The sequence below is a fragment of the Alcaligenes sp. SORT26 genome (assembly GCF_017377875.1).
Lineage (GTDB): Bacteria > Pseudomonadota > Gammaproteobacteria > Burkholderiales > Burkholderiaceae_B > Alcaligenes > Alcaligenes parafaecalis.
In genome coordinates, this window is record NZ_CP070975.1 from 1,719,037 (window position 1) to 2,180,409 (window position 461,373).

Consider the following 461,373-nt stretch of genomic DNA (forward strand, 5'->3'; position numbering starts at 1 on the left):
TGGTGATTTTAACCACAAGCCACTGCAAGCGCAGCACGGCACAAACAGTGGAGACAGATCGGGAAATACGGGGGGTGACAGGCCAAGCATCGGCCTGCCCTGTCTTAGGTATCTTTTTTACCGGCCTGCTCGTCCAGTTGGCGCAAGCGGTCCATTTTTTCAGCAATCTTGATTTCCAGGCCACGCGGCACAGGCTGATACCAATGCGGATCGGGAATCCCGTCTGGCAAATAGGTCTCACCAGCGGCGTAGGCATTGGGCTCATCATGGGCATAGCGATACGCATGACCGTGGCCCAGCTCTTTCATCAGCTTGGTTGGGGCGTTACGCAAATGCACGGGTACTTCGCGGCTTTTATCCTGTTTCACAAAGGCTCGGGCCTGGTTGTACGCCATATAGCCAGCATTACTCTTGGCAGCTATCGCCAGATAAATCACGGCCTGCCCTAAGGCCAGCTCGCCCTCCGGGCTACCCAGGCGCTCGAAGGTCAAGGCGGCGTCGTTAGCAATTTGCATGGCACGCGGGTCGGCGAGACCAATATCTTCCCAAGCCATACGAATGATACGGCGCGACAAATAGCGGGCATCCGCTCCGCCATCCAGCATGCGAGTCAGCCAATACAAGGCGGCGTCCGGGTTGGAGCCACGCACCGATTTATGCAGGGCAGAAATCTGGTCGTAGAAATTATCGCCCCCCTTGTCAAAACGCCTGGAATTCAAAGTCAGCGCATTTTGTAGAAAATCGGTGGTGACGAGTGCCGTTCCCGAAGTCTTGGCAGCGGTATTGGTTTGCTCCAACAGATTCAGAAAGCGACGTGCGTCTCCATCGGCATAGCCCACCAGGGTTTCAACGGCTTGATCCTCAAACTCCAAGCCTTCCAGGGCGTTTTGCTCTTGTACGCGGCGCAGCAACAGCTTTAGCTCGTCGTCCGTCAGGGACTTGAGCACATAGACCTGCGCCCGGGACAGCAAGGCGGAATTCACCTCGAAAGACGGGTTTTCCGTTGTGGCACCAATAAAAGTCACCAGCCCGCTTTCTGCGTACGGCAAGAGCGCATCCTGCTGGGACTTGTTGAACCGATGAATCTCATCCACAAACAGGATGGTGTGCTTGCCCATGGCCAGGTTCTGCTGAGCCTGCTCCATGGCCGCACGAATATCTTTCACGCCCGAAAACACAGCAGACAAGGCGATGAACTCGCACTCGAAGGCGCTGGCTGTCAGCCGTGCCAAGGTGGTTTTACCCACGCCGGGTGGCCCCCAGAAAATCATGGAGTGCGGTTTACCAGACTGGAAAGCCAAACGTAGTGGCTTGCCCTCGCCCAGCAAATGAGACTGCCCCACCACCTGATCCAGGGTCTTGGGGCGCAAGGCTTCGGCTAAAGGTGCGGAGGGTTCTTGAGCGAACAAATCACGCATGGCGATCGCCCTTCCTAAAATGGCAAGACCTGGCCAAACGAGCCAGGTCTGTATTGAAAACTTGATTTGCTGGAGTCAGCAAGAGGCTGACCCCGGCTATCTCTGCGCAAGAACTGATTGCGCCTCAAGGCATGGAGACAACATCAACCCCGGCAGGTGCCTTGAAGGTAAAAGTGCCCAAGGTAATACGGGGATTAGGGTCCAGATTGGTGAAGTCGATATAGGTCGTTTGCCCAAACGAATCCTGCAATTCCAGACGACGCGGCTCACGGCCCTTGAAGCCGATATCCACGTAAGAGAAACCTGCATCGCTTTGCAAAGGCGTTGCCCGTATCCACTCCAACCCGTCTCGTGCATCTTGCTCAACCAGACGGAAGGACTCTTCCAGATTGCCCGTACCAAACAGGATCGCCGCAGGCGAAGCGCCGATGGATTGATCCACACCGCGCTCGGTGACTTGAGCCAGATCCGGGTCGTATTGATAAAGAACCTTGCCGTCCGACACGATCAACTGCTCATAAGGCCGTTGCACATGCCATTTGAACTGGCCGGGGCGCTGAAACACGAATTGCCCGGATTGCGGTGCCCCTTTGGACTGACCATTGCTGTCAACCGTACGCTGGGAGAACTCTCCCTTGGCAGCGCTCACATCCTGCACAAACGAGCGCAATTGTTCGCTGGCCGACGCGGCCATGGTCAAGGCAGGTGTAGCGGCCAGCAACATGCTGGCCAGTAGTGTCTTAATCTTCATCTTTGGCACCTCCTGCGGGGACCAGAATTTCGCGGTTACCGTTAGGCTGCATAGCCGATACCAGACCGGCCTGCTCCATTTGTTCCAGCAGTCGGGCTGCCCGGTTGTAACCGATACGCAAATGACGCTGCACCGAGGAAATCGAGGCGCGACGATTCTTGATAATGACCTGAACAGCCTGGTCGTACAGCGGGTCTGCTTCAGCATCTGCCATGCCGGTAACCGGGTTGACGCCATCAGCCGATTCGCCTTCGATAGCACCTTCCAGCAGGCCTTCAATGTAATCAGGCTCGCCGTGTTCTTTCAGGTGCTCGACCACGCGATGAACTTCCTCATCGCTGACAAAAGCGCCATGCACACGTTTGGGCAAGCCTGTACCGGGAGGCAGATAAAGCATATCGCCCATGCCCAGCAAGGTTTCCGCCCCCATCTGATCCAGAATGGTGCGCGAGTCGATCTTGGAGGACACCTGGAAAGCGATACGGGTCGGAATGTTCGCCTTGATCAGACCCGTAATTACGTCCACGCTAGGACGCTGCGTAGCCAGAATCAGGTGAATACCAGCCGCACGGGCCTTCTGGGCCAAACGGGCAATCAACTCTTCGATCTTCTTGCCCTGCACCATCATCAGGTCGGCCAGCTCGTCAATAATGACAACGATCATGGGCAGAACGGACAGTGGCTCGGGAGCATCCGGCGTCAAGGAGAAAGGATTGGGGATAGGCTCATCACGCTTTTGCGCTTCGCGTATCTTGGCGTTGTAACCGGCCAGATTGCGCACACCCAGCTTGCTCATCAAGCGGTAGCGTTTTTCCATTTCGGCCACACACCAGTTCAAGGCGTTGGACGCCAGACGCATGTCCGTGACCACCGGTGCCAGCAAATGAGGGATGCCTTCATAGACACTCATTTCCAGCATCTTGGGGTCGATCAGGATCAGGCGCACATCGGCCGGGTCTGCCTTGTAGAGCAGCGACAGAATCATGGCGTTGATCCCCACCGACTTACCGGAACCAGTGGTACCAGCGACCAGCAGGTGAGGCATTTTGGCCAAATCCGCCACCACAGGCTTACCCGCAATGTCCTTGCCCAAAGCCATGGTCAGTAAGGAGGCGCTGCTGTGATAAGTCTGGGAGCCAACGATCTCCTCCAGGCGCACCATTTGGCGGCGGGGATTAGGCAGTTCCAGACCCATCAGGTTCTTACCGGGAATCGTCTCGACCACACGAATGCTGACCAGACTCAAGGCACGGGCCAGGTCTTTAGCCAGATTCACGATCTGGCTACCTTTGACACCCGTAGCTGGCTCGATCTCGTAACGCGTAATCACAGGACCGGCCTGAGCCGCCACCACCGTTACAGCAACACCGAAGTCGGACAATTTCTTTTCAATCAGGCGCGAGGTGAATTCAATCGTTTCCTGCGACACGGTCTCTACATTGTCTGTAGCCGGGTCCAGCAAGGATAAAGGAGGCAAATCGCCCGCCTCTCCTGCCTGACGCGGTGCCTTGAATAGCGTCTGTTGCTTTTCTTTCTCGACACGCTCGGACTTGGGCACAGCCACAAAAGCCGGTTCGATACGCACCGGCTGCTCGTGAACCAGTTGTTCCTGTTTGGCCACCACGCTTTCTGTACGCTCGGCACGTTTGACCTCGCCCACACGGCGATCCTGACGGGCCGACCACAACGTCATCACGCGGCGAATCGCCCCCTCGATGAAACCACCCAGGCGTTCAGCCAGCGTCAGCCAGGAGAAACCGAAGAACAAACTGGCTCCACCGGCGAGCAGTCCCATCAGCACCAACGTGGCGCCACCAAAACCTATGGAAGTTACTAATAGTTGCGATAATAATTGGCCTAACTGCCCGCCAGCTCCCGCTGGGAGCTGCCATTGCTGGCCCAGATCTTTAAAAAACAGCGATTCCAGGCCCATGCTGCCCAGAAACAAAAAGAAAAAGCCTATGCCAATTTCCCAACGCACCCGAGGCAGAACGTCCTCGTTTTTGGTGCTGGGCAGCAACAAGGCCGTCAGACGATAAAAACCCACGGCGACGCGCTGTACCAGCAGCACCACCCAGAGCCAGGCCGTCAGACCAAATAGAAACAAGAGAAAATCGGCGATGTGGGCACCAAAAATGCCCCCGCCGTTTTGGATCAGCCCCGAATGCACGGAATGCGACCAGCCGGGATCGCCCGGGTCCCAGGTCGCCAGTACCAGACCAAGCCAGGCCGCCAGGGCAGCGAAGATAATCCACCGTGCTTCGCGCAGCAGTCCTGTCAGGCGCTGCTGCAGGGCAGAAGGCCCATTGCGCACATTTTTGGATGACCGGGACGAACGAGGGGATGTTGCAGGTATTCTTGCCATGGACTCATTATAATTGGAGATCGTCTTTTTCGGATTTTCTGTGATGTCGACTACTAAGCACGCAAAAGTACTCATTCTGGGCTCAGGCCCGGCCGGCTATACCGCAGCGATCTACGCAGCCCGCGCCAACCTCAACCCCGTCTTGGTCACTGGCATGGAGCAAGGTGGCCAACTGATGACCACCACGGATGTAGATAACTGGCCAGCCGATGCCCAAGGTGTCCAGGGACCTGATCTTATGGCACGTTTCCAGGCTCATGCGGAACGATTCGAAACAGAATTAATCTTTGACATGGTGTCTTCGGTTGATCTGTCCACCCGCCCCCTGACCCTGAATGGGGATAGTGGCACAGTCTACACCTGCGATTCGCTGATTATTGCGACAGGCGCCTCGGCTCAGTACCTGGGTCTGCCAACAGAGCAGGAATTCATGGGCCGTGGTGTGTCCGGCTGCGCGACGTGTGACGGTTTCTTCTACAAGAACCAGGACGTGGCCGTGGTCGGTGGTGGCAATACCGCCGTGGAAGAAGCCCTGTACCTGTCCAATATTTGCAAGACTGTGACGCTGATTCACCGTCGCGACACCTTCCGCTCCGAGCCCATCCTGACTGACAAGCTGATGGATCGCGTCCAGAACGGCAATATCCGCCTGAAACTGCACAGCGAATTGCAAGAAGTGCTGGGTGACGCCTCTGGCGTGACCGGTGTGCGCATCGTCAACAACCAGACCCAGGCCACGGAAGATTTAGCCGTGACCGGCGCGTTTATCGCCATCGGCCACAAGCCCAACACCGGAATCTTTGAAGGCAAGCTGGATATGCACGACGGCTACATCACAACTCGTAGCGGTCTGAAAGGCATGGCCACCATGACTTCCGTTCCTGGCGTGTTCGCAGCAGGCGACGTGCAAGACAATATCTACCGTCAGGCCATCACCAGCGCAGCCAGCGGTTGCATGGCTGCGCTGGACGCACAGCGCTGGTTGGATGAAAACAAGTAAGCCCAAAGCAGTAGGCCGTAGCCTGGCAGACCTGAAGAAGTTGCAAGGTCAGGTCCGCCAGGATCTCAATCCGCCCGCTGCCCCCGCCCGTCCCCAAGCTCGCAAGCGTCCCCGCCCGCCAGACCCCGGTGGCAAGCCAGCCAAACAGGCTCCTGCCAGCAACGCCGCAGCGACCGAAGACCCTGTTTCTTTATTGGACCCCAGCGATAGAGCCTGGCTACGCCAGTCCATGCGCGATGTCGCTCCTTTAAAAAAACGTGGCCAAACCACGGTGATGAGCCGCCCGGCAGCCAGCCCGGAACAGTTGGAACAACGCCGTCGCCACGCCGTGGGTGCGCCCATCAATGCGCCTGCCCTGCCGCAAGCCTCGGATCAGTATGTCAGCGTGCAAGGCGAAACCAACGATCTCCGACACCTGCGCCCCGGCTGTGGCACTGATGTGTTGCGTGACCTGGAGCGCAACCGTTGGCCGATTGAGTCCAGCCTGGACTTGCACGGTTCCGATCTGGAACAGGCCCGCGAACGCCTGGATAATTTTCTACGCTCCTGTCTGGAGCATGGTGTGCGCTGTGTACGCATTGTCCATGGCACGGGCTACGGCTCGCGCAATGGCGAACCGGTCTTGCGTCATGCCGTGCGTCGCTGGTTGACCCAGTTGCCCAGCGTTCTGGCTTATATGGAATGCGCACCCAATGAGGGTGGGCAAGGTGCCGTCAAGCTGGTGCTGCAAGCCATGTCTGAACCCAGTGTTTGATTTTTTTCATTAGGTACAGACGTAAAAAAGGCCAGCTTTCGCTGGCCTTTTTTTTGTTGTTGTTATGTTGTACTGCCTATTGCTTTTATAATAGTGACCGTTTTATTTCGGTCTTTATTGCCCAGCTTTGCGGGGCTATGTCTCCTCACCTGCATGAAACGTATTGTGCCCCATTTATAAAGCTGTCACACTTAGGGAATGCACTGATACCCGCATGGTAAGAAAACGTCAGATGCAGCAGACACAGCCCATTACGCGGCTGACTCGCCCAAAGCCTTCACGGCACGCTTCAAAAACACCTGCATTTCTTTCTCTGCCTGTTTATCGCCCTGCTCCTGGGCAATCTCCAAACCCTGCTCCAGAATTTCCTTGGCCTGTTTGAATTGCTCCAGGTTCACCAGCACCCGGCCCAACAGCTTCCAGGCAGCGGTGTAACGCGGATTCATTTCCACGGCTTTAGACAAATGCTCGCGAGCCGCTTCCAGATCGCCTTCACCCATACATGCATTACCCAGACCAAAGCGCAGCAAGGCATTATCCTTGCCTGCAGCCAGTAGTTTTTCCAATCCTTCGCGCATAATCCGTACCCTTGAAAACGAAGCGAGGCTTGATCATGCTGCTCTCACACAAAACCACGCAGCGACAAGCCTGAACAGCTTGATGACTATTGAACGGTATAGCCATAAACCATTGAGCTTGGTTTTGTACCACGGAATATCAAAGGGCGGCCTCAGCAGGCCAGGCTCTGTAGGCCCATTCCCCTGCTGTTGCCATCCGTGCCGGGGTTTCAGGCCAGATCGCCCTGCAATACACCTTTGCTGACCACTTCCCGGCCATCCAGGCTGACCGTGCAATTGCGCATTGGATAGTCAAAGTGGCAATCGGAGAAACGGCCTGCCGCAGGATTCGCACCGGTCGAAAAGAGGAAGTTGCCTGCAAAGGCGCGCAGTTCTGTGCCATTGGTATCGCGCTTGTCATACATGGCCAAGGAATCCCAACGAGCTGCCGGTGCCATGCCCCAGCCTACGTGGCTGACCGCATAAGCATCTTTATCATTCCAGCTTGCATAGTAAGAGCGGATCAAATCAGCATCCACGCCCTTGCCCTCAATGGCTACAACGTAATCATTTTCGATACGCAGCGTGACAGCCGATTCCAGATAGCGCTTGAAGGTCAGATTCACATCCCCACTATCCAGCACCAAGGTGCCATTTACACTGCCATTGCTGGGATAGCAAATGCACAAGCCAGCAGGCCAATAACCAAAGCTGCCCGGTTTATCCGCAATACCCGCGCTACCACGGCCAATCACACCCGCCAAGCTGACCGTCAAATCTGTACCGGCCTCGGAATGAATGTGCATGACGCTGGCATCCGTAATCAGCTTGCCGCCAATATCGCATTTGCCTTGCAGGTAGGGACTGGGTTTGACCCGCTCCAGAATCTCGGGATGTTCGTCGCTGATCATCATGATGCGGGCACCTTTGGCCAGCAGTGCCGCACGTTCAGGCGAATGCAGCAGCCCCTCTACCGTGCAGTCCACAATAAACTGGCTCCCTGCCAAAGCCTGAACAATCGGGTCCATGCCTTCCAGAGCCAGAGAAGTCCCGGTAGAGCGCAAAGCGATATTGCTTTTCAAACGTGGGGAGACCAGTTTGACATGGCATACCCGTGCACCCATTTGCGTCAGGGCCAACTCGGCCAGCTCGGCCAGTACCGAGCGCGATTGCGTCTCGGACAGCACCACCGCCATTTCGCCGGGCTGCACCTTGCACAGTCCAAACACCTCTACAAAGTCAGCAATCCACTTGCCTTCAATATGTTCACGCAACATCTCACTACTCCTTGAAAACTCAAAAAGGCGCTGCGCGGCTATTCCAGCCAGGCAGCGCCCGTATCTATCGTCTTAGTCGTGCAGATCCTTACCCTTGGTCTCGGGTGAGGCAATGGTGGCCCACAAAGCCAGGACACACAGACCAATCAAGTACCAGTCAAAGACCTGCTTTTGATTGATGGAGTGCAGCCAAGCTTGCAGATAGGGAGCCGTCCCACCCGTCAAAGCCCCGGCGACCGAATACGGCAAGCCCATGGCGACCGCACGAATACGGGTCGGAAACTGCTCGGGGAAAAAGGCGGGCATGATGGCGGTGGGTGCCGAGATCAAGAGCATGCCGCCTGCCATGAACACCACCAGACGCCAGATCTCGCCTTGGCCGCCTGTCAGCACCATCGTCAGCGGAATAATGCTGATGATTGAGCCGATGGAAAAAAAGTACCAGTTCGCCTTGCGTCCAAAACGATCTGAAAACGCTCCCCAGAAAATCAGGCACAAGATCAGGAACAGATTGGCTCCCACCCCCACCCACATCACCTTGGCGGCAGGCATGCCCAGAGAAGTAATGGCAAAGGTAGGGGCCATAATTGCCCACACGTAATACAACACCGTGCCGCCTGCTGATAAGGCAAAAACCCGCAAGCAAGCACTACGGTATTTCCAGACCTCGGCCCAGAACACGCGCGCACCAGGACGTGCCGTTTTGCCCGACGCTTTCGCTGCAGCCTGACGGGCTTTGAACATGGGGGTTTCATCCAGCTTTCTGCGCAGATACAGCGCATATACCCCCAAGGCACCACCCAGGACAAAAGGAACTCGCCAGGCCCAGGCCCGGACTACATCCTCGCCCAGCATGCTGGTCAGGCAGGCACTGAGCAGAACGGCGGCCAGCACCCCTATCGTGACAAAGACAAAAACGGATGAGGACCACAGCCCACGCTTGTGAGCGGGCGCCATTTCGGTGACATAGGTAAAGGAAGAAACCACCTCCCCGCCGTGACCAATCCCTTGCAGCAAACGCCCCATCAACAAGAACAGAGCGGCAATCGGGCCAACCATGTCATAAGTAGGTGCAATACCAATCACCAGACTGCCCAGGGCTGTCACCAGCATGGACAAGGTCATGGTGAAACGTCGCCCTTTGCGGTCCGCCAGCCAGCCAAAAAAGATGCCTCCCAGCGGGCGCATGAAAAAGCCCACGGCAAACACCGCCAGCGTGCCCAGCAAGGCTGCCAGCGGGTCCTCACTATGAAAAAACTGCTTGGCAAAATAGGCGGCAAAAATCGAATACGCCGTCCAGTCGTACCACTCCAGGGCGTTACCCGCCCCAACCCCCAAAATAACGCGTCGACGCTGCGCAGCAGTCATGGGCTGCTCGCGCAAAGATGATGTATGTGCGTCCAAGAGATGTCCCCTTCACTGTGGTTTTATTTATTACGTTTTGTTTTTTGTTTTTGATCCGGCGGCCTAGGCCACCAACTGCGTGAAACGAGAACGATGAAAGATCAATGGCGAGATTTCGCGTTCGATCTGCACATCGTGAATAAGCAACTGCACGGCATCATGGTCCCCGGCTGGATGCACCTGAAACACGCTGCAATCGAACCAGACAGATGCCCCTTGTAGATGGACGGCGCCCTCCTCGGTCAACTCGACCTCGATATCGCTAAAGCGGCTGTCCTTGTCAGGCCCAGCCAACTGGCGGCAAATGGCCGCATGCTCAGCACTCAAAATAGATACCCCCAGACGCGAGGCGCGTGACAGCAACGCCCAGGTCGAGGAACTTTTCTGCACAAAAAAGGCGGCCAAGGGTGGATCCAGCGACACCCCTACGGAAAAACTGGACGCAACAATGACTTGCGGCTTGCCATCGAGCACCGCCGCAATAGCAGCCACCCCTGATGGAAAGTGTCCGAAGGCTTCGCGTACCGCCCTGGCTCCCAACCCAATACTGTTTTCTTTCATGACGATGCCTCTGCTCGGACGTTAAAAATTCAAAACCCAACAATGAGGCGAGCCTGATTTCACCCTGCTCGCTTGGCCTCAATTTTGTTTCGATCGTCATTTATTTGCAATAAGAAAATTAGTAATCAACACCATTTTCTGATTATTTTAGGTGTTAACCCTGTGAAAATTCGTCGTTTTAAAAGCTATAGGCCTATACAATTCATCTAAAAATTATTGCGCATTAAGTTCTGTCATTATTTATTTGCAATAAAATATCGAATCAACAAATGCCCGAGCCATGACAACAAGACCTATCCCCAACGAGAAGGACAGCATGTATCTACATATCGTTTTGATGGCACCCCACGCCCCTGTCAGCCCGGAGCTGGCACCCAAGCTGGATCACGCCTTTATCCGCATACGCCAGGAGTGTCCAGGCATAGAGCGCTTTGAGTGGGTGCCGAATTTGTCGCGCAGCTCTGCGCGCTACAGCCATGCCCTGCTGTCTGTATTCCGCACTCAGGAAGCTCTGGATGCTTACAGAGAGAGCGATGCTCATCAGGCCATGCTGGATGCCATCGCCCCACATATTCAGGACATCGTGGTGTTGGACAGCGTGCTGGAGGAAAACCTGCCCTGAAAGGCCATGCCGCAGTCCTGTCGTACAAGACGTAACAAGCCTCGAATGCGGCCACGCTAGCGCCGCCGGGGCACGCACGGTAAAATGGCCCGCTACAAACCTACTATCAAAAATGGGTAGCGATCAGCCCCTCCACCGGAAAACAGAATGAAAGCAAGCGTCGCGATTGATGAGTTCATCGCCAGCCGAGACCATGGCGAGCACGAGCAACTTGCCCCGCACCACTACATTCTGACGCTCTACGGCCTGTTCGCCCGTCCCACGGGTGTCATCATCCCCGTCGCCAGCGTAGTGCAACTACTGGCTGATCTGGGCGCAGAGCCATCCAGTGTCCGATCCGCCATTTCCCGATTGAAGAAAAAAGGCGTGCTGGTCAGCCAGCAAGCAGCATCAGGCAAAGGCTATGCCTTGGCTGATGAGCTGGAACCGCATATGCAAGCCGGGGACGAGCGGATTTTTTCTTCGCCCTCCATGAACATTCGCGACCCCTGGCTGCTGGTATCTTTCTCCGTTCCTGAAAGCGAGCGCCAGAACCGTCACAAGATTCGTACCGGCTTGGCCCGCATGGGTTTTGGTACGGTGAATGCGGGCCTGTATATAGGCCCGGCGCGCTTGCAGGCAGAAGCTGTCGAATATATACGCGAGCACCAGCTTTGGCCCTACATCGAGCTCTTCACCTGCGAACCCAGTGGCCTGAGCGATATTCAGGAAAAGATTTCCCGCTGGTGGAATTGGGACAAGCTGGCCAATGAGTACCAGTCCTTCCTGAACTCGTATCAGCACGAGGTTGAAGTCTGGCAAACCGCTTTGCGCCAGGGCACGGGCGACCCTCTGGAAGCCTTCCGACTCTATATGCCCATGGTGACACGCTGGCGCCGACTGCCCTTTCTGGATCCTGGCCTGGCACCTGAACTATTGCCAGACAACTGGGTTGGCAATACAGCCCGCAAATTGTTTGGTGATTTGCATAGACTGCTTAGCCCTTTGTGCGCGCAACACGTGCAGCAGGCCATTCCAAACTGGAAGGCCCGCGGCACGGAATAAGCCCGCTCCTTTCGTTACGCCCCTGCAAAGCGAGCGATGTCGCCCATCAATTTCTGGGCGACACGCTCAAACTGCTCCTGCGTCACCCCCTGCATCATGGGCGCATCCTGCCAGGCCTGGAAGTTGCCAAACTGGAACGGCAAATCAAAACAATGCCCGCTGAACACCGCATCAAGCGGGCTTTGTTCCGTAAAGTCATTCCAAACCACAGAGCGCCCCGCTGCCCTCAGGCTGGCCGCATACTGCGTAGGAAAACGCTGAAACTGCAACCATGACGAGGCTGCCACAACTTGCTGATACGGCGTCAGACCCGACTCTGCTCCCTGATACACCCCATTTCGCAGCAGACTGGCAGGCAAATCTTCCACAGGCCATACACCCAAAGCCTGATCCACCTGCTCTTGCGTCGCCTGCCGGTGAAAAGGCACATCAAAAAAGAACACCGAGGACTCTTGAGCAGTACAGCGCAGATACACCGCCTGTGCATGGCAGGCTTGCGCCGCCCAGCCAGGATTCAATAAATCCGGCGGCATCCCGGCACTGGCCACAGGCAAGAATGCCGAAGGCGCATGAGCCAAACGTGGCGGCTCTTTGTCCAGGGCCATCATGCCGTGCTGCATCAAGGTATCGACATCCGCCGTCAGCCATTGATCACCCAGGCTATGTCGCACGCGTTCCGTGGTTTTTCTTTGCTGCTCGGGCGACCACGGCGTGCGTGTTCCCATGCTGAGTAAAGCCACACGATCAACCCAGCCTCGTGTGGACTCCAGCACGCTGAGCAAATGCGCATACCAACCACCTGCCGATTGCCCCATCAAGGTAATCTTGTCCGGGTCGCCTCCAAAAGCATGAATACGATCCTTCACCCATTGCAGCGCCAGGAGCAGGTCTGCTGCAGGCAAAGGCAAGTCGTCCGCTTGTGCATCACCCAAGTGCCCCAAGGCACCCAGACGGTAATTCACATTGACCACCACCATGCCCTGCGCTGCCAGGCGAGTGCCGTCATACCAATCCAAAGAAGCGCCCCCACTCACCCAAGCACCGCCGTGGATAAAGAACAGCACGGGCAGACCTTGCGCTTGGGCGGGTGCCCACACATTCAAAAAATAAGCGTCTTCAGATTGCGGATTGGCACTGCCTGCGCCCATGACCGCAGCAAGGCGGCTGGGGCGCTGCGGAAATAAAGGCACCTGATCCAGTGATGCCGCTGCCACCCGCCCCGTCGCCGTCTGCGCCACTTCAAAACGACGCGTGCCTTGGGCGTAACGCAGGCCATACCAAGCCTGCACCTCTACGCCATCGGCACGACAACGACGCGAGGGAGCATTGATCAGCAATGTCGCCGTCATGGCTTAGAGCTTGTTGGAAATATAAGGTGTGCCAGTCATGCCATTACCGTGCAGCTCATACCCCATAGGCGCGGTAATCGAGGCATGGCGAGTACCTGTATTAATGTCCCGCCACATACGGCCCAGCAGACTGTTTTCCGCGAAGGAGGCCGTGCCATGCAACCAGCACAGATTGTTCACCGCATCCACCAGTTCGTGTCCAGCATGACCGATCCCGGCGCGATGGCGGGCGCGCAACTCCAAGGGCATGGGCACTGTGCCAGAGGCAGCAGCATCAACCTGTGCAGCAGCACGCTCCAGCAGTAAACGGGCACCATCAATCTGGATACTGGCTGTGCCCAGGTTCTGCACAAACGCCCCCGAGTCCGACTGCTTCTTGTAATGGGTATAAGTAATGCCGCGCTTGCCACTAACCCCACTGGTGAAATCCACGGCGGCTTGAGCGGCCCCCAACGATGGTGCTTGGATGCAGGTCGACATGGTCAGGTGTGGCGTCAAACGACGACCAAACGTGGCCGAGGGATCTTGCTCCTGCACATCACCCATCAGTTGCTGAAACGTGATCAGGCGCTCTTTGGGTACCCACAGGTTTTCAGCCACCATGGTGTTGGAACCCGAACCGCGCATGCCGATGGTGTACCAGGTGTCCTGAATTTCAAACTCATCACGACGCATCAGCACAAAGCCTACGGTAGGCTCGACCAGCTCGCTTTCCTTGATGAACAGAATCCCCAGCGCCCAGTCCGAGTGGTTGCTGTTCGAGGCAAAAGGCCACTTGCCCGTAATGCGCCAGCCATCGCCGTCCGGCGTTGCCGTGCCTTGCGGCTGGGCAAAAATGGATGCGGCACGGATAGGGCCATCTGCAAACACCTCATCCAGCATGACATCGCTAAAGCGGTTGGCCAGCATGACCGAACCATTCGAGATCACCACACACCAGGCGGCCGCCGGATCGTAATAGCCCACGGCGCTGGCGCACTGCAAGAGCATGTCCGCCCCACCCTCGTAACCGCCGTAGCGCTTCAAGGCCGAAATGCGCCAGGCCCCGGTGGATTCCAAAGCCTGAACGGCCTCATCCGACAACATGCGATTACGGTCCGCCTGAGGGGCCAGCTCGCGTAGCAGCGGGCCGATTTCATGGATGCGCCCCAGAATCTCCTCGGTCTCCTGACGAGATGGTGCCTGGGTAACGGTGACCCGCTCGCGCTCGGCGACCAATGTAGCTCCTGTGATAGTCATAACTGCTCCTTAGAATTATTTGATATGGCAAATTTATAGCTATCGTCAATTAATCGCAATATTAATAATTATGGAAACCGTAAAAACCACTTGTTTTATTGGATTTATTCGGGTTTTCACCTATAAAAAATCATACATCCCTCTTATTTTTAATTGCATAAAACTAACGATCAACAATAATTTGAGCGTAAAATCATAAGGAAAAGACAGGAGCAGAACAGCCCACCAAAGCATGAGACGAAAAAAAACCGCCGACCCTAAGGTCGGCGGTTTCTCATGTAGAGAACCGGCTTTAACAGCCTGTTTTCATTACATGTTTTCGATCATGACATCGCCAAAGCCGGAGCAGGACACTTGAGTAGCGCCTTCCATCAGACGGGCAAAGTCATACGTCACTTTACGCGAGGTGATGGATTTTTCCATGCTGGAGATGATCAGATCAGCAGCTTCGGTCCAGCCCATGTGACGCAGCATCATTTCGGCGGACAGAATCAGCGAACCTGGGTTCACGTAGTCTTTGCCAGCGTACTTGGGAGCTGTACCGTGGGTAGCTTCGAACATGGCCACGGAGTCGGACAGGTTGGCGCCGGGGGCGATACCAATACCACCCACTTGAGCAGCCAGAGCGTCGGAGATGTAGTCGCCGTTCAGGTTCAGTGTGGCGATAACGTCGTACTCGGCAGGACGCAGCAGGATCTGTTGCAAGAAGGCGTCAGCAATCGAATCCTTGACGATGATCTCGCGACCAGTCTTGGGATTCTTGAATTTGCACCATGGGCCGCCGTCAATCAATTCAGCGCCGAATTCTTTTTGAGCCAGTTCGTAAGCCCAATCACGGAAGCCACCTTCGGTGAACTTCATGATGTTGCCCTTGTGCACGATGGTCACGGAAGAGCGATCGTTGTCGATGGCGTACTGGATGGCCTTGCGCACCAGGCGCTCGGTACCTTCGCGGGACACAGGCTTGACACCGATACCGGAGGTATTGGGAAAGCGGATCTTGTTCACGCCCAGGGTGTTTTGCAGGAAGTCGATCAGCTTCTTGGCGCTTTCGGACTCAGCAGCAAATTCGATACCAGCGTAAATGTCTTCGGAGTTCTCGCGGAAAATGACCATTTCGGTCTTTTCTGGCTCACGCACAGGCGAAGGAACACCTTTGAAGTAGCGCACTGGGCGCAGGCAGACGTACAGGTCCAGTTGCTGACGCAGGGCCACGTTCAGGGAACGGATGCCACCGCCAACGGGAGTGGTCAGAGGGCCTTTGATGGATACGACGTAGTCTTTAACGGCATCCAGAGTTTCTTCTGGCAGCCACACGTCGGAACCGTACACCTTGGTGGATTTTTCACCGGCGAACACTTCCATCCATTCGATCTTGCGCTTGCCAGCGTAAGCTTTGGCAACAGCAGCGTCGACCACTTTGATCATGACTGGCGAAATATCCACGCCCGTACCATCACCCTCGATGTAAGGAATAATGGGTTGATCGGGAACATTCAGGGAAAAATCCGCGTTAACTGTAATTTTCTGCCCCGACGCGGGGATCTTGATATGCTGATAGGACATGGATGCTCCAGTTGTGCTCCAATATTAGGGATAGCTAAACACGGAACGCTTTTGCGTTTCCGAAGTCTTATATAAGAGTTTAACTTAATTCGCGCGTATTCAGGCACCTGTAAACTCAAAGCTTGCCAAAAATCCTTGCATTCTTGACAACTTATCCATTCTACACGGCCCTGATTATGGCTTGCATCAGCCTCCCGCCCCCACAGACCAGCGTAAAATGCGTGCCGTAGATTCGCATTTTCTGACTATTTTTTCTCGACTCCACCATGTTCAACCCCTCTCGCGAGCAGGTTCGCCAATTTTTCATTGAAGCTTGGGACAAGCACCAAAGTGGTCACCTGCTGACCGCCCTGGAAACCATGGCGGTGGATCTGGTGCAACAGCACCCCGAATACCACGAAGACCTGCGCAACACCGACGCCGTCAACCAGGACTACTCGGTTGAGCAAGGGCGCAGCAATCCCTTTTTGCATTTGTCCATGCATCTGGCCATCAATGAACAGTTATCCATTGACCAACCACCGGGGATCAAGGGCGCCTATCAGCGCCTGTTGGCCAGACACGAACCGCACGCCGCCACGCACATCATCATGGAAGCGCTGGGCGAGGTGATCTGGGAGGCGCAACGTCTGGGTACACCGCTGAACAACGAGCGTTATATCGAATTGATTTTGCGCCACAGCACGCGCGACTAAGGCCGCGCACGGCCTTATTTTCTGTTGCTCAAGGGCCCGGGCTGGCGCGACAGCCAGACAGAAATACTGTCAATATCAGCCTGACTCATGGTGTTGGCCATCGCCCCCATCACCGCATTTTTACGGATATTGGCCGTGGCGGGCGCTCCCGCCTGACCACGCTGATACGCCATCAAGGCCTGCCGCAGATAATCTGCATGCTGGCCTGCCAGAATGGGGTATTCAGGATTGAGCGGTGTTTTGGCATCCTCGCCATGACAGGATGCGCAATTCAGATTCTTCCAGGCTTCTGCGCCGGTTTTGGCCAGATCTTCTGCGGCCATTGCCTGCGTTGCCACGCTGGCCACCAGCCCCATTGCCATCAGCAATACTGCTTTTTTCATAGCTGCCTCCCCGTCCTTAAGGTTTGTTGCCCGCGTAATACGCGGCAATATCCGCCATGTCCTGTTCAGACAGGCTCAGCGCAATGGCTTGCATGGTGGGGAAGGTTCGGGCGCCGCTGGCATATTCCTTAAGCGCCGCTTCAATATAAGCGGCCCCTTGCCCGGCAATCATGGGGACGTGATAGACCTCGGGAAAGCTTGCCTTGTAACCGGGCAAGCCATGACAGCCTATACACATGGAGACCTTGTCGCGCGCCGCCTCGGGATTGGCCTTGATTGGCTCGGAATCCTGCGCCTGGGCTGCTGACAGCAGACAGGAGCTTGAGGCTAGAAGAAAGAAAGAGACATACCGCTTCATTTGCAACTTCATCATCGCTATTCGCTTTGTCGTGGAGTTGAAAACGGTCCGGGTCAGGCTCTGCGTCTATTGCAGCAAAGGGGGAATCAACGCGATACCTGGCTCTGTGATGCTGACCGACGAGTACTGAGTCGATTGTATGATAATTGCCAAGGATGACTGATACTAGTATTTATACCCGAGTTTCTATTCTTGACAGATCAACATTTTAAGTACAAGTTTGAGCCGACTTATGACTACTGCGACCCGTTTTGAAGGCACCGATCAATACGTTGCCACTGATGATTTGAAGCTGGCTGTCAACGCCGCCCTGACACTACAACGCCCTTTGTTGATCAAAGGTGAGCCCGGTACCGGTAAAACCTTGCTGGCGATAGAAGTGGCCCGCGCACTGGGCCGCCCCCTGCTGCAATGGCACATCAAGTCCACCACTAAAGCGCACCAGGGCCTGTATGAATATGACGCTGTCTCGCGTCTGCGCGATTCCCAGTTGGGCGATGAAAAAGTCCGCGATATTGGCAACTACATTGTTCAAGGCACCCTGTGGCAAGCCTTCGAGTCCGACGAACCCACCGTGGTGCTGATCGACGAAATCGACAAGGCCGATATCGAATTCCCCAATGACCTGCTGCAAGAGCTGGATCGCATGGAGTTTCATGTGTACGAGACTCGTCAAACCGTTACCGCGCGTCATCGCCCCTTGATCATCATTACGTCCAATAACGAAAAAGATCTGCCCGACGCCTTCTTGCGCCGCTGTTTCTTTCACTACATCCGCTTCCCCGAGCGCGAGACCATGGAACAGATTGTGGCCGTGCACTACCCCAATCTGCGCAGCGATATTCTGTCCAGCGCCCTGGACACCTTCTTTGCCCTGCGTGATGTCCCTGGCCTGAAAAAGAAACCGTCCACCTCGGAATTTCTGGACTGGCTGCGTCTGCTGCTGGCCAACGACATTCCTGCCGATGCCCTGCACGAGCTGGATGAAGGTCTGCCCCCCATGGCCGGTGCCTTGCTGAAGAACGAACAGGACTTGTCCTTGATGCAACGTCTGGCCGCCATGAGCCAACGCAGCCAGCGCCGGAGCTGATATGCAAACAAGCGCTTTTTCCCAGCCAATCGCTCCCCTGACGCTGGAAGGATGGGGAGTGCGTCTGGAGCCTTTGCAACTGGCGCATGTGGAACTGCTGGAAGCGGCTGCGGCCGATGGCGAGCTTTGGAATGTGCGTGTGACGAGCGTACCCGCCCCGGGCCAGGCTCAGGACTATGTACAAAAGGCGCTGGACGGTCTGGATCAAGGCCATATGCTGCCCTTTCTGGTGCGTGACCTGACAACTGACCGAACGGTCGGCACCACGCGCTATCACGACATTATTGCGCCAGTGGCCCGCCTGGAAATCGGCTACACCTGGTACGCTCGCAGCGCCCAGCGCAGTCACGTCAATACCGCGGCCAAGCTGCTCTTGTTGCAACATGCGTTCGAGACCCTGGGAGCCGGAGTCGTAGGCTGGCGCACTGACCATCTGAACTTCAAATCCCAACAAGCGATCACCCGCCTGGGAGCACGTTTTGATGGCCGCATTCGCCACCACGCTATCCGCCGCGACGGCTCGATACGCGACACCATGTTCTACAGCTTGATGGCAGGCGAGTGGCCCGATACCCGCGCCCACTTGCTGGACAAACTAAGGCAGCACAGCCATGTTGCTTGATTTCTTCTACCACCTGCGCGAACGCGGCTTGCCGGTTTCCATTCAGGAACACCTGACGCTGCTGGACGCCCTGTGCAAAGGCATCATGCCGCCCACGCTGGACGACTTCTATCATCTGTCCAGACTGGTACTGATCAAGGACGAAACGCTTTACGACCGCTTTGATCTGGCCTTTGGCGAGTTCTATCAGCCACAACTTGAAGCCCTGGCCAAGGATAAGACCTTGCCTGAGGACTGGCTGCGCAAAACTCTGACGCGTAACCTGACCCCGGAACAAAAAGCCGCGCTGGAAAAGCATGGTCTGGACAAGCTGCTGGAGATGTTCAAAGAGCGTTTGAAAGAACAGCAGGGACGTCATGCTGGCGGCAGCAAATGGATTGGCACGGGCGGCTCTTCACCTTTTGGACACGGTGGCTATCACCCCGAAGGTATCCGTATCGGCGGCCCTTCTGCTGGAAATCGCACCGCCATCAAAGTCTGGGAAAAGCGCGAGTTCGTGGACTACGACGACCAGCAAGAACTGGGCACACGCAACTTCAAGATGGCTTTGCGACGCCTGCGCCGCTTTGCCCGCCAAGGCGCCCCCACCGAGCTGGATCTGGACAGCACCATACGCGAGACAGCTCGCAACGCGGGCATGCTGGATCTGCAAATGCAGGCCGAGCGACAAAACCGCGTGAATGTGCTGATGCTGCTGGATATAGGCGGCAGCATGGATGACCATATCGCTCAGGTGGAAGCCCTGTTCTCGGCCGCACGTTCCGAATTCAAACACCTGGAGGCCTACTACTTCCATAACTGCGTGTATGAATCCGTATGGCGGAACAATTCACGCCGCCAAAGCGAAAGACTGGAAACCTGGGATTTGCTGCGCAAGTACAACGAGGACTGGCGCATCATTATCGTGGGTGACGCCACCATGAGCCCTTACGAGATCATGGCTCCAGGTGGCTCTGTTGAGCACTACAACAAGGAAACCGGCGCAGCCTGGCTGCAAAGGCTGAACGACCACTGGCCCCGTATTGCCTGGCTCAACCCCGAGCCACAGGCTTACTGGCCCTACCGCCAATCCATCGCCATCATTCAGAACCTGATGTCCGACCATATGTACCCCGTTACCAGCGCAGGGCTGGAAGAGGCGATGCGGTACTTGTCGCGGTAGAACAACGCCAAGCCAACGTCAGCACACCTCAGCCATAAAAAAACCCGCATGCTCATCAGACCATGCGGGTTTTGATTGATTGCCTGATGGCGATCAGCGTCCTTTCTGCCTCTGCAACATACCGGCACGTTGCTGCTCCAGATCCTTGATCTGACGCTGCAACTCTCGCAACTGCTCGCGGGCTTCGCGTTCCTGCTCTGCCAGTGCATAGGCTTCGCGGCGGGACTCTTCACGCTGGGCGATAGCCAGGGCCTCTTGCTGACGTTGCAAAGCCAGATCATTTTGCAAAACGGTCAACTGATCGGCGCTTTCATTCAATTGCTTTTCGGCTTTCGCCACTTCCGCCTGCAGCTTGATGCGCTCCAGATCAGCAGCGGCATAGTCCACGGTGTCCTGACGGTACTGGGTGTACATGCGCTCAGCCAGGGACTCATCGGTGGTCTTGAAGACGCGCCAGAATTCGCGCTGCTGGAACAAGGCGACGTAGTAAGTCATGCTATCGGCCGCGAACAGCAAGCTGGCACCAAAGCGGCCGTTATAGGCGGTACGCAGTTCCTGGACGGCACGGGCCTGAATCAACTGCTGCAACTGGGCCACAGTCGTGTTCTGGTAAGCCGGGGCGGCTGCGGGCGCAGGGGCAGCAGCCGGAGCGGCAACAGGGGCCACTTCTTCGACATCTTGCTCCTGGGTTTGCGCCACGACGGGTCGCTCTGGTTCCTGGTTCAAGGACACCGAGCTGCACGCTGACAATAAAAGAAGTCCTCCCAAGGACAGCAACACCGCCGTCTTCTGACTAAGGTTCACCATACCCATCCCTTGATAATCAATTTTTTGTGATTAGCTTGATACACAGAATCAGCCCGTATTCTAAACGCGGCTTGTCGCATCTTGTGCCTTTATGTTGAATTTGCGCATCTTTTCCCACAAGACTTTACGAGATATCCCTAATACAGCCGCCGTATCCTGCCGTCGCCAGTTCTGGGTATCCAGTACGGTAATGATGCGGGCACGTTCCTCTTGCTCCTGTGCATTCAGGCTGATCACCGGCTCGGGCCGCTCCAGGATAGGCGCCCCTTCAGGCAAGGCCATGACAGGAGCCATGACAGGGGCGTTGAAACGCTCCAGCACTTGTCGCAACTGCACCGATTCCCAGGCACCAAATTGCTTGCTCATGACGGCGACGCGTTCAACCAGATTGGCCAGTTCACGCACATTACCGTTAAAGCGCATGCTGCCTACGGCATCCAGCACCCATTGCGGAATATCTTCAACGTCGCACTCCAGCGCCTGTTCCAGCAAGGCGCAGAAAATAGCGATCTTTTCCTGGGAGCCGCGCTGCTCCAGATTGGGAATCAGCAGCTCCACCACGGCCAAACGGTAATACAGGTCTGCCCGGAACAGGCCTTGCTGCACCAGACCCAAGAGGTTCTTATTGGTGGCCGCCACCATACGAAAATCAACCGGAATTTGCTGTGTGGACCCCAGGCGCGTCACTGCACGTTGCTCCAGCACGCGCAACAGTTTCACCTGTTGATGCAAAGGCAAATCCCCGATTTCATCCAGAAATAACGTACCTTGATCCGCCTGCTCAAAATAGCCTTTATGGGCACCAATCGCGCCGGTAAAAGCACCTTTGGCGTGACCAAAGAAATGCGCCTCGAACAGGCCTTCAGGAACCGCTCCGCAGTTCACGGGAACAAAAGGGCCCTGGGCACGGGCAGAGCGCTCATGCAGCAATTGGGCGATACGCTCTTTGCCCACCCCGGTTTCACCATGAATCAGGACGCTGGCACCGCTGTCAGCGTACATATCGGCCTCTGCTATCAAAGCACGCATCACAGGTGATACAGCCACTAAGGGTTGCGGTCCGCCCTGCCCTTCACGCTCGACCTGAGCCGTCAATCCGGCCAGCTTGGCAACCAGCGTACGCAGCTCGGCCTGACTGAAGGACAAGGGCAAGGTATAGGAATAGGCTGAAGGGTAAAAACGCGGGTCATAGCCTCTGTCTTCCGAGGCCACCCAAATCACCGGAATAGCATGTTCCACCAGCCACTGATGCTGCTCAAAGCGCCCTTGCGCCATCACGCTGACGGACACCAGTGCGACAGCATGGCGCGTGGGATGACGCTCCGCATCCAGGACCAATGCAGGCTCTACACGCATGACCGCTACCGAACTGGGTTCCAAGGCGCGCTCGGCGCGCACCACCAGATCGGAGCTACCCTCCCAGACGTATAAAACAGGTTCATTACCCATAAAGCTGACGCTCATTGCTGTGTTCGCCTCCCGCCCTATTGCACCAGATAGGCAGTGCCGCACTGCACATCATGAAGTTTCACATCGGCCTCGACCAGGCTCAGACCCAGCAGCTTCAACAGTTCTTCCAGCAGGCCGCTCAAGCCTTGCAAGACCGGGTCCAGCAAAGCGATGACCAGACTGAGCACAGCACCAACCAGATTGGAGTCTTTGAAAACCAAGGTCTCTACCGCGCCCGTGCGGCAATCGCGCATGGCTTTCTGCCCACCAATGCCAGCAAGCCCACACGCCACATCACTCAAAGGAGCTCCCAGTAGCGTGGTCAACAAATTATCAACAAAACCCAAGGTGCCGCCCAAGACACCGATCAAGCCGTTCTGGCTCATAGTGCGGGCCAATTGATCCATCCGTTCCTTGGACCAGTTCATCTCGTTCACAACGGCAGAGACAGAGCGACCTGGGCCATCACCCACCAGACTTTCTGCCATCTGACGCTTGCCCGATGCACCACTCCAGGGCGTGTTCAGCAGGTCGCCCAGAATGCCGGACAGAACCGCATCGGAGAGCAGGCTGACACTACGGGTCAAGTCCAATTGGGTCGCGTTGACAGTCTTTTCCGACGGCTGGCCCGGAGGGGCCGTCAAAGTGACATGGACCGGGTTTTTAGTATCAATCAAAGGCAAAGTGACTTTGGCCGTCAATGGCAAAATACCCAGCACATTAATCACCCGATGGCGCTGAATCTGACCAAAGGAGGTGTCCTTGCAGCTATTGCTGGTCGAGAAGAAATCCGAATGCGGAAATTTGCCTAAGCACACATTCACCAACGAAGAACTGACGGCAATCGTGGCCTGATTATCGGCAATCGGCGGACGGCACACATTGACCAGCTCACCCGTTGCCTGGGACAGCTCAATAATGATGGGCAGGCTGACTTCCGTACCCAGCACTTTAAGAATGGGGCCTGCCAAGGGAATCTTGGAGGTGTCCAGATTCAAATACACGCGCACACCGGCCGAGTTCGCTTTCGTTCCAATCCCGCCCATAGCGATACTGGGCGGTTCCACCACACGTACCCGCAGGTCCAGGGCGTTATTGAACATACCCGTCAAACCGGAAGGCAGCGCAGTCAGATTCAGATCAATCAGATTCTTGCCATTGGCCACCACCAAACCGGTGTTAACCAGTTGCAGCACATCCAGATTCACGTTCAGGGCGGACAAGGGATCCACACCATTGATGAGGGCCAAAATACCGCCCTCCCCCAACAGTTTCACGGGCAAATCCAGCGGTCCCACGCCCAGCAGCAGCTTGATGTATTCCTGCAAGGCCCCTACGTCCAGGCCCAGCGTTTTTTGTTGATTCAATAAATCCAGACTGGCGCTTAACAAATCGGCCAGGGTCAGTTGCTCCAGACGCGTCAACTCCTCTGGCGTCCCCACCCCGGCAATCACCGTGGCCGGAAGCCCCAATGCTTTCAGCAAACCGGCAGGCGTGATCTTGGCATTCACCAAACCGGCTGAGTCCAGCACCGTCAATTGGTCCGGGCGCAGGCCTACGCCGCGCAGCAGGTTATAGACCAGGCCATTGCGTTTCAAGGACAGCAAGCGACTGCCCACAGAGAAGGTCGCCACAGGCTCGCTACTCTTGGCGGTAGCAACCGCCTCAATCACCGAGGACGTAAAAAAGGGAAATAAAGAAGGCGGCTGATAGCTCAAATGCACACGCACTGCGTCCGCAGGCAGAACCTGCGCAAAGCGCTGGCTGGCATCCGCCTGAGCACTATTCCACTTGCCGCATAGTACCTTGGCTCCATCCCCCGTCAGGCCTGCAGCCGGGGAATTGGGCTGGCTGCGCAAACTGAACCGGGCCATATTCTGCCCTTGCTGACAACCCAGCGCATCCCCTGAACCCAAGGATTGGGCACCGGCCAGGGCAGCCAGATCAGCCGCGTTCTGCAGATCCCGCTTCACATAGAAGTTATGCCCCAAGTGCGCCGCACCCAGCAGCACCAGCCCCACCAGCAAAGCCGCTGCCGCAGGCACAATAATGGAACCTTGCTGTTTGTGCATCGGCTGATTCTGGGTTCGAGTTCTTCCCCATTTCATGTCGCTCTCCTAACCCGCTCTACCCCAGTGGGCTTTAATCACTACCGTTTGTTTTGATGCGTTCTTTCATGTACTCGGGGATGGGGTGCTTGAAACTTTCCAAGTAGCGATCCCAGGCCAGATTGGCTGCCGCACCGTGTACGGGCAACACCTTGCCTTCTCGATCCGGGTCGGCCTGCATGCTGAGCAAGCTGCGGGTATCCGACCCCACCTCAAGGCGGGGGGGAATATGGCGGCGCTCGTTTTGCACGTGCACAGGCAGGCCTTCAACTTCGGGCCAGGGGTGCACTTCTTCATCGCTCAAGCGGTATTTCTCGTAAGGCTGGCGTTCGGCAGGCGTTGTGGCAGCAGCCGCAGCAGGGGCAGCCGGTGTATGCACACCTTGATTGCTGGCTGCCGCCGGGCTAGTGCTGACCGGATAGGTGCTGGTCCCAGAGACCATCGCTCCGGTCAGGGGAGGCTGTGTCTGCGCCCAGGCACCGCTGGCCATCAATAGAGTGCAGCAGGCCAAAATGCGGGATCGGTTCATTGCGATATCCTTGAAAAAACAGCAATCAATTCATTGACGAGGGCACAGGGCCCAGGCTCTCCAGCAAGGGCCGGTTCAGCCCTGCTTGTGTAGCGGAAACCACGGCACGACCACGATCAGAGTTCACCACCGGGTTCCGAGAGTGAACAGAGCGGCTGGCTCCCACCTGAGTCACCGTATTCACGGTCGCAGGACTTAAGGCCACTACCTGGGCTCTGGCCTGCTCATCCTGAGCAGCGGCCGCCAACCGCAGATCCTGCTGTTTTTGCTGTTGCTGACGTGCATGCAGTTGCTCCAGCTCGTGGCCGATTTGCTCGGCCATCTGCGCTACCGCCTGCTGGGTAGCCGAGTCCATTCCGGCTTGCTGCATCACAAAGCTGGCTCGTTGCGGCTCCTGACTGACCAATAAATACAGAGCCATATTGCTCAAAATCTTGGGGTTATCCGGGGCCAGTTCAGCAGCCTTGCCCAGAGCCAGCCGCGCCTCCTGAGGGCGACCGGAACGCAAATAGGCATAGGCCAGATCACTTTGCACAATGGCATTGGTCGGGTCTTGCTGTGCCGCTTGCTTCAAGTAATGAGCCGCCTGCTCAAAGTGCTGTTGAGAACCCGCGATCAAGCCCAAACCCTGATACGCCCGACCAGCAACCGGCGTATTGACCAAGGATTGAAAGGTGTGGGCCGCCTGCTCCAATTGGCCGGTCTGACGCTGGGCCTCGGCCCGCAGCACCATGACTTCAGGGTCTGCACCGTATTCTTTTTCCATGGCCTCTGCGTAAGCCAGCGAGGCAAAATACCGCCCCTGCTTTTGAGTTTCTTCCAGCATGCGCACAGCCATCTGCCTGTCGCTGGGCTTGCGTTTTTCCCAGTGCTCAATCTCTTTGCTTTGCAAGAAGGCTTCTTGTTCCTGTTGCTGACGCACCAGCTCGTAAGCCGAGTCAGTGGTGGAGCAGGCCACCAGCAAAGCACTGCTCAAACCCAATGCAGCCCAGCGCATCACGGGACGAATCCATGTCGACGTTTTCATCAAAGTCATCCTCCGGCTACTTGGCTCATGCCACGGAACAAGGCCAGAAAACCTGACCCTGCAGTAATAATTAATAGGGCGGGCAATAGGGTCAGCACCATCACACCGGTCATTTTTACGGTCAATTTGCCGACTTTGGCTTTCAGTTCCAGGCGACGCTGTTCGCGCAAGCGCACACCAAAGCGATGCAGCGGCTCTTGCATCGCCCCACCATGCTGGTCCACCTGCACAATCAGACGGCAAATTACGGCCAGGTCCTCGTTGGTAAAGCCACTGGCCAGCCGCTCCAGGGACTGCTCCCGAGTTCGGCCCCGCGCATACTGCTCGACGGCAATGGTCAGTTCCGAGCCCATAACCGGAATCACGTCATGGAATTCACGCTCAATGGTGTGCAGGGTCTGATCCATAGACAGGCCTACCCCTTGCAGCAAACGCAGCAAATCCACAAACAGGGGCAGTTCCGCCGCAATGCGCAGACGGCGCTGCGAAACCCGACGTGCCAGCCACCATTTGGGCAGCATCCAGCCAAGGGCAAAGCCAATGAACACGGAGACAAAGGGCACATGCTCATTCAGCCTGCGAGTCATGGGCAACAAGCTGAACAGGACAATCAGGAGGATGCTCAATCCCACCCGGCTCAGTACAAAATACTGACGTGCCACATCAATGTGCTTGAAGCCTGCATTCATGATCAGCAGGCGATCTTCTTCACTCAACAGGCTGGAGCCAAAGCGCCCTTTCAGCCAGCGCTCTCCCAGGCTACCGGCCTGCATCTTGATCTGTTCCACCGTCTGACGAGACTGGCTGGGAGCCTGCGAACTATGGGGCGCCCCTTTCAGGCGCTCGTCCACAACCTGGCTCAAACGCATGGCTTGCTGACGCTGCTGCCAATGGTGGTTAAACCACAGTGCGAACAGAATCAGCCCCGCCAGTGCGCAAGCCACAGCTCCCCAGATCAGAACGGTTTGTGCTTCCAAGGCCATCATGTCTTGCTCCTAGACATTGCGTGCCATCCAATACAGCCAATAACAACCCACACACTGCAAGACCGCTGCGAACAGCAGCATGCGAAACCCCACCGGGTCATTCCACATGGTCAAGAACAGCTCGTTATTGAAAATCAGAATGTAGACGCCGATCAGAATCGGCAATAAAGCCAGAATCCAGGCGGACAAGCGCACCTCGGCCGACAAGGCCACCAGCTCGCTGCGGGCGTTTTCCCGGTCGCGCATGAAGCCCGCCATACGTTCCATCGTCTGGTCACTGCGTCCACCAAAACGCATTGCCACGCTAATCACTGCTGCTACCAGAAACAGCTCGTGCAAACCGTGCTGGCGCGATACGGCTCGCAGAGCCACATCCAGATCCTGGCCCGAGCGATGCAAGGAATTGGCGTCTTGCAGCACCTGCCCCAAAGGCTGAGGGGTGTTGTCAGCGGCATTCAAAAAAGCCGCACCCATACTGTTACCAATGGTGATAAGACGCACCATCAGATCCAGAAAATCAGGAATCTGCGAGACGATTTTGCGATGACGCTTATCGCTGCGGAACCACAAAAAGGTATAGGCACCGAGCACCGTGGCAATCAACATGGCCACACCTGCCACAGGGCCGACCAAGGCCAGCAAGACCGCAGGTGGCACTAGCGTGCCCAGCAGAAGAATCAGATAGAAACGGCGCGAAGGCTGAATCCCTGTGCGCAACATGAACTCCCGCCACCCCTTGGGCGCACTTAACCAGGCGTCCTGAGTTTCAGGCTGTATCCGTACGCTGCTCTGTACCGCCGGACGCAAGGCCAGTTGCTGCTCCAGCACCTGGGCCGAACGCTGGGCCTGCTGACGCTGGGCGCCTTTAGCCCAGAGCAGCAAAGCACCCAGTGTCAGAATGACAGCCGCCAAAGCGATATACAAAGCCATCATTTAGCGTCTCCAATCCCAGAAACCGCCGCCCTCCTTGGACGTGTTTTCCTGGGCCTGAACCTGCTCGTTCGCCAGTTGATCGCGGTACTGCATCAGCTTGCGGGTATGCGGATGTATGCCCAGGCTGACCCAGCGATCCTGCTCGTTGCCATCATCCAGCACATAGGACTCGTGGCGATACAGCTCTTGCATGGCAATAACGCCATCGCCCATACCGGTAATCTCGGTAATGGACAGCACCCGACGCTTGCCGTTGGGCAAACGACCAATTTGAATAATGAAATCCAGCGCGCTGGCAATCTGCCGACGCAAGCTGTCTTCACTTCCCTGAAACCCGGCGAAACCCGCCAGCATTTCCACGCGATACACACATTCACGCGGCGAGTTGGCGTGAATCGTTGCCATAGAACCTTCGTGGCCCGTATTCATGGCTTGCAGCATGTCGATGACCTCGGCCCCTCGAACCTCTCCCACTACCACCCGGTCCGGACGCATACGCAAGCTGTTGCGCAAGAGTTCGCGAATTGAAATCTCGCCACTGCCGTCATAACCAGCCTGACGCGCTTCCAGTCGCACCACGTGTGGGTGATTCAAGGCCAATTCGGCGGTGTCTTCTACCGTGACGACCCGTTCAGTTTTAGGGATATAAAAGGCCAAGGCATTGAGCAAGGAGGTCTTGCCCGAGCTGGTTCCGCCTGAGATCAGGATATTGCAGCGTGACGCTACGGCAGCTTGCAGCAAACGGTCCACCGGCTCATCAAACGCGCCCAGACGCATCAAGTCTTCCGGTTTCAGCGGGTCTTTACGGAACTTCCGAATGGACACCATCGGGCCATCTACCGCCAAGGGATGAATGACCACGTTCAGGCGGCCACCATCGGGCAGGCGGGCATCAACCATAGGCACGGACTCGTCAAGCCTGCGTCCCAGCGGGGCCAGAATGCGGCGTACGATACGCAGCACGTGCTGGTCATCAGTAAACCCACTGGGCTCTTGGCCTAATACGCCCCCCCGCGACACAAACAACTTGTCGTAACCGTTGATCAGAATATCTTCCACGGCCGGATCTTCCAGCAGGTCCTCCAACGGCCCCAAACCCGCCAACTCGCGGGTCAAGGCCTGCACGATTTCCCGAACTTCCTGTTCGTTAACCGGCACTCGTTTCAAACGAACGAAGCTGGCCAGTTCGATACCGACAAAATCCTGAATGGCCTGCCGAGTCCAGCGGCCAAACTCGGCCCCCAGCTCTTCGATACGAGCCAGCAAATGTTCATGAGCCTGTTCCCGGACCTGAATCAGGTCGGGACGCCCACCGAGCAATGAAGTATTGTTCATGCCTTACTTTTCCATGCTTGGGCCTGATCAGCCCCCGAACCTGAATTTCAACCGTCCCAAAACCGTACTGACCTTGTTTTGCGACAGCCCCTGCCTGCGCCCCGTCAAACCCGTTGCCAGACTTTGCAGGGCACGGGTATACGGGTCCTTCTCATCGACTTGCACCAAAATCTTGCCCAAGCTGGCACTACGCATATGGCCTAATCGCCGGTCTGGCAAGACCGCGGCCAGCTCCAGGCCAAAACGCTCAGCAATGGCCTGCCCGGAAAAACCGTAAGCAGGATCAAACTGATTGACCACCAAACGCACATTGGCAAGCGCATCAAACTGGGCTCGCAAGGCCAGAAATTCGGCCAGAGAGACCAGAGCTCCCATGCTTTGATCAGTCACCACCAGCACCTCATCCACCAGCGATTCCAGTTCCACCAGGAAACGGGGATTCGGAAAACCACCCGCATCAATCACCAGGCAACCCATGCGTTCACGCAGATAACTGCACAGGCCCAAGGAGTCTTCCAGACTGATTTGATTGAGCGTGTTCACATCGGCGGGCAAGGACAACAGGTTGAGCCCGCTGCTGTGCTGCGCCAGCGCTGAATGCAACATGGTGTCGTCCATCCGATGCCGCTGCGACGCCGCCTGAATAAAATCAAAGTCCGACCCCAGGCCCATGTACAAGGCGCAGTCCCCGGTCGGGGCCCCCAGATCCAGCAAGCCCACTCGCTCGGGCAAAGGCACCAGCTCCACAGGCAAAGGCTTGACCGTGGACAAACCCCGTACCTCTTTACCCATGCGATTCATCTCTTGCTGCAACAGCCAGGACAGGCTGCTGGCCACCGTGCTGCACCCCACCCCGATACGCGCCCCCATCAACAAGACACTGCGAAAAGGCTTGTCCAGCAAAGGGCTGTGTTGGGTTTGGCCCAGCTTCTCGATCAGGATCTGCAACTGATGGTGCACGTCCTCATTCGTATCCAGATTCAGAAACTCGTTGGCACCGGCCCGCAAGGCATTCACCGTCCCTTGCGGCACCGAGGCGCGCCCTACCGCCACACGCTGCACACTGGCATCCAGCCGGGCCAGACTGCGCACCAGGGTCACCACCTTCCCGTTTTCTTCACCATGTTGCCCATGGGCAAAGTCAAAAAACACCAAAGGTTCAGCCTGCTTGGCCAGCTCCCGGCGCAAACTCTCGGTCGTGGGCTCAATGGCCCGCACCGTCAGCAGCCCGGCGGCTGCCGTGTTGATCATCACAGCCAGCTCGGGGTGCTCTGTACACAAGAGATATTCCCGGTATCGTTGCACGTCACCACTCCACGCGCTTAGCGCGAAAACCCTGGCATCTGCTCGTAACCGTGACGACCCAGCAAGAAATAGCCCCAGGCATTGGGCGCGTCATCCAGCTTTTCCTGACGACCACCGGGCAAGGCTATCGTGGCGCCTTTCTGAATAGGTTTGATCAGACGGGGCGTCACCACAATGACCAACTCCAGCTCTTTTTGGCTGTACTGCACGTTGCGAAAGAAGCTGCCCAAAATGGGCAAGTCGCCCAGGAAAGGGATCTTCTTGACGGCGGCCGCGGTTTGACGCGACACCAGCCCGCTGATGATGTAGCTCTCTCCATCACCCAGCTCGATGGTCGTGTCGGCACGACGGGTACGCAAAGAAGGCATCACGCCACCACCGGGCATTTCCACCACCCGCGAATAGTCCAGATCACTGGCTTCAGGGGCCACTTTCAACGCGATACGCTCGGGCGACAAAACTGTAGGTGTGACGGTCAAGCCAATACCAAAGGGTTTGTATTCCACGGTCGTCGTACCCAAGCCACCGGAACTGGGGATAGGAATCTCACCACCAGACAGGAAGCTGGCGCTATGGCCGGACATGGCCACCAGGGTCGGCTCCGCCAGCACACGGGCCAGGCCGTTTTGCTCCAGCAGATTCAAGGCCGCACTGAAATTGCGCGAGTTATACGCCAGACTCAAACCGCCACTCAAGGCCGTAGGCAAAAGGTTCACGCCGCCCGACCAGGGTTTGCCACCAATGGCATTGGCGCTCAAACCAATGTCCTTCATCACTTCGCGGGACACTTCCACCACTTTGACTTCCACCTGCACCATGCCACTGGCACTGACCTCGGACAGGTCCAGCACAGCGGCATCCGGGCCTGCACCGGAGCGGGCGGCCGCCATGGCATTTTGATGATCCAGCAAGGAAGGGCTGCTACCTGTAATCAACGCCTGCTGCCCGGCACTGGACACCTGGGCCGACATAGGGCTACCCGATTGCGCCAGTTGCTGTTGCACCTGGCTGGTCACTTCAATCGTCCAGCGATCCGGATTCGTACGACCGGGCATCCAGACACGCAAATCCGCCACTCCGGCGCGCTTGCCAATCAGGAGCACTTCGCCCCGCTGCCCGGCAGAAGAGCTCAGAATCTGCACATCCGCCACGCTTTCATCACTGATCGCCACACGCTGAGGAACTTGCGGCAAACGCAAGATATCCTGATCGTTGGCTACCAGCCGAATCACCTTTTGGCTGGCGCTAGTCTGGGCCGTTTGTGCCATGACGGGCATCGGTGCCAAACCTGACAAGCAGAGCGCATACCAGCACCCCAAACCCAGACCTGCTTTTTTGATTTTCTGTCTCATGTGTTTAATCCATGCTGCCTTGCGTCGCTTCCCGTCAACCGCCACTAGCAGGCTGACCCGTCCCCTCAACAAGCTCTTCATTGCTTAATACTGAATGACTTCCAAGCGGCCCCCGCGAATCACCTCAGTGCGGCGCGGTGGCGCAGCATGCGGTTCTCCACTGGACAAGGCGCGTGCTTGCACTTGTTCTTTCTCGGTCTGGCTGATCGAAAACTCGCGCAGACCCAAACCGGCCATGGCGCGGTTATCCGGCAGTTTCAAGGCATCACGCTGATCCGCATCCAGACTGGCGCGTGCGGGGATCAGACCGGCAAACTCGGGGAATAAAGAGGGATCGGGCAGGCTCTCGTCCTTAGGGGCTCGCAAGACCAATTGCAAGCTGCCGCTGCGGCTGGCCAGCAAGAGTTCATTCACCGATTCCAGCGGGACCGCCAACATGGCATGACGAGCCTGCGTATCTGCACGATTGGCGGCATTGGCCTCTGCCGGATCTGGCCCGGACAACGAAGCGCCGCCGTAAGCCAGCACGCGCACACGCGGCATCAACAGACGGGCCTGGGTGTCTTTGACTTCGTTACCGCTATTGAAGGTAATGAAGATATCGACCAGATCACCCGGCTCTACCCGATGGCTAGCGCCAGAGATCACATCAATGGGGATGCTGACGGCACGCTCACCCTCTTCCAGATAACTGGCCAGACTTTTGGCGATAAAACTGCTCAATACAGGCTGGCCCTGCTCCAGGTCAAAACGCAGGGTTTTGCCTGTCAACGCCTCCAGGGTGTTGAACGACTGGGCCGGAGCAGCAGGCCATTGGGCCAACTGCAAGGCTTCTGCTTGCAAGGTTTCCCCTGCTTTCACATCACGCTTGACGACCACCACCGCCTGCAAAGCGGCTGCCGGTTCCGGATTCTGTGTACTGGCCACAGGCTGAACCACTTCCGGTTTTGGTTTCATGCCCAGGTACAGGGCAAAGGCAACCAGTACGGCTGCTATCAGCAATAAAAGGACTGCCGCCCCCTTCATAATGCCGCTCATTGAGCTTGTCTCCGTAGTACGAGTAATGTCTTGGCGCTCAGTGAGCGCAGTTGATCCGCTTCGTCTTCTTCAGAACGCAGCAAATCCAGGGTTTGAGAAAGTATTCCGGGTTCCATGTCCAGCTTCAGGGACAACTGGGCACAGTCATACTGAGGCTCTGACACGCAGGCCTGGGACTGGACATCCGCACTGAGATCCCCAAACCAGTGCAGGAACGAATCACTCTTGGCTTTGCCCTTGCCGTAGTTTTCCGCCAGCTCCTGATTGATAAAGGGCTCTATCTGGTCGACTGATTTGACGTTCATGGTCACCTGACGGGACAGGTCTCCGACCAGATGGCTCATTTTTTGTTGGGCCAGAAACAGCGAACTGAAGGTGATGATGCCGCTGAAAACCAGCAGCAAAATCCCGATCATCAAGGCGAACTCGATGGCGGCAACCCCTTCTTGGCGCTGGGAGGATGAAGTGAATCCAGGCTTGCGCGTCATGGCGTCTCTCCCTTGCTCCCTAATTCCCCAGCAATCATCAGATTTATCTGCGCATTGCCCTTTAACTGTTCAGGGACGACCAGAGAAAACAAGGTATCGGGGGCAAAACGGGGAATCAGCGGAGCCTGCACGTAGTCGTACACAATGCCGACACGCACCTCGTCGCTGATCAAATCCGCACTGACGCGAACATGCTCGCTACCCACCCAATTGCTTAACCACTGAACTTGATCGGCGGCCACTTCCCTGGCCCGATCAGCACGCGCCTGCAAACGGTTCTGACCCGCACCCGGACCACCTGAAGCAAAACCCGGCTCAATCAGGGCGGCACGCGCACCGGACTCGGCGGCGAAATTCAAGGACTGCTGAGCGGTCATGATCAGACCGAAAGTCAGCAAGCCGTAAATGAAGAGAAACAGCAATGGGAACACCAATGCAAATTCCAGCGCGTAGGCTCCGTATTGATACTTTTTATCTACGCCACGCCGCGTCGGTAATTGGCCCTCTCGTGGGGGCTTTATTGATTTTGCATCCATACCCACCCCATTGTTGCAAGGGCTAACCAAGCCCCTAAAGGCACACTGCGTGCTTTGACCCGGGTTCCCGGCAAAGCAAATCCGTACTTACGTTCCAAAGAAGGCAACAGCACCAGTACCAAGGCATGCAAACCCGCCAGTACCGTGGCAAACAAGACCACCATGCCTGCTTCTTTCCATCCCAAGGCCAGGCCCAGCACGGCCATCAACTTCACATCTGCTGCGCCCATCAAACGTAATAGCCAGATTGGATAAAACACGATCAAGGCGGCGGCAAAACCAATCAGGGAGTCCATCCAGCTCGCCACCCATCCCCAGGGCAAGCCATAGAACACGCTGACAGCTATCTTGTGCAGCAAGACCGTCAAACAATAAAAAACGAGTAATGAATTAGGTATTTTCCGAAATCTCAGATCGCGATAAATAATCTGAATGGAAAAGAAAAACAGAATGAAGATAAAAGAAAGGCTTATTAAATAAAACATAAGCATCAGCCATTCAAGCCGAAAGAAACAGCCAGACTTGAAGTGGCTGATGATCAAACAAATTAAATAAAATCAATCACCAGCAGGAGCACCATCTGCCGTACCTTTCTTCACAGCTGTAGAAACAGCAGCAAACATCGCCTTTAGATCTGTGCCCACTGCGGTCAGCGTAGCAATAATCGCCACAGCAATCAGCCCTGCGATCAGGCCGTACTCAATAGCCGTTGCACCGTCTTCATCGTTCCAGAATTGCTGAAGTTGAGTCTTCATGACTGTCCCCATTTAAAAAGAAAAAATCACCCTCAAAGGCGAGGGTTAGAGGCCCCTCGGGGCACAACACTTTGCCAACTTTGGCAACTTCCACTGCTAACTGTTATCAATTTTTGTATTTTTTAGATGAAATCATCTTAAACCCAGGTATGTACATGTTTTTACTAGGGTTTACGTGTAACAGACATCAAATACACAAACGAATTCTAGCCCAAAGATACGAAAAACGCATGATTGTGTATTTACAACAGCTAAATTCCTATGGAAAAAGGCCAAAAAACAGCTAATTTGAAACCTTTACTTACCTAAGTTGTGACGAAGTTTGTTAATGTTACTGTTTTTATCATTTCAAATTGCAACACAATGCCGATCACCTTCTCTATGAAAGAGACCAGACAGGCCGGTTTAATCCATTGAAAGAAAGTAACTTTTTTTCCATCTTCTGTTACGAGCAAGGGAAAACCCCAGCAGACTTGAGTACCCATCAATACAGCCATAAAGGACGGTTTGCCAACGGCCTAAATCAGGGCTAATTTTTTTAAGTTTCAAAATGTAATAGTTAAGGCTTTTTAAAGCTGCAACCAAAAACAAGGCTCTTTCAAACAGCAAAAAGTGACAGGGAAGATAAACTACGGCACAGTAGAAAAAAGCGCCCGATATTTAGCTAATAATGATTAATGAATATGAATCTCAAGCCCTACTTGCCACTGGCTCCTCTTAGAAAAAAAAATCTCAGTCTGATTGCAAGTCTGGGATTATTTATGGGCCTGACAACCGTAAGCCTGACGAGTTGGGCGGACGCACCCTTGCGGGGTAATCCCGTCGACTCTTTGCCGCCCATTAATGCACCAAGCCCCGCTACTCGCACTCCATCCTTGAATATTCCGCCTGCGGCGGCCCAGACTCAATTGCAGCAGCAACTTCAGCAACAATTGGTGGTGCGCAGTTTTGATGTCAGCGGTAGCCGCAGCATTCCTTTTGAGCAAATCACAGGCATTCTGGAACCCTTGGCCGGTAAAACCGTCACCATTGCCCAGCTCATCACTGAAGTGAATAAAATCACCGCCTTGTATCAGCAACAGGGCTACCCCTTGTCCTTTGCCATCTTGCAGCAGCAGGACTTCTCCAAAGGACATATCAAGGTCACGGTAGTTGAAGGGCATGTCGGCAGTGTCCGCATTGAAGGGGATCCGGGCCGCAGCCAGGCTCGTATTGAGCGCATTGCTCAAGCGATGGTGGACGAAAAACCATTAAGCCAACGCACGCTGGAACGCACCATGAACCTGCTGCGTACGGTGCCTGGCTTAAAGATCGACCCCAAGCTGGACATGCCTGTGCGCACCGATGGTGCTTCTGAACTAGTCATTAATGCACAGCACAAATCGTTCAGCGCCAATGCCAGCGTGGCAGAGATGGGCTCCAGCAAGCAGGCCCTGGTGCAACTCAGCGCCAACAGCCTGACACCTTTGGGTGAAGAGCTGAAGCTGACTGCCGCCATCCCCACCAGCTCCGAGGACGTCAAGTACGTCAGCGGGAATCTGACCATTCCTCTGAACGCAGATGGTCTGGCTTTGGAGATTGATGGTTACCACTATCGATCCACCCCGCGTGACGAAGTACTGGAGAGCCAGGGCTGGAATCGCAAGGTGATCAACGAGCGCCTTGGGGCGGCAATCAGCTACCCCTTTATCCTGAATAATCAGCGCAGCCTGAAAGGCACGGCAGGCTTTTATGCCAGTCGCTCTCTGGATGACTACACGCACAAAACACTAGACAATGTCTGGATTGAAAACACCACTGACGTCCGCGCCCTGAAAGCTGAAATGCGCTATACCGATGCCTCGCCACGCCAATCCCGGGAGGTCAATCTGGGGGTATACAAAGGCCTGGATGCAATGGGTGCCCGCAAAACCCTGAACACCTATTTGCAGCGCGACGCCGAATCTGATCTGGACCTGAACTTCACCCGCTGGACAGCCTCCGTCAAGCAGAACCTGGTTTTGCCTGGCCAATTCGGTATGAGCCTCTCGGCCAGTGGTCAGTACAGCTCCAATGTGCTGCCCAACTCCGAGCAAGTTTCCTTTGGAGCCTGGCGACACGGCTATGGCTATCCGCAAGGCGAGATGGCGGGGGATAAGGGTGTGGGCGCCACTCTGGAAATAAACCGGCGCTTTACCAACTCCTCTACCTGGCTCAACAGCATTCAGCCCTACATTGCCTATGACTGGGCTCGGGCCTGGTACAACCTGGAGCGCTTGAACAGCTATAACAACCGCCGCCTGCGCTCGGCTGCCATTGGTGTGCGGCTGTCCAATAACAAACACTATTTATTTGATATCAACATTGCCAAGCCACTGGGCGATCTGCCGGTCAACTCGGATGAGCGCAAACTTCGTCTGAACACCAACTTCCTGTTCTTCTACGACGGATTCTAAGTTCTACTCCTGCGCGAGCTCCGTTGCTCCTGTTTGCCTCCTCTGCCCCCTCGGCCATCGCAAGATGGCCTTTTTTATGCTCCATCCAGGCCTATTCGGACCCCAGGTGTTACGAAAAACGTTACGTAACGGGAACGGAACACCTGGCACAAAATTCCCGAAACACGCTTGAACCTGCTCAGAATCCACTCAAAACCATCACACCACAAAAAACAAAACCCGAGCCAAACCATTGATTAACAATAATAAAAAATAAAATAAATAACAAAAACAAACTTGGCACAGAAATTGCTTCATTTCTATCAACAGCCCATCAAGGGCGTGCTTACACTTCAAATCGGAGTCAGACATGAAAGCAAGGAATTCAGCAAGAAAAGCCTCGGTACAACGCACATTGCAACGTACTGTTGTGGCCACATTGGTCATCAGCGCCGCCGTCCTGGCAGGTTGCTCCTCGCGCGGTGGAGTACGCGACGGCATGGAAGTCGCCGTACGTCCGCCCGTTGTTGATCCCAATCTGCCTAACCCCGGCGACGGTGGCAATAACGGCGGAAATAATGGGGGTAATAACGGTGGGAACAATGGCGGGAACAACGGTGGCGGTAACGGCATCACCGAAAATGCCCTGGGTAATCTGGGCAAGGCTGTCGACAATGTAGTCCCACTTAACCTGGGCAAAACCGGTACTCAACTGGGTCAAACTCTGGACGGTGCGCTCAAACCCGTCACCAATATCGTTACGGACACAACTCGCACCGTTGGCGGGCTTACTGGTTTAGGCCAACCAATCAATGGTCTGACAAATCAAGTCGGTGGCGTCGTGACCAATCTGGGAGATCAGTTGGACAAGACTGGCCTGCCGTTGAATCTGGGTAAAGGAGCAGGCGGCCTGCTCTCCCATCTGGGCCAGGCCGTCGGTTCGGCGGGTGGCTTGCTGGTCAACGATCCCAAGAACACCAACCCACTTGGCAATACCCTGTACCACGCCACGAAAGGCGTAGAAGTGCTGACGGGCTCCTTGCTGGGTGAAGGCAGCCTGCTGCATCCGCTGACGGCGCAACTGGGCCTGGGCGGAATCTTGCTGGCTGACGGCGGTGAGCCTGTTCTGAAGCCTGCGCTGGGCAATGTCGGACAAACCGTAGACAACATTCTGCCTCTGGGCCTGAACCCGATTCTGGGTGATGTCGGTGGTGCTCTGGACAATACCGTGGCACCTGTCGTTGCCACCGTCACCAATGTGACGCAGCAAGTGGGCGATGGTTTGGGTGTTGGCCAGCCCATCAACGCCTTGCTGGGCGGTGTAGGCAGCGCCCTGGGTAATGTGGGCACTCAACTGGATAGCGCGGCCCCTCTGGGTCTGGGCGGTGTGATCGGAAACTTGGGTCAGGCCGTTGCCTCGGTTGGTGGTCTGGTTCACCAAACCGATAGCAATACAAACCCGCTGGGCAACACACTGAATCACGCAACACAAGCCGTCGCTTCGCTGACAGGCGGCTTGGGCGGGATTACGGGTGGTGAAGGTGGCGGCTTGCTCGCTCCAGTCACTGGATTGTTGGGCGGCCTGGGTGGTGGTGACGGCGCAACGGGCGGTCTGCTGGCTCCAGTCACCAATCTGGTCGGTGGTTTGACCGGCGGCTTGGGTGGCGGCAATGCGGCCAACGGTGGCTTGCTGGCTCCCGTCACTAGCCTGGTTGGTGGTTTGACCGGTGGCCTGGGCGGTGGCGACGCAGCTAACGGTGGCTTGCTGGCTCCTGTCACTAACCTGGTGGGTGGTTTCACCGGCGGACTGGGTGGTGGTGATGCAGCTAACGGCGGCTTGCTGGCTCCCGTCACTAACTTGGTTGGCGGTTTGACCGGTGGCCTGGGTGGTGGTGATGCAGCTAACGGCGGCTTGTTGGCTCCCGTCACTAACTTGGTTGGCGGTTTGACCGGTGGCCTGGGTGGTGGTGATGCAGCTAACGGCGGCTTGTTGGCTCCTGTTACCAACCTGGTGGGCGGTTTGACCGGCGGCCTGGGTGGTGGTGATGCAGCTAACGGCGGCTTGCTGGCTCCTGTTACCGGCATTCTGGGCGGGGTCACAGGCAGTGTTTCGATTGGCGGTGGCGCAGCCGCTGAGGGCCAGGCAAGTGGTGGCTTGTTGACGCCGGTTACCGGCTTGGTTGGTGGCCTGGTCGGCGGTCTGCTGGGAGGTGGCCGGAAATGATGAATAAAGTCATGAACCCGGTCAGTTTGCCAGTGAGCTTTCATCCTGGCGCGCAAAGCGCCGGGAGCCGCTCCAACTGGTCCTCCCATAACGATGAGCACAGTGTGCTGTCAGAAAAAATGCTGATGGATCTGGGCAAAATGCTGGGCCGTCAGTTCACCATCTACGCGGAGGCCCTGAAAGCCAGTCTGGCCGAACAAGCCAGCATGCCCTTGAATGACTTCAAGGCACTGGAATACATCATGGAGTTCGATGCTCTGCCTACCGGACAGCTCGCCCACCTGATGGACTTGAGTGCCAGTGGTGTCAGCGCCCTGATCAACCGCCTGGAACACCGGGGCTACATCACACGCGGTCGTCACCCCTTGGACAAACGGGTGATTGCCCTGCACCCCGTACAGGACAAATGCCGCGAGGTTCTCGCCCTTAAAGAACGAGCGATCAATCAGGCCATCAACACAGCAGCGAACCAAAACCCGGCACAACTCATTGCCATGTATGACTTTCTGGTCGATAGCATGAGTACCTTCAGGCAAAACACCAAAGACTGGCTGGATGCCAAGGCCCTGGTGCCACGAGCCTCCTGATCACGCCGCTCTACCCCATCCGAACCGCTGCTTGTCAGCGGTTCTTTTTTTGTTACGTAACACGTTCCGCCCGAGCCCCAAAACCCGTAACAAATAGCCCTCTTTTTTTCTTGTACTTTCTGCCATCCCCAAGCGGAATGCGGCTTGCAAAGAACCCTATAAATTGGCACGCGAATTGCTTAACTAGATTCAGGAAGCAAGCAAGTACCCCGATCATTTATTGGAGCAAGCAATGCATAAAAATACAGACAGCAAGAAACCAGGCCTGCGCCTGACTCTCCTGGCCACCTTGATGGCCAGCACCTTAACCTTGACCGCCTGCGGTAGCTTACTCGGTGGTGGTGGCGGCAGTAGCGGTGGCGGCGGATCGGAAACCCCCACGAACCCTGGCCCAGGCACTGGCGGCCCAGGTGGTGGTGATAACGGCGGCGGTGACAACGGCGGTGGCGATAACGGCGGCGGCGATAACGGCGGCGGCGACAACGGCGGCGGTGATAACGGCGGTGGCGATAACGGCGGTGGCGATAACGGCGGTGGCGATAACGGCGGTGGCGATAACGGCGGCGGCGACAACGGCGGCGGCGATAACGGCGGCAATCCCCCCACTCGCACTCCAGGTCCACTGGAAACCACCCTTAACAACGTAGGCGAAGCCGTCGACAACGTACTGCCTGTCGGCTTGCAAGACACCGGCGGCAAGCTGGGCAAGGCACTGGATACCGTAGTCGCTCCTGTTCTGGACACAGCCACAGGCCTGACTCAACAAATTGGTGGCGCTACTGGCTTGGGCCAACCCGTAAACAGCCTGCTCGGTCAGACTGGTGGCGTAGTTGCCAATCTGGGCGAACAACTGGGCAATAGCGGCCTACCTCTGAATCTGGGTCAAGGTGTGGGCGGTCTTTTGAGTGGTTTGGGCAATGCAGTGGGTAGTGCAGGCGGCTTGCTGCATGCTGACGCTAACAACCCCAAACCATTGACAGCCGTGCTGGGCCACGCAACTGGCGGCGTTGCCGCTCTGACCGACTCCCTGCTGGGCGAAGGCAGCTTGTTGTACCCCATCACCGGCCAACTGGGTCTGGGTGGTTTGCTGAACGGCACGGACGCCCCCGCTATTCTTGAGCCCTCCTTGGCCAACGTGGGGCAAACCGTCGATAACATCTTGCCGATTGGCTTGAACCCAATCCTGGGCAATGTCGGCGAAACCCTGGATACCGTAGTCGCTCCTGTAGGTGCCACGGTCACTCATGTCACTCAACAAGTGGGTGACGGCCTGGGCGTCGGTCAGCCAATCAATGCCTTGCTGGGCGGAGTAGGCAGCGCCCTGGCCAATGTGGGTACTCAAGTGGATGGCGCAGCCCCTCTGGGTCTGGGCGGTGTAGTCGGACATTTGGGTCAGGCCGTTGCCTCGGTCGGTGGCCTGGTTCATCAAACCGATAGCAATACGAACCCGCTGGGCAACACCCTGAACCACGCTACACAAGCCGTCGCTTCCTTGACTGGCGGACTGACGGGTAATGGAGAAGGCGGCTTGCTCTCCCCTGTCACCGGTTTGCTCGGCGGCCTGACAGGCGGCTTGGGTGGTGGTGATGCTGCCAACGGTGGCTTGCTGGCTCCTGTCACAGGCCTGCTCGGTGGTTTGACAGGTGGCTTGGGCGGTGGCGAAGGTGCCAACGGTGGTTTGCTGGCCCCTGTCACCAATCTGGTCGGTGGTTTGACTGGCGGACTGGGTGGTGGCGATGCGGCTAACGGCGGCTTGCTGGCTCCCGTAACAGGTCTGCTCGGTGGTTTGACGGGTGGTTTGGGTGGTGGTGACGCAGCTAACGGCGGCTTGCTGGCTCCGGTCACAAACCTGGTCGGCGGCCTGACCGGCGGACTGGGTGGTGGCGATGCAGCTAACGGCGGTTTGCTGGCTCCGGTCACTGGCCTGGTCGGTGGTTTGGTTGGCGGCCTGGGTGGCGGAGCAACGGTCTCGGTAGACGTGAGCGCCTCTGGCGGCGCAGCCGCAGGCGGTGGCGCCGTCGCAGGCACCAACGGCGGCTTGCTGGCTCCAGTTACCGGCATCCTCGGTGGCTTGCTGGGCAGTCCTCGATAAGCGACAGGATGGGGCGTACCCCGCCCCATCCCTCAATCCCAGGACCTCTCGCATCTCACCCCGACCTGTCTGAGCAATCCTGATCTTTAGATGGAGTAAGTCATGACGACAAAGACACGTTTTACATCCAGCAGGATCGTTTTGCTCAGCCTGACAGCCAGTCTATTTTCAGCGACGGCCCAGTCGGATTCACTAAGTACCACTTACTTCACCCCCCCTCCAGGGGCGACACTGCAAAACCTTGATAGAACTATAAATCATGTCTTTCCCCAGCGACCTTCGCACCTCCAACTCGATCAGCCTGAGCTAATAGATACACTAGAGCAGCTCAAGAACTACGAAGCCCGCATCAGGGATGCCATTGATATTAGCTATGTCACTTCATCAACGGGGAAAGAGGTTTCCCTGTACGCAGGCGATTCTATCGATGTACTAGGACGACTTATCGAACAGCCTGATCTGCCACTAGACCTGAACGAAGTCTCTGGAACTCTGGTCAGAGGCATAGGTAATACAGTACGTAGCGTTGGAGGCGTGCTCTATGATGACCCGAACAACCGCTCCCCATTGACATCCGCCCTGGATTACGCAACGGGTGGGCTTGCAGATGCGACCGATATCCTCTTCCAGAACAACGGCCAGTTGCAACTATTGCAAGGTTCTCCAGGCAGCAGCCTGCTAACCGGCAATGAGTCATCTACCAGCTTACTCGCTCCTGTAACGACTCTGGTTAATGGACTGAATGGCAACATGTCCACTGACTCAGCAGCGAACAATGGCTTACTGGCACCGGTCAATCAGTTAATAGCCGGGCTTACTGGTGCCGTACCCACAGCAGGCTCTGGCAACACTGGCGTACTGCAACCGGTAACTGGCCTGGTCAACGGTTTACTAGGCGGTCCACCGCGCTAAGGACATTTGCGTATGCCCAATAAACAGCCCCTGACAACTGAATGGACCGAGCCAGAAGCAAGGGACGAAGTTTTGTCAGGGCATATGCAAAACGATATTGTGCGCATGATGCTGCGCCAGTTTGATGTGTACCTGGAAGCGAACAAGCACCAGTTGGCGCAGGCAGCGGGTCTGAGTCTGAATGAGTACAAGGCACTGGAATTTGTGCTGGAGCTCAAACCTCTGTCCCCCGGCAAGCTGGCCCAATTATTGAACCTTAGCCCCAGTGGTACCCAAGCCTTGGTGACGCGTCTGGAAAATGCGGGCTACTTGCTGCGCAAGCCGCATCCGCGCGATGGGCGCATGACCAGCCTGTATCCCCATCACGAACGCTGCAGACGCTTGATTGCCTCTATGGACCAGCCCGCGCATCAGATCATGAATGCCACGGCACACTACAGCACCAGTCAGTTAACGGCTTTGCATGACTTTCTGCTCAAGAGTCTGAACCATCTGCGTAACGAGGCCTTGGACGGATTGAAACGCAAAGCCAATTAAAAGCGGCGTCGTTTTCTTGCTGTTTTGCCCACCAGTGCCCCTGGTGGGTTTTTTTTTGTTAAGCCCCGCTAATTGCAGGGAGCGCTGCCTACCCAGCTAAACGGCCCCATGCTACAAAAGACACTGGTCGGCTTGGCTGGCTTTTTCATCGCTAAAACCGTAAGGATGTATTCATGAAACTCTCGGTACTGATTGCCGCCCTGCGCTTGCGCCATCTGGCAGGGGCCGCGCTGCTGTCCAGCTCACTGGCAGCCTATGCTCTGCCCGCTGGTCTGGCCCAAGGCCCCTCTGTCGAAGGCGTCACTCAATACACGCTGGACAATGGCCTGCGCCTTGTTCTGGCCCCCGACGATTCCAAGCCCACCACCACCGTCAACATGACGTATCTGGTCGGTTCCCGACATGAAAATTACGGGCAAACCGGCATGGCTCACCTGCTGGAACACATGCTGTTTCGCGGCACGCCCACCTTGCGCAATGCACTGGGAGAATTTTCCAAGCGCGGTCTGGAAGCCAACGGCACCACTTCTAGTGACCGTACCAATTACTTTGCCAGCTTTGCAGCAGATCCCGAAACCCTGAAGTGGTATCTGGACTGGCAGGCCGACGTGATGGTCAACGCCCTGATCGACAAGCAGGATCTGGTGGCAGAAATGCCGGTGGTGCGTAATGAAATGGAAAGCGGTGAAAACAGCCCTTTCCGTGTTCTGATGCAAAAGCTGACGGCCGCAGCCTACCAGTGGCATAGCTATGGCAAAACCACCATTGGTGCCCGCTCGGACGTAGAGAATGTGGATATCGAGCAGCTTCGCAAGTTCTACCACGACTACTACCAACCTGATAACGCGGTGCTCTTTGTGACCGGGCAGTTCGATACCGAGCAGACTCTGGAAAACATTGCCAAGGCTTTTGGTTCTATTCCCAAACCGACCCGTACCCTGCGTCCTGAATACACGGTTGAACCAGTACAAGATGGCACACGTACCGTTACCTTGCGTCGTCACGGCGGCACGCCGCTGATCATGTCGCTGTACCACCTGCCCAGCGCCGCCAGCCCAGAGTATATGGACCTGAGCCTGGGGATCAGCGCCCTGGGTGATACCCCCAGCGGGCAGTTGTACAAAAATCTGGTCAACAAGAATTTGGCCACCAGCGTGTTCAGTTTCGACTCGGAAAGCCACGATCCCGGCTACGCCCTGTTTGGTGCCGAGCTGAAACAAGACATGGATCAGCAAAAAGCCTTGAAGGCCATGAATGACACGCTGGAAGGCTTGGCCAAGTCCCCGCTGAAAGATGCCGATCTGGAACGTATCCGCAGCCAGTGGATGACGGGCTGGACCCAGACTTATGCCAATCCGGCCGGGCTGGCCAGCGCTCTTTCTGAAGCCGCTGCCAGTGGCGATTGGCGCTTGTTCTTCCTGCAGCGTGATCGGGTAGAAGCCGCCAAATTGCCACAAGTCCAAAAAGCGCTGGAAACCTGGCTGGTAGCCAGCAACCGCAGCAACGGCTTGTACATCCCCACAGAAAAACCTGTGCGTGCACCTGAAGCCAACGTCGTCGATGTTGCCAAACTGGTGCAAGACTACACCGGCAAGGACAGCGGCAAAACGGTAGAGGCCTTTGACCCCAGCCCCGCCAACATCATGGCCCGCACCGATCTGCAGCCTTTATCTTTGGGCAAGGATCTGGGCGAAGTGAAGATGGCACTACTACCTAAAGGTACTCGCGCTGACCGTGTAGAAGCACGCTTGTCCTTCAAATTTGGTTCGCCCGATCAGCTCAAGAACCAGACGGCTGCCGCCGCTGCCGTTGCCAGCCTGCTGACAACAGGCACCAAGACACTGAATCGCGAACAGATTTCCGATCAGTTCACCGCTATGCAAACTCAGTTCAGCACCAGCGGTTCCAATGGTCGCTTGTACCTGACGCTGTCCTCCAACCGTGAGAACCTGCCCAAAGCCATTGCTCTGGCGCTGGACGTGCTGCGCAACGCAAACTTCCCCGAGGACGAGCTGAAGAAATATCAGCAAGCCGTGGTCACCGATCTGAAATCGGCCAGTACTGAGCCTGCTGCCTTGGCAAGCCAGACGATCGAACGCTATACCAACCCATGGCCCAAAGACGATATCCGCTACACGCCCAGCTTTGAAGAGGGCATAGAACGGGTGCAAGCCGTTACGATCAAGCAGGTGCGGGACTTCCATCAAAAATTCTACGGTACGGGCGATGTCGCCTTTAGCGCCGTAGGTGACTTTGACAAGGAAGAGGTTCGCAAGGCTTTGGCTGATGGTTTGAAAGGCTGGCGCAAAGCCCCGACCTACCAGCGTCCGGATGATCCTTTGCAAACCGTTGCTCCCAAGGTGTTTGACATCAACACCCCGGACAAGGCAAACGCCTTCTATCTGGCCGATCTGGGCCTGAAGCTGCAAGACAGCGATGCCGACTTCCCGGCTGTCTATCTGGCCAACTACTTGCTGGGGCTGTCTGAAACCTCGCGCCTGTGGAACCGCGTACGTGTGGAAGATGGCTTGTCCTATAACGTACGTAGCCAAGTGGATGCGTCCAGCTATGAGCCGAATGGTTCGTGGACGGTGTATGCCATCCACGCTCCCAGCAATAGCGAAAAGCTGAGCAAAACCATTGATGAAGTACTGACTCAAACCCTAAAAGACGGCTTTAGCGAGCAAGAGGTCAAGGAAGGCGTGAATGCCTTGCTGAACTACCGCCGCTTGTCGCGTAGCCAGGACACGGTGGTCAGCAGCGCGTGGCTGAACTATCTGGATCTGGGCCGCAGCTTTGAATGGTCGGAGAAAATGGACCAGGATCTGCAAAAGCTCAATGCGGAACAGGTCAATACAGTTTTACGTAAATACCTGAAACCCAAGGACATGGTCGTGGCGATTGCCGCTGACCACGAGCGTCAGAAGCAAGGTGCAGCGGCTCCTGAAGCCGAGGCAAGCGAACAAGCCCCCACTCCTGCATCGACGGCCCCTGCAGCACTGGAAGCTCAACCCTGATCGGTAAAGCACAAGGCTTGCTCAGGCAGGCATAAAAAAGCCCGGTACTTTCGTACCGGGCTTTTTATTTCGCTTTCCCTTGCAGGATTCAGGAGAAGAAACCCTTCACCTTGTCCGTCCAGGATTCGCTTTTGGGCGAGTGCTTGACGCCACCATCGCTCAAGGCCTGTTCAAACTGACGCAGCAATTTCTTTTGCTCGTCGTTCAGACGCACAGGGGTCTCGATTTGAATGTGGCAGTACAAGTCACCGGGGTAGCTGGAGCGCAGGCCCTTGATACCCTTGCCGCGCAAGCGGAACGTCTTGCCCACTTGAGTGCCCTCAGGAATGGTGATTTCGCCACGCCCTGTCAGGGTAGGTACTTCCACCGTTCCACCCAGCGCTGCCGTGGTGAATGGGATAGTCAGTTCGCAGTGCAGATCCTCGCCGTCACGCTGGAAAATACCGTGCGGCTTGATGCGGATTTCCACATACAAGTCACCGGCAGGACCACCGTTGACGCCAGGCTCGCCATTACCGCTGGAGCGGATGCGCATGCCATCATCAATACCGGCTGGAATCTTGACCTGCAAGGTCTTGGTCTTTTTGACCTTGCCCTCACCGTGACACACCACGCAGGGGTCCGCAATTTCCTTGCCGCTACCGTGACAGGTCGGGCAGGTTTGCTGCATGCTGAAAATGCCCTGCTGCATACGGACAGCGCCACTGCCTTGGCAGGTACGGCAAGTCTGTGCAGAGGTACCGGGTTTGGCACCCGAACCCGAGCAGGTTTCGCAATTTTCCCAGCTTGGTACGCGAATTTCAGTATCAAAACCGGCCGCTGCCTGCTCCAGGCTGATGTCCAGCGAGTAGCGCAAATCTGCACCGCGGTATACCTGAGGGCCACCGCCGCGACGTCCGCCGCCACCACCGAAGATTTCGCCAAAAATATCGCCAAAGGCGTCTGCAAATCCGGCCCCGCCCATGCCGCCACCCATACCGCCCATGCCAGCGTTGGGATCGACTCCGGCATGACCATAGCGGTCATAGGCTTCGCGTTTCTGTTCGTCGGACAGGATCTCGTACGCTTCCTTGGCTTCCTTGAACTTTTCCTCGGCGTCCTTGCTATCCGGATTACGGTCAGGGTGGAACTTCATGGCCAGCTTGCGATACGCCTTGCGGAGTTCATCCTGCGTCGCATTTTTGGCCACACCGAGAATTTCGTATAAATCGCGTTTTGCCATGTTTGATTAACGACGTCTAAACGCCGCTGATTGAATAATAATGCCCGATCTCCAGCGTATGCCGCCAAAGATCGGGCCAGGGAACCTTACTCAGGCTCGCAATTACTGATCGCGTTTGACTTCTTTAAAGTCAGCGTCGACCACGTTCTCGTCGGCGGGCTGCTGGGCCGTACCTTCAGCACCTTCTTGTGCTGCGGCTTGAGCCTGCATGTCGGCGTACATCTTCTCGCCCAGTTTCTGCGAGGCTACACCCAGTGCTTCCACCTTGGCGTCGATGGCTTCCTTATCGCCTTCTTTCAGAGTTTCCTCCAGGTCAGCGATTGCCTTTTCGATGGCTTCTTTCTCTTCCGCTTCCAGCTTGTCGCCATAGTCCGTCATGGACTTGCGAGTGGAGTGGATCAAGGCTTCAGCCTGGTTGCGAGCAACCGCCAGTTCAGCGATACGGTGGTCTTCAGCCGCGTTCACTTCGGCATCTTTCACCATGCGCTCGATCTCCTCGTCGGACAAACCGGAGTTTGCCTTGATGGTGATCTTGTTCTCTTTGCCTGTGCCCTTGTCTTTGGCGGACACGTGCAAGATACCGTTGGCGTCGATGTCGAAGGTCACTTCAATCTGTGGCAGGCCACGTGCTGCTGGTGGAATACCTTCCAGATTGAACTCGCCCAAAGCCTTGTTACCGGCAGCGATTTCGCGCTCGCCCTGGAACACTTTGATGGTCACAGCAGGCTGGTTATCGTCAGCCGTGGAGAACACTTGCGAATGACGCGTAGGAATCGTGGTGTTCTTCTGGATCATCTTGGTCATGACGCCACCCAGGGTTTCGATACCCAGGGACAGAGGAGTCACGTCCAGCAGCAAGACGTCAGTACGGTCGCCCGACAAGACGGAACCTTGAATGGCTGCACCAGCGGCCACGGCTTCGTCAGGGTTGATGTCTTTACGTGGTTCACGGCCAAAGAACTCTTTAACGCGCTCTTGCACCTTGGGCATACGGCTCATGCCGCCGACCAGGATAACGTCGTCGATTTCCGAAACCTTCACACCAGCGTCCTTGATAGCAACGCGGCAAGGCTCGATCGTGCGTTCGATCAGGTCTTCAACCAGCGCTTCCAGCTTGGAGCGGGTGATCTTCAGGTTCAAGTGCTTGGGACCGGAAGCGTCTGCCGTGATGTAAGGCAGGTTGATTTCGGTCTGCTGCGTCGAGGACAGTTCGATCTTGGCTTTTTCAGCGGATTCTTTCAGACGCTGCAAGGCCAGCACATCTTTGGACAGATCCACGCCGCTTTCTTTCTTGAACTCGGCAATGATGTAGTCGATGATGCGCTTGTCAAAGTCTTCGCCACCCAGGAAGGTGTCGCCGTTGGTCGAGAGCACTTCAAACTGTTTCTCGCCATCGATATCAGCGATTTCGATGATGGAAACGTCGAACGTACCGCCACCCAAGTCATACACAGCAATCTTGCGATCACCCTTTTCAGCCTTGTCCAGACCGAAAGCCAAAGCCGCAGCGGTTGGCTCGTTGATGATGCGCTTGACTTCCAGACCGGCAATGCGGCCTGCATCCTTGGTTGCCTGACGCTGGCTGTCGTTAAAGTAAGCAGGCACGGTAATCACGGCCTCGGTTACTTCTTCGCCCAGGTAGTCTTCGGCAGTTTTCTTCATTTTGCGCAAGATATCGGCAGACACTTGCTGAGGAGCCATCTTCTTGCCTTGAGCTTCCACCCATGCGTCGCCGTTGTCGGCGGCAACAATGGTGTAAGGCACGTGGTCGATGTCTGTTTGTACGGCTTTTTCCGTGAACTTACGGCCAATCAAACGCTTGACAGCGAAGATGGTGTTCGTAGGGTTGGTAACAGCCTGGCGCTTGGCGGGTGCGCCAACCAGGATTTCACCGTCCTGCATGTAAGCCACGATGGAAGGGGTCGTGCGACCGCCTTCGGCATTTTCGATAATACGAACCTGGTCACCGTCCAACACCGATACACAGCTATTGGTGGTTCCAAGGTCAATACCAATGATTTTGCCCATGATTTTTTACCTGACTAAAAGATTGATTGCGAAAGCAAATTGTTTGATGAAATGCATATGGGGAATACTCCGAGCATTTCAAGAGCGACCATCATTTTTTTTAACGGTGCCAGCAACAATCCGGGGAATTACACGTAAAAGCCTGTCAATTCCGGGCGGCCTGCCAGCACAGTCTGACGGGCTCGTTTATTTAGGCGCCGACACCATGACCAAAGCGGGACGCAAAACGCGATCCGAAATGGTGTAGCCCTTTTGCAGCAATTGGGCTACCGCGCCTTCTTCAAATTCAGAAGGCACAGCCGAAATGGCTTGGTGCAGGTGCGGATCGAACTTGTCGCCCGCTTGCGGTGCCACTTCTTTCAGGTTGTTGCGCTCGAAAGCCTTGTTCAACTGGCGCAAGGTGGTTTCCACCCCTTCCTTCCAGGTTTCCGTGCTCTGCTCGGTCTGGGCCAGTGCGGCTTCCAGACTGTCACGCACGGGGATCAGGCTTTCAGCAAAGGACTCGGTGCCAAACTTGCGGGCTTTAGAGACATCATCATCCGCACGACGGCGGATGTTTTCCACTTCGGCTTTGGCGCGCAGCAACTGGTCGTAGTACTGCGACACTTTTTCCTGGGCCTGGGCCAATTCAGTAGCCAGATCAGCCGAGTTTTCTTCGGGCTGCTGGCCCAGAATCTCTGGCTGGTCTTGCCCGACAGTACCCTGTTGTGCCTGTTCAGGCGTGTTTTCCGTCACTTCCCCGTCCAGAGGCTTATTGGGATCGGCATGTGTAGCCATTCGATGTATCTCCACTACAGAATTCGTTGATCGCATGAAAATGGGGGCATCTGCCCCCAGTTCAAGACCTGCCTTTGTATTTTTGCTGGCCTGGCCCTTCAAAAACCGGCTGCGGCTATCGGGTAGGCACCAGACGGCTGGGTAACCAGCCGCCCAAATGTTGCACAGCCAGCCGCCCCAGGCCCTCAATCCATTGCGGATCGTCATTCAGGCAAGGGATGTAATGGAACTCGCGACCGCCCTCTTCCAGAAAAGCGTCACGGCACTCCACCTGAATTTCTTCCAGCGTTTCCAGACAATCGGCCAGAAAGCCAGGGCAGACAGCATCCACACGTCCCACCCCCTGCTTGCCCCATTCGCGCAAAGTGGGTTCGGTGTAGGGTTCCAGCCAGCGCTGCGCACCAAAACGACTTTGAAAGGCCATATGCACTTCGACGGCAGGCTCATCCAGCGCCGCACGCAAGGCATCCGCCGTTTCACGGCAATCGCGGTAATAGGGGTCACCCAGTTCCACGCAGCGGCGTGGCAAACCGTGAAAGCTCAATAACAAACGCTCTGGTTTGCCATGTTCATCCCAATAGCGACGAATCTGCGCCGCCAAGGGGCCGATGTAATCCGGGTGGGTGTGATAGCGCTTGATGAAACGCAGCTCGGGCTGATTGCGCTGCTTGCCCAGATGGGCCGCCACGCAATCGACCGCGGTGGCCGTGGTGCTGGCCGCATACTGAGGGTACAGCGGCAAGGTCAAAATGCGCTCACAACCAGCCGCTTTCAACTTGTCCAGGCCACTGGCAATAGACGGGTTGCCGTAACGCATGCCCAGCTCTACTTTCACGTCGTGACCTTGTCCCTGCAACAGCTCCTGCAAGCCATCTGCCTGCGCCTGGCTGTACACCAGCAAGGGCGCGCCATTTTGCAACCAGATGTCCTTGTAGCGCGGTGCCAGCTTGCTGGGACGACGCGGCAAGATGAACAGACGCAAAATAATCTGCCAGACAGGCTGAGGGATCTCGATCACTCGGGGGTCAGACAGGAATTCGCCCAGATAGCGCCGAATCGACGCTGCATCAGGCTGATCCGGCGTACCCAGATTGACCAGCAAAATGCCGACAGGCCCGGCCTCGCGTACCGGAGCCTGCTCATTGAACATATCGGCGTCCTGCGCTTCGGGCAAATAAGGAGAAGCAAACAACTTGGGCATGATGATTAGTGCGTTAGACAGCCAGATTGCCTTCAGCCCAAGAACAGACTGAAGGCCCATCGTTTAACTGGCAGAGTGATGGCTCAAGGCATTGGACAATAGCCGCGCTGTAATGTCCACGATAGGAATCACACGATCATACGCCATACGCGATGGCCCAATCACGCCCAGCGTACCCACAACCTTGCCGTCCACACCGTAAGGCGCGGTGATCACAGACACATCATCCACCGGCAAAAGCTGGGAATCCCCACCAATGTAAATTTGTACGCCATCGGCCTGACTGGAGACATCCAGCAAGTGCAGCAGATCGGTTTTTTTCTCGAATAGAGAGAACAAGCGCCGCAGGCGATCCATATCCGCCACCATTTCCGTGACATTCAGCAATTTGCTCTCGCCCGCGATGACAACCGCCTCTTCACTATCAGGCTGGTGGCTACCCACATCCACCGCTTGTTGCATCAAACGTGAAATATCCACCTGCAAAGAACTGAGCTCTTGCGACAAGGCCAGCTTGACGGACTCAAAAGACATGCCCGAGAAGTGCTGATTGAAAAAGTTGCTGGCCTCGACCAGTTCCTGTTCCAGATAATCCCGGGGCACGAACAGAATGCGGTTCTGCACATCGCCATCCGGGGTGACGATAATCAGCAACACTCGCTTGTCGGACAGGCGAATAAACTCAATCTGCCTGAAGGTCTGCGCCTTTTTTGGCGCCAGCACCACACCGGCAAACTGCGACAGATTCGACAGCAGCGAAGCGGCGGAACTGACGGCGCGGTTAGGCTCATCAAAAGGCAAATACTGGCTTAGATTGCGGGCATCGGGCCGCTCGAAACGCTCTGCCGCCAGGAGGCGATCCACAAACAGGCGGTAGCCTTTAGGCGTGGGAATGCGCCCCGCCGAGGTGTGGGGGCTATGAATCAGGCCCAGGCCTTCCAGCTCCGCCATCACATTACGTATCGTGGCCGGAGAAAAATCAAAAATGGTTGATAAGGTGCGGGACCCTACCGGCTGACCGTCGGCAATGTAGCGTTCGATCAGTACCTTCAACAAGGCATTTGCTCTGTCATCCATGTCGCGTACGTCACTTAAAAACACCAGCTCTGCATGATAAAGGGGAGAATCTTACAGCCAAGCCTAGAGTGGCAACTCTATAATCCACTGATCGCCATTATTTCATTAAACATAAGGTTTTCGCCCCATGCATTTCAAAACGGTTGCCATTGTTGGCAGATATCAGGACTCCGGCTTGGATGCGCCCATCCGATCGCTGGCTGCAACCCTGGTCAACACTGGTTGCTCGGTGCTGCTGGAGGCCGCAACCGCCCAGAATGCCGGTATTACTGAATTCCCCATTGGTGATTATGCCCAGATTGGCAAGCGCGCCGATCTGGCTATCGTAATGGGCGGGGATGGCACCATGATAGGCGCTGCCCGCGAATTAGCCCACAGCAAGGTGCCATTGATCGGGATTAACCACGGTCGCCTCGGTTTTATTACCGATGTCCCCTTGAATGACGCCAATGATGCTTTGCTAAGCGTCCTGAAAGGTGAATACGATGTTGAAGAGCGTTCCATGCTGGAAGGCCGCGTGGTGCGGGACGGGGAAGTGCTGTATTCGGGCGTAGCCCTGAACGATGTGGTCATCAACCGCGCCGGTCGCGGCGGCATGATCGAGCTGCGTGTAGAGCTTGATGGCGTGTTCATGTACCGCCAGCGCTCCGACGGCCTGATCATCTCCACTCCTACCGGCTCCACGGCGTATGCGCTGGCCGCCAGCGGCCCTTTGCTGCACCCGTCCCTGAAAGCTTTTTTGCTGGTGCCGGTGGCTCCACAAACCTTGTCACACCGCCCTATTGTGCTGCCCGACACAGGCACCCTGAATTTGACCATTACGGCCCTGGGCCGGGTGGAATCCGGTGGCAGCGTGCACTTTGACATGCAAACCTGGTCGGACTGTCAGCAGGGCGACCGCATTGATGTGCGGCGCGCCCAAAACACCATTCGCTTTATCCATCCCAAGGGCTACAGCTTTTTTTCCACCTTGCGCCAGAAGCTGGGCTGGAATCACATCCCTTTGCCTAACGACGAAAACGAATAAACCCCTATGCTGCGTACCCTGCACGTTCGAGACTTTGTCATCGTGGATCAAGCCACGATTGATTTCGACACCGGCTTCACGGTTTTTTCCGGGGAGACCGGCGCTGGCAAATCCATTTTGATTGATGCGCTCTCCCTGGTATTAGGAGCACGCGGCGACGCCAAAGCCATACGCGAAGGCTGTGCACGTACCGAGGTCAGCGCGCATTTCGACTGCGAGCAAGACATTCAGAGCTGGCTTAGCGAGCGTGATTTCGATGTTTCGGAAGAACTGATTCTGCGCCGCCTGATCGACCAGCAAGGCCGCAACCGCAGCTACATCAATGGCAGCGCCGCGACCTTGACCCAACTGCGCGAACTGGGTGAGTTGCTTGTGGATATTCACGGCCAGCACGCCCATCAAAGCCTGATGAATCCCCAAAGTCAGTACGATCTGCTGGACAGCCAAGGCGGCCATTTGCCGCTGGCCCGTCAAGTAGCCCAGTCCTGGCAGCAATTGAGTCAGGCACGCAAAGCCGTCGAACAGGCCAGTCAAAGTGCTGAGCAGGGAAAGCGCGAACAGGAACGTCTGGAATGGCAGATCAATGAGCTCTCCAGTCTGAGTTTGCGTGCGGGTGAATGGGATCAGTTGCAGCAGGAGCACACTCGCCTGTCCCACGCCCAAGCCCTGATTGATGGCAGTGCAGTAGCCCTGACGGCGCTGGATGGCGAGGAAACCTCGGTACAGCAATTGCTGGGTAAAGCCAGCCACGAAATGAGCGCCCTGCTGCGCCATGATCCCGGCCTGCAAGCCATTGTGGATGCCTTGGAGTCCGCACAGATTGCGGTCACTGAAGCGGCGTCGGATCTGAACAGTTATTTAAGCGATATGGAGCTGGACCCGGAACGTCTGGCCGAGGCTGAAGAACGGGTATCAGCCATTTTCAGCGCGGCTCGAAAGTTGAAAGTGGAGCCAGAAGAGCTGCCCAGCCTGCTGGAAGGCTGGCAGGAGCAACTGGCTCAACTACAGCAGTCTTTCGACCTGGAAGCCTTGCAAGCCAAAGCCCAGCAAGCCGAAAAGCAGTATCAGGATTTAAGCGGCAAGCTCAGCACAGCACGACGCAAAACCAGTGTGCAGCTTGGCAAGCAAGTCAGCCAGGCGATGCAGTCTATGGCAATGCAAGGCGGGCGCTTTGAAGTGGCTCTAACGGCCTGCGCCCCCCAGGTCCACGGACTTGAGCAAGTCGAGTTTCTGGTGGCGGGTCATGAAGGGGTAACGCCGCGTCCGCTGGCCAAAGTTGCATCAGGTGGTGAGCTGGCCCGAATTTCCCTGGCGCTGTCCGTCATCGCCAGCCAGGCAGCTCGTGTGCCTACCCTGATTTTTGACGAAGTGGATACGGGTGTCGGTGGCGCCGTGGCCGAAGTGGTGGGACGTTTGCTGCAAGAGCTAGGCGCACGCCATCAAGTCTTGTGTGTGACCCACCTGCCCCAGGTGGCTGCCTGCGGCAATCATCATTTGAAAGTCGAGAAAACGACCGAGCAAGGCCAGACGTTTTCCTCGATCCATCCGTTGACGCAAGACGAACGCGTGGACGAAATCGCCCGTATGTTGGGTGGTCTGGAAATTACGCAAACGACCCGCGAGCATGCGCGGGAAATGCTGGCACGCCAGCGCTAGACCTTTGCGAAGGACAAGCTAAACCACCAGCGCCTTTGGCGGCCGGTGGTTTTTTGTATCCAGTCCTGACAGCCCTGCAACGCGGATCTGATTGTTCTTTGAATTTTCAGGATGCCAATGTGGCTAAATCCTGCCCCCAACTATCAGATCCCGCACTAATAGGTCTATCAAGCCAGATTTAGCTGCGCAGAGTCGGCTTGGCCTGTTTGCCCGCTTCCGAGCATTTAGGGCAAATGCCGTACAACAGCATGGTGTGGCTCTCCAGCACAAAACCGTGGTCTTTGGCGACCTGGTGCTGGCGGGCTTCGATATTGCTGTCGGTAAACTCTTCGACTGCGCCGCAGTTGGTGCAAATCAGGTGATCGTGGTGATCGCCATCATTCAGTTCAAACACGGCTTTACCGCCGTCGAACTGGCTGCGCACCAAAATACCGGCTTGCTCGAACTGGGTCAGCACACGGTAGACCGTGGCCAAACCAATATCGACTTCCTCGGCGATCAGAAGGCGGTAAACGTCTTCAGCGCTAAGGTGGCGTTGACCGTCCTGATCGGAGCGGCGAAAAATATCCAGAATCTTCAGGCGCGGAAAAGTCGCCTTAAGCCCCATGTTCTTCAGTTCATTTTGATCGTTCATGGCTAAATTATCGCATCTTGATGGGGATGGATCTCAAGTCCGTTCTGATTAAAAACCAGCTCGTCTTGAGGCGGTTCAATGCGCAATTCATGCGCTTTTTCCTAAACCCTTATATGATAACGATTTTATTCCTACTGGGGCATTTCGTGCAGAAGAAGGCCAATTCATTCACTCCTGTCATCCGCGCCATACTCGCAGCCAGTCTGGCTGCCGCCGCTCTGAGCGCCTGCGGATCCTCTAAATGGGGCTTCCCGTACCGCGCCGACATTCAGCAGGGGAACTGGATCACTGCCGAGCAAGTGGCCCGCCTGCAATCGGGGATGACACGCGAACAAGTTCGTTATCTATTGGGTTCACCCACCTTGCAAGACATTTTCCACGCTGACCGTTGGGACTACCCCTACCTGAACCAGCCTGGCTACGGCAAGAGCGAGCAGCGCACCTTCACCGTCTGGTTTGAAGGCGACACCCTGGTTCGCTGGCAAGGCGACGAACAACCAGATCGCCAACCGTTTGAGCGCAGCGACACCGGCAAAAAACAAACCCCACCGCCTGCTGACGCCGACAATGCCGCCCCAACGCCTAGCGTTAGCGGCACCCAGCCTACGCTTTAAGCTTCACCGTTAAGGACACTGGATACATGCGCATTGCCATTGCTGGCGCAGACGGCCGTATGGGCCGGATGCTGATTGAATCTGTTTTGAACAGTACGGACCTGACCCTGACCGTTGCCCTGGACCATAGCGGTTCCAAAGCCATCGGCCAGGACGCAGGTGCTTTCCTGGGCAAAGAGAGCGGCGTCACGATCACTGATGATCTGGATGCCCTGGCCCACGCTGACTGCCTGATCGACTTCACCCGTCCGGAAGGCACTTTGGCCCATCTGGACGCGTGCCAGAAATACGGCACCCGTCTGGTCATTGGCACCACTGGCTTTTCCGAAGCAGAAAAACAGCAGATTATGGCGGCTGGCCGCGAAATCGCCATTATGTTCGCGCCGAACATGAGCGTAGGCGTGAATGCCACGCTGAAGCTGATCGAAATGGCCGCGGCCTTGCTGAACCACGGCTACGACGCCGAGGTTTTTGAAGCCCATCACCGCAACAAAGTGGATGCGCCATCGGGCACCGCCCTGGCAATGGGTGAAGCTATCGCCAAAACCTGGGGTGAGTCCCTGAACGATGTGGCCGACTGGGCTCGTCACGGCCATACCGGTGCCCGTCAAGACGGTCGCATTGGTTTTTCCGTGGTGCGCGGTGGCGACATTGTGGGCGACCATACCGTGTTTTTCTGCGGCGAAGGCGAACGCATCGAGATCTCGCATCGTTCCAGCAGCCGTGCGGGCTACACCAATGGCAGCCTGCGTGCCGCACGTTTCCTGAGCGACAAGAGCACAGGCCTGTACTCCATGCAAGATGTGCTGGGTTTGTAAAAACCTGTCTGCACCTTTGTCTGAAAAGCCGACTTTCGAGTCGGCTTTTTTTATCTGTACTCCAACTGAATCAGCTCTAAAAAATCTCTTCTACCTGGCTGCACAGAGGCTTGCCCTCCTCAAACGCCCCTCTGTCACATCTCCTCCCCCCTGTTTTCCCTGCTTGACGCAGAAAAAAATATCACTAATATGTCAGTTGGATATTTAAAGAATGAACCTTTTCCTGCAGGAGACAACTGACATGATGAGCGAACGCCAACGCAAGTTCCGAGAGGACTACAAATCCAATATCAGCCCCGCCTACAACGGTATTGTTCACGTTGTGGTGACCTACATCGTGGGCCTGGCCGCGATTTACTACAGCATCACCCAACTAGGGCCCATAGGATGGGAATGGCTGATTGTGATCCCCGTTTTTCTAGCGGGTAATTTTGTTGAATGGGCCATGCACCGCTATGTGATGCACCGACGCATCAACATCATTGGCTTGCGGGAAATCTACGAACGCCACACCCGCCAGCATCATCAGTACTTCACCGATAACGAAGCCACCATTGATTCCAGCAAGGAGTTTCGGATTGTGTTTTTCCCCTGGCGCGTCCTGGCGACCCTGGGAGTTGGTGGGGGGATTTTGGGCTGGGTGGCCGCAACGGTCATCAACCCTAATGCGGGCTATTTTGTCTTCATGACCATGGTGGCGCAGTACCTGGTGTACGAGGCCTTTCACTATTGCTGTCATGTGCATGAGAACAGCTTTGTGCGCAATATGCCCTTCATCAACACCATTCGCCGTCACCATACGGCCCATCACAATCAGGGCATCATGATGAAGTACAACATGAACCTGACCTTCCCCATTGCAGACTGGGCGATGGGCACCACGGATCTGCGCCGTGGTCTGCTGGGCCACCTGTTCAATGGCTATAGCGAAAAGCACGTCAAGGAAGAACTGAAACCGATTATTCGCCGCTTCCGTTTTGAAGATACTGGCGATACAACCGACGGCCCCGCCTTGAAGCAAGACGAAGCCCATGCTCTGGAGCGCGGGCTGGCCTGAAGAAGCCCCGTATCTTACTTACAAGCTGGAGATCAAGGTCGTGCGGGCAAGTTCTTCGATGTAATCCATCAAGAGGTCCAGGCTCTGACCGGCCTGGTCCATATCGCCCCCGGCAATGGACATCGCCAAATTGGCATGCAGTCTGCCCATTTCCGTCAAATCCGGGTTTTGCTGATAGTGGCAGAACCAGAAACGACGTGACAGGCCATGTGTCAGACGCATCGCCGCTTCCGCAAATTCATTGCGCGCGGCTTCGATTTCCAGCTCATTCAACCGCCGATCTGCCCGGATAAAACTGACTTCATCGTTCTGGGCGGCTGCTTCCAGGAAAGCATCATGCAAGCTCTTGAATTGCTCGCGTTGATCGCGTGTCGCCCGTTTGGCCGCACTGCGGCAGATCAGACGTTCGATTTCCCGACGCGTCTCAATCAGACGCAACTGTTTGGGCATATCCAGTTCTGGAATCAACAGCCCACGCTGCGGCAAGACCAGCATCAGATGCTCACGCGCCAAACGCTGGATAGCTTCTCGAATCGGGGTGCGGCCAATCTCGAACATCTGGCTCAAGGTCAATTCCGACACGATGCTGCCCGGTGGCAACTTCAGGGTAATGATGGCCTCTTCCAAACGCTCGTAAGCAATGTCCGTGAGCTTGGGCTTGGGCTCTGCCAAGGCCTTGATTTCCAGGCCCTCATCAAGAGTTTGCCCCTTTCCCGCTACCTTCCGCTTGCTTGTGACCATGCTAACCCTGCCTTTAAAACGCAGCGTTTGCTGCTGACACCGAACACCTGACGCCTGCCCAAGCCCCCATGCTACGAGGCCCGACCTAAGCAACAGCCTCATATCTTAGTTGTATTTATCTACTCCAGGAAGCCACATGAGCATTGCCCACGACTCACCACAAGGCGCCATCATCGCCATCCACGGCATACAAGGCACCCATCGCAGTTGGCTGCCTCTGGCCCAAATCAGCCCCCCTGCACTGTCCTGGCATACCCCGGATTTACGAGGTCGAGGCCAGGCGCTACGTGGCACCTGCCAAGAGGACTACGGTCTGGATGGCTTCGTACAGGACCTGCGTGTCTGCATCGAGAGCCTGCCCAAGGACCTGCCCTATGTTCTGGCCGGCTGGAGTCTGGGCGTGTCTGTTGTGCTGCAAACCTGCCTGACGCTGCTGGATGAACAAGCTCCGCTCCCACAGGCTCTGCTGTTGTTATCAGGCACAGCCAGCCTGAACAGTACCCACTGGTTCCAAGCACAAGATACCCCCACCCTGCTGCAGGAAATTGCAGAACGAGAACAGCGCCTGGGCTTGAAGGAAGCCGCTGGCCACCAGGATGTGGCCTGGACCTGGTTGGCGAATCGTCACCATGACTTGCATGCACAAGTACCCCGTATCGCTATTCCCTCTTTGATCATTCACGGCGAGCAGGATCTGGACTGCCCCATTGCACATGCCCACCAGTTGGCACAGGCCCTGCCGCAAGCCACCTTGCACAGCCTGCCTGACGCCGGTCACAGCATTCTGGGCTCGCACACAGAGCTGATCGCCTCCCTGATTGCCCCCTTCTGCTCCCTTCACACCGCAAGGACTCCCGTATGAACACGCACGTTTTCTTTTGCCCCCCTCCCCGCACCTTGATGGGGCGTGGCTGCCGTCATGATCTGCCTGCGCTGATTGCCCACTTGGGCTGGCGTCGTGGCTTATTGATTACCGACCGCTTTTTCACCATTCAAACCACCTGGGTTCAGGACCACATCGCAGCCTGTAGAGAGCTGGGTATTGAGGTCGTGGTTTTTGATGGTGGCGAGCCAGACCCTTCCACCACCTTATGCGATCAGGCCACGCTGCAAATACGCGCCCATTTGGCCGATCACCCTATTGATTACGTATTGGCTTTGGGCGGTGGCAGCAATATTGATCTGGCCAAAGCACTGTGTCTGACCGTCCCCACCGGGGAGTCCATACGCGCCTACAGCGGCACCTGGCCAGCCCACACCAAACCCTTGCCCTTGATCGCCTTGCCCACCACCTCGGGCACAGGATCTGAGGCTACACCGGGAGCCATTTTGGTCGATCCCGACAACGCCACCAAAATCGCCGTCATGGGCAATGCGCTACGCCCCGCCATTGCCGTTATCGACCCGGAACTGAGCGATAGCTGTCCGCCCCGCGTCACTGCCGATGCAGGTATTGATGCCCTGACCCATGCCATTGAATCCTTTGTGACTCAGGATGCCAGCCTGTTTGACCGCGCCGGAAGCCCGGACCCTGGCTATAGCGGCCGCTCCTCCCTGACCATGATGTTTGCCCGCGAATCCATACGCCTGTGTGGTGCCTTCATGCTGCGCGCCTATCGCGACGGTAGCGACACTGAAGCCCGTGATGGCATGGCCAGCGCCAGCTACTACGCGGCACTTTCCTACGGCACAGCAGGCCTGAACGCTGTCCACGGCATTGCCTACGCACTAGCCGGTTTGACGCACCAATCCCATGGCACGACCAATGCCGTCCTGCTGCCCTATGTGCTGGATGAGCTACGTGAAACCCGCGCCCCGGAACTGCTGGAAGTGGCCCAACTGCTAGGCATGCCACCCGCCAATCCCCATGACACCTTGATGGCCCTGCCTGCCTATGTGCGCTCCTTGGTCGAAAAACTGGATATTCCTTCCGACCTGAGCCAATGCGGCGTACAGGCCCATCAACTGGAGCGTTTGCAAACAGACGCCCTGCAAGTCACTCGCCTTGCCAAAGCCTTTCCGGTGGCTGACTGCACCAGCGCCTACCAACGCATTATTCAAAGCGCTTTTGAAGGCAGTCTGGCCGGAGCCGTCACCAACAGTTAATTAGCCAACTAAGTACATACCATTATTTAACCCTAAAATAAATACCACTAGTATCCATGTAATATATCAGTAAAAGAAAAAAGGCCTGCCTTGGCCTGACGGCAGGTCACCTACACCTAAAAAACCCGCCACAAGAGCGGACCGACAGGAGACACCTATGACAGCCCAGCTATCCCCCAATGTGGCAAATCGCCTTGAGCGATTACCCATGACACGCTATCAACGCATGCTGTTCGGTATTATCGCGACCGCCTGGTTCTTTGATTCTATGGACCTGGGCATCATGACCTTTGTATTAGGCTCCATCAAAGCAGAAATGGGCTTGAGCACCGCGCAAGCGGGCATGCTGGCCAGCTCCAGTTTTCTAGGCATGTTTCTGGGCGCGGCCATTGCAGGGATGCTGGCAGATAAATATGGCCGCAAACCCGTCTTCCAATGGAGCATGATTTTCTGGGGTGTGGGAAGTCTGGCCTGTGGACTGTCTCAAAACATTGAGCAGCTAATGGCGTTTCGAGTCTTGCTGGGCTTTGGCATGGGGATGGAGTTTCCCATCGGCCTGGCAATGGTTTCCGAAATTGTCCCTGCCAAAAGCCGTGGTCGCTATATTGCGATCCTGGAAGGTTTCTGGCCCCTGGGCTTTATCAGTGCCGGTATTCTGACGTTTTTAAGTCTGGACTATATAGGCTGGCGCGGCATTTTCATTGCGCTGTCCATCCCTGCCCTGTTCGTCTTTGTTATCCGCCGCTGGGTGCCCGAATCGCCTCGTTGGCTGGAAGAAGCAGGCCATAACGACCGTGCCGAGCAAGTCACCAGCGCCTTTGAACACAAGGTTATTCAAGCCAACGGAGGCCAAGCCCTGCCCGCTCCCCTGCCCGCCACACCGAGCGAAAAACTGAACCGGGGCGCCTTGTTCTCCCAGCTCTGGCAAGGTCAGTACGCACGCCGCACACTGATGCTCTGGATGCTGTGGTTCTTCTCTTTGCTGGGCTATTACGGTCTGACGACCTGGCTGGGTGCCCTGTTGCAACAAGCCGGTTATGAAGTCACCAAGTCCGTCACCTACACCATCTACATTTCCTTGGCGGGTATTCCCGGTTTCATCTTCTCGGCCTGGCTACTGGAAAAATGGGGTCGCAAAGCCACCATGGTCTTGATGCTGTTCGGCAGCGCAGGCTGTGCCTTTATCTATGGCCACGTCGCCACCAGCCAGGCCCCCGTTGCTCAGTTGATTGGTGCCGGTTTGTGCATGCAGTTCTTCATGTTTGGCATGTGGTCCGTCTTGTATGCCTACACCCCGGAGCTGTATCCCACACGTACTCGCAGCACTGGAGCCGGGTTTGCCTCCTCAATAGGTCGGCTGGGTTCCTTGTTCGGGCCTTTGCTGGTGGGCTTTATCTTGCCGTGGACCGGCCATGCTGGCGTCTTCACGCTAGGTGCTATTTCCTTCTCTATTGCCGCCCTGGTGGTGATTGCCTTGGGTGTAGAAACCAAGGGGCGATCGCTGGAGGAAGTATCGGCTTAAGACACTGATTCAATTGATAATTAGTTAACTTAAAGCTCAATAAAAAAACCCGTACCAGCCTATTTAGCTGCTACGGGTTTTACTTATAAATGGCTATGCCTAGTTGCCATTGCTGTCCTGACTCAGGTCAACCTGAATACGCCCATCCAAAACCGCATGAGCCCGCTCTCGATCCACATCACCTTCCCAGGTCCCCACCACCACGGTTCCTACGCAGTTACCAATCAAGTTGGTCAAGGCACGAGCCATCCCCATGAACCAGTCAACCGACAAAACCAGAACCAAGCCAATAGCTGGAATAGCGGGAACCGCACTCAACGTTGCTGCCAGAATCACAATGGCAGAACCCGGCACGCCGTGTGCCCCTTTGGAGGTCAGCATGGAGATGGCCAAAATGGTCATCAAATCGATAAAGGACAAGGGTGTATTGGTGGCCTGTGCAATAAACACAGCGGCCAAAGTCAGGTAAATCGAAAAGCCATCCAAGTTAAAGGAATAACCCGTCGGCACCACCAGGCCCACCGTGGACTGTTTGATACCCATGCGCTCCAGCTTGCGCATCACTTGGGGCAAGACCGCATCGGACGACGCCGTCCCCAACACCACCAGCAGTTCCTCTCGCAAATACCTCAACAGTTTGACGATGCTAAAACCAGTCATGCGCAAGATCAGACCCAACACGCCCAGCACAAAAATGGCGCAGGTCACATAAAACAGCACAACCAGCAAGCCCAACTTGCCCAGGGTGCCAAGTCCGTACTCGCCTACCGTAAAGGCCACCGCCCCCAGCACGCCCAAGGGTGCCAAACGGACAATAAAACCAATAATCTTGAAAAACACATGAGACAGTGTCTCCACCGCCGATGCCACCGGACGACCACGCTCACCCATCAGAGCCACGGCCAAACCGAACAAAATCGCAATCAGCAACACTTGCAGAATATCGCCCGAAGCGAAAGCATCCACAAAAGTGGTCGGAATAATCTTCATCAAGAAGCCGACAGTATCCGTACTTTGCGCAACCCGCGAGGTATACGCGGCCATGGCGCTGGCATCCAGCGTGCTGGGATCCACATTCATCCCATGACCAGGAGTAAAGAAATAGCCCAGCAAAATCCCCAAAGCCAAGGCAAAAGTAGTGACCACCTCGAAGTAAATCAGGGCCTTCACCCCGACACGCCCCACTTTCTTCAAATCACTGCTGCCACAAATTCCGTGTACCACGACACAAAACACCAAGGGCGCCACGATCATCTTGATCAGCTTGATAAAACCATCACCAAAGGGTTTGAGCGAGGCGGCAAAGTCCGGCCAGATCACCCCCACCAAGACTCCAAGTATCAAGGCAACAATGACCTGCCCAAACAAGGTTCTGTATAAAAAACGCATCTTTGTCTCCAGTGATTGTGTAAGAACTGCCGTTTTTCTACGGCCAATCCGTCAAACTAAAATTTCATCTGACATGTCAGCATATATTCAATATGAAATACCGAATATAATTAAAATCGAATATGAAGAAGCAGTCGTAAAAACCCCTACAAGTACAAATCGGAGACGCTAAATGAGTATTCCCTCCTCCTCTGACGACTCGTTGCTGGCCACCCAGGCGTTCCAGGCATTTCGTCATTTACTAGCTACAGGGCGAGTACGTGCGGGGCAGATGGTGTCGATGGCCGAGCTGATGAAACTAAGCGACTTCCCGCTGGCTCCAGTGCGTGAAGCCGTCAAGCGCGCAGCGGCTGCCGGGCTGGTGTCTATCCTGCCCAAGCGGGGTGTTCTGGTTCTGGAGGCAACCACGGAAGCGCTACGGGAATGCTTCCAGTTGCGCTGTGTTTTCGATCAGGAGGGGGCCAGAATACTGGCGAGCTGTGCCAAGCAGCCCGCACTGGAGAGCTTGCGGGACAAACACGAGAAGATTCTGGAGCAGGCACAAAGCGGCCTTGTCACCACCGCCTTGCAGATTCAGGCCATGGAAGTGGACTGGGCCTTGCACCGCTATCTGGCTCAAGCGCTGCAGAACCGCTCGGCCATGACCATTTACGAAGAAAACTGTGATCGCATCAATGTGCTGCAGCACTCGCGCCGCCCATTACCCGAGCGCATTGTGCCCGCCATGAAGGAGCACTTGCAGATCCTGGATACGCTTCAGGCAGGACATCCCGAAGCAGCCATGGAAGCGGTGCGCCACCATCTGGCACAAACACTGCGATGGTGGGGCGCGGTTGACGCTTAATTCACAATAACGGGCTCTTGTTCCAGCTCCACTCCGAAGCGCTCCCGAACAGAGCCCCGAATCGCCTGGGCCAGGCGTTCAATATCATGCGCGGTCCCGCCGCCATGGTTCACCAGCACTAAGGCCTGACGATCATGTACACCCACCGCACCATTACGCTGGCCTTTCCAGCCACACTGGTCAATCAACCAGCCCGCCGCTAATTTGCATTGGCCTTGCCCCAAGTCGTAAGACACCAAGTTCGGCCATTGCTGTTTAAGCGTATCGCGCTGCTCTACAGGCACAACCGGGTTCTTGAAGAAGCTACCTGCATTCCCCAGGACACGAGGGTCTGGCAATTTTTGACGACGAATTTCGCAAACCGCATCAAAAATGATTTGAGGGTCTGGCTCGCCCGCCAAATGTGCTTGTTTATTCAGATCGGGATATTCCAGCACTGGCGTCCACTGACGCGGCAAGGCAAAACGCACTGCCAGAATCAACCAGCTACCTGCCGGATCGTGCTTGAAGCGGCTGTCTCTATATGCAAAGCCGCACTCCGCAGCAGACAGCTCGATCTCCTTACCGTCTTTAAAGCTCCAGGCCAGCACGCTATGCACGCGCTGCTCCAGCTCCAGGCCGTAAGCACCAATATTTTGTACAGGCGCAGCCCCGACCGTACCGGGAATCAAGGCCAGATTTTCCAAACCGGGCCAGCCCTGATTCAAGCAATGCTGTACAAAATCATGCCAGCACTCCCCAGCCTGCGCTTCCACGATATAGGCAGCCTCATTTTCAGCCAGTAAACGAATACCTTTGCTTTCAACTTTCAGTACCAGGGCATCGACTTGCTCGGCCAGCACCACATTACTGCCACCACCCAGCACGAAAATGCGCTCCCCCTGATCAGTCAGCGCTTGCAGCCCAGGCAACTGGGTAACATTGTCATACACCAGCAGGTCACGCGCGCAACTGCGTAGACCCAAGGTATTAAAAGAGCTCAAATCCACATTACGCTGCCTGTCCACGGCCCTGTCCCACGATCAAAGAAAGCAATAAGCATAGCTCGGACAGACAATTTTCCGGGGAAAATTACAGAATCTATTGACAAGCTTACTTCCAGCAGTCTATAGTTACGTTCTTGCTTAGGGCAGCGTCAGTTTCGCAGCAAAAAAGCAGTTTGAAGGTAGTCTGGTTTGTTAAGCGGTACAGGTAAAAAGCTGGTAGGAAACTTCAGCAAAACACCAAAAACACTTGACAAACAAATACAGCCACTCTAAACTAGCTTTCTTTACTTAATCAGCACCAAAGATTAAGTGAATTGCTAAAAAACGGATTAAAAACTGCTTTTAGCAAACCGTCTGCACAGCAGATATGCGGGAGTAGCTCAGTTGGTAGAGCGCAACCTTGCCAAGGTTGAGGTCGCGAGTTCGAGACTCGTCTCCCGCTCCAGATTCCTAAGGGAAGCCTAGGCTTCCCTTTTTAATCGACCACGGCGCAATGGCAGAGTGGTTATGCAGCGGATTGCAAATCCGTCTAGGTCGGTTCGATTCCGGCTTGCGCCTCCAGTAATTCTGGTCACAAGTCGGTAGTGTAGTAAAAAATGCGGGAGTAGCTCAGTTGGTAGAGCGCAACCTTGCCAAGGTTGAGGTCGCGAGTTCGAGACTCGTCTCCCGCTCCAAATTCAAAAAGCCCAAACTTCGGTTTGGGCTTTTTCTTGTCTGCTGCATTCAGCCTTGTTTCAACCAGGACGCAGGTTCACGAACAGGCTCCGGTTTGGACGCTGCCAAAGGCCGCCCCAATATCTGTGCCGCCCCACGTTCCCCGATCATGATAGCCGTCGCATTGGTATTGCCACTCGTCACCATAGGGCAGACCGACAAATCCACCACGCGCAGATTGGGTACACCATGCACGCGCAAATCCAGATCCGTCACCGAGCTGACGCTATCCTGCCCCAATCGGCACGTACCCGTCGGGTGATAAACCGTCTTGATGTTTTGCCGTACAAATGCTTCCAACGCCTTGGTATCCCGCCAATCCATGTCTTCAGGCGCGGTCACCTTCTTGATCAAGGCTTTGAGCGATGGTTGCTCCATTAACCTGAGCCCAATCTGCACGGCCCGAATCTGCCCGTCCAGATCAGCTTGTGTCCCTAAATAGTTGGGATCAATCAGGGGCTGATCTTGCGGATCCTTGCTGCGCAAGCGCAGTTGCCCTCTTGCTTCGGGTCGAACATGCCCTGTCTTGACGGTCAAACCGTGCTCCTGCGCCGGTGGTTTTTCTCCTGGCGTATTGTCAAAGTTATCCAGCACGGGCAGGAACATCAGTTGAATATCCGGCCGCCCTACGCCCAGGCTGTCGATGAAAGCCCCGCCTTCCAGGACATTCGTGGTCAGCAAACCGCTACGGAACGCCGCCCATTGAAACATGTGGCGGATGGCGCGCAGGCCTTTGTCCTCGCCAAGCAGGCTATTGCTGGCGTGCGTGGTCGCATTCAAGGACAGATGCAGATGATCGTGCAGATTCTTGCCAACGGGCAAATCCAGCAAGGTGTCGATGCCCAATTCACTTAAATGCTCTTTGGGGCCTACGCCAGACTGCATCAGGATCTTGGGACTGCCAAAGGAACCTGCACTCAGAATGACCTCATTGCGCACCCAGGCCGCTTGCACATTTCCCTGCTTTTCGCTGAATTCCACCCCAACCGCGCGGCCTTCGCTAAACAGTACTTTGTGTGTCAGGGCGCCTGTAATCACAGTCAACTTGTCATTGCCCCGCACGCGCTCCAAATACGCTTTGGAAGTGCTGCAACGCTCTCCGGAACGGGTAGTTGTCTGGTAGTAACCTATCCCTTGCTGGGATGCTCCATTGAAATCATTCACATACGCAAGCCCCATCTCCTGGCCTGCGCGCACAAAAGCTTGTGTCATGGGATGACGGAAACGGTTCTCGCTGACACCCAGATAACCGCCTGCCCGATGATACTCACCGCTTAAACTTTCGTTGTCCTCGGCGAACTTGAAGTACGGCAGCACGTCCCGTGCGCCCCACCCTGGCATAGCCCATTCATCAAAATCCTCTTGCTGGCCACGGATGTAAATCATGCCGTTCACCGAGCTGCCCCCGCCCAACACCTTGCCTTGTGCAATGATCATCTCGCGGCCATTGCAGCGAGGCTGAGGAACCGTCATATAAGGCCAGGACTTTTGCTGAAACACCTTTACAACCGTTGCCGGGATACGGTGAAAAATGCTGCTATCCGGCCCTCCCGCCTCAAGCAACAACACAGTGCCCGCGTTCTGTTCTATCAGGCGCGTTGCCACCACGCAGCCCGCCGAACCGCCCCCTACCACGATATAGTCGTACTCTTGTCTGGACATGTTGAAGCCTCAATGAAAATATTTCCTGAGAATTCTAGAGGCCCATAAAACCAGTCGATTGACTCTCCAAGACACCAGATTGACTCTGACTGCCAAACTAAGTGAAAACGATAGGAGCAAGCCACCCGCTGATCGGTAGAATATTTCAGGAGAAATGCACTCTCCCGAGACGATCAACCATGACTACTCAAAACCAGTATGCTTTCGAGCACTGGAACGACTTGGTCCAGGCCGTATGCAGCCGATTGGTGACGCGCCGCCCCAACAAGGAAAAACCCTTTTTCGGGAATTTCCAGGTACATGACTTCGGCGGTCTGGACATCGCTGACATTCGCACCAACGCCGATCTTGTCCGCTGCGAGCACGGCAGCCTGACTCGCGGCGATGATCGTTTTTATTTTCTGGTCATGCAACGTCAAGGCACCATGGCCATCCGCACTGATCGCGAGCAGTTCATCCTGCGCCCCGGCGACATGGCCTTGCTGGATTCCGCCCAGCCGTACGAGATGCGATCACTGGACATCATTAACCAGCTATCGGTCCATCTGGACCGCCAGGCCTTTGATCAACACGTCCCTTTTTATGCGAACCGTTTCGGCAAGCTGCAGCACAAGGACTTTCATGGACAACTGCTGCAATCTTTGCTGCGCCAGTTAAATGTCATGACACCGCAGGCCTACGCTCCACTTGCCCCGCAGCATGGTACGTCACTGCAAAATACCCTGATTACGCTTCTGGCCCCCTTGCTAAAGAACGGCCCGCCCTTGGAAAAGCATGATTTGCGCGGCCTGGCTGAGCGCATGATCGAACAGACCCTGCATGAACCCCTCAGCCCCCAGGAACTCGCCAAGCGCTTGAAGATTTCTGTTCGGCAACTGCATCGCCAATTCGAGCAAGGCCAGGAAACTGTGCAGCGCTACACATTGCGACGACGCCTGGAGCGCTGCGCCGAAGAACTGAGCGCTCCCGACAAATGGGATGTACCGGCAGCACATATTGCCTGCCAGTGGGGCTTTAGCGACTCTGCTTATTTTTCACGCGCCTTTAAAAAACACTTCGGATTGCCACCGGCAGCCTATCGCAGCCGCAGCAAAGAAGGCTAAGCCCTCGCACACTGCCTGGGCTCGCCTGCTGCCAGCCGTCAGGCCTATCGGTTAATATCGCATTTCGCACGCAGCGAATACGGCTCTAATGAGCTGAACAGTCGATCTTGAGCAGCCATAAAAGTGCCTGAATCCGTAACACGGCGATAAGCACGCCCCTCCAAAAAACATATCAACAAATACACTCCAGAAAGTGATGGCCTTGATTAATCCTTTACGGACCACGCTGCTTGAGCTGGCAACGAGAAAAGCCGTCGCGGCAAGCCTGATACGGTCTGTATCTGATACGTACCGGCGCGGGCCCTGCAAGACAGGCATCATTGCTTTTCTGCTCGTCCTGCTTAGCGGCTGCGCAGGCGTCAAAATCGCTACCGTCAGCACCGAGGATTACATTGCCCAGCGCCGTGGCGATATCCTCACCACCAACAAGCTCAGCGCTTCCGCACGCGATACCCTGACCAGCCTGGCGATCGCCCCCGAGCAATGCGCGAAAGACATTCCTCATTGCACATCCAGGCTGACCGAGCTCTGGAACCTGGACACCGAGCAACGCATGGCGGCACTGGCCGAGGTCTGGACGCAAGAGGCCTTGCGCTTGCAAGGACGGCGCAATGCACGGCCTGACTTTTCGGTCGAATTGTTCGATGCGTATCTGCAAAGCGCTCGCTATGCCTACGCCTATCTGTTTTTCACCGATCGCAGGCCCGGGGATCGTGCCTTTGAAGATCGTCAGACCCAAGTGCGGGACTACTACAACTACGCGGTACAGCAAGCGACCATGCTGCTGTTTGCCAAGTATCACGACACCAGCTACGCCTTTCAGAAAACCATTAAGATCGGCCAGTGGAGTATTCGGGGGGACTTATCCCAGGTTCGCAATGCCACTGCCCCACAACCCCATGAGCTGATTCCAGCCTCGCAACTGACATTCCGTGGGGTGCGCAGCATTTATCGCCGTGACGGCTTCGGAGCCGAGATAGTGGTGGTGAACGACTCCCAGGACATCAGCCCCGCCACGTTCCAGAGCACGTATAGCGAGCCGCCTTTCCAGGCAGTGACGGGGATTATTACCTTCCCAGGCGAAACGCTGTCCCAGGTTCTGCAAACCCGCGACGCAACAATTATTGGCTACGACCCTTACCAGCAAACCAGCGTTCAATTAAAAGACGTGCAAGTACCACTGGCGGCCAACTACACCTCTGCCTACGGACTATGGCTAGCGCGCTCTGACTTCTCGACGCAGGCTTTACGCACCGTACTGGGGCGGGATGGTGGCATTGAAGCGCCACATGTCTTTCTGCTGCAACCCTATGACCCGAACCGTCGCGTCATCATCATGTTGCATGGTTTGGCCAGCAGTCCTGAAGCCTGGATTAATGTCGCCAATGAAGTGCTGGGTGATGAAGAACTACGGGATCGCTATCAGATCTGGCAGGTCTACTATCCGACCAACCTGCCCCTGCCCTACAACAATGCCGAGATTCGGAAAGCACTGACGGAAACCTTCCGGCACTTCGATCCCAGCAGAAAGGCGATTGCCTCGAACAATATTGTGGTGATCGGTCATAGCATGGGCGGGGTGCTGGGACGTCTACTGGTGTCCTCGTCCGACAATCTGCTGGAAGACGCAGCCCGAGACCGCTATCAAATGGATGATGTCAGCATCGCCAAAATGAATCAGGAATTTGGCAATGTGGTGCACTTCTCTCCCCTGCCCGGCATAACGACGGCAATCTTTATTGCGGCCCCTCACAAGGGCACACCGTTTGCGGGAAATCGTATCTCACGCTTGGCAGCAGCGCTGATTACCTTGCCGGTTACGGTGGTGACTCAGCTCAATAAACTTAGCCAGGTGGCCGTGGGCAATACGCCTGCCAAAGAGGAAATGCTGATTCTGCCCAATGGGGTAGAAAGCCTGCGCGACAGCGATCCCTTCATGCAGATCACCTCCAAAATGGCGATCTCTACGCAAGTGCGTTATCACAGCATTATTGCCAACGACACGCCCAAAAAAGACTTGCTGTATTCGGATGACGGGCTGGTGCCCTATCAAAGCTCCCACCTGCCCGGGGCAACGTCGGAACTGGTGATCCCCTTCTCCCATAGCGTGCAGGAGACACCCGAGGCAATTCTGGAAATCAGGCGGATTTTGCGGGAGCAATTACAGTAGCAGTAGCTGTAACTGTGGATGTTGCTAATGCAGGTGCAGGTGCAGGTGCAGGTGCAGGTGCAGGTGCAGGTGCAGGTGCAGGTGCAGGTGCCCAGCATTCTCCTATGAACATATATAACTCATAGGAAATAATGCCCCTCTGTTGCAGTCCCCCTACAGCCCAGGCTTCACGGCCTTGTCATACTCCCAGCCCCCACCCACGGCCTTGTACAGATCCACCATATTCTGGAGCTGGCTTTCCCTTACCGCGATGACCTGGACCTCTGCCTGATACAGATTCCGCTGCGCATCCAACTGCTCCAGATATGAGGCGTAGCCAGCCTCATAGCGATTGCGGGCGTGCTCCAAAGAACGCTTCAACACATCACGCCTTGCGGTCACATGGCTTAACTCCTCAGCAAAACGCTGTTGACCCGCCAAGGCATTTTCCACCTCGGAGAAAGCCTTCAGAGCCACCCCTCGATACGCAAACGCAGCTTCGTCACGCTGAGCTGTTGCTGAATCAAACTGCGCCTGCAAACGCCCACGATCAAAGATAGGGGCCAAAATGCTCCCACCCAGACTCCAGATTTTGGTGGGGTCGTAGCTTAAGGCACTGACGTACAAAGCCCCGGCTCGTGCCGACAAGGACACTTGTGGCAAAAAAGCAGCCCGGCTTGCGGCCATGGAGGCATCTTTGGAAGCCAGATCCAGCTCTGCACGAGCAATATCAGGACGACGGCGTAGCAGCTCGGACGGCAAGCCTGGACCCGGTGCAGGTAGCAACAAAGCTGCCAAGGTAGAGCCGGTGTTTTGCTCATAAGCCGCAGGCAATTCCCCGGACAGCAAACGCAAGGCATTGTGGTGTCGGCTGATTGCCAGCTTTAACTGCGGAATATGCTGCTCTACGGCTTCAAGCTCGGATTCAGCCTGAGTCAGCTCCAATTGAGAGATGTAGCCCGCCTCAAATTTTTCCTGAGCCAGCCGCAAGGCTTCAGCCCGCGATGAGGAAGTCGCTTGGGCCTGTTGCAACTGTGCATCCAAACTGAGCAAGCCTATATAAGTACGGGCGGTTTCCGCTGCAACACTCAAGGCAATGGCATCGTAATCTGCCTGGGTAGCAGACAGTTTTAGCTCCGCCGCTTTGGCCTGGGAACTTAAGCGCCCCCAGAGATCCAGCTCCCAGTTCAACTGCAGCGCTGGCTGTACCGCACGGCTAATCGCCATACCGCTAGGCCCCAAGGCCCGTTCCGCATGCGCGCCGGTATCAAAAGATAGCGAAGGACCTAAAGACGAATCGGCCAATTGAAGCTCAGCCCGTGCCCGCTCGATACGAGTAGCGGCACTCAATATATCGGTATTCCGCGCCAGGGCCGCTTCCACGGCGGCACTTAGAGCCGGGTCACCATAGGCTTTCCACCAGGCAGAATCCACCACCGTTGCCTCGGAAGATGCAGCTATCCAGGCTGACGGGGCCTCTACCTGCGATTGCTCGGGAGCAAGGCGGTAAGCAGGCATACAGCCAGATAGCAGCGCCGCCCCGCCCAACAAAGCAATCCCATACCTTCTTGCTGACGAGATCATGGATTGCGCTCCCCAGCCTTATCAGATTCGTCCGACGTATCTACCCTGGCAATAACGGACAAGCCGGGTCGCAGTCGCTCCATTCCTGGCTGGTCTGCATCGATGGCAATGCGAATTGGCAAACGCTGAACCACTTTAGTGAAGTTGCCGCTGGCATTATCAGCCCTCAGCACCGAGAACTCAGACCCCGTCGCCGGAGCAATCCGCTCGACATGGCCGTGAAACTCCGCGCCATCCAGGCCATCCACCGTGAAGCGCGCAAGCTGACCCACATGGATGCTAGCCGTCTGCGTTTCCTTGAAATTCGCTACCACCCAACGGGCATCCGGCACCAGAAACAACAACTGCGAGCCTGCCGTCACATACTGGCCCTGGCGCACAGAAGCCTCACTGACTTGACCGTCAGCCGGTGCGGTCACCACCGTGTTATCCATATCGATACGCGCCAAACCCAGGGCCGCTTCAGCCGACTTCACCTTGGCCTGCAAGGTCGCCCGCGATACGTCGGTGGATTTGATCGTTTCTTCTGCAATCGCAATATTGGCTTTGGCTTGCAGCATATTGCCGCGCCCCAGCTCTGCCGTCGCAACAGCCTGATCGCGCTCACGCACAGAAATCGAGCCTTTATTCGCCAATTCCTTGGCACGATTGCGATCCGCCTCAGCACGCCGAGCCTCGGCCTGAGCCGACACCAGCGCTGCCTTGCGTGCATCCAGACTGGCCCGGTTCTGTGCCTGGGCCTGATCCAGATTTGCCAGCTCCGCTAGTGCCGCATCTAGCTGCGCCTGTGCCTGGTTCAGCTTTTCTTTATAGATACGATCATCAATCTGCACCAAAGGCTGGCCCGCCTGAACTCGCTCAAAGTCCTGCACCAGCACTTGGGATACATAACCACTAACCTGCGGTGCCAGCACGGTCATTTGACCGCGTACGTAGGCATTGTCGGTCGTGACTCGGGTGGTTTTAAATGGCCCCAGGTTCCAGGCCCACAAAATAAGCAGCAAGCCACCCAGCAACACGAAGGCCATCACAATGACGCTGCGTCTGCTCGGCTTGATAACTTTAGGAGGCAGTGAAGGCGCGTTGGCCGGACCCAGTTTGCCATCGTTGTCTGAGTCTGTCGGTGCGGCAAGCTCACTACTGCGATCCTGATTTTCAGATGAAGTGTCTTGACTCATAAATACGGACTACGTTTAAGAATTTGAAGAAGTGCCAGATGCCGCTTTCGCGCGTCTGGACTCAAGAACAGGGCCAGCCGCCAGGAGCACGGGCCATAACAAAAAGCCTGTCGCTAAAAGACCGATCAGCAGGAAAACATCGTTATAGGCCCGAACATGCGCTTCCCGACGAGCGGTTTGAGCCAACTGGGCCGTGCCGGTTGCCGCTTTCAAAACCGGGTCCGTCATGACAGGGCCCACCGCTTGTTGCTGCTGCTTCAGGCGATTGGCTACCAAGGGATCAGCCACATTCAGGTGGCTGACAATGGCCGCATAATGATGCTGCTGACGTTGCTGCTCAAAGGTGCTCAAGGTGGCGGTACCCAGCAGGCCCCCCAAGGTCTGGGTGACATTAAGCAGCACAATAAAAGTCACCATATGATCGGGGCCGTACTTGAAAGCTTGCTTGAACCCAATCATCACCAAAGGCCCCATGAACATGCCTGCACCAATGGACAGCACAAACTGGCTGTAGAAAAAGTCATGCGGGCGGTCCATGCTGGTGCGCCCAAAGTCCATGAAGCTGGAAATGCCAATCAGGAAAATGGCTGCAAACACCTGCAGCAGAATCGTCTTGGGGCCAAAGGTCAGCGCACTTAGCGCAATGCCGCACACAATCCCCAAAAAGACGACCCAGAACAAAGGCTGCATCTGCTCCGAGCCCATGCCCAGGGTGCGCAGCATATTGACCATGCCGTAATTCTGCTCGGTCGTGATGAAGCGCAAAATCATGGCGCCTACGGCAAAATAAATGGTCGAGCCTTGAGCCAGCCACCGCACTTTAAGCAGTGGATTAACACGGTGATATTCCAGAAAGGAGCAGATCGTAAACAGGAATAAAGAAGCGATCGCCATCCAGGCCAGATTGCTATCGTTGAACCACCAGCGGATGTAGCCCTGCGTTAAAAATACGATCAGCAAACCGGCGGCAGGCGCAAACAGGGCAAAGGCCAGAAAGTCCAGTTTTTCAAACGCCTTGATCTGATAACCGGGAGGCAATTTCAACAGCACGACTGCTGCAAATGCACACAAGGCCATACCCGCTTCAAAGCTATAAAGACCATGCCAATTCCCCAGTTCAATCAGGGAAGGAGACAGCACCCAGGCCAGAGGCGTCGCCATCTGCGTAATACTCACTCCTAGCACCAAGGCCTTGCCCAACAAGCGTCTGGGGAAAGCCTGCAGCATGTACAACACGCCTAGCGTGCTTGCCGCCGCCCCCGAAAAACCGCTGGCACCGCGCAGAAAAATCAGCGACTCGGCACTATTGATAGACAGGTGCAGCAAGGCCAAGAAGGCATACAGACCCAAGCCAATTTCAGCAAACAGGCGCATGCCATATTGCTGCCGGAACTTGAACACCAGCAAATTGGCGGTGATATTGACCATCGCATAAGCCGCAGGCAACCAGGCCGCCTCGGAAGGCGTCAGCCCAAGCTCCCCTTGCAGCGTAGGCAGGTTCACCGACACCAGAGCATTCCCCAGCCCGCCCGTCAAACCAACCAGTATCGCGACCAGGCCGTAAGCGACCCGTATGTGCGACTCATGATGAGGAGCCGATGGTGAACCCGGCATGAAAGGCTTTTCGTGGTCCTCCCAATGCGGGTGTGGCTTCAAATAAGGACTCATTCAGGCTCCCAGTCCGGAGCCTGGCTATCCACCTGCAAGAGCACGCCTTCACACAGGAACTTCAGGGAACGCTTGACGAACAACAGCCTTTCCTTGTCCGTGCGCCCACGCAAACTGGCTGCCAGCATTCCAATCAGAAGAGGAATATCCGTGGGCTGCAAAGCGGGGTTGCACTGCCCGGCGGCCTGCCCTTTTTCCAGCGGCTCCCGGGCCAGCTCAACCAGACGCGCCCGAACTCCCACAATGGCGGGATGTCCAGGATCAATGGCTTTCCAGTAATCGGACATGGGGGCCGACTCCAGCGCGAAGCCAGCCAGCACCTGCATCAGAATCTTGAAGTCCTGAGCATTGCCTTTACGCTTGCTCTGAAAGCGCTCCTCAATCCGGTCTGCTGCGCGTACCAGCAAGGCTTCCATCAAGGCAGCCCGGTCGGGAAAGTTGCGATACAAGGTTGCCCGTCCGACACCAGCCTGCGATACAACCTGGTCCAGGGGAGCCGTGACGCCATGCTTGCTAAATACCGTGTTAGCCGCTGCCAGCAACAGTTCCCGGCGTTCCAATGCATCAGAACGATTAGGTAAATTCCGGTTTTTCATTCCGAAATTATACGGACAGTTTTGTCCGCTTAAAAAGGGGCAGGATTAAAATAGTGGTAAGAAACGATATTCCATGTATGAAATAAAAGCTGAAGACTACTTGAAATAAACAAGAGCAGCCTTGGCCTGAATGACCAAAACTGCTCTTTTGAAGCCGCTATCTAATTCGTAGCAACGGGCTTGTCACACAAGAGTCGAACAAAGCTCTGCACCGTTTTTCAAACCAGCTTCTTGTCTCCCGTCAGGCTGGTCTTTTGCTGCTTAAGCCAGCTATCGTGCAACCACTTCTCGGTTTTACGATGACCGGGAAATGTGATCCAGGTAATGTCGCGCTCAAACACCATGGGCTGCTCATCGGGCCCAATAATCACCCAGAACCACAAACGATCTTCCAGGTTGCGGGCCTTTACCTTCATCCCGGTCAAGGTCACCGTCTCTGTACTACCATTCCGCTCTATACGAATCGGCTCGTCATGGGTATCAACCCAATGAATTTCCATTTTCGGCAGTAAGTCAGGAGCATGCTCCTGCAAGAAAGCGCGCGCGATTTCCTCGCTGCGCTCTGCACTCGGTAAAGGACGATCCACCAAGTCCAGGGAGATATTGGCAAAGCCTTTCAGACGTCCGGACTCAGACACAACCGAGCTGAAATGCTCCCCTTCCAGCCCGGCATTACGACCATCCTCACGCTCATAGCGGGTCAGGACAACGGGCTCTCCGTCTACATTGACGGCACGTTGGGCTACCTGAGCATGAGTCGCAGGAACAAAGGCTGCGGCGGGATTATTGATTGTGGTTCTCATAACATTCTCCGTAGTAGAGGGACTGGTCTGCGCCTGTGCAGGAAGAGCCCAGGCCGCCTGCAGCGTTACTGCGGCAAGCACAGCAGGAAGAGAAAAATGAACTCGCATTGTTACGGACTCCTATTCAGAAACCAGGGCATAGACTGCGCAGCCCACCAGCAAAGCGGCGAGCAACAAATAAGTACTAGCTAGAGTCATATCCGTCGTCTGCTGCGCCAGCCACGGCCCCAGACTTGCGCCAATAAACAAAACAAAGGTGTAGAGCGAGACGGCCAGGCCTCGCACTGAGCTATCGCTGACTCCTGCGACTCGGGCGATCAGGCTAGGGACGCTGATACCCAGCCCGGCCACAAAGAGGAAACTGGCACCCAGCAAGGCCATCAAATGGGTTTCACCTGCCCATGCACTCCCTCCTAGTCCCGCAGCAGCACACACCAATCCCACACCGAGCGTTCGCTGCGCCCCCACACGGGGCATCACGACGGCAACCAGCAAAGGTGTCAAAAACGCAGGCGCTACCAAAGCGCGAGTCATCAAAGGGGAAACTCCCAACTGGGCGAATTGCCTTCCGAGTTTGCTATCCAAGCTCATGTAGAAAGCGACAAAACACATCAGCAGGAAAAATGCGGGTACGTAAACACGGCGCAGTCTTGCATCGGCCAGCAAACTCCCTATGGACCTGTAAGCACTCAAAAACCCAGTCAGTCCCTGACCCATGCGCTCATCGGCAGGCCTCTTCCACAGGCACCACGCGGTCAAGGCAAACACAGCGCAGAGCGGCCAAAATGCAGCTCCCAGCCCCCAAGGCCCGGCAATCAATCCGCCATAAATCTGCCCCAGCAAACCAGCAGAAAGAAAAGCCGTACTCATCCAGGCCACACTCCACACCCGTTGACGTGGGCTACCTCGCTCAGCCAGATACGCAATCGCTACAGGAGGAAAGGAAGAAGCAGCCAGTCCCTGCAGTACACGACCAACGATCAAAACAGCAGGAGAGTTGGCAAGGCTTAGCACCGCCGTGGCACATATCAAGGCCAGCAAGCCACCGACCAAGACACTGCGACGGCCCAAACGATCTGACAGAGGACCAAAAACAAGAAATCCGGCAGCGTAGGCAAATCCAAAACTGCTGACCATGCCCGTGGCATCAACCCCATAGGATTGCTTCAAGACTCCCAGAATCGGCAAGGGCAGGTACAGCAGGGAAACAACCGACAAAGCGCAGAGAACCATCAGGGCGCGCAAGCGCACACTGACAGCCTGCAGATCATTTGCGGGTACTTTCATCATAAATGTTCCTAGCTGTTATACAGCAAGCTACATATATATTAAAAAAAAACGGCAGACAATCAGCCGCCGTTTGCTTTGGGCAAGATGCCCTCTTGATTGAGCTTGAGCATCAAACGCATCAGCAAATCTCGTTCTTTTGCGTCGAAATGACTCATTAACTCAGCAACCCAAACGTAATGAGCAGGCAAGGCTTTTCCCAGGACGTCGGCGCCATGCTCTGTCAGACGAACTAACCAGGCACGACGATCTTGAGGATGCTGTTCCCGATCACAGAGGCCAGCCACTTCCATACGATCAATAATGCGAGTCATCGTCTGTGACGTAACCGAGACACCGTCAGCCAGCGTGCCAATGCTCAAGCCGTCCGGGTTACGTTTCAGCAAAATCAGCACAAAGAACTGCGTCTGCGACAAGCCGGAAGTGCGATCAAGATTGACTTCAAAAGCCGACAACATTTCACTGGTTGCCGAAGCCCAGACAAGCCAAGTCTGCAAACCGTCCACGTCCGGGTTGCTGTACTCGGCGCCCAGCGTCACCAGAGTGTCGTAGCTAGGAAGATCCTTGAGTTCAAACATCGCACTGCCATGTAATCATTATGGCTGAAATGTAGCTGACTACCTATTTGTAGGTCAAGAGCTTAAAAAAAACAATAATCTGGCTCAATACTGTTGATCGCAATCACCGCCTTGCTCCATCAACATGTTTGAATAAATAATCTTTCTTACCTCACGAAATCCATAAGAGCCCCCATGACACCCCAAACAGCAATCCGGATGGCCTCGTATAACAGCCAGATGAACCGTCGTGTTTATGATGCAGCAGCACGTTTATCTTTTGACGAACTGCATCAAAACCGAGGAGCATTTTTTGGTTCGCTGTTCCAAACCCTGACGCATATTGCAGTGGGTGACACAACCTGGTTGCTTCGTTTCGCCGAGCACCCCGATGCCTTGGTATTGCGGGAAAAAATGGCTGCCTTTACCGCACCCAACGCCTTGGATCAAAAGCTTTTCAACACCTTGCCAGAGCTGGAGCAGTATCGCGGTACTTTGGATAGAATTATTGAAGAATGGGCCGGGTCACTGACACAGGCACAACTGAACCAAACGCTAAGCTTTACCAATATGGCAGGCAAGAATATGCAGAAAGACTTTGCACTTCTGGTAGCGCACTTTTTCAACCACCAGACTCACCACCGCGGCCAGGCCAGCACCCTGCTGTCTCAGTCCGGTGTCGATATTGGGGTGACGGATTTGTTGGCTTTGGTGTCTTGAAAATTAATCGCCAATAAAAATGTAGCCCCTGGGCCTCAAAAAATCGAAAAACCAAAGTTTTGAGGCCCAGGGGCTACAAATTCAGAAGGGATTGGTGAGTACGTCAGCTAGACCCTCCCACCCCTTGCATCAGCTCCCCTTAATACTGTGCCCGCAAAGACAGCATCACGTTCTGAGGCGCACCGTACCAGCCCTGGTTATAGAAGCCGATCTGCGAGTAGTACTTTTTATCGAACAGGTTATTCACATTCAGCGTGGCCGAGACGCGTTTGTTGAAGTCATAGCGTGCCATCAGATTCACAAGGGCGTAGCTGCCCTGCTCTACCTTATGAACCTGCCGATTTGGACCCGTGGCGTTCTGGTACATGCGGTTCTGCCAATCAATCCCGCCCCCTACGGTCAGCCCCTGCCAGTCTCCCGACAAGCGGTACGTGGTGTAGAGCTTGAACAAGGTGCGCGGCTTGCTAGTGTTGATCGGTTTGCCTTGGGCATCCTTGGCGGTGAAGGTCGTCAAGCTGCTGGCCAGATGCCAGCCCGGCAGCACCTCTCCCCCAACTTCCAGCTCTATCCCTTCCACTTTCGCCCCGGGAACCGGGCGGTAGGCGGGGGTGTTGGGCGGAGCACCGATCACGTTATTGCCCGTGGACTCGGCCAGATTATCCTGGCGGGTCTGAAACAGGGACAGGGCTCCGTTCACACGTCCATCCAGCCAGGCCGCCTTTATACCCAGCTCGTAGCTCTTGCCGGTAATCGGATCCAGAATCTGGCCTTGTTCATTACGAGCGTTTTGTGGCTTGAAGATTTCTGTGTAGCTGGCGTAGGCCGTATAGGTATCGTTGAAGTCGTAAATCAGCCCGGCGTAGGGAACAAACTGATCCTTGTGGCGATACTGACGCTTGGCCCCAAAGTAGGTCTGATCGGTTTCCCAGTTACTGATGCGTCCACCCACCATCAAACGCAGATTGTCCATCAAGGCAAAGCGGCCTACCGCATACGCACCAGACTGCTTGCTGACCAAATCGTCTGCCTGACTGGGGTCGCTAGACCAGTTCGGCTCGGGTACACGGCCCGGCTCGTAGAAACTCCCTGCATTCGGCACAGGAGCCAGGGCCCGATATTGCGGGAAATCGACACGATCTTCGGAACGCATCCAGCCCAAGGAAAACTCATGTTCACGACCAAACAATTCAAACGGGCCTGACAAGGATGCGTTAAAGGCTTTACGACGCACATCCCCCTTGTAATACGAGAAAGAGTTCGATGTACCCAGGCCAGTTTCACGGTCGGGATAGCCGCCCCGGAAGATTTGTTTCATGGACGCGTCCGTTACCGACTGGTTATAGGTGACGCGCAGCTTCAAATCGTTGGTGAACTGATGGCTTAAATCGATAAAGCCCGTAGTGGTGTCGTTTTCAACACGCGCCCATTTGGCATTATTGGAAACCGAGCGATCAAAATCCGTACGGCTGCCATCGCTATAGAACAAGGGAAAGCCACTGCCAAAGCCGTTATTGGAACTGGATTGGTAAGCGACCCCGCCTGTCAGTTCCATGCCTGGCATCAGGTCTGCGGTGATGACGCCGTACAAGGTACGCGTCTTGGTATCTTGCAGATCGGTATAGCTGTCGGCCTTGCCATAAGCACCGACCAAGCGCCCGCGGACACGACCATCCTTGGTGATAGGGGTAGAAATATCAGCATAGCCGCGAGCAAAGTTCCAGCTACCTACATTCACTCCGGCAGAGGCGGCAAAGTCACGCAAAGGACGTTTACGCACATAATTAACGGCTGCTGACGGACTACCGGCACCGGTCATCAAACCCGTAGCACCACGCACTACTTCAACCCGATCAAAAACGGCCAGATCCAGATTGCTTTCCCCAAAGGCCCAAGGTGACAACACGGGCTGAGTCCAGCCATCAAACTGGTAGTTATCAACACCAAAACCTCGAGCCGAAAAGGAATAGCGATTGGTATCGCTACGCGTAACCGACATACCGGGCGCGCTTTGCAAGGCGTCTGCCGTTGTTTGCATACCCCGGTCATCCATCATCTGACGGGTGACCACGCTAACGGATTGTGGAGTTTCCTTGATGGACAGGGAGAGCCCCGTCGCTGTGCTCATGGCCTTGGTGGTGTACGAAGGATCGGTTTCCGTCACACCGGGATCACGATTGCTCTTGATGGTGATGACAGACAGTTCTGCAGGAACATCCGCCGCTTTATCCTGCGCCCAGACCGGGCTGCCAGCGGCTGCCAACAACATGGCCGAGCGAGTTAAGGGAGTCAGCAGGCGCAGCCTTGCACGAGCAGAACAGGTAGAAACAGCAAGCATGGAAGTGGATCTCAGGACAGGTTTTAGATGCGAACAATTATCATCTACCGTATTTACCGAAGCGTATCCCTAAACGCAGAAACCCTATTCCAAATATCAGTCCTGTCGCTTTCTTCCTATGCTGGGCGTCGATCAGCGCCTTGTTGCAGCCAAAACCAGCTAATTGCACTAAGCACTACGCAGATCAGCATGGCAGCAGACATGCGCAAGGGCTGCCCATAAACCCACGGCACCAGCCAGCCACTGACAACAGAAAACGTGCTCATCTGGCAAAAACTCAATAAGGACGCCGCCAACCCGGCCCGGCTTGGCACTTGAGCCAGGATGCGCATCGTCACCACCGGCATCAGCATGGCCAGACCGGCGGTGAAGAAAGCAGGCAGCAGCACTGCCCAAGGCAAGGCGGGGTGCGCAGCACTGGCCAGATACCAGGTATAAGCAGTGCAACTGCTCAGCATCAGGCCATAGGCTCGACGAATAATCTTGATACCCCCCCAATGCCGCACAAGATGGGCAGACGCCAAGGCTCCCAGCATGGCCCCAATCACCAAGGGCACAAACAGCACGGCAAAGGCGGTTTCGGGAAGATTCAAGGTACGGGAAATGAAATCCGGAGCGGCACCAATCAAAAAAGCCTGAGCTCCGACCAGCAGACTTAAAGCCAGGCTCATGCCCATGAAGGAAACATCACCCAGCAATTGCGCAATATCGCTACGTAATTGACGCCAGGCCAAGGGCTGACGCTTGCTGCTGGGCAAGGTTTCAGGCAAGCAACGCATGCACAAATAGCAAGCCGCCGCTGCCAGAACGGCCAGCATCCAGAACACGGAGCGCCAGCCCACATGCGCAATCAACTGGCCGCCCACAATCGGGGCCAGAGCGGGCGACACATTAAAGACCACAACGATATAAGACAAGGTACGTTGCGCCTGTTCGCCTTGATAGCAATCCCGCACCATGGCCTGACCGATCACCAAACCCGCTCCGGCCGACAAGCCTTGCAGTACCCGAGCCGCCAGGAGCCAATCCATGCTGGGTGCCAAAGCCGCCATCACCGAGCCGGTGATATACACCAGCAAGGACGCCAGAATCACAGGCTTGCGGCCCCAGGCATCAGACAGGGTGCCATGCAGCAGCAACATGGCCGCATAGGCAGACATATACACACCCAGGGTCTGCTGCACGCTTTCTGGCGGCACCTGAAACTCGCGCTCCAGAGCGCTGAAAGCAGGTAAATAGGCGTCAATCGTGGCAGGTGCAACGCAGGCCAGCAGGCCCAGAATCAGCACCATCAAGGGATACGGGGGAAGCGAAGAAGGCAACACAGCTCGGTCTGAAACAAGAAAAAACGCCCCATAAAGGGGAGGTCTCTTTCAGGATGGACGAGGCAAGCCGGACTGGGTAATGGCAAATGCCTAAAGAGCTTTGAACAATGACAGAGCTGGCCGCCCCGCCGCTTCAATTCAGTTCGCTGGGCGAAATCCCGTAGCGTTCACGAAAGGCCGTCGCAAAGTTGGTGGCGTGGCGATAGCCCACAAAGTGAGCCGCCTGCTGCACGCTCCAGCCTTGCGCCAGATAATCACGCGCCAGTTCCAGACGACGCTCCCGCAGCCAGCCAAAAACCGAGCATTGATACATGGCCTGGAACTTCACCCGCAAGGTGCTGGGACTCATGCAGGCCAGCTTGGCCAGATCCGCCAAGGTATGGTCTTCCCCCGGTGCGTTATACAAACGCTCCCGCACCCGTTCCAGCAATTGTCGATCACGGGCCATCGCCGGTGATTCTTTGACCGGCTTTTGCGTCAGTCCATCCAGAGCATGCGCCAGCACTTGCAGGCTGACGCCTTCCAGCAGCAAATCGTGCGTGGCTCCCTGCCAGGGGCTGTCGATCAAATGCTCCAGGGTATTGAGCAAATGCGGCGGCACCGTCCATTGCTGCATGCGCAGCCCGGAAGGCCCCATCAGTTTGGACAAGGTCTCGGCCAGCCGCGAGTCCCCCACACCTTCAGGAGAACTCAAAGAGATATTGATGCTGCGCAGTCGCTGCCCCGCCGGGTGAATGCCCGTCATGCTCACAGCGTCGCTGTGCGCGATGCTGATGCCGCTTTGCGCCACCAGACTTAGTGAGGCCTGGCTGGCAAGCTGTGTCTGCGCTCGGCCTTGCAGCATCACAATGGCGGAGAAATGCGGGGCGCTGATAGAACTGGACTCGTAATGATGGTGCGTCACGATATCCGAGAGCACCAGCTTGATACCGGGCCGGACCTCATGCTCCTGCACGCGCCCTTGCGCAATGCAAAGTTCTTCCCTGCCCCGATCCGGACCTGCGTAATGCGGCAAACGATAGCGAAAACCCGCCTGACTACCGAGTCGGTCAAAGTCCGATACCGTGAATCTGATCATAGGAATGTAGAAAAGAAACTGCGTCTGCCGAAGCTATCAAGACTCAAGGCATTCAAGCGGATGAAGACAGCAAGGCCAAAACAAGCCAAGTGAGAATAACATACGTTCTCAATTATAAGGCGACTTTCAAGCTGCCCCTGTTTACCCCAACAGTTCTCGAATACCCGGCAATAAGCACCCTCATCATATAGATACGATTTGTTGTCCGGGTATTTGTTTGCCCAGTCGCAAGCAGCCCTATAATCAAGAATGATTCCTGTTTAGCCTTCTGTGATCTGACCTTGATGAAAACTTCCCTGCCCCGCTTTCTGCTCAGTGCTGCCACGCTCTGCCTGGCTTTCACACTTCCCGCTCAAGCTCAACAAAGCCAACGCCCCTGGAACGAAACAGCGGGCCCGACCATCGTGGACCAGCAACAAAGCCTTTACCGCTTTGAAACCTTGATCATGGCCTCGGAAGACGGCAAGCGTCATTACAAAGTACAGATAGGTACGCCGAACCGGCCTGCGCCCGCACGCGGCCATCCGGTGATTTACATGGTGGATGGCAATGCCGCCATGGCCAGTATTAACGTGGACGACCTGAAAGCCATCAGTACCCTGTCTGCCCCGGTATTGGTGGCGATTGGCTACGACACGGAAGCCCGTCACGATGTGATTGCCCGCTCCTTCGACTACACGCCTCCCGTTACGGAAAACGGCGTCAGCAAGCCTGTAGAAGTACGGGGTCGTCTAGGAGGTGGTGCAGATATTTTTCTGGACTATATAGAAACGCACATCAAGCCCGCCGTGGAAGAACGTGAGCCTATTGATCGCTCCCGCCAAACGCTGTGGGGTCACTCGTACGGCGGTCTGTTCACCTTGCATACTCTCCTCACCCACCCGGACCTGTACCAGCGCTACGTCGCGGGCGATCCTTCCTTGTGGTGGCACGACGGCATTCTGGTCAAGACAGCTCAGGCTTTTGATACGACACGGGCAAAAGACAAGCAAATCGCCATCATGGTGGGTGGACAACGTCGCAATACGTCCATGAGCAATGCAGCGGCTCAATGGTCCACGCAGGATTTGGCCAAGCATTTGCAGGATGCGGGGCTGAATGTCAGCTACGAAAACTTTAGCGAACTAAACCATGGCCAGATGCTGGCCGCGTCCTTGAAACCGGCGTTACGCATCGCTGCCCAGCCGTGATGCCCGTAAGGCATCACCACTGAACAGAATCAGCGCTCTTTTCTCAAGGGCGCTGTCCCACCCCCACAAAGCCGCCATCGGGCAACTTCAACACATTGAAAGGTGCGGGTTCAATCACCGCCCCCTTGGCGTAAATGCCATCAATAACGGCGCCCATATTGTCCAGAGACAAACCGGGCGTAAAAGCAGTCGCTTTCTCCCACTCACCCTCAGCCGTCTGCACAAACACAGAGCCAATATTCATGGGGTTATTAACCGACAGAACAATCGCTTCCTCTCCTGCTTCGCCTGGCAACAAATCCGCAAAAACCAGCAAGCAACCAGCGTGCTCAGCGGGTGTCCGGGTCTCGCAAGCCTTGGCCAAATAGGCGATATCCCAGTCTGGATAGGTTTCGATAAAAGACTGACGCAAAGGATGATCTGCCGGAGAACTGGGTAAAGAGCTCATCAACATCTGCCGCGCCTTGTCCTCACCGATGTTCCAGACCTCCAGCTCCTGGCCAGGGTCAACAGCCTCCTCCGTTTCCTGAGACTTGTCGACCAACATGTCCCGCTCCACCAGATGGCGCACCGCCTCCTGCCCTGGCTTGCCCCAGTACATTCTCATCTCTGTGTCCGGAAAATCATCCGGCGCGAGAGTACCGGCTTCCAGCCGTGCCACCTGGGAGTCTACGGACACCGCCTCGGGAGACCAGATCCGGGTCAACCAGACGACCGCCAGAACAATCAACACCAAGGCCATGCCAATATTGGAACGGCGTACTCTTGCCATCCAGTTCCTGGCGTGGCAGGCCGCCCAGAAGTAGCTCAAACCATAGCCAGCCGCCACCAAAGCAGCTGTCATTGCCAAGACACGAATCGGGGTCCAGCCATATTGATCAACCCGTGCCCAGATTGCCCACACAGCGACGGCCGCCAACACAGGCATCACAAAACCCAGCAAGCGGGCCGAAGCACGCAGCAATGGCGTTGGACTGGCATTCACATCGTCATCCGCCACCACCGAAGACACCAGAGTCGACGCGCCCAATACAGCCGCCACACACAATGCCGACAGTGGCAAACCTTCACCGGTACGCCAGGGCAAAGCCACAATGAACACCACCATCACCACCAGCAAGAAGGGGGTCAGCAAACGCAGCAACTTCAGCAACAATATTGGTGACAAATAGCCACCCTCCGAGTCCGAGGCAACCGCCAGACCTGCCCCCACCAAAGCACCAGACACCACCGCCGCAACGGTAGGCTCCAGCAGCACATCCTCCAAAAGCGTAATACCGACAAAACTGAGCAGAAGATGGCAAGCCATCAACACGCCCCAGGCCAGGCCGCAGAAGAACAGCGCCACCGCCCAGGAGCACACCATGGACCAGCTCACATCAAATAGACGTTGATAGTTATTCCAGTCCTGACGCCGCTCCACGACAAGCGCTAAAAACGGCAAGGTAATGGTCGACAACAAGCCTATGGCCACCCACATCTGCGGTGCGCGCCAAAAGAGCTCAACCTCCGCATACCCACCTTGCCCTTCCAGAATCAGCACAGCGCTAACGACGCCCAGTCCCAGAGACGCCAGCAAGGCTTTGAGCGCAGACACATGCATCAGCAAGGAAAAGGACGCCACCCCAAAAATTCCCACTGCCAACAGCAAGGACACCCAAATATGCTCGCGGGACGCAGGCGTCATCATCAAATTGCTGAAGGCCGCCCATTCAAGCAGGCCCAGCAAGGCCCCGGCCAGACACAAGGTCAGCGTCCGCCGGTTTTGTAAGGAAGAAAATGAGATCGCAATCATGGTGAGAAAAAGGCAGTCGATTCAACAAGGACAGCATAGGGAGGAACACCATTGCTGACGGCGTCAGGACATAGGGTGATAACCCATGTGATGCCCTGCGGAACCCGGCTAGTTTAGTACGGTGGAGCGCCTCCCTCAGTACTGGGTAGGACTGCTCTTGTAAGCAGAAGTTAGGCTCACAGAAAGGCCATACTCAGACTTAAAAGTCGGCGATCAAACTCTGATTTGGTGTAGTCACAGAAAAAGCTAGTGCCATCACCGCGCTTAACAGCCGACTTTGCGCATGAGAGCTAACCGCTAGCAGGTCTAGATCTGGGTTATAAGGGTTATGATATTATTAATAATTCAAAATAACCCTTAAGGAGTATATCCATGAGCGTCCTGGTAAGTAGTCCCAGTGTCTCGACCTTGGTGGGTACGCCCAAAGAGGTTAAGGCAAGTTTAGGACGGTCTAAGGCCGAACAAGTTTTGGTGCTGGCGTTTGATCACATCAAACCTGCCGCTTTCAAGGCCTTGGCAGAGAACTTCACCAATGTGGCCTCGTCCATGTTCGAGGTTTTACAGGAGCGTCAGGACAAGGAGTCGCTGGAGCGTCTGGCTGAAGTTCTTGTGCCACGTACACCACCCTCTCCTCGCTTGCTAAAAGAAGCCGCTATGCTGGTTCAAGCCCGCACGGCTGTGCTGGAAAGTGGGGATTGGCTTAGTGCTGCTGATGTCGCGCAATTGGCGGGCTTAAGTACCCGCAACCCTAGCGCCCAGCCTAATAAATGGAAGAAGCAGGGGCAGATTTTTGCCATTAATCATGGTGGTGCGGATTACTTTCCCGGCTATGGTCTGGACCCGGCTACCAGCTTCCGTCCAGCCAAGCCTTTGGCTCAGGTTCTGGAGATTCTGGCCGGGCATAAAGATAGCTGGGGCATGGCCTACTGGTTCATGTCCAACAATAGCTTTCTGGGTGGAAAACGCCCTCAAGACTTGTTGATCTCAGCCCCGGAGAAAGTCATTGCCGCGGCTCAAGACGAAGTCCAAGCCGTGGCTCATGGCTAATCCAGCCTCGTCAATAGTGATGGGCGGTAAGCCTGCTCCGGAGCAAGGGACGTTCGGCATTCCCGTACCAGGTAGTGAGCTACGGCTGACGTTGATGGAGTGGCCCAAAGGGCAGTTGCTGCATCGTGTCCATCAAGATAAATACTCGGCTGCCCAGTTCAATCCCGGTACGCAAGGCAATGCGCGCTTCAGTCCGATTCAGGACAACAAAGGCAAAGCCATCCCCACCTTGTACGGTGGCACCAGCCGTGACTGCGCCATGATGGAAACCATCTTTCATGACGTCCCGCATGCCGCAGGCTTTAAAAGCTATGACAAGAAGAAGCTGCTAGCCCAGGTGCACTCCATGGTGCAAATCAATGTCCCCTTGATTTTGGTCGATCTGGCCAGCGTCTCCTTGCGGAAGTTGGGTGTGACACGCAAACAGCTAATCGATACAGAAAAAGATCAGTACCCCGCCACGCGCTTATGGGCGGCTGCTATTTATCAACAATGCCCCCAAGCCCAAGGCTTATGTTGGGTGTCTCGGCAAGATGATTCCGCGCGGGCTGTGATGCTGTTTGGAGACCGTATTACCAAAAGCGGATTAAAGCCCCAAGGCCCATCACACAAGTTGAGCGAAGATCCAGCTACCTATGATGCCGTGCTGGATCTAGCTGAACGGATTGGGGTCTTGATTGTTGCAGACAATATGTAAGCCCGGCTCCAACAGTCGATGGGCTGGCCGCTAACTCGCCTTAGCAAATTGACTGCGATGCCAGTCTAAAGATTGCGCACTCGCTTGATCAAAGTCATTTTTCGTTTGGCGCAACGGCTTCCCCTGTAAAGCCTCGTATTCAGTACCCTGCAACTCTACGGATATCTGTACCGTCATACTCTGGGAATCAATCACGATCAAACCAAGATCAAATAGCGTATGGATATCGGCACGTAATAAAAGGCCGTTAGACACCACGTTCGTGTGCTCCCCTTCATAGGGATAAATATGGGCCGCTTCTAATACGGCGGATAAGGTACACCCCGTAATAGCACAGCCCCCCTCATACGCACTCATCAATGCTCGACGAAAAGCGGGCTGCCCCCGTCGACGAACGATCTCAGTTACTACTTTTTTTCTGGCATCACTACTATCTGTAGGATCGAAATAGGAAGTCTTTGTCACCTCTGACTCGGCTTCCCTCAAGGCTTCGTCAACCAAACTACTTACCTTACGGACTGACACACCAAGCCGACTGCCTGAAGCTGGGTCCCGATAAATTTCCCAGACCCCATGTTTTTCAGGCTCATACAGCTCAAATCGCCCTCCCCCTAGCATAAACAGGCAATCACAAGCGTAACCCTCGTCTGTTCTACGAGGGTTCTTGTTCCGTTCATAGCCTGTCCGCGCTTTAGAGTTAACGGACATCATGTACAAATCTGATAGATTCTTTGTGTTGTAGTCGCTATCGTGCTCAATAATCCAGCTTCCCACTTCTTTCCGGCTAGCGCTTCCACCTAGCTCTACTACGGCTTGCAAAGCTTTTTGCCAGTATGGACTTTCTTTAGCGCCAACCACTGATTGAGCCTTAGTAGGAGGCTCTCCTGTTATCAGGGTGATCAGTCTGGAACGCACTCCAGACCCTACATTTCCCAAAGGGAGCAGTCCTGCAACCCACGGTAAGCCTAATTCTCGGCGCACAGCCGAAATATTGGTCATACGGTACTCATAGGCTTTCGCAGTACGGCCAAACCTCCGCGCCAACTCTTTATAAATCTCCGTCTTAACGTAGCGAATACCGTCACGATCGTTATCTAGCATTTTTTGATAGCTGTGTACCGAAGCTGCTAGCTCTTCATCACTCCAAACTGTAGACACTCCTCCTACCCCCCTTTTTTTTACACTCACGCATCATGTGTTCGCTGCTGCAGATACAGCATCAAGCAAAGTCTCAGACTTCAATAATGCAAAATGTAACATTCGAGGCATATAAGCTAAAGACCTAAAATTGGGCGAAAAAAAACCTGAGCCGGCACAGCACCAGACTCAGGCAAAAGGTTTCCGCTGTTTAGCGGTCTATCAGAACGCGGCGCTGTAAATAGCGAAGGCGTCGTCTTCGGTCACGTCGCGGGGGTTGTTGCCCAGCAGACGGGTTTGTTTCATCGCTTCCTGGGCCATACGGCGCAGGTCGCTTTCTTTGATGCCGACTTCGCGCAGTTGACGCTCGATGCCGGTATCAATGGCGATCTGTTCCATGAAATTGATGAAGGCTTCGGTCTTGGAGGCCTCATCACCCTGGATGCCGGGGATCAGCACTTCAGCCAGTTCGGCGTACAGCGGTGCTGCGGCCGGAGCGTTAAAGCGCAGAACGTGTGGCAGAACCAGCGAGTTCGACAAACCATGTGGCACGTGGAAAATACCGCCGATCGGGTAAGCCAGGGCGTGTACGGCCCCCACTGGGGCGTTCGCAAATGCCTGACCAGCCAAGGTCGCACCCAGCAGGATGTCCTGACGTGCTGCAGCATCCTTGCCGTTACGACAAACATGCACCAGCTTGCCGCCAATCAGACGCAAGGCTTGTTTGGCCAGATTGTCCGAAAGCGGGTTTTTCAGGACACGGCTGGTGTAGGCCTCGATGGCGTGCACCATGGCGTCGATACCGGTCGCCGCCGTAATACGGGGAGGCAGGCCCAATGTCAGTTCCGAGTCCAGAATGGCCAGATCTGCGTACAGCTCGGGAGCCACCACGCCAGATTTGGTGGTTTCGCCGGTGGTCACGATGGAAATAGGCGTCACTTCCGAGCCTGTTCCCGCCGTGGTCGGGATCTGCACCAAGGGCAGGCGCGAGCCGCGCACATTATCAATGCCGTACATCTCTTGCAGGGGCTGGTCGGACGCCAGCAGGACGGCCAGCAGTTTGGCCACGTCCATGGATGAACCGCCACCCAGGCCGACGACGATTTCCGTCTTGGCCTGGCGAGCGCGCTCGGTTGCCTGCAAAACAATGTGCTCTGGAGGATCGGCAATAACATCGTCAATCACTTGCACGCTCCAGCCGTTGGCTTTCAGATCAGCCAGGGCAGGATCCAGCAAGCCGCTTTCGTGCAGGAATCGGTCGGTCACCAGACAAACGCGCTCTTGCGAGAAACGCTTGCGCAGGATCTGACCGAGCCGGGCAGCGGCTCCGCTTTCAACATAAATAGCGGGGGTGGTTCTGAACTCGAATGCCGACATGGGCTTTCTCCTTATGGTATGGCGGGCTGCGGTACTTCGATACGGCCGCGGTCCATCCGGTAGGTGTAATCGATCACATTGCCCGCGTGCTGCAAGTCAGCACCGGACAACAAAGCACTAAAGCCCTCTTTGCTCAGCTCGCCCACCACTTCTGCAATACGCTTGGACAGCGCAGGAGCGACACCTTCAAAAGGCTCGTCCAGCAAAAGCAGCTTGTCAGCAGTCATCAGGGCACGGCCAATCGCGACCAGCTTTTGTTGACCACCCGACAATTGCAGGGCGCGGCGTGGGCCGAAGACTTTCAATTCAGGGATGATGCGCCAGACACGGTCCAGACGCTCTTCAATATCCTGGGATTTCAGGGCCCAGGCGGGCAGGCGGATATTCTCTTCCACGCTCAGCTCGGGGATCAGTTTGCGATCCTCGGGGGCAAAACCCATGCCCAGGCTGGTGCGACGGTAGGCGGGCATCTTGGCCAGTTCCTGACCATCAAACATGACCGAGCCATTGTCCACCGCCAGCAAGCCCATCACCGTGCGCATCAGCGTGGTTTTACCCGCACCGTTACGACCGGCCAGGCCCACGATCTGGCCCTGGCGCACCTGCAGGTTTACCTGGCGCAGAATGCTGGTTGGGCCAATACGTACATCCAGATTTTTGACATCAAGCAGCATTATCGGCCTCCTGTTTATTGCGTCCCACCGGCTCGCCGATGATGTATTCACGAACCTGTTCATGGGCCAGCACTTCATCAGGAGTGCCGTTGGCCAGAATAGTGCCGTCGTAGAAAGCCAGCACGCGGTCACTGTAGCGGCGCACGATTTCCATATCGTGTTCCACAAACAGAACCGTCACGCCCGCATCGCGGACCACTTTCATGACACGGTCCATCACTTCAAATTTCTCGTCACTGGCCACGCCACTGGTGGGCTCGTCCAGCAAGAGGACTTTAGGCTGGGCTACCATGGCCAGCGCGATGTCCAGCAGCTTGCGAATCCCTTCGGGCAAAGTGCCTGCCTGGGACTGGGCGAAGGCGCTCAGGCCGAAACGCTCCAAGATCGCACTGGCTTCGGACAAGGGTTGCTTGGCCACGCCCAAGGCGATTTCCACGTTTTCCAATGCGTTCAGAGAAGTGAACAACTGAGGAATCTGGAAAGAGCGGGCAATCCCCAAACGGGTTACTTCCCGTGGTGGCAAACCCGTGATTTCACGACCGGCAAAAAAGATATTGCCGGAGTCCGGCTTCATATAGCCGGTCAACATGTTCACGAAGGTGGTTTTACCTGCGCCATTGGTACCGATCAGGCCCGTAATGGTTTGCGCATGGATATCAACGGTCATATCGCGTGCAGCGTGGACAGCGCCAAACTGCTTGCACAAACCTTTAGCGGAAATCAAGGGTGACTGACTCATGAGCGGGCCCCTGTCGGTGAAGAAGAATCGGTGGTGTTAGCCGCCTTGTTGCGGCGGTTCAAGATGCTGATCAGGCCACCTGGCAAGAACACAATCAGGGCCAACATGCTGACACCCATCACGATCTGCCAAGTGTTAGGCGCATATTGGTAAGCCAGTGTGCGAATCAGTTCCAGGCTCAAGGCACCCAGGAAAGGCGCGTAAGCATTACGAGTACCGCCCAGCACAGCAATAAAGATGAACTCGCCCGAGGTGGTCCAGAACGCCAGTTCAGGGTCCACGTGACCGATGCTCAGCGAGGACAGGGCACCGCCCAGACCGGCCAAAGCGGCAGCCAGCACGTAGCTCAGGTGAATATTGCGATAGGCCGAAGCACCCAGGTACTCAACACGGATTTCATTGTCTTTGATTGCTGGTCCCAGACGACCGGCACGGCTGCGCAGAAAGCCTTGCATGGCCCACAGCACAAAACCCACCAGCACGACGGTCAGGACAAACACGCCAGGACGCGACAGGGTTTCTGCAAAAGCACCCCACATGAAGGAAGGCGCATGCACGTTAAAGCCGTCACTGCCACCCAGGCTAGGGTTACGCACCAGCAGGCCGTACATGATCATGGACAAAGCCAGGCTCAGCATGGCAAAGAAAATGTCACGGTAGCGAGCCAGCAAAAAGCCCAGCACCCAGGCCAGCAAGGCAGCGCAAGCAGCGGCGAAGGGCAGCAGGACCAGAGCTTCGCGCCAGTCCAGGTAGTTCATGGCCATACCGACACCATAGGCGCCGATGCAGTAGTACAGACCTTGACCGAAAGAGGCCAGGCCCGAGCGCAGCAAGAGCACCACGCCCAGGGCAACCAGGCCCTTGGCCAGCGCCACAGTAATCAGGAACTGCCAGGACGGCAAGCCAAAGCCCACGATCAGGGCGGCCACCGTAATGACCAGGGCAATCATGCCCTGCTTAAGCGTAATGTTGGTCTTGTTCATATCTTTCGGGCCTCGGCGGCAGCAAACAATCCTTTAGGACGGACGGCCAACACCAGTGCCATTACCGCGTAGATGGAGAAAAGTTCGATTTCGGGCCAGTAATGCACAGCAAAGGAGCGCACCAGGCCAACAATCACGGCCCCAAGAGCGGCACCGGGCAAGGAACCCAGACCACCGATCACGACCACGGCGAAGGCCATCACAATGACCTCAACACCCATGCCGGGAGCGACAGAAATAGTAGGAGCCGTCAGCGCACCACCCAGGGCGGCCAGCGTGGCACCTGCAATAAAGGTCAGCAGGAAGTAGCGTTGCACGTTAATGCCCATGGCCTGGCTGACTTCGCGGTCATGAATCACGGCCAGCAAGATGCGGCCTTGACGCGAATACTTCAGGAACAGGGTCAGGAACAGGCCAGCCAGAATGGCAGCCACAACAATCACAAAGCTGTAGGTGGGGTAGAACAGGTCACCGAATTCGACGTTACCCAACAAACCATAAGGCTCGGCGATCACGTAAGGATCAACGCCCCAGACCAGCTTGACGGTATCTTCCAGAATCAGGAAGACCGCATAGGTAATCAGCAAAGAGACAACAGGTTCTTCCTGGTAGAAGAAGCGCAGCAAGCCGTATTCAATGACAAGACCCAGGACCAGACCGGCAATAACCGCGGCCAGGATCAGCATCAGATAGCTGCCGTAAGGGCTTTGATCGGTAGAGAGCCACTGCGTCACCATGGTGACGGCGGTATAGGCGCCAATGGTATAGAGGCTGCCGTGGGCCATGTTCAGGATCTTCATCACACCATAGATCAGCGTGAGTCCGACCGCGACCAGAAACAGCCAGGCGGCGTACATGATGCCATCTATTAGGGCAGCAGAAAGAAGAGACATAGTCGGTTTCTGTGGAAATGGAATAAAAAATGCCACCACGCCTTCGGTTCGCTTCCCCTTATGGGAGAAGCTTGTACCTTGGAGTGGCCTAGCGGTAAAAACCGGACATGCAAAACAAGATCTTGCATGCCCGGATTTTCAGGGCAGCGTCCTTTTCAGGACGCCTGCTCGGATCAGTACTTCAGACCGCCCTTGATCCAGTCGATGGACTTCACGCCTTCGGGTGGAGTCACTTCTTCAGGTTTGAAGTGACGCAGGTCGGTAAAGCTGATCACGCCCTTATCGTTTTTCACCACGCCCAAGGTCGTGCCTTGAACAGCCTGGTGGCCTTGCCCCAGGGACATGGTGACGTCGCCCGATGGGCTCTCGAAAGTCAGGTGTTCAAAGGCACTGACCACTTGTTCGGTGGAAGGAGCTTTGCCTTCGTTGGCAGCCTGGGCTTTTTCGTAAGCTGCTTTCAGACCCAGCAGGGTTTGCGTCATCTTGTAGGATGGGTAGCTAGGATCCGCATTGAATTGCTCGCGGTAGCTGGCACGCAACCAACGGTTCAATTCATTGTCAGGAGCGAAAGCAGCGTGTGGGCCACGAGCACCGATGATGGTGCCGGTAGGGATCTGATTGTTGGCACGGTGAGTCGCCGTTTCACCAGCGGTCAGCACAGTCAGAGTGTTGCGGAACAGACCACGTGGCAGAGCCTGCACCACGAAGCCTTCCAGATCGCCACCCCAGAAGCTGGAGTGAATCACTTCAGGACGAGCCGCCATCAGGGACGAGATTTCAGCATTGTACTGACCGGCGCCCAGTTTAGGCATTTGCGAAGTCTTGGCTTCTACACCGGGTTTGAGGGCTTGCAGTGTGCCTTCAAAATCGTGCCAGGCGTCTTGGCCCCAGGCGTAATTCTGGTTGATACCGGCGTAGCTCTTGAGCTCAGGATTGCGCTCCAGCACAAAGCGGGCAGCCGCCACGTTGTCCATGGTGGCGTGGGCCACAGGACGGAACACGTATTTGTAGCTGGCATCTTCAAACAGGCGTGGTGTGCCGCAATCGAAAATCAGCGTCAGTTTTTTCAGCTCTTCAGCAACGGGGGCCACGGCCAGACAATCACCCGAGGAGATGTAGCCAACCACGATGTCCACGTTCTGTTGCTGAACCAGGTTGCGGTATTCGCTAACCTGTTTGGCCGTGCCGCCGTTCTCGTCGATAAAGACCAGTTCAATCGGTGCACCACCCAGACCCTTGGTGTTGTAAGGGGCGGGTACTTTACCGTCGTTCAGTTGAGCAGCAGTCAGTTCAGCGGCGTTCTTGGCAGGCACGCCAAAAGGACCGGAGGCAGCGCCGGACAAGAAAGTAACCACACCAATCTTGATGGGTTTGACATCATCAGCGTTGGCCGTCGTGCTGGCCATGATGCCAGCGGTGGCCAGTGTCAGGGCCAAAGTCAATTTTCGTGGGGTTGCAGACAGGATAGACATAGCGTCTCCGTATTTAGCTTATTGTGGGTTTCTGCTGATGGGGCGCTCTCTATATATAAGAGCGGCCCCCTTCGCTGCGCTAGGCGCGGGTATGTATCAACTTACAGCTGCTGACACATGTATTTGATTTCCAGGTACTCATCGATACCGTAGCGAGAGCCTTCGCGACCCAGACCGGATTGCTTGACGCCCCCAAACGGAGCCACTTCGTTGGAAATCAAACCGGTATTGACGCCGACCATGCCGTATTCCAGCGATTCGCCCATGCGCCAGGCACGTGCGTTGTCGCGGGTGAACAGATAGGCAGCAAGACCATATTCGGTGTCATTGGCCATCGCGATCGCTTCGGCTTCGTCTTTGAAGCGGAACAAAGGCGCCACAGGGCCAAACAATTCTTCGCGAGCCACGCGCATGGCAGGCGTTGCATCACCCAGCACGGTGGGCGAGAAGTACGTACCGCCCAAAGGATGAGGAGCGCCACCTTGCAGAACGCTGGCGCCGTGCTCGACGGCATCATCAATCAATTCACGCAGACGGTTGACGGCTTTTTGCTCGATCAGCGGACCTTGCTCCACGCCCTCTTCCATACCGTTGCCCACTTTCAGAGCAGCAACGCGCTCGCTCAAGGCCTTGGCAAAGCGATCGTAAATACCGTCTTGCACCAGGAAGCGGTTGGCACACACGCAAGTCTGGCCGCTGTTGCGGTACTTGGAAGCCATGGCGCCTTCAATGGCAGCGTCCAGGTCAGCATCATCAAACACGATGAACGGAGCATTGCCACCCAGTTCCAAAGACAGACGCTTGATGGTGGGAGCACATTGCGCCATCAACAAACGGCCCACTTCTGTAGAACCGGTGAAGGACAGCTTGCGCACGATAGGGCTGGCGGTCAGGACCGCACCCACCACGCGGGACTGGCCGGTGACCAACTGGAACACGCCAGCAGGAATACCCACGCGCTCGGCCAGTACGGCCAGCGCCACGGCGGTCAGGGGAGTCAGGTCGGCAGGGCGAACAATAATGCTGCAACCAGCAGCCAGGGCTGGTGCCACCTTGCGGGTAATCATGGCCGCAGGGAAGTTCCAGGGAGTGATGGCCGCGCACACGCCTACAGGCTGCTTGACCACCACAATGCGCTTGTCCGACTGAGGGTGACCCATCACGTCGCCATACACACGCTTGGCTTCTTCGCTGAACCACTCCACAAAGGAGGCGGCGTACAGCACTTCACCACGAGCCTCGGCCCAGGGCTTGCCCTGTTCCATAGTCATGATGGTGGCCAGGTCATCCGCATTGGCAACCATGGCATCGAACCAGGCGCGCAACAGCTTGGCGCGTTCGTGCCCGCTGCGTGCTTTCCATTCGCGCTGGGCCACTTCAGCATCGCTGATGACCGATTCGATTTCTGCTGTGGCCAGGCTGGCGACATTGGCCAGGCACTCGCCCGTAGCAGGATTAAGAACGGCGAAGGTGTTGCCATCGCCTGCCGAGACCCAACCCTGAGCGGTCCAGGACTGATCTTTAGCCAGGCTGGGATCCTTCAGTTTGCTAATCAATGATGCCGCGATATTGTTCATTATGCTGAACCTGTTTCTCTTATAGTGAACTTGATAGAATTATAGGAGCCGAAAAATCGTGACGTCAACGAATCGGCTTACGGGTTTACCCGTAGAACATCAGTCACCGTATTTTTTATTCCGGGGGGTTTAAGGGCACAATGTAGCGCTGGCATCAATGCGGCAAATCTGGCCTAATTCAGGACCTGCACGCTTGGTCTGCGGTCTGATTGTCCGTGGGATGCCGCTTGCTGTGCTGACAGACCCTTACCCCTGTTTCCCGAGTTCAGCCCGCCCAGGCGGGCTTAGTGGACTTCCTGTGTGTTGTTATGGAGTTAGTCGTAGTGGAAGAGAAGAAACTGGTTCCGGCTGTAGTACGTGCAGTCACCGTGCTGGACGAATTGGCGGCCTCGCCGGAGCCCCTGTCATTTACGGACCTGGTCAAACGCCTGGGTATGCCCAAAAGCTCTTTGTATGGTCTGTGCACCACCTTGCTGGATCTGCACCTGATTCGTAAGTTGGAAAATGGCAGTTTCACCCTGGGCACACACGTGATGGGCTGGGCCAATGCCTTCCTGTCCCAACTGGACCTGACGCAAGAGTTTTTTGCGGCGTGGGACGATATGCGCGTCTTGCCTGAAGAGACCATTACCCTGTCCATTCTGGATGGTGAGGATGTGGTCTATATCGCCTGCCGAAACGGCACCCGGCCACTGGGTTTTACCTTCCGCGCCGGAATGCGTTTGCCCGCGGTTTATACCGCTACCGGCAAAGCCATGCTGAGCACGCTGCAAGGGCAAGATCTGGAACAAGCCTTGAATCATCCCTGGCCAGAACCGCTGACCGTTCATGGCCCACGCAATAAAGATGATCTGATGGTGGAACTGAACGACGTACAGCGCCTGGGTTACTCCGTAGACGCCTGTGGCGTGCGTGATGGCATGCACTGTTTTGGAGCAGCGGTTTTTGATTCCAATAACCGGGCAGCGGTAGCCGGTGTGGCCGTCAGCTTGTTGACTCAGGAAGCCGATGAAGCCGCACAGCGCCGTGCCGGTGAAGCCATGCGCAAGCTGGCCAACCGTTTGTCAGAGCGCTTAGGCGCATCGCGTAAAGCCTGATGCAGAGCGTCGGACAACGGCGCTTTCAGATATTGGGGCAGCCAAGGCTGCCCGGCAATGCCGTTAGGCCTGAATAACAGCATCACTTGATGTCTTTTGCCTGTTAACAAGACGCCGAGGCGCGCTGCGATGACCTGCCCCACCAGGCCAGCACAATCGCCAATACACAGAGTCCTGCGGTAATCAGGAAAGTGATGGAAAAGGCGCTACTAATCGCCTGTGCAGAGCTCTCCGCCACCACCTGACCGCCCAATAAAGACGCAAATACCAGGGGAAGTAAAGAAGCCCCGGCCATAAAGCCCAAATTGCGCGACAAGCCCAGCAGACCCGACAGCAGGCCTTTATGTTCTTCCACGGCCTGAGCCATGACAGCCGTGTTATTGGCGGCCATAAATAACTGGAACCCGGGCGTGATCAGAACCAGCGCGATGATATAGCCTGCCACCCCAAAAAAGTGAGGGAAAATGGCAAAGCAACACAGCCCCATACCCGACAGCAGCAAACCCAGCATCAGGGTTCGATGTACACCAAAGCGATCCGTAATACGGCCTGCAGGAACCCCGGACAAGGCAGCCGCCAATGGCCCCATTGCCATCACCACGCCGGTTTCAGCCTCTTTTAAACCCAGCCCAAAAAATAGAAAAAACGGCCCGACCACCAGGGTAGACATCATGATGGCACCCACCAGCAGATTCATGCTGAGCGAGCTCACCAACGCGCGTTCCCCCAGCAAAGTGACAGGCACCAAAGGGCGAGTCGCCTGTCGTTCGGTTCGGATAAACAGCCACAGCGACACGACACCCGGAATCAGCCAGATCCAGGGCTGGATGACCAGCCCCACCTTGCCGCCAGTGGCCAGTAAAGAGAAACATAGCAAGGTGATGAACAACCAGACACTGCCTGCCCAATCCGTGCTTTGAGCAGAGCCACCAGTTGCTTTCTCATGGGGAACACCGCGTAAGGCCAATACCCATAATCCTGACCCTGCCAGCCCCAGCAAGACAAAGGCGGCACGCCAACCCAGAGCGCCGATTAACACGCCTCCCAAGGACGGCCCCAGAGCTGTGCCTATCGCTGACATGGTTCCCATCAAGCCCATCACTGTTCCCAGCCGCGCTTTGGGTACCAAACCTTTAGCCATCGACAGGGGCAACGCCATCAAGATAGCCGCTGCCAATCCTTGCAACGCACGAGCGGCAATCAGCCACCCCAGGCTTGGAGCCCCTGCACACAGTGCCGAGGCCAAGGTGAACAGCGCCAAACCCGTTAACAAGACACGCCTATGCCCATATAAGTCTCCCAGACGACCCACAAGCACAATCGTGACCGTCACCGCCAGCAGATACGCCAGCACGACCCACTGAACCTGCTGGACGCCTGCCGAAAATACTCGGCTCAGGGTGGGCAAGGCCACCGTGACAATGCTGGTCCCCAAAGAGGCCAGCAAAATAGAACCAGCCAAAGCAAACAGCAAACCTGTACTGCCCGTCGATATCATTTGTTTTTTCATGTCCAACTTCTTGTTGTCAGAGGAGTGTTCACCTACTATGCAACTTAAAGCCAACTTGAGGTCAAGCATGAAACTCATTGATATTGGGGCCCTATCCAAAACCAGTGGGGTCAGCACCTCCACGCTGCGCTACTACGAGGAAATGGGCTTGATCCAGTCACCGGCCCGCAACGGCCTGCGACGCCAATATAGCGAAGACACCCTGGTACAGTTGGCGGTGATCTCCTTAGGCAAAGCAGCGGGGTTCTCACTGGAAGAAATCGGCAAAATGTTCGATAAAGACACACCTTCCGATCTCCCCCGCCCCACTTTGCAACAACGCGCAAATGACATTGATCGCCAAATTCGTCGAATGAAAACCCTAAGCCATATGCTGCGTCATGTTGCCCAATGCCAGGCCCCCTCGCACATGGAGTGCGAGCGTTTTCGCAAGCTGCTGCGTGTGGCTTGCCCAGCAATCCCGGCTGCCCCCAACATGGCCCCAGACACCGAGCAATAGACCCATACAGCACTAAAAACCACAGCACTGCCCCTGCCCAGTCCAGCGCCCAGCTACAATAGCTATTCTCTTTATTTCAGGCAGTTTTTGTGAGCTCCCCCATCGTGCCCTCTACTTCTTTCAGTACCCTCCCCCTGCTTCCTGCCTTGCTCGAAACCCTGGATAGCTTGGGCTTTGAAAAGATGACGGCCATTCAGGAGCAAAGCCTGCCGCTGATTCTGCAAGGCCGCGACCTGATCGCCCAAGCCAAGACCGGCAGCGGCAAAACCGCCGCATTTGGCCTGGGTCTGTTGCAAACCCTGAACCCCAGCAAGCTGACACCACAAGCCCTGGTGATCTGTCCCACGCGCGAGCTGGCCGACCAGGTCACCACCGAGCTGCGCCGTCTGGCGCGCCAGATTCCTAACGTGCGCATGCTGACTCTGTGTGGTGGCGTGCCCTCACGTCCGCAAACCGAAGCCTTGCGCAACGGTACTCACGTCGTGGTGGGAACGCCTGGCCGAATTCAGGATCATCTGGAACGCGGCAATCTGGACCTGTCCGCCCTGAAGACCCTAGTGCTGGACGAAGCCGACCGCATGGTGGATATGGGCTTTCATGACGATATTGTGGCCATTGCCTCGCACTGCCCGCCCCGTCGTCAGACCCTGCTGTTTTCGGCCACCTACCCGGACAATATCCGCAAGCTCAGCGCCCGCTTTCTGAAAAACCCCGCAGAAGTCAAAGTGGAAGCGCTGCACGATGCCAGCCAGATCGAACAGATTTTTTACGAAGTTCACCCCGAGCACCGCTTGTCTGCCGTGGTGACACTGCTGGAACATTTCCGCCCCGCCTCTACCCTGATTTTCTGCAACACCAAAATGCGTTGTCAGGAAGTGGTGGAAGAGCTGCAATCCGAAGGCATCCAGGCCCTGGCCTTGACCGGCGATCTGGAACAGCGTGATCGCGACGAAATTCTGGTGCAGTTTTCCAATCAAAGCTGCGCCGTACTGGTGGCGACCGATGTGGCCTCTCGCGGTCTGGATATCCAGAACCTGGGTGCGGTCATTAACGTGGATGTCACCAAGGACAGCGAAGTGCATATCCACCGCGTAGGCCGTGTTGGCCGTGGTGATCAGAAAGGCCTGGCCTTGAACCTGGTCTCGCGCAACGAACTGCGTTGGGTCAAGCTGATTGAAGACTTCCAGGGCCGTGAAGTGAAATGGGGCAATTTGAAAGGCTTGCGCTCCCAATCCAAAGAGCCGCTGCGCGCGCCCATGATGACGCTGGAAATTCAGGGTGGGAAAAAAGACAAGCTGCGTCCCGGCGATTTGCTGGGTGCCTTGACGCGTGATGTAGGTCTGAAAGGGGATCAGGTCGGCAAGATTGCGATTACCGACGCCCGCTCCTACGTGGCTCTGGATCGTGGGATTGCCCGTCAATTCTTTGACCGCATTGCAGAGACCAATATCAAAGGCCGCCGCTTCCGCATGCGCTTTGTGGAAGATAAGTAAAAAGGGCTGTCCCAGAGGCAAAACCAAGAACCGGCAACGTCGATAAAAAAGCCTCGTGCTCATAATAACTAGTGCCGTTGCCGAGTCAAAAAACTGCTGTCACCCATGCCAGAAGATGAAGGCTATCCGCTTGCCAAGCCAGATTTTAAAATAAAACTCGCGGCACAAAGAAAAATATATAAACTACAGACCAAGGCAATAGGTACTGCGAACTCGCGTCTGTTTTCACCAAAGACATCAGAAACACACAAAAGCCAGGAAAAACAGACAATCGCCTTGAGATCATTAGCCAATTAACAAGTCGCAAACAAAAGGAAAAGCCATGAGCAACCACATTTTTTCCGCTACTGCTACGTTAATCGACCAACTAAAGATTGAATGCACAGCAAGGGATTCCTCGTTTTTCCTGACTGAACCGGGCAAGCAAAGCGATGCAAATAGTGGCATGACTCCCTTGGAGGCGCTGCTTTCAGCCATTGGTGCCTGCAAATGCATTGCTGCAAAAGCTTTTGCAAAGAGTCAAAAAATTGACTTAATCGACATCAAAGTCAAGATGGACGGTGAAATAGATACCGATGGATTCTATGGAATCAACAAAGAAGCAAAAATGGGATTTCATAAAATCACATCCCAATACTATATTCAGGCCAACAACAGTGATGAAGAAATAAAAGAGTTTGTCAGTTTCATTGAAAGAACCTGCCCAGTTCTGGACACAATAATAAATGCACCTGAACTCTCAAACGAGATCAACATTATCAAAAAATAAGATAAAGTCCGTCTTCTTATAGAAAATGTCGTAGCCTGTGTGAGTGACTACATACAGGCTATTTTACTGGGCGCCTGTTTCAAATGACTGACCGCTGAAGGTCCCGAACCATGCCAGCGTGCCAGCTCCCGTATACGCTCTATCAGGCTGGCAGCGGCTTCACTCATGCTGCCGGTCTCTCGTGGGTAGGCCATCAATAACTCGCAGCGCGGGCCACCGCCGATCAAGGGCCGCGACACCACATTCTTGGGCATGAAGTATTCCGCGTAAGTCGGCAGCAAGGTGTAGCCCAAACCGGCCGCCACCAGATTAATGCTCATCAAGGGGTTGGCCGAGTTATAGGTGTGCTCGGGCACAACCTTATGGTGGGCCAGATAACGAGCCAGCACATCGTGCATGGAACGGCCATAGGAGCGGTCCACCGCAATCATGGGCAGGCGGTTCAAGCGCGCAGGCGGGATCAGGCTATACGCTTCCAGGCGATGGCCTTTAGGCAGATAGACTCGCAAAGGCTCATCCAGTACCACCTCGCTACAGACATTGCTTGCCCGCACCGGACCGCGCATAAAACCCAGATCCAATTCCCCTCGGGCCATGGCCCCTTCCTGCTCGTTGGACGTCAGACTGCGCAGCACCACATCCACCTGCGGAAAAGCAGCACGGAAAGCGGGCAAGACTGCCGGAAAAATACGGACTTCTGCCGCGGGCACAAAACCTATCGTCAGCACTTCCCTGGCTTGCGACGCCGCCTTGCCGGCACGTATCACCGCCTCGTCTACTTTCTGCAAAATCTCGCGGGCATCATCCAGGAAAACAGCCCCCGCTTCTGTCAGCTCGACTTTGCGACGAGTCCGGTTCAGCAAGGGATAGCCGATCTCTTCCTCCAGATTACGGATCTGCTCGCTCAAGGAGGGTTGAGAGGTGTAGAGCCGCTCGGCAGCACGGGTGAAATTCAACTCTTCCGCGACTGCAACGAAGTAACGCAAGTGTCGCAATTCCAAGTTTGTCTCCTGTCAAATTAGTCGCCCTCTGCCCGGCTCGGACCCGAACAGCATCTGGCTCGTCCTGCGGTATCTCACCTGAACAGGCCGTTCTTGTAATCACTATTGTCGCTGCTACCAAGACTTCAAAAACAGCTTCGATTCTCATTGCTGCAGCGCAGCAATTGAAGCTCACGTAAACCCTATGCCTCTGTAAGACCGCATCAATATTGGACTTCAGACTTAAGCCCTATCCATACCAGGGTTTTAAAGCGGACTTATCGGGTTTGCCGATCACCCGATCTAAAGCAAGTATTGGTCGGATTCATTTCAAGCTTCTACATTTTGCCGTTGGCGACAAAAACCTGTTTTGCAAAAGCACGCATTGCAATAGCGAGGAGCAAGCGATGGGAATCAACCCTGAAAAAATCGAAGCCTTGGTCGATGCACGTAATGGACGCGTTACCCCTTCCATTTACACCGACCCGGATATTTATGAGCTGGAGCTGGAACGCATCTTTGGCCGCACCTGGCTGTTTTTGTGTCACACCAGCCAGATTCCCAAAGCGGGAGACTTCTTCAATACCTATATGGGCGAAGACCCGATTATCGTGGTTCGTCAAAAAGACGGCTCGATCAAGGCCTTTCTGAACCAATGCCGACACCGCTCGATGCGCGTGTCCTATGCCGACTCGGGCAATACCAAAGCCTTTACCTGTCCCTACCACGGCTGGAGTTATGGCACCAACGGCGATCTGGTGGATGTACCGCTGGAACCACGCGCCTATCCGCAAGGCTTGTGCAAGGAAAAGTGGGGCCTGCAGGAAGTGACCCGCGTCAAAGTATACAAAGGCCTGGTCTTTGGCAATTGGGACGCCACCGCTCCTGATCTGGAAGAGTACATGGGCGACATTGCCTGGTACCTGGACGGTGTGCTGGACCGGCGCGAAGGCGGTACCGAAATCATTGGCGGTGTTCAGAAATGGACCATTGAATGCAACTGGAAATTCCCCGCCGAACAGTTCGCGTCTGACCAATACCACGCCCTGTTCTCGCATGCGTCTGCCGTGCAAGTGCTGGGCCAGAAACCCGGTGACGAGGACAAGGCACTGGGCGCTGGCCAAACCGCACGCCCGGTCTGGGAAACCGCCAAGGACGCCGTTCAATATGGCCAACGCGGCCATGGCAGTGGCTTCTTCTTTACCGAGCAGCCCGACGCCAACGTATGGGTAGATGGCGAAGTTTCACAGTACTTTCGCGACACCTATGCCGAAGCCCACGAGCGCCTGGGCGAAGTGCGTGCCCTGCGTCTGGCCGGTCACAACAATATGTTCCCCACACTGAGCTGGCTGAACGGCACGGCGACACTGCGCGTCTGGCATCCACGTGGCCCGAACCAGGTGGAGGTCTGGGCATTTTGTATTGCCGATGCCGCCGCTCCCGACGAAGTGAAGGCCGCCTTTGAACGCAGCGCCACCCGCGCCTTTGGCCCAGCCGGTTTCCTGGAGCAGGACGACTCCGAGAACTGGGCTGAAATTCAGAAAATCCTGCGTGGCAAACGCGCCCGTGGCACTCAGTTGTGCATGGAAATGGGCTTGGGTAACGAGGGTCTGCGCAGCGATGGCGTGCCAGGCGTTACCAACTACATCTTCTCCGAAACAGCCGCTCGCGGTCTGTACAAGTACTGGGCCGACCTGATGGTGTCCGAGACCTGGGATGAAGTACTGGAGCGCAGCCGCATCTATGAAGAGGAGTTGGTGAAATGAGCGCCGTCATTGAAGAACCGACCCAAACTGCCATCGTCGACATGCAACTGCATCATGAAATTGCCGACTTCCTTTACATGGAAGCCGAACTGCTGGACGACTGGCAATTTCGCGATTGGCTGGACCTGCTGTCCGAGGACATTCACTACCACATGCGCAGCACCAGCAATGCGCAAACCCGTGATCGCCGCCGCAGCGTGCAACCGCCGACCACCTGGATTTTCAACGACAACAAGTTCCAGTTGGAGCGTCGCGTTGCCCGCCTGGAAACCGGCATGGCCTGGGCGGAGGAGCCGCCTTCGCGCACCCGCCACTTTGTCAGCAACCTGCGTATCCGCCCCACCGCCGACGGCCAGGGTTACGAGATACGCAGCAACTATATCCTGTACCGCGCCCAGAAAGAAAAGGACGAGACCTGGTACGCCGGCAAGCGCCTGGATTATGTACGCCGCGCAGACAAGCGCTTTGGTTGGGAATTGTATGAACGCGAGATCGTTCTGGATCAAGTCGTCATTACATCCCACAACCTGAGCGTTCTGTTCTGACCCTGCTCACTTTCCGATGTTGATTGATATGACACGCATTACCGCATGTGAAACCGGTGCCCTGGCCGATGGCGAGGCACTGAAGATAGACACTCCCGACCGCCAGATTGCCCTGTTCAATATTGATGGCACCTTCTATGCAACAGACGACCGTTGCACTCATGGCAACGCGTCCATGTCCGAAGGCTATATCGAGGACGACGGCACCGTGGAGTGCCCGCTGCACGCTGCCCGTTTCTGTCTGAAAACGGGCGCTGCCCTGTGCCAGCCCGCGACCGAGGCGTTACGCACCTATCCGGTGATCATCAGCGAAGGCATGGTCTATATCGATCTGGAGGCCCAGGCATGAATGGCTGGCTACAAAACGAAGTCGCCTTGATTACCGGCGGCGGTTCAGGCCTGGGTCTGGCATTGGTCGAGCGTTTTTTAAAGGAAGGCGCATCCGTGGCCGTGCTGGAGCGCTCGGCAGAAAAATGTGCCGATCTGGAACAGAAGTTCGACGGCAAGGTGCTGGCCATCCAGGGGGATGTGTGCAGCGCAGCCGACAACCAGAACGCCGTGGAGGCCACGGTCGCCCGCTTTGGCAAGCTGGACTGCTTTATTGGCAATGCCGCAGTCTGGGACCATGGCGCTAGGCTGATCAACACCAGCATGGAGCAACTGGACAAAGGCTTTGACGAGCTGTTTGCCATCAACGTCAAAGGCTATCTGCTCGGTGCCAAGGCGGCGGCAGCCGAACTGGTCAAATCCTGCGGCAGCATGATTTTCACCTTGAGCAATTCGGCCTTTTACGCCGAAGGCGGTGGCCCGCTTTATACCGCCAGCAAACATGCCGCGGTCGGTCTGATTCGTGAACTGGCTTTTGAGCTGGCGCCTAAAGTCCGTGTCAACGGCGTGGGGCCTTGCGGCATGAAAACCGATTTGCGTGGCCCACAAGCCTTGGGGCAGCAAGATACGCGCATCATGGATTCGCGTTCACCAGATGCCATCAAAGCAATCCTGCCACTGCAATTCTTTCCCGAACCTGAAGAATTTACCGGCCCCTTTGTGCTGCTAGCCTCGCGCCAGAACAACCAGACTCTGACCGGCGTCATGATCAATGCCGACGCAGGTCTGGGAGTACGCGGTATACGCAATGTGGCCGGTGGACTGGAGCTGTGATGCAGACACCTCATATTGTGATTATTGGTGGGGGACAGGCCGGTGCCACGGCTGCCGCTGAACTGCGTCGTCGTGAATTTGCCGGACAGATCACCCTGGTCGGAGAGGAACCCCACCTGCCTTACGAACGTCCGCCCCTGTCCAAAGACGCCTTGCTGGACCCGGACAATGTGCAGCTGAACCTGCATCCAGCCAGCTTTTACAACGAGCAGAGCATCAGCTTGAAATTGGGTATCCGTGCCGAAGCGATTGACGCTCAACAAGGCTGCATCACCCTGTCCAACGGCGAAACTCTGCAATACGACAGCCTCTTGCTGGCAACGGGCGCACAAGCCCGACGTCTGCCCGAACTGGACGCGCTAGGTTCGGTATCGCATGTTCTGCGCACCCTGGACGATGCCAACCGCATTCGCGCTCAGCTCAAACCTGGCAGCCATGTGCTGGTGGTCGGTGCCGGTGTGATTGGCCTGGAACTGGCATCCAGCCTGGTCGCTTTGGGTACCACGGTGGAGCTGATCGATCCGGCTAGCCGCATCATGTCGCGCAACGCACCGGAAGTCCTCAGCCAGTATCTGCAGACCGTGCATGAAGCTCGCGGCGTGCGCTTTCACCTGGGCATACAGGTCAGCAAGGCCCGCCGGGACGAAGAACAGAAAGTGGCGCTGACACTGAGCAATGGCCAGCAACTGCAAGGTGATCTGCTGATTTACGGTGTCGGTGTGACCATTGATACCCGTTTGGCCGATAGTGCCGGACTGCACACCGAACAGGGTGCAATTGTGATTGATGAACACGGCCGCAGTTCCCAGCCTGCCATTTATGCCGCGGGTGATACCACCGTGCAAATTGGTCTGGATGGCCGCTGGCAACGACAGGAAACCTGGGAGAACGCCAACCGTCAGGCTTGCATGGCCGTTTGCCACATGCTGGACCAGGAACCTGCCCAGGCCAGCCCGGCCTGGTTCTGGACAGACCAGTGCGATCTGAACATTCAATTCGCCGGAGACATGGCCGCTGCCCATTGGATCCTGCGCGGCAAGCTGGACACGCCTCCTTTTGTCCTGATTGGCCTGGACCCTGAAGGGGCCATTTGCGGAGCCATCACCGTCAATCAGGGCCGCGATATGCGCCCGCTTAAAGAGCTGATTGAACACCGGGCCGTCCTGCCGCTGGAGGTATGGAACGACACCACCCAGAACCTGCGCAATCTGGCCAAACAAGTCGCGCAGACAACAAACAGCCACACCGCCGCCTTGACTGGCGAAGCGGCGGCACCCGTACACCCATAATCAGAATCAGGAGACCGACATGCTGGCACACCTGGAGTGTCTTTCACACACGCCGTTGCTGGGGCATCACGACCCGGCTCAAGCGGTACTGGACGAGGTCTTTGCGGTACAGAAAGCCGCCCGCGAACGGATTGCGGCCTTCAAGCCTGATCTGATCGTGCTGTTCACCCCCGATCACTTCAACGGCTTTTTCTACAACGTCATGCCCAGCTTTTGCATCGGCACCGGCGCGCATGCCATTGGCGATTTTGACAGTCTGGCCGGACGCCTGGATGTGCCCTTCGAGCTGGCCACACAATGCGCCACCCATGTGATCAATAGCGGCGTGGACGTGGCCATTTCACACGATATGCAACTGGATCATGGTGCCGCCTACCCGCTGGAACATCTGGTGGGCAGTCTGGATCAGTACCCGGTTATTCCAGTTTTCATCAACTCGGTTGCCGCCCCCTTGCCAACCTTCAAGCGTGCCCGTTTGCTGGGCGAGGCCATCGGGCAATGGGCCCGCTCTACCGGCAAGCGCGTGCTGTGGATCGGCTCGGGCGGCTTGTCGCACCAGCCCCCCGTGCCAGTCTATGCCGAAGCCCCCGATGCCGTGCGTCGCTCGCTGGATGGCGAAGGCTACACGCTGTCGCCTGAGGCCCGTGCCGCCCGCACACAACGCACGATCGATGCTGGCAAAGCCTTCACCCAGGACCCTTCTGTTCTGCATCCGCTCAACCCCGAATGGGACCAGAACTTTCTGGATCTGCTGCAAACGCAGGGCTATGCCCAGCTCGATGAGGTCGCCAACAACGACGTGTCCGCCCTGGCAGGCCGAAGCGCCCACGAAGTCAAAACCTGGGTAGCCGCCTTTGCCGGGCTGTCGGCCTATGGCCCTTACGAAGCAGGACATCGCTACTACCGCGAAATTCCGGAGTGGATTGCCGGTTTTGGCGGCCTGTCTGCCCATCCCAGCAAGAACTGAAATCCACCACAACAAAACATCAGGAGATTGTCATGAGTCTGAATGAATCTGATTACAGCCGTTTCGCGACCGTGGTCGAGGAAGGCAAAGAACTGCGCATCCACTACAACGATCTGGGTCAGGGCGAACAGACGGTTGTCATGCTGCACGGCTCCGGCCCCGGTGCCACCGGCTGGGCCAACTTCAACCGCAATATTGAACCGCTGACCCAGGCTGGTTATCGCGTCCTGCTGATCGACTGTCCTGGCTGGGGCAAGAGCGATTCCATCGTCAACAGCGGTTCACGCTCCGACCTGAACGCCCGTGTGGTGAAAAGCATTATTGACCAGTTGGGCATAGACAAAATCCACATGCTGGGCAACTCCATGGGCGGCCATAGCTCGGTTGCCTTTGCCCTGACCTGGCCCGAGCGCGTTGCCAAGCTGGTCCTGATGGGGGGCGGCACAGGTGGCATGAGCCTGTTTACCCCCATGCCCAGCGAAGGTATCAAGCTGCTGAACGGTCTTTACCGCGAACCCACGCTGGAAAACCTGAAGCGCTTTAACAATGTGTTCGTATTCGACGCCAGCGTGCTGACTGAAGAGCTGCTGCAGGCCCGTCTGAACAATATGCTCAGCCGCAAGGACCACTTGGAAAACTTCCTGAAGTCCCTGGAAGCCAATCCCCGCCAGTTCCCCGATTTCAGCCCGCGCCTGCCCGGCATTACCGCCCCTACTCTGATCATCTGGGGCCGTCAGGACCGGGTTGTGCCTTTCGATACCGGCTTGCGTCTGCTGGCTGGCATTCCCAACTCCGAGCTGCACGTCTACAACCAGTGCGGTCACTGGGCGCAGTGGGAACATGCCGAGAAATTCAACCAGTTAGTTCTGGATTTCCTGGAGCGTTGAGATGAACAAGGCATCCAGCGATCTGCTCGATACCCTGGCCAGCCGTCTGCGCCAGGCCGAGAGCAGCAATCAGTCCATAGACCCGATTCGCAGCCTGATTGGTGAAGACAATGCCGAGGCCGCCTACACCATCCAGCGCATCAATATTGCCCGTGGACTAGCCCAAGGTCGTCGCCTGACGGGCCGCAAGATTGGCCTGACCAACCCCAAGGTCCAGCAGCAACTGGGCGTGTCGCAACCCGACTTTGGCGCCCTGTTTGCCGACATGGCCTATGGCGATGGCGAAACCGTCCCTGTCGAACGTGTCCTGCAACCCAAGATCGAGGCCGAAATTGCCCTGGTGCTGGAGCGCGACCTGCCCCATGCCGACACCAGCTTTGGCGATGTCGCCGCAGCAGTAGGCTGGGTCATGCCCTCTTTGGAAATCGTGGGCAGCCGCATTGCCAACTGGGATATCCGCTTTGTGGATACCGTGGCCGACAACGCCTCCAGCGGCCTGTACGTGCTGGGCGGCCCCGCCCGTCGCCTGGACGGCCTGGACCTGCGCAATGCCCGCATGAGCCTGCATCGCAATGGGGAACTGGCCTCCAGCGGCAGCGGTGCCGAATGCCTGGGCCACCCCTTTAATGCCGCCGCCTGGCTGGCCCGCACCATGGCCAAACTGGGCGAACCGCTACGGGCCGGCGATCTGATTCTGACCGGTGCATTAGGCCCTATGGCTCCCGTCGCCCCCGGCGATCACTTTGAAGCCGTGATCGAGGGCATAGGCTCGGTATCCGTCACCTTCAGCGCAGGCTAAGTCCTCTTTGTACGGAGTAACACACATGACAAACCCCAACGGCATTGCCGTCGCCATCATAGGCTCGGGCAATATCGGCACCGACCTGATGATCAAGGTGATGCGCCAAAGCAAACACCTGAAAATGGGCGCGATGGTCGGCATCGACCCGGCCTCCGATGGTCTGGCCCGTGCGGCCCGCCTTGGCGTGCCCACCACCCATGAAGGACTGGATGGGCTGTTGAAGCTGCCCAACTTCAAGGACATTCGCATTGTGTTTGATGCGACCAGCGCCGGAGCCCACGCCCGTCACAATGCCGTCCTGCAAGAGCATGGCATCCAGGTCATTGACCTGACCCCTGCGGCTATCGGCCCCTACACCATCCCGGTCGTGAACCTGGACGACAATCTGGACGCACCCAACATCAATATGGTCACCTGCGGCGGGCAGGCCACCGTCCCTATCATTGCAGCGGTCTCGCAGGTCACCCCCGTGCACTATGCCGAAATCATTGCCTCGATCTCGTCCAAATCCGCCGGTCCGGGCACCCGCGCCAATATTGACGAGTTCACTGAAACTACCAGTAAAGCCATGCAGGTCGTAGGCGGTGCCACCGTGGGCAAGGCCATTATTGTGCTCAACCCGGCCGAGCCGCCTTTGCTGATGCGCGATACCGTCTACACCCTCAGCGATCCGGGCAAGGAAGCGGAAATCGAGCAGTCCATCCAGCGCATGGCCGACAAGGTTCAGGCCTACGTGCCCGGCTATCGCCTCAAGCAAAAAGTGCAGTTCGATGTAATTCCCGAGGACAAGCCCATCAATGTGCCCGGTCTGGGATGGCGCTCCGGCCTGAAAACTACGGTGTTTATCGAGGTGGAAGGCGCCGCACACTATCTGCCTGCCTATGCTGGCAACCTGGACATCATGACTAGTGCTGCGCTGGCCTGCGCCGAGCGACTGGCCCAAACCCGCCTGCTCACGCAAACCGCATGACACGCAAGGACATCACAATGGCACACGATCCCAACAAGAAGCTCTTTATTTCCGACGTGACCCTGCGCGACGGCAGCCACGCGGTGCGTCATCAATACAGCCTGCAAAACGCCATGGATATTGCCCGTGCCCTGGACCAGGCCAAGGTCGATTCCATCGAAGTGGCCCACGGCGACGGGCTGTGTGGCTCCAGCTTCAACTACGGTTTTGGCGCACACACCGACCTGGAATGGATTGAGGCCGTAGCCTCAGTCATTACCCATGCCAGGATTGCCACCTTGCTGCTGCCAGGCATTGGCACCATTCACGATCTGAAAGCCGCTTATGACGCCGGTGCCCGCATTGTGCGGGTGGCCACGCACTGTACCGAGGCCGACGTCAGCAAACAGTACATCGAATATGCCCGCAATCTGGGCATGGACACGGTGGGCTTTCTGATGATGAGCCACATGACTACGCCGCAACATTTGGCCGAACAAGCCAAGCTGATGGAAAGCTACGGGGCGACCTGCTGCTATGTGGTCGACTCGGGCGGGGCCTTGAACATGAACGATGTGCGCGACCGTTTCCGCGCCTTCAAGGATGTGCTCAAACCCGAAACCGAGACCGGCATTCACGCCCACCACAACCTGTCCCTGGGTGTGGCCAACAGCATTGTGGCCGTGGAAGAAGGCTGCGACCGCATTGATGCCAGCCTGGCAGGCATGGGGGCCGGAGCCGGCAATGCCCCGCTGGAAGTGTTTATTGCTGCCGCCGCACGCATGGGCTGGAACCATGGCACGGATCTGTACACCCTGATGGACGCAGCAGACGACATTGTGCGCCCCTTGCAGGATCGCCCAGTGCGCGTAGACCGCGAGACTCTGGCCCTGGGCTATGCAGGCGTATACAGCAGCTTCTTGCGTCACAGCGAAGTAGCCGCCCAGAAATACGGCCTGAAAACCGTGGACATTCTGGTCGAACTGGGCAAACGCCGCATGGTTGGCGGCCAGGAAGACATGATTGTGGACGTGGCTCTGGACTTGCTGCAACGACAAGCCGCGACGGCCTGACTCCGGAACTCTAAAAAAGCTCTACCCCGACTCACCGCCGCTTTAACTCGCGGTGAGCGGATTTCTGCGCCCTGAATTCGGGGCGGGCAGGTCGCAGAAGCAATAAAAAAACGTCCCGGTCAACCGAGGAGACATTGCAATGACACAAACCCACGGCCGCAGGCACGCGGTCATCACGGTGGCGATCTGCTTTCTGATCGCCGTTATCGAAGGCATGGATATTCAAGCTGCTGGCATTGCCGTTAAAGGCGTGGCAGCCGAGTTTGGACTGGATAAAACTTATCAGGGCTATTTTCTAAGTGCAGGCATTCTGGGCCTGCTGCCCGGTTCACTGATGGGCGGGCGCTGGGCTGATAAATACGGTCGCAAGGCCGTGCTGATTGCCTCAGTCGCTATCTTTGCCCTGTTTACCTTGTTCACCGCTTGGGTCAACAGCCTGGCCATCCTCTTGATGGTGCGTTTTCTGGCTGGTGCAGGTCTGGGCGCAGCCATGCCCAACCTGATTACCCTGGCCGCCGAATCGGTCAAACCCGAACACCGTGCCCGCGCTGTAGGCATGATGTATGCGGGCATGCCTGTGGGTGCAGCCATCCTGTCGCTGGTGGCCGCCTCCAACTTTGGCGAGAACTGGAAAAACATCTTCTACCTGGGCGGCTTGCTGCCCCTGCTCGTCATTCCTGTCATGGTCTGGTTCTTGCCCGAATCGCGCGAGTTTCTGCAAGCACGCCAGAGCCGGGCCATCGTCCAGGGACGCTTCCAGGATCTGTTCAGAAATGGTTTGGCCGCCCGTACCCTGCTTTTGTGGGTCAGCTATTTCTTCACGCTGATGGTGGTGTATCTGATGCTGAGCTGGTTGCCTTCCTTGTTTCAGGAACTGGGCTTTAGCCGCAAGCAAGGCAGCACTGCCCAGTTCTGGTTCATGGTCAGCGCAACCATGGGCACCGTCTTGCTGGGCTATCTGACAGACCGCTGGCACAAGGCGTTGGTGATCGCGCTGATGTATGGCGGGATCCTGGCCGGTTTGCTTAGTCTGAACGGCGCATCGGGCTTGGGACAAATGTATTGGGCTGCCGCCTTGACGGGCGCTTTTGTGATCGGTTGCCAAGGTGTCTTGTATGCTTTTGGCGGCATTGTCTACCCCACCGCCGTGCGTGCCACAGGTGTAGGCACCGCCGCTGCAGTAGGCCGCATTGGTGCCACCTTGGGCCCGACCATTGCAGGCATGTTGCTTAGCCAGGGCTATGGTGCTGCCGGTGTGATCAGCTCGGCCATTCCCTGCATTATTGTCTCGGCGCTGTGCATGTTCCTGGTGGTGCGTCAGATCAGTCAAGAACGAGCATTGGCCTCCAGCAATCCTGCCCTGTCAGCAGCAGGCAAAGCATAAGAACAGAGCAGATTGCAGATCAAAACCGGGCTGCAATCTGCACACCAGCCATCCTATAGCCAGCCCTTGTACCTAAGGGCTGCTGCCAAGCCAAAGTAGCACTGCCTGCATGGCTGGCTCCCCAAGGTTGACCGTATTCGACCTTGGGGGCCACTCGCAATGGCAGCCCCCCATTCAGCGTTGCAGACCTACGCGATCTATGCGGGGTCACTTGTGGCAATCCCTGAGGAGAATGGAAACAAGAATAAAGAATGACGGGATACAATGGCCGGCTGCTATTTTGGCAGCAGTTTTTTATGGTCGGGCGTAACCCTGCAGCGGGGAAACAAGAACAAGGTGCCTGACCCAGCACGGAAACACGAGTGATGGACACAGTCATACTTCTTCTGATCGCCGCTATTGCCTTGCATTTTGTGCGAGCACGCTATCAACGCGGGCGCATTATCTTGCTGGGCCGCCACCTGAGCAGCTTCCAGCTAGAGCGCCATATGGAAACGCTGACAGAAGGCTATACCCGCGCCATTGGAGAACAGGATCCCTCGCGTCAGCTACAGGTTCTGGAGATGTTTGCCCAAACTGAACATGCCGTGGCCACCCAGATTCAATCCTTGGCCGATCTGCTGCAAAAAGAACCGGCAGAAAATACCCGCGTGGGCATGCTGCCTTTCTGCGTTCCTTATGCAGAACGAATCATCCCGTCCATGACACGAGACTTTCGTCAGCTTTTGCAGATTCATGCTGCCGGTTTGCGCCATGTTGTAGATAATCCCGAACAACTGGACCCAAAGAACCGGGCCTATCATTTGTCAGCCGAACTTTATCTGTTCCAACATAGCTGTCACTGGTTTTGCAAGTCCAAAACCGTGGCCGATGCACGCTTGCTAGCACGCCATAAAGTCACTCATCAAAAAGTGTTGGAGTCCGTGTCTGCCCAGACTCGCAGCGCCTATTTGCGCTGGCAGCAAGGCCAGGACAAGCAGTAAAAAAAGGAGCCAGCACGGCTCCTTTTTTTATACATCAATATCATGACTACCCAACCATCAGCACAGCAAAAGCCTCTGAAAAGTCTGGTATGAATTGTTCACGACGTTGCCGTTGGAACAGAACAGTTGCTACGCCTGCACTTCCCCCCCAGAACAAACTTGTGCAAGTGGCAAGAGCCAAACCTTAGCCCATATGGTTCGTTGAAAGGGCAAAGTCGGTTTCTTGATTTGCCTGCTCCTCACATCACACTCCTTATTCATCAACAATTAATTCCTGCCTATATGCAAACCGGCTTGAAATTAATTTTAAGGTCGTGACTTCTTTATTTATATCAGACCATTCTTATTTTTACTTTTCAACGACTTATATACAATCAAACCTTACATGGGTTAATTGTCAATAATTGCAAACTCGCTTCGAACACTTCTTGACATACGATTAATTATAAAACCAACCCTGCCAATCAATTAATTTCATTTTTAAGAATAGTCCTAAATCTTTTCACCGATTGATTTCCTAAACTTCAATTGTGCTCTAAACCAAGCACATACCTGGGAACCTTCGAGCGCCCCAAGGCGTACAACAAGGTTGCTTCGTTTGTCCAACAATCGGAAGTCAAATCAATCATGAAAAAGATCCTTTTAGGCCTCACCATCCTTTCCGCTTTCGCCGCTGCCGGTGCTCAAGCCGAACCTGTTCTTGGTGCTCGTGGCAACATCAGCTTTGTCGGTAGCATCAACGCTGACAGCTGCACCGTGCGCACCCCTGGTGCATCCAGTTCCGGTGCCAACATGCTGGTAGACATGGGCCCCGTCTCGGCCAAAACCCTGGGTACCGAAGCCGTACCTGCCACCTCCGAAGGCGGCCTGACCTCCATCGCCAAAAACATCGACATGCAAGTTGAATGTGCAAGCGGCACCAAAGTTGAACTGAAACTGGCTCCTACCGCCACGTCCGGCAAGGGTATTGCTGTTACTGGCGGCGCCCAGAACGTGCAGATCATGCTGGTCAGCAACGAAAGCGTTCTGGACTTTACCGGCGGCACCGCCAAGCTGGAAGCTCCTTACGCTGAAGGCGCCATCAATATCCCTCTGACCGCTTACTACACCCGTAAAGCCGGCGCTGATATTGCTGATGTGGTTGGCGGCCAAGCCAATGCCACCGTTGCTTACGAGCTGTCTTACGAATAAGACTGCCTAAGCTGCTGGCGAGGGGAGCCCTCCTCGCCAGAGTCACCCCTCAAGGAGAATGAACCATGTCCATCTTAACTTTCAAGAAACTGGCTTTTGGATGTCTAACCCTTGGCGCTGCACTGTTGGGCAGCCATGCACAGGCATCGATCTCCTTGAGTGGTACCCGCCTGATCCTGCCCGAAAAACAACAAGAAGCATCCATCGTAGTTCGCAACGAAAATTCGCCGGTACTGGTTCAGTCCTGGTTGGAAACGAATACCGACCACGACCAAGCGGAACTGCCTTTTGCCATCACCCCCGCACTGGTCAAAGTTGCCCCAAATGCACAGCAAGTGATGCGCGTCCTGTATGCCGGTGGCGAACAAGGTATGCCCCGCGACCGTGAAACCGTACTGTGGCTGAACGTTCAAGAAATCCCCCAACAAGGCCCTGGCGACAATCAATTGCAGATTGCTATCCGCCAACGCATCAAATTATTTTTCCGCCCTGACGGCCTGCCCGGTTCGGCAGAGCAGGCTCCTGCTCAATTGCAGTGGTCTGTAGTGAACAATCAAGGCAAACCCATGCTGGAAATTCACAACCCCAGCGCTTACCACGTGTCCATGTCCACCCTGAGCACCGCCAGAGGTCAGGCAATGGAAGACCCTGGCATGATTGCCCCTGGCCAGACTCGTCTGCTGCCACTGGGCCGCTCGGGCGCCCAAGACACCTTGCAGTTTCGCGCTATCAGCGACTATGGCAGTGCCGATCCCTATGAAGTTCGCCTCAACGGGCAGAACAAGGTCCAAGGCCGCGCCTTGACTCCGGATAAGTAAAAAAAAAACGGCGGCCTCGACCGCCCAGCCTCCCCCGCCTCACGTCTGACCCTTTCGGCTACTGGCTCTTGGCCAGTAGCAGGAGCCCTTGCACGTCCTCGAATCGTCCAACACGCCCCCTGGGTGCAGAGTCATGTCTAAAAAAAACCACCTGTTCTGCCATAGCATTCGTCCCTACAGCCGCCAGCCTCTGGCCACGCTGCGACTGGCTTTGCTGCCCTGCCTGGTCATCATGGCCTGCACAGTCCAGGCCCAGACAGACTCCTCCATCCAAGTACCTGTCCCTGAAGAAAACAAGGCGAAGCCCGTTCAAGTTGCCGCCCTGAGCACGACTGACTCCCTGGGCTTTAACATGGCCTTCCTTCAAGGCAATGCCTCCACAGCGGATCTGCGCACCTTGCTCTCGAACAGCAACGTGTCCGAAGGCGTGCAGCGTGTGGACCTGTATGTGAACCAACAGCGCACCGGACGGCGAGACATCACCTTCAAGCGCAACCCGCGCACTGATGACAACGAACCCTGCTTTAACCAGGAGATGCTGGAACAAGCCGGTGTTGACCTGAGCAAACTGCCTGCCCCCTTGCCAGCCGAGGCGAGCTGCCTGCGCCTGCCAGAGATTGTGCCCGAAGCCACTGTGACGTATGAAAGCGCCCAGTTGCGCCTGCAACTGAACATTCCACAAATTTACTTGAGCCCCAGCAAGCGCGGCTATGTAGACCCATCGCTGTGGGATTCGGGGCAGATGGCTGCTTTTGTGAACTACGGATTGAACGTGCGCCGGGATCAAAGCAAGGGCATGTCCGCTACCAATGACCTTAGCGCAGACCTGCGCATGGGCGTGAATATCGGACCCTGGCGTCTACGTAACAACTCCTACTACAGCTCGGGTACCAACCGCCCCAGCTCTTTTACCAGCCAGAACACCTATGCTCAACGCGACATCGTCGCCCTGAAAAGCCAACTGCTGGCCGGGCAAACTTATACCCGTTCGCCACTTTTTGACAGCGTGCGCTTTATGGGTGTGCAAATGCTCTCGGACGAGGCCATGCGCCCCGATAGCGAGCAAGGCTATGCACCGGTTATCCGCGGCACGGCCGAGAGCAACGCCACCGTGGAAGTGCGCCAGAACGGCTATGTCATCTACACCACCAACGTGGCACCGGGCCCCTTTGCAATCAGCGATCTGTCTCCATCAGGCTCCAATGGCGATCTGGAAATCACCATTATCGAAGCTGATGGTTCGCGCCGTATTTTGCGTCAAGCTTTTTCTGCTCCGCCCCTGATGGTACGCGAGGGCCGTCTGAGCTATGACATCGCTGCTGGCCAGTTGCGCCTGAACGACAATATGCAAGAACGCCCCCACTTTGTCAGCGGCTCCATGCTGTATGGCGTTAGCGCCAATACGACGCTGGCCGCCGGGGTACAGGCATCCAAAAACTTCAGCGCCTACTCCCTGGGCGTAGGCATGAATACCCAGTTAGGTGCAGTGTCACTGGATGCAACCCGTTCCACCAGCCATATCCAGGGTCAGCAATCCCAGGGCACCAGCATGAACCTGCGCTACAACAAGTTCATCGAAACCACCGGCTCGAACGTGTCCGTCAATCTGCGTCACGACCTGAGCCGTGGCTATCGCACCCTGTCCGATCATGTCCAGGCAATGGAAGCCCCCGCGCACCTTCGCATGTATGGTTCGCGCGACTCTCGTCAGCGCATTGATGCCAACATCAGCCAGCCTGTGGGCGACGGCAACCTCTATCTGAATGCCTCCTACAACAAACATTGGGAGAACACCTCCTCCAATAGCCTATCGGTGGGCTATAGCAACAATATCGGTAAGGTGAGCTACAACCTGGCCTACACCCGAACCCGGAATTTGCAGTCCTCCTTTAGCTCCTCGCGCTCCCACGACAATGCCATCATGCTGACGCTGAGCATGCCCTTGGGCAGTGGCTCCCATGCTCCACAAAGCTTTACCAGCATCAATCACGACAATAATGGCAACTCGGTCCAAGCCGGTGCCAGTGGATTGCTACCTACCGACCGCGAGATCAGCTACGCCGTCGCAGGTGGACGCACAGTTGCCGGCGAAAGCAATGCATCGGTCAACGTCGGCACGACCACTTCCTTTGCCCGTATGAATGCTGGCTACTCCTACGGCAACCGTCACAACTCCGGCAACTTCTCGGCCAACGGTTCAATTGTGGCGCACGGTGGCGGCGTCAACCTGGGTCAGGCTCTGGGCGAGACCATCATGCTGGCCAAAGTAGAACCCGCCGTAGCCGGTGTAGGAATCTCCAGCCATGTCGGTGTCGAAACCGGGTCAAACGGCTACGCCATCATCCCGAATGCCACGCCGTACCGCAGCAATCACGTCAGTCTGGATACACGCAAGGCTCCAAAAAACGCCGAATTCGACAACGCCGTACAACAGATTGTCCCTACACGCGGTGCGGTTGCGCTGGCGACCTTCAAGGCCGAGGTGGGCTACCGCGTACAGTTTGAACTGCGTGACGAGCAAGGGCTAGCTCTGCCCTTTGGTGCCATGGTGCGCAATGCCGCCGGTGAACAACTAGGCATGACAGACCCGCGTGGCCGTGTCCTGACCATGGTGTCCCCCGAGCAGATGCGTGGTCACCTGGACATCAGCCGTGACGGCCAACTGTGCCGCGCTCGCTACGAACTGTCCGAAAATACGGACGAGCTGAACTACCAACTGGTCCGCCTGAATTGTGTTCAGCGCGATCCTGACCCCATGCTGCCGGGCGATCTGGCCAAGCAAGGCAAGGATCAAGACGGCACGGTATGAACGGGCGCATCCACAAGCTAAATAGCGGCCCCCTGCGTGAGAACCTGCCCGCCATGCAGGTTCCCCGCTTTCCCAGCGTGTTGCTGGGTGCCTTGTCCCTGATTCTGATTCTGTGCGCCTCGCTGGGTACCGGTGCTTATTTGTATGCTTCGGCCACACATCTGGTTTCCGAATATCGTCGGCAGCTCAATAGCGCAGCAGACCACGCACAACTGTTCTTTGACCAGCGTGAAGTGCTGCTGCGTGCCGTGGCCGCCAGCGCGGTTTCCCCAGACTCCCTGAGTCTGGCAGCCAACACCCACAATCTGGAAGCAATCGACACGCCAGACAGTGGTCCCCTGGATCACTACACCTTGTTGCTGACACGTCGCCACTGGAACGCCATCCACCGCACGGGCAACCTGCGTTACAGCAAACTCAGTCCTACCCAAGACTTTCGTCTGGAGCGCGACGGCCAGGATCTGCTGTGGGTGCCTCAAATCGATGCCCTGACCACACGCCTGAAAACAATCAATCAAGATCCTCATGCCCGTCAAGTTCCCGTGATCTGGCTGCATCAGAATATTGACTCTGTATCGCGTCTGGTGGCCTACACGCCTATCGATCGGGAAAATCGCCAGGGTGCCTGGCTAGGCCTGGAATTAAGAGACATAGATCGCGCCCTGACCTTGAGTCCTCCCCCGCCCAGTACCGAATACATTCTGTTCGATATACGCGGACAGGCTGTCTTGTACAGCAGCGCCCCGCCGGATTCGTCCGAGTTGCGCTGGGTACAACAAGACTATTTCGGCTTTGATGGTAAAGGCTGGCCGCAACACATCATCCTGAGCAAGTCCATCGGGACAGGCGGCTTGCGGGTGCTCTATGCCTTGCCGACCCGGCAACTGCTGCACGATGGTCGCAGCGCCCTGATCACTGCCTTGCTGACCCTTACGGTCTTTACCACTGTTGTCCTTGTCGGTGCCAGCCTGATCCGACGCCGTTTGCTGCTGCCAGCCCGCCAGCAACAGCAAAGCCTGGTCGATAGTGTGTCCTTGAATCGCAAGCTGATTGCCATGGCGCCCGTGGGCCTGACACTGGTCGATGCCCAAGGCGACGTAATCTTTCAAGAAAACCTGCAAGCCCGCAGTTGGATGCAAGGCGATGATCAATGGCGCACGCGTCTGCCCGGCGAGCAGGATCAAAGTGCCTGCACCGACGTCACCTTGAGAGATGGCCGCAGCGTGCGCGTGCATGCCATCAGCCTGAGTTACCGGGGCAATCGGGCGGCCTTGTGTTCCATCATTGACATTACGAGCGAGAAAGCCGAAGAAGCGGCGCTGCGTCACTCCCGCCAACTGGCGGAAAATGCCAATATTGCCAAGACCCAGTTCCTGACCACGATGAGTCACGAGATCCGCACGCCCTTGTACGGCATTCTGGGCACGCTGGAACTGCTGTCGCTGTCCGAGAAAAACCGACATCCCTCGCCCTATCTGGACACCTTGCGCCGCTCGGCCGAAACCCTGTTCCGGGTGGTGGGTGAGTCGCTGGACCTGTCCCGCATTGAAGCCGGCCACGTCAACCTGGAGCCACGCGAATTTACGGCACAGGAGCAAGTCGATGAAGTGATTGCCTCCTTTGCCGCCACAGCACAGAACAAGGGCTTGCTGCTTTACTCTGTCACCCCGGTGCGGGCCCTGGTCCCCACTATTGGTGACCCCTTGAAAATCCGCCAGATTCTGAGCAATCTGGTCAGCAATGCCATCAAGTTCACCACCTCCGGCCATGTGGTGCTGCGCCTGCATACCGAGCCTCAACCCGGCAACCGCCTGGCCCTGCGTTTTCAGGTAACGGACTCGGGCCAAGGCATCAGTGCCGACATCCTGCCCAAGCTGTTTTTACCGTATTTCAGCGCAAACAAAGGCGGGGTCAGCAAGCAAGCTGGCACAGGTCTGGGTTTACCGATTTGCCAGCGTCTGGCCAGCCTGATGGGCGGCTCCCTGTCTGTAGTCAGCGAGCCCGGACTGGGGACCAGCATTAGCTTTGAAGTGATTTTGCCAGTGGCCGCCCCGCCAGGTACTCCTCCGGCACCCGAGTCCTTGCTGGCATTCCACCCCGTCTATGTTGCCGGAGACATCCCCGAGATCGTCTCCAACGTCAGCAAATGGCTGCGACACTGGGGCGCCTACGCCCTGCCCTACACCGGGCAGGCCACCAAACCCGGCACGGTCCTGGTGCATAGTTGGCCCGCTTTTGCCACCAGCACGCCAGAATGGACTGGCCGCCAGGTGATGGTTCGACCCAATACCCAAACCACAGCCATACAAGCAGACAATCCGGACTACTTCTACACTGCCTCAACCGCGATGGAGCACATCATGCATGCGGTACAGCAGGCTCAGGCCCTGGACTGTACGCCCCAGCGAGACGAAGAGCCTTTTAATCCACCCAGACGCACACAGCGAGTCCTGGTGGTAGACGACAACCCGGTGAACCGGCAAATTCTTCAGGAGCAATTGACTGTGTTGGGCTGCACCACCCATCTGGAGGCCAATGGCGAAGCCGCCCTGGACCTGCCAGACAAAGACCGTTTTGATATTGTCTTTACCGACCTGTTCATGCCCGGCATGGACGGCTACTCCCTGGCCCGCGCCTTGCGTGCCGAGGGCTATCAGGGGCGCATCATCGGCATTACGGCCAATGCGATTCTGGACAAAGACAAGGAATGGTCTGCCGCAGGCATGGATGCCCTGCTGATCAAGCCTTTGCCTATGGCCGCCTTGCGCGACAGTCTGCAGCCTCCGACACCCTAAGCCTGCCCCATCATGCACGACTCCTGCGTCGCCATCGCCGCGCGGGACGGTATGATATGGCAGGACTTGCCCTGCACGGCGATCCCACGGAGAACCATGGCCAACTCACCTTTTAATCGCATGACGCGACGCTCGCATGGACACACGCGACTGTTGCTCAGTGTTATCCCTGTTTCATTCATGCTGCTAGGCGCACTGGTCGTCGGTGGCCAGCATTTCTTCAGTAATGAGCGCCATCGCCTGAAATCAGATTTCACGGTGACCTTGGCGTACATCCACGAGCAGGAACGCTTTTTAGCCCAATTAAAAGCCGATGCTGCCAAACTGGAAGCCGGGCTGGAACCCGAACCCCCGCCAGTAGAAAGCGGCCACTCCGTCAGCATCTGGCGCCCCACTGCCAGTGTGTCCTTTTCCATGATCTGCGAACATCACTGTCGTGCCCCTAAAGAGGATTACGGCACGCTGGGCGCCGATCTGGCCGACAGTTTTGCCTCCTTCTGGGCGCTATCCTATTTTCCGTCCGGCTACTTGTTCCTGTTCCATCCCGAGATGGAAGACAGTTTGAGCATTCCGGAACTGGAGTCTTCCCGCACGGATACCGTTCTGCCCATTGCCTCTCACAAAGAGGCACGCCAGCATATTCAGGCACCCAGCAAACCTGTATCCGGGCCACCAACCGTAAAATGGGTCTCCTTGCCCGGCCACCCTTTGCATATGCTGGGAATTATCCCGATTTCCCTGCCCGGCCTGCCCGTGCCTGGAGCAGACCCCACGCTGTTCCAGGCCATGAGTCTGTTTGACAAGGGCCGGCTGCGCGAATTTTTCAATCAGTCCGAAGCTCCGCTGGGCTATCGCTTCTGGCTGCACCATGCCGAACAGGGCCTGTTAATCGGGAAGAACGATTCCCCTGATCTGAAACACGATGGCTTTACCTTCAGCCTGCAAGGGCTGGCCTTCCAGATGCGCGACCCTTCGGGAACCTGGACGGGCCGCTATCTGATCAGCCCCAGTCAATTGCTCAACACCACCTGGGTGCCATTGGGCACAGTCGTATTTTTATTGTTGAGTCTGTTAGGCGGCATGGCCTATGCACGCTGGTATGGACGCCGTGTGGTGGAACCGGCCCGGCAAGCTCAAAGCGCCCTGCTGGAAAGCCAGGACTTTAACCGCAGCATTATTGATACTTCACCGGTGGCCTTGTGCGTCATCAGCAAGGACAAGCGCCAGATTATTTTTGGCAATGCCCAGGCGCTGGAATGGCTGGAACTGGATGCAGGGGATAGCTTGCCCGAGCAGTCCCCTCTGTCCCTGGCCTTGAACGAATTGCAGCAGCAAGGGCCAGAGGCCAACGAAGGCAAAGTGGACCTGGCCGATGGCCGCAGCCTGCATCTTGCCTGCGCTCCCAGCCGCTATCACGAACAGGATGTCTTGCTGTGCGTCCTGATGGACCTGACTGCCCAAGAAGAAATCCAGCGTGAGCTGGAGCGAGCCCGTACGGCAGCGGACGAGGCCAGCACCGCCAAGTCCGCCTTCCTGGCCACCATGAGCCATGAAATTCGCACGCCTTTGTACGGAGTCTTGGGGTCTTTGGAGCTGCTGTCCTTGACCGAGCTGGATGCCCAGCAACATCAGCAAGTGGACCGGATACAGGGTGCATCGCGCCAGCTTCTGCAAATTATCAGCGACATTCTGGACATCAGCCGAATTGAAGCAGGCCAGACGCATGTGCAGTCCGTGCCGCTGGATCCGGTAGCTCTGGTGCAGGACTGCATCGCCACCTACACCGCCATGGCCCAGCAGAAAAACCTGCTCTTGTTCTGCCATGTAGCCCCGGATGTGCCCCGCAGCGTTTTGGGCGACCCACTGCATATACGCCAGATTCTGAGCAATCTGATCAGCAATGCCGTCAAGTTCACGCAGGCTGGCCATATTATTGTGCGGCTGCACCAGGAAAAACTGGCCAAAGGCAAGGCGCAACTGCTGTTTCAGGTAGCGGACAGTGGCGTAGGCATTGAACATGAACGCCAGGAGCAGTTGTTTACTCCGTTTTATGTGGCCCATTCGGGAGAACACACCATACGCGGGGCGGGCCTGGGCCTATCCATTTGCGCCCGTCTGGCCGATCTGATGGGCAGCCAGATTCAACTGACCAGCGAACCTGGTCTAGGCAGCAGTTTCTCTTTTATTCTGAATCTGGATATAGAGCCCGCAGGCGCGGAAACTCGCCCAGCCCCGGATCTGCAAGGCATGAGGCTGCATGTACGCACGCCGCACGCCGAGCTGTCAGAGTCAATTTGCACTTGGTTAAATCGCTGGAATGCGCAAGCACAGGCCATGCTGCCCAACTACCCGCTAAAGGGGAATGCCGAAGATATCTTGCTGGATGTGATGATGCCCGGCAGCAAGCCTGCCCCGAACTGGCCTGGCCCTTACATCAGCGTATCGGCACGCGACGGCAGCGCCACCTTGCCCGAGGCCGATGGCACCAACCCGGAAAGCATTGCACGCGCCCTGGAGCGCTGGCAGGCACAACAAGACGCCACATCCGAACAAACTGTCTCCCCGCCCGTCAAAGCAGCCATCAAGCCCCCCTGCCGCCCCGGTCTGCATGTACTCGTGGCTGAAGACAATCCGCTTAACCAGGCCACTTTACGCGAGCAGTTGGAGCGTTTGGGATGTCAGGTCACTCTGGCCCAGGACGGTGAAGAGGCCCTTAGCCTGTGGGATGGCAATAACCACGATCTGCTGCTAACGGACGTCAATATGCCCAATATGACGGGCTACGAACTGGCCCGACGCTTGCGCGACCAAGGCATGAGTGCCCCTATTGTGGGCATTACAGCCAACGCCATGCGTGACGAAGCCCAGCGCTGCACACAAAGTGGCATGAACGCCTGCCTGGTCAAACCCATGAATCTGGCCACCTTGGGCAATTTGCTGGAATCCTTGGTCAGCTCACCCGTACCACGACGCTACAGAGAGATTTTCCGCAGCACCATGAGCAAGGATCTGGAAGTGCTGGAACAGGCCCTGCAAGAACAAGACACCGCCCAGAGCCAGGCCGTTTTGCATCGTATGGCCGGTGCACTGGTAGTAATGGGCTTGCAGGAAATCGCTGACAAGGTGAAAGAATTGGAACAGAATTTCAGGCAGAATACTCAACAAACTGAAACACAAGCTCAAACAGCAGTCGCAGTTTGCAATGCATTACGCAAGCTGATCGAACAAGCTTAGCAAAACAGGCAAGGAAACCCCGGTATGCCCGCCATTCAAAAACTGCGCGTCATCATTGCAGACGATCACCCATTGATCCTGATGGGCATACGCGAGCTGCTGGGACGTGATATCAATCTGAGTGTCGAGGCCGTAGCAGCCAGCCCCTCGGAGCTGGTTCAGCACCTGCAGAAAAGTCAGCCCGATGCCATCATTACCGACTACTCCATGCCGGGCGATGAGCAATATGGCGATGGAATGCGCTTCATTTCCTATCTGCGACGCCACTTCCCAGAGGTCAAGCTGATTGTGCTGACCATGGTGTCCAACCCCATGATTATTTCTTCTTTGTACGACGCGGGCGTACAAGGGGTGGTACTCAAACAGGACGAACTGTCCGAGGCCCTGGTCGCCTTGCATTTGTTGCGCCAAGGCGTGAAATATTACCCGGCCAATTTCAAACAGGACACACCCAAAGATGTGCTGGAAAGCTCGGTGCCCGATCGTCTGGCATCACTAAGCCCACGTGAATTTGAAGTGCTGCGTCTGTTTGCCATGGGCGACTCCATCAGCAGCATTGCTGAGCAATTAAATCGCAGCATCAAAACAATCAGCGCGCAAAAAGCCTCGGCCATGCGCAAGTTGAACGTGCAGAACAACCAGGACCTGATTGTTTTTTGCACTCAGCACAATTTGTTTTCCTAAGCGGCCCAACGCTGACGCATCCACATATCCAGCTCGAAAGCGGGAGTGGGTTTGGCAAACAAATACCCTTGCGCGTAATCGCAGCCCATTTGCTGCAAGATATCCAGATCAGCCTGGGCTTCCACCCCCTCTGCCGTCACTCGCAAGCCACGTTCCTTGGCGGTCGCAATCCAGCCCAGAACCTGATTGGCCTGCTGACGATTGTCCGACAAACCATGCACAAAACGCCGATCCAGTTTCAACTCTGAAAACGGCGCACAGGCCAGCCGCTCCATGGAGCTGTAATCCACACCCACATCATCCTGAGCCAGGCCAAAACCCATCGCCACCAAGCGACATGCCCCCATGAACAAGGCACAAGGCGTCTTGGTGTCGGAGTTCTCCAACAGTTCAAAAGTGATGTCACGCGCGCGCCCCTGCTTGGCCTGCACACAGGCCATCAAACGATCCGGCAAGCCAGCATCATCAAGCAAATGTGTGGGCAAATTCACGGACACCGGCATCACCGTCCCTTGACGCCGCCAGTAAGCCTGCAACCCCAAGGCCTCTTGCAAAATGTGCATCAGCAAGGCCTCGTCCAGGCCGTGCTCACTGAACCAGGGCAGAAAAACATTAGGTGACAACAAACCCAATTGCGGATGACGCCACCGCGCCAGGGCTTCCAAAGCCACCAGCTTTTGGGACTGCACCGATACCTTGGGCTGCAACCAGGCCTGAATCTGATCCTTGTGCAAAGCATTCAGCAAGCCAGCCCGGCTGATGATGGCCCCGCCTGCCTGAGCACCCGGCAAGGCAGCCGCAGGCCTTGGCACCCACAAGCCCGACTCGCAGCGAGCACGACGGGTAGGCCGCGCCAGCGTTCTGGACGGGCGGTAGGTCAAGCATCCGGACGGTTGTTTAAAAACAGAAGGTGCAAACATGAAGAGCCCCGGCAACAAGAGATGCGCATCACAAACCGCCTTACGGTTCAGCTGCTATCATCGATGCTTTAAATCTTAAGATTTCAGCAGCTTGACGGGTCTAGGAATAATCCGAAAAAACTTGTCAACTACAAAACAGCCTAGGAAAACCGGAGCCTCAGTTGATCTTTTGAACAGTCAATCAACAATAAAAAAAGCCCTGCTCCAAACTCAAGGAACAGGGCTTTAAACGATACAAGAGGCTCAAACCATTGGGCCATTAGTCATACATAAAAGTGACCACTGCCTCTGCATTCATACTACCGGGTGTCACCGCCGTTTTAGTCACACCTGGCATCATCACATACTGAGCAGTAATTGGCATGTACATATCACTTGTAGTACTGGCGGATGGCCCCTCAACGACAGCCTGGCGTTCTGGCAACGTCGAACCAACTGGAGCAGGCCCTAGCTTAATCGCTGTCTGGCTATCGCGGTGATACAGCCGCACTCCTACTTCCGGGTGTGACGATGTGACATAAGCATTGGAAGCAGACGGTGCACGTGCGTCAGTAAAGAACGCTTTGATCGTCGTGCCCACTGGACACTGCTTGCCGACCAGATCAAAATTGTATTGCCCGATAATACCCTCGCTCCGATGGCTGCCTGCTGAAGCCAATTCAGAGGCCATTACAGGCGACATTGTGGCCACCACATTCAAATCGGCCGAGGCACAAGTCGATACGGAGGGGCGTGGCAACTCAGGAACAGTCGTATCCTGGGACAACATTCCCAGTAAATCGAAGGAACCATCTCTGCACAAAGATCGGTTTCCTTGAAGAGGACCTCCAAATACCCGACCGTTACCAATTCCCGACCGTTTAAAATCCGGCTTTCCTCCCTGATATGCTTTGGCATCAATAACCACCACTTCGTACTGAAAGGTATAGGAAATACCAAAACTTGCAGGTGCAGATCCAACCAGCAAAGTGAACTCATAGGGGTTAGTTACCGTGGTCCCACTCGGGGCTGCATGACTAGGAACAAAATTGTAGCTCCCCTGAGCGTAATGCCCCATCCAGCGTATACGCACACCTACCCCAGGCATTTCGCGCATGGGGACAACCTCATCAGGATATAAAGCATCCGCTCCCCCCCTCATTTCCACGTACGCCTTAGGTAAATTGGCTGGATAACTAAAAAGAAAAGTGGTAGAGGCAGTGGCAAGAATCTGTCTATTGTAGACCTCACCCTTGATTGGGTAAGTGACCCAATTATATAAATGCCCGCCGCTTGCCCTGTAGCATTGTGACGTCTGGGCATGTGCGTTGGAATTTATAAAAAACATAAAAATACAAAAACACATGAAGATAATTTTATTCATGTTTCTATTTAATTTTTTCGTCATTTTTATTCACCTATTACCGGTACTTGATCATTTAATCATTCACAAGAAAGCATATAAATAAGACTATTCCTATAAGTTCCCTTGTGTCCTTTCATGTACTTATTGGCAGGGCACGACAGATAAACCCCACTGACTTCTTGCTGTTGCATGCACCCGGCACACGTCGTCGCCTACAGCACTGGAAAACCCTAGTATTTTTCAAGCAACAGATTTTGTAGATTAAATAAGCAGACATCTTCGTCTGCCAAAAACAGATGCATGCGCTGCCAGAGTTGCCAGTGACATGCAGGCAATTAAGCCTCATTCCCTTTCACAAGGGGTGGGGCTTTTTTTGTGCGCGCGATTTATGCATGCCTGTTTTATGACCACCACAAGGAGAAGACAAATGACGGTAAGTGTGAAAGACGCCTTGGCCGCAAAAGGGATACATCCCAGCCCCCAGCATCTGGAGAAACTGGAGGTCAAATGGCGCGAAATCCAGGCCATGAAAGGCAATCTGGAAGGCATTGCCATTGACGATGCAGACGTTGCGATCAAACACCTGGCCGGAGGCGACCACCATGAATAAAGATCTACTTGAACTGAGCGTTATCGACCTGGCCGACAAGCTGCGCAGCAAAGCCGTCTCCCCCGTTGAAGTCACCGACAACCTGCTGGCCTATATCGACCAGTCCAACAAGCAGACCAACGCCTACATCTCTGTGACGGCTGATCAGGCCCGCAAGAGCGCCAAACAAGCCGAGCAGGACATCATGGCCGGGAAGTACAAGGGCGTCTTTCACGGCGTGCCCCTGGGACTGAAAGACAATATTTACTTTGCGAACGAGGTCACCACCATGGCCTCCAAAATCCACAAAGACTTTGTCTCCAAAGACGATGCCACCGTTGCCACCAAGCTGCGCGATGCCGGGGTGATCTTCACAGGCAAGCTGAACATGCACGAGTACGCCTGGGGCATCGACAACAACAACCCGCACTTCGGTGCCGTCCATAACCCCTGGAATGCGGACCGCGTCCCCGGTGGCTCCAGCGGTGGCTCGGGTGCGGCTGTCGCCTCCCATAGCTCCTACAACACCCTGGGCACCGACACGGCCGGTTCCATCCGTATCCCATCGGCCGCATGCGGCATCGTCGGTCTGAAACCCACCCATGGCCGCGTCAGCAAATTCGGCGTCTACCCCCTGGCCTGGACCCTGGACCACGTAGGCCCCATGTCCAAAACCGTCGCTGACGCTGCTGCGATGCTGGAAGTCATTGCTGGCTTTGATGGTCGCGACCCCACTTGCGCCAACGTCCCCGTCGGCTCCTACCTGAGCGCGCTGAACGGTAATGTCAAAGGGCTGCGCATCGGCATCATCGAAGACTACTTCTTCAAGAACGTGGACGCCGGTATCGAAAAAGTGATCCGTGACCGCCTGGCCGACCTGGAAAAACAGGGCGCCAAAGTCATCCCGCTGAAAGTCCCTGCCCTGCGCTACTCCGAATGGGCCGAGCTGGCCGTCAGCCTGACCGAAGCTGCCACCATCCACCATCAGGACCTGATCAAACGCCCCGACGACTTCGGCGGCGACATCCGCTTCCTGTTTGAACTGGGCGAGCTGTTCAGCGGCATCGACTACCTGCAAGCCCAGCAAGTGCGCCGTGCGCTGAAACAGCAATTCACCGCCACCTTCAAAGACGTAGACGTCATCATCGCCCCCACCCTGCCTTGCCAGGTCCCCAATATCGGCACTGATACCGTCAACATCAACGGCAAGACCCTGGACTTCATCGACGAAGGCATCCGCTTTACCGGCCCCAGCAACCTGACCGGCCTGCCCGCCGTCACCGTGCCAGCCGGTATCTCCGAAGGCATGCCCGTGGGCCTGCAAATCATCGGCCCCGCCTTTGAAGAAGCCCGCATCCTGAACGTCGCCTACGCCGTGGAAAACATGAAACCACTGGCAGGACACCACCCCGTCCTGAAACCGTAAGCTCAACGAAGCACCACAGGAACAAGCCCCTGTCCTCTAAAAGCAGACAGGGGCTTTCTTTAGTAAAGCGGATAAAAGAAGCAATCTCTACAGCTCGGACCCCGCTACCGAAAACAACAAAATTAAGTGAACTCAGACAGTTTGACCCCACCCGAACTGGCCCGATACCCCACACCCGACCAAACCAAGCAAAGGCAAAGACCAAGACAAGCAATCCCCAACCAGGCCAAAGCCATCAAAATCGTAAACACAGAGGGACTCTATTTTCTTTCAATAAGCCATTCGGGTTCCCCCCACGGCTGAGCGGCGAGTCAGAGTTCTTGCCGCGGGCGATTGCGGGATACGGGGTGCAAGCGCCCTTCTGTTCGCGCCCGACGCTTGTGATGTGTCCGGGGGACACATCACCGGGCAAGTTAAGGGCGCGCCCGTATCCTGCAATTGCCAAGGGGACCGACGCGCAGCGTCGGCAAGGACTCAGCCGCTCAGCCGTGGGGGGAACCTGAATGGCGTCTTTCAGAACGAGCCCCCTCTGTTCCAACCAGAGGCGTATCAGATAAGAAGGCAATCTAAACCGAGCAAGGCAAGGCAAAGCAAAACGAAACCAAGTCAAACAGCACAAGCTCTTACGACCACCCCAAGCAAGGCATCACCTCCTGCGTCAAATGCGCCACATTCAAGCGCATCCTGTCCTTGTAATCCTTGCCCACAGCAAACGACGCCCCCGGCATCAGCAAGATCCCCTGCTGTTCCAGCCTCTCTATATAAGCCGTCAAATCCGGCATCTCCGGGTGCCCGACCCACAAGAACATCCCGCCCTGCGCCGGTACATCAAACACCCAGCCGTACTCCCTCAGCACTTTCTGGGCAATTTGCTGATGCGTCATCAACTGCCGCTGAATCGACTGCGTATGTTTCGCATACGTGCCATCCGCCAGAATCGTATTGACGAAACGCTCGCAAAACCCCGGCACGGCCACGCTGGTTAAAAGCTTCAAACGAATCAAAGACTCCAGCAACTGCGGCCCGCAGGCGATATAGCCAATCCGCAAGGACGCCGACAAGGACTTGGAAAAACTGCCTATATAAACCACATGCTCCAAATCCCCCAGCCCCGCAAAAGTCTGCCGCACGCCGGGAAAGAAATCCCCATACACATCGTCCTCAACAATCAGGAAGTCATGCTCTACGGCCAGCTTGACCACGGCAAAAGCCACCTTGGGACTCAAGCCCGCCCCGGTCGGATTATGAAAAGTGCTATTGCAGAAAAACGCCCGTACCTTATGCGTCTGCAAAATCTGCTCCAACGCTGCCACATCCGGCCCATCCGCCAGGCGCGGCACACCAATAGGCACACCGCCACACAAGCGAATCAGCTTGATCAAGTTGCCATTACACGGCTCATCCACCAAAACATGATCACCCTGACGGATCACAGTCCGCGCGATCAGATCCAGCGCTTGCGTCGCCCCCAATGTCGTCACAATCTGCTGGGGAGAAACCTCGATCAAAGTCGATTGCCGCAACAACAGGGACAACTGTTTACGCAAGGGCAAATAGCCCTGAATATCGCCGTACTCCACCAAACCGCTACGCCCTGAACGTGCCGTCTTGCGTATGGCTTTAGCCAAAGCATCCGTATCCCGCCAAGGCATGGGTAACCAGCCGCAGCCTAATTTGCATTGATCTGGCTTGGCCTGCAGCAACTTGAACAAAGGGTCCATCGGGGCCTCGGACGGCAAAATGGACAAGTGCTCATTCAGGGCGGACCAGCGCGCCACAAAATAACCACGCCCTTGCAGAGCCTCCAGCATCCCCTCGCCCACCAGGCGAGTGTAGGCACTGACCACGGTGTGATGGCTCAGGCTTTCTTTAGCCCTCATCTGTCGGATCGACGGCAATTGCTGCCCTATTGCCCATTCCCCCTTGAGAATACGTGCCTTCAAACCTTCATAAAAATCCATGCCTGCCTCCCCAGACACTGTTAGAAGAAAATAGCTAACAGTTTTCAGAATAGTACACCTACTGTTCGAGACAAGCCCGCCAGGAGAATACAAAATCACCCCCATCTTTCTGACGTGCCAGTAGAGGTTTGCCTCGCTCTCAAGATCGGGACATTTGTCATTTAATCCAAGCACACCGACGCCAACCACAACGCAGCATCATGACCCCCACCCAACTTCCTTTCAAAACCTACCTCTACTTCCTGGCCCAATCCATTAACCTGACCACCGCCGTCATGTCCGTCACCATGGCGGCCCTGGTTGGCGGTAGTCTGGCCCCCGAGCCCTGGCTATCCACTGTGCCCTATGGTTTCCAGTTCCTGTTTGTGATGCTGTTCACCCTTCCCGCATCCAGGCTGATGGCCGCCATAGGCCGGAAAAAATCCTTTTTACTGGCCTGTCTGCCCTTGGCCGCCTCGGGTGTCGTCGGGTATTGGGCAATCGAGATGAAGCAGTTCTCCTGGCTGGTGGTCTCGCATGCCTTGCTGGGTATGTATATTGCCTTTGCCAACTTCAACCGCTTTGCCGCCACCGACGGACTTGGCAGCAACTTGAAACCGCGTGCTATCTCTTTGGTTGTGGCCGGAGGGGTGATTGCCGCCGTATCAGGCCCCTTGCTGATACGGGGTTTGAAAACCAGCAGCTTCGGGGCAGAGTTTGCCGCCTGCTATGCCGCCTTCATCTTGCTGGCTTTGATCTCATTCATCCTGAATCTGTGCATCAAGGAAGTGCAGCCTGTTCAACAGGCTGCGCGCAAGAAAACAAATCGTGGCCAGACCTTGGGCCTGGTGCTGCATAACAAGACGCTGGCCATTGCCATCTGCATCGCCGCGATTGGCTACGGCATCATGAACCTGCTGATGATTCAGGCGTCCATGCATATGTCCCATCTTCATGTGCACTTTTCAGACATCAGCACCGCGATTCAATGGCATGTGCTGGCCATGTTCGCCCCCTCTTTCTTTACCGGCATTCTGATCCAGAAGTTTGGCCTGAAAACCATTGCCATTACCGGCATCCTGCTATTGCTCTTGAGCAGCCTGATCAACATTGCTGGTCACAGCTATACGACACTCAGCCTTTCACTCTTGATTCTGGGTTTGGGCTGGAACTTCACCTATGTGGGAGGCAGTGCCTTGCTAACGGAGACTCTGGAGGGCAAGCCGCAGTTTCTGGAAGTGCAGGGCCTGAACGATTTGGGCGTATCCATCTGTGCGACCCTGGGGGCGTTTGCCCCGGCCTTTCTGTTCAGTTTTGCAGGCTGGGGCGGCACCAATATTCTGTCCGCCATGATCTGCCTGGTGCTGTTGCTCCTGTCGCTGCTCTATATTCATCCTACAAAAACCGGCAAGCCGTAGAACCGCGTCTGCCCCGATCACTACAGTCACGTCATTCCCAATGAAATCGCCGCTGCCATGCCTGGGGAGCGGCGATTTTTTACGTCTATCTCAATAATCGAAAGCCATGAAAATCAGATAGTTCTTAATTCTTGGTCTGAATCTGCATGTTCCAATTTCGGGACCCAACAAGCCCATGCAATCTGCTTTTGCTGATGGTTCAAAACAAGGAGTCTGGACCTCGTTTCCAAGGCTTGCGGCAACGCTCGAATTCAATACTCGTCCCCAAAATAATCTGAATAAAGCTAGTCGAACGTATCGAGGAGTTTATGCGATTCACCTTTCCCGGCGCAGCCATTGTGGCTGCCTTTGTTTTATCTGCCTGCCAAACGACCGCACCTGTTCACAACGCCCCGGAGACCAGCGCATCCAGCAAAGAGGACAAGTGCTTTCAGGAGTTCGCCGCACTCAAAGATCTGGACCCGGTCGCCTACGAAAAATACCGTCAGCAAATGCAGACTATTGATGAGAACTTTGGGATCTATAAAAGCAATGCGGCATTGATTGATGAAAACGCCTCTGAAATCATGCTGACTGAAGTCAACAAGATGCTGTCCCTGGTCTGTGTCCGGATTAACAACGCCGTCTACTCCAACATGATGGATCGCGTTCAAAGCCTGAACAAGCTATGAGAAAGTACTTCAACGCGGCACTTTGCTGCAGCTTGCTGCTGTTTTATGAAGCTTCTCATTCGGTGGGAACAGGCTTACTGGACCGCTTGGCTCACGAAAACATCATTGGTGATGGCCTTCCTAGACCACAAGGAAATGCGGGCTCTCCCCAAACCAGCCCCCTACCTCCCACTACAGCTCAGGCCGAGAACAATGCCCTGCTCAGAAACGAGCTGCATCAGGCCAACACGCAGTTGATTGCCTTGCAACAGCGTCTGTCAGATACCGAAAACCTGAACAGCCAACTACAACAACAATTGCAGCAGCTACAGGCAGAGCCGGACGGCTCTCTGGTTCTGGCACCCATCGCCATCGATCAGGAACAAAACCAGGCGCGGATCAGGGAATTAAGCCAACGTCTGGAAGAGGAGCTGAGTCAAAAACATGCTTTGGCATCAGAACTGGAAAGCCTGCAAAGTGCCCAGCGCCAGGACCTATCCAATGACCAGTTGCAAGACAGCAAACTTGCTGCGACCGCGACTGAGATCGCCACGCTCAAGAAAGAGATAGACGAGCTGAAAGAGGCAAAACAGGACTTGCAACACAGGTTGGTCGCGCAGGCGCTGAATTCAAACAAGGCCGAACCTGCAGGCGCGCCCCGACGCATGATTGTGAATGACGCCGCCTCGCCAGACATCCGCCTTAGCTATGCCATCGGGGCCTGGTATGCGGACAGTGCGCCGCACGAGACGCAGAAACTGGCATCCATTGGCAAGCAACTGGATTTGCAAGCCTTCTCCCAGGGTTTCAGCGACAAAATCGACCAGCGCCTGCAATTGTCCTCCAGCATCATTTCTGTGGAGCTGACCAACGTCGACAAGCTATTGGAACAGGCCATGCTGTCCAAGAACGAGAAGCTGGCCAAATCGGTTCTGGCGGCGGCAGGGGCGGAAAAAGGTGCCATCAAAATGGCGGATGGAGTGGTCTACAAGATCCTGAACAAGGGCAAGGCACCTATGGTGACCGCCAGCAGCGATATCCTGTTTGAACTTGATGAAGAACTGGGAACAGGGGAAATACTGGCTGCCAGAGACACCAAAACCAGTCTGACTGCGGACTTACCGCCCCTTTTCCAAGAGATCGTCAAACAACTGGGTATTGGTGGCTCTGCACGCATCCATGTCCCCATCACCGAGGCCCATGCCGCCACCGGCGTGCCGCCAGGCTCGGTCTCGATTACCACGATCAAGATTATTGGCGTGAAATAAAACAAATGCCGGTACTCGCATAAAAATCGAGCACCGGCATTAGGACTGTTTTAAACCCAAACCTGCGGTAATGGCTCCATCCACCAAATCAACAGAGCCCCCCCTGCTATCACTTACTTGGCGGTATAGCCACCATCCGCAACCAAACAAGCGCCTGTCATGAAGCTGGCCCCTTCCGAGAGCAGAAAGGCAATAGCATGGGCAATTTCATCGGCATGACCCAAACGGCCAATCGGGTGTTGAGCCACCAAGGCTTCACGAGCAGCCGCATCCAGACCCGACAAAATCGGCGTATCGACATAACCGGGGTGGATGGTATTGATGCGCAGGCCCTGAGAGGAGTACTCCAGGGCTGCAGAGCGGCTCAGGCCAATCACACCGTGCTTGGCGGCGTTGTAGCCGGGCAACGTAGGATTGGCGACCAGGCCCATAATGGACGACATATTGACGATGGCACCACCGCCCGCCGCCAAAATAGCGGGAATCTGATAACGCAGGCCATAGGCTACGCCGTTCAGGTTGATGTCGATCAGGCGACGCCAGCCGTCCAGATCCATCTCGCCTGCCGGGCCGGAATCCCCGCCCACACCGGCGTTATTGACAGCGAAGTGCAAGGCACCAAAGTGTTCAATGGCGCAATCGACAGCGGCTTTCAATTGATCGGGCTGGGTGACATCCGCCACATTCGCCACCGCCTTGCCACCGGCCTGCTCAATTTCCTTGACCACGGCTTGAACCGCGTCGGCCTGTACGTCAGACACAACAACCGACAGGCCATTGGCGGCCAGCAGGCGGGCCGTTGCAGCACCGATACCCGAGGCTGCGCCAGTTACCAAAACAGAGTGGCCGGAAAATGAATACTTCATGCTGAAAACTCCTTCAAAAATTCACTAGAACCAAGTCTCAAGACTTGCGCTGACGAGTCCTGGACGCTGCACCCGTGCTGGCAGGTTTAGCCGCAGCTTTGCCTTGCCCGGATGATGGCGTTGAGCTTGTTGCAGACTTGGCTGCCGATTTACTTGCTGGCGTGGTGGGCGCCGTTGCTGCCTTGGCGGCTGGCTTTGTTGCAGTAGTAGCCGAACCAGGCTTGGCCCCTGCGCTAACGGCCTTGGCAGGTGCGCTAACAGCAGGCTTACCTTTGGCTTTTTCTGCCGGGAACAGCGGTCCAGAAGCAAACGAAGTAGCAACTGGTTTATTAGCTGCGCCTGTAGCAGGCGTAGGTCGTGTCGCGGAGCTAGGCGTCGCAGACTTAGATGCGGCCTTACCCAAGGCTTGAGCCGGAACACCCGCCATGGTTTGAGCAAGGGGTTTTGTCGCTGGCTCGGCGGCTGGTTTCACTGGAGCAGATGTCGCTGTTTTAGCTGTCGTACCTACTGACGATGGCCCCGTTGATTTCGCTACCGTTTTTGTTACGGCCTGGGCCATTGGCTTTACTGGTGCAGGAGTGGCAGGCTTCTTGAGCGCTGCTGGCGTAGTTTTAGCGGCTGCTTTAGTTGCGGTCTTGCTTGCCGTTTTAGCGACAGGCTTGGCGTCCGCCTCATCTGATTTCTTGCCCTGCTCTTGCTGCTGGGCAGCCATCTCGAACAAGCCGAGCACCTCTTCAGAAGCCTTCACCACCGCTTCAGGCGCAGCATCCTGCTCATCAATGGCGCTGATCAGTTTCTTGATCAGGGACGCGACCAAGCGGATTTCCTCTGGCGTCTGTTTGCTCAGCAGATGTGGAATCGCTTCTACAGCCTTGTGTCCGTGGTGCGCCAGAACCAGCGCCTGCTCACGAATTGCAGCACGCATTTTTTCAATATCAATCTTGCCGGTGTCGTACTGCTCGCGCAGACGCATGGCAGCATGGTGATAACGCTCATCCACACTGTTGCGCTGCTTGGCAATGTGGAACAAGGCGCGCAAAGCCGCTTCCAGCAAACCGCCTTCGTTCAGCAAACCGTCCAGTCTGTGCATTTGCTGACGCACAAAAGCCAGATGCTCGGGCGAGCTACCGGGATGGGGACGCGCCGGTACGGAGTCACCCGGTGCATGGCCCGCCAAAGCCATCAACAAGGGCGAGCCATAAACCGTGTCAAACCAGATCTGATAAATACTGTCGCGCCGGTCACGGTAATTGTTCAGGACCCGTTCCATAGCCTGGGAGAAATTCTCCTGCGCTTCCAGGAAAATATTGTCCTCGTCCACGGTCTGGCGCTGCTGGGCGATGTTTTCTGCCCACTGATGAATCGTGGCGGCCCAGGGATGGGCGCTGGTCCAGGACTCGTACGACAGACGCATGGGGTTAACGGCTTCCAGCAATGCCGCGGTATAGGGAGTAGACAGCGCTTTGACCCAAGGCTGCAAGGTGCTCTTGTAGAACGCCAGATTGATTTCCGATAGACGCGCCGCAGCAGCAAAACGTCGATCCGACTCAGGATCAGGCTGCACAATTTCGGCAATTTCAGCCAGATTGCTTTGCCGCACCGACATCAAATAGGGGTCATTCAACAAGGTGTCGTCATCGGGCGTTTCTTCGACCGTCGCGCGGTAAATACCGGCAGGCAGCAAATCAATTTGATCAATGGTGCTGGCAAATTTGCGGTGCTCTTTGCTGCCCACACTACCGGACACAAAAATACCCAAATGTCCGATACGATCATGGGTCGTAAAGACGATGGTCTGGTCGTGACTGCGCACATCATCGTCATCCAGATACAGGTCAGTAATCCAGCCCAGTGCCTGTGCGGGCGGCGTAATGTTGTCGCCAAAAGAACTGAACACCACGATGGGCGAACGGATATTGCGCAGGTCGATGCGGATGCCGTCGGAGGTCATTAACTGTGCCGTAGACAGCTTGTTGCCAATGAACAGGTTATCCACGATGTACTGCATTTCCACATCGTTCAGAAATACATAACCGCCCCAGTATTTCTCGAAACCGATATAGCGTTCGGCTTCGGTGTCTGCATTGGCGTACACGTTGTACTGCTTGGACCACAAGGTATTGGCCGGGTCCAGATTCTCGAAATTCTTGACCAGCCACGCACCGTCAAAGCGACCATTGCCCAGATCGCTGGTCATCGCTGTTAACCAGCTACCACCCAGCAAGCCACCGGCATAGCGCATGGGGTTGCGGCCTGCCCAGTAAGACACGGGGGCTCCGGCCAGAATCAAGGGACCAAACAACTCCGGCCACACAGCCGCCGCCATCATGATCTGCCAGCCCGCCTGACAATTACCGATCACCACCGGCTTGCCCTGACTTTCTGGATGCAGCTCGGCCGCTTTGCTGACAAAGGCAGCATGGGCACGCATCACATCCTCAACCGTCTGGCCAGGAACAGGGTCCGGTAAAAATCCGACAAAGTAGCAAGGGTGCCCGGCTTGCAGCGCGGCACCGATTTCACTATCCGACTTGAAACCACCGATGCCCGGCCCATGACCGGCACGGGGATCAACCACCAGAAACGGACGTTTGCTGGGGTCGGTAGGCTGATCTTCCGGTGCCAGAATACGCACCATCAGATAGTTGACGGGTCGGGGAAGAGTCAGACCCGACATGACCAGTTCGGCCGGGAAGTTCAGCACATTCGGCACTTCTACCTTGCGTTGGGCCTGGTACTGATCCCCGACCTGACGCTCGATATCGGCATACAGAATGGCGCGCTGCCAGGCGTCCACAAAGTACGAGGAGACGGTCTGACCCAGGTTCCAGGGATTCATCATCCAGGGGGACCAGGCCGTGCTGTCGTCACGAGACTTATCTGTCATCATCTTCTCCCTTCAATCAGCTAGCTGTTCAAGCGGCCTCAATGGCAATGGCTACGCCTTGACCGCCACCAATGCACAGAGTGGCCAGACCTTTCTGGCCACCACGGCGACGCAGTTCATGAACCAGGGTGACCAACACGCGCGCACCGGACGCACCAATGGGGTGACCCAAGGCAATCGCACCGCCGTTGACGTTGACCTTGCTCATGTCCCACTGCAAGTCTTTGGCCACAGCCAGCGATTGGGCGGCAAAGGCTTCGTTAGCTTCGATCAGATCCAGTTGATCAATTTCCCAACCCACTTTCTTCAAGACCTTGCGGCTGGCCGACACGGGGCCAATCCCCATGATGGCCGGGTCCACACCCGTGCTGGCCCAGCCACGAATCCACGCCAGGACAGGCAGACCCAATTCCTTGACCTTGTCGGCGCTGGCCAGCAAGAGCACAGCGGCACCATCATTAATGGTGGACGCGTTACCTGCCGTGACCGTGCCGTCTTTCTTGAAGGCAGGACGCAGCTTGGCCAGGGATTCCAGTGTGGTTTGTGCGCGTGGTTGCTCGTCGGCCTCGACACGGACGGGATCGCCTTTGCGCTGGGGCACGTCGATCGGAGTGATCTCGTCCTTGAAGCGTCCGGCTTCCATGGCCGCTACGGCTTTACGCTGGGACTCCACCGCAAAAGCATCTTGCTGCTCACGGCTGATCTCATAACGCTCGGCCAGATTTTCTGCCGTGATACCCATGTGGTAATTGTGGAAGGCATCAGTCAAACCGTCGCGCAACAAGGTGTCGTCCATCATGGCGTGGCCCAGACCCAAACCTGTGCGCGCCTTGTGCACCACAAAGGGAGCCAGGCTCATGCTTTCCTGACCACCGGCGAGCACCAGATCCGCATCGCCCAGGGCAATGGCCTGAGCCGCCAGATGCACCGCTTTCAGGCCCGAACCGCAGAGCTTGTTCAGGGACATGGAGGGGACTTCATAAGGCAGGCCAGCGTTCACGGCCGCCTGGCGAGCCGGGTTCTGCCCGGCTCCAGCAGTCAGAATCTGACCCAGAATGACTTCATCAATCTGTTCGGCTGCCACGCCTGTGCTCTGGAGCACGGCACGAATCAGTTGTGCGCTCAAATCATGGGCGGGCACCGTAGACAGCCCCCCTTGAAAGCGTCCAATGGGGGTACGAGTCGCCGCAACAATCGCGATATCTTTGTGCATATCCATTCCTTTCATAAGTCGCAGACCCGACTAGCGGGCCCATACAGGCAGCAGCCGAACCGAGTCGAGCCTAGTACATATGCTGGCCGCCATTCATGGCGACATTACTACCTGTCATAAATCCGGCTGCTTCGCTGGCAATGAAGGTGACCAAGGCCGCGATTTCCTCCGGCTTGCCCAGACGGCCCACCGGAATGCCCGCGATGATGCTGTTACGCACATCTTCAGGCACGGCCATGACCATTTGCGTGGCCAGATAACCGGGGGAGATCGTATTCACCGTCACGCCCTTGCGCGCCACTTCCTGAGCCAGCGCCTTGGTAAAGCCGTGCATCCCTGCCTTGGCGGCCGAGTAGTTGGTTTGACCAAACTGCCCCTTGCTGCCATTAATAGAAGAGATGTTGATCACACGGCCCCAGCCACGTTCCAGCATGCTGTCAATAAAGGGCTTGGTGACGTTAAAGACCGAGTCCAGATTGACGCGCAGCACATCGTCCCACTTGTCTTTGCTCAATTTGCGGAAGGTGCCGTCGCGCGTAATACCGGCGTTATTGATCAGGATGTCGACCTGTTGGCCGTCCTTTGCAATCGCCTGCGCCATTTGCTGGCACGACTCGAAGTCCGCCACATCAACGTGATAGCCCTGGAACACATAGCCTGCGTCGGCCTGCTCTTTCAGCCAGATCTGGGCATCGGCATCGCTGCGCGAGTGAGTCACCAGAACATGGTGACCCGCATCATGCAAAGCGCGGGCGATCTCTTGACCCAGACCGCCCATACCACCTGTCACCAACGCAGTGCGTTTAACCGTAGACATACCGCTTATGCTCCCTTTTTAGTGTCAGAGGCGCTGGCAGCATTTGCCCAAGGTGCGCCCCACTGCTTGAAAATATCCATGACTGGCACAGCGGCGCTGGTGTTGCTGACCACGCCCATGACCGACTTCTGCCAGGCTTCCAGCGCTTCTTGCAAACCGTTGGTGAACTCGGTCTGGTTCTGAATGGCCAGTTCATTGATGGTCTGGCTGTCATTCACACCGTGCTGGAACAAACGCCAGAAGGTGTCGGCAGGCAAGGTCGCCAGAGACTGCCAATTGCCGGTTTGCAGCAGGCCTTCAATTTCAGCCGTGGTCTGCTCCATGCTCCTCATGCTGCTTTTCTGTACGGACTCCAACCAACGATGACCACCCGCCTGCAGCAGGCGGGTGATACGCAGTTGCAACTCAACATTGGCCTTGTACAGATCCAGGGGAAGTGTCTCCATGCTCATCGAAATCTCCTTAAAGGAAAAAAGTGCCCCCTGAGGGGGCCCAGTCCATCAAGCCATCTGAGAGATGGTGTTACGAAAACGCCGCAGCGACAGGACAAACAGGGCTGTCCCAATCACCAGCAGGGCTAAAAAGGGTTGCCATACGGTTTCAATACCAGCACCGCGGAACAATATGGCCTGCCCTAAAGACACGAAGTGCGTAGTGGGGGCCAGTTGCATCAGGTTTTGCACAATTTCCGGCATGCTCTCACGGGGCGTGCGACCGCCCGAGAGCAAGTTCATGGGCAACAAGGTCAACATCAGGAGCAAACCGAATTGCGGCATGCTGCGCGACAAGGTGGCCAGATAAATACCCATGGAGGTCATGGCAAACAGACACAGCACCGCACCACACAAGAACAGCGGGATAGAACCTTCAATAGGAACGCCCAACAATCCGCGCACCACAAAATTGAGCGAAGCCGCCGTGGCAATCAGCACCACCAGACCCATCGCCGTGACTTTGGAGGCCATGATCTCGCCCGGTGTAACGGGCATCACCAGCAAGTGTTCGATGGTGCCGTGCTCACGCTCCCGAATCAGGGCAGCCCCGGTCAGGATGATGGACAACATGGCCACCGAGTTGATGACCTCGGCAATACTGCCGAACCAGGCTTTTTCCAGTGTGGGGTTAAAACGAATCCGCAAGGCCAGATCCACCGGCAAGGTATCGATGCTGCGATAACGCCGCACGAACTCGTTGACCTCGCCCATCACCACCTGCTGGATGTAGTTATTGCCGGTAAAGGCCTGACTCATGCGGGTAGCATCAATGTTCAATTGCACTTCAGGACTGCGCCCGGCCAGCACGTCACGCTGAAAATTGGGGGGAATATTCAGCACAAAGGTGAACGCCCCCGTATCCATGCCCGAGTCCATTTCTCCGTACTCGATCATGTGCGGATGAATGAACTCCGGCGGATAAAAGGCCGAAGTAATACGGGCCGACAAAGGGCTTTGGTCCTGATCCACAATCGCAATAGGTGCATTGTTCAGGGTTTCCGGCTGGGCCGTTGCCGAGGTGTAAATCGAGACCGAGAACACATATACGATGAGCAGCAACATCATGGGGTCGCGCGCCAGACTCCACAGCTCTTTGCGACCCAGCAACAGCACATTCTTGAGTTTTCTCATCTCACTTCTCCTGCTTTTTCAGCAGCATGACTGCCGCACCCAACACCACCGGAATCGCCAAAAGCAAAGCGAACAAAGCACCATGCAGATCCGAGAAAGTCAGCGCCTTGTTAAATACCCCGCGACTGATGTTGAACATATGGGTGGCCGGGTAAATCTCGCCCGCCCAGCGGCTGATCCCTTCCATGGAAGACACCGGATTCAACAAACCGGACAGTTGCGTGGCGGGCAGCATGGTGCCAATCATGGCAAAGAACATGGCCGCGATCTGGCTTTGCGTCACGGTGGACGCCACCAGACCCATGCCGGTTGAGATCACGCAGAACATCAAGGTCGCCACACTCAAGGTCAGGAAACTGCCCTTGATCGGTACATCGAAGACCGTGATCGCCAATAGACACATGCACAAAAAGTTGATCATCGCCAAGCCGATATAGGGAATCTGCTTGCCCAGCAGAAACTCCACTCGCGTCACCGGCGTAACGTACAGATTGATGATGGAACCCAACTCTTTTTCGCGCACCACGGACAGCGCCGTCAGCATGGCAGGCAGCATCAGCAAGAGCACCGGAATCACCGCGGGCACCATGGCGGGCAAGCTCTTGACGTCCGGGTTGTAACGGTAACGGTCCTGAATACTGGCGGGCACTACCAAGGCCCCTGCCCCCAGGCGCTCCTTGGCCTGCGTAATCAGCCATTGCTGGTGCATGGCTTTGACGTAGCCTTGAATGGTCTCGGCGCGGGTTGGCATGGAGCCATCGACCCAGGCGGCAATTTCTGGTTTGCTGCCACGCAGAACATCACGGCCAAAGCCGGGCGGGATTTCAATCGCCAGCGCAATCTTGCCGCGCCGCATTCTGTTGTCCAGGTCCTCGTAATCTGTCAGCGGCGGCTGCTCCAGAAAATAACGGGAACCGGACAGGTTCAAGGCATAGTTCTGGCTGATGCTAGTTTGATCGCGGTCCAGCACGGCGTAGCGCAAATCCTCTACGTCCAGTGTGATACCAAAACCCATCACAAACAGCAAAATCAGGGAACCGGCCAGGGCCAGGGTCGCTCGTACCGGGTCCCGACGTAGCTCCAGCGCCTCGCGCCAGGTGTAGCTTAGTAGACGCTGCAAGCTGAAACGGTCTGGTTTGCCGCCATGTTCCTGTTCATCAGAAACCACGGCCTGTTCTGTCGCGGCTTCCACTTCTGGCTCAGGGCCACTCGCTTCCAGCAGATAGCCGATAAAGGCCTCTTCCAGATCAGCAGCACCGCGTTTTTTAACCAGATTGGCCGGTGTGTCGCTATCCAGCACTTTACCGGCATGCATCATGGACATGCGGTCGCAACGCTCGGCCTCGTTCATGAAGTGGGTCGAGATAAAGATCGTGACCTTGTCGCGGCGGGATAACTCAATCAGCAATCGCCAGAAATTATCACGTGCTACCGGGTCCACGCCGGAGGTGGGTTCATCCAGGATCAGCAGCTCGGGTTTATGCACCATCGCGACTGCCAAAGACAAACGCTGACGCATCCCCAAAGGAATGGCATCAGGCAGGCGATCCAGAATCTGCCCCAGATCAAAGCGCTCCACCATCTCGGCGACACGAGCCTCAACCTCCTCGGCAGGAACGTGGAAAAGCTGAGCGTGCAGCACCAGGTTTTGTCGTACGGTCAGTTCGCTATACAGGGAGAAAGCCTGCGACATATAGCCCACGCGACGGCGGGTATCAATGTCTTTAGGATTCACCTCGTGGCCGAACAGCCAGGCCTGGCCTTCAGACGCGGGCAACAAACCGGTCAGCATCTTCATGGTGGTGGACTTGCCGCAACCATTCGAGCCCAGGAAGCCGAAAATCTCGCCGCGTCGGATGCGGAAGGAGACGCTATCGACAGCCGTAAAGTCACCAAAACGAATCGTCAGCCCTTCGGCTTCAATCGCGATATCGTCGGCATCCACCTCCAGGGGCGGAATTTCTACTGCTTTATGACCTTGGCGTTTGTCTTCAGGCAACAAGCGGATAAAGGCCTGCTCCAGACTTTTGCTTTCTGTGCGCTCCAGCAATTCCTTGGGCGTTCCGGTAGCCAGAATCTGGCCATCATCCATGGCGACCAGCCAATCAAAGCGCTGGGCTTCGTCCATATAAGCGGTGGCCACAATTACGCTCATGCTGGGTCGTTCGATGCGAATACGCTCGATCAAGTCCCAGAACTGCTTGCGAGCCAAGGGGTCCACACCGGTGGTGGGTTCATCCAGCAGCAGAAAATCCGGGTCGTGAATCAGTGCGCAGCACAGACCCAGCTTTTGTTTCATACCACCGGACAACTTGCCAGCCGGACGGGTCAAAAAGGGATACAGGCCCGTGCTACGCGTCAAGTCGTCAATGCGACGGCGACGCTCGGCGGCATCATGCCCAAACAGGCGGCCAAAGAACTGCAGGTTCTCTTCCACCGACAAGGTGGGATACAAGTTCTTGCCCAGACCTTGGGGCATGTAGGCAATGCGCGGGCAAATCTGTTCGCGATGGCTTTTTTCCGCCATATCGCCACCCAGCACTTCAATGCGCCCTTCCTGAATGACGCGGGCACCCGCCAGCAGGGACAGCAAGCTGGATTTACCCACGCCATCAGGACCAATCAGTCCGACCATGCAAGCGGCAGGAACATCCAGGCTTAAACGATCCAGTGCGAGCGTGTCGCCATAACGCTGACTAAGCTCAACAACGCGAGCAACTGCCGCCGCTTGCTGCTTGGGCATGGTTTACTCCGTCAAGGTAGAAGTCAGCGACTCAGGCCAACTGGCATTGGGGTCCAGCTTCACCCAGGCCACACCGGGCAAGCCGGTCTTGACTTGCTCCAGGTGCTTTTTCAGCAATTCAGGGGCAATCTGGGCCTTGACGCGGAACATCAGCTTTTGGCGCTCCGAGGCAGTTTCTACGCTCTTGGGCGTGAACTGGGCCGAACTGGCCACGAAGGACACCGTAGCGGGGACCGGAATATTAGGGATGGCATCCAGCACCAGACGAACTTCGGTACCCAGAGCGACCTTGCCCGCCACTTCGCTAGGCAGGAAGAAAGTCATGTACACATCGGACAGGTCCAGCACGTTCAGCACACGACCACCGGCACCCAGCACTTCACCGGGTTGAGCAACACGGAATTGCACACGGCCATCGCGGGGGCTGACCAGTTTGCTATCACGCAAGTCGGCTTCGATACGGGCAACAGCGGCCGTGGCAGCTTCCACGGCAGAACGTGCGCCAATCAACTGAGCTTTAGCGGCGTTGATAGCGGCTTCCGATGCGGTGGCCTGGGCCTTGGTAGCAGCGACGACAGCCTGGGCACCACGCACACGGGCGCGGTCATCATCCAGTTCCTGAGCCGAAGCAGCACCTTCTTTGGACAAGGTGGTGGAACGGGCCAGACGACGTTGAGCCGCATCCAGCTCCGACTCACGCTGACCAATCAAGGCTTTGGCGGCGATGGCATCGCTTTCACGCAAGGCAACCTGAGCCTCGGAGGCAGCCACATTATTTTCTGCCTGACGCAAACCGGCTACCGCTTCATCCCGAGCCGCTTCCAGACTGTCTTGCTGCATGATGGCCAGAACCTCGCCTTCCTTCACGAAGTCGCCTTCATGAGCGGCAATGCTCTGGATACGGCCGGCAAACTTGGTGGAGATATCAATCTCGGTGGCTTCGATACGGCCATTGCCGCTCACAAAGCCTTCTCCCGGGCCAGTGTTGGACATTTTCTGCCATGCCCACCAACCCAGGCCAAGAACCCCGGCAACGATCAGGACAGGAACAAGATTTTTTTTCAAAGAGGAAGATTGTTTGCTCATAGCTGGCTCGAGGATGGATCCGAAGTAGAGGAGTTATGGGTGTTGGTCAGGGGCTCGGCAGGGTCCAGCCCACCGCCCAAGGCGCTATACATGGCAATCTGGCTGGCCAGAAGCGCACGGCGCGTTTGCACGACTTGCTGCTCCACATCCAGCAAATCGCGCTGCGCATCCAGCACTTCCAGATAAGCGGCCGAGCCGTTGTCGTAACGCATTTGTGCCAAACGAGCGCGCTCGGTCTGGGCGCTTCGGGCCACTAACTGGACTTCCAGTTGCTGACTTAACCAATGACGGGTCGACAAGGCGTCTGACACTTCACGGAAGGCGGTTTGAATCGCTTTCTCGTACTCGGCAACACGCATGTCACGACGTACATAAGAGACGTCCAGATTGGCGCTGCGACGGCCGCCGTCAAAAATAGGCAGGGAAATGGTGGGGGCGAACATCCAGGCCTTGCTGCCTGAATCAAACAAGCCATCCAGCTCGGCACTGGCCGTACCAAAATTGCCTGTCAAGGCGATGCGCGGGAAGAAAGCGGCTCGCGCGGCACCAATATTGGCATTGGCCGCACGCAGCTTGTGTTCAGCCGCAATAATGTCGGGACGCCACATCATCAGGTCTGAAGGCAGGCCGGGGGCCAGTTCAGCCAGCATGACGTTTTCATTCAATGGCGCGCCAGTTGGGGAAACTCCAGGGTCTGCACCCAATAGCTGCTGCAGAGCATGCAGTTGCACAGCACGTTGCTGCTCCAACTGGGCCAGCATGGACTGGGCCTGGGTCAGCAAGGTTTGCACCTGGGTCACATCCAGTTTGGACGTTGCTCCTACCTCGTAGCGGCGGGAGAAAATACGGTAGGACTCCTGACGAGTCTCTACACTTTTACGAGCGATCTGCACACGCTCGTCCAGCTCGCGCACCACAATATAGTTATTGGCCACTTGCGAGACCAGAGCCACATGAACGGCTTGTCGGCCCGCTTCGGTCGCCAGCCAGCCTTGCAAGGCGGCATCTTCCAGACTACGGACCCGACCCCACAAATCCAGTTCCCAACTGGTCAACCCGACTTGAGCGCGGTAATCGCCTCCCGTTACGGCCTGGCCGCTAGGATTCATATCCCCCGGCACGCGCGAACGAGCGGTCTGACCACCTACAGTAAATTCCGGGAAGCGTTCGCTACGCTGCAAATTCAGCATGGCGCGGGCCTCATCCACCCGCAGGACCGCCACGCGCATATCGCGGTTATTTTCCAGTGCGGTCTCAATGAGCTTGCCCAGAACCGGATCTTTAAAGTACTCGCGCCAGCCCAAGTCGCGAGCTCGTACCGCAGTGGCCGAGCCAGCCGACAGGTCTGAATAGGCTTGCGGAACAGGGGAAGCTGGCTGATCGTAATCGGGCGCCATCGAGGCGCAACCCGCCAGGGTGACCAGCAAGGCAGCCAGCGCGAAATGAGGGCGACGCGCAGCGCTTCGGTGCTTGAGACTCAAATCGTAGGTCTGTGGGGCCATTGTAAAAAATGCCTAATGAGAAAAAGGGAAACTGCCGTCAAGACAAAACAGCACGTCAGCGATGGGCTTGCGCCTATCGCCGACATAACACAGAGCGACAAGCTCACTGTTTAGCGAGCTTGCATGACCTGACTGCTTACTTCACTAATACGTATTGACCGGGCGCAGGGCCCACCGGGGCAAAGCCTTGCTTGGCCGCCCCCATTTGCGGTGGCTTCACGTCTGCACCGGAGCGAGCTTTCAGCCACTCGGTCCAGGCGGACCACCAGGAGCCCGGATGCGAGGCCGCTTGTGCCTGCCACTCGTCCACCAGAACAGGAGCAGTGCCTGCGGCTCGGGTATGGATCTGATACTTGCGACGCGGATGGCCGGGTTCGCTGACAATTCCGGCGTTGTGACCACCTGTGGTCAAGACAAAGGTGATCTCGGCAGGAACCAGATAATGCAGCTTGTAAACCGAACGCCAGGGTGCGACGTGATCGGAGACGGTGCCCACGCAAAAAACAGGCAAATTGATTTGCGCCAGAGAAACGATACGGCCTTCAACCGGATAACGGTTTTGACTTAAATCATTATTCAAATACAAGCGGCGCAAATATTGCGAGTGCATGGTGGCAGGCATACGTGTGGCATCTGCATTCCAGGCCATTAAATCGTTCAAGGGACGACGTTCGCCCAATAAATATTTATTGACCATAGGCGCCCACAATAAATCAGCAGAACGCAACATTTGAAATGCGGCTTCCATCTGATTGGCGCGTAAAAACCCTTCATCGGCCATCTGCGCTTCCAGCAGGCTGACCTGGCTTTCGTCAATGAACAGGGACAGATCGCCAGGCTCGGAGAAGTCGGTTTGAGCGGCGAAGAAAGTCAGGGAAGCCAGCCTGTCGTCCCCATCGCGTGCCATGGCGGCCGCCGCGATAGCCAGCAAGGTGCCACCCAGGCAGTAGCCGGTAGCATGCACTTTCTGGCCTGGAACAATGGCATTGACGGCATCCAGACTGGCTTTCCAGCCCAGACGAATGTAGTCGTCCATGCCAAAGGCATGGTCCTTGGCATCGGGGTTTTTCCAGGACAGGCAAAACACTGTATAGCCCTGGTCGACCAGGTATTTGATCAGCGAATTCTGCTGAGACAGATCCAGAATGTAGTACTTCATAATCCAGGCCGGAACGATCAAAATAGGCTCTGGGTGTACTAGTTTCGTGGTGGGTGTGTATTGAATCAGCTCCACCAGCTCATTGCGCAACACCACCTTGCCTGGTGTCGCCGCCAAATCCTTCCCTACCGTGAAATCTTCCGTACCAACAGGAGGCTCGCCCGCGAACTGGGCCTGCATATCCTGCTGCCAATGCTCCAGACCACGGCTGAAGTTATCCCCTTGCTCTGCCAGGGTTTTATCCCATACCAAAGGGTTGGTCAGTGCGAAATTGCTGGGGCTGAGCATGTTCAGCCATTGCTCGGCACCAAAGGCAATCAACTGCTGATGATGGGGCTCTACCCCTGCCACACCCTCGGTTGCGCTTTGCCACCATTGCTGCTGCGCCTGATAGGTTTGCCGCAACAAATTAAAGGGCCAGCGGTCCCAGGCGGGATCCGCAAACCGGCGGTCTGTCTGAGCGGGGGGTGTTGCTTGAGCAGGGGCTTGCGCAGGAAGCTGGGCAGAGGCGGCCAGCTCCTCGCTCCAGTCACGGAATAACTGCTCCCACTGACTAAGGGCCAACTGCCGTAATTGTTCTTGTTTGCCGGGGCTCAGGGCCAGATGACGTATCCAATCCATCCAGGCCATGAACTGCGATTCGGGGGAGATGGAGCTCCAGATACGGGCCCAGGCGGCTCGTGCGGATGCGTCTAAATGCTCAGTCTGATCGATGCACTGCCTGCTTACCATTGCCACTCCGCAAAAAGTACACATAAAGAAAAAAGCAGATACGACTGCTTAGTCTTTTTAATAATACACCAGTTTACATCTAAACTTTTTGCATGCAGGCCTTTTAACAAAGACCTATAAAAAACCTTTGCGGTAGATCAAGTTCATGACAGATAAAAAACGGTCAGCTCAAGCCACCTTTCCTGTTATAACGTGCCTGATATGAAATGGGGAAATAAAAACAAGCATAAAAAATAAATAAACCTTCACTGAAAAGGGAAGGCTTTTAAAAACAACAAAGACCATGCAACCCACTGAAACATATGGCACTTCAAACAGGCAACAGAACAATTATTTCTTAGCTATATGACAAAACGAAGCTGCCGTCCCGGCTAGGGATTCAAGCCACTACAGACCTGATCAGACGCCAGCCCGAAAGCAGTGGCCTGATATACTGCAAGCCCCATATCTTGCCCATCCACACAGGGTGACATGACAGACTCGCACCAAAATAAACCTCAAAAAAACGAAACCACAAGCAAGCGACGCTACCTGCCCTCGGCCGAGCGCAAACGCGAAATCCTGAAAGCCGCTTTTGAAGAATTTTCCCATCGGGGTTTTCTGGGAACCTCTCTGGAACGGATTGCCGCCAGCGCCGGCATTTCCAAGTCCGGGATCTACGCGCACTACAGCAGCAAGGATGAAGTGTTCGAGGACATGCTCCACAGCACCCTGCTGCCACCCGACGGCAATACTTTTGAGCTGACCGATACATCGGATGCCGACACCCTGTCCTGTATCGTGGATGAGTACCTCAAGCAACTGTACAAACGCCTGTCCAGCCCGGACGTGCAAGCCATGTTCAGACTCTTGATGACCGAGAGCGGCCGCGTACCCGATCTGGCGCACTACTGGGGCAAACAGCTCCTGAGTCAGAACTACACGTCCAATCAGGCATTTTTTGAACTGGGTATACAGCGTGGTCTCATCCGCCCCGACGTCAGCTCGTCCGATTACATCCTGGCGGCCTCCCCTTCCCTGATGTGGCTCATGGTCCTGCTGGTTCTGGGCCCACAGAACTCGCCCGTGCCTTTTGACGAAGTCCATCGCTTGCACAAACGCTTACTCATAGAGTGTCTGCAACCTGCGGCGACCTGATCCTTCGCCTATATGAAGTGGACCACGCCGGCTCGGCTGCCTTGGCGCCAGAGCTGGACTCAAGGCCCGCCGACGCAGCCCGCCTGCTCTCTTTACCCCATAAGCCTCATCAAGCCAGACGTATAAGCGTCTCGGGCGCTCACGCTACACTTGAGGGCAACGATCATTCCCTCGAACAGCAACTGCCCGTACAATAGTCGGTTGCAGTCCATTTCCAATGGGTTCCCTCACCCCATCCACCAAAAAGGTTCAGACATGACTCTGCCTACCGTGCCGTCTTCACGGCTGTCGTTCTATTTGCGACTTTTAATTGCGTTTCACATTTTTATTGTGATCGCCAGCAATTACCTGGTTCAACTTCCCATTGAACTGTTCGGCTTTCATAGCACCTGGGGGGCCTTCAGCTTTCCCTTCGTTTTTCTGGCCACCGACCTGACAGTCCGTCTAATGGGCAAGTCCGAAGCGCGTCGCGTCATTACCCGCGCCATGTTCCCGGCCTTGATCGCCTCGTATGTGGTGTCCGTCCTGTTTAACGAAGGCCATTTCAATGGTCTGCAAGCACTGGGCGAATTCAACAGCTTTGTCTTCCGCATTGCCTTGGCCAGTTTTGCTGCCTATGTATTAGGACAGTTGCTGGATGTGCAGGTGTTTGACCGCATCCGCCGCGACTACAAGCAATGGTGGATCGCACCAGCAGCCGCTTCCATCTTTGGGCAGGCTTTGGATACTCTGGCCTTTTTCGGCATCGCCTTCTGGCGCAGCAGCAACCCGTTCATGGCCGAGCACTGGGGTGAAATTGCCGTGGTGGACTACGTTATCAAGCTGGGCGTCAGCCTGCTGCTTTTTGTGCCCATGTATGGCGTACTGCTTAACTCCCTGATCAGCACCATGAAGCGCCGCGCGCTCAGTACCCCACAGGTCAAGGCATGAAGCCGCACACTCCCCGCCGCCGGGCACTGGTTTTATTTTCGGGCGGACAGGATTCAGCCACTTGTCTAGCCTGGGCACTGGACCGCTTTGCCTTGGTGGAAACCGTGGGCTTTGACTACGGGCAGCGCAACCATGCGGAATTGCAGTGCCGCCAGACCTTAAGAGACAAGCTGTGCCAGCAATTCCCGCATTGGGCAGAACGCCTGGGGGAAGATCATGTGCTGGACGCCAGCGTGCTGGCTCAGATTGGCGGCAGTGCCATGACCGAATCCATGACGATTGCCATGCAGGAAGACGGGCTACCCAATACTTTTGTACCGGGTCGGAACCTGCTGTTCTTTACCCTGGCAGGTGCCTTGGCCTACCGCCGGGGCCTGGATACGCTGGTGGGTGGCATGTCTGAAACCGACTACTCCGGCTACCCGGATTGTCGAGACAATACGCTCAAAGCCTTGCAAGTGGCCTTGAGCCTGGGCATAGAGCGCCCGCTGACCGTGGAAACGCCACTGATGTGGCTGGACAAAGCGGATACCTGGGAACTGGCCCACCAGCTAGGCGCGGATGCTTTAGTGAAGCTGATCCAGCAAGACAGCCATACCTGCTACCAGAATGAGCGCGAAACGCTGCATGACTGGGGATATGGCTGCGGGCACTGCCCGGCGTGTGAGCTGCGGGCCAAGGGGTATGGGGATTGGAAGTTGCGGGGCTAATCGCTTCGCTATTTTTTGCAGTGGCAAGGGCACATCGCACAATGCAGGCTCCGAGTCCCCAAAAACTCCAACTCTCAATATCGCATCAAATATTTTCACTTACCAGACAAGAGCTTTTATTTGCTAATTTCATTAATTACCAAACACCCAAAATTTTTTATATTTAATAAAGCAATAAATATCTAGCAAGTATTTTCATATTATCAATATACTTAACCCCACTAAAATCAATCAATTTTTCTTATAAGGTCTACGCCAGGTTTCACCATTTGAGCCCCATGCCCCCTCCTTCTCGTTCGTTCTGAGGCATGGCGAGCCACTACACATAGACCACATAAGATTTACACCGTACTGTTCCAACTCAAGAGCACGTGATTCCATAGCAGCTAGTTCTTGGCGTCGAGTATCGATTTCCTCTCTCGTAGGAATGAAATTCATAGCAACTATCAATGCAACGCCCAAAATTGCAAATATAAAAACGGTTAAACCACAAAACAACTTAAGCCCCAACCATCTCGCCGCACGCGTATACCGGTCCGCAGCTAGCACAGCTTGCTCATCAGCTTTTATAAAATTCTGTTGAAGCAGCTTAGCTGCTTCAACAGCATTGGTCGTTGCAGCCCCATCAATCTTATGAACTACAGATTGCGCAAGGGTCCCCATACGGGTTTCTATCCTTACCCGCATCTCATCCAATGCAGAAATCGCGGCTTCCGCTTGCTCTTGAGTTTGCCCGCTAGCAATTAAAATCTTAGTCACCACATCGAGTTGAGTTTGGATCTGATCATCAAATTCTTTAGGTGTCATATCTACCTTTCCAAGCTTGGCCCTTTGCGTTCAAGTTTATGCTGTCGCTCTTTCTTACGTTGTCTCAAGTATTCAAGATCCTTCTCTAACTTCACCTGCCTTTCCTTTATCCATAGAGAATGTTCAAGATTCAACTCTAACAAATCAGTGAGTGGTGCGAATCGAAGAAGCCCTCCTGGCTCAGCCAAAAGTAAAAGCCCCCCTGAACCCACTTCCCCCTTTCCCTGTGTGCGTCTTACCCACGCTAGGTACTCATTAATTTGAGCCCCTGTATATAGAACATTCTGACTAACTATATCTTTAGCTAAAGTGTGAATAAACTCTTCCAGCAGCTCTATTCTTGGACCCTTTGGACGAGGAAAGGCATCCAAATACGGAACCACCCTTAAGCCAAGAGTATTTTCGGTGGCTTTAGTTTCAATTAACCAATGAACCTCTCTCGAAATCGGCTCAAGCCTCGCTCCTTGAATTGCAGGGCACAAAAGAGAATGTCGGGCTTTCTCCTTAGCTAAGCTTGCTCCCTCTGCCTTAAACTCTATGAGCCGGACAACACCTGTAAATTTGAGAAGCACATCGCCTAGCAATTGGTCAGCAGGAGTTTGCTGTAACAGATTAACCGAGCCTGCCAGCATATCTTTTCCCTGCTTATCACGGAGTGAATAGCCAAGTGCAAATAGAAAATTACCAATAGTGATATTCTCGTACAGCTTCATCTTTTTCCCAATTATTTTTATTTTTAAATACTGTTAAACCCAACAAAACTCAGTGTATTTTCTCACTCAAATATCAGATACGATTTAGCCTCCACAAAAAGAGGCTACAGTTTATTAAAAAAATAAACCGAAAATATTAAACTCATAAAAAACCCAGCCACCAAAGTAGCTGGGCCCTTATAAAGAAGTTAATCAGTTCACAACTGTGCTGGCTCTGTCTGCACCTGATATACCGGGTAGCGTCGACACAAGGTCACAATCTTTTCACGGATATCGTGCTTGATCTTGTCCAGGGTGCCTGCCTCGTAAGCATCCAGCACATCACACAAGTAATGAGCCAACTGCTCGCAATCCGCTACGGTAAAGCCACGCGTGGTGACGGCAGGCGTCCCGATACGAATCCCGGAAGTCACCATGGGCGAACGCGGGTCGTTGGGCACCGAGTTCTTGTTCACGGTAATGTAGGCATCAGCCAAGGCATCGCTGGCTTCCTGACCCGTATAAGGCTTGGCCGACAGATTGATCAGCATCATGTGGTTATCCGTCCCACCTGACACGATGTTGTGACCACGCTGCATCAATACGGTGGCCATGGCGCGGGCATTACGCACCACGTTTTGCTGATAGCTACGGAACTCCGGCTGCAGGGCCTCTTTGAAAGCAATCGCCTTGGCGGCAATCAAGTGCATCAAGGGGCCACCCTGCACGCCAGGAAAAACGGCAGAGTTCAGACGTTTGTAGAAATCTTCACTTTGCCCTTTGGCCATGATCACGCCACCACGTGGACCGCGCAGCGTTTTATGTGTCGTACTGGTAACTACATGCGCATATGGCAAGGGGCTAGGGTACTCGCCCGCCGCGACCAGACCCGCCACGTGGGCCATATCTACCCAGAACCAGGCACCGACTTTGTCCGCGATCTGGCGCATGCGTGCCCAATCTTTCACGCGGGAATAGGCCGAAAAACCACCAATCAGCATTTTGGGCTTGGTCTCGATGGCAATACGCTCCATTTCGTCGTAATCGATCAAGCCGGTTTTGATATCAACCCCGTAAGGAACAATGTTGTAAAGACGCCCGGAAATATTGATGGGGTTACCGTGTGTCAGGTGTCCCCCCTGAGCCAGATTCATCCCCATGACCGTATCGCCCGGTTTGAGCAAGGCCAGGAACACGGCAGTATTGGCTTGTGCTCCAGCATGAGGCTGCACGTTGGCGTAGTCGCAATCGAACACGGCTTTCAGGCGCTCAATCGCCAGGCGTTCGGCCACGTCCACAAATTCACAACCGGCGTAGTACCGCTTGTCGGGATAACCTTCGGCGTACTTATTGGTAAACACCGAGTTTTGCACCTGCATCACCAAGGGGCTGGCGTAGTTTTCCGAGGCAATCAGTTCTACGTGATCTTCCTGACGGCTTTCTTCGCCCTGGATGGCCTGCGCCAATTCCTTGTCGAATTCAGCCAGGCTGAGTGTGTTGTCGTACATCGCTTTTCCTTAAAAAATTTCAACTCAAGTTGCAGCCACTTGCCGGGCCGCTGTGTAAAGCAGGCACACGCCCTAGCCGTGCGTGCGCTCGAACTCGCGCATGAACTCCCCCAGCGCCTGTACCGCATCCAAGGTGACGGCGTTGTAGATGCTGGCGCGCAAGCCCCCCGTTGATTGGTGTCCCTTCAAACCATGAAAACCATTTTTTTGTGCTTCTTCTGCAAATAAAGCATCTACATTATTTTTGGAAATATGGAATGGAATGTTATTGATGGATCGATAGTCAGGCAAAACATTATTGATATAAAAACCATTACTTCCATCAATAACGTCATAGAGCAATTGTGATTTTTTCTTATTTATTTCATGCAACACATTTATTCCACCCACACGCTCAATCCATTCCAGCGTTAAACCCAACACATACCAGGAAAAGGTGGAAGGCGTATTTAATAAGGATTGTTTTTTTGCTTGAATGGAAAAATCCAGGGCTTGTGGTGTACTTGTTAAAGGTTTGTCTAAAATAGCGGGATTCAGGACAACAAGCGTGACACCAGCAATCCCCATATTCTTTTGGGCAGATGCATAAATCAAATCATGCGCCGAAATGTCAAGCGGTTTTGACATCAAACTGGAGCAAGCATCACACACCAATGGAATAGGCGAGACAGGTGGTGCTGAAAATTGCAAGCCCTGTGCTGTTTCGTTTTCTGTGTAATGCAAGTAAGCCGCATCCAGATTAATATTAGATTCATTAATCTCGGGAATACGATCAAATCCAGTTTCATGAGAACTGGCTATGATTCTTACCTTTCCATATTGCCTGGCGGCATTAGCTGCTTGTTCCGACCATAAACCCGTATGTATATAGTCCGCTGTGTTTGTTTGATGGAACAAGTTCATCGGAATTTGAGAAAACTGCAAGTAAGAACCACCTTGCAGCAGCAAGACGTGATAGTCCGATGGAACCGCCAGGACACGGCGCAACGCAGCGTCGGTACGATGGGCAAAATCCATGAAGGGCTGGGAACGATGGCTGATTTCCATCACAGACAAACCTGTGCCAGCGAAATCAAGCAGCTCATCACGCACTTGCAATAGAACATCCATTGGCAAGGCGCTGGGCCCTGCGCTGAAATTAAAGGGTCGGGACATACTTGCTGAGATCCTGTACAAACCTGAACGCCGGAACAGGCCCCCCTATTTCGGCAATGACAATCAAGTCTACGAGCACAATGGTCTGACTAGTCAGACCATTAATATTCTCTGGAGCAGACCGCATGACGCGTTCGTTTGAACTGGACACCTTGAAGATGCGTCTTAACGATGACGAACTTCAATCCCTGGATCTTCACCAGCGCATTCAGCGTGCCTTGCGGGCACTGATTCTGGATGGTGCCCTGGGTCCGGGAGTCAAGCTGCCTGCCACGCGCTCACTGGCCAAGTCCCTGAGCATGGCGCGCGATACGGTTGAAAATGCCTATGTCCAACTGCACCGCGACGGCTTTATCGTGCGGCGCGAAGGCTCGGGCAGCTATGTTTCCGAATCGGTAGGCACCGAGCTGCGTGGCAGCGCATACCGCCGCATCAAGGCTCAGGATATGAAACGAAGCGTGATGGAACCGGGTACGGGCTTAAGCCGCCGGGGTCGCGCCGTGTTTGAAAGTGGTGGCATTGCCGACCAGCAGACCATCAAGGCCTTTGCCACGGGCCTGCCTGAAACCCGCAACTTCCCCACGGATGTCTGGGAACGCTTGCAGCGTCAGGCCATGAAAGACTTTCGAGCCAATATCCTGCTGCACGGTGATCCGCAAGGCACGGAGTCCCTGCGTAAAGCCATTGCTGTCTACCTGAATCTGGAGCGCGGAGCCAAAGTGTCTGCGGACCAGATCCTGATTCTGAGCAGCACGCGCCAAGCCCTGTTCCTGTGTGCTCAGTTGCTGGTGGATGCGGGCAAACCCATTCTGGTTGAAAACCCCGGCTACTTTGGTGCCCGCAAAGCCTTTGAAGCCGCCGAGGCCCGAGTTGTACCTATTGGTGTGGACGAACAAGGTCTACGCACCGAGCTCTTGCATGAAGATCGCAGCGGAGCCAATTGCATTTACGTCACACCTTCCCACCAATACCCCACCGGCGCGACCCTGTCCTTGGAACGCCGCCTGGAGCTGATACGCTGGGCCGCTGAAAATGGTCGCTGGATTCTGGAAGACGACTACGACAGCGAGTTTCACTACGACGGATTGCCGACCGCTTGTGTGCAGGGCCTGGATAAATACCAGCGCACGATTTACCTGGGCACCTTCAGTAAAACCCTTTATCCAGGGCTGCGCATGGGGTACATGGCCCTGCCACCCGAACTGGTCAAACCCTTCACCCAGGCGCGCAGCATCATGGATGGTCATACGCCACAAATCCTGCAACTGACGCTGGCACGCTTTATGGAAGACGGACACTACAACTCCCATATCCGCGCCATGCGCAAGCTGTATGCAGGACGACGGGAGATCATGCTGGAAGCGATCGAACAGCATTTGCAAGGGATTGTCCGCGCTGCCCGCCCCGAAGGTGGTCTGCAAATCCCCTGCTTTCTGGAACCGGGCTGGTCCGAGGAACACACCCTGCGTCGTGCCTTGAGTGCGGGGGTACAACTGCCAGGCTTAAGTCGCCTGTACATCGGTGAAGAAAAACAACAGGGCTGGTTATTAGGTTATGCCTCACTGACCGCGTATGAGATCGAGTCCGCCATGTTGCGTCTAGCCAACGCCCTGCGTCAGGGCAAAGGCTAAGTGGGGGCAATCAGTACATCAAGGGGTATCGCCGGTTCAGGTCGGTGACCCCTTCCAGAATGGCATTTTCGGTTCGTGGATTGCGCGCCCCACTGCGCACCCCACCCAGCAAAGCCAAAATCATGTCGCCAATTTCCTTGAAGTCGTCTTCGCCCAAACCGCGAGTCGTACAGGCAGCACTTCCTACGCGGATACCGGAGTAAGCACCACTTATTTGCTCGTAAGGCACCCGGTGTTTGCTAAGGCTGATGCCTAGCTGGGTTAATACCCGCTCCACCAAGGGGCCGGACAACTCCCAGGGGCGCAAATCCACCACCCCAAAATGACAATCCGTCCCGCCTGACACCACAGTCAGCCCCCCTTCAGACAGACGTCGGCACAGACTGCGAGCATTAACAATAACGGACTGGGCATAGGCTTTATAAGACGGGCTCATGGCTTCACCCAAAGCCACCGCTTTGGCCGCCATGATGTTCAGCAAAGGTCCACCTTGCAGCCCTGGATACACAGCCTGATTCAAGCGCTCTGCCAGCTTGGGCTCGTTGCACAAGATAATGCCGCCACGCGGGCCCCGTAAGGTGCCATGTGTGGAAAACGTAGTGACGTGCGCATGTTTGACTGGCGACTCCATCAGGCCCGCCGCAACCAGTCCGGCGCTATGAGCCAAATCCACCATCAGGTACGCGTTGACCTCGTTGGCAATTTGTCGGAACTCAGCAAAGTTGGGCGTACGTGAGTACGACGAGCCCCCGGCAATAATCAGCCGTGGGCGCTCCTTGTGGGCCAAGGCGCGCACCTGATCCATATCTACCCATTGCGTTTGGCGATCCACTCCATAGGAGCAGGTCTGAAACCAGCGCCCCGACACATTGAAGTGCGAGCCGTGACTAAGATGGCCACCCGCACATTGATCCAAGGACAGAATCGTGTCACCCGGCGAGAGCAGGGCCAGGTACACCGCCAGATTGGCCTGGCTACCCGAGTGAGCCTGCACGTTGGCATAGGCCGCCCCAAAAACGGACTTGGCTCGTTCTATAGCCAGCTCTTCAGTCTGATCTGCCTGTTCGCACCCGCCGTAAATCCGGTGTCCCGGATAGCCTTGCGCCTGCTTGTTGCTCAGCAGGGAACCCTGTACATCCAGGACGGCACGGCTCAGGTAATTCTCGGAAGCAATCAACTCAATGGTGTGTTGTTGACGACGCCGTTCGGCTTCGATGATGTCCCAAAGATTGCGATCGCTTTGCTGCAGAAATTGCGAACCCACCAGAGGCAGGTGGGGGGTGTCGCCACCGGCAAGACTCTTCATGGGAGTTCCTGTTTAGATATTGGCCGCTTCAGGGTCGTGGCCATTATTCAGGCACGAAGCAAAAGCGCGGCCCTTGGCCTGACGATTCCAAGGGCGAAAGATAAACATCCTATTCTGTTTATCGTCCTATCAAACAGTCCATTAAAAATTAATTCACCAGACCACTTTTAATTATTGTTATTCGAATAAATATTCAAAGCATAAAACAATCAAAAACCGCTGAAACACAGGGCTAAAGCCAATTCCGATAAATCCACTCAAGAATTAAAACGTGGATCAAAATTTTATTATCAAGTGGTCTGTTAAATGATCTTTAAATGGTCTGTCATTTATTGTCATAGGATCATTAGAATGCAGCCAACGAATACTCAACGCCCATACTTCTAAACGCTCAAGCAGATTATCACTTTTTTCAATCTGCAAACGAAAAAACACCCCCAGTTTTCCCATGACTACAGGAAACGCCATTGCTTTAACGGCAGTTCAACCACGCTGATCCCCCAAGCCTCAAGAAACCCGGTAACGGGGTTTTTTTGGTTCTTATTCTACGAAATCAGCACATTCTTTTAAGCCTGCGAATTTCCATTTGGAAATAAAGATGGGTGGAATAACGAAACGATTTGTTCATTTCGAACAGATCGCACTCAACACAGCAAGGAAGTTTGAAATGACAATCAAAAGCTACGAAACTGATGACGCCGTACGTAATATGCTGCAAAAGCTGTCTGTACTCTGGAAAAACCGGGCTGCCGTTAATCAGGAATTGCCTGATTACAACAATCTGGCTTTCGATGCCAACAAAGCAGACTTCAGCGAATGCTTATTACCATTTCGCGAACACCAGGCTTGGCTGGAAGCGCCTGAAGAATTGAAATCGCAATGCTTGTCCTACGCTTGGGGTATTTACAACCTCAAGACCATTTACGTTGAGTGCAACGTGGTCACACCTTCCTGCGAAGACATCATCAAGACGCCACCACCCAGTGCCAACCGCAATTTGCTGCAAGACGTGATGTCCCAGGCCTTGCTGGACGAAGCCCTGCACACCCGCATGTCGATTATGGCTTGCAACTACATCTACTCCATGCGCGGCCTGCAGCCCCTGGACTTCACCAACTTCAACCTGGTGCAGTGGCGCAATGAAATCCTGAGCCATTGCGGTTCGGAGTCCGAGCGTCGCCTGACCCGCTTTGCGATTGCCTGCGCCTCCGAGACTCTGATTACCGACTATCTGAAGACCATGGCCGAGGACAAGAGCATCCAGACCGTGTGCCATGAAGTCACCCGCACCCATGCCATGGACGAGTGGAGCCACTCCAGCGTGTTCAGCTTTGTGGCCTCTGACATCATTCACGGCCTGAGCCAGAAAGAGCGCGAGCATATGCGTGCCGTTATTTTGCGCACCGTAGAGATGTTCGCCAACAATGAAATGGGCGCCTGGGAAAAAGTGTTCTCCATGGTGAACTTCCCCAATGCACGCGACATTTTGCACGACACAGGCGACTCCAACGAAATTGGCGTGTACACCGGTTCGGTAGAAAGCCTGATCGAGCGCATTGGCCTGAACAGCAAATCCGGCAAGGCCCAGCCAGAAGCGGAGCAACAGGAGGCGCTGCAATGACAGCCATGATTCAGGCGCGCTGCGAGACCGTTCGCCCAGAGGCCGGGAATGTCAAAGTTTTCACCTTGCGCGTGCAAGGTGGCCACTTTGATTTCCTGCAGGGCCTGCAGGCGGGCAAGCATGTCGCCCTGAGCTACCCCGATACCGGCGGCACTCTTCAACAGCGTATGTATTCGATCACCCGTATGGCCGATCCAGACCTGATTGAAATTGCCGTTAAAGGATCGGGCCGCAATAGCGTCTCCGATCACTTGCACGCCACCTTGCGCGAGGGCATGAATGTGCCCCTGCAATATGTGGCGGGTGATATCTCGGTGGACTCTATTGTGGGTTACGAGCGTATCGCCATGATCGCAGGCGGCATCGGCATTACCCTGCCTATTGCCTTGCTGCGAGAACTGGCGGCGCGAGCCCAGGACGGCTTGCCAGTACCACAAGTACATTTGCTGCTCAGTATTGCCCGTATTGCCGACATTCCCTTTCTGCACGAACTGCTGCAACTGGATCTGACCAGTAGCTGGTTCACGCTGACCGTGTTTGTCACGCAGGAAAAGATCCGCGATAGCGCTCATTTCAAAGTGGGTCGCCCCTCTTTTGAAAACCTGGAGCTCTTGAAGGACCCGCAGGCGGTGGTGATTTGCGGCAGCCACGGCTTTGCCCAGGCGCTGCGCGAATACACTATTCAGGCGCACCCCATCTCGCATATGTTGATCGAGGCCTTTTCCCCGCCTGCCAAGTCCGGCGTGGAAATCCTGCCTGAAGCAGGCAGCGCTCCCTTGCAGATCAATGTACGTACAACGGGGCAAACGCTGTCGCCCGAACCGGGCAGCAGCTTGCTGGAAATGCTGGAAGCGGGCGATGTGCCTATCCGCAGCCAGTGCCGTTCGGGTATTTGCGGTGCGTGCCGGGTCCAGATCTCGGATGGCGAGTACCGTTCCGAGCCGGATTTTTGCCTGAGCGATCAGGACAAAGCCCAGGGCCATGCGCTGGCGTGTTGCACCTTCCCCCTATCGGGTGCCATTAATGTAGACATCGGTACCACGAGCTGACATCCTTACCCTCTGGATTGAAAGAAACCCTTATGAAGAAAGTCATCGCACTGCGTCATATCCATTTTGAAGACTTGGGCACACTGGAACCTGTTCTGATCGAACAGGGCTACCAAGTTCAATACATTGACCCTTCCGTCGAGTCACTACGTCACGTAGGTGAACAGGACGCTGACCTGCTGGTTGTATTAGGCGGGCCTATCGGCGCCTACGACGAAAAGATTTACCCTTTCCTAAGCGATGAGCTGGAACTGATCAACAAGTTCTTGCTGGCTGGCAAACCCTTGCTGGGTGTTTGTCTGGGCGCACAATTGATTGCGCGCGCCCTGGGAGCCAATGTATACCCTCTGGGTGTCAAAGAAATTGGTTTTTCCCCCTTGAAACTGAGCGAAGCGGGCAAAGAATCGCCCCTGGCCGCCCTAAGCGGCATTCCGGTGCTGCACTGGCACGGGGATCAGTTCGATATCCCGGACGGCGCCATTCACCTGGCCAGTACCGATGTGGGTCCGAACCAGGCTTTCTCTTTTGGCACACAGGTGTTGGGCCTGCAATTTCACCTGGAAGCTGACACCAGCAAACTGGAACGCTGGCTGGTGGGCCATGCTAACGAACTGGGCCAAGCCGATATCGATCCGCAAATGCTGCGTCTGGAAGCCATGGCGGTCCAAAAACGCCTGCACGCCGCCGCCGCAACCGTGCTGACTCGCTGGCTCAGTCAACTTAAACAAACCGATAAGGCCGATTGCGCTGCATGAACACAGCAGTAAGCTTCGTTGACCGGGAACGACATCCCTACCATGTGGATGTCGTTTCCATTCAGTCCCAAGTCGTCTACGGTCGGGTTGGCAACAATGTTGCTGGCCCGACCTTGCGTAGACACGGATTTAAAGTCGCTGCCGTTCCCACCGTATTGCTCAGCAACAACCCGCAATATCCCACGGTGCATGGCGGTTCCGTACCCGACGAATGGCTGGAAGGCTTTCTGGACGACCTGGTGTTGCGGGGCGCGCTGGACAAGGTACGGGCTGTCCTGGTGGGATATCTGGGCAGCGCGAACCAGGCTGTCATCATTGCAAACTGGTTGAAAACGCTGTTACTGCAACACCCGGATATCCTGGTTATTGTGGACCCGGTCATTGGTGATCTGGATGTGGGGGTCTATGTCGATCCGGCCCTGATCCAGACCTATCACAAAACCCTGCTGCCCCTGGCCACTGGCCTGACCCCCAATAATTACGAACTGTCCCTGCTGACCCAACAGCCTTGCGACACCGTTGAAGCCAGCTCGGCCGCCGCGCACACCTTGCTCAATGGCCGTACCGAATGGGTCATTGCCACCAGTGCCGCCCCCGAGTCCTGGCAGGATGGCCAGATCAAATTATTAATGGCCCGCAAAGAGCCACGCGCCGACACCTTGCTTAGCCATCCCCGCGTGGATTGTGCTGCCAAAGGCACGGGTGACCTGTTTGCTTCCACATTGCTGGCCCACCTGATTTTGGGCGCAGACCTGCATTCTGCGGTGCATACAGCCAGTGCCAGTGTCTTGCATCAATTGGAATTAACGCGTCAGGCCGGGCATCAGGAATTGATTTTGCCCATAGATCCTTTCCGAGCCTGAGCAAATATTTCCTAATCTAACAAACCTTTCAACAGGCGGCCGTTCTCGTTAAGCTGTGCGCTCTTAGTTACAAACGGAGCATGACATGGGGCTGCCTTTTAAAAGCACGCTACATCCACGGGTGTTCTGGGGATCTACCTTTATCGTCCTGATCTTCTTGCTGATCGGGATCATTTTCCCTAAAGATGCCGCACTTATTTTTGAACAGTTACAAAACTGGGTCATCAAAAGTTTCGGCTGGTTCTATATCCTGGCTGTTGCCCTCTTTTTCTTTGCCGTCGTCTATCTGGCCTTAAGCCGCTATGGCAATTTGAAACTAGGGCCGGATGATTCAGAGCCTGACTACCCGTATCTCACCTGGATGGCGATGCTATTTGCCGCCGGTATGGGCATTGGCTTGATGTTCTTTGCCGTGGCCGAGCCACTGCAACACTTCTCTGCCCCGCCTTCGGGTCTGGCCAGCACAGTGGAAGCCGCCCACCAGGCGCAGATCATCACCTTCTTTCACTGGGGCGTTCATGCCTGGGCCGTCTATGCGGTCGTGGGTTTATCGCTGGCGTATTTCTGCTTTCGCTACAACCTGCCTTTAACGATTCGTTCGGGTCTTTATCCCTTATTTGGCAAACGCATCGAAGGCTGGATTGGCGATAGCGTCGATATTTTCGCCGTTTGCGGCACGTTATTTGGCATTGCCACTTCCATGGGTTTGGGCGTGCTTCAAATCAATGCCGGTCTGGAGCATTTATTTGGCTGGCCCCAGGAAACCTGGCTGCAAATTATTTTGATTGTGGTCGTGACCGCGTTGGCAACGCTGTCCGTGGTCAGTGGATTGGACGTCGGTATTCGCCGCCTGTCCGAACTGAATTTGCTGGTTGCTATTGCCTTGATGCTGTTTGTGCTCGCCGTGGGGCCAACGGCCTTTTTGATGAATGCTTTTGTACAGAATATCGGCGGTTATCTCGATAACTTCTTTGCACGTTCATTTAGTACACAAGCGTTCCGCGGGCAAAGCTGGATGAAAGCCTGGACCTTGTTTTACTGGGCCTGGTGGATTGCGTGGTCGCCTTTTGTCGGCATGTTTATTGCCCGCATCTCGCGTGGCCGCACAGTACGTGAGTTTGTGCTGGGTGTCTTGCTGGTGCCCACGGTCTTTACTTTCTTCTGGATGACTGTGTTTGGCAACACCGCCATCTTCCTAGACATGACGGTAGCCGGGGGTCAGCTTGCACAAGATGCGGCAGCCAACGCCTCTGTCGCGCTGTTCGAGTTCCTGGAATACCTGCCCTGGTCCAATGTGACCTCGATTCTGGCGATTATTCTGGTTGCCATCTTCTTTGTGACCTCGGCCGACTCGGGTTCGCTGGTAATCGATACGCTGGCTGCCGGTGGTGTGGAAGACGCTCCCGTCTGGCAACGTATCTACTGGTGTGCACTGGAAGGCACCACCGCTTCGCTGCTCTTGCTGGCCGGTGGCCTGACCGCCTTGCAGACTGTCACGCTGGTCAGTGCCCTGCCCTTTGCCATCATCATGTTCTTGCTGATTCTGGGACTGTTCAAGGGCATGAAAGCGGATATGTCACGCCTGCGCCGTCAACAGGGTCCTGCCTCCGGGCCTGCCCCGGGTTCGGAAATATCCTGGCGTCGGCGCCTGTCGACCATTCTGCATACGCCGAATCAGCGTGATGCACGCCGCTTCCTGGCCGATATCGTCCTGCCTTCCTTGCAAGCCGTGGCCGAGGAGCTGGGCAAGCGCGACTTGAATGTCAGCCTGGACACCGGCGAGCAAGACAAGGCTCAACTGACCATCCAGGCCGATAACCAGCGCAACTTCGTCTATGGCGTGGAACTGAGCGCACGCCGTGTCGCCAGCTTTACGGCGGCCGCTGCCCGCAATGAGCAGACTCGCCCCCACGAATGGCAAGTGCGCACGGTGTTTGCTGATGGCAGTCGGGGTTATGACCTGATGGGTTTGTCGTCCAGCCAGGTTATTAACGACATCCTGAACCACTTCGAGCGCTATCAGGCCCTGGTGACCTCCGAGGCCACCGCACTCTACGCGCAGTCGCCCGACCCGACCTAAGCCTCTGATCCGGCCTCCAGTTTTCGTTCCAGAATCTGGGGGCCGGGCCCTTGCTGGCCCAGAATATCGGCTGGGTTACGCAAGGGGCATTCACTCATCGACAAGCACCCACAGCCAATGCAGTGGGTCAGCTCATCACGCAGCCGCGTCAACTGCTCAATACGATCATTCAGCTTGTCTTGCCAGCGACTGGACATGGCCCGCCATTGCTTGCTGGATGGCTTGCTGCCTGGTGGCAAACCACTCAGAGCCTCATGAATTTCCTCTAGCGGAATCCCCGTGCGCTGCGCCACTTTGATGATCGCAATGTAGCGCAAGACCACCGATTCAAAACGGCGCTGGTTGCCACTGTTTCGGGTACTGGCGATCAAGCCCTTGGATTCATAAAAATGCACGGTCGACACAGGCACACCGCTGCGTTTAGCCACTTCCCCCACCGTCAATGCTCGACTGTAATCCGCTGTTTTTGCCATCTTGCCACCCCTTGACCTCAAGTTAACTTGAGGTTTTATAGTCCAGGTATCTAATTAAGGCAAGCCGTGTTGGCTGCCCCCTTTGTTGTCACAGGAACCTGCCATGCCTCCCCTCATTTGGATTATGTTTGCCGGACCGTTGTCATGGTTGCGGCAATCCCTGCTTGTGTCAGCCACGTACTTCAAACCCGAAGACTGGTCACAAAGTGATCAACGATTCGGCTGGACTCTCCCGAACAAACTGCCTCTGTGGCCTTCCTCCGTACAGGGAGGGCAAGCAGCATGAGTTCGCGTCGTACATGGATCATGATTCCCGTTTTGGCCGGTGTATTGGCCCTGGGCTGGCGTTTGCTGCCCGCCTCACAAGAAGCACAGGCTGGTGGCGCCTACCCACCCGCCGTCGTCGAGCTATCAACTGTAGAGTCTCAAACCGCTCCCCGTCTTTTACATGCGGTGGGAGCATTGGAAGCCTGGCAACAAGTGCTGTTAAGCGCGGAAACCAGCGGTCGCATTCGCAAGATAGATTTCACCTCCGGACAAGCGGTCAGGGCAGGCCAACCACTACTTGTGTTGAATGACGAACTGGAACAAGCCAGCGTGCGTCGGGAGCAAGCGCAGGTCAAACAGGCGGCCATTCAATTGACGCGCGTGCGCAAATTGAAAGAACAGCAAGCCGCTACCCAGGAACAGTTGGATCAGGCCCAGGCCGATCACGCCGTGGCTCAAGCCCAACTGCAATACCAGCGCGCTGAGCTGGCCCTGAAACAGATCAACGCCCCCTTCGCAGGCCGTATCGGTATCACCAGCCTGCACCAGGGCCACTATCTGCAGCCAGGCCAAACCATTGCCAGCCTGGTTGATGACAGCCAGTTGCGCGTCAACCTGAGCGTGCCCGAGCACAGTTTGCGTGACCTGAATGTGGGCCAGACCTTGCAGATACAGGTAGATGCCTGGCCCGAAGAAACCTTCGAGGCCAAGATCAGTGCGATTGACCCCTTGATTGGAGACTCGCGCAGCGTTCGCCTGCAAGCCGTGCTCAACAACCCGGAACACCGTTTGCAGGCGGGTATGTATGCCCGCGCACAATTAAAGCGCCCGGCCGAAGCCCCCGTGCTGACCGTACCTGAAACCGCACTGACCTATACCGCTTACGGGCAAACCGTATTCGTTGCTACCCCTCAGGACCAGGGCTTGTGGCAAGTGCGTCGCGTATCGGTGCAAACCGGCGAAGCCTGGGATGAACGTGTCGAAATTACCGATGGGCTAAAAGCAGGCGATACCGTTGTCAGCGCCGGTCAGATCAAGATTCAGGACGGCTCCACCGTGCAGACCGCCAAGGATAAGGAGCCCGTATGAACACCACCTCCCGTCCCGGCTTTACCGACTTGTTCGTTCGTCGGCCGGTACTTGCTCTGGTGGTCAGCGCCCTGCTCCTGATGCTGGGTCTGTTTTCCCTGGACAAGCTGCCCATCCGGCAGTATCCCTTGCTGGAAAACTCCACCATCACGATTACCACCGAGTACCCCGGCGCCTCTGCACAACTGATGCAAGGCTTTGTGACCCAGCCCATCGCCCAGGCTCTGGCCTCGGTGGAAGGGGTGGACTATCTCTCCTCCAACTCCGTGCAAAGCCGCAGTGTCGTGACCTTGCGCATGGAACTGAACCGCGACTCTACCCAGGCCCTGACCGAAGTCATGAGCAAAGTCAGCCAGGTGCGTTATCGCCTGCCTGAAGGTGCCTACGACCCGGTGGTGGAGCGTTCCTCCGGAGACTCCACGGCGGTGGCCTATGTCGGTTTTTCCACCACGTCGATCTCCATCCCGGAGTTGAATGACTACTTGTCCCGCGTGGTCGAACCCATGTTCTCCACCATTGACGGCGTAGCGAAAATCCAGACCTTCGGTGGCCAGAAGCTGGCCATGCGCCTATGGCTGGATTCGGACCGCATGGCCGGTTATCAACTGACAGCCGCCGATATCGCCCAGGCCGTGCGAGCCAATAACTATCAGGCCGCCCCCGGCATGGTCAAAGGCCAGCATGTTCTGAGCAATATTCAGCTCAATTCAGATCTGACCAGCGTGGCCGAATTCCAGGACCTGATTGTGCGTGAAGACGGCACATCCCTGGTACGACTGCGCGATGTGGGCAAAGTGGAACTGGGTGCGGCGGCGACCGAAACCAGCGCCTTGATGGATGGCCTGCCCGCGATTCACCTGGGTTTGTTCCCCACCCCTGGCGGCAACCCCTTGCGCATTGTGGAAGGCATTCGTGATCGCCTGCCCGCTATTGAAGCCACCCTGCCACCGGGTGTTGAAGTGGCTCTGGCCTTTGAAACCGCCCGCTTTATTCAAGCCTCGATTGATGAGGTGCTCAAGACCCTGACCGAAGCCATGATTATTGTGGTGCTGGTCATTTACCTGTGCCTGGGTTCCTTCCGCAGTGTGCTGATTCCCCTGGCTACCATTCCCCTGTCCATGTTGGGCGCAGCCGCCTTGATGCTGGCCTTTGGCTTCAGTATCAACTTGCTGACCTTGCTGGCCATGGTGCTGGCGATCGGGCTAGTCGTGGACGATGCGATTGTGGTGGTTGAAAACGTGCACCGTCACATTGCCGCCGGACGCTCGCCCGTGGTGGCGGCCTTGCTGGGCGCACGGGAAGTGGCGGGGCCTGTCATTGCCATGACGCTGACACTGGCCGCCGTCTATGCACCGATTGGCCTGATGGGCGGCCTGACCGGAGCGCTCTTCAAAGAGTTTGCCCTGACGCTGGCCGGTGCCGTGCTGGTATCCGGTGTGGTGGCCCTGACCTTGTCCCCGGTGATGAGCTCTTTGCTGCTGCCCTCTCAGCAAGATGAAGGTCGCATGGCCCACCTGGCCGAGAGCTTCTTCGGTGGTTTGTCTGCCCGCTATGGCCGCTTGCTGGCTCGGTCCTTGCGTCACCGCTGGCTTACCGGCGCTATGGCCCTGCTGGTCTTTATCAGCCTGCCCGTGCTCTATCAGATGACACACAGCGAACTGGCACCGATTGAAGATCAGGCCAGCGTGCTGACGGCAGTGAAAGCCCCGCAGAACGCCAACCTGGCCTATGCCGAGCGCGACGGCAAACTGCTGGACGATACCTATCGTGACGTAGCCGAAACCGAGAGCACCTGGCTGATTGTGGGTACAGACGGCCCGGCCGCCAGCTTTGGCGGGATCAACCTGAAAGACTGGAGCAAGCGCGAGCGCGATGCCAGCGCCGTACAAGGTGAGCTGCAAGGACGCGTCAGCAGCATTCCCGGCAGCAGTATCTTCGCCTTCCAGCTCGCCCCCTTGCCCGGCTCCAGCGGCGGCCTGCCCGTCCAACTGGTGCTGCGCAGTCCCGGCGACTACCGCACGGTGTACGACACCATGGAATGGGTCAAACAGCAGGCGCGTGAAAGCGGATTGTTTGTGGTGGTGGACAGTGATCTGGATTACAACAAGCCCGTTTCCCGCGTAGAAATCGACCGCAGCAAAGCGGCCAGCATGGGCATCAGCCTGCGTGATATTGCAGACTCCCTGGCTGTGCTGGTGGGCGAGAACTACCTGAACCGCTTCTCGCTGGATGGTCGCTCGTATGACGTGATTCCGCAAAGCCAGCGCGAACTGCGCCTGACCGCCCAGGCTCTGACCCGCCAGTTTGTACGCAGTGCCAATGGCGAGCTGGTGCCCTTGTCGACCATGGTCCAGATTCACAGCGAAGTGGAACCGAACAGCCTGCGCCAATTCAACCAGCAGAACTCGGCCACCTTGCAGGCCATTCCTGCACCCGGCGTCACCCTGGGCCAGGCCGTTGCCTATCTGGATGAAGTCGCCAGCCAATTGCCTGCCGGTTTTACGCATGACTGGCAATCCGAATCACGCCAGTTCACGCAGGAAAGCCAGTCTCTGGTGTGGGCCTTCCTGGCCGCATTGGTGGTGATTTATCTGGTACTGGCCGCGCAATATGAAAGCCTGGTGGATCCCATCATCATTCTGGTCACCGTCCCCTTGTCCTTATGCGGCGCACTGCTGCCTCTGGCGCTGGGATTGGGCACGCTCAATATCTACACCCAGATTGGCTTGCTGACCCTGGTGGGGCTAATCAGCAAACACGGGATCCTGATGGTGGAATTTGCCAATGAACTGCAATTCAAAGAGGGGCTGAAAAAACCTGAAGCCATCTTGCAAGCGGCCCGTATCCGTTTACGTCCTGTACTGATGACAACCGGGGCCATGGTCTTTGGTCTGGTGCCGCTCCTGTTTGCCTCGGGCGCGGGTGCCAGCAGCCGCTTTGGCCTGGGCGTGGTGCTGGTATCAGGCATGCTGATCGGCACCGTCTTCACCTTATTCATCCTGCCTACTTTGTATACCTTGCTGGCGCATGATCACGCCCATCAAGCAGACACCCCGCGGGCGCGCGACCTGGCTCAGGCCCTGCGCCCTTCGACTGGAGAACACGCATCATGACGCCACATGCTTTATCAAACAGGCTCGCCCCTGTGGCACGTGCTTTGCGACTGGTGATCCCCAGCCTGATCCTGAGCGGCTGCGCCGTGGGACTGGATACCTCCATTCCCACCGCCCCGACCTTGGCCCAAAGCAACTGGAACAGTCAGTTTGCACAAGCCCCCGAGCAGCGCGAAAACTGGTGGACCTTGCTTCAAGACCCCCAGTTGGACGCCTTGATTGCCAAGGCTCTGGATCACAATCTGGATATTGCCCAGGCACAAGCCCGCTGGCGGGCCTCCCGCGCCCTGATCGACGAGCGCCAGCATGACAGGCTGCCCGCAGTCACTGCCCAGGCCAGCTACAACCGTAGCGGCGCACAATTTACCGCGCCAGACGGCTCCATTGATCACGGCATTACCGAGAACTGGCGCTTGGGTATGCAAGCCACTTGGGAGATCGACCTGTTTGGCCGTGTGGAACAACTGGCCCGCTCTGCCCAGGCACGCAGCGAAGCCAGCGCGGATCAACTGGAGCTGACTCGACAGGCTATGGCCGCTGAGCTGGCACGCCAATACGTGCAGGCCCAGGGCTTGCAACGGCGCGTGGCCCTGGCAGAGGACGATGTACGAAGCTGGGAACATACCCTGAAGCTGGTGCAGGCCGGTGTGTCGCTAGGCCGGGAACTGCCCGAGAATCTGGACAATGCCCACGCCGGTCTGGAGCGTGCCAAAACCCTGGTGCCGCAACTGCGCAGCGACCTGGAACTGGCCCGCCTGCGCATTCAGGTCTTGAGCGGTGGCCAAGCCGAAGCCATAGCCACACCGCTGCCCAGCGCCAAAGCGCCGTTGGCCGCTTCCCTGCCTTTGGGCGATGTAAACGCCATGCTGTTCAACCGGCCTGACGTACGCGCTGCACGACAAGAGATTCTGGCCAACTCGCACGAAGTCGCCTCAGCCACAGCCGAGCTATACCCCCGTCTGGATCTGGCTGGTTTCATCGGCTTCTTTGCCCTGCGGGGCAGCAACCTGGGCAATGCCGCGCGAGCATTCGATGTCTCTCCTGCCATGCAATGGCCTGCTCTTCGTTTAGGGCATGCCAAAGCACGCTTGCGGGGCATGGAAGCCGTGGCAGACGAGTCACGTCTGCACTATCAGCAAGTCTTGCTACAGGCCCAGGAAGAAATTCAGGGGTCTTTGCAAAGGCTGACGCAACATCAGGAAAGCCTGCTTAGCCTGACACGGGCTGCTTCACATCTGGAAAATGCTCACACTCGTGCCCTGACGCGCTATGAAGTGGGCGCGGGTGCGTATCAGCAAGTGCTGGAGAATCAACGCAGCCTGAACCAGACCCGGCAAGAGCTGGCAATGGCTGAAACCGGCTCCTACCTGAATGTGATTGCCTTGTATCAGGCCTTGGGTTGGGGAATCGCTACACCGAACACGCCTGAGTAATTTCAAGGCTGATTGGTCTGGGGGTGGTCTGTCTCAAAGATAGGCCGCCCCTTTTCTATTTGGGCATCCGCCTGTTGCAAAAACTCGGATAGATTCGCAATCTTGCTCTGCATCAGCCGGTCCAGAAATTTACCGCCAAACCACAACAAGGCGCAGCAGAAAAACGTAATCGGCAATACATACCAACGCAGCCAGGCCGAAGCATCCAGCAACCAGCCAAGCACGGTAAAAATCACCACCAAGGTGCAGGCAATCCAGTTATTGCGTTTGGCTTTAAGCAGAAATTTACTCAAGTCCTGGTGACCACGCTCCAGGGTTTCCAATTGCTCGCACAACTGATCACGATCTTTTTTCAACTTTGCCCAGGCGGCGCGCTGCTCCTGTGTCACCGGCCTGCTTGGTTCATGTTCCTGATGGCTCATCATCTCTACGTCTGGCAGCGGAGTGCTCTATAAAAACGCTATAAAACCTCGCTAGTTCCCCAGCAAGGACGAACCTTTCTGCCCCAGGGACAGCACTTCACTGGCATTCACAATAGCAATCGAAATGTCTTCAATCGTGCTGCGTTTGTTCATGGCTTGCTCGCGGATCAGATCATAGGCCTGATCCTCGGAAACCTGGTGGGCACGCATCAAGATCGTCTTGGCTTGCGCCACATGGCGTTGCCCTACTAATTTGCTTTGCAACTTGCTGATCAGACGACGCTGCTGACGCAGTTCTTTATGGTATTTGCGGGCCAGCACCACCGTGGACAAGAGACCAAAAGAACGAATGGGCGAGGGCAAAATCGCCTGAATATTCAGATCCAGCACCGCCGACACAATGGTGGGGTTCTCATAATTGACCACCGCAATAATGGTGGGTGCTTCCTCATCACATACCCAATCCAGGCGCAGGTGCAAAAGATCAGGTTGCACGGCCAGAAATACCAGATCCGTTCCTGACGGCAGGTTCTGCGTGGGCGGCCAGATCGTCTGGACCGCGCACCCGATACGCTGCAGTTGCTGGGTCAGCAAGCGGCCATCGCTATCGTCCGGGTGCATGACCACCATCGTCAATTGCCGCAGTTCCTTCAACTGTGGCGAGGTGGCATGCGGAAACCGGTTCCGCGCTCGCAGGGGCTTGTTTGCCGGCTCATCACCGTAGGAAGAGGAGTTGGCCACGCTTTATGTCTCCAAAGTATCCAGCTTGGCAGTCCAGTCACCCAGAGAATGAGTGACCAGATACGGATCGGGCGAGACGGGGCGTGTTGCTTGCCGCACAATCGTAAATTCGCCATCGGCGTTAATGCGCCCAATCCGAGGGTAGAGCCACGTGTGGTGATTATTGGGATCAACTTTGATCCGCCCCTGAGGCGCATCCAGCTCACTGCCCAAGAGATAAGGCAGCAAGTCCTCGATCGCATCACTGGCCGATTGTCGATACGCATTGGCAAACAAATGCATCTGTGAATAGGCCGCTTCCCAACACAGATTAGGGTGGCAGTCAGCGCCAAAGCGCTTGCGCAAGCTGGCCAGACAACGCGCATTGACCTCTGACTCTATCGATTGAAAATACGGTGCCGCCGTGAAATGGCCACAGGCAATTTCTGCCCCCATCTGCGCGATCTCTGCCTCCGAAGTCGTCAGGCTGGCAATAGGCATGGTCTGCGGATTAAAGCCTGCATTGGCATACGCACGATACAGATTGGCCGTGGAATCCCCCACCACCGTAGAAAAGATAAAGTCCGGCTGCTTGTCCCGTATGTCCTGCATGATGCGGCTGTAATCACTTTCACTGGCATCCAGAGGCAGATAGTGCTCGCCCAGCACTTTGCTGTCGGGATGCTGCATCACCAGCTCGCGCATGATGCGGTTGGACTCGTAGGGGTAGATATAGTCCGAGCCAATCATGTAGACCCGTGCCCCGAAATTACTGGTCATGAAATGCGCCAGCTGCACGCTGTTCTGATTGGGCGCGGCACCGGTATAGATCACATTGCCGGAAAACTCGAAGCCTTCGTACAAAGTGGGATAGAACAGCAGCTTGTTCCATTTCTCCACAATCGGGATCACCGCCTTGCGGCTGCTGGACATATAGCCGCCAAAAATCACATTGACCCGGTCATGCACAATCAGCCGCTCGGCCTGCTCGGCATAGCATGAGGGCTTGGAAGCCGGGTCGTAGCACACGGCGACCAATTCACGCCCCAACAGGCCACCGGCCTCGTTGATTTCATCAATCGCCAGTTTGGTCCCCTGCCATTGCGACTGGCCAATGGTAGAGGTCATGCCGGTTGCGGAATAAAGAACGCCGACGCGTACGGGGTCGTTGTGAGCCAAAGTCCATCTCCTGTCTAGCATGGTAGAGGCGCAGGTCGACAGACCTGCCAATAAACACTACGAGCGAGCATCAGGTTACTCCAAAAAACAGCATGACTTCGGCTCCCAAACGACGTTCCATTCTTGCCTTGCTTACCAGGCATCCATCAAGATCACGGTGCCGGGCAACCAGCATGTCAGCGCACCGATCAGGATGGTGTACACGGGCAAGATACGTACTGTGCGACCCAGTCCCAAAGCCAGAAAAAACAGGAACCACAAGCTGGACCACAAGAGCCACATGGTGATCAAGCGTGGATCACCCGCCGTCCAGGCAAAGGCCAGCGCACTGATAGCCACAAACAGGCAATACCAGCCAAAGCCAACGCCCTTCAGGCCATACCACTGCACCACGGCCAGATACAGATACGTAAAGGCAAACAGCAAGCCTCCGGCGACGGCAAAGAAATCCGCCATTTGCTCGCCACGCTGCAAGCCCACCAGATTGATGAACAGGGCCAGCAGCCCCACCAGCAAGTTAAAGGGGGCAAGATCCCGACTTTCAATACGTCCAGTCAAACCCACACCATTAACAATCAGCACAGCCCCAATAAAGAAAAGCGCAACACCCAACATGGCATAAGCCTCCAAAACAAGGTGACGATTCCGGCCTGGCTGGCGTCAGGACCCTCCTGGCGCTGCGTGAGCTCTGTGTATCGCAATGGCTTCTTGCTGTTTGGCATTTCCAGGTAGTTCGTAACCTAACTATAAGGTCGGACTTATTTCGGGCAAACAAAAAGGCCCAGACGGATTCAAGGGATGAACCAGTCTGGGCCTTTTTGCCCAACATCAACGCTGGCAACATTGGCAGCAGATGTCGTTTCAATTCGGAAATGTCACAGCGATCTGAAATCGCGATCGGTGCAATTCTTACATAGCCCGGTCTCTCGCCTGTACTAGCGATTACCCTAGCGGCTGACTATTGGCGTCCTAAATAAAAATTGTGCTAAAGTAGCCCATCGATTTAACGATCTGATTCTTATTCCATGAACCGCCCCGCATCCTCTTTGCTAAGCACTCTGCCCCTATCGCGGGCCGCGTCGCTGCGGGCGGGCTCTCCTCCTCCTCCATCTGTCTTGCTGATGACTGTCGTCGCCCCGGGCGTCGTCAATCAAGCCGCAGTCGTGTCCGACGTCGTCGTCGACACACGCGTCTACAGCGTCTGCTCCTAAGACTTCGTCTTTTTTTCCCTGCGCTACCGATGCGCCTGGAATGTCTTTGCAGACAAACCTAATTTATTTAGACAGATAAAGAACATCATGATTTCTTCTTCTCGCGCCCAAGCGGGTGCTATTGCTTTGTTCGTGCTGCTATGGGGCAGCGCGGGTATTTTCACGCGTGTGGGTTTGGACCATGGCTCGGTCATGGCCATGCTGATCCTGCGTTTTGCCATCGCCCTGCCTATGGTGATCCTGCTGGGGCACTTCAATGGCGGCTGGCTACCGCCCAAAGGACAACGTCTGCTGCCCGCAATCAGCGGTTTGCTGATGATCGGGCTGTATTCGTTTTTCTATTTTGAAACCCTGGCACAAGGGATTACGCCGGGTCTTCTGGCCACAATCTTGGGTGTACAGCCGATTCTGACCTTGGCATTAACCGAGCGGCGTTTTTCCCTGACTCGTGTGGCTGGTTTGGCCTTGTCTTTGACTGGCCTGATTCTGGTGGTTTATCAAAGCCTGATTGTCAGCCGTTTGTCCGTCACGGGTCTGGTGTTTGCCATTGCCGCTTTGCTCAGTATTACGGTGGGGACGATTGTGCAAAAGCGTCAGCCCGTCGGTGCTTTGCAAGGCATGCCTTTGCAGTACTCCTTGTCTTTGGGCTTGTTCATTCTGGTGTCCCTGGGTTTGGGGCAAGAGATTCGCTGGGAAAACACACTGGGCTTTTGGGGGCCGGTGGTATGGCTTGGGCTGGTGATTTCCGTGCTGGCTCAGTTGCTGTTGTATCGCATGATTCGCAGCGGGAATCTGGTCAATGTCACCAGCCTGTTTTATCTGGTGCCTGTGGTGACAGCGGGATTGGATTTCCTGATTCTGGGGAATACCTTGGCCGCTCGGGCTGGATTGGGACTGGTGGCTATCTTGGCTGGTCTGTGGCTGACTTTACGGAAGAAAGCAGCGTAAGGTGGGTTTTTACCTGCGTTAACACAAGTGAGGCCGGTCTTTGAATGATGAGATCGGTCTCCATGAAGCCACCACTTGGGTCCCTCTGCAGGGCTTGGGCTGAGAACTTGCCGGTGCTGCGCACCGGTGCCCTTGTCAGGAGATAGCTACGGGCGCATCCTGAACTCGCGGGGTGGTTCGTCCCCCGGACGAACCACAAGCGCCCCGCTCAAACAGCAGGATGCTTATACCCCTACGCTATCTCCTGACCGCGGCAAGTACTCTGATCCGCCCAATCCCTGCAGAGGGACCCAAGTGGTTCACAGTGATGCATATCCACGATTCAAGCCGGTTTGCTTCCAAGATCCAGATGCTCAGAGACAAATCTCAAAGCCCCCTCTAAAAGCCCCTGGTTTACGAGTTCTCGCTACGCTCAATCACAATAGCCTTCCAATTCATCTCAACAACTTGGCCAACAACAAACCCTACCAAGCGCCAAACCGAGGATCGCTACACAGCCCCCCGTCCTCTCTACAACCAGCACTTCCTCCCACCCCAAATCGGTTTTTTTGTATTTCTCCGTTGTGAGCCGCTTGGGGCCGGGTTCAGGGGCTTGGGCGATTCAGACTGCTTGCCGCAGGCGGTGTCTTGATCCGGGGTGCAAGCACTCTGCTGTTTGAGCCCGACGCTTGTGGTTTGTCCGGGGGACAAACCACCGGGCGAGTTCAGAGTGCGCCCGGATCAAGACACCGACAAGGGCACCGATGCGCAGCATCGGCAAGTAGTCAAGCCCAAGCCCCTGAACCCGGCCCCAAGCGGCGTCCCTCACCGAGACGACCAAACAACAAAAAAAAGAACCGACATCTCCAACCCTGGGGTCGGGTGAGATATCGGTTCAAAAGCCGGGGGCCTGTTCCCGGCGTGCTACCGTTTCAAAACGTGCTTCTAATTATTGATTCCTTTCAAAAGCATCCCAGCGTCTTACTGCGCTGCAATCCAGTCCTGTAACTCCTGCTCCCCCTGCCAAGGCTGAGTACGCTCCGCACTAGCCGCACGCGCTTCAGCGACAAGTTCAGGAGTAAGCGCCTCTGCCTCATTCCCCCATTCATGGCGAATGAAATTAAACACGGCGGCTAGCTCCGCATCACTGAACTGCTCCGCAAAAGCAGGCATTGCTCCCTGATACTGCTGCCCTTTCACCGTGATAGGCCCGTTAATGCCATGCAACACCAACTGAGCCAACACCTTGGGCTCGCCCTTCACCCATTCAGAGTCAGCCAAAGGGGGAAACACTCCCGGCAAACCTTGTCCCGTCGCCTGATGGCAGGCCACACAGGCATTGGCATAAAGCTGCTTGCCATCCGCAGAGGCACTGGCAGGGGCAGGAGCCAACACAGCCAACGGTCGTTGATCACCCAAGCGGGGAGAGCTATTAGGCTGAGCCGACACGATGTAGTACACCGCCCAGGCCAGCAGCGCCAAAATCACCAGAATCACAACTCGCGGAACCGGGTTGTACTGCTCATGGGGATCGGCGTTCTCGCTTTGACGATTTTGCACAGGCTTGTTCATTCCTCGCGCTCCACGACATCAGCACTCAAGATTGGATAGACGTGCTTGAGCGACTGCAAATACACGACCAGATCCAAGGCCTCCGGACGTGCCACAACCACCTTGCCCTCTGGCGCTACACCCGGTGGCAGGCTAACAACACGCTCATCAGGCTGTACCTGATCCGGGTCTTTCGCCTCGAACAGAAAACGATAGGGAGGCATATTGCTACCCGGCGAATACGCGCGCGGATCATACAAATGGCCCAGATGCCAATCCTGACTAGGCTGACGCACGCCAATATTGAACAGATCCGGCCCGGTACGCATGGTGCCCAGCAAAGGCGGATCATCATAGTGATAATCCCCCGCCACAGAGGCGCGCCCCCAGCCACGGCTGGCATCAGCGACACCGGCTCCCGTGGTACTGGGCTGCTGTGTGTGGCAAGTAATACAACCATTGCCCCGATACACCGCCCGGCCACGTACTTCCTGGCTGGTATAGGGCGACAAGCCTTCCGGTGCAGGCTCGTCTTTCAACTGCAGAAAAGGCACCACAATCATGGCGGCCGTGGCCAGGGACAAGGTCACCATGGACCCGATAATCAACTTCAGTTCGTTTTCCATGTCCTCAAACCTCCAGCTCAGCAGTACGGCGCACGGCAGCCGAGCGAGACTCGGTCAAGGCGAACGCACCGGACTTCACAATCATCAGCAAGACGTGCAGGGCAAACACCAGATGGCCCAAAGTCATCAAAGCACCACCAATGGAGCGACCTTGCAGCCAGGGCATGGTGACAGCCACGGACTCCATAAAGCCACGCGTTGGATCCAGCAAGGCCAAGCCTTGCAGTACGCCACCAATGCTGAGCGTGATCATGTACACCGCAAAGCCAGCCACCACCAGCCAGAAGTGCCAGGAGATCAAGGCTGGACGGGGCCAGGCGGTATTCAGAATGCGGGGTAAGGCAAAGTACACCCCACCAAAAATCACCATGGTCACAAAGCCATACATGCCCAGGTGAGCATGCGCTACGGTGAAGTGTGTGAAGTGCGTAATGGAGTTCAGGGAGCGCAAGGCTTCAGCAGAACCTTGCAGGGAGGCGACGGTGTACATCATGGCGCCAAAGACGATGAACCGCAGAACCGGCGAATGACGCAACGCACTGAAGTGACCTTTCAAGGTCAAGTGCTGGTTAGCCGAGAAGGCCAGCACCGGAATCACCATCATCACGCTTTGCACGATGGACAGAGTGATCAGCCATTCAGGAATAGGGCCACCGATCAAATGGTGTGCTCCGACCTGACCGTAGAAAAAGGCCAGCGTCCAGAAACCCAGCAAGGACAAGTTGTAGGAACGTACGGGACGCCCGATGACTTTAGGCAAGAAGTAGTAAATGGCCGCAATCGACATGGGGGTGTAGAACAGGCCCAGCACGTTATGCCCGAACCACCAGTTCATGGTGGCCTGCTCAACGCCAAAGTGCACGCCCGGAACCTTGGCAACCAGATACAGGATCGGGAACCAGAACAGTGCGGCACCGATGTACCAAACCGACACGTACAAGTGCTTGACCTTGCGTTGCGAAAGCATCAAGGCCAGTGGCATGCCGATCATCATGCCGCCAAAGGCAAACAGCACACCAATCTGCCAGGGAATTTCCAGCCACTCCAAACCAGCATTCAAACCAATGGCCAAGGCCCCGATCCCCGCGACCAGAGCCGCGTTCCAGACCAGTCCACCGACCATCACCAAACGGCCACCCAAAAGTGGGGTTTGCAGCAGGCGCGGCAGCATCCAGATTGTCAGCCCCAGCAAGCCCATCGGGGCCCAGCCATATGCAACACCGTTCAGGTGAATCGTGCGCAGACGGCCAAAGCTCAACCAGGACACATCGCCCAGGAACTCTGGCCAATGCAGTTTCAGCGAACTGATCAGACCGGCAAAAGACGCCACCACCAGCCAGACCACCGCACAGACAATCAATAAAAAAGCAGGCATGGAGCTGGAGCGGTCAGCCTGCTCGCGTGCCTCCATCTCTACAGCACTGGTTTGCTGGCCGTGGTTCTCTGCCAGATGGTCTGCGGCAGCCAAACTGAGCGCTTGCCGTTGAGCATCACCGGCAGAAGGCTCTTCGGGCTGGCCGATCTCGCCCTTATGAAAAATAGTGCGTGCACCACTGACGTCAGCATCGAACAGGCCCTTGCGCAAGGACCAGATAAAGGCAAAAAGCCCGGCAATCGACAGGATGAATGCGGCAAGCAAAAGCGCCGTCGGGTTCATGGTATTCCTCTGATGAGATAGGGCCGTCCCCCGCAGGGGCACGGACGAAAACACTCGCAAGGCTACCCGTCGGTACAGAGCATTCCAAGAATCAGTTAAAGCTTCAAAAACCCTATCAGTTGTCCTGTAAGCGGCGTAAATAGCGCCTTGCTTGTGCTTACAGCCCTACCCATCAGATAATAAAAAAACCACATTTGGCGAATCAACCGTATCAGATGGAGTATCAAGTCGCATGAAACTATATGAGACTCTGGCAAAAGAGCTGGCCCAGGCCATTCTGGACGGCACGGTCGCGGCGGGCGAGCGCATGCCGTCGGTGCGCCAGTTAATGGATAAGCACAAGATCAGCGCCTCGACGATTTTTCAGGCTTATTACCGTCTGGAAGCACAAGGGCTGATACAGGCACGCCCACGTTCGGGCTATTACGTGTGCTCTCATCTGGCCCCACATACGCTGGAAGCCGACACCGCGTCCCAGCCCCCCTTGCAGGCCACCAACGTCAACAATAGCGACCTGATCATGGCGATTTTGCAATCCAGTTCAGAGCGCTCCGTTGCTCCCTTGGGATCAGCATTTCCCAGCCCCCTGCTCTTTCCACTGGAGCGATTAGGCCGCTTTTTATCAGCCAGTCTCAAACAGCAAGATCCTTGGGCCAGCCTGGATGATCTGACCCAGGGGCATGCCGCCCTGCGTCGGCAGATTGCCTTGCGTTATTTGGCTCAAGGCATGGCTATCAACGCTAACGATATTGTGATTACCAATGGCGCACTGGAAGCCCTGAATCTCTGCCTGGCCGCCGTCACCCAGCCGGGCGATATTGTGCTGGTGGAGTCACCCACTTTCTATGCTGCCTTGCAGTCTTTGGAGCGCATGAAACTGCAGGCCCTGGAAGTGCCCACTCACCCACGCGAGGGCATCGATCTGGATGCGTTGGAGCAAGCCATCGTGCGCCACTCCCCCAAAGCCTGCTGGTTGATGACCAACTTCCAGAACCCATTGGGCAGCCTGATGCCGGACGCCAAAAAAGCACAATTGGTAGAGCTATTGGCCCGTCACGAAATCCCCTTGATCGAGGACGATGTGTACGGCGAGCTGTACTTCGATACCGAACGCCCACGACCCGCCAAAGCCTTTGATCGCCAGGGTTTGGTGATGCACTGCTCCTCCTTTTCCAAAACCCTGGCACCCGGCTATCGGGTAGGCTGGGCTGTGCCGGGACGCTATACCCGCGAAGTCGCCAAAGCCAAGCTGACCACAACACTGACCTCTCCCGTTCCTACTCAACTGGCTCTGGCCAGCTATCTGGAAAAAGGAGCCTACGACCAGCATCTGCGTCGCCTGCGCACCCAACTGAAAAATCAGTATGAACAGTTCTCCAAAGCCCTGGGACGCTACTTCCCGACAGGCACCCGCGCCACACGCCCCGAAGGCGGCTACTTTCTCTGGGTAGAGCTGGAAAAAAGCGTACAGACGCTGGACTTGCATCGTCAGGCCTTGTCACAAGGCATCAGTCTGGCACCGGGTTCTATTTTCTCTACCACCCAAAACTACAGCCATTGTTTACGCCTGAATTTTGGTCATCCCTGGACCGATCAAAGCAGCAATGCCTTGGAAATACTGGGTAATCTGTGCAGGCCATTGCCACTTAAAAAATAAAGATCCGTAGGGTTGATCGATAGGAAATAAAAATCGCTAATAGATTGTTATGTATAGACAAAAACCTCATGATGAAACGGTTTTACTGCAGAAAAAAAACCGACTATTCAGGAGTTTTTGATGTCGCATACCTTACGTAGCAAACTGATTGGCGTCTGGAAACTGGTGTCGTTTGATTTTGTCCCCTCGGATGGCTCTCCTTCCTATCCAGGTCTAGGCCCCAACCCGATCGGCATGCTGATTTATACGGGAACAGGCTACATGGCCGCCCAACTGGGCAGCAGTGACAGAACCGTGCAAGACCCCTGCCAAAGCCTGATAGACAGCTACCTGGCTTATGCCGGTACGTTTGAAGTCGATGAGCAAGCCCACTGCGTGACCCATTTTGTGGATATGTCCTTGTACCCGGACTGGGTGGACGTGCCCCAGCCAAGACTGGCGCGATTTAGCGAAGGAGCACTGGAACTGATCACCCGTGACCCCGTGGTCGTCGGTGGCAAGTTGGGCATGGGCACCTTGTTATGGCACCGGGCCAGCCCGACCTAAGCATACGCATCAGGGACGTACAGCAAGCACACGGCCAGCCACGACGCTGGCCATTTCAATTCTGCGCAACAGAGTCCAGCGCATTCAAGAAGTAATCCACAATCGCATGCGCGCGCCTATCCTTGCGCATGGCCAACGACAGGGGAATCGTGAATTGGCGCTGCTGCGGGTCCACCGCGATCATCTGCCCCTTTTCCACCCAACGGGCTGCGACATGCTCGGGCAAGAAGCCGATGTACTCACCAGTCAGAATCAAAAAAGCGATGCCTTCCCGATCACTGGCCGTTGCCACACAATTCAAATCCTGATGCTGGGCAATGGCTTCCGAACTCATTCGATACGCAGGAGCAATAGCAGCCGCAGCGCGCAAATCCGCAGGTGGTACCGTCCCTTTTTGAGCGGCACGGAACAAGGGATGCTCCCAGGAGCAATACAGAAAATAAGGCTCGGCATACAGCGTGCGGTACTCCAAGCCGCTAAGCGCATTGGTTTCAGGCAGCACGCCCATGTGCAAACGGTCCTCCAACAAGCCACGCTCTATCTCCCCCGGCGTACTCATGCTGATATGCACACGCACCGCATCACTGTTTTGCCGCAGGGTGCGCAAGGCCGACGTAATGTGCATATGTGGCTGCGAGATCAGGCTATTCATCAACCCTATATTCAAATCTCCCCTCAAACTGGAATGCAGTTGATTAACCTCGCTACGGAAGTTCTCCACCGCCGCCATCAAGGTTTCACTGGCCCGCAGCACTTGCCGGCCTTCTTCCGTCAAGGCAAAACCCGCCCTGCCACGCTGGCACAACCGTATACCCCCCAGGCGCTTTTCCAGATCGCTCATGTGCAAGCTGATGGCCGAGCGCGTAATCCCCAGCACACCCTCTGCAGCCGAAAAGCTGCCCACTTGCGCCACCGTTCTGAACACACGCAGCAGGCGCAAATCAAAATCGGAAACCTGCAAGAGTCCTTTCAGATGCATATAGGTGAGTAAAACAATAAGTGAAGTTGAATAAAAACGTATTTTACTCAACAACTTAGCTCCCTACACTGGGGGTATTCACCGCCTTGAGGAGACCGACGTGAACTCACCCTACTTTGCGCCCCAGCAGATCGCCAGTGAACTCAATCTCCAGTCCCACTGGATGCCCTTTACCGCGAACCGGCACTTTCAGCAGGACCCACGCCTGGTCGTGAAAGCCGAAGGCAACTGGCTGTACGACCAGGACGGCCGCCAGATTTTTGACAGCCTGTCCGGGCTTTGGACTTGCGGTGCAGGCCACGCCCGCCATGAGATCCAGGCAGCCGTGCATCGCCAACTGGGGCAACTGGACTACTCCCCCGCCTTTCAGTTTGGACACCCAGCCGCATTTCAACTGGCCGACAAGCTGACTCAGCTCACCCCTGAAGGCCTGGACCACGTGTTTTTCACCAACTCCGGCTCTGAATGTACGGACACCGTCGTCAAAATGGTGCGTGCCTACTGGCGCATCAAAGGCCAGGCCACCAAAACCCGCCTGATTGGCCGAGCCCGCGGCTACCACGGCGTCAACGTGGCTGGGACCAGCCTGGGTGGCATAGGCGGCAACCGCAAAATGTTTGGCCAGTTGATGGATGCCGACCACTTGCCCCACGTACTGCAAGCAGACTGCGCCTTCACCCACGGCCAGCCTGAAACCGGCGGTCTTACTTTGGCCGATGAACTGCTTAAACTGATCGAACTGCACGATGCCAGTACCATCGCCGCTGTATTTGTAGAGCCCGTCTCCGGCTCGGCAGGCGTACTGGTTCCCCCTACCGGCTACCTGCAACGCCTGCGTCAGATTTGCGATCAGCACAACATCCTGCTGGTATTTGATGAAGTCATTACCGGCCTGGGTCGTTTGGGCACCCACACCGGAGCCGAATACTTTGGCGTCACACCCGATGTCATGACCATGGCCAAGCAACTGACCAACGGCGCCATTCCCATGGGCGCGGTCATTGCCAGCAAAGAGATCTACCAAACCTTCATGGGCCAGGACTTGCCACTGCACGCCGTCGAATTCAGCCACGGCCATACCTACTCCGCCCACCCCGTGGCCTGCGCCGCCGGTCTGGCCGCACTGGAATTGCTGGAACAAGACAATCTGCTGCAACGCTCCGCCGAACTGGCGCCACACTTTGAACAAGCCCTGCACCAACTGCGCGACTGCCCCAACGTCATCGACATCCGTAACTGCGGTTTAGCGGGAGCCATTCAACTGGCACCCCGCAATGGCGACCCCGCCATCCGTCCCTTTGAAGCAGGCCTGCAACTATGGAAACAAGGTTTTTACGTACGCTTTGGCGGCGACACCTTGCAATTTGGCCCGCCCTTCACCAGCACACCCGCCCAACTCAGCTCACTCTTTGATGCGGTGGGCGGCGTCTTGAAGCAACTGGCCTGACACGCCACACAGGGCGGCCAAACACCGGCCGCCCACACCCCCCCTTCACTCGTTGCAAATAGAAACCTTAACTTTGTCTGCAGGCAGAACCCGCCCCCTGCTCCAAGGACCACAAACGCGCCATAATACGAGCTTTGCTCCACAAGAATTATCCAGCGCCATGAGTACATCCACCTCGTCCACCTTTGCTCAGGCTCCTATCGGCCTGTTTGACTCGGGCGTGGGCGGCCTGTCCATCTGGCGCGCCCTGCGCCAGTCCCTGCCCAACGAGAACCTGCTGTATCTGGCCGACTCACACTGCGCCCCTTACGGCGACCGCTCCCCCGAATGGATCGTGGAACGCACCCAGCGCATGGCACAAGTGCTGGTCGACCAAGGCTGCAAAGCGCTCGTCATCGCCTGCAACACCGCCACCCTGGTTGCCGCCCCCACCTTGCGGGCCCAACTCAACATCCCCATCATCGCCATCGAACCGGCCATCAAACCGGCGGCTGCCTTAAGCCGCAGCCGTAGCATCGCCCTGATGGCCACCAGCCGCACTCTGGACAGCAGCGGCCTGCAAAACCTGATTGAGCGCTACGCCAGCGACATAGAAGTCATCCGCATTCCCTGCCCCGGCCTGGCCGACCGCGTCGAAGCCCTGCAACTGTCAGGCCCGGAAATCGAAGCAGAACTCCAGGCACGCTTGGCCCCGGCCCTGCAAAGCCAAGCCGACACACTCGTACTGGGCTGCACCCACTACCCCTTCCTGCGCCCCACCATCGAAGCCATCAGCGGCTCGCGCTTCCACATTCTGGAACCCTCCTTCGCCGTCGCCGCCCAAGTCCACCGCCGCCTGGAACAAGCGAACTGCCTGAATACACAAATACAAACAGGCAACAGCGCCTTCATCAGCAGCGCCCCCATGGAGCAAGCCAGAAAAGTCATCCAGGCACTGACCGGACTGACCGAGCCGACCATGCTGGCATTCCCGACACAGCCGCTAACCACTCTGTAAAACCCAGCCGTCCTCAATCTCCCGATGTATCCAACAAGAGCAGCTTGAATTGGCTGCTCGATCCGACTGAGCTTTGCCTCCGACTACCCAACTGCGGGCATCACCACTCACCGACTACGCGCAGCCACACCTCCTCACTGACGTGGTGACGTGGTGACGTGGTGACGTGGTGACGTGGTGACGTGGTGACGTGGTGACGTGGTGACGTGGTGACGTGGTGACGTGGTGACGTGGTGACGTGGTGACGTGGTGACGTGGTGACGTGGTGACGTGGTGACGTGGTGACGTGGTGACGTGGTGACGTGGTGACGTGGTGACGTGGTGACGTGGTGACGTGGTGACGTGGTGACGTGGTGACGTGGTGACGTGGTGACGTGGTGACGTGGTGACGTGGTGACGTGGTGGCTTTTAAAACCCTCCTCCCGGACGGTTTTAAAAGCCAGCCCAAACAACAAGTCCCAGCCATCACGATTCAAACCAGCAGTCTGCACAAACAAGAATTCCGGGCGTCACTCTACGACCCGTTGAGAGCTGCTCGGGGTGCAGGCACAGGGGGCGCAGGGCGAGTCAGACTACTTGCCGCGGTCGGAGGGTCAATCGGGGATGCAAGCGGCCTGCTGTTTGAGCCCGACGCTTGTGGTTTGTCCGGGGGACAAACCACCGGGCGAGTTCAGGCTGCGCCCCGATTGACCCTCCGACAAGGGCACCGACGCGCAGCGTCGGCAAGTAGTCCGCCCCAGCCCCCTGTGCCTGCACCCCGAGCAGCGGCCCACGAAGAATGCCCTCCGGCAATCCTCCCCTCAGTTGCCTCCATCAATCCCCCCTAGCCTGCACTCCACCTCAACCCAAACCCAAACCCAAACCCAAACCCAACAACTTTGAACCTAAAACATAAAAAAATCGCTCAAACCCCGCCACTCCCCCCTCCCCGTAACAAACCATCCATCAAACCGCCACATCCCCGCCAGGCCGCAGCCAGCCAACGCTCCCCCTCCCCATCCTCCCGCACTAATCACCCCACCCCATAAAACACAATCCAATCATCGGCGGATTTAGCCATCCGTTCACAGGGCAGTCATACGCCCTTCCTACACTGCCCGCAGTCCTGATCCGATGCCGACTGAGCAGCCCACCCCCACGCACAGTCCGGCCTCTCTTTTTTCCTTCTCTCCACGAGTGGCTGTATGACCTTCACCTCCCGTCCCCAAAAATCCCACACCGTGCAGCGCCTGCAGCAAGCCGGGATCTCCCTGTCCCTGGCACTGCTGCTGACCGCCTGCGGCAGCGGCTCCGGTGGTAACGATGGCCCGGCAAACCCCGGCGTCGACCCCGAAACCCCCACCGTCGAACCCGGCGACAAACCCCAGGCACTGGGCGGCAAAAAAGCCCTGATCGTCACCCTTGACGGCCTGAGCTACGAAGCCCTGCTGCAAGCTCGCCAGGCAGGCCAACACCCCGCCCTGAAAAACCTGACCATCGCCCCCGCCCAAACCGGTGGCTATGTCGGCACCGCCAGCGAACAGCGCACCTTGCCACTGCCCGGCTGGGCCTCCCTGATCACCGGCGTCTGGGCAGACCAGCACGGCCTGCGCGGTGTCGGCCAGGAAGACACCAAACTTAATAGCCCCACCCTGGTCGCTCAAACCTCCAAACCCACCCAGGCCGCCCTGGCCTTGAGCAATGCCAACTACCGCACACTGTGGAGCCAGGACCTGCAAGAAGGCCGCATCATCGAAGCTGCCAACTGTACCGACTCCGATAGCTGTGTCAGCGAGCAAACACAAAAGTACCTGCAAGAAGGCAAATCCCTGATTCTGGCCCAGATCCAGGCCCCCGCCCGCGCTGCCACACAAGGAGGCCTGGGCAGCCCGGCCTATCAACAAGCCGTACAGGAGTCCCTGGCCTCGCTGGACAAACTGTTTGCCCTGATCGACAAGCGCAAACAGGCAGACGCCTCGGAAGACTGGCTGATCATTCTGACCACCAGCTACGGCCTGGACGAATTCGGCGGCACCACTGGCTCCCAATTCAACCGCAACAAGACCAGCTTTATTGCCACCAATAAAACCCTGGCCTCCCTGCCCGCCGCCGACAGCCAAATCAGCAGCACCACAGACATGAACACCCTGGCCGCCGTCATCGACATCGCGCCTACCGTCTTGTCACACCTGGGCCTTCAAAACGAGCAATACCGCTTCCGCGGCTCGCCCTTGCAAGCCGAAACCCGTGTACGCAATCTGGCCTTCAACAAACCGGCCGACAAAAACATGGTGGACCTGAACTGGGTCCTGCAAGGCGAGGCCTCGCAAGAAATCCAGGTGATGCGCGATGGCAAACTGATCGCCACCCTGCCCGCCGGTACCACGCATTACTCCGATCCTTTACCCGCTTCGGACACCGCCCAAACCTACTCCCTGTACTACTCGGTCCAGGTGGGCCAAGCCGCCTCCGCCCTGAAAGCAGACGTAGGCTACCAGCCGCCTCCCAAACTGGCTGACACCCTGAAAAACGGTTTGCGCAGCTACTACACCTTCAACGCGCAACCCTTTACCGACGCCAAAGGTGGCAGCAGCCTGCAAACCTCCACACCCGCCGTCCCTGCCGGTCAATTGATTGCCGGTGATTTCCTGGATCCCAGCACCGCCAAAGGTGGTCTGCGCATCGTAGGCAGCAATGCCGACAACAACGGCAACCGAGGCTACCGCCTGTCCATGAGCCGCGACCTGTTCACCTTGAGCAGCGTGCAGCAAATGACCATCGGCTTCTGGCTGCGCACACCCAACAACTGTCAGGGTTACGGCGCTTCCATCATGGCCAACAAGAACTACGACTCTGGCAACAACCCCGGTTTTGCGTTGGGTCTGTTTAACGCCGGTGGTTGCGACATCCGCTTTAACACCGGCTACGGTGGCGGCCGCAACGAGAGCCAGGGCTACAACATCACCCCCGATGAATGGGCCTATGTGGCCGTCGTCATCGACAAGGCCGAAGGCAAGATGCTGGGCCACGTATTCGATCCCAAGAAAGGCGCCCAATTTGGTTCGGTTGCCCTGGAAGCACGCACGCTGCAAGCCCTGGGTGGCACCGGCACGGGCGAGCTGGGTTTGAACGAAGACGTTACCGGCCAGTACTACAAACGCTGGGGACGCAGCGACATCAATATGGACTTTGGCGAACTGGCCATGTGGGACCGCGCCCTGAGCACGGACGAACTGACCAGCATTTTTGAATCCCGCCAGCCTCTGTCCAGCCTCCAACCCTGATCGCCACGCAAGGACTTTTCATGACTCCCAAGAACGCTTCATCCACCTTCGAGCGCATAAAACGCGCATCCGTTTTGTTGATGCTCTGCGGCCTGCTGGCTGCTTGCAGCAGCGGTAGTGACAACGGTGGCTCGGACAACCCCGGCTCGCCTGAAGAGCCCACCGAGCCCGGCAAACCCACGCCAGAACCCGCGCCGCAACTGAAATGCGCCCCTTGATTGATTAAGAGATTAAGCACAATGACTTCACGCCGCACCTTCCTACGCAATATGACGGGCGCAAGCCTGGCTGCAGGTTCCCTGGCTGCTTTTCCTCCCAGCATCCGCAAAGCCCTGGCCATTCCCGCCAACAACAAAACGGGCACGATCAAAGACGTCGAACACATTATTGTTCTGATGCAAGAGAACCGTTCGTTTGACCATTACTTCGGCACCTTGAAGGGTGTGCGCGGTTTTGGTGACCGCTTCACCATTCCGCTGCCCAATGGCCGCAACGTCTGGCAGCAGAACGTCAGCTCCACTGAAACAGTCATGCCTTACCACCTGGACAGCACAAAAGGGAATGCCCAGCGTGTCAACGGCACACCGCACTCCTGGTCCGACGGCCAGGCCGCCTGGGATCATGGCCGCATGGATTTCTGGCCCAAGCACAAGAACCGCCACTCCATGGGTTTCTACCGTGAAGCCGAAGTGCCGTTCCAGTTCGCCATGGCCAACGCCTTCACCCTGTGTGATGCCTACCACTGTTCCATGCACACCGGCACCAACTCCAACCGCATGTTCCTGTGGACCGGCACCAACGGCCCCACGGGCACGGGCGAGTGTACGGTGAACAATGCCTGGGATAGCCTGGGTTCCTCCTTGCTGGGCTACGAGTGGAAAACCTACCCCGAGCGCCTGGAAGAAGCGGGTATTAGCTGGAAGGTGTACCAGAACTTGCCCGACAACTTCACCGACAACTCCCTGGCAGGCTTCAAGCAATATCGCCGCGCCAACGAAAAGTCCGGCAAACCCAACAACTCGCCATACGATCCAGCCGACAACACGGGCAACCCGCTCTACAAAGGTGTTGCCAACACCATGCCCGATGGTGGTTTCTTCGACCAACTGCGCAAGGACGTGGCAGAAGGCAATCTGCCCCAGATTTCCTGGGTGGTCGCTCCCGCCAACTACTCCGAGCACCCAGGCCCATCAAGCCCAGTACAAGGTGGCTGGTATACCCAGGAACTGCTGGACGCCCTGACCGCCAACCCCGAGGTCTGGAGCAAGACGGTTCTGCTAGTCAACTTTGATGAGAACGACGGCTTCTTTGATCACGTGCCTTCGCCTTCCGTCCCGTCCATTGATCCGGTCACCGGCAAACCGGCTGGCAAGACGTCCTTGAGCGCAGAAGAACTCGCGTTTGAGTACTACAACTACCCCAGCCCCAAAGGTCTGCTGGGCCAGCCTCCCCGCGATGGCAAAGCCTTTGGCCCCGGCGTACGTGTGCCTATGTACGTAATCTCCCCCTGGAGCCGTGGCGGCTGGGTGAACTCCCAAGTGTTTGACCACACTTCGGTCATCCGCTTCATGGAAGAGCGCTTTGGTGTGATGGAGCCCAACATCAGCCCTTACCGCCGTGCAGTCTGCGGTGACCTGACCACTGCCTTCAACTTTGCCAGCCCGAACGACGAACCACTGCCTACGCTGAATGGCCGTCGCAGCCGTCAAGACGCGGACTCCATCCGCAGCGCCCAGGAACGACTGGCCCAGGTGCCACAACCCGTGGACAACCAACGCATCCCCGTGCAGCAAACCGGCGTGCGTCCATCGCGAGCCCTGCCATACGAACTGCACGTCAGCGCCCGTTGCGACAGCGAAAAAGGCGTCCAACTGCTGTTCTCCAACACGGGTAAAGCAGCCGCTGTTTTCCACGTTTACGACAAGCTGAACCTGGACCGTATCCCCCGCCGCTACATGGTCGCTCCTGACCAGATTCTGGACGATGTCTGGGACGTGCAAGCCGATAACCTGGGCCATTACGACCTGTGGGTACTGGGACCGAACGGTTTTCACCGTCACTTCCGTGGCGATGTCAGCGTGTTGAGCCAGGCCGAAGCCGCCCGCCCCGAAATCCGCGTCTGCTACGAAGTGTCCAAGGGTGATGTCTATCTGGAAATGATGAACGGTGGTCAGTCCGCCTGCACCTTCACCATCCAGTCCATGGCCTACCGCGAAGACGGCCCATGGGAAGTCACGGTTGAACCGGGCAAGCAATCCAAGCAATCCTGGACCTTGAAGCCCAGCGGCCACTGGTACGACTTTGTCGTGCGCAGCAACAGCGACCCGAGCTACTACCGTCGCTTTGCTGGCCGAGTGGAGTTTGGTGAGCACGGCGTAAGCGATCCAGCCCTGGGGATCCCCGCCTACCTGTAAGTGTTAAACGCCCTAGCTCTATAGTTTCACCGTCTGACTATGTGTGCGTGCGCACCACGCACACTTTTTACCCCGATGTCCGCATTTGGCATCGGGGCTTTTTTTTACTGACGTGAAACGTGAATGTCTGCTCTTCCCGGTACGTCTAGCGGGAAAAGCGCGACCTCAGGTTCAAACCAATGTAGTGCCTTCTACGTTGCCTCTTCCTTTTCATCGCGACTCTCTCATCATTGATGGGAGCCGCTGGCTGGGTACTTCCCAACTCAATCACTGTTCTTAACACAGTGGAGTACGCACTACGGGCAGGTAAACAGCTTTCTGCCCCCGCATACAAAGCACGCTCACAGGACAGTGGGGATTCATCAGCCAGAAAAAGGATGGCGACATTATCCAACTGACGCATCGCCGAGATCACGTCATAGACATCAAACGCGCTCTCGCCCTCCCCATCAATAATCAGAATGCGCAGGCGCTTTCCGAGCATGGCAAGGTCCGTAGGGCTGGTTGCTACCGTCGTGCACACCCCTGAGCCAGCCAGATAATCATGCAGGGCCAGCATATCGCCCACACGCGATGATGCAGGCTGTGCAATCAGGAGAAAAACCACATCAAAATCATACATAGGGCGCGATACGCAGTCCTGTTATCACTGACCACCCTGCATCAATTTAATAATGGCCTGTGTATGCTGGGCATTCTGGGTTCCGATTAGCAAACGTCCGTCGGAAATCGTTTCACTGATACGGGCCACGCTGACCAACTGCCCTTGCACGCTTAAAAGAAGATAGTGGCCTTGCGCCTGAGCCGTGACGCTGCGCAGCTTGGTAATGCCGTTCTGATTCATCTCCAGCAAAAGAAACGTACCTTGATCTTGTGCCGTCACCGGGGTGACACGATGCAGATCGGCTTGCGTCAACACCGGCTGAGGCAGCGCATACAGAGAGGTTCCCCCCACATCCACCGCAACCAAGGGCGCTTCCGCTTTTTCCTGCGCCAGATGCAGGGTAATCACGGCTGAAGATTGATTACGAGCAGCCGTTGCCGGGCTGGCATTCGTCGACACCGCCGAGCTTTGCATGGCAGGCGGAGCAGGATCGACCGGTTCGGGGATACGACGAGGTGCCGTTTGCTGACACGCTGCCAAGCCGCCTGCCAGAACCAGCACAGCTAATTTGTGCAGAATATTCATTGTTATCTCGGTACATGGCGCGCACCCAGTCTGGCCAGGTGCGCGCGCTGTTGCTGCATCCAACTTAGCGTTGGCCTTGAACTGCAATATCAACCCGACGATTCGGTGCCAGGCAGGCAATCAAATCACGGCGATTGTGCTGATCACACTGCACCAGAGGTCGGTCCTGACCAAAGCCTTGCGTCACAATCGCGGCGGCTGGAATGCCTTGTGCCGACAAGGCCTGCCGCACTGTCTCGGCGCGCTGCTGCGACAGGCGTTGATTCGATGCCGCATTCCCGATCCGATCGGTATGACCAGAGACCGTCACCTGTTCGATGTCAGACATTTGCTTGAGCTGACCGGCAATATCGCGAATTGTCGCCACGCCTGCGCTGGTCAAGGTCGCACTGCCAAATGCAAAAGCCACATCCCCGGAAAGCGAGAAAGGCTGAATCGTCGCCGTTTTGGGCGTCGCATCCAGAACAGCAGCACAATCGCTGGGCTTCCAATAGAAGCTGCGACCCAGCTTGTCCTGATCAAACAGCACCTTGAACTGACAAGTCTTGATGCCCTGTACCGTGTTGAAGTGAAACAGGTAATCCCACTCCCGAACCTTGAAGCCCTCAGCAAAGTGCGGGCGACCTAACAAGTCATAAAGCTGATCACGCGTCACACCTTCCCGAACCTGACGCAGATTGTCGATATTGGGATAAGAGCCCGTGTGAAAAGTCGCTTTGTCCACGTCAGGAAACACCGGGTTTTCTGTATGACCTTCCGAGTCCACCTGACTCAAGGTTCCGCAACCAGCAAGCACCAGACTGCCAAGCAAAGCAGCCCCAAACCAATTTTTTTTCATGATCTGAATTCCTTCAAAAGTGTGTGCTGTGCATCGGCGTCCATACGCCGATGCACCGTAGAGTCAGGGCTGGATTACCACTGGTAGCCAACACCCACTGCGCCGCCATAATCACCGCGCGAGGTGGTATTGCCCGAGAGCTTGTAGACCCATTTACCGTTATCGGTAATGCCGGAGAAGCCAATAGCCATACCGGACTCTCCACGCCAGGTGCCACCGGCCATGGACATCATGTGTTTGCCCGGCAAATAAGCCTGAGGCAGCGACGCTGTTGCCATTGCGGCAGCCACACCTGCACTTAATCGGTTATCCAGACGATTGATATCGTGGCGAATATTGTTGATCTGGCCTTGCAGATTGCCCGCAACCTGATTCAACTGGCTCACGTTCACCGCATCGGTATCATTGATGCCCGCCGCCACATTAGTAATGTGCTTGCCGGACATATTGATGCCGTTCTCGTTGATGATCGGGCCACCGTTATTGATCTGAATTTCATCGGCCTGAACATTCACCGCCGTAATGGAATTGACCGTCACATCTTGAGCCAGCGATACCTTGATATCGGCACCCACGGTCTGGCCTGCATCATTGACCCGGTCCGTCTTGGAGATCACGATGTTGTCGCCTTCAACAAAGCCCACCGTGTTGCCATTGTGGATAGGTGTACCGTCGCCGGAGCCATTGTTGCCGCCACCAGAGCCAGGGCCATTGCCATTGGAACCACCGTTGTTGCCACCGTCCTTGCCATCCGTCGGGGCTTCAACATTCCAGTGCATGCTGTCCAGAACATCTTTCAAGGATGTGTGCTGACCACCGTTGTAGGCAAAGGAGCCGTTTCCATCCAGGCCAATGAAGGACTCGATAGGCTGGAGCTGTCCGTAATTCACGGCATCCGTCGGATTGCGACCGGCGGCCACATTGGTAATGCGCATATCACCTGCGTTGATGCCTGCCAGGGTAATGCTGGGGCCATTGTTGATGGTCAGGCCGGTGTTACCCAGATGTACGTCATTGCCTACCGCAACACCGGCGTTGTTGATGACGGTATCGCCGGTCTTCAGGCTGCCATCAGCCCCCAGATCGATGTCCTTGTTCAACTTGACTTCAAGCTGCCCATCATCATCGGTCCCGGTCTGCTCAACCGTGATGTTCTTATCCCCTGCAAACGTCACTTGGCCATTTGGACCGATGTTGGCGCTATTACCGTCAGTATCCGTCACGTTCCAGCCTGCGCTGGCTACATCGCTGACTCGCTTGAGCTGGTCTTCCGTTGCCGCCTGGCCGCTGGTGTAATTGTCCGGATCCCAGGTGAGATTGGTCAGGCCACCAATTCGGCCCGTATCACCATTGATCGTGACCGGGTTCGCTCCGCCCACCACTACCTGCGTGCTGCTTATGGCCGTGCTATTACCGGCCGCATCTGCCACGGTGATCGCACCTGCACCCACTGTGGTCGTGTCACCAGCGGCATTGCTCACCGTGGTGCCTGCTGCTGTCGTGGCGGTCTTGTTGCCTGCACCATCATCCACCGTCAGACCATCGTTGTTGACCAAGGTGTTGCCTGTGGTCAGGCTGCCATCCGCACCCAGATCAATGTCTTTGTTCAGATCGAAAACCAGATCCGTACCATCACGCGTGATGTTGATATTGCCGTCCGTGTTGCTGAAGTCCACCGAAGCACCCGGCTTCACGTTCTCGGCAGCACCACCATTAGCGCTGACGTTCCAGCCTGCATTGGCAATGTCCGAGACCTCTTTCAACTGCGACACATTCACAGCATCGGTATCATCCGTGCCAGCATCCAGATTGGTGATCTTCTTGCCACCCATATTGATGCCGTCGCCGTTGATCACCGGACCACCGTTATTAATGGTGATGCTGTTCAGATCGGTCAGGTTCTGAGCCATGACCAGGTTCAACTTGTTGCCGTCGCTATCAACGCGCAAGTTGGCACCGGTGGATTCTTCGCCTTCGGCCAGTTCACCTGAAATGGTCAAAGGTGTGTTGTCGCCCAAGGTCTTGGCAATGGTGTTGCCGGTATTGCCTGCAAAGCTCAAGCCATCGGCCTGGGTAGCGACTTCGTTGCCCTTGTAAGTGACCTCACCCGTGTTGTTGACTACAAAGTTGTCACCCAGGCGGGTTTCACCCTGAACGGTCAGGTTATTGGTGGTGATGCTATCGCCCTTGACTACCGTATCACCGACAGTGACGCTGTCGCCGTTGATCACCGTATCGCCCACGGTGATGCTGTTGCCAACTGTCAGATCATTAGCCAGATTGAAGGCCAGATCCGTGCCATCACGTGTGATGTCGATATTGCCGTCGGTATTGCTGAAGTCCACCGAAGCGCCAGGCTTCACGTTCTCGGCAGCACCACCATTGGCGCTGACGTTCCAGCCTGCATTGGCAACATCAGAGACCTCTTTCAACTGCGATACATTCACAGCATCGGTATCGTCCGTGCCAGCATCCAGATTGGTGATCTTCTTGCCACCCATATCGATGCCGTCGCCATTGATCACCGGACCACCGTTATTGATGGTGATGCTGTTCAGATCTGTCAGGTTCTGAGCCATGACCAGGTTCAACTTGTTGCCGTCGCTATCGACGCGCAGGTTGGCGCCCGTGGAGACTTCACCCGCTGCCAGTTCGCCAGACAGCGTCAACGGTGTGTTGTCACCCAAGGTCTTGGCAATGGTGTTGCCGGTATTGCCTGCAAAGCTCAAGCCATCAGCCTGAGTGGCGACTTCGTTGCCCTTGTAGATAACATCGCCGTTGTTATTAACCACAAAGCTGTCACCCAGGCGGGTTTCGCCCTGAACGGTCAGGTTATTGGTGGTGATGCTATCGCCATTGACTACCGTGTCACCTATCGTGACGCTGTCGCCATTGATGACTGTATCGCCTACGGTAATGCTGTTGCCCACCGTCAGATCATCGGCCAGATTGAAGGCCAGATCAGTCCCGGTACGAGTAACGGTGATGTTGCCATCGTCATTACTGAAGTCCACCGAACCACCCGGCTTCACGTTCGCAGTGGCGTCACCATTGGCACTCACATACCAGCCTTGAGCTGCGTATTTGATCGCATCGTGCACCGTGTTTTCACCGGTATCACCGATATTGCTCATGCTCAGAGTGCCGTTGGTCGCCAGCGTGGCATTGCCACCCAGAATGTTTTTCGTGGTGTTGGCCACATTGCCCAGCACCGCATTCGTGGCATACAACTGGCTGCCATTGATCGCATCCGTGCTGCTCGCGCTGATCCGACCTGCGGCCACATTCGTCACAGTGCGTTTTTCCTGCTCCGTACCCACGCTGACGGTAGCAACAGGACGATCGCCGGCAAAGTTGCCGTAGTTCAGCCCGTTCAAAGACGCATTCAAGGTGCCAACCGCGCCTGCTGTCACGGCACCATCACCCAGTGCTACCGAGCGTGCATTGCCTGCCTGTGCGCCCTGACCAATAGCAACAGCGCGGTCGGCCGTGCTGCGGGAATCGGCACCCAGCGCAATCGCTTGTCGTTCAATGGCCCAGGCATCACGGCCCTGAGCAATCGAATCTTCGCCAAAGGCATGAGCGCCCTTGCCCTGTGCCTGTGCATAGTCGGCTTTGGCCTGGGCTTCGCGACCTACTGCAATACTGCTATTGAACTCGGCAACCGAGTCCGTACCCAAGGCAATGGAATCGCGGTTCTTGTCCCGGTTTTCGACATCAGGAGCAGGCTCGCCGGAGCGAGCACGAGTACCGATGGCAATCCCACGGGCAGCAAAGGCCTTGGCATCCGTACCGCTGGCCTGTGAGTCATTCGCATCCGCCCATGACCGGGAGCCAAAAGCCATGGCGTCAGTGGCCGTCGCCTTGGCATTGCTACCCTGAGCAATACCGCGAGCAGCATTCACCACAGAGTTTTTACCGATCACAATCCCTTCCATGGCCGTGGAACTGGATTCTGTACCAATCACAATCGAGTTCTCGACAGACGGGCCATTTGCCTGGCGATCCGTATAGGAATCCCGGCCAATGACAATGGAATTCTTGTCACGGCTGACGACAGACGTACCAATCGCCACACCACTCTCATCACGCGCCTCGGATTGCGAGTTACCGATGGTGGTCGAGTTCACGCCCAGGCCCTTGATGTTGTGACCCATCACAACAGAAGAAGCCCCTTCCGCACCGGCCATATGCCCGATTGCAATCGAGTCTCGCTCTTTAGCCGTCGCATCTGGCCCGATGGCAATCGAATCGATGGCAGTCGCAGCAGCGCCGTTATTGTTCTTGTTGCCCTTGTCCACGCCGCCATCATTGACGCTGAAATAGCGAGGCTTGCTGTCGGCAATCTGCTGGCCCCAGTCGTCACCCACCTTTTCGGCCAGCTTCTCATAGTCCACTGTTGCACCCAGCGTCACCTGATCTACAGCCGATTGCAACTGGCGCACGTTCACCGCGTCCGTGTCTTTAGCACCATCTTCCACATTGACGATACGGCGCGTGAACTCGCTGCCCGCTTCGCTGCTACCGACAGAAACCGCACTGCCTGTGAAAGCCTTGTTGGTGAATCGGCCTGTGCCGGAAACATCACCTTGTACAGCGTGGGAGTTCAAGCCCAAAGCGACAAAGTTGCTGTCTGCATGCGCATTCGGGCCAATAGCCGTCCCGGTTCCCAGAGCGGTAGTCTGACGGCCAATGGCGACCCCGGTATTACCGGCAATCGCTTTGTACCCGATGGCAACGCCTTCAGTCTCGGCACCCGCGTCCTCGCCAATACCAACAGCACGATTCGACTCGCGCCCCTGATTGGCATTCATGCCCAGGCTGATATTGCTATCCCCTTTGATATTCTGGCCAGCGTTTCGGCCCATCGTCACGTTCTCGTTGCCATTCACGCCATTGCCTGCGCCATCACCCAGCGCCACGTTGAACTGGCCTGTGACGTTCTGCCCCGTTGCCTGTCCAATAGCGATATTGTGCGAACGGTCGCCCGGCAGATGATTGCCAGTCGCCCGGCCAGCATCATTACCGATGGAGATATTGTTATCTGCATTGGCTTGAGCACCCAAACCCAAGGCGATACCATTGGCACCACTGGCCTGGGCCTGCGTGCCCAATGCCAAGGCATTATTTCCACCCGCCGCTGCTTCGCGACCCACCGCGACGCTGGCCAGGCCACTGCTCTGACTATCCTTGCCAATAGCAATGGCCGCCTCCGGTTTGGGTCGGCTGTCTGCGCTGGCGACACGGGCACCGTCACCCAATGCAATCGCACTCTCGGCATCGGCCAAGGCCCCCTGGCCTGCGGCAATACTGCGATCACCCTCTGCCTTGGACTCAGGGCCAATCGCAATGGATTCTTCACCGTTCGCCTCGGAATCGGGCTGCTCGGAGTTAGCACGGAAATACTTCACGCCGGGAGTGGTTTCATCCACACCTAAAGCGGTCAAACGATTGTTGATCGTTAGCAGTCCAGCTTCAGCCGTTCCAATTCGTGTGCCCTGAGCAGCAATAGCCGTTTCATTATTCGTAATTCGGCTGGCATGATCTGCGATGGCAGTCTGATTGTCAGCCAGCTTGGTCGCATGGTCTGCAATAGCAGCTTCATTGCCAGCAACCCGGCCTTCCAGCCCGTCAATCTTGCCTGTATTAGTCAGTACATCAGCAGAAGTGGCATTCAACTGCCCCTGAGTCGCCACGGACTCACCGCCCACCGTAATCTGATCGGCACTCAAGACACCCGCAATTGTCAGGCTGCTCAAGCCCACAATGCTGCCACCGCCTGTGAACCGGATGGTGCCGCCCGGAGCCGTGAAGTTGATCACGTTGTCCAGACCCTCATCAGGAATCTCGACCGCGGCCCATACATTGCTCATCCCCAGCGCACTGGCCGTCAAGATCGCAGCCAAACCCAGACGGGCAGCAAAAGACGGATGCTTGGCGCCCGCCACACAAGAAGAACTGCGTTTGCCTTTCGCGTTCTTATTCTCTGAGACGGCAACAAATGTTCCAGTCTGCTCATTCCAGATGGTTTTATAGACGTGATTCATCTCTGTTCCTGATCCTTTAAGGAATACTTCTTGAATGCAAAGTTGGTGTGAGTGGGGTTGAAGCTGTCTTGAACGCACAAAGGTGCCGCCCCCTCCCACGGGGGCTGGACGGAGGGGGGAGCAATCAGATAGCCCTGGACGGCGTGCACGCCTGCCTCGACGCTCAACTGGTAATCCAGGGCTGTCTCTATTCCTTCGGCGATGACGTATTGGCTGATGCCGCGTGAGGCATGAACCCAGGAATTCAGGGCAGCGATGCCGTCCTTGTCCCATGCCTGATGCACAAGGGCCTTATCGATTTTTATGATGTGAGGACGCACCTGCCGGGCCAGATCCAGGGTGTTGAACCCCGCCCCGATGTCATCAATGGCTACTTTGCAGCCCAGCTTTCGCAAGGTGCGAAGCAGGCTGGCCGCCGCCTCCTGATCAAAAACCGCCGCGGTTTCTGTAATCTCCAGGGTCAAGCGACGTGCCAGTTGCGGGTCCGTGTTCAGTACCGCAATGAGCAATCTCCACCAGGGCGCAGACTGCAAAGACAAGGGGGAAATGTTGCAGGCAAGGTGGATATCCGGATTTCGTTCCAGAATCTGCACAGCCGCCCAAAGGACACTGGCATCCAATCGTTCCGTGCAGTGCAAACGCTCTATCGCTTGGACCACCAGGGCGCAAGACGCGGGCTGGACGCGTTCATCCGCCCCTCCCCAGCGCAACAGCAGCTCGTAATACAGAATCTGCTGATGATTCTCGACCAACACAACGGGCTGGAATGACAGGGCCACCTTCTCGTCCCGCATGTCGGCAAAGAAACGGCTTGCCAAGGCCATGTCATTGCGGGTCTGCGCGCAAACAGGGGGCTGGACTTCGGAAAAGGCAATCGTGCTGGCCAGCGAATGCAGATGGGAAAGACAAACGGGTTGGTCGACCGAGGCCTCTACCCAGGCCAGTACGGCATTCACAAGGATGCTGTCCGAGCCGCATTGGACAGGCTCATAGCACAGCGCCGCTTTGACGCGTTCCAGGAACAGGTCCTTGTCAAACTGGGAAGGCAAGCGGCAGTCGCTCAGGCTGATCAGCACCGCGTGATCGAGCACCAGGATGTCGTCGCGCACCACGCCATAAGGGCGCAGCCGCTCCTGGATAGCGGACAAAAAGGCTTGTCGAAACAGGTGTGCGTCGTAGGCCTGGGCAAGCGACTCGGCGCTGCGCAGGCCCAACAGCAGATAACTGTTTGAAGGCGTAACTTGCTGCAACCAGCAAGACAGGAACTCTACCGACGCCGCGCCCATTACGCGCCCCGCATCGCCAGTTGGCACTCTAGGCGTTGGCCCTCAATCCGCGCCTGGCCTGCCAGCCGGAAGCGGCCAAAAAGCCTCCTTTATGTCAACATCCCTTCCATAACAAATAGTCACGTTTGTACGTGGAATCTACGCTGAAAAGGATCATTTCGATGCGCTATTCGGTTGGGACTAAAAGGAGGCTTCTTGTCAAAATCTCAAACCTATTTACGCCTTTTCTTAACCATTGTTGACGCTTGCCTTGTACAGGCTGCAACGTTCTTCAAAAAGTGCATCGACCCGGACCCGCTGCGTGTTGACACACATGTGGCTGCCGCTAACACTTAATCAGTATCTGCATCTGAAACATGCGTTAATAAAAATTGACGTCCTAGTTTTTAGTGCAGTACGAGCGACCTTAGTCGCCCTTTACGTGACAGCAGGTTTGCATGTAGTTAGTAAAACTTGACATCGCGTGGCCACAACTCCACTAGACCATCTTGGTTTTACTAACGCCGATTGCACTGAGATGTGGTCGAAGAGGGAGGGGGGCTGCGCCTTGCGCTAGGAAGATGGGTATTATGAGTAAGAAATATGGGTATGCACGCGTCTCGACACAGGATCAAAACCTGGACCTGCAGATTGCGGCACTGAAAAAAGTGAATTGTGATCATATCTATACGGATAGAGGAATATCCGGCGCTAAAGCAGTACGTCCAGGTTTGAATCATCTTCAAAGAAAAATGAAATCAGGCGACACCCTGATTGTCTGGCGTCTGGATAGATTGGGACGATCTCTGCGCTATTTAGTGGACACAATTGATCGTTTGGGCAAAGACAATATTCACTTCATATCTCTGACAGAAAACATAGATACCACCACCTCGGGTGGCCGATTACTGTTTCATATGATGGCGGCATTAGCCGAATTTGAACGCTCGCTGATCAGCGAACGCACTCGGGCAGGAATGGCGGCTGCTCGCGCCAATGGCAGACCACTAGGAAGACGCCCCGCCCTATCACCTGCCCAGCATGAAGAAGCGCTTATAGCGCTGACCAACAAAGTACCTTTGGACATCATTGCAAAAAAGTATGCCGTACACCCAAGGACCATTCGCCGTATTAAAGCCTTGGCTTCGTCATAGCATCTATGGCCTGGCTCACACCGAGCACATGAACGATTGCCGCCAGCCTTCAGCATGGCGGCATCCAGACCTCCTCAACGTACAGCTCAATACCAGCGCTTATTGCACCAGCTGATTCATCTCAATAATCGGCAACATCACGGCCAGCACAATCAACAGCACCAAACCACCCATCAGCAGAATCATCAAGGGTTCCAGCAAGGCCGTCATGGTCAGCGCTTTGCGCTCCAGTTCGGTCGACAAAGTCGTCGCCGCACGGTCCAGCATGGGAGCCAGCTCGCCGGTTTTTTCCCCACTGGCAATCAGTTGTACTAATAGTGGTGGGAACAAGGCGCTTCGTTGCAGCGCGCTGGCTAAAGGCAAGCCTTCACGCACACGAATGGCTGCCTGGTTCACGGCATCGCGCAAGGCCAGATTGGATACAGTACGTCCGGCGGCTTCCAGAGCGGTCAGCAAGGCGACATTGCTACCGGCCAGAATCGCCAAGGTCGCCGCAAAACGAGCGGTATCCACGCCCAGCAGATAGCCCCCCAGAACAGGCACGCCTAACAAGCGTCGATGAAACGCCAGCTTCAAGGCCGGTTGTCGCAGCAGAAAAGCGACCAGCACGGCGACCAGCACCAACACAATAAACAGCACCAGCCCCCATTCACGCAGCAAATCGCTGGCGCTGATCATGACGCGAGTCAGCATGGGCAGTTGCTGCTTGGCCTGGGTAAAAGCTCCCACCACTTGCGGGACCACATAGCTCAGCAAGAACACCACCATCGCTACCGAGATCAGGCTGACGATGGCGGGATAGATGAAGGCCGTCAGCACCTTGCCCCGCAAGGCCCCACTGTCTTCGATAAAGCTGGCCAACCTGTCCAGCACTTGCTCCAGCTCGCCCGATTGCTCCCCGGCACGGACCAATGCCCGGTAGATTTCCGGGAAGTCGCGCGGGTGATTGGCCAGGGCATCGCTCAAGCTTTGGCCTGCGCGGATATCGGCACGTAAAGCCGCCAGAAGTTGCACCAGGGGGCGACGTGTGGCTTGTTCGATCACCACGCCCAGGCTGGCTTCCAGAGACAATCCGGCTGCCACCAAACTGGCTAATTGACGTGTCAGCCAGGACAACTCGGTACGGCGCAAACCCACGCTGCGGGCACGGGCCGCAGCCCGGCTGCGTCCGGCTTTCAGGGAAACGGTCAGCAGGCCTCGGGCCAATAATTGCTGGCGCGCCAGTCGTTCACTATCGGCCTCCAGCACGCCACGCTCGCTACGCCCGGCCTGGTCTACTGCTTCATAGTGATAGGTACCCATCTTGTGCTGCCCGCCTATAACTCGCGCGTCACGCGCAAGACTTCTTCAGTGGTGCTGATGCCCTGCTCCACCCAGCGCTGGGCGTCTTCTCGCAAGCTGCGCATACCCGATTCGCGGGCGGCCTGGCGCAAGGCGGGCTCCGCCCCCGCTGCATTCAACAAGTGTTGAGCACGTTCATCGATCCGATACAGCTCATGAATGCCGGTACGGCCCTGATAACCGGTATGGGCACAGTGCTCGCAGCCATGCGGGCTGGCATGATACTGACCATGCTCGGCAGGCACACGGCAATGTCGGCATAGCTTGCGGATCAAACGCTGGGCCAGGACCCCACGCAAGGTCGAAGCCAGCAAGAAAGGCTCCACCCCCATATCCACCAAGCGTGTCGCGGCCGAGACTGCATCGTTGGTGTGCAAGGTCGCCAGGACCAGGTGACCCGTCAAGGATGCCTGCACGGCAATCTGCGCCGTTTCCAGGTCACGGATTTCCCCAATCATGATGATGTCCGGGTCTTGCCGCAAAATGGCACGCAAGGCTCGCGAGAAACTCAATTCAATCCGGGGATTCACCTGCGTCTGACCCACGCCCGGCAGGTCATATTCAATGGGATCTTCCACCGTCAGCACATTGCTGCGCGCCGTATCGACCCGGCCCAGTGCGGCGTACAAGGTGGTGGTCTTGCCGCTACCAGTAGGGCCAGTGACCAGCACAATGCCGTGCGGTTGATGAATCAGCTCATCCAACTGCGCCAGAATATCCGGCGCCATGCCCAGGCGCTCCAGCTCCAATTGCCCGGCTGACTTGTCCAGCAAACGCATCACCGCCCGTTCGCCATGTCCGGTTGGCAAGATCGATACGCGCAGATCCAGCGCCCGCCCCCCTACTTTCAAGGCAATACGGCCATCTTGCGGCAAGCGTTTTTCAGCAATATCCAGGCTGGCCATAATCTTGATACGCGAGACCAGGGCACCGTGCAAAGCACGCCGTGGGCTGACAATATCGCGCAAACGGCCATCCACGCGGTAACGCACAACGGAATGGGTTTCATAAGGTTCCAAGTGAATATCACTGGCCCCATCGCGCACTGCCTGAGTGAACAAGGCATTGATCATGCGGATCACCGGCGCATCGTCCTGGTTTTCCAGCAAATCGGTGACAGCGGGCAGCTCCTGCATCAGGCGATCCAGGTCTACCTCATTGGCCGCCGCATCCACCACACTGGCGGCATCATCGCCCTGCGCGTAACTGGCATCAATCAAGGTATCCAGTTCCGCATCCGGTATTTGCCGCTCTTGCAGTTCGGGATAGCGCCGCCGCAGTTCCACCAAAGCCCAATCCGGTGTGCGCTCGCTAATCACCAGCGAACCCACCCCTTGCTGTTGCGTCAGCACGGCCCGGTGCTGGCGTGCCCAGGAGTACGGCAGGCGGGTCATAGGCTCTCTCGCAAGTCCACGGCACCACTGCTTGGCGGCAGAACCATGTGCCCTGCATCCGGGTGGAACCAGGTGGAGCGATCCGGCAAGCCCGTCTGTACAGCGCGCATATAGTTGTAGCGGTCCAGAGACAAGCTCTGGCTGTCTTGAGCGTTACGCACGATATGAGGGCGCAAAAACACCATCAGATTGGTTTTGGTGCGCTTGCGTTTTTCGTACTTGAACAGGTTACCCACCAGCGGAATATCGCCCAGCAAGGGAACGGACTGCGTACCGTCCTCAATCGAATCTTCCAGCAAACCGCCCAGCACAATGATCTGGCCGTCATCCACCAGCACATTGGTGCTGAGCGCACGTTTGCGCGTGACGGGCGAGTTGGCCGATACGGACATGGCGGTATCAATACTGCTGACCTCCTGGTACAGCGCCATCTTGACGGTGCCGCCCTCCGAGATCTGCGGACGCACTTTCAAGGTCAGGCCCACATCTTCGCGCTGGATAGTCTGAAATGGATTGCTGGCCCCATCGCCGGTGGTGGTGTATTGGCCCGTCACAAACGGAACGGTACGGCCCACCATAATGCTGGCCTCTTCGTTATCCAGCGTCATCAGATTCGGAGTGGACAGAATGTTGGTGCCACCCTGACGTTCCAGCGCACGCGCCAGCACACCCAGGTTGACGACCTGCTGGCCCAGCACATTTACCGTGCCTTTCACCACCCCCAGGCTTAAACCCGCCGCCAGCGAATCCAGTGTGGTCGCCCCAGCCTTGGTGATACCACTGCCGCCCAGATTGGCACCACCTACAAAGCCCGAGCCGTCGGCAATATTGCCGCCCCCGGTCATCCACTGGATGCCGAACTCGGCCGCATTTTCTGCGTTCACTTCCACAATCAGACTTTCCACCAGAACCTGAGCGCGGCGTTGATCCAGTTGGTCGATGACTTCACGCAGGCTGCGATACACCGGGTCGGGTGCCGAGATAATCAGCGTATTGGTGGACGGGTCTGCCTGCACCGTGGCACCGCCTGCACTGAACGCCACAGTCCCGCTCGCATTGTTCACTGCACTCAAGCCCGCCTCGCCTTGCGGCTGGGCTGGGGGCGCAGCCGTATTCATGGCCTTGGCACCACCCGCCGTGCCGGTACTCGGTGTTGGCGCAAGACTATTACTTTGCTGCTGTGTCCCGGTAGAGGACGTCCCCGAGCCGGATTGCCCAGTCAAGGCCGCGCGCAACACTTCAGCCAACTGCACAGCCTGAGCATTACGCAGATAAACCACATGCAAATTGCCCTTATTGCTCTCCGGGCTGTCGATGCGTCGGATCAGATCACGCGCCAGATCCAGACGGGCCGGACTACCTGCCCGCACCAATACAGAGTTGCTGCGCGGGTCGGCCACGACGGTAATGCGTTGCGCCACATCATTGCCGGGCGTATCCAGCATTTGCGAGGCCAAGGCCGCCACATCCAGCGCCACACCATAGTCAATCGGGATGATGTCGGTGTTCAAACCGGCAGGGGTATCGATCCCAGCAATCACCTGCGCAATGCGATCCAGATTGTCGCCGTAGTCCGTGACAACCAAGGTGTTATTGGAGGGATAGGCATTGATAGGATTGTTGGGCGAAATCATGGGCCGCAACACAGGCACCAGGGCTGTGGCGTTTTCATAGCGCAAGGTAAAAACACGGGTCTCCAGCTCGCCACTGCCGCTGGCTCCCGCCCCGGCGGCCCGCACTGCACCGCCTTGCTGACGGGCCTCGGCTTCAGGCACCACGCGGCTGACCTTGCCATTACGAAGCACGGCAAAACCTTGCATGCGCAACGCAGACAGCAGCATTTCATAGGCTGTGCGTGCATCTACGGGGACTTCAGACACCAGGGTCAACTGGCCTTTCACACGCGGGTCCACGATGAAGTTCTGCCCGGTGAAACGCGCCAGGGCCGCCACCACGCCATCCAGCTCGGCATCCACAAAATTCAGGGTAATGTCATTGCCTTGCGGGAACTGAGCCGGGTCAGGCAAATCGATCGGGGCCGCGCTGCCTCCTACCCGCTGCGGAACCCGACGGGTAACAGCAGGCGAAGGCGTATTGCTGGTAGCAAAGCGCGGATCACTCTGGCTGCTGCTGATCGGTGCCTTGCCTACGGAGGCAAAAAAAGAAGAAGGATCCGGGCCTGGATCAGGTTTCTGACCATTGCTGGCACAGGCGCTCAACAGCACGGCCGCACCCAGGCTTAAAAGGAAGCGAGGCTGCAATCCAGGAAGTCGTTTAGTCAAGGTACTCATAGTCAAAATATCGTTATTCCTGCTTGCTAGTCGTTGTGGCGATTTGCCATTGGGTCACACCCTGACGTTGAGGCCCCAGGGCCTCTAATAATTCTTTGAAGCGTTGATCATCGGCTTGTTTGGCTTGAGCGCGTCCTTCAAACAGCCCGCCATCCGGCCCCCACTGACCTTGTCCTGCCAAGGTCAAATCCCCCGCCAGTGTTCGCAGGCTAAGCTGCACGCCCTTGCCCTTGCGGTTGACGGTCAATTGGTAATCGCCCAGTTCGGCTTGAGCGGCCAAAGCGGATCGTGCATTGCGCCAATCCAGTTCCAGCAAGGGTCCGGTTTCGGCGGCCAGTGCTTGGCTGGGCCAGCGCAATTGCAACTGTCCCTGTGGCTGCACGGTCTGCAATAAAGGATGCAGACGCCCCAACAGCGCGGCGGGAGCGGTCAGGCTTTGACCTGAAATGCGCCAACCTTGCAGGCTGGCTTGCAAACGCACGGGCTGATCGAACCAGGCATGGCTTAACTCCATCTGCGGCCAGGGCGTCAAACGCCAGCGCCAGCTAACAGGGCCAGGGACAGTGCGAGCCAACAAACCCGAGCCCACTACCAATAAGCCCTGCCCAGAAGCCAGGCTGCCATGCGCCGTTTCCAGTCGTAAAGGCAGTTGCTCCGCTTGCCAGATCAGCATCACGCGGGCAGGTAAAAACGGCACCGCGGCCAGGAGCAAGAGCAGCGTCAATAATCCCCAGGCACTTATCTTTGCCAGCTTTTTCATGATGGCTCTCCCGCACGCAACACAATGCGGCCATCCAGAAGGCCCGCGCGTTCACGGCTATCCACCACGGAGCGACTCATGCTGACTTCCTGCACTGCAAAGCCCAGAACACGAGGGGCATGCATCAACCAATCCATCAGGGCAGGCGCCGCCACAGCCTGGCAGACCAGAACCCGCTGCTCGGCCTGCGCCTCCTCTGGCTGGCACTGGCTACCCAAGGTTTGCAAACTGCGTTGCAAGGCCTTGTCTTGCCCTTGCGCATCAGGCGGCGCTACCAGCTCTTTATCCAGAACCTGAATCTGGGCCAGCACGGTTTGTAATTGCGCCATCTCGTACTGCAAGCGGGGCAACTCCTGCTTGGCCAAGGCCAGATCACGCACCGCAGGCCGCAAGAGCAGCAACCACAAAAGCATCAGCACCAACAAAGCACCCAATACCGACAAGGCCAATTGATCCCGACGGTTCAGGGCCTGCCAATACTGTCTGGCGATGGCCAGCTTGCCTTGCAGGCTCAGCAGTACAGGCTTCAAAACAGTGAACTTGTTCATTGCTGCCCCCCCTGCTGGCTGGACTGTTGGCCCGCTTTGCTAAACCCAATTTCCCACTGCCGCGCCGACTCGCCCTGCTTCCATTCCAAATCAGATTCAGCCGCCAAAGGCTGTGCAGGCAGCTCGCTGGCCAGGGTCAACTGCAATTGCTGGTCTTTGAAATTCAATGCCCGTACCTGTCCCTGCAAAGCAGGCCACTGCACCGCACTGGCCATCAACAAACGATCAAAGGGGGCCGAGGCCGGGCTTTTCTCGGCCAGCAAGCCATCGCGGTGCTGTCTGGCCTGAGTCAAGGGTGCGACGATAACGGGCAAGTGCGGTAAAGCCTGTCGCACCGCCTGCTCCATCTGGGTCTGCGTCTGCTTCATCTGCGAGCGCAAGGATTGCGCTTGCTGTTGCAGTACCAGCGTCCAGCTCAACACGGCTGCCAGGGTCCACCACAGGCTTTGACGCAGCACACTGCTCCCACCGCTTGATGCCATCTCCGGCATCAACAAAGAACAAGCCGGTACGGTCAGGCTTTGGCCTTGTCCGTGTCGGTCTTGCTCATGGCCGTCCGACCAGGCGTACACAGCACTCAAGGGCAAGCCGAACTGGCGAGCCTGCTCGCCCAGTGCCAACAAGGACTGACGCTCCGTCCAGGCCAACTGGCTCATTCCCGACGGCCCGGCGGCAGAACAGGCCACCCACACCTGTTCGATCGGGCTTAAACACATGGGCTCGACAGCACTGCACGCCACCGCCTGACGTCGAGAGGCGCTGACCGAGGGAATACGCGCTTCGGTGACCGTCGCCATCCCTGCGGGCAAGACCAGTTCCATGGAACTGGCCAAGGCTTTCAAGGCTTGCACCTCTCCCCGCCCCCGGCGCAGCACCTTGGCGCGCTTGTCTCGTAGTACAAAATCCACCGGCTGATCCAGCCGTGATGGAGAGTCCAAATAAATACGCAGCACTTTGCTCATCACTTCAACGAACCCAGACAATCCGGCTGCGATCCGCTGCCCTGTTAATCAGGGCTTGGGTCGCTACCCGGCTATGGTCAAGTCGCAACTCTCCACTTAATAAAAACCATTCACTGCGCACGGTCAGCGTTTGCCCTTCCAGCGCCTCCTGACGTTGCAAACGGGCTTGTACATCGGCCTGATCCCGGAACCACTGGCCCCGGTCACGCTGCTCCAACAAGCCACGCCACTCCACAAGACTGACCGAAGGCTGCACGGCGGCCAGAACCTGGGCGCTGGCGGTATTCACATTCAAGGATTTGGCCTGCGGCAAATAGCTCAGATAAGGTTCTAGCTGCTTGGCCTGTTGAACCGCATTCGGGAAAAAATCCTGCAAATGAGAAGGCCACGGGGCTTGTCCGGCCTGTGCCCGTTCCAGCCGCTGGGCCAGCTCCAAAGCCAAAGAAGGCGGCTGCTGCACACTGCCCAGCAACTGCTCAAGCGCCTGCACATAAGTAGCCTGCACGCGCCCATCACGCAGCAATAAAGCCAGATTGAATTTGCCCTGTTCGTCCTGGATGTAGCCGGAGAAATAAGCCGCCCGGGTCTTGTCCGGGGTCTCTATCTTCAGCTCGCTCAGGGCCTGAGCCCACAGTCCGCCTTTATGGGTCACCGCCGAACGCTGCGAGTCCAGACGCAGCACCAGCACCGCCCAATCCAGCGCACCGCGCAGCAGCCAGTTCGCCTGCAGGTAATCGCGCTCGCTGGCCAGTTGTGTAGCCAAGCCACTTTGGCGTTGCACGATGCCCATGGTGGCAATCGACACCGCCATCACGACGACCAGCGCATTAATCACCGCCATGCCTTGTTGGGATGGGCGCTTCATAGCAGCATCACCACTTTGCGGTAGGGGTGCTCTTGCCCTTCCAGTTGCACCGTCAGCTCTATACCTGTCGCGGCTGCTCCGGCTTGCTCTGGCCAGGGCCAGCTTTGCCAGCCACGTGCCGGAATCCAGATACGCACATTCCAGGCGCTCACCTGCTCCAGCACATCTTGCAATGGGCCCAGCTCAGGCAAGGGGTACACCGTTCCAACCTGAGCAATGGCCCGCTGCAACACGCCTTGCTGCAAACGCCATTGAATTTGCTGGGTGCCCGCCCCCGCTTCGGCACGGCGTTCAATCATCAGAATGGCGGGCCCCTCGCCCTGCGCTTGCCAATGGATGCTGGGTGGCAACACCGCCATCGCCCCTGTTGGATCGCTTGGGCGAGGCGCAGCGGGCAAATGCAACTCCAGATCCCGACCCATTTGGGACAAGGTATTGAACAAGGCCTGGGTCTGGCTGGCCTGGCGGCTTAGCTGCTCATCCGCATGTAAAACAGCATCCAGGCCACGCCAGGACATCAGGCTGATCAAGGCCATAATGGTCAAGGCCACCAACATTTCCACCAGCGTGAAGCCTTCCTGGCCAGCGTCTGTCATGGCAAGGACGCCAAAGTCGCGTGCAGCTCGGCCAGCACAGGGCCTTGGGGGACAAAAGCCTGTACCGTCACCTGACGAAAGAAGCGATTGGCTGTGGCCTGCACCACTTGCTTGCATTGCAGGTTCAAGGAACCCTGACGGCAAGGAACTACGGTTTCACCTGGCTCGGGAAACAGGCGCCGCAAGCGCATTTCTGCCACCACACTGTCTACCGCCAACAAGGCCGCACTGCGCTCGTACATGGCCTGACTGCCAGAGGCACTCAAACCCAGTGCCCGCAAGCCCGCCGTCAACGCGACCGAAACAATCGCCAGTGCAATCAATACTTCAATCAAACTCATGCCACGCTCTGTCATGACTGCACATCAAAACGGCCTGTCGGATCGCTGCGTAAATGCAGGACCTCGTGGCCATCATCCAGCTCCAACTGCCGTGGCGCGGACAACCATTCATTCACAAAAACCCACGGTCCTACTGGCTCCAGGCGCACACGCACCGAGTCCAAAGACCAGGATCGCTGGGGAAATAACTGGGCAAAGCGGGCTTGATCGCGCAGCCAGCCCGGTGTGGGGCTGCTGCCATCGGTGACGTCCGGAATCAGGCTGAAACGATAGCCTTGCTGATCTGCCGTCCAGGCCACTTGACGACCACTTTCACGTACATAGCTTTGCAACTCGGCCAGACGCAAAGCCAGTTGACGGGCTTCCCGCTGCAAGCCCTGATCACGGTCCAGTACCAGCACGCTTAAACCTGCACTGCTGACAATGCCCACGATCAGCAAGACCACCAGGGTCTCGATCAAGGAAAAGCCCCGCTGTGTCACATCAGTCCCAATTGCCTATATCGGCATCACTGCCAGACCCACCGGCCTGCCCGTCCGCCCCCAGCGAGAACACATCAATCTCGCCATGCACGCCGGGTTGCAAATATTGGTAAGGATTGCCCCAAGGGTCGCTGGGCAAGCGGTCCATATACGGACGCCAGTTACGGGGCTCAGGTGGCTGGGCAGGACGTTGATGCAGCGCCGACAAGCCTTGAGCCGTGCTGGGATAACGGCCGTTATCCAGGCGGTACAGCTTCAGCGCCTGTGTCAGCGCAGCAATATCCTGACGAGCTGCCACGGCGCGAGCCTGATCAGGGCGGTCCATCAGACTGGGGACAACCAGGGCCGCCATAATGCCCATGATGACCACCACCACCATGACCTCAATCAAAGAGAAACCTTGTTGAGCGCGGGACTGAACAGATCCGGCCAAACGACGTGCTGGACTGCGAGAGAAAGTAGATCGAGACATGAAGGAAATAAGTCACCCAAAAAAACTCAAGCTCTTGTCATACGGGCTTCATGCAGCACACGCACACTAGGAGCCCTTAAGACAGCCATACGGGCCGTCTGCGAAAGCACTATGCGATGCAGTCTAAATGGGTATTATTTCCGCCATATTTCCGTCACATCTTTGGCTGCGTTTGTGTCAGGCCGGTATCGCGCTGGCCTTGCTCAACCTGCTGATCAACCTGTATCTGCCATCGGACGGCACGATTGCGCCGGTGCTGGATGAAGACCACCGCGAACAGATCAGCACGCAGCAGATCGCACAGTGGTTTGGGGGCAGCACCGCCCTGCCCGAACTGCGCTTGCACGGCATGATTGTGAGCGGCCAGACTGGCGCGGCCCTGCTCAGCATCAACCAACAGCCGGTCCGTGCGTATCGCCCTGGTCAGGAGCTGGCCCCCGGCGTGCTGCTGGATTCGCTGCAGCGTGAACACATTGTGATTACGGTTGATGCCGTACCCCAACAAATCGCCACCGAGCGCAAGGGCCCGGCCATCATTCCCGGTATTCAGCAAGGGGCTAAGCCCTGAAGTGAACGGTTAGCAGTATGATTTAAGGCTGTTTTCCTACTTCCCCCTGATGGGTATGCCTGCTTTACTTCGTCACTGGTTTGACAGCCTGCGCCCCAAGTCGCTGGCCATTGCACGTCCTGAAATGCTGCGTGCCACCTTGGGCGCCACGCTTAGCGTGCTGATTGTTTCCTCCCTTAGCCTGTACCTGTCAGATTTTGCGCACACGCATCATTGGTTGGTCGCCTCTCTGGCCGCCAGTGCCTTGCTAATCTTTCTGGTGCCAACCAGCCCGCTGGCTCAACCCTGGAACATATTGCTGGGCAATCTGGTGGGCGCACTCACAGGCATTACCTGCGCGACGCTGCTCCCTCATCCGATTGCTGCCATTACGATGGCCGTTTGCGTTGCCATGCCCATCATGCTGGCCCTGCGCTGTGTACATCCGCCCAGCCTGGCTATGGCGGTATTTCCCGCCCTGAATGGTATTCAGAACTACGATTTCGTCCTGTTTCCGGTGCTGTTTGACTCCTGCGTGCTGATCCTTCTGGGCATGCTGTACAACCGCCTGACTGGCGTGGCTTACCCGCCAATACACAAACCCGCAACCCGCCCCGCAGCCACTCCTGCCCGCTTTACGGATCAGGATTACGATGCGGCCTTGAGCCACTACAACCAGACGCTGAACATCAGCCACGACGATCTGGAGAAACTGGTCAGCTATGTTCATCAGTCAGCCTTCCGACGCAATCTGGGCACACGCCGCTGCGCGACCCTGATGAATGATTCACCCCTTTCCTGCCAGATCAGCACACCCTTGCAACAAGCCTGGGACATGATGCGCGAGCGCAAGGTCAAAGCCTTGCCCGTGCTGGACCAGAACAAGCATGTGATTGGTATTTTGGCTTTATCGGACTTTTTGCAGCGTGCCGGGCTGGATCAGCCGGATAATCTGCGCCAGCGACTCAAGCGCTTTTTAAGCCCTCGGCAGCGTTCAGCACCGACAGTGGCCGAGATCATGACCACACCTGCCGTCACCGCCAATGCAAACTGGTCGGTGGCAGAGCTGATTCCCCTGTTCAGCCAGGGTCGCCATCGCCATATGCCGGTGGTCAATGATCACAAAGAGCTGGTGGGCATGATTACCCAGTCGGATCTGATGCTGGAACTGTTCAGAATCTTGCAGCCATCACGAACGAAGCAAGAATAGACAGGGCAAAAAAAATCCCCACTGTTCGGCAAACGCCACACAGTGGGGATAGATTCATTGCCAGCGCCTGTAGCTCTGAAACCGAACCGTTTTAATCAGCCTGCAACACACCTCGGCGCAACTGATCGCGCTCGATCGACTCGAACAAGGCTTTGAAGTTGCCTTCGCCAAAACCATCATCGCCCTTGCGCTGGATGAACTCGAAGAACACAGGGCCCATCAAGGTTTCCGAGAAAATCTGCAACAAGAGACGACGATGGCCACCTTCCGATGTGCCATCGAGCAAAATGCCACGATTTTGCAGCTCTGCAGTCGGCTCACCGTGCGCAGGCAAGCGGCCTTCCAGCATCTCGTAATAGGTTTGTGGGGGTGCGGTCATAAAGCGCATGCCCATGGCTTTGAGCTTGTCCCAAGAGGCGATCAGATCCTCGGTCAGGAAAGCCACGTGCTGGATGCCTTCACCATTGAACTGCATCAGGAATTCTTCAATCTGCCCCGAACCCTTGGCCGACTCTTCGTTCAGAGGGATACGAATTTTGCCATCGGGAGCCGTCATGGCTTTGGACGTCAGGCCGGTGTACTCGCCCTTGATATCGAAGTAACGAATCTCGCGGAAATTGAACAGGTGCTCGTAGAACTGAGCCCAGTACGCCATGCGACCGCGGTATACGTTGTGGGTCAGGTGATCGATCTCTTTCAGGCCCGCGCCCACAGGGTGGCGGTCCACACCTTCCAGGTAGACGAAGTCAATATCGTAAATGGAGTTACCTTCGCCAAAACGGTCGATCAGGTACAGAGGCGCGCCGCCAATCCCTTTGATCGCAGGCAAACGCAGTTCCATAGGGCCGGTAGGAATATCAACAGGCTGGGCGCCCAGTTCCAGTGCGCGCTCATACGCTTGCTGCGCATCACGCACCCGAAACGCCATGCCGCAGGCCGAAGGGCCGTGTTCGGCAGCAAAATAAGCGGCGTGGCTCTTGGGTTCTTCGTTCAGGATCAGGTTGATCTCGCCCTGACGGTACAGGGACACTTTCTTGGAACGGTGTACCGCCACTTTGGTGAAACCCATCATCTCAAAGACAGGTTCCATCACGCCAGGCTGGGGAGCGGCAAATTCGATGAACTCAAAGCCCATCAGGCCCATTGGATTTTCAAACAAGTCAGTCATAGCAGACTCCAACTGTAATCAGGTAATCAAGGATGGCGTAAAAACGCCTTGAAACTTGGGCTCAAGCCTTGCAGGGGGGCGCGCAGGATACCCCACGCACACTGCGTGCCAAGTGATCACCAAACAACAATTGAAATCCCAGAAACCTCACAGGCTCTGCTCCAGTGGGCGGGAACCCGAAATGTGCTCCCAGTGCCGGCACTTATTATGAGGGGTACAGGCCCGTATCGAATATAGAGCATTACCCTAGAGGCTTAAACCACCTGCCTTAGCGCGCCAGCAACTGAGGGACGGATGACAGCAACATCGCCACCCCGGACAGGGTTAATAAACTTAAAACAATGGCGCGGAATGTGCTTTGGCTGATACCCACATACAGACGTGCGCCCGCCAATACGGGAATCAGCACCGCCAGCATGACCAGCCCGATCGAGGGCAGCATGGACGGGAGAATAGAACCGGAGGCGATATACGCCAGCAAGGTCACGGACAAGGTGGCCAGATTGAAGTTTTGAATAACGGCACGCTGCTCATCTTTAGGCAGGCCCGTCATGGTCGTCCATAGGGTAGGAATCACCCCGGTCATCCCGCCCAAACCGCCCATCACACCACCAATCAAACCCGCCAGGGCATTAGCCAGGCGACTGCGCACGCGCACATGGCCCAGACGACTGGACATCAGCATGATGGGGCACCAGATCACCATCAAGGTGCCCAAAAACGCCTTGAACACCGCCGCATCCAGAAAAGGCAGCAGATACGTTCCCAAAGGCACGCCGAGCAGGCCACCGAACAAGAAAGGCAAGAGAATCTGCCAGTACGACGTGCGTCGCCGGGTAAAGGCGGCAATCATCTGTCCCGTCCAGGCACCACACACCGCCAGCACCGCCGCCAGTTGGGGCTCCAGAAACCAGGCCCAGCAGGACATGGCCACCATACCGAAGGCAAAGCCCGACAGGCCCTGCACAAAACCCGCCACAATGGCGCCAAAGGCAACCGCCAGATAAACCGACTCCATATTCCCCTGCTGCTCCTGCATGTAGACAAGGCCACAGTATCCCCCTTGTACGAAACGAGCGGGCAGAAAAAAGCCTCCAGAATGGAGGCTTCCCAAACTAAAACCGGCGTCGGCCAACTTAGGGCCAAATCAGGCCTGGTTCAGATTGGTTCAGGCTGGGTCAGCAGCACGCAGATCACGAGGTTGGATCAGCGATTCAGCACGCAACACATCGTTCAGGGTCTCGGCGTCCATCAAACCACGCTTGAGAACTACATCACGAATATTGGCACCGGTCTGGAAGGCTTCAGCGGCCACCGAGGTTGCCGCTTTGTAACCGATAAACGGATTCAAGGCAGTGACCAGGGAAATGGAACGCTCAATATTGCTTTCCAGGCATTCACGGTTGGCAGTGATACCCACCACGCAGAACTGAGTCAGCGTGTCGCACGCATTGCTCAACAAAGCCATGCTACGCAGCAGGGAGTGAATAATCACAGGCTCAAACGCGTTCAACTGCAATTGACCGGCTTCAGCAGCCATTGTCACGGTCATGTCGGCGCCAATAACTTCAAAGGCAACCTGGTTGACCACTTCCGGGATCACAGGATTGACTTTACCGGGCATGATGGACGAACCAGCTTGCACGGCGGGCAGACAAATTTCACCCATACCAGCACGAGGACCGCTAGAGAGCAGACGCAAGTCGTTGGACAACTTGGACAGCTTGACGGCAGCACGCTTCAACACACCCGACAGGTGCAGGAAACCGCCACAATCCTGGGTAGCTTCGATCAAGTCCGCAGAAACGCGCAGTTGAACGCCAGACAGATCGGACAAAGCAGCCACAGCCAACTGAGCGTACTCAGGATGAGCCGTGATACCCGTACCAATCGCTGTACCGCCCAGATTCACGTCGCACATCAGTTTGCGCGATTCTTTCAGGCGCACGATGTCTTCGTTAATCATGGTGGCAAATGCGTTGAACTCCTGACCCAGGGTCATGGGCACCGCGTCTTGCAACTGGGTGCGGCCAATCTTCATGTACGAGGAGAATTCCGCGGACTTTTTCAGGAAGGCATCACGCAGACGCTCCATGGCGGCAAACAGCGGATCCAGCGAACGGTAGGCAGCCAGGTGCAAAGCCGTTGGGTAGACGTCATTAGTGCTTTGGGCCATGTTCACATCTTCATTGGGATGAAGATATTGGTACTCGCCGCGCTTGTGACCCATATGTTCCAAGGCCAGGTTACAAATAACCTCGTTGGCATTCATATTGGTCGAGGTACCTGCGCCACCCTGAATCATGTCTACCACGAAATGCTCGTGACACGTGCCAGTCTGTACGGCCTGACATGCGGCCACAATGGCGTCGTGCTTATCCTGTTCCAGCAAACCCAGTTTGAAATTGGCCTGAGCAGCGGCCTGCTTGACCAGCGCCAAAGCATTAATCAGTTCCGGGTAAGTTGAAATAGGCGTACCGGTAATGTGGAAATTCTCCTTGGCACGCAAGGTATGAACACCATAATAGACTTCATCGGGGACTTGGCGGTCTCCCAGCAAATCATGTTCGATACGGAACTGACTCATAATTCCTTCGTTTCCTTAATAACGATAGCAAGACTTTTTTGATACGCCTCATACTCGATCCCGGACTGTAAACGGAACAAAGCCCTACCATTTCTTGCGAACTTGGCAGGGGCTCGGGGACATGCTGGCAAATACCGCTAATAAGCTTTGGATAATGCTTGTATCCAAATCCGGAAAGCAAAGGCCCGTAAAAAACGGGCCTCTATTGCAATCCGCCAAGCGGGGTGAATGATCCAACCGCCTTTTTTGAAGGCATCGTCGAGCTCGGGAAGCGCTGTGAACATTGTAAACGCCGTGCGCTCGCATGCGCGTCGTTTTGCGGTTTTTCTTGGTTTGCGCCGCCTTATCTTCCTGACTGACAGTTGAAAACCTGCTTACTTTAGCGGTGTATCTCCGATATAGCTCGCTCATCTTGTTGGTAACAAGAGTCTGGCACTTTGAACACGAGCGTTGCGTGCTTGCATCATTTTGATGCGTTTAAGCCATAAGACTCACAACACACGATCAAAAGTCATGTCCTTGCCTACTCAGTTTGAAGTCCCGAAACCTTGCAGTTTGAGAAAAAACGGAAGGCGAAAGAGTATACACAGGCATTAAGACTATTCTATAAACGCATGGCCGCTTATACTGAAAAAAACTGGTCTTATTTTACTAAATGAAAATTCCTAATCAATAAAAGATGTTTAAATCAGTAAAAATGGAATTAAAAAATAAGATAAATTTCCACATTAAAAGCAGCGGCTCAGTAATAAAAGAAAGCAAACCTGATTTTATTGGGTTTTGTTGATTCTTTCTAAATAACTACTGCTCTTTGCCGCGCACTCCTTAACGGCACAGCACTATGAAATTACTCGATCTGAAATACCAAACTATCCTGAGCGAATCCCACCGCCAGGCTCACCCCAAAACCGAGGATATCGAACTGTGTTTACGCGTTCTGTCGCTGGCCTCCAGCATTAATCGCGCTTCCAGCACAGTTCTGAATGAGTTTGGCCTGTCCGAAGGCCGTCTTGTCCTCCTGTTTTTGCTTAGCCGCCAGCCCTCTGGCCTAAGCCCTGCCCTCCTGGCAGAACAGGCGGGCGTTACCCGCGCCACCATTACCGGCTTGCTTGACGGGCTGGAACAGCAGCAACTGCTGGTACGCCAAAACAATACCTCGGACCGCCGTGTGCTCACTGTTAAACTCACCGAAGCCGGACAAGAGTTGTGCGAGCACCTGCTGCCCTATTACATCGAGTGGCTCTCGGGTGTCTTTAGCCATGTTCCCCAGGATGTACGCGAACGCTTGTCCAATTTGTTATCCAGAGCCCTGAAAGGCGATGACACCCCGGAAATCAAAGTTGAAAAGCCTCTTTCGCACGGAATCCCCGGAACCATGCAGCGCAGTTATATGGCTTAAGGCATCAACCCGCCTTGTCCAGGGGCTGACTTTCCTGTCGGCCCAACACCATCAAGGGTGGCACCGATACGGTTGCCACCCTTTGTTTTCGTCCCTGCAAGGCTGAAGCTTATGGATGCTGCTGTTATTGATGCCATGAAAAAATGGCCCAATGTACCTGCCGTCAGCGGGTATATCTCTTTGGATCAGTCCGGCCATTGGCGACATCATCCGGCTGGCGATGCCAACCAGCATCCCGATCAGATTGGAGAGCGTATTGCCCATCAGGGCTTGCTGGCATTTTTCAATCGCAACTACCAATCGGATGAGCAAGGCCGCTGGTTTATCCAGAATGGTCCACAGCGCGTCTATATACGTCTGGATGCCGCCCCCCTGATTGTGTCTTTGGCAGAAGATCAGGCCCATTTGCAAGACCACACCGGCCGCCCGGTCGAGACCATCCAGGCCTGGTTCATCAGTGCTGATGGCATGCTGTATCTGCGCACATCAGCAGGCCCGGCCTTGCTGGCAGGCCGCGATATGCCCGCTCTGCTGGAACAGCTACGAAATCCGGCGCAACAAGGGCTGGACAGCCTGGACCTGGAGCAGCCCAATCACAGTACTGGCTGGCATTTACCCGCCTACCCCACGCCGAGTTCCCTGACAGTCTGGTCTTCCTGCGTGTCGCCCGCCGAGGAATTGGCGTATATTGTTTTGCCAGAGCCCGATCCCACTTGAACCGCCATCACAGAATCTGCATGACCCAGCCATCCGCCTCTTTCTACTTCCCCGCCCCACGCACACAAAACTTCTGCAATCAATGCGGCAGCAAACTGACACGCCTGGTGCCACCAGACGATAACCGCATGCGCGATGTCTGCGAAAGCTGCGGTGCTGTTCATTACCAGAACCCCCGCAACGTGGTGGGTATTGTGCCTATGTGGAAAGACGATCAGGTCTTGCTGTGCCGTCGTGCCATCGAGCCACGCTACAACACCTGGACGCTGCCAGCCGGTTTCATGGAGCTGGGCGAGACGCTGGGACAAGGCGCTTTGCGTGAAATGGCTGAAGAGGCCGGTGCCCAGGTCGAGCCGGGCCCTCTCTTCACGGTTATCAGCGTGCCCTACGCCGAGCAAGTCCATGTGTACTATCTGGCCAAAGTCACCAGTGATGTACTGGACCCCGGCCCGGAATCTCTGGAAGCCCGCTTCTTTCACCTGGACGACATCCCTTGGGACAATCTGGCCTTCCGTACCGTTAGCGCCACCTTGGAGCGCTACGTCGCCGACCACAAGGCAGGCCGCTTCCAGATTCACGAATTTGATATCGCCCCCCGCGACCACGACTGATCATGTCGCTCGTATGGGTCGCTCCTGATCAGGCCCTGCCCAGCCCTGAACACGCCAGCCCCGAAGGGCTGGTCGCTGCCGGATTGGACTTAAGCGTTCCACGCCTCCTGGAGGCCTATAGCCAGGGCATGTTTCCCTGGTACAGCCCAGGCGATCCGGTTCTGTGGTGGTCCCCCGATCCGCGTATGGTGCTGGAAGTAGATCACTTCAAGATATCCCGTTCGCTAGGTAAAAAGCTGCGGCAAATCGCGCGTCAGCAATACGAAGATCATCCCCCCATCCGAGTCACCTGCGATCTGGCCTTCGAGCAGGTCATAGGCCAGTGCGCAGCCCAACGCAGCGCCACTGGCACATGGATCAGCCCGGATATTCAGCAGGTCTATACCGACTTGCATCACACAGGCTACGCCCACAGCGTAGAAACCTGGGTGGATGACAAGCTGGTAGGCGGTTTGTATGGCGTGAATCTGGGCCGCTTCTTTTTTGGCGAATCCATGTTTGCCTTGCAAACCGATGCCAGCAAGATCGCCCTGGCCCATCTGGTGGATTTCCTGAAATTTGCCGGTGTGCCTTATATAGACTGCCAGCAAGAGACGGCCCATCTGGCCAGCCTGGGTGCCAGCCCCATTCCCCGAGCAGACTTCATGGACGCCCTGGCCTGGGCCAAAGACCAGCCCAGCCCGGTCTGGCCGCGTGGCGCTTTGCAACTAGGCCTGCCCCCAACTTGCTAGGCTGGCGCGAGCATCCCATAATGGCTCTATCACGCTTGGCAGAGTCGCATGAATTATCCCAAAGCACCCACCAGCCCCCAAACGCTGCAGTTCTATTCCACCGCCAGCTATCGCTGCAGCTATCTGCCTGAGCAACAGGCCCGCTCCCTGGTTGCCGCTCCTGCGCACCTGATTAACGACACGGTCTACTCCAAACTGGTCCAGCAAGGCTTTCGGCGTAGCGGCACCTTTACCTACCGCCCCTACTGCGATCAGTGCCGCGCCTGCCTGCCCTTGCGCTGCGACACCCTGCACTTTCAACCCGATCGAACCCAGCGCCGAGCCAAAAAACGTCACGGCAATCTGATCGTGCAAGATCTGCCTTTGCACTGGAACGCCGAACACTACGAGCTGTACCGTCGCTATCAGGCCAGCCGCCACCCCGGCGCAGGCATGGACGAGGACGACCAGTCCCAGTACGCCCAGTTTCTGCTGGCCAGCCATGTCACCTCGCGCCTGCTGGAGTTTCGTGAACCCGACGGCACCTTGAAAATTGTGGCGGTCATCGACGTGCTGCAAGACGGGCTTTCCGCCGTCTATACCTTTTTTGATCCCGACGACACCGGCAGTCTGGGCACCTACGCCGTGCTCTGGCAACTGGACTATTGCCGTCAACAATCTCTGCCCTGGCTCTATTTAGGCTACTGGATCGAAGAAAGCCGTAAAATGGCCTACAAAACCCGCTTTCGCCCCTACCAGCTCCTGATGAAAGGTCGTTGGGAATGGCTGGCTTAACGTCCTCTTTTATCGATCCCCATGTCTGCCCTATTCAGCCTTTATCCCTTGGCTCGCCGGGTGCTGTTCAGTCTGGATGCTGAACACGCTCACGAACTGACTCTGAAATCCCTGCATTGCGCCCACCAAACCCCTATTTTGGGTAGTTTGCTCAAAGACCTGCCCAGCAAACCTCTGGAACTGATGGGTCTGAAACTGCGCAATCCTATCGGTCTGGCCGCTGGCCTGGATAAAAATGGCGCGCATATTGATGCTTTGGGCGCACTGGGCTTTGGTTTTGTGGAAGTCGGCACCGTCACCCCGAAAGCGCAGCCGGGCAACCCCAAACCACGCCTGTTCCGCTTGCCTGAAGCCAATAGCCTGATCAACCGCTTTGGCTTTAACAACCACGGCCTGGATACCTTTATTGAGAACGTCTGCCGCAGCCAGTTTCGCTCGCAAGGCGGCATTCTGGGTTTGAATATCGGCAAGAATGCGACTACCCCCATCGAACAGGCCGATCAGGACTACCTGACTTGCCTGCGCGCGGTCTACCCTCACGCGGACTACGTTACCGTCAATATTTCCTCGCCCAACACGCAAAACCTGCGTGCTTTGCAGGCTCAGGATGAACTGGCCCGTCTGCTGGGTGCCTTGCAATCGCTGCGCACCGAGCTCGCCGACGAGCATAAGCGCTACGTACCTATTGTGGTGAAAATTGCCCCCGATCTGGATCAATCGCAGATTGATGCCATTGCCGACACGGTGCCGTCTCAAGGTCTGGATGGCATTATTGCCACCAACACCACCTTGTCGCGCGATGCGGTCCAAGGCTTGCGACATGGTCAGGAACAAGGCGGTTTGTCCGGCCCACCCGTACACGAATTGTCCTTGAACGTGATTCGTCGTCTGCGCGAGCAACTAGGCCCCGACTTCCCCATTATCGGGGTAGGCGGTATCGAGTCCGGCCGCCAGGCTCAGGAAAAAATCCAGGCAGGTGCCCAGGCTGTTCAGTTGTATACCGGCTTGATTTACAAAGGCCCGGCTCTGATTTCCGAGTGCATCCGCGCTCTGTAAAACGCACATTGCCCGCTTTATGCGGGCAATAGCATCCTGTCCTGCAGCACCGCCTGCATTGCGCACAAGAAAAAAGCCAGCTCATTGAGCTGGCTTTTTCTTTAGCACCTGATCAAATCAGGCAAGCAAATGCTTACTTCTTGCTGGTAGCAGCCGTTGCAGCAGCGGCAGCCGCTTCAACAGTTTTGTTGCTGGCTTCAGTGACTTGAGCAGCAGCTTTCAAGCTGGCGTTAGTAGCAGCCTGGATGTTGCTCTCAGCAGCATCAGCAGCTTGGCGAGCAGCTTTAACAACGGTTTCAGCCGCGTTGGAAGCCGTAGCGAAAGAAGACTTCAGCAGAGCAACAGCGCTTTCAGTGCCGGTAGGCGCATTCTTGGCCAGTTGGTCGATAGCGTCAGCAGCGTGTTGCTGGCCTTGAGCCAATTGAGCTTCAGCGATACGCGACAGGTTCAGTTGCAGATCGGAGAAAATGTCGTACACGCTTTTGCCGTATTCCAGAGCTTGGGCAGCGTTAGGCTTGGCCACGGTTTGCGACAGGGCAACAACGTCTTGCACGTCTTTGGCATTGATGGCTTGCTGGGATTGGCCAGCCGCTTGTTCCAGCGAGCTGCGCAGCAGGTTCAGATTCAGACCAACCAGCTTTTCAAAGCCTTGTAGCAATTGACCTTGAGCGGCGAACAGATTGTTCAAGGTAGCTTGTTGGGATTCCAGTACGTTTTGTGGAATAGCACTCATGATGTTTTCCTTGGAGATACGTGGCCTGGGTCAAGCCAGCGTGAAATTAGTGTCAGTGTTACTAGACAAGGGTCTGAAGAAGGCCCGGCCCATTCGCAACTACGCAAGGCAAACCTTCTATGTTGCAACGCAACAATTCAACTTTAAGCGCTATCCAAATCAAAGTCAACGGAATTTGTTGCGCTGCAACAAAACAGTGCTGAGCTTATCGTCAAAACGCATAAACAGCGTAAAAACACAGACTTAGCGCTGCTTGTCGTATCCCAGAGTTTCGGAAATTTTGGCAGCCGTGCTGAGCAGAACGGGAATCCAGTCGTCGTGCAAACGCTCGGCAGGAGCCGACAAAGACAGGCCCGCCAGGAGCTTGCCGGTGTCGTCGTACACGCCAGCCGCAATACAGCGTACGCCCATCTCCAGCTCTTCATTGTCGCGGGCGTAACCCAGACGACGAACTTGGGCCAATTCTCGTTCCAGCAGTTCCAACTGAGTAATGCTGTTACGGGTCGCCCCTGCCAGACCGGTGCGCATCACATAAGCGCGAACCTGACGCGGTTCCCAGGAAGCCAGGAACAGCTTGCCGGTCGAGGTCAGATGTAAAGGCGCGTGCCCGCCAATGGCGCGCACCACCTGCATGCCGGAGCTTTCACTCCAGGAGCGTTCTACATAGACAATTTCATCGCCCTGCTGCAAGGACAGATTCACCGTTTGGCCGGTGTATTTATGCAGCTCGCGCATCGGAGCCAAGGAGGCCGCACGTACGTTCAAACGTCCTTTGACCAACGAGCCCAACTCCAGCAGACGCATGCCCAGTCGGTACAAACCGCTGTCCACCCGTTCAACATAGCGCCCCACCACCAGATCGTTAAGGATACGGTGAGTAGTCGATGTATGCAGGCCGGTTGCCGCCGCCAGATTCTTCAATGCGACAGGCTCAGACTGCTTGGCCAGTTCGTCCAATAGAATCATGGCGCGTTCCAGAACCTGGATCGACATCTGACCACCATTGCTGGACGACGCGCTAGAAGGCGTAAAGGAATTTGTTGTCATTATTAGGAGAATTATGATGCAACGCAACAAATTCCATAATATGAAATGGCCGCGCGCTTGGCAAGCGCTATTTTAGCGCAGGGCTCAAGCTCCCGCCCAGGTCCAACACCTGCTGCCGCAAGTAAGCCAAGGCTTCGGCCGCCGCTTCCGGCTCCCCTTTCACACCCAGATCAATATGCGGCTGCCCGCCCGACTCGCCCACGCTAGGCAAGCTGAAGGCTTTCACGCCCGGCCAGTTCAATTCCACATGCTCCATGGCAGGCGTAATCCGGGACTCCGGCAAGTTGAAAGCCAGAAAAGAATGCTCCACCCGATGAGCCAAATGGTGCAACTCACGGTAGCGGGTATCCAGCGTCCACTCCATCATGGGCCAGGCCATGATCGGAAAGCCGGGCATGAAAGTGTGATTGCGAATAAAAAAGCCGGGAATCTTGTTATAGGTATTGGGCACAATCTCTGCCCCTTCCGGGAACATGCCCATCTGCAAACGCTGCTGATTCTCGGGCAAGGACATATCGGCACTGCCCACCCCATTGAGCTCGTTTTCAGCACAACGCTCGGTAATCAAGGCGGCGGCTTCAGGATGCAGCATCAGGGCTACGCCCAAGGCCTTGGCCGCAGCCTGACGAGTCTGATCATCCGGTGTGGCCCCAATCCCGCCACAGCAAAACACAATATCCGGTGTCGCAAAACTGCGTTCCAAGGTAGCGGCAATCGTATCCAGATCATCGGGGATGATCTGTGCGCCCCCCAGTTGCAAGCCCCTGGCACCCAGCAGCTCGATCAGCTTTGAAAAATGTTTATCGTAGCGACGTCCCGACAGGATTTCATCGCCAATGATAATCAGCCGAATAACGGCTTGATCCTTAGTTGTCATGGTCAATAAGCGGATGAGAAGCCGCAACTGCCTCTTGCTGGCGCAGGCGACGGAGGTTTTCCAAAGAGAAGTGAGCAAACACCAGGGCCGAGAACACAGGCAGAACCAGCCAGGCAGGTGGAATCAGGTTCAACAAGGCAAAGATCAGGCCAATCAGCCAATATTGGCTATTCAGGCGGGACCACAGAAACTTGCGCTCCTGGACATTTGCATGCTCTACCAGCGAGTCCACCCGCAAGATGCGCGTCAGGGCAAAGACCCACCACAGCACGGGCAGAATCAGCGCAAACGGCGGGAAAATCCATAAAGGCAAAGTGACCAGCCAGCCCAGCACAAACAAAGTACCAACCCAAACAGCGTTCCAGACACTCACCACCGTCGCGTTATGGCCTTGCTTGATCACATCGGGATAGTCTTTCTGCTGCAAATGGCCCAGCACCAAAGGCATGACCAGCACAGCGGCAATGATCAGGCCCAGCACACCGGCAATAGGCAGCAAGATACCCAGCGCCAGCAACGGCGCCAAATACACTTTCAGAGAAAACAGGCCCAGGCCCACCAGCCACTGGTCGACAGACTCAAAGGCATTCCAGCCTCCCAGCAGTTCCAGCAACCAGTTCTGAATCGGCGTCCACAACAGCCAGCTCAACAAAATCAGGCCCACAAACATGATCAGAAACGGCATGACCAGGGCAATCAGCATGCGTGGCTGAAATTGCGAGACCAAGGAACGCTTGAAGGCGGTAGAGACGCTGGCCCAGCTACCTGCGGGGCCCGATCGCGATGGGGCAGACGAAGAAACGGACATACTGCTCCTGCTAAGCAAAATCGATTACCCGAGTATCATAGACACAGTCGCTTCTTTTTGTCTGTATGAAATTATGGCCTTGTTCAACGCTCAACACGATCTGCCCGCCCTGGCGGCCCACCTGCACGCCGAGCCCGATGCTTTGCTGATTGCCTGTTTCTGTGCCGAATGGTGCAAAACCTGTCAGCAGTACCAACCTGCTTTTGAGGCTTTGGCTACACAGTTTCCTCAGGCCTGCCTGATCTGGATCGATATTGAAGAGCAGCCCGAGCTAGTGGGCGATGAGGATATTGAAGATTTCCCCACGCTGCTGATCCAGAACGAAAATGGGACCGTTTTTTACGGTCCCATGCTGCCTCATATCGAACATCTGGAGCGTCTGGTGCACAGCATCTCAGAACGCAGCCCGGTGATTGAGGCCGGGCCAGGGGATTTGCGCGCCTTAGTAGCGGCCGCCGCCTAACAAGACACCCACCGAGCGCTTGCGCGCTGCATTGGAAGGTGTGCTCACTGCTGGCTTGGGTGCTGCCGCGTTTGATGGCTCGTAAGGCTTGAGGAAAAACTCGTCCACAGGTGGCGTGTTCGACTGGTACGAACGACGCTCACCACGCTCGTGGCGGTTATTGCTGGAGCTGGAACGAGACGAAGCCACTGAAGGCAGATCCAGCTTCAGGCGCGGCACAGCCGTCCCGATCAGTTTTTCAATTTCCAGCAGCAGATGCTCTTCATCTGGAGCCATCAAGGCGATGGCTTCACCCGACGCACCTGCTCGACCTGTACGACCGATACGGTGTACGTAATCTTCGGCGTTGTAAGGCAGGTCCACGTTGATGACGCAGGGCATACCGGCCACGTCCAGACCGCGTGCAGCCACGTCTGTTGCCACCAGCACATCCACCGTACCGGCCTTGAAGGCCTCCAGAACTTTCATCCGTTCCAACTGACTTTTGTTGCCGTGGATGGATTCAGCCTTGATGCCTTCACGCTCCAGATAACGGGCCAGTTGTCCGGCACCGATCTTGGTATTGGAAAAGACAATGGTTTGAGTCAGCTTCTTGGTCTTGACCAGATGCACCACGGCGCGACGCTTGTCGTCTGCCGACATGGGGTACACCACCTGGGTCACGGTAGAAGCGGTGGCGTTGCGGGCGGCTACTTCGATCTCGACAGGATCATTCAGGAAGTTGCGGGCCAGCTTGCGAATTTCCTTGCTGAAGGTTGCCGAGAACAGCAAGCCCTGGCGGCTCTTGGGCAGCAAGGAAACAATACGGTCCAGGTCGGGCAAAAAGCCCATATCCAGCATGCGGTCAGCCTCGTCCAGCACCAGAATGCTGACCTGGCTTAAATTGATCGTGCGCTGGTCAATGTGATCCAGCAAACGGCCTGGGGTGGCGATGACAATTTCAACACCACGACGCAGGGCTTCTTTTTGCGGACCAATATCCACACCACCAAACACCACGGTCGAGCGCAGCGGAACCGATTTGCTGTAGAGCGCAATGCTCTCAGCCACCTGGTCGGCAAGCTCTCGGGTCGGCGTCAACACCAAAGCCCGCACAGGGTGGCGGGCAGGCGAAGCGCTGGTCGTGGCGTGTGCCATCAGACGATTCAGGATGGGCAAGGAAAAGGCTGCCGTCTTACCTGTCCCGGTCTGAGCGGCCCCCATCACGTCACGGCCAGCCAGCACCACGGGAATCGCCTCGGCCTGAATAGGCGTAGGCTTGGAATATCCCGCCTCGGTAACGGCGTTTAATATTCCAGGGTGCAGACCGAAATCAGCAAACGTAAGGTCATTGGGGGTCGAAGGAGTTTTATCTGTCATGTACGCAAAAAGTCGGCTTGCCACGAGTGGCAAGCATTTGTAACAATCCTATTTTAACTTATGCCCGCCTGCTTCAACAGCAGTCACGGGCGTGTAAGTACTCGCGTCAGGATTTTATGGCATCACGGCACGTATCAGCCAGAACGCCACCATCCCGGCCACGATTACCCAAACAGCATTACGGGTACGGATAAACACCAGCACAGCTACCAGGCTGGCCAGCGCTTTAATATCCAATCGGGGGGTGTCGCCGTAAGCCCAAGGCAAAAGTTCCGGGATAATGATTGCTGCCAGAGCAGCCACCGGAGCAAAGCGCAAGGCGCGCCGCATACGTTCGGTCAGGGGCAGCAAATCACCAAACATGAAATAGCCTGAGCGGGTCAGCAAGCTGCACAACACCAACAGGGCGATTGCACCCAAAACGTACCAATCATACTGCCAATCGCTCATCACCGTGCATCCCTATGCCGTTGCAGTTGTTCTGCCGCCACGCCTGCCAACACCCCGCCAAGCACGGCTGCCACCAGTCCCAAACGTAAAGGCAAGGCCTGTCCGACCCAGGCAATCACACTGGCGGTGATCAAACAGGACCACATGGCGCGGTTATTGACCAAGGGAATCAGGAGCGCCAGCAAGGCCAGGATCGCGGCGAACTCCAAAGACCAGGAGGCGGGTACATAAGCGCTCAATACAATCCCGGACAGGGAGGCAATTTGCCAGCTTAACCAGCCTGGCAAAATAATTCCCAGGTAGTACCAGAGATGCTCGCGCGAACCGCGCTCTTTGGAATCCCCATATTTGGACATGAACAGCACAAACACCATATCACTGGTGATATAGCCCAAACCCAAACGCTTTTTCCAGCTCAGGTGGCGGAAAAACGGCTGCAGGGCCGCCCCAAAAATAATGAAGCGGATATTGACGATAAAGCCAGCGGTAAAAATCAGCCACAAAGGCGCATGGGACTCGATCAGCGGCAAAGCCGTCAGTTGGGCCGAGCCCGCATAGACAAACAGCGTCATCAAGGTCGCCTCAAAGCCACTCAAACCCGACTTGACCATCGCTACCCCGGTCACAAAGCCCCAGACAACGGTGGCAATCATGGCGGGAATAAAGTCGATGAATCCGGCGCGCATATGCACACGATCCTGTGCACTAGGCAACAAGGCCGATATTCTTGTTATGGCTGACACGCCGTCTCCTGAGATGCGCTGCCCACGTGCTGTAAACAGCAGCGACAGCTTTGCTTATGATTTTTCTTATTCTAGAAGCAAAAGCGGGACACGAACATCTTGCTCTCTTGATAAGGTCACGAAAAAACAGGCCGGGTCTTGCTACAATCGCTAGTCTACGCACGTAAAGTTCGGCACCGCCGTTGCGTGCAAGGTATTCTTACCCCTCTCATTGTTTATCAGGAACCCTATGAGCGCCGCTATCGAACCTAAAAAAGCAGATCACGAACTGATTATGGTCGGAGCCGACGAACTGCCCGTGCATTGCCCCCGTCCAGGCGGCACTCTGTGGAACATGCACCCTCGCGTGTATATCGATATCAGCAAAACCGGCGAAGCCGCTTGTCCTTACTGTGGTGCCCGCTACCGCCTGAAAGAAGGCGAGAAGGTTCACGGTCATTAATTTCTGAATCTGGCTTCGTTGGACCCTACTGCTCCCCCCTCTGGCAATGCGATAGAGCCGGGCCCTGCGCCCGGAGCAGATGCGCAACCCTGGCGTCACACAGACGTGGTTGCCCGTCTGGATTCCAGCGCCTGCCCCCTGCCCGCCTGGTTACCTGGCGGGCACGTACAGACTATTCATGGGGCATTTTTTGCCCGCCATCACCACATCGCCTTTGTACGTCAGCGCATTGATACGCCTGATGGCGACTTTCTGGATCTGGACTGGACCGGACCCGGACTGTTTGCAGACAAACTGGCCAGTGGTGCTACAGCCCAACCCGACGCCCATCTCGCCCGCACGGCGGCCCGCCGCTGGATGCAGCCGCAAGATTGGGACAGCCTGCCCAGCAGCGCCGACACCCATGCCCTGGTCTTGTTTCACGGGCTGGAAGGCAGCAGCCGCAGTCACTACATCCAGGCCATTGCGCAATACTTCCGCGCCCGTGGCTGGATTGTCGTGGTGGCTCATTTCCGGGGTTGCTCGGGCTTTCCGAATCGCATGGCACGCGCCTATTACTCGGGCGACTCGGAAGAAATCAGCTTTATTCTGAATACCGTTCGCGGCCATCTGCCCAATGTACGCTGGCACGCGGCTGGCACCTCGCTGGGTGGCAATGCCATGCTGAAATATATGGGCGAAGCGGGCGACGAAGCCTCCTGGCTGCAAGCCTGCGCATCCATTTCAGTGCCGCTGGATCTGGTCACGTGTGGCCGCTACTTGTCCGAGTCCCGCATGGGGCGCTGGTTCTACTCGCCTTACTTTCTTAAAAGCATGCGCAGCAAGCTGCAGGACAAGGCTCACCGCTTTCCAGGCATGGTCGATACAGCACGCCTGAACCAGGCCCGTACCCTGCGTGACTTCGATGATATTTATACCGCGCCCATGCACGGTTTCAGCCATGCACTGGATTATTGGACACGCGCGTCCAGCAAGCCTTTACTGCGCAGCATCAAAATCCCCACGCTGGTCTTGAATGCCCGCAACGACCCCTTTGTGCCGCATGCCAGCTTGCCAACGATTCAGGATTGCTCGGATTCCATCTTGCTGCACCAGCCAGCTCAGGGTGGGCATGTAGGTTTCATCACAGGCAGCATCCCCGGCAATATGGGGTGGCTACCTGCACGGCTGGCCCGCTTTTTTGAAACGAATAGCTAGGTTTGCGTAAAGCGGGCTCCGGCCTTCAAGAACCTCAGGAACGGAAGCGTTCCAACAAGACACGCTCACTTTCCACGCGCTCGCGCAATTGGCGAATTTGCGTATCCAGCTCCGATTGCTGATAAAAGTCTTGAGTCAAATTACGGGCCTGCTGCAACTGTTCCACTGCTGTCGGTAGTGCCCCCACCAATTGGTAGTACTCGGCCATTGTTCGGCGCGCTTTGACACCATCACCCAGACGATCATAGGTTTGAGCCAGTAACTGGTGCAGTTGCGGCTCATCCGGCCACTGCTTGATGCGATCCATCAAGAACAATTGCGCCTGATCGTTTTGCCCCAGTTGCTGCAAGACCTGCACATAGGCCAAGGCGACACCCTGGCTCTTGGGCCAACGCTGCCAGGCTTGTTTGGCCAAGCTCAAGGCACCTTGCACATCGCGATCCGCAATCGCTATACGAATGTCCAGGGTATCCAATTCAGGAGCTTGATATTTACCCTGGGCACGCGCTTCTGCCAGGTGAATACGAGCCTGCTCATAATCCTGACGGCCCTGCGCAATATAGGCCAGACCATACTGAGCGGCCGAACGCTCCAGATCACTTTGTGTCTGATTCGTGCTTTGCAAAGCCTGCTCCAGGACGCGCAAGGACTGCCCACCTCCAGCTTGCATCACCATCAATTTGGCGCGGATATACCAAAACGAAGAAGTGTCCTGGTAATTACTCTCCGGCAGACCCCGCACCCGGTTACTGATATCCGACTCTCGCTGCAGCGACATCGGGTGAGTGCTGGCATATTCATTGGCCGTTGCACGCTCGTTCAGGCGCGAAGCTGCCGCAAGACGCTGAAACATCTGCACCATGCCTTGAGGCTCGTAACCGGCCTTGAGCAGCATCTCGAAACCAACCCGGTCGGCCTCCTGCTCGGCCTGACGCGAAAAGCCCAATTGCCTGTCCACGGCAGCGGCCTGACCAAACGCGGCCGCCCCCATCGCCAAATCCCCACTACCGGCTAAGGCCCCCAACAAGGCTCCGGCCAAGGCAGCAATCAGCAAATGATTGCTTTGTGCACTTTGTGTAATACCACGAGCGACGTGACGTTGCGCCACGTGGGCAATTTCGTGGGCCAACACCGAGGCCAGTTCGGACTCGGATCTGGAGGCAGTAAACAGCCCACTATGAATACCGATATAGCCACCGGGCAAAGCAAAGGCGTTAATGCTGTTATCACGCAAGGCAAACACCGTAACCGGCTGTGCCATCGCTGGGCCATACTGGGCCAGCTTGCGTCCCATATCGGTCAAATACTGATTGATATCCGGGTCCGACACATACTCAGGCGAACGCCTGCCCTGCTCCATGATGGCATTGCCCAGAGTACGTTCCAAAGCGGGAGACAACTCGGCGCCCGAGGCCGCCCCCATGGACGGAATTCCGATAGGCTGCGCCTGTACAGGCAGCACTGGGCTAAACGCCAGCGACAGCGCCAAGGCTAGAGACAGCATGGAACGGACGGGTTTGGACTGCATGGATACTCCCGACAAAATCAATTGGCCCTGGCCATCATAGCGCCTGTTCGTACCCGAGATTCTGGCAAACGGTGACGAGCTGACAAGCGCATCAAGGTGCCCAAGGCATACAAAAGACCAAACACTTCCACCAGACCGGCCAGCACCCACATAATCAGGCCCCCCATGACCTGATCGGCCAAGGCATCCATTCCCGGAATGGCACGGCCGCATAAATCAAAAATGGGGTAAAGATCGTACTCGGTAAAGGTGATGATGGCGCCCACAATCATTTGGGGCACCATCGTGATGACCGGCGAAAGTATACGCCCACCCACCGACAGCCGGGCCGGTGGTGAAGGTCGACGATCAAGAATAAGGTTCCAGTACATGATCCCGCTGATCACCACAGACCAGTTCATCAACCGGTACAAACGCCAGTCCAGCATGGAATAGAACTGCACGGTCGGCAGCATCCAGATCAGGACCAGGAAAACAAACAGGAAAGCGACCAGCACCGGGTTGGTCAAGACAGCCTGCACACGTCGGCCAGTAGGACGACGCAGCCACTGCGCCAGAGCACGACGCCAACTCAAGGGCAAGCCAGCTCGCAAGGTTTGACCCGGATACGCACCCATCAAGAACAAGGGGCCCAGATGATGCAGGATCAAATGCTGGGCCCGATGGATGAAGAACATGCGCTCGGCGTAATAATCCAGGCGCGTGTGCAGGGAAAGGTAGAGGAGAATCAGGCCAATCCAGAAAAAGGACTGGCGCAAAAGATTGGGGCGGTGAACTTGCCGCCCCCGGACGTACAAAGCAATGACCAGCAAAAAGGTCAAAAGCAGAACAGGAGAAAACTCCCAAGGTGTCAGCCAGTCAAGCAAGGACATAGCAGCGCCATCCGCAAATCCAGTTGCGGTTTAGTTTATAGCAATACGCTCCCGTCCTGCCCACTTCACATTCAGCACACCGGGATAATCCCGAATCAGCCGTGCTCGTTGCATCAGTTCTGCTCGCAGTTCAGGCGGGCAGGTCAAGGTAACGCAGGCCGTGTCGTGTGTATCGGAGTGGTCTACCTGGACATTGGCCACGCGGATACCCGCGGTATTCAGGTCCGAGTAGATACGGCGCCGGATCTGGGCCAGATCGCCACGAGGGCACACAACCGTCAAACGGGAGACGGACAAGGGTGCACGGGCACGCAGGGCAGAAGCCTGGATGCCGGCACGGCGCAAGAAGAGATCGAAAATACGCATACATTCCCCCTATTGCACATTAAAGTTGCAACACATCAGGATTCGGAAAGCCAAAGGCTTTCTTAGAGAATGAAATGGCGGGGAATTTAAGGCAGCAGAGTAGCTGCCTGAGACACCACGCCCTGAAACTTCCAGGACGCGGCAAGCTGTGAAGGAATCAGCGGGCCTGAACGCGCCTGGACAAGGTTAAGTCGAAAATGGTTCGACTAGCACTGTCGCCGGGGTCGGGATTCACCACACAGCTCCTATAAAACGAAAGAACCCGTATTGTAACGTGAGCCAAGCCCCTCCACAAGGGAAGTCCTGTGAAAAACCTTTACTTTACAAGGCACTTGATGTGTTTAATACACAGACAGATCCAGCCAGCCCATATAGCGATAAAAGGCCATGATGATGTGCACCAGCCAGAACAGGCTGATATTGGCAAAGGCAACTGTAGACACCACTGCCGTCAGAACACTGGGCCAGCCATGCTGATTATGCTGATCGCTTTGCGGGTTGTAGATGGCATCAAAATTTTGCGGGCTGCGCAGGGCCAGAATCACGGCCTCCACAATACCGGCGCTAACCGGCAGGATCAGCAAATTGGGAAACAGGGAGTCCAGACCGTGTTGAAAAACGATGCTTCCCAGGACGGCCAGCCCCGTAAAAACCAGCGGACCATACCAGAAGCGCCTACCCAAATAGCGGTGGTGTGCGCCCACCGCGCCTAATAATAGAGACAGCCACGCGGCGGTGACTTTATGGCGAAAAGGTTTGGTCTGTTCAAGAGACAAAGTCTGGTGAGACATGCAGGGCATCCAATCCGGGCTTGTGCCAGAGCCTGTCCAGATGACAAGGCCCCACGCATTGCGCACAGCTACCATTTGCTTAAGGCCAATTTGGCAGCCACCTTCCCGTACAATACCCGAATTACTTCCTTGCCGTCATGAGGTTCCCCATGAATGCCACCGACTACGACATCGCCATTTGTGGCGCCGGTCCCGTAGGCGCATCTTTGGCGCTGATGCTGGCTGCCCAGCACCCAAGCCCATCACGCATAGCCGTCCTGGGGAAAAACTTCAATCTGGCCAGCACAGAACATAGCCAAGGCGATCCACGTACCCTGGCCCTGAACCACGGTAGCCGCCGCTTGATTCTGAATCAACTCAAGGCCTGGCCCGAGCGCGCCGCCTTGATGCGCACCGTGCATGTCTCCCAAAAAGGACGTCTGGGCCGTTGCCTGATTCAGGCGGATGAGCTGGGTGTGCCCGATCTGGGCGCAGTCGTTCATTACGATGATTTGCTCTGGGCCCTGCACGCCCGGCTTCGAGACAGCGGTGTCACCTTGCTGCCCGCCCAGGAAGCTCGCACACATTCCGCCCCAAAACAAATTCTGATTGATCACGATGCAGGTCAAGCCAGCGCCTTGATTGCGGTGCAATGCGATGGCGTACGCCCCACCGGGGTACGACGCGATTACGGGCAGCACGCCTTGCTGACCACGGTACGCGCCAGTCAACCCCAAACCGGCTGGGCTTACGAGCGCTTTACAGAACACGGCCCCTTCGCCGCCCTGCCTCACCCGGACGCCCCGGATCTGTACGCTATTGTCTGGTGCAACAGCCCCGAACGCAGTCAGTCTCTTGCTGAGCTTCCCGTTGAGGAGTTCCAGGCTGAAATGCGGCAAGCCTTTGGCGAACGACTGGGGCATCTGGAACTGGTTTCCAAGCGCCACATTTTCCCCCTGGCCTTTCATGCTGGCCCCAGCCGCTTGTCCGAGCGCCTGTTGGCCGTCGGTAATGCCGCCCAGACCTTGCACCCCGTTGCCGGTCAGGGCTTGAATCTGGGCTTGCGTGATGTCGCGCAATTGTCACAGTGCCTGGCAGCCTGGCAAGCGGATTGCAGTCAAAACCCCGATCCGTTTTTGGCACGCTATGCCCGTCTGCGTCGCCCCGATCGCTGGTTGACTGCCGCCATCACCGACACCTTGCCGCGCCTGTTTGCTACCAAGAACCCCTTGATCCAGCATGCCTGCGGTCTGGGACTCTTGGCGATGGACACACTGCCTTTCGCCCGACAACCTTTTGCCCGGCAACTGCTGCAAGGCATGCGCGCCTAAGCACTGGCATTGCACAGGCCCCGATCCGGGGCCTACCCCCTTTCACTTGTAAGTCCTTGCCCACGAACCCGTGTCGCAGGGTTAAAATCTCCCCCATGCGTATCGGCCCCTGGACCCTTCCCAACCCTATTTTCATTGCTCCCATGGCTGGAGTCACAGACAGACCTTATCGTCGTCTGTGCAAAACGCTGGGTGCCGGTTATGCCGTCTCGGAGATGGCCGCCAGCAACAAGCGTTTATGGGATAGCGTTAAAACCGCCAGACGCCTGAACCACGAAGGCGAAGCCGATCCGGTCGCCGTACAGATTGCCGGTTCCGACCCTGAAATGATGGCCGAAGCGGCTGTGTTCAATATCAGCAAAGGTGCCCGTATCATCGATATCAATATGGGTTGCCCGGCCAAGAAAGTCTGTAATGTGGCCTCGGGTTCCGCCCTGTTGCGCGACGAACCACGCATCGTTGAAATCCTTGAGCACGTTGTCAAGGCATGTACTCCCTACCAGGTTCCGGTTACACTCAAGACCCGTACCGGCTGGGATGCGCAATCGCGCAATGCTGTTCGTATTGCCCGCTTGGCCGAGGATATCGGCATCGCCGCCCTGACCTTGCATGGTCGCACCCGCTGCGACTTCTACCAGGGCCACGCCGAATACGACACCATACGCGAAGTCAAAAACAGTCTCTCTATTCCGGTCATCGCCAATGGGGATATCGATAGTCCCGAAAAGGCAAAATTCGTACTAGAGTACACCGGAGCGGATGCCGTCATGATCGGTCGAGCCGCGCAAGGACGTCCCTGGATTTTCCGGGAAATCCTGCATTATCTCGAACATGGCGTACATCGGGCAGCCCCCACCTTTGGCGAGTTGCGCGATTGCATGATCGAACACCTGCAAGACCATTACGCTTTCTACGGGCAGCACACTGGAGTACGTACTGCCCGCAAACATATTGGCTGGTATCTGTCGGATATGCCGGACTCCCGACACTGGCTGGATCAGATTAATCGTATCGAAAACTGTGCAGATCAATTAGAAGCCATTACTCACTGGTTTCAAGAATGCGAACTGGACCAGCCTTACCTGCAATAAAAGATCGCTGTGTGGCTCTTTTGTATTTAAGTACTACGTATACCTTCAGAAAAAAATGTCAACGACCAACCCACTAGAACAGTCCGTACGTGAACGCCTCGAACGCTATTTCGCCGATCTGGGCGAATCCGAGCCACGCGATCTGTTGTCGATGGTCATCTCCTGCGTGGAACGGCCTGTCCTGCAAGTTGCCCTGGAGAAATCCGCGGGCAACCAATCCAAGGCCGCAGAAATGCTGGGCATCACGCGTAGTACCTTGCGCAAGAAGCTCAGCGCCCACAATCTGCAACCCTGATTCCTAACTCTCACGTCTCACCTTCCATGAAAATCCAGACAGCTCTTCTCTCTGTCTCCGACAAAACCGGTATTGTCGAATTTGCCCAAGCACTCGCCCAACGCGGAGTGCGGCTTCTATCCACGGGCGGTACTGCCAAGCTGCTGGCCCAGGCTGGCCTGAGCGTCACCGAAGTGGCCCAGCACACCGGTTCGCCAGAAATTCTGGATGGCCGTGTCAAAACACTGCATCCCAAAATTCACGGTGGCCTGCTGGCCCGTCGCGACAGCGCCGAACACCTGAAGACACTGGAAGAGCACGGTATTGACCGTATCGATCTGCTGGTCGTCAACCTCTACCCCTTCCGTGAAACCATTGCCAAGCCTGGTTGCACCTTTGCCGATGCGGTAGAGAACATTGATATTGGTGGCCCCGCCATGTTGCGTGCTGCTGCTAAAAACCATGGCACGCCTGAAGGCGGCGCCTGTGTCGTCATTGACCCTGTCGATTACGAGCGCGTACTGGCTGATATGGATGGCCCTGCTGGTCACCCTTCTTACGGCCTGCGTCTGGAACTGGCTGCCAAGGTCTACGCCCATACTGCCGCTTACGACGGTGCCATTGCCGCTTACCTGACTAGCTTGGCTCAAGCCGAGCCTGCCCAGGAGAGCGCCCCCGAAGTGAACACCTGGCCCAATGTGCTGACCATTCAGCTCAAACAGGAACAGACTCTGCGCTACGGCGAGAACCCGCACCAAAGCGCGGCCTTCTACACAGACGGCACCATTGGCGAAGGTTTGCTGGGTCGCTACAAGCAACTGCAGGGCAAGGAACTGTCCTACAACAATATTGCTGACGCCGATGCCGCCTGGGAATGTGTACGCAGCTTTGACGCGGGCGCTTGCGTCATCGTCAAGCACGCCAACCCTTGCGGTGTAGCCTTGGGCGAAACCGCCGAAGAGTCCTATCGCAAAGCATTCCAAACCGATCCAACTTCAGCCTTTGGCGGCATTATTGCCTTCAACCGCGAAGTGGACGAAGCTGCTGCCCAGGCGATCAGCAGCCAGTTTGTGGAAGTGCTGCTGGCACCTTCCTACACTCAAGGCGCTCTGGACGTGTTTGCTGCGAAAAAGAACGTGCGCGTGCTGAGCATCCAGCCCGGTCAGGCTCACAACGCTTTTGACGTCAAGCGTGTCGGTGGCGGCTGGTTGGTGCAAACGCCCGACACGTTCCGCGATAACACCGAAGGCTTCAAGGTCGTGACGCAAGTCCAACCTACTGCCCAGCAAATGCAAGACATGCTGTTTGCCTGGAACGTGGCCAAGTACGTGAAATCCAACGCTATCGTGTTCTGCGGTCAAGGCATGACACTGGGCGTAGGCGCTGGCCAGATGAGCCGTGTGGACTCTGCCCGCATCGCGTCCATCAAAGCTGAAAACGCTGGTCTGATCCTGCAAGGTTCGGCAGTCGCGTCCGACGCATTCTTCCCCTTCCGCGATGGTCTGGATGTGGTTGCCGAGGCGGGCGCCACCTGCGTGATTCAACCCGGCGGAAGCGTGCGTGATGACGAAGTCATTGCCGCCGCCAACGAGCGTGGAATTGCCATGGTCCTGACCGGCACACGCCACTTCCGTCACTAATATGCGAATCCTGGGCATAGACCCTGGCTTGCGTCGCACTGGTTTCGGAGTGATCGACGCCCAGGGGCCCAGCTTGCGCTATGTGGCCAGCGGGACCATCGTGGTCCCGCCTGATCTGCCTCTGGCAGAGCGGTTAAAGCTGATTCTGACTCACATCACTGAAGTGATTGAGCAAAGCAAGCCCGATACCTCTGCCATCGAAAAAGTCTTTGTGAACAGCAACCCTGCCTCTACCCTTTTGCTAGGGCAAGCACGGGGCGCCGCCTTGTGCGCGCTGGCCGTAGGTGGGCTGGATGTACATGAATACACAGCTTTGCAGATCAAGAAAACCGTCACCGGCAGCGGTCATGCTGCCAAAGAACAAATCCAACTGATGGTTCAGCGACTGCTGCAATTAAATGGCCTACCCGCACCGGACTCGGCCGATGCACTGGCCTGCGCCATCAGCCATGCCCATCACTCCAGTGTGGTGGGTGGCCTGCAAAAAAGCGGAGCCATAACAACAGGCCCGCGCCGTCGCATTCGCGCTGGCCGGATCTTGGGTTAACTCTCCAGAAGGAATGTCATGATAGGTCGCATCCGGGGTACCTTGATCGAAAAACAACCACCCACCATCTGTGTGGATGTAGGTGGTGTCGGTTACGAAATCGATGTTCCCATGAGCACGCTCTACCAAATGCCAGAACTGGGTGCACAGGTCAATCTGTTCACTCACCTGGCCATTCGTGAAGATGCCCACGTACTGTTTGGCTTTTCCAGCCTGAACGAGCGCAGCACCTTCAAGGCGCTGATCAAAGTGACGGGTATTGGTGCTCGCACTGCCCTGTCCTTGCTGTCGGGTATGAGCGCTGAAGAACTGGCCGATGCTATTACGCGCCAGGAGACTTCCCGTCTGGTGAAGATTCCTGGCATAGGCAAGAAAACTGCCGAGCGTCTTCTGCTGGAACTGCGTGGCAAGCTGGGCGCAGACCTGGGCAGCGGCGGTACAGTCAGCGCCGTTCCCAATAGCCGTGATGATGTGCTGCACGCTTTGGAAGCCTTGGGCTACTCCAACAAGGAAGCCACTATTGCTGTCAAAGCCTTGCCGGATGATATTGATGTATCGGAAGGGATCAAGCAGGCCTTGAAGTCTCTGTCACGCGCTTGATACGAAGCTGCAATGTATAAAGAGCCGGGCCATTCATTATGAATGGCCCGGCTTTTTATCTATTCATACGACAGCGTGGCGACTGAGCTTTTATTGATGCGATGATTGGCTGGCCTATCGGCTTACTGCCTGCATCTGCAAACCACTCAATTCATCAAGCGAGCAGACGCCCCAAGGCAGATACATCCACATTCCCGCCACTGATCAGCACGCCAACTTTACGGCCTTGCAAATCACCCTGACGCATTACCGCGGCGGCACCCAAACAGCCCGTAGGCTCCACCACCATCTTCATCCGTTCAGCAAAGAAACGCATGGCCTGAACCAGCTCAGCATCGGGTACAGTCAAAATGTCTGTAACCATGCTGCGGATCAGCTCAAATGTCATGGGAGCCAGCGCTTGCGTCAAAGCCCCATCTGCAATCGATGCGGGTGGCGCAATTTTGACGATCGCCCCACTACGCAAAGACTGCTGCGCATCATCGCCCGCCTGCGGCTCTACCCCAAAAACTTCACAAGCCGGTGCCATGGCCTTGGCGGCCAGCAAGCAGCCCGACAGCAAACCGCCCCCACCTAAGGGAACATAAAATTGCTGCAAATCGGGCACTTCCTGGAACAGTTCCAATGCCGCTGTGCCCTGCCCAGAAATCACATCAGGATGCGCAAAAGGTGGGATCAAAGTCAGACCCTCGCGCTCCACCAAGTCCTGGGCAATCTGGGCACGGTCTTGGGTCAGGCGATCGTACTCAATCACTTTGGCCCCGTAACCGCGCGTCGCAGCAAGCTTAAGAACCGGCGCATCCGAATTCATGATGATGGTGGCCGGTATACCCAAGAGCTTGGCTGATAAGGCCACGGCCTGAGCATGATTACCCGAAGAAAATGCCACGACACCGGCTTTTTTCTGTTCATCCGTCAAACGCGCCAGTGCATTGAAACCACCTCGGAACTTGAAAGCACCAATACGCTGAAAGTTCTCGCATTTGAAGTAGACTTCGCCATTCAGGCGCTCGTTCAATGTAGTGGAAGTCAGGACCGGGGTGCGGTGTGCCACGGGCGCCAAGCGTTCTGCGGCAGCCACAACATCAGCAAAATCAGGTAATTCCAGGGACATGGCTAAAATCTCGTTTGAAAACTCCAACCCACATTATGCGGGATGCCAAGCGAAGCAGCCTAGACCCATCGGCACAAAACGATCCTCCCTGTAGAAGAGCGACGATCTGCATAAGCACTCTGTGCACGCTGCCACGAGCCTCAGTACTCAGGCGGCTAGCGCTTGGTGTACCATACTGTATATTCAATCAGCGTAGTCATCATGGCCATACACTCCGATTCGCTCTCCAGCCTGCCTTCTGAACAGCGCATCATTACGCCTAAACCCTTGTCGCCCAACGAAGAGTCCATCGAGCGCGCCTTACGGCCCAAGATGCTGGAGGACTATGTCGGGCAAGCTCGTGCGCGTGAACAACTAGAAATTTTCATCGCTGCTGCTCGACAACGTCAGGAGGCCTTGGACCACGTTTTGCTGTTTGGCCCGCCCGGTCTGGGTAAAACCACTCTGGCGCACATCATTGCCCATGAAATGGGCGTGAATCTACGTCAAACCTCCGGCCCCGTGCTGGAGCGCCCTGGCGATCTGGCTGCTCTGCTGACGAATCTGGAACCCAACGACGTCCTGTTTATTGACGAAATCCATCGTCTCTCCCCCGTTGTCGAAGAAATTCTGTACCCGGCCCTGGAAGACTTCCAGATTGATATTTTGATTGGTGAAGGCCCGGCCGCCCGCAGCGTCAAACTGGATTTGCAGCCCTTTACCCTGGTCGGCGCGACAACCCGAGCAGGCATGCTGACCAACCCCTTGCGGGACCGTTTTGGCATTGTGTCCCGTCTGGAGTTCTATGACGTCAAGGATTTGACGCATATCGTGGCGCGCAGCGCCCGCCTGCTTAACGTCAGCACGACAGACGAAGGCACTTACGAGATCGCCCGCCGCTCTCGCGGCACACCCCGTATTGCCAACCGACTCTTGCGCCGGGTGCGCGATTACGCCGAGGTCAAAACTGGCGGCGTCATCCATACCGACTGCGCACAAGCCGCCCTGTCCATGCTGGAAGTGGACCCGCAGGGCCTGGATTTAATGGATAGAAAACTGCTGGAAGCCATCATCCATAAATTTGACGGTGGCCCGGTTGGGGTAGACAGCTTGGCCGCTGCCATTGGTGAAGAGCGCGACACTATTGAAGATGTCATCGAACCCTATCTGATCCAGCACGGCTTTTTGCAACGCACCCCCAGAGGCCGCATTGCCACCCTGAACACCTGGCGTCACTTGGGGCTAACGCCACCACGTAACACTCAGGGTCAGGAATTGTTCGACGCCGAATAAGTGTTTAGCCCCACCGAGCCCAGGGGCGAAACACCAATAGCAAGGTAATCGCAATCGACACGGCGGCAGCCAGCAACAAGGCTGTCAGCCAATGGAAGTGGGTAAAGGTCAAGGCCAGCATCGTACAAAAACCGGCCAGACTCCCCGTCCCCCACAAGGCCGAACGCAAGGTCGCAACCAGGCTGGCAGCGCCCAGCGTTTGATGGATCGTCACGGCCACCACGGTATAGCCAATAGGGAAGGCCATAATCAGCCCCGACAAGCTAGACCCCAAGCGCGAACTGCTGGTTGTCACCACAGCCACCAAGAGACCAGCCAGTGTCCCTCTGAATATCAGCAGCCCCCACCCCGCTTTAGCCTTGCTGGTTCCCTTCATCCCTGCCAGGTGACGCGACACGCGCAAGCTGAAAGCGGTAACGGCAATAAACAAGACCAGGCCTAGCCAAGGCTGTATCGGCATGAAGGACAGCAAAAAGGCAGCGACCGCCCAGCCTGCCACCGCACACAACAAGGTACGCCAGGGCGATAAGGTAGGAGCACATAGAATAATGAGCAGCAAAAACAGTTGAGTCGCGCTAAGCGAATACACGGCATAAGTTGCCGCCTGCTGCACATAATCGGCCGGAAATTGTTGGGCCAGAAAATAAAAACCGGGGCCCAAGACCATGGGCAAACCAGCCAAGGCGCCACCGATCAAGGGACCGAATGCCCCGACAGACCAGGACACCAGCACCACAACCAATCCGGTAGCCACCATTCGGACCGCCAAGGCGGACCATTCAATATCAAGAAAAACAGTTTCCACGGACTTATCACGTGAGGACATCCGCTATAAAGACCTGCCCGCTCAAATAGGACTAATACCATTTGAGCCGGGCAGCTTCTCTATAACTTAGCCCACCACACTCCAGTCCAGGGCCTGACCGGCTGCGAGCGGGATCAAAGGCTCGCCCGCCATTTCCACGGATTCGGGAATCATGAACTCGGCGCGTTGCAGCGTCATTGTGCCTTCATTGACGGGCAGACCGTAAAAGGCGGGACCGTTCAGGCTGGCAAATGCCTCCAGCTTATCCAGACGCCCGGCCTTGTCAAAAGCACTGGCATACAGCTCCATCGCGTGTAGTGCGGTATAACAGCCCGCACAGCCACAGCTTTGCTCTTTGCGGCTACGCGAGTGCGGTGCACTGTCCGTACCCAGGAAGAAACGATTGCTGTCGCTAGTAGCAGCCGCAAGCAATGCCTGGCGGTGTTTCTCGCGCTTCAACACGGGCAAACAGTACCAATGTGGTTGCAGGCCGCCTTGGAACAAGGCATTACGGTTATAGAGCAAGTGATGAGCGGTGATGGTCGCGGCAACCGGGCCGTCAGCCTGGCTGACATAAGCTGCACCCTCAGCCGTGGTCAAATGTTCAAACACGACCTTCAGCTCCGGGAAAGCCTTGCGCATAGGAATCATCACGCGCTCGATAAATACGGCTTCACGGTCGAACAAGTCGATGCTTGGGTCAGTGACCTCACCGTGCATCAACAAAGGCATACCCGATTCCTGCATCTGGGCCAGAGCCTTGGAACAGTTTTTCAGCAGATCCGTCACACCGGCGTCGGAGTTGGTCGTGGCACCGGCAGGATACAGCTTCACCCCATGCACCACCCCGCTTTCCTTGGCACGAACAATTTCCTCGGGCGGCGTATTGTCAGTCAGGTACAAAGTCATCAAAGGCTCAAACTTGCCGGCATACTCGGTTTTGGCCAAGGCGCTCAAGATACGCTCGCGGTAAGCCAGCGCCTGTGCCGTGGCAGTTACCGGCGGGGTCAGGTTAGGCATGACGATGGCCCGATCAAATTGCGCCGCTGTATGGCCCAAGACCGATTCCAACACGGCGCCATCGCGCAGGTGCAAATGCCAATCGTCAGGACGACGGATGACCAGGGTATCCACAGTAGGGCTCATATCTTTACTCAATATCAAACAAAGGACCCGCGCTTTTCACCATCAGTAAAGCAACAGGCGCCACAATTGCCTTCCAGCAGGCCGAATCCATCATTATGCTACAGCTACCTGTGCTGCGCATGATTGGCACAGGAATCCCGAGCCAAAATCCATAGTGCGTTGCAGCAGCCTGTAAACACTGGAAAAATTGCTTACAGACCGGCAAAGCTCCGACTCACAAAGGGCTTGGACGTATAGGGAGTATCACGGTATGCTGACAGACAAGTCGTGCCCTAGCGCATAACCCGCCCCTTCAACTCGTTTCTCAGGAGTTTCGTTCATGGCCAGCACTGAAAAAAAGCCTGCTACCCGCAAACCCAATGCAGCCTTCATGAAACCACTCACTCCTAGCCCAACACTGGCTGCGGTGATTGGCTCTGGCGCGCTGCCGCGTACTGAAGTTACGAAGAAAATCTGGGAATACATCAAGAAACACGATCTGCAAGATCCCAAGAACCGTCGCAACATCAATGCCGACGCCAAGCTGCGCCCTTTGTTCGGCAAGGATCAGGTCTCCATGTTTGAACTGACCAAGCTGGTCAGCGCTCACCTGAAATAAGCACGGGGTGCCCAGGCACCTCTGGCAATATCGGGCCGCGTCGCTGAGCTTTCAGCCGCGGCCCTTTTTTATACGGCGGCATCAAGCCCCCTGCTTTTTCGTCTTCATGCCGATTCAATCTATTACTCCCCCCCAGACAACACCACACGTACTGTGCTGGCTACGCCGTGATCTGCGCCTGCACGACCATGCGGCCTTGTACCATGCCTTAAAAAGTGGCCTGCCCGTGGCCTGTGTATTTGTCTTTGACAGCACTATCCTGCAATCCCTGCCTGCAGAGGATGTACGACTGGCTTTTATCCACGACAGCCTGCTGCAAATACAGGAACAACTACGCCAGCACGGCAGCGAGCTGATCACGGTTTACGGCGACCCCATTCAGAAAATCCCCGAACTGGCCGCCAGCCTGAATGCAAAAACCATCTATGCAAATGAGGACTATGAGCCCGCTGCCCTGACTCGTGACCAAACGCTTGGCCAGGCACTGGCGGCCCAAGGCGTCAATCTGAAGCTGTTTAAAGATCAAGTCATCTTTGCTCGCGATGAAATCCTGACGCAACAGCAGCAGCCCTATACCGTCTTTACGCCCTATAAGCGCAACTGGCTGGGCCGCATCCGTTCTGAAGATGTTCAGGCCTATGACTGCACACAAGGACAGTGGGCAGCGCTTCCCGCTCAAAACCTGCCCGATCTGGCTGACTTGGGTTTCCAGAACGAGTCCCGCGAGCAACTGTTGAATCCGGCAGGCTGGCAAGGGGCGCAAACCTTGCTGGAGCAATTTGAACCCAGAATTCGCGCGTACCAAGAACGCCGGGATTTTCCAGCCAAGCGAGGCGTCTCTTACCTGGCGCCACATCTACGGTTTGGAACGCTCTCTATCCGTCAGGCAGTTTCCCTGGCCTGGCCCAGCGACTCCGAAGGTGCCGCTACCTGGCTAAGTGAACTGATTTGGCGTGAGTTCTACCAACAGTTCTTATGGCATCACCCGGAAACCGCCACAGAGAGCTTCAGGCCCGCCTACAAGGACCTCCCCTTCCCCAACCGCACAGACTGGTTTGAAGCCTGGAAAGATGGGCAGACTGGCTACCCCATTGTGGATGCCGCAATGCGTCAGTTAAACCAGTCTGGCTATATGCATAACCGACTTCGTATGATCAGCGCCTCCTTTCTGGTGAAAGACTTGCTGATAGACTGGCGTTGGGGTGAGCAATATTTTGCTAAAAAGCTGCTTGATTACGATATGGCTTCCAATGTGGGAGGCTGGCAATGGGCTGCTTCTACCGGGTGTGATGCGCAACCTTACTTTCGCATTTTCAACCCCATCACCCAATCACGTAAATTTGATCCGGACGGGCAATTTATACGGCGTTATGTGCCAGAACTGGCATCACTGGATAAACAAGCGGTGCACGCACCCTGGCAAGCCAAGCAACTCCCCTTGGAGTTCAGGCTGGGACACGATTACCCGGCCCCTATCGTGGATCATGACGAACAAAGGCATCGTGCTTTGGCTCTATTCAAGCGGGCAGGAGAACCAGAGCAGGTAGATTGAAATACCTTAAGGATAGTTATGTCAGAGAGCTCCAGACCACCACCGCCAGCCAGTACTCCGGTACTGCTACAAAATCTGCAAGCCGCCCATCCTCAAGCGCAAGTGGCCATCCTGGACTTCAGTGCCGATCACGCTGAAATCAACCTGGCTCATAAAGGCGTCCCGGTGCATACCGAGCACTTCCCGGAACTAAGTGGCGTACAGCTACTGGCTAGCTGTTTTGCCGATTCCAGTTCGCGCGCCGCCCAACTGGAACATGCCATTGAAGTTGTGGAAGACGCCATCATGCCAGCCAGTCTGGACCTGCGTCAGTTCATGGTGTTTGCCGCTGGGGAATTTGCGGAAGAACTGAGCGCCTGGCTTAATGAAGCCCAAGGCAGCGAGCAGCACATTTTGAATCGGGACATGATTGACGATCTGTTCACCCTTTACGCTGCAGCCAGCCAAGGGGCCATCAGCCTGAAGATGATCAACGCTGGCTCTTTGGAAAATATCCATAAGCTGGTCAATAATCAAAATCTGGGTATTTACCTGCTACTGCTGCGTGAGTGCCTGCACCATATGCACATTGAGCAGATCCACTTGCTAGCCCCCTGAAGGCTTCATGGACAGAGATTCCCAGTAATGCGAGGGGTTCATCCAGAGCAAGAAGAGGTATAGCCAGGAAGCTTCCGGCACATCCACACAAAGTCACGCCACCCAACAAAGCAGAATCACCTCAGCAAACAACACAAACAACAAAACATAAAAAAAGGTGCTCATCAGAGCACCTTTTTAAATACTTCTCTCCTGCCTCTACCAGAGCAGTCCTGATCCTGACGCTACTTAGTAGTCGTGACCCAAAGCCTGACCACCGGCCAAGGCCAACCAGCCCTTGATCAGACGGTGAATAATCCATACCAAGGCTACCAGAGCGGTTACCCAACCAATAAAGATAGTCGTCAACAGAGCGCTCAGAACTACCCAGAGCAAACCCCACCAGAACGTCTTGATGACCCAGTCCAGATGGCTGGCATAAATTGTGCCCGATGCATCGCCACGTTTGACGTAGGCCAGAATCACAGCCGCCACAGCAGCAGCACCAAAGATACCTGCGCTGATCATAGCCAAAGAAAACAAGCCATAGCAGATGTGCGTGATTTTGCGCAGCGACAAGCCTGGTTCAAGCTCGGGGCTAATGGGCTGATTCATTCGGTTCTCCTGAAACAAGCATTAACAATAACTAGACCGAACTATTTTACCCATACTTTGGGCATTAACCGTATGACAGTGGCAGAGCTACCACCATGTAGATAGAAGGAGCGAGGAGGATCTGTACAGAAGGGAGGATAAGCCTGCCCGGAACGAGCGTTGAGATGTGGTCTGCTGGGTGCAGAGTGGGGATATCGGGTAGTAATGGGAGATAAATCTGCCCAGAACGGGCGTAGCGGGACGGCGTAGGCCTGCCCTGATCGGTCCAGGAGAGCGGAGCCTGTGCTACAGACAGAGCACAGTGGCCGAGCTACCACCCTGCAGGCAGCAGATGGTGCCTCTACGATTTGGCCTCGCATAAAACAAAACCCCCGCAAGCGATGAGCTTGCGGGGGTTTTGAGGAATAAGAGCTTGACGATGACCTACTTTCACAGACGTCCGTCCACTATCATCGGCGCAAAGGCGTTTCACAATCCTGTTCGGGATGGGAAGGTGTGGGACCACCTCGCTATGGTCGTCAAGCGTAAACTGGTTGCCGAGTCGTCTTTCAAGGGACGCCCCAGCCAATTGGAAGAAGCACCTTGCTGTGATCAGTACGGATCAATCAGCAAGTGTTTGCGAAGGTGTCGAGCGCGGGTTGCGCTGCACTTCAATATTACGTTCTGTGGTCAACAACTTAACTCACTACAACCTCAAGGGTTATAGGATCAAGCCACACGGGCAATTAGTACTGGTTAGCTACATGCATTACTGCACTTCCACACCCAGCCTATCAACGTCCTGGTCTCGGACGACCCTACAGGGAGGTCAAGCCTCCGGGATATCTAATCTTCAGACGAGTTTCCCGCTTAGATGCCTTCAGCGGTTATCTCTTCCGTACGTAGCTACTCGGCAATGCCATTGGCATGACAACCGATACACCAGTGGTACGTCCACTCCGGTCCTCTCGTACTAGGAGCAGGCTCCGTCAAATATCCAACGCCCACGGCAGATAGGGACCAAACTGTCTCACGACGTTTTAAACCCAGCTCACGTACCTCTTTAAATGGCGAACAGCCATACCCTTGGGACCGGCTACAGCCCCAGGATGAGATGAGCCGACATCGAGGTGCCAAACACCGCCGTCGATATGAACTCTTGGGCGGTATCAGCCTGTTATCCCCAGAGTACCTTTTATCCGTTGAGCGATGGCCCTTCCATACAGAACCACCGGATCACTATGTCCTACTTTCGTACCTGTTCGACTTGTCAGTCTCACAGTCAAGCACGCTTATGCCATTGCACTATCAAGACGATTTCCGACCGTCTCTAGCGTACCTTCGAACTCCTCCGTTACACTTTAGGAGGAGACCGCCCCAGTCAAACTGCCCACCATGCACGGTCCCCGATCCCGATAAGGGACCTAGGTTAGAACCGCAAACAGACCAGGGTGGTATTTCAAGGTTGGCTCCACGCAATCTGGCGATCACGCTTCAATGCCTCCCACCTATCCTACACAGGCCGGTTCACAATCCAATGCAAAGCTACAGTAAAGGTTCATGGGGTCTTTCCGTCTAGCCGCGGGGAGATTGCATCATCACAACCATGTCAACTTCGCTGAGTCTCAGGAGGAGACAGTGTGGCCATCGTTACGCCATTCGTGCAGGTCGGAACTTACCCGACAAGGAATTTCGCTACCTTAGGACCGTTATAGTTACGGCCGCCGTTTACCGGGGCTTCGATCAAGAGCTTGCACCCCATCACTTAACCTTCCGGCACCGGGCAGGCGTCACACCCTATACGTCCACTTTCGTGTTTGCAGAGTGCTGTGTTTTTAGTAAACAGTCGCAGCCACCGATTCACTGCGGCCTCTTCATGCTTTGTGCGCAGGCACATCACACTAGTGAGGCATACCTTCTCCCGAAGTTACGGTATTAATTTGCCGAGTTCCTTCTCCTGAGTTCTCTCAAGCGCCTTGGAATATTCATCCCGTCCACCTGTGTCGGTTTGCGGTACGGTCTCGTAGAGCTGAAGCTTAGAGGCTTTTCTTGGAACTGCTTCCAGTTAGTTTAGAGCCGAAGCTCTATCCAGTCACACCCTTGAATTACGCACCCGGATTTGCCTAAGTGCCTTCTATGATGCGCCAACGGGGACATCCAACACCCCGATAACATTCTGCAATCCGTCCCCCCATCGCACTCTACGACGGTGCGGGAATATTAACCCGCTTCCCATCAGCTACGCATCTCTGCCTCGCCTTAGGGGCCGACTCACCCTGCGCCGATGAACGTTGCGCAGGAAACCTTGGACTTACGGCGAGGGGGCTTTTCACCCCCTTTATCGCTACTCATGTCAGCATTCTCACTTCCGATACCTCCAGCATTCCTCACGGAACACCTTCACAGGCTTACGGAACGCTCTCCTACCATGTGTACTAAAAGTACACATCCGCAGCTTCGGTCTATGGCTTAGCCCCGTTACATCTTCCGCGCAGGACGACTCGATCAGTGAGCTATTACGCTTTCTTTAAAGGATGGCTGCTTCTAAGCCAACCTCCTGACTGTCTATGCCTTCCCACTTCGTTTCCCACTTAGCCATAGTTAGGGACCTTAGCTGGCGGTCTGGGTTGTTTCCCTCTTGAGTCCGGACGTTAGCACCCGGTGCTCTGTCTCCCGTACTGTACTTGCCGGTATTCGGAGTTTGCCATGGGTTGGTAAGTCGCTGTGACCCCCTAGCCATAACAGTGCTCTACCCCCGGCAGTAATATACGAGGCACTACCTAAATAGTTTTCGGAGAGAACCAGCTATCTCCAGGCTTGTTTAGCCTTTCACTCCGATCCACAGCTCATCCCCTAATTTTTCAACATTAGTGGGTTCGGTCCTCCAGCACGTGTTACCGTGCCTTCAACCTGGCCATGGATAGATCGCCTGGTTTCGGGTCTACACCCAGCGACTGAATCGCCCTATTCGGACTCGCTTTCGCTACGCCTCCCCTATTCGGTTAAGCTTGCCACTGAATGTAAGTCGCTGACCCATTATACAAAAGGTACGCAGTCACACCACGAAGGTGCTCCTACTGTTTGTATGCATATGATTTCAGGATCTATTTCACTCCCCTTCCGGGGTTCTTTTCGCCTTTCCCTCACGGTACTGGTTCACTATCGGTCGATCACGAGTATTTAGCCTTGGAGGATGGTCCCCCCATATTCAGACAGGATTTCACGTGTCCCGCCCTACTTGTTCGATGCTTAGTTCCACGTACTGAATTTCGCCTACAGGGCTATCACCTGCTACGGCTGGACTTTCCATTCCATTCGACTATTCAATACGCTAAAACATCCAGGCTGGTCCGGTTTCGCTCGCCACTACTTCCGGAATCTCGGTTGATTTCTTTTCCTCGAGTTACTGAGATGGTTCAGTTCACTCGGTTCGCCTCCACATGCCTATGTATTCAGCATGGGATACCGTATTACTACGGTGGGTTTCCCCATTCGGACATCTACGGATCAAAGCTTGTTTGCCAGCTCCCCGTAGCTTTTCGCAGGCTACCGCGTCCTTCATCGCCTGTGATCGCCAAGGCATCCATCATATGCACTTATTCGCTTGATCCTATAACGCTTGATGCTGTTATAGGAATATGAGTATACGTTGTTGCCGTTCATCAATCCTTAGCTGTTATCCAATCCGAAGATCAGACAACGTCTATATTTTTGAGAACTTTCGTTGAACATAATTTGTTCTGTTGCAATCACAACCCGTGTATTGTCATCACAAGGCGACTAATCGCTTTGCGTTTATTAGACAACACACCTTCGTTGTGCTTCTTCCTAATTGTTAAAGAGCAATTCGTGGGTTGTATAACCCAACGAGCAGCATTCTTGTAAAAGAACACTCTTCGTTGAATCTAACGCCAGGTCAACCGTTGTTGGCCTGTGCCCTATACTCTGTCATGAACCTTGCTGTATCTACCAACCACAAAAGCGGTGGTGGAGGATGACGGGATCGAACCGACGACCCCCTGCTTGCAAAGCAGGTGCTCTCCCAGCTGAGCTAATCCCCCGAGGTAATCGTTGGTGGGTCAAGTTGGAATCGAACCAACGACCCCCGCCTTATCAAGACGGTGCTCTAACCGACTGAGCTACTGACCCATCTATCACCAGTGGGCGATACCTTCAATGGTCATGACATTAACTAACAGCCAATAAGTGTGGACGCTTTCGCTTTGCGAGCCATTCGCTCTAAAAGGAGGTGATCCAGCCGCACCTTCCGATACGGCTACCTTGTTACGACTTCACCCCAGTCATGAATCCCACCGTGGTAAGCGCCCTCCTTGCGGTTAGGCTACCTACTTCTGGTGAAACCCACTCCCATGGTGTGACGGGCGGTGTGTACAAGACCCGGGAACGTATTCACCGCGACATTCTGATCCGCGATTACTAGCGATTCCGACTTCACGCAGTCGAGTTGCAGACTGCGATCCGGACTACGATCGGGTTTCTGAGATTGGCTCCCCCTCGCGGGTTGGCGACCCTCTGTCCCGACCATTGTATGACGTGTGAAGCCCTACCCATAAGGGCCATGAGGACTTGACGTCATCCCCACCTTCCTCCGGTTTGTCACCGGCAGTCTCATTAGAGTGCTCTTGCGTAGCAACTAATGACAAGGGTTGCGCTCGTTGCGGGACTTAACCCAACATCTCACGACACGAGCTGACGACAGCCATGCAGCACCTGTGTTCCGGTTCTCTTGCGAGCACTGCCAAATCTCTTCGGCATTCCAGACATGTCAAGGGTAGGTAAGGTTTTTCGCGTTGCATCGAATTAATCCACATCATCCACCGCTTGTGCGGGTCCCCGTCAATTCCTTTGAGTTTTAATCTTGCGACCGTACTCCCCAGGCGGTCAACTTCACGCGTTAGCTGCGCTACTAAGGCCTAACGGCCCCAACAGCTAGTTGACATCGTTTAGGGCGTGGACTACCAGGGTATCTAATCCTGTTTGCTCCCCACGCTTTCGTGTCTGAGCGTCAGTATTATCCCAGGGGGCTGCCTTCGCCATCGGTATTCCTCCACATATCTACGCATTTCACTGCTACACGTGGAATTCTACCCCCCTCTGACATACTCTAGCTCGGCAGTTAAAAATGCAGTTCCAAGGTTGAGCCCTGGGATTTCACATCTTTCTTTCCGAACCGCCTACACACGCTTTACGCCCAGTAATTCCGATTAACGCTTGCACCCTACGTATTACCGCGGCTGCTGGCACGTAGTTAGCCGGTGCTTATTCTGCAGATACCGTCAGCAGTACCTCGTATTAGGAGGTACCTTTTCTTCTCTGCCAAAAGTACTTTACAACCCGAAGGCCTTCATCATACACGCGGGATGGCTGGATCAGGGTTTCCCCCATTGTCCAAAATTCCCCACTGCTGCCTCCCGTAGGAGTCTGGGCCGTGTCTCAGTCCCAGTGTGGCTGGTCGTCCTCTCAAACCAGCTACGGATCGTTGCCTTGGTGAGCCTTTACCCCACCAACTAGCTAATCCGATATCGGCCGCTCCAATAGTGAGAGGTTCCGAAGAATCCCCCCCTTTCCCCCGTAGGGCGTATGCGGTATTAGCCACTCTTTCGAGTAGTTATCCCCCGCTACTGGGCACGTTCCGATATATTACTCACCCGTCCGCCACTCGCCACCAAGAGAGCAAGCTCTCTCGTGCTGCCGTTCGACTTGCATGTGTAAAGCATCCCGCTAGCGTTCAATCTGAGCCAGGATCAAACTCTTCAGTTTAATCTCTGTGGTTGTCCCGTCTTGCGACGAGACCGATTGTGTCTCAAAGAAAAATTCAGAGTTACACAAGGTAATTCTTCATCTTTCGTTTGTGAGCACTTGATACAAACTTGTGGCGATCCCCGAAGGGTTCGACTCGCTCATTCCAAGCGCCCACACTTATCGGCTGTTAATTGTTAAAGAGCAGTGACAGTTGTCTGTCGTTCTACTGACTAACCCGGCTGGCTCGTCGCGCTTAGCGCTTCGTGCCTTGCTGTGTTAGCAGCAGAGAAACGAGATTATGAAGCAGATCAGGTAGTGTGTCAAGCGTTTTTTTGAAGAAGTTAGAAAGTTTTAAAACCGTCCAACTCGTCCCGCTTAACCAGAACTTTCGTTCCGTCCTACCTGGCGAACAATCAACCGCAAGGCTAACTATCCAACTTCACAAACAAGGGTAAATTTTCAAATCTGTTTCAACCTTCGAAACCGCTTAAAAACTTAACGTTGCGTTCTCTGGAGCAGAACCTAGAACTTTAACACAGAATTTTCTGATTTGTCAAGCTCCGGGTTTTACGCCGTGTCAGTTACCTGACTCAGTCATTCAAGCTTCGGTGCGGACCTCTTGGTCAAGGCGGTGAATCTTGGCTAACTGCTCTCTGCGGCGCCTCGGGAAAACCCTGTGTGTGCTGCAGCGAGAAAAGAACTATAGCACGATGATTTTCAGACGTGCAAGCCTTCTTTGCCATTTTTCTTAGCATTTGAGGAAAGGAAACCCCGTAAAACGCCGTAGAACATTGATAACTATGAACAATAACTATAAAAATAATTTTTAGATTAATTTTGGATTTTTTGTCCTGGTAGTGAGCCTACCCGTCCTCAGACGCAAATCCTAAGCTAATCAGCTATTTTCTCGCAAAGAATAGCCAGATATTCTCCAGCCGCTCAGCATTTCCCCTCTCTATATAGAGAAGAAGCGAAAACACCGCCAACACTAGTCACCAGTCAGCAGTCCCTGTGCTTACTTGCTTACTTGCTTACTTGCTTACTTGCTTACTTGCTTACTTGCTTACTTGCTTACTTGCTTACTTGCTTACTTGCTTACTTGCTTACTTGCTTACTTGCTTACTTGCTTACTTGCTTACTTGCTTACTTGCTTACTTGCTTACTTGCTTGCTTGCTTGCTTGCTTGCTTGCTTGCTTGCTTGCTTGCTTGCTTGCTTGCTTGCTTGCTTGCTTGCTTGCTTGCTTGCTTGCTTGCTTGCTTGCGAAATAAGGAAATGATGAGAAGAAAAAATGGAGACATGGAGAGCCAACAAAGAAACGCCAGCAAGAACACTGCATCAGCCCTTCCCCCCAACCAAGAGTGTCTCTATATAGATATAGAGTTGAATGGCCTCCAAGATCGAGTGTTATGCAGGGCTGTTAGCCGCTCGAGGCTCCGGGACAGGGGGTTGGGGCGAGTCAGACGACTTGCCTTGTCAGAGTCACAATCGGGGATGCAAGCAGTCTGCTGTTTGAGCCCAACGCTTGTGATTGGTCCGGGGGACCAATCACTGGGCGAGTTCAGACTGCGCCCCGATTGTGACTCCGACAAGGGGACCGGCGCAACGCGCCGGCAAGTCGTCCGCCCCAATCCCCTGTCCCGGGGCTTCGAGTGGCGACCTACATAGAGCGGCTGGAGCAATGAACGCCTCTCTCTCTATATAGAGGAGCCATTCATCATTGCGACTCTACTCTCTCTATATATAGATACGCTCACTCTATATAGAGACTAATGACACACTGACCTCATAGAGACACGCAGCCAGAAACACACAGCCAGAGCGGCACAAGCCCACCCAATGCAGAGCTGCAAACAAAGCCCCTCCCATCTACTCTATAGAGATAGCCCCCTTCCCTTTACGCCCACAAGCAATAAGCTAATCCCCAATTCATTGTTATTTTCTGTAGCCACGTTCATTACCATTCCTTATGCACTTAATCCTCTAAGCAGGCCCCTGCTTACTCAAGAGAGTAATAATGATCAAACCTATCCTCATCTCCTTGGCATTTGCATTCAGCTCGGTCCTGGCACCGACTGTCTCCGCAGAGCCAAGCGCACCCGAAACAGCCGCCAAGCCAGCGGCTCTGATCTCGGCTGCAGACCTGGCCACCAAGCTGGACCAGAGCAATCTGCGTATTCTGGATATCCGCACAGACAAAGAATATGCAGCAGGCCACGTACCTGGTGCAGTCCATACTCCCTATGGCGCCTATCGCGGCCCAGCCGAAAACGCCGGAGCCTTGCGCTCGGAAGCCGACCTATCCGCATTGTTCAGCAAAGCAGGCATTTCCAAAGACAGCTACGTTGTCGTGACCTACGCAGGTGCAAACCCCACCGACTTCGGTGCCGCCGCCCGCGTGTACTGGACATTGAAAGCAGGCGGTCTGACACAGCTATCCATTCTGGACGGTGGCCTGCAAGCCTGGGAAGCCGAAAGCAAACCCTTGAGCAAAGACGCCCCAAGCGTCCCCCCTACAGAATTCAGCTACCACTACAACAAAGACATGGTGGTCAGCACACAAGAAGTAGCTGACTACATCAAGAACGGCCAAGCCCCCGTCTTGCTGGACGCTCGCCCCACCGAGTTTTTCAAAGGCGAAAAGCGTGTTGACGCCGCCGCCCGCTATGGCACCTTGCCCGGCGCACGCGAACTGGACTTCAACAGCTTCTTTCGCAGCGACAAGCCCGTCCTGAAAGACACGGGCGAACTCGTCAAGATCGTCAAAGAACAAGGCCTAGACGACAAACCCACCGTTTCGTTCTGCAATACCGGCCACTGGGCTGCCACCAACTGGTTTGTCCTCTCCGAACTGGCAGGCAACCCCAATGTGAAGCTCTACCCCGAGTCCGTCGTGGAATGGAGCCGCAGCAGCTTGCCCATGGATAATCAGCCCTCCCGCTTCGAGGTTTTGAAGCTCGATGCCAAGCGCGCCATTAACTAAAGAAATCGACCATGCTTTATCTGACTAGACTGGGCTTTATCCTGGCCAGCCTGGCCCTGATTGTTGGGGTCGCGCTGGTAGGTGGCCTGCGCCAAGGGCTGCTGGCCCTTTTGGGGATTGGCTTTGGCGCGGTACTGCAAGGTGCCCGCTTTGGCTTTACCACCGGTTGGCGCAACTATATCGAGCGTCGCGACCCTCAAGGAATCTGGGCACAAATGCTCTTGCTAGTATTGGCCGCCGCCTTCACCCTGCCCTTGATTGCCGATAGTGGTGGCGAGCTGGTAGGCGCAATTGCCCCCTTGACCATCAGCCTGGTGCTGGGAGCCTTCCTGTTTGGCGCCGCCATGCAGCTGGCCGACGGTTGCGGCTCCGGGACCTTGTATAAAGCAGGCGCTGGTGCACCGATCTCATTCGCCGTCTTGCCTACTTTCGCGATTGGCAGCTTTTTGGGTGCATCGCATCAACCCGGCTGGATTGCGTTGGGCGGTTTACCCGCTATCGACCTGACCGTCTCCTTGGGCTGGCCCACCGCCTTGCTGATTACCGTACTGGGCTGCGCCGCCGTGTCCTGGTTCGTAGGCCGAGGTGCACGTCGCCATCAAAAAGAGCACAACGGCACACCCGCCAAATGGGAAATGCGCTGGTGGATGGGCGCCTTGCTGCTGGCCGTGCTGTACGCCATTCACATGATCGTTGCAGGCCAGCCTTGGGGTATCGTCTACGGTATTGGCCTGTGGGGCGCCAAAGTATTCTCCGCCTTGGGCTGGACACCGGTTGGCGACGCATTCTGGGGGGTTGCTCCCCATGCACAACGTCTGGCAGAACCTGTTTTGGCCGACGTTACCTCCGTCACCAACTTCGGTTTGATTCTGGGTGCCATGGCCGCCTCACGCTGGAACCATCCTGCCAATTTCAAATCGCCCAATGCTCGCACTTTATGGGTAGGCGCGATTGCGGGTCTGGTCATGGGCTACAGTGCCCGTATGGCCTTTGGATGTAATGTGGGCGCATTCCTGGGAGGCATTGCCTCGGCCAGCATACATGGCTGGGTCTGGTTTGCACTGGCCTTTGCCGGGTCCATCATAGGCGTGCGTATTCGTCGCCGCGTTAACCCTTGAGTGGCGCCACCATGAGCAAAACTACTTTCCGCCTTATTACCAGTACCTTCTGGCTGGTCGTTGTCTTGTTGGTTGTCATGGACAGTCTGCAAGACTATCCCTACCGTCCTGAACCCGCCCCCATTGCCTGGGGTAGTGGACAAGCCGCCAGTGGCGGTCACTGCTCGGGTCGATAAGTCACCCGGCCACCAGGCCTGAAACGCCCCTGATTCACAAAACTTTGGCAGCGACTTCTGTATGCTGCACAAGGTTTCAAGATCAGGGGCTTTTTTATAGGCGATCTAAACACACCCGCCCCATAGCAGTAAAAAGACCAGGACACGACGCCCCCTGCTCTTCAGTTGGACAGGAGCCACAGCACACCAAAACTGTCTGCTTGCCGTGCTAGCATCAGTCAAATTTTCACTGCTCCCGCTGTCATGCTGAATTTCCTACGCACCACGCTGATCCGCAGTCTGCGCATGTTCTATACCGTTGCACGCATCATGATCCCCATCATGATCGCGGTGCGTATTGCTGCGCAGTTGGGTTTGATTGAGCAAGCCGGGAAGTTGATTGGCCCTGTCATGGCCTTGGTCGGGTTACCTGCCGAAGCCGGGATTGTTTGGGCGACCACCGCCTTGGCCGGAATTTATGCAGGCATAGGCTCCATGGCAGCCTTGGGCGACAGCTTGAGTTTCAATGTCGCCCAGATCAGCGTCCTGGGCACCATGATGCTGTTTGCGCACAATATGCCCATGGAGCAAGCCATTGTGCGTAAAGCCGGAGCCAGTTTCTGGTTTACAGCGGCTCTACGCATTATTTGTGCCTTGCTCTACGGCGCTCTGTTGGCCTGGGGCCTGAACAGCGCCGGACTGCTGCAAGAACCTGTATCCCTGGCCTGGCTGTATGGGCAGTCAAATGCCACGCAAGGTGGCTGGCAAGGCTGGATAGATTGGTTTTGGGGCACAGCCAGCTCTCTGCTGATGACCTGGCTCATTATCCTGGGCTTGTTGCTGATTTTATCTGTGCTGGACAAGATAGGCTTCACCCGTGTGTTGACCCGGCTGCTGCTACCCTTGCTGCGGTTTTCCGGCCTGGAAGAGCGCGTTGCCCCCACAACCACGATTGGCGTATTGCTGGGTCTAAGCTATGGCGGCGCTTTGATTATTGATGAGTCCCGCCAGCAAAATTACAGTCCCCGAACACGTCTGCTGGCTTTGTCCTGGCTGTCTTTAAGCCATTCCCTGATTGAAGACACCATTCTTATTCTGGCTCTGGGTGCCAACATCTGGGTGGCTCTGGTGGGCCGACTTGTTCTGACTTTGCTGGTTATTGGCCTGATGGCCCGGCTGACATTACCAGGTAGCGCCCTGTACAGACGCTACCTTGCTCCTGCTACCCACACGTGAGCCGCTTTAGCTTTTAATCAGCAAATCCTGAAAGCGCTGATAGAACTTCTTGAGCTTGGGCGCGATCACCATCTGGCAATAAGCCTGCTCGGGATGCAGCGCAAAATAATCGTGGTGATAGTCCTCGGCTTCCCAGAATCGGGAGCTGTCGAGCACATGCGTCACGATAGGCGCGTCAAATTGCGGCTTGATTTCTTCAATGACCTCAAAGGCCTGGCGTCGCTGCTCTTCATCCTGACAAAAAATGGCAGAGGCGTATTGCGGACCTTGATCAGCCCCCTGACGGTCAGGCGTGGTGGGGTCATGGGTCAGGAAAAACACTTCCAGCAAATCCCGATAGGAAATGACGGAAGGGTCAAACTCCACTTTGACCACTTCAATGTGGCCGGTCTGCTTACCGCAAACCTGTTCATAAGTGGGATGCTCAATATGGCCACCACAATACCCAGGCACCACCGACTGCACACCTCGCAAGGCCTTGAAAATCCCTTCGGTGCACCAAAAGCATCCGCCACCTAGTATGGCTGTTTCCTTCATGAATTCTCCTTTGTTGACGAATTGGCTAGACTCAGCAACCAGGCAGCAATCGCTTGTGCCTGCTCGGCGCTAATCCGGTTTTGAGCGGGCATGGGAATCGCTCCCCAGTTTCCGCGGCTCCCCTGCTGAATTTGTCGCTGCAAATACGCCTGGGTTTCCTGCACCGGACCTTGCGCATAGCGTTGGGCGATCTCCCGAAAAGGAGGACCCACCCGTTTACGATCAATCTGATGACAGGACAAACACTGCGCCTGTACGGTCTCCATCAAGGCTACCGTATCAGCCTTTGCGACTGGATTAAAGATCAGCCACCCATAAAAAACTACTAATGGTAAACGGCTGGCCCAAGAGACTGAATGCAGCATGATCCTTCCCTTACAATTTACCCAGCCCTAGCCTGGGCTCGCAGTCACGCTATTATCTGTTATTCACCTCTGTAATGGGCACGCATGTTAATTCATCCGCAGTTTGATCCCGTCGCCATACAACTTGGTCCCCTTGCCATTCACTGGTATGGCTTGATGTATCTGGTCGGCTTTGGCCTGGTCTGGCTGGCTGGCATGGCGCGTATTCGCGCAGGCTATACCCTGCTGACACGCAAAGACCTGGAAGACCTGATCTTTTACTGCGTCCTGGGCGTGGTAGCAGGTGGTCGTCTTGGCTATACCTTGTTCTATCAGCCCGCCTACTACTTGTCGCATCCGCTGGAAATTCTGTATGTCTGGCAAGGTGGCATGTCCTTTCATGGCGGCCTGATTGGCGTCCTGGTGACGATTGCACTATTTGCCCGGAACCGACAACGGCGCTTTCTGGAAATCAGCGATTTCCTGGCTCCCTTGATTCCGCTGGGACTGGCCGTGGGCCGCCTGGGTAATTTCATTAACGGTGAACTGTGGGGCCGTCCTAGCGATGTGTCCTGGGCTATGGTGTTCCCGCAAGTGGACTCCATCCCCCGCCACCCCTCGCAGTTGTACGAGATGGCTCTGGAAGGCATCGCCCTGTTTATCCTGCTGTGGTGGTTTACGCGCCGCCCACGTGCCGTGGGCCAGACCAGTGCCCTGTTCCTGATCGGCTATGGTTTCTTCCGCTTCATGGTGGAGTACACCCGCGAACCTGATGGCTACCTGGGGTTGCTGAGCGCGGGCTTGTCGATGGGACAGTGGTTGTCCTTGCCCATGATTGTGGCCGGACTGGCTTTGTTTGCTTATGCCAGCAAGCGGGGTGTGACGCCCGGCAGTCAGGGATAAGAAGATCTGCAGAAAAGAAAAAAGCCCGTCCAGATGTGGACGGGCTTTTTTTGTAGGTGCCCCACCATTGCCGTCAAGACCGGCATCCTGGAACCGAGGGTCCAAGATCGGCTGTCATCAAGCCAGCTTCGGGTTCGTCGACGAGGACGATCGCTCCTACTGGCTAATCCAACAACCTGTATGCCAAAAGCATTGGTTCAAGGAATGTATGGTCGTGTCACGAACACGGCAGGGACTTACTGGGATGAAGCTGCCCGCGAGGAACAACAAGGGGCAGCTTTCAAATTTGGTCTAGCGCGCAGTACCCGAAGGTTCGATGACATCGTCAATCATTGCGTGCATGTCCTCAATTTTACGCTTGAAATCGCCAAATGCAACATTAGCCAGTGGACCATCAGGTGCTTTAGCGGATAAAAACTCGCTGGCGATCTGAATGGCAGCCATAACAGCGATGCGTTCGTTCCCCGAGACGCGGCCAGAGCCCTTGATGGACTGCATGCGCTGATCAACCAGTTTGACAGCTTCAAGCAAGCGCGCTTTTTCGGATGGTGGGCATGCCAGAGAATACTCGCGGCCCAACAGGGAAATATCGACTCGTTCCATGACTTACTCCTGTACCGCACCGGGTAGACGCATCAGGATCGAACCGATCTGGTCACGAGCCTGTCCTGCTACATCGCGCAACACGCCCATGCCTGCACGCGCACTATCAAGCTCGCGGCGCAAAGCCACGATTTGAGCTTGTTCTTGCTCAAGCAGTTTTTTCAGTTCTGCCTGATCGGCTTGTGCTTGTTGCTGCACCACATCCAATTGACGCTGATGGGTAGCAACACCGGTGGACAGGGACTCGAACTCGTCCTGTTGACGTCGATTTTGCTGGCGCAAGGCGTCCAGCTCGGCATCCTGAGTTTTCAGACGAGCTAATAATTGAGCGCGTTCAGCGTTTAGCTGACGAGATTGCTCTACCAGTTGACCGATACGGTCAGCGAGAAAGTCGAGATCTTGCAACATGGGCCTTATCGTAAACCATTGCTAGCGTTACTGGGTAGAGGAATTTCATACTAATGATAACCTTTCACCCATCTTTCCATTACCTTTCAAACTTCTTTCAAAGCATCCTATTGACCAGCCAACACGCTCCCAAAAAACCCTAAATTTCCCGATTTACCGGGAAAACCCTTAAAAACTAGGGTCAAGTCAGGGTTTCCAGTCTTCAAGTGCTCCATTACCATGCGTCACCTCTGTTCAATGCAGTCGGCACAGGCAGAGCGTGGAGCTCAGCTCCAACATAAAGAAGCTGACACAGGAAAAAGGAAAACCAATGCGCAAGGCAGACAAGGAGAATCCACCTTATGCAAATTAAAAATAAACAGGACTTCTGGTCCGGGATCATGTTCGTGGTGATAGGCGCAGCTTTTGCGCTTGGAGCCACCAGCTACTCGATGGGAACCGCTGCCCGCATGGGACCAGGCTACTTCCCTTTCTGGCTGGGGGTATGCCTGGCTCTATTGGGGGCTGTTGTCACATTCAATTCGATGTCTGCCAAAGCGGAAGAAACCGAAGTAGAGAAGTTTAACTGGAAAGTGGCCCTGGTTATCATCGGCGCGGTGGTGCTTTGTGGTCTGACGCTCAATTCTCTGGGTGTCTACATTTCCATTTTCTTGCTTGTTCTGATCAGCAGCTTTGCCAGCCATGAATTTAGCTGGCCTGTTGCACTGGGCGCAGCCGTGTTTCTGGTGCTGTTCGTCTGGTTGGCATTCATCAAGGGCCTGGGGCTGGTGTTCCCCTTGTGGCCAAGTTTTCTGGCCTGATTGGAGGTGAACGGAAATGGAATTATTTGACAACCTGATGCTGGGTTTCTCCGTGGCGATCACGCCCGAGAACCTGGCCTACGCCCTGCTCGGTTGCATACTGGGCACCCTGATTGGCGTGTTGCCTGGCATTGGCCCTGTGCCTACCATCGCCATGCTGCTGCCCATTACCTATGTGCTGCCTCCCGTGGCTGGCCTGATCATGTTGGCCGGTATTTACTACGGCGCTCAGTATGGTGGGTCCACAACGGCCATTCTGGTCGCCTTGCCGGGGGAAACCTCAGCGGTGGTAACTGTGCTGGACGGCCACCAGATGGCGCGTAATGGTCGGGCCGGTGCGGCCTTGGCGATTGCTGCTCTGGGTTCTTTCTTCGCTGGTTGTGTGGCCACCGTGCTGCTGGCTGCCTTTGCGCCTCCTTTGGCTGAAGTCGCCTTCAAGTTTGGACCTGCGGAGTATTTCTCATTAATGGTCTTAGGTCTGGTCGGCGCTGTGGTGCTGGCCTCCGGCTCCCTGCCTAAAGCCATCTGCATGATCTTGCTGGGTCTGCTGCTGGGTATGGTCGGTACAGACGTGAACTCCGGCGTCGCCCGTTACGACTTTGGTATTCCAGAACTGCAAGACGGTATCGACTTTGCCGTGGTTGCCATGGGTGTGTTTGGTTTCTCTGAAATCATGAACAACCTGGAACTGGGCGACCAGCGTGTCGAGATCACAGGCAAAGTGGGTTCTTTGTATCCCAACAAACAGGAATTTAAAGAGTCCTGGCCTGCTGTTGTCCGTGGTACTGCCATGGGTTCGGTACTGGGTATCTTGCCCGGTGGCGGTGCGGTGTTGTCTTCCTTTGCGTCCTACACGCTGGAGAAGAAAATCTCCCGCAATCCTGAGCGCTTTGGTAAAGGTCACCCTGCTGGTCTGGCTGGCCCTGAGTCGGCTAACAACGCAGCAGCCCAGACTTCGTTCATCCCGCTGCTGACCTTGGGTATTCCAGGTAACGCGGTAACGGCTCTGATGATTGGTGCGATGACCATCCACAACATTCAGCCCGGCCCACAAGTGATGACCAGCCACCCCGAGCTGTTCTGGGGCCTGATTGCCTCCATGTGGATCGGTAACCTGATGCTGGTGATTCTGAACCTGCCATTGGTCGGTCTGTGGGTGAAGCTGCTGAAAGTGCCTTACCGCCTTCTGTTCCCTGCCATTCTGGTGTTCTGCACGGTCGGTGTGTACTCGCTGAACTACAACGTGTTTGATATCTTGGTTACCGCTGCCTTTGGTTTTGTTGGCTACGTGTGGTCCAAGCTGCGTTGTGAAGGTGCACCATTGCTGCTGGGTCTGGTTCTGGGACCGATGATGGAAGAAAACTTCCGTCGTGCCCTGCTCTTGTCTCGCGGTGATTACACCACCTTCCTGACTCGCCCACTGTCTTTGTCCTTGTTGGTGTTGGCGGCCTTCCTGGTCGTGATCGTTGCCTTGCCTTCGGTGAAAAAGAAACGCGAAGCCACTTTTGTGGAAGAGGACTAAGACACAGCCAGTCCTCTGGTTTGAAAGCTCCCTCTGAAAGGGAGCATTCAAACCGGCGCAGTAAACAAGAAGGCCTGATTTCGTCTCTCCACGAAATCAGGCCTTTTTCTTTGTCGCCTGGTTTTGCCGCTTGGTTTCAAGACAGTTCAATCTTCTGAAGACAGAACAGATCCGCCCCAAAAGCAAACATCAAGCAGCCAGAACGGCTTGTGTGCACTGCCTTCCCAACAAGGGAGCCAGAATGACACCGGGATGGGCGACGACCGCAAACAAGCCATCCAAACTCCCAATGGGGCCGCATAAAGGAAGCTTGTTGCAAGTCATGGGGCGCTGCCCGACTTCTATAGACAATACGCGCGGGACAGACGGCAGTTTCAACAACTGGGCAATGGACTGACATGTTTCTTCAGCCAAGCTTTGCAAACCTGCTTTTCCTTCCAAGGGATAGTCCAACGCCGACATCAATCCCCTTTCCTTGCCCGGTCGTAACTCCAAGTCCTGGGCACAGAGTAAATGTCGGATCAGAGTTCTATCAGCATCAAGACGCAGCAAGACGGCGGGCTGCTGCTCAATAGACAGAGCTACCCCTGCACTGGCTGCCAAAGCCAAGGCTCCATAAGCATTAGCCAGTACCACCTTGTCGGCATAGATGGCTTGCCCCTGCATCTCTACGCCGGTAACTCGCCCTCCTGCCGACAGCACACACTGCACCTTGCCAGACAGAACCGTGGCTCCGCCCACTTGTGCAGCCTGAATAAAGCAACGGGCCAGATCCACGGGTTCCAAGGCGAAGTCATCCGGTGCCCACATTGCCAAATCAGGTACAGCCGCCAGCGACGGTTCTTTTTGACGCACTTGCGTAGCCGACCAGCTTTCCACCCTGGAGCCTGCTGCCAGATGTTCAGCAATTGAGGCGGCTGTCTCATTCTTCGTCGCCCCCCAGGACAAGGCTCCGCGCACTGTCACAGGCAAGGTCCCCAAAGCCTGCTCCAGACGTTTGAACTCCTCCAGAGCATGCAGGCGCAAGGCAAAGGCGTCAGGGTCATCAGAGGGCGCGCTGGCGCTGGCTCCTACCCATCCAAAAGAAGCGGAAGTTGCACTAGGCGTGCTGCCCGGCCCTTGATCGATCAGGGTCACAGCAGCACCCGCTTGAGTCAGATGCCAGGCGACCGACGCTCCCATCACGCCGCCACCGACGACCAGAACTTTGCATTTATGCGTCATAGCTTTCTACGAATTAATAAACAGAAGCAGTCTGCTCTGTATGTGACTACACAAGCGAACAGCCAGAATGGCGACAAGATACGGTCTGCTACGAGCAAAAACAACAATGGCCTGAATCCCTTGCGGAATTCAGGCCATTGAGATCAGCCCAACTTACATCGTGCCTTGACGACGTTTGTAGAAGTTACCGATATACATGGCCAGCAGCACCAGCACGGTAGAGATCAGAATCATGATGATCCCCAGTGCGGAGAGCTTGCCCCACAACCCATCTTCGGCATAGCCCAGCACCTGCACCGCCAGCACTTCCGTGCCAGGGCGGGACAGCACGACGGACACGGTCAACTCACGGATAAACATGGTGGCCATCAAAATCCATGCAGACACCACACCGGGAATCAGCAATGGAATAATGATGCGGCGCATGGTCGTCCAGGAACTGGCCCCGGCAACGGCAGAGGACTCTTCCAGGTGAGCATGCACCTGCACAAAAGCCGCCGACAAAGGCCGGATACCGTAAGGCAGATAGGCCGCGATATAGGCAAGCAGCAAGGCTGTCAGCGTGGCATACAAAGGCGTTTGCACGAAGAACCACATAAAACCGATACCAATCACAATCCCCGGGAAGGAGAAGGACAGGAAGCTCAAGGTATCCAGCAGCGCCGCCGCCCGCGTTCGTAACTTGACCACGACATAGGCCACAAACAACGAGAGCAGCACACCCAGACTGGCCCCGACCACCGCCAGGAACAGACTGTTCTTCATGGCGACTTTGGAGATCGGGTCTTGAATGACATCAATCCAGTTCGCCCAGCTCATCAAGGAGAAGGCACGAGCGCTAGGCACCATGGAGTACGGAATCATGGAGGTGTAGAGCAACACGGCCACGGGCAGCACCACCATCAGCAAGCTGATAATGCCCACGATGATGAACAGCGGGATTTTGGCGCGACGCAGTTCCAGTTGAGTGGGCTTGAACCCCCGGCTGGAGATCGTCACATACTTGCTGCTTTCTGCCGTCATGTAGCGGTACAGCACAATCAGGGCAATGGAGGCCGACAATACACTCATGCCCAGCGCCGCCGCTTTTCCGTAATCCGGCGCGAAGCCGGTTGAGATCATCTCGAACAGATACGTGGCCAGCACATCCACACGACCCGGCGTACCCAGAACTCGTGGCACGGCGTAGGAAGCCAGGGCCCGCACAATTGCCAGAATGAACGCCGCCATAATGGCTGGGCGCAAAATCGGTAAGGTCACCCGCGTCAAGGTTCGCCACAGACCGCCCCCGAACACACGGGAGGACTCTTCCATGGAAACGTCAAACGAGGCCATGGCGGGCGCAATGATCAGGTAGGCCACGGGCATGTTCAACAAGCCCTCGACCAGAATCATGCCCCACAGGGAGTAAATGTTCAGCGGCGCTTCCTGCAGACCCAAGGTGTCCTGCAAGAACATATTGATCAGGCCGTTGGACGGATTCAGCAGCAGTGCCCAGCTTACCGAGAACAGCAAGTGCGGAATCATCATGGGTACGATGGACAGCACCGTGAACACCCCTTTCATGGGCATGTTCGTACGCGTATTCAGGTAGGCCAGAAAAACTGCCAGCGCGGTGGAGAACAGGGACGAACCCAGCACGAAGACCACCGTATTAAAGGTGACTTCCAGCAAGAAAGGGTCGGTATAGGCAGCTACGTACTTGGCCGTGGTGAAAGAGCCAAAAGCGGTCAGGCCCTGCGAGAAGCTGCCCAACAGCAACATCAGGACCGGGCACAGCGTCAGAAAACCGACGATCAGAATAAGCGACCAGCTAAGTGGTCTGCGAGTTTGATTCATGATGCCCCGCCCTTATGCCGACAACAGCATGCAGTGTTCAGGGTGCAGGTTAAAGCGCACGGTATCGCCCCCTTTCACCTTCACGTCTGGATCAATACACACCAGGAGCTGCTCTTTACCCACATTGACTTCAGCTTCGTAGGACTCACCCACGAACTCCAAAGCCTGGACCTGGCCGTGGAACAGATTCTGACCCGCATCGCTGGACTGACTGCTGACACGAATAAATTCAGGACGAATGCACAGAGTGACTTCGGTGCCCACGGGCAGGTCGCGCTTTTTGCAGTGCAGTTGACCCAGCTCGCATTCCACAATGGTAGAATCCACACGCTGCTCCAGCACTTTCGCACTGATCTGGTTGGCACGACCAATAAAGTCCGCCACAAAGCGGTGATCGGCATCAAAGTAAATTTTTTCTGGCGTGCCAATTTCCAGAATCTTGCCACCGCGCATCACAGCGATGGAGTTGGACAAGGCCAGTGCCTCGACGCGATCGTGCGTCACATACACAGCAGTAATGTCCAAACGGCTCAGGAACTCACGCAGTTCTTTACGGGTTTCTTCACGCAGCTTGGCGTCCAGGTTACTGAGCGGCTCGTCAAACAGAATAACTTTAGGCTCGGCCACCAGGGCTCGTGCCAGTGCAACACGCTGTTGCTGGCCACCGGACAGGCGCGTTGCAGAACGCTGGTCCACCCCTTCCAACTGCACAAACTTCAGGATATTCGCGACTTTTTCACGAATCACCTCTTTGCGCTCGCCACGCACTTGCAGCGGGTAAGCGATATTGTCGAACACTGTCATGTGCGGCCAGATGGCATAGGTCTGGAACACCATGCCCAGGCCGCGCTTTTCTACCGGCACAGCAATATTCTTGGCGCTGGACCAGACGATCTCGTCCCCAATGCGAATTTCACCCTCGTCCGGGGTTTCCAGACCCACAATGCACCGCAGCAGCGTGGTTTTGCCGCAGCCGCTGGGTCCTAACAGTGTGAAAAACTCATTAGCGGGAATCGTCAGGTTGATATTGTCCAAAGCTTTGAAGGTTTTGCCCTCTGAGACATAGGTCTTGCTTAGGCCGGTAATTTCAATTTGCATAATGAGTAGATGTTTTCAGTAAAAATGAGGCGAGGCGCCAAGGCGCCCCGTTTTAGACGAACTTGTCGTTCTTGTCGTCCCGATTAACGGACGGCGAAGATACGGCTGAATTCGCGGCCCCAACGGACCAGTTCTTCGTCGCTCAGGTCGCGGATTGGCTCGACCTTGGCTTTATCAATGCCAGCAACCGGTGGGTGTACGCCGGGAGCCAACACATATTCGCCTACCTTATTGGCCAAAATACCCATGGCCTCATTGCCCAGCCAGTAATCCAGGAACACACGGGCTGCATCAGGATGCGGAGCGTTCTTGGTCAAGGCGATGGCTCGTGGCGAACCCAGCAAAGGCTGACCCGACATGGGGCCCCAGGCCAATGGTGCAGGCGACTTGGTCACGATGTACTTGGGCATGGAAATGGCAATCAGCTTCTCGCCACTTTCAATAGGGGCCGGTGTTGGACCAAACGAAGCCACAAACATAGGCTTGTTGGCTGCCAGACCTTTCAGGAAGTCCAGCCACTGCTCTTCGCTGCTAAAGACCTTTTCTTTCAGACCAATCAACCAGCCAATAGTGGAGGGGTGATTGGACGGGTTGGCCATCACAATCTTGTCTTTCCACTTGGGATCGGCCAGATCTTCGTAGCGTTGTGGAGCGTCCTCGGCCTTGAGGTGGTCCGTATTATAGATATAAGACACATATTCGATGCCAAATTGAATAATCGAATCGTCTTGAATGGCCCACTCGGGGTAGCCCTGCACGGCCTCGGACTGATGAGGAATCAGCACGCCCTGCTCTTTGAGCAGTTGCAACATGGGCAGGGGAGCCTGAACCACGTCCGCCATCAGCTTGCCCGCATTGAACTCGGTCAGGATGGTGGGGATGAACTTGGAGCTGGAAATACGGGTGTATTTGCCTTCAATGCCTTGCGCCTGTTGCAAGGCCTTCATGATGGGCTCAACCGCCGTGATGTTGGCGTAGAAAACAGCCTGGCCTTGAGCCTTTGCTTTTTCCAGTACAGCGGCGTCTGCCGCCCACGCCGCCCATGGCAAAGAGGTGCTCATCGAGGCCAGTCCAGTGGCACCTGCCAGCTTCAAGAAACGACGACGGTCAAAAGTAGTCATAAGGTTCACGTTCCAGTTAATTAGCTAGGAAATTATGTGGGCCCATCATAATCCAGACAGGCGCATTCCATTTATTACAGATCTATGTGTGGTTTAGAACATGAGGGGCCTGACGCCGTCAAGCCTCAATCGTGGTGCCGCTTATTCACGCTGGGAAAGATCACACTAAAAAAGCTGCGCTAAGCTGTAGGCCCAGACACGATTATTCCTACGGAGACCAACGCCATGAGCCCCTCGATTCAGCCAAAATCCTATGAATCCCTCGCCCCGCAAAAAGTGGCGTTCATTGGTCTGGGTGTGATGGGCTACCCAATGGCCGGACATTTGGCCCAGGCCGGTCATCAAGTGACGGTATACAACCGCAATCAGGCCAAGGCAGAACAATGGAGCGCAGAGTTCAAACAGGAATGGGCGGCCACGCCAGCCCTGGCAGCCGCACAAGCTGACATCGTGATGGCCTGTGTGGGCAACGATGATGATCTGCGCGCTATTTTCCTTGGTCCCGACGGAGCTTTGGCGGGAATGAAGGCAGGAAGTCTCTTTATCGACCACACCACAGCCTCCGCCGAAGTTGCTCAAGAGTTGGGAGCGCTGGCCGCCAATCAGAATGTCGCCTTTATAGATGCCCCGATTTCTGGCGGACAAGCAGGTGCCCAAAAAGGCATGCTCAGCATTATGTGCGGCGGCAAGACAGAGGATATGGAGCGCGCCCGCCCCCTGATGATGAGCTATGCCCAGGCCTGCACCTTGATGGGCCCCTTGGGATCGGGGCAACTGTGCAAGATGGTGAACCAGATTGCGGTGGTTGGCCTATTGCAGGCTTTGGCCGAAGCGATGGCATTTGGAGAGCGGGCTGGACTGGACATGGAACAGGCGCTCTCGGTCTTGACCAAGGGGGCTGCCCGAAGCTGGCAAATGGAAACCAAAGGCCCGACGATGCTGGCTCGGGATTTTCAACCCGGCTTTACCGTCAATTGGATGCTGAAAGATCTGGACCTGGTACAGCAGGAGGCTCAGCGCAACGGTGCCCAGCTACCGGGCACCCGCTTGATTCAAGAACAATTTGCGAAGATTGCAGAGCAAGGCCATCGGGATCTGGATATCTCCAGTCTGTTCAGCCTGCTAGCCCGCCCAAGCGACGCCTCTTGATTAAGCGTTAGGTTCAGGTTTAGGTGATTCGGGGGTGAGCAGCGGCAAACGCAAGGTCGCCTTCAGGCCATAACCACCCATATCGTTGGGCTCGCCATCCGTCAGCACAATCGTGCCACCGTTGCGCTCGGCATAGGCCAGTGCAATGGCCAGGCCCAGCCCGGAACCTGAACCTCGCCCACCTTTACGCGCCGGGCCACCGCGGTCAAACCGTACAAACACGCTTTCACGCAAACTGGCCGCCAGACCCATGCCATTGTCCGTCACGCTGATCCAGGCCTGCTTGTCGTCCTGCCCGGCAGAAACCGTAATCGCACTGCCACTCCCGGCGTGGTTGATGGCATTGTGAATCAGGTTGGACACGGACTCATGAATCTCGGCATCGCTGGCATAAACCCATAGAGGCGCTTGCTCGCCCTCTTCACCCGGTCCAATCCAGCCCAAGTCCTGACGATGCTCGCGCGCCAAAGGTAAATACTGCAACACCACTTCGCGCCCAAGGCTGGCTAAATCAACCTGCCCCTGGCTCATGCTGGTGGTATGACTGGCGTGGGCCAGGGCCAGCAACTGTTCAGTCAGACGGGTAGCTTGCCCCAACTGCTTGATAATCGCCCCCAAGGATTCACGCACGCGTTCAATGTCTGGTTCACGGCGGGCGTACTGGGCTTGAGTATGAATAATGGCCAGAGGCGTACGTAATTGATGCGAGGCATCGGCCAGGAACTGAGCCTGTCTATCCAGCACGGAACGGTACAACTCAATATGGTGATTGACCGAACGCACCAAAGGCACGACCTCTCGCGGTACGTCGCGTTCGTCCAAAGGCTGCAGATCATCCACACTGCGGTTACGCACTTCCTGACGCAAAGCCTGCAAAGGACGCAAGGCCCAGGCGACGGCAAACCAGACCAGCAACACGGCAAACAGCAACATGCGCAAATTGCGGAAAATGCCTTCGCGCCAGGCTTCCTGCTGAGTACGCAGGCGCAAATCCATGCTTTCACCCACCATCACCACGACCTGTCTGTGCTGGCCCTTGTAGTGAAGGTCGCGCCACAAGGCCACCATACGCACGGTGTCATTGCGAAAGAAAGAGTCGTAGAAAACTGGAACGCCTTCGTGATCAGCCAGATTGGAAGGACGCGGCAACCCTTCCATGCCCAGCAAGGTGCGTCCTTTTAATTGTTTGGCATCGGCGCCGCCCAGATTACGCACCAAAGGAGTGACTTCTTCGACCCGGAAATATTTGCGATTGCCCGGCCGGGACTCCAGCATGACCTGGGCATAAAAAGGCGGGTCAATACGTAAACTGCCATCGGCGTTGAATTCCACACTGGTCTCCAGCACCTTGGCCGGCTCCAGCAAGGCGCTGTCATAGACATTTTCCGTGACCGAGTTCATGGCCAGATAGTCTTCCCAACTGTCGTACAACAGCAGGGCCACCACACCCGGTATCAGCAATACCAGCAGCCAAAAGCGCAAACTGCCTTGCCAGGCATTGGCGGGGGGTGGAGAAGGAGCTGTCATGCGACGCCGGATTCCGCCTCAAGCACTTCCAACATATAGCCCAGGCCGCGCACCGTCACGATATGCACATCGCTATTGGCCAATTTCTTGCGCAAACGGTGCAAGACGACCTCGATGGCATCCGGGCTGGCGTCGCTATCGTGCTCGAACACACGGGCGAACAACTGGGATTTTTCCACTGGCATCCCTGAGCGGCTGATCAACACCAGCAAAGCCGCGTGCTCACGCGGTGTCAGGTGAACAATGGCACTGTCCAGTAAAAAGGCTCGGCTTTCCGGGTTGTATTCCAGCGAGCCACAGCTAACCATAGGCGTCACGCGCCCACGACTGCGTCGCACCAGTGCCGCCAGACGAGCTTCCAGCTCTTCCAGGGCAAAGGGTTTGGTCAGGAAATCATCGGCACCCAGATTCAGACCGCGAACGCGGTCTTGCAAGGCACCTTGAGCGGTCAGGATCAGCACCGGGGTGTGATCGCCGCGTTCGCGCATCTCGCGCAAAAGCACCAGCCCGTGTTTATCAGGCAGGCGCAAATCCATGACGACCGCATCATACTCATGAGCCGCCAACAACACTTCTGCTGTACGAGCATCGTGAGCGGGATCGGGCAAAAAACCACTTTGCGCCAAAGCCCGCTCTAGCCATGCGGCCATTTCCCGCTCGTCTTCAACCAATAATATGCGCATGATCCCTGCTATCTAAGGTATCGGCATCAACTGCGCTTTGAAGGCGCTGACGTAAATAACGATTTTCCTGACGCCGTCGGAACAAAATATCCGACAGCTCGTTCAGCGCTTGCTGATAGACTTCCCGCTTGAACTCAATCACTGAATCAAGTGGCACCCAATATTGACTCCAACGCCATGCATCAAACTCCGGCGTCGAGGAAGAACGCAGGCAGACATCACTGTCTCGCCCTACCAGCCGCAACAGGAACCAGATTTGTTTCTGACCCTTGTAATGGCCGCGCGCCTCCCGACGTACAAAATGATTGGGCACGTTGTAGCGAAGCCAATCTCGCGTCCGGCCTAATATACGGATATGCTCAGGCAGCAAGCCCACTTCTTCATGCAGTTCGCGGTACATCGCTTGTACGGGTGTTTCACCGTATTTGATACCGCCTTGCGGGAACTGCCAGGCATGTTCCCGAATACGCTTGCCCCAAAAAACCTCGTTCTTGCGATTAACGAGGATAATTCCGACATTAGGACGGTAGCCTTCACGATCTAACATAGGCCACCTCTAACGAATTCAATACAATTAGATCTGATTATACGTACCTGACGAGTTCCCTACCATGCATGCTAGCCAGTATCACATTAATACCCTGAAAGAAGCGCCTACCGAGGCCGAAGTTGCCAGCCACCAGCTCATGACGCGTGCCGGCATGATCCGTAAAGCGGCCGGCGGTATCTATACCTATATGCCTATGGGTTTGCGCGTGCTGCGCAAGATTGAAAACATCATCCGTCAGGAAATGGACCGCTCCGGCGCCATTGAACTGCTGATGCCTGTGGTCCAGCCTGCCGAACTCTGGGTAGAGTCGGGTCGTTGGGAAAAATATGGCGACGAGCTGCTCCGTATCAAGGACCGCCACCAGCGCGACTTCGTGCTGCAGCCCACCTCCGAAGAAGTCATCACGGACATCGCTCGCAACGAGATCCATAGCTGGCGCCAGTTGCCCATCAACTTCTACCACATTCAAACCAAGTTCCGTGACGAGCGTCGTCCCCGTTTTGGTTTGATGCGCGGCCGCGAATTCACCATGAAGGATGCCTATTCCTTTGACCGCAACGCTGAAGACGCCCAGGCCAGCTACGACAATATGTATGACGCTTACATGCGCATCTTCGGTCGTCTGGGCCTGAACTTCCGTGCCGTGGCTGCCGATACCGGCTCGATTGGTGGTACCCGCAGTCATGAATTCCAGGTCATTGCTGATACCGGCGAAGACTTGCTGGTCTACAACCCCGATACCGACTACGCCGCCAATATTGAGCTGGCTCCTGCTCCTTGCCTGCTGGCCGAGCGTGCTGCTCCTGGCCAGGCGCTGGTCAAGACAGCCACACCAGACGCCCCAAAATGTGAACTGGTTGCCCAGCAACTGGGTCTGGACCTGAGCGCTACCGTTAAATCCGTGGTGCTGGCTACCGACGTGGAAGAAGACGGCCAAACTAAAACCACCGTGCACTTGCTGCTGGTGCGTGGCGACCATGAAGTCAACGACATCAAGGTTTCCAAACTGGCTGGCTTTGAAAAAGGCCACCGCCTGGCCACTGAGGAAGAAATCGTCACGACCTTTGGCTGCAAGCCTGGCTACCTGGGTCCCATCGGCACCCGTCAGCCTGTGCAAGTCATTGCCGACCTGACCGTAGCCAACATGAGCGACTTTGTCTGTGGCGCAAACGAAGAAGGCTTCCACCATACCGGTGTGAACTGGGGCCGTGACCTGCCCGAGCCTATCAAGGCCGATCTGCGCAACGTCGTACACGGTGACCCTGCCCCCGAAGGCGGCAAGCTGGCTATCCAGCGCGGTATTGAAGTAGGCCACGTCTTCTTCCTGGGCGATGTCTACTCCAAGAAACTGAACGCGACCTTTTTGGAAACTGATGGTAAACCTGCTGTCATGCAAATGGGTTGTTATGGCATTGGTGTCAGCCGTATTGCGGCTGCTGCCATCGAGCAGAACCATGACGAACGCGGCATGATCTGGCCTCGCGCCCTGGCTCCGTTTGAAGTGGTGATCTGCCCGATCGGCTTTACCAAAAGCGATGCCGTCCGTCAGACTGCGACTGATCTGTACACCAAGCTTAAAGAGCAAGGCGTGGATGTGATCCTGGATGACCGCGATGCCCGCCCCGGCATCATGTTTGCCGACTGGGAGCTGATTGGTGTGCCGCTGCGCATTACCATTGGCGAGCGCGGCCTGAAAGAAGGCGTTGTCGAGATGCAAGCCCGCCGTGATGCCAGCAGCACCAACGTGCCGGTGGAGCAGATTGCTCAGGTCAGCGTCGAGCGTTTGGCCACGCTGTAAGGACTCCAAGCAGGGCTGGCCTTGTGCCACGCCCTGCCCGTCAACATAAACTCTTTTACGAACGACATGCTTAATGACAAGTGGGACACCCAGGCTCGGCTTGATATTCGCGTATATTACGAGGACACCGACGCTGGGGGGATCGTATATTACGCCAACTACCTGAAGTTCTTTGAGCGTGCGCGCACGGAATGGCTCAGGAATTTGGGCGTAAACCAATCGGACGTGGCGGAGCAGAATCAACGCCTGTTCGTAGTCAAGAAGGTTGAAATACAATATCTCAAACCTGCCCGGCTCGATGATCTGATCTCGGTGCGCAGCCGCATTACCCAACTGGGTTCGGCTACCATCCATTTCGAACAAGGTGCCCTGCGAGGTGGGGAACTGCTATGCCAAAGCACTATCCAAATTGTTTGCGTTGACGCCACCACGCTTCGTCCAAGCAAGCTGGACTCTGATTTACGTACCCTCTTGGAAAAGGTTCAGGACTGACCATGCAAGCTACTAGCGACCTGTCGCTGATTTCGCTACTTCTCGATGCCAGTATTCCCGTTCAGCTCGTCATGCTGATTCTGTTGGGAATTTCGATTCTCTCGTGGGCCTATATTTTCAGTAAAAGGGCTGCACTTAAACGCACGCTGGAACAGACCCGCCGCTTTGAGGACGATTTCTGGGCGGGTGGCGATCTGGCCGTGCTTCAGCAATCCATTTCCTCGCGTCGTGCTGAACACGGTGCCCTGGCCCGTATTTTTGAAGCAGGGATGACCGAGTTCATCAAGGCACGCCGCAGCCAAAGCTCTGGCCCTGCCCTGCTGGACGGTCCACGCCGTGCCATGCGCGCCAGCTACCAGCGCGAAATGGATACGCTGGAAACCCACCTGAACTTCCTGGCCTCTGCCGGTTCGGTCAGCCCCTACATCGGCTTGCTCGGTACCGTCTGGGGGATCATGCACGCCTTTATCGGCCTGTCCGGCATGCAACAAGCCACCCTGGCCTCGGTCGCTCCCGGTATTGCCGAAGCGCTGATCGCCACGGCCATTGGTCTGTTTGCCGCTATCCCCGCCGTGGTGGCCTACAACCGCTTTACCAACGAACTGGATCGCATCTCGATCCGCTTTGACAGCTTTATCGACGAATTTCTGAACATCTTGCAGCGGCAGGTGAACTGATGCCATCGATGCGTGGAAGCACTGGCCGTCACGGCCGGCGCATGAAAAATGAAATCAACGTCGTCCCTTATATCGACGTGATGCTGGTGCTGCTGGTGATCTTCATGGTCACCGCTCCCATGATTACCCCCGGTCTGGTGGAATTGCCCTCGGTAGGCCAAGCCTCCGAAGTGCCCGCCAAGCCGGTGGAAATCCAGGTTGATAAGGACGGCAAGCTGGCCATTCGACTGCGCGATGCGGGCTCCGAGTTCATGAACATCGAGAAGTCCACATTGATCAACGAAGTGCGCTCGCGCATGCAGGCCGACAGCCCGGTTGTCATTGCCGCTGACGGCAAAGTTCCCTACGAGACCGTTATGGGCTTGATGGATGAACTGCGCTCCAACGGCATCAACCGCCTGGGTCTGATCGTCGATCGCAATAGCGATACCGACGCTCGCAAATAACCTCTGGCCGGATAGCGTGCTCGCCATCCGGCGCGAAAAACCTGAACTGAATGAAGCACAGAACACGCAATACCCGCAATCAGGCGCTGCGCTCGCCTGAGCAAAAGGAAGATCGGCGCGGCTTGCTCATCGCCCTGGGTCTGCACGGGCTGTTGCTGCTCGCCATTTTGGCGGGAGCCCTTTTTTCTGCACCCAAAACACCCAATGCGGTGCAGGTCGAATTGTGGATGGACGGTGTCGCGCCCGATGCGGCCGTCAATGCTGATCCCGAAGCCCCCGAGGCTGAGCCCGAGCCGCAGCCTGAGCCTGAACCGGCTCCAGAGCCAGAACCCAAGCCTGAACCAGAACCTGAACCGCCTCCGGCCCCCAAGCCACCTCCTGAGCCTGCCAAGGTAACCCCTCCTGCTGAACCTGAAGTCGATCCCGAAATCGCTTTGGAAGAAGCCCGCAAAGAACGCGAGAAAAAAGAGCGTGAAGAAAAGCTGGAACAGGAACGTCTGGAAAAACAGCGTCAGGACAAGCTAGCCGCTGAACGTCGTGAGCGCGAACAGAAGGAAAAGCAGGAACAGGAACGCAAGGACAAGGCAGAAGCTGAGGCAAAAGCCAAGGCAGAAGCAGATCGCAAGGCCAAAGCCGAGGCTGACGCCAAAGCCAAAGCGGATGCTGAACGCAAAGCCAAAGCAGATGCAGAAGCGAAAGCCAAGGCCGACGCCGAGGCAAAGGCCAAAGCAGACGCTGAACGCAAAGCCCGTGCTGATGCCGCTGCCAAAGCCAAGGCGGATGCCGAGCGCAAGGCCAAGGAAGAAGCCTTCCGCCGTGCCATGCGTGAAGGTGCCCCAGGTCGTCCCGGCGGCACCGCAGACCGTAACCAGGCCGGTGGCGGTGGTGGTGATGGTGGCTACGCCGCCAAGGTGCGCGCTTGCGTGCAGCCTGGCGTGGTCTACAGCACCCCTCCTCGCTCTGAAGTGCGTGGCAACCCCGCACTGCAGTACCGCGTGGACCTGAATGCCGACGGCACGCCTAATCGCGTTCAAATCAAACGATCGTCCGGCATCGCGCAGTTCGATGATGCCGTATCCAAGGGTCTTGCCCGTTGCAGCCCTTTCCCCAAACCGCCTAGCGGTAGCTACCCATCGTATATTGATGGTGAGTACCGTATGTTCGATTAATCAGGAGATTGCATAATGACCGCCGCTACCCCTGCCCTGGCGAGTTTTGCTCGTCATTGGCGCGCCTCGGCCACTGGAGCGTTTGCCCTGGCCGCTGGCATGTTCGCCAGCCAACCGGCCCAGGCCCAACTGCGAGTCGATATATCGGGTGTGGGTGCTACTCAGTACCCCATCGCGATCGCCGATTTTGCTGACAATCCAGCCAGCCAGTCCCTGGCTGAAGTTATCCGTGCTGACCTGACGCGTTCGGGTCAATTCCAATTGATCAATGCCACCGGCGCTGGTCTGAATGCAGAAAGCACGATTGCCTACGACGAATGGCGCAATCGCGGTGCTGATTACCTGGCCTACGGTTCGGTCTCCCAGGCGGGCGGCCAATATTCCATCAGCTATCGCCTGGTGGATTCAGTCCGTCAAACGCAGATGGATGGCGTCGCTTTTGCAGGCAGCGAAAAAGAGCTGCGCCGCATTTCGCACCAGATTGCAGACCGGATTTATGAAAAAATTACGGGTGTGCGTGGTGTTTTCTCCACCCGACTGGCCTACGTGTTGCAAACAGGCAACAATTTCGAGTTACAAATTGCTGACTCTGACGGCCAAAATCCGCAGGTAATGTTGCGTTCTCGACACTCAATCATCTCCCCAGCCTGGTCTCCTGACGGTAAAAAGCTGGCTTATGTGAGCTTTGAAAACGACAAACCTGTTGTATATGTGCAAACTTTGGCCACAGGTCACCGTGAACCCTTGGCTAATTTCAAGGGCAATAACAGTAGTCCTGCATGGGCTCCAAACGGCAATCAGGTCGCTGTTGTGCTCTCCAGAGACGGTATTTCGCAGATTTACACGCTAAATACGGACGGATCCGGATTGCGCCGCGTGATGCGTTCTCCCCTGATCGATACTGAACCGAGTTTTATGCCCGATGGCAACTCCCTTGTATTTGTGAGCGATCGTGGTGGTGCTCCCAACATTTACAAAGTGAGCCTGGGTGGTGACGATGCACAGCGCATTACCTTCAACGGGAGTTACAATATTTCACCGGAGGTCTCTGCAGACGGTACTAGGCTTGTATACGTCACACGCAGAAACGGTGCTTTCCGAATTGCTATTCAAGATATGGCATCAGGAGCAGAGCAACTGCTGACGACAGGTCCCGACGATCAGTCTCCGAGTTTCGCCCCTAATGGGATGCAGATCTTATATAGTTCTGTTCAGGGGGGCCGCAGTGTCCTAGCTGTGACATCCGTGGACGGTCGCGTTCGTCAGACCCTCTCGTCTTTGAATGGCAAAGTACGCGAACCCACCTGGGGACCATTTACCAACTGACATCCTGTGTGACTCTTTTTCAAAAGGAATTCAAATGAGCTCGCGCATTCTTAAAAGTCTTACCCTCGCCGTTATGGCTGCCGCCCTTGCTGCTTGCAGCTCGGTTCCTCTGGATCAAAACTCCGGTTCAACCGGCGGTACAGGATCGGACTCTGCTAGCGCAGGCCAGATCATGGACCCCTTCAACCCTCAAAGCCCACTGGCACAACAACGCTCGGTGTTCTTTGACTACGACAGCTACGTGGTTAACGACCAGTACCGTGGCCTGGTAGAAATGCACGCTTCGTACCTGAGCAGCCATCCTCAGCAAACCGTTCGCATCGAAGGTAATACCGACGAGCGTGGCGGTGCCGAGTACAACTTGGCTCTGGGTCAGCGTCGTTCCGACGCCGTTGCACGCATGCTGGGTCTGCTGGGCGTGAGCAACAGCCAGATCGAAGCTGTGAGCTTTGGTAAAGAGCGTCCAAAAGCCTTGGGTAACACCGAAGCTGATTACGCTGAAAACCGTCGCGCAGACATCGTTTACCAACGATAATTTCTGCATCGACCAAGTGGTTCCGACGCCGTGGCGGTTGTTAACGCCGCGGCGTTTTTTATCGGCAGCACGCCCGATCCACTGAAAATTCGTTATGCTGGACGGCGGACTTGCCAGGCCAAGGCAAAGCCCCGAGATCACAGCCCCCAACAGAGGGGAAACCGGCAGGTGAGGAGCCTGCGCACTGCGGATGCACATTTTTTAACGGACTTCACTATGCACGCTTATAAAAAGCCTTTTCGTCTCGCGACCGTTGCCCTGATCGCCACGGCCGCCCTGTTCGCCAGCCTGCCGGCCAAGGCCTTTGCCGATGACGAGGCCCGACGCGCCATTTTGGAGCTGCGGCAGCAAATTCGTCAGATGAACGAGCAAAATACCCAGGCTCGCCTGCAATTGGCTGATCAAATTGACACCCTGCGCTCCGAAGTTGTGTCGCTGCGCGGCCAAGTGGAAAAACTGAGCTGGCAAGCCAGCGGCCAAGGCCAGAACAATGCGCCTGCCGGGCAACAAAGCCCCCACGCCGCAGACCCACAAGAACAAGCCGTTTTCGATAGCGCCATGGACGCCTACCGCGCTGGCCAATACAAACCAGCCGCCGACGCCTTTGCGGGTTTTCTGGCTGCCTACCCCTCCAGCGTTCTGGCCGACGAAGTGCGCTTTTATGAAGGCAGCAGCTTGTACGCCATCAAGAGCTTCAAAACCTCTATCCAGAAACTGCAAGCTTTCGTGAAGGCTTCTCCACAAAGCCCACGTGCCGCTGACGCATTGATGGTGACAGCCTCCAGCCAGATCGAACTGAACGATCTGAGCGGTGCCAAAACCACCTTGCAACGTATCGTCAAAGACTACCCACAAGCTGAAGCGGCTGAAACCGCACGCAGCCGCTTGAAACTGCTGGAATAAACTAGCTGCATCAAGACCATACGGACCGGGTTCAGACCCGGTCTGTTTTTTTCAGGCGATCGCTCCTTGCCTGACTTTTATTGCTTGCCATGACAAACCCGTTTGCCGACTTCTCCACGCTTGAACTGACCGCCCAAGGCTATCGCCACACTTTCGTCGATCAAGGCCAGGGCACCCCTGTTTTGCTGATCCACGGCTCCTTATGTGATTGGCGTTACTGGCGCTGGCAGATTCCCGCTTTCGCCACCGACTATCGAGTGCTGGCACCCAGCCTGCGCTCTTACTGGCCCGGTGCGCCCAGCCCTGGCAACTTCAGCACCGCGCAGCATGCTCAGGACTTGCAGGCCCTGCTGGACCAGCATATTCCTGATGAGAAGGTTCATATCGTGGGCCACTCCCGCGGTGGCCACGTGGCCTTGTTGCTGACCCAGGGTATGCCAGAGCGTGTTGCCAGCCTGACCTTGGCCGACCCCGGCTTTCCAACCCCCGGAGCCTACTCCTACGCCCCTTTATTCCAGCAAGTCGCTGAGCGCCTGGAACAAGGCGACCGGGACGGTGCGATGGCCTTATTCATCGATACCGTCAACGGCTCGGGAACCTGGAAGCAAATGACGCGCTGGTTTCGCGAGATGATTCAGGACAATGCCCACACCATGCTCGAGCAACGACAAGAGCCTAATCAAGGCCCCGCACTGGAATGGCTCAAGCAGCTTGATGCGCCCCTGAGCTTCATCACCGGTGAAAGCAGCCCCACGCGCTACCACCACTGCATGGACATCATCCGTCAACATCGGCGCGAGGATCAATTCCACCGTATTCCCTTGGCTGCGCATGGCATGAATCTGGCCAACCCCAAGGCCTTCAACCAGGCCGTGCTGGACGCTCTGCAAGCCTGATCTTCCACACAAAACTGGCCGCATAAGGCGGCCAGTTTTTTATTCAGATCAAACTCGTCGACTCAATACGCCTGTGTCTTGGCAGGCCGCAACTCACACTCGGCTTGAACCTGAGTGTCATCCGACAAATGCAGACTCAGAATAATGCGCTCGCCCAAAGCGAGATCCTCTTTCGCTTGCCCCAGCATCACATGGTATGCCCCCGGTTTCAGGCTTAACGTGCCGCCTGCCGGAATCTCTACCTCGGACGTATGAGACATGCGAGCCATGCCATCCTTTTCGGTCGTCTGGTGCAGCATGACGTGCCCAAAAGACAAAGAGCTGGCGCCCACCACAGCCACGCTTTGCTCACCCTGGTTTTCCAGCTCCAGATAAGCCGCTGAAGGCGTAGGCTCGGGAAGCATGCGCACCCAACATTGACTGGCATGAACCTGAGTGCTCAAGGCGCGTACTGTTTCGGGCTGATGACCGTGACTGTGCGCCACGGCAGCACTTGTCGATACCAGCAAACCCAAGGCAACAAGAATGGCACTGCGTTTCATGATGCTCCTCGCTTTTTTCTGATCGATTGGAATTGGTCCAGCCTTGAACAGCCGGGCGCCGAACTACCCCGATACGCGGGACGATCTGATACAGTACCAGCCAGTATGCCTTTCTTACAACGGCCTTCTTTTCAGTGACGACGTCATGACCAGCACACACTCTGCACCCGAACCAAAAATCGATATTGTTCAGTTTCGTGACTTACTCGAACGTCTGCATCCCTTTGCGGCCGTTCTGGGTATTGATGTTGTTCACATCGGCCACGACAACGCCTGTTTGCGCTTGCCCGAGCGGAATGCTCACCAACGCATGGGCGGTATGGTGGCAGGCCCCATGCTGATGGGTCTGGCTGATCTGGCCCTGTATGCCGCAGTCGTAGGCGCAACCGGCAACCCGGATGCCGTCACCTCCAGCCTGACCATCAACTTCCTGCGCAAGGCCCCTCCTGGCGATATTCTGGCTCACGCCCGGATTCACAAAACTGGCCGTACCTGCGCGGGCGATGTGCTGCTGGAACCGGCCAACGGTGGCCCGGCGGTCGCTCAAGTGATTAGTACCTGGTCCTTGCCTCGCGCCAAATAAATCATGTTTGCAAAGTCTCAAACCACCGGCCCGACCCAACTCTGGCTGGCGGAGCTGCAATCGTCCTTGCGCCTGGGCGGACCTTTAATTCTGACCAATCTGGCCCAGGTCAGCCTGCTGGCAACCAACCTGATTTACATGGGCCGTCTTGGCCCGGATGAACTGGCTGCGGGCTCCCTGTCTGCCAGCCTGTATCAGGCCTTCATGATTTTCAGCATGGGCCTGGTGTCGGCCGTGGTTCCCATGCTGGCCACGACCCTGGGGCGGCGACTGCGTAATGTGCGCGAGTCCCAGCAAATCATCCGCCACGGCTTTTTGACCGCCTTGCTGATCACCCTGCCCGCCTGGCTTGTGCTGTGGAATGCCGAGTACATCTTGCTGATGATGGGGCAGGACCCTGTCGTCGCGGCTCGCTCCGTCAATTACATGCATACGCTGCAATGGGCGCTCTTGCCTTATCTGGGCTATATCGTGCTGCGCTCCTTTCTGGCGGCAATGGAAAAGCCGGGATGGACCTTGGTAATTGCCATCGCAGCCATTGGGATCAATGCCTTGCTGGGCTGGTTATTCGTATTCGGCAATCTGGGCATGCCCGAAATGGGACTGGCGGGAGCCGGTCTGGCTACGACCCTGTCCAGCATTTTCATGTTCGCAGGGCTAAGCTGGGTGGTTCTGAACGATCCCCGTTTCCGACGTTATTACCTGTTTAACGATGCCTGGCAATGGAGTCTGAAACGCCTGTGGAAAATGTGGGCGCTGGGTATCCCCATTGCCATTACCTTCACACTGGAAACCCTGGTCTTTTACGCCGCCATCATGATGATGGGTGTGCTGGGTCAATCTGATCTGGCTGCGCACGCGATCGCCATGCAGATCTGCTCGGTGTCTTACATGATTCCTTTGGGCTTCAGCCAAGTTGCCACCATACGGGTAGGCTTGGCAGCAGGCCGGGTTGATCCTTTGGGTGCGCGGCGAGCTGGCTGGATTTCCTACGTGCTGGGGGTTGGGTTTATGGGGTTGGCTGCCTTGGTATTCTGGTTCGCCCCCCTGACCCTGATTGGTCTGTTCCTGGATCTGGATGTGGCTGAAAATCAGCCTGTCATCCAACTGGCCATTACCTTCCTGGCCCTGGCAGCTCTGTTCCAGATCAGTGATGGTGCTCAGGCCGTGGCTGCAGGGATGCTGCGCGGCCTGCATGACACGCGCATACCCATGTTGCTGGCCTTGCTAGGATATTGGGTGCTGGGAGTTCCTACGGGCTCTCTGCTGGCCTTCCAGTTCAATATGGGTGGGATGGGAATCTGGATCGGGTTGGTGACAGGCTTATCTGTGGTTGCCGTGCTGATGACACTACGCTGGATGCGGGCGTCAACGCGCTTGGGACGCAAGCGGCCTACGCAGGCCGCATAGTCCTGAGCGATGACAAACCAGCCTTAGGCCAAACAAGGAAAAAGCTCGGGCTTGGCCTGAACAACAGCCTGAAAAGCCACACCGCCCCCTATAACAAAGCCCCTTGTCGGAGAATCCGACAAGGGGCTTTGTTTATCTACAGACTACGGGGCAGCTTACTGCTTGGGCAGTTTGCTGGCCACGCCTTCCACGTAGTAGTCCATGCGGTTCAATGCGTCGTCATCCAGGAAACCGGATTCCAGACGCACTTTGCCGTCGTTGTCCTTGATAGGAGCAGCAAATGGTTGCAGGGTGCCAGCCACGATCTCGGCCTGTTTGGCCAGAACGAACTCTTTCACATCAGCAGGCACTTCAGGACCGAAGCCTTCCAAAGCGGCCATGCCGGACTTCAGGCCACCCCAGGTGCTGTCGTTCTGCCATTTGCCATCCAGAACTTCAGTGGCTTTACGAGTGAAGTAGTCACCCCAGTGGTGAGTCACCGCAGCCAGTTGGGCTTTAGGACCAAACTTGCTCATGTCGGAGTGGTAGGCAATGGCGTACTTGCCCGCTTCTTCAGCCGCTTGCACGGTGGCAGTCGAGTCGGTGTGGTGAGTGACCACGTCTGCGCCCTGACCCAGCAAGGTCACAGCCGCATCACGCTCTTTACCTGGGTCGTACCAGCTATTGGCCCACACCACGCGCACCTGGGCCTCAGGGTTCACGCTCTTCAAACCGATAGCAAAGGCGTTGATACCTTGCAGTACTTCAGGAATGGGGTGAGCCCCCACGTAACCGACCACGTTGGATTTAGTCATCTTGCCAGCCAGCACGCCAGCCAGGTAACGGGACTCGTAGAAACGGGCGTTGGTGGTTGCCACGTTAGGAGCCGTCTTGTAGCCGGTGGAGTGCACGAATTTCACGTCCGGAAATTGCTTGGCCACTTTCTGCGTCTGATTCATGTAGCCAAACGAGGTGGTGAAAATCAGCTTGTTGCCTTGCTGGGCCAGATCACGGATCACGCGTTCAGCATCAGCACCTTCAGGCACGTTTTCCACGTACTGAGTGACTACACGGCCTTTCAGAGCCTCTTCCATTTCAAGACGGCCAATATCCTGCTGCCAGGTCCAACCGGCTTCACCGATAGGGCTGACATACACAAAACCGATTTTCAGGGGCTCTTGATCGTTTGCCTGAACGGATACAGGCAAGGCGGCCAGGGGGGAAGCGATGGCAGCGGCCATAAGGGCCTTGCGCATAAAGTTTCCAGTCATGTCAGTCCTCTAGTTGTTGGGATTGAAGTTTTTGCCAAGCGATGCAGGCATATTCAACCTGATCCAGTTAGCGTTTCGGGAAATTAAAACCAGCACAATAATTGTGGCCAGATACGGCATCATAGCCAGTAATTGCGAGGCCACCGGGACGCCCAGAGCCTGCGCATGATAGGTCAGAATCGTGACCCCACCAAACAGATACGCGCCCAGCATCACACGCCAGGGACGCCAGGTAGCAAAAGTTGTCAGTGCCAGGGCAATCCAGCCGCGTCCAGAGACCATATTCTCTACCCACATCGGTGTGTAAACCAGGCAGATAAAGGCACCGGCCAGACCGCAGCAGGCACCACCAAACATCAAGGCACCCAGACGGATATAGCGCACGTTATAACCCAGCGAGTGGGCCGAAGCAGGCGACTCGCCCACCGCCCGCAAGACCAGGCCGGAGCGCGTGCGTGTCAGAAACCAGGCCACAGCAATACACAAGGCCCAGGACACATACACCATATAGTGCTGCTGGAAGAAAGCAGGCCCGATCAAGGGAATATCTTTCAGCACAGGAATGGACAGCTTGGTCACCACCAGGGAGTTGCCGGTAAACGGCAAGCCAATATAGGCGGAGGCCCCTACCCCAAATAAGGAGAGCGCCAGGCCGCAAGCAACCTGATTGGCTCCCAGCCAGACGGTCAGCCAGGCAAAGGCCGCGGCCATGACCATGCCAACGACCGCGCCCAGCACAAAGCCCAAAGCAGGACTGCCCGTCTGCACGGCGACGGCAAAGCCCACAATGGCGGCCATGAGCATCATGCCTTCGGAGCCCAGATTGATGACGCCGGATTTTTCATTAATCAGCAAACCCAATGCTGCCAGGAGCAAAGGGGTGCCTGCGTTGATGGTTGCGGCTAGCAAAGGTGCAATCGCGTCCATTACTTTCTCCAGACCAAACGCTTGGTGATGAGCACGTCACAAGCCAACAATGAAAACAGGAGGATGCCCTGGAAGATACCCGTAATCGCATTGGGCAGACCCAAACGACTTTGGGCCAATTCCCCACCGATATACAGCAAGGACATCACAAAAGAGGAAAAAATCAGTCCCAGCGGGTGCAGTCGCCCCACAAAGGCCACAATAATGGCGGCAAAACCATAACCGGGGGAAATCGAAGGCGTCAGTTGACCGACGGGGCCCATGACCTCAGCCGCACCGGCCAAACCCGCCAAAGCCCCCGAAATCAGCAAGGAACTCCACAAGGCCTTGCGGGACGAAAAGCCTGCATAGCGTGCGGCCAGCGGGGCCATGCCCCCCACGCGCAATCGGAAACCCGCCATGCTGCGAGTCAGAAACAGCCACGCGGCCACCGAAGCGATCAAGGCCAGAATAATGCCGCTATGCAAACGGGTGCCCGGCAAGACGGCAGAGAGCAAAAAACCATCGGAGAACAGGCTGGACTGCGGGAAGCCAAAACCATCTGGATCACGCAAGGCGCCGTGGACCAGATAGCTCAGCAAGTGCTGGGCTACATAAACCAGCATCAGAGACACCAGAATCTCGTTGGCATTGAAGCGATCTTTCAGAAAAGCCACAATCCCGGCCCAGAACATGCCGCCCAGCATGCCGCACACCAAAGCCACGGCAATCAGGAAAAAGCCGCCGTTATCGCCATTGTCCACTTGCAGGATGAAGGCTCCAGCCGCCAGGGCTCCCATCACCAACTGCCCTTCTGCCCCGATATTGAAGATATTGGCTCGAAAGCAGATCGCCAGACCGACCGAGATCAGCAACAGAGGGATCAGCTTGACGCCCACCTCGGCCCAACCATTCAGGTCACGCAAAGGCTCCAGGAAAAACACATTCAGGCCAGCCAGCGGGTTTTTGCCCAGCGACCAGAACAAGGTCCCGGCTACGGCCATGGTCAGCAAGACAGCCAATAAAGGGGAACACCAGGCCATCAAGGTTGAGGGCGTGGCGCGAGTCTCAAGCCTGAACATGCTCATCCTCCGTCCACAAACCACTCATCCATTGCCCAATCTGATCAACACTGGCTTGCGCCACGGGAATAGAGGGAGACATACGACCTTTGGAGATAACAATCAGGCGATCGGCAATCGCAAACAATTCATCCAGCTCTTCGGAGATGACCAGCAAAGCACAGCCCGCGTCGCGCAAGGCCAGCAGCTCGGCGTGGATCTGGGCGGCAGCCCCTACGTCCACACCCCAGGTTGGCTGGGCAATCACCAGAATACGCGGCTGGCGGGTCACTTCACGGCCGATAATGTACTTTTGCAGATTGCCGCCAGACAGGCTGTTGGCAGCGGCTTGCTCATTAGACGTTTTGACACGAAAGCGCTTGATAATCCCGCCCGCCAGACGGCGAATGCTGGGAAAGCGCAGAAAACCACGCTTCACCGTTTCCGGGTTTTGATGAGACAGCAGCAGGTTTTGGGCCAGAGATAACTCCGGCACCGCACCGCGTCCCAGGCGTTCTTCAGGCACAAAGCCCATGCCCTGGTCACGTCGCCATGCGGCATCGCGCTGGGCAATCGCCTGGCCGTCCAGCACAATCATGTCGGCCCGTGCGCGGGTATCTTCACCCGACAAGGCGGCCAACAATTCCTGCTGACCATTACCGGAAATACCGGCCACACCCAGGATTTCACCCTGGTGCAGATCAAAGCTGACATCCTGCAACTCGCAGGCAAAAGGATGGGATTTGCTCAATTGCAGATTACGCACCTGCAAGAGCGTCCCGCCTTGTTGTGTGCTGCGTTCGCCCAGAGACTGAGGCTCGGCACCGATCATCAGACGCGACAGGCTGGCCGTCGTTTCCTGGCGTGGATCACAATACCCTGTGACCTTGCCCATGCGCATGACCGTACAGGCATTGCACAGCTCGCGGATTTCATCGAGCTTGTGGCTGATATAGACAATGCTGCAACCCTCTGCCGCCAACTGACGCAAAGTACCAAACAAGCGGCGCACCGCCTGAGGGGTCAATACCGAAGTAGGCTCGTCCAGAATCAGCAGTTTGGGCTTGCCCAACAAGGCACGCACAATTTCCACTCGCTGGCATTCGCCCACAGACAAGGTATGAATGTGGCGTTGCGGGTCCAGGTCCAGACCATACTGGCTGGCGGTCTCACTGATACGCCCGGCCAGTTCCTGCATATTCGTAGAGGCAGGCAAACCCAGCGCAATATTCTCCGTGACGGTCAGGGTGTCAAACAGGGAAAAGTGCTGGAACACCATGCCAATGCCCAGTTGACGGGCTGCCGCTGGGCTGCTGATCTGAACCGGCTGACCATCCCACAGAATCTGGCCTTGATCGGGTTTGACCACACCGTAGATGATTTTCATCAGGGTGGACTTGCCCGCGCCATTCTCCCCCAACACGGCATGAATCTGCCCGGGCAGGATAGACAAGGAAATATTGTCGTTGGCCACCACTGCCGGATAGGCCTTGGTGATATTACGAAGTTCCAGGCGTGGCACAGCCTTGGGGTCTAGGGATACCGTTTGCTCACCGGACTCAGAGGAATGGCCCACGGGAGACGATAGGGTCATGGCTGTATCAGCAAAAAAATATAAAACGCCTGAGCAAGCGCATCATGGCCTGCTCAGACGTACAAATAGGGAAGAAAAACCTTGGGCTTAACGCTTGCCCAGAGCTTGCTCGATTTTCTTGTCGGTCTTGTATTGGCTAAGGGAATACACCGCCCAGATAGCGGCAGGGATCCATCCGATCACGGTCAACTGCAAAATCAGGCAAATAATGCCTGCCACAGGCCGACCAATCGTGAAAAAACCCAGCCAGGGTAGTAATAGTGCGATTAGTAAGCGCATGAGAACACTCAGAATAATGGGAAATGAGCGCTATTTTACCCTTTATTGCCCGGCTGAATCATTTGCCCACTAACAAGTGAAACATACGGCCCTGCTCAGACACGCTGAGCAGGGCCGCACACTTCAAACTGAAAGTTACAGCAGCTCTTTACGCAACTGCGCAGGCGACTTGGGCGAGAGCAGGCCTGGAGCCACGTCCAGCACGGTTTGAGCACCGATCTGCCCTTGCTGGTTCATGCGGTAAGCGGCACGCGCGTAAGCGACCAGCACGCTGGAAGTGAACTCCGGGTTGCTGCCCAGATTCAGCGCGTATTCCACGACTTGCTGCGAGCCCGAACCCGACTGGCCACTACGGATCACAAAACCACCATGTGGCATGGCGGCGTGATCACGAGCCAAGGTTTCGGCGTCGATAAAGTTCACTTCGGTGTCGTAGTCCGCAAAGTAGTCGGGCATGGTCACAATAGCTTCACGCACGGTTTCGGCATCGGCACCCTGTTCCAGCACCACAAAGCACTGACGCTTGTGTTTTTCACGGGTGCTCAGCTCGGGCTGCTCCCCGTTACGTACACGCTGCACGGCTGCTTCGATAGGCAAGGTGTATTGCACACCACCGGCCACACCCGCCACACGGCGGATCGCATCCGAGTGACCTTGGCTCAGGCCCTTGCCCCAGAAGGTGTAGGTCTGGCCAACAGGCAAGACACATTCGCCATACAGACGGTTCAGGGAGAACAGGCCTGGATCCCAACCCACGGCGATCAGGGCCGTCGTACCGGCACCTTGAGCCGCTGCATCTACCGCAGCATGGTACTCAGGGATACGGGCGTGGGTATCAAAGCTGTCGACCGTTGTGAACCAGCGCGCCAAGGCCGGGCCTTGTTCGGGCAGGTCATTTTTAGAGCCACCACAGAGAATCAGCACATCAATATCATTGCGGTACTGTTCGATCTGGTCCAGGGCGCGCACAGGCACACCTGCACTTTGCAGACGCAAGGAAGCAGGGTCACGACGAGTAAAAACGCTGACCAGCTCCATGTCCGGGTTCTGTGCCAGGGCCAGCTCTACGCCTCGCCCTAAATTGCCGTAACCTGCAATACCGACACGGATTTTGCTACTCATGGTGTTTTCCTTAAAACTGATAAATAAGTGCTTTCGAAACTGCTGCGCTCTGAAGCGGCTGGCTTAGTCGCTGATCATGCGGGCGGCAAAGCCCATGAACAGCAAGCCCACCGAGCCATTGCCCATACGGGACAGACGTTGATGACGCCGGAAAATCCCTGCCAGACGATCACCGCCAAAGATCAGCAAAGACAGATAGCAAATGCTGATCACCTCGACCACCAGGCCCAGGATCATGAACGCCCAGCCTGTATGGCCCGCCGAGGGATCGACGAACTGCACAAAAAAGGACAGGAAGAACAAGATGGCCTTGGGGTTCAACAAGCTAAGGAACAAGGCTTTGCGAAAACGGGTTTCGTGACGCAAACGCGTATCTACGGACTGCACCGGGCCACCTTGCCTGAAGGCCGACTGTAACAGTCGCAGGCCCAAGTACAAAAGATAAGCCGCGCCCAGCCAGCGTATGCCCATATACAACATGGGCAGAGTCTTGAGCAGCGAGGCAGCGCCCAAAGCGGTCAGCGTCATCAAAATGCCGTCGCCCACCACCACGCCCAAAGCCGCTTTATAGCCCTCGCGCACACCATGTCCCGCGCCACTGGCCAGGACATACAAAGAATTGGGTCCGGGCAAAAGCACGATAAACACCGTGCCCACCACAAAGGCCCAGAAATTGATAATACCGATTTGTTCGAGCACGTCGGCCTCGCTAAACGCAGCAGAATCTGCAATTTTAGCGCTAAAAAAATGCCCCTGGCACGGGTGGAATGCCAGGGGCGATCAGGTCAATTTGTAAGGTCTACGCTGCCGGACTGACTCAGCTACGCATTACCAGACCTGATGGACTACGCAGTAGCGAGTTCCTGGGTCTGGAACTGCTCCTGTTTCATGGTGCCTTCTTGCTGAAAACGAACGTGCCAGGACAGGGCCTCTTCCAGAATGTGAGGCGTATGGCCGCCACGTTGGCTGGCGCGTTCAACATAGTCCAGCAAGGCAGGACGGTAATCAGGGTGAGCACATTTTTCGATGATGACGCGGGCACGTTCACGTGGAGCCAGGCCGCGCAAATCAGCCAGACCCCACTCGGAAACCAGCACGGCCACATCGTGTTCGCAATGGTCTACGTGCGATGCCATGGGCACCACACTGGAGATGGCACCGTCTTTGGCCACGGACTTGCTGACAAAAATGGACAGGTGCGCATTACGGGCGAAGTCACCCGAACCGCCAATGCCATTCATCATGTGGGTGCCACAGACGTGCGTGGAGTTCACGTTGCCGTAGATATCAAATTCCAGCGCGGTGTTGATCGCAATAATGCCCAGACGACGCACCAGCTCAGGATGGTTACTGATTTCCTGCGGGCGCAGCACCAGCTTGTCGCGATAGCTATCCAGACCTTCCAGGAATTGCGCCATTTTGGGGGCAGACAAAGTCAAGGACGACGCCGAGGCAAAGCTCAACTGGCCGGAATCCAGCATGGCAATCGCGCTGTCCTGCAAGACTTCCGAGTACATCTTCAGGTCGGTAAACGGAGAATCCAGCAGGCCGTAAGTCACGGCGTTGGCAATCGTGCCGATACCTACCTGCAAAGGCAGCAAGGAGTGGCTCATGCGGCCAGCGTCTACTTCACCTTTCAGGAACTCGATGATGTGACCGGCAATTGCCTGGGTTTCTTCATCAGGAGGCAACACGCTGGAGGGGCTGTCCAAAGCGTCAGTCACCACGATAGCGACAATGCGGGAAGGATCAACCTGAATAGCGGTAGTGCCAATACGCTGGTCCACATCCGTCAATTCAATAGGCTGGCGGTTGGGGCGGGCTTCAGGCACATAAATATCGTGCAAACCTTCCATTTCCACCGGCATGCTCAAGTTCAGCTCAACAATGATCTGTTTGGCTTGCTGCGCAAAACTGGCCGAGTTGCCTACCGAAGTCGTAGGCACAATCGCACCCGTTTCAGTAATGGCAACGGCTTCAATAACAGCAATGTCGATGGCAGGCAGGTTGCCCGAGCGCATGTGCTCCACAGTCAGGGACAAGTGCTGATCGGTGAACAGAACCTTGCCTTCATTGATATGACGGCGCAGTACCGAGTCCACTTGAAACGGCGAGCGGCGGGCCAGAACACCGGCCTCGGCCATCATGCCGTCGCTATCATTACCCAGCGAGGCGCCGGTAACCACATTCAGTTTTAATTGCTCGGTCTGGGCGCGCTCGGCCAAGGCACGAGGCATGACCTTACAGTCCCCAGCGCGGGTAAAACCGCTCATCCCGACATTCATCCCGTCTTTGAAGAAGGCGACTGCCTCCTGAGCGGTCATGACTTTGCCTTCCAATTCGGGGGAACGAATGCGATCCTTGAACATCGTGTGCTCCTGTCTCTGTGTCATTGATCTACCTGTTCATGCTTTCGGAAGGAGCCGCGGGCCGAAAGCGCCAGGCGGGATCTTCACGCAACAGAACGACAACTCGCTTTAAAAGGCCGGGCTGCAAGAGCCGCGTTTCAAAGCCGAAATCGCCCTGACAACAGGCGTTTATGTTTTTTGAACAAAGCCAGCATAGCATCGCCATAATGAATAAAATAACTCCTACGAAGTCGTAAAAGTCATAGATAAAAGGCCAGCCAAACATGGACATCCGATCCTTGCGATACTTCATTGAAACCGTTAAACATCAAAGCTTTACGCAAGCTGCGCAAAGTCTGAATGTGACGCAATCGACCATCAGCAAGATGGTCAAACAACTGGAAGATGAATTGGGCGAGCCCTTGCTGATTCGCGATCATCGCCAGTTGCAACTGACCGATTGCGGCAAAGTGGTGCTAGAGCGCGGGCAGGAAGTTTTGCAGAGCATGCAAGGGCTGTTGCGAGAAGTTCACGAAGTCCAGGCCCTGCAACGAGGCCGCCTGGATCTGGGCATCCCGCCCATGATTAATGTGCTGTTCACAGAAGTGCTCAAGACCTTCAAGAACCGGCATCCGCAGATCGAGCTGATTCTGCACGAAGAAACCGGCATGGGGATTGAGCGCCTGGTTGCTGCAGGCACCGTTGAAATGGGGCTGAGCATTCTGCCGCTAGGGCCGGAATTGAATGTATCGGCGACTCCTGTAGCCAAACATGCAGTTTGGGCGATTGGACACAAGGACACGCTGGTCGGCACGCAGAAGAAAATCAAGCTGCGGGAACTGGAAAAGCATCCGCTGATCTTTCTAGGCGAAGACTACGCCCTGACCCGAATGCTGCGACGCGCCTTCGCCCACGCAGGCTTACGGGCGACTGTTGCTGCACAAAGCAACCAGTGGGATTGGGTTGCTTCCATGGCACAAGCGGGAATGGGCGTTGCCCTGCTGCCCCAGCCGTTTCTGTCTCGACTGGAACCCGGGGATTGGGTTGCCAAAGAAGTCGTGGACCCGGCATTGAATTGGGAAGTCGCACTCCTGTGGAATGGACGGTATCTGTCGCAGGCGGCCAGAGCATGGCTGCAGGTATGTGCGGATGTACTGGGAGGAAACTGGCCGGAGCTTGAAGGGGATCTGTAGCAGGGGGCTTGTGGATTAATGCATAGGCAATCTCTATAAAGCACCACTGCTGCGGCCTGCGGGGGCGCCGGGCTTGACCACTTGCCGACGCTGCGCGTCGGTGCCCTGGTCAGAAAGGCAGGACGGGCGCATTCTGAACTCGCACGGCATCTCATGTATCAAGCCGCTCAAGCCGTCTGCCCCGGCCTCGGGGCGATTCAGACTGCTTGCCGCGGGCTGTTCTGGAATCCGGGATGCAAGCCCTGTGCTGTTCGAGCGGGGCGCTTGTACTTGGTCCGGGGGACCAAGTACCCCGTGAGTTCACAGGGCGCCCGGATTCCAGAACAGACAAGGGTACCGGTGCGCAGCACCGGCAAGTAGTCAAGCCCCGAGGCCGGGGCAGACGGCTTGAGCGGCGTCTTTCCTGAGACGACTTTTCTCAAAGAGCGCGATCAATGCTGAAGCACTCCTGATACACAACAACTGCTTCTCGCCCCACCCACAGACAAAAAAAGAGCCACCCCAAACAGGGTGGCCCTCTTGAACAGCTAGTTCCAACAATCAGAAAGACTTAAGCAGTCACTTTCTCTGCAGCCGGCTCTTCAACTTCAGCCGAACTACGGATCAGGTAATCAAAAGCGCTCAAAGCAGCCTTGGCACCCTCACCCGCAGCAATCACGATCTGCTTGAAAGGCACAGTCGTCACGTCACCAGCAGCAAACACACCTGCCAGCGAAGTAGCACCACGAGCATCAACCTCGATCTCGCCATGGCGCGACAAACCGACATCGCTACCCTTCAGCCATTCCGTGTTGGGCACCAGACCAATCTGGACAAACACGCCATCCAGCTTCAGGCTCTTGGCTTCCTGAGTCTGACGATCCAGGTAATTCAAACCCACCACCTTGGTGCCATCACCCAGAACCTCAGTCGTCTGAGCCTGCATGATGATCGACACATTAGGCAGACTGCGCAGCTTGGACTGCAACACCTGGTCAGCACGCAAAGCATCACCAAATTCGATCAAGGTAACGTGCTTGACCAAACCAGCCAGGTCAATCGCTGCTTCCACGCCGGAGTTACCGCCACCGACCACAGCCACATCCTTGCCCTTGAACAGAGGACCATCACAGTGCGGGCAATACGCCACGCCACGATTACGGTAATCCTGCTCACCAGGAACATTCAGCTCGCGCCAGCGGGCACCCGTTGCCAGAATGACGGACTTGGCTTTCAACTGAGCGCCACCATCCACATCCACGATGACCTGCTTGCCTTCACGGCGAATACCCTTGGCACGATGCAGATTCATGATGTCCACATCGTAGGTTTTAACGTGCTGCTCCAGCGCCGTTGCAAACGCAGGGCCATTGGTCTCAACCACCGAGATGTAGTTCTCGATCGACATGGTGTCCAGAACCTGCCCACCAAAACGCTCGGCCAGAACACCGGTACGAATACCCTTGCGAGCAGCGTACACAGCAGCGGCTGCACCAGCAGGACCACCACCGACGATCAGCACATCAAACTCGTCCTTGGCATTCAAGGCTTCAGCACGAGCCGAGTTATCGCCTGTGTCCAGCTTGGCCAGCAACTCTTCAGCACTGGCACGGCCTTGATGGAACATTTCACCATTCAAGAACACAGCCGGAACCGACATGATGTTGCGCTGCTGAACCTCGTCCTGGAACAGGGCACCGTCAATCGCCACGTGCTTGATACGTGGGTTGATCACGGACATGGCGTTCAGAGCCTGCACCACGTCAGGACAGTTCTGGCACGACAGCGAGAAATACGTTTCAAAAACAAAGTCGCCGGGCAGATTACGGATCTGCTCAATCACAGCGGCATCCAGCTTGATTTCATGGCCGCCCACTTGCAGCAAAGCCAGAATCAAAGAAGTAAATTCGTGTCCCATCGGGATACCCGCAAAGCTCACGCTAATGTCGGTACCGGGACGGTTAATTTGGAAGGAAGGCTTGCGCTCTTGCGCATCCACATCTTCGCGATAGCTGGTCTTGTCGGACAAGCCATCAATTTCTTGCAACAGCTCGCGCAGCTCGACGGACTTGGCGCCAGTATCCAGCGTTGCAACGATCTCGATCGGTTGCGTGATCTTCTCGAGGTAAGCCTTCAATTGAGTTTTGATGTTTGCATCTAACATGTGAAACGCCCTTTATCCTGTACTGAACGAAACAACTTGAGGTGCCTGAACCGGTCAGGCACCGGGGTGGCGGCGCAGCGCGCCGACCACCGCTTAAGACCCGTGTTTAAAAGGTCTTAGATCTTGCCAACCAGATCCAGGGAAGGAGTCAGCGTCTTGGCGCCTTCTTCCCATTTAGCTGGGCAAACTTCGCCGGGGTGAGCAGCGATGTACTGAGCAGCTTTAACTTTGCGCAGCAGTTCGGAAGCCACACGGCCGATGCCGTTGTCGTGGATTTCCAGAACCTTGATTTCGCCTTCTGGGTTCACCACGAACGTACCGCGCAGAGCGATACCTTCTTCTTCAATCAGCACTTCAAAGTTGCGCGAAAGCTGATGAGTTGGGTCAGCCAGCATTGGGTAGTTAACTTTGCCAATGGCGTCCGACGTGTCGTGCCATGCTTTGTGAGCAAAGTGAGTGTCGGTGGACACGGAGTAAATTTCCACGCCCAGTTTCTGGAACTCGGCGTAGTTCTCGGCCAGGTCTTCCAATTCGGTTGGGCAGACAAACGTAAAGTCGGCTGGGTAGAAAACGAAAACAGACCACTTACCCGCAACGGTTTCGTTGCTGACTTCGATAAATTTGCCGTTGTGAAAAGCTTGTGCTTTAAAAGGTTTGATGACGGTGTTGATCAAAGACATACATGCTCCGGTGAGTGATTAATCATTGATAGTGAGTTCATTATAGGAACCCCCTCTCAATTAGTAAAATTGATTAATGCAATAATGTTCATTGCTATTAGCTATCGCGCTTCGCATAAAAGCTTCTTTCTATGCGTCGCACAGACTTATGCTAACAGAGCTAGATGACAGCGCAACTATCAGCGTTCAAGCTATAAGGCTACTTCGCTGGATACGGTAGGCAAGGACTGCTTGGCACTGTCCAAACAGCGCGCAAAATCACGCCAAAACTGCGCATCCTCGCCTAAAGAAACATTGATGCGCATATATGTAGATGGTTGCTGTTGCGGGGAAAACAAGGCCCCAGGCACCAATAAATGCCCTGGCCGGCCCAACGCGCGCACCAGACTTTCCGTATCCACGCCGGTATCGACCCACACAAACATGCCCGCCTGAGGCGGTGCATCCGGAGCCAAGCCTAGCTGAGCCAACTGCTCCAATGTTCTATGCCTATCGCTATCCGCATGGCGGCGCAGGCGCTCCAGATGTTTACGATAGGGGCCGTCTACCAGCACCCGGTGAATAACCCGCTCGCCCAGCTCCGGCGAAGTCAGCCCAGCCAGCATTTTCAAATTCACCAGAGCCTGCAAAAGTTCAGGGGCAGCCGCCATATAGGCCACCCGCAAACCGGCTGCCATCACTTTGGAATAACCACCCACCAAAGTGACCCGATTCAACTGATCCAATTGAGCCAGACGACAAGCCGGATGAGCATGCAGCTCGCTATAGGTGTCGTCCTCAATAATGTGGAAATCCCAGGTCTGAGCCAAGGTCAGAATGCTATGCGCCACAGCCGGACTCAAGCTAAAGCCGGTTGGGTTATGCACAACGGTATTTAAAATGACCAGACGAGGACGGTGTTCACGCGCCAACTGTTCCAATACCGCCAGGTCCGGGCCATCTGCTCGACGCGGGAGGCTCAATACTCGTACGTCCACAACAGCCAGACGTGCGAACAGCAAATACCAGGCCGGATCTTCTACGACGACGGCATCGCCCGGACGCAACCAATGGCGCAGGATCAAATCCAGGGCCTGCGTCACACCACTGCACAATAAAAGCTGGGTATCAGGATCTGCCTGTATACCGCCATCCTCCAACTGCCCGGCAATATGCTGACGCAAAGGACGATAGCCATGTGAATGCCCATAGCCCAGCAAGTTGGACCCCGCACTGCGACTGACCTGCCGCAAGGCGGCCAGAATCATGTCGTTGTCCAGCCACTGACGGGGAATGCCTGCACTGTCACTATGCCCCATGAAACTATTCAGCATCCAGTTCACATCAATCTTGCGTGGCTCGTTCTTTTCCACATGCAAGGACTCGGAGCGTAAACGCCGGGGGCTGCGCACCCGCACAAAAAAACCCGAGCCAGGACGGGATTCCACCAGTCCCAAAGCCATCAGCTTGTCGTAGGCCGCGACCACCGTATGGGTGCTGACACCGGCAGATTGCGCCAGCTTGCGTACTGAAGGCAAACGGCTGCCACCCCGGTAACGCAAATGCAGAGCTTGCTGCACCCAGGCAACCAACTGGTCGCTAAGCGTATTGTCCGAGCCCCGCACCGGCTGCCAATCCATCCATTCCATGATGCTGACCTTTTACGTAGAAAACCGACTGTAGCGGAAGTTTGACCAGTACAGCCTGACCCACTGATTGATTAACTGTATTGCAACTGTATCGCTTATTTATTTTAAGCTCAAAGGTGTCAACAACCTATTTTTCATCCGTGGTGATTTTCATGAGCCGCAGCACCAGCCTTCCCATTCCCTCTTCTGCTCCTGCCTTGCTGACCTATCTCTACGCCTTTATCGGCGTCATGGTCTTTGCCTTCACCCTGCCCATGACACGGCTGGCGGTGCAAAGCTTTGATCCCTGGCTGATCGGAATGGCGCGAGCAAGCATCGCAGGTGTCTTTGCGGCCATCATTTTGCTGGCTACACGCAGCCGTCGCCCTACCGCGTCGGAGTGGCGGGGAATCGCTCTGTCCTGTACCGGTGTGATCGTGGGCTGGCCCGTGTTCTCTTCCATTGCCATGCAAACCGTGCCGTCCTCGCACGGGGCAGTGTTAAGTGGCCTGATTCCCTTGGCGACGGCCATTGTGGCCTCGGCACGCAGCGGCGAACCCTTGAGCCGCCGCTTCTGGATGTTGAGCCTGCTGGGTGCTGTACTGGTCCTGCTCTATGCTTTCTATATTGGTGAAGGCGCCCTGCAAACCGGGGATATCTGGCTGGCCCTGGCTGTCTTCATGTCTGGCGTAGGCTATGCCGAAGGGGGCCGTGTCGCTCGTACCCTGGGCGGCTGGCGTACCATCTGCTGGTGTCTGGCAGCCAGCCTGCCGCTGACCATTCCCGCCACCTTGTGGCTGGCCTTCCCCATCAGCGAAATGCCCTCCTCCCAATCCATCATGGCCTTGCTCTACCTGGCCCTGTTTTCATCCTTGCTGGGCTTCTTTCCCTGGTACAAAGCGATGGCGATGGGCGGGGTGGCCCGTATTGGTCAGGTACAACTGGCCCAACCTTTCCTGACGGTACTGATTTCGGCGGTGTGGTTAAGCGAGCAAGTCGACCTGCTGACCTGGCTGTCCTGCATCGTCATCATCGCCATTATTGCCGCCAGCCGACGCGCCTGAAAATGCAATGAGAAGGCGGCTAAATACAGCAAGGGCATATTCACCTAACTAATACTTCGTTCCCAGCGTAGGCGCGCGCAAGCACACTGGCTCATCATCCCATGAACCATGTAAGGCAATAGCGCGGCCCACGCGATTCCAATTCGTGCAGGGCCGGTGCTGGTATTGCCGCAAGGACATCTGATCATGCCCGCCCAAGCCCCTGCCGCGCTTGCTCTAAGCGCCCGGCCCTTGATGCTGTGGAAACAACTGCGCGACGACCTGCAGCAAATCGCGCACGAACACGCCGATGCCGTGCTGGCCAGCTCTCTGGCCGCGGAAGACATGGTGCTGTTTCACGCCATGTCCATCTATACCCCCGACTTGCAAACCATCACCCTGGATACGGGTCGCCTGCACGAAGAAACCTTGCAGTTGGGCCAAGACATTCAGCAGCACTACGAACGCCCCATCCTGTTCTTTCACCCCGATCCGGACCGGGTTCAGGAACACGTGCAAACCCATGGCACACATGCTTTTTATGAAAGCGTGGAGTTACGCAAAGAATGCTGCGCGATCCGCAAAGTGGAGCCACTGCGCCGTGCCCTGCAAGGACGTTCGGCCTGGATTACCGGCCAGCGACGCGAGCAAACCGCCAGCCGCACGGACCTGGCCAGCAAGGAATATGACAGCGTCTTTGGTCTGGAAAAATTCAACCCGCTGATCGAATGGACCCAGGACGATGTCTGGGCCGTAATCCGTGGGTTAAGCATCCCCTACAACGCGCTGCACGATCAAGGCTACCCCTCCATTGGCTGCGAGCCCTGTACGCGCGCCATTCGCCCCGGTGAAGATGTGCGCGCCGGGCGCTGGTGGTGGGAACAGCGCGACAGCCTGGAATGCGGCCTGCATGCCAGCAATCTGAATAGCAGTGTCAACACCTGAAGGAAACTCATGGGCGAACCTCTCTCCAACCGTACTCACCTGGACTGGCTAGAAGCCGAGGCCATTTTTATTCTGCGCGAAATCGCGGCTGAAGCTGAAAAACCCGTGCTGCTGTTCTCCGGCGGCAAGGACTCCGCCGTGCTGCTGCAACTGGCTCAGAAAGCCTTTGCACCCGGCCCCCTGCCCTTTCCTTTGATGCATGTGGACACTGACCATAACTACCCTGAAGTCATTGAGTTTCGGGATCGTCGTGCGACCGAGCTGAATGCTGAGCTGATTGTGCGCAGCGTGGAAGATTCCATCGCTCGCGGCACGGTCGTGCTGCGCCATGAAACAGCCAGCCGTAACGGCGCCCAGGCCGTCACCTTGCTGGAAGCCATTGCCGAGTTTGGCTTTGATGCCTGTTTCGGTGGTGCCCGCCGCGATGAGGAAAAAGCCCGCGCCAAGGAACGCATCGTGTCGTTCCGCGACGAGTTCGGCCAGTGGGACCCTAAAGCACAACGTCCCGAGCTGTGGCACCTGTTCAATACCCGTATTCACAAGGGCGAGAACCTGCGCGTTTTCCCCATTTCCAACTGGACCGAGCTGGACGTGTGGCAATACATCCAGCGCGAAGCCATTGATCTGCCTTCCATTTACTACACACACTCACGCGAGGTCGTGGAGCGTCAGGGCCTGATCGTGCCCATCACCCCGCTGACTCCCTTGCTGGACGGCGAAACCTCCGAGTGGCGCGATGTGCGATTCCGCACCGTAGGCGATATTTCCTGCACCTGCCCGGTGCTCTCTACCGCTGCGTCCGTGCAGGACATTATTGCTGAAACCGCCTTGGCCACCATTACCGAGCGCGGCGCGACCCGCATGGATGACCAGACCTCTGAAGCCTCCATGGAACACCGCAAGAAACAAGGATATTTCTAATGAACACAGTCAATGATGCCTGGCTCCAGGCCGCCGATCAGGGTGTACTGCGCCTGATTACCGCGGGCTCTGTGGACGACGGAAAATCCACCTTGATCGGACGTTTGCTGGTGGATAGCCAGGGCGTATTTGCCGACCAGATCGCGGCCATCCAGCGCTCCAAATACAAACGTGGCGAGGACGCCGAACCCGATCTGGCCTTGCTGACCGATGGTCTGGAAGCCGAGCGCGAACAGGGCATTACTATTGATGTGGCCTATCGCTACTTCGCCACGCCAAAACGCAAATTCATCGTGGCCGACACTCCAGGGCACGAGCAATACACCCGTAACATGATTACGGGAGCGTCCACCGCCCAGGCCGCCATCATCCTGATTGATGCACACCGCGCCAAAGACGGCCAACTGCTGACCCAGACCAAGCGCCACAGTACTGTCGCCAAGCTGCTGGGCCTGCGTCATATCGTGGTGGCCGTGAACAAGATGGATCTGGTGGATTGGGATCAGGCCGTATTCGACCGCATTCACGAAGCCTATCGCCAACTGGCTGCGCAACTGGGGATTGAACACTTTCAAATCATTCCCTTGTCGGCCCTGAAAGGCGAGAACATTACGCAGGCTTCGCCCCACACGCCCTGGTACACAGGCCTGCCACTCTTGCCTTTGCTGGAATCTCTGGATTTGCGCGAAGACATTCAACGCCCTGCCCGACTGTTTGTGCAGTGGGTGGCGCGTCATGGCGGCAGTCGCGCCGATGGCTTCCGTGGCTATGCGGGTCAGTTAAGTGGTGGCCGCATACAGGTTGGCGATAGTGTTCAGGTATGGCCCAGCGCGAAAACGGCGGTGGTGACACAACTGTTCCGGGCAGGCGAAGAGCAGATTCAGGTTAGCGACGGCGATGCCGTCACCCTGGTGCTGGACCGAGAGCTGGATATTTCCCGTGGGGATTTGCTGACACTGGCCCACGATCAGGTCAGCACCAGCAAGAACTTTGATGCGCAACTCTGCTGGCTGGACGAGCAGGCCTTGAACACCACCCGCTTCTACTGGTTGAAACAGGGGACGCGTCTGACACAAGCCAAAGTTCAGGCGGTGCATGCGTTACGGGACGTCCACAGCTTGCAGGAGCAAGAGGCTGCTGGCACCTTATCTTTGAATGATATTGGCCGCGTCAGCCTGGTCAGCCGGGACCCGCTGGTACTGGATGATTACCAGGATCACTCCAGCACCGGTTCCTTTATCTTGATCGACCCCAGCACAAACCAGACCGTCGCCGCCGGTCTGGTTCAAAAATCCGCCTGAGGTCTAGCGCCCAGGCTTAGCGCTTGGCACGTACCAACGCGAGGGACTGTTCAGCAATGATCAGTTCCTCGTTTGTTGGTATGACCAGTACACGCACCTGACTATCATCCGTGGAAATCACGGTGCCCCCAGCCTGATTACGCGCTGGGTCAATTTTCACACCCAACCACTCCAGATGCTGGGCAATGCCTGCACGAATAGAGGGGCTGTGCTCGCCAATACCGGCCGTGAACACCAGCGTATCCAGGCCCTTCAAGGCTACGCACAAACCCGCCAGATTTTCAGCAGTGTGATAGCAGAAGTACTCCACCGCCAACTTGGCGCGAGGGTCATCCGAGGCCTCCAGAGCACGCATATCCGCCTGATCGCCCGACAGACCTTTCAGACCGGACTGGGTGTACAGCACAGATTGAATTTCATCGTGCTCCATACCCTGCTCCAGCATCCACAAGACGACGCCCGCATCCAGACGGCCCGGACGCGTGCCCATAGGCAGGCCATCCAAAGCCGTAAAGCCCATGGTGGTGTGAACACTGCGCCCTTCTTTCAAGGCGCAGGCAGACGCGCCGGAACCCAAGTGAGCCACCACGACACGCCCATCCGCCAGTTCGGGGATCTCGCGCTGCAAATGCTGGGAAATATAATGGTAAGACAGGCCATGAAAACCGTAGCGGCGCACGCCCTGTTCAAAGAAACGACCCGGCAAGGCAAAGTGCTGCAAGTGCGGAGCATGGCCTTGGTGGAACGCGGTATCCAGACACGCTACCTGGAAAATTTCCGGATAGTGCTCGAAGATAACTCGCACAGGCGCCAGGTTATTTTGTTGATGCAAAGGTGCCAGGGGCGACAGGCTATCCAGATATTCCAAGACCTCGGGTGTCAGACGCACACTGCTGTCATAACGAGCGCCCCCGTGCACAATGCGGTGACCCACCGCAATAGGCCGCCCATCCACATGCTCCAGCAACCAGCGCGCCACTAAAGCCTGGGCCGTATGCAAGTCTTTGGCCTGTTCGCCATCCAGATCCTGCTTGACCATGGATTGACCTTGGGCGTCTTTCACCTTGAAGGCTGGCTGAGAACTGCCAATACCCGACACCTGACCGCCAAACTCGAAATCCAGCCGATCGCCCGGCTGGACTTTATACATATGAAACTTCAGGCTGGAGCTGCCTGCGTTAATGACCAGAATCTGCTCGCTCATGAGTGCTGGGCCTCCACAGCAACTTTACGTTCCAGATGACCGGCGTAGATGCTGGCAACGGCGCACGAAGCCATGCGGGTCTGCGCACTGTCGGCGCGGCTGGTCAGAATGATAGGTACACGCGCGCCCATCACAATACCGGCTGCCTGGGCTCCAGACAGAAAGGTCAGATTCTTAGCCAGCATATTGCCCGCTTCCAGATCGGGAGCAACCAGAATCTGCGCCTTGCCCGCGACGGGCGACACAATGCCTTTAATACGCGCCGCTTCCGGGCTGATGGCGTTATCCAGCGCCAAGGGGCCATCGAGCACGCCGCCGGTAATCTGGCCACGATCTGCCATTTTGCACAGCGCTGCCGCTTCCAGCGTGGACGGGATTTTTTCTGTGACCTGCTCGACGGCAGACAGGATCGCCACCAGAGGTTTGCCCAAGCCCAGGCCGAGGTGCAAATCAATGGCGTTTTGCACAATGTCCGCTTTGGTGCTGAGGTCCGGGAAAATATTGATCGCGCCGTCCGTCACAAACAGAGGCTTTGGGTAACTGGGCACATCCATGATGAAGACATGACTTAAGCGACGGCCCGTACGCAAGCCTTTGCCCTGGGTGCACAGCACGGCCTGGATCAGCTCGTCAGTGTGCAGGCTACCTTTCATCAATAACTGGGCGCGCCCGGCCAGCACTTCTTCCACGGCTCTTTCTGCCGAGGCGTGGCTATGCGGCGTATCAATCAGGGTGACGCCTTCCAGGCTGAAACCATGCTCTGCTGCCACAGAATGCAAGCGGGCCTGGGGCCCCACCAACACAATCTCGAACAGGCCTAGGGCACGCGCCTGCAAAGCTGCCCCCAAAGACACGTCATCGCAAGGGTGAGCCACCACACAAATCCGACTGTGCTCTTTACGAGCTTGCTCGATCAATCGGGAATAATGACTGGAAGGCCCAGTACGATCAGCAGCCGCGGGGGCCGTATCCAAGCCAGCAGGGTGATTCATGGTAGATGACTCCTTGGAGATGAACGAAGGCTAACCCACTACTTAAGCATTTATCTGAGCGCCTGTCTTTGATGGCGAACAGAGAAACTTCAATATTTTGCCTATAACTCTTTTAAGACGGCTATGAATGAAGCATAAAAAGTAAAGATTTAAAAAAATCCGGTTTCGCACATTGCGAACCGGATTTTTTATTTTATGGCGGCTTATTTAAATAAAAGCCAAGTTGTACGCCCTTTACTCTGTGGCTAAAGGCCCAGGTCACTCAGGCTGGGATGCTCGTCAGGACGCCGCCCCAAAGGCCAGTGGAACTTGCGCTCCGACTCTGAAATGGCCACATCATTAATGCTGGCATGGCGCACGGCCATATAGCCATGCTCATCAAATTCCCAGTTCTCATTTCCATAACTACGCCACCATTGGCCGTATTCATCTTGCCATTCGTAGGCAAAGCGCACCGCAATCCTGTTTTCTTGCCAGGCCCAGAGTTCTTTAATCAAACGATATTCACGCTCTTTTTGCCATTTGCGTTCTAAAAAAGATTGGACCTGATCGCGCCCCTGCGGAAATTCGCTGCGATTACGCCAGCGAGTATCCACGGTATAGGCCTGTGAAACCTTGACTGGGTCACGACTGTTCCAGGCATCCTCTGCAGCACGCACTTTCTGGCGAGCACTCTCCTGCTCGAAGGGTGGCAAGGGAGGACGTTTATCCATAGTGATCTCCTAGAAAACAAGAGTAGACCAGACAGTCTAGCGGTAAAACGTAAACAGACTCTTACTGGCCTGAATCGGCCCATGCTGCTTGCTCAAACTCCGTCACCAGAAAGTCGATAAAGGCTTGCACCCGTGCCGAGCGGGAACGACCGGGCGGGGTCAGCAAATGCAGGGTCAGACCGGGCAAATCCCATTGAGGCAGAACGACCTCCAGCAAGCCTTGCTCCACCATATCGCCCAACAAAAACTGAGGTAGTACGGTCAGCCCCAAACCTTGGAGCAAAGGCGGGATCAAAGCCTGAGCGTTATTGACTTGCAGGGTGCAGGGCACGGTTTGGGAGTAATGCTCTTTCCCCTGCTGGAAGCGCCAGACGCTGCCTCTTCGTTCGTAGGCGTAACGCAGGCTGATGTGTTGGGCCAGATCGCTGGGGTGGCTGGGTCGGCCATATTTCGTCAGGTAAGCCGGAGCGGCTACCAGCCGCAAGCGCAGATTGCATAAACGGCGTACCAGGAGGCTGGAGTCATCCATGGAGGAAATGCGCAAGGCCATGTCAAAGCCCTGTTCGACGATGTTTACTTGGGCATCGTTAAAGTGCAGGTCCAGCAACACCGCCGGGTGCTTTTCCATGAAAGCAGGCAACAAGGGCGCCAGGTGTTCCAGACCAAAGGACATGGGGGCCGCTATTTTGATGCGCCCTTGCAGGCTCTCTCGTTGATCACGGGCCAGGGCTTCGGCGCTTTGCCCGGCAGCAAGAACGGCCTGGGCCTGCTCCAGGCTAGCCTGCCCGGTTTCTGTCAGGGACAGGCGTCGGGAGGTGCGGTGAAACAAGGACACTTGCAGTTGTTTCTCCAGGCGTGCAATGGCCTTGGAAACGGTGGGCTGGGAAAGCCCCAGCACGTCAGCCGCTTGGGCAAAGGAGCCGGTTTCTGCCACGGTGGCGAAGATGGCCCAGGCTTGTAGGTCTGGAAGTGTTTTCATGAATATTTTGGAATGAATACTATGCGATTGATTCTATTTTATTCAATCGACAAGGCGCTTAGAATTCTTTTTAGTATCCAATATTAAGGAGCGCATCATGATTGAACATCGGCCTTTTAATGAGCTGGGCGGCGCCAACCACGGCTGGCTGGACGCCAAGCATCATTTTTCTTTTGCGAATTACTACGATCCTGATCGTATGGAATGGGGTCCCCTGCGTGTCTGGAATGACGACACGATTGCGCCCAATACCGGCTTCCCGCCTCATGATCATGCCGATATGGAGATCATTACGTATGTGCGTGAAGGGGCGATCAGCCATCAGGATAGTTTGGGTAATAAGGGTCGTACGGAAGCAGGCGATGTGCAGGTCATGAGTGCTGGCACGGGTATTCGCCATGCGGAGTACAACCTGGAGACTGTCACGACTCGGATTTTCCAGATCTGGATTCAGCCTGAACAGCGTGGTTTACCACCTGCCTGGGGAGCCAAGCCTTTTCCCAAGGATGAGCGTTCGGGGCAGTTTGTAGCTTTGGCCAGTGGTTTTGAGGGCGACACGGAGGCTTTGCCTATTCGTGCCCAGGCTCGTGTGCTGGGGGCGACGTTGAAGAAAGGGCAGAGCACGGTTTTGTCTTTGCCTGCGGATCATCTGGCTTATCTGGTCCCTGCTACCGGGCGGGTTTCGGTGAATGGTCTGGAGTTGAATGCCCGCGATGGGGCGGCGGTTCGCAATGAGACTACGCTGGAAATTCAGGCGCTGGAGGATGCTGAGCTGGTGCTGGTTGAGACGGCGCAGTAATTGCTGATGGGCTGTGTTGAGGATGGGGGGGAGCGATTTGGGCTCCCCCTTCTTCTTTTTTTGGTTCTGATGTTCTGTTCTTTTGTTGTTCTGTTTTTCAAGAACTAAACGCAGGTAAGAGAAGATGATTGTTTTTTAGATGTCATATTTTAGATGTCAGATGTCGGCTCAATAATTGAACAAACTGACAGGACATTTAAAGGGGCCGGGCAGGTTGCTGACGCAAGGTCACTTGTTCGGTACTCGGCCTTGTCAGAAAGACGCCACTTGGAACCCAGTCAGAGGTGTCCGGGCTGAGCACTTGCCGGTGCTGCGCACCGGTGCCCTTGTCTGTTCTGGAATCCGGGCGCCCTGTGAACTCACGGGGTACTTGGCCCCCCGGACCAAGTACAAGCGCCCCGCTCAAACAGCACAGGGCTTGCATCCCGGATTCCAGAACAGACCGCGGCAAGTACTCTGAATCGCCCTGACACCTCTGACTGGGTTCCAAGCGGCTCGCATCGTGAAGCAAAGTAAGGCCGAAACGTAACTTAGATGGCGCTTTATGGGCTAATTGATGATGGATTCAGGGGTATTTTGTGTGGCTTATTTTCTTGTCATGAAAAACGATGCTGGGAGTGGACAACCTCGCTTGTCTGTTTTTGGTCTTGATTTGAAAAGCAGGCCTGATTTTTTGTTTAGGTAAAGTAAACAATTCCCTCTTTTTCTCCCCTTTCCTATTCTGTAGAGCTTTCCCTTTACGGAAACTGGCTCATAAAGCAGATCGAAATCTCTCCTTTTCTCTGATTAAACTGTTTGTTCTCAATCAACAAGCGTCTGTGCTGCAACAATATCGTTACAATTGTTGTAACGCCAATTTTCAACTCTTCTTAATGCACGCGAACTCACCGTGTCCTCTCCCAACCAGTATTTTGTTCTGATCGTCCCTGCCTGCGCGGCATTGCTGGGCATCGCAATGATTTACTGCTGGAGCCGTCTACGCGATCACCGTTATTTGCTCTGGATTGCTTCGGGGTATATCTCCACGGCTATTCCTATGGGGATTCATAGTCTGATGCCCAATGGGCTATTGGCGCGCTGGACTCTGCCTTTGTCGGCCATGTATTTGTTTGGTGTCTGGGCTTTGTCTCATGGGGTCGCGTTGCGTTTTGGCGGGCGTGCTCATCCCAGGCTGGCTTGGGCGATCATGTTCAGCACACTGGGGCTGCTTTTTTATTTTTCCCAGATTGATGATGATCTCTGGCTACGTTTGCAGATTCTGAACTGGGGCTTGGCCTTATTGGTCGCCCTGCCCGTCAAGTCAATCTTGTCCAGCAGGGCGCGCACGATTCCTTTGGCAACACTGTTGCGGGCCTCTTATCTGACGGCTCTGCTCTATGCTTTTGTTCGTGTGTTTGCGCTGGCCACGCTGATCCCTCGCGAGCTGCAGCCGGAGCTGACCCGCTCCGGCTTTTGGCTCGTGATGTTAGCGACCAATATGTTCATCAGCATTTGGGTCGCGCTGGCTATTTTGACCAGTACGGCCATGTCGATTGTGCAGACGCTGGATCATGAGCGCAGCCGGGACCCTTTGACTCGTTTGTTGAATCGTCGTGCGTTTTTCGAGCAGGTTAAAAAGCGCCTGGAACTATATGGTCATAGTGGCTGGGCGGTCATGACTTGCGACTTGGACCATTTCAAGATGGTCAATGACACCTGGGGCCATGCTGCGGGCGACCGGGCCTTGAAGGAGTTCGGGGCTTTGCTGGCTCGCACGGTGAGGCAGGATGATTTGGCGGCCCGCTTCGGGGGCGAGGAGTTTGTCTTGCTGATACGCAGTGCCAGCCTGCATACCGCCGTGCTGGTTGCCGAGCGTTTGCGCAGCAGTGTGATGAATCTGCATATCCCCGCCACAGCCCATACGCTGACGGCCAGTTTCGGAGTGGTTCAGCTCAGCAGCAATGGCGACATCAACCTGGCCATTGAACAGGCCGACCAGCTTTTGTATGAAGCCAAACATGCTGGCCGCAACAAGGTCGTTTGGAAGGCTTCCTGAGTTATTCCTCCTGCTTGCTGATACCCTTACAGTCTCTTTTTCAAGACAGCCCTGTTAGAGGCTGATTGATCGGATTATCACAGCAAAGCCGGGGGCGTTCACGCCTCCCAGGAGACCTCATGTCACTTACCGAACTTAGCGCCAGCGATCTGCTGGCAGGTCTGGAAAAAAGCCAGTTCAGCGCCCGCGAGATTGCCGACGAGCTGCTCAAACAATCACAAGAAATGGCCCATTTAGGCGGTCTGGCTCATTTGAATTCGGAGCTGTTTTATCAGCAGGCAGATCAGTCCGACGCACGCCGCGCCCGTGGCGAGGCCTTGGCGCTGGACGGCGTGCCTTTGGTGATGAAAGACAATCTGAACACCACAGACATGCCCACCACATCCAGCACCGGCGCCCTGCAAGGCCGCATGCCGCTGAAAGATGCGGATGTGGTCGCACAATTGCGTAAAGCCGGTGCTGTGCTACCCGCCAAGTCCGTGATGCACGAACTGGCTTTTGGCATTACGACCAATAACGCCACCACCGGCCCCAGCCGCAACCCGTATGACCCGAACCGCATCCCCGGTGGCTCTTCCGGCGGCACCGCGACGGTGGTGGCGGCTCGTCAATTCCCGGCCGGTTTGGGTACGGATACGGGCGCTTCTGTGCGTCTGCCTGCAGCGCTTTGCGGCCTGTACGGTTTCCGTCCTACCGTGGGCCGTTATTCGGGCCAAGGCATTGTGCCTTTGTCCCCTACCCGCGATACGGCTGGCCCCATGACTCGCAGTCTGGCTGACATCAGTCTGCTGGACAGCTTGCTCTGCCAGAAAGCCCCGTCTGTTATCGCCACTCCATCCTTGAAAGAACTGCGTCTGGGCGTACCCCGTGACAGTTTCTGGAAAGAGATGGATGCCGGTGTAGCCGACGTCACTCTGGCATTTCTGGATGATTTGCAAAAAGCCGGTGTCACGCTGGTCGATGTAGATCTGTCCCCGGTTCTGAAAATCAATGCCCGTGTTGGCATGCCGATTGTGCTGTACGAGACCTTGCAGAACCTGCCTTTGTATCTGGCCGAAAACAAGTACGGCATTGGTCTGGACGAGCTGATTGCCGGTATTCACAGCACGGACGTAAAAGAGATTTTCGATGCCATTACGGGCGACTACACCATCAGCCAGGAAGCCTACGAAGAAGCGCTGAATGTAGACCGCCCCCTGATGCAGCAAGCCTATGCAGACCTGCTGCGCCAGTCCAATGTAGGTGGCTTGATCTTCCCGACCAGCCCACTGACTGCCTGCCCGATTGGCGATGATGAAACCACCATGATGAACGGCAAGGCAGTACCTACGTTCAACACCTATATCTCGCGTACTGATGTGGGCTCTAACCTGGGTGCACCGGGTATCTCCCTGCCTATCGGCTTGTCGGGTGGTTTGCCGGTAGGGATGCTGATTGAAGCCGGTATCGGTGCGGATGATCAGTTGCTGGCTCTGTGCCGCGCAATTGATCCTTTGTTGCCAGCAACGCCAGCACCGGATTTGAGCAAACGTCCTACCGTAGCTTAATCCGTCCTCAGCGCTCCAAGGCTGAGTAAATGCCCCAATAAAGGCACCTTCAGCTTAAGAAAACAGGCCAGCTTCGTCAGGAAGTCTGGCCTGTTTTCTTTTCGACTAGTATCCATCGAAAGGACTAGCCCCCTTTCCTTGCCTAAACCACAGCCAACCGGATACAAGCCAAGCCATACATATTTCAGTTGAAAGCAGCGATCTTGAAACGCTAAACTAAATACTGTGTTTCTATACAGATACCACCACTTGCTGCTGGCTATAAATAGCAATTCTGGCCTCTCTACCCACTCTCTCCCCTGCAGCCTGGCCCAACCTGCCCACAGTTCATTCATTGCCCCCCTCCCCCACCTACCTGCAAGCAAGCACGCTCTCTGTTAAGAACACATCCCTTGAACAAACATGGTTCCGATATAAAAAAAGACCAATGAACACACAGATTCTTTTATTACGCGGCGTCATGCCTACCGGCAAAAACAAAGTGCTGATGGCACCGCTGCGGGCGGCTCTGGAAGCGGCTGGTTTGCGGGACGTCAGAACCTATATTCAAAGCGGCAATGCCATTGTGTTCACGGAGCTTGAACAGCCGGAACTGGAGCAACTGGTTCATCACGCCATCAAGGAAAACCTGGGTGGGGATATTCAGGTGATTGCCCGGACACCGGCTTATTTCATGCAAGTCATGGCCAACAATCCCTTCAAGGACCAGCCCCCCAGCCAACTTTATTTCACCTTGCTGCGTTCACCGGCAGACAGCGCCTTGCTCCATGCCTTCCATGCCCTGGAGCACGAACCCGATCAGGTACGCGTCATTGATGACATCGCCTATATCGTGTGCGCGACCCGGTATAGAGACCTGAAAGCCAACAATAATTTCATCGAGAAAAAGCTCAAGGTCATTGCCACCACACGCAACTTCAACACGATGAGCAAGCTGATTGCCTTGAGTACGGGGAATTAGGTAGTGGTTTACAGAGCACCACAATAACTGAGCATTCGCTACTCCCTAAAGGAGCAGCATCAAGCAAACCAGCGCAATGTTCTCAGTAGAGAGGTCAGGCCCGAACACCCCTGGATGCGGCCAGATATCCTTCCCGCAGAAACAGAAAAAACGGGAAGGCCAATGATGGGCCCACCGCCAGGCACAAAAGGGGCAACCACAGACGTCGCATCGCAATCCGGTTCCCCTCAACAAGAATAAACACGGCAACTGCAATACCCGAAACTAAAACATCTGCCCAGGCAAAAGCGGAGATAGGGCTGGAGGTGGCTTGCTGTAGCAAGAGCGGTAGATTCAGCCCATAGGCGGAGAGCCACGGCACAAACTGCGACAGAGGTAATGCCGCGCCGAGGACGGCAAGAAGAAGGTAGATGTTCCGCACGATGTTTTTGCTTTGTCCAAGATGTAGTGGGAGGCACTGGATCGTGCATTCTCCTATACGAACTGCTCTGTATACCGGATAGGCTCCTGTCGAACGTCACTGAGCTTTGAGCTTGCTTATTGTTCATCGCTTAATTTTAAATCGTGTTTACTGATCCATATATTGAGGCGAGCATCGGGAAGCTGCCTAAACGGTGCGGCTGCTTTCAACCCTAAGCAGACAATTATTTCATCCTCACCCGGATTCCCCGAACTTAAATTTCGACATATCTGGCATAAACTCATAAAACAGCGGGCATTGAGGGTTCGACTTTTCTACAGCCACAAGCATCATGGGCAAGTCCTGCAGCCTGAACTGCTGCAGCGATAGGATGAACATTCCTTCCGCAATAGTTCGTAGGAACAAGGTGATCTCTTCCATCTCGTCGTGAATATTTATAGCTTCGCCTTTCACCATTCCCCATACAGGCACGCGAATTCGGCCGTCCGCTTGCACTTTGAAGTTAGTGATCTCTGTTTGCTTTTCATCGCGAGCGTGCTCTGCATAGTTTCTCAAGTTGACAATGCGACGAATGCTGTCTACCTGGTCAGTCACAAACTTCAACAGGCTGCTGTCAGCATCCACTACAGTTACCAAAGTCCGCACGAGGTAATCGAAGTTTGAGCTTTCCTTAACCGGCACGTACAGACGGGGAATTCCGCATATTGCTCGAATCACCTTGTTGGCAATGATGAGGAAATTATTGGCTTCGTGCTGCAAATCCTTAACTTGGGGAAAAGGATTAAATCCGCGGCCGTAGTTATCTCTTTGAAGATCATTGCGTTCAACCTTTGCAATGATTTCCCTTACCTGGCTGCTCACTCGTTGGCTGATCTGTTGACACTGCAATAGCTCTTCCTTGATCTTATGCATATGCCGAAGCAGGACCTCCTTGCCTACTCCAGCAGGCAAACTTACAGCCTTGAGTAACTCGCTGCTTTGAATGCACAAGCGCGACACGATCTCGTTGCCAGACCCCGCCTTCATATCAACAGTGCAGACCCAGGGAGCATTAGGATTTATCCGCTCTGGATCTACATCTTCAGGGCTGCGAAGCTGGGCGGTAGCGTCGACCTTATAGATTTCCATAAAGGTTCCGTAGCTCACCATCTGGGTTATTGGGCCTGTACCTTCCTTGAACTCGAATTTTCCCGCACCATCACGTGCTGGCATTGAAACCTTTGGCGGCTCATATTTCTTGGCAATCATGGCTGCCCTCCGTTAGTAGTCATTGTCCTGTGTTCCACACGAATGGGAAAGTGAGCACGTATGAATTTACAAAGCTGGCAAACAGAAACGGGGGGCTTTGTCGCCAGCTGTGTCGTATCTACCTTATGTCCGCTCCTGACCGAAAGCAGCCAACTGTTTGGTGTTTGCTCCATAAATGGACTCCGACATCCATAAAGCCAGCCAAACAAGGCGTTTTCAGAACTTTCTACCAGTCCTCCTCTGGTTCCATATCCTCCGCTGATACCCAGTTGGACTGCCATTCAAAGTTCAGAACTGAGTAGCGAAAGCTCAAACCTCAGCGCCCCCTCCCCCCCACAATCCCACGCCCCAGGACAAATATGTAACACCTGACCCCTGGTGCTCTTGAAATTAGCAAAGTCGTCCCTATAATTAGCACTCGAAGGGGTTGAGTGCTAAAACGCCTCGCCCCCCAATCGGACTCACAACTAAAGTCATATTAAACAGGAGTTTCTCCATGGCACTGCGTCCTTTGAACGATCGTGTGATCGTCAAGCGTCTGGACAACGAACGCACCACCGCTTCCGGTATCGTTATCCCCGAGAGCGCGACTGAAAAGCCCGATCAAGGCGAAATCCTGGCCGTTGGCCCCGGTAAGAAAACCGAGGACGGCAAGGTTCTGGCGCTGGATCTGAAGGTCGGCGACAAAGTTCTGTTTGGCAAGTACTCCGGCCAAGCCGTCAAGATCGACGGTGAAGAGCTGCTGGTGATCCGCGAAGAAGAAATCTTCGCCGTGATCGAATAAGTACCGCCAACAAAATTCAATAGGATTCAAACCATGACTGCAAAACAAGTGTATTTCGGCGACGAAGCACGTACCCGCATCGTCCGCGGCGTCAACATTCTGGCTAACGCTGTCAAGACCACCATGGGCCCTAAAGGCCGTAACGTGGTTCTGGACCGCTCTTTCGGCGCTCCTACCGTTACTAAAGACGGTGTGTCCGTTGCTAAAGAAATCGAACTGAAAGACAAGTTCGAAAACATCGGTGCTCAACTGGTTAAAGAAGTTGCTTCCAAGACTTCCGACAACGCCGGTGACGGTACGACTACCGCTACTGTGCTGGCTCAAGCCATCGTTGAAGAAGGCCTGAAGTTTGTTGCCGCTGGCATCAACCCAATGGACCTGAAGCGCGGTATCGACAAGGCTGTTGTTGTGGTTGTTGACGAACTGCGCAAGCTGTCCCGTCCTTGCACCACCAGCAAAGAAATCGCTCAAGTCGGTTCCATCTCGGCCAACAGCGACCACTCCATTGGTGAGATCATCGCCAATGCCATGGACAAAGTCGGCAAAGAAGGCGTGATCACCGTTGAAGACGGCAAATCGCTGGAAAACGAACTGGACGTGGTTGAAGGTATGCAGTTTGACCGCGGCTACCTGTCCCCTTACTTCATCAACAACTCCGAGAAGCAAGTTGCTGTTCTGGAAGATCCGTTTGTGCTGATTTTCGACAAGAAAATCTCCAACATCCGTGATCTGCTGCCCGTATTGGAGCAAGTTGCCAAGACCAGCCGTCCTTTGCTGATCGTTGCTGAAGACGTGGAAGGCGAAGCCCTGGCTACTCTGGTTGTGAACAACATCCGCGGCATCCTGAAGACCACCGCTGTTAAGGCTCCTGGCTTTGGCGACCGTCGTAAAGCCATGCTGGAAGACATCGCTATCCTGACTGGCGGTACCGTGATCTCCGAAGAAACCGGTATGTCTCTGGAAAAAGCGACTCTGGACGATCTGGGTCAGGCCAAGCGTATTGAAGTGGCCAAAGAAAACACCACGATCATCGACGGCGCTGGTAACGGCACCGACATCGAAGCTCGCGTGAAACAAATCCGCGTTCAGATCGAAGAGTCCACTTCCGACTACGACCGTGAAAAACTGCAAGAGCGCGTGGCCAAGCTGGCTGGCGGTGTTGCTGTGATTCGCGTTGGCGCTGCCACCGAAGTCGAAATGAAAGAGAAGAAAGCCCGCGTTGAAGACGCCCTGCACGCTACTCGCGCAGCCGTCGAAGAAGGTATTGTTCCTGGCGGTGGCGTTGCACTGATTCGTGCCCGCGCTGCTGTTGCCCAACTGGCTGGCGACAACACCGACCAAGACGCTGGTATCAAACTGATCCTGCGTGCTATCGAAGCTCCTTTGCGCACTATCGTTTCCAACGCCGGTGAAGAAGCCAGCGTGGTTGTGAACCAAGTGGCCAGCGGCACCGGCACTTACGGCTACAACGCAGCTACCGGCGAGTACGGTGACCTGGTTGAGCAAGGTGTTCTGGACCCAACCAAAGTAACCCGCACTGCTCTGCAAAACGCAGCTTCGATCGCCAGCCTGTTGCTGACAACCGAAGTGGCCGTGTCGGAAATCGTGGACGACAAACCTGCTCCAGCCATGCCTGACATGGGCGGTATGGGCGGCATGGGTGGTATGGGCGGCTTCTAAGCCACTTGTCAGCACCCCGATTCGGGCAGGAATTGATCACTTCTGCCCTGATCGCCACGCTTTTAGTACAAAAACCGGATGGAATTCTCCATCCGGTTTTTTTTCGCCCGAGCAAACCCCTATAATCAGGGCACTTCAATCTGCAACCCTCTTCATGTCAGACTCTCCATTCAAAAGCAAAGGCGGCCTGGGCCGCTTGTTCAATGCCTTGCGCTACTCGGGGCAAGGCTTGGCTGCCGCCCTGCGTCATGAAGCCGCCTTTCGCCAGGAACTGGCGCTGGCCGTGATTCTGACGCCACTGGCCTTCTGGCTGGGCCAAAGCCCGCTGGAGATTCTGGTCTTGCTGGCCACGCTGGTCTTTGTGCTGGTGGTGGAGCTGTTGAACTCCGCCCTGGAAGCCCTGGCTGACACCATTACCCTGGAGCATCACCCCTTGATCGGGCGCGCCAAGGATCTGGCCAGTGCAGCCGTGCTGATGTCCCTTATTTTTGCTGGTGCCGTCTGGCTCAGCTTTTTGTATAGCCGTTTACTTTCCTGATTCCCATGACATTCATAGAAAAACTGAACCGTGCCTGGACGGACAACCAATCCATGTTGATGGTGGGTCTGGACCCAGACCCTGCCCGCCTGCCTTTGGAGCTGGCCGACAAACCCGGCGCGATTTATGAGTTCTGCAAAGCGATCGTGGACGTCACGGCCGACTACACCTGTGGCATCAAGCCACAGATTGCTTACTTTGCCGCTCAGGGTGCCGAGGATCAGTTGCAGGATCTGTGCGACTACATCCGCAGCCGCTACCCTCACCTGCCCATCGTGCTGGACGCCAAGCGCGGGGACGTGGGTTCGACGGCCGAGCAATACGCACGCGAAGCCTTTGAGCGCTATCGCGCAGACGCCGTCACCGTCAGCCCCTACATGGGCTTCGACTCGGTAGAGCCTTACCTGGAATATACGGATAAAGGCGTGATTGTGCTGTGCCGCACCTCCAACCCTGGTGGCTCGGACCTGCAATTCATGGAAATGGCTGACGGCACGCCGCTGTACCTGCACGTGGCCAGCCTGGTCGCGGAGAAATGGAACAAGAACGGCCAATGCGCCCTGGTTGTGGGTGCAACCTTCCCAGAGGAAATCGGCAAAGTGCGTGCCCGTATTGGTGACATGCCTTTATTGGTGCCCGGCATTGGCGCACAAGGTGGCGATGTGGTGGCGACTGTTGCAGCCGGTATGGACTCGCAAGGCAATGGCATGATGATCAACTCGTCGCGCGCTATTCTGTACGCCAGCCGTGGGCATGATTGGCGTGATGCTGCTCAAGCCGCGGCGATTGCTACACGCAATGCCATTAATGATGCACGGAACAAATAAGGCTGAATGACGAACTTCCCGGCCTGCTAAGCAGAACGGGAAACGACGCCAGCCTGTAACTGCAGGAATAGCGACAGCGACAGCGACAGCGACAGCGACAGCGACAGCGACAGCGACAGCGACAGCGACAGCGACAGCGACAGCGACAGCGACAGCGACAGCGACAGCGACAGCGACAGCGACAGCGACAGCGACAGCGACAGCGACAGCGACAGCGACAGCGACAGCGACAGCAATTAGTATAGATACAAGAAAGCCCCGCTCACTTGGATTCAATCCCAAATGAGCGGGGCTTTTTATTTATTAAGCGATGACCGATAAGTCCGGCTCAGGCTCAGCCTGAACCTTAAGCGCAAGAAGCAACTTACCCCTGCTGAGCCACGAACCCCAGGCCATGGTCTGACCTGCATTTCAGGCAGTAGGAGCAGTGTCGATCCGACACTGCTCCTGCCACAAGCTCAAAAACTAAACCAGGCCTACGTTTCGACTCTGGCACTGGCTCAAATTCTGGTTTGAGTTTGGCTTTGGCTTTGGCTTTGGCTTTGGCTTTGGCTTTGGCTTTGGCTTTTAATCCTAGCTCAAGCCTGGTCCCGGTTACGCCACTGCTTCAGCTCCGGGCTATCAGCCCCCAGCAAACTCTCCAAAGCCTGCTCGGTATGCTCACCTAGCTGCGGCGGAGCCATGCGATAGGACACCGGACTATCCGAGAAGCGCATCGGACTAGCGGTCATGCTGACCTTCCCTGCCTGACTATGATCCAGTTCAATCCGCATATTCCGCGCCTGAACCTGCGGGTGCGAGAACACACCATGCAGATCATTGATAGGCCCGGCTGGCACGCCGATCTTGTCCAGCGTCTCCAACCAGTAAGCGCTAGGATGCTTTTGCATTGCCGCGCTCAGGATCTGCTCCAGCTCATCCCTGTGCTTGACCCGTTGGCTATTGATGCGGAAACGCTCGTCCTCCACCACTTCCGGATGGCCGATCGCTTCGCAATAAGCCGCGAACTGACGGTTATTGCCAATCGCCACAATGATGTGACCATCCTGGGTCGGGAATACCTGATACGGCACCAGGTTCTGGTGTGCGTTACCGGCCCGCTTCGGTGCCTGCCCGCTAACCAGATAGTTCATGTTCTGGTTAGCCAACATGGCAACCTGACAGTCCAGCAAGGCAATGTCGATATGCTGGCCCAAGCCGCTGCGTGAGCGCTCGAACAAGGCGGCCAGAATGCTGCTGGTGGCATACATACCCGTCATCAAGTCTGCGACGGCGACCCCGGCCTTCTGGGGGCCACCACCGGGCTTGTCATCACGCTCGCCGGTCAGGCTCATCATCCCGCCCATGGCCTGAATCATGAAGTCGTAACCGGGGCGCTCGGCATAAGGGCCAGTCTGCCCGAAGCCGGTGATCGAGCAATAGATCAAACGGGGGTTGATCGCTTTCAGGCTGGCATAGTCCAGACCGTACTTGGCCAGACCACCCACCTTGAAGTTCTCCACCAGAATGTCGCATTCCCGTGCCATGGCACGCACCACATCCGCCCCAGCCTGACTGGCTATGTCCAGGCTGATCGACTGTTTATTACGGTTGGCCGACAAGTAGTAGGCCGCTTCAGCCGTATCTTCCTGCTCGGGCGTCTGCAAAAAGGGCGGCCCCCAGGCACGGGTATCGTCGCCGGTTTCAGGCTTTTCGATCTTGTAGACATTCGCCCCCAAGTCCGCCAGGTTCTGCGTACACCAGGGGCCAGCCAGAATGCGGGTCAAATCCAGAACCCGGATACCTTCCAAAGGGGCAGGACGACTGGCCTGCGGGGCGTGCTGATCGCTCACGTTAAGGTACTCCATTCAAAAACGATTAGTCCAACGTGATATCGGCTTGCTTGATCAGGCTGCCAAACTTCTCGTCTTCCTGACGCAGAAACTCGGCGTACTCGGCGGGAGTCGAGGAAATGATATCCACACCCTGACGACGGAAGGTTTCCACAAACTCGGCGTTCTCGCTGACGGTCTTCATGGACTGGCTCAGGCGTTCCACGATGTCGGCGGGTGTACCACTGCTGACGTGAAAACCGAACCAGGCAGTAACGTTATAGCCCTGATCCAAACCCAGCTCTGCAAAGGTAGGCACATTGGGCAACAGCGAGGAGCGCTCGGGGCCCGAGACAGCCAAAGGACGCACGGTATTGGCATTGATATGCGTGATAGCTGTGCCCATGCTGTCAAACATGAAGGAGATATGGCCGCCCAGCAGATCTGTCATGGCAGGCGCACTGCCACGGTAAGGAGCGTGAATGACGTCGATATTCGCCATTGTGGTGAACGCCGCTGCCGACAAGTGGGACGAGGAACCGTTCCCAAAGGAAGCGTAGGTCAAGTCTTCAGGCTTGGCTCGGGCGTGGTCGATCAGCTCTTGCCCCGTGCTAAAGGGGCTTTGCTTGGCGTTAACCACCAGGACGTTCTGCCCTTCTGCCACCAACGAGACGGCGGTCAAATCCTGTGCAGGGTCATAAGGCAGTTTTTTGTACAGGTGATTATTGACGACCGCCTGACCCACTGCAGCCAACAGGACGGTGTAGCCATCAGGAGCGGATTTAGCTACGAAGTCGGTAGCGATAATGCCGCTGGCACCCGGCTTGTTTTCCACAATGATGATCTGGCCCAGATCCTTGGACATTTGCTGTGCAACACCGCGGGCGATCACATCGGTCACACCGCCTGGCGTAAAGGGCACCACCAGACGAATCGGCTTGTCCGGATAGGCTGCTTGTGCAGTCAGGGAACAAAACATCAAGCCCATTCCGGCTAGAAGAGGAGCCACTTTATGGGCCAGAACTTTTTTCATGAATCACTCCAAACTTATTTTGTTCGATAATCGAACTTGATTATTAAATTGCTAAGTCTTGTTTTTTTTACAATTTATCATCGATAATTCTTGATAATCCCTACAGGTTCGGTAATCGAACAAAACTAGACTCTGAGCCCCATTCAGCCATGACGACGAACAAAGAGACAAGCCCCGCCGCCGACAGCTACAAAGGTGACCCGGATTACATGCAGTCGCTGGCCCGTGGCCTGCAAGTGATTACGGCTTTTTCAGACCGAAGACGGCCTTTGCGAGCAGCAGAAATTGCTCTGAAAACGGGCCTGGCGCGGGCGGTGGTTCAACGCTGCCTCTACACGCTGCAAGCCTTGGGTTATGCGGAACAAGAAGGTGCTTTCTGGAAGCTGCGCCCAGCGATTTTGCAGTTGGGCCATGCCTATTTTTCCTCAACGTCCATCGTCAGCCTGGCCCAACCCATACTGGATGATTTAAGTGACCGTGTCGGCGAGACCTGTGCTCTGGCTTTGCTGGATGGAGACGAAATTCTGTATCTGGCTCGTGCTCAGCGACAACGTGTTCTGACCGTGTCCCTGGGACTGGGAAGCCGCCTGCCTGCGCACTGCACTTCAATCGGACGCATGATGCTGTCCCAGCTTCCACAAAACAGGCTGGATGCGTATCTGGAACTGGCTCCCTTCAAGATCATGACGCAATACACCGCCCATACCCGCGAGGCTTTGCTACGCGAGTTAAAGCAGGTGCAGGAGAAGGATTACTCCTTGATCAAGGAGGAGCTGGAACTGGGTTTGACGGCGATTGGCGTGCCAGTACGCAGCGCCAGCGGACGTGTCGTCGCGGGGATGAGTATCAGCATCAAGGATTGGCAGGACTCTGAAGAAAAACTGATCCAGCGCTGCCTGCCCGAACTGCGTTCGAGCGCCAGGCAGCTAGGTTTGATGTTGCCAGCCTAAGGTGGGCGATCTGGCGATCAGGCAGGATTGAGCATGGTCAGTGCGCTGCTCAAGGCGTATTCCACGGCTTGCTGACGAATTTCAGCACGATCCCCGTTAAAAATACGGGCGGCTGCGCGGGTCACAATGCCATCGCCCCGGCGTTGCGCAAAACCAAAGCACACCAAGCCAACCGGTTTGCCCGGTGTGGCGCCATCAGGGCCAGCAATTCCCGTGGTGGAAATAGCCAATTCTGCATCGGCTGTGGCTTCCAGCGCCCCTGCCGCCATTTCCATCGCGGTTTCTTCACTGACCGCACCAAAACGGTCCAGGGTGTCCTGGTTCACGCCCAGCTCCTGCACCTTGGCCTTATTGCTATAGGTGACAAAACCGCGCTCAAACCAGGCACTGGAACCGGGCAAATCCGTCAGGGAAGCAGCCAGAAGGCCACCCGTACATGATTCGGCGCAGGCGACCATCCAGCCTCGATCTTTAAGGGCTCGTCCTAATTCCAGGGCGGCATTGCCATGCTCGTATTCGCTCATGAGAAGACTCCAAAACGTACCAAGACAGCCATCAGCAACAAGGTATAGCCTGCGGCCAGAAGATCGTCCCACATAACGCCAAAACCGTTATGCAGATGACGATCAAAATAGCGGATCGGCGCAGGTTTGAGAATATCAAAGAAACGAAATAACACGAATGCGATGCCCTGTGCCAGCCAGGTTTGCGGAATCAACCACAGCACCAGCCAGAAGGCGACCATCTCATCCCAGTTCATGCCGCTGTGATCGGACACGCCCAGATCGTACCCAGTGCGGTGGCACGCCCAGCAGCCAATGAAAAAAGTGACGGGCAGGAAGATCGCCATTTGCATGTCGGTCAGCACATGCAAACCCAAGACCCACAAAACCCAGGCCAGAACCGTACCCCAGGTTCCCGGCCCCGGACGCAATACGCCCGTACCGCCACCAAAGGCGATCAGACGCCAGGGCTTTTTAACCACCCAATCCAGGGTAGGACGCTGAATAGGATTTAAGGAAGGATCAGGAAATGTGCTCATGACACAGACTCAGCCACCAAAATGGTCGAAACCGCCCTGGGCAGGGGCAGGATGCAGACCCTGTTGATCACGCACATGAACCCCGTTGCCAGCGTGCATGGAGCCAATACGGCTTAGCTGAACGCCTTCGCGCTGGGCCAGCGCCATGATGGACTCCCGTTGTTGGGGAGCACCTGTAAAACACAGTTGAAAAACATCACCACCGACCAGGACTGCTTCACGTTGCAGCTCGGCAGGCAAACCTTGCAGGGATGGGTCCAGCGGCAAAGCATCCCAATCCAGATGGGCTGCGCATTGACTGGCTTTGGCGATATGGCCCAGATCTTGAACCAGGCCGTCAGAGACATCAATGGCCGCATGGGCCAAACCGGCCAGGGCATGGCCCAGACGATACGGAGGCCAGGGTTGCTCCAGAGCACCACGGCTGGCAGCCAGCCGCTGCGGATCAGCGCGAAGACGGCCTTGCAGGAGGCGCAAGGCAATATCTGCTGCTCCCAATGTGCCCGTCAACCAGATATCGTCACCAGCTTGGGCGGCACTGCGTTGCAAAGCTTGCCCTGCCGGGACTTCACCCAGAACGGTAATACTGATGACCACGCCCTGCTTGCTGCGCGTGGTGTCTCCACCGATCAAGGGGCATTGCGCCTGATCAGCCAGTTGGAACAAGCCATTTGAGAACGCTTCCAGCCATTCGGGTCGGACTTCAGGCATGGACAAGCCCAGGAGGCAAGCTCGTGGTTTGGCCCCCATCGCACCCAGGTCCGACAGATTCACGGCCAGTGCTTTATGCCCGAGCAGAAAGGGATCAACGTCAGGAAAGAAATGCTGCCCCTCGATCAGAAGATCGACGCTGCTGGCCAGTTGCCAGCCCGGCTTCGGGGTGAAAAGTGCGCAATCGTCACCCACTCCCAAATATCCTTCGGGAGCGGGGCGATTGAAATACTGCTGGATAAGACCGAACTCGTTCAGCACGGCACGCCCCGTTTTAGCGGCGGGCCTGCTTGGCAACTTCAGGAGCGCGTACGTCGGCAGCCAGCTTGTCCAGCACGCCGTTAACGAATTTAAAGCCGTCGGTACCGCCAAAGGATTTGGCCAGTTCGACTGCTTCGTTAATGGCAACGCGGTATGGCACTTCTACGTGATGCACCAGTTCGTAGCTGCCAATCAGCAAGATGCCGTGCTCGATGGGAGAGAGCTCTTCCAAAGGGCGGTCAACATAAGGCAAAAAGCGTTCGCGCAGCACTGGGGCTTCGCGCATTACGCCGAACAGCAAGGTTTTGAACCAGGCTGCATCAGCTTCGCCAAACTCCTCGTCGCCCCGGATATGGGCGTCGATGGAGGTGGCTTCCTGCAGGCCATCTGCCCCTCGCAAAAGCCAGGAGTAGATGCCCTGCAGGGCAAATTCGCGCGAGCGGCGGCGCGCGGATCGTCCGTTGGCCTTGCTGGCCGGGACTTTATTTGTCGTCGTCAAGATCTTCGTCCTCGTAATCTTCGTCCTCATCGTCGTCCAGCTCGGGTTCGAGGACGGCGATAAGATTGCCCAGCTCGACCGCCGTACGGGCGCAATCGCGACCTTTTTCAGCGGCACGAATTTCAGCCTGTTCATCTGTGTTGGTGGTCAGTACACCGTTAGCAACCGGAATGCCGGTAGCTAGGGAGACTTGTGTAATAGCCGAAGCGCTTTCGTTGCTGACCACTTCAAAGTGGTAGGTATCGCCACGGATGACGGCACCCAGTGCGATCAGAGCATCGAATTCGCCTGTTTCGGCCATTTGGCCCAGAGTAATACCCAATTCCAGCGCGCCAGGAACGGACAGAACCGTCACATCACGCTCGTCCACACCCAAGGCTTCCAGCTCTTTCAAGCAAGCTTCCAGTTCGGTCAGGCCGATGGATTCGTTGAAACGTGCACGCACAATACCAATGTGCAGACCTTCCCCGTTCAGGTCAGGGGTAACAATGTAAGGATTCATGTTGGAAGCTCCGCTTAGGATTGAGAATCTGGTTCGCTATGGTAACCCGTCACGGTCAATGCAAACCCGGCCATGCTTGGCATTTTACGTGGTCGCGACATCAAACGGGCTTTGCCAACATTGAGGTCACGCAAAATCTGTGCACCAATTCCATAAGTGCGCAAATCATTGCGGCTGGGGCGACCGCGTGGAGTCTGTGCCGGGCTGTCTTCACTCCAGGCGTGAATCTGCTCGAAACTCTCTTCTTCGGAGTTCTGGCAGTTCATCAGCAACACGACGCCGCTGTCGGATTTGGCGACAGTGCGCAGTGCCGTCGGCAGGGTCCAGCTATGGCCGACGCTATCTTCAACCAGGACGTCCAGAACCGTGGTGGGTTCGTGCACACGCACCAGCGTTTCAACATCAGGGCTGATTTGGCCGTGGACCAGTGCCAGATGCAAACCGCCGGAAGACAAGTCGCGGTAAGCATGGCACTCGAATTCGCCGTAAGGAGTCTTGACGGGTTTCTTGTGCAGACGCTCGATCATGGATTCATGTTCGCTGCGGTACTGAATCAGATCCGCAATGGTGCCCACCTTGATGCCGTGTTCGCGGGCAAACACCAGCAAATCGGGCAAACGGGCCATGGAGCCATCGGGATTCAGCACTTCGCAAATAACGGCGGCCGGAGTCAAGCCTGCCATCGCGGTCAGATCGCAACCAGCTTCGGTGTGACCGGCACGAACCAGCACGCCACCTTTGGCCGCTTTCAGCGGGAAAATGTGACCAGGTTGAACCAGATCAATCGGACGCGCATCGCGCGCAACCGCCGCTTGCACGGTGCGGGCACGGTCAGCAGCGGAGATACCAGTTTCCACGCCTTCAGCCGCTTCAATCGACACCGTGAAGTTGGTGCCAAAGCGCGTACCGTTGCGGGTAGCCATCAAAGGCAGGTCCAGTTGGCGGCAACGCTCTTCGGTCAGGGTCAGGCAAACCAGACCACGACCATGTGTCACCATGAAGTTGATCGCTTCGGCATTCACGAATTCAGCGGCCATGACCAGGTCGCCTTCGTTTTCGCGGTCCTCTTCGTCAACCAGAATAACCATGCGCCCTGCGCGCAGCTCTTCAACAATCTCTGGAACGGGAGCGATTGGACTGGCGCCCAGTTGACCAGCGTCGGACTGAATTTCTTGATTCATCGTGCTCTTTGCTCAGACAGATAATAATTAAGACCATTTTACGACACCCAGGCCCCGGCGGGCAGCTTCATTAGTCGGTACACTTGAAGACCGTGCCAAACCGCCCCAAGCCCCTATGACCGAACCCATTTTGCCTGCTCTGGACGAAAAACGTCGCCGTATCCAATCCATTGAAACGGGTTTTGGCCTGTTGAAGGTACTGGTAGACAGCGGCCAGCCCATGATGTTGCGCGATCTGGCGACCCAGGCGGGCATGAGCTCAGCCAAAGCCCACCCCTACCTGGTCAGCTTTACCAATGTAGGACTGGTACAACAGGCACCCGCTACCGGTTTGTACGAACTGGGGCCCTTTGCCTTGCAGATGGGCCTGGTCAGCCTGCAAAGCCAGAACCCGGTCAAGATTGCCCTGCCACTGGTACAGTCCTGGGCCTCACGCATTGGGCATACACTGGGTTTGGCCGTGTTGGGGTCACATGGCCCCACGATGGTGCATATCAGCGAGGCCAGCTACCCGGTCCACGTCAATATGCGCTGCGGCACGGTGATGTCCATGTTGCATACGGCCACCGGCCACGTCTTTGCCGCCTGGCTGCCGCCGGAAGTCGCTCGCCACTATATTGAGCGTGAAGCGGGCGACAGCGCTGTGGTCACCAGTATCAGCCCCTTGCGCCCCAGCCCTATAGAACTGGCGGCCATGCTGGAGAAAATCCGCGAGCAAGGCGTGGCCCAGGCACTGGGCAACCCCCTGCCCGGCATCGATGCTTTGTCCGTGCCTGTGTTTGATCATTCCGGACAGATTGTGCTGGCCCTGACCAGCCTGGGCCCCAGCACCCTGTTTGATGCCAGTATCGACAGCCCTATCCTGGCGCAGTTGCGACAGTGCGCCAACAGCATTTCACATCAGTTGGGCTGGCGCGAGCCACTGGGCACCCCCCCTTTATAAAACTTGACATGACTACACACATTTCCAGGGGTGTGACCACTTCAAGTTTGGCCGGTTTACATGCAAAATAATCGTTTTATCCGCCCACCTGTTGTGGGCGACATCTCGAGTGCGATGCTGTGCTAGAACAAGAGCTGAAATTTTTTGTGCCCGAGAGTGCCCGTCCCGGTTTGTTGACCGCTTTTGACGTTGTACGCACGGGTAGCATTACCTTAAACGCCATCTACTTTGATACGCCCGAACGCGATCTGGCGCGGACCAGTATCGCCCTGCGTTTGCGCAAGGAAGGCGAGCAGTGGGTGCAGACTGTCAAACTACCCGGTCCTGACACCCTGTCCCGAATTGAAATCAATCACTCCCGGCCTGGCCCGGAACTGGATCTGGAGCTGTATCAAGGCACGGCCGCCTACGCTGTGCTGGCCCCGTATGCTCAACAGATCCAGGCCCGTTACCAGACCCGAATACAGCGCGAGCTGGCGCTGATCAAGCAAGGCCAATCGGAGCTGGAGCTGGCCTACGATGTAGGTCACATCGAATCCAATGGCTTGAAGCTGCTGGTTAACGAGCTGGAAATTGAGCTGATCAGCGGTGAGAGCCTGACCATGTTTGAGGTCGGCCAACGCTGGCTGTACAAGCATGGCTTGATTCTGGAGATGCGCAGCAAATCCGAACGAGGCGATGCACTGGCCAGTCTGGCAGATCGCCGCCGGGCCAAATCCGAGAGCCTGGACCTGTCGCCCGAGCAAGTGGCGGCCGCTTTGACGCGCAAAGCCTACGATCTGCCCAAACCACATTTTGTTGATACCGAAGATCTGGAGCAGTTTTACAGCCTGAGCGCGACCATGAGCCTGGAGCAAGTGATCCGCAATGCCGCCCTGCTGGCGGGGGTGGATGGCATACGCCCGGACTCCTCCCGTCAGGCCGACTATCTGGCCTTGATGCGCGTAGGTCTGCGCCGTCTGCGCTCCTGCCGCAAGCTGTTCAAAATGTGGCTGTCGGCTAGCGAAGGCTATGCCAACACCCGTCTGACACACTATTTTGGCCTGTTTGGTCAGGCGCGCGATCAGGATCTGGTGCATCTGGAGATCACCCCCTTGCTGTTGCAGGCGGGCATGCCCGGCCCGGCGCCAGAGCCCGCACCTGCACATCTTGAGCATGACCCGGTCCAACTGGCCAGCGCCGCCGAGTTTCAATCTTTGCTATTAAGTAATCTGCAAAGCCTGATTTGTGGCCCCACGCTGGAGCTGCAAAGTGCGCCACAAGCCGAGCATCTGGTTGAAGCACGCATCAGCCGTTGGTTCCAGACTATTCAACTACGCAGCCAGCGCTTCGCCCAGATCAGCCAGGACAAGCAGCACCGGCTGCGCAATCGCATCAAAAGCCTGCGTTACTGCCTGGAGTTTTTACCCAGCGCTGCTGATAAACAAGGGCTGCACCGAGTCTTGCGAGAATGTCAGGCCTTGATTGGCGCCGTTACCGATGTGGATGTAGCACTGGACTGGTACGCCCAACATGCCGCCAACCCTGAGCAGGCGCAATTTGCACGCGACTGGTTAACCCATGCCCGCCAAGGCCGTGCTGCCCATGCCCAACATGCGCTCAATGCTTTGGATCAACATCAACCGCAAACCGAGTTGCTACGGCGCTAAACGGTAAGGATCCCCAAGCTACGCCCAAGGCTTGTTGCCCCCCCCCCTAAAGAGACGCTTTTCACCGGGGGCGCCGAGCCTTAGGGCTGTCCGGCGGTCAAAAAAAAACAAAAAACCGGCGATACCTTCAGAGGCATCGCCGGTTTTTTTATAGCCAGGCTTGGCCTTAAGCGTTCATACCCAACAAGGCGGATGCAAATTCACGGGCGACAAAGGCCTGCAGATCCTGCATGCCCTCGCCCACACCAATCCAGTAAACCGGGATGGGACGTACGCCCTGGGCGCAGGCAGCCACTGCTGCCAGCGTACCGCCCTTGGCCGTACCATCCAGTTTGGTAACAACCAGGCCAGTCAAGCCCAAGGCCGCGTCAAAAGCGCGGATTTGCGAAATCGCGTTCTGGCCGGTATTCCCGTCAACAACCAGCAGAATTTCGTGAGGGGCCTGGCCGTCTGCCTTGCCAATCACGCGTTTGATCTTCTTGAGCTCTTCCATCAAGTGCAACTGAGTCGGCAAGCGGCCAGCCGTATCCACCATGACCACACCCATATCGCGGGCACGGCCTGCGTGTACGGCGTCGAAAGCCACTGCCGCCGGGTCGCCGCCATCTTGAGCAATAACGCTGACGTTGTTGCGGGTGCCCCACTCGATCAACTGTTCACGAGCCGCGGCACGGAAGGTATCACCGGCGGCCAGTAGGACTTTGGCGCCCTGCTCCTGGAAGGTATGAGCCAGTTTGCCGATGGACGTGGTTTTACCCGCGCCGTTCACACCAGCAATCATGACGACCAAGGGCTTGCTGGAGCCCAGCGGAAAGGATTTCTCCAAAGGCTTCAAGTGATCCGTCAGGATGTCACAGAGGATTTGTTTGACCTGTGCGGCCTCGGTCACTTTTTCTTTGCGGACACGAGCACGCAAAGCGGTGATCAGCTTTTCTGTTGCTTCCACACCGGCGTCTGCCATCAACAGGGCATCTTCCAGTTCCTCAAACAGAGCTTCATCAACCTTGGCGCCGACGAACAGGCTGCTAAGGCTTTGACCCGTACGCGACAAACCTTGCTTCAGGCGGGACATCCAGGAGGTCTTGGCAACCACAGGAGCCTGCGCTTCTGGCTCTGGAGCTCGTACCGGCTCGGGCTCTGGCTCTGGTTCTGGGGCCGGGGCCGGGGCAGGCACTGGTTCAGGTACAGGTGTGGGTGCTGGCGTCGGCACAACCTCCGGTTCCGGTACAGGGACCACAACCGGCTCTGGCGCTGGCACTACCTCAGGTTCTGGAATCGGCGCAATCTCAGGCACAGGAGCCGGAGTCGGCTCTGGCACCGGCACAATTTCAGGCTCAGGTACGGGCACTACCTCTGGCTCAGGAGCAACTTCAGGCACGAAGGCAGGAGCAGGCTCCGACACAGGAGCTACTTCAGGTGCAGGAGCGGGCACAGGAACGCTGGCAGGCGCAGGCGGTGGCACCTCCAGCGGCGAGGGCGTAGACTCGGAGGCGGCTTGATGTTCAGCCTGGCTTTCAGATTTGCCATCCTGAACCGCAGCAGGCTGCACGGCCGGTGGCGTCACCGGTGCACTGGGTTCCTGCCTGGCAGCGGGAGATGGGGGCGCCGAGTCGGCCTGAGGCTCGGACTGGGCAGGAGAAAGCGGCTCGGTCAGCTCCGTAGGAGTGGCTTGCGGCTCTGGCTTGGCCTTCTTTCTTTTAAAAAAACTGAACATACGATTTACACTAGAAAATTCTGTTGAATGACCACATTATCCGATCAAAGCGCGAATGAGAAAACATGCTGTCCGTATTGTAGGTGGTGATTACCGCCGCACACCGATTTCAGTTGTCGATGCACCCGGCCTGCGGCCTACCCCGGATCGTGTGCGTGAAACCCTGTTTAACTGGCTTAACCACTTCTGGGGCGCGCAGTTCAGCGATAAAAACGTACTGGACCTGTTTGCGGGCAGTGGCGCTCTGGGTTTTGAAGCAGCCTCGCGCGGTGTGGCCTTTGTACAAATGGTGGAGCGTCACGCTCCCGCTGTTGCCAATTTGCGCGCCCTGCGCACCAAGCTTAAAGCCGAACACGTCCGTATCCATGCAGGTGACGCCCTCCATATTCTGGAGCGCAGCCAGATGCGCTACGATCTGGTCTTCATAGACCCGCCTTTTGCGCGCGACTGGATGGAACGTATCTGGCCCTTGCTGCCCAATGTGCTGGCACCGGACGCACTGGTTTACATTGAGTCCGAAACCCCTATACAAGCCCCAGATCAATACGGGATACTACGACAGGATAAGGCAGGGCAGGTACATTATCATTTGTTGCGATTTGCTGCGATGCAAAAAACAGTCAATAATGCCGAATTTTCCGGGACGCCTGCGCCGCTCCCCCCGGACTCCGACCTGCCAACTTGAACCATTTACGCGGATGCACCATGATCACTGCTGTTTACCCCGGCACCTTCGACCCCCTGACCCGAGGCCATGAAGACCTGGTCCGGCGAGCCGCCAACCTTTTCGATCACGTTGTGGTCGGTGTGGCCTCCAGCCAGAACAAGCGCCCTTTCTTCACGGTTGAAGAGCGTGTTGAGATCGCTTCCGAAGTGCTCAGCCACTATCCCAACGTGGAAGTAAAAAGCTTTTCCGGCCTGCTCAAGGACTTTGTACGCGAACAAAATGGTCGCGTTATCGTACGTGGCCTGCGCGCCGTATCTGATTTTGAATATGAATTCCAAATGGCTGGCATGAACCGCCACCTGCTGCCTGAAGTCGAGACCATGTTCATGACTCCTTCGGACCAGTACCAGTTCATCTCCGGCACCATCGTGCGCGAGATTGCCATTCTGGGTGGCGATGTAGGCAAATTTGTCTTCCCGTCCGTGGAGCGCTGGCTACAAACCAAGGCCAAAGAACGCAAGCAACAAGCGGTTTCAGCCACCTGAACTCGCCCTGCGTAGCGGTCCGTACTACACTGTAAGGTGACCGACTGGTCAAATTCCAAGACCACGCTTATCAGGACACTGCGCTATGGCACTGCACATTACAGAAGAATGTATTAACTGCGACGTTTGTGAGCCGCAGTGCCCTAACCTGGCTATTTACATGGGTGAGGAGATCTACGAGATCAATCCCAACCTGTGTACAGAATGCGTTGGCCACTTTGATGAGCCACAGTGCGTCGTGGTGTGCCCGGTTGAATGTATCGAGATTCACCCTCAGCACCAGGAGAGCCAGGAAACCTTGCTGGCCCGCTATCACCGGCTGCAATCCGAGCCCACGACCTGATTGGAATCACAAAAAAAGCCCTGCCATGAGCAGGGCTTTTTTATATGCAGATGGACATGACAGCCAACACTGCGTTAAGCCGACTCCGGCAAACGCTTTAACAAACGCAGCGGCTGGCCTGCGTAGCGCGTAAACCACTCTGCAGGCAAATCCCCTTCATCGACCAATTGCACGGACTGACCATTCTCCTGCCAGGTGGAGAAGGAATCAGGATCGTCCTCGATCACATCCGCTTCTATATCCAGACGCAACATGCCGGGAGCACGCAGTACCAGTTGGCCAAAACGCAGCTCTATGCTCAGTTCTGACAAGGTGGGCAGCGCATCGGCTGCCAGAACCTGCCCCTGCTCGTTACCCAGTACCCAACGCCCCGTACAGGCCAGCGCCTTGCTATCACTCAAGGCCGGGCCACCTTGCAATAGATAGACCGCATCCTGAGAGACTACCGTGTTCATGACTGGGCCTGTGCTCATGGCTTGAACCATTGCTTCATGGCCTCGCCCACGGTTTGCGGGACTTTGGCGCCCAGCTCGTCCTTGATGATCTGCTTTACCTCGGACTTGACGTCAACATTGGCATTATTCTTGGCTTCCGTGGCCTGCTGGCTCAACAAATCCAGCAAACCGTCTTGCAGCGCCTTTTTGATCGATGTGCTGGCAATTTCTTTCCATTGAATCTGGTAGGACAACTCGGCCCAAGGACCAGAAATATGGATAGGAATCAGGACATTGCGCAGATCCTGGAAGGATTTACGTTCCTCGGCGGCCAGATTGTTATGGTTCAAGCGCGCCTGCAAAGTCACATCCGCCTGTTGCGTCACCAAATCCAGTATGGAGCCTTTCGCGGTTGTGACCGTCAGAATCGGGGTCGTAGCGCGGAAGTTGCGGAAACTGGCTTGCCCTTTCTTGATATCCAGGCTGCCTTGCAGACGGCTCAGAACAGTACGACGCAAGGGGTCTGACTCTGGCAATAGCAAGGGAATCTGACCACTAAAGGCATTGCGTACCGCTTCGTTGATATCGCGCACGCTCTGGTCCAGATCAACGCTGCGCCAGCTACCTTCGTGCAAATCTACGGTCAGCCCGCCTTCCAGGGCATTCAGACGCTCTTCTTGTGTGGCACCTTGCGCCTTCAAGTTCAAGTCCACATTGCCCTTGCCTGCCAGATAATCGTTGCCGAAGGCATCCAGCAAGAGCGAACCCACTTGCATTTGCTGCAACTTCAAACCCAGTTCAAAACGCTTGCCGGGCTCGACCTTGGCCTTGGCCTGAAGCTGGCCTTCATAGGCCTGTGCATTGAACTGCGACAGATTAATGAGCTGACCTTGATTCTTGACCTGCGCCTTGACCTGCTCCAGCACCACACCCAGGCTGCGGAGTTTCTCAATTTCAAAACGCAGATCAAACGTCAGCGCATCCAGCCAAGCGTAAGACGATTCCTCGGTAGCAGGTTCTTCGGCTTCAGGAGTAGCTTCTGCTTGCTCTGCCTTGGGCTGCTCCGCCTGCTCAGCCTCTTCAGCGGCGGGCTCCTGCTCCGACTCAGCAGCCGCTTCTGGTGCTTCGGCAGCGGGTTCAGGATCAATCGGGGTGACAACTTCTGGAGCGGTCGCCCAGAAAATGGAGCGCAACTCGTCCAGATCCAGCCTGTCTGCCTTCAGCACTGCCGCCAGCAAAGGACCTTTACCCTTGTCTTGCAGTGTCAGGTCCAGACTACCCTGGGCCTGCTCGGTGCTGCTGCTTAGCTGTGCGCTGTATTCCTGTTTGCCTTTATTCAAATCCGCCTGACCCGTGACAGGCATCTCAAAGCGGCTGCCCGCATCGGCCTCGTCCTCAACTCGCACATTGGCTTGAATATCCGGCAAACGCAGCCACTCATTGGAGGGTTGCCATTGCAAGGGCGAAGCTGCCTTCAATTGAGCGACACGGCTACCTTGCTTTAGCGCCCCTTCCAGCTTGGCCTGCTCAAACAACAGTTCCTGACTGTTGCCGGACAAACCTTGCAGGGTCAGGCCCAGCCCCAACACCTTGGGACCGCTGACTTTCAGGCTGGCGACTACGGGCGCACCTTCAGCTTCGGCGGGCGAAACCTGAATACGCGGAACGTCTAAAGCCAAGTCCAGATTCTGGTCTTCATTCTTGCCGCGGACGCGCAGCGCCAGTTTCTCGAAAGAAACCAAGTCACTAAAGCTGTCGATCTGCATCTTGGGCGTGTTCAGCGAGGCATTCAAATCGCTGACCGGGTAAGCGCCCAGCCACTGGCCCTGCAATTGTGTATCCAGATTTGTGGCGCTGAACTGACGCTGGGCAGACTTATAGGTCACATTGCCTTTAAGCGTCAGGCTTTGCGCCTGCAGCTCGTCCAGATTACCCACAAAGCTCAAGTTCAGTTTTTGTGCACCATAGGATTTGGACGCAGGGTCCAGGCTCAATTGCCCTTGTCCTTCCAGAACGCCATCGGCCACGGGGTAATCCCCGGACAGACGGCTCTTGAAGGCCACATCAAAGGGCTGACCAAAGGTCATGCGGCCTGTGTTCACTTCCAGTTGCAACAAACGGCCAATCATATTGCTGCGTTTGCTGAAGTAATGGATTTCACCGCCCTTCAAGCTAAGACCAGCGATATCAATCTGAAAATCCGTCTCGCTGCCGGAGCGCTTGGCAATCAATTCCGGGACAGGCAAGGATTCGGGGGCGGGCTCGGCAGGTTTATCCTGCGGGGCCTCGGCCGCTTGAGCGGCGGGCAGCAAGGACACGCCAGAGCGGGCAACAGGCAGTTGGGGACCGGCAGGCGGGGCTTGCAACAAGTCATCAAAATTGAGCTTGCCGTTTTCATCGCGCACAATCCAGGCCTTGAAGCCTGTGACCGCCACGTGGTCTACCACCAAACGGTTATTGATCAAGGGCCACAAGGCCACCGCAAAACGGGCACTTTCCAAAGAGGCGAAAGGATCTTCCGAATTACGGTCAGACAGGGACAGCCCCTGCACGGACAGGCCGATGCGGGGAAAGAGAGAAAGTTCGATATCACCGTCAATCTTGAGCGTACGTTGATACTTTTGCTGGACGATGTCTGCCAGCTTCTGTTTGTACGAATTGGGATTGAATGTCAGCAGGAAAATTGCCCCGCCAACCACTGTGACAATAGCCAAAACGACGAGGCTGAATAAGCCCCGCTTAAACCATACTTTCATGTAAGCCTCTAGGACCTCGGGGAAGGATGCAACACGCCATCTGCCCGGATACGAAATGCTAACCCATGTAGGGCCATTGCGAAGTAACGAAAATAAGAAATATCCACCTGCTATTTAAAAAGCAGAGCCCACATCAGCGACAAGACCTTATTACCCAAAGAAATAAAAGCATAGTTTTAATGTCTGCGCCCTTAGATGTATTTCTCTGCATACAGGGGTTATGCTTGCTCTGTCTTATATAAGCCACTTGATAATCAATTTCAGAATTAACCATGAAACTAGAGACTCTTGCCATTCATGCTGGCTACCAGCCAGATCCGACCACAAAAGCTGTTGCTGTCCCGATTTACCAGACCACTTCCTACGCTTTCGACAATACGCAACACGGCGCGGATCTGTTTGACCTGAAAGTACCCGGCAATATCTACACCCGCATCATGAACCCGACCAATGCCGTGCTCGAAGAGCGTGTTGCGGCCCTGGAAGGCGGGATTGGCGGCTTGGCAGTAGCCTCTGGCATGGCGGCCATCACGTATGCTATCCAAACGATTGCTGAGGCCGGCGACAACATTGTGTCCGTCAGTAAGCTGTATGGCGGAACGTATAACCTGTTCGCGCACTCCTTTCCGCGTCAGGGCATTACCGTCAAATTTGCCCAGCCCAACGACATTGAAGCGCTGGAAGCCCTGATTGACGACCGCACCCGCGCCGTTTTCTGCGAAACCATCGGCAACCCGGCTGGCAACATCATTGATATCCGTGCGCTGGCTGATGCTGCTCACCGTCATGGCGTGCCCCTGATTGTAGACAACACGGTGGCATCCCCTGCCCTTTGCCGTCCTATCGAACACGGTGCCGACATTGTGGTGCACTCGCTGACCAAATACATGGGCGGTCACGGCACGACCATCGCAGGCATGGTGGTGGACTCTGGCAAATTCCCTTGGGCCGAGCACAAAGAGCGCTTTGCCATTCTGAATACACCTGACCCTTCCTACCACGGCGTGGTCTACACCGAAGCCTTCGGCCCGGCTGCCTTTATTGGCCGCTGCCGCGTGGCTCCGCTGCGTAACACCGGTGCTGCTCTGGCTCCCTTTAGCGCCTTCCAGATTCTGCAAGGCATCGAAACCCTGCCTTTGCGCATGGAACGCCATACGGAAAACGCCCTGAAAGTGGCCGAGTACCTGAACAAGCACCCGCAAGTATCCTGGGTCAAGTACGCCGGTCTGAGCGATCACCCTGATCACGAGCTGGCCAAGCGCTACATGGGCGGCAAACCCGCAGCCATTCTGTCCTTTGGTATCAAAGGCGGCATTGCAGCCGGTACACGCTTTATTGACGCGCTGAACCTGGTCCTGCGACTGGTCAATATTGGTGATGCCAAATCTCTAGCGTGCCATCCAGCCAGCACCACGCACCGTCAACTGAACGCCGAAGAACTGGCGGCTGTGGGCGTCAGCGAAGACATGGTGCGCCTGTCCATTGGTCTGGAACACATCGACGACATTCTGGCCGATCTGGAACAAGCGCTGGAAGCAGCCGCACGCGGCTAAAGACGGGAGAACCTGTACAGAGTCTGTACAGGTTTTGCTGCATCAAGCCATAAAAAAAGCCTGAAACCGGTATTGCACCGATTTCAGGCTTTTTTGTATTCTGTGCGCCGCAAACCATTAGCAGGCGGCGTCACCGTCTCAAGGGATCAAGACTTGCGAAACAACTGCGTCAAACCGCCCAGCAAGCTGCTGGCATCGGTAATGTGAGATGGATCAAACTGGCCATTCGGGCTGGCTTGATTGATCAGGGATGGCAGCATGATCTTCAGATTATCCAGCACGCTTTGCTGATTCAAACCCGACAGATCCACCAATTGCTTGATGGCTGGCTGACCCATCACGCCCAACAAATCCTGCTGACCGATTTCCTGATTGCTGCCCTGCGAGATCCAGGACGACACCACATCACCAAAACCGCCGGTACGAAAGCGCTCGATCAAGCCGCTCAAGCCACCGGGATAGGTGCTGACCACTTGAATCAAGGCAGGCAACAAAGCGCCCTGTTCTTTGGATTTAGCATCCGTCGACGACAAGGCCGACACAACAGAATTAAGCAAACTCATTATTTTTCTCCCCAATGCACGGCACCGCGCGCGGGCAGGTGCTGATATCAGGCCTCATTATGCCGTGACAGCCCGCCAGACGGGGCGGATTAATTGTCAAGGTGGGTCAATAGATCACTGGCGGAAAGGCCCTATTGCCCTGGGCTGGGCCTACGCTACACTGGATTATCGATAGTCCCGCACTATGCGCTGCCCACAGACCGACTCCATGGAGACCCTGGAATGACGCAAGCTTCCTATACCGTCCTGTCCTCTGAAGAGACTGCTCGTGCCCTGCCCTATCCCGAGCTGGTCGCCCAGCTAGGTAAAGCCATGGCCCAATATGCCGCTGGCACTATCGTCGCCCCAACCCGTCAGGTTCTGAACTATCCCCAAACAGGGCAAATGCTGTCCATGCCTGCCGTCTCACACGATATAGGGGTACATAAGCTGGCCAATGTGATGCCGGACAATCAGCAGCAAGAGCAGGACATTATCCAGGGCCTGGTCAGCGTGTACAACGCCCAAAATGGCCTGCCTTTGCTCATCATGGATGCGCCCGTCCTGTCCGAACGCCGCACCGCAGCGGTATCCATGCTGGGGATTCAGGCACTGTGGTCCCAGGGCCCCGAGCACATCACCCTCCTTGGTTACGGGCGACAAGCCCTGGCACACTGCGATGCCATCATGACGCTCTATCCCAAGGCTCGCGTCACCCTGACAGGCCGCAATCACGAGCGTGCTCAATCCGTGGCCGAATCCCTGCAAGCGCAATTCGGCGACAGAGTCCAGGCGGCGGCCGCTGTGCCTGACAGGACCGATGTATTGATTGCCCTGACATCCAGCCTGACACCCGTCTATCACGAGCCCGCCCGTCAGGATCGTCTGTTGATTGGCCTGGGTGCATTCAAACCGGACATGGCCGAATTCGAGGCCCATACCCTATTAGCCAGCCGTCTCTATGCGGATGACGTTGCGGGTGCTCGCCAGGAAGCGGGGGACCTGATTCAGGCCCAAGTGGACTGGAGCCAGGTCCAAAGCATTCATCAGGTGCTGCGCACCCCGGCCCCGAAAGACAAGCCCCTCTTCTTCAAATCCGTAGGCTCTGCTGCCTGGGATCTAGCCGCCGCACGCTGTGCCCTGCACCATATAAGCCAGGCCTAAATACTTAGGTCGCTAACTAGCTGACATCACATTCCAAACCGCGCCCAGAGTGTTACTCTGGCGCGTACAATCCCTTACAGTCACTTACCGATCTTTTTTGCCTCGCCATCCATGACTTCTCCTCTTGATCCCATCGAAGACGATCCGTACCAGATCCAGTCCAAATTTGAAATTCTGCGTGTTTTACGGGCTATCGAAAAAGGGGGCCTGCTACTGCACATGGAAGCCAATCAGGGCAATGACCGGATTGTCACCACCATTCTGGACATTGATCTGGATAACAATGTCGTGGTGATTGATACCGCCAACAAAGAAGAAAAAACTCGCAATCTGCTGCAGTCCGAACACACCAGTTTCGAGACCTCGCTGGACAAGATCAAGGTGACCTTCAAGGGCCCTACTCCAGAGGTGGTTTCCTACGAAGGGCAGCCAGCACTGGCCATCCCCATCCCGGAATCCATTCGGCGCTTGCAGCGACGCGAATTCTTCCGCGTCAATGTGCCCGTCAGCGAACCGGCCATGGTGATCTTGCGACTGAATAACGAAACCAAGAGCTTCTTGCTGCACGATATCAGCGGCGGTGGCTTGTCCTTGGTGGACGAATCCCAGAGTCTGGCAGAAGTCATAGGCACGCATAAAACCGAGTCCCTGCTGGAACTGCCGCAAGCAGGTTCTTTCGTCGTAGCGCTGCAAGTAGCGCGTACAGAAACGCAGCAGCTAGCCAATGGCAAACAGATTCAGCGTTTGGGCTGTACCTTTATTGACCTGTCTGCCTCCACGCAAATGGCCATTCAGCACTACATCAGTCGCCTGGAACGTCAGCAGATCGCCAAACAGCGCGGGCACGGTTAATTGAATTGATACGCTTAGGACATCCCCAAATCGCTTGGGGTGTCCACATCGCGCAAAATCCCCTCGTCAAGCAAAGGCACAAACAAAGTCTGATCTTTATTGGCCTGCAACAAGCCACGCGCGCCCTGCTCATCTGAAAGCTCCAGAAGCTGGCGACGCCACTGCAGCCCAAAGCCGATGGGATTGCCGGGCTGAGCATCCAAAACGGGACGCACAATCCCCACCCCATCCTGCACCGCCTGAGCCACCGCAGCGACCGTGCTAGGCCTGACCCAAGGCATATCTGCCAGCAACACCACATAGCCATACTGCGGCTTGCCAGCCTGTATCCCCGCTTTCAAACTGACGCCCATACCTCGAATGGCTTCCGGAGCCTGAACGAACTGGATAGGCAGATCACTTAACTCCTGACGCAAAAGCTGCTCGTGGACATCACAAACCAGCAGCACCTCGTCCAGAACAGACAAAGCCGTTTCACAGACACGGCGCACCATCGTTTTGCCATCGTCCATCCTGGCCAACAACTTCAAGCATTGGCCCGAAGGATCGAAACGACGCCCCAACCCCGCTGCCAGAATAATGCCCGTCACCCCAGATACATGCTGCTGCCCTGCCATTGATTCACCTTTCTAATCCGGTGTGAGCTCTTTGTCACACATAGTCTTTTCACGTCTCTGCCTAAAGGATAAATTTATTGGTGCAAACAAGCACCACAAACCAGGCAAAATAAAATGTAGTAACATGACTACATCAACAAATCACAGGAGGGTGCATCATGACTATCACCACTCTTTCAAGCCGGGAATTCAACCAGGCCACCAGTGAAGCTAAAAAAGCCGCTGCCGACGGGCCAGTCATCATTACAGACCGTGGCCGCCCCTCGCACGTACTAATGACATTCCAAAGTTACCTGCACCTGACCGAGCAGCGCCGCAACATCATCGATGAACTCGCCATGCAGGAAGACGAAGCCGATATCGACTTTGAACCTACTCGAAGCACTATCACCACCCGCCCTGCTGATTTCTGACCATGTACCTTCTGGACACCAACGTCATCTCCGAAATACGGAAAATGAAATCCGGCAAAGCCGATGCGAACGTCACCGCCTGGATTCGCAGCGTCAACGCCGCCACCCTGTACATATCCGTCATTACCGTCCTGGAACTGGAACAAGGCATCCTGGGCAAAGAGCGGGAGGATGCCGCCCAGGGAGCCATACTGCGCAATTGGTTTGAAAACCAGGTGCTACCCACATTCTCCGACTTCACCTTGAACATCGACGCTGCCGTTGCACAACGCTGCGCCCAGCTACATGTTCCAAACAAGAAAGGTGAGCGAGACGCCCTGATCGCGGCAACCGCCCTGGTGCACGACATGACCGTCGTCACACGCAACGCCAAAGACTTCAAAGATACCCCTGTCGCCCTTCTCAATCCCTGGGAGCGCTGAACCCGAACAGCTCTCTTTTCCTCCGCAGCAGTGCCGTTTGGGCTTTAACCCTTGCTGCGTGTTTTCTTGTGGGGCCCGGGTTCGGCTTGTCGGGCGAGTCAGGGCCCTTGCCGCGGGCAGGGTGTCGGGGCGGGATGCAAGGGTCGTGCTGTTTGAGGAGCACGCTTGCGGTTTGTCCGGGGGACAAACCGCGCTCCGAGTTCACGACCCGCCCGTCCCGATGCTCTGACAAGGGCACCCACGCGCAGCGTGGGCAAGGTCCCCGCCAAGACAAGCCGAACCCGGGCCCCACAAGAAAACTACTCACCGCCCTCACGCAAAGCCCAAACGGCACGACCAGAAGAAAGCCGCCCTAAAAAAAGCGACTCCCCCTCAACCCTGCAATCCCAGAACTCAAAGCACAAAGCTCAAAAAAAGCAAATAAGCCCCGTTTAAAAACAAAGCCAAGGGTTTAAAACCATCAATGTCCATTTGACACCATCTGCTATATTTTCCCGACGCAGGCCAAGGGCATCCCCCTTCATCAGCCTTGCCTCAATGCAGCAACAATGAACGCCCACTCTAATCAAACTGTTTCCTCTACCTCAGGGGCCATTCAGTGCAAACAATATCTCGCGCATTCAACACCTGCTCAACAATGAAACTAACAAAACTGTATGCCGCCCTGGCACTCGCCATTGCCCCACTGTCTGCTCACGCCCTGGAAGACAGAGCCGTCACAGACGCATCGGGGCGCACCGTCTTTATCGCGCGGTTTTTTGATATGGGCGATGGTCCATTCGACGAACGCCACAACACGTCCTTCTGGAGCTGGCAAGGACATGATGCCTACAAAAACGAGATCGTTGACGGCCTGAGCTATTGGGCTGAAATACTCCAGATCCAGGGGAACAATCCCCCAACCATCGTCAATATCGGTACGAGTGACGAGGCAGGCAACGCCTACGGTGGCTCGCCCGCCGCCAATGACGGCCAAAGCTCCTTGACGCAAATGCAGCAGAACATCTTCGGCCTGTCGCCTGCCGAAGGTACGCTGCCACTCGGCGGACATGGTTTTTTTGGCCTGGGCCAAGACGACTACGCAACAAACCCGGCATTTACACAAACGCCCCTTACCGGTAAAGACAGCGTACTTCTGACGGCCATACACGAAATTGCCCATGGGCTAGGCGTGTTAAGCAGTGTGGAAGACAGGGGCGGCATAAATGACACACAACCGTATTTCGAAGACCAACTGAATAGCTGGACTCAACTACTAAGAGACGACAACGGCAATCCAGCACAGGCAGACCAGAAGATTCTGTGTAATGGCTGCAACACCTCCTACGACCCTGATGCCTTCGACTTGCGTCAGGACAAAGGCTTTCTGATCGGTGCCAATATCGAGCAAGTTCTGGCCGGTGGCCTGCGTGGTGTCCCCGTAAAAATACTGGGAGAGGACGGCAGCATCGATAACAACTTCATGAGCCATATCGAGCTTCGAAACAGCGTCATGAGCCATCAGAACTACCGCAACTATTCAGGCTTCATGGAAGCTGAACTGGCGGTACTGCAAGATATTGGCTACACCATTGACCGGGCCAACTTCTTCGGACGCTCGATCTACGGCGATGGCCTTGAGCTGGTGAATACACAAGGTTTCTTTGCACGCAATGCCGAGGGCACGCAATACCTTCCAGGCCAATACAACCAATCCACACTAGGTCTGGGCCTGCATATCTACGGCAGCAACAACCAGATCCGACAAGCTGCAGACCTGCTGGCAGCAGGATCAGGCGGCGCGGGTATACGGGTGGATGGCGAGAACAACACCCTTGTCATCGACCCAGGCGTCAAAATCTACGCCGATGGTTTGAACGGGCAAGGCATTCAATTTGCTTACGGCCGTGGACATACACTGGTTCATCGCGGTGACATCCAGGCTACCGGCCCTCAGGGCGTAGGCCTGCGTTTCGATTTTGGCACCAACTCACTGAGCAACGAAGTCGAGCGTCGTGGCTCCTACATACGCAGCAGCGGGGGCGCTAATCAAACCCTGCTGCCGGAACTGAACGGCCCATTGGTTCAACAAGCCGACATTAGTGGGCGAGTCGCAGGCAAAGAAGCGGCCATCCTGATTTCTGACAACGCCTACGTAGAGCGCATCAACCTGATGCAAGGCGCCCAGATCGAAGGCGATATTATTTCGCGCTATGCAGAACGTGACGACAACAATCAACTACGTCTGACCACCCTCTCTTTTGGCCAGACGGCTGACAGCCAGGGCCGCAGCATAGACCAGCCCGACGCAACATTCCACCTGAGCTACGCCGGTAACATCACCGGCAAAGACAATCTGGCCCTGTCGTTTGACGGCGGCACCACGCAACTGAACGGCACCTTGCAGGTCTACAGCGCCACCGTCCAGGAAGCAGCGACATTAGGTGGCAATGCCAACTTCGATCTGGCCAGCGGCAGCGCCCTGATCAACGCTGGCACCTTGACGCCCGGCAACTCAGCCGGACGCATCAGCGTCAACGGAGATTTCCAGCAAACATCGATGGGACGCCTGGTCGCAGAATTTGACGGCAAAGGCAGCCACGACGTACTGGCCGTCAGCGGCCATGCAGACCTGGACGGCACGCTGAAGCTGGAACCCTTGGCCGACTGGTATCAAAACTCCTGGTCAGTCGACACTGGCTCGCTGGTAGAAGCAGCCAGTCACAGCGGCAACTTCAGTACTACCCAGATCGCTCATGTATCACCCACCTTGCGGTTTGATGCTGCGGCCCTAGGCAGTGAACGCTACCGCTTGTCTGCCACCCGTGCCGACAATGCCTACAGCCAGTATGGCAACGATGCCAACCAGCGAGAGGCCGGGAACGCCTTGTTCAAGCTGGCTGCCGCCGGGCCCGCCTCCGCGCAAGCACTGTTCCAGACACTCGACTTCTCGGCCACGGACGGCTCACAAATACCCACTGCCCTGGACCAGATTTCACCGGCTGGCTACAGCGCTGCCATGGCTGCTTCCCTGATGCATGAGCGCTCAATCATGCAAACTGCCCGTCAAGGCCTGAGCCAAAGCCTGCTGCGGCCTGGTACGGAATGGCAAGGCTACGCCTTGGTATTTGGCGCAAACGCCGATCAGAACACGCGTGGCTCCATGCTGGGCTACGACGCTAATAGCTATGGCTTGATCGTTGGGGCTGGGCGCGCGCTGGAATCGGCTCCCGACTTCGCCGTCGGCGCCCAACTTGATATTTCAGACCTGTCAGTCAAACCGGATGCCCCTTACTCTGGCAAGAGCAAAGCCACCGCATTTGGCCTTGCTGCCCACCTGCAATACCGTCCTGGAGCAAAAGAAGGCCTTTTTGCTTTCAGTGGGCTGCGTCTGGGCCTGGAGCAAGCTGATATGCGCAGGCAGATTGCTATCGGTGACTACCAGGCGAGCCACTCATCCGACTGGACCGGGCGCAATCTGTCGCTTGATGCAGGCACAGGCTACCTTTGGGAGCTGAACCCCTCTTTATCGGTAGGCCCCTTTGTCAGCATGAACTATGCCTTGGTGTCCCGGCCCTCTATCGACGAATCGGGCAACGCGGCAACGCGCCTTCACCTGGACAGCAAACGCATCGACGCCTTGCGCTCCAGCCTTGGGCTGACCGCCACCTGGAATCGCGCCCTGAACGATGGCAGCAACTTGGCCATGAATGTCGACGTGGGCTGGAATCATGAATGGCTGAACCGCGATCTGACTCAAGCGGCACATTTCGCGATTGCGTCCACGGATACCGCGTTTGATACCCGCAATAGCGTGCTGCCCCGCGACACAATGAACCTGCGAGCAGGCCTGACCTGGCAACGCAGTGAGCGCCTGTCGATTGGCACCGGCATCAGCTCACAGTTCGGAGGTGGATATTCATCGCTACAAGGACAGGTGAATCTGCGCTGGGCGTTTTAACAATCGACGCCCTCTTACAGACCTGAACCACAAGTACAAAAAAACCCCTGGGAGCCATTCGACTCCCAGGGGCACAGGTCCGATAGCCTGCCCCCAAGCGGCAGGCCACCGATACTCGATCAAAGACCAATCAACTTCATCGCCTCTTCACGCGTCGCCACGGTGGCGTACTTCTGACGCATGTCGAAAAGATTAGCCTCATGCGGGCCAATTGCACGATCACCCACGCAATCAGAGACGACCAAGGGGCGGAAGCCCAGTTGCATCGCATCAACCACACTGGAGCGCACGCAACCGCTGGTGACCGCACCGGCAACCAGCAGTGTTTGCACACCACGTTGGGTCAACCAAGCTGCCAAGGGCGTACCAAAAAACGCGGAGGGTACATTCTTGCGAACCACAAACTCGCCCAGAGCAGGTGCCAGTTCAGGCACGATGTGGCTGTTGTGCGCGTCTTCGGTCAGACCCAGCATGCCGGGGACTTTGATGCTGAAGATATTGTTATCAGCGCCATCGTCGGCATACACAATACGGGTGTGAGCCACAGGCCAGCCCTGTTCACGAGCCGTTGCCAGTAAGGTCTGCGTGTTCTCGATAGCCTCAGGGATATTGCCGCCACCAAATACCGCCGGGTCGGCAAAACCGTTCACCAGATCAATAATCAGCAAGCCATACGGAGCTTTAGGCTCCAGCGTCGACCCAAAACCTTGTTGAGCGTAAACCGCTCCTTCATTCGTACTCACCAACGCCTCCGTCCAGTACTTTGCCATCACGCACTACGGCGCGGCCATCCAGGCTAACCGTGCAATTGCGCAAAGGAATATCAATGTGGCATGCCGTTGTCCGCTTGCCGCCAGCTTCATTATTCGGTCCCAAGGAGAACAGGAAGTTACCCTCGAAAGCGCGCGCATCCATACCAATCGTGTTCTCACGCGAGTACAGACCCAAAGTGGACCAGTGAGCACGCGGCTGCAGACCCCAACCAATATGGGAAATCGCGTAGCCTTCAGGATCGTTGAAAGTCTTCATGTACTCGTCCAGCAGCTCGGCTTCGATACCACCTTCAATCTTGGTGGCGTAGCCGTTTTCTACCGTCAGAATGATCTGCTCAGTCGAGTACTTCTTTTGTGGCAACAGGATGTCGCCCTTGTCGATCACGATGGTGCCGTTGGTACCCAACTCATTAGGCCAGGTCAGCACAAAGCCGCTAGGCCAGTGGTCCCAACGGCCGGGCTCGTCCACAAAACCGTACTCGCGAATCGCGGGGAATTCACCCAGCGGGCAACGCAAATCCGTACCGGCAGCCGAGGTAATGCTCATTTCCTTGGCGGCCTTGATCAAAGCGGCGGCTGCGGTCACGCGTGCACGATCTGCTTCGGTTGGCACAGTGCGAACCAGAATTTCGGGTGGCTCTACCGCCAACAAAATCTTGGTACCGGACTTCAGAATGTCGATCTGCTCGGGCGAGAACAACAGGGTCATCAAATCCAGAACCAGATCGCTGGCCTTCAAGGCCGCAATCGCCGCTTCATTACCTGTCAGCGGAGTCGTACCCAAGTAGGCCAACGAGTCACGGCTCAAGGCTTTTTCCGCATTGACCGGCAACAAATCCAGGCGATTCACAATCGCACCCATAGACTGAGCCGCAATCTGTGCACACTGCATCGTCTGCGGGTGTGTGGTCGAGCTGGTCAGCAAGGTCACTGTCTGACCGGCTTGCAGCTTGGACAGACGCAGCACTTCCTGCCACGCCTCGATAAGTTGGTAATCACTTACTGCCATCTTGTCTCTCCTTGTGAAAGGTTCCGACACTGACGCGGAACCTCTGCATCACGACGGGCCACCCATGTGGCCCTTTCAACATCACACCAGGCGCTGGCCCAGGAAATCACCGAAGGCCTCGTAAAAGCCGGCTTCGTTGTCCCAGGGAATCATGTGACCAGCATTGGGCACGCGTACGTGCTGAACGCCAGAGGCCAGTTGCTGAATCTCGGCCACGTCTTCATCACGCACCACGTCGCCACGCTCGGCGGTCATCAGCAAGGCGGGGACGTTCAGATGCGGGAAGTCGACGTGAATGTCATCGGTGTGGAAACCTTCAAAGCTGGCCAGAATCGCAGGCTCGTGGCAGGTGTGCAGCCACTGAGCACGCAATTGCAGTTGCTCTTGGGTCCAGGTCGGGCAGAAGGCGCGCATGTCTTCAGCCGTACAACCCTTGCGAGCCATCGCCATGGAATCCACGTACCAAGGCAACTTGGAAGGATAGGCACGGCGATCTGGGCCGGAGACGGGAGGATCAACCATCACCAGACGGCTCAAGCCATCGCTGTTCTTGTGAGCGGCACGCAAACCAATGCGCGCACCCATGGAGTGACCAACCACGATGTAGTCTTTCAAACCCAGTTCTTGGGCCAATGCGATCAAGTCATCCGCCTGTGCGTCCAGGCTGTAGTCCATACCTTCCGCTGCTTCGCTCAGACCACGACCACGCACGTCCTGGATGTAAGTATCAAAGTGCTTGCCGAACTGCTCGCCCACAAAGCCCCAGGTCACAGCCGGGCTGGTGATGCCAGGAACGATGATGACGGCAGGACGCTGATCGCGCCCACCGACGGAACCGCCGAAACGCAGGTAATGCTGACGAATGCCATTGGCATGAACATGGCCGCCGTAAAGAAAGGTACTCATTAATCTGTCCTTGGATTGAAACCGTCAGGCCTGGGCCTGACCCATGAAAATTGCTGCTGCCTACGCCGTTTGAGGCGCAGCAGCCAGCGCGGCCCGGACCACATCCGGTGTAAAAGGCACTTGCCGAAAACGTCGGCCAGTTGCATCAAATAAAGCATTGGCAATAGCCGAGGCACAGGGCACGGAGGCGGACTCGCCCGACCCCATGGGCGGCTCGGATTGCCTGTCCATCAAAACCACCTCAATAGGCGGGATGCGCGGGAAATCAACAATGGGATAAGCCCCCCACTCCGCGCTCACCACGCCTTGCGCGTTAAAGCGCACCTGCTCATACAAGGTCCGGCTCAAAGACTGAATCACATTGCCGTGAATCTGGTGACGCACACCCGCCGGGTTCACCATCTGCCCAGTATCCTGACCGACATAAATTTGCTCGACCTCGATCACACCCGTTTCGGCATGCACCCGCAGATCCAGCAACCAGGCGGACCAGGCTGCACCAAAACCGGGAAATTTGCTGTGGATATAGCGGGCGTACGACAAGCCACGGCCATACAAATATCCTTGCTCATCCGGCTGCCCACGCGAACCTTGACGCCGCAACTGCCATTGGCCCTTATCAGCCACTGCCTGCAGCAGTTCCTGGGCACGGACGTCCTTATCCAGATAGCGCAAGCGATAGGTCAAGGGGTCGACCTGAGCCTCTACCGCCAGCTCGTCCAGAAAACAGTCATGCGCAAAGGAGTTCGGCATGGCCGACACGCCACGCAACCAGGACGCGCGCACAATCGCAGGCATATCCTGGCAAACCACTCGTTGTTTGGGGTAGCTGTAAGGCGGCACGGCGGTACGGTCGCCCATTTCCAATTGACGCGGTGCCGCCGATTCACGGCCTGTTAGCAACAAGGCCAGATTCGGTGCATCGTTGGAGGGGTAATGCGTCACAAAATCGTAGTGACGCAACTGCCCTTGGGCATCAATAGAACCTTCTACATCCATCAACTGGGCGGCTCCTTTGGGCTCCCAGCCATGTTCCTGTTCGCGGGTCAGTTGCACGCGTACCGGCGCACCCACCGCCCGCGACATCAGCAAGGCATCGGCGCAAACATCGTCGGCACAATTGCGGCCATAGCATCCTGCGGCCTCGTGACGGATGATCTCCAGACCTGCCTCGTCTTCGTCCAGCAACTGACTTAAATGCACACGCAACATATGCGGGTTCTGCGAGCCCGACCAGATGCGGCTATGACCGGGCTGGTAATCGGCCACGGCGCAAGAAGGACCAATCGAGGCATGTAACTGGAAAGGCCAGATATACGTACGCTTCAGGCGCTTGCCTTCCGGCGGCAACTCATCAAAACCCGGACCCGTATCTGTCAGCAAACGCTCTGTCATGGGCTGACGACGAATCAACTGCTCCAGATTGCTCATATCCTCCAAAGGAGGAATCGCTTTCCAGCGCACTTTCAATTCTCTTGCGGCACGCATCGCATGCTCTTCACGGCGAGCCACCACACCAATAAAGTCACCCAGCACGACAAGCTGCACATCATCGCCAATATGGCGGATGGATTGCTCGTCGACCGACTCCAGGCTGCAACCTACAAAATCCCCGCTGTCCCGCCCTATATAAGGAGGACGTACGACACGACCATGCAGCATGCCCGGCACGCGCACATCCTGTACATAAACCCATTGCCCAGCCACTTTTCCGGGAATATCGACACGCGCCTGGGGGGTCCCTACAATGCGCAATTGCTCGGCCGATTTGGTGGGGGTTTCTTTATCCAGGTAGGCGCGTAGCTCCAGGCCTTCCAGCAATTGCCAGTAGCTCAGGCTGCGCCCGTCAGGGGCAATAACGGTGCCGTCCTCGACCCGCAGTTGATCTGTATCCAGCATCCAGCGCTGTGCGGCTTGTGCCAGCAATAATTGCCGTGCCTGAGCCGCCGCCTTGCGCAAGGGCACCGCATGAATCTGAATAGACGCACTGGCAATTGTGGGCCCCTGATTCGGGGACGCATCGGTATGGCCCAGCACCATTTGTACGCGCGACATGGGTACGTCCAGCTCGTCGGCCACAATCTGGCTCAAAGCCGTTTGAATGCCCGTGCCCAAATCCACGTGGCCATGAAATGCGCGCACCCAGCCCTGCTCGGACACCGCGACAAAGATATCGTCGTGCGCCTGCAGATACTCGGACACCACGCCAGGCTGCCCAGGCGAGGGCTTGGGAGGCCGGGCCGGTGCCGCTAAAATCAGCAAGGTGCCGGGCGCCTTGAGCAAGTCTTGCTGCTGGTGGCGCGGCGCATCGTAAGACATCACACTCTCCTGGCTGGGCTTTATCAACAAGGTCTATGGGGGGCCGATACGGATCAGACCCTGGAAAACCCGCCTGAGGCACGCACTAGCAAAACACGAATTACTAGCGTACACGCCCTAATAAAATCAAATACAGTGCGCTAAAACTCATTTACCGCAACTACTATAAAGAGAAAATCAAGGGCTTAATAATCAGTGTAAACCCTATATTAAATAAGAAACACCCGAATTCAAGACCGCTTGCCAAGAGGGCTTTGATTGATGCCTCAAGGGAATAGTAGAATCTATTTACTCAATAAATTAAAGTGTATACACTTAATTTAAGCATATCAATACCGAGCTGATAAAAGCACCGCACACGCTGTCAGACAACAAGGTGCGATCAACCAAAGGTGAAACCCATGAACCCTTGTACTCGCCCGCACACCTTGCGGGTCAATCAAGAGACCCACATCATCGAGGTGGAACCCGATACTCCGCTGCTTTATGTCCTGCGTAACGATCTGGAACTGAATGGTCCCAAGTTCGGCTGTGGCCTGGGCGAGTGCGGCGCCTGTACAGTGTTGGTAGATGGCGTGGCGGCACGCTCCTGTGTGGTGCCCGTCAGCCTGGTTGAAAACCGGCAGATCACTACATTGGAAGGTTTGGCCCAGGACGGCCAGCCCAATGACGTCCAGCAGGCTTTTATTGATTGCCAGGCGGCCCAATGCGGCTATTGCCTGAACGGCATGGTCATGACCGTGCAGGCTTTGCTGGACCGTAATCCGCAAGCCACTGAAGAACAGATTCGGGACGAGCTGCGTTATAACCTGTGTCGCTGCGGTACCCATGTGGAAATCATGCAAGCAGCACTGCGTGTCGCAAAGGCCCGGCAATGAGTCATTCAGTACAAGATACTTCCCGAGCGCAATGGCCAGAGCTGCCACCCGGCACCCATCTCTTGCACGGGGCGCTTGTGCGCCCTCCTTACTGGTCTTACAAAAACGGGCAGTACCAAGGTGCAGAATTACAAACCGTAGACAAGCAGGCTGCCCTGCAAGTGCCCGGTGTCGTTGCTTGCGTGCATATGGGCAACTTCCTGGGTGTGCTGGCCGTTCAAGTGGAACAGGCCCATCAGGGCGCCGCATTGCTGGATGCCCGCTGGGCCACCCCTGTCCCATCGAATCAGGCGGCATTGTCCGCCAATGAAGCAGCGGCCAAGACCAGCAGCACGCCCGATCACAGTTACGAATGGCAGGCGGCGGCAGATCATCAGGAAACCGCCTGGGCCCGCGCGTGCTACCACGACAAGAAACTCTATGTATGGGCGCATACTCAACGGCCTGCTGCGCTATTGATTGAGCTGCAAGCCCTTAGCGGCCTGCCAAGTGAACAAATCTGCCTGCTAGATATAGCGGGCAATCAGGCGGATGCCTATGACTGCGCAATGGATGCTGCTGTCATGGCCTTTGGCCGCCCCCAGGCGGTACAGGTACGGGCCAGCCACAGCGAAGCCATTATTCGTTTGAGCGTCTATCAGAACACGGCCACTCCCGGTGATCTGAGCGCACACTTGCAAGCCAGCCGCTGGCATCTGAATACCTTGTCGGGCGCCCGCCCCTCTTTGGCGGCCATTCTTTGTGGTCAGCAAGGTCTGCCCAGCAGCGGGCCGGAAGTCAAAAGCGATTACTTTGCGGCACCTAGCCCTAGCTATGATGGCGCCGCTGCCAGCAGCGACCCCGATAGCCTGGCCCAAGCCACCGTCTTTGCGCAAGAATCGCAATTCGATCAGGACTGCCACATTCTAGGGCTGGACCCGTTGGAAGCGCGGCTGGAACAGGTACACAGCCCGCAGGGGCGCGATCTGCTGCAACGCGTTGCCGCACAATCAGACTGGTCCGAGCCTTTGCCCACACAACAAGGTCCTTTACGCAAAGGACGGGGACTGGCTTACAGTCATATTGTTGAGCAAGTCCCCGGCCAAGCAGCGCGAGAGCAATGGTCTGCCTGGGCGGTGGATGTCAGCGTCGATACCCGCCAGGGAACGCTTAGCATCGACAAGCTGACCATTGGCCACGACAGCACAGAACTGGGCAATCCCGCCCAATCATCGGAGTCTGCACCGGCTTTGGCCGACAGGCTGGGCCGCTGGGCGCAGCAATTACTGAACAGCACCGCGGGCAATAGTGGTGATGCGGCGAGCAACAGTGCAAAGAAAGACGCGACAGCCAAACCTGCCGTCCAACTGGTCAAACGGGAATCTGCCGTAGGCCAGCCATTGGCCTGGAATCAGGGCGTAGAGCTACCTGCTGCTGCCGCCATTGCCAATGCCATTTTCAATGCCAGCGGCATACGTCTGACCAGCGCCCCCTTTAGCGAGCAATCGCTGGCGCTGGGCTATCAGGAAGGAAAAACAGGCAGCAGCAAGAAACGCAAAGCCTGGTGGGGTGCCCTGGCCGCAGTAGCGACCGGCACCGTATTAAGCGCCCTGCCCTGGCGTCCAGCCATTGCGCCGGTGGGCCAAGTGGATACCTCCATCTTTTCAGAGCTGGCTATTGAGCGTGGCCGACTGGTTGCCATTGCAGGTGACTGCATGGTCTGCCACACCGCAGAAGGGGGCACACCCAATGCCGGTGGCCTGGGCCTGGATACGCCCTTTGGCACTATCTACACCACCAATATCACCCCCGATAAAGAAACCGGCATTGGCAGTTGGAGCTACAAAGCCTTTGAGCGCGCCATGCGAGAAGGCATTCATCAGGACGGCCGTCATCTGTATCCGGCCTTTCCTTACACCGCTTTTGCCAAGATCAGCGACGAGGACATGCAGTCTCTGTATGCCTACCTGATGACGCAGGAGCCGGTGAAGTCCGAGGTCCCGGAAACCAAGCTGCCTTTCCCCATGAATATGCGGCCTTTGGTGGCGGGCTGGAACATGCTGTTTCACCGCGACCCGAATGCCTACGTCCCTGACCCGACCCAGACGGTGCAATGGAATCGGGGTGCTTATCTGGTCAATAGCAGCGGCCACTGTGCCGCCTGCCATAGCCCGCGCAATATGCTGGGTGCAGAAAAAGGCGGCGAGGCCAATTTCCTGGCCGGAGGCTTTGCCGATAACTGGGAAGCGCCCGCTTTGAACAGCCTGTCCAAAGCCCCCATCCCCTGGACAGAACAGGAGCTGTACCAATACCTGCGCACCGGCTATTCACCCCGCCACGGTGTGGCGGCGGGCCCGATGGGCCCCGTCGTCGCTGGTCTGGCCGAACTGCCTGAGTCTGATGTGCGCGCTATGGCACATTATCTGAGCAGCTTGAATCCGGTTGAGAGTGAGCAAGAGCAAACGCACGCAGCACAAGCCGCCCGTCTGGAGCAGGACAGCCGCAGCAACAAAGAAGTAATGCTGATGCCAGGCGAGAATCTGTTCAACGGTGCCTGTGCTGTCTGTCACGATCCGCGTGGCGGCCCGGTTCTGTTTGGAGCGCGTCCTTCCCTGGCTCTGAACAGTAATCTGCATAGCGAGCACCCGGACAATGCGATTCAGGTCCTGATGCACGGCATTACCCGCCCCGCGCAGCCTACCCTGGGTTCCATGCCTGCGTTCAAGAACAGCATGAACGACGAACAGATGGAAGATTTGCTGAACTATATGCGGGCACGTTTTGCGCCAGAGAAGCCAGCCTGGACAGGACTGAAAGACAAGATTGCGACCATACGGGAGCAGAAGGGACACTTGTAGGCTGAGCTAGTCCACAGATAGTGTTGGGCACACGGCAAAAAAACAAAGGCGGCTTCAAGTTTTCACTTGGCCGCCTTTGCTTTATCGTTCATCGCATTCAGACTTGCTTAATCAACCCGAAAACCCACCTGCTTGCAAAAATTTCTGCTCTTCCTCTGTCGTGCTGCGGCCAAAAATCGCATTGCGATGGGGGAAGCGACCAAAGCGTTCGACCACATCCAGATGCTCTTCAGCATGGTCCAGCCAGGGACGGCCAATTTCCTGATTCAGGCGCACGGCCTCTTGCTGATCTGCCAGATTTTCTGCATGAGAATACGGCAGGTAACAGAACACACGGCGCTCTAGCGGGATCTGCTTATCCTGACCTTTGGCAACCATGGCCTTGGCAATCGCCAAGCCTTTATCATCCGTTGCGTACATACGGGTGGTATTACGAAACGAGTTGCGCGGAAACTGATCCAGCAGAATCAACAAGGCATAACTGCCTTCTGCTGTCTGCGCCCAGTCGTCAAACTCGCCCTTGGCCGCACGCTCGTGCCAGTCTAAAAAGCGCTCGCGAAATTCCCGGTCAAAGTCATCGGACTTGCGAAACCATTTCTCCGGTCCTGCCTCAACCCAGAAATCAATCACTGCCTGCGGATTAGGACGTGCATCTGCCATGGTGTTCTCCTGAAGCCGGTCAGGCCTCTGCTATCTGGAGGCCTGAAGTTAAACAGACAGGTAAGTGCGCCGCACCTGCTCGTTGGCACTTAATTCCTGCATCGCGCCACTGTACCGTATTTGTCCCTTCTCCAGCACATAAGCCCGATCCGACACCAGCTCGGCAAAGTGCAGATTCTGCTCAGACAACAAGATACTGACACCGGCCTGCTTCAACTCCAGAATCATGTGCACCATCTGCTCGACGATCACGGGGGCCACCCCTTCGGACGGCTCGTCCAGCAAGACCAGATAGGGATTGCCCATCAAGGTCCGCGCCACCGTCAGCATTTGCTGCTCGCCGCCGCTCATCTGTCCGCCCGGCCTGTCCTGCATCTGGCCCAGATTGGGAAACAGGCTGTACAAACGCTCCGGCAACCAATGCGGTGCGGCCGAGCCATCGGGCCAATGCCGGGGTGCTTGTCGCCCCACTTCCAGATTTTCCGTGACACTCAGATCGGTAAAGATACGCCGGTCTTCGGGCACAAAGCCCAAGCCTGCACGGGCAATCTCAAAGGGCTGCTTGTCGTGGATAGTCTGTCCCATGAATTCGATATGGCCGTTGGAGCGCTCCATCAAACCCATAATGGATTTCAAGGTGGTGGACTTGCCTGCGCCATTACGGCCCATCAGCGCAACCACCTCGCCGCGTTGCACGGTCAGAGACAGATCGAACAGAATATGCGCGGCCCCGTACCAGGCATTCAGACCATCGACACTGAGCAAGGGCTCCTCGGCCGTCATGCCTGCGCTGCTCCGGTCAGAACCGGCGAATAAATCCTGCGTCATGCTGGCTCCTTGTTCTCGAATGTTTTGCCCGTGCCAAAGTAGACCTCCTGCACTTTGGGATGCTGGCGGATATAGTCTGCATCCCCTTCAGCCACCAACCGACCACGAGCCAGCACCAGCATGCGGTCCGAATGCTCGAACACCACATCCATGCTGTGCTCGGTGAACAGCACGCCCATATTGCGTTCAACCACCAGCTTTTTGGTCAGACGCATCAGCTCATTGCGCTCTTTGGGAGCCATACCGGCGGTGGGCTCGTCCATGAGCAAAAGACGCGGATCATTGGCCAGGGCAATTGCCAGCTCTACCCGTTTCACATCGCCATAAGCCAGCTCGCTGCAAGGCCGCTCTGCCTGAGCCAACATGCCCACTTGATCCAGCAGATCCAAAGCACGGGCTCGCTCGAACTGTGCCGCCCGCCGCCAAAAGGAAAACAGTTTTTTCTGATGCGCCAGCAAGGCCATCTGCACGTTTTCCACCACGGTCAAGGAGGCGAAGGTAGCCGCGATCTGGAAGGTACGGCCTACCCCCATTGCCGCAATCTTGCGCGGAGCCAGACCCACCAGTTCCTGATCGCCCAAACGCACCGAACCTGCAGTTGGCGTCAACTGCCCGCCCACCATATTGAAAGTAGTGGTTTTGCCTGCGCCATTGGGGCCGATCAAGGCCAGGAACTCCCCGGCCTGCACATCAAACTCAATTCCGTCTACGGCCAGATTGCCGCCAAACGCTTTTTTAAGACCTCGTACTTGCAGCAAACTCATGACGATGCCTCCGGTGCGACGCGACGATGCGCCCAGCGTTTGAAAAAGCCAGCAATACCCTGAGGGAAAGCCAGAACCAGCAGCAAAATAACGCCACCAAACAAGGCGCGCCAATATTGCGTAATCCCCAGGAAGAAGTCTTGCAGCAAGGTAAACACGGCTGCACCGACCACCGGACCCACCAGGGTTTGCAAACCACCCAACAAGACCATGACCAGGCCATCCACGGATTTATTCACCGCAATCACTTCAGGTGACACGCTGCCCTTGGAAAAGACAAACAAGGCACCGGCCAGACCCGCAAAGGTGCCCGCCAGGATAAAGGTCAGCCACTGCACACGTTTCACAGGGATACCAATCGCCTCGGCCCGCAAGGCCGAATCCCGACTGGCTCGCATGGCATAGCCAAAAGGTGAGAACAAAATCCGGCGCAACAAGAAAGCGGCTGCCACGACAACAAACAAAGCAAAGTAATAGTAGCGATCACCCGACAGCCACTCGGCAGGCCAGATACCCACCACACCATTGGAACCGCCGGTAAAGCTGTCCCACTGATACACAATCGACCAGACGATCTGTGCGAAAGCCAAGGTCAGCATCGCCAGATACACCCCGGACAGACGCACGCAGAACCAGCCAAAAACCATGGCTCCCAAACCCGCGACGGCCGGGGCCAGAACCAGTGACCAGCCCATCGACAAGGCGGCCGCCTTAAAGAGCAAGGCCGCCGCATAAGCACCCAGCCCAAAATAAGCGGCATGGCCAAAGGAGTTCATCCCGCCTGGCCCCATCATGAAGTGCAGGCTTAAGGAGAACAGGGCCAGGACCAGAATATCCAGAGCCAGCACAGGCGCATACGGGAACCAGTCGCTCATCAAGGGCAAGGCCGCCATCACACCCAGAACCACCAGCACCATGATCTGGAACGCCCCGCTGCCCGCACGCAAAGGCGCTTCAATCGGAGCGGAGTTACGGCTGACCGCTTGAGCACGTCCAAACAAGCCCCAGGGCCGGAACACCAGCACCACGGCCATGAAGATGAACTCCACCACCAGCGTCAGTTTCGGAAAGGCAAAGTCCACACCAAAGAAGGTGACGGTGCCCAGAGCGATACACAGAGCCTTCAATTCAGCGACGATCAGGGCAGCCACGTAAGCACCGGGGATGGAACCCATGCCACCGACCACCACAATCACAAAGGCATCCCCGATCACGCTCAAATCCAGCAGCAGATTGGCAGGCTGACGCGGCAATTGAACCGCACCGCCCAAACCGGCCAGAAAGGCGCCCAAAGCAAATACACCCGTAAACAGCCAGGCCTGATTCACGCCCAGCGCGCCCAGCATCTGTCTGTCGTGGGTGGCGGCGCGCACCAGCACGCCCCAACGTGTACGAGTCAGCAAGAGCCACAACAAGCCCAGCACCACCGGGCCGATTACGATCAGCACCAGGTCATAAACCGGGAAGAAGCGCCCTGCAATGGAAATAGAACCGTTCAAACCCGGAGCCAGCGGCCCCAGCAGATCTTCCGGCCCCCAAACCGCCAAGGCGCCATCGTTGATCACCAGCACCAGGGCAAAGGTGGCCAATAACTGAAACAGCTCGGGCGCTTTATAAATACGCCGCAGCAGCACAATTTCCAGCAAGGCCCCCAGTGCGCCCACCAGCAAGGCGGCCACAATCAAGCCCGCCCAGAATCCCAGTGCCGAACCACCCATGAATTGCACGGTGGAATACGCCATGTAGATGCCCAGCATGTACAGGGAGCCGTGTGCAAAGTTGACGATACGTGTCACCCCAAAAATCAGGGATAAACCCGCCGCCACCAGGAACAAAGACGATGCCTCGGCCAGTCCGTTAAGGAACTGAACCCATAAACCCGATAAGGCCATTACTGCCTCGCGTCAGAAGTGGCGCGCCACACGGCGCGCCGATCTACGAAATACTGCGTTCTTGGAATTATTGATTGGCCGCGGCAGGACGCCACTGGCTGACTTGCTCATCCGTAGGCTGTACATCTTTGCCATCGGCATAACGGATATTGGTCATGATGCCCTTGCCGTCCTGCTTGGCCAGCACACCCACATAGGCCCCCTGCGTGGATTGCTGATCTTGCGTGCGGTAAGTGATGGGGCCAAACGGCGTGACCACATCCAGACCACGGAACGCTTTGATCATGGCTTCCGTGTCGGTAGAACCGGCTTTTTCAATACCAGCGGCAATCGACACAATGGTGCTGTAGCCAATAATCGTACCCAGGCGTGGATGCTCTTTGTACTTGTCCTGATAGGCTTTCAGGAAGGCATTATGCTCGGGCGTGTCAATGGCGTACCAAGGGTAGCCGGTGACAATCCAGCCTTCTGGTGTTTCTTCACCCAAGGGGTCCAGATACTCCGGTTCCCCCGTCAACATGCTGACAACCGGCATGGCAGGGCCGAAGAATTGGCGCTGGTTACCGGCACGAACCAGACGGGCCAGATCAGAGGCGAACAGCACGTTGAAGACGGCATCAGGTTTGGCTTCGGACAAAGCCTGCACCACAGCACCAGCATCGACCTTGCCCAGCGGCGTGGCCTGTTCAGCCACGAACTCGATATCGGGCTGAGCTTCTTTCATCAAGGTCTTGAAAGTGGCGACGGCCGACTGACCATACTCGTAGTTGGGGTACACAATTGCCCAGCGCTTCTTGTTCAGCTTGACGGCTTCGGGCACCAGCATGGCCACCTGCATATAGGTGGAGTTGCGCAGACGGAAGGTGTAGCGATTGCCATCGGCCCAGACAATCTTGTCGGTCAAAGGCTCGCTGGCCAGAAAGAATACTTTTTTGTGTTTGACGAAGTCGGTAATGGCCAGACCGATATTGGACAAGAAGGTCCCGGTCAGGACATCCACTTTGTCACGCGAGATCAATTCCTCGGCAGCGCGTACCGCATCGCCGGGATTGGAGTTGTCATCCTTGATGATCAACTGCAATTGCTTGCCGTGAATTCCCCCGGCCTGGTTGATTTGCTCTACGGCCAGTTCCATCCCGTTCCGGTACGGCCCCAAAAAGGCCGGTTGGGATTTATAGCTGTTGAGTTCCCCAATCTTGATCACCCCCTCGGCGGCAGCGGTGGCCCCCAAGGTTTGCAACATCATTGTTCCAGCCAGTGCTACCCCTGCAAATGTCTTATTCATTGTCTTCTCCGTGGGCTTGTGACGCGAAACACGACTCAGCGACTTGTCTTGTTTTAGTGATTTAAAGTGTACACATGGTATTTTTGCGAGTAAATCGGCCAAGACCTAGGGATATACCCTTGAACACTTTAAACATAAAGCACAACAAGCCACACAGAAAGCCATTAAAGCAAGGAGATCAAGAAAAAATGAGCAGAAAAAGTTGATAGCCTGGAAAGAGAGAAAGCACAGATATACAGTGACTACACTTAATAAGCCCAAAGATTAAAACGCTACCACCCCGCCTGGTTCCTGCACGCGCCGAATCATGGATTTCATAAACTGCTCCATCATATCCGGCAAGCCGCTTTTGTACTGGGGAAATCCTCTAGAAGGTTTCACCTGGAAATATCAAAACCTAAAGAACTTTGACGTTATATTCTCAAGAGATAAAAAAACGGTAGCCCCCCACGGCTACTCTTGAGGAGACCAGATTTTGACTTTCCCCCGTCGCTTCCCATCCCGACTGACCCTTAGCGTGTTGACCACCAGCGTCTTGCTGGCCGCCTGTGCCAGCGCCCCCGTAAGTGAGCGCAGCGTCACCATCAAGCGCGACAGCTATGGCACGCCGCATATCTATGCTGACAGCACCTATGGCCTGTTTTATGGCTACGCCTATGCCGTCGCTACAGATCGTCTGTACCAGATGGAAATTGCCAAGCGCTCTGGCTGGGGAACGGTTGCCGAGGTTCTGGGAGCGGATTTCCTGGAGCTGGATAAAGTCACCCACAACAATATCGACCCGGACTCCATCCGCAAGCAATTGGCCGCACTGTCCAAAGAAGACCGGGCCATGTTTGAGGGCTATGCCGCTGGCTTTACCCAGCGCGTGCGCGAGGTGAAAGCGCAGCGCGATACCCTGATGCCCAAGGAGTTTCTGGACAAAGGTTTTGAGCCTTCTGAGTGGCAGCCCGAAGATATTGCCATGGTCTGGGTGGGCCTGATTCTGAACCGCTTCTTTGCCGGTACAGCGGAAGTGGCCAACCTGAATCTGCTGGAAACCTTGAAGGCAGACCAGGGCGCAGAACGAGGCGAACAGCTCTACAAGCAATTGCGCTGGCTGAACGACCCCACCGCCCCCACCATCATTCCACAGGCTGACGCCAAGACCGCGCTGGCCGACTTGCCTACGCATTTGCAGGCCCTGTCCTCGCAAGCCGCGCAGGACTATTTGCATAAGCAATCCATCGCCCTTGGCCCAACCGTCGCCGCAGGCACGCCTACCGCCAGCAATGCCTGGTTGCTGGGCCCCGAAAAGACGACTCACGGCCACGCCGTTCTGTACAACGGCCCGCAACAAGGCTGGTACACACCATCCATTACCTATAGCGTCGGCCTGCACGGTGCAGGCTATGACCTGACCGGCAGCACCGCCGTTGCCCTGCCCGCTATTTTGTTCGGCACCAATGGCCAGATTGCCTGGGGCTCCACGGTGGGCTCGCTGGACACCAATGATGTGTACCAACTGCGCCTGAAAGAAGGCGACCCGCACAGCTACTGGTACAACAATGCCTGGCGCCCCATGGAGCATAAGCAGGTACGCATCAAAGTGCGCGGCCAGGACGATGTGATGCTGGACGTGTACCACGCGGCTCAAGGCTATGTCAGCAGTTGGGACAAGAAGAACAACACCGCCTACGCCAACCGCCGTACCTGGGAAGGCCGAGAAATTGAAACGCTGCTGGGCTGGGCACATGCAGCCAAGGCCAAGAACTGGGATCAATTCATGGCCCAGGCCGCACGCGTCAGCGCGTCCATTACCTGGTTCTATGCCGATACCAAAAACAATATCGGTGCCGCAGCCCTGGGCCTCTTGCCACAGCGCCCTACCAGCCAGGCCATCCAGTTCCCCGCAAGCGGCGATGGCAGCATGGAATGGCAAGGCTTCCTGAGCTTTGATCACAACCCAAAAGTGCTGAACCCGCAGCAAGGCTATATCGCTAGCTGGAACAACAAGGCCTTTGGCGCTTTGCTGGCCGACAACTCCAACTTCTCGTATGTGGACCGTGTGCAGGAACTGCTGGCACCGCTGCAAGCCAAGCAACGCCTCAGCGACCAGGAGATCTGGGGTATTGATTCCCTGGGCGCACGTTCCGACCTGAATGCGCGTTACTTCGCCCCCATCATCCAGGAAGCTGCCAAGCTGCCACGCGCCAGCGCCTTGGCCCGTCAGGCTGCCGAGCAGCTAAAAGGTTGGGACTACAAGCTGCAAGTAGCCAGCGATAGCAAACACTACGAAGGCAGTGCACCCGCCGTCATGCAGGCCTGGATGCAAGCAGCCGTACCGATGTTTCTGAAAGGCCGTCTGCCCGACAGCGTCTACAACAACTACACGCAGAGCCTGTACCCCGCCGTGGATGACCCACGCAGCGCCCAGCCTGCTGCCGCTGCCAAACTGATCTGGAACGCTATCCAGGGACCGGCTGCGGGCGTGCCGCAGACAATTGATTTCCTGCAAGGACGCCCTGCCCAGGAACTGGTGCTGGATGCACTGGAGCAGGCTGCGGCATCGCTGCAAAAATCGCAGGGTGCGCAAGCGCAGCAATGGCGTGCCCCCGCCGTCTCCATGTTGTTTGCAGCGCGCAATGCGATTGGCGTGCCGTGGTCCGACCCGGCACACGAACGCCGCATCCTGCCCTATCTGAACACCGGCAGCGCCCGATTCCAGTACGTGCTGGACCCGACAGGCGTGCGCATGTGCTCGGTCATGGCGCCGGGGCAAAGCGGTTTCATCAACCCCAAAGGCGAAGCAGACCCGCATCACTCGGATCAGCTTGAGATGTTTGCTGCTTTCAAATGCAAGAGCGAAGCCATTAGCGCTCAGGACATAGACAAGGCCAGCCAGGACAGCAAGACCCTGCGCTACTAAGCCACCAGTAGAAAACGGGGCCTGAAGCGTTTAGCGCTCCAGGCCCCGTTTCTTTTTGATCTGCCAGCAAGGCTCAATCCTGTGCCACCACCTGATTACGACCGGCACGTTTGGCTTGATACAAACGCTGGTCCGCCTGCATCAACACATCCTCAATAAGCTGGCCGGGCTGACACAAGGCCAGGCCCATGCTGGCCGTAATCTGGAAAGACTCTCGATCATGGTTATAAAACGTCTGCGCCTGAACCTGTTGCAAGAGCAAGCGGGCAAAACTCAAGGCCTGCTCATCCTTGCGGCCTGCCAGAATCAGGACAAACTCCTCGCCACCATAGCGCGCGGCCAGATCATCCGGTCCCAGGTGCGCCCTGAATAAAGAGGCGGTGCGCATCAGGACCTCATCCCCCACCGAATGGCCGTGGGTATCGTTGATCTGCTTGAAGTGATCCAGATCCACCATCAGAACGTGCAAGCTCTCCTGCGCCGCCCCCTGCCCCAGTTGACGGCTTAAGGCACCCCGGTTCAACAAACCCGTCAAGGTATCGTGCGTGGCTTGTCGGTACAAACGCAGCAAAAGCCCCAAGTGGAAATAATTGGCCGTCAAAGCCACCACCAGCAAGGCGCTCAAGAGCCAAAGATCCTGCAAGCCTTTCATGCTTAGCCAGGTTCCCGAACTGACACTGGCCAGTACCTGCAGGGCAATCAAGGCGCCCCCCACCAAAGCGGATTCCAGCAAGGTAAAGGGGAAAATGCTTAAGGTTGCCACCAACAAGAAAGGAATAAAGCCATAACCCAGCACCACGTAATGCCCAGCCCCCGCCAGGGTCAGCAACATATACGCATAAAAAGAGGCTGGCAAAATAAAGACCAGGCCACTTAAAACATAAATGCGGGTAATGCGCTGATGGCCATTAAAAGCCAGCCACACACACAAGATCAGACCACCCAGACTTAAGACACGCACCGCCATCAAGTGGGCGGGCCAACTGGGCAAGACCAGCCAATCCATCAAAGTCCAAAGGGGGGTGAGCAAGGCAAACAGCAAACCAACCAGGATGACGCGACTACGCAAATACTCCATTCGGGCATGTATGAAGTCGCGTGAATGATATTTCCCGCTCAGCGTGTCGCGCACCGAGCTAATACTGATCGCTTGCAAGTTTTTCCAGCCTTCCAGAACTGTTCCCATCAATCAATTCGCTTAGAAGAAACAAAGTAACATATCGGCAATTTTTAGTTACATGAGTTTGAAAAACAAGCTGTCAATTCTTTCAGGGTCAGCAGGCACTGACCCTGAATTACAATCACGTTGCTTGAGCTTGTTTGCTCATCCAGCTAATTACCTCTTCCAACATCGGTTCGCCCGAATCTTGCGGGCGCCACAACAGACCAAGCTGACCGTGCAAGCGCGGGTCGCTCCAGTCCAATTCCAAAATACATAACTCCGGGTAAACCGGCACCATGCTGCGCGTCATCGGCACTAAAAAGTGGCTATCTACGGCAACACGGGCATTCGTATGTGCGTAGGCGGACTCAATCGCACAGGTGGGATACGGCAAACCCTTGGCATCCAGGCTCAATTCAAAACTGCGCCGCATCGGGCTGTTTCGTGGTGGCAGAATCCAGGGGTAATCCAGTGTCTGTTCCCAGGTAACTTCATCTTGCTGTGCCAAAGGATGCTTGCGGCATGCCGCCACGCCCAAAGGCACCATGCCCAGCGGCAAATAGGCCATTGCCGGATTACGGCCTGCTTCGTCCACACGGCCAATGACCAGATCCAGCTCACCCTGCTCCAGATTGCGGCTCAGAATATCCAGCGTCCCTTCCTGAATACGGATATGGCATTGCGGATCACGCTCATGCAAATACACCAGCAACTGCGGTAAATAAACCGCAGCCACCATAGGCGAAATACCCAGAGTAAATTGCTGACGAAAACCTTGCCGGTATTGCTCCAGCGTCGCATTCATGCGGTCCAGACGATTGAGCACCCCTTGGGCCTGAGCCACCAGCGCCAAGGCGGCTGGCAAAGGCTCAATACCGCGAGCATGGCGCTCGAATAAAGGCATGCCTATATTGTCTTCAAAGTCCTTGAGCCATTTTGACAAGGCTGGCTGAGTCATATTGGACTGCCGGGCCACATCGCTCATGCTTTTCTGTTCGCACAAACGAATTAAAACCTGCAGATGCTTTAAGCGAATGCGTTCACTCCAGCTCATGACTTACCTATATGAAAGAGGTATATATACCTGCAAGTTATTCAATTTAACATTATGGCTACTGCTTCCATAATGGGGATACCCAAAGCTACAAAATAGGCACTTCATGTCTCAATCAGTACCCAATTTTTTATTGATTATTGCGGATCAGCTCCGCGCTGACCATTTAGCTTGTTATGGCAATAAAGAAGTAAAAACGCCCAATCTGGATGCTTTAGCGGCTCGCGGTTGGAGTGCTGATCGATTTTACGTCGCCACCCCCATCTGCATGCCCAATCGCGCCTCCTTGATGACAGGCCGCATGCCATCGGTACACGGCGCCCGTCACAACGGGGTGCCCCTGCCGCTGGACTCCAGCACCTTTGTGGATGTCCTGCGTCAGGCGGGCTGGAGTACGGCCCTGGTGGGCAAAGCACACTTGCAAAACATTACGGATACTCCACCGCTGTATCCACGCCCGGATGATCCTCCCACCCAAGGCGAAGCCCGTCCGCCCTTGCCGACCAATGACTACGGTCAGGAATGCGGCCAATGGTGGCGAGATCGCGCAGATCACGGCGTGCAACTGCCTTTCTACGGCTACGAGCATGTAGACCTGGCCATTGATCACGGCGATCAGGTCTGGGGCGATTATGGTCGCTGGTTGCAGGACGAACACCCCGAGATCGCCGCCTTGTCCGGCCCTGAAAACGCCATCCCGACGCCAGACTACGAATTAAGCCGGATTGGCCAAGCCTGGCGCACCCGTGTGCCAGAAGAGTACAGCACCACGGCCTGGATTGGTGAGCGCACACGCGCAGTGCTGGACAAATATGCCCAGGAGCAACAGCCTTTCTTTATTCAGTGCTCCTTCCCGGACCCGCATCACCCCTTCACCCCGCACGGCCAGTACTGGGACATGTACAAACCTGAAGAGGTCAGCCTGCCCGACTCCTTCCACCTGGGCCCGCATCCCCTGCCCGCCCATCTGCAATTGCTGCATCAGTTGCGTGATGAAGGCAAAGCCATCAAGCACACACCGACGCTGTTTGCCTGCTCCGAGCGCGAAGCCCGCGAGGCAATTGCCTTGAACTACGGCTCTATTACGCATATTGATGCCGAGATCGGGCGCATTCTGGACCATCTAGAGCACACGGGCCAGGCCGAAAACACCATCGTCATATTCATGAGCGACCATGGCGACTTCATGGGCGATCATCAGTTGATGCTGAAAGGGCCTGTGCATTACCAGAGCATTATTCGCAGCCCCTTTATCTGGTTTGACCCCCAGGATGCGAAAGCGCAAGGTACAAGCCCGGCGGTCTGTTCTACCATTGACGTCGCGCCTACGGTTTTGCAGCGTGCGGGGCAGTTGCCCTACAACGGCATTCAAGGCCGCTCCTTGCTGAACGTCATGCAGAACGAGCCTGTGGATTGGCGCAAGGGTGTACTGATTGAGGAAGAAAACCAGCGCAAGCTGTTCAATACACCTATCCGCACCAAGCTGCGTTCGCTGGTCACGCAGCAGCATCGTCTGAGCTTGTATGAAGGTGGTCAGATTGGTGAGCTTTACGATCTGCAAGCTGATCCGCTGGAGCGACATAATTTATGGGACGAACCGGATGCACAGGCGTTAAAAACAACGCTTTTGTGTCAATTGATCGATACCATGATGGCTCACAGTGAAACCAGTCCTCTGCCTCTGGCGATAGCGTGAGCTGAATACTTTTAACTACCCTAATCTGGAGACATCTATGCCCACCCTTTCCTTGCTGCGCAAAGTAAGCATTTGTGCGCTGATCTTACCTTTGGCTACGCCAGTCCAGAGTGCCGAGGTGGCCACGATTGTGGTCAGTTCCGTGGCAGGCGGCCCGCTGGATGTCCTGGGTCGTATGTTGGCCCGCGAGGCCACTGAAACTACCGGCCAGACGATTGTGGTAGAGAACCGCGCCGGTGCAGCAGGGACAATTGCTGCTGAAGCGGTGGGCCGCGCCAAGCCGGACGGCAATACCTTGCTGTTGACGCTGGATACGGTTGCCACCGCCAATCCGCATATTTACGTCAACAGCAAATTCAAGATTGGCGAGTCCCTGGAGCTGGTGTCCTTACTGGGGACGTTTGACCAGGTTCTGGTGGTTCCCAGCAAAACCGGCATCACCACACCTGCCGAGTTTCTGGATCGTGCACGTGCCAAGCCCATGAATTACGGCTCCGCCGGTATGGGTTCACCTGGGCATTTGATGATGTCGGCCCTGACGCAAGATAGCGGCATCAAGCTGGATCACATTCCGTATCGCAGCAATAGCGCTGTGGTCAATGATATGTATGGCGAGCGTCTGGACAGCGGCTTTCTGACGATTGCCGGTGTTTTGGGTCCGATCAAGGAAGGTTTGCTGACTCCCTTGGCGACGTCTGGCGGCAAGCGCAATCCTTTGCTGCCTGAGGTCCCTACTTTGGCCGAAGCGAAGTTGCCGGGTCTGGAAAACTTTGACGAAAGCTTCTCGTACCTGGTGTTCACCACCAAGGGTTCGCCTCCAGAGAAGATCAAGGCTTGGAATGATTTGCTGAGCGATATCGTGAAGCGCCCTTCCACCGCCGAGACTTTGCGGATGCTGGATATTCAAGCCTACGATTCGTCCAAGGTTTCTCCAGCCCAATGGGTGCAGCAGCGTAGTGCTCGCTGGGAGCAGATTGTGCGGGATAACAATATTCGCTCTGATCAGTAATTGTTGGAATTACAGCCCCTGGTTTCAGGGGCCGTTTTTTTTGGGGCTGCGTAGGTGTTGCTGAAGGCAGGCTTTCTTCGTGGAGTTGCTTCGGGGAGGCTCAATGCTTGATGGCGAGGCAGCTCGTAAAAAGAAGGGAGCAGGAGCAGAGAGCCGGTTAGTGCAGGTGTAGCAGTGGTCGGGCTGAGCACTTGCCGGTGCTGCGCACCGGTGCCCTTGTCAGGAGATAGCTACGGGCGCATCCTGAACTCGCGGGGTGGTTCGTCCCCCGGACGAACCACAAGCGCCCCGCTCAAACAGCAGGATGCTTGCACCCCTACGCGATCTCCTGACCGCGGCAAGTACTCTGATCCGCCCGACCACTGCTACACCTGCACCAACCGGCAGACTCACACTACTCTGTTTCCTTCTTTTTAAGAGTCAACTACATGGCTCATGTGCGGTATGAGGTTTACTGTTTTCACGTCCTGTTTATAGTGCGAGATCAAGGGCGCCAGAAGTGACTACCGACAACAACAACAACAACAACAACAACAACAACAACAACAACAACAACAACAACAACAACAACAACAACAAAAGCCAAAGCCAAAGCCAAAGCCAAAGCCAAAAAGAGTAGCGCCCAAAAACCTTAAAGCCCCCTCTGGCATCATAAAAAAAGCTACTTAACCCCTACCCACATTTTCTTCAACTCCAATCACCTCGCCTATCACTCACGTATTCAAACCAAGCTCAAGGCCTGCCTGAAGCATCCCAAAAAACACGAAATCACCGTTCAACAAATCCAAACCTTTTCTCCTCTCCAGTGCTGTTTGGGCTATGTACACGATGTGGCTTGTTTTCTTGTGGGGCCCGTGTCCGGCTTGTCGGGCGAGTCAGGACTCTTGCCGCGGGCAGTGTGACGGGGCGGGATGCAAGGGTCGTGCTGTTTGAGGAGCACGCTTGCGGTTTGTCCGGGGGACAAATCGCGCTCCGAGTTCACGACCCGCCCGCCCCGTCACACTGACAAGGGAACCCACGCGCAGCGTGGGCAAGGGGCCCGCCAAGACAAGCCGGACACGGGCCCCACAAGAAAACCCTCTCGCTCCCCCGCATAGCCCAAACAGCACGACCAGAAGAAAGCCGCTGCACCGCCCACCGCCCCAGTCACCTAAGTTCTGCCATGCCGCCGCCTTTTAGCTCATCAAGGTAATGACGCCCTTGTGAACCAACAGCAACAGCAGAACCAGAAACCAGCCTTAATCCAGGCTGATCCCCGCCCGAGTCACAATGTCATGCCAGTAATCCGCCTCCGCAGGCAGCCCTTTCCGAAACTCCTCGGCAGACACCTTGGACAGCAAATACCCCTGATCCAGTAACTTCTTGCGAATCTCCTGATCAGCCAGAACTTTCTCCAAAGCCCCTTCAATCTTGGCCACAATCTCCGCATCCGTCCCGGCAGGAACTGCCAAAGCCCACCAGTTGCTGATGACCACATCCTTGTAGCCCAGCTCCTCCATCGTGGGGACATCCGGAAAGGCCGGGAAACGCTCCGGCAAAGCCACCGCCAACGCCTTCAAACGACCTTCTGGCAAAAAGGCCGCCCCCAAACCATAGCTGCTGACAAACATCTGCACTTCATTGCTCAACAAAGCCTGAATCCCCGGCGCCGACCCCCGGTAATGAATACCCAGCATGTCGCCTTCCAGAGCCTCGGACAGCTTCCACGCCGATAACTCTGGCGTCGTCCCCGCCCCCGGCGTCCCGTAGTTCACCTGCCCCTTGCGCTGCTGAACATAATCCCGAAACTCAGCCATCGTGTTGACCGGCAACTGCCCATTCACATAAACCAGGGCCGCCGCATCTGCGACCTTGTTGATGACATACAGATCCTTGGCCGGGTCATAGCCCATGTTCTTGTACAGGAACTGATTGATCACAAAATTATTGGTCGCTGAAAACAGCAAGGTGTAGCCATCTGGCTTGGAGCGCGCCACCATTTGCGTGCCGATATTGCCACCCGCCCCGGTCTTGTAATCTGTAATCACCGTCTGCCCCAATTCACGGGACAGCTCAGGCTGCAAAATACGGAAAATAATGTCCCCGGCAGCTCCCGGTGGATAAGGAATCACAACCTTCACCGGATGATCAGGGTAGTCCGCCCAGGCCGATCCCGCCCCTCCCAGGCAAAGCGCAGCCATCAGACCCACCACTGTTTTTTTGAGTACTTGCATCTTGTCTCCCCCGCGCGCCTTTTACAGGTCTATGCGCATCAAGTCCGTTGCCAAACGCAAGTCGCCCTTGTAGCTCTTGCGAATATCTCGAGCCACTTCGTCCAGGCGTTCAGGCCCCATCAAATCAACCGGCAAATGATTACCCGCCGCACGTTTAATCACCGGGCTGGTGGAATCGTAATGCCCAAAGTGGGTGGCCACTAAACTCTTCACATTGGCTCGGCGGGCGATTTCACCCAACTGCAAAGGACTGGTATGAGCAAAAGTGCCCACCCCCGATTCCGCACGGTGTTTCAAGAAAGACTCAGGGAAAGTGCACTCGTGAATCAGCAAATCCGCATCCTGAGCCAAGCGGATCATGGATTCACACGGAGCCGTATCGCCACTGAAAGCCACCACTTTGCCCTCGGCCTCCATACGAATACCAAAACAATCCGTAATTTCCGTCGGAATGTGATCCACCACATCAATGTAGATTTTGACGTCCTCATCCTCGTACATCAGACCAGGCTCCACCTCGAACACCTCGGGGCGTACGGCTTCGATATTCTTTTTACGGGCCGGATACGCGGCACGGGCCTGAATATCCACACGGAAAGCGCCGTTCTCGAAAGAGTGATCCACAAAGTCCTGAGTCCCCTTGGGACCAAAAACCTTCAGCCTGCCTTCGCGGTTGAAAACCCAGCTAGACAAGACAAAAAACGGCAAACCGCAGACGTGGTCATAGTGCAGGTGACTTAGAAACACCCAAGGCACATCAGCCGGATTGATATTGGCCTTCACCATCTGACGCGTGGACCCTTCGCCGCAATCAAACAGGTAATTCTTGCCGTTATCCAGCGTCACCAAAATGGACGACTGGGCACGGTCCGGATCAGGCAACGCAGCGCCGGTGCCAAGCATGGTTATCTTCACGTAAAGCTCCTTCAAGCAGATAAAAACATCCGGCACCAGAACAGTGCCTCTTCGATAAAGTCATAAAGTTCTATTTTTAGGACTTTATGAAAAAAGTGTACACCTCGTCTTCCAGACCGATAACTTGGTGTTTTTACCTAGAAGTGTCGTAAAGGCGCATGGCGCCTGGGATGGCGAGCTTAAAAGCCGGGGGAGAGTTCTGTCTGAATGCTCAAGTATTTGGCGGGATAAAAGACCTGCGCCGCATACACCAGTTGATCAGCACGGTTCAGAATCAGGCGAATTACCCGTACAACAGGCATGCCTATGTCCATGTTCAGATGGCGAGCCAAATCCGCATCCGCCACTCGTACCGTCAGTGTTTGACGTATGGTGTGAATCTGCTCACGAGCCAAACGATTCAGCACCAGCAATACAGGCTGCTGACTTAATTCAGGCTGCAGAGTCTGCGCCAGGGTGTTCAGCACATAGACCGTGTTCAGGCTGTAAGCCACCCCATCCGCGTAATTGATGCGACTGGTCCACCAGTAATCATCCGGCAAGGACTGGCCCGTAATCTCTATGGGCAAGGCCCCCGTCCCCTGGCCCAGCTCCACCATGACCGAATCCAGACGCGTCAAATGTTCGATCAGAGCGTCCCAGTTGGTGGGTAGCATCAGCCAATGATCCTGGGCTACATCACCAATAACAAAGGTTCCTTTGCCACGCGTGCGTTCAATCAGGCCTTCATTTTCCAGTTCGTCCAGCGCGGCCCGCACAGTTGCACGCGAGACGCCGTATTCCTGCATCAGCTCTTCCAAGGTGGGAATACGCGTTCCCACTGGCCATTCGCCACGCTCCAGGCGCGCTCGCAAGGTATATTTCACCTTGAGCGACAGGGGCAATTTGGACTGTTTGCGCAGCGAAGAACGTGTGGGATCAGCCATACGAAGAGGCGTCTAAGCACAAGAAAGTGACAAGCCCACATCATAGCCTGCGACGGGATAAGCCGGAGATATCCCAAAAAGGTTTAATCTTGAACAAGCAAGGCGTTTATTTTTGCAAAAGTTGGTAAACGAAAATTAAACGGATCGGATACATTATCCCAATCATTGCTTAACTCTTGATACGAGCCCGAGCCCATGGATGTTTTGCCTTCCTCTGCTTCGCACTTGGCCCAAATTTACCTACTCGGTACGTACCGACTACTGGTTCAAGGACAATGCCGCGCACAAATCATTAATTACGATAAAGCGCGTATTTTGTTGTCCATGTTGGCGCTAGCGCAGGGCAAACCGATCAGTCGTAGCCGCCTGGCTGAAACGATCTGGCACGAAGACCCGATCAGTGTGGGCCGTGCTCGTTTGCGCCATGCGCTACATGCCTTGCGCCGCGCCTTTGAAGGCTGTGATCAGGCCCTGCACATTACCAATGACACCTTGGCCCTGGACCCTAGCCGGGCCCAGGTGGATGTGCTGAGCCTGCTGCAACACCCCAGCCAGCCCTCGCTCAATGACCTGGAACGCCTGAATCTGTATCAAGGCCCCTTGCTGGGCCAGGTCAAGTTGCATCATGGCGAACAGTTGCAGGACTGGTTGCAAGATACACAGCAAAACATTCGACAGACTCTGTCGCAATGTCGTGACCGTTACATACAATCCGGCCTGGCTGCGCTGCCCACGCCGCAAGCAATCAGTTACCTTAAACGCTGGCTCCTGATCTGGCCGGAAGAAGAAAAGCTGCATCAGGAGCTGATTCGTCTGCTCAAGCAGGAAGGCCAACACGAAGCCGCCTTGCACGCCTACGAGCAATGCTCGGTACTGCTGGCGGATCGTCTGGGTTGTGAGCCTAGCGCCCAAACGCGCAGCCTGGTGGATTTGCCCCAGCGCCCTGCCAATCTGCCCGCCACAGCTCTACCCAAGTCGGTCTCCTTGCGTCTGCGTCCTTTGGCCGCAGTGGGTTTCTGCCTGCGATTTGAACCCGGCCACCGCCATGCTCGCGAGCAAGGTGGACACTTACTGGAAAAAAGCCGCCAGACCTTGCACCAATTGATTGAGCATCATGGTGGCTGGCCCTGCGAGGCCGGTCCCAATCAGTTGATCGCTTACTTTGGCTATCCCGAGTTGCTGGAGTCGCCCGTCACCCAGGCGGCCCAACTGGCCCGCGTCGCCGCGACCTTGCGCATGGATGAGCACGTCAAGCTGAGCATCGCCCTTCATGCCGATCTGGCAATGGATGACCAAAGCGCTTATCCCGACCCGTGGGGCCAATTGGCGCAGATTGTGCTGCCCCTGAGTTGGGAGGCTGCACCCGGCGCACCGCGTATCAGTTCGCAAGCTGCGTTGCGTCTGGACATCAAGGATATTCAAGGCCCTCTGGGTCGCCACAATGAAGCCCTGTGGCTGAACCTGAGCCCCTCTGATATTGATCACAGCCGTTTAACCAGCCGCGTCTATGGTCGCTCCCAGGAGTTCGATCATCTGGTGCAAGCCTGGTCACATATCGGGCCTAATCGTGCCTTGCATCACATCGCCATTCACGGCCGCGCCCATATTGGCAAAAGCCTGCTGGTGCAGTCGCTGGCCGACTATGTACAAAAAACGGCCCACCACTGCATTGTGCTGCATTGTCGCGAAGATAAACGCCGCGTGGCCTGGCACCCGATTCGTCAATGGCTGCACGAGCAGATTGGCGATTACCTCACGTCGCAAAGCAGCAAGCCTAGCGACCCCTTTTCTGTGCAGACCTTGCAAGAGGCCCTGGAGATCAGCCCCAAACAGGCCCAGTCCCTGCATCAATGGTTGAACAGCGGACCTGACGAGCAGGACTTGAATGAGCCCTCTACGGCTCATATGGACCTCTTGTTCAATTTGCTCAGCGGCCAGGGCAATTCCCCCCGCCGCCGTTTGCTGATTATTGAAAATGTTCAGTGGGCCGACCCGCCTACCCAGCGTCTGATTCGCTTGCTGGCGCATACTGCACCGCGTCACCCGACCCTCTTGCTGACCACCAGCCGCAAGCCAGGCCATGGTCTGGAACGCGCCGAGCACTTGAGTTTGCGTGCCCTGGATCGCTCCAGCATCAACAGCTTGCTGGGCGGCCAACGTGGCCAACGACTGGCCCGTGACAAGCGCAGCCGTCTGGTCAAGTTAAGCGCAGGCAATCCGGGCCACGCCAATGAGCTGCTGCGCTGCCACGAACTGAATATCGAATGCAGCGACGCGCTGTGCCTGACTGATCTGATCTGTACTCAGTACCACAGCCTCTTGCCCGCTACGCGCCACATCCTGCTCAGCATTGCCTTGCATGAGCAAACCATTGCCATCGACGAACTGGCCCTGATGTTGCGCCTGGACCAAGCCGCACTGAGCAGTGGTCTGGACACACTGGCCACGCTGGACTTGATTGATCTGCATGACGAGAGCGTCTCCTGCCTGCCTCTGGCCGCCCAGGCGCTGGAGCGCGTGGCAATGCGTGAAGAACTGCGCCAGTCCCACCATGCCATCGCCCAGCATGGCATACGCCGTCGCCATGCTCCCGAGCAGATTGCTCTGCATCTGTGTGAAGCCGAAAGCGCGGAAGCGGCTTTCTGGTGGCAACGCGCCGCCCGTGAGGCGCTGGCAAAAGACGATCTGCGTCAGGCCAGCCAATACCTGCAACGCTCCTTGAACCGCAGCGAACTGATTGAGGACCTGCAGGTTCGCCAAACCCTGCAGTTTGAATGTCGCATGTTGCAAGGCGCCATTGAATCGGCCCTGTACGGCCCGGCCTCTGCGTCTACCGCCATGGCTTACGAGCTGGGGCATGAGCTGCATGACGAGCATGACTCGGATCAGGTCATGATCAGCTTGTGGACGGCCTGGACGGCGTTTCAAGCCCAGGGCAACTTCGAGCAAGCCTTGCAAAAGGCGCGCCAACTGCTGGCCCTGGCCAATGAAACCAGCCACGATCAAAACCGGAGCTGGGCTCTGTACGCGATTGGCCAGCACGAGCTCTGGAAAGGCAATGTCAATAATGCCGTCCAGACGCTGAACCTGAGCCTGGCCGTGTTTGATGATCTGAAAGAGCAGAACAGTCGTCAGGCCATTGCCGAGCATTTCCCGCAGTCCATTACCTTTGGCACCTTGAGTGTCGCCCTGGCCTTGCAAGGCAATATGGACGCCGCTCAGCAACATGCGCATTTAGCCTTGCAAAGCTTGCGCGCCGATACCGCTTTTTCCCTGCGAGCCATTACCCATCTGTTCGTAATGCAGGCTTACTACCTGATGGAGCAACTGGAAGACTGCCTGCAAGTGGCCGAGCTGTCCTTGCAAGAGCTGCAAAAGTCGCACAACCCCGAGCCCTGGTCTGCGCTTAGCCGCTCTTACCTGCACTATTGCCATGTGATGCTGCATGGCCGCGAGACCAGCCTGCAATCCCTGCTCGACTGCGTGCAAATTGCTCAGTACGGTCTGCCCATCAGCACCGATGGTTTGATGAGCCGGATTGCTCGCGCCATGATTCGCCTGGGTCGCAGCAATGAAGCCATGCCCTGGCTGGACAAGGCTGCAGCACAAGGTCTGCGCTACGACACCAACAGCCTGGGCGCCGAGCTGCACTGTGTACGCGGGGATGCCTGGATGGCATTGGGCGAAAATGCCCAGGCCTTGCAGGAATGGAATTTGGCCGAGCAGCACATGGAAAAACACAGCCTGCATCGTTACGCGGACTGGATTCAGGCGCGTCGACAGGCTGTGCAGAAACTCAAGGTCTAATCAGCAACCCGCTACACCCACATGAAAATGCCCTCAAGGATTCAGCTTTATCCTTGGGGGCATTTCACATCCATTGCGCCTGGCAAAGCGTGACTTAGAGCAACCACTCAATCGGCAAGATAGACAGCACACCCACTCCGGCCCGTCGCCAGATACTGGCATTGGGTTCCGTCGTGAACAGGCGCTGGGTGCCGTCTTCATTCAACTGAATCCAGACCAGCTCCCCTTTATCATCCAGCTCGACGCGATAACTGCGGTAAGGCAGGACTTCCTCAAAACTCTTGGACAAGGCTTGCGCCATTTCCGAGCTTTCAATAATGAAGCCCAGCTCGGTATTCAAATTGACCGAACGCGGATCGAAGTTGAAGGAACCCACAAATAAGCGCTTGCCGTCCACCGCAAAGGTCTTGGCATGCAAAGCCGAGCCGGAACTACCAAATGGCCCGGAGCCGTGGCGAGTCGGCTTATCGTGGGTAGGTCGCAGCTCCCACAACTGCACACCTGCCTCCAGCAAGGCCTTGCGTCGTTTTGCATAGCCTGCATGCACGGCCGTCACATCTGTAGCAGCCAGGGAATTGGTCAGCACCCGTACCCGCATTCCGGGCCGGGCCATCATGTCCTCAAACGCACGAACGCCCGCAGCGGTGGGCACGAAGTAGGAGGACACCAGATCCACCTGACTAGTGGGTTTGCCCAGCACATGGTCCATTTGCCAGACCAGCAACTGCTCCGGGTTCACGGGACCCAAGGCCTTGGCAGGATCATCGCTGATCATGGTGGCGCGTGCCCACTGGAAATCCAGCTCGCCTCGCACTAAATGGCTGACCAGATCCGATTCGCGCAACACTTGCTGATAGTCTTTGGCGCGCGGTTGCGCCTCGGCTTCTTGCAACTGCTGTTGAAACTTGGCCAAGGCATCCGGGCCGCCCGTCTTGATCAGACTGTCTACCGGATAAGCGGACTGGCTGGCCCAGTAGCGATCAAAATCCTTGGACACATCCTGCACAACCGCGCCAATCGCCATCACATCCAGGTCTGCAAACAGAACGTCCTGGGTGGCACCGAAATACTCATCCCCCACATTACGCCCGCCAATAATGGTGACCTGGTTATCCACGGTGAAGGACTTGTTGTGCATGCGCCGGTTCAGGCGGGAAAAGTCCGTCAGAAAACCCAGCGGCTTGGGCCAACGCAGCACAAAAGGATTGAACAGGCGCACTTCAATATTGGGGTGTGCGTTCAGGGCGGCCAAGGTATCGTCCAGGCCCGTGATGCCATTGTCGTCAATCAGCAAACGCACACGCACACCACGCTCGGCTGCCTGCAACAAGGTGCCCAGCATCAGGGTGCCAGTGGTATCGCCCCGCCAGATGTAATACTGCACATCCAGGGTTTTTTGCGCGGCAAAGGCCAGCAAGGCACGGGCGGCATAGGCGTCGTGCGGATCGAACAGGGGATAAATTCCCGTCAGTCCGGGATGCTGCTGCGCCATGGGGTCCACAGCCTGACCAATCATGGTGTTTTGCGCCTGATCCAGGGGCAAGGCTTCAGTCTGGCTACGCCCTTCCAGCGAGGGCAAGGCACACCCGGTCAAGCCAGCCAGCAAGGCTCCACCGGCAATCAGGCTGCGCCAAAAGAAGGACAAAGGCTGCCCCTTGGAACGGGGAATTGTCGGCTTCTTGCTGGGGTCGATTTTCATGAAAGCATCTCTGTGGACATGGGCATCGCTGCACATAGTAGCACCGCCATCCCGGCAGACCGATGGCACGTTTCGCAATCAATACTTGCAGCAAGTGACAGGGCGGACAACAATAAAGCACCAACCCATACTTTAAACCTGAAACAAGTAGCATGCCGCCCGCAACGTCTTCCGCTTTACTGCCCCGCCACCTTGCCATTATTTTGCTGTTGATGCTGGGCAGCTCCTTCGCCGCCAACCATATTGCGGCCAAAGTGGCGCTGGACCACGGCACCGGGCTCATCATCTCCGTTATTTTCCGCTCGGCCGCAGCCACCCTGGCCTTGAGCATGCTGCTGATCTGGCGCAAGCAAGCCTTGCATGTGCCGCGTCAGTATCTGGGCTGGCAACTGATGCTGGGCGGGCTGATCACCCTGCAGTGCATGCTGATTTACTCCTCTATTGCCCGCATCCCGGTGGCCCTGGCCTTGCTGGTGGCCAATATGTACCCGATTCTGCTGGCCCTGCTGACCTGGGTACTGGGTGGGCACAAACCGACTCGCAAGACCTCCATCATCATGGTGGCGATTCTGGTCGGTCTCTTGCTGGCACTGGATACACCTAGCCTGATCAAGGGCGCAACGCTGGATGCGCAATGGGTGCTGGGCGTGGTATGCAGCCTGCTGACTGCCCTGACCTTTGCCATTGGCCTGTGGATTACAGAAAATAAACTGGCGCCCCTGCCCGGTCTGGTACGCAGTTTCTGTACCATCAGCCAAACTCTGGTCTGCCTGATTGCCCTGAGCCCCTTGGGGCTGCTGCCCGGTGGCTCATCCCTGCCCCACGATGCTGTTGGCTGGATTGCCCTGTCGCTGGTCTGTGCGCTGTACACCACGGGCTTTGTAACCCTGTTTGTACTGGCTCCACGGCTGGACATGACGCGCAACGCACCCTTCATGAATATGGAGCCGGTGGCTTCCCTGATTCTGGGTTGGCTGATTCTGAAGCAAACCTTGAACTCCACCCAATTGCTGGGTGGGGCCGTGGTGCTAAGCGGGATTATCGCCTTGGCTTACCAACGCGCACCCCGTAATAAATAACAGCAGAAACTAGGCTCTGGACAGAAGCCGCTGCCAAACGCGCGGCAGCACCTGCAACAGATCTTCTGGAATCAGGCCGGGGCCAAACTCCAGGGCGGCTTGTGAATGAAGCCAGACGGCAGCGCCTGCTGCCTCAAAAGCAGGCATGCCCTGGGTCAACAAGCCGCACACCAAACCGGCCAATACATCCCCACTGCCCCCTGTCGCCAACCAGGGTGGCGCGCAGGCATTGATCAAGGCCCGTCCGTCCGGCGCGGCAATCACCGTATCCGCCCCCTTCAGAACCAACACAGCCCCGCATTGCCGAGCCGCCAGACGCGCGGCTTCCAACCTATCTGCTCCGCCATCAAAAACACGAACGAACTCCCCGGCATGCGGAGTCAACACACATTGCTCGTGCAAAGCATCCAGCAATTCCTGCGGCTGTTCGGCAAAGCTGCTGATTGCATCCGCATCCAGCACACACGGTTTCCCGGTCGCCAACAAAGCCAAGGTCAGACGACGGGTCGCCTCCCCCAGGCCCGCTCCGGGCCCCACCAGCCAGGCACGAATCCGTTCGTCCGTGCTAATGGTTTCATCCAAAGGCGCCACCATAATGCTGTCCATTGCGCTGGCGTAAACGGGCCAGACTGAAGGCGGCACTGCCATGCTGACCAGCCCAGCTCCAGCGCGTTGCGCGGCACGGGCCGCCAGACGACTGGCACCCGTCATTCGTTCGCCCCCAACCACCAAGGCATGTCCACGGGTGTATTTGTGACTCTGGGCCCCCAACTGCGGCAAATGGCCTTGCCACAAAGCCGGTTCATTCAACCAGGTATTGGGCTCCTGCAAAGCGGGGGCAGGCATGCCTATTTCGGCCAGCTCCAGCTTGCCGCACAAGGCCCGCCCTGGATACAGCACATGACCCGGCTTGTAGCGTACAAAGCTGATTGTCACCGTGGCAGGCGCCACCCCACCGCGCACCTGCCCGCTGGCGCCATCCAGACCCGACGGCACGTCAATGGCACACACAGGCACTTTGGAAGCCGCCAGGGACTGAATCAGGGCGGCTGTCTCGCCTTCTACGTCGCGATCCAGACCCGCACCCAGCAAACCATCCACCACCACGGAAAAACGTCGGAAATCCGGGCACTGGCTTTCCCAGCGACCCTGCCATTGCGATTGCGCCCAGGCAGCCGTTCCTTGTCGCAGGGACGGGTCCACCAGACTGAACACAGAAACAACCCGCCCCTGTTCGCGCAGAATTTGCGCGGCCACCAAGGCATCACCACCGTTATTACCCGGCCCGCACAAGAACAGCACAGCCCCTTGCGGCCAGTGTCTCTGCACAGTCCGCGCCACCGCACTGGCGGCGGCCTGCATCAATTGCTCGATGGATACCCCGAAACCCGGTGCCGCCGCGTCCATACTGGCGCATTGTGCCGGGCTGTACAGGGCCTGTTTTCCGGGAGCTGCGCTGAGGGGCAAAAAACCATATTGGGACACGAGGGGCATGGCAGGCTCACAAAGGCAGAAATAAAGACACCTGACCACAGACGGCTTATCACCCGTTTGCGGTCCCGAAAAGGCGTTCGATACTGGACCGGCCGACGACAAAAAAAGAACGGGTCGCCGCCCGTTCTCTTATCTTAGTGCGAATTGTCTGAATGCAGAACTGTCGCTATCGCCAGCCACTTGCTTAGGCGGACTGCTGCTCTTGCCTATCCTTGACGGAGCCCACAGACAGCTCACGCGGCACATCCACCCCATTTTTAATGGCAATGATTTCAGCCATGATGCTGACCGCAATCTCTGCCGGGGTTTTGCTGCCTATATACAAACCAATCGGGCCTTTAAGCTTGTCGATTTCCTGGGCCGTCAAATCGAAGTACTCGGCCAGGCGTTCGCGGCGGCTCTGGTTATTACGCCGCGAGCCAATCGCCCCCACATAAAAGGCACTGCTTTTCAGCGCCTCCAGCAAGGCCATATCGTCCAGCTTGGGGTCGTGCGTCAGGGCCACAATGGCGGTGCGCCGATCTGGCACGCAGGCGATCACCTCGTCATCGGGCATGCCGCTGACCACACGTGCGCCCGCCACGCTCCAGCCCTGAATATGCTCGCTGCGCGGATCGCACACCGTCACATCAAAGCCATTGAACAAGGCAATGGTGGCCACGTACTCGGACAATTGCCCGCCCCCGATCAGCAAAAGCCGATAGGACGGGCCAAAGGTGACAGACAGGCAATCCTGGCTAAGGTGCAAAGCCGCTGGAACACGGGTAGCGCTGCCCCAGGCACGGCCGGTTTGCAGATCCACATGACGTTGCACCAGATGACGCTGTTCCAGCAAACCCAGCACATCCGACAAGGCCTGCGGGCAGGGGTTGAACTCCACCAGCAAGCGTATCGTGCCCCCGCAAGGCAGGCCAAAGCGGTGCGCTTCATCCGCGCTGATGCCATAGGTCAGCAGTTGGGGGCGACCATCGCCGTGCAGGCGTTTATCGCTCCCTTCAGGGTCGTGATAGGCGCGGATCAGATCGTCCTCGATACAACCGCCCGAGACTGATCCGACCACCGCCCCACCCTTTTCCAGAGCCATGATGGAGCCCTCTGGACGGGGGGACGAACCCCAGGTCTGCACAACCGTGACCAGAATGGCATCACGCCCTTGTGCGCGCCATTCTTGCAACTGGCGCAATACCCTGACATCCAGGCTCTCCATAGTCGTCTCCTGTCTTTCCTGTGTTTACTTGAATACCGGCATACCACCACCGTCGCCCGAATCATCAAAGGGATTCATGTTGTCGCCGTATTCATCCTGCATTTCGATCGTGACTGTATTGGGATCAATTTTGGCGCCCGTGCCCTTGTAGTGCGTCACCATGCCGGGGAACAGCAATACCACGGCAATCATCACAATCTGGATGCAGATAAAGGGTACGGAGCCCCAGTAAATGTCGCCTGTGGCCACACCCGGGATCTTCTTTTTAGTCACTTTGTCGATGTAATCATCCTTGGGCGCCACCGAGCGCAAATAAAATAGTGAGAAGCCAAATGGTGGATGCATAAAGGATGTTTGCATATTAACGGCTAAGAGCACGCCAAACCAGATTAAATCGATACCCATCTTGTCGGCCACCGGCCCCAGCAAAGGCACGATGATGAAAGCCAGCTCGAAGAAATCCAGGAAAAAGGCCAGTACAAACACCAGCACACTGACCAGAATCAGGAAGCCGTATTCGCCGCCTGGCAGGTCAATCAGCAGGTGCTCCACCCACAGGTCACCGTCCACGCCACGGAAAGTCAGCGAGAAGATGGTGGAACCGATCAGAATGAACATCACAAAGCAGGACAGCTTGGCTGTGGTGTCCATAGCCTGCTTGAGCAAATCAATGCTCAGTCGACCACGGCTGACGGCCATCAGAATGGCACCGACTGCGCCCATCGCGCCGCCTTCGGTAGGGGTAGCAATCCCCAGGAAGATCGTGCCCAGCACCAGGAAGATCAGCCCCAGCGGCGGGATCATTACAAACACGACCCGCTCGGCCAATACCGACAACAAACCCAGCTTGAGCCACTTGTTGATCAGAGCCAGCAAGAAGGCCACACCACCTACCAGCAAAATTCCAATGATGACTTTCTCATCAACCGGGCCATTGGGGTCAATCCAGAACTCGTCCAGCACATAACCGGCAACCAGAGAGATCAGCAGGAGCACGCACAAGGAACGGGAGCCCGAACGGCCATTGGCCTCCGAGTACGTACGATGCTCAACGGGAATGGGGGGCACATCCTTGGGACGCAGCACAGCCAGAATCAGGATGTAAAGCAGGTAGGCACCTGTCAGCACCAGACCGGGCACCATCGCGCCACGGTACATATCGCCGACCGAACGACCCAACTGGTCAGCCAACACAATCAGCACCAGGGATGGCGGAATAATCTGCGACAGTGTTCCCGAGGCGGCAATTACCCCAGTTGCCAGTCGACGGCTATAGCCGTAACGCAGCATGATAGGCAGGGAGATCAGGCCCATGGAAATGACCGATGCCGATACCACACCGGTTGTGGCGGCCAGCATGGCACCCACAAACACCACGGCAATCGCCAGGCCACCAGGCATGGAGCCAAACAACTGGCCAATCGTATCGAGCAGGTCTTCCGCCATGCCCGAACGCTCCAGAATCAGCCCCATAAAGGTAAAGAAAGGAATGGCCAGCAAGGTATCGTTGGCCATGATGCCAAACACCCGCAGCGGCAAGGCCTGGAACAAGGACCAGTTGAACAGGCCCATTTCCACACCAATCAGGCCGAACACCATGCCGTTGGCGGCCAGAGCAAAGGCAACCGGAAAGCCCAGCAGCAAGAAAACAATCAGTGATGCAAACATCACTGGCGCCATATTGGCGACAAATAAATCCATCATGATCTGGTTCAGCCTTTCTGTTGATGCACTAACTTGGCCTCGGCTTGCCGTGCAATTTCTTCAGCCAGCAACTCTTCGGGCGTTTTTTCCTGCAACTTCTTGTTGGGGTTGGGGCAAGCGCCACGCAAAAAACCAATGCACTTGATCAGATGCGAAATCCCCTGCAGGGAAATCAGGGCGAAACCAATAGGAATAATCAGTTTGGCGGGCCAGCGAATCAGGCCACCGGAGTTGGAGGACACTTCCTGCGTCAGATAAGAGTCCATGAACACCGGCCAGGACAAGGCCATGATGGCGATACAGGCAGGCAGCATGAACAGCACCACACACGCCGCTTCGATCATGATTTGCTTGCGCTCGGACAGGCGCGAGGCCAGCACGTCCACGCGTACGTGTTCGTTGCGCAAAAAGGTGTAGCCACCGGTTAGCAGGAACAAGGCGCCAAACAAATACCATTGCACTTCCAGCCAGGCATTGGAGCTGGAATCGAAAAATTTACGCGCAATGGCGTTATAGGAACTGATCAACACCACCAGCAGAACCACCCACATGACCACCCGGCCACATAGCTGATTCAGGCTGTCGATCGCCCTTGATAGTTTTAGTAAAGATTGCATCAATCCCCCAGATTTTCTGCGTTGAAGTTAGTTGAAATCTAGTTGGACCGAAAACGGGTAGCGCGCTTTTCAACTGCGTCCAGCAGGAAATACAACACCAGACCCATCACGGCCAAAATAAACAGGGCGGAGAACACGCGCACGGTGTCAAACACCCCCTGGGCGCTCATGATCACAAAGCCCAGCCCCCGCTGGGAGGACACGAATTCGCCCACAATGGCTCCCACCAAAGCCAGGGATAGAGCCACTTTCAGGCCCGCCATGATGGACGGCAGCGCCGAAGGCAAACGCACCTTGAAAAACAGGGCGACCGGCCCACCTTTCAGGACACGGCCCAGGTCCAGAATGTCCGGCGAGACCGAGCGCAGGCCTTGCACCGTATCCACAATCACGGCAAAGACAGCAATCAAAAAGGCGATAGCCACCTTGGGCTCGTAGCCGGTGCCCATCCAGACCACGAACAGGGGTGCCAGAGCGACTTTCGGAATACTGTTAAAACCCACAATCAGGGGATAGCAAAAACGCTCGAAGAGCGGTGAACACACTAAAGCGACCGCGATCAGCACGCCGCCTACGGCGGCCAGTACAAATCCAGCCAGCGTGATGCCGAGCGTGTATAACGCTTGACCCATGTACCAACCCAGTTCGCCATACAAATCCTCCAGAATCAGCGAGGGGCGCGGCAAAATCACTTCCCGCACCTGCCCCAGCCAACAAATTAGTTCCCACGCCAACAACACCACGACGGTAGAGACCACGCCCGCCAACCAGGAGGGCATGGAACGCAAGGCTTTACTCATGGCTATCTCCTGCACCATCGGCAATACCAAACAATTGGCGGATATGAGCCACATGACGCCCGAACTCCGGGGTCTCGCGTAGAGACAGCGGGCGAGGACGGGGGAAGTCGATGTGGATCTGTTCCAGAATGCGGCCCGGACGGGAGGAAAACACCAGCACGGTATCGGCCAGGAACACGGCTTCGGCAATGCCGTGCGTCACAAACAAGGTGGTGTTGCCCGTTTTCATCCAGATGCGTTGCAACTCGGCGTTCATGTTGTCGCGCGTCAGTGCGTCCAGCGCACCGAAAGGCTCATCCATCAGCAGCAGGCGTGGGTCATCGACCAGAGCACGGCAGATGGAAGCGCGCTGGCGCATGCCACCAGACAACTGGCGCGGATAGCTATCCGCAAACTGGGACAGGCCCGTCAAGGCCAGCAAGGCATCCACCTTGTCCAGATAGTCCGCCGTACGTTTGCCCGCGAACTCCAGGGGCAACAGAATGTTGTCGCGTATGGTGCGCCACTCCAGCAGGGCATCGCGCTGGAACACCATGCCCACCTGATCGGGCGGGCCGCTGACGGGTTGCTGGTCTACCGTCAGGGAGCCACTACTGATATCTTCCAGCCCGGCCACACAACGCAAGAAGGTGCTTTTCCCGCAGCCGCTAGGGCCCAGAATGCTGATGAACTGGCCGGGTTGAATATCGACATTAATGCCATCCAGGGCCAGCACATCCCGCGCACCTTCAAAGCGCTTGCGCACATCTTGAGAAAGAACCCGCGCCGCCATTACTTCTGCTCCAGCGCGGTCAGGGATTGCGTCGTCACCACGCCGGACTGGTAGAAATCCGTGGCTTTCTGACCAGCGGGAATCAACTCCACCCGCTCCAGCGTGGCAATCGTCTTGTCCCAATCCGCAGGCTGGTTCACACCAATGCTGCCTTGCCCGACGGCTGGGCCAAAGTAGGTTTTAAGAATGTTCAACTGGTCCAGCAAAATCGCTTTGTCCAAACGCGCATTGGGGCGTTGCGCCACAATCGCATCCACAGCTTCTTGCTCGTGACCGTTGTAAATGTAGTTCCAGGACTTGGCGACCACATTAGAGAATGTCGTCAGCTCCGCACCACGACTGGCCAGCTTGGATTCGCTGGTGAACAGACCAAAGCTGACCATATCCAGACCATGCTGAGCAAAAGGAATGGCATTGGACTCACGTTGACGCGACACCGAGGCCAAGACAAACGGAATAGTTGAAATAACCGCATCTGCCCGACCCACGGCATAGGTGGCGGCCTTGCCAGCCGCATCCACGCTCAGCAGATCCACATCACTGCGGCGCAATCCACCTGCTGCCAGGAAGGCATCCACAAACGGAGCTTCCAGCGAACCGGCGGTATAGGCGATCTTGCGCCCCTTCAAACCCTCCGGCCCCGTGATGCCCGAATCCTTGGGCACCAGCACGCCAATATCACTGGTCGTGGCAAAGGTAGCCAGACCTTTGACCGGCAAGCCTTTGCTGCGGGCAATGACCATAGAAGCCAGTGCGGCCTGGCCCACATCGAAGCGGTCGCTGCCACCCACGATCTGCACCGCCGTCACCGAACCGTTGCCATCTTCCAGGCGCACATCCAGCCCAGCCTGCTTGAACCAGCCCTTTTCCACCGCCAGATGAAACGGGGCATGAACGGCCCAAGGCGTCCAATCCAGCTTCACATTCAAGGGTTCTGCTGCCACCCCCCACGTGCTCAACAACAAGGTGGCCCCGATTGCGAGGCGCACACGTCCTCCCAAAGCTTTACGCTCCGTCATCTCCTTACCCCCGTTTTATTTATCGTCTTGCGTCGTCTAGGCGTTTATGAGCGCCGGAAAAGTCCCATGAAGCGGTCCCACAAAATGCTGAAGAACATCTTGACCGGATTGAACTCGGCCACGACCGGTTCTTCACCTTCGGCCAGCGGTTTTTCCAGGCGCAAGTTCACGTTCTTGCCGAACTCCGCAATCATGCGACGTACGAAGTCCTGAACCAGCCCGGAGCGCGAAAACTGCGCCAGCGGCCCTTGCAGCGAATACACCAACTCGACTTCCACGCGGCTGCGTTCGTCGCCATCCGGATTGACCTTGAAGCTGACATCGCCACGAGCACGCGATTGGCTCAAAGAGTCCACACCTTCGCCGCGCAGCACGGCGGCACGGCGCTCGTTGTCTTCTTCCAGCGTGGCATTGCCCTTGAAAGCGGCCGACATGGGGCCGAACTTGATGGCGATCTTGCCCTGTACCGTAGCCCCCTCCTGGGACTCGATAATCGCACCGGGCAAACAACCCGCCACCTTGGGCAAATCTTTCATGAAAGCCCAGACCTGATCAGCCGGGAAGCGGGCATCAAAACCACCTTGAATCGCCTGGCCTTTGCCCTTGTCGGCACTGCCGGAGGCGGCAGGCGCAGCAGCCGCCACCGGAGCGGGAGCCTGTACTTCTTCCTGTACGGCTTCAAAGGTGGTGAAACCGTTCTGGTTCCAGTCCTGTTGCACGTTTTGCACCACAGCGGCACGCAAGGCTTCTACCTGAGCATCGGGCTGATCGCGCATGGCTTGCAGCACGGACAGAATGGCGGCCGTAATGCCCTGATAGCCGGTGCAGCGGCAAATATTGCCGGACAGCTCAATACGCACACGGGCTTCATCTGCATCCGGTAAACGCAGCACGATGTCACGGCTGGTGGCCAACATGCCAGGGGTACAAAAGCCGCATTGCAAGGCGTGTTTTTCAGAAAAAGCCTTACGCAGACGGCTCATGATCGGGTCGTCGTCATAACCTTCTACGGTGGTGACTTCGTGGCCATCACAGGCACCGGCAAAGGTAATGCAGGAGCGTACCGGACGGCCATCGACCAGCACCGTACACGCGCCGCACACACCGTGTTCACAGCTCAGGTTGGTGCCGGTCAAACGGCTTTTCTCGCGAATGAAATCACCCAGGTGGGTACGCGACTCGGCCTCATGCTTTTGCAAGCGGCCGTTAACTTGAATCGAGATTTCTGCCATGTCTTAACCTTTCACGCCCAGAGCTTGCTTCAGGCTGCGCTCTACTACCGTACGGAACAGCACCTGATGGGCTTCGTCCCGCTGTGCCAGATACGGCTGCAAGGCCGCTGCAATGGTGTCCCCTTCCAGGACGGCTGCCCCTTGTGCGGCCACTTTCACGGCCAGCTCCGGCAAGGAACGCGGTGCGCCTTCCATGGCACCAATGACCACTCGCGCCGTGCGCGTGGCCGGGTCGAAATAGCAGGCGCAACTGGCATCGGCAAACTCACCCACTTTGCGCGTGAATTTGTAGTAACCCCAACGAGCCGAACCGGATACTTCCGGCACATCGACGGACTCGATAAACTCACCGGCTTCCAGCACCGTGGTGTAGGCGGCCAGCATGAATTCGCTCATGGGAACGCTGCGGCTGCCTTGGGTTCCACGCACATTGACGTTTGCACCCAAAGCGGCACAAGTCAGCACCCAATCCGCTGCCGGATCAGCATGGGCCAGGCTGCCACCCAAGGTGCCGCGATTACGCACACCTCGGTAAGCAATGCGGCCTGCGACTTTCTGCATCATGTGGCCGCGCAGCAGTTCATGAATGCCGTCTTCGATCTGGGCATGCGTCACCGCGGCACCGATACGCACCTGCCCTTTATGGGCCGATACCTGACGCAGTTCGGGCACTGCCGACACATCCAGCACACGGCCTGGGCGTACCAGACGCAGATTCAACATGGGGCCCAGGGACTGACTACCGCCCATCAAGCGCAGCGCTGAAGGGTCGCTGCCATAGGCATCCTGGATCTGTTTCAGGCTCTGGGCCTGTTCGTACTCAAACTTGGCGGCCTTCATGCCTGAACCTCCGACACGGGCTGTTTATCTTGCTGACTAACGGGCTGTGCTGCGGCGCGAATGGCGCTCAGCAGTCGATGCGGTGTCACTGGCGTATGCGAGACCTGTGCCCCCGTGGAGCGCAAGGCATTATTGATGGCGGACATGATGGCGGCGGGAGGCGCAATCGCCCCGCCCTCGCCCATGCCCTTGGCGCCGAACTCGGTATTGGGCGACGGACTTTCCATGTGTTCGATATGAATATTGGGCACTTCGCAGGCACCGGGCATGACATAGTCCGCCAAGGTCGATGCCAGCGGCTGACCGAACTCGTCGTACGGCATTTCTTCGTACAAAGCGGTGCCAATCCCCTGGGCAATGCCGCCAATAGTCTGACCTTCCACAATCATGGGGTTGATCATGACGCCGCAGTCTTCCACCACCACGTACTTGAGCACTTCCACCCCGCCGGTACGCGGATCAACCGCCACCACCACGGCATTGCTGGCGTAGGTGAAGCTGCCGGTATCGACTTTGGGCTTGTAGCCCACGGACAGTTCCAGACCTTGCGGGTCCACATCTTCAGGCAGATGTTGCGGGTTGATGTACCAGGCATCAGCCACCTGGGCGATGCTGACCTGGCGGTCATTGGCACTGAACATATCGCCTTGATGCTGCATGCTGTCCACATCGGTTTTCAGCATATGGGCGGCAATCTTGCGCACGCGTGGCAGCAGCTCTTTACAGGCCTTGGAGACTGCACCACCCGACATCACCAAAGAACGGGACGCGTAAGTGCCGGTAGAAAATGGGGTGCGGCCAGTATCTCCGTGCACCACTTTGATCTTGGCCACGGGAATACCCAGAATCTCGCTGGCGATCTGGGCAAAAGACGTTTCCATACCCTGACCGTGCGAGTGCACACCGACACGCACTTCCAGGCCACCGTCTGGCGTCATGCGTACAAAGGCCTGGTCGAAACCTGGAATAACAGCCGTCCCCCAGCTCGCAAACACGGACGTACCGTGTGCGGATTGCTCGGTATAGGAAGCAACACCCAGACCAATCAGACGACCATCCGCTTCGCCTTGGGCCTGCCGTGCCATCACGGCATCCACGTCCACCGCTGCCAAAGCGCGACGCAGGCTTTCTGGATAATCGCCCGAGTCGTAATGCTTGTTGGCCACGTTGACGTAAGGCATTTGCTCGCCTTGCACCAGGTTCATCAAGCGAATCTCCCAGGAGGACTTGCCGACCGCCAAAGCGATCTGATCCATCATCTGTTCAATGGCCAGACAGACACCCGTACGGGCTACGCCACGATACGGCATGAAACCCGGTTTATTGGTGCCCACACCGCGCGTGCGGCAGCGGTAGCCACGGAAATCATAAGGACCGGGCAAGTTACCCAAGGCCTGACCTACTTCCAGACCCACAGTAAAGGGCCAGACAGAATAAGCGCCGCCATCAATATCAATTTCAGCATCCAGCGCCAACAGGCGGCCTTCATTGCTGATATGTGCTTTCAGACGGTACTGGTGTTCACGGGTATTTGCGCCCGCAATCAAATGCTCGCGGCGATCTTCCATGAAACGGAAGGGCTTGCGGAAAGTCTTGGCCAGCCAGGCCACACACAGTTCTTCTTGATGCAGCACGCATTTGTAGCCAAAGGCACCGCCCACATCGGGGGAAATCACGCGCACCTGGGCCTGATCCATGCCCAGAAACTGAGCAATACCAGTCCGGTGCATGTGCGGAATCTGACTGCCGCAATACACCACCAACTGATCGGCCTGAAAATCCCAATAGGCCAACACGGCCTTGCCTTCCATAGGCAACATGCATTGACGCGACAGGCTGACGGAATGCTCGATCACGCGGTCGGCACGGGCGGCGTGCTCTTCAAAAGCCACGTCCGAGCGCAGTGTCACAAACTCATTGTTCTGCCAGCCGTCATGCAACAGATCACCCTGTGCGGCCAGCGAGGCCTGCACACTGCCATAGACCGGCAGTTCGTCATACAAGGCTTCAATCTCTTCCAGAACGTCCTCGGCCACGGCGCGGCTTTCGCCAAAGGCCAGAGCCACCGGCTCGCCCACATAACGCACACTACCCGAGGCCAGCGGCGGCATGCTGGAGGCCTGATAACTGGGCAAGGTGGACGCGGCGTAAATATCCAGACAGTCCGGCATATCAGCGCGGGTAATAACCTGCGCGCGTGCGCTGTCTTCAATATTGATCTGACGAATACGGGCATGCGCCATAGGGCTGCGCAGGAAGGCGACTTCCTGCAGCCCTGGCATGGTCATGTTTCCGATGAAGTTGCCCTGGCCATTGAGATGGCGCGCATCCTCCTTGCGGAGAATACGCGCACCGACTCCTTGGCCACCCAGGCTTGACGGGTGACTGTGCTGACTCATTTCACTACCTTAAGAATGTGCTGCTTAACTGCGCTTGCCCAACTCGCTGAAGGTGAAGTTGTCCAGGGCGCTTTCAGCCACCCGGAACCAACTGGCTTCCTGCTCCTGGAAGGCCTTCCAGCTTGGATAAATCTTGGCAAAATCGGCGTTGCTGTCCGACAGTTCCTTCCACAGTTCCTGGGACTTGTCGTAAGCGGCCTTCATGACGTCTTTGGGGAAGTAACGCAGCTTGGCACCTTCTGCCACCAGCTTGCGCAAGGCAGCCGGGTTCAAGGCGTCGTACTTGGCCAGGCTGAGCATGGTCTGCTCGTTACAGGCCGTCTCGAAAGCAGCTTTGAAGTTGGCAGGCAAGGCTTCCCAGGCATCTTTGTTGACCATGGTGGTCAAGGATGCACTGCCCTCGAACCAGCCGGGGGAGTAGTAGAAAGGAGCCACTTTGTTCAAGCCCAGCTTTTCGTCGTCGTAAGGGCCAATCCACTCGGCCGCGTCAATCGTGCCTTTTTCCAGCGAGGAGTAAATATCGCTAGGTGGAATCTGCTGAGGCACAGCGCCCAGTTTGGACAGCACCATGCCACCAATGCCACCGATACGCATTTTCAGGCCTTGCAGGCTGTCCAGGTCCTTGATTTCCTTGCGGAACCAACCACCCATTTGTACGCCCACGTTACCTGCCACAAAGTTCACGATGTTGTACTGGCTGTACATTTCACGCAGCAATTTCAGGCCGCCACCGAAGTGCACCCAGGAATTGTGCTGGCGGGCGTTCATGCCAAAGGACAGGCCGGTATCAAAAGTTACGGCAGTGTTCTTGCCCACAAACGCGGTGCTGAGCACGTGATTGCACTCGACCGTGCCGTTGCTGATGGCATCCATATTCTGGGCGTAAGGCACCAGCTCGCCGCCGGGGAATGCGCGGATCTCGAACTTGCCTTCAGTCAGTTCGCTAACACGTTTGCACAGCGCTTCCGCCGAACCGTAAATGGTGTCCAGGCTTTTGGGCCAGCCGGTGGACATGCGCCAGCGCACGGTAGGGCTATTTTGCGCAATCGCAGGGGCGGCTACTGCTGCCAGACCTGCACCCGCGACCGTTGCCGATTTCAGCAGAAAACTACGACGCTCCATCACTCACCTCTTTGTATTTTTTAATGTATTCACACCCCCTGCTCGATAGGGGCCTGGGTATTTTCCCGCCAATCTGGCCGTGCACTCAGGCGCACACATCATGCTCTTGCCAGACCGTCCCCCCAAGGGACCAGACGGATGTCCGAAGCCATGCTGCCGTGCTGTAAAAATCACATTCACGACTTCGATAATAGTAAGTGTGCTGATTAATTAATTTTTGGTCAAGCAGGGAAACTACTGACGCATGTCCTTGATGGGATAAAGGAAAGCCGCATCAATAGCTTAAGCCTCAACTAGCGCAATCCCTTATAAAAACGATATTTGATTTTATAATTTATACAGTATACTGACTAATTGAAAGCACAAACCGGAGACAACTTTGAACTGGATAAAAATTTCCGAAACCGATGCCATCGACAACGAAGAGTCCCTGGCCATCGAGTGGGAAGGCAAGAAACTGGCCCTGCACAAACTGGAGGACGAGTTCTACCTGACCGACAACGTCTGTACTCACCAATACGCCCTGCTGTCCGACGGCTATCTGGAGGATGGTTGTGTGGAATGTCCCTTGCATCAGGCCAAATTCTGTTTGCGCACAGGCAAGGCCATGAACGCGCCTGCCACGGTGGACATCAAGGTCTATCCGCTGCGTATTGAAGGCAGCGATATTCTGGCTGACTTCAGCCAGGCCTAAGCACTTTTTTTTGCTGACGAGACCTGCAACATCATGGCAAACCACACTTCCGTACTGATCATTGGTGCTGGCCAAGCGGCTTCGGTGCTGGCACGCGAACTGCGCAGCCTGGGCTATACCGGCAGCATCACGCTGGTGGGCGACGAAGCCCACTTGCCTTACGAGCGTCCGCCCCTGTCCAAAGACGTGCTTAAAGCCAGCGCAACGACAGACAGCGTGTTTCTGCAAAAGGCAGAGTTCTACCAAGAACAACAAATAGAACTGCTGCTCGGCACGACGGTGCAATCGCTGGACTGCAACACACGTCAGGCGACCTTGAGCAACGGCCAAACCTGGAACTTTGAGCACGCCGTGCTGGCCACAGGCGGCGCTGCTCGCGAACTGGCTTTATTACCTGCCACTGAAGCCAACGCCCTGTATCTGCGCACGCTGGACGATGCGCTCAGTCTGCAAGCCCGCTTGCAGCCCGGCTTGCGCGCACTGGTGATTGGCGGTGGCTTCATGGGTTTGGAGCTGGCCTCTACCGCCAGCGAAACTGGCGCACAGGTCACGGTAATTGAAGCGAACGAACGCTTATTGGCCCGCAATGCCCCTGCCCTCTTGTCGCAATGGCTGCTAGAGCGCTTTGAATCCAAAGGCATCACGGTGCGCTTGGGTCATGGCGTACGTCAGGCTCACTTTGTGGCCGAAAACGAGCATCCCGTGCAGTTGGAGCTGAACGACGGTCATACCCTGAATGGGGATCTGGCCATTGTGGCGGCGGGTCTGACAGCGAACTCCGCCCTGGCTCAGGCTAGCGGCATTGCAGTCGACGAGATGACAGCCGGGATTATTGTGGATCGCCAGGGTCGCACCCGTGTGGCGGGTATTTATGCGGCGGGCGATTGCGCCACGCAGATTTGCCCGGACACCTCCTTACGCACGCGCACCGAATCCTGGCAGAACGCCAATGAGCAGGCTCGTCAGGTAGCCCACGCCATTGCCGGGCAGGATGCCCCTGCTGCACCCGTTAGCTGGTTCTGGACGGATGTGCTCGGTTGCAACATCCAGATGCTGGGCCAAGGCGGCCCGGATCTGAACTATCAGGTACGCGGTGTCATGGACAGCCAGGGCGATGCCATCAGCTTCATGTTGCTGGCCTTTGAAGGTCAACATTTGCGACACGCGATTGCCGTCAATGCCGGAGCAGATTTACGCGCTTTACGCAGTGTCATGGAACAGGACTTGCCTGTGGATCCGGCCATCGTGCTGGACCCGGCAACCAAGCTGCGCCAGTACGTGAAAGAAGCGGCCCGTACGGCCTCAGTCTAAGAAAGAGAAGCGGCCTGCGCCGCCTCGTCATCACGAATCATTAAAGAGTTATCAGAGGAGATCTCCATGTATCAGACGCAAACGGTGATAGGCCAGACGGTCGGGTCCAAAGACCGCCCCGTTGAGGAATGCACCTGGCCCGAGGACGTGCTCAACACCATTCCAGACTGGGTCTACACCAGCAACGACATCTACAACCGCGAGATGGAACGCATTTTCCACGGCGACACCTGGAACTTTGTGGCGCTGGAAGCGGAAATCCCTGACTCGGGCGATTACAAGCGCTCATATGTAGGTTCCACACCAGTGGTCGTCGCTCGTGCGGAAGATGGCAGCATCAACGTCTTTGAAAACCGCTGTGCACACCGTGGCGCGGAGTTTTGCCGTCATAACCAGGGCAATACTAATGAATTTGTGTGTCCGTATCACCAGTGGTCTTACAGCCTGAAGGGCGATCTGCAAGGGATTCCTTTCAAGCGTGGTGCGAACAAAGAAGGCGGCATGCCGCGCAGCTTCAAGAACTCTGAGCATGGTCTGAAAAAGCTGCATGTGACCACGCACAATGGCGTGATCTTTGCGTCCTACAGCGACAAGGTCGAGCCGATTACGGAGTATCTGACACCCGAAATCCTGAAGGATTTCGAGGCCATTTTCCCCGGCAAGAAGCTGAAAATTCTGGGCTACTACCGTAACGAGCTGCCTTGCAACTGGAAGATGTACCACGAGAATCTGAAGGATCCTTACCACGCGACCTTGCTGCACTCTTTCCTGGTGGTGTTTGGTTTGCTGGTAGCGGGCAACAAGTCGCAGATGTATGTAGACCCGGTGCATGGTCGCCATGGCTATATGGCATCCGCCAAGTCCGAGGACAAGTATGCCGAGGTCAGCGAGGACAACAAGAAGGAAATGCGTTCTTTCGTGGACGATATGCGTTTGCGCGACGAGCGTTTCCTGGACTACGTCAAAGAGTTTGATTCGCCCTGGTCGGTGACCATGCAGACGATCTGGCCCAACCTGATTGTTCAGCGCGAGATGAATACCTTGGGTGTGCGTCAGATTGTGCCCAATGGCCCGAACAGCCTGATCATGCAATGGACCATGTTTGGCTACGAGGACGATACCGAGGAGATGACGCGTCACCGTCTGCGTCAGGGCAACTTGATGGGTCCTGCCGGTTTTCTGGGTCTGGAAGATAACGAGGCCATGAAGTTTGTACAGGAAGGGGTACGTCGTTCCAGCAGCGAGGTGAACATCATCAAGCTCGATGAGAGCAAGCTGGGTACGTCCAATACGCTGATCTCGGAAGCGGCTATTCGCTCCATGTACCAGTACTACCGCCAAGTGATGGATCTGTAAGACGAGCTGACTTATGAAAATGGATTTTTCTTTCAAACCCGCCCAGGTTTCTGGTGAGCGCGCTTTGGCTCTGAAGGCGGAAATTGAGCTGTTCAATGCCGAGTACTGTGCCACTTTGGATCGTGGCAATGTTGAGGACTGGCCCATGTTCTTTGTGGAGGACGCCTTGTATCGCGTCACTTCACGCGAGAACGCGGACCTGAAGCTGCTGGTGGGCCTGGTCTATGCCGAAGGCCGCAACATGATGCACGATCGCGCGGTGGCTATTGCCCGCACGCAAATGTATGCGCCGCGCTACATGCTGCATCTGGTGACGGATGTTCGTGTGGTCAGCGAGGCGGACAACGGGGATATCGAGGCTGAAGCCAATTTCATGCTGATGCAGACTTTGGTGGAAGGGCCTTCTACAGTGCATCTGGTGGGTAATTATTTTGATACGTTCACCCGCGAGGAAGGCCGCTTGATGCTCAAGGAACGTCAGGTGATTTTTGATACGTCCATCCTGGCGAATGACCTGGTGTTTCCGGTGTAAGACTTCTTTCTTATATCTGTTTTTTTTATAGCTGTTTCCGAGCCACTTGAGTCAGAGGGTCTTCTGATTCCTTTAAGCACCTTTCTTTGTTGAGGGGTGCTTTTTTTTGCTTATTTTTTGCTTATTTTTTGGAAAGTGGAATGAGGCTTTGGAACTGTTAGCACAGGTTGAGGGGGAAGATTGATCCTGGAGATGAAAGAAGACTCTGTGAAGACGCCATTCAGTCAGCCTGCTGAGGTGTTGGGGCTGAGCACTTGCCGGTGCTGCGCACCGATGCCCTTGTCAGGAGATAGCTACGGGCGCATCCTGAACTCGCCGGGTACTTGGTCCCCCGGACCAAGTACAAGCGTCCGGCTCAGACAGCAGGATGCTTGCACCCCTACGCTATCTCCTGACCGCGGCAAGCACTCTGATCCGCCCCAACACCTCAGCAGGCTGACTGAACGGCTCACAATGGCTTTTTATCTACCAATCTCTTACAGACAGACTCTTTAAACAAACAGGGTCTCGTACCTTGCTCTTCTACGTTTCCTAAGCGCATATCGTTCTGCTCTTCTGCCCCCCCCTAAAACCCTATCGTCTTGCCCTTTCGCATTCACTAAATCGGCTTCGTCACATCAACAACTCAAAAGCCGCGAGCAGGACTAACTTGCTGTTTACTGCGTGACCTGTCCTGATAGCACACCAAGAACTCTACTCATTCACGGAATCTCTAAAAACACACTCCACTGCCACTCTTCGTTTTACTTTCCCTCTAAACACAAAAGAACAATTAAAAAAACCACATCTAAACTAATATCCCCAAACCCCGAGAACATTCAGCCTCAGCCAAAGCAAACCCCATCCTCTTCCCCTCCCTTCCCTTCCTTTCTCCACCCATCCAATCTGAGCCCCTACCTTTCATCCCACCTCTGCAAGTGCCGTTTGGGCTTTAAACCATGTTGCTTGTTTTCTTGTGCGGCCCGGGTTCGGCTTGTCGGGCGAGTCAGGGCTCTTGCCGCAGGCGGAGTGCCGGGGCGGGATACAAGGGTCGTGCTGTTTGAGGAGCACGCTTGCGGTTTGTCCGGGGGACAAATCGCGCTCCGAGTTCACGACCCGCCCGCCCCGGCACTCTGACAAGGGCACCCACGCGCAGCGTGGGCAAGGGCCCCGCCAAGACAAGCCGAACCCGGGCCGCACAAGAAAACTATCCACCGCCCTCACACAAAGCCCAAACGGCACGTCCAGAAGAAAAACGCCCCCGAGAGCCATACGGCTCCCAGGGGCACAGGTCCGATAGTCCGCCCCCAAGCGGCAGACCACCGATACTCAATCACAAGACTATCAAAACAGACTTGTTAACGACGAATCATGTCCATCAAGCACGGACGCCCATCCAGGCCATGATGGAACACATCGTTCTTCTCAAATACTCAAGAGCTTGACTGGCATTAAAGACCAATCAACTTCATCGCCTCTTCACGCGTTGCCACGGTGGCGTACTTCTGACGCATGTCGAACAGGTTGGCCTCATGCGGGCCAATTGCACGATCACCCACGCAATCAGAGACGACCAAGGGGCGGAAGCCCAGTTGCATCGCATCGACCACGCTGGAACGCACGCAACCGCTGGTGACCGCACCGGCAACCAGCAAAGTCTGCACACCACGTTGGGTCAACCAAGCTGCCAAGGGCGTACCAAAAAACGCGGAGGGTACATTCTTGCGAACGACAAACTCGCCCGGTGCAGGAGCCAGCTCAGGCACGATGTGGCTGTTGTGCGCGTCTTCGGTCAGACCCAGCATGCCAGGGACTTTGATGCTGAAGATATTGTTATCAGCGCCATCGTCGGCATACACAATACGGGTGTGAGCCACAGGCCAGCCCTGTTCACGAGCCGTTGCCAGCAAGGTCTGCGTGTTCTCGATAGCCTCAGGGATATTGCCGCCACCAAATACCGCCGGGTCGGCAAAACCGTTCACCAGATCAATAATCAGTAAGCCATACGGAGCTTTAGGCTCCAGCGTCGACCCAAAACCTTGTTGAGCGTAAACCGCTCCTTCATTCGTACTCACCAACACCTCCATCCAATACCTTACCGTCACGCACTACGGCACGACCGTCCAGGCTAACCGTGCAATTACGCAAAGGAATGTCAATGTGACACGCCGTCGTACGATTGCCGCCTGCCTCGTTGTTCGGGCCCAGGGAGAACAGGAAGTTACCCTCGAAGGCACGTGCATCCATGCCAATGGTGTTCTCACGCGAGTACAGACCCAGCGTAGACCAATGACAACGCGGTTGCAGACCCCAGCCGATATGCGAGATAGCGTAGCCTTCGGGGTCATTAAAGGACTTCATGTACTCGTCCAATAGTTGCGCCTCAATACCACCTTCGATCTTCGTGGCGTAACCATTCTCCACCGTCAGAATAATCTGCTCGGAGGAATACTTTTTCTGCGGCAACAGAATGTCGCCCTTGTCGATCACGATGGTGCCGTTGGTACCCAACTCATTAGGCCAGGTCAGCACAAAACCGCTAGGCCAGTGGTCCCAACGACCGGGCTCGTCCACAAAACCATATTCACGAATAGCCGGGAACTCGCCCAAAGGGCAACGCAGATTGGTGCCTGCGGGAGATGTGATGCTCATTTCCTTGGCGGCTTTGATCAGACCCGCCGCCGCTGTCACACGGATACGATCCGCTTCGGTCGGCACGGTACGGACCAGAATTTCTGGTGGTTCCACCGCCAACAGAATCTTGGTACCGGACTTCAAAATGTCGATCTGCTCGGGCGAGAACAACAAAGTCATCAAATCCAGAACCAGATCGCTGGCTTTCAGCGCGGCAATCGCCGCTTCATTACCCGTCAAAGGCGTGGTGCCCAAGTAGGCCAACGAGTCACGGCTCAAGGCCTTTTCTGCATTGACAGGCAACAGATCCAGACGATTCACCACTGCGCCCATGGACTGGGCTGCGATCTGCGCGCACTGCATGGTTTGCTGATTGGTCGTGGAGCTGGTCAGCAAGGTCACTGTTTGACCCGCTTCCAGCTTGGACAGGCGCAGAACCTCTTGCCATGCCTCGATAAGTTGGTAATCACTCACTGCCATTTAGTCTCTCCTTGTGAGACACCTCGGCTTCAAACCGACATGCCTTATCACGACAGGGCCGCCCATGCGGCCCTTTCAACATCACACCAAGCGCTGGCCCAGGAAATCACCGAAGGCCTCGTAAAAGCCGGCTTCGTTGTCCCAAGGAATCATGTGACCAGCATTAGGCACGCGCACGTGCTGAACGCCAGAGGCCAGTTGCTGAATCTCGGCCACATCTTCATCACGCACCACGTCGCCACGCTCGGCAGTCATCAACAAAGCAGGGACGTTCAGATGCGGGAAGTCGACATGAATGTCATCGGTGTGGAAACCTTCAAAGCTGGCCAGAATCGCAGGCTCGTGGCAGGTGTGCAGCCACTGAGCACGCAATTGCAGTTGCTCTTGAGTCCAGGTCGGGCAGAAGGCGCGCATGTCTTCTGCGGTGCAACCCTTGCGAGCCATCGCCATGGAATCCACGTACCAAGGCAACTTGGAAGGATAGGCACGGCGGTCTGGGCCGGATACAGGAGGATCAACCATCACCAGACGGCTCAAGCCATCGCTGCTCTTGTGAGCCGCACGTAAACCAATGCGCGCACCCATGGAGTGACCAACCACGATGTAGTCTTTCAAACCCAAAGCCTGAGCCAGTGCGATCAAGTCATCCGCCTGTGCGTCCAGGCTGTAGTCCATACCTTCCGCTGCTTCGCTCAGACCACGACCACGCACGTCCTGGATGTAAGTATCGAAGTGCTTGCCGAACTGCTCGCCTACAAAGCCCCAGGTCACGGCCGGGCTGGTAATGCCAGGAACGATGATGACGGCAGGACGCTGATCGCGCCCACCGACGGAACCGCCAAAACGCAGGTAATGCTGACGAATGCCATTGGCGTGCACATGAGCGCCGTACAGAAATGTGCTCATGCTTAGCTCCGGTCCAGCTTGAACAGACGGGCGGCGTTGCCGTAGCACACCAGCTCGCGTGTCTTGTCATCCATCGGTGCCGCTTCGATGAAATCTGCTGCCAATTCGGTGGATTCGTAAGGGTAGTCCACGGAGAACAACACGGCCTCGGCACCCATTTCACCAATCGCGCCCATCAGGGTCGGGGCGGAACAGACACCAGAAGTGGTGATCAGAATATTGCTGCCGATGTACTCGGACGGCTTGCGCTTCAGGGTGACACCGTGCGGGTAGACTGCAAAACGGCTGTCGTAGCGCCAGCGCTGGAATGGCAGGCCTTCACCCATATGACCCAGCACCAGTTTCACTTCCGGACAACGGTCAAACACACCACCGAACAACATGCGCAGTGCGTGGGTGCCAGTCTCTACGCCCCAACCCCAGGTTGCGCCCATCAGCTCCGGGTGGCCAGAGTATGCGTGAGGCATTTCGTAAGCATCAAACGGGTGCAGATAAAACGGCACATCCAGCTTCTGCACGGTTTCCCAGAAGGCATCGTATTCGCGGCCATCGTAGTACACGCCATGCGTGTGACCGTTCACCAAAGCACCTTTCAAGCCCAGATCCTGCACCGCGCGCGTCAGCTCTTGTGCTGCGGCAGCCGGGTCTTGCATGGGCAAAGTGGCAAAGCCACCCAGGCGGTCGGGATGGCGTGCAATTTGCTGCGCCAGGAAATCATTGTTCTGACGTGAACGCTCGATAGCGACGGACACATCCTTTTCCACTTGCACGCCAGGACCGGTCTGCGACAGCACGACGTATTCGATGCCGGCACGGTCCATTACCTCCAGACGCTGTGCATCGAAGTCATGCAAACGAGCCATCAGTTCACGCGCGTCGGCACTGTCAATATGTTTGACAAAGGCCTTGGAATAATCCTCAAAGCCAACGGCGTTGAAGTGCTCCTCCAGTGCTATTTTTTTAATACGTTTCACCGTAAATTTTCCCTAAATTATTGATTTACTTAAGGTCAATCGTTTGACCCCCCAACAATATCTATCAGTATGCTGATTATTATTGTTTTCAGCAAGTCGGGAAATCACATATACTTTGGGGCGTGGACAGTGCCTGTAGAAATGACCACAAATCAGAAATTGGGGCTGCTGTTCACGCTAGCGTAGTCCTGCTTTCCTTGTAGACGCCGACCTTGCAGCCGTACCCTTTGCAGGTCGTCCCGCTTTCTGTTTGTTGCCTGTCGGGCAATGGGCAAAAGGCCACTCAATCGATGACTGACTTATCCATGAAGAATCACGCCGAGCTAAAGCAAGAAGAACGACTGGACGCCGACGGGGCCGAAATCCTGGGTCCAGTGGAAGAAGAAAATGCCGAGCTGTATCGACGCAAGCTGTGGTCCCGACCCGGTTTTCTGGTTCGCCGTCTTAACCAGATTCACTACGCCATGTTTTACGAGGAGTGCAAAAGTGACCTCACCCCTGTCCAGCACGGTGTTCTGTCTGTGCTGATGGGTTCGCCCTGGCTGGATCAAACGACTATTGGCTATGAACTGGGGCTGGATCGCACCACCTCAGCCGATGTCATCCGCAGGCTGGAAGAGAAAGGTTTGCTGGGGCGCCGCATCAACCCCGAGGACCGCCGGTCCCGTCAGACTTACATCACTGAGGCAGGATTGGCAGCGATGAAGGAAATCAGCACCGGCATGAATCTGGCTCAGGAACGCCTGCTGGATCCACTGACCGCAAAGCAGCGCCAAACTTTCATGACCATGCTGACGCGCGTCGTGGAGCACAACAACCAATACGGTCGTGCAGCGCTGAAGAATATGTGAGAGGTTCGGGGGGCTTCAGGCCCCTCGCGCGTACCAATCCGGTAGTTCAAAGGCATGCGCTGGCAGTTGATATAGCTGGCGCAAACTGGCCTGACTCAGCATGTCGCGGGGCTGGCCTTGCGCCAAGATGCCCCCATCCCGATACAAGATTACCCAGTCTGCCACGCGGGCCGCATGCTCGGGTTGATGCGTGCACAACAGCACACCCAAGCCCTCCTGACGCAAGTGCGAGACTTGATCCAGCACGCGTAATTGATTCGCGAAGTCCAGACTGGATGCGGGTTCATCCATGATCAGAAACTGCGAACGCTGCGCCAAGGCACGGGCAATCACACAGAGTTGACGCTCTCCGCCACTGATCTGATCAATGCGTTTTTCAGTCAGATGGCCTATGCCCAGACGCTCCAGGCAAACCCCTACCCATTGCCGGTCTGCCGCACTCGGCTGGGTGTACCAGGCCAGCTCACTGGCACAACCTAGCAGCACCCACTGCTCTACCGTGAAGGCAAATGCAGAGTCCTGCGCTTGCGGCACATACGCCAGTTGTCGAGCCAGAGCGCGACGACTCCATTGCTCCAAAGGTTTGCCCTGCACCCTGACCTGCCCGCTTAACGGCGGCTGCAAGCCCAGCAGAGTCCGCAACAGGGTGGACTTGCCACTGCCATTGGGGCCCAGCAAACAGACGACCTGCCCGGTCTGCACACGCAAATTCAGATTGCTGGCTACTTGCTTGCGCCCATAGCCGACAGCCAGATCAAGAGCCTCCAAGCCTTGTTCGCTCATCGCTGCCTCGCACCACGAGCCAGCAACAGCAAGAAGCCGGGGGCACCCACCAAGGCCGTCAGCACACCTAAGGGTAGTTCCAATGTGCCTATGCTGCGTGCCAGCGTGTCCGTCAACAGAAGGAAGGCAGCCCCTACCAGCAAGCAGACAGGCAACAGGCGCGAAAAATCCGGCCCCACCAGCAAGCGAGCCACATGCGGAATCAACAAACCCACCCACCCCACAATGCCCGCCAGAGCCACGCACACTGCCGTCATCAAGGTGGCACAAATAATCAGCAGGCAACGCAAGGCGGAAATGGGCATGCCCAGGGAACGCGCCTCATCATCCTGCAAGGCCAGTACGTTGATACGCCAGCGCAGCAGCCAGACAGGAACGACACAAGCCAGCACCATCATCGCAGCAGGCCAGACTTCGTAGGAGCGCACCGCGCTTAGGCCGCCCAGCAACCAGAAGGTCATGGAAGGCAACTGAGAATAGGGATCGGCCAGAATTTTGATCAGCGATAAAGCGGCACCCAGCAAGGTGCCAACCGCCATCCCGGCCAAGACCAGAATCAAAATCGGCGGATGATGGCGCAACATGCGCGCCAGACTCAGAACAATGCCTACGGCCAGCAAACCGCCCACAAAGGCGGCCATCTGCACGCCGAACAAAGAGAGGTTCAAATAGATAGCCAGAATCGCCCCCAGGCCCGCCCCCGAGGACACGCCCAGAATGTCGGGCGACACCAGCGGATTACGAAACATGGTCTGGTAGGCGGCGCCTGCGGTAGAGAGCGCGGCCCCCACCACCAGAGCCGCAGCAATACGCGGTAAGCGTAGATCCCAGATGACGCGTACCGCCTGACTTTGCGAGGTATCCGGGTCACTTGAAAAACCAGCCGCTAAAGCTCGCAGCACATCTGTCCCCGACAAAGGGTAAGCCCCCTGCCCCAGCGCAAACACCACCAGGACGGCCAGAATCAGCCCCAGAAAAAGCAGCAACAGCCCGTAGGGCAAACCCAGCTTCATGAGTTTTGTGTTGAACCCAAGGGGTCCAGCCCTTGCACCAGTCGCTTGATCTGCTCGCTGTCCAAAGACATGCCGTAAAAGGCTGAGTAGAAATCCTGCAACTCTGCCAGCATGCGTGGCATGGCCTCACTACCTTCCAGCAAGGCATTCAGCCAGATCACACCGGCCAGACGATTGATTCCCGGCGGGCCATCCAGCCAACCAAAAGGCAAGGCCGGAACACGATACAAACGTCCTTCCCGCACAGCCTTGAGCTGATTCCAGGGAGCCTGAGTCTTGGCCAACTCAAAAAAAGCATCATCCTGGGCGAACAGAATATCCGGGTCCCAAGCCAATAATTGCTCGTAAGAAATACGGCCCAACCGATTATCGCTTTTCTCGTCGCCCATGACCGTCAAACCACACAGCCGCAGCACTTCGGTATGAATGGACTGACCCATACCAGTTTCCAAGCCATCATTACCGCGTGCCAAATAGGCTTTCAAGCCCTTGGCTCGGGGTCGGGCAGCCTGATGGGCAATGTCCAGAATAACTTGAGCGCGTAAGGCCAATTGCTGACCGCGCTCTGCCTGCCCCAGTAAATGCCCTGCCTGACGCAACTGCGCCGGGCTGTCATTCAAACGACCATCCAGCAAAACATAGGGCACGCCGGTCTGTTCCTGCACGGACTTGGCGGCCGACTCGTAATAGGGATTCACATCCCCTATATCCACCACCATATCGGGCTTCAAAGCCAGCAGGCTTTCCAGGGACAAGGTACTGCCCCGACCAGCCAGACGGCCCAGATAAGGCAAGGAGAAACCCGCGGCGGCCATCTGGCCCTGCGCGGCAGGCGCCAACTGAAAAGGCCAACCTAAAAGAGTATGCGGCGCAAGGCAATACACCAGCACAGAAGCGGGCGGACCAGCGGCCACCACCCGGCCCACCTTGGCCGGGTCGGGCAGCTTGCCCGCCACGCTGATATGCAAATTGATAGAGGTACTGGCCCCAGCCTCCCCAGACTGGGCCAGCAAGCGGGCATGAGGCGCCAAAATCGGCAGTGCCGCCAAGGCACGCAATATATCACGACGCTTCATCCCGCCTCTCCCCCTTTAACTGCTAAGCACGATGTGCTTTAGAAACGATAGCTTCCGCCCACAAACCAGACACGTCCGGGCATGGGGTAGCCTTCTTTATATTGGTACAACTTGTCGCCCAGGTTACGTACACCCGCTTCCAGGGTGATGTCCGAATTCGGACGCCAGATACCCTTCAAGCCCAACAAGGCAAAGCCCGGTGTTTTTTCGTAAATCTGATCGCCCTTGCTATTGGCGTAGGAGTAGTAACGGCCACTTTCGGTTTCCACCGAACCCATTACTTCCCACTGTGCCGTCGGCTTCCAGCTCAAGTGAGCAAACAGACGGTGATTCGGCGTATCCACCAATTTGACGTCTGGATCAGACTGATTGCGACGATTCAAATAAGTGTATGCCAGGCCACCAGACCAGTGCGCCGAAAAATCCTGCTGCAAGGACAGTTCCAGACCCATTTGACGAGCCTTGCCCACGTTGGTGGCCTGATCACAAAAGCCTACAGGACGGTACTTGTCACAGCCGGGTGCCTGGATAACAGTGCTTTGAATCATGTCACGCACCTGGCTCAGGAACAGTGCCGATTCCAGTTGAGCACCTTCCCATGGCTGACCACGCAAGCCCAGCTCGTAGTGAATGGCATGCTCTGGTTTCAGATCCGGGTTGGGTTGGGCGTAACCCATACGGCTGGAGTAACGATCTTTAATCGTGGGGAAGCGGGTTTTGTAGGCCACGCTACCGTAGACCTGCATCGCTTCGCTCCAGTCGTAACCCAGCTCCAGCAGACCGTTGGTGGCATCGGTATCGCCGGTTTCAAAGTTATGCGCCTCTTTGGCTTTGCGACGCTCGTGGCTGGCACCAACGCGCAGTTGCCACTGCTCGCCCAGAGCAATGCGATCTTCAAAAGCCAGGGAGGTGGTTACGTCTTTATAGTGTTCCGTGCCAGCGGGCTTGGGATCACGGTGCTGATCTTCCTTGTAGTGCAAGGCAAAGTGCAGTTCGTGATTGTCCAGGCTGGTGTTCACCCACTCCAGCGCCGCACCACGGGTACGGTCCGTGTACTCGCTAGTCGGCCCAGTCAGCGTGGCGTACTGCCCGTCGCTATACATGTCCAGACCGTTCTTGTACTTGTCTTCGTACACACGGGTCTTGATGGTGTTGCTCTCACCAACCCGGGTGGAGCTCAGGAAGTACAGGCTTTCCTTGTCCCAGTAAGGCCAGCGCCAGTAGCGTTGGCCCAGCTTGGCATCATTCACGCCGGTGTAGACCGGATTGTCTTTCTGCCCTTTCTGGTTCACATAGCCAATGACGTACTCATCCGTAGCATTGGGGGTGATACCCAGTTTGAAGGATGCTTTCTTGTCCATTTGCGAGGCATTGCTGCGCATGCCGCCGGTATCGGTAGGGCGTGCTTTTTGATCCTCAAAACCACGGCCCAAAGGGAAAGTACGTTCGCCCGACCAGGACAGGCCAGCTTGCAAATACCAGGAACCCTGGTTAGTGCCCACGTTCAAGGCGCTGTAACGCTGATCGCCCGTAGCGTAACCAGCACGGAACTCGCCTTCAAATTCTTTAACGGGTTTGCGGGTCACCAGATTGATGGCACCACCCATGATGTTGGGGCCATACAGTAAGGAAGCTGCACCCTTGGCCACGCGAATTTCGCTCAGGTCCATCGTGGTGAAACGGGTGAAGTCCACATAGCCGTCGTACGGCACGTACTGTGGAATACCGTCAAGGAACAAAGGCACCTGACGCGAATCGAAGCCGCGCACATAGACCATTTGTTCATTACGAGCACCGCCCGCCGAAACGGTCACGCCGGGCTGCACACTGACGGCGGCACCCACGTCGCGCAAATCAAAAGCCTGCATTTCTTTCTGGCTAACCGCGCTCTCTCCCAAGGGAGCTTCACGATTCAGATTGGACTGCACGACCACTTTGCCCAACTGGAAAACGCGATCCTCGTTTTCTTGAGCGTGAGCCTGGCTAACTGCCAAGACCCCCATCAGGCTCAAGACCAAAGCGCGAGGTACAAAACAAACGGATTGATGACGCGCTGCTGTGGCGCGTTTGGACTGATGTCTCATTCCACTTCCCTATTCGATCTTTCTAATTGGTTTATGAACTGGTACTACACAAAAATGCACTGCAAAAAAAAACGGGCCCCAGGGGGCCCGTAAATAGAACCCATCATCGAGCGATGAGTGATGGTTCTTTCGAAAACACCGCTATATAGTAAAGCATATAGCGAAGAACTACAACTAGCCAGAAACTTTAAGGTTCAGGTTTTCCCGTCTTCCCAATTTGCGGCTTCTCGCCAACAATACGGCTGTACTGAGCATTTTTATCAACATGCTGTCAGCAAGGTGCTCGCACAAATGGGCACCGAATCCAATCCCAAGACACAGGACCCGCGCAAATACTGGCGCAAATCCACAGGAGCACAATTTATGTTTAAAGCTATGACGCGCGGTTCGGTCCGCCTGGTTGAACGCTATCTACCCGATCCGTATATTTTCGTCATTCTGCTCACACTGATTGCCGGGATTGCGGCAATGGCCTTTGAGCAACGCTCTCCCATGCAGATCATCCAGTATTGGGGCAATGGCTTTTGGGGTCTGCTGACCTTTGCCATGCAAATGCTGCTGGTCTTGCTAACTGGGCACATGCTGGCCAGCACACCTTTGGTAAAAAGCTGGTTGCGTGGTCTGGCCTCTCTGGCTCGCTCCGCAGGCTCGGCCATTATTCTGGTCACTCTGGTTTCTCTGGCTGCAAGCTGGATCAACTGGGGCTTCGGTCTGGTAGTCGGTGCCCTGTTCGCCAAAGAACTGGCCCGTCAGGTCCGTGTTGACTACCGCTTGCTGGTTGCCAGTGCCTACTCTGGCTTTCTGGTCTGGCACGGTGGACTGGCCGGTTCGGTTCCACTGACTATTGCCACCTCGGGCCACTTTTCCGAAGACAAGATTGGCATCATCGGTACATCCGACACTATCTTCGCCTTCTTCAATCTGGCCATTGTGATCGCCCTGTTTATCCTGGTGCCATTGATCAACCGCTTGATGCTGCCAAGCGATAAAGAAAGCATTTATGTGGATCCCAAGTTGCTGGAAGATGCTCCAGATGACACCACCCAAACCACGGATCGTCCTGCGGACCGTCTGGAAAACAGCCGCCTGATCTCGATTGTGATTGGTGTCGCTGGCCTGGCCTACCTGTTTGACTACTACGTGCTGCGCGGTGCGACCCTGAACCTGAACGTGATCAACTTCACCTTCCTGATTCTGGCTATCTTGCTGCATGGCACACCACGTCGTTTGCTGAAAAGCCTGGATGAAGCCATCCGCGGCGGTGCCGGGATTGTGATCCAGTTCCCCTTTTACGCAGGCATCATGGCCATCATGATCGACTCCGGTCTGGCTGCCAGCCTGTCCGAGTGGATGGTGTCTTTTGCCACCGCCACCACCCTGCCTTTCTGGACCTTCATGAGCGCCGGTCTGGTCAATATTTTTGTACCTTCGGGCGGTGGACAATGGGCCGTACAAAGCCCGGTCGTGATTGCCGCTACTCAGGCGCTGGACGCCGATATGGCTCGCACCGCCATGGCTGTCGCCTGGGGTGATTCCTGGACCAATATGCTGCAGCCTTTCTGGGCCTTGCCAGTACTGGCTATTGCCGGATTGAAAGCCAAGGACATCATGGGCTTTTGCCTGATTCAGCTCATTGTTTCGGGTATCGTGATTTCGATTGGCTTGACCTGGTTGTAAACCTGCCAAGCAATACAAGTGAAAGGGCCCGCTAGCTGCGGGCCCTTTGCTATCTAAAGCTCACTGCAGACCTGACTGACTTGCTCCCTGAACCAGGCGTAGGCAGAACTGGCACGCGTGCGTTCATGCCAAGTCTGGCACACACAAAACGGGGCTAAATCCAAAGGATGGTCCAGCACGTCCAGATTGTGCCCGACACAGAGCAGACGAGCCATACGCTCAGCCAAGCTGATTACGAAATCGGTACGCGCCAACAAGCCAGGAACTGCCAAAAAATGGGGCAGACTAACTTGCACTTGGCGCTGTAGTTGGCGTGTTTGCAAAGCATCAGCCAAACGACGCTCACGGCTGCCGTTATGGCCAGGCACCCCAATATGGCTACGTCTGCAAAACTCGTCCAAGTCCATAGCCTGGCCATTACGTCCGCAAGCTCTCATCACAACCACATAACGGTCATGAAAAAGCTCCTGGCGAAACAGAGGGTAAGACACCGCTGCCGACGATGACAGAACCAGATCAGCTCGCCCGCCCAGCAACCAATCCTCAGCCCCCAAATCCGCCATATCCAGGACCTCCAGGCTGCATTGCGGGGCATGCCGCTGCAAATGCGCCGTTAGGGCCGGAATCAACAAGTAAGACAGATACTCCGTCGTTGCCACTCGAAAACGAACATCCAGACTGAGTGGTTCACGCTGCTCCTTATCGGTCAGCAACAAGTCATCCAGCAAACTCAAGGCCTGCTCAATACGGGGGGCCAAAGCGCGCGCCTTGTGTGTCGGCTCGACGCCTTGAGCCGTACGCAAAAACAAGACATCACCAAAATACAGACGCAACTTCGCGATTTCCTTGCTCACCGTAGATTGATTGGACTCCAGCGTCAAAGCAGCACGGCTGACATTACCCTCTCGAAACACGGCAAGAAAAGTACGCAACTGGACCAAATCCAGATTCTTCATTTCACTCCCCCTGCTTACGTATTTCTATTTCAGCCTAATCAATCATTCCAATACGGAATTGCCTCGTTTTCAGGCCTCTCGGACACTAATACGACAAATTACTACCACAGGAAACCCCATGAGGACTCTGATTAAAGCGCGCTGGGTCATTGCGTTCGAGCAAGGGCGCCATTGCGTGATCGACAACGGCCAACTCGTCTACGAAGGCGAACATATCATATACGTGGGTACTCATTACGAAGGACAAGTGGACCAGATCATTGAGGCACCTGACAGCGTTCTGGCTCCCGGCTTTATTGATACCCATGTCCACTCCGGTCACCGGGCCCTGCATAAACTTCTAGCCGACGGTGGCCGCCCTGCATTATTCGGCCAGCCTTATATGGACGTGACCATTGCACGCAAAGGCACACAAATACGCGGCTACCCCAACTATCTGGATCAAGAGCAAGCAGCAAAAGATCCCGGCATTGCTCTGCATGCCGCCTTTACTGCCGCCGAGCTGCTGCGCAACGGTGTCACCACCTTTGTGGAGCTGGGGGGACACGTCATCGTCCAGGAAGCATTGTGGGCTCAATGCGAGGCCTTAGGTATTCGTGGATACCTGGGCCCCGGCTACGATAGTGGCCGATGGCAATCCGATGACAAGGGGCAGCTCGAACGCATCCCGTATCCGGATCAGGGCGAACAGCTTTTCCAGGATGCCCTGACTTTTATTCGCCGTGCACAAGCCCATGAGTCCGACCTGATTCACGGCATTCTGGTCCCCCGCGAAATCGAAAACTGCAGCCTCGACCTATTACGTCAAACCGTACGTGCAGCCGATGAATTGAAACTGCCTATGGCCACACATGCTGGCTACAACGTGATTGAATTTATGGAGACCGTCCGTGAACACGGCCTGACTCCTATCGAGCTGCTGAACCATGTCGGGATGCTGCGTCCCACCTTGAATATCGGACATGCCAACCTGATCTCCAATAATCCAAAAATGAATTACTCAGGTGGGGACGATCTGGGTTTGATGGGGCAGAAGAAAGTCTCCATCTCACACTGTCCGGTCAATATTGTGCGTCGGGCTCGCACGCTGGATAACTGGAAAGCGTATCGCCAGGCAGGAGTCAATATCACAATCGGCAGCGATACCTACCCACGCGACATGTTCATGAACATGCGGACCGCTTCCTACCACGGAAAAGTCATGAGCCATGACCTGACCGCGGCCAGTGCTGCTGAAGTATTTGAAGCAGCCACCTTGGCGGCTGCACGTTCCTTGGGTCGGGACGACCTGGGACGGTTAGCTGCCAATGCCCGAGCAGACATGATTCTGGTCCGTATAGGCCGAGGCGATGTCCTGCGCTATGGCCCAATTTGGGACCCTATCCGCAGCATGGTTGAATGCGGCATCGGCGACGACGTGGATACCGTCATCTGCAATGGCAGAGTCAGCATGCGAGGCGGGGTCATACCAGAGGTGGACCTGCCAGCCTTGCGCCGTCAGGTTCAAGATTTTGCCGAAGACATCTGGCCCAACCTGCAAGACTGGGATCAGCTCAAACGCAGTGCGCAAGATATGTGTCCCATCAGTCGCTGCACACATCTATAAAAAACACCCTCGTTGAGGAGACAAGACATGATCAAAAAAACAGCTCTCGCTATTGTCGCAACGGCTTTACTAAACACACTCTCGATTGCACAGGCACAGCAGGTAGACTTTCCGCAAGGCCCTGTGCGTGTCATCGTTCCCTATGGGGCTGGCGGAAGCGCGGACATTCTGGCACGAGCCGTCAGCGACAAGCTGACTCAATTATGGGGACAGACTGTCATCGTAGAAAACAAGCCAGGCGGTATAGGTACGATTGGAATCATGAGCGTGGTCAAGTCAAAGGCTGACGGCTACACCCTGGTATCGGTGCCCGTGTCTGACTTGGCTGTTAATCCACACCTCTACAAAAAACGGTCTTTTGATGTGTTGAAAGATCTGGATCCCGTCAGTCAGGTAGGTTCTGTGCCCAATGTCTTGATCACTAACCCGGCACTGAAACTGCACAGCACGGCTGATTTAATCAAACTCGCCCGGCAACCCGGACAAAACTTGACCTACAGCTCTCCTGGCGTGGGTAGTCAGGCACATTTAGCCGCCGAGGTATTTGCGCGCAAGCATGGGCTGACACTTAACCATATTCCCTATAACAGCGTCTCGGCTGCCATTACCGACGTAGCAGGCGGCCATGTGGATCTGATGTTTGCGCAACTACCCAGCGCCTTGGGCTTTATCCAAGGAAAAACGGTGACTCTATTGGGTATCGCCGCTCAGCAGCGCAGTCCGCTACTGCCAGATACCCCCACGCTGACTGAGTCGACTGGCGAGACATACGGCGATTTTATTTCGTGGTCCGGACTGATGGCGCCAGCAGGCACACCCATAGATATACGCGAAAAAATTGCGCGTGATCTTAAGCATGTAATGGACAACACAGATCTCAATCGCGTATTAGCCAGTTCAGGGACGGTGGGAATAGGTAGCACACCGCAGCAGCTAGATGCCGCCATACACGAAGACTACGATCGCTATGGACGCATCATTACCGACCTGAAATTGGTCTTGGACTAGATAAAAATGGGGGAATGTAGATGGTGGGCGGTACAAGGTTCGAACTTGTGACTTCCACCGTGTGAAGGTGGCACTCTACCACTGAGTTAACCGCCCGAAGCTTTCAAGAACTGAAAAGCTGCGAAGAAAGAAACTATAGCATGGCCCTGCTTGCCTGACAAGTTTTGGGCCTGCTATTTTTATGCGGCCATCACTCCGCCGAGGGGTTCAACATCTCGCGCCACAAGGGTGCTTTTTTATTCTGCTTTTCCAGCACGTCCATATACTTTTCGTGCTCGGCCTGATCGGCTTCCGAAGCACGCAAGACTTTCAGCACACTGGTATCAAACTTGCCCAGGCTCAAATCGCTGCCGTCGCCGCCTTCTCCGCCTGACTCGTCAAAGTCCATTAACAAGGCATCCTGACCGCGCGTCATGGCCAGCCAGACATCGGCCAGCAATTCCGAGTCCAGCAAGGCGCCGTGCAAGGTGCGGTGCGAGTTGGAAATACCGTAGCGTTCGCACAAGGCATCCAGCGAATTGCGCTTGCCCGGATGCATTTCCCGCGCTACCAGCAAGGAGTCGGTAATGGTGTCGCAGTAATTGGAAAATGGCTTCTTGCCTACTTTCTGCAGCTCAGCATCCAGAAAGCGCGTATCAAAGGAGGCGTTATGGATGATGACTTCGGCACCGTTCACAAAGTCCAGCACCTGATCCACCACATCCTTGAAGCGCGGGTGTCCGGCCAGGAACTCGGTAGTCAAACCGTGAATGGCCAAGGCTTCCGGGTCTGAATCCCGATCCGGGTTCAGATAAAGGTGCAGGTGACGGCCCGTCAATTTACGGTTGAACAGCTCTACTCCACCCACCTCGACAATGCGGTGCCCCTCGCGCGGCTCCAGACCGGTGGTTTCAGTATCCAGAATAATTTGACGCATTCACTTTCCCTACACAAATTCAATCAAGGTCACTGCCTTCAACAAGGTAGCGGCATTATTGCCTGCCACCCCGGATACAGTGGTCCAGTCGTTTAGACAGACGCCTCGGGCTTATCAATCAGTTCCAACTGCTTGTCCTGCCCCACCTTCTTGCCTGCAATCAAGGTGTATGCCACCGGCACCACAAACAAGGTGAGCAAGGTTCCCAGGGACAAACCGCCCACCAGCACCCAACCAATTTGCTGACGGGATTCGGCACCTGCCCCGGAGGCATAGGCCAGCGGCAAGACACCCAGCACCATGGCGCCGGTTGTCATCAAGATGGGGCGCAGGCGCATCTCGCAAGCGCGCACCACGGCATTGTACAAACTGGCCCCGGCTTCGCGTTGCTGGGTGGCAAACTCCACAATCAAGATACCGTGCTTGGTAATCAGGCCGACCAGCGTAATCAAACCGATCTGGCTATAGATGGACAAGGTTCCGCCCGATAACCACAGCGCCAGCAAGGCCCCCGTCATGGACAAGGGCACGGACAGCATGATGATGAGCGGATTGCGCCAGCTTTCAAACTGCGCGGCCAGCACCAGATAAATAAAGGCCAGGGCCATCAGGAAAACCAGATAGATGCTGCCCGAAGAGTCACGGAACTCCCGCGACTGCCCATCCAGGTCCGTCTGCACGGTTTCCGGCAAGGTCTTGCGGGCCACCTCGTTCATGTGCTCCAGCACTTCACCCAGGGCATAGCCGGGTGCCACCGAGGCTTCCACAATCACCGCCCGCAACCGGTTGAAGTGGTTCAGCGATTGTGGCGACACGCTTTCGCGCACCTTCAGGAAGTTGGAGGCCTGCACCATGCCACCGTCTTTGGTGCGCACGTAAATATCCAGAATATTTTGCGGGCTGGAGCGAGCCTGTTTGTCGACCTGCACAATCACATCGTACTGTTCGCCATCGCTCTTGTAGCGCGTCACCTGACGGCCACCCAGCATGGATTCCAGTGTGCGGCCAACCGCTTCCACTGACACGCCTGTGTCAGCCAGCTTGTCGCGGTCTACATCAATGCGGATTTCCGGCGTGTTCAAACGCAAGTCGGTATCCACGTTCAACAGGCCTGGATAGTCCTTCAGCTCGGCCAGGAACTCGTCCACGATCTTGGCCAGCTCCGGATACGGGGCCTGACTCATGATCACGAACTCCACTGGCTTGGACGTAGCCCGCTGCCCCAAGGACGGCGGGTTGGTCGGGAAGGCGCGCGCCCCCGGAATCGCCGAGAAATGCGGCTGCAGTTCACGCGCAATGGATTGCTGATTGCGTGTGCGCTCCTCCCAGGGTTTCAGACGCAGAATCGCAAAAGAGTCGGTTACGGTCGGGAAACCAATAACGGACTGGTAGCCCTCTGTTTCCGGTATGCCGCGATACAACTCTTCCACCCGCTCCACATTGTGCAAGGTGTAATCCAGTGTGGCTCCTTCAGGCGAATTCACAATCCCGAAGATCACCCCCCGGTCTTCAATCGGAGCCAGTTCACTTTTGATGACGGTAAACAGCAGGCCACTGGAGGCCGCGACCGCGACACCAATAAGCAAGACCAGAAAGCGCCAGCGCAAGGCACGAATCAGAACGCGACGATAGCCACGGGTCAACCAGACCAGGAAGTTCTCTATGCTCTGACTGACGCGGCCCACTTTTGCACCATGCGGGCGCAACATGCGCGAGCACATCATGGGAGTCAGGGTCAGCGCAACAAAACCGGATACCAGCACGGCGGCGGCCAGGGTCAGGGCAAACTCGATAAATAATCGCCCGGTACGGCCTGTGGCGAATGCCAGTGGCGCGTACACCGCTACCAGCGTCAGCGTCATGGCAATCACGGCGAAGGCAATTTCACGCACACCCAAAAAGGCCGCCTGCATGGCCGTCTTGCCCTCTTCGATATGGCGGTACACGTTCTCCAGCACCACAATCGCATCGTCCACCACCAAACCAATGGCCAGCACCATCGCCAGCAAAGTCAGCGTATTGATGGAAAAACCCAGCATATACATGATGGCGAAGGCACCGATCAGAGAGATCGGAATCGTCACAATGGGGATGACACTGGCACGGAAGCTGCGCAGGAAAAAAACGATCACCAGCACCACCAGCAAGATCGCTTCGGCAATGGTGGTGTACACCGAATCAATGGATTTCTGAATGAAGATGGAACTGTCGTAAGACACGGCCAGCTTCATATTGCCCGGCAAGCTCTCGTTGATGCGCTCGACTTCGGCACGCACGGACTTGGACAGGTCCAGCGGATTCGCGGTGGACTGCTTGGTCACACCAATGTTCAGACTGTTCTGGCCGTTAAAACGGGCCAATACCCGCTCTTCGGCTGGCCCGATACGCACGTCGGCAATATCGGAGATACGTACCGGATAACCCGCCACCTGGCTGATGATGATGTCGCGAAACTCATCGGGCGTTTCCAGGTCCGTCGAAGACACCACAGAAAACTCGCGTGCATCGGACTCGATCCGGCCAGCCGGGATCAGCACGTTCTGCTTGCGCAGGGCATCTTCCACGTCTTGCACGGTTAACTGATACGCCCCCAGGCGGGTACGATCCAGGTCGATACGCATGGCGGGCAAGCGTTCGCCAAACACACGCACTTCGGCCGCACCGGGCAAAACCGACAAACGTGTCTTGATATAGCGGTTGATGTAGTCCGAGGCCTCCAGCATGCTGTAGTCGCCGGTGTCCACACCTACATAAATAATCGGGGTAGAGTCCGCCTCCACCTTGTTGATGATGGGTTCGTCCACCTCATCAGGCAAAAAGCGACGGGCCCGCGAGACCTTGTCACGCACGTCCGCGGCGGCCGCATCAGGGGCTCGGTCCAGATTGAATTTAATGTTGATCAGGCTGCGTTCGGAACGACTGCGTGACGTCATCACGTTCACGCCTTCAATACCGGACAACTGGTCTTCCAAAGGCTTGGTGACCTGGGACTCGATCACCTCCGGTGAGGCCCCTTTATAGTTGGTGATGACGGACACCACCGGCTCGTCGATGGCGGGGTACTCGCGTACGGTCAGGCGTTCATAGGAAATGAAACCAACCAGCACAATCACCAAAGACAGAACCGTGGCGAATACCGGGCGACGGATACATAAATCAGAGAGAACCATGATTCCGTCCTATTGCTGCGGCTGGGTTTGTACGTCGATCACTTCCTGAATATCGACAGGCACCCCATCACGGACTTTTTGCAGCCCCGCCACCAGCACATTGTCCCCGGCTTTCAGATCGCCTGTGACTTGCACCCAACCCTGCTCGCGCACACCAATCTGTACCTGACGGCGCTCTGCCCGGCCGTCTTTCACAATATAGATGTACTGATCCTGGCCGGAAGGGGCCAGTGCGGTTTCAGGCACCATCAAGGCCTGATAGCGCGACAGCTCCAGCCGTACGCGGCTGAACAGTCCCGGACGCAAGGCACCATCTTCATTAGGCACTTGAGCCCGCAACAAAATAGAGCGACCTGCTGTATCCACCGCCGGGCTGACGGCCAGCACAGTGCCTTTGCGTGTCTCGCCCAGAAAGGCATCAAAGCGCAGCTCTACCGGCATACCGGGCTTCACATCAGCCAAGTATTGTTCGGGAATACGGAAATCCACATTCAGGATAGAGACGGCTTCCAATTGCACCAGATCGGTGCCCGGCCCCACATAATCACCCACCGACACATTACGCAGTCCGGTGACGCCATCGAAAGGAGCACGAATACGGGTTTTATCCAGATGCACACGCGCCAATTGCACTTCGGCTTGCTGGACTGCCAAGCGACTGCCGGACTCGTCTTTGGCTTGCTGGCTGATGAAACCCTGACGACTCAGTTCCGAAGAACGCTTGTGCTGGCTATTAGCCAAATTCAAATTGGCCTGTGCCTGATTCAACTGCGCCTGCGCCATCGCCGGGTCCAGTTGAATCAAAAGCTGACCTTTCTTGATGGGCTGGCCTTCTTCAAAGCTGATCGCCGAAATACGACCGCTGATCTCAGGGCGCAAAACCACGGATTCCCTGGCGACCAGGGTTCCAACGGCGGCCACATCACGAATCAACTCACTTTGCCGCACTGGCAGTACTTCCACCCGGGTGGCCTCAGATTGAGCCCAAACAGGTGTGCTGCTTGCAAACAGGACGAGAAACAGAGAAAAAATCGTGGGGCGCAGCGTGGAAATCATGGGCGGCTTATCCTGACCGGCCAGGCCGGTGAAGCTGTCTGACAAAATATGACGAGTGGCTAATAGTACTATCAGCGGGCTTAGAATCTGCCCAAGATCTTATAACTGCCTGGCTATTTCCACCCCTTCATTGGCCAGTTGATCCGCCCTTTCATTCCCGGGATCGCCCGCGTGGCCACGCACCCAAAGCCAGGTCAGTTCATGCTTGGCCGCCTGCTTTTCCAGTTCCTGCCACAGGTCAGCATTCTTGACGGGCTTTTTATCTGCCGTGCGCCAGCCGCGTGCTTTCCAGCCGGGCAGCCATTCGTTCATGCCTTTTTGTACGTACTGGGAATCCGTATGCACGCGTACCTGACATGGGCGTTTCAGGACTTTCAAAGCCTCGATCACCGCCAGCAGTTCCATACGATTATTCGTGGTGTCAGCCTCGCCACCGCAAATGGCTTTTTCACGTCCGCCGTGACGCAGCAGAGCGCCCCAGCCCCCTAATCCCGGATTGCCCTTGCAGGCGCCGTCGGTCCAAATATCCACAACATCAGTCATATCTTGCTAATTCCTTCATCGGCAGCGCGTCCTGCCACCACCATAGGCCGACGCACACGCCGACGACTTTTTTTCCACTTGGGCCCAACCATGCGCAAGGCGGGCGTTCGCTTGACCGCGCTAATCATATAGACGGCCCCCGCAAAGCTCCACCAGCGCGCACCACTTTGTTCCATCCAGCCCCAGCGATCCAGCCAGACCTGCTGACGGCACAGGGGCGCATAGCAGCCCATCTGCGTGCTTTGCACATCAAAGGACAAGAGCTTTAACCAGTCTCGCAAGCGCGAGGTCGACAAGACATCACCCGGCAAGGTGGGCGTGCCCCGTTCCAGGCCCGGAATCCAGTCATGGGCGCCCCACAAACTCAAAGGGTTGAAACCGGTCAGGATAATGCGACCTTCAGGCACCAGCACACGCTCGGCCTCGCGCAAAACCTGGTGAGGGTCGCTGGCGCTTTCCAGCGTATGAGGCAGAACTAAAAGATCAATGCTTTGCGTATCAAAAGGCAGATGTTCGGGCTCGGCATACACCAGATTCTTCTGGCTGGCTGGCAAGACCCCGGCCTGGGCCGTGCATACCTTGCAGGAGACCCGGCTATGCGCCAGCAGGTCCCAATGCGGCAATCCAATTTGTATGGCATGATACCCGAAGGCGTTGACCACCTCGGCTTCGACCCGGGCTTGTTCCCAGGCTCGCACATATCGCCCCGGTACGGTTTCCAACCACTGGGCAAATTGATCATTCAAAGTCTGCTCCACTGGCGCTCTCTCCCTCTACCATGATGAATACATTTACCTGGCCTGCGCCAAGCGATGTTCGCCTGATCCCACTGCCTGCCCTGAACGACAACTATATCTGGGCTTTAGCGCGCAATGGTCATGCTTTGGTTGTGGACCCCGGTCAGGCCGCCCCGGTTCTGGACTGGCTGGCAAGCGAGTCCTTACAACTGGATGCTATTTTACTGACACACCACCACGGTGACCATGTCGGGGGTGTCATGGATATCCTGGCCCAGCATCCGGCCCGCGTGTGGGGCCCGGCCCACGAGCGTCTGCCTGCCTGTGACGTGCGTGTCGGCCAGTCTGACAAGGTTGAATTACCCACTCTGGAATTGACGCTGGACGTACTGGATATCCCGGGCCATACCGCCGGACACGTTGCGTACTTTGGTCAAAATGAGGTAAAACAGCCCTTTGTTTTCTGTGGTGATACCTTGTTTGCCGCCGGTTGCGGACGCCTTTTTGAAGGCACCCCGGCACAAATGACAGATTCCCTGGGCAAGTTGGCAAAGCTGCCATCGGACACCCTGATCTGCTGTGCGCACGAATACACCTTATCCAATTTACGCTGGGCTCTACAGGTAGAGCCGGACAATCCCCAACTGCATGAGCGTTGGGAACAGGATAAGCTCAAGCGTCAGCAAAACTTGCCTACGGTGCCATCCACCCTGAAAACAGAATTGGCTACCAATCCATTTCTGCGTTGCGAGACGACTGCTGTTATTCACGCTGCCGAGCACTATGCCGCTCAGTCCCTGGATAATCCTGTCGAGGTATTTGCCAGCCTGCGCGACTGGAAAAATAATTTCTGAAGATTCCGCAATGAACCTACTGAGACTTTTCGCGCTGCTATGCGCTTTCGTGCTGGCAGGCTGCGCCACAGGCCCCAAGGTCAGTCCGCAAAAAGCCGCCAAGACCACCACCAGCATTGCCGCCGATACGTCTCGTACGATTGACCTGACCCACCCTCCCAAAGACGCCTGGGACCGGATGCGCCGCGGATTCTCCATACCCAACCTGCATACCGATCTGGTCGATTACTGGACCAACTACTACGCTTCGCACCCCGAATCCATCCGCACCATGAGCCAGCGCGCCTCGCGCTATCTGTACCACATCATGGACGAACTGGATGCTCGCGGCCTGCCTTCCGAACTGGCCTTGCTACCGTTCGTGGAAAGCGCCTACAACCCCGTCGCGTATTCGCGCTCCCATGCCTCTGGCCTGTGGCAGTTCATCCCCAGCACCGGCACGCAATACAAACTGGAGCAAAACTGGTGGGTAGACCAGCGCCGCGACCCAGTCGAATCCACCCGCGCCGCTCTGGATTACCTGTCTTACTTGTACGAATTCCAGGGCGACTGGTATTTGGCTCTGGCTTCTTACAACTGGGGTGAAGGTTCCGTACGCCGCGCCATGGAGCGCAATGAACAGGCAGATCTGGGCGTTGACTACTTATCCCTGAAGATGCCGGACGAAACGCGCAATTACGTCCCCAAACTGCAGGCGATCAAAAACATTGTGGCCAACCCCGAGCGCTACGGCATCACCCTGCCTGCGGTCAGCAACACGCCTTACTTTACGGCTGTACGCAAGACCAAAGACATTGATGTAGCCCTGGCTGCCGAGCTGGCTGAAATCTCCGTGGACGAATTCAAGGCCTTGAATGCCGCCCACAACCGCCCCACTATTCCGGCTGATCGCAGCACCTTGCTGCTGCCTGCCAATAAAGTCGATATCTTCAACGCCAATCTGGCCGCCTACCAAGGCAAGCTCAGCAACTGGAAAGCCTACCAGTCCAAACGCGGCGAAAGCTATCTGTCCATTGCCCAGCGCCACGGCATTACCTTGTCGCAACTGCGCTCCATCAACGGCTTAGGTAGCAAGAGCACCAAGGCCGTCGCCCAGACCTTGCTGGTCCCCAGCACGACCCTGGGTGAAGGCAGCCTGCAATTGGCCTCCCTGACCAACACCCCCGCCGCCCCTGTGGCCCAGAGCACTCGCCGGGCCCGTACACAAACCGCCAGCATCAACCGCAATAACGACACCGTTGTGTTGCGTCGTGGCGCCAACGTACGTACCCATACGGTCCGGCAGGGCGATACACTTTACGCCTTGGCGAAACGCTACGACACTTCGGTGGCCGAACTGCGACGCCTGAACAATATCAAAGGCAGCTCTCTTTCCAGGGGTACACGTTTGCGTGTTCCCGGTTCCAATATTCGTGGCTAGTCCACCCACTATTACATAAAGGATTTTCAGCATGGGTTTCCTGCAAGGAAAACGCATCCTGGTCACAGGCGTCCTCTCGAACCGCTCCATTGCATACGGGATCGCGCAAGCATGTCGCCAACAAGGTGCTGAGATTGCCCTGACCTATGTGGGCGAGCGTTTCAAAGAGCGCGTTGAAGGCTTTGCCCAGGAACTGGGTACCGATATCGTGTTGCCCTGTGACGTGTCCGAAGACGATCAAATCGAGCAAGCCATTGCCTTGCTGGGCGAGCGCTGGGACGGTCTGGACGGCTTGGTGCATTCGATCGGTTTTGCACCGCGCGAAGCCATCGCCGGTAACTTCCTGGACGGCTTGTCGCGCGAATCGTTCCGTATCGCCCACGACATTTCCGCCTACAGCTTCCCCGCTCTGGCCAAAGCCGCCCTGCCTTTGCTGAAAGGTCGCAAAAGCTCGGTGCTGACACTGACCTACCTGGGTGCTGAAAAAGCGATCCCCAACTACAACACCATGGGTGTGGCCAAGGCGGCTCTGGAAGCCTCGGTGCGCTACCTGGCTGTGGCCCTGGGCGAGTACGGCATTCGTGCCAATGCAATCTCGGCCGGTCCTATCAAGACCCTGGCTGCCAGCGGCATCAAGGACTTCTCTACCATTCTGAAATTCGTAGAGACGCACGCTCCCTTGCAGCGCAACGTCACCATCGAAGAAGTGGGCAATGTCGCCTCCTTCCTGATGTCCGAATTGGCCAGCGGCATTACGGGCGAAATCACGCACGTGGATGCAGGCTTTAACTGCATCGTCCCCGGCATGCAGGAATAAGGCTTACCACCAGCAGACGCCACTAAGCGTCATGACGGTCAAAAGGAACAGACTTTCGCGCTGTTCCTTTTTTTTTGGCCTTGAGTCAGCCCAGCAAGACCCAACACCACCCCTGCTCCAACTTGGCAAAAGTGTGTCATCAAAGCATTTTGCATTACGCAGACAAGGCAGATAGCACCCGCGCTGACGCGGCTGAAATTTGCTCTACAAGCTTCTTATATAAGCAATAAAAAACATAAATAAATCAGTACACTGACTTTCTCGTTTTCCCTAGTAGGATAAAAAAATAATCTGTGAATAATATTTATGTCAGTGCACTGACTATTAAAGTATAAAAAATCAATCACAGAACTCGATTCTCGAGGAGACACAATGTTCCAACGCCAACCGCGTCTGCTGGCCCTGGCTGGGCTTTTGCTGAGCTGTGCAATGCTGGCCCCCTCCACCGCCAGCGCGAATAAACCGATCGAAATTATCGTCACCTTCCCACCTGGAGGGGGCACGGATTTACTGGCCCGCCTGGTCGGGAATTACTTCAACGAAGAGCTCGGCCAATCTGCGATTGTGGACAACCGTCCCGGTGCCAGCGGCAATATTGGTGCACGTATGGTGGCCCAACGCCCAGCCGACGGTCAGTCACTGCTGATGGTCAACAGCTCCTTCGCAGTCAATCCGGCCGTTTTCGACAAGCTGCCTTTTGACCCCAAAAATGACTTCACAGCCGTCTCCAATTTCGCCTTCGTTCCCTCTGTAGTGATTGTGCCGGCCAACTCCCCCTACAAGACACTGAAAGACATGCTCACGGCCGCCAAAGAAAAACCAGGGGAAGTGTTCTTTGGCTCTTGCGGCAACGGCACTCCACAACATCTGGCCGGTGAAATGCTCAACGAAGCAGCAGGTGTGGAAATGGCACACATTCCATACAAAGGCTGCGGCGGTGCTCTGAACGATGTGATGGGTGATCAGGTTGGTTCCGCTTTCGTCACCGCTTCCAGCACCCTGCCCTTCATTGAAAGCGGGAAGGTACGAGCCTTGGCGGTGACCTCGGCAGAGCGTAGTCCCCTGCTCGCCGATGTGCCCTCCATCGCCGAGCTTGGCTACCCAGGTTATGAGCTGAATCAATGGCATGGACTCCTGGCACCCGCCGGTACTCCAGAGCCTGTGGTGCAAAGACTGCACGAAGCCATAGAAAAAATCATTGCGCGCGACGACGTGAAAGCAAAACTGGAAAGTTTGGGCTACACAGTCGCGCACGACGGCCCCGCCCAGTTCCAGGCAATGATCAATAACGACATCGATCGATTCCGGGAACTGGCACAAAAAATTGGACTGACCATCAACTAAGGATTCACCATGAGCAAACTGAAGTTAAGCGTATCGATTGGCAACTACGACCGTACCCAGGCCTTGAAAGACGGGCGTGTTGGAATTGAGGGTTGTGATATCAATGTTGTGTCCCTGGAGCCCGAGGAAGCCTTTCACCGCGCATTCCGCTACGAAGAGTTCGATGTAACGGAAATCTCCATGAGCAGCCACATGATGACCACTGCTCGTGGCGACAATCAGTACGTGGGTATTCCAGCTTTCCTGTCGCGCGTCTTTCGCCATTCCGGCATCTATGTGCGCACTGATCGTATTCGCAAGCCCGAAGACCTGAAAGGCAAAATCATTGGCGTGCCCGAATACCAGATCACCGCCAACGTCTGGATCCGCGGCATATTGCAAGATGAATTCGGTATCCGCCCCAATCAGATCAAATGGGTGCGGGGGGGAATTGAAGAACCAGGCCGGGGCGAGCGCTCTCCCATTGATCTGCCAGCGGACATCAGTCTGGAGCAGATCCCGGATGACCGCACCTTGTCGGACATGCTGGAAAAAGGCGAAATCGACGGATACATCGGAGCACGGGCACCCTCATGCTTCTTGCGCAACGCTCCCAATGTGGGCCGCCTGTTCGGGGATGAATACCTGGAAGTAGAAAAAGACTATTTCCGCCGCACGGGTATCTTCCCGATCATGCATATGGTTGGCATCCGCAAGTCTCTGGTGCAGGAGAACCCCTGGCTACCCGTCAGCGTGTACAAGTCCTTTCTGAAGGCCAAAGAGCTGGCTGTACATGAACTGAACGAGCTGTGCCATCTGGCCGTCACCCTGCCATGGATGGTGCACCATCACAACGAGGCCAAAGCCTTGATGGGTGAAGATTACTGGCCCTACGGTCTGGAAGCCAATCGCCACACAATCCAGACCTTTGCCCAGTACCACCACGATCAAGGTATGTCGCAACGCCTGGTCAAGCCCGAGGAACTGTTCGCGGCCTCCTCGCTGGATCTCTCCAAGATATAAGGCAAACACCGGCATGAAGGCTCCTGTTTTCAATTACTACGCTCCCGACACGCTAGCGCAGGCCTTAGAGCTACTGTCCATTAACGATAACGCCCGTGTACTGGCCGGAGGCCAGTCCATGCTGGCCATGCTCAATATGCGCTTCGCATTCCCCGATGCGCTGGTCGATATCAACACGCTGCCCGAGCTGTCTTACCTGCAAGAGCAGGACAATGGCGATATCGCCATTGGCTCCATGACACGCCAGCGCGATATTGAGTTCTCCGACCTGGTGGCAACACGTCTTCCGCTCTGGAAGGATGCCATCCTGAACGTCGGGCATCGTCAGACTCGCAATCGCGGGACCGTGGGCGGCAGTCTTTGCCAACTGGACCCTTCTGCCGAAATACCAACGGTCTGCATGGCAATGGACGCCGTACTGACGGTAGCCAGTACACGTGGAGAACGAACAATTTCCATGGCCGATTTCCCGGCAGCCTACATGACCCCCAACATGCAGGCTGATGAGTTGCTGACCCGCGTACAGGTTCAGCCCTGGCCCGCCAAGCACGGCTGGGCGTTCCTGGAGTTCTCCCGTCGTCATGGCGACTTCGCTATCGTGTCCTGCGCTGCCTTGCTATTGCTGGACGAGGCAGGTGCAGTCTGTCGCGCCAGCATCACTCTGGGTGGAGTAGGTGCATTTCCCCTTCGTATGACCGAGGCAGAAAACTCCCTGCTGGGCACCTCGGCCAGCCCTTCAGATATTGCTCTGGCCGCCGAACTATGTGGTCAGGTCGATGCCTCCAGCGACAGCTATGTCCAGGGCTGGTATCGCCAGCGACTGGCCAAAGAATATACGGCGCGCGCCCTGCGGCTAGCGCTCTCTCGTACAGGACAACGGCATGAGTAACCCCCTTCCTTCGGGCAGTCGCCCCATCACACTGTGTGTCAATGGTCGAAACCTGACAGCCAGTGCCGAACCTCGTGTCAATCTGGCAGATTTCCTGCGCCACAACCTGGGTTTGACAGGAACCCATGTTGGCTGTGAGCACGGCGTCTGCGGCGCCTGCACCGTACAGATCGACGGCCACTCCGCACGCAGTTGCCTGATGCTGGCTGTACAAGCTCAAGGCAAGTCTATCCGCACCATTGAAGGCCTTGCTGACGATCAAGGCCGCTGGCACCCCATCCAGGAAGCATTCCGCGAACTGCATGCCCTGCAATGCGGCTTCTGTACACCAGGCATCCTGATGTCAGTGGTCGAGCTGCTGGAGAACCACAGCGACCCCAGCCCAGAGCTGATACGCGATGTGCTGTCTGGTCATCTATGCCGCTGTACTGGCTACCAAAATATTGTGCGCGCGGTACAAAAAGCCGCTGCCGCCATGAGAGCCAGCCATGCACATGAATGATCCCCACCAGATGGAACAAGCTGCCCCCGGCATGGGGCACTCTTTTCTGCGCCTGGAAGATGAAGCCTTGTTGACTGGGCAAGCCCAGTTTCTGGATGACATCCCCATGGAGGGTGTATTGCATGCCTGCTTCGTACGTAGTCCCCACGCGCACGCACGCATTCGCTCCATCGACCTGTCGGCGGCCCAAGCGCTGCCCGGCGTACACGGAGCATTTACCGCTCAGGACTTGATGGGCGAATTAACCCATTGGCGCATGCCATTGGGCTTTGCTTTTGCCGTGCTGCCCGAAAACACCGTCCCCTTTGTCCTGGCACGCGAGGAAGTGGCCTTCGTTGGCGAAGCAATCGCTGTGATCGTCGCTCAGTCCCGTCACCTTGCCGAAGATGCTGCTGCGCTCGTGGCTATCGACTACGAAGTCCTGCCCGCAATTTCTGACGTACGCCAGGCGCTCGAACCGGATGCTCCTCTGGTACGCACCGAGCTGCAAAGCAACAGCCTGCAAAACTACACACTGGCCTATGGGGACATAGACGCCGCCTTCCTTGATGCAGACATCATTATCGAGGAATCATTTTCAGCCCATCGTGGCTGTGCTCACCCCATCGAGGGGCGCGGCGTGCTTGCACGGCTGGATCCTGCCGGCAACGAGTTGACTGTTTGGTCTTCCACCCAGATGGCACACGAACTGCATTACACCCTGGCCCTGATGCTGGGCCATCGTGAGGATCAATTGCGCGTGGTCACCCCTGATGTTGGGGGCGGCTTTGGCGCAAAGTTCATGATCTATCCTGAAGAGATAGTCATTCCAGCCGTGGCCCGTCTGCTACGCCGCCCTGTCAAATGGGTGGAGGACAGGCGCGAGAACTTCCTGACCTCCATCCAGGAACGTGATCAGTTCTGGTCCATTTCCATGGCTGCCAACAAGAGCGGCCACATACTAGGCCTGCGCGGCAACTTCATCCATGACCACGGAGCCTATACGCCGCAGGGCACCAATGTTCCCTACAACGCGGCCTCATCCATGACCGGGCCCTATGTCGTCCCGGCCTTCAGTCTGACGGTTGACGTGGCCTACACCAACAAGGTGCCTGTCGCTACCGTACGCGGCGCTGGCTATCCGCAAGCTGCTTTCGTCATGGACAGGCTAATGGACCGACTCGCGCAGCATATCGGTATGGACCCCATACGCTGCCGCGAACTGAACCTGATTCCAGCCGCAAAAATCCCCTACACCAAACCGCTGAAATCTCGGGCGGGGATACCACTGGTTATCGACAGCGGCGACTTCCCTCGCATGCAAGCCATGGCAGAGCACGCCATGGACCGCGACGGTTTTGAGCAACGACGACAAGAAGCGCTCGCCCAAGACCGCTACCTGGGCCAGAGTCTGGCCAATGCCGTCAAACCTACGGGTCGCGGTCCCTATGAGTCCGCCACCGTCAAGATTTTCCCCTCAGGCCGAATTGCTGTTTTCACCGGCGCCCTGGCCATGGGCCAAGGTATCAAGACCTCACTTGCGCAGATCTGTGCAGCACATTTCGGGGTAGAACCGGAAGGGATAGACATTCATGCTGGCGACACACGCCACATTGGTGTTGGGATGGGTGGTTTCGCAAGCCGCCAGGCAATTATGGCCGGCACAGCCGTTGAACAAGCCTCCCGGCAACTGCGCCACAAGGTACTGCTAGCAGCAGCGGCGGTTCTGAAGGTCCCTCAAGATACCCTGGATATTTCTTATGGCATCGTCCGCAGCAGTGCGACTACGACGACCATCAGCCTGGCTAGGCTGGCCATGGAACTCAAGGGCGTGCCGGGCTACAGCTTGCCTATAAAGACAGACCCGGGCCTGGAGAGCACCGCCCATTTTCACTGCGACGAGCAAACCTACGCAGGCTCCACACATGCTTGTGAAGTGGAGGTCGATGCGAGCACGGGCGCTATCCACATCACACGCTATCTGGCTGTGCAAGATTGCGGCAAGCTCATCAACCCGATGATCGTGGAAGGCCAGGTCGTAGGCGGTGTAGTCCATGGACTGGGCAATGCCTTGTTCGAGCAGATGGCCTACGACGCCGAAGGTCAGCCTTTATCCACCACTTGTGCCGAGTATCTTCTGCCTACCGCCCCCGAGGTGCCGAACATCGAAGTGCTGTTCTGCCCCTCCCCCACGCACTTGAATCCGCTAGGAGTCAAAGGCGTGGGCGAATGCTCCACCATCGCCGTCGCCGCCGTCGTGATCTCAGCAGTGGAGCAGGCACTGGCACCACTGAACGTGCGTATCAATGAGTTCCCGATCAGCCCTATGCGACTACTGGAACTGATCGATCAGGCCACGCAACAGACACAATAAAACAGGAACGCTGCCATGAATTTCAAAAACCGGTTTCATATTCCTCTACCACTGGATCAAGCATGGGCACTGATGCTGGACGTGCCGCGCATCATGCCCTGCCTGCCCGGTGCCAAACTGACAGATGTATTGGACGGCAACAAATACCAGGGGTCGGTTTCGGTCAAACTGGGCCCAATCAAACTGTCTTTCGACGGAACGGCCGAGCTCGTAAAAACCGATGAGGAAAACCATATTGCTTATCTGCGTGGTGCCGGTCTGGACCCCAAGGGACGAGGCTCAGCCAGTTCAGACTTCAGCTTCGCGCTGACACCGTCAGCAGAAGGGGGGACCAATGTGGAAGTCAGCACAGAACTGACCTTGTCAGGCGCTGTGGCTCAATATGGACGCGGCAGCGGCATGATCGCCGAAGTGGCCGGGCAAATCCTGGGGCAGTTCGAGCGCAATCTTGCACGAATGGTGCAAGGTGACGCCAATCCTGCACCATCGTCTGACACTCCCATCCCCAGCAGCAACCAGACCATGACAGCGGCACCTGGCGGAGCAACTGCCAGTATTCCGTCAATGACGGCCACACCCGCTTCCACGCTGGACGCCCAAGCCATTCTCTATCAGTCCCAGGCCGTGCTGGCACAAACTCAGCAGTTACAGGCACAGATGCAACAGACCCTGCTGCGCCTGCAAACACAAAGACGACCGCAGGATGACGGCGCCGGGGAGTTAAACATGCTGTCTATCGGGCTCAAGGCCTTCTGGTCACAGATCCGCTATCGAGTGGGGAGACTGTTTGGGCGCAAGGACCCTGCATAAAAGCCGTAAACACGCTAAGCGCCATAACCCGGCGCTTAGCAGGTCGTAGCATCAATCATTAAGCTCCATCCAGAAATCCACTGATTTAAATAAAAAAGTTTTTATTTAAAAATAAAACAGCATACTGATTATATTTTTCAGCAAGTCGGGAAATAACTTATACATTGAGCATGGACAGCACCGGGTAGAAACGAATACAAAATAAGATCCAGCCCCTGCCGGGGCTTGCCCCATCACCAGCCTATAGCATCGCAAGCCATGGGTTCTTAATGCCTGACTTATCTATGAAGAATCACACCAAGTTAAAGCAAGAGGAACAATTTCAATCCGACAAAGCCGAATCTCTCGGCCCAATCAAAGAGGAAAATGCCGAACTGTTTCGGCAAAAGTTATGGTCGCGGTCCGGCTTCCTGATCAGGCGTCTGAACCAAATTCATTACGCCATGTTCTACGAAGAGTGCAAAAGCGATATCACCCCAGTACAGCACGGGGTACTCTCCGTTTTAATGGGCTCACCCTGGCTAGACCAAACCACTATTGGCTATGAACTGGGCCTGGATCGCACGACCTCCGCTGAAGTCATCCGCCGTCTGGAAGAAAAAGGATTACTGAACCGGCGCGTAAACCCAGATGACCGCCGTTCGCGTCAAACCTATATTACCGAGGCGGGCCTGGCCATCATGCAAAAGCTGAGCGCTGGAATGAACAACGCACAGGAACGCTTGCTGGACCCTCTAACGGCCAAACAACGCCAGGTATTCATGGATCTGCTGACCCGTATTGTGGAGCACAACAATCAATATGGGCGCGCTGCTCTAAGGAATATGTAGTCCGACCATAACGTCCAGCACAAGCTCGACATATCCCATTTTTTACTCAAACCATTATTCGCCCTGCGCGCCCTCTTCGACAAAATCGCTACGCAAAATCCCATGGCGCTGCAGCTTGTCGTAAAAGGTTTTGCGCGGGATACGCAGATCCTGCAAGGTTGCCTTGATATCGCCACGGTGTCGCGCCAGAGCCTGGCGTATCTGCTGCGACTCGAACTGCTCAATCCGCGCAGGCAAGCTCAAATCTTCGGTATCCAGATCCTTGATATCCACATGCGGCACACCCAGCACTTCTCGTTGCGCAAAGTGGGCCAGCTCGCGCACATTGCCCGGCCAGTGATGCGTCTGCATATATGTCAGGCTGCGTGCATCGGGCATTTTCTGAGGCATTCCGTACTTTTTGGCCGCCAAAGCCGCAAAGTGCGCGAAGAGCATGGGAATGTCCTCTTTACGCTCTCTTAATGGCGGCAAGCGCAGGGTCACGACGTTCAGGCGGTAATACAGATCAGCGCGGAAATTCGCACGCTGGGCTGGATCAGCCAAGTCCACCTTGCTGGCGGCGACGACCCGAATATTGACCGGATGCTCTTCGTTAGAGCCCAGAGGGGTGACGCAGCGTGTTTCCAGCACCCGCAGCAAGCGCACTTGCGCAATCATGGGCATGCTCTCGATTTCATCCAGAAACAGCGTGCCTTGATGGGCATGTTCCACACTGCCGACACGCCGCCGTTGCGCTCCGGTGAACGCTCCCGGTTCGTGGCCGAACAGTTCGCTTTCAATAATGGTTTCGGGTAAGGCTCCGCAATTGAGCGCCACAAAACGATGCTGGGCTCGAGCGCTCCAACGGTGCAGCAACATGGCGACCACTTCCTTGCCGGTGCCCGTCTCCCCTTCTACCAGCACATCTACATCGGACTGGGCCAGATGCCGCAAGGTAGCGCGCAGATTGATCATGACTTCCGAATTACCCAGCAGCGCCGGGCCTTGACCATCCTCGTCCAGTTCCTCGCGCAAGGCCCGGTTCTGCAAGACCAGGCTGCGCTGCATGGCGGCATGGCGTATCACTGTCAGCAAACGCTCGGCCTGATAGGGTTTGGTCAGAAAATCAAAAGCACCATCGTGCATGGCTTGCACGGCCATATCGATATCGCCATGGCCGGTAATCAGGACCACAGGCTGCTCGGGATCGCGGGCATGCAAGGCGCGCATCAGCGTCAGGCCATCCATGCCCGGCATACGGATGTCTGTGACCACCACGCCGGGATAATCCTTGGGCAGACGGCTCAAGGCCTCCTGACCGCTGGCACAGGCCAGGACTTTCAGGCCCGCCAGTTCCAGACTTTGCACCACCGCGGCACGCAGGTCCGCGTCATCATCTACAAATGCAACTTCCATGCTTATTTCTCTCCCTGGCCCAAATCGCTATCGGCATTGCGCAGCACGATATGAAACGTGGCACCGCCCAGGCGCGACGGCCCTTCTTCCAAACGGCCACCCAGGGCCGCCACAATATCGTGCGAGATCACCAGCCCCAAACCCACGCCTTGACGGCGGCTGGAGCTAAAGGGGGTGAACAGACGCTGACGGATTTCCGGACTCAAGCCGGGTCCGTTGTCTGACACCACAATGCGCACATGCTGATTTTCAGTCATCACTTCAAGACGAATACGCCCGTGCTCGCGGCCTTCCAGCGCGTCCAGCGCATTGCGTAACAGATTCACCAGCACTTGCTCCAGACGCACGGGCAAAGCCCACACCCGTACCGGCTCGCTCATATCGGCCAGTTCCAGATCCACGCCTTGTGCGCGTGCCCTGTGCTCCAGCAACTGCCAGGCGCTATCGACCGCTGCCCTTACCTGCACCGGGCCCTCTTGCTCCTGGGGTTTGCGGGCGTAATGGCACAGTTGGGAGGTGATGCTGCCTATACGCTGGGTCAGTGTCTGAATACGGGACAGATTCTGGCGAGCCGTCTCTAGCTGCCCCTGCTCCAGAAGGCGCGAGGTGTTATCGGCATACACCTCAATCGCCGCCACAGGCTGATTGATCTCGTGGGCGACTCCAGCAGTCACCTGCCCCAGAAAAGACAGTTTCTCTGCCTGCTCCAATTGCTCACGCAGATCACGGGCACGCGACCGGGCCTCATGCAAGGCCCGCATCTCTTGCTCCAGACGCAGGCGAGCCACCTGCAACTGGGCGGTACGCGATTCTACGGCGTCTTCCAAGGCATCCCGCAACAAGGCCTGCTGCTCCTGAGACTCACGACGCTGCTGATTACGCTGCAGCCCCAAGGCCGTCAGCACCAGCGCCGCAAACAGCAAGCCCATCACCATCAAACGGGATTGGAATGCCTGGGTTTGCAGGGCGGCATTCATGGGGGCCATCGCATGCAACGTCCAATCACTGCCCATCACGGGCTGCTGCACGTGCAAGAAGCGCTCCGGCCCCAGCGTCCAGAAAGAGGCTCGTCCGTCAGAGTCCGACCTGTTCAGGCCCACAGGCTCCAGGGGCTCGTCCCCAAACTGCTGACTGGCCCGTACTTGAGTCAGTTGCTCCGAAGCCGCTTGATTCAGGCTATGCAAACGCCAGTCCGGTTCACCGCTTAACAGAATCACTCCATGCGGGTCCGTCACAAACATGCGATCCCCGTAGCCGCCCCACTCTTCTTCCAGCAAATCAAACACCAGCTTGATCACCACCACGCCCACCGCTTTGCCATCCTGATCCTGCACCATGCGGGAGATGTACAAACCGGCCTTGCCGCTGGCAGTCCCCAGCGCAAAGTATTCGGCATGCCCTTGCTCCAATGCTTTGGTGAAGTAGGGGCGGAAACCGTAATGATTGCCCACGAAGCTGTCGGGTTCCTGCCAGTTACTGGACACCAGCGTCTGGGAATGAATATCCAGCAGATACAAGACGGGGGCCCCTGTGTCCTCGGCCAATTGCTGGAACTTGCGGTTCAGGACCCCGGCATCGCTATAGGCAGGATTGCCCATCAGGTATTGGCGCAGAGCCTCGTCCTGAGCCAAGGCAAAAGACAAAGTGCGGAATTTGTCGCGAATTGTCCGGATCCAGCCCGCATTACCGCGCATCAGGGAATCCAGCCGCTGCTCGCTTTGTATCAGCAAACGGGCCGTGCCCAAATCGGCCGAGCGCCAAAAGGCAAACAGCCCCAGCACTACAGCCAAGATCAGCAGCAATAACCATTCGAGTCTGAAACGACGCCGCAAACCCGAGGAAACCGGAATGGAGTTCATGAAACTTGTGCGAGATTTCGCCAAAAAATAATAAGGCCTGTGCGGATTTTCGCACACATTAGCCGCAAGCGGGAAAGCCGCCTGCCCACAAGCCGCTTATTTGCTGGTTTTCCTCGGTGGAGCAGATTGGCACGGATGTTGCTTTAGTCATGAGCTTATGGGCCGGGGCAAAGACTTCGGCGCGCGTAAACCGCCTGCCTACACAAAATTCCAAGCAGGCTATTAGCCGACTCCAAAGTCGGCTACATCAAGTCACGGAGACGACATCATGATGGATATAAGCACAGGAGACCGTTCGGTACCCCAGATCGTCCGCATCAAGTGGTATCGGATTTTGTACGTCCAAGTCATCATCGCCATCACTATCGGGATTTTGCTGGGCCACTTTTACCCCTCGCTGGGCGAGAGCATGAAGCCCCTGGGCGATGCCTTCATCAAGCTGGTCAAGATGATTATTGCGCCCGTTATTTTCCTGACAGTGGCCACCGGCATTGCCGCCATGACCGACCTGCAAAAAGTGGGCCGTGTGGTGGGCAAGGCCATGATTTACTTTCTGACCTTCTCCACGCTGGCCTTGATTGTGGGTCTGGTAGTCAGCAACGTGGTGCAACCCGGCCACGGCATGCACATCGACCCCAGCACCCTGGATCCCAGTTCCATCCAGGGCTATGTCCAGCAAGCCCATGACAGCACGCTGACGGGCTTTTTGATGAACATCATCCCGGCCACCCTGATCAGCCCCTTTACCGGCGGCGACATCCTGCAAGTGCTGTTTGTGGCGGTGTTGTTCGGTATTGCCCTGGCTGCGGTAGGCGATCACGGCAAACCCGTACTCAAGTTTCTGCAAGCCCTGATGGCTCCGGTCTTCAAGCTGGTCGCTATTTTGATGAAGGCCGCTCCCGTGGGCGCGTTCGGTGCCATCTCCTTCACCATCGGTAAATACGGTATTGAATCCGTATCCAGTCTGGCCCTGCTGGTCGTGACTTTTTACGTTACCTCCGTGCTCTTCGTGCTGGTCATTCTGGGTGCGGTTGCCCGCTACAACGGCTTTTCCATTACCAAGCTGATTCGCTACATCCGCGAAGAATTGCTGCTGGTGCTGGGCACCAGTTCTTCCGAGGCTGCTTTGCCTACCCTGATGCAGAAGATGGAGCGCGCAGGGTGTGCCAAGTCGGTGGTGGGCCTGGTTGTGCCAACCGGCTACTCCTTCAATCTGGACGGCACCAATATCTACATGACCATGGCGGCTCTGTTCATTGCCCAGGCTTGTGATATTCCACTGACCTTGCAACAGCAGATTCTGCTGTTGCTGGTGGCCATGCTGAGCTCCAAAGGGGCTGCTGGTGTGACCGGTGCCGGTTTCATCACTCTGGCCGCTACGCTGTCAGTCGTGCCTTCGGTACCTATTGCCGGTATGACCTTGATTCTGGGTATTGACCGCTTCATGTCTGAGTGCCGCGCCCTGACCAATCTGGTGGGCAATGCGGTTGCCACTATTGTGGTTGCCCGTTGGGAAGGCGAACTGGATACCGATCAGCTCAACAGCGCCATGAACGGCGAATTGCCTCCACTGGATACCAGCATCACTGTGCATCAGCGTGGTGAAGTGGGGATTCCCGCACAAGAGGCTAGCGAGCCGCGCGCTACCGCTACCGCTACGGCCTGATCCGGGCACTTAAAAAAAAAGGCCGGTTTTCAATTGAAAACCGGCCTTTTTCTTGCCTGCTTATTCTTGCCAAGCTGCTCCTGCCCACCCGTTTTCTCCATATTGAGTTGAACAGCTAATCACTCAGGCAGGAGGAAACTGCACGATCTCGCTTTCTGGCGTCCAGGCAGGATATTTATCCATGATGCTCAGGAACAAGGGACTGGCCTGAAAGTTCAGCAACCAGGCCGACAGCGCCGCCCAAGGCTGCGCATCAAACCAGGCTCTGTCCACTTGTGCGAATTGCCGCACAAAGGGGGCAATCGCCAAATCCGCCAGACAAGGGCGTGCCCCCATCAAATAGCCATGCTCTGCAATCCGCGCATCCAGGCCCATCAATTGCTCGCTGGCCTGTGCACGATGCAGGGCCGAAAAACTGGCCGCATCCGTGAATTGTTCATCCTCGGTATGGCGATCCGGGTATTTGTAGCAATCCAGATTCTTTTTGAACGGCCCATCATTGCCCGTAATCAGGGCCAGCATCTGCTCGGCATCGCCCTGCTCAGGCTGCAAATAAAGTTTGGGATCTTGAATCGCCAAAGCCCAGCGCATGATGTCCAGGCTTTCATCAATGACCTTGCCATCGGGCAAGACCAGCACAGGGACGGTGGCTTTGGGAGAGGCCAGGCGCAAAGCCTCGGGCTTGTCACGCAAAACCACTTCGCGCAATTGGCAACTTACGCCGCTGGCAGCTATAGCCAGCCGTGCCCGCATGGCATAGGGGCAGCGACGAAAGGAATACAAAATGGGCAGATCAGATAAGGACATGCTCGATACCGTTAAAAAGCCGCAGTCGCGGACTTAAAGCGCTGGCGTTTATACAAAGCGCCCTTCTGCTAAAGAAGGGCGGACTATAAACGACGCAGCGCCAGAATCAAGCTACTAGAGTTAACACAGCTACCCGATCAGGGCTAGGCGTCCTTGCCTTGTTGAGCCAGCAAACGCTGCTCTTCAGCTTTACGACGGGCGGCTTCACGACGCTCCGACAACTCGTCCATGCTGACGCCGATATGGCGCTCTTCACGCTCTCGGGCCAGGGCCACCTGTTTTTGACGCTCACGGAAGCGCTCGACTTGCTCGGGCGAGCTATGACCGTGGCAGTAGGGGCAGCTAACGCCTTCCTCAAACTGAGGCGAGGCTTTTTCTTCCTCGTTAATGGGCATACGGCAGGCACGGCAGAAGTCGTAATCGCCGGGCTCCAGACCGTGGCGCACCGAGACTCGTTCATCGAACACAAAGCAGTCGCCGTCCCACAGGCTTTCTTCAGCCGGAATCTCTTCCAGGTATTTCAGAATGCCGCCTTGCAGGTGATAGACCTCATCAAAACCCTGGGAGCGCATGAAGGCCGTGGACTTCTCGCAGCGAATACCGCCGGTACAGAACATGGCAACACGCGGCTTGCCGTGCAGCACACCACCCTCTTTGGACTGCTCGGCCACCCATTGCGGGAACTCGGTAAAGCTATTTGTCTTGGGATTGATGGCACGGTTGAAAGTACCAATGCCCACTTCGTAATCGTTACGGGTATCAACCACCACCACGTTCGGATCGCTGATCAGGGCGTTCCAGTCTTCGGGGGCCACGTACTCGCCCACCATCTCGGCGGTTTTCAGATCAGGCACACCCAGGGTGACGATCTCTTTTTTCAGTTTGACCTTGAGGCGGTAGAACGGCGCCTTGTCCGCGTAGGACTCTTTATGCACCAGACCGGCAATGCGGGGATCGGCATTCAGGTGCGCCAAGACGGCACGAATACCTTCCTCAGGGCCCGCGATGGTGCCGTTAATCCCTTCACGCGCCAGCAACAAGGTGCCTTTGACCTCGTGCTGTTCGCAAAAAGCAAACAAAGGGTCGCGCAACTGGGCGAAATCGGGCAATTCCACGAACTTATATAAAGCCGCGATCAGGTAGGTAGACATAGGTAAACGAATTCTCTGGATGGAAGCGGTGGCGCAGCCCGCAGGCGGTAGGACAGCGTAGGCCGTCGTACACTATACGCGACTGATCCCCCTTGGCCTTTTGACGCCAGTCAAAAAAAGTAGGATGGCCTGGGGATTCAACTTTAAAATCATAACGCTAAAGCCGTCATGCCGCATCTGGCCACGGTCACTGTTTTACTTTGCACGAGAGCTATGGATTCCGTAACACAAGCAGTCCTCGGTGCCAGCCTCTGCGGCTCCCTACTGGGACGGCAGTATGGCCGCAAGGCGGTCCTGTCCGGTGCCATCATCGCCACCCTGCCTGATCTGGATGTCTTCATTCAATATGGAGACCCGATTACATCGATGGTCAGCCATCGGGGTTTCTCACACTCTTTATTTGTCTTGAGCGCTCTGGGACTGCTGGTCACCATTTTGTGGCGGCTGCTGTTCCCGCAAGCACGGGCCTCGGCGGGCCGGGTCGGACTGGCGGTCTGGCTGGCCCTGATTACCCATCCCTTGCTGGACGCTTTTACCAGCTATGGCACGCAGTTGCTCTGGCCGCTGGCCGCCACACCGGCCACCTGGTCCAGCATCTTCATTATTGATCCGCTCTATACCGTGCCGCTGCTGGTCGCCACGATCATCGGTTTGATACGCGGCCCCGTGCCTGCCACGGTACGGGCTTGCGCCTGGGGACTGGCGCTTAGCAGTCTGTATCTGGCCGCCTCTGTCGGTGCCAAGTTCTGGGTTGAGCAACAAGCCACCGCCCAGCTAGAACAGCAGCACGTACAGGTGAAGCGCGTGTACTCCGCCGCTCAGCCCATGAACATTCTGCTCTGGCGCGTGCTGGTACGCGACACGCAGGATCGGGAATGCGAAGTGATTGTGGGCTTGCTGGACGGCCTGCGCGCACCCAAAGGGCATCAATACGAATCCCTGTGCCTGCCAGTCAACAGCGACTACACCTTGCTGTTCCCGCCCCTGAAGCAATTGGAGCAACTGCGCTGGTTCTCGGACGACTGGGTACGCTACGACATCATTGATGATTTGCTCGTAGTCAGCGATGTGCGCATGAGCCTGGGCCCCGGCCAATACAGTTTCCGCTTCGTGGTGGCCGAACGCATTGCGGATGACACCTGGTTGCCGGTCATTCCGTATCGCTGGGCCAGCGGCTACGACCTGGACCTGCTCAAACCCGTGATGCGCCGTATCTGGGAGCCTTTGCCGCCCCTGCCCTTGCAGCAATGGGCCAAGCGCATTGAAGCCGGTGTGCCTATTCCACGCGCCGAAGCCAACTTCCCGTAAGCCGCTCCACGACTCCACCATGTGGTGGAGTCGGCCTCCCACCGCAGCGCCGATCCATAAAAAAACCCCCGAACCTTTTCAGGTCCAGGGAGTTTAAATTTACCCACTACGGTCACTACAAAATGACACCCGGCGCTCTGTCAAACCCGAGGATCACAACACTTACTTCAGCATTCCTTCAACACGCTGGCGCAAGGCCGGGTCCTGTTGAATAGCCAGACTGATACCGTTGTAATCGGCCAGATCCATACCGTTAGCGCTGACTACGCCTACCAGGCGCTGGTCTGCTTCCTGAACGATGGACTGACGCTCTGCATCACTTTTGGCCGCATCCAGACGCGGCTGATACTCCGAAGCGGTCTGCGCTACCTTCTTGTAGGTACGCGCATATTGCTCCAGTTGAGAATCCGTAGGCTTAACAACCTGGGTAGCCGCAGGGGCTGCCGAGTTGGCCGGAGCCGCATTGCCCTGGGCCATCGCAAAAGGGCTGTACATGCCAAATGCGACTGCGGTAGCAGCAAGAAAAGCTTTAATTGAGGGCTGCATGGATAGAACCTCCTAAACAGAGTCAATGAACGATCATCATGACAAGAGCGGCGGCAGCTTACAAGTTTCGCTATGTAGTTTCGTGTATCTGCATGCCACCTGTCTCGTTACAGATTTCAGTCGCGCGAGTAAGGACGCCCGTCAAAATCCACGGTGACCAGATTGCCATCCATCGGGCCCATGCCGGGTGAATTGGCAGGCATGCCAGGCGCGGCAACCCCACGCACACTGCCATCGTTCATCATGCGTTTGACGACCTTGGCGGGCACATGGCCTTCAATCAGTTGCCCCGTCTCCTCAATCATCGCGGTGTGGCAAGACGCCAGGTTCTCCGGGACTTTAAAAAGCCGCTTCACGTCTTGAATCTTCACGACCTTGACCTCTTTGACCTCAAAGCCCTCATCGCGCATGTGCTGTGCCCACCCCCCACAACAACCACAGTTCGGATCCTGATACATCGTAATAGCGGGACCCTCTGCCAACGCCATGGAACTGAAGGCCATCAGGCTGGCCGTCAACAATAAAGGTTTAATCACAATTACATTCCTGTTTTGCAGCGCCACGGCGCTCTGGTTGACACTCTCATGCACTTGACTAAGACTAGGCTCTCGCAAAAAAGTTTAACAAAACACACTAATTCGTCCTGATCCGCCATGAGTCTTGATTCCGTCAAACAGTTTTTTAACGAACACGCCGCCGATCTTCAGGTGATTGAAACCACCGAAAGTACCGCCACCGTCGTGCTGGCCGCGCAAGTCCACCAAGTTGAACCGGGGCAAATTGCCAAAACCCTCAGTCTGAAAGTGGGCGATAAAGTGGTGCTGCTGGTCGCTCGGGGCGATGCCCGCCTGGACAACAAGAAGCTGCGCACCGCCTTTGGTACGCGCGTGAAAATGCTGGATCTGGAAAGCACCGAAGCTTTGACGGGCCACCCGGTAGGCGGGGTCTGCCCCTTTGGTCTGGCTACTCCGCTGGAGATCTACTGTGATCTGTCTTTGCAGGACTACGACACAGTCTTGCCTGCGGCGGGCTCTATTAATTCTGCGGTGCGCATCACCCCACAGCGCCTGGCCGAGCTGACCAGCGCGCAATGGATTGATGTGACCCAGCCGCCCGTTACAGTCGAACAGGCTTCCTGAGGGGCCAGGCCCCTGGGCAGGACTTAGACTTGTGCAGGCCGGTTGGCATAGCCGGAGACAAACTCCTTGGCCTGCCCGGTCTGCGGGTCAAACACATGGCGGCGTACCTTGCCGATATCCGCGCCATAAACGTGAATGCTGATGGAAACCTGGTCGTCATACACATTGGAGACCTCGTGTATATCGCCCACCGTGGGTGACACCACTTCCACCACGCCCGGCTCCAGAATCTGCGTGTCTTCTTCTGCCATATGGCCAGTCTGGGGATCACGATCAAAAGGCCGGGAGCGTTCGGCACCACGCAACATGCCAATCAAACCCCACACCGTATGGTCATGGATGGGTGTTTTCTGGCCGGGGCCCCACACAAAGCTGACCACGGAAAAGCGGTCCTGCGGACAGCAATACAGCAAGTACTGCTGATAGAACTGCGGATGGGGCTGGGTGTATTCCGGGGCCAGCCAATCGTCCTGGGCCACCAGCTCACCCAGCAGGACACGACCATCACGCAAAATATCCGCTTCGCCCACAGCAGGGCGCGCGGTCAATTCATTCATCCCTTGGATAAAGCGCTCAAAACGGGGGTGCATAAGGGGATGTCTCCATAGTTGACTGGGCCTTGCGGCCCAATTCGTGAATCAGTTCTTATTTGTTCAGATACACCGGGGCACGTTTTTCTTTGAACGCGTTCATCCCTTCCTTGGCATCATAACTATCCTCGATCGCTTTCAGGTGTCGCATGGTGCGCGCCATTTGCTCGGACGGGCCACGTGTCAGTACCTCATTATTGATAAAGCGCTTGAGGGTCTGCAAAACACGGGGCGACATCTTGGCCAGATCCTGTGCCATACGCAGCGCAGCGGGAACCTGCTCGCCCACCGGCACGATTTCATTGGCAAAACCCAGGTCATAGGCACGGCGTGCTTCCAAGGTGCGGCACAACAAAATCACTTCCATGGCGGCATGATGCGGAATACGCGAGGCCAGACCCGAGATGATGCCGCCGGTAAAGCCCAGCTTGGCTTCCGGGTAGGAGAACTTGGCGCTCTCGGAGGCCACCAGCAAGTCCGTCATCATGGCCATGACCAGGGCGCCGCCCACACACCAGCCACTGACGGCCGCAATAATAGGCTTGTCGGTTTCAAAACCCACGGTGGGAATGGCACGCCACAATTCGGGCCATTCATTGACATCGGCACCGGCGGAAAAAGCGTCGTTACCTGCCCCGGTCAGCACGGCTACGCGGCGTGTGGGGTCCTCATCAAAAGCCAGAAATGCCTGCTGTAATTCCTTGACCACGGTAGCGCTAAGCGCATTGCGGCGATCGGGACGGTTGATCGTGAAGACCGACACACCGTCATCGTGATTTTCTACAAGAATGCACTGATAATCCGACATGGTTTACTCCTCCTGGGTATTTTTAAAAGAATAGGTCTTGGTTTTATGCGCCTATGGACAGGCGGGCATCGACGGCGTGGCAGCGGGTGGCGGCCACGATCAATGGGTTGATATCCAGTTCAAACTCGGTGTCGCGCAAGTCGTGGGCCAGAAAGCTGACACGCACAATCGCATCAAGCACACCGGCACGATCCAACATGCGTCCCCGGTATCCCTTCAACAACTTGTCGATCATCAGGGTGGACAAGAGCCGGTCTGCATCGGCCAGGGTTAGCGGTGCAGCCGCAATCACCCGGTCTGACAACATTTCCACCAGAATGCCGCCTGCACCAAACACCACGACCGGGCCAAACTGCGCATCCTGACGTGCTCCGATCAGCAACTCCACATCACCTTTGGCCATGGCTTGCACCAAAACACCTTCCAGACGGGCGTCGGCTTTATAGGCTTTGGCATTCGCGTAGAGCCGGGCAAAATCACGTCGCAAGCTAGCCTCGTCGGCCACATCCAGCGCCACCCCGCCCGCTTCAGTTTTATGGACGATATCGGGAGAAACAATCTTCATCACCACCGGATAGCCAATCTGCTCGGCCTGGGCGACTGCCTGTTCCACGTCCTCGCACACCTGCCCCAGATTCACCGGCAGGCCGTAATGCGCCAGCAAGCGCTTGGACTGGTCTTCATTAAGGACACCACGCGGCATCACGGTAGGAGCCTGACACGCGCTGGGGCGCATCGCTGCCTGCCGTGGCACGAACTGCCCATGACGTTTCCAGGCTGACAAGGCCAAGGCCGCTTCCAGACTGGAACTGGCATAAGCATGGCCATGCTGGGCCAGCTTCTGCCGCAAAGGCTCGGATGTCGCGCCCCCATCAAAGGCCACCATGACGGGCTTGGCCCAATGCGGTTCGGGATGGATGATTTTTTCAATCAGGGCCGCCATCCATTCCTGCGGACACATGGAGGCCGTAATCAATACCGCATCGCTTTGCTGATCCTGCATCAAGGCATCCAAGGTGGCGCGGGCGACTTCGGTGGAGTCTTGAGTCAGGCGTGCGCCCAGATCCACCGGGTTATCCGCCTGCCCGGCCGGGTAGTGGGCGGCCAAGGCATTCTTGGTCGAAGCGGAAAAACTGGACAGCTCCACGCCATGCTCTGACAAAGCATCGGCGGCCAAGGCTCCACCGCCACCCGAGGGCGTCACAATCGCAACCTTGGAAATCTTGTTGCTGGTAAAGCGCACCATGCTGTTTGCCAACAGGAGCATGGCTCCCATATCGTCCATCAGGCTGATGCCTTCATCACGGCAGACACTGGCAAACACATCGTGATCACCCGCCACACTGGCGGTATGCGAGAAAGCAGCCGCCTTGCCCGCACTGGAGCGTCCGGCCTTGACGGCCAGCCAGGGCTTGCCCGCTGCCTGTGCCCGACGAGCCGTGCGACGCAAAGCCTGGGTATCTTTAATGCCTTCTATATAGGTACAGATCACTTGCGTCTTGGGATCATCAATCAGGAAATCCACAAAGTCGCACAGATCCAGATCCGCCTGATTACCCACCGAGAAGCCGTAGGTAAAGCCGCCGCCCATCGCCCAGGCCCGATCAAAGTAGGTGGTCATCAAGGCACCGCTTTGGCTGACAAAACCAATAGGCCGTTCCGGCAGACTGTCTCTGTCCAGCACCGGCGAAGAACACAGCACCAGATTGCGGCTGGGGCTGATCATGCCCAGGCAATTGGGGCCGATCAGACGCATGCCCGAATCACGGCAAATACGCAGCAAGGCTTGCTCACGCTCCAGCCCACGCTCGCCTGCATCCGCAAAGCCCGCAGAGATCACCAGCAAACCGCGAACCCCCATTTGAGCCGCAATCTGCGCCTGCTCCAGAACGGTATCGGCCCCCACCGTAAACACGGCCAGATCCGGGGCGCTGTCCAGCGCAGCCAGACCCGGCACAGCGGGCAAGCCAAACAGGCTGCTGCGACTGGGATTGATGGGCAGGACCTTGCCGCCATAACCGTGCTTGAGCAGCATGCGGAACAGTCGCCCGCCGAACTTGGACTGATCTTCCGAGGCGCCGACCAAGGCTATGGATGCCGGGTCCAGCAAAGCGTCCAGCGTGCTGGCGCAAGTGACGGTTTCCATCACGTTTGTCTCCTGTTGGTGGTTCTGTGAGCGTTTAGTCATCGCTCATCTTGATGGTCTTGAACAGTTCGCTGTAATAAGCCCGACTCTGTTCCAGATCCTTGGTATAGGCCGCACCGTCTTTCCAACTGGCACTGACACTGATGCGGTGAAAACGCTCCTGGGTCTGCGGCTCGGCCAGGATTTCTTCGGTAGCCTTGGCCAGTTTCTTCATGACATCGTCAGGAGTGCCTGCCGGTACCGCCAGCCCCCAGAACCCTTCAAAGGGCAGGGCCAGATCAAAGCCCGCTTCTTTGGGTGTAGGCACATCCGGCAATTCGGGATGCCGCACGCTGGCATAGGTCACCAAGGCTTTGGCCTTGCCGCTTTTCACCAGTTCCAGTCCGACGCCATCAATAAAGAAGTCGATGTGATTGCCCATCAAGGCTGTCATGGTGTCTGCCGAGCCCTTGAAGGGCACATGCAGCAGATCCAGCTTCTCGGCGTTTTCCAGAATCTCTCCGGCCAGATGGCCACCGGACGCAATGCCTGCCGAGCCATAGGTCAGGGTGCCGGGCTCCTTGCGGGCCAGCTCGACAAACTCTTTCAGATTGGAGACGGGTAAATCATTGCGCACCGTCATGATGGGCAGGTAACCCGCCAGGCTGCCGACGAAATCAAAGCCTTTGATCGGGTCGTAAGGCACATCACGGATATAGGGCAGCACGGTAAAGGCCGTGCTGGTGGCCAGCAACAAGGTATAGCCATCGGGTTTGGCGCGCCCCACGATAGACGTACCCAGCGAGGTGGTGCCACCGGGTCGGTTTTCAATCACGATGGGAACGCCCAGCTTGATACGCAGGCGATCGGCAAACAGACGTGCCAGATTGTCGCTATTGCCGCCTGGGGGATAGGGAACTACAAAGGTCACTTCACGGCTGGGATAGCTATCGGCCGCGATGGCCGCCGGGGCAGAAAAACTGCTGATGGCTGCCAGCCCCGAGACCAGCACTGTACGTAGAAAACCTTGGCGCGAAAAAAAAGAACTGAACATGATCCTTGCCTCCTGTGTGAGAGTGAACCTCTCTTGATGTTCCAATATATAGAACGCTGTTCTTGTTTTTGATATTAAAAATGCCGTATGAACGGCTTGAATACAACAGACAGCAACAACACAAGCAACTTAGGACAACGGTTCAAATAGTGGGATATTTGATTTCAAGTGTCAACTATTAAACCCCTTCGGGATTTCCCCAGTCCCCGCTTCCTGTCGCATTGGGCTTGACCAGAACGAGCTTCTGGATAAAATGAAAACATTGCTTTTGCATGTCATTTTTAAGAACGCTGTTCCAAATATCAGAACACAACCCCTTACTGATCGAAGGAATTCATCCATGTTCTCTGCTATCGTCATCGACAAAACCGACGGCCAATACAAAGCCAGCCTGCAATCCCTGGACGAGTCCGCCCTGCCCGAAGGCCAGGTTACCGTCCGCATCGACTACTCCACCCTGAATTTCAAAGACGGCCTGGCCATGACGGGTAAATCTCCCGTGGTGCGCCAGTTCCCCATGGTGCCCGGCATTGATTTCGCAGGCACGGTGACTGACAGCAGCGACCCGAATTTCAAGTCCGGTCAGAAAGTGGTGCTCAATGGCTGGGGCCTGGGCGAGGTGCATTGGGGCGGTCTGGCACAGCAGGCCCGCGTCAAGGGCGACTGGCTGATTCCCCTGCCCGAAGCCTTCTCCACCCAGCAAGCCATGATGATCGGCACCGCAGGCTATACCGCCGCTCTGTGCGTACGTGCCTTGCAGCGCCAGGGCGTGACGCCGGACAAGGGCCCGATTCTGGTGACAGGTGCCGCTGGTGGCGTAGGCAGTGTCAGCGTGGCGCTGTTGCATGCGCTTGGCTACACCGTGATGGCCAGCACGGGCCGCCCCCAGGAGGAAAGCTACCTGAAAGCACTGGGTGCCAACGAAATTGTGGACCGCAACACCTTGAGCGAACCCGGTAAGCCGCTGGGCAAGGAACGCTGGGCCGGTGCCATCGACAGCGTCGGTAGCCACACGCTGGCCAATGTTGTTGCAGGCACCCAATACTTGGGCGCAGTCGCCGCATGCGGTCTGGCTCAAGGCATGGACTTCCCTGCTTCCGTGGCCCCCTTCATTCTGCGCGGTGTGCAGTTGATTGGCGTAGATAGCGTGCATTGCCCCAAGCCCGAGCGTCTGGCGGCCTGGGATTTGCTGGCCAAGCATTTGTCTATCGAAGCCCTGGAGCGCATCGGTGCCAGCACCATCACGCTGTCCCAAGCCATTGATCAGGCCGGCCAGTTGCTGGAAGGCAAGGTACGCGGCCGCATCGTGGTTGATGTGAACGCCTAAGGCCTTGTCGGCCCCCATCTACCTATCACGCTCTGGAGCTGATCCATGGATACGACATTGCCCCTGAACGGGGTTCGGATACTGGAATTTTGCAATGTGGCCGCTGGCCCGTACTGCGGTATGTTGTTGGCCGATATGGGGGCCGACGTCATCAAAATCGAACACCCTAAAGGGGGTGACACCTTACGAAGCTGGCCGCCCATCAACCAAGGGTATAGCGAGAACTTCGCTTCGCTGAACCGCAACAAGCGCTCGGTCACGCTGGATTTGAAGAACCCCGAAGATGTGGCCAAGGCACGTCAACTGGTGCTGGATGCCGACGTCTTGCTGGAGAACAACCGGCCCGGCGTCATGCAGCGTTTAGGGCTGGACTACGAGAGCCTGAAAGCCCTGAATCCCAGACTGCTGTATTGCTCGATTTCCGCCTACGGACAAAGCGGCCCTCGCTCGCAAGAAGGCGGCTTTGACCTGACCATTCAGGCCATGAGCGGCGTGATGAGTGTCACCGGCGAATCAGGTGGTGCTCCCGTTAAATGCGGGGTTCCGCTGGCGGACTTTGCAGCCGGTTTGTATGCCGCTTTTGCCATCAGTGCCGCCTTGCCACAAGCCCGCGCCACCGGCCAGGGTGCACATATCGACGTGCCCATGCTGGGAACCACGCTGGCCATCGCTGCGCTGCAAACCTCCGAGTATTTCGGCAGTGGTCGCGACCCGAACAAGCTGGGTTCCGCCCACCCACGCAATGCGCCCTACCAGGCCTTCCAGTGCAAAGGCGGCTACTTCGCCATGGCAGCGGGCAACGATGCGCTGTGGCGCTCCGTCTGTCAGGTTGTCGAACGCCCTGATCTGAGCGAAGACGAACGCTTTACCAGCACCACCCTGCGCGCCAAACATCAAGACGCCTTGCGTGAACTGCTGGAAGCCATCTTTGCGCAGCACGACTCCGAACATTGGCTGGCGCAATTCCGTGCCCAAGGCGTGCCGTGCAGCCCCATCAACCGCTATTCCGACGTCTTGCGCGACCCGCAAGTCGAGCACATGGAATGGGTGCAAAACATTCGCCTGCCGGGTACGGACACGGACACCCGCACCTTTGTCTCGCCTTTGCGCATCAATGGTGTGGGCCTACCCATCCGTCTGGCGCCACCCGCTCTGGGCGAGCATAACGACAGCATCTTGCACGGAGTCACCCCATGACAGCGTCGTATTGCAGCCGCAGTCCCAGCCTGAACGTGGACTGCGCAGGCAAAGTCTGGACCCTGACACTGAACCGGCCCGACAAGCGCAATGCCTTGTCGGCCGATCTGGTAGAAGCCTTGATCGCAGCCGTGCAGGCTGCGGAACAGGCCCAGGCCGATCTGCTGATCCTGCGCGGTGAAGGCCGCAACTTCAGTGCCGGTTTTGACTTCAGCGACTACGAGCAACAAAGCGAAGGGGATCTGGTGCTGCGCTTTATCCGCATCGAGACCCTCTTGCAGATGCTGGCCCATACCTCTTGCGCCACCCTGGCCCTGGCGCATGGGCAAAACTTCGGCGCTGGTGTGGATTTGATTGCCGTCTGCCGTCAACGCGTCGCCAGCGCAGATGCTCGTTTTCGCATGCCTGGACTGCAATTTGGTCTGGCACTGGGAACCGGCAGACTAGCGGCCTTGATTGGCGGCCAGCAGGCTCATCAGCTCCTGGCAGGCAGCCAGGTTTTTGATGCCGCCAAAGCGGAGCAACTGGGCTTTATTGAAGGCATACAAGAGCCTGACGCATGGCCTGCTGTGATCGAGCAAGCTCAACAAACCGCGGGCTTGCTGGACGCGAGCAGTCGCGCCTATCTGCATCAGTTAACGGGTTGCCCGGAACAGGCGGATCGGGATATGGCGGCCCTGGTGCGCTCTGCTTCCGCACCCGGTATCAAGCAAAGAATTGCGGCCTTCAGGCAGGCTGCAAAATCTTGAACGCTGATATTGAACTGCCCCAAAAAAAGCCCCCACACTGCGCCTTCGGCTTGCTGCCCCCGAGGGGGAGTGTTTGCCTTGGGGCGGCCCGGCGGCAAAAAAGCCCCCACGCTGCGCCTTCGGCTTGCTGTCCCCCGAGGGGGAGTTTTTGTCTTGGGGCGGCCCGGCGACAAAAAATGGGCGAAGCATCCAAGTTTTAACAGCAGTTCAAATCCGGGCTGTTTCATCCAGCCCGGAACCTGTCTTCTAGAATGGCTTAGCGACCGCTATAACCCAAACGGCGTGAGATCTGCGCTGCTGCCACCATCAAGGTTTTCCCAGCCTGAATCAATCGGGCTTCTTCCAGACGCTCGGCAGGCCCGGAAATACCCAAAGCCGCCACCACCATTCCCCGACTATCGTAAATAGGGGCAGCCGCACCCACGACCTGCTCACGCCACTCGCCACGGTTAATCGCATAGCCTTGCTCGCGTACCTGCTCCAGTTCACGGCGCAGATCACCAAACTTGACCAAACTGCGAGGCGTATAAGGCTTGAGGCGATTCTTGACCAGATTCAAGGTGTCTTCACTGGCCCAGGCCAGCAGAGCCTTGCCGGTTGCCACACATTGCGCGGGCGAGCGGCCGCCCACCGTGGTGTAGGCACGCACAGGCTGCGGGCTATCTATCTTTTCGATATACAGCACCTCTACCCCATCCAGCAGGGACAAATGCACCGTTTCCTGGGTTTGCTCGGCCAGCTCTTTCATGAAAGGCAAGGCCTCCACGCGTACATCCAGACGGTTAGCCAGGCCCGAGCCCAGCTCCCAGAGCTTCATGCTCAGCTCGTAGCGCCCGGTGTCTTCGTTCTTGCGCGCAAAGCCCTGGTGAACCAGCGCTTGCAACAGACGATGCACATTGCTTTTATTGAGCATCAGTTGATTGGCCAGCTCGGTCACACCCGAGCCTCGTTCGTGCTTGGCCAGGGCTTCCAGGAGCACCAGGCCCTTAACAAAAGTCTTGTCCAATCGAATATCCCATCAATCACTAAAAGTGCATGAATTGTCTCATGGAACCGGGCTGCACCATAGCCAGACAAGCCCGTATAGCAAAGCAGCAAGCGGCTTTCGCAACATTTCCATCAGACATGCAGCCAGGCGGGCTCGCAGACTTGAACCCTCAACAACCAGCCCGCTACCAGCCCAGGCCGAATACCGGCCAGCAGCACAGGGGTTTTTCTGCTTTCCAGCACAGGTCAAAAGCGTGTACAAAGAGCCTTGCCCCTCTTTCTACCCCCGGAGCCAAACCCCGATGGACACCCCTTATACGCCCTTGGCCCTTGCGGCCATTGTGCATGCAGGCAAAGGCAGCGCCGACGCCTTGCTGCTGGAATTCGTGCAGGAATTGCGCGCGAAGAACTACCGCGTTTGTGGTCTGGTGCAGGGCCCGGAAATTCAGAAGGAAGACCATAGCCTGCGTACCGTGCAGGATCTGGACAAGGGCACGCTCTATCCCATCACCCAGAATCTGGGTTCGGAATCCACAGCTTGTTGCCTGGATATTGGCGCCTTGCTGGAGGCCAGCGAAGTGCTGCGGCAGGCGCTGGAAAGCCCCGCCGATCTGGTGATTGTGAATCGCTTTGGAATTATGGAAGCGGACGGCCAGGGATTTAACAACGAGATCATGGCCTTGATCGACCAGGGCTACCCGGTGCTGACCGTTGTGGCCCACACTTACCTGCCTGCGTGGCGAGAGTTTACGGGTGGCCTGGCGGTGGAACTGACGCCCGAGCGTCAGGCACTGTGGGACTGGTTCGAGAGCAGCCGTCAGACAGCCACCCCGGCTAACCGAGCCTAAAACGCCCAGTTCAGCGACACATTGCCAGAAATATCGGCTCGGCTATTACCCAGCAAACGGGTCCCCGCAGACACCCCAAAACGCAAACACTCGGAGCTTTGCAGCGTCAAGCCCGCCCGCAATGCCAGCGCATGGCTATCGACACGAGCATAGCGACCATCAAAACCTGTCTGTGGTGAAGCTTCAAACTGTGCGTACTGTGTCTGCTTGCGGCCCAGCAAGGCCTGTTCCCAGGATGCGGACACCTCAGCCTGTAAACGACGACCCTGCTTCAATTCCCAAGCCTGACTGACAGCCAGACCCAGCGACGCTTGCAAAGAATGAGCGCGGGTCGAATCCAGCTGCAAACGGCTACCCGCATCACCCTCTTCCCTTAAACCAGGGCGGCTGTAACGCAGATAGTCCAAAGCCAAAACCGGACCTATGCTGCCTGCCTCGCCCAAGGGCCAGTTATAGGCTGTCTGAACACCCGCTGCAAAGGTATGGCCAGTCCAGTCAGATTTGGGATTGGCCTGATAGTCAGAAAACGCAATACGTCGGTTCAGCTTGCCCTGCTCCAAGCCCATACGGACTTGCGCCAGACCTTTCCAGCCCTCACGAGCATCAGCACGGTACAAGGCATGCACACCGGCACCCAATCCCGTCAGCGTGCTTTTAGCCTGATAAGGGGCATCTATATTCAAGCTTTGCTCATTGGCAGTCGCATGGGCACCCAAGCTCCAATCACTGCCTGCAGCGCGATGTTCCGCACCGAACACGACCCCATAAGTCTGACTGCGGTGGTCTACATCATTGCTGCTTAACTGCCAGTGATAACGACCACCAAAAGGCTGGATGAAAGTCTGCCAGCCATCCTTGCCCAGACCAGGGCGCTGACGCAGTTGCTCGGACACCAACTGCTCTCGACGCAAGCTGGCCGCCAATTGAGCACCATAAGCACCGGCACTTAGCTGATTGAGTGCATCACCAATCTCGCTGCCATCCGCACTGGAGAAGTCCAAGGCCTGGTAGATAGAGGCCAAGGGACGCTGATTGTCAGTGGAAGCCTGCTCCAGACTACGACCCACAGTGCTCGCATTAGGATTCACTGCATAGGGCGAGTAAGCCGCTGTCTGACGGCTGACCGACCAGCCACCGTTATTCACATGCACGCTCAGGCTGGGCGAGTTCAGGCTGGCGGTCAGCAGATCAAAACCACCCTGGGTCTGTGTGGCCTGAAAGACCGTATTCTGGCTCAAGGACCAGCCATCGGCATACCAGTCAGGCTGCAATTGCAGCTTCAATTCACCGGCTAGCTGGGCCAGTCCCTGAACCTCAATACGATCATGCTGGCGAGTGTCCGCCTCGATCAGAATGCGGCCTTCGGGCGCCTGAACAAAATCCCCCTGAATCGTCATCTGACCAAAGGAGTTGCCCGGACTCAAGGTGCCGTGGTTACTGAAATTGCCTTCCGGGTTGAGGGCGTAACTGCTATTGCCGCTTAAGGTAGCGCCTGCATCCACACGCAGGCCATGCAGTTGATGCTGGCCGTTCAGCGAGCTTTCGCCCCCGGCAATCACCACGGCCAAATTGTCCACGCCCTGAATATTGCCGTCGTAACGCAGGCGGAAATCGGGATCGGCCTGTAGCGTGGCTCGCCCTTGTGCATCTGCCTTTTGCCCGAAATTCACATGGGTGACAAACAGCTCGCCATTGCTTTGACGAGTGGAATAGTCAGACAGGATATCGCCCTGAATCCGGGCTCCCTGCATGATATTGATATTCTCAACCTGGGCATTCCTGGAAATCTGGATAGCGGCTTTCTTGCCCGACAAAAGACCGGCTAAATGGTAGTCCTTGATCAGTGCGCCCTGCAAAGCCAAAGGCAAACTCTCGGCAGGAACCAGGGTACCTCGGTAATTCAAGAGCCAGGAGCCACGATAGTCCCCGCCCTCAAGACCATCCGCAAAATTGCCCATCACATTATTGCCAAAGTCGAACAGCGCAGCGACGCCGTCTTCGCCCTCAGCACGCACTTCGCCCCGCTGGACAATCGTGTGTTCACGACCGTAGCTGAACTGCAGGCCACGGCCATACCAGCCTTGTGCATGAATACGGGTACTTTCGGGAATGATGAGCGTGCTCTCGCTACCATCCACGCGCACACCCACCCCACCCGGGCCCGCACTCAACAAATCTGCCGCCTGGGTCAGGGTGTTGCGCTCACCATAAATGTGCAGCCCCACGCCTTGAGTCGCCTGGTTGTACTGGCCCGGCAGGTAAGCAGTCCCTTCGCTATTACGAGCGAAAAACCCATTCTTGCTGGTCAGAGTGAGCCCATCGCCGTAGACGGAATAGCCATAAAAATTGCGCCGGTCGATCTGCAAGCCCATATCCTGCAAGGATGCCAGCTCCGCTTCCATCATATTGGTGTAATTGCGATAAGACTGGTGGCTCATCAAACTGTTGCGCAACTCCGAATGCCCCATGTAGTCAGTGTCCACATAGGCCGGCTGCTTACCCTGATAACCCAAGATCCGAACCGGGATGCCAGGCATGGCACCGTCCAGCACTTCCTGCACATGCTGGCCCGTGAAATAGCCTTGGTCCTTGCGCAGATCAAACGCGTCCGGATCGTAAGCGTTATTGCACATCGAACACAGAATCGCCTGTCCGGGCCGGGCCTCATTGCCATTGTCATCGCGCAAACCCTGCGCCCAGGATGTCAGACTTGGCCGTATGTAAGGCGTATTCGACCCTGGCCCCAAGTAGTCGTATGCAACACCGATCATCCCCAACGTATGGCCAAACTCATGGAACATAACAGCTGAATAATCTGCTTGGTCATTCAAGGGAAGCTGGCTAGGCCGAAGCGCAGCGGTATCAAAGGTGATAGGTCCCACCACAACCTCGGCAAGCGGGAGCTTGAGCTGGTCGCTGTCCAGCTTATTGAGTAGTGCCGCTTGGGGAAGGAGCAGGTAAAGCGAGCCTGCTGAATCCGGGTCAGGCGTCACGGTGGTACCTGCTCGGGCATCCGGATGCCCGACTGTGCCGACATTAACGATTGCTGGCACATACCCTGGCTTCAAAGACAGAATCTCAGTCCAGCGACTGAGCGCACCTCGAATTTTAAGACGGGCATTGTCGTCCAGATCAAAAACGGATCGTGGACCACTGTCCGGATCATCCATGGAATAGGACCCATCCTGCGTACCGAAAATGCGCAGCTCAAAGACTGCTTCTCCTTTCTTGTTGTAGATCGTTTCGGCCTGATACGCTTGGGCGTTGGCCGAAGCCAACAACAAGGCACCAGCGGTGAGCAGGGTTTTCGGGATCGCGGACATGAGCATCGACTCCAGGTCTGGAAAATACACAAGACGACCCTGCCATAAACACCCGAGGGACAGCCTCCAAACAGGTACCTTAATGCAAATAGCGAATAGGAAACGTTTAATTCGCACAGCCAAGTAGCAAACAATTCTGTATTCGATGAGACGGGCTAAGCCAAACCCACGTAGTGCGTACATTGAGCGATACGCTGCCGATTACCCTCAAAGCTGGTGCTATTACTACTCGCCCCACCCCTCCAGAACCAGTTTGCCCCTTGCCTTTCCCGACTCAATCAAAGCATGGGCTTTCTTCATATTGCTGGCATTGATACTGCCAAAACGCTCAGTCAAAGTAGTACGTATCAGCCCCGCATCAATAAGGGCAGCGACTTCGCTTAGCAAACGGTGCTGGGCCTGCATGTCGTCCGTGCCAAACAAGGCACGGGTAAACATGAACTCCCAATGCAAAGACACGGACTTGCGTTTGAGCTTGCCCACATCAAGACTGGCCGGATCATCAATCAGACCGAACTTCCCTTGGGGGGCAATAAGCTGCACGATCTGGTCGAAATGCTGATCCGTATGCGTCAGGCTGACGACATAATCCACTTCCGGATGCCCGATCCGCTCCAGTTGCTCCGCCAACGGCTGGCTGTGATCAATGACATGATGCGCGCCCAGATCCTGCACCCAAGCTTGGGTTTCTGGACGGGAGGCGGTGCCAATGACGGTCAAAGAGGTCAAGCGGGCAGCCAACTGCGTCAAAATGGAACCCACCCCACCTGATGCCCCAATAATCAATATGGTCTGGTCCGAGGGAGCTTTGCCTGGGGCCACGCCCAAGCGGTCAAACAGCATCTCCCAAGCGGTGATCGTGGTCAGGGGCAAGGCAGCCGCCGCCGCAAAATCCAGCGTTTTCGGTGCATGGGCCACGATACGCTCGTCCACCAAATGCAATTGGCTATTCGTACCGGGGCGCGCAATAGAGCCGGCATACCAGACGCGATCACCTGGCTGGAACAAACTGACTTGTGGCCCTACCCCCTGCACAATCCCGCAGGCATCCCAACCCAGCACTTTGAATTCCTCTCCATCGGCAGGTAAGGCCGATTGGCGAACCTTGGTATCGACCGGATTGACCGAGACCGCATGTACTTGCACCAACAGATCACGACCTGTGGCCACCGGGTCGGGCAGCTCAATATCCATCAGGGACTCGGGCAGCTCTATCGCTTGAGGAACTTTGTAGGCAATCGCTTTCATCTCTTTTCCTTTTTAAAATCAGTCGTCTGTCTTAGCCCATGCCCGGATAATCGGTATACCCGTGGGCGCCACCCCCAAACAAGGTTTGGGGATCAAAACTTGCCAAGGGAAGCTGATCACGCAAGCGCGCAGGCAAATCCGGATTGGCGATAAAGGGGCGACCAAACGCCACCAGATCAGCCAGGCCACTCTTTACAATCTGCTCGGCCCTGTGTGCGTCGTACTTGCCCGCAACGATAATTCGACCCGAAAAGTGAGCACGCAAGGCATGGCGAAAATCATCAGGAATCTCAGGGGCATCATCCCAATCGGCTTCGGACAGATGGATATAGGCCAGACCCTTCCCATCCAGTACCTTCGCCAAATGCAAGATGGTTGGAATGATTTCGGGACAGTTCATGGCTCGCTGCGTAATAAAGGGAGCCAGACGGATACCCGTGCGCTCTGCACCTATCTCCCCCGCTACTGCTTCGACCACTTCTCTGGCAAAACGAATACGGTTCTCCACGCTGCCGCCATACGCATCTTCACGGTGATTGGATGTGGTACGCAGGAACTGATCAATCAGGTAGCCATTGGCACCATGGATTTCCACGCCATCAAATCCCGCTTGCATGGCTTTGGCGGCCGCCTGACGGTAATCCTCAATCACGGCTGCAATCTCTTGCTCGGTCAATGCGCGCGGCACGGGGCAATCCAGCATCCGCCCCACCCCATCCTCCCCCACGACCCAAACCTGAGCCTGGGGTGACAAGGCGGAAGGAGCCACAGTCTGCCCATCTGCATGAAAGCTGGCATGCGACATCCGACCAACATGCCACAGTTGCAAGACAATCCGGCCACCGGCCTGGTGCACGGCATCTGTTACCAGGCGCCAGCCCTGCACCTGCTGCTGGGTGTAAATACCGGGCGTAAAGCTGTAGCCTTGCCCTTGTCGCGAAATCTGCGTGGCTTCGCTGATCAACAAGCCTGCACTGGCACGCTGGGCGTAGTACTGGGCCATCAGCGCGTTCGGAATATCACCCGGCTGGTCGGTACGGCTGCGTGTCATGGGAGCCATCACGATACGGTTAGGCAACTGCAAGCTGCCCACTTTTAATGCTGAAAACAAAGTAGATGTCGCTAAACCCATGATTCGTGTGCCTCATCAAAAAAATGAAAATGTGGATCACAGTGTGCCTTTTCAGACTCTTTAGAAAAACAGGCCTTTGCTTGAAACGATCTTCAAAAATATTTTGAAAATAGCGTCATAATTAACCCTATTAGTTCGCTTTCCAGCATAAAAACTCTGAACTCAGCCCAGCGAGACACGCCATGAAAGCCCTGCAGGATCTGGAAATTTTTGTTCGCACCGCTGACACGGCCAGCCTGTCCGCCACGGCACGGGGTCTGGGCATAACACCGGCAGCCGCCAGTGCGGCACTCAAACGCCTGGAGGCGGAAGTGGGGGTGCAGCTTTTTCTGCGCTCCACCCGCCATTTGCGGCTGACCTCTGAAGGCGAAGTGTTTCTGGCCCAATGCCGTCCCGCCCTGTCCGCCCTGCAGCAAGCCAGCCTGCAACTGGCCAGCGGCGGCCCCGGTTCCCGTGGCCAACTGAAGCTGGCCGCACCATCCGACCTGGGGCGCAATGTACTCTTGCCGTGGTTGAACGAGTTTCAGGACGCCAATCCGGGCGTGGACATACGTCTGCATCTGTCCGACCGGCTGGCCAATGTCTACAGCGAACCTATTGATGCAGCCTTTCGCTATGGCCATCCGGCAGACTCCAATCTGGTGGCTCTGCCTTTAGCGCCGACACACCGCCGGGTCCTGTGCGCCGCCCCCTCCTACTTGAAGCAGCACGGCACCCCCACCTCCCCTCTGGAACTGCAGCAGCACGACTGTCTGTGCTTCATGCTGGGGGATGATGTGCATGATCGCTGGAAGTTCGAGCGCAGCGGCCAGCCCGCCACCTTTGTTCGTGTCCGGGCAGTGAATGTCTCCAACGACGGGGATGTGGTCCGACGCTGGGCTTTGCTGGGCAAAGGCATTGCGTACAAATCCTACTTCGATGTGGCCCAGGACCTTGCCAGTGGCCGCCTGCACGCTATCTGCGAGGACTGGCAAGGCGAAAGCACGCCCCTGTATTTGCTGGCGGCCGGAAGGCAGCAAATTACCCCCCTGCTGCGCCAGCTACATCAATTCATGCAAGAGCGTCTGGAACGGTGGGAACAGCAGCATCTGCCGAAAAAGCACACAGGAACGACGATGAACGTCTAGGAAATCGACCCAAGGCCGTCATCCTACCTTGCTCTAATTCGATCGACCCTTTCCCCAACATCAGTGACAAGGCTATCGAATCATGAGACATGCGCACACGGCCCGCTCCGCCTCCCAGCGGCCCGGTTTTCCCTCCCCCTCTGAACACTCGTATCCAGACAGCAATAAGCGGCCCTTCCAAGGTCTGTCCCGCCCTGCTTTTGGCAAACCCGGCCTGCTCAAAGCCCTTGCGGTGGCCACCCTGTCGGCTACCTTGGCTGCTTGTGGCGGGTCCGGCACAGGCAACGGCCCGGAAGCTGAACCCGAAACACCCGTCAACCCGGACAAACCGGATACCCCCAGCACCCGCCACGCCCTGATCATCAATCTGGACGGGGCTACCTATCAGGCCGTGCAGCAAGGCATTGCCGCTGGCAGCCTGCCCAATCTGGCCAAGCTGCATGTGCAGTTGGCCTACAGCGGAGGCGTCGCCGGTACCCCCAGCCAACAGGCCAATCTGGATATGCCCAGTTGGGCCAGCCTGCTAACCGGAACCTGGGCCAACCGCCATGGCGTGGTGTCTACTGCACCGGATCAAGTCCTGCGCCAAAACAGCCTGTTCCACTCCGCGCAAAACGAACAGAATGCTGCAGCCGTGGCATCCAAAGGCTTGGCACACTTGCTCAAGGCCGATCACGATGCCGAGCGTCTGCATAAGCTGGCCGACTGTTCGCCGCAGACCGTCACCTTGTCCTGCGTATCCAGCCAGGCCCTGGAGATGATTGAAGGAGACTATCGCAAGGTCCTGGTTCAGTATCGCTCCGCCAAAGACGCCGCACTGGACTTTGGTATTGAATCGCCCGACTACAACGCCACGCTTAGCAAGCTGGACAAGGAAATCGGCACTCTGCTGGACGCTGCCGCCAAACAAAAAGACCGCGAATGGCTGGTAGTCGTGACCGGCAACCATGGCCTGAGCGAACACGGCCAGGATAATGGCTTGCCGTTGCTGCCCCAGTCCACAACCTTCCTGGCTGTCAATCAGGCCGTCAACACAGGGGAGCACGGTATTGGCGCCAGCGTACCTGCTACGCTGCCCGAGCTGTATCAGTACAACAGCCTGGTGGATGTGGCCCCTACCATCATGCGGTATCTGGACAAGCTGCCCCCGGCTGCCGACTACAAGCTCGATGGCAGCAGCCTGCTGGGCCCTCAAGCCGTCACGGGTCTGCAAGCCACGGTGCTGGACAATCATTCCTCCACCGTCGCGATCAAACTGGACTGGAAAGCACCCGCCGATGCCCCTATCGACATCTTGCGTGACGGCCAGGTGATCGCCTCGCGTCTGCCTGCTGGCACACAAAGCTACACCGATAACCAGGCCACCGCTGGTCTGTCTGACCGGGGCACCTACCAGTTTGACTACACCGTGCAGGCCGGTTCAGGCACCGATGCAGCCTGGCGCAGTCTGTTCAGCCCGCCTATCTCGTACCTGCCTCCTGTCCCGCTGGAAGCCTCTCTGCTCAATGGCCTGGTCTCCTACTATCCCTTCAGCGCCAATTTGCCACCTGTGGACGCGCAGAAAAACAGCACCATGGCCCCCGCCTCCAAAGATCTGCCCAATGCGGCGGGCCTGGTCGTGCCCGGTCCCTTTACAGGCACGCATGGCTTGCTGGTTGACACCAACTATGTCACCGAAGAAGGTCTGGAAGGCTATCGCATGACGCCAGCTCAAGGCTTTGACATCTCCACGGGCAGCAACCCGCAATTCACCATTGGCTTCTGGTATCAGGTGCCCAAGTGCATTGATCGCAACAATGTCACCGTCTTGTCCAACAAGAACTACGTCAGCGGCGCCAATGCTGGTGTCGCCATTGGCTTGTTCAGCAGCGGCAGCCAGAACCAGTGCGGCATTGCATTCAATATTGGCTCGGGTGGGGTACGTGCCGACGGCCCGACCAACCCTTACACCCAGATTCCGGTCGGTAAGTGGGTACACATTGCTTTCTCGGTCGACGGGGTTGCCAAGACCATGAATATGCGCGTGTTTGATCCCTCTACCGAGCGTGTCACGCATGTGGCTACCGACAAATCCACAGGCGCTGTTGATCTCTCCAAACTGTCGCCCTTCCCGCAATGGGGCATTGGCGATGATGGCACCGGCAAGTTCCTGATGAACAAATGCAATGGCTCGGTCACGCCTCCCTATACCGTAGGCAAATGCTCTGTTGCTCCGCCCACCCAGCAAATGTTTGGTGACCTGGCCATGTGGAACCGCGTCCTGAGCAACCAGGAACTGAGCTCTATCTACTGGTCCAAAAAACCACTGACTAGCCTGAGCACACACTAAGCGAGCCCACCATGATTCTGAATTTACGGACTGTGCGCCACGCCCTGCTCGCTGGCATGACTGCCTTGTTGCTAAGTGCTTGCAGCAGTGGAAACTCCAGCGACTCCGAGGCCCCGCCCGGCACGGGGAGCTCGGGTAGCGAGCAAGTGCCCATTGTGACGCCCCCAGCCACGGGCTCTCAAGGCGAGCAAGGCACGGACTTGGGCACGCCCCCCACACCGAACTCGCAATTGGACTGCGCACCTTAAGCGCATGGTAGCCAGGCCCGACGAATGTCCTCGCCTGGCTCCACTCCAACCTCTTATCGACAAGGCTTTCCCCATGACTCACATCAATCGTCGTAATTTTCTGCGACTGGCTGCCAGTGCGGCCGCTTTGGGCCCCTTTCCACCTGCTATTCAAAAGGCGCTGGCTATCCCCGCCAATAACGCCACAGGAACGATTAATGACGTGGAACACGTCATTATCCTGATGCAGGAAAACCGCTCTTTTGATCACTACTACGGCACCATGCCGGGCGTGCGTGGTTTTAGCGACCGCATCACCATCCCCATGGCGTCGGGCGAATCGGTCTGGCGTCAGCAGGGCACCAACGGCGTGGTACAGCCCTATTACCTGGATGCGACCAAAGGCAACGCCTTGCGTGTCGGCGGCGCACACGACTGGAACGACCAGCAAGAAGCCTGGGACGGCGGCCGCATGGCAGACTGGCCCAAAGCCAAGTACACCAATGTCGCCATGGGCTACCTGAAAGAGTCCGATCTGCCCTTTCACTGGTCGCTGGCCAACGCCTTTACCGTTTGCGACGCCTACCACACCTCTATCAATACCGGCACCTTCACCAACCGCATGTTCTTGTGGAGTGGCAGTAACGGAGCCAATCTGAATGGTCGCGCCTGCGTAACCAACTCCAACTGGGGAGGCCTGGGCCCGTCAGAAGATGGCCTGGACTGGACAACGTATCCGGAACGTCTGCAAGAAGCCGGTGTGCGCTGGAAGGTGTATAACCGCCCCGGCAACAACAGCAATAACAACCAGCTCGTCGCCTTCGCTTCCTACCGTAAAGTCAACGAGGAGCTGACCGCGCTGGGCTCGCCTTCTGCCGAATACTCCCATCAAATGGAAGCCCATTCCCCCCTGTACAAGGGCTTTGGCAACACCATGCCTGACGGTGGCTTTTTGCAAGCCATTGCCGATGACATCAAAATGGGCCAATTGCCGCAGGTTAGCTGGATTGTGGCCCCCGGCCCCTACAGCGAGCACCCCAGCATGGGCGTGCCCGGCCAGGGAGCCTGGTATCTGGAGCGACTGCTGAACATTCTTACCGAGAAGCCAGAAATCTGGAGCAAGACAGTCCTGATCGTGAACTACGACGAGAACGACTGCTTCTTTGACCACATGCCCCCACCTGCCCCACCCTGGCGCAACCAGGATGGTTCTTTGGAAGGCAAATCCACGGTGGATGTCTCCAATGAGTACTACACCATGCCTGCCCCGGATGGGGATTCCCGCAAACTCCCCCCCGATGGCCGCCCTTTCGGGGCTGGCCCGCGTCTGCCTACCCTGATTATTTCCCCGTGGAGCGTAGGTGGCTGGGTCAACTCCCAACAGTTTGACCACACCTCGGTATTGCGCTTTCTGGAGCAGCGCTTTGGTGTGCAAGAGCCCAATATCAGCCCCTGGCGCCGCGCCGTCTTCGGCGATATGCGTTCCTGCTTTGATTTCAAATATCCCAATGCTTCCAAACCCGCATTGAGCCCGGCACCCACACGTGACCAAGCCGATGCCACCCTGCGCCAGCAAGCCAGTGCAGGCAAGGTACCCATGCCCCCCGTTGGCACGGAGCCCATGCCCAGCCAGGATTTAATGCTGCGCCCTTCACGCGCCCTGCCCTACCAATTGCACACCAGCGCCAATGTGGACCTGGACAAAGAGCAGGTCTGGTTAACGTTCAGCAATACCGGCGCACAAGGCACGGTATTCCATGTGTACGACGAGCTCCAGCTCTTGGAATATCCCCGACGCTTTACGGTGGAAGCCAACAAGATCATCTCGGATGCCTGGACCATTCACGCGGATCACAAGGGCAATTACAGCCTGTGGGTGTTAGGGCCAAACGGCTACCATCGCCACTTCAAGGGCAACATTCACGCGCTGCGCCAGGGCCCCAAACCGGAGGTGCGCGTGTGCTACGAGCCCAAGGCCAATGCCGTGTCCCTGACCATCATGAATATGGGCGACCAGGCCGCTACCGTCACGGTGACAGCCAACGCCTATCGCGAGGATGGCCCCTGGGTCTACACCGTTGATCCGGGCATGCAAATGGATGCACGCTGGTCGCTGGAAGTCTCGGGCAACTGGTACGACTTCACCGCCACCATGGGCGGGTCCTTCGAGCGCCGCTTTGCCGGTCGCCTGGAAACTGGCCGGGATGGCATCAGCGACCCGGCCATGGGTGTCGCACGCTAGTCATACTGTCCAGGCACAATGACAAGGTCCGTTCCGGAAAGATCTGTTAGAGAAGTACGATGACGCTCAACCAAATACGGGCCTTCGTCATGGTGGCCCAGCACGGCGGCTTTTCAGCCGCCGCGCGGGCCTTGAACATGAGCCACACCACGCTCAGTTCACAAATTCAAATCATTGAACGCGAATATGGAGCCGAGCTGTTTCACCGGCGTGGCCGACGCGTAGAACTGTCCACTCTGGGTCTGGAAATGCTGCCCATGGCCAGGCGCATGATCTCGCTGGAA

At 56.2% G+C, this 461,373-nt stretch carries 398 protein-coding genes, 6 tRNA genes, 3 rRNA genes and 1 other RNA gene (1 of these 408 only partly in view); 184 read left to right on the forward strand and 224 right to left on the reverse strand.

The genetic code is table 11. From position 1 onward, the window contains the following. Positions 1-104: 104 nt before the first annotated feature. The 3 genes from JYG33_RS08010 to JYG33_RS08020 all read right to left on the reverse strand — a co-directional run bounded on the left by JYG33_RS08010 (position 105) and on the right by JYG33_RS08020 (position 4,534). Positions 105-1,418, reverse strand: a complete 1,314-nt coding sequence (locus tag JYG33_RS08010) for a replication-associated recombination protein A (protein WP_207875436.1) — start codon at positions 1,416-1,418, stop codon at positions 105-107. A 124-nt stretch (positions 1,419-1,542) separates the two neighbouring features. After that, entirely contained in the window at positions 1,543-2,169 is a 627-nt protein-coding gene (gene lolA / locus JYG33_RS08015; protein WP_207875437.1) for an outer membrane lipoprotein chaperone LolA, read from the reverse strand. Further along, complete coding sequence (locus JYG33_RS08020; protein WP_207875438.1) at positions 2,159-4,534, reverse strand: DNA translocase FtsK; 2,376 nt, start codon at positions 4,532-4,534, stop codon at positions 2,159-2,161. The genes lolA and JYG33_RS08020 overlap by 11 nt, the downstream gene beginning before the upstream one ends. A gap of 43 nt (positions 4,535-4,577) precedes the next feature. On the opposite strand from JYG33_RS08020, the gene trxB reads away from it, so the two are divergent. Then, positions 4,578-5,534: a thioredoxin-disulfide reductase gene (gene trxB, locus JYG33_RS08025; protein WP_045930262.1), complete on the forward strand. Its 957-nt coding sequence runs from the start codon at positions 4,578-4,580 to the stop codon at positions 5,532-5,534. Then, complete coding sequence (locus tag JYG33_RS08030; protein ID WP_207875439.1) at positions 5,521-6,288, forward strand: Smr/MutS family protein; 768 nt, start codon at positions 5,521-5,523, stop codon at positions 6,286-6,288. The genes trxB and JYG33_RS08030 overlap by 14 nt, the downstream gene beginning before the upstream one ends. Positions 6,289-6,539: 251 nt before the next feature. Here JYG33_RS08030 and JYG33_RS08035 read toward each other — a convergent pair whose 3' ends face one another. The 4 genes from JYG33_RS08035 to JYG33_RS08050 form a co-directional block, all read right to left on the reverse strand. Beyond that, a complete protein-coding gene (locus tag JYG33_RS08035) occupies positions 6,540-6,866 on the reverse strand; it encodes a tetratricopeptide repeat protein (RefSeq protein WP_207875440.1) in 327 nt (108 codons plus the stop codon). A gap of 209 nt (positions 6,867-7,075) precedes the next feature. Continuing rightward, positions 7,076-8,122, reverse strand: a complete 1,047-nt coding sequence (locus JYG33_RS08040; protein WP_207875441.1) for a peptidase M29 — start codon at positions 8,120-8,122, stop codon at positions 7,076-7,078. A gap of 72 nt (positions 8,123-8,194) precedes the next feature. Next, positions 8,195-9,526: an MFS transporter gene (locus JYG33_RS08045; RefSeq protein WP_222666885.1), complete on the reverse strand. Its 1,332-nt coding sequence runs from the start codon at positions 9,524-9,526 to the stop codon at positions 8,195-8,197. A gap of 63 nt (positions 9,527-9,589) precedes the next feature. Further along, the gene (locus JYG33_RS08050) at positions 9,590-10,087 is read right to left on the reverse strand and encodes a flavin reductase family protein (RefSeq protein ID WP_207875442.1); all 498 of its coding nucleotides are present in this window, start codon (positions 10,085-10,087) and stop codon (positions 9,590-9,592) included. Between the two features lie 316 nt (positions 10,088-10,403). On the opposite strand from JYG33_RS08050, the gene JYG33_RS08055 reads away from it, so the two are divergent. Both JYG33_RS08055 and JYG33_RS08060 read left to right on the forward strand, forming a co-directional pair. After that, positions 10,404-10,709, forward strand: coding sequence for a Dabb family protein (locus JYG33_RS08055; RefSeq protein WP_207875443.1), 306 nt, complete (start codon positions 10,404-10,406; stop codon positions 10,707-10,709). Between the two features lie 147 nt (positions 10,710-10,856). Continuing rightward, positions 10,857-11,753, forward strand: coding sequence for a PaaX family transcriptional regulator C-terminal domain-containing protein (locus tag JYG33_RS08060; RefSeq protein WP_207875444.1), 897 nt, complete (start codon positions 10,857-10,859; stop codon positions 11,751-11,753). A 14-nt stretch (positions 11,754-11,767) separates the two neighbouring features. Here JYG33_RS08060 and JYG33_RS08065 read toward each other — a convergent pair whose 3' ends face one another. From JYG33_RS08065 to icd, 3 genes are all read right to left on the reverse strand, one after another. Then, positions 11,768-13,102: a carboxylesterase family protein gene (locus JYG33_RS08065; RefSeq protein WP_207875445.1), complete on the reverse strand. Its 1,335-nt coding sequence runs from the start codon at positions 13,100-13,102 to the stop codon at positions 11,768-11,770. Positions 13,103-13,105: 3 nt separating this feature from the next. Next, the gene (locus tag JYG33_RS08070; protein WP_207875446.1) at positions 13,106-14,341 is read right to left on the reverse strand and encodes an acyl-CoA dehydrogenase; all 1,236 of its coding nucleotides are present in this window, start codon (positions 14,339-14,341) and stop codon (positions 13,106-13,108) included. Positions 14,342-14,650: 309 nt separating this feature from the next. Further along, complete coding sequence (icd, locus tag JYG33_RS08075; protein ID WP_153230705.1) at positions 14,651-15,907, reverse strand: NADP-dependent isocitrate dehydrogenase; 1,257 nt, start codon at positions 15,905-15,907, stop codon at positions 14,651-14,653. Between the two features lie 266 nt (positions 15,908-16,173). On the opposite strand from icd, the gene JYG33_RS08080 reads away from it, so the two are divergent. After that, on the forward strand, positions 16,174-16,602 hold the full coding sequence (locus JYG33_RS08080) for a DUF1841 family protein (RefSeq protein WP_207875447.1): 429 nt from the start codon (positions 16,174-16,176) through the stop codon (positions 16,600-16,602). 14 nt (positions 16,603-16,616) lie between these two features. Here JYG33_RS08080 and JYG33_RS08085 read toward each other — a convergent pair whose 3' ends face one another. Both JYG33_RS08085 and JYG33_RS08090 read right to left on the reverse strand, forming a co-directional pair. After that, positions 16,617-16,985, reverse strand: coding sequence for a c-type cytochrome (locus tag JYG33_RS08085; RefSeq protein WP_207875448.1), 369 nt, complete (start codon positions 16,983-16,985; stop codon positions 16,617-16,619). Positions 16,986-17,001: 16 nt separating this feature from the next. Then, positions 17,002-17,343 (reverse strand): c-type cytochrome, encoded by a 342-nt coding sequence (locus JYG33_RS08090; RefSeq protein WP_243430342.1) that lies wholly within the window; start codon positions 17,341-17,343, stop codon positions 17,002-17,004. 232 nt (positions 17,344-17,575) lie between these two features. On the opposite strand from JYG33_RS08090, the gene JYG33_RS08095 reads away from it, so the two are divergent. The 3 genes from JYG33_RS08095 to JYG33_RS08105 are packed head-to-tail and all read left to right on the forward strand — an operon-like array spanning position 17,576 to position 20,217. Next, the gene (locus JYG33_RS08095) at positions 17,576-18,433 is read left to right on the forward strand and encodes a MoxR family ATPase (protein ID WP_207875449.1); all 858 of its coding nucleotides are present in this window, start codon (positions 17,576-17,578) and stop codon (positions 18,431-18,433) included. A 1-nt stretch (position 18,434) separates the two neighbouring features. Then, positions 18,435-19,055, forward strand: a complete 621-nt coding sequence (locus JYG33_RS08100; protein WP_207875450.1) for a GNAT family N-acetyltransferase — start codon at positions 18,435-18,437, stop codon at positions 19,053-19,055. Continuing rightward, the gene (locus JYG33_RS08105) at positions 19,045-20,217 is read left to right on the forward strand and encodes a VWA domain-containing protein (RefSeq protein WP_207875451.1); all 1,173 of its coding nucleotides are present in this window, start codon (positions 19,045-19,047) and stop codon (positions 20,215-20,217) included. Before JYG33_RS08100 ends, JYG33_RS08105 begins: the two co-directional genes overlap by 11 nt. Before the next feature lie 93 nt (positions 20,218-20,310). On the opposite strand, the gene JYG33_RS08110 is transcribed toward JYG33_RS08105, so the two are convergent. The 15 genes from JYG33_RS08110 to JYG33_RS08180 form a co-directional block, all read right to left on the reverse strand. Beyond that, a complete protein-coding gene (locus JYG33_RS08110; RefSeq protein WP_207875452.1) occupies positions 20,311-21,024 on the reverse strand; it encodes a DUF2968 domain-containing protein in 714 nt (237 codons plus the stop codon). A 60-nt stretch (positions 21,025-21,084) separates the two neighbouring features. Continuing rightward, on the reverse strand, positions 21,085-22,488 hold the full coding sequence (locus tag JYG33_RS08115; RefSeq protein WP_207875453.1) for a sigma-54 dependent transcriptional regulator: 1,404 nt from the start codon (positions 22,486-22,488) through the stop codon (positions 21,085-21,087). Positions 22,489-22,508: 20 nt separating this feature from the next. Then, positions 22,509-24,581, reverse strand: a complete 2,073-nt coding sequence (locus JYG33_RS08120) for a pilus assembly protein TadG-related protein (RefSeq protein ID WP_207875454.1) — start codon at positions 24,579-24,581, stop codon at positions 22,509-22,511. 34 nt (positions 24,582-24,615) lie between these two features. Continuing rightward, complete coding sequence (locus JYG33_RS08125) at positions 24,616-25,110, reverse strand: DUF3613 domain-containing protein (protein WP_243430301.1); 495 nt, start codon at positions 25,108-25,110, stop codon at positions 24,616-24,618. 25 nt (positions 25,111-25,135) lie between these two features. Beyond that, positions 25,136-26,137: a tetratricopeptide repeat protein gene (locus JYG33_RS08130; RefSeq protein ID WP_207875455.1), complete on the reverse strand. Its 1,002-nt coding sequence runs from the start codon at positions 26,135-26,137 to the stop codon at positions 25,136-25,138. A 5-nt stretch (positions 26,138-26,142) separates the two neighbouring features. Beyond that, positions 26,143-27,123 carry a type II secretion system F family protein gene (locus tag JYG33_RS08135; RefSeq protein WP_207875456.1) on the reverse strand — a complete coding sequence of 327 codons (981 nt, stop codon included), beginning with the start codon at positions 27,121-27,123 and terminating at the stop codon, positions 26,143-26,145. A gap of 9 nt (positions 27,124-27,132) precedes the next feature. Then, positions 27,133-28,056: a type II secretion system F family protein gene (locus tag JYG33_RS08140; RefSeq protein WP_207875457.1), complete on the reverse strand. Its 924-nt coding sequence runs from the start codon at positions 28,054-28,056 to the stop codon at positions 27,133-27,135. Beyond that, positions 28,057-29,391: a CpaF family protein gene (locus JYG33_RS08145; RefSeq protein WP_207875458.1), complete on the reverse strand. Its 1,335-nt coding sequence runs from the start codon at positions 29,389-29,391 to the stop codon at positions 28,057-28,059. A gap of 27 nt (positions 29,392-29,418) precedes the next feature. After that, the gene (locus JYG33_RS08150) at positions 29,419-30,696 is read right to left on the reverse strand and encodes a pilus assembly protein CpaF (RefSeq protein WP_243430302.1); all 1,278 of its coding nucleotides are present in this window, start codon (positions 30,694-30,696) and stop codon (positions 29,419-29,421) included. Positions 30,697-30,713: 17 nt separating this feature from the next. Continuing rightward, positions 30,714-32,048, reverse strand: a complete 1,335-nt coding sequence (locus JYG33_RS08155) for a type II and III secretion system protein family protein (RefSeq protein WP_207875459.1) — start codon at positions 32,046-32,048, stop codon at positions 30,714-30,716. A gap of 84 nt (positions 32,049-32,132) precedes the next feature. Next, positions 32,133-33,086 carry a Flp pilus assembly protein CpaB gene (gene cpaB, locus JYG33_RS08160; protein ID WP_207875460.1) on the reverse strand — a complete coding sequence of 318 codons (954 nt, stop codon included), beginning with the start codon at positions 33,084-33,086 and terminating at the stop codon, positions 32,133-32,135. Then, the gene (locus JYG33_RS08165; protein WP_207875461.1) at positions 33,083-33,574 is read right to left on the reverse strand and encodes a TadE family protein; all 492 of its coding nucleotides are present in this window, start codon (positions 33,572-33,574) and stop codon (positions 33,083-33,085) included. Before JYG33_RS08165 ends, cpaB begins: the two co-directional genes overlap by 4 nt. Beyond that, entirely contained in the window at positions 33,571-34,110 is a 540-nt protein-coding gene (locus JYG33_RS08170) for a TadE family protein (protein ID WP_207875462.1), read from the reverse strand. The genes JYG33_RS08165 and JYG33_RS08170 overlap by 4 nt, the downstream gene beginning before the upstream one ends. Continuing rightward, positions 34,092-34,652: a prepilin peptidase gene (locus JYG33_RS08175; protein ID WP_243430303.1), complete on the reverse strand. Its 561-nt coding sequence runs from the start codon at positions 34,650-34,652 to the stop codon at positions 34,092-34,094. Before JYG33_RS08175 ends, JYG33_RS08170 begins: the two co-directional genes overlap by 19 nt. A 15-nt stretch (positions 34,653-34,667) precedes the next feature. Continuing rightward, positions 34,668-34,865 (reverse strand): Flp family type IVb pilin, encoded by a 198-nt coding sequence (locus JYG33_RS08180; protein WP_207875463.1) that lies wholly within the window; start codon positions 34,863-34,865, stop codon positions 34,668-34,670. A gap of 761 nt (positions 34,866-35,626) precedes the next feature. On the opposite strand from JYG33_RS08180, the gene JYG33_RS08185 reads away from it, so the two are divergent. The 7 genes from JYG33_RS08185 to JYG33_RS08215 all read left to right on the forward strand — a co-directional run bounded on the left by JYG33_RS08185 (position 35,627) and on the right by JYG33_RS08215 (position 46,648). Beyond that, positions 35,627-37,300: a POTRA domain-containing protein gene (locus tag JYG33_RS08185; protein ID WP_243430304.1), complete on the forward strand. Its 1,674-nt coding sequence runs from the start codon at positions 35,627-35,629 to the stop codon at positions 37,298-37,300. Between the two features lie 349 nt (positions 37,301-37,649). Beyond that, positions 37,650-39,503: a collagen-like triple helix repeat-containing protein gene (locus JYG33_RS08190; protein WP_243430305.1), complete on the forward strand. Its 1,854-nt coding sequence runs from the start codon at positions 37,650-37,652 to the stop codon at positions 39,501-39,503. Beyond that, the gene (locus JYG33_RS08195; RefSeq protein ID WP_243430306.1) at positions 39,500-40,090 is read left to right on the forward strand and encodes a MarR family transcriptional regulator; all 591 of its coding nucleotides are present in this window, start codon (positions 39,500-39,502) and stop codon (positions 40,088-40,090) included. Before JYG33_RS08190 ends, JYG33_RS08195 begins: the two co-directional genes overlap by 4 nt. 232 nt (positions 40,091-40,322) lie before the next feature. Continuing rightward, positions 40,323-42,182: a collagen-like triple helix repeat-containing protein gene (locus tag JYG33_RS08200; RefSeq protein ID WP_243430307.1), complete on the forward strand. Its 1,860-nt coding sequence runs from the start codon at positions 40,323-40,325 to the stop codon at positions 42,180-42,182. Between the two features lie 102 nt (positions 42,183-42,284). Continuing rightward, positions 42,285-43,094: a hypothetical protein gene (locus tag JYG33_RS08205; protein ID WP_207875464.1), complete on the forward strand. Its 810-nt coding sequence runs from the start codon at positions 42,285-42,287 to the stop codon at positions 43,092-43,094. A 12-nt stretch (positions 43,095-43,106) separates the two neighbouring features. After that, entirely contained in the window at positions 43,107-43,631 is a 525-nt protein-coding gene (locus JYG33_RS08210; RefSeq protein ID WP_207875465.1) for a MarR family transcriptional regulator, read from the forward strand. A 173-nt stretch (positions 43,632-43,804) separates the two neighbouring features. After that, a complete protein-coding gene (locus JYG33_RS08215; RefSeq protein WP_207875466.1) occupies positions 43,805-46,648 on the forward strand; it encodes a pitrilysin family protein in 2,844 nt (947 codons plus the stop codon). A gap of 88 nt (positions 46,649-46,736) precedes the next feature. Here JYG33_RS08215 and dnaJ read toward each other — a convergent pair whose 3' ends face one another. From dnaJ to hrcA, 5 genes are all read right to left on the reverse strand, one after another. Further along, entirely contained in the window at positions 46,737-47,870 is a 1,134-nt protein-coding gene (gene dnaJ, locus JYG33_RS08220; protein ID WP_207875467.1) for a molecular chaperone DnaJ, read from the reverse strand. Between the two features lie 102 nt (positions 47,871-47,972). Beyond that, the gene (gene dnaK / locus JYG33_RS08225) at positions 47,973-49,898 is read right to left on the reverse strand and encodes a molecular chaperone DnaK (protein WP_207875468.1); all 1,926 of its coding nucleotides are present in this window, start codon (positions 49,896-49,898) and stop codon (positions 47,973-47,975) included. A 186-nt stretch (positions 49,899-50,084) separates the two neighbouring features. Continuing rightward, positions 50,085-50,675, reverse strand: a complete 591-nt coding sequence (gene grpE, locus JYG33_RS08230) for a nucleotide exchange factor GrpE (RefSeq protein WP_207875469.1) — start codon at positions 50,673-50,675, stop codon at positions 50,085-50,087. A 115-nt stretch (positions 50,676-50,790) separates the two neighbouring features. Next, the gene (hemH, locus tag JYG33_RS08235; protein ID WP_207875470.1) at positions 50,791-51,876 is read right to left on the reverse strand and encodes a ferrochelatase; all 1,086 of its coding nucleotides are present in this window, start codon (positions 51,874-51,876) and stop codon (positions 50,791-50,793) included. Positions 51,877-51,939: 63 nt separating this feature from the next. Beyond that, on the reverse strand, positions 51,940-52,953 hold the full coding sequence (gene hrcA, locus JYG33_RS08240) for a heat-inducible transcriptional repressor HrcA (protein WP_207875471.1): 1,014 nt from the start codon (positions 52,951-52,953) through the stop codon (positions 51,940-51,942). 127 nt (positions 52,954-53,080) lie between these two features. Here hrcA and JYG33_RS08245 point away from each other — a divergent pair, with 127 nt between their 5' ends. Beyond that, a complete protein-coding gene (locus JYG33_RS08245; protein WP_207875472.1) occupies positions 53,081-53,980 on the forward strand; it encodes an NAD kinase in 900 nt (299 codons plus the stop codon). A gap of 6 nt (positions 53,981-53,986) precedes the next feature. Further along, entirely contained in the window at positions 53,987-55,636 is a 1,650-nt protein-coding gene (gene recN / locus JYG33_RS08250; RefSeq protein WP_207875473.1) for a DNA repair protein RecN, read from the forward strand. Between the two features lie 178 nt (positions 55,637-55,814). Here the strand turns inward: recN and fur are convergent, their stop codons facing one another. Next, the gene (gene fur, locus JYG33_RS08255; RefSeq protein ID WP_207875474.1) at positions 55,815-56,270 is read right to left on the reverse strand and encodes a ferric iron uptake transcriptional regulator; all 456 of its coding nucleotides are present in this window, start codon (positions 56,268-56,270) and stop codon (positions 55,815-55,817) included. Between the two features lie 146 nt (positions 56,271-56,416). Between fur and JYG33_RS08260 the strand changes: the two genes are divergently transcribed. The 3 genes from JYG33_RS08260 to JYG33_RS08270 all read left to right on the forward strand — a co-directional run bounded on the left by JYG33_RS08260 (position 56,417) and on the right by JYG33_RS08270 (position 58,759). Next, positions 56,417-56,884: an outer membrane protein assembly factor BamE gene (locus JYG33_RS08260; RefSeq protein WP_222666852.1), complete on the forward strand. Its 468-nt coding sequence runs from the start codon at positions 56,417-56,419 to the stop codon at positions 56,882-56,884. Between the two features lie 26 nt (positions 56,885-56,910). Beyond that, the gene (gene dapB / locus JYG33_RS08265; protein ID WP_207875476.1) at positions 56,911-57,702 is read left to right on the forward strand and encodes a 4-hydroxy-tetrahydrodipicolinate reductase; all 792 of its coding nucleotides are present in this window, start codon (positions 56,911-56,913) and stop codon (positions 57,700-57,702) included. Positions 57,703-57,943: 241 nt separating this feature from the next. Further along, positions 57,944-58,759, forward strand: a complete 816-nt coding sequence (locus JYG33_RS08270) for a sterol desaturase family protein (RefSeq protein WP_207875477.1) — start codon at positions 57,944-57,946, stop codon at positions 58,757-58,759. Positions 58,760-58,777: 18 nt separating this feature from the next. Here JYG33_RS08270 and JYG33_RS08275 read toward each other — a convergent pair whose 3' ends face one another. Beyond that, positions 58,778-59,500, reverse strand: a complete 723-nt coding sequence (locus JYG33_RS08275; protein ID WP_207875478.1) for a GntR family transcriptional regulator — start codon at positions 59,498-59,500, stop codon at positions 58,778-58,780. Between the two features lie 136 nt (positions 59,501-59,636). On the opposite strand from JYG33_RS08275, the gene JYG33_RS08280 reads away from it, so the two are divergent. The 3 genes from JYG33_RS08280 to JYG33_RS08290 all read left to right on the forward strand — a co-directional run bounded on the left by JYG33_RS08280 (position 59,637) and on the right by JYG33_RS08290 (position 63,128). Next, positions 59,637-60,362 (forward strand): alpha/beta hydrolase, encoded by a 726-nt coding sequence (locus JYG33_RS08280; protein ID WP_207875479.1) that lies wholly within the window; start codon positions 59,637-59,639, stop codon positions 60,360-60,362. Further along, entirely contained in the window at positions 60,359-61,606 is a 1,248-nt protein-coding gene (locus JYG33_RS08285; RefSeq protein WP_207875480.1) for an iron-containing alcohol dehydrogenase, read from the forward strand. The genes JYG33_RS08280 and JYG33_RS08285 overlap by 4 nt, the downstream gene beginning before the upstream one ends. A 157-nt stretch (positions 61,607-61,763) precedes the next feature. After that, complete coding sequence (locus tag JYG33_RS08290) at positions 61,764-63,128, forward strand: MFS transporter (RefSeq protein ID WP_207875481.1); 1,365 nt, start codon at positions 61,764-61,766, stop codon at positions 63,126-63,128. Positions 63,129-63,227: 99 nt separating this feature from the next. Here JYG33_RS08290 and JYG33_RS08295 read toward each other — a convergent pair whose 3' ends face one another. Beyond that, entirely contained in the window at positions 63,228-64,517 is a 1,290-nt protein-coding gene (locus JYG33_RS08295) for a C4-dicarboxylate transporter DctA (RefSeq protein WP_207875482.1), read from the reverse strand. 172 nt (positions 64,518-64,689) lie between these two features. Here JYG33_RS08295 and JYG33_RS08300 point away from each other — a divergent pair, with 172 nt between their 5' ends. Next, positions 64,690-65,361 carry a GntR family transcriptional regulator gene (locus tag JYG33_RS08300; protein ID WP_207875483.1) on the forward strand — a complete coding sequence of 224 codons (672 nt, stop codon included), beginning with the start codon at positions 64,690-64,692 and terminating at the stop codon, positions 65,359-65,361. Here JYG33_RS08300 and murB read toward each other — a convergent pair. Beyond that, a complete protein-coding gene (gene murB / locus JYG33_RS08305) occupies positions 65,358-66,368 on the reverse strand; it encodes a UDP-N-acetylmuramate dehydrogenase (protein ID WP_207875484.1) in 1,011 nt (336 codons plus the stop codon). The genes JYG33_RS08300 and murB overlap by 4 nt on opposite strands. 348 nt (positions 66,369-66,716) lie before the next feature. On the opposite strand from murB, the gene JYG33_RS08310 reads away from it, so the two are divergent. From JYG33_RS08310 to JYG33_RS08320, 3 genes are all read left to right on the forward strand, one after another. After that, positions 66,717-66,792, forward strand: a tRNA-Gly gene (locus JYG33_RS08310). A gap of 42 nt (positions 66,793-66,834) precedes the next feature. After that, positions 66,835-66,908, forward strand: a tRNA-Cys gene (locus JYG33_RS08315). A gap of 37 nt (positions 66,909-66,945) precedes the next feature. Next, a tRNA-Gly gene (locus JYG33_RS08320) sits at positions 66,946-67,021 on the forward strand. A gap of 49 nt (positions 67,022-67,070) precedes the next feature. On the opposite strand, the gene JYG33_RS08325 is transcribed toward JYG33_RS08320, so the two are convergent. Continuing rightward, the gene (locus JYG33_RS08325) at positions 67,071-68,723 is read right to left on the reverse strand and encodes a GMC family oxidoreductase N-terminal domain-containing protein (protein WP_207875485.1); all 1,653 of its coding nucleotides are present in this window, start codon (positions 68,721-68,723) and stop codon (positions 67,071-67,073) included. Between the two features lie 179 nt (positions 68,724-68,902). Between JYG33_RS08325 and feaR the strand changes: the two genes are divergently transcribed. Next, a complete protein-coding gene (gene feaR / locus JYG33_RS08330; protein WP_207875486.1) occupies positions 68,903-69,826 on the forward strand; it encodes a transcriptional regulator FeaR in 924 nt (307 codons plus the stop codon). 196 nt (positions 69,827-70,022) lie between these two features. Further along, a complete protein-coding gene (locus JYG33_RS08335) occupies positions 70,023-71,996 on the forward strand; it encodes an alpha/beta hydrolase (RefSeq protein ID WP_207875487.1) in 1,974 nt (657 codons plus the stop codon). Positions 71,997-72,149: 153 nt separating this feature from the next. On the opposite strand, the gene JYG33_RS08340 is transcribed toward JYG33_RS08335, so the two are convergent. From JYG33_RS08340 to JYG33_RS08370, 7 genes are all read right to left on the reverse strand, one after another. After that, positions 72,150-73,559 (reverse strand): efflux transporter outer membrane subunit, encoded by a 1,410-nt coding sequence (locus tag JYG33_RS08340; RefSeq protein WP_207875488.1) that lies wholly within the window; start codon positions 73,557-73,559, stop codon positions 72,150-72,152. Then, positions 73,556-74,737, reverse strand: coding sequence for an HlyD family secretion protein (locus JYG33_RS08345; protein ID WP_243430308.1), 1,182 nt, complete (start codon positions 74,735-74,737; stop codon positions 73,556-73,558). The genes JYG33_RS08340 and JYG33_RS08345 overlap by 4 nt, the downstream gene beginning before the upstream one ends. 15 nt (positions 74,738-74,752) lie before the next feature. Continuing rightward, complete coding sequence (locus JYG33_RS08350) at positions 74,753-76,405, reverse strand: MFS transporter (RefSeq protein ID WP_207875489.1); 1,653 nt, start codon at positions 76,403-76,405, stop codon at positions 74,753-74,755. Continuing rightward, a complete protein-coding gene (locus tag JYG33_RS08355) occupies positions 76,402-77,001 on the reverse strand; it encodes a TetR/AcrR family transcriptional regulator (RefSeq protein WP_207875490.1) in 600 nt (199 codons plus the stop codon). Before JYG33_RS08355 ends, JYG33_RS08350 begins: the two co-directional genes overlap by 4 nt. 218 nt (positions 77,002-77,219) lie before the next feature. Further along, on the reverse strand, positions 77,220-77,804 hold the full coding sequence (locus JYG33_RS08360; protein ID WP_243430309.1) for a hypothetical protein: 585 nt from the start codon (positions 77,802-77,804) through the stop codon (positions 77,220-77,222). A 120-nt stretch (positions 77,805-77,924) separates the two neighbouring features. Beyond that, positions 77,925-79,094: an MFS transporter gene (locus JYG33_RS08365; RefSeq protein WP_243430310.1), complete on the reverse strand. Its 1,170-nt coding sequence runs from the start codon at positions 79,092-79,094 to the stop codon at positions 77,925-77,927. Between the two features lie 59 nt (positions 79,095-79,153). Further along, positions 79,154-79,669: a MarR family transcriptional regulator gene (locus tag JYG33_RS08370; RefSeq protein WP_207875492.1), complete on the reverse strand. Its 516-nt coding sequence runs from the start codon at positions 79,667-79,669 to the stop codon at positions 79,154-79,156. Positions 79,670-79,843: 174 nt separating this feature from the next. On the opposite strand from JYG33_RS08370, the gene JYG33_RS08375 reads away from it, so the two are divergent. After that, positions 79,844-80,368 (forward strand): DinB family protein, encoded by a 525-nt coding sequence (locus JYG33_RS08375; RefSeq protein WP_207875493.1) that lies wholly within the window; start codon positions 79,844-79,846, stop codon positions 80,366-80,368. A 139-nt stretch (positions 80,369-80,507) separates the two neighbouring features. Here the strand turns inward: JYG33_RS08375 and JYG33_RS08380 are convergent, their stop codons facing one another. The 3 genes from JYG33_RS08380 to JYG33_RS08390 form a co-directional block, all read right to left on the reverse strand. Beyond that, positions 80,508-82,703: a TonB-dependent siderophore receptor gene (locus JYG33_RS08380; protein ID WP_207875494.1), complete on the reverse strand. Its 2,196-nt coding sequence runs from the start codon at positions 82,701-82,703 to the stop codon at positions 80,508-80,510. Between the two features lie 116 nt (positions 82,704-82,819). Continuing rightward, a complete protein-coding gene (locus tag JYG33_RS08385; protein WP_207875790.1) occupies positions 82,820-83,995 on the reverse strand; it encodes a multidrug effflux MFS transporter in 1,176 nt (391 codons plus the stop codon). Between the two features lie 166 nt (positions 83,996-84,161). Then, positions 84,162-85,106 carry a helix-turn-helix transcriptional regulator gene (locus tag JYG33_RS08390; protein ID WP_207875495.1) on the reverse strand — a complete coding sequence of 315 codons (945 nt, stop codon included), beginning with the start codon at positions 85,104-85,106 and terminating at the stop codon, positions 84,162-84,164. 284 nt (positions 85,107-85,390) lie between these two features. Between JYG33_RS08390 and JYG33_RS08395 the strand changes: the two genes are divergently transcribed. Further along, positions 85,391-86,296: an alpha/beta hydrolase gene (locus tag JYG33_RS08395; RefSeq protein ID WP_207875496.1), complete on the forward strand. Its 906-nt coding sequence runs from the start codon at positions 85,391-85,393 to the stop codon at positions 86,294-86,296. A gap of 43 nt (positions 86,297-86,339) precedes the next feature. On the opposite strand, the gene JYG33_RS08400 is transcribed toward JYG33_RS08395, so the two are convergent. After that, the gene (locus tag JYG33_RS08400) at positions 86,340-88,091 is read right to left on the reverse strand and encodes a DUF4153 domain-containing protein (protein WP_207875497.1); all 1,752 of its coding nucleotides are present in this window, start codon (positions 88,089-88,091) and stop codon (positions 86,340-86,342) included. A gap of 372 nt (positions 88,092-88,463) precedes the next feature. Between JYG33_RS08400 and JYG33_RS08405 the strand changes: the two genes are divergently transcribed. Together JYG33_RS08405 and JYG33_RS08410 are read left to right on the forward strand one after the other, a co-directional pair. After that, positions 88,464-89,138: a hypothetical protein gene (locus tag JYG33_RS08405; protein ID WP_207875498.1), complete on the forward strand. Its 675-nt coding sequence runs from the start codon at positions 88,464-88,466 to the stop codon at positions 89,136-89,138. Next, positions 89,131-89,835 carry an RES family NAD+ phosphorylase gene (locus JYG33_RS08410; RefSeq protein ID WP_207875499.1) on the forward strand — a complete coding sequence of 235 codons (705 nt, stop codon included), beginning with the start codon at positions 89,131-89,133 and terminating at the stop codon, positions 89,833-89,835. Before JYG33_RS08405 ends, JYG33_RS08410 begins: the two co-directional genes overlap by 8 nt. 30 nt (positions 89,836-89,865) lie before the next feature. Here JYG33_RS08410 and JYG33_RS08415 read toward each other — a convergent pair whose 3' ends face one another. The 8 genes from JYG33_RS08415 to JYG33_RS08450 all read right to left on the reverse strand — a co-directional run bounded on the left by JYG33_RS08415 (position 89,866) and on the right by JYG33_RS08450 (position 98,687). Then, positions 89,866-90,993: an HNH endonuclease gene (locus JYG33_RS08415; protein ID WP_207875500.1), complete on the reverse strand. Its 1,128-nt coding sequence runs from the start codon at positions 90,991-90,993 to the stop codon at positions 89,866-89,868. Positions 90,994-91,194: 201 nt separating this feature from the next. Then, positions 91,195-92,349, reverse strand: a complete 1,155-nt coding sequence (locus JYG33_RS08420) for an iron-containing alcohol dehydrogenase (protein ID WP_207875501.1) — start codon at positions 92,347-92,349, stop codon at positions 91,195-91,197. Positions 92,350-92,360: 11 nt separating this feature from the next. Beyond that, on the reverse strand, positions 92,361-93,023 hold the full coding sequence (locus JYG33_RS08425) for an ATP-binding cassette domain-containing protein (protein WP_083053200.1): 663 nt from the start codon (positions 93,021-93,023) through the stop codon (positions 92,361-92,363). Beyond that, complete coding sequence (locus JYG33_RS08430; RefSeq protein ID WP_207875502.1) at positions 93,013-93,762, reverse strand: ABC transporter ATP-binding protein; 750 nt, start codon at positions 93,760-93,762, stop codon at positions 93,013-93,015. Before JYG33_RS08430 ends, JYG33_RS08425 begins: the two co-directional genes overlap by 11 nt. Further along, positions 93,759-94,745, reverse strand: coding sequence for a branched-chain amino acid ABC transporter permease (locus JYG33_RS08435; RefSeq protein ID WP_207875503.1), 987 nt, complete (start codon positions 94,743-94,745; stop codon positions 93,759-93,761). The genes JYG33_RS08430 and JYG33_RS08435 overlap by 4 nt, the downstream gene beginning before the upstream one ends. Further along, positions 94,742-95,638, reverse strand: coding sequence for a branched-chain amino acid ABC transporter permease (locus JYG33_RS08440; RefSeq protein ID WP_035272061.1), 897 nt, complete (start codon positions 95,636-95,638; stop codon positions 94,742-94,744). Before JYG33_RS08440 ends, JYG33_RS08435 begins: the two co-directional genes overlap by 4 nt. A gap of 173 nt (positions 95,639-95,811) precedes the next feature. Then, positions 95,812-97,110: an ABC transporter substrate-binding protein gene (locus tag JYG33_RS08445; protein ID WP_153230763.1), complete on the reverse strand. Its 1,299-nt coding sequence runs from the start codon at positions 97,108-97,110 to the stop codon at positions 95,812-95,814. 101 nt (positions 97,111-97,211) lie between these two features. Beyond that, positions 97,212-98,687 carry an NAD-dependent succinate-semialdehyde dehydrogenase gene (locus JYG33_RS08450; protein ID WP_207875504.1) on the reverse strand — a complete coding sequence of 492 codons (1,476 nt, stop codon included), beginning with the start codon at positions 98,685-98,687 and terminating at the stop codon, positions 97,212-97,214. A 323-nt stretch (positions 98,688-99,010) separates the two neighbouring features. Between JYG33_RS08450 and JYG33_RS08455 the strand changes: the two genes are divergently transcribed. Further along, on the forward strand, positions 99,011-99,784 hold the full coding sequence (locus JYG33_RS08455) for an IclR family transcriptional regulator (protein WP_207875505.1): 774 nt from the start codon (positions 99,011-99,013) through the stop codon (positions 99,782-99,784). A 103-nt stretch (positions 99,785-99,887) separates the two neighbouring features. On the opposite strand, the gene JYG33_RS08460 is transcribed toward JYG33_RS08455, so the two are convergent. Next, positions 99,888-101,294: an MFS transporter gene (locus tag JYG33_RS08460; RefSeq protein WP_243430311.1), complete on the reverse strand. Its 1,407-nt coding sequence runs from the start codon at positions 101,292-101,294 to the stop codon at positions 99,888-99,890. Positions 101,295-101,361: 67 nt separating this feature from the next. Between JYG33_RS08460 and JYG33_RS08465 the strand changes: the two genes are divergently transcribed. The 4 genes from JYG33_RS08465 to JYG33_RS08480 all read left to right on the forward strand — a co-directional run bounded on the left by JYG33_RS08465 (position 101,362) and on the right by JYG33_RS08480 (position 104,055). Next, positions 101,362-101,793 (forward strand): helix-turn-helix domain-containing protein, encoded by a 432-nt coding sequence (locus JYG33_RS08465; RefSeq protein ID WP_207875506.1) that lies wholly within the window; start codon positions 101,362-101,364, stop codon positions 101,791-101,793. 104 nt (positions 101,794-101,897) lie between these two features. Beyond that, the gene (gene dbpA / locus JYG33_RS08470; RefSeq protein WP_207875792.1) at positions 101,898-103,286 is read left to right on the forward strand and encodes an ATP-dependent RNA helicase DbpA; all 1,389 of its coding nucleotides are present in this window, start codon (positions 101,898-101,900) and stop codon (positions 103,284-103,286) included. A gap of 105 nt (positions 103,287-103,391) precedes the next feature. Then, a complete protein-coding gene (locus JYG33_RS08475) occupies positions 103,392-103,583 on the forward strand; it encodes a hypothetical protein (RefSeq protein WP_207875507.1) in 192 nt (63 codons plus the stop codon). Between the two features lie 25 nt (positions 103,584-103,608). Further along, positions 103,609-104,055, forward strand: coding sequence for an OsmC family protein (locus JYG33_RS08480; RefSeq protein WP_207875508.1), 447 nt, complete (start codon positions 103,609-103,611; stop codon positions 104,053-104,055). 47 nt (positions 104,056-104,102) lie between these two features. Here JYG33_RS08480 and JYG33_RS08485 read toward each other — a convergent pair whose 3' ends face one another. Beyond that, complete coding sequence (locus JYG33_RS08485) at positions 104,103-105,056, reverse strand: LysR substrate-binding domain-containing protein (RefSeq protein WP_207875509.1); 954 nt, start codon at positions 105,054-105,056, stop codon at positions 104,103-104,105. Positions 105,057-105,442: 386 nt separating this feature from the next. On the opposite strand from JYG33_RS08485, the gene hcaE reads away from it, so the two are divergent. From hcaE to JYG33_RS08575, 18 genes are all read left to right on the forward strand, one after another. Beyond that, positions 105,443-106,801, forward strand: a complete 1,359-nt coding sequence (gene hcaE, locus JYG33_RS08490) for a 3-phenylpropionate/cinnamic acid dioxygenase subunit alpha (RefSeq protein WP_207875510.1) — start codon at positions 105,443-105,445, stop codon at positions 106,799-106,801. Further along, the gene (gene hcaF / locus JYG33_RS08495; RefSeq protein ID WP_207875511.1) at positions 106,798-107,346 is read left to right on the forward strand and encodes a 3-phenylpropionate/cinnamic acid dioxygenase subunit beta; all 549 of its coding nucleotides are present in this window, start codon (positions 106,798-106,800) and stop codon (positions 107,344-107,346) included. Before hcaE ends, hcaF begins: the two co-directional genes overlap by 4 nt. A gap of 28 nt (positions 107,347-107,374) precedes the next feature. Continuing rightward, positions 107,375-107,695 (forward strand): 3-phenylpropionate/cinnamic acid dioxygenase ferredoxin subunit, encoded by a 321-nt coding sequence (gene hcaC, locus JYG33_RS08500; RefSeq protein WP_026484793.1) that lies wholly within the window; start codon positions 107,375-107,377, stop codon positions 107,693-107,695. Continuing rightward, positions 107,692-108,507 (forward strand): 3-phenylpropionate-dihydrodiol/cinnamic acid-dihydrodiol dehydrogenase, encoded by an 816-nt coding sequence (gene hcaB / locus JYG33_RS08505; RefSeq protein ID WP_125303532.1) that lies wholly within the window; start codon positions 107,692-107,694, stop codon positions 108,505-108,507. Before hcaC ends, hcaB begins: the two co-directional genes overlap by 4 nt. After that, complete coding sequence (gene hcaD / locus JYG33_RS08510) at positions 108,507-109,796, forward strand: 3-phenylpropionate/cinnamic acid dioxygenase ferredoxin--NAD(+) reductase subunit (protein WP_207875512.1); 1,290 nt, start codon at positions 108,507-108,509, stop codon at positions 109,794-109,796. Before hcaB ends, hcaD begins: the two co-directional genes overlap by 1 nt. A 19-nt stretch (positions 109,797-109,815) precedes the next feature. Then, entirely contained in the window at positions 109,816-110,763 is a 948-nt protein-coding gene (locus JYG33_RS08515) for a 3-carboxyethylcatechol 2,3-dioxygenase (protein WP_207875513.1), read from the forward strand. 32 nt (positions 110,764-110,795) lie between these two features. Then, the gene (locus JYG33_RS08520) at positions 110,796-111,650 is read left to right on the forward strand and encodes an alpha/beta fold hydrolase (RefSeq protein WP_026484796.1); all 855 of its coding nucleotides are present in this window, start codon (positions 110,796-110,798) and stop codon (positions 111,648-111,650) included. Position 111,651: 1 nt separating this feature from the next. Next, positions 111,652-112,449, forward strand: coding sequence for a 2-keto-4-pentenoate hydratase (gene mhpD, locus JYG33_RS08525; RefSeq protein ID WP_045930314.1), 798 nt, complete (start codon positions 111,652-111,654; stop codon positions 112,447-112,449). Positions 112,450-112,474: 25 nt separating this feature from the next. Next, the gene (locus JYG33_RS08530; RefSeq protein ID WP_207875514.1) at positions 112,475-113,422 is read left to right on the forward strand and encodes an acetaldehyde dehydrogenase (acetylating); all 948 of its coding nucleotides are present in this window, start codon (positions 112,475-112,477) and stop codon (positions 113,420-113,422) included. Positions 113,423-113,439: 17 nt separating this feature from the next. Beyond that, positions 113,440-114,474 (forward strand): 4-hydroxy-2-oxovalerate aldolase, encoded by a 1,035-nt coding sequence (gene dmpG, locus JYG33_RS08535; protein ID WP_045930316.1) that lies wholly within the window; start codon positions 113,440-113,442, stop codon positions 114,472-114,474. 139 nt (positions 114,475-114,613) lie between these two features. Beyond that, positions 114,614-115,858: a 3-(3-hydroxy-phenyl)propionate transporter MhpT gene (mhpT, locus tag JYG33_RS08540; RefSeq protein WP_207875515.1), complete on the forward strand. Its 1,245-nt coding sequence runs from the start codon at positions 114,614-114,616 to the stop codon at positions 115,856-115,858. Between the two features lie 365 nt (positions 115,859-116,223). Beyond that, positions 116,224-116,841, forward strand: a complete 618-nt coding sequence (locus tag JYG33_RS08545; RefSeq protein ID WP_207875516.1) for a hypothetical protein — start codon at positions 116,224-116,226, stop codon at positions 116,839-116,841. Positions 116,842-117,468: 627 nt separating this feature from the next. Next, positions 117,469-118,032, forward strand: coding sequence for a fimbrial protein (locus JYG33_RS08550; protein WP_207875517.1), 564 nt, complete (start codon positions 117,469-117,471; stop codon positions 118,030-118,032). 65 nt (positions 118,033-118,097) lie between these two features. Further along, positions 118,098-118,850 carry a molecular chaperone gene (locus JYG33_RS08555; protein ID WP_207875518.1) on the forward strand — a complete coding sequence of 251 codons (753 nt, stop codon included), beginning with the start codon at positions 118,098-118,100 and terminating at the stop codon, positions 118,848-118,850. Positions 118,851-118,983: 133 nt separating this feature from the next. Continuing rightward, complete coding sequence (locus JYG33_RS08560) at positions 118,984-121,659, forward strand: fimbria/pilus outer membrane usher protein (protein ID WP_207875519.1); 2,676 nt, start codon at positions 118,984-118,986, stop codon at positions 121,657-121,659. Beyond that, positions 121,656-124,454 (forward strand): ATP-binding protein, encoded by a 2,799-nt coding sequence (locus JYG33_RS08565; protein WP_207875520.1) that lies wholly within the window; start codon positions 121,656-121,658, stop codon positions 124,452-124,454. Before JYG33_RS08560 ends, JYG33_RS08565 begins: the two co-directional genes overlap by 4 nt. 96 nt (positions 124,455-124,550) lie before the next feature. Next, the gene (locus JYG33_RS08570; RefSeq protein ID WP_207875521.1) at positions 124,551-127,688 is read left to right on the forward strand and encodes a hybrid sensor histidine kinase/response regulator; all 3,138 of its coding nucleotides are present in this window, start codon (positions 124,551-124,553) and stop codon (positions 127,686-127,688) included. A 24-nt stretch (positions 127,689-127,712) separates the two neighbouring features. Beyond that, positions 127,713-128,372 carry a response regulator gene (locus tag JYG33_RS08575; protein WP_207875522.1) on the forward strand — a complete coding sequence of 220 codons (660 nt, stop codon included), beginning with the start codon at positions 127,713-127,715 and terminating at the stop codon, positions 128,370-128,372. Here JYG33_RS08575 and JYG33_RS08580 read toward each other — a convergent pair. Then, complete coding sequence (locus JYG33_RS08580) at positions 128,369-129,292, reverse strand: EAL domain-containing protein (RefSeq protein WP_207875523.1); 924 nt, start codon at positions 129,290-129,292, stop codon at positions 128,369-128,371. The two genes, JYG33_RS08575 and JYG33_RS08580, sit on opposite strands and share 4 nt — an antisense overlap. A 259-nt stretch (positions 129,293-129,551) precedes the next feature. Then, a complete protein-coding gene (locus JYG33_RS08585; RefSeq protein WP_207875524.1) occupies positions 129,552-130,679 on the reverse strand; it encodes a fimbrial protein in 1,128 nt (375 codons plus the stop codon). A 385-nt stretch (positions 130,680-131,064) separates the two neighbouring features. Between JYG33_RS08585 and JYG33_RS08590 the strand changes: the two genes are divergently transcribed. After that, positions 131,065-131,247: a hypothetical protein gene (locus JYG33_RS08590; protein WP_026484623.1), complete on the forward strand. Its 183-nt coding sequence runs from the start codon at positions 131,065-131,067 to the stop codon at positions 131,245-131,247. Further along, complete coding sequence (locus JYG33_RS08595) at positions 131,240-132,652, forward strand: amidase (RefSeq protein ID WP_207875525.1); 1,413 nt, start codon at positions 131,240-131,242, stop codon at positions 132,650-132,652. Before JYG33_RS08590 ends, JYG33_RS08595 begins: the two co-directional genes overlap by 8 nt. A gap of 623 nt (positions 132,653-133,275) precedes the next feature. Here the strand turns inward: JYG33_RS08595 and JYG33_RS08600 are convergent. Further along, the gene (locus tag JYG33_RS08600) at positions 133,276-134,613 is read right to left on the reverse strand and encodes a PLP-dependent aminotransferase family protein (RefSeq protein WP_207875526.1); all 1,338 of its coding nucleotides are present in this window, start codon (positions 134,611-134,613) and stop codon (positions 133,276-133,278) included. A 200-nt stretch (positions 134,614-134,813) separates the two neighbouring features. Between JYG33_RS08600 and JYG33_RS08605 the strand changes: the two genes are divergently transcribed. The 3 genes from JYG33_RS08605 to JYG33_RS08615 all read left to right on the forward strand — a co-directional run bounded on the left by JYG33_RS08605 (position 134,814) and on the right by JYG33_RS08615 (position 137,928). Then, positions 134,814-136,010 carry an MFS transporter gene (locus tag JYG33_RS08605; RefSeq protein WP_207875527.1) on the forward strand — a complete coding sequence of 399 codons (1,197 nt, stop codon included), beginning with the start codon at positions 134,814-134,816 and terminating at the stop codon, positions 136,008-136,010. A gap of 308 nt (positions 136,011-136,318) precedes the next feature. Continuing rightward, positions 136,319-136,681, forward strand: coding sequence for a hypothetical protein (locus tag JYG33_RS08610; RefSeq protein ID WP_207875528.1), 363 nt, complete (start codon positions 136,319-136,321; stop codon positions 136,679-136,681). Next, entirely contained in the window at positions 136,678-137,928 is a 1,251-nt protein-coding gene (locus tag JYG33_RS08615; protein WP_207875529.1) for an FKBP-type peptidyl-prolyl cis-trans isomerase N-terminal domain-containing protein, read from the forward strand. The genes JYG33_RS08610 and JYG33_RS08615 overlap by 4 nt, the downstream gene beginning before the upstream one ends. 113 nt (positions 137,929-138,041) lie before the next feature. Here JYG33_RS08615 and JYG33_RS08620 read toward each other — a convergent pair whose 3' ends face one another. The 10 genes from JYG33_RS08620 to JYG33_RS08665 form a co-directional block, all read right to left on the reverse strand. Then, on the reverse strand, positions 138,042-138,794 hold the full coding sequence (locus JYG33_RS08620) for an SDR family NAD(P)-dependent oxidoreductase (protein ID WP_207875530.1): 753 nt from the start codon (positions 138,792-138,794) through the stop codon (positions 138,042-138,044). Between the two features lie 37 nt (positions 138,795-138,831). Then, on the reverse strand, positions 138,832-141,636 hold the full coding sequence (locus JYG33_RS08625) for a DUF3141 domain-containing protein (RefSeq protein ID WP_347708949.1): 2,805 nt from the start codon (positions 141,634-141,636) through the stop codon (positions 138,832-138,834). A gap of 73 nt (positions 141,637-141,709) precedes the next feature. Next, positions 141,710-142,894, reverse strand: a complete 1,185-nt coding sequence (locus tag JYG33_RS08630) for an acetyl-CoA C-acetyltransferase (RefSeq protein WP_207875532.1) — start codon at positions 142,892-142,894, stop codon at positions 141,710-141,712. Positions 142,895-142,964: 70 nt separating this feature from the next. Next, positions 142,965-143,711: an acetoacetyl-CoA reductase gene (gene phbB, locus JYG33_RS08635; RefSeq protein WP_207875533.1), complete on the reverse strand. Its 747-nt coding sequence runs from the start codon at positions 143,709-143,711 to the stop codon at positions 142,965-142,967. A 5-nt stretch (positions 143,712-143,716) separates the two neighbouring features. Next, positions 143,717-144,157, reverse strand: coding sequence for a phasin family protein (locus JYG33_RS08640; protein ID WP_243430312.1), 441 nt, complete (start codon positions 144,155-144,157; stop codon positions 143,717-143,719). A 54-nt stretch (positions 144,158-144,211) separates the two neighbouring features. Next, positions 144,212-145,336: an ABC transporter permease gene (locus tag JYG33_RS08645; protein ID WP_207875535.1), complete on the reverse strand. Its 1,125-nt coding sequence runs from the start codon at positions 145,334-145,336 to the stop codon at positions 144,212-144,214. A gap of 1 nt (position 145,337) precedes the next feature. Further along, positions 145,338-148,079 (reverse strand): ribosome-associated ATPase/putative transporter RbbA, encoded by a 2,742-nt coding sequence (rbbA, locus tag JYG33_RS08650; protein ID WP_207875536.1) that lies wholly within the window; start codon positions 148,077-148,079, stop codon positions 145,338-145,340. A 3-nt stretch (positions 148,080-148,082) separates the two neighbouring features. Next, entirely contained in the window at positions 148,083-149,165 is a 1,083-nt protein-coding gene (locus JYG33_RS08655) for an efflux RND transporter periplasmic adaptor subunit (protein ID WP_207875537.1), read from the reverse strand. Continuing rightward, on the reverse strand, positions 149,162-150,667 hold the full coding sequence (locus JYG33_RS08660) for an efflux transporter outer membrane subunit (protein ID WP_207875538.1): 1,506 nt from the start codon (positions 150,665-150,667) through the stop codon (positions 149,162-149,164). The genes JYG33_RS08655 and JYG33_RS08660 overlap by 4 nt, the downstream gene beginning before the upstream one ends. A gap of 136 nt (positions 150,668-150,803) precedes the next feature. Then, the gene (locus JYG33_RS08665; RefSeq protein WP_207875539.1) at positions 150,804-152,558 is read right to left on the reverse strand and encodes an alpha/beta fold hydrolase; all 1,755 of its coding nucleotides are present in this window, start codon (positions 152,556-152,558) and stop codon (positions 150,804-150,806) included. Positions 152,559-153,029: 471 nt separating this feature from the next. Between JYG33_RS08665 and JYG33_RS08670 the strand changes: the two genes are divergently transcribed. From JYG33_RS08670 to queC, 3 genes are all read left to right on the forward strand, one after another. Then, on the forward strand, positions 153,030-153,695 hold the full coding sequence (locus JYG33_RS08670) for a TetR family transcriptional regulator (RefSeq protein ID WP_207875540.1): 666 nt from the start codon (positions 153,030-153,032) through the stop codon (positions 153,693-153,695). 255 nt (positions 153,696-153,950) lie between these two features. Further along, positions 153,951-154,625: a 7-cyano-7-deazaguanine/7-aminomethyl-7-deazaguanine transporter gene (locus tag JYG33_RS08675; RefSeq protein WP_207875541.1), complete on the forward strand. Its 675-nt coding sequence runs from the start codon at positions 153,951-153,953 to the stop codon at positions 154,623-154,625. After that, positions 154,622-155,335 carry a 7-cyano-7-deazaguanine synthase QueC gene (queC, locus tag JYG33_RS08680; protein WP_207875542.1) on the forward strand — a complete coding sequence of 238 codons (714 nt, stop codon included), beginning with the start codon at positions 154,622-154,624 and terminating at the stop codon, positions 155,333-155,335. The genes JYG33_RS08675 and queC overlap by 4 nt, the downstream gene beginning before the upstream one ends. Before the next feature lie 231 nt (positions 155,336-155,566). Here the strand turns inward: queC and JYG33_RS08685 are convergent, their stop codons facing one another. From JYG33_RS08685 to serC, 4 genes are all read right to left on the reverse strand, one after another. Next, positions 155,567-156,142 carry a hypothetical protein gene (locus JYG33_RS08685; RefSeq protein ID WP_207875543.1) on the reverse strand — a complete coding sequence of 192 codons (576 nt, stop codon included), beginning with the start codon at positions 156,140-156,142 and terminating at the stop codon, positions 155,567-155,569. 2 nt (positions 156,143-156,144) lie between these two features. Next, a complete protein-coding gene (locus JYG33_RS08690; RefSeq protein WP_207875544.1) occupies positions 156,145-156,855 on the reverse strand; it encodes a hypothetical protein in 711 nt (236 codons plus the stop codon). A gap of 197 nt (positions 156,856-157,052) precedes the next feature. After that, positions 157,053-158,342 carry a serine hydroxymethyltransferase gene (gene glyA / locus JYG33_RS08695; protein ID WP_207875545.1) on the reverse strand — a complete coding sequence of 430 codons (1,290 nt, stop codon included), beginning with the start codon at positions 158,340-158,342 and terminating at the stop codon, positions 157,053-157,055. 72 nt (positions 158,343-158,414) lie between these two features. Next, positions 158,415-159,497, reverse strand: coding sequence for a 3-phosphoserine/phosphohydroxythreonine transaminase (serC, locus tag JYG33_RS08700; RefSeq protein ID WP_207875546.1), 1,083 nt, complete (start codon positions 159,495-159,497; stop codon positions 158,415-158,417). 125 nt (positions 159,498-159,622) lie between these two features. Between serC and JYG33_RS08705 the strand changes: the two genes are divergently transcribed. Next, positions 159,623-161,128, forward strand: coding sequence for a PLP-dependent aminotransferase family protein (locus JYG33_RS08705; protein WP_207875547.1), 1,506 nt, complete (start codon positions 159,623-159,625; stop codon positions 161,126-161,128). Positions 161,129-161,138: 10 nt separating this feature from the next. Here the strand turns inward: JYG33_RS08705 and glyA (JYG33_RS08710) are convergent, their stop codons facing one another. After that, positions 161,139-162,434 carry a serine hydroxymethyltransferase gene (glyA, locus tag JYG33_RS08710; RefSeq protein WP_207875548.1) on the reverse strand — a complete coding sequence of 432 codons (1,296 nt, stop codon included), beginning with the start codon at positions 162,432-162,434 and terminating at the stop codon, positions 161,139-161,141. A gap of 667 nt (positions 162,435-163,101) precedes the next feature. Between glyA (JYG33_RS08710) and JYG33_RS08715 the strand changes: the two genes are divergently transcribed. The 5 genes from JYG33_RS08715 (at position 163,102) to betT (ending at position 168,802) form a co-directional block, all read left to right on the forward strand. Further along, on the forward strand, positions 163,102-164,055 hold the full coding sequence (locus JYG33_RS08715) for a diiron oxygenase (RefSeq protein ID WP_207875549.1): 954 nt from the start codon (positions 163,102-163,104) through the stop codon (positions 164,053-164,055). Next, positions 164,052-165,104 carry a 2Fe-2S iron-sulfur cluster-binding protein gene (locus tag JYG33_RS08720; RefSeq protein WP_207875550.1) on the forward strand — a complete coding sequence of 351 codons (1,053 nt, stop codon included), beginning with the start codon at positions 164,052-164,054 and terminating at the stop codon, positions 165,102-165,104. Before JYG33_RS08715 ends, JYG33_RS08720 begins: the two co-directional genes overlap by 4 nt. Before the next feature lie 32 nt (positions 165,105-165,136). Then, positions 165,137-165,859 carry a glutamine amidotransferase gene (locus tag JYG33_RS08725; RefSeq protein ID WP_207875551.1) on the forward strand — a complete coding sequence of 241 codons (723 nt, stop codon included), beginning with the start codon at positions 165,137-165,139 and terminating at the stop codon, positions 165,857-165,859. Continuing rightward, on the forward strand, positions 165,856-166,722 hold the full coding sequence (gene pdxK / locus JYG33_RS08730) for a pyridoxine/pyridoxal/pyridoxamine kinase (RefSeq protein ID WP_207875552.1): 867 nt from the start codon (positions 165,856-165,858) through the stop codon (positions 166,720-166,722). The genes JYG33_RS08725 and pdxK overlap by 4 nt, the downstream gene beginning before the upstream one ends. 85 nt (positions 166,723-166,807) lie before the next feature. Then, complete coding sequence (gene betT / locus JYG33_RS08735) at positions 166,808-168,802, forward strand: choline BCCT transporter BetT (RefSeq protein ID WP_207875553.1); 1,995 nt, start codon at positions 166,808-166,810, stop codon at positions 168,800-168,802. Here betT and soxR read toward each other — a convergent pair. Next, positions 168,799-169,275, reverse strand: coding sequence for a redox-sensitive transcriptional activator SoxR (gene soxR, locus JYG33_RS08740; protein WP_207875554.1), 477 nt, complete (start codon positions 169,273-169,275; stop codon positions 168,799-168,801). The genes betT and soxR overlap by 4 nt on opposite strands. A 282-nt stretch (positions 169,276-169,557) precedes the next feature. Between soxR and JYG33_RS08745 the strand changes: the two genes are divergently transcribed. The 3 genes from JYG33_RS08745 to JYG33_RS08755 are packed head-to-tail and all read left to right on the forward strand — an operon-like array spanning position 169,558 to position 175,177. Next, on the forward strand, positions 169,558-170,631 hold the full coding sequence (locus JYG33_RS08745) for an efflux RND transporter periplasmic adaptor subunit (protein WP_207875555.1): 1,074 nt from the start codon (positions 169,558-169,560) through the stop codon (positions 170,629-170,631). Beyond that, positions 170,628-173,744 (forward strand): MexW/MexI family multidrug efflux RND transporter permease subunit, encoded by a 3,117-nt coding sequence (locus JYG33_RS08750; protein WP_207875556.1) that lies wholly within the window; start codon positions 170,628-170,630, stop codon positions 173,742-173,744. The genes JYG33_RS08745 and JYG33_RS08750 overlap by 4 nt, the downstream gene beginning before the upstream one ends. After that, entirely contained in the window at positions 173,741-175,177 is a 1,437-nt protein-coding gene (locus JYG33_RS08755; RefSeq protein ID WP_243430313.1) for a TolC family protein, read from the forward strand. The genes JYG33_RS08750 and JYG33_RS08755 overlap by 4 nt, the downstream gene beginning before the upstream one ends. Positions 175,178-175,179: 2 nt before the next feature. On the opposite strand, the gene JYG33_RS08760 is transcribed toward JYG33_RS08755, so the two are convergent. From JYG33_RS08760 to JYG33_RS08775, 4 genes are all read right to left on the reverse strand, one after another. Next, complete coding sequence (locus JYG33_RS08760) at positions 175,180-175,533, reverse strand: hypothetical protein (protein ID WP_207875557.1); 354 nt, start codon at positions 175,531-175,533, stop codon at positions 175,180-175,182. A 117-nt stretch (positions 175,534-175,650) separates the two neighbouring features. Next, positions 175,651-176,340, reverse strand: coding sequence for an ANTAR domain-containing protein (locus JYG33_RS08765; RefSeq protein WP_207875558.1), 690 nt, complete (start codon positions 176,338-176,340; stop codon positions 175,651-175,653). 3 nt (positions 176,341-176,343) lie between these two features. Then, positions 176,344-177,498 carry a transporter substrate-binding domain-containing protein gene (locus JYG33_RS08770; RefSeq protein WP_222666779.1) on the reverse strand — a complete coding sequence of 385 codons (1,155 nt, stop codon included), beginning with the start codon at positions 177,496-177,498 and terminating at the stop codon, positions 176,344-176,346. A gap of 132 nt (positions 177,499-177,630) precedes the next feature. Continuing rightward, positions 177,631-178,113 (reverse strand): AmiS/UreI family transporter, encoded by a 483-nt coding sequence (locus tag JYG33_RS08775; RefSeq protein WP_207875560.1) that lies wholly within the window; start codon positions 178,111-178,113, stop codon positions 177,631-177,633. A gap of 683 nt (positions 178,114-178,796) precedes the next feature. Here JYG33_RS08775 and JYG33_RS08780 point away from each other — a divergent pair. Then, a complete protein-coding gene (locus JYG33_RS08780; protein ID WP_207875561.1) occupies positions 178,797-179,657 on the forward strand; it encodes a DMT family transporter in 861 nt (286 codons plus the stop codon). 960 nt (positions 179,658-180,617) lie between these two features. On the opposite strand, the gene JYG33_RS08785 is transcribed toward JYG33_RS08780, so the two are convergent. From JYG33_RS08785 to JYG33_RS08795, 3 genes are read right to left on the reverse strand one after another with little or no spacing between them, the layout of a single operon-like run. Beyond that, positions 180,618-181,208, reverse strand: a complete 591-nt coding sequence (locus tag JYG33_RS08785; RefSeq protein ID WP_207875562.1) for a cytochrome c — start codon at positions 181,206-181,208, stop codon at positions 180,618-180,620. Beyond that, positions 181,205-181,813 carry a cbb3-type cytochrome c oxidase subunit II gene (locus JYG33_RS08790; protein WP_207875563.1) on the reverse strand — a complete coding sequence of 203 codons (609 nt, stop codon included), beginning with the start codon at positions 181,811-181,813 and terminating at the stop codon, positions 181,205-181,207. The genes JYG33_RS08785 and JYG33_RS08790 overlap by 4 nt, the downstream gene beginning before the upstream one ends. A gap of 4 nt (positions 181,814-181,817) precedes the next feature. Further along, on the reverse strand, positions 181,818-183,470 hold the full coding sequence (locus JYG33_RS08795; RefSeq protein WP_207875564.1) for a cbb3-type cytochrome c oxidase subunit I: 1,653 nt from the start codon (positions 183,468-183,470) through the stop codon (positions 181,818-181,820). Positions 183,471-183,702: 232 nt separating this feature from the next. Here JYG33_RS08795 and JYG33_RS08800 point away from each other — a divergent pair, with 232 nt between their 5' ends. Both JYG33_RS08800 and JYG33_RS08805 read left to right on the forward strand, forming a co-directional pair. Beyond that, positions 183,703-185,127, forward strand: coding sequence for a PLP-dependent aminotransferase family protein (locus tag JYG33_RS08800; RefSeq protein ID WP_207875565.1), 1,425 nt, complete (start codon positions 183,703-183,705; stop codon positions 185,125-185,127). A gap of 120 nt (positions 185,128-185,247) precedes the next feature. Further along, positions 185,248-185,673, forward strand: a complete 426-nt coding sequence (locus JYG33_RS08805) for a lipocalin-like domain-containing protein (protein ID WP_207875566.1) — start codon at positions 185,248-185,250, stop codon at positions 185,671-185,673. Positions 185,674-185,728: 55 nt separating this feature from the next. Here JYG33_RS08805 and JYG33_RS08810 read toward each other — a convergent pair whose 3' ends face one another. Next, a complete protein-coding gene (locus JYG33_RS08810; RefSeq protein WP_207875567.1) occupies positions 185,729-186,652 on the reverse strand; it encodes a LysR family transcriptional regulator in 924 nt (307 codons plus the stop codon). A 100-nt stretch (positions 186,653-186,752) separates the two neighbouring features. On the opposite strand from JYG33_RS08810, the gene JYG33_RS08815 reads away from it, so the two are divergent. The 5 genes from JYG33_RS08815 (at position 186,753) to JYG33_RS08835 (ending at position 194,773) form a co-directional block, all read left to right on the forward strand. Continuing rightward, the gene (locus JYG33_RS08815; protein WP_207875568.1) at positions 186,753-188,099 is read left to right on the forward strand and encodes an aspartate aminotransferase family protein; all 1,347 of its coding nucleotides are present in this window, start codon (positions 186,753-186,755) and stop codon (positions 188,097-188,099) included. A gap of 160 nt (positions 188,100-188,259) precedes the next feature. Further along, complete coding sequence (murI, locus tag JYG33_RS08820) at positions 188,260-189,096, forward strand: glutamate racemase (protein WP_207875569.1); 837 nt, start codon at positions 188,260-188,262, stop codon at positions 189,094-189,096. Positions 189,097-190,280: 1,184 nt separating this feature from the next. Continuing rightward, positions 190,281-192,359 (forward strand): LamG-like jellyroll fold domain-containing protein, encoded by a 2,079-nt coding sequence (locus JYG33_RS08825; RefSeq protein WP_207875570.1) that lies wholly within the window; start codon positions 190,281-190,283, stop codon positions 192,357-192,359. Positions 192,360-192,379: 20 nt separating this feature from the next. Continuing rightward, entirely contained in the window at positions 192,380-192,577 is a 198-nt protein-coding gene (locus JYG33_RS08830; protein ID WP_207875571.1) for a hypothetical protein, read from the forward strand. Positions 192,578-192,598: 21 nt separating this feature from the next. Then, positions 192,599-194,773 (forward strand): phospholipase C, phosphocholine-specific, encoded by a 2,175-nt coding sequence (locus tag JYG33_RS08835; protein ID WP_207875572.1) that lies wholly within the window; start codon positions 192,599-192,601, stop codon positions 194,771-194,773. Between the two features lie 145 nt (positions 194,774-194,918). On the opposite strand, the gene JYG33_RS08840 is transcribed toward JYG33_RS08835, so the two are convergent. The 5 genes from JYG33_RS08840 to JYG33_RS08860 form a co-directional block, all read right to left on the reverse strand. Beyond that, a complete protein-coding gene (locus JYG33_RS08840; RefSeq protein WP_207875573.1) occupies positions 194,919-195,395 on the reverse strand; it encodes a hypothetical protein in 477 nt (158 codons plus the stop codon). A gap of 24 nt (positions 195,396-195,419) precedes the next feature. Beyond that, positions 195,420-195,962: a hypothetical protein gene (locus tag JYG33_RS08845; RefSeq protein WP_207875574.1), complete on the reverse strand. Its 543-nt coding sequence runs from the start codon at positions 195,960-195,962 to the stop codon at positions 195,420-195,422. A gap of 64 nt (positions 195,963-196,026) precedes the next feature. Next, complete coding sequence (locus JYG33_RS08850; RefSeq protein WP_207875575.1) at positions 196,027-196,800, reverse strand: OmpA family protein; 774 nt, start codon at positions 196,798-196,800, stop codon at positions 196,027-196,029. A 74-nt stretch (positions 196,801-196,874) separates the two neighbouring features. Continuing rightward, positions 196,875-202,847: a YadA-like family protein gene (locus JYG33_RS08855; protein WP_207875576.1), complete on the reverse strand. Its 5,973-nt coding sequence runs from the start codon at positions 202,845-202,847 to the stop codon at positions 196,875-196,877. Further along, the gene (locus JYG33_RS08860; protein WP_207875577.1) at positions 202,844-204,133 is read right to left on the reverse strand and encodes an EAL domain-containing protein; all 1,290 of its coding nucleotides are present in this window, start codon (positions 204,131-204,133) and stop codon (positions 202,844-202,846) included. The genes JYG33_RS08855 and JYG33_RS08860 overlap by 4 nt, the downstream gene beginning before the upstream one ends. A 569-nt stretch (positions 204,134-204,702) precedes the next feature. Here JYG33_RS08860 and JYG33_RS08865 point away from each other — a divergent pair. Continuing rightward, the gene (locus tag JYG33_RS08865) at positions 204,703-205,266 is read left to right on the forward strand and encodes a recombinase family protein (protein ID WP_207875578.1); all 564 of its coding nucleotides are present in this window, start codon (positions 204,703-204,705) and stop codon (positions 205,264-205,266) included. A gap of 99 nt (positions 205,267-205,365) precedes the next feature. Here the strand turns inward: JYG33_RS08865 and gspF are convergent, their stop codons facing one another. Genes gspF through gspG form a run of 11 tightly spaced genes read right to left on the reverse strand, consistent with a single transcriptional unit; the run spans position 205,366 to position 215,225 of the window. After that, entirely contained in the window at positions 205,366-206,568 is a 1,203-nt protein-coding gene (gene gspF, locus JYG33_RS08870; protein ID WP_207875579.1) for a type II secretion system inner membrane protein GspF, read from the reverse strand. Between the two features lie 14 nt (positions 206,569-206,582). Continuing rightward, complete coding sequence (gene gspE, locus JYG33_RS08875; protein ID WP_207875580.1) at positions 206,583-208,001, reverse strand: type II secretion system ATPase GspE; 1,419 nt, start codon at positions 207,999-208,001, stop codon at positions 206,583-206,585. Continuing rightward, positions 207,998-210,292, reverse strand: a complete 2,295-nt coding sequence (gene gspD / locus JYG33_RS08880; protein ID WP_207875581.1) for a type II secretion system secretin GspD — start codon at positions 210,290-210,292, stop codon at positions 207,998-208,000. The genes gspE and gspD overlap by 4 nt, the downstream gene beginning before the upstream one ends. Before the next feature lie 13 nt (positions 210,293-210,305). Continuing rightward, entirely contained in the window at positions 210,306-211,052 is a 747-nt protein-coding gene (gspN, locus tag JYG33_RS08885; RefSeq protein WP_207875582.1) for a type II secretion system protein N, read from the reverse strand. Beyond that, a complete protein-coding gene (gspM, locus tag JYG33_RS08890; RefSeq protein WP_207875583.1) occupies positions 211,049-211,600 on the reverse strand; it encodes a type II secretion system protein GspM in 552 nt (183 codons plus the stop codon). Before gspM ends, gspN begins: the two co-directional genes overlap by 4 nt. Further along, positions 211,597-212,583 carry a GspL/Epsl periplasmic domain-containing protein gene (locus JYG33_RS08895; protein ID WP_243430315.1) on the reverse strand — a complete coding sequence of 329 codons (987 nt, stop codon included), beginning with the start codon at positions 212,581-212,583 and terminating at the stop codon, positions 211,597-211,599. The genes gspM and JYG33_RS08895 overlap by 4 nt, the downstream gene beginning before the upstream one ends. Continuing rightward, positions 212,567-213,427: a type II secretion system minor pseudopilin GspK gene (gspK, locus tag JYG33_RS08900; RefSeq protein WP_207875584.1), complete on the reverse strand. Its 861-nt coding sequence runs from the start codon at positions 213,425-213,427 to the stop codon at positions 212,567-212,569. The genes JYG33_RS08895 and gspK overlap by 17 nt, the downstream gene beginning before the upstream one ends. After that, positions 213,424-214,023 carry a prepilin-type N-terminal cleavage/methylation domain-containing protein gene (locus JYG33_RS08905; protein WP_207875585.1) on the reverse strand — a complete coding sequence of 200 codons (600 nt, stop codon included), beginning with the start codon at positions 214,021-214,023 and terminating at the stop codon, positions 213,424-213,426. The genes gspK and JYG33_RS08905 overlap by 4 nt, the downstream gene beginning before the upstream one ends. Further along, a complete protein-coding gene (gene gspI, locus JYG33_RS08910) occupies positions 214,020-214,364 on the reverse strand; it encodes a type II secretion system minor pseudopilin GspI (RefSeq protein WP_243430316.1) in 345 nt (114 codons plus the stop codon). The genes JYG33_RS08905 and gspI overlap by 4 nt, the downstream gene beginning before the upstream one ends. Positions 214,365-214,375: 11 nt before the next feature. Next, a complete protein-coding gene (locus tag JYG33_RS08915) occupies positions 214,376-214,825 on the reverse strand; it encodes a type II secretion system protein (RefSeq protein ID WP_243430317.1) in 450 nt (149 codons plus the stop codon). A 22-nt stretch (positions 214,826-214,847) separates the two neighbouring features. Beyond that, positions 214,848-215,225 carry a type II secretion system major pseudopilin GspG gene (gspG, locus tag JYG33_RS08920; protein ID WP_243430343.1) on the reverse strand — a complete coding sequence of 126 codons (378 nt, stop codon included), beginning with the start codon at positions 215,223-215,225 and terminating at the stop codon, positions 214,848-214,850. 220 nt (positions 215,226-215,445) lie between these two features. On the opposite strand from gspG, the gene JYG33_RS08925 reads away from it, so the two are divergent. Both JYG33_RS08925 and JYG33_RS08930 read left to right on the forward strand, forming a co-directional pair. Next, on the forward strand, positions 215,446-215,886 hold the full coding sequence (locus JYG33_RS08925; RefSeq protein ID WP_207875589.1) for a hypothetical protein: 441 nt from the start codon (positions 215,446-215,448) through the stop codon (positions 215,884-215,886). A 55-nt stretch (positions 215,887-215,941) separates the two neighbouring features. Then, entirely contained in the window at positions 215,942-217,075 is a 1,134-nt protein-coding gene (locus JYG33_RS08930) for an HPP family protein (protein WP_207875590.1), read from the forward strand. A 91-nt stretch (positions 217,076-217,166) separates the two neighbouring features. Here JYG33_RS08930 and hppD read toward each other — a convergent pair whose 3' ends face one another. The 3 genes from hppD to JYG33_RS08945 form a co-directional block, all read right to left on the reverse strand. Next, a complete protein-coding gene (gene hppD, locus JYG33_RS08935) occupies positions 217,167-218,243 on the reverse strand; it encodes a 4-hydroxyphenylpyruvate dioxygenase (RefSeq protein ID WP_207875591.1) in 1,077 nt (358 codons plus the stop codon). 268 nt (positions 218,244-218,511) lie between these two features. Further along, positions 218,512-219,261, reverse strand: a complete 750-nt coding sequence (locus JYG33_RS08940) for a sulfite exporter TauE/SafE family protein (protein ID WP_207875795.1) — start codon at positions 219,259-219,261, stop codon at positions 218,512-218,514. 150 nt (positions 219,262-219,411) lie between these two features. Further along, on the reverse strand, positions 219,412-220,830 hold the full coding sequence (locus JYG33_RS08945) for an aspartate ammonia-lyase (protein WP_207875592.1): 1,419 nt from the start codon (positions 220,828-220,830) through the stop codon (positions 219,412-219,414). An 841-nt stretch (positions 220,831-221,671) separates the two neighbouring features. Here JYG33_RS08945 and JYG33_RS08950 point away from each other — a divergent pair. The 6 genes from JYG33_RS08950 to JYG33_RS08975 all read left to right on the forward strand — a co-directional run bounded on the left by JYG33_RS08950 (position 221,672) and on the right by JYG33_RS08975 (position 226,118). Continuing rightward, complete coding sequence (locus JYG33_RS08950; RefSeq protein WP_207875593.1) at positions 221,672-222,229, forward strand: MarR family transcriptional regulator; 558 nt, start codon at positions 221,672-221,674, stop codon at positions 222,227-222,229. A 111-nt stretch (positions 222,230-222,340) separates the two neighbouring features. After that, positions 222,341-222,946: a DUF2946 family protein gene (locus JYG33_RS08955; protein WP_207875594.1), complete on the forward strand. Its 606-nt coding sequence runs from the start codon at positions 222,341-222,343 to the stop codon at positions 222,944-222,946. A 20-nt stretch (positions 222,947-222,966) separates the two neighbouring features. Next, positions 222,967-223,557 carry an NUDIX hydrolase gene (locus JYG33_RS08960; RefSeq protein ID WP_207875595.1) on the forward strand — a complete coding sequence of 197 codons (591 nt, stop codon included), beginning with the start codon at positions 222,967-222,969 and terminating at the stop codon, positions 223,555-223,557. A 2-nt stretch (positions 223,558-223,559) separates the two neighbouring features. After that, positions 223,560-224,288 (forward strand): leucyl/phenylalanyl-tRNA--protein transferase, encoded by a 729-nt coding sequence (gene aat / locus JYG33_RS08965; RefSeq protein WP_207875596.1) that lies wholly within the window; start codon positions 223,560-223,562, stop codon positions 224,286-224,288. A gap of 48 nt (positions 224,289-224,336) precedes the next feature. Then, positions 224,337-225,062 (forward strand): arginyltransferase, encoded by a 726-nt coding sequence (locus JYG33_RS08970; RefSeq protein WP_207875597.1) that lies wholly within the window; start codon positions 224,337-224,339, stop codon positions 225,060-225,062. A 21-nt stretch (positions 225,063-225,083) separates the two neighbouring features. Further along, a complete protein-coding gene (locus JYG33_RS08975; RefSeq protein WP_207875598.1) occupies positions 225,084-226,118 on the forward strand; it encodes a quinone-dependent dihydroorotate dehydrogenase in 1,035 nt (344 codons plus the stop codon). Between the two features lie 133 nt (positions 226,119-226,251). Here JYG33_RS08975 and phaP read toward each other — a convergent pair whose 3' ends face one another. The 4 genes from phaP to JYG33_RS08995 all read right to left on the reverse strand — a co-directional run bounded on the left by phaP (position 226,252) and on the right by JYG33_RS08995 (position 229,583). Further along, positions 226,252-226,851: a TIGR01841 family phasin gene (gene phaP / locus JYG33_RS08980; RefSeq protein WP_207875599.1), complete on the reverse strand. Its 600-nt coding sequence runs from the start codon at positions 226,849-226,851 to the stop codon at positions 226,252-226,254. 243 nt (positions 226,852-227,094) lie between these two features. Continuing rightward, a complete protein-coding gene (locus JYG33_RS08985) occupies positions 227,095-227,844 on the reverse strand; it encodes an IclR family transcriptional regulator (protein ID WP_042486997.1) in 750 nt (249 codons plus the stop codon). A gap of 121 nt (positions 227,845-227,965) precedes the next feature. Beyond that, a complete protein-coding gene (locus JYG33_RS08990; RefSeq protein ID WP_207875600.1) occupies positions 227,966-228,775 on the reverse strand; it encodes a molybdopterin-binding protein in 810 nt (269 codons plus the stop codon). Next, positions 228,765-229,583 (reverse strand): EI24 domain-containing protein, encoded by an 819-nt coding sequence (locus JYG33_RS08995; RefSeq protein WP_207875601.1) that lies wholly within the window; start codon positions 229,581-229,583, stop codon positions 228,765-228,767. The genes JYG33_RS08990 and JYG33_RS08995 overlap by 11 nt, the downstream gene beginning before the upstream one ends. A 73-nt stretch (positions 229,584-229,656) precedes the next feature. On the opposite strand from JYG33_RS08995, the gene JYG33_RS09000 reads away from it, so the two are divergent. After that, on the forward strand, positions 229,657-230,046 hold the full coding sequence (locus JYG33_RS09000; RefSeq protein ID WP_207875602.1) for a thioredoxin family protein: 390 nt from the start codon (positions 229,657-229,659) through the stop codon (positions 230,044-230,046). Here the strand turns inward: JYG33_RS09000 and JYG33_RS09005 are convergent. From JYG33_RS09005 to JYG33_RS09015, 3 genes are all read right to left on the reverse strand, one after another. Further along, a complete protein-coding gene (locus tag JYG33_RS09005; protein WP_207875603.1) occupies positions 230,026-231,405 on the reverse strand; it encodes a DEAD/DEAH box helicase in 1,380 nt (459 codons plus the stop codon). The genes JYG33_RS09000 and JYG33_RS09005 overlap by 21 nt on opposite strands. 114 nt (positions 231,406-231,519) lie before the next feature. Next, positions 231,520-231,855: an AzlD domain-containing protein gene (locus tag JYG33_RS09010; protein WP_009460095.1), complete on the reverse strand. Its 336-nt coding sequence runs from the start codon at positions 231,853-231,855 to the stop codon at positions 231,520-231,522. Continuing rightward, positions 231,855-232,541, reverse strand: coding sequence for an AzlC family ABC transporter permease (locus JYG33_RS09015; RefSeq protein WP_207875604.1), 687 nt, complete (start codon positions 232,539-232,541; stop codon positions 231,855-231,857). Before JYG33_RS09015 ends, JYG33_RS09010 begins: the two co-directional genes overlap by 1 nt. 286 nt (positions 232,542-232,827) lie before the next feature. Here JYG33_RS09015 and JYG33_RS09020 point away from each other — a divergent pair, with 286 nt between their 5' ends. After that, complete coding sequence (locus tag JYG33_RS09020) at positions 232,828-233,040, forward strand: zinc-finger domain-containing protein (protein ID WP_189391320.1); 213 nt, start codon at positions 232,828-232,830, stop codon at positions 233,038-233,040. A gap of 105 nt (positions 233,041-233,145) precedes the next feature. Continuing rightward, on the forward strand, positions 233,146-234,237 hold the full coding sequence (locus tag JYG33_RS09025; protein WP_207875796.1) for an alpha/beta fold hydrolase: 1,092 nt from the start codon (positions 233,146-233,148) through the stop codon (positions 234,235-234,237). A 34-nt stretch (positions 234,238-234,271) separates the two neighbouring features. On the opposite strand, the gene JYG33_RS09030 is transcribed toward JYG33_RS09025, so the two are convergent. The 4 genes from JYG33_RS09030 to JYG33_RS09045 form a co-directional block, all read right to left on the reverse strand. Beyond that, a complete protein-coding gene (locus JYG33_RS09030) occupies positions 234,272-235,765 on the reverse strand; it encodes a M48 family metalloprotease (protein ID WP_207875605.1) in 1,494 nt (497 codons plus the stop codon). Between the two features lie 17 nt (positions 235,766-235,782). Continuing rightward, on the reverse strand, positions 235,783-236,637 hold the full coding sequence (locus tag JYG33_RS09035; protein WP_207875606.1) for a cytochrome c oxidase assembly protein: 855 nt from the start codon (positions 236,635-236,637) through the stop codon (positions 235,783-235,785). A gap of 30 nt (positions 236,638-236,667) precedes the next feature. Next, positions 236,668-237,003 (reverse strand): hypothetical protein, encoded by a 336-nt coding sequence (locus tag JYG33_RS09040; RefSeq protein ID WP_003803097.1) that lies wholly within the window; start codon positions 237,001-237,003, stop codon positions 236,668-236,670. A gap of 341 nt (positions 237,004-237,344) precedes the next feature. Further along, positions 237,345-237,794 (reverse strand): TM2 domain-containing protein, encoded by a 450-nt coding sequence (locus JYG33_RS09045; RefSeq protein WP_222669500.1) that lies wholly within the window; start codon positions 237,792-237,794, stop codon positions 237,345-237,347. Between the two features lie 149 nt (positions 237,795-237,943). Here JYG33_RS09045 and JYG33_RS09050 point away from each other — a divergent pair, with 149 nt between their 5' ends. The 6 genes from JYG33_RS09050 (at position 237,944) to ruvA (ending at position 243,256) form a co-directional block, all read left to right on the forward strand. Next, on the forward strand, positions 237,944-239,104 hold the full coding sequence (locus JYG33_RS09050) for an FAD-dependent monooxygenase (RefSeq protein WP_207875608.1): 1,161 nt from the start codon (positions 237,944-237,946) through the stop codon (positions 239,102-239,104). A 95-nt stretch (positions 239,105-239,199) separates the two neighbouring features. Further along, positions 239,200-240,195 (forward strand): tRNA dihydrouridine synthase DusB, encoded by a 996-nt coding sequence (gene dusB / locus JYG33_RS09055; protein ID WP_207875609.1) that lies wholly within the window; start codon positions 239,200-239,202, stop codon positions 240,193-240,195. A 55-nt stretch (positions 240,196-240,250) separates the two neighbouring features. Then, positions 240,251-240,490: a helix-turn-helix domain-containing protein gene (locus tag JYG33_RS09060; protein ID WP_003803089.1), complete on the forward strand. Its 240-nt coding sequence runs from the start codon at positions 240,251-240,253 to the stop codon at positions 240,488-240,490. A 26-nt stretch (positions 240,491-240,516) separates the two neighbouring features. After that, positions 240,517-242,109 carry a bifunctional phosphoribosylaminoimidazolecarboxamide formyltransferase/IMP cyclohydrolase gene (purH, locus tag JYG33_RS09065; protein WP_207875610.1) on the forward strand — a complete coding sequence of 531 codons (1,593 nt, stop codon included), beginning with the start codon at positions 240,517-240,519 and terminating at the stop codon, positions 242,107-242,109. Between the two features lies 1 nt (position 242,110). Next, positions 242,111-242,656, forward strand: coding sequence for a crossover junction endodeoxyribonuclease RuvC (ruvC, locus tag JYG33_RS09070; protein ID WP_003803085.1), 546 nt, complete (start codon positions 242,111-242,113; stop codon positions 242,654-242,656). An 18-nt stretch (positions 242,657-242,674) separates the two neighbouring features. Next, a complete protein-coding gene (gene ruvA, locus JYG33_RS09075; protein WP_207875611.1) occupies positions 242,675-243,256 on the forward strand; it encodes a Holliday junction branch migration protein RuvA in 582 nt (193 codons plus the stop codon). Positions 243,257-243,410: 154 nt separating this feature from the next. Here ruvA and JYG33_RS09080 read toward each other — a convergent pair whose 3' ends face one another. After that, on the reverse strand, positions 243,411-244,370 hold the full coding sequence (locus JYG33_RS09080; protein WP_207875612.1) for a threo-3-hydroxy-L-aspartate ammonia-lyase: 960 nt from the start codon (positions 244,368-244,370) through the stop codon (positions 243,411-243,413). Positions 244,371-244,571: 201 nt separating this feature from the next. Between JYG33_RS09080 and ruvB the strand changes: the two genes are divergently transcribed. Then, positions 244,572-245,642, forward strand: a complete 1,071-nt coding sequence (gene ruvB, locus JYG33_RS09085; RefSeq protein ID WP_207875613.1) for a Holliday junction branch migration DNA helicase RuvB — start codon at positions 244,572-244,574, stop codon at positions 245,640-245,642. A 4-nt stretch (positions 245,643-245,646) separates the two neighbouring features. On the opposite strand, the gene JYG33_RS09090 is transcribed toward ruvB, so the two are convergent. Together JYG33_RS09090 and pyrC are read right to left on the reverse strand one after the other, a co-directional pair. Continuing rightward, a complete protein-coding gene (locus tag JYG33_RS09090) occupies positions 245,647-246,468 on the reverse strand; it encodes a hypothetical protein (RefSeq protein WP_243430318.1) in 822 nt (273 codons plus the stop codon). A gap of 66 nt (positions 246,469-246,534) precedes the next feature. Continuing rightward, the gene (pyrC, locus tag JYG33_RS09095; protein ID WP_207875614.1) at positions 246,535-247,593 is read right to left on the reverse strand and encodes a dihydroorotase; all 1,059 of its coding nucleotides are present in this window, start codon (positions 247,591-247,593) and stop codon (positions 246,535-246,537) included. 319 nt (positions 247,594-247,912) lie between these two features. Between pyrC and JYG33_RS09100 the strand changes: the two genes are divergently transcribed. From JYG33_RS09100 to JYG33_RS09110, 3 genes are all read left to right on the forward strand, one after another. Continuing rightward, entirely contained in the window at positions 247,913-248,191 is a 279-nt protein-coding gene (locus JYG33_RS09100) for an SWIB/MDM2 domain-containing protein (RefSeq protein WP_009459783.1), read from the forward strand. Positions 248,192-248,297: 106 nt separating this feature from the next. Next, positions 248,298-249,743 (forward strand): deoxyribodipyrimidine photo-lyase, encoded by a 1,446-nt coding sequence (locus JYG33_RS09105; protein ID WP_243430319.1) that lies wholly within the window; start codon positions 248,298-248,300, stop codon positions 249,741-249,743. Positions 249,744-249,761: 18 nt separating this feature from the next. Beyond that, entirely contained in the window at positions 249,762-250,340 is a 579-nt protein-coding gene (locus tag JYG33_RS09110) for a hypothetical protein (RefSeq protein ID WP_207875616.1), read from the forward strand. A 228-nt stretch (positions 250,341-250,568) separates the two neighbouring features. Here the strand turns inward: JYG33_RS09110 and JYG33_RS09115 are convergent, their stop codons facing one another. From JYG33_RS09115 to JYG33_RS09140, 6 genes are all read right to left on the reverse strand, one after another. Further along, the gene (locus tag JYG33_RS09115) at positions 250,569-250,934 is read right to left on the reverse strand and encodes a hypothetical protein (RefSeq protein WP_153230868.1); all 366 of its coding nucleotides are present in this window, start codon (positions 250,932-250,934) and stop codon (positions 250,569-250,571) included. A gap of 410 nt (positions 250,935-251,344) precedes the next feature. Beyond that, a 5S ribosomal RNA gene (gene rrf / locus JYG33_RS09120) occupies positions 251,345-251,457 on the reverse strand. 181 nt (positions 251,458-251,638) lie between these two features. Then, positions 251,639-254,523: ribosomal RNA gene (locus JYG33_RS09125) — 23S ribosomal RNA — on the reverse strand. Positions 254,524-254,898: 375 nt separating this feature from the next. Continuing rightward, a tRNA-Ala gene (locus JYG33_RS09130) sits at positions 254,899-254,974 on the reverse strand. 11 nt (positions 254,975-254,985) lie between these two features. Further along, positions 254,986-255,062, reverse strand: a tRNA-Ile gene (locus JYG33_RS09135). A gap of 93 nt (positions 255,063-255,155) precedes the next feature. Continuing rightward, positions 255,156-256,694 (reverse strand): 16S ribosomal RNA (locus tag JYG33_RS09140). Together the 16S, 23S and 5S rRNA genes with 2 tRNA genes alongside form the textbook arrangement of a ribosomal RNA operon. Positions 256,695-258,692: 1,998 nt before the next feature. On the opposite strand from JYG33_RS09140, the gene JYG33_RS09145 reads away from it, so the two are divergent. From JYG33_RS09145 to JYG33_RS09160, 4 genes are all read left to right on the forward strand, one after another. After that, positions 258,693-259,658 (forward strand): rhodanese-like domain-containing protein, encoded by a 966-nt coding sequence (locus JYG33_RS09145; RefSeq protein WP_207875617.1) that lies wholly within the window; start codon positions 258,693-258,695, stop codon positions 259,656-259,658. Between the two features lie 11 nt (positions 259,659-259,669). Beyond that, entirely contained in the window at positions 259,670-260,776 is a 1,107-nt protein-coding gene (locus JYG33_RS09150) for a YeeE/YedE family protein (RefSeq protein WP_207875618.1), read from the forward strand. Between the two features lie 11 nt (positions 260,777-260,787). After that, the gene (locus JYG33_RS09155) at positions 260,788-260,952 is read left to right on the forward strand and encodes a hypothetical protein (protein WP_009454924.1); all 165 of its coding nucleotides are present in this window, start codon (positions 260,788-260,790) and stop codon (positions 260,950-260,952) included. 243 nt (positions 260,953-261,195) lie between these two features. Next, complete coding sequence (locus JYG33_RS09160) at positions 261,196-262,167, forward strand: hypothetical protein (RefSeq protein ID WP_207875619.1); 972 nt, start codon at positions 261,196-261,198, stop codon at positions 262,165-262,167. Positions 262,168-262,173: 6 nt separating this feature from the next. Here JYG33_RS09160 and msrA read toward each other — a convergent pair whose 3' ends face one another. Together msrA and JYG33_RS09170 are read right to left on the reverse strand one after the other, a co-directional pair. Then, the gene (msrA, locus tag JYG33_RS09165) at positions 262,174-262,704 is read right to left on the reverse strand and encodes a peptide-methionine (S)-S-oxide reductase MsrA (RefSeq protein ID WP_207875620.1); all 531 of its coding nucleotides are present in this window, start codon (positions 262,702-262,704) and stop codon (positions 262,174-262,176) included. Then, positions 262,701-263,069, reverse strand: coding sequence for a c-type cytochrome (locus JYG33_RS09170; protein ID WP_243430320.1), 369 nt, complete (start codon positions 263,067-263,069; stop codon positions 262,701-262,703). The genes msrA and JYG33_RS09170 overlap by 4 nt, the downstream gene beginning before the upstream one ends. 84 nt (positions 263,070-263,153) lie before the next feature. Here JYG33_RS09170 and lgt point away from each other — a divergent pair, with 84 nt between their 5' ends. Continuing rightward, positions 263,154-263,951 carry a prolipoprotein diacylglyceryl transferase gene (lgt, locus tag JYG33_RS09175; protein ID WP_207875621.1) on the forward strand — a complete coding sequence of 266 codons (798 nt, stop codon included), beginning with the start codon at positions 263,154-263,156 and terminating at the stop codon, positions 263,949-263,951. 54 nt (positions 263,952-264,005) lie between these two features. On the opposite strand, the gene ssrS is transcribed toward lgt, so the two are convergent. The 3 genes from ssrS to JYG33_RS09190 form a co-directional block, all read right to left on the reverse strand. Further along, positions 264,006-264,189, reverse strand: a non-coding RNA gene (gene ssrS, locus JYG33_RS09180) — 6S RNA. Between the two features lie 53 nt (positions 264,190-264,242). After that, complete coding sequence (locus tag JYG33_RS09185) at positions 264,243-264,554, reverse strand: cell division protein ZapA (RefSeq protein ID WP_207875622.1); 312 nt, start codon at positions 264,552-264,554, stop codon at positions 264,243-264,245. Positions 264,555-264,557: 3 nt separating this feature from the next. Then, positions 264,558-264,962 (reverse strand): hypothetical protein, encoded by a 405-nt coding sequence (locus tag JYG33_RS09190; RefSeq protein ID WP_207875623.1) that lies wholly within the window; start codon positions 264,960-264,962, stop codon positions 264,558-264,560. A 341-nt stretch (positions 264,963-265,303) separates the two neighbouring features. On the opposite strand from JYG33_RS09190, the gene JYG33_RS09195 reads away from it, so the two are divergent. Next, on the forward strand, positions 265,304-265,762 hold the full coding sequence (locus tag JYG33_RS09195) for a tripartite tricarboxylate transporter TctB family protein (protein ID WP_207875624.1): 459 nt from the start codon (positions 265,304-265,306) through the stop codon (positions 265,760-265,762). 16 nt (positions 265,763-265,778) lie between these two features. After that, entirely contained in the window at positions 265,779-267,284 is a 1,506-nt protein-coding gene (locus JYG33_RS09200) for a tripartite tricarboxylate transporter permease (RefSeq protein ID WP_207875625.1), read from the forward strand. Between the two features lie 189 nt (positions 267,285-267,473). Here the strand turns inward: JYG33_RS09200 and JYG33_RS09205 are convergent, their stop codons facing one another. From JYG33_RS09205 to JYG33_RS09220, 4 genes are all read right to left on the reverse strand, one after another. Next, a complete protein-coding gene (locus JYG33_RS09205) occupies positions 267,474-268,508 on the reverse strand; it encodes an FAD-dependent oxidoreductase (RefSeq protein ID WP_207875626.1) in 1,035 nt (344 codons plus the stop codon). Between the two features lie 153 nt (positions 268,509-268,661). Continuing rightward, positions 268,662-270,347, reverse strand: a complete 1,686-nt coding sequence (locus JYG33_RS09210; RefSeq protein ID WP_207875627.1) for an iron ABC transporter permease — start codon at positions 270,345-270,347, stop codon at positions 268,662-268,664. Positions 270,348-270,359: 12 nt separating this feature from the next. Further along, positions 270,360-271,445 (reverse strand): ABC transporter ATP-binding protein, encoded by a 1,086-nt coding sequence (locus JYG33_RS09215; RefSeq protein ID WP_207875628.1) that lies wholly within the window; start codon positions 271,443-271,445, stop codon positions 270,360-270,362. 83 nt (positions 271,446-271,528) lie between these two features. Beyond that, complete coding sequence (locus tag JYG33_RS09220; protein WP_207875629.1) at positions 271,529-272,566, reverse strand: extracellular solute-binding protein; 1,038 nt, start codon at positions 272,564-272,566, stop codon at positions 271,529-271,531. Positions 272,567-272,791: 225 nt separating this feature from the next. Between JYG33_RS09220 and JYG33_RS09225 the strand changes: the two genes are divergently transcribed. Then, positions 272,792-273,715 carry an NAD(P)-dependent oxidoreductase gene (locus JYG33_RS09225; RefSeq protein WP_207875630.1) on the forward strand — a complete coding sequence of 308 codons (924 nt, stop codon included), beginning with the start codon at positions 272,792-272,794 and terminating at the stop codon, positions 273,713-273,715. Here the strand turns inward: JYG33_RS09225 and JYG33_RS09230 are convergent, their stop codons facing one another. From JYG33_RS09230 to JYG33_RS09240, 3 genes are read right to left on the reverse strand one after another with little or no spacing between them, the layout of a single operon-like run. Next, positions 273,716-275,242 (reverse strand): sensor histidine kinase, encoded by a 1,527-nt coding sequence (locus JYG33_RS09230; protein WP_207875631.1) that lies wholly within the window; start codon positions 275,240-275,242, stop codon positions 273,716-273,718. Then, on the reverse strand, positions 275,239-275,925 hold the full coding sequence (locus tag JYG33_RS09235) for a response regulator (protein ID WP_207875632.1): 687 nt from the start codon (positions 275,923-275,925) through the stop codon (positions 275,239-275,241). Before JYG33_RS09235 ends, JYG33_RS09230 begins: the two co-directional genes overlap by 4 nt. Beyond that, positions 275,906-276,472: an RNA pyrophosphohydrolase gene (locus JYG33_RS09240; RefSeq protein ID WP_009454891.1), complete on the reverse strand. Its 567-nt coding sequence runs from the start codon at positions 276,470-276,472 to the stop codon at positions 275,906-275,908. Before JYG33_RS09240 ends, JYG33_RS09235 begins: the two co-directional genes overlap by 20 nt. A 64-nt stretch (positions 276,473-276,536) precedes the next feature. Here JYG33_RS09240 and JYG33_RS09245 point away from each other — a divergent pair, with 64 nt between their 5' ends. The 9 genes from JYG33_RS09245 (at position 276,537) to JYG33_RS09285 (ending at position 284,717) form a co-directional block, all read left to right on the forward strand. Next, a complete protein-coding gene (locus tag JYG33_RS09245) occupies positions 276,537-278,273 on the forward strand; it encodes a proline--tRNA ligase (protein ID WP_207875633.1) in 1,737 nt (578 codons plus the stop codon). Between the two features lie 66 nt (positions 278,274-278,339). After that, entirely contained in the window at positions 278,340-278,765 is a 426-nt protein-coding gene (gene ybgC, locus JYG33_RS09250; RefSeq protein WP_207875634.1) for a tol-pal system-associated acyl-CoA thioesterase, read from the forward strand. Positions 278,766-278,767: 2 nt separating this feature from the next. Continuing rightward, a complete protein-coding gene (tolQ, locus tag JYG33_RS09255; RefSeq protein WP_009454887.1) occupies positions 278,768-279,442 on the forward strand; it encodes a protein TolQ in 675 nt (224 codons plus the stop codon). Beyond that, positions 279,442-279,888: a protein TolR gene (tolR, locus tag JYG33_RS09260; RefSeq protein WP_207875635.1), complete on the forward strand. Its 447-nt coding sequence runs from the start codon at positions 279,442-279,444 to the stop codon at positions 279,886-279,888. Before tolQ ends, tolR begins: the two co-directional genes overlap by 1 nt. A 50-nt stretch (positions 279,889-279,938) precedes the next feature. After that, positions 279,939-281,057, forward strand: a complete 1,119-nt coding sequence (tolA, locus tag JYG33_RS09265) for a cell envelope integrity protein TolA (protein ID WP_207875636.1) — start codon at positions 279,939-279,941, stop codon at positions 281,055-281,057. A 99-nt stretch (positions 281,058-281,156) separates the two neighbouring features. Next, the gene (gene tolB, locus JYG33_RS09270) at positions 281,157-282,383 is read left to right on the forward strand and encodes a Tol-Pal system beta propeller repeat protein TolB (protein ID WP_243430344.1); all 1,227 of its coding nucleotides are present in this window, start codon (positions 281,157-281,159) and stop codon (positions 282,381-282,383) included. Between the two features lie 34 nt (positions 282,384-282,417). Continuing rightward, positions 282,418-282,918: a peptidoglycan-associated lipoprotein Pal gene (gene pal, locus JYG33_RS09275; RefSeq protein ID WP_153230888.1), complete on the forward strand. Its 501-nt coding sequence runs from the start codon at positions 282,418-282,420 to the stop codon at positions 282,916-282,918. Positions 282,919-283,134: 216 nt separating this feature from the next. After that, entirely contained in the window at positions 283,135-283,821 is a 687-nt protein-coding gene (gene ybgF / locus JYG33_RS09280; protein ID WP_207875638.1) for a tol-pal system protein YbgF, read from the forward strand. An 89-nt stretch (positions 283,822-283,910) separates the two neighbouring features. Next, on the forward strand, positions 283,911-284,717 hold the full coding sequence (locus JYG33_RS09285; protein ID WP_207875639.1) for an alpha/beta hydrolase: 807 nt from the start codon (positions 283,911-283,913) through the stop codon (positions 284,715-284,717). Between the two features lie 62 nt (positions 284,718-284,779). On the opposite strand, the gene JYG33_RS09290 is transcribed toward JYG33_RS09285, so the two are convergent. Further along, positions 284,780-285,259, reverse strand: coding sequence for a copper chaperone PCu(A)C (locus tag JYG33_RS09290; RefSeq protein WP_207875640.1), 480 nt, complete (start codon positions 285,257-285,259; stop codon positions 284,780-284,782). Positions 285,260-285,404: 145 nt separating this feature from the next. On the opposite strand from JYG33_RS09290, the gene JYG33_RS09295 reads away from it, so the two are divergent. Further along, positions 285,405-285,842, forward strand: a complete 438-nt coding sequence (locus JYG33_RS09295) for a PaaI family thioesterase (RefSeq protein WP_035273402.1) — start codon at positions 285,405-285,407, stop codon at positions 285,840-285,842. A gap of 3 nt (positions 285,843-285,845) precedes the next feature. Further along, on the forward strand, positions 285,846-287,252 hold the full coding sequence (locus tag JYG33_RS09300) for an MATE family efflux transporter (RefSeq protein ID WP_207875641.1): 1,407 nt from the start codon (positions 285,846-285,848) through the stop codon (positions 287,250-287,252). Between the two features lie 155 nt (positions 287,253-287,407). Here JYG33_RS09300 and JYG33_RS09305 read toward each other — a convergent pair whose 3' ends face one another. The 8 genes from JYG33_RS09305 to JYG33_RS09340 form a co-directional block, all read right to left on the reverse strand. After that, entirely contained in the window at positions 287,408-288,487 is a 1,080-nt protein-coding gene (locus tag JYG33_RS09305) for a BMP family ABC transporter substrate-binding protein (protein ID WP_207875642.1), read from the reverse strand. A 24-nt stretch (positions 288,488-288,511) separates the two neighbouring features. Further along, complete coding sequence (locus JYG33_RS09310; RefSeq protein ID WP_207875643.1) at positions 288,512-289,429, reverse strand: ABC transporter permease; 918 nt, start codon at positions 289,427-289,429, stop codon at positions 288,512-288,514. Beyond that, positions 289,429-290,490 (reverse strand): ABC transporter permease, encoded by a 1,062-nt coding sequence (locus tag JYG33_RS09315; protein WP_207875644.1) that lies wholly within the window; start codon positions 290,488-290,490, stop codon positions 289,429-289,431. The genes JYG33_RS09310 and JYG33_RS09315 overlap by 1 nt, the downstream gene beginning before the upstream one ends. After that, positions 290,477-292,063 carry an ABC transporter ATP-binding protein gene (locus tag JYG33_RS09320; RefSeq protein ID WP_243430321.1) on the reverse strand — a complete coding sequence of 529 codons (1,587 nt, stop codon included), beginning with the start codon at positions 292,061-292,063 and terminating at the stop codon, positions 290,477-290,479. Before JYG33_RS09320 ends, JYG33_RS09315 begins: the two co-directional genes overlap by 14 nt. 87 nt (positions 292,064-292,150) lie before the next feature. Continuing rightward, on the reverse strand, positions 292,151-292,342 hold the full coding sequence (locus JYG33_RS09325) for a YqaE/Pmp3 family membrane protein (protein ID WP_153230896.1): 192 nt from the start codon (positions 292,340-292,342) through the stop codon (positions 292,151-292,153). Between the two features lie 135 nt (positions 292,343-292,477). Then, positions 292,478-293,464 (reverse strand): diaminopimelate dehydrogenase, encoded by a 987-nt coding sequence (locus JYG33_RS09330; protein WP_207875645.1) that lies wholly within the window; start codon positions 293,462-293,464, stop codon positions 292,478-292,480. Positions 293,465-293,527: 63 nt separating this feature from the next. Beyond that, on the reverse strand, positions 293,528-294,163 hold the full coding sequence (gene leuE, locus JYG33_RS09335) for a leucine efflux protein LeuE (protein WP_207875646.1): 636 nt from the start codon (positions 294,161-294,163) through the stop codon (positions 293,528-293,530). 146 nt (positions 294,164-294,309) lie between these two features. Then, a complete protein-coding gene (locus tag JYG33_RS09340) occupies positions 294,310-295,833 on the reverse strand; it encodes an acetyl-CoA hydrolase/transferase family protein (protein WP_207875647.1) in 1,524 nt (507 codons plus the stop codon). Positions 295,834-296,096: 263 nt separating this feature from the next. On the opposite strand from JYG33_RS09340, the gene JYG33_RS09345 reads away from it, so the two are divergent. Further along, positions 296,097-297,005 (forward strand): LysR family transcriptional regulator, encoded by a 909-nt coding sequence (locus JYG33_RS09345; RefSeq protein ID WP_207875648.1) that lies wholly within the window; start codon positions 296,097-296,099, stop codon positions 297,003-297,005. Positions 297,006-297,555: 550 nt separating this feature from the next. On the opposite strand, the gene ahpF is transcribed toward JYG33_RS09345, so the two are convergent. The 3 genes from ahpF to JYG33_RS09360 all read right to left on the reverse strand — a co-directional run bounded on the left by ahpF (position 297,556) and on the right by JYG33_RS09360 (position 301,456). Continuing rightward, positions 297,556-299,148 (reverse strand): alkyl hydroperoxide reductase subunit F, encoded by a 1,593-nt coding sequence (gene ahpF / locus JYG33_RS09350; RefSeq protein WP_207875649.1) that lies wholly within the window; start codon positions 299,146-299,148, stop codon positions 297,556-297,558. A 116-nt stretch (positions 299,149-299,264) separates the two neighbouring features. Next, positions 299,265-299,828: an alkyl hydroperoxide reductase subunit C gene (gene ahpC / locus JYG33_RS09355; RefSeq protein ID WP_153230902.1), complete on the reverse strand. Its 564-nt coding sequence runs from the start codon at positions 299,826-299,828 to the stop codon at positions 299,265-299,267. A gap of 191 nt (positions 299,829-300,019) precedes the next feature. Beyond that, positions 300,020-301,456: a PLP-dependent aminotransferase family protein gene (locus JYG33_RS09360; RefSeq protein WP_243430322.1), complete on the reverse strand. Its 1,437-nt coding sequence runs from the start codon at positions 301,454-301,456 to the stop codon at positions 300,020-300,022. Between the two features lie 152 nt (positions 301,457-301,608). Between JYG33_RS09360 and JYG33_RS09365 the strand changes: the two genes are divergently transcribed. From JYG33_RS09365 to JYG33_RS09380, 4 genes are all read left to right on the forward strand, one after another. Continuing rightward, the gene (locus tag JYG33_RS09365; RefSeq protein ID WP_207875650.1) at positions 301,609-302,499 is read left to right on the forward strand and encodes a DMT family transporter; all 891 of its coding nucleotides are present in this window, start codon (positions 301,609-301,611) and stop codon (positions 302,497-302,499) included. Between the two features lie 186 nt (positions 302,500-302,685). After that, positions 302,686-303,423 carry a phosphoadenylyl-sulfate reductase gene (locus JYG33_RS09370; RefSeq protein WP_207875651.1) on the forward strand — a complete coding sequence of 246 codons (738 nt, stop codon included), beginning with the start codon at positions 302,686-302,688 and terminating at the stop codon, positions 303,421-303,423. Positions 303,424-303,432: 9 nt separating this feature from the next. Next, positions 303,433-304,344 carry a sulfate adenylyltransferase subunit CysD gene (gene cysD / locus JYG33_RS09375; RefSeq protein WP_207875652.1) on the forward strand — a complete coding sequence of 304 codons (912 nt, stop codon included), beginning with the start codon at positions 303,433-303,435 and terminating at the stop codon, positions 304,342-304,344. Further along, on the forward strand, positions 304,344-305,645 hold the full coding sequence (locus JYG33_RS09380; protein ID WP_207875653.1) for a GTP-binding protein: 1,302 nt from the start codon (positions 304,344-304,346) through the stop codon (positions 305,643-305,645). The genes cysD and JYG33_RS09380 overlap by 1 nt, the downstream gene beginning before the upstream one ends. Before the next feature lie 16 nt (positions 305,646-305,661). Here JYG33_RS09380 and JYG33_RS09385 read toward each other — a convergent pair whose 3' ends face one another. From JYG33_RS09385 to JYG33_RS09400, 4 genes are all read right to left on the reverse strand, one after another. Then, on the reverse strand, positions 305,662-306,849 hold the full coding sequence (locus tag JYG33_RS09385) for an acetate/propionate family kinase (RefSeq protein ID WP_207875654.1): 1,188 nt from the start codon (positions 306,847-306,849) through the stop codon (positions 305,662-305,664). Further along, positions 306,846-307,841 (reverse strand): phosphate acetyltransferase, encoded by a 996-nt coding sequence (locus tag JYG33_RS09390; RefSeq protein ID WP_207875655.1) that lies wholly within the window; start codon positions 307,839-307,841, stop codon positions 306,846-306,848. The genes JYG33_RS09385 and JYG33_RS09390 overlap by 4 nt, the downstream gene beginning before the upstream one ends. Before the next feature lie 245 nt (positions 307,842-308,086). After that, positions 308,087-308,554, reverse strand: coding sequence for a nuclear transport factor 2 family protein (locus JYG33_RS09395; RefSeq protein WP_207875656.1), 468 nt, complete (start codon positions 308,552-308,554; stop codon positions 308,087-308,089). Positions 308,555-308,615: 61 nt separating this feature from the next. Then, on the reverse strand, positions 308,616-309,533 hold the full coding sequence (locus JYG33_RS09400; RefSeq protein WP_207875657.1) for a LysR substrate-binding domain-containing protein: 918 nt from the start codon (positions 309,531-309,533) through the stop codon (positions 308,616-308,618). Positions 309,534-309,630: 97 nt separating this feature from the next. Here JYG33_RS09400 and JYG33_RS09405 point away from each other — a divergent pair, with 97 nt between their 5' ends. From JYG33_RS09405 to iaaH, 3 genes are all read left to right on the forward strand, one after another. Then, the gene (locus JYG33_RS09405; protein ID WP_207875658.1) at positions 309,631-310,332 is read left to right on the forward strand and encodes a pirin family protein; all 702 of its coding nucleotides are present in this window, start codon (positions 309,631-309,633) and stop codon (positions 310,330-310,332) included. Between the two features lie 889 nt (positions 310,333-311,221). After that, positions 311,222-312,367, forward strand: a complete 1,146-nt coding sequence (locus tag JYG33_RS09410) for a GGDEF domain-containing protein (RefSeq protein WP_207875659.1) — start codon at positions 311,222-311,224, stop codon at positions 312,365-312,367. Positions 312,368-312,486: 119 nt separating this feature from the next. Beyond that, positions 312,487-313,914, forward strand: a complete 1,428-nt coding sequence (gene iaaH, locus JYG33_RS09415; protein ID WP_207875660.1) for an indoleacetamide hydrolase — start codon at positions 312,487-312,489, stop codon at positions 313,912-313,914. On the opposite strand, the gene JYG33_RS09420 is transcribed toward iaaH, so the two are convergent. Then, complete coding sequence (locus JYG33_RS09420; RefSeq protein ID WP_207875661.1) at positions 313,911-314,249, reverse strand: hypothetical protein; 339 nt, start codon at positions 314,247-314,249, stop codon at positions 313,911-313,913. The genes iaaH and JYG33_RS09420 overlap by 4 nt on opposite strands. Positions 314,250-314,341: 92 nt before the next feature. Here JYG33_RS09420 and JYG33_RS09425 point away from each other — a divergent pair, with 92 nt between their 5' ends. Then, positions 314,342-314,875: a DUF1697 domain-containing protein gene (locus JYG33_RS09425; protein ID WP_207875662.1), complete on the forward strand. Its 534-nt coding sequence runs from the start codon at positions 314,342-314,344 to the stop codon at positions 314,873-314,875. Positions 314,876-315,530: 655 nt separating this feature from the next. On the opposite strand, the gene JYG33_RS09435 is transcribed toward JYG33_RS09425, so the two are convergent. Continuing rightward, complete coding sequence (locus JYG33_RS09435) at positions 315,531-316,544, reverse strand: hypothetical protein (RefSeq protein WP_207875664.1); 1,014 nt, start codon at positions 316,542-316,544, stop codon at positions 315,531-315,533. Positions 316,545-317,040: 496 nt separating this feature from the next. On the opposite strand from JYG33_RS09435, the gene JYG33_RS09440 reads away from it, so the two are divergent. The 4 genes from JYG33_RS09440 (at position 317,041) to pyrF (ending at position 320,373) form a co-directional block, all read left to right on the forward strand. Beyond that, on the forward strand, positions 317,041-317,328 hold the full coding sequence (locus tag JYG33_RS09440) for a co-chaperone GroES (RefSeq protein ID WP_009454802.1): 288 nt from the start codon (positions 317,041-317,043) through the stop codon (positions 317,326-317,328). Positions 317,329-317,361: 33 nt separating this feature from the next. Continuing rightward, a complete protein-coding gene (gene groL / locus JYG33_RS09445) occupies positions 317,362-319,008 on the forward strand; it encodes a chaperonin GroEL (protein ID WP_207875665.1) in 1,647 nt (548 codons plus the stop codon). A gap of 154 nt (positions 319,009-319,162) precedes the next feature. Then, entirely contained in the window at positions 319,163-319,546 is a 384-nt protein-coding gene (locus JYG33_RS09450; protein WP_207875666.1) for a diacylglycerol kinase, read from the forward strand. A gap of 5 nt (positions 319,547-319,551) precedes the next feature. Continuing rightward, a complete protein-coding gene (pyrF, locus tag JYG33_RS09455; RefSeq protein ID WP_207875667.1) occupies positions 319,552-320,373 on the forward strand; it encodes an orotidine-5'-phosphate decarboxylase in 822 nt (273 codons plus the stop codon). 26 nt (positions 320,374-320,399) lie between these two features. On the opposite strand, the gene JYG33_RS09460 is transcribed toward pyrF, so the two are convergent. The 3 genes from JYG33_RS09460 to JYG33_RS09470 form a co-directional block, all read right to left on the reverse strand. After that, positions 320,400-320,609 carry a hypothetical protein gene (locus JYG33_RS09460; protein WP_207875668.1) on the reverse strand — a complete coding sequence of 70 codons (210 nt, stop codon included), beginning with the start codon at positions 320,607-320,609 and terminating at the stop codon, positions 320,400-320,402. A 342-nt stretch (positions 320,610-320,951) separates the two neighbouring features. Beyond that, positions 320,952-322,205: a CaiB/BaiF CoA-transferase family protein gene (locus tag JYG33_RS09465; RefSeq protein WP_243430323.1), complete on the reverse strand. Its 1,254-nt coding sequence runs from the start codon at positions 322,203-322,205 to the stop codon at positions 320,952-320,954. A gap of 25 nt (positions 322,206-322,230) precedes the next feature. Continuing rightward, positions 322,231-323,217 (reverse strand): tripartite tricarboxylate transporter substrate binding protein, encoded by a 987-nt coding sequence (locus JYG33_RS09470; protein WP_207875670.1) that lies wholly within the window; start codon positions 323,215-323,217, stop codon positions 322,231-322,233. 149 nt (positions 323,218-323,366) lie between these two features. Here JYG33_RS09470 and JYG33_RS09475 point away from each other — a divergent pair, with 149 nt between their 5' ends. Then, complete coding sequence (locus JYG33_RS09475; RefSeq protein ID WP_207871893.1) at positions 323,367-324,167, forward strand: IclR family transcriptional regulator C-terminal domain-containing protein; 801 nt, start codon at positions 323,367-323,369, stop codon at positions 324,165-324,167. A gap of 17 nt (positions 324,168-324,184) precedes the next feature. Here JYG33_RS09475 and JYG33_RS09480 read toward each other — a convergent pair whose 3' ends face one another. From JYG33_RS09480 to ribBA, 6 genes are read right to left on the reverse strand one after another with little or no spacing between them, the layout of a single operon-like run. Beyond that, positions 324,185-324,691, reverse strand: coding sequence for a nicotinamide-nucleotide amidohydrolase family protein (locus JYG33_RS09480; RefSeq protein ID WP_207871895.1), 507 nt, complete (start codon positions 324,689-324,691; stop codon positions 324,185-324,187). Next, positions 324,688-325,209, reverse strand: a complete 522-nt coding sequence (locus JYG33_RS09485; protein WP_207871897.1) for a phosphatidylglycerophosphatase A — start codon at positions 325,207-325,209, stop codon at positions 324,688-324,690. Before JYG33_RS09485 ends, JYG33_RS09480 begins: the two co-directional genes overlap by 4 nt. A 9-nt stretch (positions 325,210-325,218) precedes the next feature. Then, a complete protein-coding gene (thiL, locus tag JYG33_RS09490; protein WP_207875801.1) occupies positions 325,219-326,181 on the reverse strand; it encodes a thiamine-phosphate kinase in 963 nt (320 codons plus the stop codon). A gap of 13 nt (positions 326,182-326,194) precedes the next feature. After that, positions 326,195-326,680: a transcription antitermination factor NusB gene (nusB, locus tag JYG33_RS09495; RefSeq protein WP_009454782.1), complete on the reverse strand. Its 486-nt coding sequence runs from the start codon at positions 326,678-326,680 to the stop codon at positions 326,195-326,197. After that, on the reverse strand, positions 326,664-327,182 hold the full coding sequence (gene ribH / locus JYG33_RS09500) for a 6,7-dimethyl-8-ribityllumazine synthase (RefSeq protein ID WP_009454781.1): 519 nt from the start codon (positions 327,180-327,182) through the stop codon (positions 326,664-326,666). The genes nusB and ribH overlap by 17 nt, the downstream gene beginning before the upstream one ends. A gap of 14 nt (positions 327,183-327,196) precedes the next feature. After that, positions 327,197-328,363: a bifunctional 3,4-dihydroxy-2-butanone-4-phosphate synthase/GTP cyclohydrolase II gene (gene ribBA, locus JYG33_RS09505; RefSeq protein ID WP_207871899.1), complete on the reverse strand. Its 1,167-nt coding sequence runs from the start codon at positions 328,361-328,363 to the stop codon at positions 327,197-327,199. 115 nt (positions 328,364-328,478) lie between these two features. On the opposite strand from ribBA, the gene JYG33_RS09510 reads away from it, so the two are divergent. Continuing rightward, the gene (locus JYG33_RS09510; protein WP_207871901.1) at positions 328,479-329,306 is read left to right on the forward strand and encodes an IclR family transcriptional regulator; all 828 of its coding nucleotides are present in this window, start codon (positions 328,479-328,481) and stop codon (positions 329,304-329,306) included. Between the two features lie 119 nt (positions 329,307-329,425). Next, complete coding sequence (locus tag JYG33_RS09515) at positions 329,426-330,955, forward strand: CHAD domain-containing protein (RefSeq protein WP_207871903.1); 1,530 nt, start codon at positions 329,426-329,428, stop codon at positions 330,953-330,955. A gap of 166 nt (positions 330,956-331,121) precedes the next feature. On the opposite strand, the gene ftsY is transcribed toward JYG33_RS09515, so the two are convergent. Then, positions 331,122-332,192, reverse strand: coding sequence for a signal recognition particle-docking protein FtsY (gene ftsY, locus JYG33_RS09520; RefSeq protein WP_347708950.1), 1,071 nt, complete (start codon positions 332,190-332,192; stop codon positions 331,122-331,124). 532 nt (positions 332,193-332,724) lie between these two features. On the opposite strand from ftsY, the gene rsmD reads away from it, so the two are divergent. From rsmD to JYG33_RS09535, 3 genes are all read left to right on the forward strand, one after another. After that, positions 332,725-333,354 (forward strand): 16S rRNA (guanine(966)-N(2))-methyltransferase RsmD, encoded by a 630-nt coding sequence (rsmD, locus tag JYG33_RS09525; protein ID WP_207871905.1) that lies wholly within the window; start codon positions 332,725-332,727, stop codon positions 333,352-333,354. Between the two features lie 20 nt (positions 333,355-333,374). Further along, positions 333,375-333,881: a pantetheine-phosphate adenylyltransferase gene (coaD, locus tag JYG33_RS09530; RefSeq protein WP_207871907.1), complete on the forward strand. Its 507-nt coding sequence runs from the start codon at positions 333,375-333,377 to the stop codon at positions 333,879-333,881. Between the two features lie 85 nt (positions 333,882-333,966). Beyond that, entirely contained in the window at positions 333,967-334,224 is a 258-nt protein-coding gene (locus JYG33_RS09535; RefSeq protein WP_207871909.1) for a YfhL family 4Fe-4S dicluster ferredoxin, read from the forward strand. A gap of 74 nt (positions 334,225-334,298) precedes the next feature. Here JYG33_RS09535 and JYG33_RS09540 read toward each other — a convergent pair whose 3' ends face one another. After that, on the reverse strand, positions 334,299-334,697 hold the full coding sequence (locus JYG33_RS09540; protein ID WP_207871911.1) for an MOSC N-terminal beta barrel domain-containing protein: 399 nt from the start codon (positions 334,695-334,697) through the stop codon (positions 334,299-334,301). Further along, a complete protein-coding gene (locus JYG33_RS09545; RefSeq protein WP_207871913.1) occupies positions 334,694-337,414 on the reverse strand; it encodes an AsmA family protein in 2,721 nt (906 codons plus the stop codon). Before JYG33_RS09545 ends, JYG33_RS09540 begins: the two co-directional genes overlap by 4 nt. A gap of 272 nt (positions 337,415-337,686) precedes the next feature. Here JYG33_RS09545 and JYG33_RS09550 point away from each other — a divergent pair, with 272 nt between their 5' ends. Further along, on the forward strand, positions 337,687-338,967 hold the full coding sequence (locus tag JYG33_RS09550) for a bifunctional O-acetylhomoserine aminocarboxypropyltransferase/cysteine synthase (protein WP_207871915.1): 1,281 nt from the start codon (positions 337,687-337,689) through the stop codon (positions 338,965-338,967). 146 nt (positions 338,968-339,113) lie between these two features. Here JYG33_RS09550 and JYG33_RS09555 read toward each other — a convergent pair whose 3' ends face one another. Then, on the reverse strand, positions 339,114-339,530 hold the full coding sequence (locus JYG33_RS09555; protein ID WP_207871917.1) for a YidB family protein: 417 nt from the start codon (positions 339,528-339,530) through the stop codon (positions 339,114-339,116). A gap of 222 nt (positions 339,531-339,752) precedes the next feature. On the opposite strand from JYG33_RS09555, the gene JYG33_RS09560 reads away from it, so the two are divergent. Together JYG33_RS09560 and JYG33_RS09565 are read left to right on the forward strand one after the other, a co-directional pair. Continuing rightward, positions 339,753-340,673 carry a delta(1)-pyrroline-2-carboxylate reductase family protein gene (locus tag JYG33_RS09560; RefSeq protein WP_207871919.1) on the forward strand — a complete coding sequence of 307 codons (921 nt, stop codon included), beginning with the start codon at positions 339,753-339,755 and terminating at the stop codon, positions 340,671-340,673. Between the two features lie 111 nt (positions 340,674-340,784). Then, positions 340,785-341,525 carry a flagellar brake protein gene (locus tag JYG33_RS09565; RefSeq protein ID WP_207871921.1) on the forward strand — a complete coding sequence of 247 codons (741 nt, stop codon included), beginning with the start codon at positions 340,785-340,787 and terminating at the stop codon, positions 341,523-341,525. Positions 341,526-341,539: 14 nt separating this feature from the next. Here the strand turns inward: JYG33_RS09565 and JYG33_RS09570 are convergent, their stop codons facing one another. Next, positions 341,540-342,142, reverse strand: coding sequence for a nucleotidyltransferase family protein (locus JYG33_RS09570; RefSeq protein WP_207871923.1), 603 nt, complete (start codon positions 342,140-342,142; stop codon positions 341,540-341,542). A gap of 158 nt (positions 342,143-342,300) precedes the next feature. Here JYG33_RS09570 and JYG33_RS09575 point away from each other — a divergent pair, with 158 nt between their 5' ends. The 3 genes from JYG33_RS09575 (at position 342,301) to JYG33_RS09585 (ending at position 346,917) form a co-directional block, all read left to right on the forward strand. Next, positions 342,301-342,555, forward strand: a complete 255-nt coding sequence (locus tag JYG33_RS09575; RefSeq protein WP_207871925.1) for a type II toxin-antitoxin system prevent-host-death family antitoxin — start codon at positions 342,301-342,303, stop codon at positions 342,553-342,555. Between the two features lie 2 nt (positions 342,556-342,557). Continuing rightward, positions 342,558-342,977 carry a type II toxin-antitoxin system VapC family toxin gene (locus JYG33_RS09580; protein ID WP_207871927.1) on the forward strand — a complete coding sequence of 140 codons (420 nt, stop codon included), beginning with the start codon at positions 342,558-342,560 and terminating at the stop codon, positions 342,975-342,977. 637 nt (positions 342,978-343,614) lie between these two features. Then, positions 343,615-346,917 carry an autotransporter outer membrane beta-barrel domain-containing protein gene (locus tag JYG33_RS09585; RefSeq protein WP_207871929.1) on the forward strand — a complete coding sequence of 1,101 codons (3,303 nt, stop codon included), beginning with the start codon at positions 343,615-343,617 and terminating at the stop codon, positions 346,915-346,917. 119 nt (positions 346,918-347,036) lie between these two features. On the opposite strand, the gene JYG33_RS09590 is transcribed toward JYG33_RS09585, so the two are convergent. From JYG33_RS09590 to JYG33_RS09605, 4 genes are all read right to left on the reverse strand, one after another. Next, positions 347,037-347,660 (reverse strand): N-carbamoylsarcosine amidohydrolase, encoded by a 624-nt coding sequence (locus tag JYG33_RS09590; protein ID WP_243430136.1) that lies wholly within the window; start codon positions 347,658-347,660, stop codon positions 347,037-347,039. After that, positions 347,647-348,699 (reverse strand): 2,5-dihydroxypyridine 5,6-dioxygenase, encoded by a 1,053-nt coding sequence (locus JYG33_RS09595; RefSeq protein WP_207871933.1) that lies wholly within the window; start codon positions 348,697-348,699, stop codon positions 347,647-347,649. The genes JYG33_RS09590 and JYG33_RS09595 overlap by 14 nt, the downstream gene beginning before the upstream one ends. Positions 348,700-348,780: 81 nt before the next feature. Beyond that, positions 348,781-349,605, reverse strand: coding sequence for an alpha/beta hydrolase (locus tag JYG33_RS09600; protein ID WP_207871935.1), 825 nt, complete (start codon positions 349,603-349,605; stop codon positions 348,781-348,783). A 60-nt stretch (positions 349,606-349,665) separates the two neighbouring features. Next, positions 349,666-351,924: a molybdopterin cofactor-binding domain-containing protein gene (locus tag JYG33_RS09605; RefSeq protein ID WP_207871937.1), complete on the reverse strand. Its 2,259-nt coding sequence runs from the start codon at positions 351,922-351,924 to the stop codon at positions 349,666-349,668. A 401-nt stretch (positions 351,925-352,325) separates the two neighbouring features. On the opposite strand from JYG33_RS09605, the gene JYG33_RS09610 reads away from it, so the two are divergent. Both JYG33_RS09610 and JYG33_RS09615 read left to right on the forward strand, forming a co-directional pair. After that, a complete protein-coding gene (locus JYG33_RS09610; protein ID WP_207871939.1) occupies positions 352,326-352,802 on the forward strand; it encodes a (2Fe-2S)-binding protein in 477 nt (158 codons plus the stop codon). Further along, positions 352,799-355,639, forward strand: coding sequence for a c-type cytochrome (locus JYG33_RS09615; protein WP_207871941.1), 2,841 nt, complete (start codon positions 352,799-352,801; stop codon positions 355,637-355,639). Before JYG33_RS09610 ends, JYG33_RS09615 begins: the two co-directional genes overlap by 4 nt. Before the next feature lie 111 nt (positions 355,640-355,750). On the opposite strand, the gene JYG33_RS09620 is transcribed toward JYG33_RS09615, so the two are convergent. From JYG33_RS09620 to JYG33_RS09640, 5 genes are all read right to left on the reverse strand, one after another. Then, positions 355,751-356,299, reverse strand: coding sequence for a DUF924 family protein (locus tag JYG33_RS09620; protein ID WP_207871944.1), 549 nt, complete (start codon positions 356,297-356,299; stop codon positions 355,751-355,753). A 48-nt stretch (positions 356,300-356,347) separates the two neighbouring features. Beyond that, a complete protein-coding gene (locus JYG33_RS09625) occupies positions 356,348-357,082 on the reverse strand; it encodes an ABC transporter ATP-binding protein (protein WP_243430345.1) in 735 nt (244 codons plus the stop codon). A gap of 41 nt (positions 357,083-357,123) precedes the next feature. Further along, positions 357,124-357,891 carry an ABC transporter ATP-binding protein gene (locus JYG33_RS09630; protein ID WP_207871950.1) on the reverse strand — a complete coding sequence of 256 codons (768 nt, stop codon included), beginning with the start codon at positions 357,889-357,891 and terminating at the stop codon, positions 357,124-357,126. Further along, positions 357,888-359,783, reverse strand: a complete 1,896-nt coding sequence (locus JYG33_RS09635; protein WP_222668720.1) for an ABC transporter permease — start codon at positions 359,781-359,783, stop codon at positions 357,888-357,890. The genes JYG33_RS09630 and JYG33_RS09635 overlap by 4 nt, the downstream gene beginning before the upstream one ends. A 67-nt stretch (positions 359,784-359,850) precedes the next feature. Further along, positions 359,851-361,068 carry an ABC transporter substrate-binding protein gene (locus JYG33_RS09640; protein WP_207871953.1) on the reverse strand — a complete coding sequence of 406 codons (1,218 nt, stop codon included), beginning with the start codon at positions 361,066-361,068 and terminating at the stop codon, positions 359,851-359,853. A 475-nt stretch (positions 361,069-361,543) separates the two neighbouring features. Here JYG33_RS09640 and JYG33_RS09645 point away from each other — a divergent pair, with 475 nt between their 5' ends. Then, a complete protein-coding gene (locus tag JYG33_RS09645; RefSeq protein ID WP_243430137.1) occupies positions 361,544-363,976 on the forward strand; it encodes a penicillin acylase family protein in 2,433 nt (810 codons plus the stop codon). A 73-nt stretch (positions 363,977-364,049) separates the two neighbouring features. Here JYG33_RS09645 and JYG33_RS09650 read toward each other — a convergent pair whose 3' ends face one another. Together JYG33_RS09650 and JYG33_RS09655 are read right to left on the reverse strand one after the other, a co-directional pair. Further along, complete coding sequence (locus JYG33_RS09650) at positions 364,050-365,162, reverse strand: GGDEF domain-containing protein (RefSeq protein ID WP_207871956.1); 1,113 nt, start codon at positions 365,160-365,162, stop codon at positions 364,050-364,052. A gap of 115 nt (positions 365,163-365,277) precedes the next feature. Continuing rightward, complete coding sequence (locus tag JYG33_RS09655; protein WP_207871959.1) at positions 365,278-366,192, reverse strand: LysR family transcriptional regulator; 915 nt, start codon at positions 366,190-366,192, stop codon at positions 365,278-365,280. 106 nt (positions 366,193-366,298) lie between these two features. On the opposite strand from JYG33_RS09655, the gene JYG33_RS09660 reads away from it, so the two are divergent. Next, a complete protein-coding gene (locus JYG33_RS09660) occupies positions 366,299-367,888 on the forward strand; it encodes a sulfatase-like hydrolase/transferase (RefSeq protein WP_207871962.1) in 1,590 nt (529 codons plus the stop codon). Between the two features lie 37 nt (positions 367,889-367,925). Beyond that, on the forward strand, positions 367,926-368,897 hold the full coding sequence (locus JYG33_RS09665) for a tripartite tricarboxylate transporter substrate binding protein (RefSeq protein WP_207871966.1): 972 nt from the start codon (positions 367,926-367,928) through the stop codon (positions 368,895-368,897). 484 nt (positions 368,898-369,381) lie between these two features. On the opposite strand, the gene JYG33_RS18725 is transcribed toward JYG33_RS09665, so the two are convergent. The 4 genes from JYG33_RS18725 to JYG33_RS09680 all read right to left on the reverse strand — a co-directional run bounded on the left by JYG33_RS18725 (position 369,382) and on the right by JYG33_RS09680 (position 372,951). After that, positions 369,382-369,507 (reverse strand): hypothetical protein, encoded by a 126-nt coding sequence (locus JYG33_RS18725; RefSeq protein WP_279382235.1) that lies wholly within the window; start codon positions 369,505-369,507, stop codon positions 369,382-369,384. 628 nt (positions 369,508-370,135) lie between these two features. After that, complete coding sequence (locus JYG33_RS09670) at positions 370,136-371,110, reverse strand: tripartite tricarboxylate transporter substrate binding protein (protein ID WP_207871969.1); 975 nt, start codon at positions 371,108-371,110, stop codon at positions 370,136-370,138. Between the two features lie 21 nt (positions 371,111-371,131). Next, on the reverse strand, positions 371,132-372,025 hold the full coding sequence (locus tag JYG33_RS09675; protein WP_222668726.1) for an MBL fold metallo-hydrolase: 894 nt from the start codon (positions 372,023-372,025) through the stop codon (positions 371,132-371,134). 179 nt (positions 372,026-372,204) lie between these two features. Next, positions 372,205-372,951, reverse strand: coding sequence for a GntR family transcriptional regulator (locus JYG33_RS09680; RefSeq protein WP_207871972.1), 747 nt, complete (start codon positions 372,949-372,951; stop codon positions 372,205-372,207). 195 nt (positions 372,952-373,146) lie between these two features. Between JYG33_RS09680 and JYG33_RS09685 the strand changes: the two genes are divergently transcribed. Continuing rightward, complete coding sequence (locus tag JYG33_RS09685) at positions 373,147-376,758, forward strand: AAA family ATPase (RefSeq protein WP_207871975.1); 3,612 nt, start codon at positions 373,147-373,149, stop codon at positions 376,756-376,758. 94 nt (positions 376,759-376,852) lie between these two features. Here the strand turns inward: JYG33_RS09685 and JYG33_RS09690 are convergent, their stop codons facing one another. Beyond that, the gene (locus JYG33_RS09690) at positions 376,853-378,457 is read right to left on the reverse strand and encodes a phospholipase D family protein (RefSeq protein WP_279382236.1); all 1,605 of its coding nucleotides are present in this window, start codon (positions 378,455-378,457) and stop codon (positions 376,853-376,855) included. Positions 378,458-378,609: 152 nt separating this feature from the next. Here JYG33_RS09690 and JYG33_RS09695 point away from each other — a divergent pair, with 152 nt between their 5' ends. After that, positions 378,610-379,536, forward strand: a complete 927-nt coding sequence (locus JYG33_RS09695) for a DMT family transporter (protein WP_207871978.1) — start codon at positions 378,610-378,612, stop codon at positions 379,534-379,536. Between the two features lie 9 nt (positions 379,537-379,545). Here the strand turns inward: JYG33_RS09695 and JYG33_RS09700 are convergent, their stop codons facing one another. From JYG33_RS09700 to JYG33_RS09750, 11 genes are all read right to left on the reverse strand, one after another. Then, the gene (locus tag JYG33_RS09700) at positions 379,546-381,030 is read right to left on the reverse strand and encodes an NAD(P)H-hydrate dehydratase (RefSeq protein WP_207871982.1); all 1,485 of its coding nucleotides are present in this window, start codon (positions 381,028-381,030) and stop codon (positions 379,546-379,548) included. Between the two features lie 184 nt (positions 381,031-381,214). Next, complete coding sequence (locus tag JYG33_RS09705) at positions 381,215-382,237, reverse strand: XdhC family protein (RefSeq protein ID WP_207871986.1); 1,023 nt, start codon at positions 382,235-382,237, stop codon at positions 381,215-381,217. A gap of 24 nt (positions 382,238-382,261) precedes the next feature. After that, the gene (locus JYG33_RS09710; protein ID WP_207875806.1) at positions 382,262-383,938 is read right to left on the reverse strand and encodes a TRAP transporter large permease subunit; all 1,677 of its coding nucleotides are present in this window, start codon (positions 383,936-383,938) and stop codon (positions 382,262-382,264) included. An 11-nt stretch (positions 383,939-383,949) separates the two neighbouring features. Next, positions 383,950-384,558, reverse strand: coding sequence for a TRAP transporter small permease subunit (locus JYG33_RS09715; RefSeq protein ID WP_207871989.1), 609 nt, complete (start codon positions 384,556-384,558; stop codon positions 383,950-383,952). 38 nt (positions 384,559-384,596) lie between these two features. Beyond that, entirely contained in the window at positions 384,597-385,358 is a 762-nt protein-coding gene (locus JYG33_RS09720) for an ABC transporter permease (RefSeq protein WP_207871992.1), read from the reverse strand. Further along, entirely contained in the window at positions 385,351-386,130 is a 780-nt protein-coding gene (locus JYG33_RS09725) for an ABC transporter ATP-binding protein (protein ID WP_207871996.1), read from the reverse strand. Before JYG33_RS09725 ends, JYG33_RS09720 begins: the two co-directional genes overlap by 8 nt. After that, positions 386,130-387,149 (reverse strand): ABC transporter substrate-binding protein, encoded by a 1,020-nt coding sequence (locus JYG33_RS09730; protein WP_207871999.1) that lies wholly within the window; start codon positions 387,147-387,149, stop codon positions 386,130-386,132. Before JYG33_RS09730 ends, JYG33_RS09725 begins: the two co-directional genes overlap by 1 nt. Positions 387,150-387,193: 44 nt before the next feature. Continuing rightward, positions 387,194-388,381 (reverse strand): 2Fe-2S iron-sulfur cluster-binding protein, encoded by a 1,188-nt coding sequence (locus JYG33_RS09735; protein WP_207872003.1) that lies wholly within the window; start codon positions 388,379-388,381, stop codon positions 387,194-387,196. A gap of 3 nt (positions 388,382-388,384) precedes the next feature. Then, positions 388,385-389,221 carry an FAD binding domain-containing protein gene (locus tag JYG33_RS09740; RefSeq protein WP_207872006.1) on the reverse strand — a complete coding sequence of 279 codons (837 nt, stop codon included), beginning with the start codon at positions 389,219-389,221 and terminating at the stop codon, positions 388,385-388,387. Then, positions 389,218-391,620: a xanthine dehydrogenase family protein molybdopterin-binding subunit gene (locus JYG33_RS09745; protein WP_207872011.1), complete on the reverse strand. Its 2,403-nt coding sequence runs from the start codon at positions 391,618-391,620 to the stop codon at positions 389,218-389,220. The genes JYG33_RS09740 and JYG33_RS09745 overlap by 4 nt, the downstream gene beginning before the upstream one ends. A 24-nt stretch (positions 391,621-391,644) precedes the next feature. Beyond that, positions 391,645-392,742, reverse strand: a complete 1,098-nt coding sequence (locus tag JYG33_RS09750; RefSeq protein ID WP_207872015.1) for a TRAP transporter substrate-binding protein — start codon at positions 392,740-392,742, stop codon at positions 391,645-391,647. 379 nt (positions 392,743-393,121) lie between these two features. Here JYG33_RS09750 and JYG33_RS09755 point away from each other — a divergent pair, with 379 nt between their 5' ends. The 4 genes from JYG33_RS09755 to JYG33_RS09770 all read left to right on the forward strand — a co-directional run bounded on the left by JYG33_RS09755 (position 393,122) and on the right by JYG33_RS09770 (position 396,635). Next, positions 393,122-393,436: a non-heme iron oxygenase ferredoxin subunit gene (locus tag JYG33_RS09755; RefSeq protein WP_207872018.1), complete on the forward strand. Its 315-nt coding sequence runs from the start codon at positions 393,122-393,124 to the stop codon at positions 393,434-393,436. Positions 393,437-393,469: 33 nt separating this feature from the next. After that, a complete protein-coding gene (locus tag JYG33_RS09760; RefSeq protein WP_207872021.1) occupies positions 393,470-394,747 on the forward strand; it encodes an FAD-dependent oxidoreductase in 1,278 nt (425 codons plus the stop codon). Between the two features lie 66 nt (positions 394,748-394,813). After that, positions 394,814-396,103 (forward strand): aromatic ring-hydroxylating dioxygenase subunit alpha, encoded by a 1,290-nt coding sequence (locus JYG33_RS09765; protein ID WP_207872024.1) that lies wholly within the window; start codon positions 394,814-394,816, stop codon positions 396,101-396,103. Positions 396,104-396,116: 13 nt separating this feature from the next. Then, complete coding sequence (locus JYG33_RS09770) at positions 396,117-396,635, forward strand: aromatic-ring-hydroxylating dioxygenase subunit beta (RefSeq protein ID WP_207872028.1); 519 nt, start codon at positions 396,117-396,119, stop codon at positions 396,633-396,635. Positions 396,636-398,065: 1,430 nt separating this feature from the next. Here JYG33_RS09770 and JYG33_RS09775 read toward each other — a convergent pair. From JYG33_RS09775 to JYG33_RS09790, 4 genes are all read right to left on the reverse strand, one after another. Further along, a complete protein-coding gene (locus tag JYG33_RS09775; protein ID WP_222668715.1) occupies positions 398,066-398,689 on the reverse strand; it encodes an N-carbamoylsarcosine amidohydrolase in 624 nt (207 codons plus the stop codon). Further along, positions 398,676-399,728 (reverse strand): 2,5-dihydroxypyridine 5,6-dioxygenase, encoded by a 1,053-nt coding sequence (locus tag JYG33_RS09780; RefSeq protein WP_207872034.1) that lies wholly within the window; start codon positions 399,726-399,728, stop codon positions 398,676-398,678. The genes JYG33_RS09775 and JYG33_RS09780 overlap by 14 nt, the downstream gene beginning before the upstream one ends. A gap of 81 nt (positions 399,729-399,809) precedes the next feature. Then, positions 399,810-400,634 (reverse strand): alpha/beta hydrolase, encoded by an 825-nt coding sequence (locus tag JYG33_RS09785; protein ID WP_207872037.1) that lies wholly within the window; start codon positions 400,632-400,634, stop codon positions 399,810-399,812. A gap of 2 nt (positions 400,635-400,636) precedes the next feature. Beyond that, a complete protein-coding gene (locus JYG33_RS09790) occupies positions 400,637-401,608 on the reverse strand; it encodes an amidohydrolase family protein (RefSeq protein WP_207872041.1) in 972 nt (323 codons plus the stop codon). A gap of 290 nt (positions 401,609-401,898) precedes the next feature. On the opposite strand from JYG33_RS09790, the gene JYG33_RS09795 reads away from it, so the two are divergent. Further along, positions 401,899-402,459 (forward strand): MarR family transcriptional regulator, encoded by a 561-nt coding sequence (locus JYG33_RS09795; protein ID WP_207872044.1) that lies wholly within the window; start codon positions 401,899-401,901, stop codon positions 402,457-402,459. A gap of 15 nt (positions 402,460-402,474) precedes the next feature. Here the strand turns inward: JYG33_RS09795 and JYG33_RS09800 are convergent, their stop codons facing one another. Genes JYG33_RS09800 through JYG33_RS09815 form a run of 4 tightly spaced genes read right to left on the reverse strand, consistent with a single transcriptional unit; the run spans position 402,475 to position 407,415 of the window. Further along, complete coding sequence (locus tag JYG33_RS09800; protein ID WP_207872047.1) at positions 402,475-403,242, reverse strand: ABC transporter ATP-binding protein; 768 nt, start codon at positions 403,240-403,242, stop codon at positions 402,475-402,477. Beyond that, positions 403,239-404,255 (reverse strand): iron ABC transporter permease, encoded by a 1,017-nt coding sequence (locus JYG33_RS09805; RefSeq protein ID WP_207872050.1) that lies wholly within the window; start codon positions 404,253-404,255, stop codon positions 403,239-403,241. The genes JYG33_RS09800 and JYG33_RS09805 overlap by 4 nt, the downstream gene beginning before the upstream one ends. Beyond that, positions 404,252-405,331, reverse strand: a complete 1,080-nt coding sequence (locus JYG33_RS09810; protein WP_207872053.1) for an ABC transporter substrate-binding protein — start codon at positions 405,329-405,331, stop codon at positions 404,252-404,254. Before JYG33_RS09810 ends, JYG33_RS09805 begins: the two co-directional genes overlap by 4 nt. Before the next feature lie 38 nt (positions 405,332-405,369). After that, positions 405,370-407,415: a TonB-dependent receptor gene (locus tag JYG33_RS09815; protein ID WP_207872056.1), complete on the reverse strand. Its 2,046-nt coding sequence runs from the start codon at positions 407,413-407,415 to the stop codon at positions 405,370-405,372. A 363-nt stretch (positions 407,416-407,778) separates the two neighbouring features. Between JYG33_RS09815 and JYG33_RS09820 the strand changes: the two genes are divergently transcribed. Beyond that, positions 407,779-409,092 carry a short-chain fatty acid transporter gene (locus JYG33_RS09820; RefSeq protein ID WP_207872059.1) on the forward strand — a complete coding sequence of 438 codons (1,314 nt, stop codon included), beginning with the start codon at positions 407,779-407,781 and terminating at the stop codon, positions 409,090-409,092. 53 nt (positions 409,093-409,145) lie between these two features. Here the strand turns inward: JYG33_RS09820 and JYG33_RS09825 are convergent, their stop codons facing one another. Further along, positions 409,146-410,048: a LysR family transcriptional regulator gene (locus JYG33_RS09825; RefSeq protein WP_207872062.1), complete on the reverse strand. Its 903-nt coding sequence runs from the start codon at positions 410,046-410,048 to the stop codon at positions 409,146-409,148. A 118-nt stretch (positions 410,049-410,166) separates the two neighbouring features. Here JYG33_RS09825 and JYG33_RS09830 point away from each other — a divergent pair, with 118 nt between their 5' ends. Beyond that, a complete protein-coding gene (locus JYG33_RS09830; protein WP_207872066.1) occupies positions 410,167-411,654 on the forward strand; it encodes a chlorohydrolase family protein in 1,488 nt (495 codons plus the stop codon). Between the two features lie 27 nt (positions 411,655-411,681). Further along, positions 411,682-412,662 carry a tripartite tricarboxylate transporter substrate binding protein gene (locus JYG33_RS09835; RefSeq protein WP_207872069.1) on the forward strand — a complete coding sequence of 327 codons (981 nt, stop codon included), beginning with the start codon at positions 411,682-411,684 and terminating at the stop codon, positions 412,660-412,662. Between the two features lie 21 nt (positions 412,663-412,683). Here JYG33_RS09835 and JYG33_RS09840 read toward each other — a convergent pair. From JYG33_RS09840 to JYG33_RS09865, 6 genes are all read right to left on the reverse strand, one after another. After that, positions 412,684-412,758, reverse strand: a tRNA-Val gene (locus tag JYG33_RS09840). A 94-nt stretch (positions 412,759-412,852) separates the two neighbouring features. Further along, positions 412,853-413,578 (reverse strand): DNA polymerase III subunit epsilon, encoded by a 726-nt coding sequence (dnaQ, locus tag JYG33_RS09845; protein ID WP_207872072.1) that lies wholly within the window; start codon positions 413,576-413,578, stop codon positions 412,853-412,855. 92 nt (positions 413,579-413,670) lie between these two features. After that, a complete protein-coding gene (locus JYG33_RS09850) occupies positions 413,671-416,748 on the reverse strand; it encodes an efflux RND transporter permease subunit (protein WP_207872075.1) in 3,078 nt (1,025 codons plus the stop codon). Positions 416,749-416,757: 9 nt separating this feature from the next. Further along, positions 416,758-417,804 carry an efflux RND transporter periplasmic adaptor subunit gene (locus tag JYG33_RS09855; RefSeq protein WP_207872079.1) on the reverse strand — a complete coding sequence of 349 codons (1,047 nt, stop codon included), beginning with the start codon at positions 417,802-417,804 and terminating at the stop codon, positions 416,758-416,760. A gap of 99 nt (positions 417,805-417,903) precedes the next feature. Next, entirely contained in the window at positions 417,904-418,347 is a 444-nt protein-coding gene (gene rnhA, locus JYG33_RS09860; protein ID WP_207872082.1) for a ribonuclease HI, read from the reverse strand. Beyond that, positions 418,344-419,105, reverse strand: coding sequence for a methyltransferase domain-containing protein (locus JYG33_RS09865; RefSeq protein ID WP_207872085.1), 762 nt, complete (start codon positions 419,103-419,105; stop codon positions 418,344-418,346). The genes rnhA and JYG33_RS09865 overlap by 4 nt, the downstream gene beginning before the upstream one ends. A 20-nt stretch (positions 419,106-419,125) precedes the next feature. On the opposite strand from JYG33_RS09865, the gene gloB reads away from it, so the two are divergent. The 10 genes from gloB to JYG33_RS09915 all read left to right on the forward strand — a co-directional run bounded on the left by gloB (position 419,126) and on the right by JYG33_RS09915 (position 429,905). Then, positions 419,126-419,938: a hydroxyacylglutathione hydrolase gene (gene gloB, locus JYG33_RS09870; RefSeq protein WP_207872087.1), complete on the forward strand. Its 813-nt coding sequence runs from the start codon at positions 419,126-419,128 to the stop codon at positions 419,936-419,938. A 10-nt stretch (positions 419,939-419,948) separates the two neighbouring features. Next, positions 419,949-421,358, forward strand: a complete 1,410-nt coding sequence (locus JYG33_RS09875; RefSeq protein ID WP_207872090.1) for a transglycosylase SLT domain-containing protein — start codon at positions 419,949-419,951, stop codon at positions 421,356-421,358. 31 nt (positions 421,359-421,389) lie between these two features. After that, a complete protein-coding gene (gene fabI, locus JYG33_RS09880; protein ID WP_207872093.1) occupies positions 421,390-422,175 on the forward strand; it encodes an enoyl-ACP reductase FabI in 786 nt (261 codons plus the stop codon). A 429-nt stretch (positions 422,176-422,604) separates the two neighbouring features. Further along, positions 422,605-423,519: a tripartite tricarboxylate transporter substrate binding protein gene (locus JYG33_RS09885; protein WP_323178748.1), complete on the forward strand. Its 915-nt coding sequence runs from the start codon at positions 422,605-422,607 to the stop codon at positions 423,517-423,519. Positions 423,520-423,528: 9 nt separating this feature from the next. Further along, a complete protein-coding gene (locus JYG33_RS09890) occupies positions 423,529-424,521 on the forward strand; it encodes an ABC transporter substrate-binding protein (RefSeq protein ID WP_207872099.1) in 993 nt (330 codons plus the stop codon). Positions 424,522-424,534: 13 nt separating this feature from the next. Beyond that, positions 424,535-425,410, forward strand: coding sequence for a xanthine dehydrogenase family protein subunit M (locus tag JYG33_RS09895; protein ID WP_207872102.1), 876 nt, complete (start codon positions 424,535-424,537; stop codon positions 425,408-425,410). Next, positions 425,403-425,912: a (2Fe-2S)-binding protein gene (locus tag JYG33_RS09900; RefSeq protein ID WP_207872105.1), complete on the forward strand. Its 510-nt coding sequence runs from the start codon at positions 425,403-425,405 to the stop codon at positions 425,910-425,912. The genes JYG33_RS09895 and JYG33_RS09900 overlap by 8 nt, the downstream gene beginning before the upstream one ends. Continuing rightward, on the forward strand, positions 425,905-428,265 hold the full coding sequence (locus JYG33_RS09905) for a xanthine dehydrogenase family protein molybdopterin-binding subunit (protein ID WP_243430138.1): 2,361 nt from the start codon (positions 425,905-425,907) through the stop codon (positions 428,263-428,265). Before JYG33_RS09900 ends, JYG33_RS09905 begins: the two co-directional genes overlap by 8 nt. A 15-nt stretch (positions 428,266-428,280) precedes the next feature. Then, the gene (locus tag JYG33_RS09910) at positions 428,281-429,075 is read left to right on the forward strand and encodes an SRPBCC family protein (protein ID WP_207872111.1); all 795 of its coding nucleotides are present in this window, start codon (positions 428,281-428,283) and stop codon (positions 429,073-429,075) included. A 269-nt stretch (positions 429,076-429,344) separates the two neighbouring features. After that, complete coding sequence (locus tag JYG33_RS09915; RefSeq protein ID WP_207872114.1) at positions 429,345-429,905, forward strand: MarR family transcriptional regulator; 561 nt, start codon at positions 429,345-429,347, stop codon at positions 429,903-429,905. A gap of 54 nt (positions 429,906-429,959) precedes the next feature. Here JYG33_RS09915 and JYG33_RS09920 read toward each other — a convergent pair whose 3' ends face one another. Then, positions 429,960-431,300: a sigma-54 dependent transcriptional regulator gene (locus tag JYG33_RS09920; RefSeq protein ID WP_207872117.1), complete on the reverse strand. Its 1,341-nt coding sequence runs from the start codon at positions 431,298-431,300 to the stop codon at positions 429,960-429,962. Positions 431,301-431,302: 2 nt separating this feature from the next. Beyond that, positions 431,303-433,159 carry an ATP-binding protein gene (locus JYG33_RS09925; RefSeq protein ID WP_243430139.1) on the reverse strand — a complete coding sequence of 619 codons (1,857 nt, stop codon included), beginning with the start codon at positions 433,157-433,159 and terminating at the stop codon, positions 431,303-431,305. 268 nt (positions 433,160-433,427) lie between these two features. Here JYG33_RS09925 and JYG33_RS09930 point away from each other — a divergent pair, with 268 nt between their 5' ends. Continuing rightward, positions 433,428-434,825, forward strand: a complete 1,398-nt coding sequence (locus tag JYG33_RS09930; protein WP_207872121.1) for a dicarboxylate/amino acid:cation symporter — start codon at positions 433,428-433,430, stop codon at positions 434,823-434,825. Between the two features lie 123 nt (positions 434,826-434,948). On the opposite strand, the gene JYG33_RS09935 is transcribed toward JYG33_RS09930, so the two are convergent. Further along, a complete protein-coding gene (locus tag JYG33_RS09935; RefSeq protein WP_207872122.1) occupies positions 434,949-435,632 on the reverse strand; it encodes a glutathione S-transferase in 684 nt (227 codons plus the stop codon). A 143-nt stretch (positions 435,633-435,775) separates the two neighbouring features. After that, positions 435,776-436,783, reverse strand: coding sequence for a rhodanese-related sulfurtransferase (locus JYG33_RS09940; RefSeq protein WP_207872123.1), 1,008 nt, complete (start codon positions 436,781-436,783; stop codon positions 435,776-435,778). Positions 436,784-436,996: 213 nt separating this feature from the next. Here JYG33_RS09940 and JYG33_RS09945 point away from each other — a divergent pair, with 213 nt between their 5' ends. Then, positions 436,997-438,091: a metal-dependent hydrolase gene (locus JYG33_RS09945; protein ID WP_207872124.1), complete on the forward strand. Its 1,095-nt coding sequence runs from the start codon at positions 436,997-436,999 to the stop codon at positions 438,089-438,091. Positions 438,092-438,253: 162 nt separating this feature from the next. Here the strand turns inward: JYG33_RS09945 and JYG33_RS09950 are convergent, their stop codons facing one another. Beyond that, positions 438,254-438,637: a DUF4168 domain-containing protein gene (locus JYG33_RS09950; RefSeq protein WP_222668768.1), complete on the reverse strand. Its 384-nt coding sequence runs from the start codon at positions 438,635-438,637 to the stop codon at positions 438,254-438,256. Positions 438,638-438,753: 116 nt separating this feature from the next. Next, complete coding sequence (locus JYG33_RS09955; RefSeq protein WP_153230992.1) at positions 438,754-439,173, reverse strand: DUF411 domain-containing protein; 420 nt, start codon at positions 439,171-439,173, stop codon at positions 438,754-438,756. A gap of 117 nt (positions 439,174-439,290) precedes the next feature. Between JYG33_RS09955 and JYG33_RS09960 the strand changes: the two genes are divergently transcribed. Next, positions 439,291-439,776 carry a YbaK/EbsC family protein gene (locus JYG33_RS09960; protein WP_207872125.1) on the forward strand — a complete coding sequence of 162 codons (486 nt, stop codon included), beginning with the start codon at positions 439,291-439,293 and terminating at the stop codon, positions 439,774-439,776. Positions 439,777-439,799: 23 nt separating this feature from the next. On the opposite strand, the gene JYG33_RS09965 is transcribed toward JYG33_RS09960, so the two are convergent. From JYG33_RS09965 to JYG33_RS09980, 4 genes are read right to left on the reverse strand one after another with little or no spacing between them, the layout of a single operon-like run. Continuing rightward, entirely contained in the window at positions 439,800-440,366 is a 567-nt protein-coding gene (locus JYG33_RS09965; RefSeq protein ID WP_207872126.1) for a cysteine dioxygenase, read from the reverse strand. Positions 440,367-440,421: 55 nt separating this feature from the next. Beyond that, the gene (locus tag JYG33_RS09970) at positions 440,422-441,174 is read right to left on the reverse strand and encodes an enoyl-CoA hydratase-related protein (protein ID WP_207872127.1); all 753 of its coding nucleotides are present in this window, start codon (positions 441,172-441,174) and stop codon (positions 440,422-440,424) included. A 43-nt stretch (positions 441,175-441,217) separates the two neighbouring features. After that, entirely contained in the window at positions 441,218-443,320 is a 2,103-nt protein-coding gene (locus JYG33_RS09975) for an acetate--CoA ligase family protein (RefSeq protein WP_207872128.1), read from the reverse strand. A 34-nt stretch (positions 443,321-443,354) separates the two neighbouring features. After that, positions 443,355-444,353: a tripartite tricarboxylate transporter substrate binding protein gene (locus JYG33_RS09980; RefSeq protein WP_207872129.1), complete on the reverse strand. Its 999-nt coding sequence runs from the start codon at positions 444,351-444,353 to the stop codon at positions 443,355-443,357. 340 nt (positions 444,354-444,693) lie between these two features. Between JYG33_RS09980 and JYG33_RS09985 the strand changes: the two genes are divergently transcribed. From JYG33_RS09985 to JYG33_RS09995, 3 genes are read left to right on the forward strand one after another with little or no spacing between them, the layout of a single operon-like run. Beyond that, positions 444,694-445,680 (forward strand): MDR family oxidoreductase, encoded by a 987-nt coding sequence (locus JYG33_RS09985; protein WP_207872130.1) that lies wholly within the window; start codon positions 444,694-444,696, stop codon positions 445,678-445,680. 45 nt (positions 445,681-445,725) lie between these two features. Next, complete coding sequence (locus tag JYG33_RS09990) at positions 445,726-446,877, forward strand: CoA transferase (RefSeq protein WP_207872131.1); 1,152 nt, start codon at positions 445,726-445,728, stop codon at positions 446,875-446,877. Beyond that, positions 446,874-447,626: an enoyl-CoA hydratase/isomerase family protein gene (locus tag JYG33_RS09995; RefSeq protein ID WP_207872132.1), complete on the forward strand. Its 753-nt coding sequence runs from the start codon at positions 446,874-446,876 to the stop codon at positions 447,624-447,626. Before JYG33_RS09990 ends, JYG33_RS09995 begins: the two co-directional genes overlap by 4 nt. 256 nt (positions 447,627-447,882) lie before the next feature. Here JYG33_RS09995 and JYG33_RS10000 read toward each other — a convergent pair whose 3' ends face one another. After that, positions 447,883-448,632 (reverse strand): IclR family transcriptional regulator, encoded by a 750-nt coding sequence (locus JYG33_RS10000; protein WP_207872133.1) that lies wholly within the window; start codon positions 448,630-448,632, stop codon positions 447,883-447,885. A 283-nt stretch (positions 448,633-448,915) separates the two neighbouring features. Between JYG33_RS10000 and JYG33_RS10005 the strand changes: the two genes are divergently transcribed. After that, entirely contained in the window at positions 448,916-449,461 is a 546-nt protein-coding gene (locus JYG33_RS10005; protein WP_207872134.1) for a DUF2478 domain-containing protein, read from the forward strand. On the opposite strand, the gene JYG33_RS10010 is transcribed toward JYG33_RS10005, so the two are convergent. From JYG33_RS10010 to JYG33_RS10020, 3 genes are all read right to left on the reverse strand, one after another. Beyond that, entirely contained in the window at positions 449,458-452,784 is a 3,327-nt protein-coding gene (locus tag JYG33_RS10010) for an autotransporter outer membrane beta-barrel domain-containing protein (protein WP_207872135.1), read from the reverse strand. The genes JYG33_RS10005 and JYG33_RS10010 overlap by 4 nt on opposite strands. 225 nt (positions 452,785-453,009) lie before the next feature. Further along, a complete protein-coding gene (locus tag JYG33_RS10015) occupies positions 453,010-454,032 on the reverse strand; it encodes a zinc-binding alcohol dehydrogenase family protein (protein ID WP_207872136.1) in 1,023 nt (340 codons plus the stop codon). A gap of 31 nt (positions 454,033-454,063) precedes the next feature. Continuing rightward, complete coding sequence (locus tag JYG33_RS10020; RefSeq protein ID WP_207872137.1) at positions 454,064-455,164, reverse strand: alkene reductase; 1,101 nt, start codon at positions 455,162-455,164, stop codon at positions 454,064-454,066. Between the two features lie 182 nt (positions 455,165-455,346). On the opposite strand from JYG33_RS10020, the gene JYG33_RS10025 reads away from it, so the two are divergent. From JYG33_RS10025 to JYG33_RS10045, 5 genes are all read left to right on the forward strand, one after another. Then, a complete protein-coding gene (locus JYG33_RS10025) occupies positions 455,347-456,291 on the forward strand; it encodes a LysR family transcriptional regulator (RefSeq protein ID WP_207872138.1) in 945 nt (314 codons plus the stop codon). 82 nt (positions 456,292-456,373) lie between these two features. Further along, positions 456,374-458,620: an alkaline phosphatase family protein gene (locus tag JYG33_RS10030; RefSeq protein WP_207872139.1), complete on the forward strand. Its 2,247-nt coding sequence runs from the start codon at positions 456,374-456,376 to the stop codon at positions 458,618-458,620. Positions 458,621-458,631: 11 nt separating this feature from the next. Further along, positions 458,632-458,868, forward strand: coding sequence for a hypothetical protein (locus tag JYG33_RS10035; protein ID WP_207872140.1), 237 nt, complete (start codon positions 458,632-458,634; stop codon positions 458,866-458,868). Between the two features lie 73 nt (positions 458,869-458,941). Next, positions 458,942-461,089, forward strand: a complete 2,148-nt coding sequence (locus JYG33_RS10040; RefSeq protein WP_207872141.1) for a phospholipase C, phosphocholine-specific — start codon at positions 458,942-458,944, stop codon at positions 461,087-461,089. Between the two features lie 59 nt (positions 461,090-461,148). After that, positions 461,149-461,373, forward strand: the start of a protein-coding gene (locus JYG33_RS10045) for a LysR substrate-binding domain-containing protein (RefSeq protein ID WP_207872142.1). 669 nt of this gene lie beyond the right edge of the window; 225 of the gene's 894 nt are visible here — the first part of the coding sequence; it begins with the start codon at positions 461,149-461,151; its stop codon lies off the right edge, out of view.

What these genes read in the sequence shown, in the direction of transcription:
- JYG33_RS08010 (WP_207875436.1), bottom strand. Translation starts at nt 1,418, where the DNA reads ATGCGTGATTTGTTCGCTCAAGAACCCTCCGCACCTTTAGCCGAAGCC.
- lolA (WP_207875437.1), bottom strand. Translation starts at nt 2,169, where the DNA reads ATGAAGATTAAGACACTACTGGCCAGCATGTTGCTGGCCGCTACACCT.
- JYG33_RS08020 (WP_207875438.1), bottom strand. Translation starts at nt 4,534, where the DNA reads ATGGCAAGAATACCTGCAACATCCCCTCGTTCGTCCCGGTCATCCAAA.
- trxB (WP_045930262.1), top strand. Translation starts at nt 4,578, where the DNA reads ATGTCGACTACTAAGCACGCAAAAGTACTCATTCTGGGCTCAGGCCCG.
- JYG33_RS08030 (WP_207875439.1), top strand. Translation starts at nt 5,521, where the DNA reads ATGAAAACAAGTAAGCCCAAAGCAGTAGGCCGTAGCCTGGCAGACCTG.
- JYG33_RS08035 (WP_207875440.1), bottom strand. Translation starts at nt 6,866, where the DNA reads ATGCGCGAAGGATTGGAAAAACTACTGGCTGCAGGCAAGGATAATGCC.
- JYG33_RS08040 (WP_207875441.1), bottom strand. Translation starts at nt 8,122, where the DNA reads ATGTTGCGTGAACATATTGAAGGCAAGTGGATTGCTGACTTTGTAGAG.
- JYG33_RS08050 (WP_207875442.1), bottom strand. Translation starts at nt 10,087, where the DNA reads ATGAAAGAAAACAGTATTGGGTTGGGAGCCAGGGCGGTACGCGAAGCC.
- JYG33_RS08055 (WP_207875443.1), top strand. Translation starts at nt 10,404, where the DNA reads ATGTATCTACATATCGTTTTGATGGCACCCCACGCCCCTGTCAGCCCG.
- JYG33_RS08060 (WP_207875444.1), top strand. Translation starts at nt 10,857, where the DNA reads ATGAAAGCAAGCGTCGCGATTGATGAGTTCATCGCCAGCCGAGACCAT.
- JYG33_RS08065 (WP_207875445.1), bottom strand. Translation starts at nt 13,102, where the DNA reads ATGACGGCGACATTGCTGATCAATGCTCCCTCGCGTCGTTGTCGTGCC.
- JYG33_RS08070 (WP_207875446.1), bottom strand. Translation starts at nt 14,341, where the DNA reads ATGACTATCACAGGAGCTACATTGGTCGCCGAGCGCGAGCGGGTCACC.
- icd (WP_153230705.1), bottom strand. Translation starts at nt 15,907, where the DNA reads ATGTCCTATCAGCATATCAAGATCCCCGCGTCGGGGCAGAAAATTACA.
- JYG33_RS08080 (WP_207875447.1), top strand. Translation starts at nt 16,174, where the DNA reads ATGTTCAACCCCTCTCGCGAGCAGGTTCGCCAATTTTTCATTGAAGCT.
- JYG33_RS08085 (WP_207875448.1), bottom strand. Translation starts at nt 16,985, where the DNA reads ATGAAAAAAGCAGTATTGCTGATGGCAATGGGGCTGGTGGCCAGCGTG.
- JYG33_RS08090 (WP_243430342.1), bottom strand. Translation starts at nt 17,343, where the DNA reads ATGAAGCGGTATGTCTCTTTCTTTCTTCTAGCCTCAAGCTCCTGTCTG.
- JYG33_RS08095 (WP_207875449.1), top strand. Translation starts at nt 17,576, where the DNA reads ATGACTACTGCGACCCGTTTTGAAGGCACCGATCAATACGTTGCCACT.
- JYG33_RS08100 (WP_207875450.1), top strand. Translation starts at nt 18,435, where the DNA reads ATGCAAACAAGCGCTTTTTCCCAGCCAATCGCTCCCCTGACGCTGGAA.
- JYG33_RS08105 (WP_207875451.1), top strand. Translation starts at nt 19,045, where the DNA reads ATGTTGCTTGATTTCTTCTACCACCTGCGCGAACGCGGCTTGCCGGTT.
- JYG33_RS08110 (WP_207875452.1), bottom strand. Translation starts at nt 21,024, where the DNA reads ATGGTGAACCTTAGTCAGAAGACGGCGGTGTTGCTGTCCTTGGGAGGA.
- JYG33_RS08115 (WP_207875453.1), bottom strand. Translation starts at nt 22,488, where the DNA reads ATGAGCGTCAGCTTTATGGGTAATGAACCTGTTTTATACGTCTGGGAG.
- JYG33_RS08120 (WP_207875454.1), bottom strand. Translation starts at nt 24,581, where the DNA reads ATGAAATGGGGAAGAACTCGAACCCAGAATCAGCCGATGCACAAACAG.
- JYG33_RS08125 (WP_243430301.1), bottom strand. Translation starts at nt 25,110, where the DNA reads ATGAACCGATCCCGCATTTTGGCCTGCTGCACTCTATTGATGGCCAGC.
- JYG33_RS08130 (WP_207875455.1), bottom strand. Translation starts at nt 26,137, where the DNA reads ATGAAAACGTCGACATGGATTCGTCCCGTGATGCGCTGGGCTGCATTG.
- JYG33_RS08135 (WP_207875456.1), bottom strand. Translation starts at nt 27,123, where the DNA reads ATGATGGCCTTGGAAGCACAAACCGTTCTGATCTGGGGAGCTGTGGCT.
- JYG33_RS08140 (WP_207875457.1), bottom strand. Translation starts at nt 28,056, where the DNA reads ATGATGGCTTTGTATATCGCTTTGGCGGCTGTCATTCTGACACTGGGT.
- JYG33_RS08145 (WP_207875458.1), bottom strand. Translation starts at nt 29,391, where the DNA reads ATGAACAATACTTCATTGCTCGGTGGGCGTCCCGACCTGATTCAGGTC.
- JYG33_RS08155 (WP_207875459.1), bottom strand. Translation starts at nt 32,048, where the DNA reads ATGAGACAGAAAATCAAAAAAGCAGGTCTGGGTTTGGGGTGCTGGTAT.
- cpaB (WP_207875460.1), bottom strand. Translation starts at nt 33,086, where the DNA reads ATGAGCGGCATTATGAAGGGGGCGGCAGTCCTTTTATTGCTGATAGCA.
- JYG33_RS08165 (WP_207875461.1), bottom strand. Translation starts at nt 33,574, where the DNA reads ATGACGCGCAAGCCTGGATTCACTTCATCCTCCCAGCGCCAAGAAGGG.
- JYG33_RS08170 (WP_207875462.1), bottom strand. Translation starts at nt 34,110, where the DNA reads ATGGATGCAAAATCAATAAAGCCCCCACGAGAGGGCCAATTACCGACG.
- JYG33_RS08180 (WP_207875463.1), bottom strand. Translation starts at nt 34,865, where the DNA reads ATGAAGACTCAACTTCAGCAATTCTGGAACGATGAAGACGGTGCAACG.
- JYG33_RS08185 (WP_243430304.1), top strand. Translation starts at nt 35,627, where the DNA reads ATGGGCCTGACAACCGTAAGCCTGACGAGTTGGGCGGACGCACCCTTG.
- JYG33_RS08190 (WP_243430305.1), top strand. Translation starts at nt 37,650, where the DNA reads ATGAAAGCAAGGAATTCAGCAAGAAAAGCCTCGGTACAACGCACATTG.
- JYG33_RS08195 (WP_243430306.1), top strand. Translation starts at nt 39,500, where the DNA reads ATGATGAATAAAGTCATGAACCCGGTCAGTTTGCCAGTGAGCTTTCAT.
- JYG33_RS08200 (WP_243430307.1), top strand. Translation starts at nt 40,323, where the DNA reads ATGCATAAAAATACAGACAGCAAGAAACCAGGCCTGCGCCTGACTCTC.
- JYG33_RS08205 (WP_207875464.1), top strand. Translation starts at nt 42,285, where the DNA reads ATGACGACAAAGACACGTTTTACATCCAGCAGGATCGTTTTGCTCAGC.
- JYG33_RS08210 (WP_207875465.1), top strand. Translation starts at nt 43,107, where the DNA reads ATGCCCAATAAACAGCCCCTGACAACTGAATGGACCGAGCCAGAAGCA.
- JYG33_RS08215 (WP_207875466.1), top strand. Translation starts at nt 43,805, where the DNA reads ATGAAACTCTCGGTACTGATTGCCGCCCTGCGCTTGCGCCATCTGGCA.
- dnaJ (WP_207875467.1), bottom strand. Translation starts at nt 47,870, where the DNA reads ATGGCAAAACGCGATTTATACGAAATTCTCGGTGTGGCCAAAAATGCG.
- dnaK (WP_207875468.1), bottom strand. Translation starts at nt 49,898, where the DNA reads ATGGGCAAAATCATTGGTATTGACCTTGGAACCACCAATAGCTGTGTA.
- grpE (WP_207875469.1), bottom strand. Translation starts at nt 50,675, where the DNA reads ATGGCTACACATGCCGATCCCAATAAGCCTCTGGACGGGGAAGTGACG.
- hemH (WP_207875470.1), bottom strand. Translation starts at nt 51,876, where the DNA reads ATGCCCAAGTTGTTTGCTTCTCCTTATTTGCCCGAAGCGCAGGACGCC.
- hrcA (WP_207875471.1), bottom strand. Translation starts at nt 52,953, where the DNA reads ATGGATGACAGAGCAAATGCCTTGTTGAAGGTACTGATCGAACGCTAC.
- JYG33_RS08245 (WP_207875472.1), top strand. Translation starts at nt 53,081, where the DNA reads ATGCATTTCAAAACGGTTGCCATTGTTGGCAGATATCAGGACTCCGGC.
- recN (WP_207875473.1), top strand. Translation starts at nt 53,987, where the DNA reads ATGCTGCGTACCCTGCACGTTCGAGACTTTGTCATCGTGGATCAAGCC.
- fur (WP_207875474.1), bottom strand. Translation starts at nt 56,270, where the DNA reads ATGAACGATCAAAATGAACTGAAGAACATGGGGCTTAAGGCGACTTTT.
- dapB (WP_207875476.1), top strand. Translation starts at nt 56,911, where the DNA reads ATGCGCATTGCCATTGCTGGCGCAGACGGCCGTATGGGCCGGATGCTG.
- JYG33_RS08270 (WP_207875477.1), top strand. Translation starts at nt 57,944, where the DNA reads ATGATGAGCGAACGCCAACGCAAGTTCCGAGAGGACTACAAATCCAAT.
- JYG33_RS08275 (WP_207875478.1), bottom strand. Translation starts at nt 59,500, where the DNA reads ATGGTCACAAGCAAGCGGAAGGTAGCGGGAAAGGGGCAAACTCTTGAT.
- JYG33_RS08280 (WP_207875479.1), top strand. Translation starts at nt 59,637, where the DNA reads ATGAGCATTGCCCACGACTCACCACAAGGCGCCATCATCGCCATCCAC.
- JYG33_RS08285 (WP_207875480.1), top strand. Translation starts at nt 60,359, where the DNA reads ATGAACACGCACGTTTTCTTTTGCCCCCCTCCCCGCACCTTGATGGGG.
- JYG33_RS08290 (WP_207875481.1), top strand. Translation starts at nt 61,764, where the DNA reads ATGACAGCCCAGCTATCCCCCAATGTGGCAAATCGCCTTGAGCGATTA.
- JYG33_RS08295 (WP_207875482.1), bottom strand. Translation starts at nt 64,517, where the DNA reads ATGCGTTTTTTATACAGAACCTTGTTTGGGCAGGTCATTGTTGCCTTG.
- JYG33_RS08300 (WP_207875483.1), top strand. Translation starts at nt 64,690, where the DNA reads ATGAGTATTCCCTCCTCCTCTGACGACTCGTTGCTGGCCACCCAGGCG.
- JYG33_RS08325 (WP_207875485.1), bottom strand. Translation starts at nt 68,723, where the DNA reads ATGTCCAGACAAGAGTACGACTATATCGTGGTAGGGGGCGGTTCGGCG.
- feaR (WP_207875486.1), top strand. Translation starts at nt 68,903, where the DNA reads ATGACTACTCAAAACCAGTATGCTTTCGAGCACTGGAACGACTTGGTC.
- JYG33_RS08335 (WP_207875487.1), top strand. Translation starts at nt 70,023, where the DNA reads ATGGCCTTGATTAATCCTTTACGGACCACGCTGCTTGAGCTGGCAACG.
- JYG33_RS08340 (WP_207875488.1), bottom strand. Translation starts at nt 73,559, where the DNA reads ATGATCTCGTCAGCAAGAAGGTATGGGATTGCTTTGTTGGGCGGGGCG.
- JYG33_RS08345 (WP_243430308.1), bottom strand. Translation starts at nt 74,737, where the DNA reads ATGAGTCAAGACACTTCATCTGAAAATCAGGATCGCAGTAGTGAGCTT.
- JYG33_RS08350 (WP_207875489.1), bottom strand. Translation starts at nt 76,405, where the DNA reads ATGAGTCCTTATTTGAAGCCACACCCGCATTGGGAGGACCACGAAAAG.
- JYG33_RS08355 (WP_207875490.1), bottom strand. Translation starts at nt 77,001, where the DNA reads ATGAAAAACCGGAATTTACCTAATCGTTCTGATGCATTGGAACGCCGG.
- JYG33_RS08360 (WP_243430309.1), bottom strand. Translation starts at nt 77,804, where the DNA reads ATGAGAACCACAATCAATAATCCCGCCGCAGCCTTTGTTCCTGCGACT.
- JYG33_RS08365 (WP_243430310.1), bottom strand. Translation starts at nt 79,094, where the DNA reads ATGATGAAAGTACCCGCAAATGATCTGCAGGCTGTCAGTGTGCGCTTG.
- JYG33_RS08370 (WP_207875492.1), bottom strand. Translation starts at nt 79,669, where the DNA reads ATGTTTGAACTCAAGGATCTTCCTAGCTACGACACTCTGGTGACGCTG.
- JYG33_RS08375 (WP_207875493.1), top strand. Translation starts at nt 79,844, where the DNA reads ATGACACCCCAAACAGCAATCCGGATGGCCTCGTATAACAGCCAGATG.
- JYG33_RS08380 (WP_207875494.1), bottom strand. Translation starts at nt 82,703, where the DNA reads ATGCTTGCTGTTTCTACCTGTTCTGCTCGTGCAAGGCTGCGCCTGCTG.
- JYG33_RS08385 (WP_207875790.1), bottom strand. Translation starts at nt 83,995, where the DNA reads ATGGTGCTGATTCTGGGCCTGCTGGCCTGCGTTGCACCTGCCACGATT.
- JYG33_RS08390 (WP_207875495.1), bottom strand. Translation starts at nt 85,106, where the DNA reads ATGATCAGATTCACGGTATCGGACTTTGACCGACTCGGTAGTCAGGCG.
- JYG33_RS08395 (WP_207875496.1), top strand. Translation starts at nt 85,391, where the DNA reads ATGAAAACTTCCCTGCCCCGCTTTCTGCTCAGTGCTGCCACGCTCTGC.
- JYG33_RS08400 (WP_207875497.1), bottom strand. Translation starts at nt 88,091, where the DNA reads ATGATTGCGATCTCATTTTCTTCCTTACAAAACCGGCGGACGCTGACC.
- JYG33_RS08405 (WP_207875498.1), top strand. Translation starts at nt 88,464, where the DNA reads ATGAGCGTCCTGGTAAGTAGTCCCAGTGTCTCGACCTTGGTGGGTACG.
- JYG33_RS08410 (WP_207875499.1), top strand. Translation starts at nt 89,131, where the DNA reads ATGGCTAATCCAGCCTCGTCAATAGTGATGGGCGGTAAGCCTGCTCCG.
- JYG33_RS08420 (WP_207875501.1), bottom strand. Translation starts at nt 92,349, where the DNA reads ATGTCGGCATTCGAGTTCAGAACCACCCCCGCTATTTATGTTGAAAGC.
- JYG33_RS08425 (WP_083053200.1), bottom strand. Translation starts at nt 93,023, where the DNA reads ATGCTGCTTGATGTCAAAAATCTGGATGTACGTATTGGCCCAACCAGC.
- JYG33_RS08430 (WP_207875502.1), bottom strand. Translation starts at nt 93,762, where the DNA reads ATGAGTCAGTCACCCTTGATTTCCGCTAAAGGTTTGTGCAAGCAGTTT.
- JYG33_RS08435 (WP_207875503.1), bottom strand. Translation starts at nt 94,745, where the DNA reads ATGAACAAGACCAACATTACGCTTAAGCAGGGCATGATTGCCCTGGTC.
- JYG33_RS08440 (WP_035272061.1), bottom strand. Translation starts at nt 95,638, where the DNA reads ATGTCTCTTCTTTCTGCTGCCCTAATAGATGGCATCATGTACGCCGCC.
- JYG33_RS08445 (WP_153230763.1), bottom strand. Translation starts at nt 97,110, where the DNA reads ATGTCTATCCTGTCTGCAACCCCACGAAAATTGACTTTGGCCCTGACA.
- JYG33_RS08450 (WP_207875504.1), bottom strand. Translation starts at nt 98,687, where the DNA reads ATGAACAATATCGCGGCATCATTGATTAGCAAACTGAAGGATCCCAGC.
- JYG33_RS08460 (WP_243430311.1), bottom strand. Translation starts at nt 101,294, where the DNA reads ATGAAAAAACAAATGATATCGACGGGCAGTACAGGTTTGCTGTTTGCT.
- JYG33_RS08465 (WP_207875506.1), top strand. Translation starts at nt 101,362, where the DNA reads ATGAAACTCATTGATATTGGGGCCCTATCCAAAACCAGTGGGGTCAGC.
- JYG33_RS08475 (WP_207875507.1), top strand. Translation starts at nt 103,392, where the DNA reads ATGCCAGAAGATGAAGGCTATCCGCTTGCCAAGCCAGATTTTAAAATA.
- JYG33_RS08480 (WP_207875508.1), top strand. Translation starts at nt 103,609, where the DNA reads ATGAGCAACCACATTTTTTCCGCTACTGCTACGTTAATCGACCAACTA.
- hcaE (WP_207875510.1), top strand. Translation starts at nt 105,443, where the DNA reads ATGGGAATCAACCCTGAAAAAATCGAAGCCTTGGTCGATGCACGTAAT.
- hcaF (WP_207875511.1), top strand. Translation starts at nt 106,798, where the DNA reads ATGAGCGCCGTCATTGAAGAACCGACCCAAACTGCCATCGTCGACATG.
- hcaC (WP_026484793.1), top strand. Translation starts at nt 107,375, where the DNA reads ATGACACGCATTACCGCATGTGAAACCGGTGCCCTGGCCGATGGCGAG.
- hcaB (WP_125303532.1), top strand. Translation starts at nt 107,692, where the DNA reads ATGAATGGCTGGCTACAAAACGAAGTCGCCTTGATTACCGGCGGCGGT.
- hcaD (WP_207875512.1), top strand. Translation starts at nt 108,507, where the DNA reads ATGCAGACACCTCATATTGTGATTATTGGTGGGGGACAGGCCGGTGCC.
- JYG33_RS08515 (WP_207875513.1), top strand. Translation starts at nt 109,816, where the DNA reads ATGCTGGCACACCTGGAGTGTCTTTCACACACGCCGTTGCTGGGGCAT.
- JYG33_RS08520 (WP_026484796.1), top strand. Translation starts at nt 110,796, where the DNA reads ATGAGTCTGAATGAATCTGATTACAGCCGTTTCGCGACCGTGGTCGAG.
- mhpD (WP_045930314.1), top strand. Translation starts at nt 111,652, where the DNA reads ATGAACAAGGCATCCAGCGATCTGCTCGATACCCTGGCCAGCCGTCTG.
- JYG33_RS08530 (WP_207875514.1), top strand. Translation starts at nt 112,475, where the DNA reads ATGACAAACCCCAACGGCATTGCCGTCGCCATCATAGGCTCGGGCAAT.
- dmpG (WP_045930316.1), top strand. Translation starts at nt 113,440, where the DNA reads ATGGCACACGATCCCAACAAGAAGCTCTTTATTTCCGACGTGACCCTG.
- mhpT (WP_207875515.1), top strand. Translation starts at nt 114,614, where the DNA reads ATGACACAAACCCACGGCCGCAGGCACGCGGTCATCACGGTGGCGATC.
- JYG33_RS08545 (WP_207875516.1), top strand. Translation starts at nt 116,224, where the DNA reads ATGGACACAGTCATACTTCTTCTGATCGCCGCTATTGCCTTGCATTTT.
- JYG33_RS08550 (WP_207875517.1), top strand. Translation starts at nt 117,469, where the DNA reads ATGAAAAAGATCCTTTTAGGCCTCACCATCCTTTCCGCTTTCGCCGCT.
- JYG33_RS08555 (WP_207875518.1), top strand. Translation starts at nt 118,098, where the DNA reads ATGTCCATCTTAACTTTCAAGAAACTGGCTTTTGGATGTCTAACCCTT.
- JYG33_RS08560 (WP_207875519.1), top strand. Translation starts at nt 118,984, where the DNA reads ATGTCTAAAAAAAACCACCTGTTCTGCCATAGCATTCGTCCCTACAGC.
- JYG33_RS08565 (WP_207875520.1), top strand. Translation starts at nt 121,656, where the DNA reads ATGAACGGGCGCATCCACAAGCTAAATAGCGGCCCCCTGCGTGAGAAC.
- JYG33_RS08570 (WP_207875521.1), top strand. Translation starts at nt 124,551, where the DNA reads ATGGCCAACTCACCTTTTAATCGCATGACGCGACGCTCGCATGGACAC.
- JYG33_RS08575 (WP_207875522.1), top strand. Translation starts at nt 127,713, where the DNA reads ATGCCCGCCATTCAAAAACTGCGCGTCATCATTGCAGACGATCACCCA.
- JYG33_RS08580 (WP_207875523.1), bottom strand. Translation starts at nt 129,292, where the DNA reads ATGTTTGCACCTTCTGTTTTTAAACAACCGTCCGGATGCTTGACCTAC.
- JYG33_RS08585 (WP_207875524.1), bottom strand. Translation starts at nt 130,679, where the DNA reads ATGACGAAAAAATTAAATAGAAACATGAATAAAATTATCTTCATGTGT.
- JYG33_RS08590 (WP_026484623.1), top strand. Translation starts at nt 131,065, where the DNA reads ATGACGGTAAGTGTGAAAGACGCCTTGGCCGCAAAAGGGATACATCCC.
- JYG33_RS08595 (WP_207875525.1), top strand. Translation starts at nt 131,240, where the DNA reads ATGAATAAAGATCTACTTGAACTGAGCGTTATCGACCTGGCCGACAAG.
- JYG33_RS08600 (WP_207875526.1), bottom strand. Translation starts at nt 134,613, where the DNA reads ATGGATTTTTATGAAGGTTTGAAGGCACGTATTCTCAAGGGGGAATGG.
- JYG33_RS08605 (WP_207875527.1), top strand. Translation starts at nt 134,814, where the DNA reads ATGACCCCCACCCAACTTCCTTTCAAAACCTACCTCTACTTCCTGGCC.
- JYG33_RS08610 (WP_207875528.1), top strand. Translation starts at nt 136,319, where the DNA reads ATGCGATTCACCTTTCCCGGCGCAGCCATTGTGGCTGCCTTTGTTTTA.
- JYG33_RS08615 (WP_207875529.1), top strand. Translation starts at nt 136,678, where the DNA reads ATGAGAAAGTACTTCAACGCGGCACTTTGCTGCAGCTTGCTGCTGTTT.
- JYG33_RS08620 (WP_207875530.1), bottom strand. Translation starts at nt 138,794, where the DNA reads ATGAAGTATTCATTTTCCGGCCACTCTGTTTTGGTAACTGGCGCAGCC.
- JYG33_RS08625 (WP_347708949.1), bottom strand. Translation starts at nt 141,636, where the DNA reads ATGATGAATCCCTGGAACCTGGGTCAGACCGTCTCCTCGTACTTTGTG.
- JYG33_RS08630 (WP_207875532.1), bottom strand. Translation starts at nt 142,894, where the DNA reads ATGCACAAAGATATCGCGATTGTTGCGGCGACTCGTACCCCCATTGGA.
- phbB (WP_207875533.1), bottom strand. Translation starts at nt 143,711, where the DNA reads ATGTCTACGGTTAAACGCACTGCGTTGGTGACAGGTGGTATGGGCGGT.
- JYG33_RS08640 (WP_243430312.1), bottom strand. Translation starts at nt 144,157, where the DNA reads ATGGAGACACTTCCCCTGGATCTGTACAAGGCCAATGTTGAGTTGCAA.
- JYG33_RS08645 (WP_207875535.1), bottom strand. Translation starts at nt 145,336, where the DNA reads ATGAGAAAACTCAAGAATGTGCTGTTGCTGGGTCGCAAAGAGCTGTGG.
- rbbA (WP_207875536.1), bottom strand. Translation starts at nt 148,079, where the DNA reads ATGCCCAAGCAGCAAGCGGCGGCAGTTGCTCGCGTTGTTGAGCTTAGT.
- JYG33_RS08655 (WP_207875537.1), bottom strand. Translation starts at nt 149,165, where the DNA reads ATGAGCAAACAATCTTCCTCTTTGAAAAAAAATCTTGTTCCTGTCCTG.
- JYG33_RS08660 (WP_207875538.1), bottom strand. Translation starts at nt 150,667, where the DNA reads ATGGCCCCACAGACCTACGATTTGAGTCTCAAGCACCGAAGCGCTGCG.
- JYG33_RS08665 (WP_207875539.1), bottom strand. Translation starts at nt 152,558, where the DNA reads ATGGTAAGCAGGCAGTGCATCGATCAGACTGAGCATTTAGACGCATCC.
- JYG33_RS08670 (WP_207875540.1), top strand. Translation starts at nt 153,030, where the DNA reads ATGACAGACTCGCACCAAAATAAACCTCAAAAAAACGAAACCACAAGC.
- JYG33_RS08675 (WP_207875541.1), top strand. Translation starts at nt 153,951, where the DNA reads ATGACTCTGCCTACCGTGCCGTCTTCACGGCTGTCGTTCTATTTGCGA.
- queC (WP_207875542.1), top strand. Translation starts at nt 154,622, where the DNA reads ATGAAGCCGCACACTCCCCGCCGCCGGGCACTGGTTTTATTTTCGGGC.
- JYG33_RS08685 (WP_207875543.1), bottom strand. Translation starts at nt 156,142, where the DNA reads ATGACACCTAAAGAATTTGATGATCAGATCCAAACTCAACTCGATGTG.
- JYG33_RS08690 (WP_207875544.1), bottom strand. Translation starts at nt 156,855, where the DNA reads ATGAAGCTGTACGAGAATATCACTATTGGTAATTTTCTATTTGCACTT.
- glyA (WP_207875545.1), bottom strand. Translation starts at nt 158,342, where the DNA reads ATGTACGACAACACACTCAGCCTGGCTGAATTCGACAAGGAATTGGCG.
- serC (WP_207875546.1), bottom strand. Translation starts at nt 159,497, where the DNA reads ATGTCCCGACCCTTTAATTTCAGCGCAGGGCCCAGCGCCTTGCCAATG.
- JYG33_RS08705 (WP_207875547.1), top strand. Translation starts at nt 159,623, where the DNA reads ATGACGCGTTCGTTTGAACTGGACACCTTGAAGATGCGTCTTAACGAT.
- glyA (WP_207875548.1), bottom strand. Translation starts at nt 162,434, where the DNA reads ATGAAGAGTCTTGCCGGTGGCGACACCCCCCACCTGCCTCTGGTGGGT.
- JYG33_RS08715 (WP_207875549.1), top strand. Translation starts at nt 163,102, where the DNA reads ATGACAATCAAAAGCTACGAAACTGATGACGCCGTACGTAATATGCTG.
- JYG33_RS08720 (WP_207875550.1), top strand. Translation starts at nt 164,052, where the DNA reads ATGACAGCCATGATTCAGGCGCGCTGCGAGACCGTTCGCCCAGAGGCC.
- JYG33_RS08725 (WP_207875551.1), top strand. Translation starts at nt 165,137, where the DNA reads ATGAAGAAAGTCATCGCACTGCGTCATATCCATTTTGAAGACTTGGGC.
- pdxK (WP_207875552.1), top strand. Translation starts at nt 165,856, where the DNA reads ATGAACACAGCAGTAAGCTTCGTTGACCGGGAACGACATCCCTACCAT.
- betT (WP_207875553.1), top strand. Translation starts at nt 166,808, where the DNA reads ATGGGGCTGCCTTTTAAAAGCACGCTACATCCACGGGTGTTCTGGGGA.
- soxR (WP_207875554.1), bottom strand. Translation starts at nt 169,275, where the DNA reads ATGGCAAAAACAGCGGATTACAGTCGAGCATTGACGGTGGGGGAAGTG.
- JYG33_RS08745 (WP_207875555.1), top strand. Translation starts at nt 169,558, where the DNA reads ATGAGTTCGCGTCGTACATGGATCATGATTCCCGTTTTGGCCGGTGTA.
- JYG33_RS08750 (WP_207875556.1), top strand. Translation starts at nt 170,628, where the DNA reads ATGAACACCACCTCCCGTCCCGGCTTTACCGACTTGTTCGTTCGTCGG.
- JYG33_RS08755 (WP_243430313.1), top strand. Translation starts at nt 173,741, where the DNA reads ATGACGCCACATGCTTTATCAAACAGGCTCGCCCCTGTGGCACGTGCT.
- JYG33_RS08775 (WP_207875560.1), bottom strand. Translation starts at nt 178,113, where the DNA reads ATGTTGGGTGTTGCGCTTTTCTTTATTGGGGCTGTGCTGATTGTTAAT.
- JYG33_RS08780 (WP_207875561.1), top strand. Translation starts at nt 178,797, where the DNA reads ATGATTTCTTCTTCTCGCGCCCAAGCGGGTGCTATTGCTTTGTTCGTG.
- JYG33_RS08785 (WP_207875562.1), bottom strand. Translation starts at nt 181,208, where the DNA reads ATGAACAAGCCTGTGCAAAATCGTCAAAGCGAGAACGCCGATCCCCAT.
- JYG33_RS08790 (WP_207875563.1), bottom strand. Translation starts at nt 181,813, where the DNA reads ATGGAAAACGAACTGAAGTTGATTATCGGGTCCATGGTGACCTTGTCC.
- JYG33_RS08795 (WP_207875564.1), bottom strand. Translation starts at nt 183,470, where the DNA reads ATGAACCCGACGGCGCTTTTGCTTGCCGCATTCATCCTGTCGATTGCC.
- JYG33_RS08800 (WP_207875565.1), top strand. Translation starts at nt 183,703, where the DNA reads ATGAAACTATATGAGACTCTGGCAAAAGAGCTGGCCCAGGCCATTCTG.
- JYG33_RS08805 (WP_207875566.1), top strand. Translation starts at nt 185,248, where the DNA reads ATGTCGCATACCTTACGTAGCAAACTGATTGGCGTCTGGAAACTGGTG.
- JYG33_RS08810 (WP_207875567.1), bottom strand. Translation starts at nt 186,652, where the DNA reads ATGCATCTGAAAGGACTCTTGCAGGTTTCCGATTTTGATTTGCGCCTG.
- murI (WP_207875569.1), top strand. Translation starts at nt 188,260, where the DNA reads ATGAGTACATCCACCTCGTCCACCTTTGCTCAGGCTCCTATCGGCCTG.
- JYG33_RS08825 (WP_207875570.1), top strand. Translation starts at nt 190,281, where the DNA reads ATGACCTTCACCTCCCGTCCCCAAAAATCCCACACCGTGCAGCGCCTG.
- JYG33_RS08830 (WP_207875571.1), top strand. Translation starts at nt 192,380, where the DNA reads ATGACTCCCAAGAACGCTTCATCCACCTTCGAGCGCATAAAACGCGCA.
- JYG33_RS08835 (WP_207875572.1), top strand. Translation starts at nt 192,599, where the DNA reads ATGACTTCACGCCGCACCTTCCTACGCAATATGACGGGCGCAAGCCTG.
- JYG33_RS08840 (WP_207875573.1), bottom strand. Translation starts at nt 195,395, where the DNA reads ATGTATGATTTTGATGTGGTTTTTCTCCTGATTGCACAGCCTGCATCA.
- JYG33_RS08845 (WP_207875574.1), bottom strand. Translation starts at nt 195,962, where the DNA reads ATGAATATTCTGCACAAATTAGCTGTGCTGGTTCTGGCAGGCGGCTTG.
- JYG33_RS08850 (WP_207875575.1), bottom strand. Translation starts at nt 196,800, where the DNA reads ATGAAAAAAAATTGGTTTGGGGCTGCTTTGCTTGGCAGTCTGGTGCTT.
- JYG33_RS08855 (WP_207875576.1), bottom strand. Translation starts at nt 202,847, where the DNA reads ATGAATCACGTCTATAAAACCATCTGGAATGAGCAGACTGGAACATTT.
- JYG33_RS08860 (WP_207875577.1), bottom strand. Translation starts at nt 204,133, where the DNA reads ATGGGCGCGGCGTCGGTAGAGTTCCTGTCTTGCTGGTTGCAGCAAGTT.
- JYG33_RS08865 (WP_207875578.1), top strand. Translation starts at nt 204,703, where the DNA reads ATGAGTAAGAAATATGGGTATGCACGCGTCTCGACACAGGATCAAAAC.
- gspF (WP_207875579.1), bottom strand. Translation starts at nt 206,568, where the DNA reads ATGGGTACCTATCACTATGAAGCAGTAGACCAGGCCGGGCGTAGCGAG.
- gspE (WP_207875580.1), bottom strand. Translation starts at nt 208,001, where the DNA reads ATGACCCGCCTGCCGTACTCCTGGGCACGCCAGCACCGGGCCGTGCTG.
- gspD (WP_207875581.1), bottom strand. Translation starts at nt 210,292, where the DNA reads ATGAGTACCTTGACTAAACGACTTCCTGGATTGCAGCCTCGCTTCCTT.
- gspN (WP_207875582.1), bottom strand. Translation starts at nt 211,052, where the DNA reads ATGAAAAAGCTGGCAAAGATAAGTGCCTGGGGATTATTGACGCTGCTC.
- gspM (WP_207875583.1), bottom strand. Translation starts at nt 211,600, where the DNA reads ATGAACAAGTTCACTGTTTTGAAGCCTGTACTGCTGAGCCTGCAAGGC.
- gspK (WP_207875584.1), bottom strand. Translation starts at nt 213,427, where the DNA reads ATGAAGCGCCCATCCCAACAAGGCATGGCGGTGATTAATGCGCTGGTC.
- JYG33_RS08905 (WP_207875585.1), bottom strand. Translation starts at nt 214,023, where the DNA reads ATGACAGACGCTGGCCAGGAAGGCTTCACGCTGGTGGAAATGTTGGTG.
- gspI (WP_243430316.1), bottom strand. Translation starts at nt 214,364, where the DNA reads ATGAGTTTGATTGAAGTATTGATTGCACTGGCGATTGTTTCGGTCGCG.
- gspG (WP_243430343.1), bottom strand. Translation starts at nt 215,225, where the DNA reads ATGGTGGTGGTGGTCATCATGGGCATTATGGCGGCCCTGGTTGTCCCC.
- JYG33_RS08925 (WP_207875589.1), top strand. Translation starts at nt 215,446, where the DNA reads ATGGGTATTATTTCCGCCATATTTCCGTCACATCTTTGGCTGCGTTTG.
- JYG33_RS08930 (WP_207875590.1), top strand. Translation starts at nt 215,942, where the DNA reads ATGCCTGCTTTACTTCGTCACTGGTTTGACAGCCTGCGCCCCAAGTCG.
- hppD (WP_207875591.1), bottom strand. Translation starts at nt 218,243, where the DNA reads ATGACTGACTTGTTTGAAAATCCAATGGGCCTGATGGGCTTTGAGTTC.
- JYG33_RS08940 (WP_207875795.1), bottom strand. Translation starts at nt 219,261, where the DNA reads ATGGAGTCGGTTTATCTGGCGGTTGCCTTTGGCGCCATTGTGGCGGGT.
- JYG33_RS08945 (WP_207875592.1), bottom strand. Translation starts at nt 220,830, where the DNA reads ATGAGTCAGTTCCGTATCGAACATGATTTGCTGGGAGACCGCCAAGTC.
- JYG33_RS08950 (WP_207875593.1), top strand. Translation starts at nt 221,672, where the DNA reads ATGAAATTACTCGATCTGAAATACCAAACTATCCTGAGCGAATCCCAC.
- JYG33_RS08955 (WP_207875594.1), top strand. Translation starts at nt 222,341, where the DNA reads ATGGATGCTGCTGTTATTGATGCCATGAAAAAATGGCCCAATGTACCT.
- JYG33_RS08960 (WP_207875595.1), top strand. Translation starts at nt 222,967, where the DNA reads ATGACCCAGCCATCCGCCTCTTTCTACTTCCCCGCCCCACGCACACAA.
- aat (WP_207875596.1), top strand. Translation starts at nt 223,560, where the DNA reads ATGTCGCTCGTATGGGTCGCTCCTGATCAGGCCCTGCCCAGCCCTGAA.
- JYG33_RS08970 (WP_207875597.1), top strand. Translation starts at nt 224,337, where the DNA reads ATGAATTATCCCAAAGCACCCACCAGCCCCCAAACGCTGCAGTTCTAT.
- JYG33_RS08975 (WP_207875598.1), top strand. Translation starts at nt 225,084, where the DNA reads ATGTCTGCCCTATTCAGCCTTTATCCCTTGGCTCGCCGGGTGCTGTTC.
- phaP (WP_207875599.1), bottom strand. Translation starts at nt 226,851, where the DNA reads ATGAGTGCTATTCCACAAAACGTACTGGAATCCCAACAAGCTACCTTG.
- JYG33_RS08985 (WP_042486997.1), bottom strand. Translation starts at nt 227,844, where the DNA reads ATGTCGATCCAGGTTCTGGAACGCGCCATGATTCTATTGGACGAACTG.
- JYG33_RS08990 (WP_207875600.1), bottom strand. Translation starts at nt 228,775, where the DNA reads ATGACAACTAAGGATCAAGCCGTTATTCGGCTGATTATCATTGGCGAT.
- JYG33_RS08995 (WP_207875601.1), bottom strand. Translation starts at nt 229,583, where the DNA reads ATGTCCGTTTCTTCGTCTGCCCCATCGCGATCGGGCCCCGCAGGTAGC.
- JYG33_RS09000 (WP_207875602.1), top strand. Translation starts at nt 229,657, where the DNA reads ATGGCCTTGTTCAACGCTCAACACGATCTGCCCGCCCTGGCGGCCCAC.
- JYG33_RS09005 (WP_207875603.1), bottom strand. Translation starts at nt 231,405, where the DNA reads ATGACAGATAAAACTCCTTCGACCCCCAATGACCTTACGTTTGCTGAT.
- JYG33_RS09010 (WP_009460095.1), bottom strand. Translation starts at nt 231,855, where the DNA reads ATGAGCGATTGGCAGTATGATTGGTACGTTTTGGGTGCAATCGCCCTG.
- JYG33_RS09015 (WP_207875604.1), bottom strand. Translation starts at nt 232,541, where the DNA reads ATGCGCGCCGGATTCATCGACTTTATTCCCGCCATGATTGCCACCGTT.
- JYG33_RS09020 (WP_189391320.1), top strand. Translation starts at nt 232,828, where the DNA reads ATGAGCGCCGCTATCGAACCTAAAAAAGCAGATCACGAACTGATTATG.
- JYG33_RS09030 (WP_207875605.1), bottom strand. Translation starts at nt 235,765, where the DNA reads ATGCAGTCCAAACCCGTCCGTTCCATGCTGTCTCTAGCCTTGGCGCTG.
- JYG33_RS09035 (WP_207875606.1), bottom strand. Translation starts at nt 236,637, where the DNA reads ATGTCCTTGCTTGACTGGCTGACACCTTGGGAGTTTTCTCCTGTTCTG.
- JYG33_RS09040 (WP_003803097.1), bottom strand. Translation starts at nt 237,003, where the DNA reads ATGCGTATTTTCGATCTCTTCTTGCGCCGTGCCGGCATCCAGGCTTCT.
- JYG33_RS09045 (WP_222669500.1), bottom strand. Translation starts at nt 237,794, where the DNA reads ATGTCTCACCAGACTTTGTCTCTTGAACAGACCAAACCTTTTCGCCAT.
- JYG33_RS09050 (WP_207875608.1), top strand. Translation starts at nt 237,944, where the DNA reads ATGAATGCCACCGACTACGACATCGCCATTTGTGGCGCCGGTCCCGTA.
- dusB (WP_207875609.1), top strand. Translation starts at nt 239,200, where the DNA reads ATGCGTATCGGCCCCTGGACCCTTCCCAACCCTATTTTCATTGCTCCC.
- JYG33_RS09060 (WP_003803089.1), top strand. Translation starts at nt 240,251, where the DNA reads ATGTCAACGACCAACCCACTAGAACAGTCCGTACGTGAACGCCTCGAA.
- purH (WP_207875610.1), top strand. Translation starts at nt 240,517, where the DNA reads ATGAAAATCCAGACAGCTCTTCTCTCTGTCTCCGACAAAACCGGTATT.
- ruvC (WP_003803085.1), top strand. Translation starts at nt 242,111, where the DNA reads ATGCGAATCCTGGGCATAGACCCTGGCTTGCGTCGCACTGGTTTCGGA.
- ruvA (WP_207875611.1), top strand. Translation starts at nt 242,675, where the DNA reads ATGATAGGTCGCATCCGGGGTACCTTGATCGAAAAACAACCACCCACC.
- JYG33_RS09080 (WP_207875612.1), bottom strand. Translation starts at nt 244,370, where the DNA reads ATGTCCCTGGAATTACCTGATTTTGCTGATGTTGTGGCTGCCGCAGAA.
- ruvB (WP_207875613.1), top strand. Translation starts at nt 244,572, where the DNA reads ATGGCCATACACTCCGATTCGCTCTCCAGCCTGCCTTCTGAACAGCGC.
- JYG33_RS09090 (WP_243430318.1), bottom strand. Translation starts at nt 246,468, where the DNA reads ATGTCCTCACGTGATAAGTCCGTGGAAACTGTTTTTCTTGATATTGAA.
- pyrC (WP_207875614.1), bottom strand. Translation starts at nt 247,593, where the DNA reads ATGAGCCCTACTGTGGATACCCTGGTCATCCGTCGTCCTGACGATTGG.
- JYG33_RS09100 (WP_009459783.1), top strand. Translation starts at nt 247,913, where the DNA reads ATGGCCAGCACTGAAAAAAAGCCTGCTACCCGCAAACCCAATGCAGCC.
- JYG33_RS09105 (WP_243430319.1), top strand. Translation starts at nt 248,298, where the DNA reads ATGCCGATTCAATCTATTACTCCCCCCCAGACAACACCACACGTACTG.
- JYG33_RS09110 (WP_207875616.1), top strand. Translation starts at nt 249,762, where the DNA reads ATGTCAGAGAGCTCCAGACCACCACCGCCAGCCAGTACTCCGGTACTG.
- JYG33_RS09115 (WP_153230868.1), bottom strand. Translation starts at nt 250,934, where the DNA reads ATGAATCAGCCCATTAGCCCCGAGCTTGAACCAGGCTTGTCGCTGCGC.
- JYG33_RS09145 (WP_207875617.1), top strand. Translation starts at nt 258,693, where the DNA reads ATGATCAAACCTATCCTCATCTCCTTGGCATTTGCATTCAGCTCGGTC.
- JYG33_RS09150 (WP_207875618.1), top strand. Translation starts at nt 259,670, where the DNA reads ATGCTTTATCTGACTAGACTGGGCTTTATCCTGGCCAGCCTGGCCCTG.
- JYG33_RS09155 (WP_009454924.1), top strand. Translation starts at nt 260,788, where the DNA reads ATGAGCAAAACTACTTTCCGCCTTATTACCAGTACCTTCTGGCTGGTC.
- JYG33_RS09160 (WP_207875619.1), top strand. Translation starts at nt 261,196, where the DNA reads ATGCTGAATTTCCTACGCACCACGCTGATCCGCAGTCTGCGCATGTTC.
- msrA (WP_207875620.1), bottom strand. Translation starts at nt 262,704, where the DNA reads ATGAAGGAAACAGCCATACTAGGTGGCGGATGCTTTTGGTGCACCGAA.
- JYG33_RS09170 (WP_243430320.1), bottom strand. Translation starts at nt 263,069, where the DNA reads ATGCTGCATTCAGTCTCTTGGGCCAGCCGTTTACCATTAGTAGTTTTT.
- lgt (WP_207875621.1), top strand. Translation starts at nt 263,154, where the DNA reads ATGTTAATTCATCCGCAGTTTGATCCCGTCGCCATACAACTTGGTCCC.
- JYG33_RS09185 (WP_207875622.1), bottom strand. Translation starts at nt 264,554, where the DNA reads ATGGAACGAGTCGATATTTCCCTGTTGGGCCGCGAGTATTCTCTGGCA.
- JYG33_RS09190 (WP_207875623.1), bottom strand. Translation starts at nt 264,962, where the DNA reads ATGTTGCAAGATCTCGACTTTCTCGCTGACCGTATCGGTCAACTGGTA.
- JYG33_RS09195 (WP_207875624.1), top strand. Translation starts at nt 265,304, where the DNA reads ATGCAAATTAAAAATAAACAGGACTTCTGGTCCGGGATCATGTTCGTG.
- JYG33_RS09200 (WP_207875625.1), top strand. Translation starts at nt 265,779, where the DNA reads ATGGAATTATTTGACAACCTGATGCTGGGTTTCTCCGTGGCGATCACG.
- JYG33_RS09205 (WP_207875626.1), bottom strand. Translation starts at nt 268,508, where the DNA reads ATGACGCATAAATGCAAAGTTCTGGTCGTCGGTGGCGGCGTGATGGGA.
- JYG33_RS09210 (WP_207875627.1), bottom strand. Translation starts at nt 270,347, where the DNA reads ATGAATCAAACTCGCAGACCACTTAGCTGGTCGCTTATTCTGATCGTC.
- JYG33_RS09215 (WP_207875628.1), bottom strand. Translation starts at nt 271,445, where the DNA reads ATGCAAATTGAAATTACCGGCCTAAGCAAGACCTATGTCTCAGAGGGC.
- JYG33_RS09220 (WP_207875629.1), bottom strand. Translation starts at nt 272,566, where the DNA reads ATGACTACTTTTGACCGTCGTCGTTTCTTGAAGCTGGCAGGTGCCACT.
- JYG33_RS09225 (WP_207875630.1), top strand. Translation starts at nt 272,792, where the DNA reads ATGAGCCCCTCGATTCAGCCAAAATCCTATGAATCCCTCGCCCCGCAA.
- JYG33_RS09230 (WP_207875631.1), bottom strand. Translation starts at nt 275,242, where the DNA reads ATGACAGCTCCTTCTCCACCCCCCGCCAATGCCTGGCAAGGCAGTTTG.
- JYG33_RS09235 (WP_207875632.1), bottom strand. Translation starts at nt 275,925, where the DNA reads ATGCGCATATTATTGGTTGAAGACGAGCGGGAAATGGCCGCATGGCTA.
- JYG33_RS09240 (WP_009454891.1), bottom strand. Translation starts at nt 276,472, where the DNA reads ATGTTAGATCGTGAAGGCTACCGTCCTAATGTCGGAATTATCCTCGTT.
- JYG33_RS09245 (WP_207875633.1), top strand. Translation starts at nt 276,537, where the DNA reads ATGCATGCTAGCCAGTATCACATTAATACCCTGAAAGAAGCGCCTACC.
- ybgC (WP_207875634.1), top strand. Translation starts at nt 278,340, where the DNA reads ATGCTTAATGACAAGTGGGACACCCAGGCTCGGCTTGATATTCGCGTA.
- tolQ (WP_009454887.1), top strand. Translation starts at nt 278,768, where the DNA reads ATGCAAGCTACTAGCGACCTGTCGCTGATTTCGCTACTTCTCGATGCC.
- tolR (WP_207875635.1), top strand. Translation starts at nt 279,442, where the DNA reads ATGCCATCGATGCGTGGAAGCACTGGCCGTCACGGCCGGCGCATGAAA.
- tolA (WP_207875636.1), top strand. Translation starts at nt 279,939, where the DNA reads ATGAAGCACAGAACACGCAATACCCGCAATCAGGCGCTGCGCTCGCCT.
- tolB (WP_243430344.1), top strand. Translation starts at nt 281,157, where the DNA reads ATGTTCGCCAGCCAACCGGCCCAGGCCCAACTGCGAGTCGATATATCG.
- pal (WP_153230888.1), top strand. Translation starts at nt 282,418, where the DNA reads ATGAGCTCGCGCATTCTTAAAAGTCTTACCCTCGCCGTTATGGCTGCC.
- ybgF (WP_207875638.1), top strand. Translation starts at nt 283,135, where the DNA reads ATGCACGCTTATAAAAAGCCTTTTCGTCTCGCGACCGTTGCCCTGATC.
- JYG33_RS09285 (WP_207875639.1), top strand. Translation starts at nt 283,911, where the DNA reads ATGACAAACCCGTTTGCCGACTTCTCCACGCTTGAACTGACCGCCCAA.
- JYG33_RS09290 (WP_207875640.1), bottom strand. Translation starts at nt 285,259, where the DNA reads ATGAAACGCAGTGCCATTCTTGTTGCCTTGGGTTTGCTGGTATCGACA.
- JYG33_RS09295 (WP_035273402.1), top strand. Translation starts at nt 285,405, where the DNA reads ATGACCAGCACACACTCTGCACCCGAACCAAAAATCGATATTGTTCAG.
- JYG33_RS09300 (WP_207875641.1), top strand. Translation starts at nt 285,846, where the DNA reads ATGTTTGCAAAGTCTCAAACCACCGGCCCGACCCAACTCTGGCTGGCG.
- JYG33_RS09305 (WP_207875642.1), bottom strand. Translation starts at nt 288,487, where the DNA reads ATGCGCAAGGCCCTTATGGCCGCTGCCATCGCTTCCCCCCTGGCCGCC.
- JYG33_RS09310 (WP_207875643.1), bottom strand. Translation starts at nt 289,429, where the DNA reads ATGGACGCGATTGCACCTTTGCTAGCCGCAACCATCAACGCAGGCACC.
- JYG33_RS09315 (WP_207875644.1), bottom strand. Translation starts at nt 290,490, where the DNA reads ATGTTCAGGCTTGAGACTCGCGCCACGCCCTCAACCTTGATGGCCTGG.
- JYG33_RS09320 (WP_243430321.1), bottom strand. Translation starts at nt 292,063, where the DNA reads ATGACCCTATCGTCTCCCGTGGGCCATTCCTCTGAGTCCGGTGAGCAA.
- JYG33_RS09325 (WP_153230896.1), bottom strand. Translation starts at nt 292,342, where the DNA reads ATGCGCTTACTAATCGCACTATTACTACCCTGGCTGGGTTTTTTCACG.
- JYG33_RS09330 (WP_207875645.1), bottom strand. Translation starts at nt 293,464, where the DNA reads ATGAGTAGCAAAATCCGTGTCGGTATTGCAGGTTACGGCAATTTAGGG.
- JYG33_RS09340 (WP_207875647.1), bottom strand. Translation starts at nt 295,833, where the DNA reads ATGTTCAAGGATCGCATTCGTTCCCCCGAATTGGAAGGCAAAGTCATG.
- JYG33_RS09345 (WP_207875648.1), top strand. Translation starts at nt 296,097, where the DNA reads ATGGACATCCGATCCTTGCGATACTTCATTGAAACCGTTAAACATCAA.
- ahpF (WP_207875649.1), bottom strand. Translation starts at nt 299,148, where the DNA reads ATGTTAGATGCAAACATCAAAACTCAATTGAAGGCTTACCTCGAGAAG.
- ahpC (WP_153230902.1), bottom strand. Translation starts at nt 299,828, where the DNA reads ATGTCTTTGATCAACACCGTCATCAAACCTTTTAAAGCACAAGCTTTT.
- JYG33_RS09360 (WP_243430322.1), bottom strand. Translation starts at nt 301,456, where the DNA reads ATGGAATGGATGGATTGGCAGCCGGTGCGGGGCTCGGACAATACGCTT.
- JYG33_RS09365 (WP_207875650.1), top strand. Translation starts at nt 301,609, where the DNA reads ATGAGCCGCAGCACCAGCCTTCCCATTCCCTCTTCTGCTCCTGCCTTG.
- JYG33_RS09370 (WP_207875651.1), top strand. Translation starts at nt 302,686, where the DNA reads ATGCCCGCCCAAGCCCCTGCCGCGCTTGCTCTAAGCGCCCGGCCCTTG.
- cysD (WP_207875652.1), top strand. Translation starts at nt 303,433, where the DNA reads ATGGGCGAACCTCTCTCCAACCGTACTCACCTGGACTGGCTAGAAGCC.
- JYG33_RS09380 (WP_207875653.1), top strand. Translation starts at nt 304,344, where the DNA reads ATGAACACAGTCAATGATGCCTGGCTCCAGGCCGCCGATCAGGGTGTA.
- JYG33_RS09385 (WP_207875654.1), bottom strand. Translation starts at nt 306,849, where the DNA reads ATGAGCGAGCAGATTCTGGTCATTAACGCAGGCAGCTCCAGCCTGAAG.
- JYG33_RS09390 (WP_207875655.1), bottom strand. Translation starts at nt 307,841, where the DNA reads ATGAATCACCCTGCTGGCTTGGATACGGCCCCCGCGGCTGCTGATCGT.
- JYG33_RS09395 (WP_207875656.1), bottom strand. Translation starts at nt 308,554, where the DNA reads ATGGATAAACGTCCTCCCTTGCCACCCTTCGAGCAGGAGAGTGCTCGC.
- JYG33_RS09400 (WP_207875657.1), bottom strand. Translation starts at nt 309,533, where the DNA reads ATGAAAACACTTCCAGACCTACAAGCCTGGGCCATCTTCGCCACCGTG.
- JYG33_RS09405 (WP_207875658.1), top strand. Translation starts at nt 309,631, where the DNA reads ATGATTGAACATCGGCCTTTTAATGAGCTGGGCGGCGCCAACCACGGC.
- iaaH (WP_207875660.1), top strand. Translation starts at nt 312,487, where the DNA reads ATGTCACTTACCGAACTTAGCGCCAGCGATCTGCTGGCAGGTCTGGAA.
- JYG33_RS09420 (WP_207875661.1), bottom strand. Translation starts at nt 314,249, where the DNA reads ATGAATGAACTGTGGGCAGGTTGGGCCAGGCTGCAGGGGAGAGAGTGG.
- JYG33_RS09425 (WP_207875662.1), top strand. Translation starts at nt 314,342, where the DNA reads ATGAACACACAGATTCTTTTATTACGCGGCGTCATGCCTACCGGCAAA.
- JYG33_RS09435 (WP_207875664.1), bottom strand. Translation starts at nt 316,544, where the DNA reads ATGATTGCCAAGAAATATGAGCCGCCAAAGGTTTCAATGCCAGCACGT.
- JYG33_RS09440 (WP_009454802.1), top strand. Translation starts at nt 317,041, where the DNA reads ATGGCACTGCGTCCTTTGAACGATCGTGTGATCGTCAAGCGTCTGGAC.
- groL (WP_207875665.1), top strand. Translation starts at nt 317,362, where the DNA reads ATGACTGCAAAACAAGTGTATTTCGGCGACGAAGCACGTACCCGCATC.
- JYG33_RS09450 (WP_207875666.1), top strand. Translation starts at nt 319,163, where the DNA reads ATGTCAGACTCTCCATTCAAAAGCAAAGGCGGCCTGGGCCGCTTGTTC.
- pyrF (WP_207875667.1), top strand. Translation starts at nt 319,552, where the DNA reads ATGACATTCATAGAAAAACTGAACCGTGCCTGGACGGACAACCAATCC.
- JYG33_RS09470 (WP_207875670.1), bottom strand. Translation starts at nt 323,217, where the DNA reads ATGAAAAAAGTTCTGGCCCATAAAGTGGCTCCTCTTCTAGCCGGAATG.
- JYG33_RS09475 (WP_207871893.1), top strand. Translation starts at nt 323,367, where the DNA reads ATGACGACGAACAAAGAGACAAGCCCCGCCGCCGACAGCTACAAAGGT.
- JYG33_RS09480 (WP_207871895.1), bottom strand. Translation starts at nt 324,691, where the DNA reads ATGAGCGAATACGAGCATGGCAATGCCGCCCTGGAATTAGGACGAGCC.
- JYG33_RS09485 (WP_207871897.1), bottom strand. Translation starts at nt 325,209, where the DNA reads ATGAGCACATTTCCTGATCCTTCCTTAAATCCTATTCAGCGTCCTACC.
- ribH (WP_009454781.1), bottom strand. Translation starts at nt 327,182, where the DNA reads ATGAATCCTTACATTGTTACCCCTGACCTGAACGGGGAAGGTCTGCAC.
- ribBA (WP_207871899.1), bottom strand. Translation starts at nt 328,363, where the DNA reads ATGAATCAAGAAATTCAGTCCGACGCTGGTCAACTGGGCGCCAGTCCA.
- JYG33_RS09510 (WP_207871901.1), top strand. Translation starts at nt 328,479, where the DNA reads ATGACCGAACCCATTTTGCCTGCTCTGGACGAAAAACGTCGCCGTATC.
- rsmD (WP_207871905.1), top strand. Translation starts at nt 332,725, where the DNA reads ATGAGAAAACATGCTGTCCGTATTGTAGGTGGTGATTACCGCCGCACA.
- coaD (WP_207871907.1), top strand. Translation starts at nt 333,375, where the DNA reads ATGATCACTGCTGTTTACCCCGGCACCTTCGACCCCCTGACCCGAGGC.
- JYG33_RS09535 (WP_207871909.1), top strand. Translation starts at nt 333,967, where the DNA reads ATGGCACTGCACATTACAGAAGAATGTATTAACTGCGACGTTTGTGAG.
- JYG33_RS09540 (WP_207871911.1), bottom strand. Translation starts at nt 334,697, where the DNA reads ATGAGCACAGGCCCAGTCATGAACACGGTAGTCTCTCAGGATGCGGTC.
- JYG33_RS09545 (WP_207871913.1), bottom strand. Translation starts at nt 337,414, where the DNA reads ATGAAAGTATGGTTTAAGCGGGGCTTATTCAGCCTCGTCGTTTTGGCT.
- JYG33_RS09550 (WP_207871915.1), top strand. Translation starts at nt 337,687, where the DNA reads ATGAAACTAGAGACTCTTGCCATTCATGCTGGCTACCAGCCAGATCCG.
- JYG33_RS09555 (WP_207871917.1), bottom strand. Translation starts at nt 339,530, where the DNA reads ATGAGTTTGCTTAATTCTGTTGTGTCGGCCTTGTCGTCGACGGATGCT.
- JYG33_RS09560 (WP_207871919.1), top strand. Translation starts at nt 339,753, where the DNA reads ATGACGCAAGCTTCCTATACCGTCCTGTCCTCTGAAGAGACTGCTCGT.
- JYG33_RS09565 (WP_207871921.1), top strand. Translation starts at nt 340,785, where the DNA reads ATGACTTCTCCTCTTGATCCCATCGAAGACGATCCGTACCAGATCCAG.
- JYG33_RS09570 (WP_207871923.1), bottom strand. Translation starts at nt 342,142, where the DNA reads ATGGCAGGGCAGCAGCATGTATCTGGGGTGACGGGCATTATTCTGGCA.
- JYG33_RS09575 (WP_207871925.1), top strand. Translation starts at nt 342,301, where the DNA reads ATGACTATCACCACTCTTTCAAGCCGGGAATTCAACCAGGCCACCAGT.
- JYG33_RS09580 (WP_207871927.1), top strand. Translation starts at nt 342,558, where the DNA reads ATGTACCTTCTGGACACCAACGTCATCTCCGAAATACGGAAAATGAAA.
- JYG33_RS09585 (WP_207871929.1), top strand. Translation starts at nt 343,615, where the DNA reads ATGAAACTAACAAAACTGTATGCCGCCCTGGCACTCGCCATTGCCCCA.
- JYG33_RS09595 (WP_207871933.1), bottom strand. Translation starts at nt 348,699, where the DNA reads ATGGCAGTAAGTGATTACCAACTTATCGAGGCGTGGCAGGAAGTGCTG.
- JYG33_RS09600 (WP_207871935.1), bottom strand. Translation starts at nt 349,605, where the DNA reads ATGAGTACCTTTCTTTACGGCGGCCATGTTCATGCCAATGGCATTCGT.
- JYG33_RS09605 (WP_207871937.1), bottom strand. Translation starts at nt 351,924, where the DNA reads ATGTCTTACGATGCGCCGCGCCACCAGCAGCAAGACTTGCTCAAGGCG.
- JYG33_RS09610 (WP_207871939.1), top strand. Translation starts at nt 352,326, where the DNA reads ATGAACCCTTGTACTCGCCCGCACACCTTGCGGGTCAATCAAGAGACC.
- JYG33_RS09615 (WP_207871941.1), top strand. Translation starts at nt 352,799, where the DNA reads ATGAGTCATTCAGTACAAGATACTTCCCGAGCGCAATGGCCAGAGCTG.
- JYG33_RS09620 (WP_207871944.1), bottom strand. Translation starts at nt 356,299, where the DNA reads ATGGCAGATGCACGTCCTAATCCGCAGGCAGTGATTGATTTCTGGGTT.
- JYG33_RS09625 (WP_243430345.1), bottom strand. Translation starts at nt 357,082, where the DNA reads ATGACGGCCGAGGAGCCCTTGCTCAGTGTCGATGGTCTGAATGCCTGG.
- JYG33_RS09630 (WP_207871950.1), bottom strand. Translation starts at nt 357,891, where the DNA reads ATGAGTTTGCTGCAAGTACGAGGTCTTAAAAAAGCGTTTGGCGGCAAT.
- JYG33_RS09635 (WP_222668720.1), bottom strand. Translation starts at nt 359,783, where the DNA reads ATGGCCTTATCGGGTTTATGGGTTCAGTTCCTTAACGGACTGGCCGAG.
- JYG33_RS09640 (WP_207871953.1), bottom strand. Translation starts at nt 361,068, where the DNA reads ATGAATAAGACATTTGCAGGGGTAGCACTGGCTGGAACAATGATGTTG.
- JYG33_RS09650 (WP_207871956.1), bottom strand. Translation starts at nt 365,162, where the DNA reads ATGGGAACAGTTCTGGAAGGCTGGAAAAACTTGCAAGCGATCAGTATT.
- JYG33_RS09655 (WP_207871959.1), bottom strand. Translation starts at nt 366,192, where the DNA reads ATGAGCTGGAGTGAACGCATTCGCTTAAAGCATCTGCAGGTTTTAATT.
- JYG33_RS09660 (WP_207871962.1), top strand. Translation starts at nt 366,299, where the DNA reads ATGTCTCAATCAGTACCCAATTTTTTATTGATTATTGCGGATCAGCTC.
- JYG33_RS09665 (WP_207871966.1), top strand. Translation starts at nt 367,926, where the DNA reads ATGCCCACCCTTTCCTTGCTGCGCAAAGTAAGCATTTGTGCGCTGATC.
- JYG33_RS09670 (WP_207871969.1), bottom strand. Translation starts at nt 371,110, where the DNA reads ATGCAAGTACTCAAAAAAACAGTGGTGGGTCTGATGGCTGCGCTTTGC.
- JYG33_RS09680 (WP_207871972.1), bottom strand. Translation starts at nt 372,951, where the DNA reads ATGGCTGATCCCACACGTTCTTCGCTGCGCAAACAGTCCAAATTGCCC.
- JYG33_RS09685 (WP_207871975.1), top strand. Translation starts at nt 373,147, where the DNA reads ATGGATGTTTTGCCTTCCTCTGCTTCGCACTTGGCCCAAATTTACCTA.
- JYG33_RS09690 (WP_279382236.1), bottom strand. Translation starts at nt 378,457, where the DNA reads ATGAAAATCGACCCCAGCAAGAAGCCGACAATTCCCCGTTCCAAGGGG.
- JYG33_RS09695 (WP_207871978.1), top strand. Translation starts at nt 378,610, where the DNA reads ATGCCGCCCGCAACGTCTTCCGCTTTACTGCCCCGCCACCTTGCCATT.
- JYG33_RS09700 (WP_207871982.1), bottom strand. Translation starts at nt 381,030, where the DNA reads ATGCCCCTCGTGTCCCAATATGGTTTTTTGCCCCTCAGCGCAGCTCCC.
- JYG33_RS09705 (WP_207871986.1), bottom strand. Translation starts at nt 382,237, where the DNA reads ATGGAGAGCCTGGATGTCAGGGTATTGCGCCAGTTGCAAGAATGGCGC.
- JYG33_RS09710 (WP_207875806.1), bottom strand. Translation starts at nt 383,938, where the DNA reads ATGGATTTATTTGTCGCCAATATGGCGCCAGTGATGTTTGCATCACTG.
- JYG33_RS09715 (WP_207871989.1), bottom strand. Translation starts at nt 384,558, where the DNA reads ATGCAATCTTTACTAAAACTATCAAGGGCGATCGACAGCCTGAATCAG.
- JYG33_RS09720 (WP_207871992.1), bottom strand. Translation starts at nt 385,358, where the DNA reads ATGAGTAAAGCCTTGCGTTCCATGCCCTCCTGGTTGGCGGGCGTGGTC.
- JYG33_RS09725 (WP_207871996.1), bottom strand. Translation starts at nt 386,130, where the DNA reads ATGGCGGCGCGGGTTCTTTCTCAAGATGTGCGCAAGCGCTTTGAAGGT.
- JYG33_RS09730 (WP_207871999.1), bottom strand. Translation starts at nt 387,149, where the DNA reads ATGACGGAGCGTAAAGCTTTGGGAGGACGTGTGCGCCTCGCAATCGGG.
- JYG33_RS09735 (WP_207872003.1), bottom strand. Translation starts at nt 388,381, where the DNA reads ATGGCAGAAATCTCGATTCAAGTTAACGGCCGCTTGCAAAAGCATGAG.
- JYG33_RS09740 (WP_207872006.1), bottom strand. Translation starts at nt 389,221, where the DNA reads ATGAAGGCCGCCAAGTTTGAGTACGAACAGGCCCAGAGCCTGAAACAG.
- JYG33_RS09745 (WP_207872011.1), bottom strand. Translation starts at nt 391,620, where the DNA reads ATGAGTCAGCACAGTCACCCGTCAAGCCTGGGTGGCCAAGGAGTCGGT.
- JYG33_RS09750 (WP_207872015.1), bottom strand. Translation starts at nt 392,742, where the DNA reads ATGGAGCGTCGTAGTTTTCTGCTGAAATCGGCAACGGTCGCGGGTGCA.
- JYG33_RS09760 (WP_207872021.1), top strand. Translation starts at nt 393,470, where the DNA reads ATGGCAAACCACACTTCCGTACTGATCATTGGTGCTGGCCAAGCGGCT.
- JYG33_RS09765 (WP_207872024.1), top strand. Translation starts at nt 394,814, where the DNA reads ATGTATCAGACGCAAACGGTGATAGGCCAGACGGTCGGGTCCAAAGAC.
- JYG33_RS09770 (WP_207872028.1), top strand. Translation starts at nt 396,117, where the DNA reads ATGAAAATGGATTTTTCTTTCAAACCCGCCCAGGTTTCTGGTGAGCGC.
- JYG33_RS09780 (WP_207872034.1), bottom strand. Translation starts at nt 399,728, where the DNA reads ATGGCAGTGAGTGATTACCAACTTATCGAGGCATGGCAAGAGGTTCTG.
- JYG33_RS09785 (WP_207872037.1), bottom strand. Translation starts at nt 400,634, where the DNA reads ATGAGCACATTTCTGTACGGCGCTCATGTGCACGCCAATGGCATTCGT.
- JYG33_RS09795 (WP_207872044.1), top strand. Translation starts at nt 401,899, where the DNA reads ATGACTGACTTATCCATGAAGAATCACGCCGAGCTAAAGCAAGAAGAA.
- JYG33_RS09800 (WP_207872047.1), bottom strand. Translation starts at nt 403,242, where the DNA reads ATGAGCGAACAAGGCTTGGAGGCTCTTGATCTGGCTGTCGGCTATGGG.
- JYG33_RS09805 (WP_207872050.1), bottom strand. Translation starts at nt 404,255, where the DNA reads ATGAAGCTGGGTTTGCCCTACGGGCTGTTGCTGCTTTTTCTGGGGCTG.
- JYG33_RS09810 (WP_207872053.1), bottom strand. Translation starts at nt 405,331, where the DNA reads ATGAAGCGTCGTGATATATTGCGTGCCTTGGCGGCACTGCCGATTTTG.
- JYG33_RS09815 (WP_207872056.1), bottom strand. Translation starts at nt 407,415, where the DNA reads ATGAGACATCAGTCCAAACGCGCCACAGCAGCGCGTCATCAATCCGTT.
- JYG33_RS09820 (WP_207872059.1), top strand. Translation starts at nt 407,779, where the DNA reads ATGTTTAAAGCTATGACGCGCGGTTCGGTCCGCCTGGTTGAACGCTAT.
- JYG33_RS09825 (WP_207872062.1), bottom strand. Translation starts at nt 410,048, where the DNA reads ATGAAGAATCTGGATTTGGTCCAGTTGCGTACTTTTCTTGCCGTGTTT.
- JYG33_RS09830 (WP_207872066.1), top strand. Translation starts at nt 410,167, where the DNA reads ATGAGGACTCTGATTAAAGCGCGCTGGGTCATTGCGTTCGAGCAAGGG.
- JYG33_RS09835 (WP_207872069.1), top strand. Translation starts at nt 411,682, where the DNA reads ATGATCAAAAAAACAGCTCTCGCTATTGTCGCAACGGCTTTACTAAAC.
- dnaQ (WP_207872072.1), bottom strand. Translation starts at nt 413,578, where the DNA reads ATGCGTCAAATTATTCTGGATACTGAAACCACCGGTCTGGAGCCGCGC.
- JYG33_RS09850 (WP_207872075.1), bottom strand. Translation starts at nt 416,748, where the DNA reads ATGGTTCTCTCTGATTTATGTATCCGTCGCCCGGTATTCGCCACGGTT.
- JYG33_RS09855 (WP_207872079.1), bottom strand. Translation starts at nt 417,804, where the DNA reads ATGATTTCCACGCTGCGCCCCACGATTTTTTCTCTGTTTCTCGTCCTG.
- rnhA (WP_207872082.1), bottom strand. Translation starts at nt 418,347, where the DNA reads ATGACTGATGTTGTGGATATTTGGACCGACGGCGCCTGCAAGGGCAAT.
- gloB (WP_207872087.1), top strand. Translation starts at nt 419,126, where the DNA reads ATGATGAATACATTTACCTGGCCTGCGCCAAGCGATGTTCGCCTGATC.
- JYG33_RS09875 (WP_207872090.1), top strand. Translation starts at nt 419,949, where the DNA reads ATGAACCTACTGAGACTTTTCGCGCTGCTATGCGCTTTCGTGCTGGCA.
- fabI (WP_207872093.1), top strand. Translation starts at nt 421,390, where the DNA reads ATGGGTTTCCTGCAAGGAAAACGCATCCTGGTCACAGGCGTCCTCTCG.
- JYG33_RS09885 (WP_323178748.1), top strand. Translation starts at nt 422,605, where the DNA reads ATGCTGGCCCCCTCCACCGCCAGCGCGAATAAACCGATCGAAATTATC.
- JYG33_RS09890 (WP_207872099.1), top strand. Translation starts at nt 423,529, where the DNA reads ATGAGCAAACTGAAGTTAAGCGTATCGATTGGCAACTACGACCGTACC.
- JYG33_RS09895 (WP_207872102.1), top strand. Translation starts at nt 424,535, where the DNA reads ATGAAGGCTCCTGTTTTCAATTACTACGCTCCCGACACGCTAGCGCAG.
- JYG33_RS09900 (WP_207872105.1), top strand. Translation starts at nt 425,403, where the DNA reads ATGAGTAACCCCCTTCCTTCGGGCAGTCGCCCCATCACACTGTGTGTC.
- JYG33_RS09905 (WP_243430138.1), top strand. Translation starts at nt 425,905, where the DNA reads ATGAATGATCCCCACCAGATGGAACAAGCTGCCCCCGGCATGGGGCAC.
- JYG33_RS09910 (WP_207872111.1), top strand. Translation starts at nt 428,281, where the DNA reads ATGAATTTCAAAAACCGGTTTCATATTCCTCTACCACTGGATCAAGCA.
- JYG33_RS09915 (WP_207872114.1), top strand. Translation starts at nt 429,345, where the DNA reads ATGCCTGACTTATCTATGAAGAATCACACCAAGTTAAAGCAAGAGGAA.
- JYG33_RS09920 (WP_207872117.1), bottom strand. Translation starts at nt 431,300, where the DNA reads ATGGAAGTTGCATTTGTAGATGATGACGCGGACCTGCGTGCCGCGGTG.
- JYG33_RS09925 (WP_243430139.1), bottom strand. Translation starts at nt 433,159, where the DNA reads ATGAACTCCATTCCGGTTTCCTCGGGTTTGCGGCGTCGTTTCAGACTC.
- JYG33_RS09930 (WP_207872121.1), top strand. Translation starts at nt 433,428, where the DNA reads ATGATGGATATAAGCACAGGAGACCGTTCGGTACCCCAGATCGTCCGC.
- JYG33_RS09935 (WP_207872122.1), bottom strand. Translation starts at nt 435,632, where the DNA reads ATGTCCTTATCTGATCTGCCCATTTTGTATTCCTTTCGTCGCTGCCCC.
- JYG33_RS09940 (WP_207872123.1), bottom strand. Translation starts at nt 436,783, where the DNA reads ATGTCTACCTACCTGATCGCGGCTTTATATAAGTTCGTGGAATTGCCC.
- JYG33_RS09945 (WP_207872124.1), top strand. Translation starts at nt 436,997, where the DNA reads ATGGATTCCGTAACACAAGCAGTCCTCGGTGCCAGCCTCTGCGGCTCC.
- JYG33_RS09950 (WP_222668768.1), bottom strand. Translation starts at nt 438,637, where the DNA reads ATGCAGCCCTCAATTAAAGCTTTTCTTGCTGCTACCGCAGTCGCATTT.
- JYG33_RS09960 (WP_207872125.1), top strand. Translation starts at nt 439,291, where the DNA reads ATGAGTCTTGATTCCGTCAAACAGTTTTTTAACGAACACGCCGCCGAT.
- JYG33_RS09965 (WP_207872126.1), bottom strand. Translation starts at nt 440,366, where the DNA reads ATGCACCCCCGTTTTGAGCGCTTTATCCAAGGGATGAATGAATTGACC.
- JYG33_RS09970 (WP_207872127.1), bottom strand. Translation starts at nt 441,174, where the DNA reads ATGTCGGATTATCAGTGCATTCTTGTAGAAAATCACGATGACGGTGTG.
- JYG33_RS09975 (WP_207872128.1), bottom strand. Translation starts at nt 443,320, where the DNA reads ATGGAAACCGTCACTTGCGCCAGCACGCTGGACGCTTTGCTGGACCCG.
- JYG33_RS09980 (WP_207872129.1), bottom strand. Translation starts at nt 444,353, where the DNA reads ATGTTCAGTTCTTTTTTTTCGCGCCAAGGTTTTCTACGTACAGTGCTG.
- JYG33_RS09985 (WP_207872130.1), top strand. Translation starts at nt 444,694, where the DNA reads ATGTTCTCTGCTATCGTCATCGACAAAACCGACGGCCAATACAAAGCC.
- JYG33_RS09990 (WP_207872131.1), top strand. Translation starts at nt 445,726, where the DNA reads ATGGATACGACATTGCCCCTGAACGGGGTTCGGATACTGGAATTTTGC.
- JYG33_RS09995 (WP_207872132.1), top strand. Translation starts at nt 446,874, where the DNA reads ATGACAGCGTCGTATTGCAGCCGCAGTCCCAGCCTGAACGTGGACTGC.
- JYG33_RS10005 (WP_207872134.1), top strand. Translation starts at nt 448,916, where the DNA reads ATGGACACCCCTTATACGCCCTTGGCCCTTGCGGCCATTGTGCATGCA.
- JYG33_RS10010 (WP_207872135.1), bottom strand. Translation starts at nt 452,784, where the DNA reads ATGTCCGCGATCCCGAAAACCCTGCTCACCGCTGGTGCCTTGTTGTTG.
- JYG33_RS10015 (WP_207872136.1), bottom strand. Translation starts at nt 454,032, where the DNA reads ATGAAAGCGATTGCCTACAAAGTTCCTCAAGCGATAGAGCTGCCCGAG.
- JYG33_RS10020 (WP_207872137.1), bottom strand. Translation starts at nt 455,164, where the DNA reads ATGGGTTTAGCGACATCTACTTTGTTTTCAGCATTAAAAGTGGGCAGC.
- JYG33_RS10025 (WP_207872138.1), top strand. Translation starts at nt 455,347, where the DNA reads ATGAAAGCCCTGCAGGATCTGGAAATTTTTGTTCGCACCGCTGACACG.
- JYG33_RS10030 (WP_207872139.1), top strand. Translation starts at nt 456,374, where the DNA reads ATGAGACATGCGCACACGGCCCGCTCCGCCTCCCAGCGGCCCGGTTTT.
- JYG33_RS10035 (WP_207872140.1), top strand. Translation starts at nt 458,632, where the DNA reads ATGATTCTGAATTTACGGACTGTGCGCCACGCCCTGCTCGCTGGCATG.
- JYG33_RS10040 (WP_207872141.1), top strand. Translation starts at nt 458,942, where the DNA reads ATGACTCACATCAATCGTCGTAATTTTCTGCGACTGGCTGCCAGTGCG.